A 461,373-nucleotide genomic window follows, 5' to 3' on the forward strand; every position below is an offset into this window, starting at 1 on the left:
GGATTCGGGCCGATGCGCCCACAGGTACTGCCGAAGCGGGACACTCTCAACAAAGCTATGGTCAAAGGCTGCGAGCAATGCTTCGTCGGCTCGTAACTCGATGGCTTCACTTTGGAAGCTCGTGACGCGTCTTCGTTCTTTCTGCGAGTCCGCGCTGTCCGCGTTGTAGCTCCCCCGTGGTGCGAGGGCTCTCGCCCCTTACGTCACAGTAGTTGTCCACCTGATTTCGCCGGCCGGTGCGGGTCGACCGGGCTTTCGATCAAAAGGGGCCTTGGCAGGTGGACAGTGCCGACGTACGACGAGGCGCTCAAGTCATCGTTGCGATCTCTGGTCAGAGATCCTCGAGCGCACCATGCATTGTTGCGAAATCGTCAAAAGCGAAACATCGACGTAAGCCGCGCCGATTCCGCTTTTGCAGAAGGCTCGCGTACCTTGTGATACGTGCTGACGGCACGCCGACGAATCGATGGCGCACGATTGTTTTTTGGAGAAAGCACCGCTTCGGTTCGTAGCACGGGCGCATTCCCGGCGGCATGTTGTTCGATAATCTCTGCAAGCATCGCGGGCGAGCGCCTCTTCGTATCGATCATTTCTGCGGCCGTCACCGGCTGCGTCTCGGCAACCTGTACATGATAGGGCGTCGATGCGGGAAGATGTCTAGCCCAATCAAAGACTACAAAACACAAGACCGACGCTATTAAAAGCTTATCAAGCAGAGCAATATTGAAACGTCGCTTCTTGCGCGGTAACGAAGCACGCAAAGGGCGGGCACCCAAATCACTATCAACGGACAAGAGGGACCATTTACCCGTCAGGCAAGGCAGTGGAGCGCGCCTCGGCGGGCGCGCGGCGCTGATGGCCCTTATCCATTTCGCAGACCGCAAGCGCGGCTCGTGGTACACCAGATTGCCCACTAAATCGTCGATACTTTCATTGAGCCCCTCCTCCTCGAATAGATCCTTGGGCAGATCGTTGTGCGGCCGGAGATCGACGTGCGGTGACGGATCAACCTCAATGGTGGTGTCGGATGTCCACGATAAAGGCCCCATTTCTCCGCCCCAGACATCGTGGCGCGTATTGAGACTCTTCTCAGAATCGTGCCACCAGAGATCCAGGGGCTGTTCCAACGTCCGATTGTCCGCACTGAATGGACATATCGACGATGCCGCCCATTCGCCATCCGAGTGGGCGGAAGATGTGCACGGGGTCGCCAGGGTGTCGTGAACATATTTCATGGCGCGAGAACCTAACTCCAATTTATCAATTACGGGCTTGAGAATACGCCTCGACAAGATCAGGAAACAGCTCAACCGCTCATCAACTATTCGTGCCTTGCGGCACTTGAAGCGCGGATCGCCGCTCGTGGGTGAGTTGTCGCCTTCTATGGGCCCCTCGCGAAGCACCGAGCCGGGACGATCGAGCCGTTGCTAGGAATACACATCGAAGCATCCAACATTGGAAATCGATTGACCGGATATCGCACATTCGTTGGTCCGTACGAGCACGCGCGCGATAGCGCGGCCCGCTGGTGCCGAGACGTCGCCGGCGCGCGCGTGCACGGCACTACGCGCAAGGTCCCGCGCGAGCTCTTCGAGTCGATCAAGAAGAGCACCATGCGGCCGGCCCCCGACACGCTCTACGACGTACCGCTCTACGTCGACAAGGCCAAGGTGCAACCCCGATCATCACATCGAGGTCGCGCGCGCACTCTATTCGGTGCCGCATCCCTATCTTCGCAAGCACGTGCGCGTGCGCGCCGACCGCAAGCTGGTCAAGATCTACTTCGGTACCGAATTGATCAAGGTGCACGGTCGGCAGCCGCCCGGAGGGCGCTCCACCGATCCATCGGACTACCCTCCGGGTAAGAGCATTTATGCGACCCGCGACGTGGATGCGCTGCTGGCAAAAGCAAAGGAGCGGGGGGCGCATATCGGCATCTACGCCGAGCGGCAGCTCGATGGCCCGCTGCCCTGGACTGCGATGTGGCAGGTATGTGCGCTCGTCTCTCTCTGCGACAGGTACAGCGACGACCGCGTGGAAGCGATTTTGTCAGAGCGCCCTCGCCTTCGACCTCGTCAATGTGAAACGCGTCTCGAAGATGGCGTGGTCCGAGAAGGTCGAGCAACGCCATAATCGGTCGTCCGGTTCGGGAACCTCGAACAGGACTCCCGGTCGCGGCGGGCGGGTACGATGGCTGGTCAACGCTACATAAATAGTAGCAAGCCATTGACGTGTCGCCACTTCTCGCTACATATTCAGTAGCATGGAACGCGAGGTCACCCCGCCGGAGCCTAAGTTGCCGCTCGCCCCTCTTCCCTCAGTCCTCATCGAGCCGATCGTCCGCGCAGCGCTGCTTGAGGATCTCGGCCGCGCCGGCGACATCACCACAGATGCCATCGTGCCAAGCGACGTGCGCGCCAAGGTTACGCTCGCTGCCCGCGAGGCAGGCGTCGTCGCCGGCCTCGACCTCGCGCTCATGGCCTTCCGACTCGTAGACCCCGCGATTACCGCCTCGATCCGTCGAGTGGACGGCTCCCACGTCTCGCCGGGCGAAGCCATCGCGACGCTCGAGGGGCCCGCGCGCGGCCTGCTCACGGCCGAGCGCGTCGCGCTCAACTTCCTTTGCCACATGAGCGGAATCGCCACGGCCACGGCCGAGGTCGTCGAAGCCGTGCGAGGCACGAAGGCGCGCATCGTCGACATCCGCAAGACGCTTCCCGGCTTGCGCGCGGTCCAAAAATACGCCATCCGCGCCGGCGGCGGGGCGAACCATCGCTTCGGCCTCGACGACGGCGTTCTCATCAAAGATAACCATATTGCGGTCGCGGGCGGCATCCCGGCAGCAATCGAGCGCGCACGGGCGGCGGTTGGCCATATGGTCAAAGTCGAGATCGAGGTCGATACGCTCGAGCAACTCGCGGAGGTGCTGCGCTTCGACATCGACGCCGTCCTTCTCGACAACATGGGCCCCGAGGAGCTCCGCCGGGCGGTCGCACTCGTTGACGGCCGAGCCATCACCGAGGCCTCCGGCGGCATCACGCCTGCGACCGCCGGCGCCCTGGCGGCGACCGGTGTCGATCTTCTGTCGATGGGTTGGCTGACGCAGAGCGTTCGGGCGATCGACATCGGGCTCGACCATATAGCCTGACGGTCTCGCTGGGCTGTTCGGGGAGCCGGCGGACGGGGTGGAAGGACTCCACCATCCGTGCCGTCCTGCACGATGAGACCTACGCGGGCAAGTGGCGATACGAGTCCCGCGAATAGCGCAAGCTCCCCGGAACGAACAAGCGCCAGCCGCGCTACCGAACCGAGAACGAGGTCATCACCCAGGAGCGCCCGCACCTGCGCATCGTCGACGACGAGATCTGGGAGGCCGTTCAAGCCCGCCTTCGTGCTGTCTCGGCGCCCGGCCTTTCGCACAACCGAATTCTCTGAACTAACTTCCGCTTTGGCGCAGGCGCGCCGCATCGCGTGCCGGCGGAAGACCAAACTGGCGCGCGTATTCGCGGCTGAATTGCGATGCGCTCTCGTAACCGACCGAGAACGCGACGGATGCAACCGCTCCGGGCTCGGTGACGAGGCGACGACGGGCCTCATGCAATCGGATTTCCTTTTGATACGCGAGCGGGCTCATTCCCGTCACAGCCTTGAAGTGCCGATGAAAGGACGAGGCGCTCATACTCGAGATTCCAGCGAGCGTCTCGACGCGAAGCGGCTCATCGAAGTGCGAGCGAATCCATTTCAAAGCACGCGAGATCTGCGAAAGCCGACTATCCGAATGCGCGATCTGACGCAGGATCGCGCCGCGGGCACCCTGAAGGACGCGGTAGAGGATCTCGCGCTCGATCATCGGCGCCAGTATCGCGACATCGCCGGGAGCGTCGGCCAAGCGAACGAGGCGCAAAAGCGGACCCATCAGAATGTCGGTCAGCGGACTGGCGCCAAACCCACTGGCGTCCTCATCGGCGGCCGCCGCCGGTACCTCGAGTAGCAGCGCCGCGATAGCGGCGAGGTCGAGCGCAAGCCGCACCGCGAGATAAGGCTCTTCAGGGCTTGCTTCGGTCACGTGCCCCGTCACGGGAAGGTCGATTGAGACGAGGAGGAAGCTCGCGCTGCGATAGTCCAACGTTTGATCGCCGGCAATGAGGCGCTTGGCGCCCTGGAGGACGAAGTACAAGGCCGGTTCGTACATCACGGCCGACGGCTCGGTTCTGGATCGACTGAAGTAGAACGCGACGCGCGGAATGGGAACCGCTGCGCGCGCGCTCGAGGAAACGTGGCGAAGCACGAGCGCCCGCGCTTCGTTCAGCTCGTCCTGCATCACGTCATGATCAACACGAAACCGAGCGTGTGCAAGCTGCGTGCGAGTGGCTTCTGAGAGGATTGAGAGGATCGGGCAAGACTCTGCAAGCATCACGCGCGCCGCCCTCGCGCCGATCGTCCATCCTCGTGGACGAGGAGAAGCAACATGGCAGACATGAGGGAAAAGACGGCGCTCGTCACCGGAGCAAACAAGGGGATCGGTCTCGAGATCGCGCGCCAGCTCGGAGGTAAAGGCTTCCGTCTCTGGCTCGGGTGCCGAGATCCAGGTCGCGGCGAGCGTGCTGCGATCGAGCTACGCAAAGCAGGCGTGGATGCACGCGCGCTCTTGCTCGATGTGACGAGCGACGCGAGCGTGGCCAAGGCCGCGTCGACGTTCGGCGAAGCATCCAATCATCTCGACGTGCTCGTCAACAACGCGGGCATCGACATCGGCGGTTTCGCTTTGCCAAGGGAGCAACGGGTCGACGACATCCGAGCGATCTACGAGGTGAACACCTTCGGCCCGATCCGCGTCACGCAAGCGTTCCTGCCGTTCCTCGAGAAAGCGGGTTCGGCTCGGATCGTGATGATGAGCAGCAGCCTTGGCTCGATCACGTCCGCCCTCGACCCGACGAGCGAAACGTATGGCGTGAACCGCCTCGGCTACAACTCGTCGAAAAGCGCCTTGAACATGATCACGGTCCTGTTCGCGAAGACACTCGCCGCCCACGGCATCAAGGTGAACGCCGCGAATCCAGGCTACACGGGCACGGACCTCAATGAGCATCACGGCCCCCGCACCGTCGAAGAGGGCGCAGCAATCGCCGTTCGGCTCGCGACGATCGGCCCAGCCTGCCCAACAGCGGGCTTCTTCCGACGGCCACTTCAACAACCCAGCCCGCCACGAGTGGTAACCGCGCCCGGAGATCGGCGTCTCTTGGTACGATTTCCGGGCATGCGCTATCGAGGCGGGACCTTTGTCCGCGACGGGCGGTTTCACGGTTCACGCTCCTTATGGCATCGATGACCTGAGACGTGCCGACGTTCCTAGAGTTGCGTCATTCTGCACGATCGCTCGGGGGGCCGACGTTCGATCGTCATCCCTTCCGACAACGTTGATGTACTGAGCCGCCTGCGCCCTCCTGACGGGAGGATACCTGTCACGCACTTGCCCCCTTCCGCGAAGATGCGCATCGTGCGGACATCGACCGTGCCACGATTCCCATTTCGCCACCAGACCTACTCAAGCTTCTTCTCGGGAAACCGAACACGATACTTGATGGCGACCACGCACGAGGACGAAATTTTCCTGTCGGCCCACGCCCTCGAAATGCTGAGTGTCGTGTCGGGCTCCTTGCTCACCAGCGTTCAGCGTCGCTCGCTCCTACGTACTCTTGACGAAATTCTGACGGATCAGACGCACGCGCCAATCGGCTCCGGATTCTTGTCGCAGGCGGACGTTCTCGGTGCGACCCTTGGGTTGGCCGCATTCATCGTGAAGTTCGCTCCGGATCGATGGACACTCGTCCATATCCCATCTGGACGCAAAGAGTCGCCAGACATCTACGCAGTATCGGACGCGGGGGCGGTTCGGTTCCTTGAACTCAAGGTAGTCGCCCCATCGGATGCTGATGTCGAGATCGGCGGCAGTCTGGATACTTGTCGCCGCATCCGCGCCCAACGCGCACGGGCAGTTTCCCAACTCATCGACGCACGGCGACCAAGCCGTCGTGGGCCTGCGATTCGTGTAGCTGCTCCGAACTCCGTCGCGAATGCCTTCACCACGGATGTGCGCGCGTTTGTGATCGTCGTCCTTCCTCGCGCCGGCCTCGTGAGTCGTACGGACATTCGAGGGCCGGGGAGAAAAGGTTGCCCGCAAGACGGCTTTGGACGGGACCTTGCGTGCGCGCAACGCTGTTTGAACGCCCGACTCGGCGAAAACGTCGCCAGTCCCGTAGCCCTTTATGGGGAGTCCCCGCGGTCCAACCCTCGCGTGCGCGACACGCATCAACTGTTGGGCCTTCTCCGTATTGTCAACGGGGGACTCTGGGCGGGTGCTCATGGGCTCGTGGATGCCTCCCTATCCCGCGCTACACAAATTATCGGTGACGCGTCGAAGGAAACTCGTGTAGCGCTCACGCCTGTTGTCGTTCGATATCTCCGAGCAGCGCGCTTCTGCACGACGGTGATGACGAGAGAAAAACTCGTTCTCGCTTTGGGAAATGCATTAGATCGCGAGGGAGGGCGCGCGCTCATGCGCGAGGTGGGTCGTGTGGCACCAGTGCAAGCGGAGGTTCATCGTGTCCCTTCCGGTGAGCTCCTCCGACTGCCACCGCGCGATGCACGCCTTGAAGCGGTAGTAACAGAAATTGAAGGGATTGTCTTTCACGGAGTGCGAAGTGCCCGCGGCGTCCGCCTTGCTGCAGCCGTCGAGGGCTTCAGCATCTACGCGTCTGCGGCAATGGAAGCATTCCTTCGTAGAACGGATAGCCTGGAACTTGTGCCAGAGCACATGGCTCTCGTTCAGCACCTCGATCGGCGTCATCCCGACACCGTGCACTCCGACGGCTTGCAAAGACTTGGATTCTCATTTCGCTCGCCGTCGGGCACCGCCGGCGGCTGGGTAACCCATGATGGTCTCCTGGAGCTGCGCCGGAACTGTAGGCATTGGACATTACGGTTACGCTGTTTGGGTCGAGTATTCGGGCCGCCCACACTCGATGGCTCAAATCGTAGCCTCCCCCCCAATGTTCAGCGGCGTCACCGTGCGACATCTGCCAGCAACCGATGCACCAGGCGAAGATCTTCCCTTCGCGCAAGATGACTGATCGGGCACTCGGGGAGCCGGAAAGACGCAGGGGGAACAGGGCGCTTGCAACGCGTCCGCTTTACGACGGTGTGGCGGTCATCGTGGGCGCGTCTCCAGCCCGCTCGGCTGCGATGTGCGGGCGAAAAGCTCGAGCCATCCGATGTCGATGCGGATGGCGTGCATGGCGAGACGGTCGAGTATCGCGCCCGTGAGAGTGGGTATCCCCTGAGCCGACGCCGTTCTCGACGGGACGCAGATTCAGGGGCGTGGATATTCGGTCGGTGCGACGGGGCATGCTATTCCGCGGCAAGATTGGCCGGCATCGTAAGGAAGCCGACGGCCAGTTTGAGCTGGTCGGGGTCGAGGCGCGCCCTGGTGACGGCCCAGTACTGCGGAGCGAGCTCGATGTAGCGGTCTCGCGGCCAGTGCGGCAGGACACGGATGATCTCGGCGAGGTAGCTCTCGGAGTCGAGTCCGTGCAGCTGACACGAGGCGATGAGCGAGAAGAGGTTCGCGGCGGCTTGGGCGTGGTCGTCGGAGCCGAGAAAAATCCACGCTTTTCTGCCCACGGCCATTGGCCGAAAGAACTGGATGCACCTCGGCATCCGACGATGCCGCCGATGTGACCTGCACCTGGCGCTCGCTCATCGCCTCCGCGCGTCACGCCGGGCTCGATTCCGAGCAGTACCTGCGCGACCTTTGCAGCGTACGGTTCGTCGTGAACGCGGCCGGTACGGGCACGACGCCCGCACAGGCACTCGACTACGATGCTTGGGGGCGTGTCTCGAGCGATACCGTTCCCGGATTTCAGCCCTTTGGCTTCGCGGGTGGAATTTACGATCCGGACACGGGCCTCGTGCACCTCGGTGCGCGCGAGTACGATCCCGAGACAGGCACCTGGATTCAGCGTGATCCTCTTCGCTTCGGCGGCGGCGTGAATCTGTATGCGTATGCGTCGAACAATCCGGTGGGCTTCGTCGATCCGACGGGACTGCTCCCATGCGAGGGACAAGGTGGCGCATCCGGCGGCGGCGGGTCTTCCGCCTCCTACGGTGACGATCCATTTGGCCCGCCGAGGCCCCCGGGGATCCAAACTCCGAATTGGCCGGGCTGGCACCAGGGGTCGGGCGGAGGGAGCTCGCGAGAGCCGTCGCACGTTCCAAGCGGACCCACCGAGATCCCGAGTGGACCCACGGAGATTCCAAGCGAGCCTTCCGACGACGGATCACTCGGCAGCGAGCCCCGTCCTCCCACGAGCCCGTCCACCGGGGCGGAGGGCGATGGCGATTCGTCTCCCGGGGTATCGGTCCAGGTTCGCATGTGCAAGCCATGCCTTTGCTGGAGATCGAGCGGTGATAAGATTCCTTACAAGAACCAGACTCCTCAAACGTGCAAACAGATTTGTTTCCCGGACTACGCCGAATGCAAATAGCTGCGAAATTCTCGCTTATCGATGAGATGCTTGCGGCATTCCAGCATGTCGAAGGCTTTGAGCCTTCGTCCTTCGTTGCATCGACGCTCTCTCATGGTACGAGCAGCAGCGGCGGGCGCCGGGAGCAGCTTCGGCGCTCGTTTCGCTGCGAGACAAAAGGCTCCGTGTCGCTGGTTCAGGTCTTCGGTGGGCCGCGTCTCTCATGGCGTCGTCATACCGTGGCCAAACTCCTCGAAGCGGGGTACGAGCCGTGGCTTTCGTCACGCGATCAGGCCCTGTGCCGGCGATGGCTATCAGGATTGAAGCAGCAAATTTCCGAGCTCAGGTTTCTGCGTGAGCTCGCCGGGGCCCCCGAGCGGTGGCCAAAGCGTGCCGTGTCTCGGCACCCCATGAGGCCTACTCGGCGAACGTGGTGCGATTGGCACGCGACCGTCGAGGCAGCCCGCGCCGCGGAGATTGCGTGGGACGACTGTGCGATAAATGTTGGCCGTCGGGCGGAGCTTGCGTTGCCGGCATCGGTCGACCCGCGACCATTCCGACTTTTCGTGGGCGCACTTGGAATGGATGATGCCGAGACGGGGCGCTCCTTGGAGCTTTACGTGCGCCTCTTCGACCCGTCTGGCAGCGCGCGCCGTGTGCCTGGGACCGTCGTTACAGCGGTGGTGGACGAGCTACGGCGCGGTGGTTATCGACGCGACCGGGGGATCCCAGGCCAACTCTCCGCGACGAAACGCGTGCCGAATGCCACGTTCGCGGCGCGCGAGGGCGCACGCATATATGAGCGGATTACGACGCGGATTCGAGCCTAGTCAGACTTGGGGGAACGGATACGGAGATCAACGTCTGCGGTGCCGCCGCTCCTTCGGCCTCGTCACCGCACGTTTCGAATCGCCTAGGACGTACGTCCCATTCCGCCGCGCATAGCGAGTTCTCGAAGCAACTCGCCCACCACTCGACTACCCATGATGGGCACGAGCAACTCGAAGGGTGGCTCGTTGTCATCGAGGTAGGTCTCGTTGTAAAGAAGCGCGACTTTCGCGGCAAGAACGAGCTGGATGCGTAGCAGTGCCCCCGTATCTGCGAAGGCAGCGGGGACGGCCGCCCAGGGGTTCACCGAAAGTCCCGTGCCGAATCGAACGGCGGTCCCTTCCATCGCGCGCGCCTCACAACTCGATCAACGAGCGATCTTCTGGAGGCACCTGGGTATTTTGCTCGTAATGCGCGAATCTCGTCGGTGAGCTCGTCTCGATTGACGGAAAGCGCGATGGCGAGCGTCGTCCCTATCATCTGCAATTTCTGGCCTGATCCGCCGTGCGGCAGAGATCATCTCTGTACACGCCCATGCATGATTCTGCATGGTTCGCGGGCCGCGCATCGACCATTCAGCCGTAGCGAGTCGCAACGGAAACAAGATTCGCTTGCCTGGCGCCCTGTTCAAACACGTCGCCGTGAAAATCGTTGTCGATGACATCCATCCGCCTCATCAGGGTGCGTCCAGTCCGCGGAGCGTGCGCCTCCTCAGGTTCCGTCCTCCGGAAGGGTGGACTCTGTGGCGCATCGCTTGCGTGGCCGCGCACGCGGCGCGCACTCCCTCCGGGCGAGTAGCGCGCGAATGCACCTCCTTGGCGAGGCATAGGCCATGCAGCTTTGGGATCATGGGGAAGGAATCCGTGATGGCTCTATCTCGATGGAACGTGCATACCGAAATTGGGAAATCGCCTCCTGGTCGGAGCGTTCACACGCGCGTTGCCGGGGCCAGGTGTGATGAAACGGGACAGCTTCAAGCATGAGTGCGCGCGTGGTCGACGTGGGAGGTGGCGCGGAGCTCGAGCTGGTTACCGTCCATCCCGCGAATAGGGATGTCGTCATTCTCAAGGTGCATGACGGGGTTGAGCGCTTGAAAGCGACCCCTTACGCGGAGGTTTCGTCATGAGGCCCGTTCGACATATCCTCGTTGCCGTGGACTTCGACCAAGGAGAGCGACGGGCCGTGGATGTCGCTGCCGTAATTGCAGAGCGTTTCAACGCCACGATCACGCTCGTACACGTCATGTACCCTAGCCCCCGTGTTACGCCGATATGGATCCAGCGGCGCGAAGATGCCGAGCTTCGACTGCAGAATCTGCTTGCCCCCTTGCGCGTAACCGCAAAATGCATGGTGCGGTTTGGAGCGCCTGCGCAAGAGATAGTGGAAGCCGCCCAGACGCTGCGCGCAGACATCGTCGTCGTTGGAACACATGGACGGCACCGCGCGGCGCGCGCGTTTCTCGGCAGCGTCTCAGAGGAGGTGATGCGCACCTCCCCCGTCCCGGTACTCACCGTGCTGGGTGCGCCACCCGATGAAGCGGGATCGTGAGGCGATTGACGACCGCCGTGACCTTCCAAGGTCACCATGCCGGCGGTGACGGTGGAGGGAATCTGCACGCGCGGGACAACGACCCCACGTCCGTTTCTCGAACGCGCGTATCCCGTTCCAACTCGTCCAATACGGCGCCTTGAATCTCCGAATCTGCTTTCTTGAGCATTCCTCCCCTATCGCCGCACCATGCAGCATGGATGTACGAGGCCGAAGGTCAAGGCAGACGTCCAGCGTGCCTGCTCGGCCGCCGAACCAAGGTGGACGAGACCAAACATCGCGATCGCGATCCCTGCCCCGCACCGGAGCCACGGACGCCGCGCCCAACGCGCGAGAACCGTCGCGAAGGCCCCCATGGTGAGCAGCACCGGGAGCGTCCCCGCACCGAAGGTCGCCATCACGAGCGCGCCTCCCAAGGGAGAGCCCGAGGCGACGGCAAGGCCGAGGGCCGCGTAAACGAGCCCGCACGGAATCCATCCCCAGAGCAGACCGAGGAGGACCGCCGCGCGAGCCGATTGCACTGGCAACAGGCGATGCGCAAACGGCTCGAGTTTCCGCCAAAGGAAGGCACCGATACCTTCGACACGTGAAAACGCGGGCCACGCGCCCAGTAAGAAAAGGCCAACCCCCAGCATGAAGAGCCCCGCAAGGAAACGCAATCCGACTTGGGCGCCGTAAATCACATCGATGCGCGCAACGGCCGCGCCCAGGGCTCCGGCGGCCAATCCGGCCATCGCGTACGAAGCGATGCGCCCGATGTTGTAGGCGAGCGTGAGCTTCATCGGGCCGGTGCCGCGAGGCAACCCGGCACCGAGAACACCTACAATGCCGCCGCACATCACGATGCAGTGCACCCCACCGAGGAGGCCCATGCTCAACGCCGAAACGAGAAGCATCGTCGTCATCGACCGCCTCCGAGAAAGGTCGCCTGGACCTCGCGCATTTCGCGACCACTCTCGCGCTCGACGCGAATCCGAAAGCGGAAGTCCCCCCGGCACCGCTCCACCGGCATGCGCAGCGCGACGGCGACGTGCGTGCCCGAGAGCGGCTCCAACTCGACTTCGGCAGGCTCGACCTGGGCAGTCACGTCCGTCCCCGCGTCCACCCCAATGCGAAACCGCTCGCGCGTCCCTCGCTTGTTCACCAAGTGCAAATCGAATGCATTGTACACGCTGTCGGGGGTCACGACGTAGGGAGCACCGGGCGCGCGCAGCAGCACGGCCTCGAAATCGGACCGCGACTTCGCCGCCGTGGTTGCCGCAGCGAGCCCGACGAGCCCGAGTGCGGTGTACAGCACGATACGTGGACGCCAAAAGCGACGGCGCGCTCCCGCGAGCCCACGCGTCGAGTCGTAGCGGACGAGCCCGGGCGCGCGGCCGAGCCGCTCCATGACGTCGTCGCACGCGTCGATGCATGCCGTGCAGGCGATGCACTCGAGCTGGGGGCCCTGCCGGATGTCGATGCCCGTGGGGCAGACCACGACGCATCGTTTGCAATCGACACAGTCACCGCGATCCTTCGCGGTCGCTTTGCCCCGAGGCTCGCCGCGGCGTGTGTCGTAGCCCACCATCAGCGAATCCTCATCGACGAGAACGCCCTGAAGGCGCCCGTACGGGCAAAAGGACGTGCACAAGCGCTCGCGAAAATGGGCCAAATCGAAATACAGAATGGCTGTCAGGCCGAAGGCCCACGCAAAGGCCTCGGGGTGCTCCGCCGGGCGCGTTCGAACCATCTCGAACATTTTCGGCAACGAGACGAAATACGAGAGCACGATATGCGCAATGACGTACGAGGCCAGCAAATACGCTGAATGCACGGCCACCTTTCGCGCAATCTTCGCTGCCCCCCATGGCGCCGATGCGGCACGAAGCCGCCGCTCGCGCGGTCCCTCGATCCAACGTTCGATGCGGCGATAGACCGCCTCCAAGAACACGGTGTGCGGGCACATCCATCCGCAGAAAACGCGCCCGGCGATGGCGGTCATGAAGACCAGCCCGAAGCCGATGCCCGTGGCCAAAAAGAAGAGCAACCACGCATCTTGCGAATTGAACGTCGTGCCGAAAAAGAAGAAGCGACGCCGCTCCACGTCCAAAAAGATGGCGGGATGACCCGCGAGGCGGACCCACGGCAAAACCGCCCATAGTGCGATAAGCAGCGCGAACACCGCGTGCCGCGCACGGTGATACCGGCCGTGCACGTCGGCGGGTGCCACGATGGGGAGTTTCCGTCCTGCCATGACTCCCTCAGTCCATTTGCGCGCCCTGCGGCGCCTTGCCGCCAGGCACGTTGGTGTGTTCGATCGTCAGGACGTACGCGGCCACGGCGGCGATCTTCTTGTCGCCAAGCTGCGGTCCCCAGGCCGGCATTCCCTTGGCCACCACGCCCTCGCGCACCGTCTTGAAGACGTCCCCCGGCTTATTTCCGTGAAGCCAGTACGCGTCGGTGAGGTTCGGCCCGATACTTCCGCCGCCGTCGGCGCGATGGCATGCTACGCACGTGCTGGTGAACGTCGCCTTTCCCTGTGCGAGCGTCGCGGGATCACGCGAAAAGGCCAGAAGCAACTCGTCATTCACCGCGCCCTGCGCAAACGCTTGATCCGCCATGGCCATCCGCTCGGCGGCGACTTGAGCATCGTGGATCTCGCGCTGGGAGGGATGGATATGCAGAGCCTGCATGTCGAACCAGTAGATGACGGCGAAGACAATGGCTCCGTACAGGGTCCATTGCCACCAGCCCGGCAGTGGGTGGTTGTTCTCCACGATGCCGTCGTACGTGTGCGAGTCGTCTCCCGGATCGGAGTGACGGTCCTCATCGAGCATGGTCATGGTCTCTCTCCTCCGGGGCAAGAGGAAGTCGCGCAGCCGTGTCGACTTCAACGTGGCGATAGGTCAACGCGCGGACGAGCACGGCGGCGAAGACGACCATGAAGGTCACCAGCGCCACGAGTGGAAGCGCGAGCAGCGACGATGTCTGGAGAAAATCTCGGTACATGGCGGTTTCCTCAGTGGGCAAGTGAGACGTTTTGGGTCGGTGGCGGGGCAGGCTCGGCATGCACGCCCAGTCGTTGCAGGAAGGCGATGAGCGCGACCATCTCCGAATCAGGGGCCACGTCGATCCGTTCAGCGGCAAGGTCGCTCACGATGAGTGCCGCCTGATGCGATTCGTCTTCGGCCGCGCCGTGAATGTCTTTCTCGGTGTACGGCACGCCGATCGACCTCATCGCGCGGACCTTGGCTTCCGTTCTCGAGGCATCGACGCGCGAGGTGACGAGTCCGGGGTACGCCGGCATGTTCGACGCTTCCGTGACCGAGCGTGGGTCGAGCATGTGCTTGTAGTGCCAGAGATTCGGGTACTTGCCCCCGAGCCGCGCCAGATCGGGCCCCGTGCGCTTCGACCCCCATTGGAACGGATGGTCGTACATCGAGTCGCTGAGGGTCGACGCAGGTCCATAGCGCTTCGCCTCGAAGTCGAAGGGGCGGATCATTTGCGAGTGGCAGTTGAAGCACCCCTCGCGAATGTAGATGTCGCGCCCCTCGAGCTCGAGGGCCCGATAAGGGTGCGCCTCGGAGGCTGCGGCCGCGTCGGTTTGCCGAATCACCAGCGACGGCACGAGCTCGGCCACGCCGCCCGCGAGGACGGCGATCACCGTGAACACCGTAAAGAGGAGCGCTCGTCCTTCGAGAACGCGGTGCCATGGGTATTCACCCGGGGCGGCACGCGCGTGCAGAACGAGGGTGCCCATAATCGCGGCAAAGATCGCGGTGACCGCGAAGAAAACCGCGGCGTACCAATTGGTGGCGAGCATCACGGCGACGCACCCACCGACGATGGCGATCACGACGACCGGCGTATCGAAGACGATCGCCTTCCAGGGAACGTCGGCCCGGCGAGCGCGCACGACGATCTCCGCCGTACCGTCGACCGGCTTGCCCGCACGCGCCGTGCGCGCCAGGTTGTATCCCATAAGGATCATCCCGACGAGGTAGAGCGTGCCTCCCACGAGCCGCATCCAGTACATCGGCCGAATCGCGAGCAACGTCTCGACGAAGTTCGGATACACGAGCGCGCCCTGCGCGTCGGTCGCCCGCCACATCAGCCCCTGGGTGATACCGCTCACCCACATCGCGACGACGTAAAGCAGAATGCCCACCGTCCCGACGTAGAAGTGAAGGTCTGCAAGCTTCTTCGAGTGGAGCGGCCGCCCCCAGAGCCGAGGCGCCATCCAGTAGAACATGCCGGCGGCCATGAAGCCGTTCCACCCCAGTGCGCCGGCGTGCACGTGACCGATGATCCAGTCGGTGTAATGCGCGAGGGCACTCACCTTCTTGATCGACAACAGCGGCCCTTCGAAAGTGGCCATTCCGTAAAACGTGAGGGCCGTGGCGAAGAACTTGAGCTCCGGTTCGCTCTTCACTTTGGCCCACGCCCCCTTGAGGGTGAAAAGGCCATTGAGCATACCACCCCAGCTCGGCGCCCAGAGCATGACGCTGAAAACCATGCCCAGGGTCTGCGCCCAATCCGGCAGCGCCGTATTCAGGAGATGGTGCGGCCCTGCCCAGATGTAAACGAAGATGAGTGCCCAGAAGTGGACAATGGATAGTCGATACGAATAGACGGGCCGATCCGCTGCCTTTGGCAAGTAGTAATACATGATACCGAGCACCGGCGTCGTCAGGAAGAACGCCACCGCATTGTGCCCGTACCACCACTGCACCAGCGCATCCTGCGCACCTCCGTAAATTGAATAACTCTTTAGGCCAAAAACCGGAATGGCGAGCGAGTTGACGATATGAAGGACGGCGACCGTGACGATGGTCGCGATGTAGAACCAAATCGCGACGTACAGGTGCTTCTCGGTACGGCGAGCCAAGAGCCAGAAGAAGTTCACCGCGAACACGACCCAGATCAGCGTGATGGCGATATCGATGGGCCATTCGAGCTCGGCGTATTCCTTGGCTTGCGTGAACCCCAAGGGAAGCGTCACGGCGGCCGCCACGATGATCGCTTGCCAGCCCCAGAAGTGGACTTTGGCAAGGAAATCGGACGGGAGGCATGCCTTCACCAGGCGCTGCGTGGAGTGGTAGATGCCTGCGAAGATCATGTTGCCGACGAACGCGAAGATGACCGCATTCGTATGCAGTGGGCGCAGGCGGCCGAAGGTCAGATACGGCGCGACATTCGCGGGCCACCACGCGAGCTGCAACGCGACGATGGCTCCAACGAGCATGCCGACGATGCCCCACACGACGGACGCCCCCAAAAACGCCCGCGCGATACCGTCGTTGTAGACGATGGTCATCTTCTGCAGTTCTTGTTTCGGATCGACGGCGTAAAGCGCAGGGCGCTCGACCGCGCTTTCTTCGGCAATCATGGATCGTCCTCCTCGAGGGGAAGTAGGGCAAGGCGGTCCGCGTGGTCGAAGTCGCGCTGCCGGCAGGTAAAGCCGAAGAGCAGGAGCGACCCTCCCACGAGGACGAGACTCACGAACAGTTGCAAAACTAGGACCTCCACAGTCGGCTCCTCGCGTTGAGCGACCACGTGGTGGCGACGATGGTCGACACGGAGCTCGCGGGCATCAGCACGGCGCAGAGGAGCGGGGACATGAGGCCCGCATACGCGAGGGCAACGGCGATGACATTGTAGGTGACGGCCATCGCGAGGTTTCGGCGCCGCACGCGGGCAAGCGCCCTCGCCGCGTCGAGTGCGAGGCGCACGGGGCGAAGGCCGGGTGTCACGAAGTAAAAATCGCTACGCGCGGCCATGAAGGGGCGATCGATGGCCGGCGTTCCGCTGCAGAAGGCGCGCTCGACGACGAGGCTGTCGTTGATGCCGTCGCCGATCATCATGAGGTCGTCATGGTCGTGGGCGTCGACCCACGCGGCCTTGGCCTCGGGCGAGGCATCCCCCACCACGCGATCGGGCTCGATTCCCGCCGCGTGCGCGGTTTGCGCGGCGCGCGCAGAATCATCGCCGCTGAGGAGCCATACATCGTAGCCACGCTGGCGCAGCACCGCGACTTCGGCCCGGGCGTCCGGGCGAAGCGTCTCCTCGGTGGTGAACGCCGCCAGCCATTCCCCATCTCGACCGAAGGCCAGATCGCCAGGTGCGTTCGCGCCGGGCGCGACCCAATCCGGGGCTCCAAGTCGAAACTCGGCACCGCTGTCCCATCGCAGGGACACGCCCCGCCCCGGCTCCTCGCGAACGGGCACGTCAATGGATACGTGGACCATTTCGCTGAGGGCGCGATGGACGGCCATCGATTTCGGATGGCTACTGCTGGAAGCCAAGCGGTACAGGACGGCCCGATCGACCGAGTCGAGCCACGCGAGCGCTTCGGGATGCCTCAAGGCCAAGGTGCCATTCGTCAACGTGCCCGTCTTGTCGAAGACGACCGTGTGCACCTGGGCGGCGCGGTCGAGAAACCCGGCAACGCGTACGAAGAGTCCCGCGCGACGCAGGCCCGACTGAACGAGATCGTAGGCAAGCGGCATAGCGATTCCGAACGCGCACGGGCAGGTCACGATGAGTACGGCGGTCGCCACCTCGGCGCTGCGCGCAAAGTCGCGCGTGGCGACGAGCCACGCCAAAAAGCCAACCGTGCCGGCCGTAAGAACCGCGCCCACATATGCTTTCGCGAGGCGACGCCACCATGGCGTGCTCATGGCACTGTCGGCATCGCGCGTCGCGGGCGTGCGCAGCCACTCGATCAGCGGAGACGCGGCGAAATCGTCGCAGGCCTCGATCTCCACCGCTTGCGCGCCTGCCAGAAATGCACCCGCCGGGACGCGCTCTCCCGGCGCTAAGGTGCGTACGCGGCTTTCGCCGTTGATCCAATCCAACGAAAAGCCCGCCGCGGTGTCCCGAAGGGTTCCATCGACGGGCACGAGATCGCCGGGCGCCACCCGCAGCCTGTCGCCGACCGCAATTTGCGCGCATGCGACGGTTTCGACGTGGCCGTCCCGCACCCGCCGCGTCAAGAGGCCATCCGAACCGTCGTTGGCGAGAAGCTCGAGGCGATTCTTCTCGAGCACGCGTTCCTGCAGAAAGCGTCCCACCAGCATCAATGCGATGAACACATTGAGCGTATCGACGAAGATGCCGCCGCCCCGGTGCCCCGCGTACGAAACGACCGATCCGGCGAACGCGAGAACGATACCGAGCGCAATCGGCAGGTCGAGATGGAGCACCCGATGACGGAGCCCTTGGACGGCGGAGCGAATGAAGACGGAGCCGCCGATGGTCACCGACGCCAACGAGAGCAAAAGGTCGAGACGCTGAAACAGATCGTAAATCGGCCCACTGGCGAGCCCCGCATAGATGGCAATACCGAGGATCATCGAGTTCATCGCGATGGCAATGCAGATCCCCATGCGCACGACGAGTCCTCGCGATCGAACCGGCTCGGACTTGAGCGGCGGTCCGAGCAAGTATCCGAACGACTCCACCTCGCGAACGAATGCCTCGAGGTCGAAGTCGGGCGCGACGACGAGCTCCGCGCGGCCAAGCGAAGGGTTCACGGTCACGCGCACCGCGCCGACGCGACGGCCAAATAAGGTATCGATCAGCCAGACGCACGCGCTGCAGTGCAATCCTTGAACGTCGAGATCGACGCGCGAGAGGCCGGCGGCTGTCGCCTCCCGCACACGTCGCGCGATGGAGTCGAGCCACTTGTAGTCGCGTCGCTCGATGCGCAGGTCGCTGACCGGCACCCCGCGTTCCCCGCGAAGGTCGTAGTACCGCTGGAGGTACTGCGCGGTAAGGAGCGCGTGCACCATGCGGCATCCCAGGCAGCAAAAGGCGCCCTCCGATGCCGACGCGCCTTTCGCAACGGGCGTACCACAATGGATGCACATGGATTGCGCCACGGAGGTCATCGGCTATCGCAGATATCTGCGCTCCCGTTGATGCCTTCATACAGGTCGGCGAGTGCGCTCTCGGCGACCGTGACCATCGGTTCGAGAAACCGCGAAAGGCTCACGACGACCTCAGTGGGCAAGGTTGGAGGATGCTTCGTCGAGGGCCGCTCGAATCGACGCATACTGCGCTTGGAGCATCGTCCGCAACTTCGGTGGTAGGGTCGTGAGTGGCGCCCCTTTCAGTGCCTCGCGATATCCCTTCAATGCCGCTCGCTCACCACGAGCCCACTCTTCGACGATCGCGCGATCGCGATGGCCGGAGGCAGTGCGGCGCAGTCCCATCCATCCTCGATGCACGGTGCCCGCCGCCGTTCCGTCGAATTCGGGCTCCCCCCCGAGTTGCCGAACGGCAGCTTGAAGGTCGAATACGAATTCGAAGCGCTCGTGTTTGCGTATCTGAAAGATCGACTTGAGCGTGGAATCTTCGACGTTGGCCTCGGCCTCGCCGTACCCCTTTTGCCCATCGATGCACGTCTCGATGCACTTGTTGAGCATGGCGATGATGGCCTTTGGTTCGGCAGCGTGCGTCTCGGTGCTGGACATGGGTCGCCTCCGCAGGGCCACAAGTGCAGATCGAGTGCCAACCGCTACGCGCAAGCACCTTGACGCCGGCAACGCAGCCGATCGGAGTCGCGCGCGGTCGTACCTTTATCCGCGAGGCGCATGGCTTGCGCGGGAACGCATGGCTTGCGCAGGGGTCGTCAGCGCGCAGCCCCGATCGCCCCTGAAGAGCTGTCGATATGAGCGAGGGCCGGCGAAACCCGCTCGAGGAAAAAGGATGGCACCGTCGGCCGCAACGAGTGGGCCGCTCTTGGCCGCCCTGTTGATCTCGGCTACGGCCTCGCGAACACGTGTGATCGCCGGCCGCGACTTCCAGCCGAGGCCTCGCGACGAAAGCGCGCGCGGAATGCCCAAGGGTGCCCTGTCTTCTTACTCGCCATACGTAAAACTCTCCATGCCGAGATTCCCACGTCTTCCGCGAAGCGCCGCACGGAGCGCCTCCTGGTACGCGGGGAAGCGCGACGTTCGCGTGCGCAACGTCTCGAGCCAAGCGACGGATCCCGGATCGGCTTCGACGCAAGAGGCAACGAGCGTCGCGGCGTGTTGGTAGTGACGCCGTCGCTTCTCGCCGGTGACGCCGTCGGTACGGTTCGACGCCGCGATTCTCATCGCATCGACCGCGGTGGCGCGGTCATTCGGCGTCACGCGCGAGCGGACGTCGGCGCGCTCGAGCACGTCGAGCACCGTCGGTGTCGACAGCATCGCCGATGGATCCATCGATTCGAGATGTGACTCGAGGAGCGAGCGCGGCGTCTGTTTCAAAAGTTCGACCATGGCTGCGCTCACGCCATTCGGAGTGCCTCGGGCAAGCGTCCACACGAACACCGGGAATAGGAGATGGCCCGGATGCTCGTCGTTGGACCACCCGAGACCAGGTGCGCTCTTCAGCGCGCTCGCCGCACTCGGGAGGTCGCCGACGATCATGTGCAAAAAGGCAAGTAGTCGCCTCGACTTGGTCGGAGTTGCGGCCATCGCGGCTGTGGCGCGCTTTCGGATCACAGCGGCATTCGCATCTTCCGCAACGAGCCATCGGAGGAGCCGTACGAGCGAAGGCGCGCCAAGCCACGCCGCCTCGAGCCTCTTCGTCGCGTCCTTTCGTCCGAGCTTCGACGCCGCAAGCGCTACGCCGTCGAGGAACTCGCCGTTCCAGAGGCCGGCCCCGGCCAGCGTGACAGCTTCTTCGTAGGCCAGGAACGCCTTCTTCCAATCGCCGGCCTCCGCAACCGCGTGGCACCACGCCCTGACGGTTTGCGGTGACTTCGTCGCGTGTGCGAGCCGCGCGAGTCCCTCCGCCCCTTCTCGAGCCTCGATGGCAGCGCGCAGCCAGCCATCGTGTCCCGATTCCCACGCGCCCTCGCCACGCGATGACGATTCCAAGCGCTTGATCCACGCATCGAGGAACGCATCACGCTCCGGGAGCGCCTCGCCGAGCGCTTCCTCCATCGCGCGCACCGGCTCGACAAGCACACCGATACCATTCACCTTATCGATTGCCGTCAAGATCGCGTCGACGCGACCCTTGGTCGGCGTCTCGAGATAGACCGCCAGGAGATATCGCCCGACGCAGTCGTAAAGATCGACCGAGAGCATCTCCTCGACCATCTCGTGCTGCCCGAGGTCGATCTCCGCCTCCGCGATCGGAAGGAGCAACGCCTCGAGGATGCGTCGCGCGGTCACGTGTTCACCCGCAAGCGAAGCGGTCACGCCGCGACGGAGATACTCGTCGACTTCCATGGGTTCGGCGTAGCCGACACGGCGTGCGGCCTTCGCGAACTCGATGACCTCATCGACGACATCCGGCGACGGAGCCGCGGGACGATGGCCACCACGCGCGACCGCGCGACGAAGCAGCGCGTCTTCGATGGGACCTCGCGCTTCGGAATCGAGCCGCTCGAGCATCTCGCTGATGAACGCGCGGAGCTCGTCGGTATCGAGTGCGCGGAGCGCTTTCCCGACGTCTGCGTCTCGAGCTGGTATCGGCTGCGGACGGCGTCTCACGATCCGCCCTCGTCGTGCGAGAGGCTCGCCGGCGTCGGTGAGGTCAAGGCATCGCGCGCGGCTCTGCGAGCGCTCTTCTCCACTTTCCGAGCGGCTTCCTTCGAGGCGACTGCACGCGCGCGCGCCTCGATCGTCGTCACGACATCGGGCCGTCTCTTGCCGAATCGCTTCTCGTAGAGATCCTCGATGAACTGGGGCAGCGGTGCCTTCCAAGGCTCCTGACGGTGGTTGTCGAGCTTTCCGAGCTTTGCGGGGTTCATCCCGAGCTCGCGCGCCATCTGCACGTGCGCATGGGAGAGATGATGCCGCTGACGCGCGGTGACCCATTCTTGCAGCTTCGGATTGAGCTTCTTCTTCGCCACTACCTCGCTCCGCAGCACTTCTTATACTTCTTCTCGGACCCGCACGGGCATGGATCGTTGCGTCCGACCCTCGCGCATCGCCATTCGATCGCGGCGCTCGACGCGCCGGCGATTCGTGGCGCGAGCTCCCGCACGATCGCGGACCGCCGCGCGAACTGCGCCAGGATTGGGAGCACCCAAGCTTTACACGGGCGGCCTAACTGGTCGCGGCTACCGTGCGGCCGCACGGCAGGGGTGTCCAAAACCGTGGGGACAGGCGCTGGTACTCCAGAGGAAGCACCTCGTCGAAATCTTCGTCGCGAACGGGTGACCGACTCCAAATGCCCGGCACAGGCGGTCGATTTTATCCAGATCCGTCTACGTTGCAGCTCGCATCGTTCGATGAACGCGCGGTGTTCTCGTTCGAGGGCTTCGACGCTCTTCGAGTGCGTCGAGCACCGCGGGGGCTGCGGGAGGACTCGCCTGCGCCCAGGAGCAACGAACTATCCCGTGGGCTCCTCCGTAGTCCTCATGCCGACCGGAGAGCACGACGGGATGCGTCTCAGAGGTCTGGCACATGGCTTTCTCGGCTCTTTGGTATGACAAATTGTCGTAACCGCAAGCAGATCAAACGAACGACAACACAAATCATTCGTACTTGCTTATCCCGTGTGTCCAGCGAAAAACAGATCTTACTTTGACGCCAATTTAGCGCGGTACGGGCGTTGCTAATAGTCCCACGCGGAGTGCCAACTCCGATGAAGGGCAACGCCGCCGAAAGGGCCTTGGATGAGAAATAACGAGCTCAGTGCATGGGTCAAGGAGGTCGCCGACCATACCAAGCCTGACGCAATCCGATGGTGTGATGGGAGCATGAACGAAGCGCGCTCTCTCGAGGACCGCATGCTCGAAGACGGCACTCTGGTGCGGCTGAGTGAGAAACTTCCCGCTAGCTTTCTCCATCGTTCCCATCCCACGGACGTCGCGCGCGCGGAGCATCTCACGTTCATTTGCTCGGAGCGCGAAGAGCAATGCGGACCTACGAACAACTGGATGAGCCCGGAGGAAGCCGAGGGCAAGGTGTGGCCGCTCTTCGCGGGCGCGATGCGCGGAAGAACGTTGTACATCGTTCCCTATGTCATGGGCCCTGTGGGTTCGCCGTACAGCCGTGTCGGTGTTCAGATTACGGATAGTCCATACGTGGTCGCGAATCTTCGGCTCATGACACGCATGGGCGATGTGGCCATACGCCAACTCGGACGAAATGGCCAGTTCGTCAAAGGATTGCACAGCCTCGGGGATCTCTCGCCGGAGCGACGATTCATTTGCCACTTTCCCCAGACCAAGACCATCTGGAGCATCGGCTCCGGCTACGGCGACAACGCGCTGTTGAGCAAGAAGTGTCACGCCCTGCGCATCGCCAGCGTCGAAGGTCGCGACGAAGGATGGCTGGCCGAGCACATGATGGTCGTGGGCGTGACCAGCCCCGAAGGTGTCAAGCACTACATCGCCGCGGCCTTTCCAAGCGCCTGCGGAAAGACCAATTTGGCGATGCTCGTGCCGAGCTTTCCTGGATGGAAGATCGAAACCGTTGGAGATGACATCGCGTGGATGCACGTCGGTGACGACGGGCGCCTATGGGCCATCAATCCGGAGGCGGGATTCTTCGGGGTCGCGCCCCGCACGAGCTTTCGGACCAATCGAAATGCGATGGCCGCGCTCTCCCGCGACGTCATTTTCACGAACGTGGCGGTCCGGCAGGATGGAATGCCGTGGTGGGAAGGCCTCGAGGATTTGCCCGAAGGAGAAGTCGTTACCGACTGGCGCGGCCATCCGTGGAGCAAAGCATCGGGCGACCGTGCGGCGCATCCCAATTCGCGCTTCACGGTTTCGGCGCGACAATGTCCTGCAGTTGGTCCGAGCTTCGACGATCCACGCGGCGTCCCCATCTCGGCCATTGTCTTCGGCGGACGGCGGGCACGCATCGCGCCCCTCGTCTACGAGGCGCGCGATTGGACACACGGTGTCTATGTTGGCGCCACGCTCGTCTCGGAAACGACCGCTGCTGCGACGGGCGCACTTGGAATTCCGCGCAACGATCCGATGGCCATGTTGCCCTTCTGCGGCTTCAACATGGGTGACTATTTCGCTCATTGGCTGCGTGTGGGCGAACGCCTCACCCACCCGCCTCGCATCTTCCATGTGAACTGGTTTCGAAGGGGCGACGACGGCCAATTGTTGTGGCCGGGCTTCGGTGAGAATATCCGCGTCCTGAAATGGATCGTGGAGCGGGTCGACGGCACGGGTGACGCTCACCCAACGCCCATTGGCCTGGTACCCACCTACGACGCCATGGACCTTCGCGATCTGGGCATTGGCCCTCGTCGGTTCGACGAACTCGTCCATGTCGACACGCGAACGTGGCAGGGTGAAACGTCGTGGAACGAGATCTTCCTCGACCGGTTCGGCAAACGCCTCCCGGAACCACTCGCGCGCGAACACCGCGCGCTCGTCGCGCGTCTGCGAAAGGCCGCCAAGGTGTGAAGCGGGTGACATGATGCCTAACGACACGAACGAACTTCATGCGATCCTGGCCAGGAGCATCCACCCCAACATCGACCTGCTCGCACACATCTTTTTGCGGAACGAAATCGCGATCATTCTCCATGAGACCGACCGAAGCCGGTACGAGCTGCTCCGGCAAATGGGTTGGAACGGAAAGGCGCACGTCTTCGGGCTCCGGCGCTCGAAAGCCGCCCAGACGATTGGGAAGACCGATTACGTGACCGCGGCGTGGATTCAGAGGCAAAGCAAAGTCGACGTCGGGCGCATCTTCGTACTCGCGCGCCAGGGCTCGTTGCTGGTGAACTACAAGCCAGGAGAGGGCTACAGCATCGAATCGAGCAGCACGCGTACCGCGCGCGCCGCGATGGCGGACGCCGCCGAGCGCATCAACGCACCCTTCGTGGGGATGACCTAAGGAAGCGCGACCTCTCGCCGATGCGCAAGCACGGTAGCGAGTCGGAGCGCATCGTCGATCTCCATGAGTGGGGCTCCGCTGGTCGCGTTGGACCATCTCATGAGCACCCGCAAGCTCTCGCTCTCATGGTCGAACGCTTCGAGGGCGACGCGATCTCGGAGGATCGCGCGGGTGACATCGTCGAGGACAGCCAGCACGGCTTTGGGAAGGTCGGCGCGCGTCTTGAATAGGCGGTCGAAGTCTTGGTCCCCCGTTTTCACCCGCAGCAGACCCGTCGCTGTATCCCCCGCCGCCAAACGCCACTGGCGCCGTACGACCACGCGCTGACGCGAGGCACGAGCTCGTGCGACGACCTCCACGAGGGCGGCTCCTTCCTCGGACGTCACATACGGGTGCACGACGACCGATACGCCGTCCACGACGCCACGAAGTTCTCCGGGCTTGGGGGCCATCGATACATATGTAAGCCCGCGTCGCCACGCGAAATCCTCGAGTGGCCGCTCGAGCTCTTCGCGCCATCTTTGGCGATGATCCGCGAGCGGGCGACCGAGTCGCGTGTACGTCCACAGGCCAATAAGGGCCGTGAGCGGGATGACGACCGCGGCACCGAGCACCAGGATTCGTGCATCGGGTGCGCCTTGCTCACGCCACATGGTCGTTGCGGCCCAGAGCAAGGGCACGAGGCTCAATGCCGTCATGAGCGCCCGATGCGCCCGACTCATGAGCGAGGCTTTTCGACGGGCAGCGGGTCCTTGGGTGCGGGAGGTGCGTGTCGCAGATCTGCCCCGAGATATTTGACGGCTTCTTCGGCACGTGGAAGGTCCCAGGTTTTCATGGCCTCGAGGTTCTCGGCGGCAATCCGCTCGCCCGTCTCCCGAAAACGAGCCATCCAGGCAGGCTCGCTCTCGAGCCGGCCCAGCATCCCGAGCAAGCCGTCGAGGATCGTAAAGGGGTGTGGCGGGCACCCGGGTACGTACAAGTCGACGGGAACCACGCTGTCGGCACCGTTGTGAACTTCGGGATGGTCGATATACGGGCCGCCCGAGATGGCGCAGGCACCGACGGCAATGACGATTTTGGGCTCGGGGACGGCATCGTAGGTCTTCTTCAACGCGAGCTTCATGTTCTCGGTGACCGGACCCGTGATGAGCAACCCATCGGCGTGACGGGGCGAGGCCACCATCTGGATGCCGAAGCGGCCGAGATCGAACACGATCGTGCCCAGCACGTTGACATCGGACTCGCAGCCGTTGCATCCGCCCGCGCTCACCTGCCGCAGCTTGAGGGAGCGACCGAAGAGCCGTCGCAGCTTTTCATCGAGGAGCTTCTCACGCGGCTCGACCTTGCCCTCGACGACGAGAGCCTCTCGCTTGCGGGCGGCGAGTCGGTACTCTTGCGTGAAGGTAATGGCACCGTGGGGGCACGATTGCATGCACTCGGTGCAAAACAGGCATCTTCCCATGTCGAGTCCAAGGTGGCCGGATTGGATACGCAGAGCATCGGTCGGGCACGTGTCACCGCATTCGAAGCACCCCACGGGGCACTTGCCCCGATCGATGCTGGGCCCTCCACGCCACCGGTCGGGGAGCGTGGGCGGCATCTCCGGGTACTGTGCCGTCCGGTGTCCTTGTTGGAAGCGCGCGAGGAGGAGCTTGAGCATGGTGCCTCAGAGGTCGTGACCGCAGTACGAGAGGTTGAAGCTCTTGTTGCAAAGCGGAAAGTCGGAGATTTGGCCATCGCGCAAGGCCATCGAGAGCCCGAACCAGTTGTGGAACGATGGGTCGATGACTTTGTAGGTGGAGAACTTGCCCTCATCGTCGGTGAGAGCAACATGGCAAATCTCACCGCGCCAGCCCTCGACGAGCGACACGCAGAGGCGGTTCGAGGCCAAGGTCTTGCTCTCGCACGGCACGCGCGTCTTGCCCGTGGGGAGCGCGCGAAGCTGCTCACCGATGAACGCGCAGGAGCGCTCGATCTCCAGCCATCGTATGTAGGCTCGCGCGAAGACATCGCCCGTGTGCCAGACCGAAATGGGGATGTGCGCGAGTCGAAAGACGCCGCTCGGGTGATCGTGCCGCACGTCGCGCTCGAGCCCACACGCGCGCGCGGCGACGCCCACGAGGCCGAGGGCCTGCGCCACTTCCTGCGAGACCACACCGGTTCCTTCGAAGCGGGCCCCAACCGAAGCGCTCTCCAGGAGAAGCTCGACGGCGCTTTTCGTGTCGCGCAAAGCCGTCTGCAAGCGCTCGAGCATGAGCCGGCACCGGTCGGCGTCGACATCGAACCCCACACCTCCGGGTCGCACGAGCGATCGTCCAAAGCGGCTCCCGCAGATCATCGCGGTCAGGTTCAAGAAGTCGCCACGCAATCGTCCGCAGTAGGATGCGGTCGGCAGAAAGCCGACGTCGTTCGCCAACGCGCCCAAGTCGCCGGTATGGTTGGCGAGTCGTTCGAGTTCGAGCGCGATCCCACGTAGCGCGTGCGCACGAACGGGTACGCGGCACCCCGAGAGCGCTTCGAGCACTTGGCAATACGCGGTCATGTGGCCGACCGTCGTGTCGCCGGAGAGGGTCTCCATGTACGGGATCGTTCGCTTCGTGGGGCCGCCGACGAGCGCGCGCTCGACGCCTCGGTGTTGGTAGCCGAGCGAAATCTCGAGATGGAATACGTGCTCGCCGTGGCATTGAAATCGAAAGTGCCCTGGTTCGATGACCCCGGCGTGGACAGGGCCGACGGCGACCTCGTGAACCTCCTCGCCTTCGACGCGGTAAAAGGGCATGACGCCCACCACTGGCGCTTCCGACTCCGGACGATTCCACGCATCGTGTCCCGGGCGCTGCGAGCGCACGAAGCGCACGGGTTTCAACCAAGGATGGCCTTCCGGAACCACGCCCCACTGTTCGGCGATTTCGCGCTCGAAGAGGTGCACCTGCGGGCACTCGGCCGTCATCGACGGAAAGGCGTCGCCGGAGAGCACCGTGGACCCAACTTTGATGAGCCCTTCTTCGTCGAACGCAAGGACGACGACGAGCTCGACCCCTTCCTCCCGCGCCTGCAAGGGCGTGCCGAAGAGCGCCGCCACCCGCTCACGTCGGGAGGGTGCCTCCACGATGGCTCTGCGAAAGTCCTCGAACTCGAGGCGTGGGATGGCATCGCGTTCGACGGCCTTGCCGCTGCGCACGGAAAGGAGCGCCGTCATGGGGCCTCCGCCACCGCAGCGTGGAACTCGAATACGGACGCGGCGTTGCGAACGAGCGTCTCGACCGGCTGTGGGACGTAGACGCCCAGCAAAAGCACCAAGGCCATCAGAATGAGCGGCGGGGCCGCCGTAGAGAAGCCGTCGCGAAAGGTACTGACGGACGCCCTCTCCGAAGGCGTGCCCTGCACCACGGTCAATACGGTAGCGCCCATTCCAATGAAGACGACGGCCAACAGGCCGAGAAAGAGCGCCGCAATGAGGTAACGGCCTTCCGATATCGCACTATTGAGAATGGTAAATTCACTCAGGAACGGGCCGAACGGCGGCGAACCCGTGATGGCGAAAAAGCCCGCGAGCATCAGCGCACCGGAAATGGGTACGCGTTGGAGCGCGCCGCGCACCTCGTCCGTCGACTTGCTGGCGTAGGCGCGTTGCACGTTCGCCGCGCTCAAGAAGAGCACACCCTTCGTCAATCCGTTGTTCAACATGTGCAGCATCGAACCGAAGACCGCGCCGCCCCCGATCCCCATGCCCAAAACGAGAATGCCCATATGCTCCACACTCGAATACGCGAGCATGCGCTTGATGTCCTTTTGGCGGGCCATGAACACGCCGGCAACGGCCATCGAGAGCAGCCCCGCGACGATCATCAGATCGCGCGCGAAGCCGGAATCGCCGGCGGAGATGCAGATGGCATAAAAGCGCAGGATGGCTAGAAAGGCGCAATTCGTGAGCCCGCCCGCGAGCAGCGTGCCGACGACCCCCGGCGCCTCGCCGTAGGCATCGGGCTTCCACGTGTGCATCGGCGCGAGGCCCATTTTCGTGCCGTATCCAATGAACAGCATGACGAAGGCCGACCGCAGCCATGGGCGCGAGAGCAGCGGCGCGTCGTGGACCATGTCGGAAGCGAGCAGCGACGGCGTCAATCCGGACCGAAGGGCCGAATAGGCGAGAAACAGCGACCCGAGCAGGGCCAGGGCGATCCCCACCGATCCAATGAGCAAGTATTTCCAGGCCGCCTCCAACGACCGCCGATCGCGGTTGAAGGTCAACATGGGGGCAGACACGAGCGTGGTCGTCTCGATGGCGACCCACATCAGGCCCAGGTGCTGCGCTTCGACGACCAAGGTGAGCACACCGATGAAACCGAGCATGCACGCGCAGAATACGCGATTGGACAACTCCGAATGAAATGCGAGGTATCCGCGCGCGTACAAAGAACAGAGGAAAAAAAGGGTCGACGTAAGCAACAAGACGAGGCGGGCCATCGGGTCCAAGAGAAGCCATCCACCGAGCCCCGTCACCTCGGGGAGATTCAGCGCCACGAGCGTCAGCGCCAGATGCGCCGCGCCACCGACGGAGACGCAGAGCGGACGCCAGCGATTCGACGGAAGCGCGATCACCAGGAGCGCGAACGCGAGAGGGACGAGAACGAGCGCGAGTGCCATCGTTCATTCCTTGAGGCGAGAGAGCTCCGTCGTATCGAGAGACGCGAACTCGAGGTTGATTTGATAAATCATGATTCCCATGATGAAGATGCCGACCAGCAGATCGAGCAGCACGCCGACCTCCACGAGGAACGGGATGGCTTCGACCAGCGTCAGCCCCATGATGAAGATTCCGTTTTCCAAAATCAGATAACCAGCGACTTGCGTTATCGTCTTACGCCGCGTGGTCAGGATGATGAACCCCGTGAGCACGGTCGCGAGCGATGCGGGGATGAGGAGCGAGCCGACGTGTTCTTCGGCCAGAGGAAGAGTACGCGCAAAAAGGATGGCCAGCGCGGTGGCCACCGCACCGGCGAAAAGCGAAGGGATATAGCCAATGAAGGGCTCGACCTCGCGCCGTATGGCCACGTCACGCATGGCCCGCGCGAGAAGCCACGGAATGATGAAGCCTTTGATCAACGCAGCGCCCGCAGCAATGAGGATGGGTTGCGCGCTGAAGGTTCGATGGACCAACACGGCCAGGGCGCCCAAGAGCACGCCCTGAAGAGCCGTGGCATTGATGATGGCGTGGAGGCGACTCGTCCCAAGTGCGAAGAAGTTCAGGAGCAAGACGATCACAAGCAGCGCATCGACGGCATTGGACATGGCGTTTACCTCGCGAGCAGGATGATTCCGAATCCGGACAGAAGGCACGCCGCGACGAGAAGGCTCGGCACTTGCCGCAGGCGCAAGCGTGCCATCACCGATTCGACGACGCCGATGACGACCGACAGCACCAGCATTCCGGCGAGGAACACGCCCCAATCGCCCCATGCGTTGCCCGTGCTGCCGGGGATCGCGAGCTCCACGACGACGGCACCGAGAACGAACAGCTTGAGCGCCGCGCCGTAGAGGATGAGGCCGAAGGCGGGGCCACTGTGGTCGAGGACCATCACCTCGTGGATCATGGTGAGCTCGAGGTGCGTGTTGGGATCGTCGAACGGGATGCGGCAGTTCTCGGCCAGGAGAACGATGAAGAGGCTTGCCAGAACGAGAACGATCGAGGCCCCCGTGCCGCTCGATCCGGTGGAAGCGCTCAGCATCGTTCCCAGCGACAGAGAGCCCGACTGCTTGACCAAGACGAGGAAGCCGAGAAACAGCGCCGGCTCCGCAAGGCACGAGAACGTGGCCTCGCGGGCGCCGCCCATGCCCTCGAACGCCGAACCCGTGTCGAGCGCAGCGGAGACGGTAAAAAAACGCGCGAGACCGAAAAGGTACGCGAAAAAGACAAGGTCGCCGGTAAACGACACGGGTGCGGCATGGTTGCCCAGCGGGATGAGGAGCGACGCCAGCGCCGCGGTGACCACGCCCACGATGGGGCTCACGCGGAAGAGCCATGTGGTGGTCGTGCTAAAGACGGACCCCTTGCGAAACAATCGGGCGAGGTCGTAATACGGCTGAAGAAACGGCGCGCCGACACGTCCCGCGAAAGCGGCCTTCGTCTTCGTGATGACGCCCAGAAGCAGCGGCGGAAGCAGCGCCGTCATCAGGATATGAATCAGGGTATGAACAGTTGGCGCGGACATGGCTTTCACCGCCAGAGAAGTACGGCGAGGATGAGGGTGACGAGGACGTACAGGATGTAGAGCTGGGCGTTGCCGTGTTGGACCCAACGGAACCACACGAGAAGGCGGCCGACGTGCCGCGAGGCAGGAAGTACGGCGCGGTCGAGAACCACGTCGGCCACCTCGCTGTGAAAACGGGTGGCAGCGGGAAAGATCGCTGCGTGCCCCGCGGGGTGCACACGCGGGCGAAGCGCCCACGAAAAGAGCTCCACGAGGAACTCCGCGAACGACGAAGCCGTGTACTGCATGCGCCCCGAGGGGGCCGCGTAGCCGCAATCCCACGTCACTTTGCCATCGACCCTGGAGGGGCGCGTCACCCACGCAAAGAGCGCAGCCCCGGCCGCGATCAAGGCAACGAGTGCCGCCCCCGCGACGCTGAGCCATCCCAAGGGTGCAAGGCCGCGGAGCGGGCGGAGATCGCTCGCGATGTCCGGTGCCCATGCGGCCATCGCATGATCGAGCACCGGGGCGACGGCGGCGGGAAGCAAACCGATGAACGCGCAACATGCGGCAAGGACGAGCATCGGTGCGAGCATGGAGAGCGGCGCCTCTTTCGCGTCGCGCACGTGGTCGGAGCGCGCCATGCCCAAGAAGACGCTACCAAAGACCTTGACGAAACACGCGACGGCGAGAGCCCCGATGAGGGCGAGCAGCGGAGCGCCAAGGGCCCCCGCAGCCCAGGCCCCCGCTCGGCCAAGCAGCGCTCCACGGAGGAAACCCAAATAGAGAAAGAGCTCGCTCACGAATCCGTTGAGCGGGGGCAGGCCGCAGATGGCAATCGCCCCAACGAGAAACGCCATCGCCGTGTATGGCATCTTCCGACCAAGGCCACCCAGGCGATCGATTTCGCGTGTATGGGTGGCGTGAAGCACCGAGCCGGCACTGAAAAAGAGCAGCGCCTTGAAGAGGCCGTGATTCCACACGTGGAGCAGTGCCCCCGAAAGCCCGAGGAACGCGAGGGTCGGTTCGCCGAGCGATCGGCCGATGAGGGCGAGCCCGAGCCCCACGGCGATGATGCCGATGTTCTCGACGCTGTGATAGGCGAGCAGTCGCTTGAGATCGTGCTGCGCGAGCGCGAACGCCACACCGAGCACGCCGGAGACGGCGCCGATGCCAAACAGCACGACCCCCCACCAGAGCGGTGGATGTTCGAAGAACGAGCTCACGCGAACGAGCCCGTAAATCCCGGTCTTGATGAGCACTCCGGACATGATCGCCGAGACGTGACTCGGTGCGTTCGCGTGCGCACCCGGTAGCCAGACGTGCACCGGCATGAGACCCGCTTTCAGCCCAAATCCGGAGAGCGCGAGCAGGAAGATGGCGGTGCCGAGCGACGGCGCGATGTTCGGTCCAGGGGCGGCGAATTCCCACGAGCGGCGCGCATGATGGAGGGCTGCGAACATGCCGAACAGGCAAAGTGTGCCGATGCGCGTCGCGGCAATGTAAATGAAACCGGATTTGCGAACCGCCTCGTCCTCGTGCTCGGTCGTAATGAGAAGGAACGCGGCCAATGCCATGACTTCCCAACCCATGAGAAAAAGAAGAGCGTTGCGCGCGACGACGAGGAGCGCCATCGCGCCCGTGAGCACCCCGAAGAAGAGGCGGAGCTTGCGACCGTTGGTGGGATGCTCGGCTTGGGGCCAATATCCAAGTCCGTAAATGGCCCCAAGCGGTGCAATGAGGAAGATCTGCGCGAGGAACATGGCGGCAATGCCATCGACGTAAATCGCGAGCTCTCCGCCGGGTACGTTCCAAGCCAGGGATGCCGTCTCTGCGCGCCCGAGTACGGCCACGCGAAAGGCCACCGCGAGGCCACAGAGCGAGCCCGCTACCATGAGCCCCGCGGCGATTCGCTCGCCGAGATGGGAGCGCCGCGAAAGCGCGATTCCGGGCAAACCACTGACTCCCGTCAGAGCGATGGCCCAGAGCGAGAGTGTGCCGGTCATCGCCCGCTCCACGTGAGCAGCGAGATCCACGCGAGGGCCAGCAAGGTGGCGATGAGGATGTAGACCAAATAGACGTGCAGGTGCCCTTGCTGCAACCAGCGAAGTCGAGCGAATCGGTCGCCCCAGCGTGCGAGAAACGGCTCGTAGACGCCGCGCGTGAGCGGATCGTCGCATTGCGAAGCGAGCTTGCCCGACTCCGGGAACAAGGCCGCGTGCGTCTCGACGGAGACGCGCGCGCGGAGCATCTTTGGCAGAAGGTGCTCGCCCATCAGCTCCGCGAAGGAGCGCGACGTGTATTGCATCCGCGACGAAGGCGCCGCATACCCGCATCCCCAGGTGGCGTCCGCCCCGATGGATCGCCGACGCGTGACCCACCACCCGAGCGCCGCCCCCACCAGCAACGCGAGCCAGAGTGCGCCGTTCGCCAGACCGAGGCCGGCGAGCGGGGTCTCGCCCAGCATGGATGGCCCGCCCAACAGCTGCCCCACGACGGACGCACCTGCCTGCACGACGATGCGAGGTCCGAGCCCGACCCCGATGCACGTCAGCGCCAGAAGGAGGAGGGGCACCGTCATGCTTGCAGCGGACTCGTGCGCGTCCTGCGCGTGCGCACTCCGCGGTTGTCCGAGCAAGGCGATACCGATCAGCCGGACGAAACAAATCATGGCGAGCCCCCCTACGAGCGCGACGAGTCCCACGGAGAGCAGCCCCGCCACCCCGCTCGCGCCGCGGCTCGTGACGGCGCCCTCGATGAGACCGAGATACAAAAGCCATTCGCTTACGAATCCGTTCAACGGCGGTAGCCCCGCCATGGCCATCGCCCCCACGACCATGGCGATGCTCGTTTTGGGCATGCGCTTCATCAAGCCACCGAGCTGCTCGAGATCCTTCGTGTGGCAGCCGTGCAAGATGCTGCCAGCGCCGAGGAACATGAGCCCCTTCATCAACGTGTGATTCCACACGTGCAAGAGCGCGCTGCTCACGCCGAGCACCGCGACGTGCGGCCTGCCCGACGTCAATCCCCAGAGCCCCGTGCCCATCCCCAAGGTGATGAGCCCCATGTTCTCGACGCTGGAATAGGCGAGCACACGTTTCAAATCGCGCTGGTAAAAGGCGAGCGAGATGCCAAGCAGTGCGCCCAGAAATCCGATGATCATGAGCACGGGTCCCCACCATGCGGAGGGAGGGCCCAGCACCAGGACCATCCGCAAGAGCCCGTAGAATCCCATTTTGATCATCACCCCGGACATCAATGCGGACACATGCGATGGGGCGGCCGCGTGCGCCTCCGGGAGCCAGACGTGAAAGGGCACGAAGCCGGCCTTCACGCCGAAGCCAACGACCGCAAGGCCAAAGAGCAACGCGGACGCGGTTGGGTGTGTGCCGGGCACCAAGTCGAAGCCCTGGACGCTTTTCCCGAGAAGGAGGAACAGCGCGACCAAGCACGCCGTGCCGATGTGCGTGGCGATCAAATAGACCCAGCCCGCACGGCGCACCTCCGACTCGTGGTGCTCGAGCGTGACGAGCACGTACGCGGAGAGCGACATCGCCTCCCACGCAAAAAGGAACAGCAAGGCGTGCCTCGCGACGACCACGAGGACCATGCTCGCCACCAGCAGGTTGAACGCGGGCCACGCAAAGCGCGCACCTCCGATGCTTCGCCCCCTCCCATTCCGAAGATATTCGCGACCATAGATGGCCGTAACGACGGAGAGGCCGAAGATGGGAACGAGGAAGAACGCAGAGAGGGGGTCGACCCCGATGTGGAATCGGCCGTATGGGACGCTCCAGGCCATCGTCAGGGTGCTCGTCTCGCCGTGAAGGAGGACTTTCCACGCATGAACCTCCCCCACGATCCCGCCGGCGAGAATGCCGAGAACGGCGCACGCCGACGAGGCGCCCGCTCGGTGTGACGCGAGCAGCGCCGCCGCACCACCACCGAGGATGAACGCCAGCGCGATGACGAGCAGGTTCACGTTTCCGAGCTTCCTTCGGGAGGTGAAGGGTGGAGGGAAAGCGCGCCTTCGATGCGGCGCGCTTCCTCGAAGATCTGCTCCCGCGGCGCGCGGTTCAGCACGGATTCCTTGAACTTCGAATCGTGGAGCGCCGCCGAAAGACGCGAGAGCAGATAGAGGTGCGAGCGAATCGTTCCGCTCACGAGAGAAAACACCGTGTGCACGGGGCGGCTGTCGACGGACTTGAAGTCGACCGGATGCTCGAGGAAGGCGAGCGTGATCGATGGGCGTGAGACATGAAGCACGACCGGATTGCGCACGTGGGGAATGGCGATGCCATCGCCGACGCCCGTCGAACCGAGCGCTTCGCGCGCAAGAAGAAAGTCGTAGACGAGATCGCGATCTTCTTCGTCGATGGGCATCACGTCGACGACGGCGCGCAGCAGCGACTCGCGGTCGGACGCGACGAGGCCGTAGTGAACTCCCCCCGCCTCGAGCGCTTCCGACAGGCGTGGCATCGACGTGCCGTTTGCGGGCGTGCGGTAAAGCTCCTCTGACGACACCCTGATCCCGCGCGACGTCGCCCATTCGAGCAGCTCGGCGCGGTGAAACCGATAGTGGTCGTTCACCCGATGAACCGGGATGCTCTTCTCGCGGATCCATCGGTAAATGGCGCGCTCCGACACGTTGAGCATCCGTGCCGCATCGTGCACGGTGAGGTTCATTTCAGCTCCTTTTTCGGGCAGTTCGCGACAGGTTGTCGCATCATTTGGGCTAAATGGCGGCACGCAGTCGCTCGATGAGCGCTTGATGCTCGCGCTCGAGTCGTTCCGGCCAGCGTGGTCCGAATTGATGGAAGAAGGGCTCGTTTCGGTAAGCCTCGTCGAGCCACGCGCGCGCATCGACGCTCATCAGCTCGTCGAATCGATCGGGATGGATGTCGAGCCCCTCGAGGTTTAGCTCGGAGCGCGTCGGCATCCATCCGAGGGGCGTTTGGATGGCGCCGCCGCGACCTTCGGTGCGTTCGAGGATCCATTCGAGGACTCGGATGTTGTCTCCGAAACCGGGCCAGAGGAGTTTGCCGTCGGCATCGGTACGGAACCAGTTGACGTGAAAGATACGCGGCGGACGCGAAAGCCGCCCGCCGATACGCAACCAATGGCGAAGGTACTCGCCCAGGTTGATGCCGCAAAACGGCAGCATGGCCATCGGATCGTTGGAGAGGATTCCACCCGAGCCATCGGCCGCGACCTTCGTTTCCGAGACGAGGCTCGCGCCCGTATAGACGCCGTGTGCCCAGTCGTGTGTCTCGAAGACCAGCGGAGCGACCTTCGTACGCCGTCCGCCGAAGAGGATCGCGGAGATGGGCACGCCATTGGGGGCGTCGAAGCTCTCTCCGACCGTCGGGCATTGGCGAGCGGACACCGTGAACCTCGCGTTCGGATGTGCGGCGGGTTGCCCCGAGTCTTGCGTCCAGGCTCGGCCGCGCCAGTCCGTGAGCATCTCTCCGTCCGCGAGCGGCTCGAGGCCTTCCCACCAGGGCGAGCCATCGGCGCGCACGGCCGTGTTGGTGAAGAGAACATCGCGTGCGATGGCCGCCAGCACGTTGCGATTCGTCTTTTGGTTCGTGCCCGGGGCCACTCCGAAGAAGCCCGCAAGCGGGTTGAGCGCCCAGAGGCGTCCATCCTCGCCGACGTGCATCCAGCCGATGTCGTCGCCGACGGTCTCGACCTTCCAACCTGGCAAGGTCGGTGTCAGCATGCCGAGGTTCGTTTTGCCGCACCCGTTTGGAAGCGCCGCGGCCATGTAGCGCGTGATGCCGCTGGGGCTCGTGAGGCCGAAGATCGTCATGTGCTCGGCCATCCACCCCTCCTCGCACGCTTCGGCGCTCGCGAGTCGCAGCGCGTGGCACTCCTTGCTCAGGATGGCGTGTGCCGCGTACTCCGAGCCCAGACTCCAGATGGTCTTCGTCTCGGGAAAGTGGCAGATGAATCGCCGGTGTGGAGAACGATCACCGACGCTATGAAGCCCCTTGACGAAACGCGGACTCGCGCCGAGCTGCCGGAGCGCCACCTGCCCGACGCGCGTCATGATGCGGAGGCTCGCGGCCACGTAAGCGCTGTCCGTGATTTGCACACCGAAGCGGTTGTGAGATGAATGAGCAGGCCCCAGCAGATAAGGCACCACGTACATCGTTCGACCGCGCATGATGCCTTCGAAGCGAGGCCACACCGTTCGCTCGGCGTCCTCTGGGCTCATCCAGTCATTGGTCGGCCCCGCGTCATCCTCGTATTTCGTACAGACGACGGAGAGCCGATCGCCATCCTCTCCATCGGCGGGCGTCGTGCGGTGGAGAAAGCTATGGGGAACGCGTGCATTGAGCCGGAGCAGCTCCCCATCCGCGATCATGCGGTCTTCGATCGAGCGCGCCTCCATAGCGCTTCCGTCGCACCATCGAACGGCGTCAGGCTTGGTGTGTTCGGCGACCTTCTTGACCCATGCATGAAGTGTCTCGTTCCTCATTCGGCTCGAACCTTTCCAGTGCCCCGCACCCCCGCAGCGTGGTGGCCGTGGTCGATCGAGGGTCAACAGCAAGACCTGATCCATGCTGAAAAGTTGGCCGATACTCTCCCGACCGCGGCGCTCTCGCCCCTGCCCCTCTCCTTCGGATTCGGCTTTCGTGCTGGGATGGGGCGATTGCGACAAACTGTCGCGGGCATTCATCGGTGGCGTTGTCCGATTCTGCCGATCTGGCCCCTCGATTGGAACGGCATCCCTTGTCGCGAAGAAGCTGAGGGAGCGCCGCAAAACGGATGCACAACGAGACGCACTACGCCGCCAAGCAGAGGCAGTTGGGGCGCCGGAGCGGCACACGCCGAACCGCCTTCCGTCTTTCGGTATGACAGCATGTCGCTATTGAGGAATCCGCGGCAGAGCCGGCGTCGTGTCCGATGCGATATCGCGAAGAAAATTGGACGGCACCTACTTTGCTCACGGGAAGGTTGTATGCCGAAGAACACCCGACGCAAGTCGCAAGGGCCGCTCTATGTGTCGATCGTCTCGACCAACCGTGAGACCGTCGACATGCTCAAGTCCTATTTGGACAAGGCGGGTGTGCCGTGTCACGGCACCCGAGCCATCGATGGCATCGAGCTCGTCGCGCCGGCATGCGCGAACGCGACGGTGATCTTCCCGGACGATTTTCCCGATGCCGATGTCCTCGCCCTCGTGAAGCACATTCGGCGTGCCCGTCCTCGGCTCCTTACCCTTCTCGTGACCAATGGCCCACAGCGCTTTCGCGATCTCGTTGCCACCGACGGTCGATCCATCGCGCCGCTCGTTCTGCCGAGACCGTCATTTGGCTGGGATATCCTCGACGCCATTCGCGCCCACGTCGACATGACGGGGGAATGAGACATTTTCCCATGAGCCCACGATGTCTCTCCTTGGGGTGATCAGCCGTCAACCCGTCCATCTCCGATCCATCGCTTCGAAAGGCGGCGGCGGGGGCTTCGTCGTTCGCGAGGCGTCGAAGAATTGGTCCAAGTCGATCGCACTGGGGGACGGTGGAATGATCGCTGTGCACTCGCGATCGAGCGACTGGACGACGCTTGGCGCGGAAGCCGCGAGCCACCTTCAAGCGCGCGAGCTCACCGGGGACGTCTTCGTCGCGACGCTACCGGCCGTGGGCGATGACTGTCCCTTGGGAGGGTGCATGCTCCAGACGTCGTCCTGGCACTTCGCGTATGAAGGTGCGATTGGTGACGGCGACGCACTCCGCCGTGCGCTCGATCCCATGTGGTGTCCCCCGGATGTTCCTCCAAACGGGCCGGGCGAGTTGATCTTTGCACTCATCCTGTCGCACATCGTTCGCGAGGGAGCGGCCATCACGGCGGACGTCGCGATGGCAAAGGCTGCTGCGGATCTCCATCGCGCTCGAAGCCTCGGCCCTGTAGCATTCATTTGCGCAAACGGAACGAATCTGTACGCATATTCGTTCGGGCGAAAACTCGCATTCAAGAACGTCCCCGAGGCCATCGTCGTCGGTTCGCCCGAAGTGCTCGCCGAGGGGCCCACCACGCGCAGGCTGCAAGATGGCGCGCTCGTCGTGCTCGCGAAACGCCCTCACTTGGGATGGGCGATCCTCGCGCACCCCTGAGCCAATTTAGCTGGCCGCGACTTTGCACCACAGTCGAAGGGGCCCCCCGAGTGTTCCTCGTCACCGTGGCACGAGCGCAAAAGCGACGATGCGCGACACAGAGCGACCCTCGGCGCTTTTCGCTCGAGGAGCGACTACGTCAATTTGTCATACAATCGAGCCGCATAGATGTGGGTTTGTGTGACCTGTGGACCACCTTCGCAAGCAAAGAGACGCTACGAAGGCCGTGACAATCTGTCGTATTCGCTCATTTCGGGGCCCCGAAGTATCGCCGTGATGAGGCGTGCATGGATCGTGCACGGAAAAACGGTGTTGGTATCTTCGTTGCTCTGCCTCGAAGCATGCCGGTTCCTCGCAAGGGCCAACCGCTCCAAGTCCTCATCGTGTCCGACAACCCGGAGACGCTCGACGCCCTCGTCAAGTATCTCGGCGCCGCAGGAGCAACCGTCGCGGGCACGCGCGAGCTCGAACGATGTGCTGAAATGACCCCCGGTGGCGCTTCGGCCGTCGTGCTGTTTCCTGATGACTTCGAGAAGCAAACGGTCCTCGATACGCTCCACGACCTTGGGGTGCACCGCCCGAATACCCTGCCGGTGCTCGTCACCAGCGAGTCGAAGCAGTTTCGGGCGCTCCCCGCGGCAACTGGACGCGTCGCACCGCTCATCGTACCCAAGCCGGTCTGGGGGTGGACCCTTTTGGATGCCATTCGCGCAGAGCTCGAGTCGCGCGACTCCCAACGATGAGGAACATGAATTCCTCCGCGTTCTCCAACAAAAAAGCACTTCTCGCATCGGTGATCCCATGCCTCGAACCAAGCAGCAACTCAACGTCCTTCTGCAACCGGTCATGCAGTCGCACGCGATGCGACAGCTCGATCGAATCATCCAGAAGATCGCGACCAAGGATGTAGTCGTCACGTTCATCGGGGAAAGCGGCACGGGCAAGGAGGTGCTCGCGCGGCGTGTTCACGATCTCTCCGGTCGCCGGGCAGGCCCTTTCGTGCCGATCAATTGCGCGGCTATTCCCGAAGCGCTCTTCGAGAGTGAGCTGTTCGGGCACGAGAAGGGTGCGTTCACGGGTGCCAGCGACCGCGCCCGCGGCAAAGTCGAAGCAGCGGCCGGTGGCACGCTATTTCTGGACGAGATCGGGGAGATGCCCGTCGGCGTACAGGCCAAGCTTCTGCGATTCTTGGAGAATCGAAAGTTCATGCGCGTCGGAGGCACGACGAAGATCGCGGTGGACATTCGTTTGATCACCGCGACGCTCCGTCCCCTCGAGGCGGAGGTCAAGGCCGGCCGATTCCGAGCGGACCTTTTCTATCGCATCCAGGGAATCAGTCTGGAGGTCCCGCCGCTCCGCGAACGGCAAGCCGACCTTCCCATCCTCGTTCGGCAATTCGTCGCGACGGCATCCGCGACCCACGGAACCAAGCCTCCACGTCTCACGCGCTCCACCATGACGGCACTGCGCACATACCAGTGGCCTGGTAACGTCCGGGAGCTTCGCAATGTCGTGGAGCTCGTCTGCTTGCTACGCGACGGGAAGCAGGTGCGCGTACGCGACCTGCCGATGCCGCTGCGCGAAGTTGCTACCGTGAAGACAGCGGACGCAGACGATGCGCGACTTCGTGTTGGCACCGTCCTCGAAGTGCGGCTCGATCGCAGACTCGAGGAAACCATCGAGCTCATTCTGCGCGCCGCGCTCGAGCTGGAAGGTGGCAATCGTTCCCGCGCAGCACGACGACTGGGCATCAGCGTTCGAACGATGCAGCGCTACGCCTCCCGCGTGACGCCGAAGTCCAACATCGTGCCGCCGCGCACCCACTGAAACCATTGTCCAGACGACGACCATCTGCAAATGACATGCGAGCCAATTCGAAATACCCATGCATCGGAGACGTCTCGCGCGAGGACAGCAACGTGCCAACTCGACGAAAGCGCGTGATCCTGGCGTTGGTCGAAGGCGAGAGTTCCCGCGTTCGCGGCGTGGAGGAAAGCGTGACAGTGTTGCCTCGGGAGGTCGAGCAATTCGTCCTCGATCACATCGGGTCGGTTCAGGAGCTCGAAATTCTTCTGCTGCTCTTTTCTCGCCCTCATCGCGAGTGGACAGGCGAAAGCGTGGCCCTCGAATTGAAGCTGGACCCGCGATGCTGCGCCGATTGGCTCGCCGACCTCGGTCGACGTGGCTTTGCGACGCCGAATATCGCTTCCGCGGCAGCGGTAAAGTACGCACCACGACCTTGGGCCGACAGCGCCCTGATGTCCCTCGGTCAGCTTTACTCCCGCCAATGGCCAGCCATCATTCGCCTCATTTGCTCCAAACCCAACGAGAAGGTTCAAAGTTTCGCGAGCGCGATTCAGATGGCGAAGGGGGGAGGAAAAGACGACACGCGCGGTTGATCCGCATTCCCGCGCGGTTGGAGCGTGTTCCATCGTGACAGCGATTCGCTCCCTTCGTGCGGTCCTGCTCGACGACCACGGCCGCATCGAGACTTTTCTCGACTCCATCCTGAACCTTTTGGCCCGCAACGAGCTCGCCGTCATCGAACAGGAGTGGGCGCCCTTCGAAGACGTCGTTCTTGCCCACCTGGATGGCGAGGAGATGCACGTCATCCCGACATTCGCGAAAGCCGACCCCGAGGGTGCCCGACGCATCTTGGCGGAGCACGCACGCATTCGCGAGGGGCTCTCGAGGCTCGGCGTTGCCTTCGAGCTCCGGCGGGTACGCCCGAACGACGTCCAAGATCTGGCGCGCTTGCTCGTCGACCACGCCATGACCGAAGAAAGCTATCTCTACAATTGGTCGGAGACTCACATCCAGCGCGAAGCCTCCTCGCGGCTCGTCCGGCGCATCGCCTCCACATGGCACCCGTTTGGAGATCGTCGCCGAACGCGTCGCCGCTAACGACCTCGCCGGATGCGTCAAATGACGGCTAAGGGGAGAAACTGCTACGACGAATTGACCGATTGACACGTCTCGCCGCCGCATCGCGCGATCGCACGGGCGGGTAGCGTCGCCGAGCGCCGATTCATCGCGCTTTTTCCAACGGCGTGCGACTTGCACACGGCGGTGGCGTCGCGAGGGGAGACGGGAGGACGAGTCGGATCGTGGGTGAAGACATGTACACGAGGCTGGACGCGCATCCAGCTCCTCCTCCGGCCGCCGATACGGCGCGCCCTCAGCGGCACGCCTCGACGACGAGCGCTCAACGAGTGCCGCGGACAACGCGGCCGAGCATGATGCGACGGGCGCTTCGCGGTGGTCGCCTGCTGCTCGATGGTCAATTCGACGAGCTCTATCCGCCGGCCGTTCGAGAGGTCTCTTCGTCCTTCTGGACTCCGGTATCGGTAGCGATGCGAGTGGCCGAGCTCCTCGTCCGCGGGCCTCGCACACGCGTGCTTGATGTCGGCTCGGGGGTCGGAAAGTTCTGCATCGTAGGGGCCGCCGTCACCGGTGCCACGTTCGTCGGCCTCGAGCATCGAGAGCACTTCGTCCGAGTCGCCGAGGGCGTCGCCCGACGGCTCGGCGTGCGAAACGCAACGTTCGTTCACGGGCGTCTAGGTGAGCATTTCGACACTCGATTCGACGCGTACTACTTCTACAATCCATTCGAAGAGAACTTGTGGGGTGGCGCCATGCCGCTCGATCAGACCGTCGAACTCTCCGAACGCCGCTTCTTCGACGACGTGGAGACGGCCTCGGCGATGCTGTCCATGGCACGCGTCGGCACGCGGGTCGCGACATACCACGGCTTCGGAGGTGTCATGCCGAACCAGTACCGTCGGATTCACCGCGAGCCGGCCATGACGGATCACATCGAACTCTGGATCAAGAGTGAGGGTCCGGCTTCGGCTCGCACGAGCAACAGAACGCGATGAGACTCGATCGCCTTCGACGAGCACTCCGAGAGGGAGATTCGGTTCGCGACGAAGACTTCGACGACGTCCTCCCACTCGAATACAGGCGACTCTCGACACGGTTCTGGACCCCGGTGCGCGCCGCGCGCCGTGCGTCCCAATGGCTCGAGCGCGAGGGCGCGCTTCGCGTCTTGGACGTCGGCGCGGGGGTGGGCAAATTCTGCGTCGTCGGGGCGCTTGGTACGCGCCGCACACGTTTCATCGGCGTCGAACACCGGAAGGCGCTCGCCCAAGTAGCCTCGGACGTGGCGAGCATGCTCGGTGCGCGCCGCGCGACGATCTTTCACGGCCATCTAGAGGACGTGGATATCCGTTCCTACGACGCCTTTTACTTTTTCAACCCATTCGCCGAGAACGTCATCCCGTCCGCCCCGCAGCCGGACGACTCGGTCGAGCTGTCGAGTGAGCGGTTTCAACGGGACATTGGACTCGCAGAGCGTCTCTTGATCCAGGCGCCGGCAGGGACGCCCGTCGTCACGTACTGCGGCTACGGAAAGAACATGCCGCACGACTACCGTCTCGTGTGTGACGAGTACCACGCCGGCCCCCTCCGCCTCTGGGTCAAAGACCCGTTTCTCGAGGCCGACGTGGTTCGGCGCTAGGAGGTTCAGTGACGATTTGCCATCAAAACTACGGATTCCGCGAATTCGCCGATGTGACCATCGGCGCATTCGGTGCCTGAGAACTGGATATGGCGACCATTCGACACATCCTCTTGGCCACCGACTTTGGGCCTGCCTCGCAGCGGGCGCTCGTCACTGCTGCCGAGATAGCCGAAGCGATGCACGCGAAGGTGACTGTCATCCATGTCATCGACCCACCGGAATCCCACGTGTCCATCGAAGGGCTCTGCGACGCTGCACGACGCCCACTCGACGCTGTCGTTGACACCCTACATGCCCGTCACGTGGAGTGCTCGAGTATCCTTCGTCGGGGCCGACCGTGGCAGGAAATCGTTCGAGCGACAAACGAAGCCCACGCCAATCTCGTGTTGGTGGGCTCGCACGGCCGCCGCGGCATCGTTCACACGTTGATTGGCAGCGTTGCCGAGAAAGTGACGCGGCACTCATCCGTCCCCGTGCTCACTGTCCACGGATTTTGGTTCGAGGACCGCCGACAAGCTGGACACGAGCTGGGCGAGCGACTCACCGCGCTCGGCCTGCCGAAGCCTGCCGTTATCGCCATTTCGCGCGGAGGAATCGTGGTCGCGGCGGAGGTTAGTCGTGCGCTGGGCACGTCGCTCGATATCCTGTTGACGCGTCCCTTGCGCCAACATGGCATGGTGTTCGGTGCGCTTTGTGAAAACGGCACGCGCCGGATCGACCCAGAGATTACCGGGCTTGCCAAGCTGTCCAAGGACCGCGAAACGATCGTCCTGCGCGAACGCGCCGCTCTCGATGAAGAAGTTCATGAACTGCAAACCGTTCCATACCGTGGTGAGCTCACACGACGGACGGTCGTCCTCGTAACGGACGCATTGATGGACACCTGGAGCGCGAAGGCAGCCGACGCCGCAGTCCGATCCCTCGGAGCTCATCGCATCATCTTCGCGACACCACTGGCGTCCGCCCCAGTCAAGGCGGCGCTGACGAACGAACCTACGGAGGTCGTCGCCATTCATTCCATCCCAGCCGGGTTCGACCCCGCAGCCGCGTATCGCTACTTCCGCGAACCGTCAACCCGCAATCTCGTGGACGCTCTGCGCAGCGTAACGATTCCCGACGAATGAGCGCAGACGTGCTCTAGCGAGCCGACTCCGCGAGCGATCTGCGCTTTCGGGTCGCGCCGAATCGACCCGATTCGACTCGAGTTCAGCGCAGCCCTGTCTCTCTCTAGCTGAGGTCCGGCGGGCGCAAGTACGCTTCCGGAGAGCGGGCACCCGCGCTAAGCAGCCCAGACGCTGGATGCGGACATCATCGCCGTCGGAACACGGATGCAGCGCCGCGCGTGCGTTTCCCGGCAGAGTCGCATAGGAGGTGATGCGCACCTTCCCCGTCACGGTACTCACCGTGCGGGGAACGCCACCCGATCTGGCAGGACCGCAATGCGATTGACCACCTCCAGGACCCCTCGCACATGCCGCACGGCACGCGCGGCTTCTTCCGATTGACTGGGATTCCCGACGTTACCTTCCAATGTCACAATGCCGGCGGTAACGGTGGTATGAATTTGCTCGCGCGGGACGACTGCGTTCCATTCGAGCGCGGTGCCTACGGCGAGCGCAATGTCCGTGTCCGTCGGGTCGCTAGGATCGATCTGCTTGACGTCGATGTCGTTCGCAACGTCGAGCACGTCGGGAGCCCTGTGTGCGGCCTCCTGCGCGGCGAGCCGCTCCGCAGGTCTGCGGACGACCCCCGTCAAGGTAACGACGCCTTGGTGCACCTCGACACCAACATCCGTTTCTCGCACGCGGGTATCCCGTCTCAATTCGTCCAATACGTCGCGTTGAATCTCCGAATCGGTTTTCATGAGCGTTCTCTCCCGTACTGGTCCCGAAGCTGCGATCGAACCAACCCAAGAGGCGACTGCAGATCGGGTGCCATCGGAATAACCCGAAAAACATCGCATCGCAGCGTGCACGTCTTGCGCTCGCACGCACCGCATGCGCGCCCGGGCTGGCATGCACGGTGAATAAGCGAAGGACATGAAACGCATTCTCGTTTGTGTCGACGCTTCGCAACGCGCTCCCCTCGTCCTGACCACTGCGATTGACCTTGCACGGCGGCTCGACGCCAAGTTGAGGCTCTTTCGCGTCGTCGGCCTTCCGCCGGAGATCCCGTCGGAGTTTTACTCGGTGTCGCCGAATAAGATTCCCGAGTTCTTGCTCGAGAAGGCCAAGAATGACTTGGAAGAGTTGAGTCGCGATGTGCCGCCCGAGCTCCTCGACGGGCTGTTCACGCAAATCGGCTCGCCGTGGGATGCCATTTGCTCGACGGCGCACGTGCAGGATGTCGATTTGGTAGTCCTTGGCTCGCACGGCTACGGCGCGCTCGATCGCGTCCTCGGTACGACGGCGGCCAAAGTGGTCAATCACATCGATCGCTCCGTGCTCATCGTTCGACCGAAGGGCGCCGGACCAAAGTAATCTTTTTGGCGATGCCAAAGCGTGCACCGAAAACGGTGCACGCCGACGCAAGTGGTCGACCACGCGGGCGTTGGATCACGACCGCGCAAGGACGGCGTCGGGACGCACCGTTTGCGCGCCGAGCGTCAGCACGGGGCACGGGCTTGAGCGAACCACGCGCTCGGCGACGCTGCCCAACAAAGCGTGGGCAAGGCCGCGGCGACCGTGCGTTCCCATGACGATGAGATCCGCGCTGACGTCGCGCGCGGCCGCGACGATGCTCTCGCTTGGTTCACCGTTCTTGAGGAGTCCTTTCAGCGATGCAGCTCCGCGTTCGTGCTTTGCGATGAGCGCGTCGAGGTTTTCCTGAGTCGCCGTGAGAATCCGAGCCGCCTCGTCCGCGCCGGTGATGTAGGCACCATCCGGAAAGCCGACCACGGGAATCTCGTAGGCATGCATCACGATCACTTTTGCCCCCAGCTTTTCGGCGAGGGCGACTGCGTAGTCGAGTGCCTCGTCGGCACACGGGCTGAAATCGGTCGGAACGAGAATTTGTTTCGGTAGGTTCATGCCGAGGGCGACGCAAGTCCCTTGCCACGAATACATAGAAGCTCCGCGCACGCCTTGCGCTAAGACGCCATCGGCGCGCTTTGAGTAAGGCGCTTCTCGCGAACGAAGACGGCGGAATATGCATTGCACATTGCGGCCTCCCAATGAACCCCATTCATCACGTTGCTTATCTCTCCATGGAAATGGCCATCGATGCCCGCATTCCGACCTACGCGGGTGGACTCGGTGTTCTCGCCGGGGATATGTTGCGCTCGTGCGCCGATCTCGCGGTGCCCGTGGTCGCTGTCACCCTGCTTTGGCGGGCCGGCTACTTCGAACAACGGCTCGACGAATCGGGCGCGCAGACGGAAGAGCCGACTTCGTGGGAACCCGAAAGCCTGCTCACTTCGCTCCCGGCACGCGTCCAAGTGCAAATCGAAGGACGAACGGTCAACGTCCGCGTCTTTCAACACGAGATCGCGGGCGCCAGCGGATACACCGTTCCGGTCCTTTTTCTGGACACCGATCTGGCCGAGAACTCGCCCGAAGACCGCCGGCTCACGGATGCTCTTTACGGCGGAGATGCCAAACATCGGCTCGCGCAGGAAATCGTTCTTGGCTTGGGAGGCGTTCGTGCGCTGCGCGCATGCGGCTTCGACCGCGTCACACGCTTTCATCTCAACGAGGGACACGCGGCATTGGCGGCGCTGGAGCTCTATCGCGAAAGCTCGAGCGGGAATCCGGACGAAGCTCTGCATCGCGTGCGCGAGCGCTGCGTCTTCACCACGCATACGCCCGTACCGGCCGGTCACGATCGGTTCGAATGGGAGCTCGTTGCAAAAGTCCTCGGAGAGCCGATTCCGCCCGACCTGTTCACAGCACTCGCGGGACGGGAGCGCATGAACATGACCCTACTCGCGTCGAACCTAAGCCACTTCGTCAATGGCGTCGCCCGTCGCCATCGCGAGGTCTCCGAGCACATGTTCCCAGGCCGCGACATTCGGCACATCACCAACGGAGTGCACTCGCCCACGTGGACGAGTCCATCCTTTCGCGCTCTATTCGATCGGCACATCCCGGAGTGGCGCGACGATCCGTCGATGCTGCGCAAAGTCCTGGTGCTGCCGCCGCAAGAAGTCCTGGAAGCGCATGCCGTGGCGAAGCAGGCACTGCTCGAGATGGTTCGCGACCGGACAGCGCGAAACTTCGAACCACGCCGGCTGACCATCGGGTTCGCTCGGCGTGCCACCTCGTACAAGCGGCTCGATCTCGTGTTCCACGATCTCGAGCGACTTCGCGCGGTCGGGCGCGGTCAGCTTCAATTGGTCTTCGCGGGCAAGGCCCACCCGAACGACGTCGAGGGAAAAGCTCTCATTGGCCGGGTGTTCGCGGCCGCGCGCGAGCTCGGCGACGATGTGCCGACCGTTTACCTGGCCGATTACGACATGGACCTGGCCAAGACCTTGGTCGCCGGTGTCGATGTGTGGCTGAACACGCCGCTCCCGCCGCTCGAGGCGTCGGGGACGTCCGGAATGAAGGCCGCACACAATGGCGTGCCGAGCCTCAGCATCCTCGACGGGTGGTGGCTGGAGGGCTGCGTCGAAGGACTCACCGGCTGGTCCATCGGTCACGGCGATGGCTCTGATACCGACGCCGGAAGCCTCTACGAGCAACTCGAACACGCCGTATTGCCGGCTTTTCGCAGCGAGCGCTGGACCTCCATCATGCAGCACACGATCGCCCTCAACGCATCGTTCTTCAACACGCACCGCATGGTCCAGCAGTACGTGGCCAATGCGTACCTCGATTGACGACAGCGTTAGCAGATTCGCGGGAGCTGCTCGCCCGAGAGAAGGTCGAGCACTCGCCTTCCGCGCATCCGCGTACGCACCATCACCCTTCCGCGCCCTTCGTCGCCGACAAGAGATCGCACCGCGTTCCGGGCACGCGCAGCATATCGCCATAGGAGCAAAAGGTGACGTCGGGCCGCGACGCAATGGCCAGAGCGCGGTCGATCATTTCGATCGGGGTCACGCACACGGGGCAACCCGGACCGTGAAGCAACGTCACCTCGGCCGGAAGGAGCTCGTCGATGCCGAATCGAACGAGCGCGCCCCGGCGTACATGCGCGCCGCCTCGCCATCGCGGTATTCGTCGACGTACCTCATGGCATCTCCTGAAAACCGGTATCCGCGAAGTAGGCCAGCGTGCGGCGGGCTTCGGTTTCGTCGACGCGGCTAATGGCAAATCCTGCGTGCACGATGACGTAGTCGCCCACCACCGCTTCGGGAACGTACGCGAGGCACACGTCCTTGACGATGCCGCCAAACGAAACGCGACCCGTGCGCAGCTCGGCCTCCAGGATGCTCACGACTTCACCGGGAATGCCGAGACACATGGGCCCTCCGCTTCGATGCGAGCCACGCTTGGCCGACGGAGATCCCGCCGTCATTGGTTGGGATTCGAGCCGGCGCGTACACGAGAAATCCGTCCTGCTCCAGGAGGGCTCGCACCCGTGCGGCGAGCCTCTGGTTCTGAAAGCATCCTCCGGCGAGGACGACCCGAGGCAAAGCCACGGCATGGGCTACGTCACGCGCCCATTGGGCCACCGTCTCGTGGAAGCGTGCACTCTGCATATGGCGCGGCTCGCCGTCCTCCACGATACCTCGAACGACCGGCTCCCAGTCGAAGAGGAGCGGGCGCATCTTCTCTTTCCGAGGTGGGCGTGGGTAGGCCTCCACATCGCCGGCACCATCCGCTGCGAACTCGAGATCCATTGCCGTTTGCCCTTCGAACGAGCAGGGACCGATCCATCCCGTCAGCGACGCCATCGCGTCGAAGAGCCTTCCCATGCTCGTCGTGCGCGGGGGCCGATCGGAGACGATGCGCGATAGGACGGCCCACTCGACGCCGGAGAACAGATGGCCCACGACATCGTACGCTTGCGCGCCGAAGATTTCCCATGCGATGCCAAGCGCGGCGCGCCGTGGATCGCGTACGGCGCGATCGCCCCCGACGAGCGGAAAGGGTCGGACGGAGCCTACGCGCTTCATCCGCCGGCCGTCCCAGACCAACACTTCGCCGCCCCAAGTGCTCCCGTCGAATCCGTATCCTGTGCCGTCCCAAGCGAAGCCGAGCACCGGACCCTCGAGCTCGTGGTCGGCGATGCACGCCGCAACGTGGGCGTGGTGATGCTGCACGCGTACGAGGGGAGCCTGGTACTCGCGGGCAAGTCTCTCCGCGAGCTCGGTGGAAGCATAATCCGGATGAAGATCGCAGGCGATGACGTCCGGACGTTCGCGGAAGAACGCCAGCAGATCGCGCACGGTTCTTTCCAGCAACGCGCGCGCGTCCGGTGTATCGAGATCGCCGATGTGCTGACTTGCCACCAGCTCCGAGCCGCGCGTCAGCGCCACGCTTGACTTCAAATGGCCCCCGAGTGCGAGCACCGTGGTGGGCGACGGCGCGCGGTGCAGCGGCCGCGGAGCATAGCCTCGTGCACGCCGCAGCACTTCGAGCCCCTTGGGCCCTACGCGGACCACCGAGTCGTCGAGGGGCCGGGCGATGGGACGATCGTGCACGAGAAACACGTCCGCCACGTCGCGCAAGCGCTCGATCGCTTCAACGTCGTCGTAGCAGATGGGCTCCTCGGAGAGATTGCCACTCGTGCACACGACCGGCGCCCCGACGTCCGCAAGAAGCAGGTGATGGATCGGCGACGACGGGAGCATCGCCCCAAGCCACGGATTGCCAGGCGCGACGTCGCGGGCGATGGGTGTGATCGCGGTGGAGGGCTCACGACGGCGAACGAGAACGATCGGCGCCTCGGGCGAGAGCAATGCGTCCTGCTCGCCCGCGGATATCCACGCATGGCTCGTCCATACGTCGACCGACGGTGCCATGACAGCAAAGGGCTTGTGCGGCCTCTTCTTACGCTCTCGGAGCCGCGCAACGGCGGCGCCGTTGGTGGCGAGGACGAGAAGCTGATAGCCGCCCACGGCCTTGAGCGCCACGATGTTTCCGTCGAGGAGCTTTCGCAAGCCGAGGCGCAGCGCGGCATCGCCCTTGGCCAGCGGAATGCCCTCGGGCCCAAGCGCCTGGAGCTCCGGACCACAGCGCGGGCACGCAATGGGCTCGGCGTGGAAGCGCCGATCGTCAGGGTCGCGGTATTCGCGCTCACAAGAGACGCAAAGCTCGAACCCGCGCATCGTGGTGCGCGCGCGGTCGTACGGCAACTCCCGAACGATGGTGTACCGTGGGCCGCATGCGGTGCAGTTGGTGAACGGATAGCGGTAGCGCCGCGCGTCCGGGTCGTGCATCTCGCGCAAGCACTCGGCGCATGGGGCGAGGTCGGCGGGCAACGTAGCCGCCACCTGCACGCCAAGATCGCTTGGAACGATGAGAAACGACGTCTCGCTTCGAGGCGGCAGGGACTCGACACGCAGCTTCTCCAGAGCCGCCCGTGGTGGGGCTGCGCTACGAAGGGCGGCGACGAAGGCGTCGAGGGACGGTGCCGCGCCTTCCACCTCGATACGTACCCCTTCACCGTCGTTGCGAACCCACCCCGCGAGCCCGAGTGTACGCGCGACGCGATGCACGAACGGTCGAAACCCGACGCCTTGCACGGTTCCCGATACGCGGATACCGAACCGCATGGTCATGGCTCCACCTCGAGCGAGCGAATGCCGAAACCGGTACGCCCGAGAAGCGTCGCGTCGGCTCGAGCGCGCGCGCGGCAAAGCGCATCATCACCTCGGGACCACAGACGAAGGCGACGGTCGACTCCGGGGCCATGTCCAATTTCGGGCGTGGCCGGGTTGCCGCTGATCGAGATCGCCACCTCCCCCGCGCCAAACGCGTAAAGCATGTTGAACTGGCCAGGTAAGAATCGAAGTGGCGTTCGGCTCATGTCGAAGTGAAAGGTGAACGTGTCCTCGAGGTCATGAACGACCCGAGCGATGGGAAACAGCGAAGGGGCAAGGGCGGACGCCGTCATGCACGTGTGCTCGCGGGCCACGGGAGCACGATGCATTCCAACGCAGCGACGGGTTGCTTTTCCGGGAACGACGGAATCCCCGATGCAGATCTTGCGGCGGCGCGCAGGTCCCGCGCCACCGAGAGGGTGAAGTCGCTGGGCTCCGTACGTGTTCGATGCCTTGGCCCTGGCATTGCTTGACGCAGGACATGGCCGCGATTCGGTCCGCTTCCAAACTCCCCGCCCTCCCCTCGCCGTCCGCGCGGACGCTCTCCTGGCGGCACGCCGAAGATCTGGCCCGTGAGCACCGTGTTCTCGACGTTCGCATCCAAGCCGCCGTGGTGCGATCGCTCCTCGATGAGCTCGAGCTTCTGGTGCCCGCGGGCTCCGACGCAAAGGGCTTGCAGGAGCAAATGGTCGAAGAGCTGGCACGACTTGGTCGTCAGATCCTCGACGCCGCCGCCCAATTCTCCTCTACGGACAATCACGAGCCCATACCCGCCGATTCCGAGACCAGAATCCGTCGGCGAGCCTCATGACGGCCGTGGTCGAGCAACGCCATATTCGTGCAACCGGTATTGAATGGTACGGATGCCTATATCGAGGATATCCGCGGCGCGTGCCGTCGAACCGTTGACGGCTTCGAGTGTCGACAAGATGGCGTATTTCTCGATTTCGGCCATCGTGGCCCCCGGGATGCGCACGGAGCCCTGGGTAACGGGCACGCCCTCGAAGGGTAAATCGGATTCCTCGATGCAGCCTCGTTCCGCGAGAACGACGGCGCGCTCGATGGCGTTTTCCAGCTCGCGCACGTTTCCGGGCCATCGGTGGCCGGAGATCTTGGACCGCGCTTGCGCGGAGAAGGCGTCCACGCGCTTCTGATTCTCGCGCGCGAACTTCGCCAAAAAATGCTCCGCGAGCACCAACACGTCGCTGCCGCGTAAACGCAGGGGCGGCATCTCGATGTGAACGACGTTCAGCCGATAGTAGAGGTCCTCGCGGAAGCGGCCTTCACGAACTTCGGCCGCGAGATCCTTGTTGGTGGCTGCAATGAGACGTGTGTCCACCTTGATCGGTTCGTTCCCGCCGACACGTTCGAACGTCCTCTCTTGCAGCACGCGCAAAAGCTTGACCTGCGTGAGCGGTGGAATCTCTCCTATCTCGTCCAGGAAAAGGGTACCGCCGTGCGCCTGCTCGAAGCGCCCAACGCGCCGTTTGTCAGCCCCCGTGAAGGCTCCGCGCTCATGCCCGAAAAGCTCGCTCTCGAGCAACGATTCCGCGAGCGACGCACAATGAAGCGTGACGAATGGATCCGCCGCGCGCGGGCTGAGTACGTGGACAGCGCGGGCCAATTCTCCCTTGCCGGTGCCGCTCTCTCCCGTGACGAGCACGGTTGCCCGCGAAGGCGCCACTTGGCGGGCCATGCGATAGACCTTGTTCATGGCGGGGCTCGTGCCGATCAGTCCCTCGAGCCCAACTTGGTCGCGCCGGCGCAACTGGCGGCGCAGGTTCTCCGTCTCTGCCGCGAGCTCGCGGCGCTCGAGCACGCGTTCGATGGCAATGAGCATGGCGTCGGCATCAATCGGCTTCGTCAGGTAATCTGCAGCGCCGGCACGCATGGCGGCCACCGCGGATCCAAGGTCATCCGACGATGTGGCCACGATCACCGGGATGGTGGCTACTTGCTTTTTCACTTGCGCCAGGAGCTCCATCCCTCCCATGACCGGCATGGCGAGGTCGCTCACGATGAGATCGGGCGACTTCTCCAGGGCGATGTCCAAGCCCTCTTTGCCGTCGGCCGCTCGTTCGACGGCGTAGCCGTCCTGCTCCAAAAGCCTGGCAAGCCCATTGCGCGCGCTCTCCACATCGTCGACCACCAGAATTCGAGCCTTGCTCATGACACTCCTTTCGCAGGCCTCACGTCGCAACGCCTGCACGCGAATGCAAAGTCCGCGCGGCGCCTCACCAGAACAGCAAAAACCCGGCCAGCCGCGGAGAACCATATGCATTTGCATTCGTCGGCCTCGCGCACGCGCAAACCGTGCACCTTGGCGCAAGCGGCGCGCGCAGGCGACCTGGTTCGCGAATTGCTGCCCTACGGACCAACCCCATGCTCGACATCAAGCAGGATCTCCAGCGAGGCGAGGCCTACGCGTCACGCGCACTCACCGGGATGGTCACGCTCATCGAAACCCACATTTCCTGGGTATTCGTTTTGGAGCGGGATGTGTTCAAGGTCAAAAAGCCCGTTGACTTCGGCTTCCTCGATTTCAGGATACTCGCGCAACGCAAGGCGATGTGCGAAGCCGAGGTGCGGCTCAACGCGCGGCTCGCGCCGGACGTGTACATCGGTGTCGTGCCGATCCGTGTGGACGCAAACGGAATGGCATACCTGGGTGATGCCGGAGACATCGTGGACTGGGCGGTTCACATGCGACGCCTTCCCGACGCGTTTCGCGCAGACGCTTTGCTCGCGGCCGGAAACCTCGACGTCACGGCCATCGATGCCATCGCGAAACGGATTGCCGGTTTTCACGCCGGCCTCGGTGTCGATCCCTCGGCGGCCCATTTTGGGGCCCCGTCCACCATCGAGCGAAATCTCGAGGAGAATTTCGCCCAGACCCGAGCAACGCTCGAACGCTACCTCGACGCCGCGCAAGCCGACGAGCTGGTTCGCTGGCAGCGGGCATTCCTACGCGGGCATACCGCCCTCTTCGAGGAGCGTGTGCGGCAGGGACGCGTTCGAGACGGTCATGGCGACCTCCGCCTCGAGCATGTTTATTTGGAATCGGCCGCCATTACCATTCTCGACTGCATCGAGTTCAACGAGCGATTCCGATTCGCCGACGTGTGCGCCGACATCGCATTTCTATCCATGGATCTTGCAGGGCGCGAACGCGTCGATTTGGCCGAGCGCCTGCTCGCCACGTATGCGCGCGAGTCGAACGATTTCGACTTGTATGCCCTCGTCGACTTTTACGAGAGCTACCGGGCATTCGTACGCGGAAAGATTGCGGCCCTCGTCGCCGACGATTCGTCGGTCGGCCTGGAATCACGCGCGCGGGCCAAAGAGGATGCTCGACGTTACTTCCTTCTCGCCTTGTCCGCGGACCGCCGGCCGCTCCTTCTCCCCACCGTCGTCGCGGTGGGCGGGCTCATCGCATCGGGAAAAAGCACCATCGCGGAACGTATCGCCGCGGAGCTCAACGCGCCGATCGTCGATGCCGATCGCACCCGCAAGTCGATGCTTGGCGTCGCCCCCACGCAGTACTTACCGGACGCTGCGTGGAGCGGCGCGTACGATCCCGCGTTTACGGATCGGGTCTACGCGGAAGTACTCCGGCGCGCGCAGGTCGTCCTCGAATCCGGACGACCGGTGGTGGTCGATGCTTCGTTTCGCTCGGAGCAAATGCGAGGCGCGTTCAGGCACCTCGCCATGATGCACGGTGCGCCCTTCCGCTTCATCGAGTGCGATGCGCCGAAGGACGTATGCCGCGCGCGGCTCGAGCGGCGGCGCGGCGGCGTTTCCGACGGGCGGCTGGCTATTTTCGACGATTTCTGCGCGCGATTCGAACCCGTCATCGAGCTCCCCTCGACGGAGCACGTGCGCATCGACAGTACGAAATCTATGGCGGAAACCATGAAGACCCTGCGCGCCGAACTGGGGCCCGGCTTCTGATTTCGGTGGGTGCAATCGCTGCATGTGTACGCAATTCCTGCCGGGTCACGATGGCGCCGCCCCTTGCGGGATCGCGTTGGCGCGGTCGGTGCTTGGAGGGAACGGCATGAACCCCGTTCGACACATCCTGTTGGCCACCGATTTTAGCCCGGCGTCCGAACGCGCGCTCGCAAGCGCCATCGAGCTCGCTGAAAGGTTCGACGCGAAGCTCACGCTCGTGCACGTGCTGGAGCCAGCCCCCTACCCGCACGCCATCGGCCTTCCGATGCCACTCCCCGTCGAAGCGTTCAACGGTCGCCGGCAGGGCGCGATCCATCACCTCGAGTCGACCGTGCAGGAGGTTCGCAAGCGCGTTCCCAACGCCCATGCGTTGTTCTGCGATGGAACCGCATGGCGCACCATCGTGGCCGCCGCCAAGGAGGTGCATGCCGACATCATCGTCGTGGGCTCGCATGGTCGCCGCGGCATTCCCCATCGTCTTTTGGGAAGTGTGGCGGAGCGGGTGGTTCGGCTGTCGCCGGTCCCCGTGCTCACCGTCCACGGATTTTGGTTCGAGGACCGCGTGCAGGCAGGCCGCGAGCTTGCGGCCGCCCTCGAGTCGCTGCGGGCGCAATCGCCTGCAGTCGTTGCCATCTCCCCGGGTGGCATCGTCGTGGGGACCGAGGTCGCGCGCATCCTCGGGGCCTCCTTCGATGTGCTCCTCACGGATCGCCTCACGTCGGAAGGTTTCACGTTGGGAGCGGCCTGCGAGGGCGGCTTGACCCACTTCGCCCCTGGCGCCGTGCAAAAAGCGGTGGCCGCGGAGAATCGAGACCACCTCCTCACAGATACGCGGGAAAAGCTCGAACACGACGCGACGAAGATCCGGGGCACGGCGTCGCTGGGCGATCTCTGGCGGCGTACGGTCGTCGTCGTGAGCGACGCCTTCCTCGACCCGTGGCGTCCCCTGGTCGCGGCCGACGCGCTGGCGAAGCTCGGGCCGGACCGCCTCGTCTTCGCGGCCCCCGTAGCCTCTGACGAAGCGCTTGCCGAGTTGAAAACGCGCTTCCCGGACGCGGTGGTCCTTCACAGGTTGCACGCGCACGCGGACGCGTCGGCCGCATACCGCGACTTCAGTGCCCCGAGTGCGCACCGCCTCACGCAATGCATCCGCGCGACCGAGGTGGTCGCGGCGTGACACCGCATGACCATAGCGTCACCTTTCCCCCAAGTACCAGCGACGGCGAACGGGCGAGCGGTATTCGAGTCCAAACTTGCCAATCGCCGCCTCACGGACGATGGCGGCCGCTTCCGCCGGCGAATCGGTCACAGTGATGCGGCGGATATCCTCCGGGTCGATGGTTCCGGCAGGTAGGAGCCGCTCGCGCAGCATCGTGACGAAAGGTTTCCAGAATTCGACCCCCATGAGAATCAAGGGGAACTCCCTCACTTTGCCCGTCTGAATCAGCACAGCTATTTCGAAGATTTCATCCAGCGTCCCGAAGCCCCCGGGCAACGCCACGAAGGCATACGAATATTTGACGAGCATCAATTTCCGAACGAAGAAGTACCGAAACTCCAACATCCGATCGAGGTACGGATTGGGTTTTTGCTCGTGGGGCAAACGTATATTGCATCCAATGGAACGGCCGCCAACCCGCTTGGCGCCGCGATTGGCCGCCTCCATGAGCCCCGGACCGCCGCCGGTCATCACGGTAAAGCCGGTCTGCGCGAGCCGAGCTCCCAATTCTTCGCCGAGCGCATAATAGGGATGCGCAGCATCGAAGCGCGCAGAGCCGAAGACGGTAACGCACGGTCCCACGAAATGAAGGACGCGGAAGCCGCGAATGCATTCGATGAAGATACGGAGCGCCTGCCGCAGCTCCTGGTGGCGCGCATGTGGCCCCTCGAGAAGCCGTCGCTCGGCCGGATCGGGTGTGGACGACGGCCAAACGGACGGCCAGTCCGCATGGGCCCTCCCGATCTCGGCGAGCGCACGTTCGCGGGGTACGGTGGTCACTTGTTTTCCGGTATGGCGATCATCTCGTCGACGTTGGGCTGTAGCGTGATTTCGATGCGCCGGTTGCGGGCTCGCCCGCCTGCGTCGTCGTTCGACGTGATCGGCTCGAATTCGCCGTAACCCGCCGCGGAGAGTGCCCCCGGAGCGACCCCCTGAGCGACGAGAAAGCGGACCACCTCCACGCCGCGTGCCGTGGATAGTTCCCAATTGGAGGGGAAGCGTGCGGTATCGATGGGTACATTGTCGGTGTGACCGGCAACTTGGAATTGGCGCCCCGCGATGCCCTTCAGCGCCATGGCAATTTGTTTCAAGGCGGTCTGGCCGCGCGGCTTGATATCCACTTGCCCCGACTCGAAGAGGACGTCGTTGGGCAGCCGCAGTACCATGCGTCCATCGCGCAAGACGATGCTCAGATCGCCAGCGTCGATCATCCTTTTGAAACGCAGCGCGAGGGCCCGGTAGAGGAGCGCGCGCGCTTCGGCGGCGCTGTGTGCTCGCCGCATGTCACTCAGTTGGGACGAAAGCGATCCCTTTTCAGCCGCGAGGGAGTCTGCAGACGATCCGAGTCGCTCCACCTCGCCGCGCAACTGCGTGCGTTCGGAGTCGGCCTCGTTGTACCTCCGTTTGAGATCATCGATTTGCACGCGGTCCGTCTGCATGACATGCCGCAACTCGTTGCGTGCATTCTCGGCATTCTTCACCGCGGTATCGTACTTCCCCGAGGAGACGCAACCCGAGACGAGCAGAGCGAAAACGGAATACCCGAGGGTCGGGAGAATGGTCAATCGCTTCATGATGGGCTCCCAACGCAACGAGCACGCCAAAGAGCGAGGTGCTCTTCTTCACTGTCCTTCGTCGTTGGAAACGCGCACCGCCTGCGCCACGGCGCACGACGTGCGGTGCGCTTCGGCGTCGCGTGCTCGAAGAAGCTTCGAAAGCGCCAGCAGGGCGTCGGTCGTGGTGAAGATCCCACGGACGTCAGTGCCCTTCATCACCACCGCGCAGCCGTACTTCTTGTCGGCCATCTCCCGCGCCACGTCGTCGAGCCACGCGTCGGGCTGGACGCAGTACGCGTCCTCGGACATCGCTTCCTGTACGCGCGTGTCACGAACGATGACGCCGGGCAGCGATTCAATGAGGTACAGGTCTCGTTGCGAAACGATGCCCACGAGGTTTCCATACTCGAGCACGGGCAGATGGCGAACCTGATAGCGGCGCATCATTCCATGCGCCGTCTCCAGAGATTCATCTGGCCCGATCGAGTAGGGCGAGGCCGTCATGAACTCGGCCACGGCATGCCGCAATTCGTCGGACCTTGGCACTTTACGTTTTCGTCGACTTTGATTTGCAACCATGAAATCTGCAAAAGCAAGAATGCGTCCAAGCTTTGCGTGCGTCGTAAGCCGTTATCGGCTGTCGCAGGTGTCGGCGCTCCCGTTGATGCCTTCGCACAAGTCGGACATCTCGCGGCCCACCAAAAGGACGAGATCGTCGGAGGTGACGATGCCAACGACAGCACCGGACGCGTCGACGATGGGCAATCGTCGGACCCCGTGCTCGCGCATGCGTGCGACGGCCGTCTCGATGCCATCGGAGGCCTCGAGGACGATGGGATCGTACGTGACGATATCCGAAACGAGCGTACGCCACGGGTCACGCCCCTCGGCCACCACCCGGACCGCGAGGTCGCGGTCGGTGACGATGCCGACGGGCCGACCGCCACGGGTCACGACGACGCATCCTACGTGCGCGTCGCGAAGTTTGCCCGCGGCCACGGCCACTGGATCGGTCTCGGAAACGGTCGTCACCGCGCGCAGAAAGCGCGAGAGGCTCACGAGCGGCTCCTCGATGAACGACCGTGGCGAGGAAGCGAGCGGCCTCGTCGGCTGGCCGCTCGAATCGAAAAGAGCGCTTCGGACATGGACATGGCTACCTCCAAGCGCCCAAAAAAGTGCGAAAGCAATGCCAACGACGTCCTCGCTCGATACCCGCGCGGCGACGCGTGCACGTGCACCGTTTGCGCGCAGACGCAGCGCGCGCGTCTCCCGAATCATTCGGCGGAAAAGGTAAGCTCGAACGTCGTCCCGAGCTCGTTGCGGACGCAGACCGTCCCCTCGAGCTGTTCGGCAAGGGTGGAGACGAGCTGGAGCCCGAGCGAGCCCGCCTTCTGCCAATCCACGCTGCCGGGCAACCCGATGCCGTCAACTGCGTCAGCCCGACGATCTCCGGGCTCCACAGGTAACAGTGTCCGTGGGGCATGAAGCCGTCGGACGATAGAATACGTCTCAGGAATTCCAGCATGACCGACCCTCGATAAGACTACCGCGTACGGCGGACGAAGGTCGTACCCGCGCTCAACCTAGTCTAAGCCTTGAGAGCTGTCCGCTTGCTCATCTCTGCTCAGCTCCACCCGATTTCGCCCCGCGTGCTTCGATCGATAGAGCGCGGCGTCGACGGCGTCGAGGAACGCCGAAGCATCGCCATGAAAAGACTTGGAATAGCCGCAAAGACCGAAGCTGGCGGTCACGGAGATGGGCTCGCGAATCAACGCGACCGATCGGCGCAATCTTTCGGTGAGGGCGACGGCAACCTCCTCGGTGACGTCCGTGAACAGGATACAAAATTCATCCCCGCCGTAGCGGGCCACGAAGTCGGTTTCGCGAACATTGTTCTTCAGTGCCCGCGCCACTCCCACCAGCGCCTGGTCGCCCGCTCGGTGGCCGAGGTCATCGTTGATTCCCTTGAAGTCGTCCAGGTCGCAAAGTGCCAATGCAAAGGCACGACCTCGCTCTCCTTCCGCGACGATCTGCTTGAGGCGTTCTTTGAAGGCGCGATGGTTCGCGACCCCGGTCAGCTCGTCCGTCTTTGCCAACTCCGCGAGGTGCGCGTGGAGCACGCGAATCTCGGAGTCGGACTGGCGCCGTTCGGTAATATCGTGCAGGTGGAGCACGGCGCCAACGACGCGGCCGACAGGATCCGCAAGGGCCGTGACCGAATAACCAAAGCTTCGACCCGTTGGACCTTCGCCGCTTTCGCCATGCCGGGTGAGGCCGTCCGCCAAAACGGCTTCCACGAGATCGGGAAGTTCGGTTCCCAGCGCGGCCGGATGCCGACCGCCATCGGACTTCGGACACAGCAGGAGCTCGAGCGACTTTCCTCGCGCCTCGGTGTGACTCCACCCCGTGAGGTTCTCCGCGGCGGCGTTCATTTGTACGATGTGCGCCCGGGCATCCAATGTCACGATGCCGTCAGCAATGGACGCGAGAGTATCTCGAAACAACGCCTCGCGGGTGCGCAGCTCCTTTTCCATCTCGTTCCGGTAAATCGAAACTTCAATGGCACTTTTCATTTCCGTAGATTTCACGGGCTTGAGCAAATATCCGTGCGGCGCCGTCTTCTTCGCCCGTGCAATGGTGGCATCGTCGGCGTGAGCCGTAAGATAGACAATCGGCACGTCGAACTTTTCGCGGAGAACCGCCGCCGTGCGAATGCCGTCCATCTGGCCTTTGATGCGAATATCCATCAACACGACATCCGGGCGCTTTTCGCTTGCGCGCGCAAACGCCTCCGTGGCCGACGAAGCAATCGCATAAGCGTCGTATCCGAGCGCGGTCAACATTTGCTGAAGGTCCATCGCGACGATTCGCTCGTCTTCGACGATGAGCACCGAATATTTGGGCATCTCTCAGTGTGCCATGCGTCCTTCGATGACGAGAACCGAACCAAAGCATTTTGGTACGCCCACGTACGACAGAGCCGTGCAATCGCCCTCCGTCGTGCAGCCGCGCACGTCCGTTTGAACTACTCTAACGAGAACCGATGATGGCTTTCGAAGCGCGCACGCGCACCGCCGTGGGTTGGGCACTGCGCTCGTTCGTTGCTACAGCGATCTACTGGGTCGCGGGAAAGCTCGCGCTGCTCATGGCGATTCCCCCGGGCTACGCAACGGCGGTGTGGCCAGCCGCCGGTTTGGCTTTGATCTGCGTCCTCTTCTGGGGCCCGCGTGTCGCACCGGGGATCGCGTTGGGCTCCTTTCTCGTCAATGCGGCAACGTCCTTCGACACGAGCAGCGGTGCTGCTCTCGCCCGGTCGCTGGCCATCGCCACCGGGATCGGATTCGGCGCAGCCTTGCAGGCTACGCTTGGAGCTTTGCTCATCCGTCGATTCGTGGGCTTCCCCACGGCGCTCGAGGTCGACCGTGACATTACGAAGTTCACTCTTCTAGGCGGTCCCATATCATGCCTCGCGAGCCCGACCGTGGGCCTGGTCACGTTATGTGGAACGGGGATCGTCCCCTGGTCGCACTTCGCGTTTAGCTGGTGGACCTGGTGGGTAGGCGACTCCATTGGCGTCATGATTTTCACGCCGCTTGCCTTGTTGGTCGTTCCCGGGCTCGATCCCGTTTGGCGGCACCGCCGTGCCATCGTGGGGATTCCTTTGCTCGTGGGTTTCGCCGTGGTGACGGTCCTCTTCTTGAAAGCCCGCGCCTGGGAAGAGACTCGCCAGCGAACCGAATTCGAACGGCGAGCCACACCGGTCGCCCACGCGCTCGAGGCAAGGCTCTCCGAATATCAAGGCGTGGTGGGCTTCCTCTCGAGCCTCTTCGAAGCGTCTCCTGACGTGAGCCGAACGCAGTTTCGCGAATTCTGTCAGCATGCCTTGAAGAGGTATCCCGGTATCCAGGCCCTAGGCTGGAATCCGCGCATCGAGAACGCGCGACGCGCGGAGTTCGAAGCGGTTGCCAGACGGGAAGGGCTATCGGGATTCGAAATCACGGAACAAGAGCGCCCTGGCGTGCTGCGGCGGGCGACAATGCGCACCGAATACGTGCCGGCTCATTATGTCGAACCCGAGCAGGGCAACCAGTCCGCCCTGGGATTCGACATCGCCTCCGATCCGGTTCGCCTCGAGGCCCTGACGAGGGCGCGCAATACGGGCGCTCCGAGCGTTACCTCGCGGGTGACGCTGGTCCAGGAAATCAATTCGCCTTACGGAATACTGTTGATTGCACCAGTGGTCGCACCGATGAACGATGCACCATCACCGCGCCCCCTCCGTGGATACGCCGTCGGCGCCTTTCGAATGGATCACGTGGTGGAAACAACGCTACGAGGCATCGACGACGGGGGCCTCGTATTTCGCCTGCTCGACCAGGACGCATCGCAGGACTACCGGCTCGTGTACGCGAGTTCGCAAACCGACGAGAGCTCGGGCTCCCGCCACTGGAGCGAGACGTTCATCTTCGGGGGCCGGCACTGGACGATCGAGGTGAGCGCAACGGACGCGTACATGACGGCGCATCGTAGCTGGCAGGCCTGGATGGTGTTGGCCGGCGGGCTTCTCTTCGTCGGCATCCTCGGCGTCGTGATACTGATGGCAACGGGCCGAGCCTCCCAGGTACAACGAGCCCTCGATGAACTCAGTGCCGAGACTGCTCGGGCGACCCAGGCTGAAGAGAAGTTTCGCTCGACGATCGAAGCGGCGTCGACCGGGATGCTGATGGTCGACGGCAGCGGAAAGATCGTGCTGGTCAACGCGCTCGTGGAGCGACTGTTCGGGTACACACGCGAGGAGCTGATTGGGCAGCGCGTCGAAATATTGGTCCCGATGAAATCGCGCAGCCGCCATCCCGACTACAGGGCTGCTTTCTTTCAGGAACCAAAGGCGAGACTCATGGGCGAAGGCCGCGAACTCTATGGCATACGCAAAGATGGCTCCGAAGTGCCGGTCGAAATTGGGCTGAACCCTATGCATACGGCAGATGGAGACTTCGTCCTCGGCTCGATCGTCGACATCACCGCGCGCAAGCGCGCAGAGAACGAGCGGAACCGACTCCTGAACGAGCTTCAGAGCCTAAATGCGGAGCTCGAGGAGCGGGTAAGCGGCCGCACCGCAGAATTGTCCAAGGCGCTGCGTGAGCGCGAAGTGTTGATTCAAGAAATCCATCATCGCGTGAAGAACAATTTGCAAGTCATCTCCAGCATCATCAACATGCAAGTCCGAAAGCTCGACGCGGGAGCCAACCGCGATGCTCTGGAAGAGTGCCAAACGCGGGTGCAGGCGATCGCGCTCATTCACGAAAAGCTCTATCAATCGAAAGACTATTCGAACGTCCCGTTCTCGGAATACGCACGAAGCCTGGCCACGAATGTCTTTCACGCCACGACGGATGGGTCTCTCACGAGCGTCAGGTTGGAACTCGACATCGAGGACCTCGCGCTTGCAGTCGATCGGGCCATCCCCTGCGGCCTCGTTTTGAACGAACTCATCACGAATGCACTGAAACACGGTTTTCGAGATGGTCGCGAGGGAACCATCCGGGTCGAGCTGACGAAGCTGGATGCGGGACGTCTCCGGCTGGCTGTAAAGGACAACGGCGTTGGCTTGCCGTACGATCTCGATATCCGGAGTTCTGACTCTCTCGGACTCCAGCTCATTTGCACCTTGTCGGAGCAACTCGACGCGGAGCTCGAGGTGAACGGTATGGGCGGGGCCTCGTTTCAGCTTACGTTCCCTGCGTGACCGTCCAAATTAGCGTGCGACGAGCACGAGCAAATCGTCATTGTCGCGCCCAAAACGATCGGCGAGTGCCTGTGCGACGACGATGGGATGCTCGCGAAGCAGATCGAACTCACCGTCGATGTCCGTTCGCGTGGTAAGTCCGTCCGAGAAGAGGACGAGCACATCGCGCCCGTCCAAGGCATGATCCTCGCGCCACGCCTTCGGCTTCGTGTTGGGCATGCCCAGCACGATGGAAGGCCCCATGCCGCGGCGCGCACCTCGAGGACCGTAGATGTGAAGGTTCACGTTCCCCGCGTACGCCGCTTCCACTGTGTCTCCAGGTTCATTCACGCGCGCGACCGTCATGACGGCTCCGCGTGTTCCCGCAAGGGTGGCATGGCACTTCTCGAGGGTGCGCTCGATGCCCAAGGGCGCGTGCTCGCGGACCGTCTCCACGGCGCGCGACGACGCATCGCGTGCAAGGTACCCGTGCCCCAGTCCGTCCGCGACACCGACCAACAGCGCATCGTCCTGCCGCACGAACATGCCGTCGTCGCCGCTGATACGTTCCTCGGGGTGCGGGCGTCCATAAATCCCGACCTGCCGCCGTCGTGGAACGGCCGCTGCGAACTTGCGCGCCCAAATGCACGTTCCCTCTTGCATGCGAACGTCGAAATCGACCTCGTCCGCGAGTTCGACGACGGCGGCCAGGCCTACACCGAGACTGTCGCCACCACTCGACTCGCCGCGCGCCTTGCCTTGGATGGCCTGCGCCGGATGCACGATGCCGTCGCCCGTATCGGCCGCCACGATCTCGAGCCCCGGAACGCCGCCCCGCTCGATGCGGCGAATGGCGATGGATCCTCGCCGGGCATGCCGCAATTGATTGTGCCCGAGTTCGCTCGCGACATTGACCAAACTGCCGATGACCGTCTTCGAGAGCGAAAGCTCGGCCCCGATCGCGCGGACCTGCTCTCGAACGAGGGCGACCGACGCCTCGTCGATCATCGGCGTCCGGTCGAGCCCCTCGAGCCATCCCTCGATCAGTAAGGTGTCCATTTGACGAACGTCACCGTGGTTCCCTGGCCGACGGTCGACTCGATGGAAAACTCGTCCACGAGACGCCGGCTGCCGGAAAGGCCTAGGCCCATCGATTTTGCCGTGCTGTAACCACCTGAGAGAACGCGTTCCACATCGGGGATCCCTGGCCCTTCGTCCTTGAATACGACGCGCACCCCCGAGCGGGCACCGTCGGCCAGGCGTTCAACGAATGCAATTCCCTGGCCAGCGTGCACCCAGACGTTGCGAGCCAACTCGGACGCAGCCGTGGTCACCGCCGACACGGCGAAAATATCGAAGCCACAAGCCTGCGCGATATCGCGCGCCTTGCGCCGAACGAGCACGATATCGTCCTCGTTTTGAATCTGCATCTCGTGATGCTCGAGCACGCTCTCAGCCACCGGGGCACCTCACCGCTTCCGCGTGCGCGGCGTCGCTGGTTTGCGAGCCCTCGACCTGCGAAGCAGGGCGAGCCCCTCTTCGAGATTGAGCGCGGTTTGCACCCCGTCCATCGAGTAGCCCATTCGAACGAGGGTGGCCGCCACCTCGGGCCGCATGCCCACGAGCACGGTGATGGCGCCCATGAGCTTGGCCATGCGGCCCGTCTCAACCAGAACACGCGCCACGAAGGTGTCGACCATTTCGAGACCGCTGATGTCAATGACGAGGCCATTCGTTCCGCGACTCTCCAAGGCCGACAGCACGTCTTCCTGGAATGCCTGGGCAACGTTGTCGCGCAGATCCGTCTGGATTGTCGCGAGAAGCGTTTTCCCAAGGCGCAGGATGGGAATGATGCCTTTCATCCGCGCTTGACCGTTCGCTTCGAGGGTTTGCGGGTGCGCTTGGTGGATTGGATCGACTTCCCGACGAGCGAGAGCGCCAACTCGATGCCCTCGGCCAGTCGACTCAACGTGTGCATCGTCGAAATATCGACACCGAGTTGCACGATCGTGCGGGCCACCTGGGCGGTGATGCCCGTCAGGATCGTTTCGGCTCCAAGCAGGTGCACTGCGGCGGTCGTCTTCACCAGGCTATCGGCCACCTTGGTGTCGACCACCGGAACGCCCGCAATGTCGATGATGATGCATTTGGCCTGCGCTTCGACGACCTTGAGCAGCACGCTATCCATCACTTGATTCGCGCGGCGGCTGTCGATCGCTCCGACGAGCGGCATGAGCAAAATCCGGTGATGGACCCGTATGACCGGAGTCGAAAGCTCGCGGATCGCCGCCTGGTGCCGCTCGATGGCATCGAGCTTGGCCGCCAGGTACGTGTCCGTCGCAAGCGCGGTGTCGAAGGAGACCAACTTTTGAATGCTGTCGACCGCCTCGCGCGCCTTGCCGACGTCGTTCAGCTCCTGAAAGAGGTAATGGGAGATGAGCTGCAGGTACTTCCGGTACGCACCGTGATACCACTTCGTCGAGAGACCGATGTGCTCGTGCGCCTTGCCCACGCGAAGTCGATCTTCGACGTACGCGAGATCGCACTTTCCGGCGAAGAGCCCGAGGAAGTAGTCGCGCTGCGATCTCTTGACCCGTTTGACCGTGGCGGCGTCGGGAAAAAACTTCTTGGTCTCGGGGTGGCCCAAGAGAAGCTCGTAAAACTGCTCGACGATGGCATCCGTGTACTTTTCGGCGAACGGCCGAAGCGCAGCGAGCCGTCCCAGGTCCTCGTCGGTAATCTCGAAGAAGGCGCGCCGGCTTGCGAGCTCGGCCTCGTCGAGCTTCAAGACCCTCATGTACTTGCGGTGATCGTCCATGCTCGCTCCTGGGGCGCAGCTACAATGGTAGAAGTACCGACGCTCGGTCCGCGGTCCAAGCGGCAGCGAGCTTGAAGACGGGGTGGCCGATCCATACCATGAGTCCCGTGCCCACCGAGAGCAGCATCGACGTGCTCGTACGCTTCGCGCGGCTCGCGTCGGAGGCGCGCGCCGGCGCCAAAGTTTTGCCGCTGCTGGCCGATGCCCTGGTGAAACACGTGAAGGCCGACGCGGTCGCGGTCCTCGCCATTGGCCCGGGCGGGGCTACCTTCGTGCCGTCGCGCCACCTCCCCAAGGAGCTCGAGGGTGTCCAGGTCGACCCTGACGTCATCGGCGAGGAGCTCGGCGCCCAACTCGTCGCGGCCTGCCATGGGCGCTTCGCCCACGTCCGCTCGCACCCGCTCGTCAGTGGCGGAGGCCTTTTCGGCTCCGTGGTCATGTTCTTCGCCACGGAGGCGCCACACGGCCAAGTCGACCTCGGCGAAGCGCTGGTCGATCTCGCGGCCATCGCCCTCGCGAGCGATGCGCAGCTTCAGCAGCTCGTGCGCTCGCATGCGGAGCTGCGGGCCTCCCAGGAGACACTGGCCCGCAGCGAGAAGCTGCGCGCGCTCGGGCAAATGGCCGCCGGCGTTTCGCACGACCTGAAGAACATATTGAATCCGCTTTCGCTGCATCTTCAGCTCCTCGCACGCGGCCTCGAGCGCGGCAAGACCGATGACGCCAAAGAGACCATCGCCGAGATGAAGCAGGTGCTCACCCGCGGCCTGCAGACGCTCGAACGCCTGCGCGAGTACAGCCGGCAATCGCCGGAGCCGCGGACCGAGAACGTCGATTTGAACCGCCTCGTTCACGAAGCCGCCGAAATCGCCCGACCTCGGATGACCACGGCCAGCGGCCGCCGCCACCGCGTGGACGAGGAACTCGGCGCGCCACCCATATTTCGCGGACGCGCCGGCGACATCGTGAGCGCGCTGGTCAACTTGGTGGTCAACGCCGTCGACGCCATGCCGGATGGCGGCACGATTACCCTGCGCACCGGCGCGTCCAACGGTGGCAGCTGGGTGCAAATTGCCGACGACGGACCTGGAATTCCCGAGGACGTGCAACGCCGCGTCTTCGAGCCATTTTTCACCACCAAGGGCGAAGAAGGCACGGGCCTCGGGCTCGCGATGGTGGAAGCCTGCGCCCGACGTCACGGCGGTTCGATCAAGCTGGATACGGCCGTCGGCAAGGGTACGACCTTCACGCTCTGGTTTCCGCTCACGGCGCCCTAAATTTGGACGCTTGGGCCTCCCGCGCGGCCATGTGCATATTCTGCGTCGACGCGCAATCGGCGCACCGGATTGCGGTTCAAGGAACCGCAAAACATCCGGGCACGGCATCTGCAGTCCTTTGCCTCGATCATGCCGTTTGCCTCCCATCGCCTTCCCGCTTCCGATAGCACCGAGATTCTACGGACCGTCACCACGACTGCAGCAGAAGCAATCGGCGTTCCTGTGACGGTTCTCGTGGTCGACGATCAAAGTGCGGTTCGCGACGCCCTCTGCGAGATGGTGGAGGCGCTGGGATACCACTGCCTCGCCGCATGCAACGGTGAGGAAGCGTGGAGAATTCTGCAAACGGAACACGTGGATGTCGTTCTGAGCGATTGGCAAATGCCACGCATGAACGGCGTGGAGCTGTGCCAGCGCATTCGCAACGCAGAAAACGGCAACCATTATACGTATTTCATTTTGCTCACCGGATTGAGCGACAAAGAGCATTTCCTACGGGCCATGGAAGCCGGTGCCGATGGTTGTTACGAAAAATGTAGCAATCTAAATGAGATTCGGGCCTACCTGGGCTCCGCCGAGCGGCTCGTGAATCTACATCGGCGACTCGAGCGGGAGAGCCAAACGTCGCTTCGGGCAGCGCGCACGGATCCGCTTACGCAGCTGGGGAATCGTCTGCGACTCGATGAGGATTTGGCGACGGTCTGGTCGAGGACGAAGCGATATCGAAGTACCTGCGCCATGGCCATTGTCGATGTCGACGAGTTCAAGAGCTACAATGACCAGTTCGGACACCTCGCAGGCGACGCCGTTTTGCAGCGAATTGCGCAAACGATCCGCCGGAACGTGCGCGACGTCGATGGCGTGTATCGTTATGGTGGCGAAGAATTTCTAGTGCTCCTGCCCGAGCAGGCCCTTCGCCAGGCGGTGCGCGCAATGAACCGCGTGCGCAAGACCATCGAGCAGCTCTCCATCCTGAACACGTCCGCGCGCCGCATCGTGAGCGTCAGCATCGGCGTTGCGGAGTTGGATCCATCCGTCGATGCGAGCATCGATGCCTGGCTCGCCCGCGCGGATGCGGCACTTTACCGCGCCAAGGCCCTAGGCCGCAACCGCGTGGAAATCGCCCCGTCTCGACCCCGCTAGGAGCGCGACCGGGACGGTGCCACTCCGTACTCGTGCAACCGATATTGAACAGTGCGCACGCTGATGTCGAGAATGTCCGCTGCGCGCGCCGTTGAACCGTCAGCCGCCTCGAGTGTCGCCAAAATGGCGTACTTCTCGATCTCCGCCATGGTCGCACCCGGAATGCGTACGGCGCCTTGCACGACAGGAGCGCCCTCGAACGGCAGATCGGATTCCTCGATGCGGCTTCCTTCGGCAAGGACGACGGCCCGCTCGATCGAGTTCTCCAGCTCACGCACGTTGCCGGACCAACGGTGGCCTACGATTTTCGCCCGCGCCGCATCGGAAAATCCGTCGAGCCTTCGGTGATTCTCGCGCGCGAACTTTCGCAGAAAGTGCTCCGCAAGGATCGCCACGTCGTGCCCGCGCAACCGCAACGGGGGCATTTCGACGTGAACGACATTCAGCCGATAATAGAGGTCCTCGCGAAAACGCCCTTCGCGCACCTCGGCGGCGAGATCCTTGTTGGTGGCGGCCAAGAGCCGCACGTCGACTTTGACGGGCTCGTTGCCGCCGACCCGCTCGAAGGTCCGCTCCTGAAGCACACGCAGGAGCTTCACTTGCGTAAGCGGCGGTATCTCCCCGATTTCGTCCAAGAAGAGCGTGCCGTTGTTCGCCTGCTCGAAGCGTCCGATGCGGCGTTTGTCCGCACCCGTGAAGGAACCTTTTTCATGCCCAAAGAGCTCGCTCTCGAGCAACGACTCCGCGAGCGACGCACAATGCAGGGCGACGAACGGTGCCTTCGCGCGCGGGCTCAGCGTGTGAATCGCCCTCGCAAGCTCGCCCTTTCCCGTACCGCTTTCACCCGTGATCAACACCGTCGCGCGGGACGGAGCGACTTGCCGCGCCGTCCGATAAACCTTGTTCATGGCCGGACTGGTTCCGAGCAAGCCTTCGAGCCCTTCTTGATCGCGCGCCCGCAACTGGCGACGCAGATTCTCGGACTCGGCCGCGAGCTCGCGCCGCTCCAAGGCGCGTTCCACCGCGACCACCATCGCATCGGCGTCGACCGGCTTGGTGAGATAGTCTTCGGCCCCCGCGCGCATCGCCGCGACGGCTGGCGCGACCTCGCCGAGCCCCGTCACGACGATGACAGGGATCGCTTGCGCCAGCGCTTTGACTTGGTTCAGCAGATCCATGCCCCCCATGTTGGGCATCTGGAGATCGGTCACGATGAGGTCGGGCGCCTTCTCCTGGACCATGTCGAGCGCCTCCTTGCCATCGGCCGCCATGTCCACCGCGTAGTCGTCCTGCGCAAGGAGCTTTGCGAGGCCATTGCGCGCGCTCGCTTCATCGTCCACCACGAGGATTCTAGCCTTGCTCATACGTTTCGTTCGCCTCCACGCGAAGGGGACACCGACATTCGACAAGGATAGCGCGTCCCTTGCGCGTGAACGCAGAATCTGCAGCTACCTCGTGGACCGAAGTGCCTCGCCACGCGCGCGAAAAAGATGCCCCATCGATGGCCGGGGACTTGCTCATCGCCGCACGAGGAACCCTCATGCCGATCTCGAACGCCGAACTCGCTGTCATCGATGCCTATTGGCGCGCCGCGAATTACCTCACCGTCGGGCAAATCTATTTGCAAGACAATCCATTGCTTCGCGAACCACTTCGACCCGAACACGTCAAACCACGGCTTTTGGGCCATTGGGGGACATCTCCCGGATTGAATCTCGTCTACGCCCACCTCAATCGCATCATCCGACAACGCGATCGAAATCTCATTTTCCTCGCCGGGCCCGGCCACGGCGGTCCCGCCGTCGTCGCCAACGTGTACCTCGAGGGAACGTACTCGGAGGTCTACCCTGGCATCACGCAAGACGCTGCGGGGATGCGCGCCCTCTTTCGCCAATTCTCGACACCGGGTGGCGTGCCGAGCCACGTAGGGCCGCAGACGCCGGGCTCCATTCACGAGGGGGGCGAACTCGGGTACGTGCTCACGCATGCATTCGGCGCCGTGTTCGATCAGCCCGGCCTGGTCGCCGTGGCCGTCGTCGGAGACGGAGAGGCTGAAACGGGGCCACTGGAAGGCTCCTGGAAGGGGATCAGCTTTCTCAATCCCCAACGCGACGGTGCGGTTCTTCCCGTGCTCCATCTCAATGGCTACAAGATCGCCGGACCGACCGTGCTCGGACGCATGTCCGACGAGAGCATCGCTCGCCTTCTCGAAGGCCACGGCTACGAGCCGCGCTTCGTGGTCGGAAGCGATCCCGCGAAGGTTCACGCGGCCTTGGCGCGGGCGCTCGACGAGAGCTTCGACGCCATCGAGCGCATCCAGCGCCGTGCGCACGTGGACGAAAAGCCACGCTGGCCAGTGATCGTGTTGCGCACGCCCAAAGGCTGGACGGGTCCGCACGAGGTCGACGGCGTGCCCATCGAAGGGACATTTCGCGCGCACCAGGTTCCGCTCTCCGGTGTGCGCACGAATCCCGAGCATCTCGCCATGCTCGAGCACTGGATGAAGAGCTATCGCCCCGAGGAGCTGTTCGACGACAAGGGCCGCCTCGTGGCCCAGCTTTCCGCACTGGCGCCCAAAGGCCATCTTCGCATGGGGGCCAATCCGCACGCCAACGGCGGATACCCCGCGGTGCCGCTGGAGATGCCCGATTTCACATCGTATGCGCTCACGGCAACGCCGCCGGGCACCGAGGTTCTCGAATCCACGCGGCAACTCGGTCAAATGCTGCGCGATATCTACGCCAAGAACCCCACGAGCTTCCGTCTCTTCTGCCCTGACGAGACCAACTCGAACCGCCTCGGCGCGGTCTTCGAGGGCGGGGGCGCGCGCTGCCTCGTCGAACGCACCACCGCAGAGGACGACCACGTTTCTCCCAACGGCCGAGTGATGGAGGTTTTGAGCGAACATAACTGCGAAGGATGGCTCGAAGGGTACGTGCTCACGGGACGACACGGCCTGTTCGCGACGTACGAGGCTTTCGCCCTCATTGTCGCTTCGATGACGACCCAGCACGCAAAATGGCTCGAGGCGAGCGCAGACCTTGCGTGGCGCAAGCCCGTTCCGTCGTTGAACATCCTGCTCACGTCGACCTGCTGGCGAAACGACCACAATGGTTTTAGCCACCAGGGGCCCGGGTTCATGGACACGATTGTTTCGAAAAAGGGAACCGTCGCCCGCGTGTATCTACCACCCGACGCCAACTGCCTTCTCTCGGTTGCGGACCACTGCTTTCGAAGCCAGAACTACGTCAACCTCGTCATCATCGACAAGCAACCGCAACTTCAATGGCTCGACATGACGTCGGCCCGCGAGCATTGCGCTCGGGGTGCTTCGGTTTGGGCATGGGCCGGCAACACCGGCGACTCCGGCCCCGACATCGTGCTCGCTTGCGCGGGAGATATCCCGACATTGGAGACGATGGCCGCAGCGTGGTGGCTTCGCAAGAACGTGCCCGAGCTACGCGTTCGCGTGGTCAACGTGGTTGACCTGATGAGCCTCGCCTCGCCGGACGAGCACCCGCATGGCGCGTCGAACGAGCGCTTCGTCGAGCTCTTCACCGAGGATACGGACGTCGTCTTTGCGTTCCACGGCTATCCAGGCGCCGTGCACCAGCTTCTTCACGGGCGGCCGAACGCGCAGCGCTTCCACGTACGCGGGTACCGTGAGGAAGGCACGACCACGACACCGTTCGACATGGTCGTTCTCAATCGAATGAGTCGCTTCCATTTGGTCCTCGAAGCCCTCCGACGGACGCGCCGGCGGCCACCGCACGCGGACCGCCTCGAGAATGCGTGCCACGCGCAGCTGGAGACACACCGCGCGTACGTGCGCGAGCACTTCGAGGACATGCCCGAGATCCGCGACTGGACGTGGACAGCCTCATGATCGTTTTGGCCCTCAACGCCGGCTCTTCGTCCCTCAAGTTCGCGCTCTTCGATGTCGCAGGTGGGGCGGAGCTCGAGCTCGCACGCGGGGGTATCCCATGCACCGACGTGCTCGAGGCGGGAGCGGCCGTCTTCAAGGCCCTGGAAGGCGCTCCGCCTCCACGAGCGGTCGGACACAGGCTCGTTCACGGCGGACCGCAGCACGACGTTCCGGAAATCATCGATGCGAGACTTCGCCGCGATCTCGAACACGCGGTCCCCTTCTCGCCGCTGCACCTGCCTCGCTCACTCGCGCTCATCGATTCCGTGAGCGCCCGCTATGGCGATCTTCCGCAGGTCGCATGCTTCGACACAGCGTTCCATCGGACGCTTCCCGAGATCGCCCGTTGTTTTCCGCTTCCCCAAGGACTCCGAGATTTGGGGATCCGTCGCTATGGGTTTCACGGCCTATCTTACGAGTACATCGTGCAAACACTCGGGCCCGAACGACTCGGGCGTGCCGTGCTCGCGCATCTGGGTAGTGGCTCGAGCCTGGTCGCCATTCGCAACGGCCAAGCCGTCGATACGACGATGGGGCTTACCCCATCGGGTGGCACCATGATGGGGACGCGGTGTGGTGACATCGACCCAGGGCTGCTGGTGTACCTCATGGACCATCTCGGATACGACGCTGGGAAAATCGACGCGCTCGTGAACCGGGAATCGGGCCTTCTCGGCGTCTCCGGGACCACGAGCGACATGAAGACGCTCCTCGACGCGAGCACGCACGATGCACGCGCCGAATTGGCGGTGGAGATGTTCTGCTACTCGGCGCGCAAATTCATCGGCGCGTACGCGGCCGCGCTCGGGGGAATCGACACGCTGGTCTTCACCGGAGGCATCGGAGAACACGCCGCCGCCGTGCGCACACGCATTTGCGCGGGGCTCGCACATTTGGGCATCGAGCTCGACGAGGTGCTCAACGTGCGTAACGACGAATCGATTGGCCTGCGCAACGACCGCTGCCAAGTGCTCGTCGTACGAACGGACGAGGAGCGCACGATTGCACGCCACACCATGTCGACGACCAGCCGCCATCACGATGGGAGGGACCATGACACGAGAATCATCCGAGTACAGGCATCCAATCCGCACACGATTCACCCTGGGGCAAGATGCACACGTGGTCACGCATAGCGTGCACTGCACGCGGCGTGGGGGGTCCGTGCCTCTGGCAGACTGCATCTCCTGTCCAGGGCTGATTGCCTTTCCCGCTCGCCCCGCCGCGATCGGAGCCGTCCTCACTTGCGAGTCCCCTGCGAGCGATGCTGCGCCGGGCTGCGACATTGCGAAGGCGGCCATGTTGACGAGCATTCGCGACATCATGAGCCCGACGATCGTATGCGTCCTCGCAAATGCCGGTTGGGAATCGCTGGAGCGGCTACTCCTGGACGAAGAGTTCGAGGCCGTCCCAGTCGTCGACGCTCAGGGAAGGCCCGTTGGAATCGTCTCGAAGACGGATCTGTTGCGGCATACCCGCTGCGGTGAGGGCGAGGTGACCGCGCCTCGCGGTGGGCGAGCGCCCGAACCGGGCATGCACATCGATCGTCGTGCGGCCATCACGGCGGAAGATGTCATGACGCCCATCGTTCACGCCCTTCCCGAGGAGGCGCCCGTGTCGTTTGCCATCGCGGCGCTCGCCCTCGAAGGGGTGGCACAGATTCCGATCGTCTCGAGCGAGGGCGTCGTCGTTGGAATGCTCTGCGCCAGCGATGCCGTCACCTGGCTCGCGCGCGAGCTTGGATGCATTGCACTCACGCCCTGCGGCGCTCGCCCACCCAGCGCAGCACGTCGAGATCCGTGACCAGCCCCGTCGCCCGAGCATCGACGTCGGTGGCCACGATCACGCGCTGGTGTTCCTGGGTCATGCGCGCGATGACATCGTCGAGGGGCGAGTCCTCGGGCATGACGAGGAACGGTTCCGTCGGGCATTCGGCCACGGGGAGCCATGGCGGATGCGACGATGCGAGCCGTGTGCGCGATACGAAGGTAACAGGGTGATGACGCTCGTCGATCACAATGCACCCCGGTGCTTCCGCAGCCACGACACGCGCTGCAGCCTGCGAGACTGGAGTGCTCGCGGCCGTACAGACGGTGTGCGCCGCGCCAAGCTCTCCGAGCATGACCCGCGACATCAAATTGTCGCGGCCCGTACAGATCCGGCGCTTGGCCAGGAGCGCGGCCGCTTCCGCGTGAGACAACGTTGGCTCGCGCAGGCATTCCATGGCCCCGTCGCCCTCCAAATGGCCAAAGTGCGGGCACCCACGGCACGAATCCATGGAGGTGGAAGCGCGGCGAAAGGGACAGAAGGTGCCATGCGTGTGCACGCTGCCACCATGTTCCATCCATTCGACCTGACGCAGCGGCAGACGGGTCGTGGGACGATGTTGGACCATACCCGGGACGTGCACGGCGGATGCCACGCACGAGCCGCGCGCATGCGCACGGTTTGCGTGCGCGCTCAGGACCAACCTCCCGCCGTACGCGAATTCCGTCGAAGCCTCTCGATCTCGCGACCACCACGGATGGGGGCGTCGTCGTAGACGATGCAAAGAACGTCGTTGCCGCCGGCCGATTTATCGAGCCACGGAACGATATCCTCCGCGCGCAAATACCGCTTAGCGGACGTGACACCCGACGCATCACTGACGACCACGTACCGCCGGTCGTCTGGCGCCGGCCGAATGCTGGACGGTGCTGTGATTTCGGGTTGTACGACGGTCGGAGTCGCATCCGGATTCATGAAGGGGCCGCGGCGCATCAGGGCCGATGGTGCAATGACCACACCATCCGCTTGCGCACGGAGCGCCCGCTCGAATCGACGACATTGGACGCGGCTCTTGCACCGAAGCGCACGGCGTGCACGCATTTCGTCAGCCGCTGGTCATCACTCGGTCAGCAATCGACAGGCTCATGTGCGTTGCGATGGGATGACTATTCATCGTGCAAGGCCCCCGCGGATTTCAGGCCGACGGCATCAAAAGACCATTCTGGCCGGTGGCGCCGCGGTCGGAAAGAGCCCATCCATGCCTGCAAGTCCAGACCTCGACTCGAAACCGCAGGTGGTCGACGCGCTCGTCCGTATCGTTCGAGACTTCGGCAAGTCCTAATTTATAATATAGTTAGGGCGCTCCTGCGAGCGCCCTTTGGGGCTCCCTTGTTCGTGGTAAGCGATATTTCCTTCGCTGCTTCATGATTCTCCGCGAATCGATAGACCGTATCGCGATAGGTCGGCTCGGATCCGGTCGACGAAGGCCTGCATGGCTTCGGTGCTGCCGCGGCCCCTCAAGCCGAGCGTTACGGCGCGTGCCTCGCGCCTCCGATCGATCGGCATGAAAAGCCCGAGCGAGATGCGAAGCCAGCGGGCAACATGGCCATCGAGGGATGCGCGGTCCAAGGGGCTCTCCCGACAGACCTTCTCCAGTGTCGCCTCGCCTGCGTGCGCATGCTCTTGTTCTTGCGCCTCGAGTTTGTCGATGATCTCCGCATACCTGCGGCAACTCGACCCACGGTATTCAGCAAGCTGAAATGTCTCCGCGCGGCAGAGTAGGAATTGCGCGACCGCAAGCTCCGACCACGAAGTCGGCGGCGGCAACTGAGCGACATCGGCCACGGCCGCGTGCAGATCCGAGCCATGGGTCAACTCTGCATACAGCGCGGACACGGCCTCGAAGTGTTCGAGCTCCTCCAAAGCTTGCTCGGCAAGGAGCATTTTCTCGTCGAGGGTCGGGGCAAGGCGCAGAGCCGACCCGAAGACATGGGCGGCCAGGAGCTCCCGCTGGCCGTGGCTCATGAGAAGCCCCACCATGATCTCCCGTGCCTCGGCACCCAAGTCGGATGCTCGTGAAGGCCCAAAGGGACTGTCCATGCGAAACGCTCCCCTCTCTTAGGTGGCTCCCGGAGCCGTCACGGGCCGGGTCTTCTCGTCCTTTTTTGTCGTGCGCGTCGACACGGTGAGCACCGGAACGGGGGAGAGTCGCACGACCCGCTCCGCAATGCTTCCGAGGAATGCCCGCGATAGCCCGCGGCGCCCGTGCGTTCCCATGACGATGAGGTCCACATTCAGGCCTTTGGCTGCATTGAGAATCTCCGACCAGGGTTCTCCGTGCGCGAGCACCGCGTCCACCTTTGGATAACGCTGGCGCACATCGTCCGCCAGCTTGTCGAGAACCGCGCGCGCCTCGCGCAGCACGTCCTCGATGGGAACGTAGAAGCCATTGGCGTACGCGAGTGGCTGGATGAAGAAGGCGTGGACGAGGGTCACCTTCGCATCGAATTTTCCTGCCATCGTGATCGCTGCGTCGATGACGTCGCCGGACGTCTCTTCGAAATCGATCGGAACCAATACGTGCTTGAAACCGGCCATGGTCAACCTCCACTACATACGCTGGCAAGCGTCGCGCCGCGCAGAACGAGGCCATTCTTATGCGATCGAGAACCATGAGGGCGCAGGCGCTGCACGCCCGCGCAAACGATGCACGTCGGAGACTCGCCCCCCCTCGATCTCGCAACCATAGGCGATGGCACGCCGTCTGCTCGGGCATGCCTGGGAGGGCCTCGTCCAGCCGTACGTTCTCGATGGAAAGAAAACCGCGGCCGATGCCGTGAGGCGCGTCACCAGCGGCCTCTTGGAGCGCACGGAGACGGACGGAGGGCCCAACCTCGAGGAACTCGTCCACGCAGGAGCATGCTCAAGGAGGAGACAGCCGCGCGACGGATGCGCGCAATGAGCGATGGCTCGCCGGATGCCAGGCGCTCACCGATGCGCACTGGCCGTGCGCGCTCTGCGTGACTCAGCGAGCGACCGCGCGCGACTGGACAATGACCTCCACGGAACGTGACACCACCGCAGCGCGTTTGAGCCATTCCGTGAGCACGGTGTGGTCGGCGCAAGCGAGGACCGCCGCGCGCGTAATATCGTCTACTGGAACGTTGCGTGCGCGTAGGACCAGAAGGACGGCCTCTGCGTGCGCTCTAGCCACGGCCCTTGAGACTTCCTCTGCAAGCTGGCGCTTGAACAATTCGCTTTTGAATCGGTAGCCCGAGAGATCCATCGCTGTTCCATGGATGTCTGCCGAGACGAACATCCGCAGCGCAGGCGGTGCACTTTCATTGGAAAACGCCCTGCGCTGCGATCCGCTGCCGTCGTCAAAAAGCTAACGCGGCATCGGCTCCGCCGCACATCACGGGTAGGTGGCCACGGGGAGGGCAGCGCCAATGACATAGCCAACGAGCGCGCTCACGGTACCAATCAGCGCGAGCTCGAAACCACTGCGCAGCGGGTGGCCAATGGTGGCTCGCGCCTTGTACGCGCCAACGGCAAAGAGACTCAGCGCGCCGAGCAACACGGCAACCCACGCTCCGGCACGTGCGGAAAAGAATAGAAATGGTGCGAGCGGAAGCAGTGACCCCACGAGCGCGGCCAATCCGATGACTCCCGCCGCACGGGCGCTCGATCGCCGATCGACGTCCACCAAGCGGTGCTCTTCGGCCATCATCACCGCGACCCATACGTCCTTGTCCTTGGTGATGGTCTCGACGATCTGTTCGAGCAAGGCGCCCGAGAAGCCTTTGCGCTCGTAGATCTCGCGAATCTCGGCGCGCTCGAGCTGCGGTACCGCCACGATGTGGCGGTACTCGCGCGCGCGTTCGCTCTTGAAGTGATCTCCCTCCGCCGTGGTCGACGTATACCCCACGGCTGCCATCGACACGGATTCGGCGCAGGCCGTAGCCAGGCCTGCCACGAGCACCATGCGGGTGCTTCCCGTCGCAGCGGCGACACCGAGAATGACCCCCAAAACGTTCACGAGGCCGTCCTGCCCACCGAGAATGACGTCGGCAAGCCACGATATCCGGCGGTGCGGATCGAGCACGTCGTGGTAGTGCCGTGCGCGGAACGAGGCGTTGTTCATCGGCAGGCTGCCGTGTTCATGCGCTCCGCCGCCGAGTAGCTCTTGATGGCTAGCGTTTCCTTGTCGGCCGCGTCGACGGGAACGAGCAAGAAACCTGCACCACCTTCGAGGTCGACGACGCTCACGACACGCGCCGGGGGAAGTTGCATCGCCTGCAGACCGTGCTGCCCACCATGGCCATGGCCGCCGTCGTGTCCGAGGCCCTGGCGAGATTCGGGTCCATACATCGCTGCGGCATGTCGTACCCGGGTTCGCAGCTCCTCGACGCGCGCGCGCGACGTGAAGACGAACGTGAGACCTCCCTGGGTCTCCTCCACGTCGAGGTGAGCCCCGGGCACGCCCAGTGCGCACCCGGTGTCCAGATCGGCAGCCGAAACTTTCGTCGGGCTGCCGGTTCGCCATTCCGTCCCGGCCGAACAGGCACCGAGCACGATGACCAATCCGAGTTTCAACGAGTTCGTGAACATCATGCGGTCCTCCCGTCGTCCTCATGTGCGCGCGCCCCTGCGAGTGCGGTGTCCACCAGGAGCTCCGGTGGCGTGCCGAGCGCCTTCTTGACTTTGCATGCGCCCACGGCCGTGCAGATGGCTCCTGTGAGCCTAGCGGGGAAATCACGTGGCAGCGTGATCGTCATGTGCACGCGCTGGAGCTGGCCATGAGCATCGAACGTGTTGTGCTGAGTCAATCGGAGGCCGTCTGTCGACAGCGATCGCGCGCGACAGAACGCGAGTGCATACAGGCCCGCGCACGTGGCGAGCGATGCGAGAAACAGGGCGAAGGGCTCGGGCGCCGAACCGTCACCGTCATGCTCACGCGATTGATCCGTGTGCACCACGAACCCGTCGAATGCAGCGTCGACCTTCTTTCCGCCGGGAAACGTCACCAGGATGGACTTCATCGCCGCGCCTCCGTTCGAGGGCACGTCGCCGCCACGCACTCGAGAAAAGTAACGGGACGCCCCGCCGTCACCGCACGCCACAAGCTATGGATGAGGCAATACATACCGAACTCGCGAACGATGAGTGCCCAGTGAGCAAGAACGTCGTAGGTGCAGACCAAGCCTTTCATGGCGCTACCCTCACGCTGGGTGATTGCATCGCGGGTGCCACGTCCTGGAGATAGGGAATCTGGCGTCGCACGAATCGTGTTCTTCCGTTACGGGTGACGCATGCGATGCACGAATGCGCACGGATTGCGTAGACGCGACCCGTGCGCGGCATGCGTGCAGGCCGTAAGGCGACTAGCGATACAAATCCAGATGCTGGACCCGGGTGCGTTCCAGACGCTCGTACGCCATACGAAGCAGGCGATGAGAGAGCGCATAGCCGAGGTCGTGGTTCGCGTCCATGGCCCGGCGCAGCGGCGCAGCGTCGAACGAAATCATCGTCGCCATGTCGAGGACCCGAGAGTCCAGGTGTACCTTTGCCGGTGGAAATAGCCAGGAGAGCCCCACGGCGTCGCCCGCTCGTGCGACCGCCAGGCGTGTCACCTCTTGCCGGGGACATGCACCTCCAGGGACACCCTCCCCTGTTCAATCAGGTCGAAGCTGCGCGCATCGTCGCCCTCGCGAAGCAGGGAGGTCCCCGGGACGAACGTGCTCTCCTGGGCGAGTGGAACCAGCTCCGCCAGCAGCGCAGCGTCGATCCCACTCAGAAACGGGTGCTCGGCCAACCTTCGCTCGATCATTATGGGGTCCTCGCCTCTCTCGTGGATGCCGCGGTCCGCCCTGCGGGTCTGCAGAATGGCAGCGACTTCCTCGGTGATGTCGATGCCCACGGGACACCACGTTACGCAACGTCCGCACCCAACGCATCCCAGGCTTCCGAATTGGTCGGCCCACGTCGCCAGCTTGTGCGTGATCCATTGGCGGTAACGAGAACGCAGCGACACGCGCACGCTTCCACCATGCATGTGCGAAAACGGGATGGTGAAGCACGAATCCCAACGACGCACGCGCTCGGCGCTTTTGCCGTCCAGGCTCACACCGTCCGAGACGGTCGTGCAGAAGCAGGTGGGGCATACCATCGTGCAATTCGCGCATCCAAGGCAGCGTTCGGCGAGGGCGTCCCAATGCAGGTGCTCGAGGTTTTCCTCCAGCAGGTCGCGGATGCCGTCAGCATCGAGTTTGTGCCCATGCGCGCGGCCGTCCGCGCCACGATCGCGTCGGCGAGCTCGCAGTCCTCGCGGCTCGCGCGCTCGTGCGGAACCTTCGAGAGCCACGTTCTGCCCGTGTCGGAGCCCACGTCCACTACGAAACGATGCGGCTCGAGCAGCTCCGTCAAAGCGAGATCGAACCCGGCGTGCATTGCAGGGCCGGTGCCCATGGAGGCGCAGAAGCATGTTCCGCCGGCCTCACCGCACTGGACCGCGATGATCACCACGTCGCGGCGGCGTGCCGCGTAATCGGCGTCGGCAAATGGTCCGCCGAGGAGCACGCGGTCTTGAACGGCCATCGCCGCGAGCTCGCACGCCCGCACGCCGAGGAGGGCGCGTTTGCGCACGACCGGGGCCTGCTCGTCGATCGCGAGACCTTCCTTGCTCCGCCGGATGCGTAAGAGACGAACCTCGGGCAGCAGAAACTCGCGCTTGTACGAGTGCGGTCCGACCGCGTACCCAAAGAGCGCACCATCCTGCCGTCGGCGAAGCCGGTAGCTCCCCGGCTCTTGCTCATCGGTCATGCCGGCGGGAAGGTCGGACAGTGCCTCGATGGGACCGATGACGATGGCGCCGTCCCGCACCAACGGGCCCAGGATGTCGTAGCCGTCACTGCGCAGCGCTTCGACGAGATCGGCCAACGCGTCGCGGGTGAGGAGCTCACGCGCGGCCATGCCGCCCAATCCGCCAAGCATGGACACGAGTCGATTCGAAGCGCGCCGCAAGTTTGCGAAGTCGCAAGGCAAGCGCCAACATCGAGGCTCCGAAGAGCAGCGCGTACGAGGCCAAGACGACGCCAAGTATCGAGGTACGCACCGACGGCCAGAAGAGCAAGAGGACCCCGAGCACCAGAGAGCCCACCCAGGCAAAGGTGAGCGAAAGTTCTCCAGGCACTTCGTTACGCAGGCGCATGGCCGCGAGCATCTCGAGAAGCGCCGACGCAACCGACCAGAATGCGATGAGACCGACGAGCGTTGGAAGCGTCATTCCAATCCAGAGCAGCACAATCGCTCCGATGGCCATGCCCAGTAGCCCGTCCATCAGCCATCCCACTTCCAGCGATCCGGTGCGAGAGCCAGCCAAGACGGCGAATGCTCCGTCCAAGAGCGTGTACAGGCCGAAGAGCAGCGCCAAGCCAGGCAGCGTGAACCCCGACCCGACGAGGGTAACGAGGCCGAAAAGGAGCCCCGCGCCACCGCGAAATGCGACGGCTTTCCAACTGCGTATGAACGCGATTCCCATGAGGCACACTCCTCGGCAAAGTGGGGCAAGAGGCGGGCCACGAGAGACTGGCCGCCGACTGCCCTCGAAAGGGGCGCACTGCATGCGCATCGACGCAATCCGTGCGGCAAACGCCGAAAGACATCGCAGATGAAAGCGTCGCAGGAATGGATCCGAGGGGCATGCGGTATGCGTCTCGGAGCATTGCCATGAACGCGTCGAAACTACTCCCCCTTGTTCTTGCGTCGTGTGCGGCGCCGCACGTGCAGACTCCGGTCACGCCGCCGATCCTCACCGCCGCGAAGGCCCCATTCACACGTCCGATCGGCGCACCACTGAGGTCGTTTCCCGATTTGTACGTAGCGATTCGGGGCCCCATGCACGCTCGGTACGATCCGGATGCACTCGGCTCGTTCAACCGCCCGATTGTCCTTCGCTTGACGAATGCGGGCGGCCGTCCACTCTACGTCGAGCCACTGCGTGTCGCCTTCACGGCGTCGCGCGAGGGGGTGCCATTCCCATGTCGGGAGCACGTCCTCGGGACGATTCGTCGAGGCGAGCCAAAATGGCTCGACCCAGGGCAGTCCTTCGCGTTCGAACGCGATATGGACTGCACCCTCCCCTTGCCCGGCACCTATCAGATACGCGCCTTCGTCCAGGTGGGGGAAGGGCCCATCGATCTGCGCCCCGAGGACGCGGCGGATGCGTTCATGTTCGAAGTGGAAAGCGGCCCCCTCGTGCCGCAAAGCTATCCATCCGGCGACGGGTTGTTCGTCATCATGAATGGCCGCAAGGTGACGAGGCCCATGCCGCCGGAAGCCTGGGCACGCGGCGACTACCGCGTCATCAGCCGTCATCAACGGCGGCCATCATCCGGTGCACGTGGGCGCCGCAACGCTATCGTTCGTCACCTATCGCAGCGGCTCGACACTCCCGTGTTCGGGGAAGGCGGAACATCTCGATCTGCCGGAGCAGCTCGACCCGGGAAACATGAGGGTCACCTCGTCACCGATTGCATGCGCGCCCTCGCAACAAGGGCAATACGAAATCGTGGGACGTTTCAGTCTGGGTGATGGTCACGAGGTGCAGGTCGGCCGAATCTCGCTCCATGTGACGCAGGACCCGACACGCTTCTCCCCCGAGCTGTGGCCTCCATCTCAATACTTCTCTCGCTAAACCTCCGCACCCGCATCCTCTGCCGCCCGAACCACCTGTGAAGGGCCGTCAACCGAATGTGGATGGCCCTCGCGAGGAGAGGCCACCGTCAAGACCGGAACATTGGAAAGGCGCACCACACGCTCCGCAACACTTCCAAGAAAGAGACGCGGTAGCCCTCGACGTCCGTGCGTTCCCATGACGATCAGATCGGCGCCGTACTTCTTGGCAAGACGAGGAATCTCCTCCCACGGTTCGCCCTGCACCAGCACGCCTTCGACCTTCGGATACCGTTCGCGAATTTTGGTGACCGTACGATCCAGGGTGGCCCGCGCATCGTGAAGCACCTTTTCGAGCTTCAGGTAAAATCCTTCCATATAAGGCGGTGGGTACACGCAGAACGCGTGGAGGACGATCAATTGCGCGTCGAACCTTCGTGCAACCTCGACGCCCATCTCGATGACATCCGGCGACGTCTCCTCGAAGTCGATGGCGAGCAATACTTGTTTGAAAGCAACCATTGCATGACCCCCTATGGAGACGAAACTCGGCGAAAGCTCCGTACACGCGGGCTCGGCAAATGACCAAAAATGCCCGCGTGCACGGTGCCCCGCGGAATTCGTCAGGATTTCTTGACGCCGGATTGAATGGTAATTCGCTTCGGCTGGGCCTCGGGCGTCTTGCGAACAGACAGCGTGAGAACCCCTTCGCGAAGGTCGGCATGAACCGCATTCGTGTCCACGCCATCCGGAAGCGTGAACGAACGCGTGAAGCTCCCGTAGGAGCGCTCGTAGGTGTAATACGTCTCGCCCTGTTCGCGCTTCTCGGCCTCGCGTTTTCCTGCCACCGTGAGGCGGTTGCCGGTGAGCGAAATATCGAGGTCCGATTCCTTCATGCCCGGCACGTCGGCCTTGAAGACATACGAATCCTTCGTCTCCTTGACCTCGAACGTGGGGAGATAACCCGCCTGCACCGGCGGATATAGTGGTGCGATTTCCCGGAATGGATCCCAGCCGATGAGATCGCGCATCATGCGAAACGGATCCCAGACCCCGCCGGGCACGGGCTTGTTCTCGTTTTCCTTACGAATGGCGATATCAGCCATGGCGTGTCTCCTTAGAATGGACTCGAGTGAGAGGCTTTCGAGCGCCTCGAATGCCGCCGACACGAGCATCTTGCATTCCATCTCCAGGCACCCCCACTTCCCACGATTGCGTGGTTCACGCGTCGCGCGGGTGCGCGGACCTTGCGCGGGAGCGCAATCGACGCGCCGCCCACGCGCGGAACGGCCAATGCACATTGCACTCGTCAAGTTATGACGAAAAGGAGAATCGATTCATGATGGGAGCGCTATCCGCCAAGGAGGCCGATGAGGTGCTGGAGAGCCAGTCCCTTGGTCGGATTGGATACATCGCCGACGGCAAACCCTGGATCGTACCGGTCACCTACATCTACGACGGCACTTGCGCATACGTTCACTCGGCCGAGGGCTCGAAGGTCGTTGCGATGCGGAGCAATCCCCATATTTGCTTCGAGGTCGAGGACGTCGTCGACATGGGCCATTGGCGCTCGGTGGTCGCGCAAGGCGTCTTCGAAGAACTGTGGCGCGACGACGAGGAGCGCGTGATGGATCTTCTGGCTACGCGTTTCGCTCCTCCCTTTTCGTGGGGCGATCCGGCGGCGCCCCCGCGTCACGAAGAAGCGCACCGTGGCGAAGGGGTCGTTCGTCCCCATCCTTTATCGCATTCGTTTCTTCGAAAAGACCGGACGCTTCCTGCGCGCGGGGCGTTGATTCCACGGGCACGCAAGGTGTACACATACGCGCACGGTTTGCATAAATTTCGTTCGACTGCGAGGCATCGGACGCGAAATCGCGAGGCATGGGCCGTGCTCCTTGGCTGCTCGATCGGAGGATTCACATGAGTGCCACCGTCCGCGATTTCATGAACCCGAAACTCGTTTATCTGCGCGAGGGAGATCCTGCCGAGCTCGCGCTACATCCTATTTTGAATTTCGGTATCACGGCCGTGCCCGTGGTGGATGAAGACTATCGTCCCGTCGGTATCGTATCCCTTCGCGATTTGGCTGATCCACAGCGTCGGGGCCATCGGGTGAGCCAACCCGTCGAAACAATTTCGGCCGACGCGCCCATTTCGCTTGCAGCGGTCGCCCTCTCCGACGCCGACGTTCACCACCTCGTGGTCGTCGACGACAAGAAGCGCGCAGTGGGAATGATTTCGACTCTCGACGTCATCCGAGCGATGCTCGGCATTCGCGCGAAGCACCCCCGATCGATCACGATGTTCGACGGCTCCGAGCCACAGCGAACTTACGCGCGCGATGCCGGTGCCGACCAGACGAGCCCCCGATGACCCCCGGCTTCGAGCCCCCTCGCGCGCTCGGCCGTCGCGTGTGTCTTCTGGGCGGCGGGGGGGATGCTCCGGGCGTCAACGCCATCGTGCGCGGCTTCGTCCACGCAGCGCACCGGTATGGGTTCGAGGTGTACCGCAGCCGCTACGGCTTCGAAGGACTGCTCGACCCCGAGCTGGACCTCACGCCACCCATGCGGAGCGATGTTCGAGGGATCCTCCCGATGGGCGGATGCATCCTGGGCTGCTCGACACGCGTGAACCCGTTCTTCATGCCCGCGCCCGGTCGGTTCGGTACGCTGGACTTGGCCTCGCCATCGTCGATCGCTTGAAATCCCTCGGCATCGAGGCGCTCATTCTCATTGGCGGAGATGGAACGACGCTTTCGCCGCGGCGCTTCATGGCGACGGGCACGAAGCTTAGCGCCTTTGCTTCGCGAGCCTCGTTGCCGCAAACGGTAACGACGGGGATCGGCGAGAGGCGCACGACCTTCTCGGCGACGCTCCCGAGGAGGACCCGCGAGAAGCCGCGCCGCCCGTGCGTTCCCATCACGATGAGCTCCGCACGGCAGGCCCTGCTCCCCTCGAGGATTTCCTGCCAGGGCTCGCCCCACGCGAGCACGGCCTCGATTCTCGCATACCGCTCACGGGCCCCGGCGAGCACCGCATCGAGCTCGCCGTGCACGGCCCCGGCCACGTCGTCCATGGGACGCGAGACTGGAACGGCGCACGTGTGAAGGAGCGTGATGGCCGCATCGAAGCGCGATGCGAGCGTAATGGCGAGGGTGAGCGCCTGGTTCGCCGCATCGCCGAAGTCCGTCGGAACGAGGATTTGCGCAATCGAGTGGATACCAGCGTTCATGGCATCTCCATCAGCATGAAACATTCCATGAATCGGACGCATTCCGTGCGCCGGTGCGCACCGTCTGCAGCGAATGCCACTTGGCTCTCCAATTGCTTTGTTACCCGTCACGATTCCCAAAGGAGGACACGTTCATGAGCCACGCCAGCCACGAAGTGAAGAAGCAGCTCGAAGCGACCATTGCCGCGCTCGAAGAGTTCCGCGACGAGACGCGCGTGAAGCTCCATCTCGCCGGGATGGAAGCGCGCGACCGTTGGAACGAGCTGGAACCGCACCTTCTCGACGTGCAGGATCGGGCGCGCAAGGTCGCGAGCAAACTCGACGACATTGCCGCTCTCCTGACCGGGCACTGAGCTGGGCTTCGCCCATGTTCCACGTTCGCTTTCACGGCCGTGGAGGACAAGGGGCCGTCACCGGGGCGGAGCTGCTTCCTCGCCTATGTCCGCGCAGCGTGCGTTTTGCTCTACCTCGCGAGGCGACAAAAATGCGTGCCGGCACGTCGAAATTTTTATCTGACGTATTTGGACTTGCGCGGCGGTCGGCCCAGCCAAGGAGGAGTCCCCCCGCGAGAAAGACGTCCGCGGGCAACGAGGAGAAGGACTCGCATCCCGACCAGATCCCTAGCTTGTCTTTGGCGCCACCGCGAGAGGAGCGCAGCGATCCCCTCTAGCGCGCCTCGCGCGGGCGGCCACTTCGTCGATCGCTGGGTCGCCTCTTGATGCCATACGCGAATGAAAGTGCATCGTGAGTTTGCGAAGCTGAAACGCAAGCACGAGCATCGATCCTCCAAAGAGCAGCGCGTAGCAACCTAGCAAGGCCACGATGGCCAAAGGAGCCATCTCGCTAGGCCAAACGAGCAACGTCACGCCGAGCGGGATGGCTCCCAACGCGGCGAAGCCAAGCGACAGCTCGCCCGGGCTCCGACCGCGCAGGCGAACAATGGCAGCCAACTCGAGAACTCCGGTGAGGATGGCCCAGACTGCAACGACGTGGACGAACATCGATAAGCTCAATTCGGCCCAGATGGTGAACAATCCAAAGGCCATCCCGAGAAACCCTTCGATGCGCCCCTCACCCTCCGTTGCACGGCGTTGCGGAGCCGCCGCGAAGGCGAGGCTCCCGTCGACGAGCGCGTACACGCCAAAGAGCATGACGAGCGCGCCGAGGGTGAGGCGATCGCACCGGAGCAACGCGACCACCCCGAACAGAATGGCAGAAACGGCGGGCAGCGCGGCCGGCTTCCAGCTCCGTGCGAAGCGAGATCTCCTCAGGAGTCGATCCGCACGCGGCGGGTCATGACATCTCCGACGTTCATCGTTCCTCCTCACGCGCCACCAGCCGGGACGCCGCAAACTTGACGGCCTGGGTAAGCAAGGCATACGCCATGGCCCGCCCCCCGGACGATGCGGAAAGGAGCCTTGGTCCTTCATGCATGGCGCAGTTCGCGCGCACACGCGCAAAGGGTGCAGGCGCCACCTTCGTCCGGAGGGCCAATGCGCCGCTCGGTCCATGACACGGCACTCGCAGGTCGAGCCAAGAGGTTCAAATGCGATATCGATGGTTCGCTGCATTGGCCATGGCTCTTTTTTGCCTGCGATTCGACGGACGAGATCGACGATGCGGCACTCGAAGGCCAGGCATGCCGCGTGCTCTTTCACCTTCACGTCATGCGCAAAACGCTCGAACGACTTAGCTCGTACCGCAGCCTGGCCATCATCGTAGTCATGATTTTCATCAGCCTTTGGTTCTCGTACCTCGACACCAGCGGCGCGATGATGAAACGTGTACCGTACAGCGAATTCGTCGCGGCGGTGAGCGACGGGCGCGTGGAGCGGGCGGAGGTGGCCTCCGATCGCATCGTGGCCACGGTTCGAGACAAAGAAAACGGCCCGGCGGAAGCGATCGTGACGGACCGGGTTCCGAACGTCGAGGAGCGAACGTTGCTCGACGCCATGCAAAGCAAGGGTGTCGTGGTCACGGGCATTCCCCAGCGCAGCTCGCCGTGGGCGACGTTGCTTTGGACACTGGCGCCGTTCCTATTCATGATTGCCCTCTTCTGGGGATTCTCCAGGATGGCCGCCCCCGGCAGGGGGAGGCCTATGTCGTTCGGGCGCAGCAAGGCAAAGCTCTACGACCGAAGCAAGGAACATCCGGTGACATTCGCCGACGTGGCCGGGGTCGATGAGGCCAAAGCCGAACTTCGCGAGGTCGTCGGCTTCCTCAAAGAGCCCGAAAAATACCGAGCCGTCGGCGCGCGCATGCCGAAGGGTGTCCTCTTGGTGGGCGCCCCCGGAACGGGAAAGACGCTCCTCGCCAAGGCCGTCGCCGGCGAATCGGGGGTCCCGTTCTTCTCCATGTCCGGCTCCGAGTTCGTCGAGATGTTCGTCGGGGTCGGCGCCTCGCGCGTGCGCGATCTCTTCGAGCAGGCCAAGGAGCGCGCGTCCTGCATCATCTTCATCGACGAGCTCGATGCCGTCGGAAAAGCACGCGCCGGCGCCGCCGGTTTTGCCTCCAACGAAGAGCGCGAGCAGACGCTGAATCAGCTGCTCGTCGAGATGGACGGTTTCGACTCGGGTTCCGGGCTGGTGATCATGGCGGCGACGAATCGCCCGGAAATCCTCGACCGAGCGCTGCTGCGCGCGGGCCGGTTCGATCGGCAAGTCGTCGTCGACCGGCCCGATGTTCGTGGCAGGGAGGCGATCCTCCAGGTCCACGCGCGCAAAGTGTTGCTCGACGCGGACGTGGACCTCGAGGTCGTCGCCCAGCGCACGCCCGGAATGGTCGGCGCCGACCTCGCGAACGTGGTCAACGAAGCCGCGCTCGCGTCCGTGCGACGAAGCGGGAAACAAGTGACCTTTCAAGACTTCGAGGAGGCCATCGATCGGATTCAGCTCGGGCTGAAGAAAGAGGGTCGGGTCATGACCGACCACGAAAAACGTCGCGTCGCCATCCACGAGGCGGGACACGCCCTCGTCGCCTTGTCGATAGAGCACGCCGACCCCGTCCATCGCGTCACGATCATTCCCAGGTCGATCGGCGCCCTGGGCGCCACCTTGCAGCTTCCGACCGAGGAGCGCTACCTCCTGACCCGCGACGAGCTTCGCGACAGGATCTGCGTCCTGCTCGGGGGTCGCGCCGCCGAGGAGCTCGCGTGCGACGGCATCTCCACGGGCGCCCAAGTCGATCTCGAACGCGCAACCGAGACGGTACGCCGGATGGTGTGCCACTTCGGGATGAGCGATGCGTTGGGTCCCCTCACCTTCGGGCACGATGCGGGTGGACGGTTCCTGCCCTGGCGGCCCGAACCCGTCGAGGGCCGCAACTTCAGCGAGGAGACCGCGCGCATCATCGATGCCGAGGTCAAGAGCATCATGACCAAGGAGCACGCGCGGGCACGCTCGGTGCTGACGACGCGCCGGAGCGCGTTGGATTCCGTCGCGCACGAGTTACTCACCCACGAGACGCTGCAGCGGGCGGAACTCGAAGCCATCCTCGGCCGCCCAAAGAGAGAATCGCGTCCTGCGCAACATCCGCGCACCGCCGCAAGCGGTGCATGAAAGGTCGGCCATGCGTCCGCAAACGCCACTCCAGGACTATTTCCAGCCCGCGATCCTCAAAGATGGCAGCTCGCTCGTCATCCGCGCCCTCCGCCCGTCGGACAAACCCTGCTCTTGGCCGACAACCAGAAGATGCGCGAGGTGTTCGATACGAGCGGCTTCGTCGTGGAGCATTCGTCGAACGACAACATCTACCGCGTCGTCTTCCCCACGCGTAAAACCGAGGACTTCATCGCCGCAAGCCTCGCGCGCGAGCGACAGGCTGCGGCGCACAGTGTGAACGTCTTCTTCGAGCCGGAGTCCATCGCCGTCGTCGGGGCCTCGCGACACGAGGGAAGCATTGGCCGCGTGATTTTATCCAACCTGAAGCGCTGCGAGTTTCGCGGGCCCGTCTATCCGGTGAATCCTCATGTGCCAGAGCTCGAAGGCTTCCAGTGCTACCCGAGCGTGGGCGCCATCGGCCGCCGCGTCGATCTCGCGGTGGTCGCCGTCCCCCAAACCAGCGTTCGCGATGTGGTCGCGGAGTGCGCGCGCGCGGGCGTGCGGGGCATCGTGGTCATCACCTCCGGCTTCGCCGAAGCCTGGAGCGACGGACGCAACGCACAGGACGAACTATGCCGTTTCGCACGAGCCTCCGGCATGCGCATGGTCGGACCGAATTGCATGGGCATTCTGTGCACGGCCCCGGGCGTGTCGATGAACGCCACCTTCGCTCCCGTGTGGCCGCCCTCGGGCGGCGTGTCCATGCTCTCCCAGAGCGGCGCGCTCGGGTTGGCCATGCTCGACCATGCGGCCCAGCGCAACATCGGTATCGCAAGCTTCGTCTCCGTCGGAAACAAGGCGGACGTCTCCGGGAACGACCTCATCGCCTATTGGGCAGACGACCCGCACACCACCGTCATTGCCCTGTACCTCGAGAGCTTCGGTAATCCGAGAAAATTCGCGCGCCTCGCCCCCGAGGTGGCCAAGAGAGAACCGATTGTCGCCCTCAAGTCGGGGCGCTCGGGCGCCGGCACGCGCGCGGCCGCGAGCCATTCCGCCGCGCTCGCAAGCGTGGACGCGGGGGTCGACGCTGTTTTGGCGCAGGCGGGCGTGATTCGCACCAACACGATGGAGGAGCTTTCGACGTCATCGCGCTCCTCTCGCGAGAACCGTTGCCGCGGGGGCCGCGTGTCGGTGTGGTGACCAACGCCGGAGGACCGGGCATCCTCTTCGCCGATGCGTGCGAGGCGCACGGCATTACGCTACCCCGACTGGGAACGCCGACGGTGGAGCGGCTGCGAGGTTATCTTCCACCGCACGCGGGGCTGAGCAATCCGGTCGACATGATCGCGTCGGCGACGCCCGAGCAGTTCGAGCGCACGATCGAGATCGTCGGCAACGATCCCGACATCGACGCCCTCGTGGTCATCTACGTGCGGCCGTACGTCACCAAACCCGAGGCCATCGCGCAAGCGATCGCGCACGCCGCGGGGACGGTCCCGGACTACAAACCCATCGTGCCGGTCTTCATGTCATCGCAGGGCGCCCCCACAAGTCTAGCCTTCGGCCCCCGCGGTTCGTTGCCCAGGTACCGCTTTCCGGAGAATGCCGCGATCGCATTGTCCTCGGCCGCATAGTACGCACGCTGGCGCAACCGGCCCCGCGGTACGGTTTTGACGCTCTCCTCGGAACGCGTGCGCGCCATCCGCGACGTCGTGCATCGCGCCGGAAGCGGCGCAACGGACTCGTTCTGCCTCGGTGAAACGGATCTGGCCGCCGTTCTCGAGCTAGCCGACATTCCTCATGCTGTCGCGATGTCGCATTTCGCATTGCGCCCGCCTCCGATCGCGACGTGGCCGACATGCTTTCGAGCCTTCGCGCCGCCAAGCTGCTCGACGGGTTCCGCGGGGCACCGCCCGCCGATCGCGACGCGCTGCTTCTGCTCGTGCAACGGGTTTCGGCCCTGGTGGAAGCGCTCCCGGAGTTGCTCGAGCTCGATTTGAATCCCGTCAAAGTGCTCGCACGCGGTCAGGGCGCCGTCGCCGTCGATGCCCGCATGCGCTTCGCGCCGCTCCGCTGATCACGCGAAGGCTTTGCGAAGCATCCGTCGTTTGACCCGCTCCACGAGGAGCAGGTACGTCGCCGTCGCCAGCGCGAGAAAGACGAAGAACGGCCACGGCAGCGGAACGAAGCCCAGCACCGCGGCCCCCGGCACGAACGGAAGGGCAATGCCCGCGCCCACGATGGACAGCGTCGTCGTCGTGAGCGCCCGGCTCGGACGGCTGCGGAAGGGCGAGCCGCCGGTGCGAACGATCAACGTGACACTCCAGGGCAGTCTCGCCGGTGCTCAAGGTCTCCGTCTTGTCGCCGCAGAGTACATCGATGCTACCGAAGTTCTGAATGGCCGCCAGGTTCTTGACGATGACATTGGCTTCGGCCATGCGAGCGGCGCCGCGCGCGAGGGTGACCGCCGAAATCGTGGGCAAGAACTCCGGCGTGAGCCCCACGGCCAGCGCGACCGCGAACAGCAGCGACTCGAGCGGCGCGCGATGCAAGACAGCCGTGACCACGAACACGAAGAGAACGAGGAAGAGAACCGTCTTCAGGATGAACATGCCGAAGCGCGCGAGACCTCGTTCGAACTCGGACGGAGGCGGCTGCGCGACCAGAGCCTCCGCGGTGACCCCGAACGACGTTCGGGCCCCGTTCGCGTCACCGTCGCCACGGCGCGCCCGCTCACCACCGAGGATCCCATGAAGACCTCCGCGCCTTCGCCCTTTTCGACGGGTAGCGACTCACCGGTCAGGGCCGCCTCGTTGAGATGCAGGTCCTTCGTTTCGAGCAACTGCGCATCGGCGGCGACCATGTCGCCAGCGTCGAGCCGGAGCAGGTCGCCGGGAACGACCTCGCGTCGGGGGATGGCCCTCCACGCGCCGTCGCGGTGCACTTCGGCAGTGTGGGCAACACGGGACTCGAGGGCCTGCGTCACGCGGTGGGACTGGTACGTCTGCACGAACTCCAGCACCGCGCTGACGATAACGATGACGAAGACGATGGACGCGTTGACGAATTCGCCGAGGGCGGCCGAGGCGAGACTTGCAAGTAGTAGGATCACCACGAGCGGCTTTCCGAACTGCCGCAGCATGTCGGTCAGCAAGCAACCCCGCACACGCGCCACGGGCTGGTTCGCGCCGAACGAGATGAGTCGTCGACTGCCTTCTTCGTCGCTCAGCCCCTCAGTCATTGTTTGCGATGGGACGCAGGTCAAGGCGAACCCGTGTGCCGTCACCTTGCTTCTCGACGAACGCGCGCGTGTGTGGTGGCCTCGCGCGCCTTCGGGACTTCCAAGGAGTGCGAGCGAAGGACTCCGGACAGCGCCTGGAGTGCGTCCGTCGTCGTAAAAATCCCGCATACGCGGCCTCCGGACATCACGACTGCACAGCCGTATTTGTTCTCGGCCATCTCCTGCACGACATCCTCCACCCGCGCGTCCTGACGCACGCAATACGCGTCCTCCGACATCGCCTCGTCGACGAGGGTGTCTCGGGTCGTGACCCCGGGGAGGGACTCGATCAGGTAGAGATCGCGTTGCGAAAGGATGCCCGCGAGCTTCCCATGCTCGAGCACGGGAAGGTGCCGGACGCGATAGCGCCGCATCATCTCGTGCGCGGTCTCCAGCGTCTGGTCCCGCCCGATCGAGTGCGGCGACGCCGTCATATAGGCGGCCACCGCATGACGCGACACGACAGCAGCGGGTACCTTTCTCCTTCGTTGAACGTTCGAGAGAACCTTGGCGGTGCTACGGCGCCGGCTGGCTTGATTTCCAATCATGGCATCGAAAAGAGCAAGAATGCGTCCAGACCCCCATTCGGCCATTCACCGGAATTCCCGCCAAACCGACCGTGCAGGCCGTGCGTAGATACGAAAACGGCGCGCAGCACTCGAGGCCGACCTTGCTCGCCAAATGCGTTAGACGCCATGGATACCTGCGCGTTCGGCGAGTTCCGCCTCGATGATCTCGTGCAGCGCGCCTTCGACTTCGCGGCGCACGCATCGAGCGGCGATGTGATCATTGGCGTTCTGCGCAGCCACACGCGGTGAAACGGGCGCGCCAAACACGAATCGCCAGGGAACCAAGTGGGGAATGGCAACGACGTGAGCAGGAAGCGGAATGGGAATACCGCTGCGACGCAACCATCGTTCGCCACGACCGTAGGCATTGCCCATGATCGACGTGCAGACGCCGCGCGAGGCGACCCACGTTCGCATAAAATCGCTCGCTGAACGCCGGCTCGAACGCAACGAACGCGTTGCGATGCTCTTTGCGAAAGCCATCGATGGTCACGCGGAGGATTTTGCAGATCCGGTGCCCAGATTTGGACGTGCTGCGCCTATGGCCGCTGAACGACACCGCGCCAGCGACCAGGAAAGCATGATCCGCAGAGCGTGCGGGCGGGCGCACGCCGTGCATGGCTCCTGGCCATCGTTTGCACCGTTACCGCAGCGCACGGGCGGGCACACTCGATGCGTAAGCGTGGACATGACCTCCATTCAACACATTCTGCTGGCTACGGACTTCGGCCCCGCCTCACAACGTGCGCTGGTCACTGCCGCCGAGATCGCCGAAGCGATGCGCGCGAAGGTGAGCATTGCCCATGTTCTCGACCCTCCGGATTCCCACGTCTCCATCGAAGCTCTACGCGAAGCAATACGAGGCTCTCTTGACGGTGCCGTGGATGCCGTACGGACCCATCACGTGGATTGCTCGGGCACCATTCGCCTGGGACGACCGTGGGTAGAAATCGTGCGGGCGGCGCAGGAGGCTCGCGCCGATCTCGTGGTCGTGGGCTCGCACGGACGCCGCGGCCTCGCGCACGCATTGCTCGGCAGCGTCGCCGAGAAAGTGACACGTCGCTCTTCCGTCCCCGTCTTGACCGTCCACGGCTTCTGGTTCGAGGACCGCGTCGCCGCGGGGCGCGAGCTGAGCAAGCAAGTCGCTGTGCTGCGCGCGCTGAAGCCGGCGGTCATCGCCATCTCGCGCGGAGGAATCGTCGTAGCCGCAGAGATCTGCCGTGTCCTGGGGACACCCCTCGACATTTTGTCGACGCGCACATTGGAGCAACACGGGAGGGTTTTCGGTGCCCTCTGCGAGGACGGGACCCTGCGCCTCGATCCGGAGGTCACCGGACTCGCGAAGCTCTCCGAAGAGCGCGAGGCCATCGTGGCGAACACCCGTGCTGTGATCAACGAGGAAGTTCGCCAGCTGCGTGCGGCCCCTTGCCTGGGTGAGCTCTCGGGACGAACCGTCGTTCTCGTCACGGACGCGTTGATGGATACGTGGAGCGCGCTGGCCGCCGACGCGGCGGTGCGCACGCTGGGAGCCGAGCGCACCATCTTTGCCACACCGCTCGTACGCGATGGCCTCACGGACACACTGACCAAAGATCGGACGGACGTCGTAGCGCTCCACACCCTTCCTCCGGGGTTCGAGCCCTCCGCTGCATACCGCCACTTCCGCGAACCGTCCGCCCGTTGCCTCATCGACGCCGTGAGCAGCGGCATGATGACCGTGAGAGATGCGCCTCGATCGAACGAGCCGTCTCCATGGCGAGCGTCTTGCCCTTGACCGAAGCCTCCATGGCCAATCGAGTGCCCACTCGAGCCGAGGGCGGACGTGCACTCGTCGAAGTGCGCAACCTGGTGAAGCGTTACGGAGACAAGCTCGTTCTCGACGGGCTCAACGTCGCGATCGAGCGCGGCGAGACGGTGGCCATCATTGGCGGGTCGGGGTGCGGCACGACGACGCTCTCCCGGCTCATCGTCGGCCTGGAGCGTCCGACCTCGGGCCACATTTTCCTCGAGCGGGTCGATTTGACCGCGCTCGACGAGCGCACGCTCACGGCGACGCGTCGGCGCCCGACTCCCGGCACCGGGCGCACGTCACCCGCCGAGATCCGCGCCCGATGGCGGGCCGCCCATCGCTCGTCCTGACGCGCACGCCTTGCGCGGCCGCGCAACGCGTTCATGTCTCGATGCCTCCCCTCGCGCATGCGTGCAGGAGAAAGGCCGGTGGTCTCGTTCTTGTACGTCGTCCGGCGGGGAGATCACCATGGCCAACATCCTCGTTCTGTACGCAACCCGTGAGGGGCAAACGAAAAAGATCGCAACGCGCATCGCCATTGGCATGCGCGCACGCGGACACGAGGTCGCTTTGATCAACGCTGAAGACGAACGCGAGGACCTCCCGGTAACGAGGCTCGACGCGGTGTGCATCGGCGCCCCCGTACACTTCGGTCGCTATCCTCGCGCCATCGCTCGCTTCGTGCGCACGCATCGAACGCTGCTCCAATCGACCCCATCATCGTTCTTCTCGGTGTGCATGGCCATCGCGCACGGGACGGCCGAGGGCCGCGCCGAAGCCCAGAAATACGTCGATCGCTTGTCCCGCCAAACGGGGTGGACGCCTGGGCACGTCGAGCTCTTCGCCGGCGCGGTTCCATATACGAAATATGGATTCTTCACCCGGTGGATGATGCAGAAGATCGCACGAAAGACCGGCGGCGACGCCGACGCGTCACGCGATTACGAATACACGAATTGGGATCAGGTCGATCGATTCACCGCCAGCGTTGCCAATGCGGCCTTTGCGCGTACTACCGCTGCAGCCCACCAGCATGCGGCGGAGTGATCCACATAATCACGAGAACAAGTATCAGCATCGATTGCACGACCATCGCCGATCTGGCGCAGGCGCGCGTTCGTTCGTGGCACGCACGCTGCAATGAGGTTCTCGCACCCACATGGAAATCGAATGCCTTGGTGCCGCGCAGACGGTCACCGGATCGAAGCACATCCTCCGCACGCAACATGCAACCATCTTGCTCGATTGCGGCCTTTTTCAAGGCAGACGCCGCGAGTCCATCGATCTCAATCATCGCCTCGGTGTGGACCCGAGGGAGCTCGATGCCGTGATCCTTTCGCACGCCCACATGGACCACTCGGGAGCCCTACCGCTCCTCGTGAAGCATGGATACGAGGGCCCCATTTATACCACCCCAGCGACTCGGGACCTCTGCGCGGCGATGCTGCTCGATTCCGCGATGATTCAGGAAGCAGACGCCCGCTACATCAACAAGGTCATCGAACGCGACGGCGCGAAGATGGATCCCGTCGTCCCACTCTACACGGAGAACGACGCCGTGCAGGCACTCGGCTACTTTATTGGCGTTCCATATCATCGCCGCCAACGCATCGCCCCCGGCATTGATCTCGAGTTCTTCGACGCCGGTCACGTTCTGGGCAGCGCACTGGTCGTCCTCGACGTGGACGACGACGGCACACGCAAGCGATTTCTCTTCACGGGGGACCTGGGACGGCGGCATATGCCCATTTTGCGCGACCCGGAAATCCCTATGGGAGCCAGCGTACTCATGATGGAAAGCACGTACGGCGACCGCGTACATCCCCCCATCGAGGAAATGGATGATGCTCTGGGCACGATCATCGAGCGCACGATTGCGCGGCGCGGCAAGGTGGTCATCCCGTCCTTCGCCCTGGAACGTGCCCAGGAGCTCCTGTTCACGATGAAGCGCCTGCGCCAGAAGGGCCGCATCGCGCGGGTGCCGGTCTACGTCGATTCCCCACTAACCGTAAAGGTTACCGACGTATTCAAACTACATCCCGAATGCTTCGATTCGGAAGCATTGGCCCTGATCGGGGGGGCCGATTCTCCATTCGACTTCGAAGGACTCCGATACGTCTCCGACAAGGAAGATTCCAAAGCGCTCGATGCTTCGTCCGAGCCATGCGTCGTCATCTCCGCGAGCGGCATGTGCGAGGGCGGCCGAGTCCTGCATCATCTGAAGGCGACGGTAGAGAGCGAGCGAAACGTCATCGTCATCGTGGGATTCCAAGCGCAGCACACCCTGGGACGAAGAATCGTCGAGCGGCGCCCCCGTGTCCGCATCTTCGGCGTCGAGCGCGACCTTCGGGCGGAGGTCGCCGTTCTCAACGGCTTTAGCGCACACGCCGACAAGCGCGACCTCCTCGGTTTCGCCGAGAGTGTGCGTGACCGGGGATCGCTCGGCAACGTCGTTCTGGTCCATGGCGAGCCCGTTGCACAACGCGCACTTGCGGACGCTCTTGGCCGCCGCGGATTCTCGAAAGTTCATATCCCAGCTGCGGGCGATCGCCGAACGTTCTAAGCGCGCACACCGTGCATCGCTACGCACTTTCTTGCGCGGCCATTTTCTCCATTTCGCGATGAGCGTCTCCGCAGAGATTCGTGACCCACGGATGACGGAGCCATGACGAAGGCCTGGCTACATTCCGCGCATGCAAACCGTCGTTGCCAATGAGAAGGCTATCGACTGGCCTCGAAGCATTCCGTTCGTCGCCGTGCATGTCGCGGCGCTGGTGGGGGTCGTCGTGCTGGGCTGGTCCTGGCGTGGATTCGGCCTCGCGGTCGCATTGTATTACGCGCGGATGTTCTTCGTGACAGCCGGCTACCATCGCTACTTCTCGCACCGGAGCTTTCGAACGAGCCGTGCGATGCAACTGGTGCTCGCGCTCGGCGCCATGAGCAGCTCCCAAAAGGGCGTCCTGTGGTGGGCTGGTCATCACCGTACACACCACAGGTTCTCGGACCAGGCCGGAGACATGCACTCGGCGCTGCGCGATGGGTTCCTCTGGAGCCACGTCGGATGGATCCTCTCGCACAAACACCAACCAACCGACACTGCGCACGTGAAGGATCTCGCGAAGTATCCGGAGCTCGTGTGGCTCGATCGATGGTGGTGGTTGCCGCCAACGGCGCTCGCGGTCGGCCTTTTCCTCGCCGGCAGTCCATTCGCGTTCGTGTGGGGCTTCTTCGTATCGACGGCCCTTCTATGGCACGGCACCTTCACGATCAACTCGCTGACGCACATGTTCGGGCGCCGGCGGTACGCGACGACCGACAACAGCCGCAACAGCGCGACCCTCGCCATCGTGACGCTGGGCGAGGGATGGCACGACAACCACCACTACTACCCGCGCTGCGTGCGCCAGGGCTTCCTATGGTGGGAGATCGATCCCACGTACCTGGTGCTCCGCGTGATGGCCGCATTCGGTCTCGTGTGGGACGTTCACGAGCCACCGGAGGAAGTCGTCGCTGGTTTACGCCCGATTCCCGGCGGAATGCTTGCGCCCATGCAGGCCCAGGACGTCCGACGTTGGATCGTAGGCACTGGGCAGAGGAGTCGCCTAACGGGCCTCACGCGGTGGCCCATCGAAGTAGGGCGCGAGTGGGACCGACGGCTGCGCCCGGAGCTTCGCAACGACAGCCGCAGACTCGTCGCCGGCGAGCACGTCACACGCGGCATACAGACCGTCCGGTCCTTCTTCGAGCGCGTTGTGACGAGCGAGGATCTCGCGGAGGGTCGCCAGCCTCGTCAAGGTTGGCGACCCCGCCAGCAGTCTCGCGATCTCACCATGATCTCTTCGCAACTGTGCGGCGATCTCCAGTGGCGCACCTCCGCGTCGTGTGCGCGCGAACGGCAGGAGAACCTTCTCCTCCATGCCGATGTGGCGGAGGAGATCGTGTCTGAAATGTGCGTACGCGGATTCGTCGATGATACCGTCCGCGGCCTCGCTCGCAGCAAGGAAGTGGTCGATGCGGGTGTGGTCCTCGACCATGAACCTTTCGATGTCGCCGATCGTCATGTGCATGACCTCGTGCCCGGCCGCATGCAACGCACGAGCCTGCAGCGAGTGTCGTGCTATTGCGGCATACCACCGCGCCAGTGCGCACGCCTTGCGCCGACACGCAGCATTGGCGGAGCGCCTTCCAGCCATGGTCACGGAGAACGACCTGCCTGGGGCAGCGGACTTGCGGACAAATCCTCGGCGCGCGTTGGCAATGCGGATTGCCCCGATATCGTCCAAATCGACAACGCGGCAAGGACCGCGAGGTCGGTGAAGAGAAGCGGCGCGAACACCGGCGCCCCGAAGACGACCTGCGCGGTCATCGATGGAGCAGGCCGCCGCAAGTCCGTGAGCAGATGCAACACGAATCCAACGATACCGACGATGGCCTCGAGCCCGCACACCCCCAGGCACACCCGCAATATGAGCGGCTCATTTCGCACCAGCGCGACACCGAAAAAGCTACACGCGAATGCCGACGCGAAGACGGGGATCCATTCGGTATTCTCGAAGAAGCTGTTTTGGGCGTGATCCAGCAACGACAATGCGAAATTTCCAAAGAAGCCACCAAGCGCCAGAAAAAGAGACCACTGGCCGACGGCAAGCGAGTCCGGACGCTCGAGCCGAATCAACAATAAGAGGAGCCCGACTCCGACGTAGGCCAGTGGGGCAATGAACGGCGCCGAATAGACGAGACTATGGATCGTACGCTCCACGAAGAACGCACTCGAAAGATGAAAGACCATCCCGACCACTCCCATGCCGATGGCCACAATCCCTACTCCGAGATCGATTGCACGGGTCCATCGCGGAGACCCGAATCGTAGTGCGCCCGGCAAAAGGAGGAACGGCGCGATCGCCGAGAAGACGATGGGCGCCCATTCCGCGCGATCGCGATAAGCGTTCTCGGCGTGGGCGACGAGAATATCGACCCCGAGAAAAGCGAGATTCGCGATCACGAACCACTCCAGGCAACGCGTGGGGCTGACGTTTCGGAAGCGCATCGGTCATCTCCTCGCCGCAGGCGGTGGATCGATGATTGACGGGAGCCCCGCGCCGCCGTCCGCCCTCCCGCGTGAGGCGCGCAGTGCTGCCGCTTCATCGTCGATTCGAACGCGATGCCGAAGAAGCTCGTAATTGCCATGCCATTGCACGAAATCGGCACCTCCCATGAAAGCACCGTGCTTCGCGGTTCTGCCGTAGTAGTGCCACAGGTCGAACTCGTCGAACTCGATGGGTTCGTCGAAGGGGCGCGCGGTCAAAAACCCCTCCTTGCGTAGTGTCGTCACGACCGAAGTGGCTTCCTGGACCTTTTCGTTCGTCGCGGCGAGTACTTGCTCCGCGACCGCATAGAATGCATCGATGCGGGGGCGCGCGTGGCATTTGAGGCAGACCTCTTTCATGTCAATCTGCCCGCGCTCGTAGTTCGGGCGCTTCGTCGAGATGGGAGCGAATAGAAACCATGAAAGACGCTCGGTCGTGTCATGCGTCATCTTCATGCCTTCGAGGCCGCTCATGTGGCAGGTCGAACAGGTGGGGACGGGCATGTCCCGTGTCGTAAGGTGCTTCGGGTCCGCCCGTAGGTTCATTCGAGGGCGTTGTGTCGCGAAGAGCGCACCGTGCTTGGACTCGTCGTAAATCTCGCGCTGCGAATGATCGGGGCCCATATGGCACTGGCCACACGTCGACGGCTCTCGCGCAAGCTCGACCGATGCCGTATGGCGGGCATGGCAATTCGTACACGTCCCGAACGACCCATCCGCGTTTGGCTTGCCGATCGCATGGCACGCGTTGCATCCGCCCACCACGGCGGACGGCCCTTCGATCGCTCCGATGCTCATGGGCGAGCGGTTCACCCAGGATGGATGATAGCGCTCACCCATCGCCAGTTGTTCTGGGCTGAAATCCTTCGCGCCGTTTACCGATGCCCAAGCTGGCGCTGCGTGGCGACTTCGCGCGTACTGCTCGTACTCGGTCGTGTGGCATTGGGTGCAGTTTGCCGCCGTCAGCGCCTTGGCAATCGTGAAACCATTGTGCTCGATGGTGGGCTGGCCACCCGTCGGGCGGTGGCAATCGAGGCAGTTGATCCCTTTCTGGGCATGCTGGCTCTCCTCGAACTCGACAACCACGGCCGAAGTCTCACGACGATGGCACTCGGCGCACTTGCCGGTTGCCTTGGCGAGTGCGGGCGTCGGCTGTTGCCGTTCGACCTCGGGTCGTCGGGCGTTCACCAAAAGCGCGGCGACGATGAGTGCCGTGCCGAGAAAGACCGCGATGAATACGGATTTGAAAGGCATGCACTTCCTCCGCGATGACCCAAGGCGCTCTAAGCGCGAGACCGCGTCGCTACTTGCGATCATATCGAGAAGCTCGGTGGTGATCTCCTCTTGGCGCAATTCCCGTTCCGTGCGCCTAAGCTCCGGTGGTCTGCCACGCCGTCTGTCCGCAGGTCCGCGCATCGATGAGGATGATGCGCGCGGCATCCTCGCTTCGAGCAAGCTTCAACAACATCCAAGAGCTCGCACGCATTCTCGTCGAGAATCCCATGGGCGAAGAAAGCGATCTGTCAGTTCGGTTGCCGTCGCGAAGGGCGAAGCATCTCGTCCAGGATTCCCCCGAGCAGGGTTCCCACGCTGGGCCCGATGCTCTGAACCGGATCACTGCGATGAATCACCGTGGGGATCTCGCCTGGTGCGCTACCCACGACCACGACGAAGATCCCAGCGTCCACCAGGCGAAGGGCCTCGATCAAACGCCCCGCCGACGGACCGGGCGAATCGTCGTCGACGATGACGACGCGACGCCGTCGGGAGCCGTTTACCGCCGCAATGCATTCCCTCCACGTGCGCATCACGAGCAGGCGCTCCTCGGGTGCGTACTCCCGAACGACGCGCTGAAGCGAGGACGCCAAGATTGGGTTGGCGGACAGCAACACGACGTCGCGTCGGTTCATGTTCTTCCCGTGAGCCTTATCGGAAATGCCGGGAAGATCCAGCCCGATTCTCAAGCCGAACGGCGACATCTCTTCGCGCAGAACCATCAAGTACTCGCGTATGGCCGCTGGGCTCTCGCGGGGTCGCAAGCCAAGCTCCACGGCGCGCTGCTCCCGCTCGGAATCGGTACGGGAAAACAACGCGAGTGAGATTCGCAGCCAGCGGTCCATGTGACCTTGCAAGGACACATGGCTCTCGCCTCCGTCGGTGCACAGTTTCCGAAGGGTCGCATCGGTACTCGTCCAGTTGAAATCTCTCCGCGCGACAGAGCAGAAATCGAGCCACGACGACCTCGGCCCACGACGACGGGGGTGGTAGATCTGCAATACCGGTGATCGTCGAGTGCAGATCTGCTCCCTCCGTCCGTCGCTGAATAACGCCGCAACGACTTCGAAGTGTTCGAGCTCCTCCAAGACTTGCTCCGCCAGCAGCATCTTGTCATCCAAGCTCGGGGCGAGGCGCAGTCCGCCGCCGAACACGTGCGCGGCGACGAGCTCGCGTTTCCCTTGGCTCATGAGCAGAGCGACCATGAGTGCGCGAGCCTCTTCGGACCGCTCCGGCGAACCTTGTTGCGGTTTACCAAAAGGCGCGGCCATTCACTATCTCCTTTCCATCACTCGGAGCCTTGGGCAGCGCGCGTAAATCGAAGCTCGGATCGCGTCACCCCCAGATACTTCAGCACCGGAAAGCAAATCTTCTGCAGAAAGAGCGCCCGGTCGATTCCGGCTTTCCGCATGATCTCGATGCGAGCGTCGTATTCCGGCACGATGCCGACACCAGGCATCTGGAAATGCGAGAAGACGTGAGCGATGTCGTCCAGCGTTTCCGCTCGATCCTCTTCGAGCAGCACTTTGACGACGTCCCCATAAAAATGGGTGTGAGCCATCTCGTCGCGACCAATGAGCCGAAAGATGCCGTGCAGGACCTCGTCCCCCTCACGCTTGGCACGCTCGGCCTGCCGCATGTAAATCACGAATGTCGCCATCTCTTGGAGGCAGCCGTAAATGGTCATGCGGCGCGCCGTATCGAAAGGCAGCATCCACTCGACCCGTCGAAGTCGCTCCTGCAGATCGAAGACTTGCTCCGGAGTGCGGCGCCCCGAGCGCATCAAGTATTCGATGAGGACGACGGTGTGCTTCGACTCTTCGTACGCCCAGTTGGCCGAAAACCACGCTTGCCCGAAGCTTTGGCGCACCAGGTTCAGCCCCTTGGAGACGTAGTCCGGGAGATAGCTTTCGACGGCGCAAAACGTCTCCGCAACCGTCGCGAGCTCCTCGCTCCCACCACGCTCCACGCGGTCCCAGGGAACATCGCGGTACGGATTCCAACGTCGCTCCTGCTCCGCTTTGTCGAAAAAACCCAAGTATTGCCGGTAGATCCGCTCGCTGCGGATCGTGTCGCGTTCACGCATGGTTACCTTTGCATCAGGGCGAGAACTGCCGAGATGTGTCTAGTCACAGTGAAAGTCTTAGCTAACTGCTCCTCGAAGCCGAGGCGATGCAAGAAGACGGCCGGCACACGAGAGCCCGCACATGGACGAGATGGATCCTGCGAACCAGGCACTCAGTCCTCCAATCTGGTGCAGCGCGTGCGCCACCGCGCGCCGATTGCGCGCATCACTGTCGCGATCGCTCGGCTCCTTCACCACCAGGAGCCCATGGAGAACTTCCGCCCCCTGCCAGACGCCTGCGCTCAGACTCATTATCACTTTCCTATTAGGCCTTACCAAGGCATGAACAATCCGAAAAACCTCAATAATCGCGGATCGTCTACCGCCACGGGTTGACCGCATTGATCCCTTACCGAACACCGCCGGACGACGTAACGGCTAGCCATTACGTCGACAGTTCGTGACTCGCCTGACGATTGAAATTAGGGAATACCGCATCAAGCAAACGCCATCATCGCTTTAGGAGGCAATCGCGATGGAACGAAAACGACTTGATGCATCGAAACTTCGGCGCCTCACCGTCAAGTACGGCGTGGATCCCAGGTCCATTGAACGAGAGGCACGAGAACCCGGCTCCGTACGCGGAATGGCAGGCGAGCGAGCTCGCGCGGCACTGCGGGATCCGATTCTCGCTACGGCAATCTGAACGGGGGTTGTCCACCGACTTTGACAAAAGAGAGGCGGCCGCCCGGGCTGGCACCCGACGCGGCCGACACGAACGAATCATGAACAAATCTCGAATACCACATACGGCCAGGGGTGGCAAAGGTCCTCGAGACCGATACGACTCCGGAGCACGAATCCAACTATCGATATTGGGCCGAGCGGCGCTCGCCTACGTTACCCTTCTTGGATTTTTCGTTTTCCCGCTGCTTCGCGGCAGGAAGGAACCGAATGGCCTACTCGCGAGCCACGGTTACCTCGATGCGACGCAAGACCGGAATCGCATCATTCGATGGTGGCAGGCGGAGCCAGAGGCCAACATCGGCATCGCGTGCGCGGCGTCGTACCTTTGCGTCCTCGACATCGATCCTCGCAATGGGGGTGACGACACTCTTGCGAAGCTGGAATCACGGCGCCCTCTGCCCTCTACGTGGAGGGTGCTTACTCCGAGCAGAGGTATGCACTTCTACTTTCGATACTCAGGTAAGGAGGCCGTCGTAGGCACGCTCGGCGAGGACGAAGCACAAGACGAAAACGCAGAGGCTCGTGGAGCTTCTCAAGGCCTTCTGCATTCGCCGCACCCACGATCAAGTACTGGTCTCCGTAGACGCGTCCGGTGTAGCAGTTCCCATCACGTCCAGAGCATTCATCGAGCAGGTGCGCAAAGCGTATTTCGCAACCTACCAAGACGGCGCCCCTCGAAGCGCCGTCGAGGAGGCCATCGGCTACCTCGACTCGGACGTCCCCGAGACCGACGTGACGCCCGATCCGTCGCCCGACGCGCCGGGCGAGCAAGCGGCTTCGGCTTCTCAGCTCCTCGTCGAGATCGCGCGCACGAAGACGGAGCTTTTCCGCGACGAGCAGGATGTTGCAACGCAACCATCATCCAGAACGAAAGGGGCGAAACAGTCAAGCTCCGCTCCAACAAGTTTCGCTCCTGGCTCAATTGGGAGTTCTACCGGGACTTTGGAAAGGTCCCCGGCGGACAGGCAAAGGCCGATGCGTTGGGCACGCTCGAGGGCCTAGCGGTGCACGAGGGCCCCCGGTGCGGGGTCCATCGGCGCACCGCGGAGGCGGGCAACACGATCTGCATCGACCTGGGCAATGACGCGCGCGAGGTCGTCGAAGTGACGAGCGAGGGGTGGCGTATCGTCACGGAGACGCCCATCAAGTTCGTCCGACCGAAGACGCTGCACGCCCTCCCTCGTCCCGTCTCGGGCGGCACCGTCGATGAATTGAGAACCTTCTTCAACTTGAAGGAGGACTTCCACTTCAAGCTACTCGTCGCTTGGCTGATCGCCGCGCTCCGCCCGCATGGCCCCTATCCGATTTTATGTCTGCAGGCCGAGCATGGTGCGGGCAAGAGCACGGCCACGCGGTTCGCACGCGAGCTCGTTGATCCCAACCCTTCGCCGATTCGCTCGGCCCCGCGGGAGATGCGTGACCTGGCGATCGAGTGCAATAGCTCGCACGTGCTGGCGTACGACAACCTAGGTGGGCTTCCGGTTTGGCTCTCGGACGCCCTATGCCGCGTCTCGACGGGTGGCGGGTTCGCAACTCGGGGACTCTTCACCGACGACGAGGAGGTCATCTTCGACTTCGCGATGTACCTGGACGGGAACTCCTTGTCCGCGATCGCGAAAAAGCTGAATGAAGATGCGGTCACGCCATCGCGCGTGCACGTGGAGAGCCGGCGGACGGGGTGGAAGGACTCCACCATCCGTGCCGTCCTGCACAATGAAACCTACGCGGGCAAGTGGCGATACAAGTCCCGCGAATGGCGCAAGCTTCCAGGAACGAACAAGCGCCAGCCTCGCTACCGAACCGAGAACGAGGTCATCACCCAGGAGCCCCCGCACCTGCGCATCGTCGACGACGAGATTTGGGAGGCCGTTCAAGCCCGCCTTCGTGCCGTCTCGGCGCACTACACCAAGTCGAAGGATGGCAAGCCCAAGGTTCGTTCCGCGCCGGGGCGGCGTACGTCCTACCTGTTCTCGAGCCTTCTTCACTGCGGCGCGTGCGGCGGAAAAAAGATCATCGGCGGGGGCAGCGGCGGCGCGGCCTACTACCGATGCGAGGCTTCCGCCAAGCGCGGCACCTGCACGAACCGGCTCTCCGTGCGTGAAGATGTGGTTCGCGCGAGCCTCCTCGACGAGCTACGCCATCGCCTGGCCTCGTCCGACGGCATCGCCTACGCGCGCAAGCGCATCGCCGAGCGCCTGGGCGAGTTCGAACGCGAACGCGACACCGAGCGTCGGGAGAAGCGAGCGCGGCTCGAGAAGGTCGAGCAGCGAATCCACAAGCTGGTCGACTTCATCGCGGAGGGCCACGCCATTGGCGCCACCGCCAAGTCGGTCGCCGAGCAGCTCGGAACCCTGGAGCGCCAAGCCGACGCGGAGCGCAAGGCCCTCGCGGTCCTCAACAGCAGCTCCAACGCGCCCGTGAAGCTTCCGCCGCCAGACGAGATGCTCTCGCTCCCGACCTGGAACGCCGCATCACCGCCGACGTCACCCGAGGTCGCGAGGAGCTCCGTCGGCTCTTTCGAGACGGGCGCATCGCTCTGCTCCCGCAGCCGGCTCCCCCTACGTGGCCCGCTCCGCGCTGCTCCCGATGGCGCCAAAATGCAAACCGCCCTCCGAGGCGGACCAGGGAGGGCGATAAACAGTGTTCTCAGTTGCGCGGGTAGGATTTGAACCTAACTTTTTCCGATCGATCTGGCCTTTTCTCGACAGATCTAGGGGGTTTCGTTTCGCGAAGGTCCGAGAAGGGGTCGAAATACCCCCGAGATCGGGAGGCATTTGGACCAGGATTTGGTCCAAATGGACGTCGAGCGGTGCGCTGTCGCGCTCGGCACAAACCTACCTGCGTCGGAGAGTGCCTTGCTTGAGCTTTGGGGTGCAGCTCGCTCGTCGCGAGGAGAACAGCCTCGTCCCTCGGACTGGGGAGACGAATCGCTTCGAGCACGCGATGATGGAAGGCGGGCCGCTCATCAGCAGGCGCATCCGCCGCGCATGAGGAGAGCGAGGTGCCTCGCGCGTCTGCCCATGGTCACGCCTGCGCCCTAAGGCGTGCACAACTCAGGGTCCCGCGCCGCAAGGGCGGAGGGTGCCTCACCGGGTTGACCTCACCGCTTGGATGTGATCCGCACCGGACCGCCCGCAGTCGCATAGGTCGATGACTTAGTGAGCGGAGCAACGCTGGCCGGTCTAGGACGCGCCCACGATCCGGCGTCCGACTAACGAAGCGCCCAGGCTACGGCCCGCCGTTGATCGTGAGGGTCAAGAGCGCGTAGTCTCTCTCACCGCTCAGATGACGGCTACTCGCGCCACACCAGAAGCCCAGGCCACGAAAGATGCTTAAGACCGTACGCGACGCGTGCAAACCCCACCGGATGGCCCTTGAGTTCTCACTCGCAGAACAGATTGAGGATCTCGCCGACTTGATCGAGAAGGCTGGTGATGGAGGAGCCTTTTTCGAGAAGAACCATATCACAGCAGGTATGCGGCAGCTCTTCGAAATGGGTCTGCGGCGCCTTGCCGGCCGCTCCGACCAGGCAGTCTTCGAGCTCACGCAGGCGATGGGCGGCGGTAAGACCCATTGCATGATCGCCTTCGGCATCGTGGCGCGCGACGAGCACGTCAGGCAGAAGGTCGTTCCGGAGATTGCAAGCGGCGACCCCTTCGGGCGGGCGCGTGTTGTCGCATTCACCGGCAGGAACTATCCCGATCACTTCATTTGGGGCGAGATTGCCCAGCAGTTGGGAAAGGCTGATGCGTTCAGAAAGTTCTGGCAGGATGGCCCGAAAGCTCCCGACGAGCGCGCGTGGGTCGATTTGATTGGAGAAGACCCCACGCTCATCCTCCTGGACGAGCTACCACCGTACTTCGACAACGCCATCACGCGGACAGTTGGCGGTGGGACTCTCGCCCAGGTCGCGACGGCCGCTTTGTCAAATCTCTTCTCGGCCGCTCTTAAGCTGCCGCGCCTCTGCATCGTGATCTCGAACCTCAGCGGCACGTATGAAGGCGCATCCAAGGATCTTCGTAAGGCGGTCAAGAACGTCGAGCAGGAAGCTCGCCGCCAGGCCAAGCCCATAACGCCCGTCGAACTCGGCGGCGATGAAGTTTACCAGATTCTAAAGAAGCGCCTCTTCGAGACGCTGCCGGGCGAACGAGATGTCGAGGATGTCGTGCAGGCATACGCGGGGGCGATCAAGGAGGCGGAAAAGGCCAAGTCCATCGCGAAGAGCGCGGAGCAGATCGCCGATGAGATTCGCGGATCCTATCCGTTCCATCCGTCGATCAAAGATATTATCGCGCTCTTCCGGAACAACGAAGGGTACCGGCAGACACGCGGCTTGATGCAGTTCGTGTCGAAGGCGATCCGGTCAGTCTTCAATCGAGAAGCGAACGACGTCTACTTGATCGGCTTGCAGCACCTCGACCTGAACGACGGCGAAGTGCGCGACGAGATAATTCGTATCGCCGACCTCCGCGGCGCCATCGCAACGGATATTGCGGCTGGGGGGAGCGCGCACGCCGAGACCATTGACGCTCAGATGCAGAACGACGCCGCTTCCCAGGTGGCGGCGCTGCTGCTCTCCGCGTCGCTTTCGACCGCAATCGACGCCGTCAGGGGGATGACGAAGCAGCGGCTCCTGGAGCGCCTGATTTCGCCGCATCGGTCCGTCCTAGAGTTCGCGGAGGCATTCGACCATCTTCGGCGTGACGCCTGGTACCTCCACCGGGACGAGAGCGACGCCTACTATTTCTCGAACGTCGAGAACCTCACGAAGCGACTCTCGACAGAAGCAGATCGCGCACCTCAGAACAAGGTCGACGCCGAGATGCGCCGCCGACTGGAGCGAATCTTCGAAGCGAAACGCAAGACCGCTTACCAGGAGCTGATGGCCCTACCGATGCTCGACGAGGTTAGGCTCGACGGACCTCGCGTCCTTCTCGTGCTCAGCCCCGACACGAAGGACCCTCCGGAGGTTGCCGCGCGCTTCTACGAGACTGTCGTTCAGAAGAACAACGTCTGCATCCTCGCGGGAGATGGATCCGACCTGAGCAACCTCGAAGAGAAGACTCGCATGCTATACGCCGTCGCGAAGCTCCAGGATCAACTGCCGAAGACATCACCTCACCAGGAGGAGCTACGCGAACGGTTCGAGACGGCAGAACAGGAGTACAATGCGACCGTCACCGCCACGTTCAACCGCATCTGGTACCCGTCGGCGCGGGGACTCGTGGCAACGAAGCTCGCTATGCAGTTCACCGAGAACCGCTTCGACGGGGAAGAGCAAGTCGAGAAGGCCCTTGCCGCGACTGGCGTAAGCAAACTGGTTCTAGAAATCGAAAAGGACGCGCCCGGCCTCATCTCGCGTGCGGAGGACGTCATCTGGCCGGACAACCAGAAGCGCGTCCCGTGGCGCGACATCCGCGCGCGTGCGCTCGCCGTTCCGCGTTGGATCTGGCTGCCGAACAACGGGCTCGAAGCTCTCCGGAAGATCGCGGAACAGCGAGGCATTTGGAAGTACACCGAGGACGGATACATTGAGAAAGGCCCCTTCGAAAAGCCGAGGACGTCGGTACACATCATTGAGCGCGGCTACAGCGAGGAGACTGGAACAGCCACGCTCGAAGTCATCGCCAAGAACGCGGGCAAGGCGGCGCAGATCTTCTGGGACACGAATCCCGGAGTTACGAAGAAGAGCCACCGCCTCACCGAGCAGAAACACACGACGAATGCGACTCGCCTCTGGTTCCTCGCCATCGATCCCTCGGGCGAGCACGAGCCAGGGCCGCCCGAGACCTGGTCAAATCGACTGACCATCACTCACCAGCCGCGTGAAGGCGTCGGCAGCCGTACAATCGAACTGCGAGTCGTGCCGCGAGGCACGATTAAGTACACGCTCACCGGCGCAAACCCCGCCGAGGGCATTTCGTATAACTCTCCCATCGAAGTCGGGACCTCAGAGGTAACGCTCTACTGCTACGCGGAAGACCAGGGCGTTTCGGCCCGGCGCAACTTCACGATTCCTCGCGCCGGGAACGCCGAGGTTCACATCGATCCGTCACGGAAGGCTAAGCTCAAGAAGCGCGTCGACGCCCCCGGCACACCGGACACATTCAGGCTCGTGGCCCGTGCAAAGCAGGTCGGTGCTCGTCTGACCGGAGCGACGGTCGAGGTCGGGAGAGGTGCAAGGAACGCTTCGCTGCGGTTCGGTAGCGAGACGATTGTTACCGCCGATCATATTGAAGCTGTCATCGCGTCGCTTCGTGCGGCGCTGGCCGACGACATGGCCGAAGTCAGAGTGACCGCACGGGAGATCGACTTCACGAGCGGCCACGACCTCAGCGAGTTCGTCAAGGAGTGGGGCCTACAAGTCGGCGCCAACGAGGTGGAGCAGTGAAACTGAAGCAGGCCACTCTCGGCTTCGGGTGTCCGGACAGCGTCGATCCGCACCACATCGTCGTCACAATTCCTCGCGGCCGCGACAAGCCCGTGCGAATCGTAGAACACTTCGGGCTTCGTGCAGGTCACGCGGGGCTCCCTGATTTTCTCGAACGGGTCGAATTGGATCGCGCGAAGTGGACCGCAATCGCGGATATCGTCCGCCGAGTCTTTAACGAGCGCCTCAAAGAGAAGGGGCATGCCACGAGCCGCTGGGCCATCGGCGAAAACAAGGTCGAACGCCTTCTCGGCAAGGAGCTATGCGTCCTTGCATGGGCCGTCGAATACGCGCCGCTTGAGCTCGTGCCTGTCGCGATCACGAACTGGGCTGGACTCAAGCCTGAAGAGCGATGGTGGCTGTTTACCATGACCGCTGCAGCGACGGGCGGTATCGACGACGGGAACATCGGTTGGCGGAAGGCGCTCCGTTTTGCGCTCACAGAGAATCCGGTACGCGGGGAGATCGCTCCCGGGCGAGCGAAGAAGACCCGCATGCGACTGCAGGAGGATCTTCCACTCTTCCCTCTGGCAAAGGCATCGTCATGAATCACGAAATGTCTTCTGGACCGCGATCCTGGAAAGATCGTCCCTCCCTCATCGAGGTGGCGTTTCCAGCACAGAAGGTGTCCATCGAGACGCAATGTGAGCGTAAGGCAGGTGCTGGCCAAACTCTGACCGCCCTAGGAGGGTACTGGAAGGGCCGCAAGATGCTTGTCTTGGTGAGGGCATGCCTGCTGGGATCCCTCCTACCAGCGACCAACGACATAGACGCCGACCTCGAGATTTTCGAGCTTCTCATGGGAATGGACGACGACGCGTTCGCGCACCGTGTGAAACGTCTCTCCCAAGAGGATGTGAAACGGTGGGGCGGTGACCTTCGAGTCGAGCTTCTCGACGATGACGGGCGCTGGCGGGTCAAAGGGCGCGATCGTCTTCGCCTCCTCGGACGAGTACTCGCTCGAATGCCTTACAACGAGCGACTGGATCGCCGGAGCTTTCGCCCGGAGGAACTTCCGGAAAAAGCCTTCGCGGATATATGGAGTCATGTGAACGCCCACCTCGGGACAACGGCGAATTCGCACGCTGAACTCGTGGAGCAACTCGGTGTGCGCCGATTCGGCCACCGGCCACGGGTCGCCGACACGTTCTCCGGAAGCGGACAGATCCCCTTCGAAGCGGCGCGCTTAGGATGCGACGTCTTCGCAACCGACCTCAATCCCATCGCCTGCATGCTCACGTGGGGTGCGTTCAACATTGTCGGCGCGGACGATCGTTTCCGTACCGCGATCGCAAAGGCACAGAAGGAGGTCACCGAGGGCGTCGAGGCTGAAATCGTGAGCCTTGGCATCGAACACGATTCCGAAAGCAATCGAGCCAAGGCATTCCTATACTGTCTTGAAGCGAAGTGCCCCTCGGGCTGGATGGTTCCTTTGTCCGGTTCGTGGTTGATAAGCAAGAACAAGCGGACTTGCGCGCGGCTCGTTCCCAATACACGGCGCAAACGATTCGACATCGAGATAATCAACGACGCAACCGATGCTCAACTGGAAGCGTCAGTGCAAGGCACGGTCCGCCAGGGAGAAATCGTCTACTCCATTGACGGTGTTGAGCATCGTGTGCCGATACGGACGCTGCGGGGAGATCGCCAGGTCGGCGGTGTTTCGAGCAACGACCTACGGCGTTGGGAGAAAGGAGACGTCGTTCCCCGAGCCGATGACTTCTACCAGGAGCGCCTGTACTGCATTCAATGGGTGAGACCTGGCTCGGACGCCACGTTCTTCCGCGCCCCAACCGCGGCGGACTTGAAGCGGGAGCGCGTTGTCGAGAGCATCGTCGTGGAGAACCTCCATTCCTGGCAGGAGGCTGGTCTTGTCCCGGACATGCCAATCGAACCTGGCGAGAAGACCGATGAGCCGATTCGCACGCGCGGCTGGACTTATTGGCATCACCTCTTCATGCCGCGCCACCTCCTCCTTTGGGCGTGTACGCTGAAAGCGATTCGGGCGCAGCCGGACGAGAGTGTCGTTGGGGCTCTCTTGTGTCTGTTTACAGGCGCCCTCGACAAATCGTCCAAGCTTAGTCGCTGGCGCGTTGGCCATGCTGGTCGCCCGGGCGTTGCCCCGGCGGGCGACTACCCGGAGCAGGTCTTCTACAACCAGGCTCTCAACGTATTCCCGAACTATGCGGCTCGGTCTTGGTATGCGCTCAGGCCGATCGTTTCCGAGCTACCCGGCCAGGCAGCCGTAGTTGGCACGGCGAACGTTCGAACAGCATCCGCTGCGGAGCTAGACGTGCCTATCGACATTGGTATCACGGACCCTCCTTACGCCGACGCGGTAGCCTACGACGAGATCACGGAATACTTCATCGCGTGGCTACGAAGAAGGCCTCCTGCTCCATTCAGAGACTGGATCTGGGATAGTCGACGCGATCTGGCGATTCGCGGTCGCGGCGAAGCGTTTCGGCGAGAGATGGTCCGCGCCTACAGCGCTCTCGCTGCTCACATGCCGACTGACGGGATTCAGATCGTCATGTTTACGCACCAGGACGCAAAGGTTTGGAGCGATATGGCGGGCATCTTCTGGGGCGCTGGCCTGCGCGTCACCGCCGCGTGGTACATCGCGACGGAGACAACCTCGGAACTCAAGAAAGGGGGATACGTTCAGGGGACGGTCATCCTCGTTCTTCGGAAGCGGGGCGATGCGAAAAAGGCGTACAAAGACGAACTCGTGTTGGAGATCCGCGACGAGGTCGCCCGACAGATCGACACCATGATCGGTCTGAACCAGCGTACGCGAACGCACGGCCGATCCGAAAATCTGTTCGAGGACGCTGATCTCCAGATGGCAGGCTACGCCGCAGCTCTTCGCGTGCTCACAGCGTACACGCAGATCGACGGATTGGACATGACGCGGGAAGCGCTACGGCCTCAGGACGAAGGCGAGGCGTCGGTCATCAACGAGTTGATCGAGTTCGCGGTGGCGATCGCGAACGAACATCTCGTACCCGACGGATTGGAACCGAAGGTCTGGGAGCGCCTCGTAGGCGCAGAACGCTTCTATCTGCGCATGCTCGACCTGGAAGCGACTGGGCTCAAGAAACTCGACAACTACCAGAACTTCGCGAAGGCGTTTCGCGTCAGCGAGTGGCAGTCGCTGCTGGCGAGCACGCGACCGAACGACGCCCGACTCAAGTCGGCGAGGGAGTTCAAGCGCGCGGAGTTCGGGCCATCGGACTTCGGCTCGTCCCTGTTGCGGGCGGTGCTGTTCGCCGTTTTCGAGATCGAGACGGAGGTCGAGACCGACGAGGTCATGAGCCACCTGCGCGACAACGTGAAGGGCTACTTCCAACGCCGGCCGGAGGTGATCGCACTCGCGGACTATCTTGCGGGCAAGCTCGCCACTAACCAACCTGACGAAGCGGCGGCGGCTCGCGTCCTCCGCGATCTCGTGAAGGGGGAGCGGCTTGGGGCATGATTCGACGCTTCTCATCCCGGCACGGTCGCCTCGACCATCTCTTCCTTCGGGAGAAGCTGCGTGGCGCGAAACGATATTTCCGGATTGCTGGCTACTTCCGTAGCTCGCTTCTGGAGCTGATCCACGAAGAACTGAAGAGCATCGACGAGGTTCGCGTCGTCTGCAACAGCGACCTCGACCCGCGCGATATCTCCGCCGCGCGGACGGCGGAACAGCAAGCGATGGCGCTGAAGGAGAAGTGGTCGGAGCGCCCACCTGAAGCCGATAGTCTTCTTGGACGCGACCGTTACAAGAAGCTTCATGAGTTGCTCGTTCGCGGAAATCTGCAAGTCCGCGTTGTCGGGAAGGCCGCAACGCCGTTCGTTCATGGGAAAGCGGGTGTCATCGACGGGCGCGATGGTTCGTCGACGGCGTTCATGGGAAGCAACAATGAAACGCGCGAGGGTTGGCGCGAGCACTACGAGCTTCTCTGGGAGGACGACTCGCCCGAGGCGATCGCGTGGGTGCGGGAAGAGTTCGAGTACCTCTGGTCACAGGGCGTGCCCTTGCCACGCGCGATTATCGAGGAGGTCGACCGCTGCGCCCGGCGCGTAGAGTACCGCAGCGTCGAGGAATGTCCGCCGGAATCGATTGCAGCGGCGACGATGGCGGAGGCGCCGATCTATTCACGCGGCGAGGCTCTCATGCCGTGGCAGCGGGCATTCACCGGGATGTTTCTGGAGCACCGAGACTACTTCGGTGCGACGCGAATGCTACTCGCCGATGAGGTCGGCCTGGGCAAAACCCTATCGCTTGCCACGTCGACCGTTCTCGCATGTCTCCTCGGGGATGGACCGGCGCTCATCCTGTGCCCAGCGACGTTGACGCAACAGTGGCAAGTTGAGCTCTGGGACAAGCTGGGCGTTCCGTCAGCGGTATGGACCTCCAAAAAGACATGGCTTGACCACACCGGGCACCACATTCGGACCCGTGGCCCGGAGGACGTCGCCCGTTGTCCGTACCAGATCGGCATCGTTTCCACAGGGCTCATCTTCCACCGCACCGACGAGCGGCACCACCTCCTTAGGAAGCGGTTTGGCACGCTCGTCTTGGACGAGGCACATCGTGCCCGTCGGGCGGGTGGCACGGGACGGACCGCCGGCCAGCCGAACAATCTTCTCGATTTCGTGCGCGAATCCGCAAAGAATGCGAGGCACGTCCTTCTTGGAACGGCGACACCGATACAAACGGAGGTTGGCGAGCTTTGGGGCCTGCTCGATGTGCTCGGTCAAGGCGCCGAATACGTGCTTGGGCGTGCGGGCAGCCTATGGCACACACCTAGCCGCGTGCTCGGCTTCATTACGGGTGCGAAGGCCGTCGAGGACGAAGGTGAGTGTTGGGATTTAATCAGGAACCCACTGCCACCGCGTGACGAGGACGCTCTCTTCGACCATATTCGCACCGACCTTGGGCTGAACGATGAGGACCACTTCACGAGCCGGCCGCGGTACGAGTTAGCAGAGTTCACGCGCGAGGAGCTGCTCGAGCGGACGACCCAGCATCGAGACGGGCTCGCGTTTTTCCAGCAACACAACCCAATGGTGCGGCATACAGTCCTACGCAAGCGGAAGGTTCTGGAAGCGAAGGGGCTACTGCCGAGAATCGCCGTCGACATCCATCCGATCCCGGAGCACCCAAAGCCTTTCTTCGTTGGCCTCGGCCTTTTGACCAGTCCGCCGATAGACGCCGCGTACAATGCGGCTAAGAAGTTTACCGATTTGCTCAAGCACCGCACGCGCTCAGCCGGATTCATCGAGGGCCTGCTTCTGTTGCGGATCTGTTCGAGCCTCGCGGCGGGACTCGCGACCGCCCGGAAGCTGCTAGGAGGCAAAAACCCCAACGAGGAGGACGAGGACGAGGACGCCAATCACGAGGAGCTATCGAGCCTGACCGACGCTGAGCGCGAAGCTCTTGAGGAGGTGGTCGAGCATCTACGCGTACACCCAGTGGATCCGAAATTCGAAGCAGTCCTGCACTATCTTATTGATGAGCATTGGCTCGACCACGGATGCATTATCTTCAGCCACTACTATGACACGGCGCGATGGGTTGCTGAGAGGCTCGCGGAAAAGCTACCTTCCGAGCCGATCGCTCTCTACGCAGGTGCGGATCGAAGCCGCATGCTTCGAGGAGATCAGCATGTTCACGTGGAACGCGAGAGTATCAAGAGCGCCGTCAAGGAGCGGGAGGTTCGCTTGGTCGTCGCGACGGACGCAGCGTGCGAAGGCTTGAATCTGCAAACGCTCGGCACCTTGATCAACGTGGATCTCCCATGGAATCCGTCACGCCTCGAGCAGCGGATTGGCCGCATCAAGCGCTTCGGGCAGGCCCGGGACAGTGTTGACATGCTGAACCTGGTCTATCAGGGCACGAGGGATGAAGAGGTCTACGACCGGCTTTCCTCCCGCATGCGGGACCGGTACGACGTCTTTGGCGCTCTACCCGACGTAATCGAGGACGACTGGATCGATCACATCGAGACGCTCGACGATAAGCTCACGGAGTTCATCGAGAAGAAGCGCCGCGCAAACGCGTTCGACATCCGATACGCGGACACGGTCGAACCGAAGGGAGAGCCTTGGGAGAAGTGCGCCCAGGTGCTCTCCCGACGCGACGTCATCGAGCGACTCTCGCGAGGTTGGTGACACACGTCAAAGGGTCAATCCGATGGCCGAGTGGCACTGGGCTCGGCGTCGTTGCGATAGTGCTTCGTAAGCTTGCCGTCCTTGGTGTAGATCCCAGCTCGGACCGCAACCTGGAACAGCTCCGCGGCTGTCATCGCTTCAAGCTCCGCGAGCGCGCGACGACGTCTACGTGTCATCTCGTCCAGTCCCGGAGCCTCGGGGTCGAGAGTGGGCTTGAACTTGCGGCGCTTCATGGCTTCTCCGCTATTGTGGGCCGGAAGACGCCTACGATGCAAGCCGAGTTCCTCACTGCAAGCTGAATGTGGCTCTGCTCGCGGATACCGCTCCCATCAAAGGCGGGATCGCCCTCGACAAAGCCGCACCGAACCGTGTCGTAGCGTATCCTCTTCGTGCCCTCAAGAAAACCCAAGTAAAAGTTCAGAACGGCGCAGTCGAGACGCCGCAGCTTCTTGTCGGGTGTTCCGCCGCCGTTCTCGGGCAGCGCGGTCTCTTGGTCGTCATGGATCTTCTTCAGCATCGCGTGGGCAAGCCGCAGCTCCTTGGTAAACTTCGTATCCATGAGATCAAAGCAATTCCCGAGCTGAATAAGCGCACCCACGACCGCAGGCGTCCGCACCTTCTTGCGCTTCTTCTGGTCCTCGGCGAACTTCATGGCTCGATCGGCGCCGTACTCCCAAAAGTAGATCCCCTCCCCGAGCCAGTCGTAGTCGTTCTGGCTTTTCTGGAAGGACTCGCCTCGCAAGATTCGCTCAGCAACCTTCGCGTCGCAACCGTGATAGGCGATGATCGTTCGATCGTACTTCATCTCCAAAGCGCAGCGTACAACGGACGCCCCTCGCGTTGCGAAGCGACGATGCGCGCTCACGGCCTGCATGCCGTCGCCCCGTCACGCCCTTTCGCCATCAACTCGTAGGTGTCCCTTTCCCGCGCTTACTCGGGTAGGAATCGGCCCTACGCCTTCGTCAGGCGGTCTGGTGGACCAGCCAACGGTAGTTTCCGTAATTTCTCGGATTCAGCGGGCGGGATCCGCCTGTCCTTTCGTACGGCTCCAGAAAAACTTTGGACCAGCGATTGGACCGCACGAAGAGAAAAACTTGGTTTTCGCCGGGGTTTCTGAGTCGCGCCGGTAGGATTTGCACCTAACTCGGACGCTTTCATCCAGCAATTTTCTCGATGAATCTTACGATTTGAACTTACTGGAATGAGGAAGGACTACGCGGAAGAGAAGACTCGTGTCAGCACTGCCGACACAATTGGCGTAGCCGTCCCCAGATGTACCGAAGGGCTCGCAAAGAGACGCTGACGCGAGTCGATCGCCACCGCGATCACCGTCCGAATTGAGCCGTCTTAGGGCGTTTGGTGGTCGTCGTAACTCGCGAGCTCAGCGAAGGTGACGCGTGCGCGTCCGGATCGACCCCCCTCGCATGCCCTCATCGACGACTCGATTTCACGTCGAAGGTTTGGACCAAAAAACTACCCGGAAGGGGCAGTTTGGACCAAGCATTGGACCAGTTAAAGTACAAAACCCCGGTTTTCACCGGGGTTTCTGGGGTTGCGCGGGTAGGATTTGAACCTACGACCTTCGGGTTATGAGCCCGACGAGCTACCAGGCTGCTCCACCGCGCGACAATGTTTCGTTCGTGACAGGGGCGCACCTTACTCACCCCAACGGCAGTGTCAACACTCATGCGTGCACGCCTGCCGTTTTTCAGCGATGATCAGTCTGCCTTCCATGAAGTAAGCTTGGTTCTCGAGCCGTTTCTCGCGGCTCTCTCCTGCGACGCATCCCATCCCGCGACGCGCCCCACCCGCAACGCGCCCCTGCAACGTCCCTACGCGCCATGAGTAAGCCCGTTCCCCCGCCACTGCCGCCCCGTGCGCGTAAAGCCACGGCGGCCGCGCCCCCGGCGCCTCCCGTGAGGGCGCCGGTGCCGGCTGCCGACGGGACGATGTCGACGATGCAGAAGCTGCTGCTCGCCGATGCCGCGCTTGCACTTCGCGATGAGCAGATTGCTGCCCGGGTGGTGCACTACAAAGCCGAGCTCGCGACGAGCCCGGAGCTGGATCGCATCACGGAACAAGTCGTGGCCGAGCTGCAGGAACTCCAGAGAATCAGCCGGGCTTCGCTGCCCGGGCCGGTCTCCTCCGGCGCCCCTCTTTCCGACCGGGACAAGGCGCAGCTCGAAATCGAGCTGATTCAGAGCCTCAAGACCATGCTCTCGCGGGTTTTTCGCAAGGATAAGCTCGCTAGCGTTATCGAGCGGAAGGTGGGCGAAGCCTCGAAGCGCTTTGCGCGGCTCTTTTTCGAAAGCGAGCTCCACGAGAAGCTGCGCGGGTCGACCACCGAGATCAAGACCATGCGCCAGGCGGAGCAGGCTCTCTACTACGCACTGATGCGAAATCAGGACAGTGTGGTGAAACAACTGGAGTCGTTCGACTACGACAGTCCGGAACTTCTCACCCGCTCCAAGGAGATGCTCGCGGAGTGGATGAAGAACCTTCGCCACGAGTTCCTCGGCCGGACGACCCCCGAGCTCAATGCCCTGGTGTCGCTTTTCAACGAAGGGCTCACGAAGTTCTTCACCCACGAACTTCCGCCCTCCACCGGCGAGCTCGCGTGGGAGGTCGTCAAGGAAGCGCGCTTGCGCGATGCGCAGACCCGCGCCGGGTATAAAATTGCGGCCAACGCGTTCCCGGCGTTTCGGCAGGCGTTCGAGCGGCGGTTCCTGCAGCGGCTCGTGCCCTTTGCCGAGGACGAGATGCTCAAGAAAGTGCGCGAGAGCCAGGGGAAGTTCCGCACGGAGACCATCCGCTTCGTCGCCGATCCGCGCATCTTCAGCGATGTCTGCGAGCTCGTTTGCGACGCGGTGTACGACTACCTCTACAACGACGGCTTCCTCGACCTGCCGCCGGACTGGCGCGCGCGCCTCCGCGGCGCGTAACCGCGCGCACGCCTCCGCGGCGTAACGCGGCTCGTCACAAAATGAAAAACCCGCCGCACTCACGAAGAGCGCAGCGGGCTGTTCGCCCCTAGTCCGTCACTGCCCCGCGCGCGCCGCGGGCGGGTTCGACGCGGGGGGCGTCACGAAAGGGACGTCGCCCTTGAAGCCTTGGGCCTTGTCGCGCACGGCTTCGACCGCGTCTTTACAGGCATCGCGCAGTTCCTCGTCGACGGCGGACTGAGGGGCCGGAAGATTGGGCTCCAAGTACAAGTCGCACGACATGACCGTGAAGCGCTCGTCGATCTGCCGCATTTTCAGCTGGATGTGCATGTCCTTGATGTTGCCGCGCACGAAGCGGCCTTCGACCATCTCGACGCCGGGCGCGGGGACCTGCGGGGGACCGAAACGCGACACGTACCAAATCGAGAGCAATCCCTTCATCACGGGCACTTGGAAGTACACGTCGGTGTTGCCACCCTCTTTACCGACCATCCGCGACTGTTTGAATTTGCCGCCGGCGAGATCCTTGTAATGCGAGAAGTCGAGAACTTGGGTGCGCACGTTTGCGAGCGGGGCCTGCACGAGTGTTTCAGCGTGGCCGTATCGTTCCTGGCGACCCGGAGGATTCCAATTCCACTTCAGCGTGTGGCCTGCGGAGTTCAGGCGATCGAGCTGCGTATCCTCACTCGCAGCATCCGCATGTGAGGGAGCGCACAGTGAAACCGCTGCCACAGCCGCGAACGGTAGGAGCCAACGAGCGTGAAGGAGTTGCGACACGAAAGACCTCTTCGATGGGTGTAATTCGGGGGAAAACGATGCGTGTTCGCATCGCTCCAATTTATCTAAGCAGCGCGTATGCCACCGCGGCCGTCGGCGCCCTCACCCCCGTCCCTTTCCCCTGCAAAGGGACCTCGAAGAATGACACCAAATCGCCGGACCGCAAGCGTGCGCCGGTGCTTAGGTCGGTCGCATAAAGCGGGCACGGCCCTCGGTGATCCACCACTCGTGGTACCGAGCTTGGGCGCGATCCCGATCGCGCTTCGGCAAGTCGTCGTAATAGCCGAAGTACTCTTTCGTGATCGCCTTCAGCTCTTCGCCCGCCGCACGGCGAATCACCTGCGAATCGTGCACGAGCGCATCGATGAGCCACTCGATGCGATCGCGCGACGAGTTCGCATTCCACCACTGCGTCCAACGCCGTGTGTCGCGCGCGAAGTCCTGGCGCGCCACGACAAGAAGCGCACGACGCGCTGCGACAGCGATGTCCTCGGAGTCGTCGTTGAGCACCGCGATGAACGTCGGCACGGCGAGAGGCTCGCGGATCTCCTCGAGCACCTCGAGCATCGTGAGCCGCTTCTTCGAGTCCACCGTGGGATCGCGCACCACGCGGCCGAGCTCGCGCGCCGTTTCCTCACCGTGCTGGCGCGCCATACCCGCCGTGGCCCAACGCGCCGCACGGCGGACGCGATCGCTCACGTCGAGAAGGCGCGTGACCAGCCGCGGAATGGCATCCACGTAGGCGAGCTCACGCAAGAGGAACGTCGCCCAATAGCGCTTCTCCTCGTTGCGTGAGTCGACGTGCTCGAGCACCCACGGGAGGGCCACACGCCGCTGCATGGCAATGAGGCGCAACACGGGCCCGCAGGTGCTCGCCATGGGGAGCTCGCGCTCGTTCGCGGAGGGCTCTCGCACAATCGGTCCGGGAAAGCGCGCCATCAACACGGGCATCGCTTGGTGCCCTTCGCGAAGCAGCTCTCCCTCGGCGTAATCGTCGTCGCCGGTCTGGATGTAGCGCTCGACCAAGAGCTCGAGCTCGCGCGACACGTCGACGATGACCGATGGCAACGCCTCGGCATCCGCGTGCGGCACCGGCGGTGTCCGCGGCGGCACCACGATGTCCATCAGCGCCGCCTCGCGCGCACGCTGCTCGTCCTCGGCGTCGGATACGTGGACGCTCTCGACGTCGGCCGCGTCGGAGAAGATTTCCTCCTCGTCCGGGCTCACGACCCGCGCCGCGGATGCCGCGGACGCGACCGCCGTGACTGACGCGACGGCCGCAACCGGCTCGGGCGGCTCTTCGACGGGCGCCGGCGCTTCTTCCGCCACCGCAGCCACCGGCGTGAGGACCACGTCGTCCCACCCCGATTCGCTGTACGAAATGCGCTCCGGCTCCGGCTCGGGTGCCGCCGCCTGCACGGCCTCGGTCTCCTGGGCCGCCTCGGTCTCTTGGGTCTCCTCGACCTGCTCCGGCTCTTCGAGCGGCGCGCTCTGCGCAACCTCGTCCTCGTACTCGTCTTGCCGTGCACCCGCCGGTCGCGGCGCCGACGGCGGAGGCGTGGACGTGCTCGCGCGGATGGTCGCCGCACCCGAAAAGAGCGCCCGCCCGAGGGCCTCGGCACGCAGCGCGCGCTCCTGAGCCGACGGCGTTTTCAGCCCACGCTTCGACAGCACCAGGTTCGGATCCGTGATCCGCCCTGCGCCTCCGCCCGCGCCCCCCGCACCGGAGAAGCCGCCGAGCTTCTTCTTCAGGATCATCCGCTCGAGCGTCTGCCCCGCGAGCAGCGCAAACGTCGACACGTCCGCCACCGCATCGCGGTCGATGTCCAAATCTCCAGCATCGCCATACAGCGCCGCCACCACGCGCGAACGCACCACCAGCGGCACGCACATGATCGTGTGCTGCGTCGGCCGCTCCAGATCCTTCAACAGAACCCCATCGAGCCCATTCAGATCGGGCTTGGCCACGATGGGCGCCCGAATGTCGCGCGCGGAGGCGAGGATGCTCGGCAAATCGAGAGGCACCCCGATGCCCGCCACCCGATCGCGCGAGGCACCCGGGCCAAACGACTCACGGCCCTCGGCCAAATCCGTGTGCACGATGAACATCGCCGAGTAATCGAAGTACTGCCGTGCGAAATCGAAAAAGAGGTCCATCAGGTGGTCGCGGTCGGCCACATTTTCGAGCTCGGCGCTCGCCGCTTCCAAGGTGAGGGGCCCGCGACGGCGGCGGACGGGCCTCGGCATGACTGACGACTCTCGGATGAGCGTCGCCAATCGGCTCGGACTCGGCTCCGGGGGAGCCGGCGAAACCGGTCCAGCACCTACAGGCGTGGTCCGCATCGGCGGTGGGGCGACTTCCATCCTCGATTGGATGTCGCTCGGCGGAACCGATTGCCTCAGGTACGGCTCGTCAGGCTCCTCGCCCCATTCGTCGGGCAAGCGCGGTTCGATCGGAATCGTGAACACCGGAACGGGCGGCGCTGGGGGCAGGGCCACGTCGGGAATCACCGCGTGTTCGCCTGTGCGGAGCGGTGGGGCGGGCGGCTCCTCGGGCGAAGGGGCATCGCGCAACAACGGCGGAAGATCGCTCGAAATGGCCCGGCTGTCCCCGTGAAGGCGCATGAGCAGACGCTCGAGCCGGCGCTCCAGCGGCGCACCGAATTCCCGATGCAACGCCTGGCGGATGCGCACGAGCGGAGCAATCCGCTGAACGATGGGCACCCCCAGTGCGAAGTTGAGCTGCTCCTCCTCTTCCGATGCGAGGGGTTCCGATACGGCGAGCACCAGCTCGTCGCCATCGAACGAAAGCGCCAGCGGATACAGCGACCGATGCGACGCCAGCTCCGCGGGAATCATGGTGCGCGCCCGCCGTTCCGGGGCGGGGAGCTCGCCCGCCGGCGCGGGCAACAGGCCGTAGGCCTCGGCGGCGGCCCGCGTCAGCTTGCGCTCGTCGATGGCGGCCACCTCGAGCAAATTCGTGATGAAGTCTCCGCCGTAAAGAACCTGGCGCGCCAGTGCCTCCTCGACTTGGCGCATCGTCGCAATTTCGTTCTGCACGACGAACGAGCTGAGTGACATCAGGGCTAGTCTCAGGAATACGCGCCCGCGAAGCTTGCCTCAAGGGCACAGACGAGGGCCTCGATGGTGTAGGGAGATGCCATCACGTCGACGCGCACCCCTCGCGCTTCGGCTGCCTCCCGCGTGATAGGCCCAATCGCCGCGACTTTGAGCTTCGCCAAAAGCCGCGAAGCGTCCTCATTGCCCAGCGCCGTGCACAGGTTGTCGACCGTACTCTTCGAGGTGAAGGTCACGGCATCAATTGCACCATCTTCGAGCTTTCGGGCCAAGTTGGCGACATTCTCCGGTGCCGGCGATCGCGTTTCGTAGAGGGGGACGACCTCCACCTGCCAGCCTGCCGCTCGCAACGCTTCGGGAAGTGCGTCCCGGGCCACCAGGGCGCGGGCAATCAAAATGCGCGGCAAGGGCATGGCCGCCGCGCGGGATATAAGTCCTTCTGCAAGGCTTTCCCCGCGAAATTCCTTGGCCACGAGGTCCGCCCGCAGCCCGCGCCGCTCCAGGGCCGCGGCCGTGCCCGGACCGATGGCTGCAATTTGCACCTTTCCGAAAGCGCGCGCGTCCTTTCCTTGGCGCACCAATTCGTCCCAGGCGCGCTCGACACCATTTTCGCTGGTGAACGCCACGAAGTCGTAGTCCTCGGAAAGCCTCCCGAGCGCCCGCTGCATCGGCGCGGGATCCGGCGGCGGGTGAATCTCGATCACCGGCTGCGCGATGGCATCGGCCCCGCGCAAACGCAGCATCGTCAACATGGTGCGCGACTGCTCCGCCGTGCGCGTCACGAGGACACGCTTGCCGAACAGCGGCCGTCGATCGAACCACGCGAACACCTGCCGCCGAGCCACCGCCTCCCCCACGACGAGCGTGCGCGCATCGCCCGGCAGACGCCGCGCCCGCGTTGCGATGTCCGCGAGCCGCCCCACCTCGATGCGCTGCGAAGGCCGCCCGAGATCGGTCAGGGCCAACGCGGGCGTGTCCGGCGAGCGACCGTGCTCGAGCAGCGCCGCCACCACCTCGTCCAACGTCGCACGCGACACCTGCGCCACCAGGGTGTCCGTGGCATGCGCCAGCGAGGCCCAATCCCGCGGGCCGAGACCTTCGCGCGCGTGCAGCACCGCGTAACTCGTTCCCTCGCCGCCCAGCGGCACGCCGCCAAATGATGTCACGGCGGTCTCCGGCCGCACCGCCGGCGCGATTTCGAACGCGATCCCCGCCTTCGCCGCGAGCTCCACCTCGTCCAGCGCCTCGTCCCGCGTCAGCCGCACCACGGAATGGCCTTCCCGCGCCAACTCGATGGCACGCGCCGCATCACCTTCGTACCGCGTGGCTTTCACCGCCAGGTCGAGCACGTCCGTATCCACATCGGACGCGTGAACCAGGGAATCACAGCTAGCGAGCGCATCGTGGGCCCGCGTGGAGAGCCAATCTTTCCAACCCGGCGGCGCAGCCACGAAGACGACCGTCATTTCTACGGCTTACCTTACGTGATAAACGAGGGCCATGGGTTTCCCTGTCATTCGTCCCAGGCGCCTTCGCGTATCCCCGAACATGCGCAAACTGGTGCGCGAAACGACGCTCGAACCGAGCGATTTCGTCTATCCGCTGTTCTTCAGCGCCACGGTTACCGAGCCCAATCCGATTGCGACGTTGCCGGGTGTCTCGCAGCTTCCCGTCAAGCACGCCGCCGCGCAGGCCCGCGAGATCGCCCGCCGCGGAATTCGCTCGGTGATCTTGTTCGGCCTGCCCAAAACGAAAGATCCCCGCGGTGAAAGCGGCTGCGATCCCGACGGGCCGGTGCCGCGTGCGGTGGCGGAGATCAAGTCCGCCGTGCCCGACATGCTCGTCGTCACCGACGTGTGCGTCGATGAGTACACCGACCACGGTCACTGTGGTGTCCTTCGCAAGCGCCACGGCACCGAGGAGCTCGAGGTCGACAACGACGCGACCATCGAGGTGCTCGCCAAGATGGCGGTCATGCATGCGCGCTCCGGCGCCGACATCATCGCGCCGAGCGACATGATGGACGGCCGCGTGGGCCACATTCGCCGCGCCCTCGACGAGAGCGGCTTCGACTCCACGGCCATCCTCAGCTACGCGGTGAAGTACGCGAGCGCCTTCTACGGCCCCTTCCGCGACGTGGCCGACTGCGCGCCCAAGTTCGGCGACCGCGCCGGTTACCAGATGGACCCGGGCAACCTGCGCGAGAGCCTGCGCGAAGCCGCGCTCGACGAGGCCGAGGGCGCCGACATGCTCATGGTCAAGCCCGCCCTTCCCTATCTCGACGTCATCCGCGAGGTGCGCAAAGCCACCACGCTTCCCCTCGCCGCCTACAACGTCTCGGGCGAATACGCGATGCTCCACGCCGCCGCCGCCGCCGGCATGATCGACTTGGACCGCGCCATGATGGAGGTGCTCACGTCCATCCGCCGCGCCGGCGCCGACTTCATCTTGACCTACCACGCCCTTCGCGCGGCCGAGCTCCTCGGAGGCTGAATGCGCCGCCGTTTCTTGGCTTATGGAACCGTGGGAATCTTCACGGTGCTTTTCGGTAGCTTGATATTCCTCGGCGGCTCGACCGGATGCTACGGCGACCAATGCACGGGTACCGTCGGGGAATTCGGATTGAATGCCGGCGAGGGCCGACTCCTCGATCCGAATACGTGGGAGAGCAATCTTCAGTCGTCCGAGTGGCTCAGTTATTCGCACCAGCGCTCGTGGTTCATCCGAGTCAAAGGCTTCGAGGGCCGCGACATCTCCCAGGTATTCGTTTACATCAGCCCGGACAAGGATCCGAACGTCTTCCAACAGGGGACGTACAAGCAATACACACTTGCGAGCGGCAACCTCGCAGAAATCACGATTGCCGAAAATGGACGACCGGGCGTGACGCCCCTGGTCCAAGTCCACAACGACACGTGCGCCGACTACTACACGCGAATCGTCGTCGAAGCGTACCCGGCGCTTCCTGACGCCGGAACGCCCGATACGGCGGATACGGGTACCAACCAAGACGCGGCAAGCGACACCGGAGCTACCGAATGAGTCACCCCTGGCACGACATTCCCATTCCCGAGCCCATCGAAGAAGGCTTTCCGGGATTCATCGAAATCCCCAAAGGCTCGCGCATCAAATACGAACTCGACAAAGACACCGGTCTTCTCAAAGTCGACCGTATTCTATTTAGCGCCGTGCACTATCCGGCCAACTACGGATTCATCCCGCGCACCTATTGCGATGACGGCGACCCGCTCGATGTCCTCGTCCTCTGTCAGGAGGCCGTCTCGCCCATGTGCATCATGCGCGCGCGAGCCATCGGCGTGATGCAGATGCGCGATGAAAAAGGCCTCGACGACAAGGTCATCGCCGTGCACCTCGACGACCCCGCCTTCAGCGAGTACACGCACATTCGCGAGCTGCCCCGCCACACCTTGCTCGAGCTGCGTCGCTTCTTCGAGGACTACAAGCTCCTCGAACACAAAGCCGTCACCGTCGAGGAATTCCAGGGCCCCTTCGAGGCCAACAAGATCATCCGCGACGCCATCATCGGCTATGCGAAGTTGCGCGCCAAAGAGGCGCACTGATCGACCGCCACGAGGGGGGGCGGCTTCTTCCAAGAAGTACGCAACGCAATCCGAAGAATGGTCGACCGTGCGATCATCATGTTCCGGCCATATCGATTCCTACTTTGCGGTGCTTCATCGTTTTCCATTGCGCTGATTCTTGCTTCGTGCAGCGGCGGCTCGTCGTCTCTGACACCTGATTCCTTATCAACCCCAGACGCCAGCGACGCGTCGACTCTCCCCGTCGAGGATGCCTCGCGCGATGTCGGGAGCGATTCTTCGGTGACGATTGCAGACGCCGGTACGCCGGACAGCGGCCAGTCCGATGCGAGGAGCGACAGCGGATCGCCGGATGCCACACCGATCGCGCTGGATGCGGACGAGGAAGGACTCGCCCGGTTCGATCTGCTCTCGACATCGCGCTGCCGGCATGAAGGTCCCGATTTGTTGGATTGCGTCATTCCGAAAGTGACCATTCGCGATCCGCACACCTCGCGCCGTAACACCCCTGCGATGACCACGCTCTCCACGAAAATGACGGGGAATTGCGCGACGCAGTACCCTATCGAGCTCCTGGTGGAGGGTGACGGGATGCGGCCGACACGCTTCCGAGTGGCGCAGCAAACGATGGACCTCAATCGTCTCGATCGCACACCTGTCTCCGAGCTCTCGTTGACCGATCACTTGCGATGGACGAAATCCATCATCGTCGACCAAACGTGCCATCTCTGGCTCGAAGTCGCCATGAACCGCGCCGATCCTCTTTGACGCGAAGCGAGGCGCGTTCCCGTTACTTCGCGCAGTTGCGAATGCACCCTTTGTAGCTGCGCGTGCAGGCTTCGCAGGCGGCGCCCTTGCAACCGCCGCGGCAGGCGGCCCATTTGTCCTCGCAGTCGCCCGTGCAGGCGGCGAGCGGGGGGCGTTCGGCGCTGGCCGGTGCCGCGGATGCCGATGCTGCCGGGGATGCCGGGTGCGCGGCCGATGCGCCCGCGTCGCCATCGTTCGTCCAGGAGGGGGGACCCGCGTCGGGCGTGTCGCCCCACGTCTTCGGCGGCGGTGTGAAGGCGCTGGTGGGCGCGGGGCCGGCGGCCCAGTCGCGCTGACCACGTTCGCCGGGGGCGGCGTGCATCAAGGCTTCGTCGGTGGGCAGCTCGGGGGCGCGGCGGATGGCCTGCGCCCGCGTGGCGGCATACATCACTTTATCGTGCGTTTGACCGTAGGTGTAATGGGCGAGCCAGTCGCGCCAGCACTCCCCTTTTTGCTGCAAGGCAACGTTGGGATTCTCCTCGAGCGCGTAGCAGTGCTCGAAGCGCGCATCCCCCTCGTAAATCGTCTGAAAACTCGGCCCGCACGCCACGGCCCCCACGCACACACAAGCGAACAGAAGCAACCGTCGAGGCACCATGTACGTTTACCTTTACTCTACGGCCTTTTCCCCTAAAGGCTGAACGGCTAGGTTAGGGGAATAATCTGCTCATGTTTACCGGACTGGTCGAAGCAACGGGACAACTTATCCGACGGGAACGCGTCGGTGTGGATGCCCGCCTGGAAATACGTTACGCGCCCGAATCACCCTTCGTCATCGGAGAATCCATCGCCATCGATGGGGTGTGCCTCACGGTGCAAACCATCACCGAGCAAGGCTTCCTCTGCGATGCCTCCTCCGAAACGCTGGCGCGAACCACACTTGGCGAGCTCACCTTGCCTGCCACCGTGAACCTCGAACGAGCCACGCCCCTCGGCGGCCGCATGGGAGGCCACATCGTCTCCGGGCACGTCGACGCCACCGGCGTCCTCCTCGAGAGGCAACCCGTGGGCGAAATGTCCAAATTGGTCTTCGGCTTCCCCGCGAATCTCGCGCGTTTCATCGCCGAAAAAGGCTCCATCTGTGTCAACGGTGTGAGCCTCACCGTCAACGGCGTGGCGGCGGACCGCTTCGACGTCATGATCATCCCGCACACCGCGCAAGTCACCTCGCTGGGCGCATTGCAGCCCGGCGGACGCGTGAACCTCGAGGTCGACGTTCTCGCACGCTACGTGTTGCGCGCGCGCGAAGTAGACGCCGTCGACGCCGCGGAGAAGAGCTAACACCATGGCACCCATGTTGGATATCGATCCGAGGCTTCTGGAGCGGGTCAACGCCGCCATCCACGCCATCCGCAGCGGCAAAATGGTCATCCTCACGGACGACGAAGACCGCGAAAACGAAGGTGATCTCTGCATGGCCGCGGAGTTCGCGACGGCGGAGGCCATCAACTTCATGGCCACCCACGGCCGAGGCCTCATCTGCCTCACCCTCGTGGAAGAGCAGATCGATCGCCTGGGCCTGCCCATGATGCAGTCGCCCGGCCGCGGCGGCCCTCCGCTCGGCACCGCCTTCACCGTCAGCGTCGAAGCACGCCACGGCGTCACCACCGGCATCAGCGCCGCCGATCGCGCGTTCACCACGCGCCTGGCCGCCAGCCCCGATTGCCGCCCCGACGATCTGGTCACCCCCGGTCACGTCTTCCCGCTCAAAGCCCGCACCGGCGGCGTCTTGGTGCGCACGGGCCAGACGGAAGGCTCCGTGGATCTCGCCCGCCTCGCCGGCCTCACCCCGGCGGGGGTCATCTGCGAGATCATGAACGAAGACGGCACGATGGCGCGCATGCCAGACTTGGAGATCTTCGCCAAGAAGCACGGCCTGCTCATCGTCACCATCGCCGATTTGATTCAGTACCGCCTGCAGACCGAGCGCCTCGTGCGCCGCCTCACCGAGCAATCTATCCTGCTCGACGCGACCGGCACGGTGTGGCGCACCATCGTCTACGAGTCCGCGACGGACGGGCGTCAGCTCCTCGCCTTGGTCAAAGGCGATGTCGAGGGTGGCGGCCCCGTCGTGTGCCGCATGCACGCTGGCTCGCTCATCGCCGACACGTTCGCCTCCACACCGCGCGAGGGTGCGCGCAACCTGAAGGAAGCCTTCCGCCACATCGAGGCCGAGGGGCGCGGGGTCGTCGTCTACCTGCCGCCCAAAGGCAACGTCGAGCTGGAACTGGAGCTTCACGCTGCGCTTTCCGCACCGCCCCACGAGAAAAAAGAATATCCACTGCGCGACTTCGGCCTGGGCGCGCAGGTTCTCTTCGATTTGGGGCTGCACAAGATCCGTCTCCTGACGAACAATCCGCGTAAGATTGCGGGCATCACCGGCTACGGGCTCGAGGTCGTCGAGAGCATCCCGCTTCGATCCATGACATCCAAAGTACCGCCCGCACCTTCCTCCGGGAGACTTCCGTAAATGCCCACCCTCGAAGACGCACGCACGATCGTTGGCAACCTCGTCGTGCCGAGCGGCGCCAAGTTCGCGATCGTCGCGAGCCGCTTCAACGACTTCATCGTCGAGCCGCTCTTGCGCGGCGCATTCGACGCCATCGTCCGCCACGGCGGTGATGCCAGGAACATCACCATCGTGCGCGTCCCCGGCGCTTGGGAAATCCCCGTCGTCGTGGAGCGCCTGGCCCACGTTGCGATGCGGCAACAACGGCCCGCGAGCGGGCCTGGGGGCGAACGGAAGTTCGACGCCATCATCGCCCTCTCCACGGTCATCCGCGGCTCCACACCGCACTTCGACTACGTGGCCGGAGAGGCCGCCAAGGTCGGAAGCGTCGCCGCCGCCACGGGTGTTCCCGTCTCCTTCGGCGTTCTGACGACGGACACCATCGAACAAGCCATCGAGCGCGCCGGCACCAAGGCCGGCAACAAAGGATGGGACGCCGCCGTTTCGGCCATCGAAATGGTGTCGCTCTCCCGAGCGCTGGACGAAGCGGGGCTGTAAAATCATGGGCGCACGTCACTCCGGCCGAGAATCGGCACTGCAAATGCTCTTTCAAATCGAGGTCTCCGGCGCCTCGGCCGAGGAGGCCATTTCCCTCTTCTGGCGCAACTTCGAGGGCGAGCCGGAGGGCCGCGCTTACGCCGAGGAAATCGTGCGCGGGGTGACCGCGGCGACGGAAGAACTCGATGCGCGCATCGCCGCCGCATCGAAGCACTGGCGCCTCGAACGCATGGGCCGGGTCGACCGCAACCTGCTGCGCGCGGGAACGTGGGAACTCGAGCATCGGCAGGACGTGCCCCGCGCCGTCATCCTCGACGAGGCCGTCGAGTTGGCGAAAGCCTACGGCAGCGAGTCCTCGAGCTCCTTCGTCAACGGCGTGCTCGATCGCATCGCCGAGGAACTCGGCCGCAAGGACACGGATCGCTAGTCGCCCGCAGCATGGACTTACGTTACCTGCCGCAAGATCTCCGCCGCCTCGACGAAGCCAACGCCGAAGTCGTCGCCTGCGCCATCTGGCAGGACGAAAAGCCCATGCGAGGCCTCGCGGGATTGCTCGACTGGCGCCTTGCCGGGAAACTGAGCTCTCTCCAGCGCCAGGATTACCTGCGCGGTGAAATCGGTGAGGTCCTCTGTGTACCTGGCCGGCCGCGATTGCCCTTCGACAAGGTGCTCGTTTTTGGCCTCGGCCCGCGCGAAGACTTCGAGGAGCCGCGCTTTCGCGAGACCGTGCTTCACCTTTTGCGCACGCTCGAAGGGCTGCACGTCCCACGCGCAGTGGTCGAGCTGCCCGGCCGCTCCGATGCAGCCATCCAGCCCGATCGCGCGGCCACGGTGGTGCTCGAATGCGTCGGCACCTCGGCGGCGCACGACACGTGGTGGATCGTGGACCACGCCGACGCCGAGCGGCATCTGCTCGAGCGCGCACAAGAAGAACAACGGCGCGCGCGTCGGGCGTAAGCTCTCGGCATGCCGGAAGTTCCCGCCGAAGTCGTCCCCGTCGATGCGTCCACGTTGATCCTGCTCCGCGACGCGGACAACGCCGTCTCGTGCTTCTTCGTTCAGCGCAACAAGAACACGAAGTTCATGGGCGGCATGGTCGTGTTCCCCGGGGGCAAGGTCGACGAAGCCGATCGCGATCCCGCCTGGACTTCGCTTTGCACGGCGCCGGGAAGGCCCGAGTGGCAGTCGCTCGGCGTGGCGGCCTGCCGTGAGGCGCTGGAGGAAGGGGCCATCCTTCCCGTCGCGGGCGGCAGCCTGGATCATGCGACCTTGCTCGATTGGCGACGGCGCTTGAACGCCGAGTCCCTGCGCGAGCTGGTCCGAGCGCACGGGCTTCGCTTGGATCTCGCGGCGCTCCGGCCCATCAGCCGATGGCTCACGCCGAAGACCCAGAGCAAACGGTTCGACACGCTGTTCTTCGTGGCGCGCATGCCGCCGGGCCAAGAGGGCACACACGACGAACACGAGACGGTGGCAAGCTTCTGGGCGACCCCTGCGGAAGTGCTCGCGCGCTTCGATGCGGGCACCATCGAGCTGGCCCCCCCGACGCACCGCACGTTGGAAATCCTCGCCACCAAAAAGAGCATCGACGACGTGTTCGCCCTCGCGAACGAGGCCACCCTGGAGACGATTTGCCCGGAGCTCGTTCGCCACATCGATCCCGAAGGCGACACCATGGCGCTCGTGCTGCCGGGCGACCCCGAGCACTCGGTGCGCGAAGCTCGCATTGCCGGCCTCTCCCGCTTCGTGATGCGCCGGGGCGCATGGCGTCCGGAGCCCGCGCCGAGGCTTCCGTAAGCTCGCGCGGCACGCTAATCTCGCGCCATGTCGGACGTCTTGTCGCCCAACGCCCCCGTCTACGCGGACCGCTCTACGGGCCAGGTTTTCCCGGATGCGCGCACCATGGTGAACGCGTACCTCGCGCAGTTCGCCGATCGCGCGGGGGCGACCCTCGATGAGCTCGACGATTCGGGCTACACGCAAGTCCGAAAGGGCTCGGCCAGCGTGGGCATCAACGTTCTGGGCGATCACGGCGTGCTGCTTCTGCTCGCACCGGTGATGTCCGTTCCGAAAGCGCACAAGGAGCGCTTCTACCGCCGGCTGCTCGAGCTCTCGTTCCTCACCACCGCGGATGCGGCCTTCGCGATCGATGCGCAGAAGGACGAAGTGTACGTGCGCGCGCTGCGCCGGCTTTCGGGCCTCGATTACGAGGAGTTCGAGGACCTGCTCGAGACAGTGGGCAAGGTCGCGGACGAGTGGGATGATGTATTGAGAAAAGAATTTTGAAGCTCAGGCTGAGTTCTACCTTCCGCTCGATTCGTAGCGGCGCGTAGAGTTCGGCTCTTATGAAATATTCTATCTTCACTGCTGCAACCGTCCTTGCGGCAGCAGCTGTTTTCGCGTGCTCGGACAAGGGCACGTCGACCGACGAAGGCTTCACGACCGAAGCTCTGGAGGGCGCGGATGCGTGGTGCGCGCGTGTGGCCGCGGGCCCGCCGGGCGCAGGCGATCTGCGCATCGAGCTTTCGACGGCGCATGCCAATGTTCGCTTTTTCGGCCCTCATCCGACGTTCAACGAAGTCGATCAAGCCTTTGCGGCAGGCCTCGGCGAGGCCGGCCCCATCGTGCCGAAGCGCGCGCTGGCGACGTATGCCGCCCGGCTTGGCGGCGCGGCGTGCGCGCTGAATGCGAACCCGAAGCCGCTCGGCCCGGCGCAGGTGATCGCGCTGGGACCCGTGGCCATCGTTCGACCGGGCACGGGCCGCATCTCGTTGCCGCAGGGCACGCGCGCGGTGCTCGTGGATTTGCACGGATTGCCCGCGGTCGATGGATTGCGCAGCGCGCTCGAGGCCGCGGTAGCGCCCGCGCTCGCATCTCCTGTCCCACGCGCGACGTCGCACGTTCGTCAGCACTTCGGAATGACGGACGAGACGCAGGAGAACGAATACTTGAACTCCATCGAGTCCGTCGCGCAGGACGCGATTCCCTCGACGGGCTCCTCGGATCTCCCCCTCGTGCTGCTCACGGCCAAGGCCCTCGCGCCCGAGGCCGCGGAGCTCGCGATCACCTTGCGCCTTGCAAACCGCGCGTGGATCGCAGGCGAGAGCGTGCGTGCCGAAGCGGCCGAGTCTCGATGGACGCCGGTGAAAAACACCGGCCTCGCGTGGCGCGCCCAGGAGCTCTATTCGGGCGACGCACGATGGCCCGACGAGGTACCGGCCGACTTTTCGGCGCAAACTCCCGAGCAGGCTGCCGTTCGCACCTCAGGCCTCGGCGCACCGCCACCGATCACGGCCGGCGCGTCGAATCGCGCGAAACTCGAGCCCATCGTTCCCGGCTTCGAGCCACAACCCGAAACGCTGGGCCTCGGCGAAGCCCGCGCGTCGTTGCTGGCGATGCACGGCGCAACCCGCCGCTTCTTTCCTTACTTTCACGTGGTGGGCGATCACATCGACGAACGCCTGCAGGAGACGATGGACGCCATCGAGGCGTTGCCCAGCCTCGATCGCACCTCGCTTTTGAAGCAATTGCGGCGCTTTGGAGAGGTTCTTCACGATGGGCACGTTGGAGCTGCGGACTGGTCCTCGGGATCGACCCCCACCGGCTTCGGCTACTTCCCGGCCAAGCTCGAGGATGTGAACGGCGAACCCGTCGTGCGCCGCACCATCGTGGAGGGCGTGCACCCCGGCGATACCATCACGCGGATCGGCAACACCTCCGTCGCCGAATGGTATGCGCGCGAGAGGCCGCTCGTGTCCGGCGCCACCGAAGGATGGATCCGCGAGCGCATCATGCGGAGCATGCTCCGGCTACAAGGTCCGACCGAGTTCGGTCTTCGCGCCCCCGACGGTACGAGCCACACCGTCACCGTCCAACCCGTTTCTGCCGCGGCCTTCCTGGCGTTCGGCACGGCGGCCGTCCACCGCGCACCCGGGTGGCTGAGCGATCTGGGCGCGCCGAAGCTCTATTACACCACGATGACGGAGGCGATGACGGGCGGCAGGCCCGAGTTCCGCCGGACGCTTGCCGAGGCTCGCGATGCCGAAGGACTGATCCTCGACATGCGAGGCTATCCGGCGTTCGGCCTCTACGACGAAGCAATGCGGCTCATCCCGCATGCCTTTTCCTCGCCGATTTTCAACTTCCCCGTGGTCCGGCCCGCGTCGCAGACCTTCCAGGCCGACCACTACGATTTCGATCCGCTGACGGACCCTTCGTACGCGGGCCCCATTGTCTTGCTGATTGGTCCCCAGGCCATCTCCGCGGCGGAGAACTTCTCGATCATGCTCGTCGATGCCAAACGCCTCACGGCCATCGTCGGACGTCGGAGCGCTGGGACGAACGGCAACATCACGACACTGTTTCTCCCAGGTGCATTCTCCTTCACCTTTACCGGAATGGAGATTCTCCACACCGACAGGTCTCGCTTTCACGGGATCGGAATCGTTCCTGACATCGAGGTCACCTTGAACGCCCAAGATTTCCAGCAGGGCATCGATCCGGAGCTCGCACGTGCGATCGACGTACTTCGTGCTCGGTGAGCTACATCCGTGGAAAGTCGGCCGACCAGGAAATTCGCGGCGCGAGTGGATGGGCTTGCCCGCTTATCTGCAAGGGCCCCGTTTGTCGGACACCGTATCGGATGTTAGGCTACTCCCTCATGGCTGATTCGCCCGTCCAGAAGCCGGCAGGGCCCCATGAGAAGGCGCCCTCCGCGGAGGATTTCGACCGTCTCGCGGCGCTCATCAAGCCGTCGTGGGAGCTCGAAGATGCGGCCCCCTTTTCCATGGGCAACCGTAGTCTGACGCCCCAGGAATGGGAGCAGCTCCGCGGCGAATCGAATGGCGAAGCGTCGCCCGTCAAAGGTGGCAATGGGACGCACGGGCGCAACGGCGTGTCCGTGCCCGCCGCCGCGGAAGTCGTGCGTGCAGCATCGGCGCCACCACCAGCTCCGCGCGCGGCGTCGTCCCCCGTGTTTCCGCAGACTGCACCGCGCAGCAGCGTGGCACCGGAGCCGTCGAACTCGGAGGCCCGTGCGCAGGCTGGTGCGTTGGGCGAGCCGCAGCCCAAGTCGGACGTGGCGGTGGCGGTCGATGCCTCCATCAAAGAGTGGCAAAAGACGAGCCTCGCGGAGGAGCTCGAGCCGTTCCCCGCCGAGCGATCGCGCAAAGGTCTGTACGTGGGCCTTGCTGCGGCTGCGGTGGTCATCGTCGCCGTTTTCTTCTTCGCCACGCGCTCCTCGGAGCCGGAGCCCGCGCCTTCGCCCGGAGCCGCGACGCCCACGGAGGAGAAGGCGCCCGGCGCCGCCAATGCGCGCGTCGACATTCCGCCGCCTGCGCAGACGCAAGCCGCAGCCCCGAAAGAGCCGGCTGCGGCGCCGAAGGAGCCCGTCGCGGCCCCGAAAGAAACGGCCGTCGCGAAGGAACCCGTAGCGAAAGAGCCGGTCGCGAAGGAACCGCCCGCGGCCAAAGAGCCCGCGCACGAGCAGCACACATCGCCGTCCCGGCCTGCCCCGCAGCCTCGTGCGGCCGCGCCCGCGCACAATCCCGCTCCCCCCCCCGCGCCATCGCCCAAAGCGTCCCCGAAAGGAAACGCCTCGGGTGGCATCGTGCGGGACGTTCCATTTTGACCGAGCGAGCCCCCCGCGAGGATTCGTGATCGAAGATCGCGAATCCGTGGGTTAGTTTAGCTCCGACATGAAAAGGCACACGCGATCCATCGCCGCCGGTTTGATCGTTGCGCTTGCGCCGCTCCTGGTCGGCGGCCCGGCATGGGCTCAATCGGACGAGGCCTCGACGAAGGCCGCGCGCGCCCGTTTCCAGGAGGGCGTCCAGTATTACGACAAGGGCCAGTACGAGAACGCGCGCGCCGCGTTTCTGCAGGCCTACGCCCTTCGTAAGCACCCTGCCGTGCTGCTCAACCTCGCGCAAAGCAGCTTGAAGAGCGGCCACCCGATGGAGGCGGTGAAGTACTTCCAGCAGTTCCTGCGGGAGTCCACCTCGATGACCCCCGCCCAGCGGAGCGACGCAGAAAAAGGCCTCGTCGAAGCGCGCTCGAAGCTGGGTCGCTTGGAAATCTCCGCCCCCACCGGCGCCGAAATCTCGGTCGACAGCACGCCCGTGGGCACCGCCCCGCTCAGCGACTCGGTGGATGTCGAGCCGGGAACGCACATGATCCGCGCCAAGCTGCCCGATGGCACCGCCGACGTGAAAAGCGTCACGCCCGGCCCGGGCGACAAATTGAAGGTTATCTTCAGCGCCCCCGAGGCCCCTACCGCCCCGGCACCGGTCCCCGTCCCCGCCCCCACGAGCACCACGCCTCCCGGCCCATCCTCGAGCACGCCCTCGGCGCTCGACACGCCACCGTCGGAGCCGATCGCCGGGACCACGACACCCCCGCCCGCCGAGTCGAGCGGCAAATGGTCGCTGGTCCCGGGAATCGTGGGCGCCGGCGTCGGTGTCGCGGGCCTCGGCACCGCGCTCGCTTTCTACTTCTTCAAGCAGAGCGCACAGGATTCGGCCGACTCCGCGGATGCCGAGATCCGAGAGGACGCGAGGCGAAACAACGTCAGCACGCGCGGCATCTGCAACGATCCGTCGGCCACGCGGTACCGCGAGGCGTGCAATGCGCTCCGCGACAACAACGACAAAGTCGATAAGAACGCAACCGTAGGCAACATCGCATTGGGCGTGGGTATCGCCGGTGCAGTATTCGGCGCCACATGGCTCATCGTGGCGAGCGTGCACAACTCCAAAGCCGGCAAAGAAGCCGCCCCGGCGCCATCGACGGGATTCATCCGCCCCGTCCCAATGGTCCTTTCGAACGCCAAAGGATTGGCGCTCGAAGGTGCATTCTAATCGCGACTTAGCGCGAGGGTCGCGAGCCAATACGAAGTTCGCGACGACTCGCGACAATATGAGATTGAACAGGGAGGCGGGGAGGTGGGGAGGGATACGGTGCGAATCCCACCGCGGAACGCTTTTTTTGGGGTTCCAGTTGGCCACTGCGCTGGATTGAGACCCAAAAAAACTCCCCGCCTCCCCGCCTCCCCGTGAATTCTCTTCAGCTAGCAATCGCCGCAAATCGCGTTTCCCTGATTGGCAATTTGCGCATTTGGGATGGACGCGTTCGATTTGATCATGGTACGCCCCTTCCTTCACCCATCGACGGGTCTGCCCGGGGGAACGGGGGGATCACGTCGTCCATTTTTTCCGTGAGGCGAACGGCTAAGCCGGTGCGCCGTGGTGATGGAGGGATGCGATGAAACAAGCATGGCTTTGGGCGGTGGCGCTGTTGGCAGCGGGTTGCAGTGCCGAGGCGCGCAATGAGGCTCCCACGGACGAGTCGACCGACCAAAAGATCATAGGTGGTGTCGACGATCCGAACGATCCGGCCGTCGTTGCCGTCTACGCCAGAGTCCCCGGTGCCACGAAGGGTGCACTCTGCACGGGTGAAATCATCTCCCCCACGGTCGTGCTCACCGCCGCGCATTGCATCACCGAGGTCGATCCTGGCTCGGTGCATCATGTCATTCCGGGCTTCAAATTCAAGGAAGTCCCCGAATCGCAATGGCTGGCCGTCAAAGAGACGCACGCCGACCCGCAATTCGACGCGCAGAATCTCCCCAATGGCCACGACATCGGTGTGCTCATTCTCCAAGAGCCCACGACCATCGCGCCACTCCCCTTCGTTCGCACACCGCTGCCCGACAGCGTCGTCGGTCAAAGTGTGCGCCTGGTAGGCTACGGTTTGAACGACGGCTTCGGGCAAACCGGCGCCGGCATCAAGCGCGAGGTCACCGTCCCGATCAACAGCATGGACGACAAGACCCTCGAGACGGGCACCTTCAGCAAGAAATCCTGCAACGGCGACTCGGGCGGCCCCGCCTTCCTGAAGATCGATGGCAAAGAAACCATCGTGGGCGTCACGTCCTACGGCATCATCTACTGCCTTGGATATGGCTATTACACGCGGGTGGACAAGTATACCGCCTTCATTGATCAGTATTTGCAGTAGTCGATCTGCGGGAGTCGGGGTCTGATTCGGAATCGGACTCCGACTCCGACTCCGACTCCGACTCCGACTCCGACTCCGACTCCGACTCCGACTCCGACTCCGACTCCGACTCCGACTCCGACTCCGACTCCGACTCCGACTCCGACTCCGACTCCGACTCCGACTCCGACTCCGATTCCGATTCCGATTCCGATTCCGATTCTGATTCTGATTCTGATTCGGACTCCGATTCATTCAGATTCGGGGACCGGTTTCTATGTGCTAGCGCACTGCGCGCGTGGCCAGCTTGGCGAGGGACGCCGCGAGCTTTGGGCCTATGGGTCGGTCCAGCAGGAGCCGGTACCACATGGCGCCAAAGAGCATATCGACCAGCGTCTCGATGCTCGTGCCTTTGGCCACCTCGCCGCGCTCGACCGCGCGCTGAACGAGGCTCGAGAGCACGGCGCGACGCCAGGCGATGTACTCGCCAAAGCGAACGGCGAACTCGGCGTCGAGCTGCGCCTCGGCCATGAGGCCGCGCATCACCGGCCCGAGGGCGCGCGGCCCGTTCAGAGCGCGAAACGTCGCCGTGAGGAACGCGCGCAGATCCGATTCCAGATCGCCGAGATCGCGCTCGAGAATCGACGTGCGCGCCGTCTCCGTCAGCGCCTCGAGCACCACGTCGGCTTTCGATGGCCACCAGCGGTACATCGTCTGTTTACCCACACCGGCGCGCTCGGCGATGGCATCGGCCGTGACCTTGCCGTACCCGCGCTCGCGCAAAAGCTCCAGAGAGGCCTCGAGAATGGCCGTTTTCGACTCCTCACTTCGCTTCCGACCCACCTTGGGACGATCCATGTGCGGCTCCACCCGTTGACGAGACTACGAGTCTCGTTATATTTCGAGACCATCAGTCTCACAATAGCCTCGTGAGCTGCACGAGAGGAGCGCCATCATGAGCGGGCCGAGTGGAAAAGGTGAAACCATCATCGTATTTGGCGCCAGCTCCGGCGTGGGCGAAGCCGTGGCCACCCTGGCGCATCGCCAGGGCGCACGCGCAGTGGCCGTCGGGCGCGATGGGCGAAAGCTCGAAGCCCTTCGCGGGCGAGTGGGCGGCGTGGAAGTCGCATCGGTCGACGCCTCCCGGAGGGAAGACGTCGATGCATTTTTTCACGCGCAAGGCGCCTTCGATCACCTCGTCATTGCCCTCAGCGGCGGCAAGGGCGCGGGCGCCTTCCGCGAGCTCCCTCTCGACGACGTGCGCTCGGGCTTCGAGGCCAAGTTCTTCCCGCAGCTCAGCGTCGCACAGGCTGCGCTTTCCACGCTGAAGAAGGAAGGTGGCTCGATCACCTTCATCAGCGCCGCATCCGCGCGATCCGTGGCCCCCGGCACCGCAGGCCTCGCGGCCATCAACGCCGCCATCGAGGCGGTCATCCCCGTCTTGGCGTTGGAGCTCGCGCCGATTCGCGTCAACGGCATTTCACCGGGCGTGATCGACACACCGTGGTGGGACACAGTGCCGGCCGACGTCAAAGCCGGCTTTTTCGAGCGCGCACGCGCCAACTTGCCGGTCCGCCGCGTGGGCACGCCGGAGGAGGTCGCGGAACTCGTCTGGTTCCTCGCGCATGCCGGTTTCGTTACCGGCTCGGTCTATGAAATCGACGGCGGACATCGTCTTACTGCTTCAAGAGCGTGACGCGTCCCTCCAACCACCCCAGAATAGCGCCATGCCCGAAACGTCCCTCGAAGGCCTCCACATTCTCATCACCGGATCGACCGACGGCATCGGCGCCGTCACGGCGGAAGAGCTGGGCCGCGCCGGCGCCATCGTCTACGTGCACGGCCGCAACGCCGAGAAGATCGAGCGCACGCTTGCATCCCTGCGCGGACACGGCATCAACGCCCCACGCGGATTTCAGGCCGATCTTGCTTCGCTCGAGGAGACCGCGAAGCTCGCAGAACGCATCGTCGCGGAAGTGCCCCAACTCGATGTGCTCATCAACAACGCGGGAGTTGGCACCGGCGACCAGACAGGTAAGCGCGGCCAGCGCGAAATCAGCCAGGACGGATTCGAGCTTCGCTTCGCCGTCAATTATCTAGCGCCGTTCGTGCTGACGCGAAACCTCATCGCCGCCGGCCGCATCCCGCGCGCGGTCATCCATGTTTCATCCATTGGTCAGGAAGATATCGATTTCGACGACCTGATGCTGGAGCAGCATTATTCGGGAACGTCGGCGTACTGCCGAAGCAAGCTCGCGCAAATCTTGTTCACCTTCGATCTCGCGGAGAGTCATCCGGCCATCAAGACGCACGCCCTTCACCCCGGCACGTACCTCGACACGAACATGGTGCGCAAGGCCGGCATCCGGCCCTTGGGAAACGCGGGAGAAGGCGCCGACGCGATCCTTTTCGTCACACGTCACGCGTTGAGCGACGGTCCCAACGGACTCTATTTCGATCAACAACGCACGGCACGCCCGCTCCCTCAGGCCTACGACCGCACGGCACGCACACGCCTGCGAAAAGTCTCCGAAGAACTCGCTGCGCCTTTCCTGCGCTAGCGGGTGTCCCAAGTCCGTTGCGAATGCAAGGGACACCGACATCCACGCACGACGAAGTCCCGCCTCACCACATCCAATCGAATGTTACTTGAGGGGGGATATCGATATATGAAGAAGGGCGCATTCATTTGCGCGGCAGCAATGCTGTGCGTGGCGTGCACCATGGAGGCGGCCGAGTCCGAGATGACCGGCCAGTCTCAGGACGCCATCGTGGGCGGCACCGAAGATGCCGCGGATCCTGCGGTCGTTGCGGTTTATGCGCGCGTTCCAGGAGAAACCAAAGGGTCGCTTTGCACGGGCGAAGTGATTTCACCGACGGTCGTTCTCACGGCCGCTCACTGCATTACCGAGGTCACACCCGGGTCCGTGCATTACGTGGTACCGGGCAACAAGTTCCAAAGCGTTCCCGCGTCGCAGTGGCTCGCGGTGAAGGAGGTGCACGCCGATCCGGCTTTCGATGCGCAACACCTCGAGGCTGGGCACGACATCGGCGTGGTGATTCTCGCGCAGCCAACGACCATCCGGCCGCTCCCATTTTTGCGAGCACCGTTGCCCGTCGATGCGGTCGGACAACGGGTCCGCCTGGTGGGCTACGGCCTCGACAACGGATTCCGGCAAACGGGCGCTGGCACGAAGCGCACGGTCAACGTCCCCATCGTTTCCATCGATGACGTGACGTTGGAGACGGGCAACCTGTTTCAAAAAGCGTGCAGCGGTGACTCGGGCGGCCCCGCGTTTCTCGACATCAATGGCCAGGAGACGATCGTCGGCGTCACGTCGTACGGATTCATCTTCTGCCTGTTCGAAGCCTTCTACACGCGGGTCGATCTCTATACCGATTTCATCGAGCAGTATTTGTAGCTACAAAGATCCGCTGGACACGGAAGAGTCCGCCATGATACGCCCCATCTCCAACACCGTTTCGCGAGTTGGAGGGAGCGATGAAACACGCGGTTCTTTTCGCATGGGCGGCGGCGGTATTGGCTGCGGGGTGCAGCACGGAGACCGAGCCCGCTGACGTCACGTCGCAGACATCGGACGAAATCGTGGGCGGCACCGTCGATCCGGGCGATCCCGCCGTCGTGGCCGTCTACGCGCGCGCACCCGGCGCCACCAAAGGCGCACTCTGCACGGGGGAAGTGATCGCGCCCACCGTCGTTCTCACGGCGGCCCACTGCATCACCGAAGTCGATCCGGGTGCCATCCACTACGTGGTTCCGGGGCCCGTATTCCAACAGGTCCCGCAATCGCAATGGCTCGCCACGAAGGAGGTCCACGCGGATCCGGCGTTCGATGCATCGAACCTCACGAATGGACACGACATCGGGGTCGTGATCCTCGCACAGCCCACGACCATCACGCCCATTCCGTTCATCCGCACACCGCTTCCTTCGAGCGTCGTCGGCAAGAATGTGCGGCTCGTAGGCTATGGGCTCGACAACGGCGTGACGCAGACCGGCGCCGGCACGAAGCGTCAAGTCACGGTGCCCATCGTGTCGATGAACGACAAGACGCTGGAGACGGGAAATCTCCTTCAAAAAGCCTGCAACGGCGACTCCGGCGGCCCCGCGCTGCTGAACATCGACGGCAAGGAGACCATCGTCGGCGTGACGTCCTACGGACTCGTTCTTTGTCTGCTGACGGCGAACTACACGCGGGTCGATCTCTATACGAGCTTCATCGACCAGTACCTCCCATAGCGCTAGCATCGGGTTCACGATGACGACCATCGCCGAAGACGCGGTCACGCTCCGTCCCGCCATCCCCAGCGACGCCAATACGGTCGCGAGGATTTGGTACGAAGGCTGGCGTGACGGCCACTTGGGCAACGTTCCCGACGCGCTCGTGGTGGCGAGGACCGAAGCGTCCTTCTACGAGCGCGCCGCGGAACGCGTGGGCGATACGGTGGTCGCCGTCGTCGAGGGCGAGGTCGTCGGCTTCGTCATGGTGGTCGACGACGAGGTGGAACAGGTGTACCTGTCCAACCACCGCCGCGGCAGCGGCATCGCTGGCTTCCTTCTCGGCGAGGCCGAGCGACTCGTCGCCGCCAACGGGCACGAACGCGCCTGGCTCGCCGTCGCCCCCGGCAACGGACGCGCGCGCAAGTTCTACGAGCGCCAAGGCTGGGTCGACGACGGCCTCTTCGAATACATGGCCGGCGGCGCGGCCGAGCCGATCCCCGTGCCGTGCCAGCGCTATGTGAAACGCGTGGGCGGGGGTGTTCGATAGAGAGAATTCACATGAAGGCGGGAAGGCGGGAAGGTTTTGTGATGGTGAGCGGTGCGCTCGTTAGTCCGGGGGATCGAACAGGGACGAGAGCGTATGCAAGGGGGCGCGGGTGAATTCGTCGGGGGTGCCCGTTGCGTTCACGGCGCGGGCCCAGGTGAGGGTGCGGATCACTTTGTTGATTCGGCACGAGAGTTCGAATGCAGTAGCGAGATCGGCGCGCGGGGCGAGATCGCTGAATGCCTCGAGGTAGGCGTCGCGGACGCGCGTGATTCTTGGGTCGCTCGCGTTGGTGCGCAAGTGATCGCCAAGAGAGGTCAATGTGATCCGCATGCCGCCGAATGGGTGCGCAACGACGCTGTCTCCCCAGTCGTAAAATCGAGCGCGATCGCTTTCGAGGTGCGGGGCCAGAATGTTCCAAGGGTGAAGATCGTTGTGATCCAGCGTCGGCGAGGCGGGTGCACTGGCAAGCTGCTCGCACCACGAGACGAAGGTGTCGCGGCACTCCGAGATGCGCGACACCGTGTGTCGCTCAGCCGCGCTACCGCTGCGGTCGACCAGAGCCCGCACGACCGAACAGGCTTCGTCGAAGCGCGTCGGCATGATGGCGGGGCGCATATCCGTGACCCCGACGGCCAACAGCGCATCCACGTGCGGCGCAAGGTCGCGCTGGAGCTGCCCGTACTCCGGCACCACCGCCACCAACGCTTCGGGCAGATTCTCGCGGGCGACATCCCCCAACAAAGGCCCCCCATCTGGAAGCGCGATCCAACCACGCGATGCATCGACGGCGATGGGCGTCAGCACCCGCTCCGGCACCACACGATGAAGAAGCTCGTACAACGCGACTTCGAAAGCGGTCCCCGGCCCCGCCGCTTTGAGCCACACGATCCCGCGACTCGTCGGCACCTTCAGCGCCGTCGCCCACGGTCGCAGGTGAGGCTGTTCGACCTCACCGGTTCGCTCGATTCCCACCGCAGCGAGCCGCTCGTCCAACCAAGCCACCGCCTGCGCGCGCCAATCCGCAGATCCCCAAACCTCAGGACCACCCGGCTCGAGCATTCACGAGATCCGAAAAATCAAAACAGGAAGACACAAAGGTAGGAAAGGCTTTCGGATTGGGTCAACGGCACCCAACCAAAAAACCTCCCCGCCTCCCCGCCTCCCTGTTCAATCCTCTTAGCCGACCGCGATGCCCAGCGTCTTGCGCAGCGTGAAGTACTGCTCGCTCACGCTGAAGACGATGAGCTCCTTCAGCTTGTCCGCCGGTGCCAGATCGCCCGGCAACTGCGGCTCGGCGCTGATGATCTTCTTCGCGATCTCCAGGTCTGCGCAAAGTAGCAACCCCGCGCGCGTCGAAGTCACTTCGACCATCTGCATCCACCGCTTCAAGTCGGCCTTGGCGCCGTCCTCGATGAAGCGCTGCACCACCAAGCGCAGCGCATCGCGCTGGACCGGCTGCATGAACTTCACCAACTCTTGCGCCGTCTGCCCGACAGCTTGCGCCATCTCCGCCGGAACGGAGAAGTCGTTCATCACGATCTTGATCGCCGCGAAGAGCATCACCTTCAGCTCGTTCAACGTCGGGAACAAGTTCTTGATGTAGTGCTCACCGCGGTAATACGAGAGGTGCTTGCCCACGATGAACGTGAGCTCCTGCGGCGTGAAGCCCGTGAGCACCGTCTGACCGGCGACGCTTGCCGGCGGTGAAGCCGGAACCGCCACCAGCGCACCCGCCACGTCGTTGCGCACGTAGAGCTCGGGCAGATTCACACCGAGAACCTGCGCCGCCCAGCCGAACGTCTTGGCAAACGTCACGGTGCTCGTCGCCGGATCCTGCTTGAACCGCTTGTCGAGCACCGGCAGCTGCCGCGAAGCCCGCAGTTGGTTCGTCTTCGCGACGATCGCGGCCGGCGTGATCATCTCGAAGATCTTCCCGATGTAGATGTTCTCGTCCTTGTGGAAGAGATTCTTCACCCACTGCTCGTTGTCGAGCCGGCTCTTCACCTGGATCATCCCGCGCGGGCGATAATCCTCGAAGAAGCGCTGCTCTTCCTCGTCCGCCTTGTGCAGGAACGCCAGGGCCGCGCACATGCACCACGCGCGATCGTACTCGTGCTGCTTCAAGTACAGCTTGTACAAGGAGCGGTACGGGTCGACCCGCATCGGATCCTTCTGCAGCACGATGGCATGCTCGCCGATGGCCGCCTCCATCTGGTCCGTCGCCTCGAAAAGCTCGGCCAGAATCTGCCGCTCCACCGCCTCGTCGGGCTTGTAGCGCGTCGCCATCTTGAACGCCTCGATGGCGCTCGCCACATCGTTCAAGCGATCCCGGTAGATCAACCCAAGGTTGTGCCACAGGTTGTATTCGAGGTCCGGATTGTTGGCGTTCGCGCTCGAGAGACGCCGCAGCATCTTTCGGAATGCTCGCTCCAGCGCCTTCCAATCCTTCTTCGCCGTGAGGATCTTGTTGATGCGCTCGAACGCTTCCAAGAACGTCGGATTCAGATCGAGCGCCTCGTTGAACAGCTCCACCGCGCGATCGTGATCGCCTTCCTTGTCGCGGTAGATCTGCGCCATCGTGTAGATGAACTTGCTCTTGCGGACCGGATCCTTCTCCAGCTCGGAAATCTGCTGGATGGTATCGATCATCTTCGACCAGTTCTCGGTCGACTGGTACAGCGCGAGCAACTTGTGCAGTAGCGGATGGCTGTCGGGCTTGATGTCCCGCGCCTCCTCCAATGCCTCGATCGCCTTGTGCGGATTGCGATCCTGGTCGTTCCAGATGTCCGCAATTTCGCCCAGCATCTTGAAGCGCTCGTCGCCCTCGTACACGTTGTCGAGGATCTGCCGCTTGTACGCGACGACCTGCTTCCAGTCCTTGAGCTCCGCGTACAGGCCCACCAACGCTTCGAGCGTCGGCCGATGCCCCGTGTCGACACCGAGCGCCTTCTCGAAGTTGTTGATCGCCTGCTTCGGCTGCCCCTGCTCGCGCTTGATGCAACCGAGCTTGTAGTAGACGTTCGCGCGCTCCTCGGTCTCGCTCTCGGAGAGCGACGTCAGCACCTTCTGGAAGTTGGTGAGCGCCGCACCCCAATCGCGCAGACGGAAGGACACCTCCGCCAAACCGCGAATGGTCACTTGGTCGGTCAGATCGAGCTGGTGGGCCGCCAAGTACGCCTTGAGCGCCTTGTCATCCTTGCCCAATGCCGAGCAGACCTGGCCGAGCTTGTTGTTCAGATCGTGCTGCTCCATCCGATCGCGCTTGCTGGCCTTGCGCACCACCAGATCGAGCAACGGCTCCGCCTTGTCCCACTCTTCGCGCGCGATGTACTCGTCGATGAGCGGCATCGCGGCATCTTCGTTCTCGTCGTCCGCCTCGCGCGCAGCCTCGAAGGCCAGAATCGCGCTCTCGTGATCGCCGAGCTGGTTCTCGCGCAGGTTGCCGAGTTCCACCAGCAAACGCGCCCGCTGACGCGCCGCCTGGGTGTAGCTCTGCTCCTGATCGATGTAGCGCGCCGCCTTGTCGTAGTCGGCATTGTCCATCGCAATCGCACGCACCGACGCGAGCGACGGCAAGTGCGACGGGTCGATGTCGATGGCCATCTCGTAGCGCTCTTGCGCCGACACGCGGTCGCCGAGCTTCTCGTCGAGGGCCTTGCCGATGCGGTAGTACGCTTCCACGCGCTGCCGCGTGTCCTGCGTGAGCTCCGCCACGCGCGTCATGTATTCGATCGACTGCTCGGCGTCGTTCTCCTTGTCGTAGAGCTTCGCCAGCGCGTCGAGCGCCTCGATGTTCGTCTCGTCGAGGTCGACGATGTTGCGGTACGCGTCGATGGCGCGCTCCGCATCCTGCACCTCGTCGGCGTACACCTGCGCGATGAACCCGTAGAGATCGACCTTGGTCTTGCGGTCGTTCGTCGCCGAGACATGGCGCTCATAGGTGTTGATCAGCTCCAGCCACTGCCGCATCTTGCGGTAGTTGCGCTCGAGCGCGAAGTACGCCTCCTCGTGGTTCGGGTCGATCTCGAGCACCTGCTCGAGCCGCTGCGCCGCGATGTCCGCCTTGACGAAGTGCTCCTCTTGCAACTTCGCCAAGTGCATCAACACATCGATGCGCTCGCGTTCCGTCGACACCACGTCGAGCTCCGCCTCGAGCACGCGGACCAACTCGGGCCACTGCTTGAGCGTCTCGTAGACGCGCACCAAGCCGCGCATCGCCTGCAGATTGCCCGCGTCGATGTCGAGCACCTCGCGGTAAACCTGCGCCGAGCGCGAAGGATCGTTCAGGCTCGTCTCGTAGAGACCGGCCATGCGCAGCTTGGTGTTCGCGATCTCCGTCGGATCGGAGAGCGCGGGCACCTTGCGCGACAGCACGTCCACGAGATCGCGGTTCTGCCCGCGCGAGCCGTAGATGCGCTCCAAATTCTCGAGGGCCGGGATGTACAGCCCATCGACCTCGAGGGCGCGCTGGAACTGCGTGATGGCTTGATCCGTCTGCGCCATCTGCTGATCCAGCAGCTCGCCGAGCTCCGTCATGATCTCCTTGCGGTCGACGTCGTTGATCGCGACATCGAGCGCACGGGTGAGCGATTGCCCGAGGCGCTGCCAATCGGAATTCTTCCGATACAGCTGCCCCATCTGACGAAGTGCGCCCACGTTGTTCGGGTCGAGCGCGACGATCTGCGCGTAGTAAGGCTGCGCGTACTCGGGGTGCCCGAGGTCGTCGCCGTACCACTTGGCCAGGTGCAGGCAGAGACGGATCTTCTCCTTGTTCTCGGTCTGCTCTTTGAGCCAGCCATTCGCCGTTTGAATCAGCTCGCCCCAGCGCCCGGTGGCTTGCGCCATGCGCTCGAGGTACTTCGCCGTCTCGCGATCGTGGAAGTCTTCCGCGAGCGCGTTCACCAAGGCCACGAAGGCCTGGTTCTTGTCGTCGAGGTGCTCTTCGAAGACCCGCGCAATCTTGCGCAGAAGCTCCGTGCGATCCGGCGTCTCGCTGCGCGTCTCGAACCACGAGAGATACAGCTCGATGAGCGGCTCCCACCGCCCGCCGGCCGAATGGCGCTTCTCCAACTCGGTGAAGGCCTCCTGGCTCGTCGGCTCGACGTCGAGGATCTTCTGGTACGCCAAGGTCGCCGAATCCGGCTCCAGCAGCGTATCCGTCCAGATCGAAGCGACCGTGCGGTACTCCTCGATCTTCTCGTGCTTGTCGTCGAGGGCGTCGGCGCGGAGCATCTTCACTTCGATGACGTCCGGCCACTTCTCCTCGGAGCGGTAGATCGCTTCGAGCGCATCCATCGCCTCGAAGTCGGCCCCCACCTCGAGCAGCTTGCGCCATGCATCGGCGGCGTCGTACGGCTGCTGCAGCTCCGAGCCGTAGGTCTTACCGAGCTCGCGGAAGATCTCCTTCAGCTCGTCGGAATCGAGGAGCTGCGAGGCGCGGTCCACGATCTGGTGGAGCGCGGCCACGAGCTCGTTCGCATCGTCCTGGCGGCGGCGGATGGCCGCAATCGCACGAAGCGCCGCGAGGTTCGCGTAGTCGATGTCGAGAACGCGATTCCAATCCTCGAGCGCCATCTCGTCGCGCCCGAGCTTGTCGGTGAAGACACGCGCGCGCCGCGTGAGGATGTTCACGCGATCGTCGTCGTTCGGCGCAATCTCGTACTCGCGCTCGAGGATCTCCACGAGGTCCCGCCACTGCTGCTGGTTCTCGTAGAGGTTCGCCAAGGCGCCGAGCGCCTCCGGATCCTCGCCGCGCAGGTCGAGCACGACCTTCCACGTGTTGATCGCACGCTCCGGCTGCCCCAGCTTCGAGCTCGCCAAGTGCGCGATCTTCGCGCGGATGTCCGCCTCCTGCACATCGCCCGACGCGTTCTCGAGCTCGCGCTCGTACACCGCATTGAGCTCCGCCCAGTTGCCGAGGCCCTCGTAGATGCGGCCGAGCGCGAAGATCGCGCCCTCGTGCGCCTTCTCGAGGTCGTCGAAGATGCGCCGGTACGCGCGGATCGCGTCCGGGATCTGCTCGAGCCGCGTCTCGTAAATCTCACCGAGGCGCGCGTAGAGCTCGACCAGCTCCAGGTTGTCCGTCGTCGCCTGCACGCGCATCTCGAGGACCTGCGCCAACTCGCTCCACGCTTCGAGCGAGAGGTAGATCCGATCGAGGTTCGCCAGCGCATCGACGTCGAGCGGCTCGACGCCGAGCACGTACTTGTACGTCTCCTCCGCCTTGCCGACGTCCGCCAGCTCGTCCTCGAAGGTCTTCGCCAGCCGCTTGCCGACCATGCGCTGGACGTTCGGGTCCTCGTGCACGCTGAGCACGTCGGCGTACGCGTTGGCCACGACTTCCCAGCCGCCATCGACGGTGGCTGCCAGGCGCGGGATCTCCTCGCCCGTCTTCTCGTCGAGCGGGTACTCCTTCAGCGAACGGATGTAGACTGCAAGGGTCGTCGCCGTGTCGAGCAGCTTCTCCTCGTGCAGCTCCGCGATGCGGTAGTACTGCGCCAGGCGCTCCTCTTCTCCACCGTGGAAGAGCCCCGCGGCATCCGCCACCGGCTGCGGCGGAATGTGCGAGAGCTGCGCCTCCATCACGTCGGAGAGCTTGTTCCACTCGCCCATCTGCCGGTAGAGCGGCTCGAGGATCTCGGCCACCTCCACCTGCTTCTCACCGCGCGCGAAGATCTGCTCCAGGGCCTCGAGCGTATGCTCGTGCTCCGGCGCCGCATTGATGACGTCTCGGTACGCCGAAATCGCCGCATCCAAGTTGCCGAGCCGCGTCTCCTCGACCTGGCCCAAACGGTACTTGAACTCGAGGATCTCGTCCGGCGTCTGGCCAATCTCGGCCTCGCGCTCGAGAACACTCGCGAGATCGTGCCAGCGCTCCGTCTGCAGGAAGAGCCGATCGAGCGAGCGGATCGCCGTCTGGTTCTCCATGTCGGCGTCGGTCACGCGCCGGAAGCGCGCAATCGCGCTGTCGACGTCGTCGAGCTGCATCTCGTAGATCTGCGCCGTGCGCAGCCCGAGCTCCACCAACCGATCCGGCGTCTCGATCAGCTTGTCGAGCTCCGCATCGTAGAGGCGCCCCACCTCCGGCCAGCGATTCACGACCATCGCGAGCCGCTCGAGGTTCTGCAGCGTGAGCTCGTTGCCATTGTCCAGCGACAAGGCCCGCGCGTACGTGTCGAACGCCGAATGGTGATTGTCCAGCGCGTCTTCGTAGAGGCGCGCAATCCGGTGGAGCAGGTCCACCTTCTGGAACGGGTCGCTCGCGTGCTGCACCTGCACTTCGTGCACGCTGATGAGGCGCGGCCAATCGCTGACCGCCTCGTACACCGGCTCGAGCACCGCGGCCGCACCGAGCGGATCGCGGTCGCCCGACTTGAGGCCCTCGAGGGCCTGCAAGGTCGGCGTGTGATCGGGCATCTGCTGCAAGATCTCGCGATAGAGCTCGATGGCCCGCTGCACGTCGTCGAGGCGCTTCTCGTACAGATCCGCGATGCGGTACTGGAAGCTGATGGCCTCCGCCGAGTCGGCGGTCATCTCGCTTTCGCGGGTCAGGATGCCGAGCAGCTCTTGCCAGTTCTGCGCCTGCTCGTAGAGGACGTCCAAACGCGAGAGCGCTTGCAGATCGTCCGGATCGAGCTCGAGGATCTTGTTGTACGTGTCGATCGCGTTCTCGACGTCGCCGAGCTCGTGCTCGTAGACCGCGCCGACTTGGTAGAAGATGCGCTTCTTCTCGTCCGCGTCGACGACCAGGTCGGCCTTCTTCGCGTAGATGCGCATCAAGTCGGCCCAGCGCGACAGGCCCAGGTAGCGCTTGATCAACGCATCGAGCGCGCGAACGTCGTCGCTGTCGAGGTCGATGACCTTGTTGTAGACGGCAATCGCCGCCTCGGGCTGCTCGAGGACGTCTTCCTCGATGGCCGCGGCCTGGAAGAGCGCTTCCTTCTTCTCGGCCAGGTCCTCGAGGATGTCCGCCTTCTTCTGCAGGATGAGCGACAGATCCGCGTAACGCTCCGTCGCGCGGAACAGGCGCTCCAGCGACTCCGCCGCGGACAGGTGACCCGGCGCAATCTCCAGCACGCGTCGGTAGAGCGACACCGCCGTGTCGACCTCTCCGAGATCGTACTCGTAGACGCGCGCGCTCATCATGTAGAGCGAGCTGGGAAGCTCGGTGAGACCGCCCTCCTCGGACGGCGTGGTCTCCGCCGCCAAGTTCTGGAACACCTGCGCGAGATCCTCGAACCGCCCCGTGGCGCGCGCCACGCGGTCGAGTCCCTGCTGCGTTTCCGCGCTGCCCGGATCCTCTTTGAGGGCCCGCGCCAAGGTCGCGAAGGACGAATCGAGATCGCCCGCCGCACCTTCGTACAGCTCGGCGATCTGGTGCAGCAGCTCCACCCGGCGCATCGCATCGTCGCTGCGACGCACCTGCACTTCGTGGACGCCAATGAGCTTCTGGTAATCGCCCAAGTGCCGGTAAAGCGGCTCGAGCAGATCGGCGATGGTGAGCTCGTACTTCGGGTCCTGGCCGAGCCGCTCCAACGCTGCGAGCGCCTGCTCGTTCGTCGGCTCGCGCTCGAGCACCTGGCGGTAGCCCTCGATGGCCACGTCGATCTGGCCCATCTCGGTCTCGCGCAAAGACGCGAGCCGGAGCATGAGCGCGAGCTGCGCCTGCTCGTCCGTGGCCAGTGCGAGCTGTGCCTCGAGGTTCTCGGCCAGCTCCGTCCACATGCGCTGGCGGCTGAAGAGCGCATCCAACGCGGCGAGTGCGCGCAGGCTCGACGGATCGAGCTCGAGCACCTTGCGGAACGAGGACACGGCCTCGTGCGGATCGTGCAGCTGCTCGTCGTAAATGCGTGCAGTCTGCACGAGCAGCGCTTCGCGCTCGTCGGGAACGACGGCCAGGTCGATGCGCCGCTGGATGACGTTGATCAAGTCCAGCCAGCGCTCGGTGCGCGTGAAGAGCTGCTCCAACGCGGAGAGCGCCTCGGCGTCGGCCGCATCGAGCGTGAGCACCTGGTTGTAACCGCGCGCCGCCGCGTCGACTTCACCGAGTCGCTCGTCGATGGCGCCGACCTTCATCCAGTATTCACGCGCGAGCGCCGCATCACTGAGCTCTGCGGCAATGTGCTCGTAGAGCATGACCAACTGGCGCCACGACTCGGAGACGTCGGCCACCTGCTCGATTTCGAAACGCGTGTCGCGCAGCGCGGGATCGTCCCGCAGAGCGGCCGACAGCGCCTCGAAAGCGCGCGGGTGGTTGAAGAGCGACTGCGTGCTGATGCGCGCAATCTTCCTCTTGAGTTGGACGCGGCGCTGAATGTCGTTCTCGCTCACCGCGAGAATCTCGAGCGCCTCGATGAGCTTCTCCCAATCGCGCCGCTCCTCGTAGATGTTCTCGAGGATGGCGGCGGCATCAGCCTTCAAGGTGAAGTGGCCGAGCATCGCCTCCAGCGCGAGGCGTGCACCCTCGTGCTGCGGATTGATGAAGAGGATCTCGCGGTAATTCTCCAGCGCGCCCGCCGCATCGTCGAGGTGCTTCTCGAGCGCGGTGCCGAGCCGGAACTTGAGATCGATGAGCTGGGCCTCGGGGTTGTCCAACTCGATGCGGCGGCGCAACGTATCGACGTACGGCTGCCAGCGTTCGAGGTGCCCGTAGAGGACGTCGAGGGCCGCCAGGGCACGCGCGTCCGTCGCCTCGTCCTCGAGAACGGCGTTGTAGGTATCGATCGCGCGATCGACGTCCTTGATCTCCGTCTCGTAGAGTTTGGCGATCTCGTAGTTGATCGTCTTCTTCTCTTGGTGATCGTGCGCGAGATCCCGCTTCTTCTCGTAGATTCCGAGAAGCTCGTTGTAGCGCGACGTCTCACGATAGAGCCGCTCGAGGGCCGACAGCGCCTCTTGGTTCTCCCCGTCCGCCTCGTACACGGAACGGTACGCCGCCAGCGCGTCGTCGATGCGCCCCACCTCGTCGATGAGGATGCGACCGAGCTTCAGGCGCAGGACGATGACCAATTCCGCATTGTGCTCGAGGCTCGCCGCGTCGATGGCGCGCGTGTAGCTCTCGATCAACTTGTCCCAGCCGCCGGTGATCTTGGCGGCGCGCTCGACGTCCTGCGCCGCTTGCTCATCGTGCGGTGCGAGCTCGAACGCCGACAGGTAACGCTGGAACGCGCGCTCGGGATCGCGAACCCGGCCCTCGTAAAGCGCAGCCACCTCGCGGAAAAGCTGCAGCTTGATGTCCGGATCTTCGACGTGACCGAGCTTGACCTCGATGACGTTGGCGAGCGCCTTGCTGTTGTTCGACGCGGTGTAGATCGGAATGAGCGCTTCGGCGGCTTGGAGGTTGCTCGGCTCGAGGTCGAGCACCTTCTCGTAGGCCTTGGCGGCGCGATCGTTCTTCTGCTTCTTGTCCGCCCACAGCTGGGCAATCTTGAAGAGCAGACCAATCTTGGCCGCCGGCTCCGGCTCCTTGCCTTCTTGCTGCTCGAGGACGCGAATGAACTCGTCCCACTTGCCCGTCTCGGCGTAGAAGACCTCGAGATCGTCCCAGCGACCGAGCGCGAGGTACTTCTTCTTGAGGGCCTCTTGCGCCTTGCGATCCGACGGGTCGATGGCCAAAAGCTGACGCCAGGCCTGGACCGCGCCTTCGTCGTTGTTCAGGCGATCGCCGAAGATGGTGCCCAGCTTGGTGAGCGTGGCGACCTTCTGCTTCGGGTCGTACGTGATCTCCGCTTGGCGCTGGAGCACGTCGGCGAGCTTCTCGTAATCCTTGGAGCGCTCGTACAGCATGGAGAGCGCGCCGAGGGCCTCGGCGTTGGAGTCATCGCTCGCGAGCACCTCGTTCCAGAGAACGATGCACACGTCGGGCTTCTTCACGCGCTCGGTGGCGAGCTTCGCAATCTCCAGGTACTTCGCCGCGCGGGCGCTGCCCGGCGGAAGGGCCTCTGCCTCACGCCGCTCGAGCCCGAGGAGCTTTTCCCAATCGCGGCGCTTCTCGTACATCTGCCGCAGGTAGTCGACGGCCGTCGAGTTCTCCGGCTGCAGCAGCAGCACTTGCTCGTAGGCCTTCACCGCCTCCGCCTGATTGGCGAACTTGGTGACGTAAAGCTCGCCGGCCTTCATGTAGAGCGAGACCTTCTCGTCCGCATCGGGAACGGCCGCGGCGAGCTGCAAGAGCGTCTTCACGTACTCGTTGAAGCGCTTCGAGCTCTCTTGCTTCTGCGCGAGGGCGCGCAGCTCGGCAATCTTTCCTTCATCCGCAGGCGGAGGCTGCGATGCGGCGGCGGCCGGCGGCGGCACGCTCGTGAGCTTCGCCGGCGGCGGCTCGGTGGCCGGCGCAGCGGCCTCGGGACGCGTCGAAATGCGCGGCGTGCTGATGTCCGTGACCACGGGTGTGGACGGCGGAGGCACCGGCAAGCGCGCACTCGCGGGCCCCACCGCGGAAAGCTGCTGCGACGACGTGCGCACGGCCGGCGGGGCCGGCGACGCCTGCTGCAGCGACGGCGACGACGGAACGGGCGGCGGCGGCGCAGGCGGCGCAACCAAGGGAGGCGGCGACACCGATTCGACGAGGCCGATCTCCTCCTCGTCGACCATCGAGACCTGCTCGGTCGTCTCGCCGACGGTCACCTCGGGATCCGCCGACGGCGCATCGCTGGTCGCGGGGCGCGCCGGCTCGGTGACGACATCGGTCGGCGGGGGCGGCGGAGGCGCGATCTCGGGGAGGCCGCGATCCAAAAGGCTTACTCCCTCCGATGCAGGAGGACGCTCCGACACGTGCGGAGGAGGCACGATGGAAGCCACGTCGTCCTGCGGAATCGCCTTCGGCTTGTGAAGCGATTCACCAATCTGCGCTTCGAACGCGCGCAGCTGCGGGTGTTCCGGCGCAATCGTCACCAGGCGCTCGAACGACGTGCGCGCGCGGATCAAATTGCCCATCTCGCGCCAAGCAATCGTTCCCGCCTGCACCAGCAGGAACGTCGCATTGCCGTTCTCGCCCGCGTGCGTGGCCGCTTCCTCGGCCAAGGTGAGCACGCGATTCCAATCGCCGCCCTTTTTGCCGTACGCATCGCGCAGGAAGTGGAAGGCGCCCTCGTTGTCCGGATCCAACTTGACCGCGGCCTCGAGGAATCGCGCACCGATGTCGATGTTCTGGTGGCGCTGCACCCAGCGCTTGCCGAACATCATCGCGTACTCCGCGCGCTCGCGGCGATCGCTCACCTGCGAGAGGACCTCTTGCTGGATCGACTCGAGCTCGTCGAGCTTCCCCTGCTCGGAGAGCAGGCCCTCGAAGACGGCTGCCGTCGGCTTCGACAGCGGATCGGCCGCGTACGCGCGCCCGAGCTGAAGCTCCGCCTCGTCCGGGGCAAAGCGCTTGGTGATTCGCGCAGCGCGCAAAAAGAGGCGGGCCTTGGCCTTGGAGTGCGTCTCCGCTTGGCCTGCGCGAAGCAAAGCGGCAACTTGCGCTTGCCACGAGCCGCTCTCGGCCTGCACGTCCTCGAGGCATGCGCTCGCCTCTTTGTTGGCGCCGCCGCTGGCCGCGAGGCTACGGGCGTAGGTGGCCGTCGCCTTGTCGTAATCGCCCACGTCGCAAAGCACGTCGCCCAGGTCGCAGAGGAGGAGGCTCGCCGGCATGCCCTGCTGCACGGCCTTGAGCTCCAACTCGATGAGCTTCTGGACCATGTTCAGCTTGCCGAGGTCCCAATAAATGCCGCGCGCGGCCTCGAGGCTTTCGGTCAACTGCGGGTTGAGCTTGTAGGCATCCTGAAAATGTTTGAGCGCCTTGACGCCCAGGAGGAACTTGCCGTCCAGGATGCGCCCCAAGCGGAGATGGAATGCAGCCTTTGCGACGTTCTGCCCCGCAGAGGCGATGCCCTTCTCCAGCTCCTCGATCAGCCCCTGCCAATCCCGGTTGGCCTCGAGTAGCGAAATACGCGTTTGCAGATCCATGAAAATCCCTCGGCTATTACAACCGGCATGCGGCCGCCTCTCCCCCATACACTAGGGAGGCTCGAATTTCCGCCGACGCGGAAGGAAGCGAGGGCCCTTTGTGGGAGGACGACACGGACAGTAAAGCTATCAGACGCAGAAGGTGCTGTGAGCCTTGATCCAACGGCGCGACAAACGGCGAGCCTACCTCGAACGGAGGAGACTCCACCGTAGAGATCGTCGGTCTAACTCCATACATGTCGCGCAATGTCGCGCGTTCTGGCTTGCTTCCGAACCTCAGGCTTCAGCTCCCGCCAAGCTGCTTGAGGATTTCTTGAGCCTGGGCGCATTCATCGGCGTAGCGATTGGCCGCTGCGCCTTTGCAGGTCGTGTTTTGGAACTTCTGAAGTTGCTGCACGGCTTCGTTCTTTCGCGGCGGCTGCGCCTTCGAATAGGCAAAGCCGAGGTTGAAGAACGCAATCTGCTGGCCCTTTTCGTTGCAGGCGCCACACGCAGCTTTTGCGGCGTCGAAGTCGGCAATGGCGCCGTTGAAGTCCCCTCGAACTTCCTTCACCTCGCCCGCGAGCGAGCGAATGATGAAGAGCGTCTTGTCGCCCGGCTTGGCGAACGAGACGGCCTCTTTGAGGACGGCGTCAGCTTGCTCGAAGAAGTTGAGTCGAATGTAGAGGTCCGCGAGCGGCCCGTAGAACACCGTCTCGTCGGGCTTCTTTTGAATCGCCTCGGTATAATTTTGAAGTGCCCCCGCCTCGTCGTCGGTGTGCAAAAGCACCTGCGCCAACTCGAAATGCGCTTCCGCGTAATTGGGATCGAGTTGGATGGCCGTCTGGAGCGGGCCCTTCGCATCGGCCCAACCCGTGGGGCCTTTCACGGCCTGCTGCTCCAGCGCATAGCCATGCAAAAAGAAGTAATTGGCGTGTTTCGGCGCGAGCTTCTCGGCGCGCGCGCACGTCGATGCGACCTTGTCCCACGCTTCTTTCTTCTGATAGGCCGTCGCCAGCTTCCAGAGGATGCGATGGTTCGTCGGATCGAGATTGGTGGCTTGCTCGTACTTCGATATCGCTTCATCGATGTTCGTCGCGCGCGCCTTGTCCCCTTCGTTGGACAGATTCACCGCCTCGATGTTGTTCCGGCTGCAGCCTGCGGAGAGAACCGTGGCTACCGCGCCGACCACGAGCCCCACGAGTACCTTCATGCGCATCGTCATCGTAAAACCTCGAATGTGCCACGTTCCCGAAGGAAAACGGCCGCGAAAAGAGCCCGCCACATCCGCCTAAAAACCTTGATCAAAGTGTAGCGGGGCATGAAGCAAAAAGTCCACTCTGCTGGGGTTCGGATGTCGGCGGCGGAGAGAGCGTTGAGGCGGGGGAGCGCCGAGGAGTCTTCGAGCACGAGCGCGTGCGCGTGCACGACCACGATCACGATCACGTGCACGAAAGACGAGCACGACCACGACAACGGAAACGTGCACGTGATCGTGCTTCGTGGTCGTGTACGTGATCGTGCTCCTGCACGCGCACGCGCTCGTGCTCGAAGCGCCACAAAGCACCGCGGCCGAGATCCGTCCTTCGGACCTCGGCCGCATGCTTGCGCGCTTACATAACCGTGTCAGTCGCCCGGGCTGAAGATGATCGGGTACACGACGGTGACGATGCCGCCCTCGGGCTGAGGGAAGGACAGATTTCCGAACCCGCGGACGACGCATTGAACGACGCCCTGATCCGGAAGCTCCGAACCTCCATCGGAGGCCGTGGCGACCGCGCCTTGGCGGTCGATGACGAACTTGACCGAAACGCGACCCGACAAGTTCGGGTTGGTGCGCATCCCGTTCTCGTAGCAGAGACGGAAGCGGCCGAAGTTCTGGCGAACGATACGCTGAATGACCTCGGGCGGCAGACGCCCGTTCACTTGCGTGGTGCCCTGACGGATGCTCGGTGCCCTCGTCTGGTGCGAACCACCCAAACGACCGTGACCATTGCCGAAGCCCTGGCCTGTGCCGGTTCCCGCACCATGGCCCAGGGTCCCGATGTTGCCGAGACCGATGCCTTCGCCGCGGCCGCCGCCGCCTTCACCAACGCCCGAGAGACCCAGGCCGCCGGCGCCGAACGAATCGCCGATGGTGTCGCCCCACATGTTGCCGCGGGCGCTCATCGGATCCGTCCCGAGCGAGTCTTCCCTTCCCCACGGCGCCGTCGGCGCGTTGGGATCCGCGCCTCCGCCCACGTTGAGGAGACCGATCATGCCGAATTCCGCCGCCTCGTGCAGCGCCGCTTGGCGCGCGATGTGCGGATCCGGATTGTCCTGCGGACCTTGCACGCCGTAGCGGTGGCCCGTCTCCTTGGTGGTCGGGTTCCCCATGGAACCTTCTTCACCCTTGGCGCGCGTGCCGGTGCCGCCTTCTTTGTTGTCGGCGTTGTCCTGCACGGCTTCGGTGTCGCGCTGCTCTTGCTCGCGCTCGGCCGCAGCGTTCAGCAAGTGCTGCATCTTCAGGATTTGATCCCGATCGATCGCCTCGCTGTCGTCCGCGCCCATGCTCGGCATGAAGAACGCGAGCGCCGCCACGATGCCCATGTGGATCAAGAACGAGAGACCCACGAAGGCGTACGCCGCCGGCTCGAACTGCGCGAAGGCGCCCATCGGCGGAGCCTTGCCGGCATTCACCGCGCTCACTTGGAAGACGAGGCCCGAGCCCTCGAGCTCCATCTTGGCCTTGGCGCCGGCGGGAAGCTCGAACTCGTACCCACCGCTGATCTCGCTCGACGGACGCGCGCGTCCCGATTGGATCAAGTCGGCGATGGTGAGCTTCGGCTGACCCGGAATCTCCACCGTGCCCGTGGTGCGCGGCAGAATCACCAACGCGGCGCTACCCCCGCGCGCGAGCACGATCGGCGCACGCGTGGTTCCCAAGGTCTCGCTCGGGATGAAGTAGTCACACCCGATGTTGCCCATCTGTTCTTCGCCCACGAAGAACGAACGCGGCGGCGTGAGGTGCGAGACGTGGAGCACGTTGGTGTCCCACAGGATCATCACCTCGATGGCCGCGAGGTGCGCAACCTCGACCTCGTCCGGATTCACCTCCGGACCGCTCTTCACGAGCTTGTACGTGTACGTGCCGGGCGGCGCATTCGGATCGACATCCGCGTGCCCGTACGGCGATTGCGCGGACACCGCGAATGGGCTCGCACCCGGCGGCGGCCCCGCGGCAAACGGCGTTGCCCCGGGCGGTGCCGCAAACGGATTCGCCGCGAACGGATTCCCCGCAGCCGATGCCTGGGCAGCCGCAGCCTGGGCAGCCATCGCGGCCCCCGTCTGCACGTCGCGTCCTGCGATGCCGCCACCAGAAGACGGAGGACCGCCGAACGGATTGTGGCCGCGCGGATCCGAAGACGCGGGCGCCGTGTAGCCCGGATCCACCGAGGGCGGCGCCGGCGCAAAGCCCGTCCCCACCGCGGTCTGCACGCGCGGCACGGGTGCGGGGGGCGGAGGCGGCGGAGCGACTTGCCCGATCTGGCTCGTCGCGCCTGCACCCGCGAGCTCGGCGCTCTCGAGCAGAATCAAAGTGGAGCCGATCTGGATCTGGTCGCCCGGGCGGATCTTGCACTTGTTGACCCGCTGCCCGTTCACCATCGTCCCCGGCTCGTTGCCGAGATCGATCAGCGTGATGTCGCCAGGCGAGGCCACCTCGATGACCGCGTGCATGCGGGACGCAAGCTCGTCGTCCACGCGCAGGTGGCTTCGCGGGTCCTTGCCGATCTTGACGACGATGTCTTGGACGATCGTGTCGCGACGAACGAGCTGATCGCCTTGGTAGAGCGCAAACGTGAGCGCAACCTTGGGCTTACCTTGGCTTTCCATGGTTTACAGATTCTCCACCGACTTCAACATCTCAGGCACAAACGATGTACGGGGTCGAATCAGCGTTGTTCGCACCGGTCCAGGTCGCACGCGAATGGTGGCATCCTGGGGACCGAATCCCCCCGCGCTCAACGGATCGTCGGAAAACTCGTAGCCGTAGCCTTCGTTGCTCGTGGTCGCCTTGGTGCCAGCCTTGGCATCGCCGCCCGCCGGCGGAGCGCCACCGGCAGGCGCTTGCGCAAACGCAGGCACGCTCAGAGCGAGCGTAACGAGCACCGCGACGCAACCGACCATCACCGACTTCCGCTTGCTCCCGTTCATGGGTGTGTCTCTCCGATAAAAACCGCGAGCCCTGCGCTCAATGCGGTGACGTTGGCGATTACAGTGACAGTGTACCCCCCGCCAGTCGTGACGGTCAATCTCTCCGCTCAATGTTTTCTGATCTTCTTTGCAGAGCAAAAACGACTCTTCCTATTGGAACGGACAACGAGCGAAGGGCCAAGTTCCATAAAAAACCCCGCCGCGTCTTGGAGCTTGGGCTCTCGAGTTGGGGAGGCGGGGTGAAAGCTCACTTCTTCGGTGCCTCAGCCGCGGCAGGTGCGCCCGCTGCGGGAGGTGCGGCCGCCTTGTCATCGGCGGCGCCCGCCGCCAAGAAGGCGATGGTGTCGTCGATATCCTGCATACGCTCTTTGGCGCGCTTCACGGCGCCGTCGTATTCGGAACGCCCCGTCGCCTTCGCGACGAAGTCGCCGTAAATGCTCTTCGCCTGATTGAGCGCGCCAATGGTCTTGTCCTTACCGCCGCCGCCCTTGGCCTTGTATTCCTGGGTCAAAATGCCCTCGTTGTAGAAGGCATCCGGCCGATTCGGGTCGATCTTCTTCGCCGCGTCGAGCTCCGCCTGCACCGCGTTCACCTGCGCGTCGTAATTGGCGTCGGTGATTTGACCACGAAGTGCGAGCGCCATTCCCAAGTGGGCGTCGTAATCGTTCGGGCGCATGTCCAGCGCACGACGGAGCGCCGCCTGCGCTTGCTCGAAGCCGCGGAAGGAGAGGTTGACGAACGCGTAGTTCATCTGCGCCTCGAAGAACTTCGGATCGAGCTTCGCCGCTTGATTGAACTCGCTCACGGCGCCGTTGATCTGACCGAGCTCGTTCTGAATGAGCCCCGCCGTGTTGTGGATCGGCGCGTAATTCGGATTCTTCCGAACCGCCTGCGAGCACACCAGCGCCGCAAGCTCGAGCTGCTGCACGTCGGCGCGCTTTCCGAGCGCCGCGTTGGTCGCAATCCCGCGCCCCTTGCCCCGGCCCGAGCTCACCTTCGCGCCGCCGGCGCGCTTCTTCGCCTGCTGGAAGTAGTAGAGCGCGAGCTGGTTGAACGCCGGCATGTACGCGTCGTCGATGGCCAGAGCGCGCTGCAGATTCTTCTTCGCGCACTCCATGTCGTCTTTGCAGCCATCGCCCGCCGCCGCGCCGTCGCGCTGCATTTGGAGCATGGCCAGGTTCACCAGCGCCGGCACGTTCTGGAACTGCGCGTCGAGAACCGACTGCTGCAGCGACGAAATCGCCGCGTCCTCGTTGCCGTCCGCCTTGAACTGATAGAGCGCCAACTGCACGCGCGCGTGGTGGAACTTCGGATCGTCGGCCAAGGCCTTCTCGAACAGGGCCTTGGCCTCCTTGTCGTTGCCGCAACGCTGCCACGAGAGGCCCGCGTTGAAGGTCGCCTCCGGGAACTTCCCGCCCTTTTGCTCGGCGGCGGCGGCCTTGAACAGGTTCGCCGTCTCCTGGCAGGCCGCGTCGTTCCAGTTGCCCGCTTTGTCGTGGCCGTTGAAGACCTCGATGGCTGCGAAGAACTTGTCCTGCGCCTCCTTGTTGACCTCCGCCGGCTTGCCGGGGCTCACGGGGCCTTTCGCGCTGTCGGGAGACTTTGCTCCTTCGCCTTTGGCCCCGCCGCCGCAACCTACCGTGACGGAGCCCACGACCAAGGCGGCCAATGCCACCAGCGTTTTCACTTTTCGATTCATCGTGGTCCCCATCACTTCTTCTTCCCACCGGGTAGAGGCCGAACCGTCGCGCCCTTCGGCGGCTTCGCCCCGCCACCACCGCCGGCGCCTGCATTGGCCGAGGCCTTCACCCCGCCTTTGCCGCCGCCAGCCTTGTCGCCCTTCTTCGCGTCCGCCTTCTGATCATCCGACGGAGCCGCCACGCTGCTCGCGGCCACCTTCTCCGCGGGGCCCGTGTTCTGCGGGTGCCAGATCAACCCGCCGATGGTGAGCGGCGGCGGCTTGTCATCGAGACCACTGTTCGACAGGGTCGGCGCACCGCGCAGCTCGTCGACGACGTGGTATTCGGCCTTGTAGTTCTTCGCGAGCCACTCCTCGCAGCTACGCGAGTATTGGTCGAAGTACTGGAACTTCACCGAGTAGGTGAGGCACGTGACCAGCGCGGGCTTCGCGCGCTGCACCTTGATGGGCTCACTCTTCGCGTCGAGTGCGTCGAAGTACACGCCGCGCATCTCCGCGTCCTTCTTCCACGACTCCGGAATGGGAGCGGCGCGGAACGAGTCGACGAAGTCACCCCACATCAGACCGACGCGCGAGCCGGCCGCGATGACCCACTTCGGCGGAGCATCGGGCTGCAGGTCGACGATCTTCTTGTACTCGGCGGCCGCCTTCTCGATGGCCGGGCCCTTCTTCTCGAGCCACTCCTTGACGCGCGTGTTGATGTGGCGAACCACGTCTTCTTTGGTGCCCGAGCCGCGGTAGACGGGGAACTTGATCTTGTCGACCGTCTCCTTCTTCAGCTCCTCGGCCGCCGCGAAGTACGCCTCGCCCACGGCATTGAGGGCCTTGCCGACGCGCTTTTGCTTCTGCGCCTCGTCCTCGTTCGGGTACGAATCGTTGATCTTGCGCACCGCGTCCGCGGGGTTCTCCCAGATCTTGCGCACCTTCGCGTAGTCCGCGTGCGAACGATCCTTGTTCTGGTGGCGCACCTTCAAGTACGCCCGGGCCAGGGTCGCGTGCGCCTGCACCTGGATGTCCGGCGCCGCGTTGCGATCGATGTAGCCGATCGAGTCTTCGAGCGCCTTCTGCGCTTTGTCCCAATCTTCCTTCTCGGCGTAGTGCGCGCCGATGGCGAAGGCGATGGTCGCGGCCTGCGTCGGCTTGCTCGCACCGTAGTTCTTGCGGAACATCTCCGCGTCCTTGATGCCCGCCTCCTCGTCGCCCAATCCGAGACGGAGCACGGTGGCGTCCGAAAGAGCCTGGTCGGCCTTCTCGTACTTGGGATTCTCCTTGGCGAACTTCTCGAACCACTCCGCGGCTTGGTCGTAGACCGCGATGGCCTGGTAGTTCCCACCGATCTCGTACGTGGCCTTCTTCGCCAGGTCCGACTTGTCCATCTTGTAGCGCGGGTCGAGCAAGGTCATGCGCGCCTTGATGGCCTTCGCCACGAGACGGGCCGCCTGGAATGCCTTGGCCGAGTTGTAGAGGATCTCGTCCAGGCGCTCGCACTGGCCGGGTTGTCCTTGGCTCAACTGGGCCTCGCCGAAGCGCCGCCACAACTCGAAGTACGTGTTGCCCGCTTGCTCGTAGGTCTGAACTGCGTTGGGTCCGCCTTTGTCCGCAAGCTCCACGAGCTTCTGCGCCTTCAAGCGCTGGATGTCGCAGCTCACCTTGGTGAGCGACACGCACTGGTCGGCGTTCTTCTTCTCTTTCTCACCCGTGCAATACAGCTCGACGAACTTCGGCACGTCGTTCTGCATGTCGTCGTAGCAGGCCGGACGCGGCGGATTGGAGTGCGAGCCGATGACGTTGATGGCCTCGAGGTAAAGCTGCGCGGCGTAAATCCCGACGTCCTTGTCGGCATTCTGCAGCGCAATCTCGCGGAACGCGGCCGCGGCTTCCTCCCAGTGCTGCGCCTCGAAGTAGGTACGCGCGCGGGCGTACTTCACCTCGACGAGCTGGTCCTGGCCCTGCGCGTCGACCGGCTTGATGTAGCAGATGTACCGATTGAAGGCGGTGATCATCCCCTTCTGGTTGTCGGTCAGCGGCTTGGGTCGAAGGCGCGCATCGTCCTCGGCCTTCTTCTGGGCCTCGCTCTGCTTCGCCTGGCCGGGCGCATTGCCCATGCCCTTCTTGTCGGTGTCGCCCTTGTGCGTCGCCTCGTAGATGTTCTGGTAGCAGAGCACCGAGGCGTAGGCGGCCTCCGGAGCATCGGGTCCCGTGGGGTTCTCCGCCACGACCGCATCGAACGCCGGACCGCACTCCGCCCACTTCTGTTGGAAGTAGAGGAGGTCCGCCATCGCGTAGCGGATCTTGTAGAGCGTGGGCCAGTCTTCCTTGACGATGCGGGGGAACTCGAAGGTCGAGAAGTCCTGCGCGTTCCAGGTCTCGCCAATCTTCTTGTACAGGTAGGCGGCCAAGGTCATCGCCTTCTGGTCGCCCGTACCGCGCTGGCCTTGCGAACCGACGGCCTCCAAGTGCCAGGCCATGCCCGTCTCGGTGAGCAGCGCTGCGGTCTTGTTCGCGCACTCCTTCTTCGACTCGGCGGTGTGGTTCGCGTTCTTGAACTCGTTGTAGTTCTTGAGTTGGTTGTCGAGCTCCGTCTTGACCAAGTCCTTGTTGCCGGACTTCATCGCGAGCGTCGCCTCGGTGATGTGCGCCTGGTAGACGCAGTGCTTGTCACCGTTGCGATCGCGGCTCATCAAGTCGCGGTAGAGCGTGATGGCCTCGGGGTAGTGGCCCGTGTCCAGGTAGTTGACGCCGAGGTCGTCCATCATCTGGAACGTCTTCGTGTCCGAGCCTGGCGTGTCGCCCGAGATGTTGTGGAAGTAATTGTACGCCGCCGCGGGATTGCCCTTGAGCGCGTAGACCGGAATCGTGTCCTTGCGCGCGGCATCGGCCAGCTTGCTGGCGCCCGGCTGCTCTTTGTACGTGTTGCCCCAGTCGATCGTCTTCTTGAAGGCGTTCAGCGCCTTCTCGAACTGCGACTGGTTCCAGAAGACGTACCCGAGCTTGTACCAGGCATACCCGTACACCTTGTTCTTCTCGGGCGGGTACTTGATGACTTCCGTGTACGCCTGCGCGGCCAGATCCCACTTGCTGGGATCGCCCATCGCCTCGTTGAAGAAGAGCTCACCGAAGGCGAGGTACGCATTGGGAACGTACTTCGAATCGGGGCGCTTATTAATCAGCTCGAGATAGACTTTTCGCGCATTGGCGTTGTCGTTCGCCTGCTCGTACTCGTAGGCGAGGTAGTAGAGGACCTCGTCCAGCTTCGAGTAGTTCGGGTACTCGTTCTTGATGAGCGAGTAGTAATTCTGCGCCTTGCCGCGGGCGCCGTTCATGATCTGCGCAGCGGAGTTGGCTTGCGTCTGCTTTTGCCCCGCGCCCGCCGGATTCGTCTTCTTCAGCGTGTCGCGGTCGATCTCGGCCTGCGTCTTCTCTTTGAAGGCGGCGCTTTCGAGCTCGACGTAGTCCTCCGACAAACGGCGCGCGAGCTCGACCCGGTCGGGCGAGCTCTTTGGCGTCGACGCGAAGAGGCTTTCCAGCCCCTGGATTTCCGTCACCAACAGGGCGCGCGCACGCGCCTGCAGGCGGCTCTTTCGTTCATCGCGGGGAATCGATTCCGTCGGGGCCCCCGGCTTGATTTCGCCCTTCTTTTTCCCATCGACGGGGGCGACGCCGCGGAAATTGACATGCGGCTGATTGCCGTGCTTCCCGACGTCGAACTCCTTCGGGCCGGCCCCCGGACATGCGGTGAGCTCTTTGCGTGCAGCATCGTTGATGCACGCGCCGCCCGCAGTCTCTGCTGCCGCCACGGGCATGGCGCTGGAGTGCACCACGGCGATGGACAGCAGCCCGAGCCCGAACGCGATGACCTTATTCATGAGAAACTACCTCCCGCACTTCGAGGTGATGGTCTGGCGATAGAAGCCAAGTTCGTCGCGCCAGTACTCTCCGTCGAACGGCCAGATGACGTGCTCCTCGTCCGGCTTGACGATGTTGGCTTTCGACTCGGCCGCCGTGACCTGACCACCGGAGATGGCTACGTCGAGCTGGTTGCGCTGCGCCGCCGTGATGTCGATGAGGATCTTCGAGGCGTTGCGCAGGTGTTCGTTCAACTCATCCAGGTTTCGCTGGTAGCGGTCGCGGGCCAGCTGCCCCGTGTTCCGCACCGCGAGATCGCGCGCAAGCTGGAGCGAGTCCTTCACGTCCGCGCCCAGGGACGACGACTGGAAGCCCGCCGGCCGTTGCTTGAACCGCGCGGACTCGTCGTCGAGCACCTTCACGTATTCGAGGTTGCGCAGGAGCTGACGGTCGGACAGCGCGTTCTGGACGATCGGCTTGATCCGAGGATCGAGGTTGGCTTTGTCTTCCCGCACGTCCTTGAGAAACTTGTAGAAGGCCTCTTCTTGGTTCTCCCCTTTGAATCGGCCGAGAACCTTGTTCAGCTCGTCGTAGATGGGCTGATACTTCCCCTGGAACTTTGCGACGATGACGCGAGCGTCCTCGTACTGGCAGTTCGCAAAGTAGATGACCGCACGTAGGACTTCCGCTTCCGGATAGTGCGAATTGGGGAAATACGGCGCCCCGATGGTGTGGATGTTACCAAGTGCGTGCGGGTAGTCGCCTGCCATGAAGTAGGCCCACGACTCCTCGAACAGGCCGTCGAGCCAGTACTCGCTCGCGACGTCGACCTTGTTCCAGTACTTGACCGCAGCCGAGAGCTTCTGGCTGTCAATCGTGGGCGCATTGTTCTCGTCGAGGCGAACGGACGCCGAGTAGTACGTGCGCGCCATCGAGAGGAACGCGAGGTCGCGCATGCGGGCCTCGTCCTCGACGCCCTGCACGCCCTCGTCGATCGCGCCGACGATGCGCTGGAAGGACTGGACCGCCGGCACCGACTTGCGCAGCTGCACGTAGCTGATGCCTTGGAAAAATTGAGACTGGACGTAATACTTCGATTGCCGGTCGACCTTGGTAAAAAGTCGAATCGCATCCTCGTATTGGCGATTGCGATATCGGTACCGGCCCAGAAGATAATTTAGCTGCCAATACAAATCGCGCTGATTGGCATTGTTGAATCGTTCGATTTGTGCATCGGAGTATTTACCGACGCGCTCGACGATGTCGGCCGGCTCGGGAAGGTCGGTGGCCAGCTTCGAGAGCCACAGGAGCGTCTCGTTGAATTTCAGGTGGTTCGCCTTGTCGGCGATCTCGCTGAAGATGCCGTAGGCGGCCTGGTAGAACTTCATGCGATAGAGGGCAATGGCGAGGTGGTATTGCGCCAATTGCTTGTTGCCCTCGTCGTCGCCTGTCTCACCTTTGCGAACACGGTCGAGCGCAAGTGCGGCTTCCTGCCACTTCTCACCATCGAAGAGGCGCTTGGCTTCTTGCGCCTGCTGCGTCATCTGACCGGCCTGCGGTGGCGGCGAGTTGTCGACCGGCTTGGCCGCGGCCGCGGGTGCCGCACCGGGCTTCGCGTCGAGCTCCACGTCCGAACCTCCGGTCGGAGGAGTTGCCGGGGGAGTCGCTGGAGTTGCCGGGGTCCCAGTACCAGCAGCAGGCTTCGCAGGCGCACCTGCGGGCGGCTTCTTGGGCTTACCTTTTTGCGCATCGGCCTCTCCCGGCGTGCCCAGGGTGAGCGCAGACGCCAGCAGAAGAAGGCCTACCTTATTCAGAGCGCGGGCTTGGGACCCGCCACCCCACTTGGAGATGCGTCGCATCGATTTGCTCCTCATGCTCGCGTCGTTTCACGAAACAGCGCGCCGGAAAAGGGATCCACGCAGCCAAAAACGTCAACGATGTTCAAAGGATATTCACCCCGAGCCGTGCGATGGTACGGAGGCGATTTGCTGCTTGTCAAGGTGAAACAAGGCCAACAACAGGGTGATCTGCTTAGGTCATTATATTGAAAACAAGATGGCCGAAGCGAAGAAAGATGGAGACGAGATCGGCCATTGAGACAAGTGAACTTATGGAAGCTTTGGCCTACTTCTCCCACCGCGACCACACGAGTCGCGCAAGATGGCATCACGCGAGAGCGCTGGCGAAGCATGTATTGAAACGCCTTCGTTACGCCTTCTGGGGCGCGTGAAAGATTTGCGAGGCACGGTGGGCCGCTTGACCTTATTTGAAGAAGTCGATTACCGTAAAAACAGGTCGCTGCATCTTGTATTGGGTCGGCGGATCCCTTGAAGTCCGTCTCAAAGAGAGAGAGCCCTCACGATGATTAGCTCGCGCCTCCTCATTACGCGGGGCCTGCTTGGCCTCGTGGCCTCGGCCATCCTTTTCACGATCGCGGCACCGGGGTGTAACAGCACGCAAGGCGTTGGCGACCCGTGCCGACCGGAGCGTGAATACGACGCAACCTTCAACGGCTTCGACGTCAACGAAGTGAACGTCGAGTCGAAGAGCTACCAGTGCCAGACGCGCCTTTGCTTGGTGAATCACTTCCAAGGCCGCGTCACCTGCCCCTTCGGTCAGACGCCCGATGGAACGGCCAACCCGGGCATCGACAAGCCGTGCGTCCTACCGGGCACCGTCGACGGCAAGATCGTCGGCAACGCCGCAAACGGTAAGGCGGTAGCGGCGAACCTGGTCGATCGTCTCCCGGAGAAGGCCGTTTACTGCTCCTGCCGCTGCGCCAATGCCGATGGCAGCACCGATGACGGAGCGAACTACTGCGAGTGCCCCGACGGCTTTACGTGCGAGCAGCTCGTGGCCTCCATCGGAAGCCAGTTCAGCCAAGAGCTCTCCGGCGGCTACTGCGTCAAGTCGGGCACGAAGTACAACACCGGGAATCCCCCGACGGCGGTGTGCAATGCCGCGAGCAAGGCCGCCTGCGGCGGTTGAAAAGCAGGCGCGCCGTCTCGGCGCGTCGAAGAAAGCAGAAGACGCGGTCGTCGAGTACTTGCAGGCGCAAGGATTCGACGTCGCCGCGCGAAACCTGAGACTGGGCCATCTGGAGGTCGACATCGTCGGCCTTCGAGATGGCCTTGCTGTTTTGGTGGAAGTGCGAACCCGCGGCGCCACCGCCTACGAGAAGCCGCTCGCGAGCGTCGCAGGAAAGAAGAAAATGCGCCTGCTCCACGCCGCCGACCGCTTATGGCGCGGCTACTTATCCAAGCGCCCCGACGTTGCACGCATGCGCATCGACGTTGCAGGCGTCACGTTCGGCGTCGATGGGAGCGTCCACATCGAGTACATCCCCGGCGCCATCACGGCTTAGAGAGCCTCCCTCTCATCCCGTGCCCGTGCCCGTGCCCGTGCCCGTGCCCGATCTTTCCTCTTCGGGAGAGGGAAAGGAGATCGGGCACGGGCACGGGCACGGGCACGGGCACGGGAAAGAAGAGATCAGAGCGCGGGGCTGGAGAAGTCGCCCTTGATGTCCAACGACGCCTTGATCTCCTCTTTGACCACGACGACGTCGTGGAGCGCGTCTTCGCCTACCCCGGCGGCCTTTGCCTTCTCGATGGCGGCCTCCAGCAATTGGTACTCGCGGAATTGGCGCGCCTTCAGGCTTTGAACCATGTCGAGGAAGGTCTGGAAAAAGTCCTGCAGCTCGTCGCCGCGGCGCAGGCGCCCATGAAACGACAGCTTCCCCTCGCCCACTTGGCGCAGAAGCATGGTCATCTTGTAAATCGGGCCGGCCACTTTGTGCGTGAAGTAAATCCCCAGGAGCCCGATCAGGATGACCATCAAGGTCAGCCCGCCCACCAGCGCCACGAGCATCACCTTCTGCTTCTGCACCAATGACTGGCGCTGCTCGGCGAGCTTCTGCTCGTTGAGAACGGCCTCGCCGTTGAAGGCGTTTGCGAGCTCCGGATTGTCCGCGTAGTTGTCCCGGATCGTCATCTTGACGACATCGGAAACCTTCTTGCTCTCGACCAGGACATGGTCGCTCTGCTCCACCACCTTGTGGCTCGTGCTCAGCAGAAACACGCCCAGAATCGCACTGATGACGAGCGCCACGGCGATGATGAAGCCCGTGTATTTGAGCTGAAAGCTCGAGTCGATCAGGTAGTTGCGCAAGTTACGTTGGTGACGCGCGCGGCCTTGGGGGGAGCCAGGGGCGGACGACGCAACGGGGGCGGAAGTGGTCATCGGATTCTTTCCTTCATGGTGCCGGACACGACCCCTCCGCGCCAGTTTGTCGTCATCACATCTAATGGATGCTCACTGGAAATTTTGTGCAAAGAGCTCGGCGGCCCGTTCTGCGGCCATGCCCATCAAGTTCTGCTCCGCCGAATGATCGCCGGGACGAACCCCTGCTTGTGTGAGCCCCGCGGGCACTTCCCCCCGGAGATTTTTGCCTGGATAGTCGAAGACTGCACACTTGACCCGGACACGCAGGTTGCCGCCCGCATAGTCGAACTTCTCCACCGAGATGGCCAAGTAGTAGCCTTTCAACTTGCGCTTGGAGATGGTCGCGCGGGCCGCGTCCATCCCTTCTTTCGCCGGGGCGAGCTGATAGCCGCCCAGTGACTCGATCTTGCCGCGAAGCGCCGGAAGAATGGCGCGCTCCACTTCTTCGATCGGCCGGCCCGTGTTGTTCGTGATGGCCGAGATGGCCACGTAATAACGTGCATTTTGCACGAATTTGGGCGTCCACGGCCCCGAGCTCGACGCAGGCGATCCGCCGCCGCCACCACCGCTACCCGAGGATCCCTCCAGCGCATCCAGCGTGCGTTGAAGCTGCATCTTCACCTGCGCGTTCCCCTCGTTGGCGAGGCGGTTGCGCACGCAGCTCGCCGCGGATGGCCGATTCAGGCGCTTGAGCGCGGCCGCGACCGATTGGCGCACGATGTCGCTCGGATCGGAGGAGAGCGATTGGCAGAGAGGCGTGATGGCTTTGTCCCGTTCGGCAACGTCCGCGAGGGAGCCCAGGCCGAGTGCGGCACTCGTGCGGATACGGAAGTCGTCCGCAACGCCGGCCGCAGGCGGGTACTGCAGCCGCGTGATGAGGAACTGCGTCCGATCTTCCGCATGGACGCGGCTCGGAGCGGCGACGAGCAAAAGGACGGAAAGTCCCATCATCCACGCCAACGCGAGCCCGCGCTTTCCGTTCATCAACGTGCTGAGCAAGGTATCATGGGAGCTCCTTCAAGAAGAGCCCTCTCGTGGATCCATTTCGTCGTCTTGGCCTCATCCTCTACAGAGCACGTCACGTGCGCTTCGCGTGCGTGTGTGCCCTTGTCTTTCTTTCGTCTACGGGTCTCGCGCGACACGCGTATGCGCAACTGCGCGTGCACGTGCGTGGGGCGGCGAAGATCGACGCGAGGGCCGCGCGTCAAAATGGAGCGCTCGTTCTCTCGGGCACATTGAAGGACGATCTGGGGCAGGCCCTCGCCGGAGAGACCGTGTCGGTTTCACTCGCGCGCGTCCGCGGCGCTGGCGATCGCCGCACGGAGGAAGCGCTGGGCCTGGAAGGTGAGCAACGTCCCACCGGGTGTGAGGATCCACCGACGCGCCCCCCGGAAAATACAGCGGGTGCGCTGAAGGTCGATGATGCAGGGCGCTTCTGCGCGCGTTTTCCGCTGTCGGCCGATCACTACGTGGCCCACCTTGCGACGCAAGGTTCGTCACTTCTCGAAGGGGCGAAAACGGATCTCGAGATCGATCTCGCCAAGCGCTCCATCTCGCTTCGCTTCGATCCCGCACCGCGCTCGCTGATGATCGATGCGAACAGCCTCGCAATGGATGCCGTGGCAACGGTCGACGAGACCGAGGGCGGATCGCTCGCCGGACGCATGCTCGCCTTGCGCAACGAGAAGGACACCGCGCTCGGATATGCGAGCACCAACGCCGCAGGGCGCGTGCACTTCGTTCTCGATCCGAAGAAGCTCGGTGCGCCGGGTCCTGGGGAACTCCGCCTCGTGTACGCGGGCGATGTGGATACCAGCGCGGGCTTGCACATCATCCCCATCGAGCGGCACACGCATGTCACGCTGTCGGTCGATGTCGCGGGCAACGCGACCATCACGGGCATCCCCGAGGATGGCATCCCCATCGACGTGCACGCGAAGATCCGCGGCGCGGGCGATGCCACGGGAGGCAGCGTGGAAGTTCGCCTCGGCGAACACGTCGTCGGCGCAGCACCCGTGGAGAAGGGAGTCGCGCACGTCGTCTCGAGCTTCGTGTCGCCCGAAACATCGAGCGCGATGCTCTCGGTGCGCTACCTGCCCGATGCACCTTGGTACGAGCCGGACGAGCCGCTCTCGATCATGGTGGCGCTCCAAGGTCCGAGTCCGTTGCGGCAACTGCCACTCGCAATTGCGGGGATCGCGGTCGCGGCGTTTTTGGTCCTGGGAAGGCTGGGACGGCGAGCGACACGCACGCTCCCGCCGCGCGAAGCAAAGGCCCCCGCGGAGCGACCGGCCGAGGCACGCCTGGAAGTGGTGCGTCCGGCCAGCGCAGCTCACCCGCGAAGGTGGACCGGTCGCGTGATCGACGCACACCATGGGACGCCCATCACCGATGTGCGGGTGGTCATTGAACATGCCACCTTCGGGCAGCGCGAGCTGGCGGCCAGTTGCGTTACGGACGACGAGGGACGCTTTACCCTCGATGCGAATCGGCTCGAACAAGACGCGCGCTTGGTCGCCGAAGGGCCTTTCCATTCCGCTTTCCGTCAAAAGCTACCGCCTGCCGGTGAAATCGAGATTTCCCTGGTGTCGCGCAAACGGGCCCTGCTCGATCGGCTCATTGCGTGGGCGCGCGTGCGCGGCCGCCCGTTCGATCAGCGTCCCGAGCCGACGCCGGGACACGTGCGCGACGTGGCCGGTGGCGATTTCGCGACCGCGCGCTGGGCGGAAGCGGTCGAACACGCGGCGTTCAGTGCTGACGACGTCGACGCGCGCGCCGAAGAAGACATCGAGAAAATGGCTCCCACGGCCGCTCCCGCCTCCAAAGGCCGGGCGGTGAAACTGGACATCCCTCCAGCGCAGCAAACCCAAGTAAACCCCGCCCCATCCCTACCGAGGCATCCCCCCCGGAGGGGGGGGAACTGAGAGCCCCCCGCACCTCGGCGGGGGGGCGTGTTCCGCAGGAGCCAGGTTCGTCGAGCCCGTGTTGTGAGGCGCGACTTAAAAAATACGCGGGACTTAACAAATTGACGGGGTCCGTGGCGGGTTCCTATAGTCGCAACCCCGGGGCCAGCATCGAGCAAGACCTGGCACGACGGAACGGAGCTTCAACGTAGCCATGGAATGGATCATCGCCGTCGTCGTTGTCGTCGCGATTGCGGCGCTTCTCTTTTTCTTCCGCAGCAAGAAGGCCCCGGAGGTACCGGGTAAAGCCGCTGGTGAATCTCGCGAAGAGCCCACCAAGCGCGTCGAGCGCCCAGCGCTCCGCGAAAGCGGTGCACCTCCACCGAGGAAGGCCGAGAAGGCCGCCGAGGCGAAGGCCGAGCCTTCGAAAAAGGCACCGCCCTCACCTCCCGTCACCGAAGAGCTCTCCCAAGCCGATCTGGCGCCCGTCGAATCGGCGCGACCGGAAGCGGCCAAGCCTGCCAAGCGCGACGTCGCGGGGATTCGCAAAGGACTCGCCGCCACGCGCACGGGTTTCATTGCACGGCTTACGGCGCTCTTCGTCGGCAAGAAAGAGATCGACCCGGCCATCTTGGAGCAGATCGAAGAAGTCATGCTTACGAGCGACGTAGGCGTCAAAACGACGCAAACGGTGCTCGAACGTCTGCGAGAGAAATTGAACCGCAACGAGCTCGCTGATCCGGAAGCCGTATGGGCAGAACTTCGCGCAGAGGCCATGCGCATTCTGTCGCTCGACGGCGGGCCGCTTCGTTTTCCGACCAAGCCGTCGGTTGCGATGATGGTGGGTGTCAACGGTGTGGGAAAAACCACGACCATTGGCAAACTCGCAACGAAGTATGCCGGCGAGGGGAAATCAGTTTTGCTTGCCGCAGGTGATACGTTTCGTGCGGCTGCGGTGGCCCAGCTCGAAGTGTGGGGCAAGCGCGTAGGGGCGGAAGTGGTGAAGGGCAAAGAAGGCTCGGATCCTGGCGCGGTGGCGTTCGAAGCGACCACCAAAGCCAAGGAGGCGCAAATCGACCTTCTCTTGGTCGATACGGCAGGTCGCCTTCACACGAAGACGCCACTTATGGATGAAATTAAGAAAGTGCGCAAAACGATCGCGAAGGCGATGGATGGCGCGCCGCACGAGATCTTGCTCGTCCTGGACGCGACCAACGGCCAGAACGCACTTAGCCAAGCGGCATTGTTCAAAGAAGCACTGGACCCCACGGGTATAATCTTGACCAAGCTCGATGGCACCGCGAAAGGAGGCATCGTGCTGGGGATCTGCGACGAGTTGAAACTACCTGTAAGATACATCGGTCTGGGTGAGCGCGCGGAGGACCTTCGCGAGTTCTACCCCGACGAATTCGTAGAGGCTCTCTTTGGCAAACCGGATGAAGAGGCAAGAGCAGCGTGATCGCGAATAGTCGTTGATTGGCTGAATTTGCACATGCTATAGTCGTGTACACTTTAGCCGTAAGCCTGATTCCCCAATAGTTCTAAGCAGTTAAGTTGCTCGGTTGGCACTTTTGAAAAAGGCCAAACGGTTATTCGCAAGTGCGGATGCGGTCCCCGCGACAGCGGGGGCGAATGTGAGCGGGGTCCCGCCGATGGCGGGGTAAACCTGACAGGGGTCACGATGAAGCAGGCTAGGCCCGCGGACGTCCGGGCAAATCAATGTCGAAGGCCGCAGAACATGCGGGAGAGACCTAACCTGGTGAGGGCAACACGGTGGCTCCTCACAGGTGCGCTCACCGCCGGGCTCGTGCTGTCCGCATCCAACGCGATGGCGCAGAAGAAGAAGCCTGGCGGCAAAAAGCCTGCGGCTCCTCCAGCAGGTGCACCAGCCGGCACACCTGGCACTGGAGCAGGGGCGGTCGAACTCGATCAACCTGCACCCGCAACGCCGCCACCTGCGGATGGCTCCGTCGAACTCGACTCGCCGCAGCCAGGTGCACAAACGCCTGCGCAGCCAGCGGCACCGACGGCCGGCGCCACGGGCGGTATCTGCGACATCGACCCGTCCGCGTGTCCGAAGCCGGAAGACGTCAGGGCGGCCGCGAAGAAAGACGTCAAAGCGGAAATCTATGCGGTGCAACAGATTTACGCACTGCGAGCACGCCGCTTCGAATTCAATCCGTATTTCGGATTTACGCTGAATGATCAGTTCGTGAGCCACCCGGGTCCGGGTCTGGCGATCAACTACTATCTCACGAACGTCCTCGCGATCGGGTTGAACGGTAATTTGTACACCGGGTTGAACACCGACTCGCGATTCAACTTCGAAAACCGGCGCGCCACGCACGTCGCTGCACCGCTGAATGAATATCAGTTCTCCGCGGCGCTGAATTTCACGTACGTGCCGATGTACGGAAAGTTCGCGGCATTCGGAGACTTCATCTTCCACTACGACGCATACGTGGTGGGCGGTGTCGGAGCTATCTCCACGCGACCGATTCCGGTTATCGACCCGGACAATCGAAAGTTCGATTACGAGATGAAGCTCGCGGTCAACTTGGGCCTCGGGTTGCGCATCTTCCTCAATCGTTGGTTTGCGGTCACGGCGGAAGTTCGGGACTACATCTTCAACGAGAAACTCGAAAACCTCACCATCGCCCCCGGATCGGCAAAGACCGACAAAGGTACTTGGTTCGGCGACAACCAGATCACCAACAACGTTCAGGCCCAAATTGGTGTGAGCGTCTTCATTCCCTTTAGCTGGGACTACCGGTTGCCCAAATGAGAGCTCTTTTTGCGCGATTGGCGGGCGTAGCGGCTCTCGCGGGCACGCTCATGGCGAGCGTGGGAACCGCAGAAGCCCAAGAGATTCAAATTACCGGACCGCTCGCGGGCAAGCCGCCCGTCATGGACCTGCGGCGCTATCGCGAGGGTCGGTTCGAGATTGCTCCGACGGTGTCGTTCACGTTGCTCGACGAGTACCGACGAACGATCTTCGTGGGCGGACGTCTCCAGTACAACATCAAGGACTGGCTCGGCATCGGCGTCTGGGCTGCGTACGGCGTGGGCAGCATCGCGACGGACTTGACCGATCAGATCGATCAGAAGGCCAAGCCGCGTGGCTCTCCGCTCACCTCGAGCAACGTGACGCCTGGCGCCTTCCAGGACCAAGTCGGTAAGTTGGAGTGGATCGCGGCACCGCAGCTCACGCTGGTTCCCTTCCGCGGCAAGCTGGCGATCTTCCAGAAGATCTTCGTCGACACGGATGCGTACATCCACGGCGGCGTGGCGTTCGTAGGCTTGAAGGAGCGCGGCGACTGTGGCGGTGGCGGTGGGCAGCCGGGCTGCACCGAAGCGCGCTCGTTCGATCTCGCCTCACGCACGGCCATCGCGCCGACGTTCGGCCTAGGTCTCTCCTTCTACATGAACAAGTTGATGTCGCTCGGCTTCGAATACCGCGCCTTCCCCTTCTCGTGGAACCGCGGCGGTTTCGACTCCCGCGGCACCGGCGCCAACGGCGAGTTCCCGGACGACAAGGTGAACAGCGAAGACCGCACCTTCAAGTTCAATCAAATGATCTCCATCGCCCTGGGCTTCCACTTCCCCACGAGCCCGAAGATTCGGTAACTCGCAGAAGAGGGAAACCGCCAGGACGCCAGGGTCGCCAGGGTGATACCCCCCAGGCCACCCTGGCGTTGTTGTTTTGAGCTCATTTCATCAGGTGAAATGAGCTCAAAACAAAAGAAACCAGCCGTTCCCCCCTGGCGACCCTGGCGTCCTGGCGGTTCCTTCTTCTTCTGTTCTACCGCTTGCGGACTTTGCCGGCGGCGTCGATCGAGTAGCCGGGCGGGAGCGCCTTGCGCATGGAGTCGCGTTGGTCGTCGGGGATGGGCCAGCCGGTGGCGGCGAAACCGTCGGCGAGCTTGTTCTTGATGCGGAAGCTCTCTTCGTCGACGAAGAGCGACACGAGGGACGGGGTCGCAGCTTCGTCGCCCTGTGCGAACGTCGTCGCGACGGCGTGGAAGCGCGCGGTCTCGTTCACGTCCTCGAGGAACGGTTGGACGGCCTCGCGGATCTTTGGGTGCTTGTAGTCTTCGAGCGCGGCGAGGAGCTGAATCTTCGGGTCGATGAACTTCGAGTACTCGGTGTCCCAGCGCGATAGCCAGGAGAGAAGCTCCTCGACGAAAGCCTCCTCGGGAAGCAGCTCCTTGAGGATCTTCATCGGCCAGGCGAGGCTCGCGGCCTTGGTGGAAAACGCGCGGATCGGCTCGATGGCCAGCTCGCCGGCGCCGACGATGCCCTCGAAGGCCGTGTCTTTTTCGTCCTGATCCGTGATGGACGGGTCGATCGTGAACGTGAACCGCTTGAGGAGCGCGGCGGCAGCCTCCCCCGTTTTCATGTCGGCGAGGGCGGCAATGGCCTCCTGGCGGTCGTAATTCTGTGCCCGCTTGTCACCGGCCCGCTCGGCCCACTTGGCGGCCGCGGCCGCTTTTGGGTCCTTCTTTTCGCCTTTTTCCTTCGAGCCGGCCTTGAATAGATCGAACAAACCCACGACGTTCTCCTCGAAACAGATCCCCGCCACCCCGGTTGGATAGAGCGGGAACCTGTTTAGCACCCTACAGATTCCAGCGGGCGCAAAGTTGGTCGCCGAGGAGGCGGCGTCAACGATCTATCCGGCTTTTAACCCAGCGGAATCGCGAGCAAAGTGACCTCGCGGCCGCGGAGTTGGACGCGGTAGCGGACCGGTTTGCCGTATTTCTGCGAGGCCTCCTGCTCCATGCCCTGAATGCGCTGGCGGAAGGTCTGATCGGTGATGTGATCCACGGCCTCACCGAGCTGACGCTTGGCGGCGATGTACTCGCGATAAATGCGCGCGTAGTACTGCTCCGCGGGCTCGGAGGCGAGCTGCTGCAGGGCCCCGGCGTCGAGCTGGCGCTCGTCGACGGACATGGCGTCGTTGAAGTTCGACGCCGTGGGGGCCTTGGAAACGCGGCCCTCTTCGTCGGTCGTGTCTTCCTCGATGCCCATGAGTTGGTTCAAGAGCTGGTCGATGCGGAACGCGAGGCCGCCCAGATCGGGATGATCGAGCTGGAAGCGCTTGTCCGCCTGCCCATTGAGGATGGCGAGCAACCCCTCCTCGAGCACCGCGATGGGCTGCGTGATGTAGTTGCCGAGCAACCAACCGCCCACGACGACGAGGACCAGGCCGAGCAAGGTCACGCCGAAAATTCCCGGCAAAATGAGGCCGTTCACGTTCTCGATGAGCGAGGCCGGGCGGGCGGAAACGACGACGGCGCGCTTGCCGTCGCCAAACCCCTCGAGCACGGCGGCCGCGATGATGGTGTCGCTGACCATCTGCGCGCCGACGCGTCCGGCAGTGAGCGCGTTCTTGACGGTGTCCTTGGCGTCGCCGTTGATGGCCGTGTTGATATTTTCACCACCGGCAGCGGCCGCCGCGATTTGCAGGGCATTTCCCTGCGGTGTGACCAAGCGCAGGGCGCGCCCGGTGGTGGCGTCGCTCACCCGCGAAAGCTCATCGTTCAGGGTGAAACCGGCCGCGATAGCGCCGACGACCCTGCCCTGCGCATCGCGCACGGGCGCGTACGACGCGAGGTACTGGTCGTTGCGCTCGGCCTTGGCCCAGGCATCGGAGCCGCTCTGGCCGTTGGCGAGCGCCGTTTTCAGCCCCTCGTAGGCGGCGGCGTAGTCCTCACCCCGGCCTATGTTGGTGCCGTTTCGGCCGATGCTCTTTCCCTGGGCGTCGATGAGGACGACCAGCGAGGGCACGGCCCCGGCGAAGACCGGCGACTGCTTGGCCGCGCTCAAAATGGCATCGCACAGATTCGTGGCCGCATCGCCCCGGGCTACGGGACTCGCTTTCGCTAGGACCTCGAGTGTGGCAGGCTCAGAGGCCTTGCCGGCCAGCCACCTTTCCATGCGCAGCCCATCGAGCTGCAGTCGAGCCGATGCCGCCTGCGCGTCGCGCTTGGCCTCGACCATGAGCTGGGTGGGATTTCCTGCCGCCGAATCCAGTGCTTTTCGCACCAGCACGAACGTCAAGAGTCCGACCAAAAGAACGATAACCGCGTTGACAGCGATAATCTTGGTTCGCATTCGCCCTCGGACCGCGAGTGCGCCGGGCTGCTCCCGAACGCATTTGGACGCTATCATTCGCGTCGGGACGGCCGCAACTGATGTGAGCAAGACCAGGGACGATGGCTGAGCAAAAAGAAATCCACCCCAAGGCGAACGACGTTTCTGGCCCGGCTTCTCGTCGACTCCACGGCTCGAGTCTTCTCCTGGACGATCCCGTCTACGAGGAGCACGTACCGCTGGCCTACCACCCCGAGCGGCCCGAAAGGCTGCGTGCGGCGCGTGCGGCGCTGGAGCGGCCCGGTGTTCGCTGGACCCACGTGCAGCCACGCGATGCGACCGACGACGAGCTGCTTCGGGTGCACGAGCCCGAGTACCTGAAGTCGCTCACCGAGCTGCGCGGGCAGCGGGCCTACCTCGACCCCGATACGTACGTCTCGGAGCGGAGCGTGGGGGCGGCGCGCAAGGCGGCCGGCGGTCTCGTGGCCATGGTGGATGCGCTCATCGACGGAGAAATCCCGCGCGGCGTCGCGCTTTTGCGGCCACCGGGGCACCACGCGCGCGCGTCGCAGGCCATGGGGTTCTGCTTGCTCAACAACGTGGCCGTGGCGGCCGCGCATGCGCGCGCGCGCGGCCTTTCACGTGTGGCCATCGTCGACTGGGACGTGCACCACGGAAACGGGACGCAGGAGATTTTTTACCGCGATCCGAGCGTGCTCTATCTGTCGACGCATCAGTACCCGTTTTATCCGGGCACGGGTGCCGCCGACGAGCGCGGTGAGGGCGAGGGCCAAGGCTTCACGGTGAACGTGCCGCTGCTCGCGGGCGGTGGCGATGGCGTGTACCGCGCGGCCTTCGAGCGGGTGATTTTGCCGGTGCTCGAGTCGTTCAAGCCGGAGCTGGTGCTGGTGAGCGCGGGCTTCGACGCCGCCAAGCGCGATCCGCTCGCGGAAATGGAGCTCACGTCACGCGCGTTCGGTTGGATGGCGCATGCGCTGGCAGCTCAGGCGAACGCAAGCGCCAAAGGTCGCATCGCGCTGGTGCTGGAGGGCGGCTACGACTTGGTCGCGGTGGAGGCGGGGCTCGCCGCCGCCATCGACGGGGTCGTGCGCGGCGACAAGGTGGACATCCCGCGCGCGCCCGACGCCATCGACATCGCGCGCGCGGCGGAGACGCTGCGCGAAGACTGGCCCGCGGTGGACTAGAAGCTTCCGCTGAGCAGCGGAAACGTCATCGCACCGGGCGTGGCGGAAACGCGGCTCGGCTCCGGCCGGCGCCACGAGACCGAGACGGGTGCGCTGGTGCGGCGATCCGAAACGGCAACCGGAGGCTGACTCACTCCGCCGATGAGAAGCACCGTGCCTGCGATGAACGTGACGACACCTGCCACGGCGATCGCGGTGCCGGTGTGGTTCGTCTCGGGTTCCTCGCACGGCTGATTCGGCGGGGGATCGATGCAAAAATGGGGCGGTGAGGCTATGAACCAGCCAATGAGGGCGGCAAGCCCGCCCGTTCCCATGCCGGCAGCCCCAAGCCCGATCAGAATGGGTCGAAGGCGATTGGGGCCCACGCGAACGTCCGGCGTGTGCTCGGCGTCCAATCGAAACGGGCCCCCAATCGGTTCTCCGTCCTCGGCCTTGCGCAAGCGATACGTCCCCGCGGGGATCTCGTCGCGGCATGCGCCATCGCACGCGAGCTCCCAACCGCGCGGCGTCTGCCGCTCGAGACGGGTGGTGGGCTCCTCGAGATGAACCTGCACGGACTCCTGAGCGTGCGCAGCGTGTGGCACGAACGGAGCGAGAAACAACCCAATGGCGAGAAAACCGGCTCGAAATGACATGAGAAGCTCCGACTAAAAGCGCCCGGTCAAGAGGGGAAACGTCGGGGCGCTCGCCGCGCCCACCCGCGACGGCTCCGGCGCGCGCCAGGCAAACGACGAGACGTGCTGCGCGATGTTTCGCTGCCGCTCGGTGAGGGAAACCTTGGGTTGGTGCACGCCCACGCCCAACAGGACGGCTCCGGTGATGATCACGGCGACGCCAGCGCCGGCGATGAGGCCATCCCGCGTGAGCAGACGCGATTGCTCGGACTCGCACGACGTGCTGCTCGATTCGTCGTACATGCAGTGGAAGCTGTCGACGAAGAACAGGAACCCGCCGATGGTCGATGCGATGCTGCCCGTCACCAGGCCCAGGACCCCGAAACCGATGAAGGCCGACCGCCCACCATTGGGCCCAATGCCGACGTCTTGATGGCGCTGCGGGTCGAGGAAAAACGGCTCGCCGACGGGCGCAATGCGAACGCCCGCCCGCTCCGCGGTGACCGAGGGCAGGCGCACCGATCCGGGCTCGAGCTTGGCGGAATCCACCGGAGCCTCCTCACGCGTCAGTCGATAGGTCCCCGCTGGCACCTCGCGATCGCATCCCGAGCTACATACGAGCTCCCACCCCCGAAGCGTCTTTCGTTCGAGGTGCGTCGACGTATCTTCGAGGTGAACGTGAACTCCTCGGGGCTCCTGCGCGTACGCGACACACGGAGCGAACACCATCCCAGCGGCCAGAAGCCATGCACGACGATCCATGCGTATGCATGTGCCCCACGCCGGGCGCGCTTCAAAATGACGTCAAATGACTTCAGCTCGTGCGCAGGCGCTGGGAGAGCACGTTGCCGAGCCACTGGATGACTTGCACCATCACGATGAGAAGGGCGACGGTGACCGCCATGACCTTCGTATCGAAGCGTTGGTAGCCGTATCGGATCGCGAGATCGCCCAGGCCGCCCGCGCCCACGGCGCCGGCGACGGCGGAGTAGCTCAGAAGGCTGATGATCGTGATGGTGACGCCCAACACGAGAGACGGGAGGGCCTCGGGGATGAGGACTTTGTAGACGATTTGCCCTTCGGTGCAGCCCATGGCCTGGGCGGCTTCGATGAGGCCGCGATCGACCTCACGAAGCGACGTTTCGCAGACACGCGCGAAGAAGGGTACCGCGGCGAGCGTCAACGGAACGATGGCGGCGGTGGTGCCGATGGTCGTACCCACGATGAGGCGCGTGAACGGGATGACCGCGACGAGCAGAATGATGAACGGCAGCGAGCGGCCGACGTTCACGACGGCGCCGAGAGCCCGGTTCAACCAAGGTGCCGCGAGAAGCCCGCCGCGCTCCGTGAGGATCAACAGCACGCCCAGCGGAAGGCCGAACAGGACGGTGAGCAAGGTCGACGCGCCGACCATGTAAAACGTGTCGACCGTGGCCTCCCACAGCATCGAGAGCATCGTGTCGACGTTCATGTCTCCACCTTGAGGCCCGTTCGCTCCTCGAGAAAATTCCGCGCCGCAGAGGCATCGGGGCCGGAGAGCTCCAACAGCAGACGCCCCACGCGCTTCTCGCGCACCGTTTCGATGCCGCCGCCCAAGATGTTCACGCCGACGTCGAACTTGCGCAAAAGCGACGAGAGAATCGGCTCCTCCGCAGCGGCGCCCACGAAGGTGATCGTGGCCAAGAGCCCGCCGTTCTTTTCCTTGGGTGGCACGATGCGCGGGAAGAACTCGTGCGCGATCTCCGAGCCGGGCTGTGCGACCAAGTCATCGACGAGGCCCTGCTCGATGACGCGGCCGTCGCGCAGAACGGCCACGCGATCGCAGATGTGTTTCACCACGGTCATCTCGTGCGTGATGAGCATGACGGTGAGACCAAGGCGCCGATTGAGATCGCGCAGCAGGTCCAAAATGGAACGCGTGGTCTGTGGGTCGAGCGCGGACGTGGCCTCGTCCGAGAGGAGGACCTTGGGCTCGCACGCGAGCGCGCGCGCAATGCCCACGCGCTGCTTTTGCCCGCCGGAGAGCTGCGCGGGGTAGGCATTGGCCTTGTCCGCGAGGCCCACCAAGGAGAGCAGCTCCTTCACCCGCTTTTCGCGCTGCGGCTTCGCCTGGCCGATGACCTCGAGCGGAAACGCGATGTTGTCCGCCACGGTGCGCGAGCGCAGCAAGTTGAAGTGCTGGAAGATGATGCCGATCTGCTGACGCGCTTTGCGGAGCCCCGCCGCATCCAGGGTGGTGAGCTCCTGGCCATTGACGATGACCGAGCCCGACGTGGGACGCTCGAGCAGGTTCACGCAGCGGATGAGTGTGCTTTTGCCGGCACCGCTCTGTCCGAGGACGCCAAAGATCTCTCCGGCCGGGACGTGAAGGCTCACGTCATCGAGCGCTTTCACGGCGTGATCGCCCGTGCCGTAGACTTTGCGGATGTTCTGAAATCGGATCACGAGGTCAACCGTACTACAGAAATTCGCTAAATGAGCGAAGTGTCTATTTTAGCGAACGAGCGGCGTTCTCCTGGGGAAGGAGCGCAGCGAGGAGAAAGTCATTGGTCGGTGTGGGGACGCCGGCCTCCTTGCCGAGTCGTACCACCGCTCCCGTGAGGTTGCCGAGTTCGGAAGGGCGCCCGGCGACGATATCGCGGTACGTGGAAGCGTTCGCTTCGGCGGGGAGTGCATCGACGAAGCTCAACGTGCGCGCGACCGCATCGTCCGCGATACGGATGCCGCGCGCCCGCGCCACGCTCGCGATCTCCTCCATGGCGCGTGCGAGCATCGCGCGCGATTCCGGGACCGAGCGAAAGGCGCCAGCAAACGAGCGCGTGACGGCGCCGACGGATCCCATGGGCGCGAGAAAGAGGAGCTTCTCCCAGAGGGCCGCATCGATGTCCTGGGAGATCTTCGTGGTGATGTTCGCCTTCGTGAGCTCGCCGGCGAGGCGCTCGACGATGGCGCGTTGTGCAGGGGTGCGCGCGCCGAGGGTGACCACGGGCGGAGGCTTGATCCACTGGATGACGCCGGGGGCGGCAATCCAGCTCAGCATGTGGCAAAGGCTGCCGAGAACCGGTTCGTCGCCGAGCGCACGCGCGAGCGTCGGGACGGCATCGACGCCATTTTGCAGGGGAACGACGACCGACGCGGCGCGAAGGCGCGGGGCCATTTCTTCGACCTGCCATGCTTTGACGGTGACGAGCGCGTAGTCGACCTTGCCAAAGGCAGCGGGATCTTCACCGGCTCGAATACGTGCTCCGGGTCCTTCGACGCGGAGCGTGTGCTCTCCGTCGGGACCACGCAGGACGAGGCCCTGCTCCTTCATGGCCGCGAGATGTGCACCGCGGGCAACGAAGGCGACGTCGTGACCGGCTAGCCCGAGAAGGCCACCGAGCAGACCGCCGACTCCGCCCGTTCCAACGATTAAGAATGAGCTCATTTTGAGGGGTTCCTGGGGCTAAGATCGAATCGATCTTGGACAACGGGAAGAGGTTTAGCGTACCTGAGAGGCGGGTGCCGCCACTATGATCCATCTGAAGACCGACGCCGAGATCGCGAAGATGCGTGAGGCCGGACGTATCGTTCACGCCATCCTCGATGCACTCGAAGCTGCAGCTCGTCCTGGCGTTTCGACGTGGGAGCTCGATCAGATCGCCGACCGCGAATTGACGCGGGCCAAGGCGCGATCGGCATTTCGTGGATACCGCCCGCGCGGAATGACCCCCTACCCCGCCGTCATTTGCGCATCGGTGAACGACGTCGTGGTGCACGGGATCCCCAACAAGCACACCGTGCTGCGCGATGGCGACATCCTCAGCATCGACTTCGCGTGCTTCAGGAACGACTACTGCGCCGATGCCGCGCGCACCATCGCCATCGGCAACGTGACCGCCGCAGCGCGTGATCTGCTCGAAACGACGCGCACGTGCCTCGAACGCGCCATCGATGCCACACAACCGAACGCGCGCCTCGGCGACGTGGGCTGGGCCGTCGAGGAACACGCGAAGTCCAAAGGCTATTCGCTGGTGCGCGACTTCGGGGGGCACGGCATCGGCCGCGCGATGCACGAGGAACCCAGCGTCGCCAACCACGGCCCCGCCGGGCGCGGTGTGCGACTCACCCCCGGCATGGTCATCGCGATCGAGCCGATGTTGAACGCGGGAACGGGAAGCATCCGCACCCTCGACGACGGCTGGACGATCGTGACCAAGGACCGCAAATGGTCGGCGCATTTCGAGCACACGGTGGCCGTCACCAAAGATGGTCCCGTGATTCTCACGCTGCCGTAGACGTAACATTCGACAGATAGCTTCGGTTCAAGACTCCTTTGCACAGCGCGGGTGGGGAAACCGACGCATTCGATCGAAAGTTGCCTTATTTCGCGCTAGCTTTCGCGATCGATGAGCCTGCAGCAGCTTCGCTATTTCGTGGCGGTGGCCGAGGAGGAGCACGTGGGGCGCGCGGCGGAGCGATTGCGCATCGCGCAGCCGGCCCTCAGCCGTCAGATCCGCAACTTGGAGGCGGAGCTCGGGACGACGTTCTTCGAGCGAACGCCGCGCGGGATGCGGCTGTCGACCTCGGGTGCGGTGTTCCTTCCGCACGCGCGGGCCATCCTTTCGTCCATCGAATCGGCCACGGCTGCGATTCGCTGCGGCACGGGGAGTGCTTGAATGCTCGAGCATGCGCCACGAGAATCTTCTCGCGAGGTCATCGTTGTGCGTGATGAGCGCGCTGCTCATGGCCTGTCCATTTCCCACACGTCCCACGCCGCCGGAGGTACCGCCCGAGCCCGGTTTGACGCCGCAGCGTCCGCCGACCGAAGCCCCCTCCGCGCAGAAACCCCCGCCAAAGGTGGAATCCGCTCCCACGGTTCCGAAGGCGCGATGATTGTTCTAGGTTGGGCTGGGTGACTGCTCAGCGAAGGATCGTCGTCGTCGGGCAAGCGAGGTTCGCCAGCTATGCGCTTCCGGAAGCCGGGCGCGTGTCCGTGGGGCGCTCGGAAAAGAGCGACGTTCGCATCGAGGATGAGTCCATCTCGCGCAAGCACGCGCGGCTGCACGTGGGCGCCGGCGTCGTCGAGATCGAGGACCTCGGGAGCGTGAACGGTACGCGTGTTCGCGGCGACCGGCTCACGACGGGGCAGCGCGTGCGGCTACTGCCAGGCGAGGCCTTTCACGTTGGAAACGTGATGATGGTGCTCGTCGCGGATGGGGATGGCCCGCGCAAGCCGCTGCAATCGAGCCCGGACCAGGTGGAGACGCGCCGCGCGCACGCGGGCACGCAGGGCGGAGCGCGGGAGCCCGGCGCGCGCGCGATGCACGTCATCGAAGACCCGGCGATGCAGGCCCTCTACGAGATGGCCTCGCGCATCGCGGCGGGGAACATCCACGTGCTCGTGCTGGGCGAAACGGGTGTGGGCAAGGAGCTCGTGGCCGAGACGATCCACGAGCGATCGCCCCGGCGCACCGGGCCCTTCGTGTGCCTCAATTGCGCGGCGCTTTCGGAACAACTGCTCGAGGCGGAGCTTTTCGGCTACGAGCGCGGGGCCTTCACCGGGGCGGTGCAGAGCAAACAGGGTCTGCTCGAATCGGCGCACGGCGGTACGGTGTTTCTCGACGAAGTGGGCGAGATGCCCCTCGCCTTGCAGGCGAAGTTGCTGCGCGTGCTGGAGTCGCGGCAGCTGCTGCGCGTCGGCGCGGTGAGGCCGCGCGAAGTGGACGTGCGATTCGTGGCCGCGACCAACCGGGATCTGCAGGCGGCCATCCAGGAAGGGCGCTTTCGGAGCGATCTGTTTTTCCGCCTCAGTGGAGCCAAGCTGGTGATTCCGCCGCTGCGTGAGCGCGCGGTGGAGATCGAGCCGCTGGCCAGAGCCTTCGTGCAGCGCGCGGCGCGCGATCTGGGGCGGGCGCAGGCTCCTCGGTTGACCCCGGAGGCACTGAACCTGCTGCGCGCCTATTCCTGGCCGGGCAATGTGCGCGAGCTGCGCAACTTCGTGGAGCGTGCGGTGTTGCTCGCCGATGGGGTCGAGCTTTCCGCGGGGCATTTTCCCATTGCGGAGATGGCGGCGGTCATTCCGACGAGAGGGTCGAACGAGCCGGCCCCCTCTTCGAGTGAAATGTCGCCTGCGAGCGAACGCGAACACATCCTCGAGGTGCTGCGTGCGTGTGCGGGGAATCAGTCGCGCGCGGCGAAGGTGCTGGGCATCGCACGGAGCACCCTGGTGGCGCGCCTCGACAGCTACGGCGTTCCTCGCCCCCGAAAGACGTAGCGAATGCGCATCGTGGGCCGCTACGCCGTCTACGACGAAATCGGCCGGGGCGGCATGGCGGCCGTGCACTTGGGGCGGCTTTTGGGGCACGTGGGCTTTTCGCGCACGGTGGCCATCAAGATGCTGCGGCCGCAGTACGCCAAGGACCCGTCGTTCGTCTCGATGTTCCTCGACGAGGCCCGCGTGGCCGCACGCATCGCGCACCCCAACGTGGTGCACACGCTCGACGTCGAGGCAACCCAGGGCGAATTGTTCGTGGTGATGGAGTACGTGCACGGCGAATCGCTGTCGCGGTTGATGCGCAACGCGCGCAACGAGAAGACGCCCATTCCGCCACCCATCGCCGCGTCGCTTCTCTCCGGCGTGCTTCTGGGGCTGCACGCGGCGCACGAGGCGAAGAGCGTCGGCGGCGAGCCGCTCGATTTGGTTCATCGCGATGTGTCGCCGGACAACATTTTGGTCGGCGTCGACGGCCTCGCCAAGGTCGCGGACTTCGGTGTCGCGAAGGCGCGCGGCCGGTTGCAGACGACACGAACCGGCGAGCTCAAAGGCAAAGTGGCGTACATGGCGCCCGAGCAAATCGAGGGGCGAGCGGTCCGCGCCACCGACATGTTCGCGGTGGCCATCGTGCTCTGGGAGATGCTGGCAGGGCGGCGTTTCTTCCAAGGCACGGACGAGCTGACGCGCATGCGGAACCTGCTCAGCGGCTCCATCGAGTCGCCGCGCGTGCATGCGCCGGGGATGCCCGAGGCCCTCGAGGCGGTGGTCATGCGCGGGCTGGAACGCGATCCGAATCGGCGCTTCGCCACGGCGCTGGAGATGGCCACGGCGCTGGAGCGCGCGGTGACGCCGGCAAGCGCAATCGACGTGGCACAATGGCTCGAGACCGCCGCCGCGGCCGCGCTCGAACGGCGCTCGGTGCTGCTGGCACGGATGGAGGAGTCTTCGCACGACGCGTTCTCGCAGCCGGTGCTGTCGGACCCCGAGCCCAACGAGTCGGTGGAGGAAGAGTCGGGGGATCCGACGCGGCCGGTACCGGGGCTTGCGGCCGATTCGCAATTCGCGAATCGCGAATCGCGAATCCCGAACGTCTCGGCGCGTCCCTCGCCGCGGCGAGGTCGCCTGGGGATATTGCTCCTGGTCGCAGCCATCGTGGCGGTGCTTTGGGCGGCGCGGAAGAAGGAAGACGCGCCGACGGCGCCCATTGCATCCATTGCTTCCGTTGCGCCGGCACCGATCGAGGCGCCGTCGGCCGCACCCGCGGATGCCGACGTACCGGTCGAGTCAGCAGTTCCGTCGGCCGCGCCGCCGCACACCAAAGGGCGAGGACGAACCACGCGACCTGCTGCCAAACCGGAAAAACATGATTGCTCGCCGCCGTACACGATTGGGAGCGATGGGCTGCGGCACTACAAGCCGGAGTGCTGGTAAGGTCTCCTGCGATGACGTTGCCAGCCTCGAGGTCCATCGTTCGTGCGACCGCGCTCCTTGCATCCGCCGCCATGGCCTTCGCCGCCTTTCCGGCGTCGGTGCATGCGCAAGGTGATGCGCGAGCCTGCGTGGCCGCGGTCGAGCAAGGGCAAATTCTTCATCGCGACGGCAAGCTCCGCAAAGCCCGTGAAAAGTTCATCGCCTGCGCGCGCGACGAGTGCCCCGGGCCCGTGAGAAGGGACTGTGCTCACTGGCTGTCCGAGGTCGATGCGAGCCTCCCATCGGTGGTCTTCGGGGCGAAGCTCCGCGATGGCCGCGAACTGCGCAAGGGGCGCGTTCTCTTCGACGGCGAACCGCTTCACGACAGCTTGAACGGCCGCGCCGTGGCGGTCGATCCGGGCGCGCACACGCTGCGCTTCGAGCTGGAGGGCGCCAAGCCGCTTCAGATCGAGACGGTGATCCACGAGGGCGAGAAGAACCGGCTCATCGCGCCCACCTTGGAGCCTCTCGATGGACCGGCCACGCCGCCCGCAGCGGTCACCGCGCCCGAGCCGAGTGCTCCACCTCCCGAGGAACCGAAGAAGACCGAACCGGCCGAAAGCCGCCCCATCCCCGTGGCCGCGTTCCTGACCGGTGGCGTCGCGCTGGTGGGCCTTGCGGGCTTCACGTACTTCGGGTTGAAAGGTCGCGGTGAGCTGGACGATCTGCGTTCGAGCTGCGGCCCGAACTGCCCCCAGGACGACGTCGACAGCGCACGGAGCAAGCTCCTGGTGGGCGACGTCTTTCTCGCGGGTGGCCTCATCGCGGCGGGCATTACCACGTATTTGGTGCTCACCCGCCCGACGGTGCGCAATCCCAACGTGACATTCGACGTCCAAGCCAGCCCGCGCGGCGCCACGGCCGAATTGCGGGCGCGCTTTTAGTTACTATTTCGTAAAGACGCGCACGTAATCGATTTCGTACGTCGCTTGAAGCGAGCTGGCGGCCGGCTGATCGTTCACGGCCAATGTAAAAAGGAGATAAAGCTCGGCATTCACCGTAAACGACGTATTGTGAACGGGCTTGCCATCGAAATACCAGGTGACGCCGTTTGGCTCGGAATCGATGGCAAAGGTGTGCCAGGCCCCACTCCAATCCCCCGTGTCCGAGAGCACGTCTTTCGTGGCTTGCTGGCTGTTCGACAGGCGCAAAATGGCCGTAACGTTGTTTGGCCGTCCGCCGCCGAACGATGCGATGTCCAGCTCGGGGGTGGAGCTTTCGCTCATGGGCCACGACCAAAAGGAGGGGTGGAGACCATTGCCTTTTGGCAATTTGATTTTGGCCTCGATGTAGCCGTATTGAAAAGACAATATCGACTTCGATTGGACCATACCCGACGTATAATTGAAGAGCCGAGAAGCCTGGTGGTCTTCACGTTTGGCAATCAGTTTGAGTGAGCCGCCGCTCACCTGGACGTTTTCGCGCTGGTACCATTGCAATTCACCGTTACCCGGGTCGGAGTGCGCACGCTCGCCCTCGCGATCGTATTCGGTCGTCCAACCCTGCCCCAGCGCGTTGCCGTTGAACTCGTCGTGGAAGGTCAGCTTCCAGCCGCTTCCCGGCGGGTAGACCACGGTGTCGTCGTTCGCATCGGAGCCGGGGCCCCCATCCCGCGACGGATTGCCACCGTCGCCACCCGTGAGGCCATCGGTGGAGGTGATCCAGTAGCAGGCGTTCATGCTGCCCAAGAGAAGGGAGAGCCCGACGAGTTTCCGAGTGCGGCTAGAAGGTGCCATGAAGCCCAATGCGCGAAGGTCCGATCTCGAGGGCTGCGGCTGGAGGCTGGCCCCGTTGCCCTTTCTTGCCGAAATACCATACCGCGACCGCACCGCCTGCGAAAGCGGCGCCAAGCGCCAGCGAGACATTGGCGATCACAGTGTCGGTGCTGACACCATCGACCTCCGAGGCGCTGCAGCGCGGCGCGCACGTCGAGCGCAAGTGCGAAGACTGCACGGAGGCTTTGATTTCGAAGGCGGCGAAGCTCGCGAAGGAGACTCCGGCCAGCGTGCCGAGGATGTAGACGAACGGCGAGGTTGGCCTTTCGGGTGGCGGCTGCGGCGCCCCTCCCCTCGCCCCCGCGGGCTTTGCGGGGGATGCGAGCGTGACCGTGACCGGCCGGGCGCGTTCGCCTTCATGCACGACAACGCGTTGCTCGACAGGGAGCTTGCCCGCCGCCTCCACGCGAAGGCGGTGCACACCGGGATCGACAGGAACGGCGCGCCCGTTGAGAGGATCCACGGCCGCCCCGTCCAAGGTGACCTTGAGGTCCAGCAGATCGCGGCCCTCCTCATCGCGTGCGGCCACGACCAGCGATGGGATGGTCGCATCGAGCGTGGAGAGCCATCCATCACAGTCCTGTTTCACCACCGCCGGGCAGACCATGCGCGTGCAAATGAGGAGCTGGCCTCGCGCTTCGATCATCTTTCCTTGCGCGAGCAACCGCTGGGCGTACTCCGAGCTCGATGCGCACACGTCCTTCTCGTCGGCGCGCGCCGAAGACGTTGCGGCGAGCACGGCAGCCATCATCAGCGTAGGAACGAGTCGCATCTCAGAGGCACTCGCGCTTGTAGATCTTTCGGCCGGTCTCGTCGCGCATGTACGGCGGTTTGCATGCATCGTCGGTCGGTTTGCTCGTCGCGACGACGGCCTTGTGGACACGCGGGGGCTTCGGCGGCGACGGCGCACTCGACGACAACGCCGCGACGGGTTCCACCGCCGGCTCGCTCGCCGGCGCCTCGACGGCCATGCTGACGGCACCTGGCGACAGCGCCGCAGGTGCCTTCGTGCGCTCCTCTCGCGCTGCAGCAAAGAGAGCGCCCCCCACCGCGGCCGCCGTGCCAAGGAACGCGACCAATGCCACCACCGCCGCCTTCGCCCCGCGTCGTGGTGGCGGGGGAACCACGGTACGCGCCGAGACGGGTGCGCCGCGTTCGAGGCTCTCGATGAGGGCCATCCTCTTCGCGAGATCTTGCTCCGCGCGCGACTGCACCCACGCGCCCAACTCGGCCGCCGATGGAAGCGCGATGCTCTTCTCCAGCTCGAGGGCCATCTCCTGCGCCGAGGCGAAACGCTTGTGCGGCTTCATGGCCAACCCGCGCATCACGATCTCGTCGAGCGCGAGGGGCACGTCCGCGGCCAAGGCGCTGGGCGGGCGCGCCGCCCCCGTGAGAATCTTCTCGTACACGTGCGCTTCGTTCTCGGCGGCGAAGAGCAAACGCCCCGTGAGCGCTTCCCAAAGCGACACCGCCGCCGAGTACACATCGGTGGTGCGGTTCACCTCACGGCCGTGAAGCTGCTCCGGCGCGACGTAACAGAGCTTGCCTTTGAGCGTCGAGCCATCCGTCGCCCGCGAACGCTGCGTGGCCTTGGCGATGCCGAAATCCGCGATGCGCGCCGAGCCGTCGACCCCGACGAGCACATTGTGCGGGGTCACGTCGCGGTGCACGATCGAAAGCGGCTCGCCCTCGGGTGTCTTCGCATCGTGGGCGGCGTGCAGACCATGCAAGACGTCGACGAAGATGGCCGCAGCGATGGCCGGCGGCACCGGCTGGCTCGCGCCATGATGCACCAGCCGCGCAAGCGACTCGCCGTGCACGTACTCCATGACCAAAAAGAGCTCGTCGCTCTCCGCAACCACGTCGACGATGGGCACCACGTTGGGGTGGCGGATGCGCGCGACCAGCCGCGCCTCGTCGAGGAACATGGAGGCGAAGTCGGGATCGCGCGCGTAGTGCGGGTGCAAGCGCTTCACCGCGACGGTGCGCGTAAACCCCGACGGCCCGCAGAGACGCCCCAGATGGATGCTCGCCATGCCGCCGGTCGCAATGACCGAGTGCAGCTCGTAGCGACCGAGCACGAGCGGCAATGTCCGAGAATCAGCCACGCTACCGGGGCAGCTTAGCGCGCCGCCACCTACCGCGCGAGCTTGTAGAGAGCAGGAGCCGTGCCTGGACGTCCCGGCACGCCAGCCAGATCGGTCCAGTAGACCGCCTTGGCATCGACCGCGATGTCGAACGGATTGGTTCCGCGTCGTTGAAAAAGAATTGTCTCGTTGTTGTTGGGATATCCCGCTTTCGTCACCGTTTTGATGGCCCCATCGCCGGTGGTCCAAAAGACCGACGTACGCGTGGAGTCGAAAACCAGAAAGCGCGGGTCGAATTGCTGCGGGGCCACGCTCCTCTTGGAGCAGCTCGTGAGCGAGCACGCCCACGCATAGAGCCCATCCGTTGCCGTGAAATAAAGGTTGCCGTCCGAGATCAGGCCCAAAGCTCCAGGCGCAGCCATGGGGGCTTCTTGCGAACAGGGAACACCGGCGTCGGCGTCGATGGATTCGCATCCCTTGAGGGCACCGTCATCGTAGAGGGGAGGTGTTCCGCGGTTGCTCCAATACAGCGTCTTGTCCGTGGCGATGATCGATTGGATGCCGCCCGGCTCCGGCGCCACCATCAGCGCAGGGCCGCTGCCCGCATCCTTCGAGGTGATGTTCACGCGCCGGATGGCGCCGACGGGTGCCGATGCATCGGGATTTCCTTCCGACCAATACACGTAGCCACCGGCCACCGAGATCGCATAGGGAGCATTGGCGCGGGCAATGCGCTCCTTGCCACCGTCGGTGGTGGTTGCCCAAACGCTGCCTGCGGTGCCGCCGTCGGCCGGCGGGCCAAAGTCGGTGTAGTAAAGCGCATTGCCGGCGAGGGCGATGCGCGGCGGCGGGGATTGGGAGTGGCCGTCACCCGGCACGAGAGTGACCAGCGGCCCACCGTTCTTCGAGATGCGCGTCACCGTGCCGGTGGCGTTCACGCCGTAGACCGAGGCATCGTCGAGCACGATGTGCATCGGCGCCATGCCGCCCTCCGCAAGGAGAATCGGCTGGCAGGCGCCACCCAGGCACGCACCGCCGAGGCAATCATGGCCGCACGCACCGCAGTGGTTCGATGCGATGCGCGTGTCGACCTCACATCCGTTCGAACCGGCTTCGTCGCAATCCGCGAAGTACCAAGGACAGAGAGGCTCACACGGTCCGCCGTCGCACGCGTTCGGGCCGCCGTCGTCGCCATCTTGTGGGGCGCCGCTGGACAAGCCATCGGTGAAGCGGCACGCCGCCAAGATGGCAGCCAACGCGATGGATGCGACGGAGGCGACGACCAAAACGGCCGCGAAGGCGGGGAGCCGTGTCATTCTTTTTCTTGGCGAGACTTGATGACATAAAAGTAGCGCCGCGCAATCCCGGAGGCCGCCGCCGCCCGCACCACGTTGCCGCCGTGCTTCGCCAGCACGCGCTCGACGTAGGCGCGCTCGAACGCGTTCATCACGCGATGGCGCGCCTCGGGAAACGGCAAGTCCATGGCCAACGTCTCGCGAACCACGTCCCCTTCGTGCGAAACGGACGCGCGCGCAGGGACCGATGGGGGCATCTCCGCGAGATCACCCAGCGCGAGGCGTCGTGCCACGGCATTGTGCAGCTCGCGCACGTTGCCTGGCCAGGCATACTCCTCGAAGCGGCGCAAAAGGTCGTCGGGGATCGGCTTGTCGGTCCCCCCGAGTTGCTCCCAGAAATAGCGGCCGAGCACCTGCACGTCGCCGCGCCGCTCACGCAAAGGCGGCAGCTCGATGCGGGCGACGGCAAGGCGGTAGAAAAGGTCGTCACGGAAGCGGCCCGCCTGGACTTCTTTGTCGAGATCGCGCCTCGTCGCGGCCATCACGCGCACGTCGACGCGGACGAACTTCTCGGCGCCCACGCGCTGCACCTCGTTTCGTTCGATGGCGCGTAGAAGCTTCGCCTGGAGTGCGATGTCCAGATCGCCGATCTCGTCGATGAGCAACGTGCCCGTGTGCGCGAGCTCGAACACGCCGCGCCGCGCGGCCACGGCGCCGGTAAAGGCTCCGCGCTCATGCCCGAACAAGGTGGACTCGAGCAGGTTGCTCGCCACCGTCGTGCAGTCGAGGACCACGAAGGGCCCCTTCTCGCGGGCGCTCTCCTCGTGGATCGATTCGGCGAGCAGCTCTTTGCCGGTACCGGTTTCGCCTTCGATGACCAAGGGGACATCGGTCGCCGCAAGGCGCTCGCAGAGCGGGTACAGGCGGCGCATTTCCGGGCTCGCGCCAACGAGGCGCCCGAAGCGCATCGCGGGGTTGATGGGATGCTCCGCCGGCATCGCCACCACCTCCACGTGGAGTACGTTGTCGCCGAGTCGAATGACTTCGCCACCGTGGAGGCGCACGTCGAAGACGCACATGCCGTTGGCCCACGTGCCGTTGGTGGACCCTAGGTCGGTGAGGCGGAGGCCCTCGGGCGTGACGTCGATGGCCGCGTGACGGCGCGAAATCTGCCGGTCGCCGAGCCGGAACGCGCACGCGGGGCTCGTTCCCACGAGCACCCGCGAAGGCTGCGTCCCGTCGAGCACGCACTCTCGACCAGCGTCCGGGCCCTCGACGACCCGCAGGCGGAACGTCGCCGTCGCGGTGAATGGCCCGCGCGGCCGAGACTGAAGAACGGTCGACGCGCCCTCGTCGTTGGGCATTCACCCTAGGTTATCACAGGGGGCCTTTCACGGCTTACTCCACGCCTCGATGGCGGCCCGCTGGGCGTCGGTCAGGCTGAAACCCGAGCCCGAGGGCGGCATGGCCGCGGGGGTTCCGGCCTGGGCGACCACGCGCTGGTAAACCGCGGCACGCCGCGCGCTCCAGAGCGCGTAGGTCGAAAGATCCACGTTGGAGGCGTCTTTCCCCGTGCCCGGCGCGCTATGGCAATGGCTGCACACCGTCGCGTAGACCGGTTGCACGTTGGCCGTCCATGCCGCCTCGTCGTCCGTCCCGCCAGCGCCCGCGGCGTACCGCAGCAGCTGGCCACCGGCGACCACCCAGACGTCGCCCGACGGAGATCCGGCCAATTGCACATCGTGCCCATCGCCAGCGAGCCCCAAGCCCGAGGAGATCGCCACATGACCGTCTTTGACGAGCGCCAGGTCTCCGTCCACGGCAAACCACACATTCGCGCCCGACGATGCAAGCCCGCGGATCGTGCGCGCTCCCGCATCGTACACCGAGCGCATGTCGCCACCGTCCAAGCGATACACCCCGTGATGCGTCGCCGAAAAGAGCGTCCCCGCCGCGTCGTATGCGACGAACGCCGCATCGGGAAGCGCGACGGTCTCTTGTGCCGCCTCCTGCCCGGGCGTGACGATGCGCACGCCGTCGTCGGCCGCAATGGCCACACGCCCCGCCGCCGAAGCCACCGCGCGAAGGGCCGGCGCCGTGTAGTGCTTCACCGTGGTGCCATCGCTGGTTGCCAGGCCCTGCTCGAGGAGAAAACCCGTCGCCCGCTGGCTTCCCGCGAGCCCGGCCACCTTGTCCGAGGCCAAGCCGAATCGATCCGACACGTTCTCCACGCCGTCGTGACCGAGCACGCGTTGCAACCGACCTTGCCCATCGACGCCGACGATCCACGTGCCGAGCCCCGAGGCCGATGGAATCACGCCCGCGGAGCGCCACGCGGTGACAGTAGGATCCGTGCCCACCACCGATCCACTGACGAACGTGGTGACGCCGGCGGCGCCGAACACGGCCACCGTCGTGTCGTATTCGGCCACCGCCTGGACCTGCCCCGTTTCGATGCTCGAGGGGTTCCACGTCACCGGCATGAGCGTGAGCGTCGTCACGCCGCCATCGTCATCCCCCGAACACGCGGCAAGAAAGAATACCGCCAAAATGTTTATCGAATGCCTCACGCGAGCAGCTCCTTGATGATTTCCCCTTCACGGAAGTACTTCTGCGGGTCGACGCCAAAAGCCGAAACGAACGTCGCCAGAACGTCCGGCGGCGCCACCGGCCTGGGACCATCGAGAAAGGTCCCCGCATTGGCGGGAAGGAGCTGCAACGGATCGGTCTTTCCGTAAAGCGTCTTTCCTTTGAACTTGGGCGAAAGAATCAGCGCCGAACCATTGGGATAGTGATCGCGCCCGCGCTGAAGGTTGATTTGCGGTGTCCGGCAGAAATCGCTGGTCACCAAGATATGCGTGTGATCGCTCAGCTTGCGCCCTGCGCGGGTAGGATGCGGAATCTTGTCGAGCTGCCCGACCAGCGTCGCCAACGTATCGAACATCTCCTGCTGGATGCCCGCCTGGTTCGTATAATTCGTGGAATGCGTGTCGAAGCTATTGAAAACGAAGCTCACGCAACGCGCCAGGTTGTTGCGAAAGGCCTCCATGGCAAAAGCGGCATTCACCGCTGCCGAGCGCTGAAAGCGCAGGGCGGTCACGTTCAACTCGGGATGGGCCGCAATGAGCGCCGACTCGCTGAAGGTACTTTGCAAACTGCTATTCGTGAGCAAATTCTGCAGCGCGCCATATTGCGAAGCAAATCCCTGCAAGGCGCTGGGGTCGTTCGAAATGGCGGCGAGATCGCTCGCCTCCTCGGTGAGAACGGCATTCACCGTATTGCGTTCCGCCTGCGTGTCGTACAAAGTCGCGCGCGACAATGATTGCGCCATGGTGCCGATGGTGGCAATCCGCAGCGGCCGCGCCCGCGAATCCATTTGGGTACCGAGCAGGTACGAGGGATATTGCACGCTCACCACGGGCAGGAGTTGCTCGGTGCCGAATTCGTTGGCGCAGCAAACGTCGATGCTCGATTGATTCGGGCGCCCGCCATTCAAATGCCGTCCGGTCACGGCGAACGTTTGTCCATCGGGGTGGCTCACCGTGTTCGTGGCAAGCCCATTCACGACGCAAAGCCGCGATGCATGATCCGTCAGGTTGCCAATGGCCGGACCGAACGTGAACGGCGTGCCACCGGGGCGGATGGCTTGAAAGGAAACGCCCCCATCGGAGAGCTTCACCGTCCCACTTTGCCATTTGCGAATTGCCGCAAAGGTGGTGTTCACCGTGCTGGCTGGATCGATGAGCCCTGTCTCTTCCCACCGCGGGTCGAGGCTCAAGGTCACGTCCCACCCGCCCAATGCGTGAATCAGAAGAAAGAACTCGTCGCTTTTGGCAGGTTCCGCGGCGACGGCACGGAACAGCGGCGCACCGGCCAGGGGTAGAAATCCCGCGCCGGCGAGAAAGGCTTTGAGAAAACTGCGGCGGCTCGATGTCGTCATCGTGCAATCCTCAATAGAGATGAAACTCGGGGTGACGAATCAGGCCGTAGCAAACGGCCGCCCATCCGGCTTCCGCCGGTGAAAAGCGCGAACCCGTCACCTTCGCGTGCCCGGTGGCGGTATCTTGGTACAGCTTCCAAAAGCGATTCGTGCGGTCCGTCGGCGCGAGCTTGGCCGGATAATTCAAGAAGGTGCGATGCACCACGTCGAACCTGGGTTCGAACCCCGCCGCATCGAGCTTGGCAGGCATGTCGAAGTCGTAAATGAGCCGCGGCTTCACCGTACGATCGTGCTCCAGCGCGCGATCGCAAAGGGCTACACCGGCCCGCTCGAAGGTCGCGATCATCAGCGTATTGGTCTGGCTCACGCGCGGCGTATCGAACCGATAATCCGGCATGCCCATCGTGCCCAGGTAATCGCGCCAGCTGTCGAAAAGCTTCGACCCGTCGGCCCCGCGCGCCTCGAGCTGCGCTTGCATGGGCGAAAGCCCCCCGAACAAGGTGAGGTACGTGCGAATGTACGACTCCGCCGTGATGAGCCGCGGTCCCTCTTTCGGTGTCGTGTCCTGCGCCACACCGTGCCCCGGCGGCAGCGGCTGCGGCCGAGCCTCGGGCTCGCTCGCCGACTTGGAGCACCCGGCCAAAAGCGCAACGATGGATAATGCGAAAAGCTTTTTCGAAGAGATCACGGCGCACCCCCTGCGCGCCACGCGCTCGAGGTCAAATTGTTCGATTTGCGGTACGCGTCGCTGAGGAGCATTTTCTTCACCACGGCGCGCATCCTGAATCCACCTTGCGCGAGTGCGTCGGCCAAGGTGCGCGCCAGCTCGGCGTCCTCGGTGTTCAACGTTCGCCCGAGGAACGACGTGGCTACATTTTGCGCGACGCACGAGCCGAACTCGGGATGCGCCGTGAGCTCGGCGGCCATGCCTTTCGGCCCGCTGTTCGCATGATTCGTCCCGCCCGTGACATCCGGATACGCCCCGCGCAGCACTGCGTGCTTCGTATCGCTGAAGGCGGGATCGTAATAGCGTGAGCACGTCTGGTTCAGAGTCCCCTTCGCGTCCTTTTTGCAAACCGTGGTGTCGATCGGCATCTTGTCCGCGGGGAAATACATGACGCTGCTCTCGGCCACGCGCGTGAAGTACGCGGCCATCGGCTCCAGGGTCGCGTGGCACGATTTGCAACCATCGCGCGTCATCAGATTGGGATCCTCGGAAGGCTTCAATTGCAAATTGGGCGGGGCAATGAAGTCCTTGCAAAGAAAAGCGTTGTACAGGGCATGCGCCCGCGCCCGCCGGGTGCCGTACTTCGTCAAGAAGATGGGCATGGTCAGAATGCCCGATGCATTCTCGCCACGATTGCCCACCATGGCCCACGTGTTCGCATCGTGCGGAAGCAGCGCCCCCGGGAGATTCTTCGGGTCGAGCAGCGGCACGGGCTCGCTGTATCCGAATGCCACGGCGGCACCGCAGCACGCCGACGGCGCATCGCTCTTGTAATACTGCATCAATGGCCCATTCACGAACGTGTACGGTGCCGTGAGCATTTCGCGCATATCGCGATCTTGACCAAAGAGGTACAGCATGAAGCGCCGCGCCTCCTCTCCCCACCACAGGCGATCCCAATCGCCGCTGTCCTGCGCAATGCTGTCGATGGGGGCGTCGGTGCCCAGAATGTCCAGTTCGGGCGCGACCACCGCGGGCACCTGGCCATTGGAGCTCGGCGTGGGAAAGCAATGTTCGAGGCCGGTGCCGCAGCCGCAATCGATGGCATGCGAAATACCGGTTTGCGAACGACACGAAATGGGAGCGCCCTCGTTCTGCGTGGCAAACGCATCATCGAGCGGCGGATAGGTGTAACGCCCAAAGGGCGGCCCGCCACCGTCGCCGGTCACTTGGCTGGTGCGGCCGCTCCGGTACACATGTCCGGTATCGGCCTTTTGCGCCTCCTCTTTGCAAATGCGGATTTGGGTCGGCGCCGTGGCGCCGTCGGCATCGGTGAGCAGGCCGGCGACGGGGGTGAATCCATATTTGGACCAGGTGGCGGCGTCGTAATACTTCGACGGTGAGGCATTCTTGTAATCGCGGTAAAGCCACCACGGTTTGACCATCACCGTTGCCGCATCGAGCACGGCCTGCGACACCGCCTTTCCGTCCGCGGGGCCGCCCGGCGGATACGGCACCGCCGGCTGGTTCACCGGAAACGCGAGACCCGTTTCGTCGGGCGTAAGGCAAAAATCACCATCGGTCTCGACCCGCGCACGGCGCTGCCCGAATCGGTAATACACGTAAATCGATTTACCGTCCGGGCCGAGTACCTTTTGCCGCCGCAGGTCCACCTGCGTATTGAGCGCATTGAACACGGGGCTCACCTGCAGCCGCAGGAGGTCCATGTAAATCCGCGCCACGCGATCCGCATAGGCGTCCCCGGTCAGGTGCGCATCCACCCACGCATCCAGGTTGAAGTCGGGCTTCTCGAACGCGGCCACCTCGTCCCGGGTTGGAATGCGCCCCACGAGATCCACCGTGAGCGCCCGAAAATGCCGATAGTCATCCAATGTCGGTGCCGCGTGTGCGTGCGCCGTCCAGGCGACACCAAGCGAAGCTAATAGCGCAATCTTTCTCAAGGCGACTCCCTCCGCTCGCCCCTATCGCACGCCCCGCGCCAGCCTTCGGCCTGGACCATGCGCCGTCCTCACTCCCGCGAAACGCCGAAGCCCGAGGGGGAACGCGCCCAAGGCCAGGGCAACCAAGTGTCACCGATTCGATCACCGGCCTGTGATCGGATCGATCACAAACTGAAGAAGGAAACCGCCAGGACGCCAGGATCGCCAGGATCGCCAGCGGAACCTGCAATAAACCCAAAAGAAGGGTTTATTGTTGGTTCACCTGGCGATCCTGGCGATTCTCTTCTGGCGATCCTGGCGATTCCCTCTTCAGTGGCACGTGACCGTCACGCGTTTGTCACACCACCGACGCGGCGCGACGCATATTGAGGAGCGTGCACAGCGTTATTCGATGGGCTCTGATGGTGGCCGCCGTGGCGGGGGTTGCGGCTTGCAAGGAGCAGAAATCTGCACCGCAGCGGGATCCCAGCGTTGAAAAGGGCGAGAGCGCGGAATCGGCCAAGGCGCCCGCCTCGGTGGATGTCGTCATCATCTATGGCAGCGAAAAGAAGACGTGGCTCGAAGAGTCCGTAAAGAACTTCGAGGCCGCCAAAAAGACCACGGCCGCGGGAAGGCCCATCAAGATACGTGCAAAGGCCATGGGCTCCGGGGAGTCGCTCACGGCCATCGTGAACGGCACGGACAAGCCGCACGTGTTCAGCCCCGCATCGAGCGCCTACCTCTCGTTGCTCAATAGTGCGTATTCGCAGAAAACGCAGCGCACCAAGCCGATTGCGCCCGCCGGCGAAACCGTGGTGCTCTCGCCCGTGGTCATCGCCATGTGGAAACCCATGGCCGAGGCCCTCGGGTGGCCCAAAGCCTCGGTGGGCTGGGGCGATCTCCTCAAGGTCAATTTGGATCCACGCGGCTGGGGCTCCAAGGGATTCCCCGAGTGGGGGCGCTTCAAATTGGGGCACACGCACCCCGAGTTCTCCAATTCGGGCTTTCTCTCGGTGCTGGCCGAGGCTTACGCCGGGGCCAAAAAGACGCGCGGGCTGAGCGCGGGCGACTTGGAGAATCCCGCGACGAAGAAGTTCCTCGAGTCCATCGAGGGGACCATCGTCCACTATGGAACCTCGACGGGATTCTTCACCGACAAGATGATCGCCCGCGGCCCGAGCTACATGTCGGCCACGGTCAGCTACGAAAACCTGGTCATCGAATCGTACCAACGGAACCCGCCGCAACCGATCATCGCCATCTATCCCAAAGAGGGAACGTTTTGGTCGGACCACCCGTATTCGATTTTGGATGCCGATTGGGTCGGTAAAGACGAGCGGGAGGGCGCGGAGGTCTTCCTGAAGTACCTCAAGGACCGCCCGCAGCAGGAACGCGCACTTGCCTTGGGGTTTCGCCCGGGTGATGCCGCGGTGGCCATGGCCAGCCCCATCGATGCGGCGCACGGCGTCGATCCCAAGCAGCCGCAAAACCTCCTCGAGGTGCCCGACGCCAGCACCTTGGAAAAGCTTCTCGGCGTGTGGCGCGAGACCAAAAAGGCCACCGACGTCGTGTTGGTCTTCGACAAATCCGGCTCCATGAAGGGCAAACCGCTGGACGAGGCCAAACGCGGCGCCAAAGGCTTCCTCGACGTGCTCTCCGAGCGCGACGAGGTCACCTTGGTCTTTTTCGATAGCCACATCTACCCGGCCATCGGACCGACGAAGATCGCCGGCGGCGGCCGCGAGAAGCTCGCACAACGCGTCGATGGCGTCATGGCCGACGGCGGCACGTCGCTCTACGACGCGGTGGACATGGCCTATGCGGAGATCACCAAACGCGCTGCCGGCGAGCGGGGAAAAATCCACGCCATCGTGGTGATGACCGACGGCAAGGATGAAGGGAGCAAGATGTCGCTCGCCGCGCTGAAAGAGCGATTTCCCAATGAGGCAGATGCGCCCATCAAAGTCTTTACCATCGCCTACGGCGAGGGCGCGAGCTCCGAGGCGCTGGAGCAGATCGCCGAGTCGGCCAAAGGCTCGGCCGTCCGCGGCAGCGTCGAAACCATCAATCGCGTTTATGCCGATATGGCAGCCTTCTTCTAAATGGCCGAACCCGAGAAAACGAGCAGCATGAAGGCGGCGGCCAAGGCTGCGACATCGGCCTTGAGTTTGGCCGTCGCGGGCACGGCCACCGTGGGCGCCGTGGCGCTGCACTCGTGGTCGGTGATGGCCCTGGGCGGCGTGGCCTACGCCACACTCGTCGCCTGGGATCTCGTGAGCGGCAACGACAAGAAGAAGAAGCAAGCACCTCTGCGCGATCCGGCGACGCGCTCGGCGATGCAAACGCTGTCCACCTCGCGCCTGCAGCTCGATCGGGTGCTCCAGGAAACGCCGGAGGACGTCAAAGCCAATCTCGCCTTGGTGCTCCTCTCGGTCGACGAACTCGAGACGCGCGCCACGCAGTTGGCGACGCGAGCCGAGGCCATTGCGGGCTACCTGCTCACCACCGATGTGCGCGTCGTCGAACAAGGTGTGCGCGAGCTCGAGCAGCGCGTGCGCGAGACCCGCGATCCCGAAGCGCGCGCCCACTACGAATCGGCGAAAAAGGCGCGGGAGGAGCACCTCGCCACCTTGGTCGAGCTCACCCACGCGAAGGAACGCATCTTCGCCAGCCTGGTGACGATTTGCGCGACCATGGATGCCATGCCCGCAAAGGTCGTACGCATGCGCGCGCTCGACTCGGAGGCAATGGACGCCATGACGGGCAACCTGAAGGACGAACTGTCGCGCATGAACGACGATATGCAATCGCTGGAAGAAACATTGAAGTCTCTGTCGGAGGTCATCGCTTGAAAGCCAAATTGGCCATCGTTGCCGTCTTCATCGTGGCCCTCGCCGTCGTGGTGTTCTTCTCCTTCAAAGAGAAAGAAAACCCGACCAAGGATCCGTCCACGCCTCCGGTCAGCGGCGTTGCCTCGCTCTCCGCATCGGGAAAGCCCCGTGAGGGGGCGGTGGAGATCTCCATGCTGTACGGCACGGAGAAGAAAGACTGGATCGAAGATGCCGCGGCCAGCTTCGCCCAGCAGCACCCCGAAATCCGCGTCAAGCTGATTGGCAAAGGCTCCATCGACGCCGAGCAGGCCATTCTGGACGGGAAGGAAAAGCCCACCATCTTCAGCCCGGCCGATTCGATGATTCTGAATCTGCTCGATTCGGATTGGCAGACGAAAACCAAGACGAACATCCTCGCGGGGGGCCAAGGTGAAGATGCACCGCAGACGCTGGTCATTACGCCGCTGGTCTTCGTCGCCTGGGAAGATCGGGCGGCGGCGCTGCTCAAGTCGTCGGGTACCACCATTGCGTGGCACACCATCCGCAAGGCGGTGAGCTCGCCGCAGGGATGGCCCGCCGTCGGCGGAAAGGCCGATTGGGGCTTCGTCAAATTAGGGCATACGGATCCGACGCTCTCCAATTCGGGGATGCAGGCGCTCTACCTGATGGCGCTCGAATTTTACGGAAAGACCGGCGGCCTCGAGGTGGGCGACCTACTCAAACCGAATTACCAGGCCTTTCTCAAGGACATCGAAAAAGGGGTGCAGAAGTTCGAGTCGTCCACGGGCACGTTCATGACCGACATGGTTCGATTCGGCCCTTCGAAATACGATATCAGCGTGGTGTACGAGAACCTGGCCATCGCACAAATCGAGAATGCGCAGGGCCGCTGGGGCAATCTCAAAGTGTATTATCCGGCGGTGACCCTTTGGAGCGATCACCCCGTCGCGCTGCTGCAGGGCGATTGGATCACCCCCGAGCAAAAGCAGGCCGCGCGGACGTGGATTGCCCACTTGCGCAGCCGCCCCGTGCAGGAGAAGGCACTGGCCTACGGGTTCCGCCCGGCGGATCCGGCCATCCCCATCAAGACGGGGGATGCGCAGAATCCGTTCACGAAGCTGGCCGCCTTCGGCATCCGCGTGGATATCCCGCCGGTGGCGCGCGCGCCCGAAGGGGCCGTGGTGCGCAACATGCTCACGCTGTGGAGCCGGACGATCGCGCCTGCAAGATGAACGAGAGGACGAACGAGCAACAGGCGATCGCGCCCACGCCGACGCTGCCAAACTGAGGAAACGTCCACGCGGTGAAGAACGTGGTGGCGACGACGCCGAGCTGCATGGCGCTCGCACTGGTCGAGAGAACCGTGGCCCGGCGCTCGCCGCCGAGATCGGCCAGGAGGGCTTGAAGCGCGGGGCCTCCAAAGCCCGCGAAGACGGCCCAGAGCCAGAAACCGCCGAGGGCCACCACGAACGGCGACGACGCGAGCAGCGTGAGCCCGCCGATGCCGAACAGGGTGCCCACGATGCCCAGAAGCACGGCGCGTTTGGTGCTGCCGGTCCACGAAACCGCGGGCGCGACGAGAAGGTTGCCGGCGATGGTCAACACGCCAAAGCTGGCGAGCCACATCCCCGTTTCGGACAGACTGAGCGCGTAGCGCGTGCGAAAAATCTCGCCCGAGATGGCCATCACGCCGATGGTCACACCGATCCACAGCCCTTGCGACGCAATGCCCGCCGGCACGCCAGGAAGCGCAAAGGCACGGGCCACGCCCGCGACGACGGACTCCGCCTCGCCCTGCACCGTGGTGCGCTTGGCCGGGATCGCAAATGCCGCCGACACCCACGCGCCAATGCCGCAAGTGGCGAGCACGATGAAGGCCCAACGCCAGCCGAATTGCTCGGTGATCCATCCGCCGAGCGCGGGGCTGGCGATGAAGCCGATGGTGAGCCCCATCATGGTGTGCCCCATCGCCGCGGGCCGCCGCTCCTGCGGAATCAAATCGCCCACCAAGGCGAATGCATTCGGACCGAGGGCCGCCGCCGCACCGCCACAAATGAACCGCGCAACGAGCGCCACGGGGAAATTGGGCGCGGCGGCCACGCCGTACGTCGCGATGGTGAAGACGGCGAGCGACGGAAGAACGACGCGCCGCCGTCCCCATCGATCGGACAGCGCACCGAACAGCGGACCCAGCACGGCACAGGGCAACGCGTACGCCGTCACCAGCAGCGCAACACGCGCCGGCTCGACGTGAAAGCTCTCGCCCATGGGCGACAGAATGGATGAGAGAACGTATTCGTCGGCGCCGATCAGAAACATGATCAACGCCAGGGGGAAGACAATCTTGAAGTAGGTCATCGAAACGTGAAACGGGACGGAGGCAGGGTCTGCCACGTCATGGGGCCGATGTCACGCGCCGACTTCGTTGCACGACTCCGTTACAGGGCCGGACGCGACGCCAGAGCACGCTGAATGGTGGCCTCCGCTTGCCGCAGCTCGTCACCCACGAGCACCAGGCGCGGCGGACGCACATGCACGCGACCTTGGCCCACACGCTCCTGCACCAGTTTGATGAGTTGCACGAATTTCGGCACCGTATCCATGCGCAGAAGCGGCAGGAACCAGCGATACAATTCCGCGGCCTCGCGCTTTCGGCCTTCGAGCGCAAGGCGGTAAAGCGCTACGGACTCTGCCGGGAAGGCGTTCACCAGGCCCGCGATCCATCCCGTCGCGCCCGCGTCGATGCCTTCCACGATGGCGTCATCGACCCCCACGAGGATGTCGAGCCGCTCGCCGATGAGGGCACGGATGCCGGTCACGCGGCGGACGTCGGTGCTCGATTCTTTGACGGCCTCCAGGTTGGGAAACTCGGCGGCGAGTTCCTCGATCTGCTCGGGGACGAAGTCCGTGCGGTATGCGACGGGGTTGTTGTAGAGCATGCACGGCAGCTCGGTGGCGGCGATCACCGCGGCCACGTGCGCGCGCATCTCGCGCCAATCGGTGCTGTAGACGTACGGCGGCAAAACCATGAGGCCGCGACAGCCCACCGACGCCGAATGCTTCGCGAGCTCCACGGCCTCCGCGGTGCCCAATGCCGAGATGCCCGGCACGATCGGCACGCGCCCGGAGGCGGCGCCGAGGCACGTCTCGAGGATCTGTCGTTTCTCGTTCGACGAGAGCGTCGCCCCTTCGCCGAGCGAGCCCAAAGGCACGATGCCCGCGACGCCATTGTCGATCAACCAGCGGACATGCTCGGCGAGAAAGCCATGGTCCACGGTCAGGTCGGCGTTGAACGGCGTGGTGATGGCCGGAAATACGCCCTTCCAATTCAGCTTCATGATGGGTTCTCCATTTTTAGCGATATCGGTCCGGGCTCAGTGCCCGAATATCCATTGAGGGCGTTTCGCCCGAGACGATTTCCGCCACCAGCTTGCCCGTGATGGGACCGAGGCTGACGCCCATCATGGCGTGCCCGGTGGCGGTGCACAGATTGTCATGGCGCGATGAGCGCCCCACGTAGGGAAGACCATCGGGCGAACACGGGCGCAGCCCGCACGACGGGGGCACGCCGTCGAAGTCGCTCTCGGTGAACTCCGGGTAATAACGCGTGGCCGCGCGGACGATGCCGCGCACGCGCACGGCATCGATGCTCGTGTCGATGCCCGACAGCTCCATCGTGCCGCCGAAACGCAGCGCATGGCCCATGGGTGTCACGGCAACGCGTGCCTCGGTGAGGATGGCGCACGTCTTGGGCAAGCGGCGCGGGTTGGGCAAGGTCACGCTGTATCCCTTTCCCGCCTCCATCGGAATGGCCAACCCGAGTTCGCGCGCCACCTTGTCGGACCACACGCCCGCGCAGAGCACGTACTCGTCGCCGGTGTGCTCGCCCGCGTCGGTGAGCACGGCCTCGATGCGACGGTCCGCCGTGCGAAAGCCCGTGACGTCCGTTCCCCAAAGCACGCGCACGCCGGCTTTCTGGTTGTACGCGAGAAGCGCATGCATGAGTTTTGCCGGTGTGAGATGGCAATCCATCGGATAATGCACCCCACCCGCCGCCTCCATGCGGATGTCCGGCTCCAACGCCGCGAGCTGCGCGGCATCGAGCACGGTCGCGGGAATGTCCAGAGCGCGAGCCTGCTCCGCGATTGCCGCCTCCTCGGCCAGCCCGTGCTCCGTTTGGCAGAGCATGAGAAGCCCTTTTTTCACGAGGCCGATCTCACCGGGCGATTGCGCATCGAGCTCCTCGAAGCAACGCCGGCTCGCGCGGTGAAGATGGCTCAAAAGCGGCGCGGCCGCCTGCACGCGGGCCGCGTTGGCCGCGCGCCAGAACTTGATGCCCCACCCGAATAGATCCGCGCGAAGGCGAGGCCGCACGTAGAACGGGCTCTCCGGATTCCACATCCAGCGAAGGCCCAAGGCCACCATGCCGGGCGCCGCCAGCGGCACGAAGTGGCTCGGCACCACCATGCCCGCATTGACGTACGAGCATCCTTCGCCTGGCCCCGCCGCGCGATCCAGCACCGTCACGCGATGGCCCTTTTTCGCCGCGTAGTACGCGACGGAGAGCCCCACCACGCCGGCCCCCACGACTACGAGGTGTTTGCTCATCGCGACCCGATGCCCCAAACGAGAGGATCGCGCTCGTCGAGGATCAAGGTGCCCTCGCCGGTGATGTGCGCGGCGCCGGTGATCTCCGGGAGCACATGGCCCGGCCGCGTGGGGTCGACGGTGAAGCGGCCCTCGAACACGCTGCCCGTGATGCTCTCCTGGTGCCAAACCTCCCCGGGGAGAAGCTTTCCATCGGCGTGCAGGCACGCCAGCTTCGCGCTGGTGCCCGTACCGCAGGGCGAGCGATCGTAGGCCTTGCCCGGGCACAGCACGAAATTTCTGCTGGCACGCGGTGCGCGGTTCGAGGGGCCGAACACCTCGATGTGGTCGATCTCCGCGCCGTCCTTGCCCGTGATGCCCGACGCCGACAGCGCCTGGCGCACGCGCCACGTGAAGTCCGTCAGCGCCTCCACGTTGGCCAGCTCGATGCTCGAGGCGTGGTTCTCGATCAAGAAGAACCAGTTTCCACCCCACGCCACATCGCCGCTCACCGCGCCGAATCCCTTCACCTCGACGCGCACGCCCGCGGTCAAGCGGTAGCTCGGTACGTTGGCGATGGTCACGCGCCCGTCCGAGTGAAGCTCCGCGGTGACCACCCCCACCGGCGTTTCGATCCGGTGCAAGCCCGTTCCGATCCGGCCCAGATGGGCCAAGGTCACCACCAGGCCAATCGACCCGTGACCACACATTCCCAAGTAGCCGGCGTTGTCGAAAAAGATGACCCCTGCGACGCAATCGGGCAACGTCGGCTCGCACAGCAGCGCACCCACCGTCGCCTCCGAGCCGCGGGGTTCGCGCACCACAGCGGTACGAATGCGGTCGTGCTCCGCGCGGAACCGCTCCCGCCTTTCCGCGAGGCTGCCGGCCCCCAATGCGGGCCCGCCCTCGAGGATTACGCGTGTCGGCTCACCTCCCGTGTGGGAGTCCACCACCCGGATTCGTATCATGCATTGACCGTACCCCTCGTGTCTTGTTCCGTCTTGAACGATTGGGCGATCGCTTACACGGAAATCAGCATATTATATTCGCATGCCGAATGCCGAGAGCCTATCGCGCTGGGCCAACCTCTTGGCCGACCCCGTTCTCCTGCAACACTTGTTCGACAAGCTTCCCGACGCCGTCTTCTTCGTGAAGGACCAGACGGAGCGTTACGTCATGGTCAATGAGACGCTCTTGGCGCGGTGCGGAATCGCGCACAAGTCGGACTTGATTGGACGCACCGCCGAGGAGGTTTTCCCCGCGCCGCTGGGCGCCGGATACACGGCGCAAGATCGGCAGGTGCTTCGCACGGGGCGCGAGATCCAGGACCGCCTGGAACTTCATATGTACCCCAATGGCCGACAGGGCTGGTGCCTCACGTTCAAAACGCCGCTCCGCGAGCGCAACGGTGACGTGGTGGGCCTCGTGGGCATCTCCCGCGATTTGCATCGGCCCAACGAGCAGCATCCGGAATACGGGCACCTGGCCGAGGCGCTCGATTTTCTGCAAACGCGCTTCGACGAAGCGGTGCGACTCGAGGAGCTCGCGCGCAAGGTGGGGCTTTCGATGGATCGCTTCGAGCGGCTCGTCTCGCAGGTGTTCCACCTCACGCCGCGCCAGTTGCTGACGAAGATCCGCATCGAGGCCGCGTCACGCCTTCTGCGCGAAGGTGACGAAGGCATTGCGGCCATCGCACACGCGTGTGGCTACAGCGATCATAGCGCCTTCACGCGTCAATTCCGCAGCACGGTGGGCGTCACCCCGCTGGCTTTTCGGCGTTCGCAGCCGTGACCAATCGTTGCAGCGCCGGCTCCAAATCCGGCGAATCGGGAAGCTGAATCCCAAAGTTGCCCTCCAGCGTCGCCCGCAACTCCGCCGCGCTGGTGAGCGTGCGGCGCTCGGACGGGCGATCCAAATGATGAATCGCGAGCTCGTTGTTGCGGAGCGCATACCGCTTTCCGGGCTGCGGGCGCGCCACCATGAAGGTGCTCAAGAAGTGCGACTTGGGATGGGTGCACAGGTACCAACTCGATATTTCGTAATCCTGCACGAACTGCGGCGTCCGATCGAAGCGATAGACGCGCCGCCACTCATTGCCCGTGCGAACGTCCAGGATGAAGCCGACGCCCATCACGTCGTCGGTGGGCCGCAATCGAAAATGCTCGTGCGGGGTGGGAACTTCGATGTTCGGCTGAAACGGAAGAGGCCCCGTGAGGGTCGTACCGCCGAACCCCACATCGGCCAGGTATTCCCCTTCCTTCAGCGCGACGCAAAGCAGCATGTGCGAACGCGGCGTAATGACGCCGTCCTCGTTCCGCCCCCATAAAACGCGCGCGGCGTAGCTCGTGACGTGAAAGCCCAAGGTCTCGAGCACGTGACGAAACAGCGTATTTTGCTCGTAACAGTACCCTCCACGCCGCTCCACCACGAGCTTTTGCTGGAGGGACTCCGGATCGAGCCGCACCGGGCGATGCAAAAATGGATCGATGTTCTCGAAGGCGATGGCCTGCGGGTGCGCGAGGTGCAACGCGCGAAGCGTCTCCAGAGTTGGCGCGCGAGGTCCCGTGTAACCAATTCGTTGGAAATATGCATCCAGATCGATGGAATTCGACGCCATGGAACGATCGTAATAGGGCGCACTGGCCGCGGAGTTAAGTATGCTCCGCCCCAACCGTGAGAGGAGATTGAACTATGGATCGCGCCAATTTGCGACACCTTGGCGTCGTTGCATCGCTAGGAATGGCCTTCGCCGTGTTGCCCGCCGATGCGGCCGAGGCATCGCCTGCGAACGAAGAGGTCCGCGTCATCACGGGCCGTTTCGAACCAGGCGCGCCCGATTGGGGCTACGTGCCCGTCGACATTCCCGCGGGCGTGAGGGAAATCGCTGTTCGCTATTCGTACGATCGGCCTTCGACGCCGCCGGGGGTGCCGGGCAACGCCCTCGATATCGGAATGTTCGACAACGATGGATACGAGCTGGGCAATGCCGCGGGATTCCGTGGTTGGTCCGGTGGTGCACGCGACAACTTCACCATCAGCGCGAGCGATGCGACGCCGGGCTACATCCCCGGCCCTATCACGCCGGGACGATGGAACGTCATTTTGGGACCGTACACCGTGGCGCCGCAGGGCCTGGAGTGGCGAGTGGAAGTCACACTGCGTTATGGGGAGCCGGGGCCGGCGTTCGTTCCGCACTACAGCCCGACGCGCATTCCGGGTCGCGGCCCTGGATGGTACCGCGGCGATTTGCACGTGCACTCCGTGTACTCCGACGGCAAGCGAACGGCCGCGGAGGTGGCCGCGGCGGCGCGGGCGAGCCAGCTCGATTTCTTCGTCTCGACGGAGCACAACACGCAGAGCGCTCACGCCGTGTGGGGCGATTACGCCGGCTCGGATCTGTTGATCGTGACCGGTGAGGAGGTCACCACGCGAAATGGCCACTTGGTCGCGGCCGGTCTCACGCCCGGCCAATGGATCGATTGGCGTTACCGCGCGCAAGACGGGCAGCTTCCGCGATTCCTGAGGGAGATTCATCGCTCGGACGGATTGGCCATTGCCGCGCATCCTTATGCCACGTGCGGTGCGTGCGATTGGAAATTCGGATACGACGGTGTCGACGCCGTCGAGATCTGGAATGGGCCGTGGACACCCGACGACGAGCAGGCCGTGACCTTGTGGGACGGCATGCTGCGCGACCACGTGCAAGGCAAAGGTCCCCGCAGGTGGCGCCCCGCGGTGGGAAGCAGCGACGCGCACCGCGAGCCGCAGATCGTCGGGCTACCGCAAACGGTGGTCGAGGCGAACGAATTGAGCCGGCGTGCGATCCTGGACGGCGTGGCGGAGGGCCGTAGTTACATCGCGGAATCGCCGAGTGTGAAGCTCGAGATGAACGCGCAACACGGGCTCTTTCACGCGGGCATCGGCGAGCGCCTCTTGGCGTTCCCGCACAGCATGGTGGGCGTCACGGTGACCGTGGCCGGCGCGCCGGGAACCACCGTGCGGCTCGTGACCGACCGAGGCGAGGCGCAGACGTTCCCGGTGGCTTCCGCCGATTCGACGACGTTCACGTGGACGACGTTCGCGCGCGATGCGGCCTACGTGCGCGCGGAGGTGCGCCGGAACGGAACCGAGGCGGTGGCGCTGAGCAATCCCATCTTCGTGGGATTGCCGATTCACCCTATTCAATAATGGCTTTTGCCATCGAGCAGCGCATTTCGTGAGGCGGTACGTACGGCGTAGTTGAAGCCTTTTTGAAGGCAATATGCGCCGTACTCGCCGCTCTTGGAGAGCGCGAGAAAGCCTACTTGGATGTCGCGCGATTTCTTGGGCTGCCGCTCCACGATGCGCTCGACGGCCAAGCGACAGGCGTCCTCGGGCGAGTGCTTCTGCCGCATCAACTCGACCACGAGGTGGCAGCCGACGATCTTGACCACTTCCTCGCCCACCCCCGTCGCCGTGGCCGCACCAATCGCGTTGTCGACGTAAAGGCCCGCACCAATGATGGGCGAATCGCCCACCCGGCCGTGCATCTTGAAGGCGAGCCCGCTGGTGGTGCACGCTCCAGAGAGATTGCCGTTTTGGTCCAAGGCGATCATCCCGATGGTGTCGTGATTTTCGACGTTGATGACCGGTTTGTATTGCGACGTCTTCTGCCACTCCCGCCACGCTTTTTCGGATTCGGGGGTGAGCAGGTTTTCCTTTTTGAAGCCGCTCTCCAGCGCAAATTGCAAGGCGCCGTCGCCGACCAACATGACGTGCGGCGTGTTCTCCATGACCTTCCGCGCCACGGAAATGGGATGCATGATGTGCTCGAGGCCTGCGACGGAGCCGCAGTTCCCCTGTTCATCCATGATGCATGCATCCAAGGTGACGTGGCCATCGCGGTCGGGCCGGCCGCCGTAGCCGACGGTGGTCACGTTGGGATCGGCCTCGGGAACGCGAACGCCGGCCTCCACGGCGTCGAGCGCGCGCCCGCCCGTCGAGAGCACCTTCCACGCCGCTTCGTTGGCGGGCTGGCCGAAATTCCAAGTCGATAACACGATGGGCTTGGTCACGTTGCCTCCTGTGGTACTTGCGGGGCGCCCCACGGCGGCGGGGGAGCCGCACCCGAAAAGCGCGGAAACCGAGGAAAGTACCGATAGCTTCAACCATTCACGACGCGTCGTCATCGATCCTCGCGAGGGCTAACCAGTCGCTCGAGGCGCTCGGCGATGGTGCGCGCATTCATCGCGCCCTTGTACACGTAGAGTGCGCTGGGCAAATCGTCGCCCAGCACGTCCTCGCTCACGCGAAGGCGCGAGCTCACGGCAAAAAGAATGTGCTGCGCGAGCCCGGCCTGCACCAGCTCGATGCGCTTCCACACGGCGGCGCGACTCCAATAGCCCATGGCCTCGAGGTGCACCGTCTCGCGCCGACCATCGCGGGTGCGCTCGAAGACCAGATCCGGCACGCACAGACCGACCCCGGGCAGCTCGAGGATCTCCGCGCTCGGTGACACCGTCCACGGCGTGCCCAAGGCGGAAAAGGTGCGCACCAAGGTCTCGAGCTCGTCGGGCAGCACGGGCTCGCCGTCGGTCACGCCGGCACCACCCTCGAGGCGAAATGTCAGCGGCGTGCGCTCTTTGCCCCAGCGGACGCTCGCCTCGAGCTTCCACGCGTCGCAGGCATCCAGCGCCGGCAACACCAGCGCGAGCTGCAATCCATACTTGGTCACTGATTCGAAAAGGCTGAAGGGCCCGTCGATGACCACGCGATGCCCCTCGTCGGTCTTCTCGATGGTGTGGAGCAGCCGCAAAAACTTCAGCCGCCGAAAGAAGGCCCTCAACGCACCGGCCGACGCACAGCGCACGTCCACGCGCACGCTGACCGCGCGAAGAAGCACGGCCTGCGCCTGCGCCCGCTCGTACGACGCCACCAAGGTCTTCGCGCCCGGAGCATCCACCGCGAGGAGCTTGTGCGCACTGCGCAGATCGGAAAAGAGAGCGCGCTCGATGACCTCGCGCGATGTCTCCCGCTCGCGTGCAATCTCGTCCAAGACGGTATCCCGGTCGAAGTGCGCGCCATCGTCCAACGCGGCACGCGCCGCGCTCGCGCGACGGAAGACATCGTGGCGCAGCGCCTCCGGATCGATGTCGTCCGAGGCGTCGAACTCGCACCGATCCTCGACCAGCTTGGCCAGCCCCGCCTTGAGCCGATGCTCGCGCGGCTCGACGTCGATGCCATCGATGGCCGCGTCGAACTCTTCGCGCGTGCGTCCCACGTGTGCACGTGCCGCGTCGAGGATGTGCCCGGCGAGAACCTCCGCGCGCGCTCGGGCCGGCCGATCGAGTGCGACCAACCGCAGCTCCCCGGCACGACGCCGCGCATGCACCAGATCAACGGTAAGCACTGTGCTCCCGGCGTCGGTCGCTGGTGAACGTCTCGGTCGTCGAGGCGGTGACGAGCTCGTAGAGTACGGCGCGCTTGTCGCCCTTTTTTCGCAGAATGCGCCCGAGCCGCTGGACGTGCTCGCGCACCGAGCCGCTGCCCGAGAGGATCACGGCCACGTTGGCATCGGGCACGTCGACGCCCTCGTTGAGCACCTTGGAGGTGGCCAACGCGCGGTACGTCCCCTCGGAAAACGCCTTCAAAATGGCGCTCCGCTCGCGCACCTTCGTCTGGTGCGTGAGCACCGGCACGAGAAAACGCCGCGCGATGCCGTACGCGGTGGCGTTGTCCTGCGTGAACAAAATGGCCCGATCGCGCCGGTGCAGGTGAAGGAGGTACGAGAGGTATTCGAGCTTCGCCTTCGGCGCAAAGGCCAGCTCGCGCTGCCGGCGGTAAGCCGACATGGCCCGTCGCCCCGCGGCGCTTTGCGAGGACATCATGATGAACTCGCCCCACCCCGAGGGGCGGCTCATTCGAATGCCGTGGCTCTGCACGAAGTCACGGTAAATCGCGCGCTCCGCGTCGTGCTCCTCGCGCTCCTCGGGCGTGAGCTCGATGGAGACGCACTCCGTCTCGTACTCCGCGAGGTACTCGCCCGACAGCTCGACGATGTCCTTGCGGTACGCCATATCGCCAATGAGCTCGGAGAGCAGTGCCTCCCGCCCGTCGGCGCGCTCCGGCGTGGCGGTGAGCCCGAGCCGGTAGGGCGCGAGGCAGGCGCGCGCCGCCAGCGAATAGGCAGCACTCGGCAGATGGTGGCACTCGTCGAAGACGATCATGCCGAAGCGCGCCCCGAGGTGCTCGGCATGCAGGTACAAGGAATCGTACGTGGTCACGGTCAGCGGCTGCACGTCGTGATCGCCGCCGCCGACGAGCCCCACGTGCACACCGAACGACGTGGCGAGAAGGTCCATCCACTGACGCACGAGGTCCAGGGTGGGCGCAACGACGAGGGTGCTGCGCCGCTTGTCGTCGATGGCCATCAGCGCCACATGGCTCTTGCCCGCGCCGGTCGGCAACACGACGAGCCCGCGTCCACGCTGCGCGCGCCAGGCCTCGACGGCCTCGCGCTGATACGGGCGCGCCTCACGGTGCACGCGCAGACCGCCTTCGAGCTCGAGGTAGCGCCGCGCTCCATCCTCGTAGGGCAGCTTCGCGGCCACCAGCCACCGCACGATGGGCGCATAGGCAACCGCCGGCGCGCGATGGCATTCCGTCCGCTCGTCCCACGCGATCTCCGCCGGAACGGCGGCGCTGCGTGGAAAGTCGGTCGCCGCAAGCGGCGAACCTCCGGGTGCCAATCCGCGGATTTCGAGGGTGCCGGATGCGAACGAAAGCGCGATGGTCATGCCGTTTCCAACGGCCAATGTATCCGCAAAAGCCTCCGCGCCGGGCAAAACGGAACCACCAGGGCCACGCCATCGTCCGCGGGCTCCAGCCGAACGGGCCTCTCCTGCCCCGTGTTGAGATCGGTGAGCGTGCCAAAGGTGATCTCCGCCGCCCGCGGCAAGCCGCGCAGCACCAGGCGCGCGAGCCTCGCACCGCGACGCACCTTCAGGCTCACCGATTGGAACGGTGAGAACGCCTCGCCGAGATGCCGCCGACGCGCCTCGCCCACGTTGCGAACCAGCGCCGAGGTCGCCCGGTACGACGTTTCCCCGGGCTGCACGAGCAACGTCACGCGTCCGCTGGGCTCCACGCCGACGCGCTCTCCCGTGATTCCTGCGCGCGGCAATGCCTCGAGCGGCTCTTGGTACGGCCGCACCGAATTGTGCGGCGCGCCGAGCCGGCGAACGCACGACACGTCCCAGAGCCCCACCCCTCCCGGAGTCAGAAGGAACTCCGCTTCGTCGGACTCCACGCGCACCTCGGAGATGACCGGCCCCTGCACGGGCGCTCCGTCCCACGAAGGCCCCTTGCGCGTGGCCCGAGCGAGCGTCTGACGCACATTGGGGCGGGTGCCCTTGGGCGAGAAGAAAATCGTCTCGATGGAGACGTCGTCCCCGCGAAACGTCACCGCATTGAACGAAGGCCACAGAAACGTGCGCTCCTGCGGGCCCAGCGCGCGGTAATGCTCGAGGGTCCCCGAGCTTCCCGCGGACGCGATGAGCACGTCCCCATCGCCCGCCTGCGTCGCACGAAGCAACCGCGCCGTTGGGTAGTGCTTGTGCCCGTGCAGAACCACCGTGGCCGAGCCCAGCGAATTCAAGAGGGTGAGCGTCGTTCCCGCGCCCAGCGCGGTCATGAACAGCTCTTCGCGATCGGCAAAGGACACGAGCCATGGCAGGAAGCGCTGCACGAAGGTCCGCTCGAACCATGTCGTGTGGGACGTATCCATCACGCCCACGTCGGTGACGGGGGTCGGAACCAAGTGGTGATGCAGCAGAAGGACGACCGGCTTGTCGCAGCCGACGATGCCCGGCACCGCCAGCAGATCCGTCGTGCGAAAGAGGCCGCCCGCGGAGACCTTCCCCTCGATGGCGTGGGTGGAATCGTAGGCCACCACCTGCACGCCAAGCACACTGGAGAGCTCATGCACCGGATGCGCGAGCGGCTCGTCGGCGTTGGGGGCATGCACGTAGGTGCACCCATCGCCCGACACCGCGGCCGCGAGATCCTGCATCGCGCGCGTGCTCCAGGGCGCGAAGACGCCGCCGATGCGGCGATCGTGGTTGCCCGGAAGAAGGACGATCGGTGCCGAGCCGAGGACCTGCCGCAGGTCGCCCACGAAGCTTTGAAAGACTTCGGCAATGCGCTCGGGGGGCGTCTCCGAGCTGTCGATCAGGTCACCGGTGACCACAAGGCCCACGCGCACATCCGGCCCTGCCTCTTCGACGACCGTTCCCACGGCCTTGCAGAGGAGTTGGCGGAGAAGCGGGCCGGGATCCCGTTCTTTGTTCTGGCAAAAGTGTAAGTCGGAAAGATGCAGTAGAAGCGCGTCGCTCACGGTCACGGCGACCATACTTCAACAGCCCGACCTCGAGGCACTCTTCGTTTGCAGGATTGACACACGCCGGTCACCCGTCGTCGCATACATCGCTCAGCCATGAACCTGCGCCACATTTCGATTGCGTTTAGCGCATGGGCCACGCTGCTCGGCGCATGCCACACCGACGAACCGATCACGGCGGCGGCGGAGACGCCAAACGAGTCGGAGCCCGCCGACATGGACGATCCCGCCGTGTGGGTGCATCCGACAACACCGGGGCAATCGCTCATCGTGGCTGCCGCCAAAAAGGGAGGTATGCGCGTCTACGATCTCGACGGCCACTTGGTGAAGACTTATCCGAGCGATGGCAATCGATTCAACAACGTGGATGTGCAATACAATTTCGATTTGGGCGGAACCTCGGTCGACATTGCCGTCGCAAGCGATCGACTGAAGGACAAACTTCGTATTTGGAAGATCGACCCGGCAGCGGAAAACGGTCCGCTGGTGGACATCACCGATCCCGACATCGCGCGACTTTTCCCGACCCGCCCGGATCCGGCGGATCGTGAGCACAAGACGGTGCAGAATCCGAATGACGGAAAGAATACCGCTTACGGACTGACGCTTTATCGCGACAAGGCGAACGATAAATTCTACGTACTGGTCAATCAGAACAACGAAGCGGTGATTGCCCAATTCGAATTGGTCGCACGGCCCGGCGGGCGAGTGGGCATGGCGCCGATTCGGAATTGGATATTCCCTTATGTGTACGAGAATCAAGATCTCACGCAGAAGGACGAGACCGATCCCACGAAGGATTTTAGTCCGCAGTTCGAGGGGATGACCGTCGATCAGCCGCGCGGCATTCTCTACGCGGGGCAGGAAGACGTAGGCATCTGGCGCGTCGACCTACGCAGCGGCATCGCCGATGCGCGTCCCTTCTACGAGACCACCGCCTTCGACCGAGGCAGCAAGGTGGCCCGCGACGTGGAGGGGCTCACCATCTTTTACGGGGCGGGCGGCAAGGGTTACCTGATCGCCTCGAGCCAAGGCAAAGCCCACGGCGAGCCTCCGGTGGCTCCGCAGCCGGGTCTCGACGACACCTTCGCCGTCTTCGCCCGCGAAGGCGACAACGCCTACCTCGGCAGCTTCTCCATCGCCGCAAACCCCGATCTAGGCATCGACGCCGTCCAAGAGTGCGACGGCGCCGACGTCACCAACGTCGCCCTCCCCGGCTACCCCCACGGCCTCCTCATCACCCAAGACGGCTACAACGACGACAACTTGAGCGGCGACCCCAAAGCCACCAACCTCAAGCTCACCCCCTGGGACCGCATCGCCCTCCCCCAAGGCTGGCTCCTCGACTCCAAGTACAACCCCCGCACCCAAGAATAACCCCGCCCCGGCACCGTGGAGCGCGACACCATGGAGCGCCGGCATCCTGCCGGCGGTCCGCCACCTTCCAGGTGGCTCTCGTCAATGTCGTCGCCGGCTGGAAGCCGGCTAACCGCCGGCAAGATGCCGGCGCTCCATCACGCGAAGCTCCATCACGCTCGCGATACCAACGGGGTTCGCTCGTTCCTGTACGGAGGCTTTGCGAAGTACAGGAACGACGAACCCCGGAGCGAGTCCGAAGGGAACGAACGTTCCCTGAGGAAATGGGGTGACCGACGGGGTTCGAACCCGCGACAGCCGGAGCCACAATCCGGCGCTCTACCAAGCTGAGCTACGGCCACCATGCGACGTTGACGTGCTGTCTCCGTCTCACGGCGGCCCTTGTAGCGCACTTGTGCGGGAAGGACCAGGGGTACGGCAGAGAAACGTCACAAGGCCGTTCCGGCTCGGAAAAAATGCCCCGAAAGCGCCGAGCTCACCTTCACGATCTCCCGACGTGGCCACGCCAACCCCGGCCCGGCCATGTTAGAGACCGAGCACGATGAGCGATCTGGACCCTTCCACGTTGAAGCTCGACACCCTTTGCATCCACGCCGGCCAAGAGGCCGACCCGCTCACGGGCGCGGTCATGACCCCCATCGTGCTCTCGAGCACCTTCGCGCAGGACGGCCCCGGCGAGCACAAAGGTTACGACTACTCGCGCGCTGGGAACCCCACGCGCAACGCACTCGAAGCGTGCTTCGCCGCCCTGGAAGGCGGGCGCCACGGCATCGCCTTCGGCAGCGGGTGCGCCGCCACCATGGCGCTCATCCTCACGCTCAAGGCGGGCGACCACGTCCTCGTCGGCGACGACGTCTACGGTGGCACCTTCCGCATCTTCGACAAGGTGATGAAGCAGTTCGGCATCGACGCCACCTTCCTCGACATGAGCGACCCGGCCCACGTCCGCGCCGCCCTTCGCCCGCAAACGCGCATGATCTGGATGGAGACCCCATCCAACCCGATGTTGAAGATCTTCGACATCGCCGCCATCGCGGACATCGCCCGCAAAGCGCAGTTGCCCCTCGTCGTCGACAACACCTTCGCCACCCCGGTGCTTCAGCAGCCGCTCTCCCTTGGCGCCACCGCGGTCGTGCACTCCACCACGAAGTACCTCAATGGCCACTCGGACGTCGTCGGCGGGGCCATCATGACCAGCGACGATGCCCTCGCCGAACGCCTCCACTTCGTTCAAAAAGCCGCTGGCGCGGTACCGAGCCCGTTCGACTGCTACCTCGTCCTTCGCGGCGTCAAGACGCTCGCGGTGCGAATGGAACGACACGTCGCGAGCGCCCGCAAAGTCGCCGAACGACTTACCTTGCATCCGCAGGTCGCCCGCGTTCACTACCCGGGGCTACCGAGTCATCCGGGGCATGCCCTCGCATCGAAGCAGATGTCCGGCCCCGGCGGCATGCTCAGCTTCGAACTTCGCGGCGGCCTCCCCGCGGCCACCGCCTTCCTCAAGGCGCTCCGCATTTTTGCCTGCGCCGAAAGCCTCGGTGGCGTCGAATCCCTCGCGGAACATCCCGCGATCATGACCCATGCGAGCATCCCCGCCGAAGCCCGCGCACAACTCGGCATCGGCGACGGCCTCCTCCGACTCTCCCTCGGCATCGAGAGCTCGGACGACCTATGGGCCGACCTGGAGCGCGGCTTCGCGGAAGCCAAGCGCATCTAACTTCGCGTGCCGACGCCCCATCGGTTATCCTTACTCGGCTTGGCCGAGCTTCGGTCGTCCCCGGGGACCCACGAGGAGACATGAGAATGCGCTTGTCGAAGAATTCGACGAAGGTTTTCGCGACGACGTCCACCCTTCTTCTTGCAGCCCTTTTGGGAATCGGCTGCTCCGATTCGAAGCCCGCAACGCCGAAGGTGGCCATCGAGTCCTTCCTTGGGCCGGGCACCGAGACGAACGTCAACACGTCCAACAAGTGCCTGCTGCGGTCCGAAGCTTGGGCGACCATCGGCAATCCTGACAACACCACCGTCGAAGATGGCACGCCCGTCGACGGTTCCCACGTCACCGTGGAGTGCGAGGTCAGGCCCGATGGCGACGGCTTCTACGTCAAGGCCAGCGGCCTGATTCAAGGCCGCAAAGGCTTCAACGTCAGCGGACACTTCACGGCCACGGGCGATCAGAACGTCCTCGCCACGTGGACGGATCCGAGCACGGGCATCTTCCAGCAGGACAACTGCATCGCCAAGTACGACCATTCGCCGCAGGGTGTTGCGGCCGGCCGCGTATGGGCGCAGGTCACCTGCCCGCATGCGGCGCTCCAGGGCACCTCGGACCGCATCTGCCAAGGCACGTCCGAGTTCCGCTTCGAGAACTGCGCGCAAGACTGAGCGCGCAGTTCCCGCTTCTACATCTCCGACAAGATGCCGCGGACTTCCTCCGCGACTTCGAACTCGGGTTGCGTCTCGAGAAACGCGTTCAAGTACTTCTTGGCCGCCACCGTCTCGCCGCGCGCCAAGTAGGCGAGCCCCACGGCGTGCAGCGCATCGCCGTCGCCGGGGCTCTGCGAGAGCGCCTCCATGCCCTCGCGCACGGCCTCCTTCGTATCGCCCAAGATGCGAAGAACATGTGACAGCGCCACGCGCGCCCCGAGGTGCGTCGGCGATACCCGCAGGCACGCGCGGTACGCATCGCGCGAGGGCTCGATCTCGCCGCTTTCGTACAGGGCAATCCCCGCCAGGTAAAAGGCGTACGGGTTGGTCGGGTCACGTTGCAAAACGTTGCGCAGCGCAACGAGGGCCTCACGGAAGCGCTCCTCGTGCAACAGCTCGGAGGCCTCCTCGACCGCCTCCCAATGCGCCGCATCCCTTCCCTCGTCGTTGGCCGGCTTCGGACGCAAGCTCATGGCGCTTCTCCCATCTCTGACTCGACGTTCTCGGTTTCCATGCGGGGCGACGCCAAATCGCGGCCCCGCGGCGGTTGCAGGAATGCGACGCGAACCGCATCCGGAATGCGGGTCGGCCGCCCCTTGGCCGCATCGATGAAGCCCCATGTCGTCGATGCCTTGGCCAGCAGAGCTCCGTCCGCGCAATTGCGGACTTCAGTCATGCGAATACATTTCGCGGCCTGTGCGCTGGCGACCCACGTTCGCACCTCAAGCCTGTCACCGCGTAATGCCGGACGCAGATAATCGACTTCGTGACGCCTCACCACGAACACCGCACCCAGTTCTTGGTACGCACCATAGCCAAGCCCGACCGCCTCGGAATGGGCCACCGCCACGTCCTGGACCCAGCGAACATAAGCGATATTGCTCGCGTGACCGAGTGCGTCGATGTCGTCCGAGGTGACCTCGATGGTGTGTGCGAAAATGGGTTCTGAGTGCACGTCACCCTTCGTATACGTCGAAAAGTGGCTCGCAGGGCACGGAATGTGCGTTGTTACGCTTCATGGGTCTGCGCGACTGGCCGGGTTTGCCAGGGGGGATTGAAGCTTGGGCGACGTTCCGTGAGATGTATCTGATGCCGCGCGACATCGCGCCCATCCTGCCCGAGGCCCAAGCCGGCGACGACGTCGTCGTCCTGGTGCACGGCTTCTTCGCCAGCGCGGGTGTCTTTCGCCCGATGCGCAAGCGCATCGAGGCGGAGACCGGCGCGCGCGTTGCGAGCTTCACGCATCTTCCCGGCGTCGGCGTTCGCCGCATCGCCCTCAGCCTGACGAAGCTCGTCGATCGCATCCCGCGCGGCGTGCGCGTGCACCTGGTCGGCCATAGTTTGGGCGGCCTCGTGGCCCGCTGGTACGTCGAGGAGCTCGGCGGCCACATGCGCGTGGCGCAGACCATCTCGCTCGCGAGCCCGTTCGGTGGTGCGCGCGCCGCGGAGCTTTTCCCTTATTTCGTCGGCGCCGACTTGCACCCCGGAAGCGAAGTGCTCGCGCACATGCGCACGCGACGGCCGGCGGACGTACCGCACACCTCCATCGTCGGTACGGCCGACCGCATCGTGCACCATAGTGCCGGTGTCTTCGCCCACGGAGAGCACATCGTGCTGCCGGGGCGCGGTCACAACACGCTCCTTTACGACACCGAGGTCATGAATCTCATCGTGGCGCGCATCCGCCGCCTGCAACGCTCGAATCCAGCGCCGGAAGCCTCCAGTCCCGTGCTCGAAGCCTCGAATACGGCGACAGAAGCCGCGTGACGTGCTAGCCACACGGGCGACGTGCGCACCTCCGCCCTTCGCTTTGCCGGCCTAAAGGCCTCTTTCCTATGTGCTTTCGCGTTGGCTTCGGCCCTCCCCAGGATAGCCAAGGCTGACCCCACCTCGTGGCTCGCCGTCGGCGGTGGCTTCGGCCTTCAGCGCGATGGCGCCACGGATACGATGGACCGCGCGGGCACGCTGAACGCGACCTTCGGCGTGGGAACGTCGCCGAACGCGCGCGTCGTCGTCGGTGGCGTCGTTCGCTCGGTGACGTACTTCTCCCTCGGCACGGATCTGGGCCTCGCCGCCCGTATCACCAGCGGCGGCTTCTCCCGCGGTGATTGGGGCCTCGCCTTCGACGCCGGCGTCGCGGCCCGCCTCTGGAAAGATGGCGATCACGGCCGCACGCCGCTCCAGGCGGTCCTCACCCTGGGCATGCCTTGGGGCCCGCAGCTGGCCGTGGGCGCGCAATTCCTGAGCCTTGCCGGGAATACGGGCACGGCAGGCGGGTTCGTTGCACTGGAGATCGATTTCTTACGCCTTACCGTCATGCGCAAAGGCTCGACGGACGCTTATTGGTTCAACCCTTCTCCCGCCGGGGGACGCGAACAGTAGTCTTTTCATGCAACACCGAACTTACTTGGCCGCGCTGCTGTTGGCGTTGATGGCCTGCAGTGATGATCCGCCTCCTTCACCACCCGATGATTCGAAGATAAGACTCTGGGGGGTCGTCTCCAGGAACGACGAGCCCATGGCGGGCGCACGCGTTCTTCTCAATTCGGAGCCCACCTACCGTCGCTTCGACGACGCGCAATTTCCCGCAGTGGCCATCACCGGCCCCCGCGGCTACTTCGAATTCGAGCGTGTCCACAAGCAGGTCAGGGCTCTCCACGATCTCTCGGTCCGGGACGACTCCCTCGGCCGCCCGCTGATCACGCGGTTTCTGAACCTCGCGGACCTGGAAGGCGCGGGTCTTTTCCTTTCGGGCGAGCGCCCGCGTCCAGCCTGGTCCACCTCGGTGTTCACGAGCATCCTGAATCTGCCGGCGAATGCGCGCGTCTTCTACATCGCATTCGGCCACGTGATCGGCGTTCAGCAAGACGACGGCTTGGTGATCCGATGGAACGGTGTCTACCAGGATGACGTGTTCATTCGGGCCATCGTGTACGAAGAAGACGGCACCACCCACTTGCCGCTTCGCTACCTCGGGACGGCGAGCAACTGGGTGCGCGTGACCCACGAGCAGCCGACGCATTGGCTCGCCTCGTTCGCCCCCATCGCCACCTCGGAAACGGAATTCCAATTGTCGCCGCCCGACAACGCTCCACCGCCGGACAGCGTGGAGGGCTCCATTTTCGTGGATGCAGGCGATGGCAGCAACGCCCGCGAGATCGGCCATCTCTCGAGCGCCACGGGCAAGGTGACCTTGCCGAACTTCCCCGGCGTTCGCTACACGCTGCGCGCCGAGCAGCGGGCGGCGGCGGGACGGAGTCGTCTTTTTCGGTACTTTGGCCCCGGCGACACGTCGGTGCAGATGAAGTTCACCAACCCGCCCAAGCTGCTCGACGCCCCGGCGCACGGAGCCACGATCGAGCGTGATGCCACGCTTCGCTGGCAAGGCGACGGCCTCACGCGCATCGTGCTCGATGCCGGAAGCGCCTTCCGCCTCGAGACCTATACGGCGGCCAAAGAGTGCACGTTGCCCAGTGCCGCGCTCGACTTGCTCGGGGTCACCGTGGCCCCGAACACGCCGATCCAGGTCACCGTCACGAGCTACCCTTGGCACGGGAACATCAATGACACGGCCATCAATTTCCGCGCCGAGGACCAAGACGCGGCCGACGCGCCCGCGTTGCCGCTAGTGATCCATTGAGCGAGGACAGCCGAGGGCGCGGCTGCGTCGCTCGGCCTCGCGCGCGCTCACCGAAGCGGGCTTCGCGTTGCCCCATCGCTCTGTGACGAAGCGGTACGCGTCGCAGGCAGCGGGCACGTCGCCGAGCTGCTCGCGCGCGATGCCCAGCCACAATTGCGCGTGCACGTGCATCGCACCGTGGTGGAGCGCCTGACAGCTCCGCGTCGCCGTCTCGAGCAGCGGCGCAGCACGCACGACGTCGCCCGCGGCCAAGCGCAGATGGCCCTCGTAGGCCTCCATCGCGCCGATGTTGTGGTTGCGCGCGCGCGGAACCTCGGAGTAATCCGCGGCCAGGCGCGGATCGAGAAGCAACGCCTCCGCCGCATGGTTGCGGATGCCCGCCATGGGCCCCCAGCGAAAGATCCAGCGCTCGTACGCGTCCATGCGCACGCGATTCAGACGCTCCCACGTCTCGGTGGCCTCTTGCCAGCGTGTCATCGTGCGGCGATTCTGCCCGAAGGCCAGCGCCAGCAAGAACGGCTTCGGGTACTCCGTCGTGAGGTTCGATTCGCCGCGAACCCAAGCTTCGTTGCGGTGCAGAAAGCGCTCGGCCATGTTGCCCGCTTCCGTGTCGCGCCCCGTCTCCACCAGGGCATCCACCGACGTGAGCGTCGCGCACAGATGCGGATCGAGCGTGGCCGACCCCGTCGAATGGCGCTCCAACTCGTCGGCGAACTTGAGCGCGCCGTCGAAGTCACCCGTCCACACGGACAGCTTCGCCATGTCGCAGAGCCGCGTGGGCTCCCGGTCTGCCGGGGGCAAATGCTTCCATCGCAAGAGCAGCGCTTCCTCGATGGCCTCGCGCGATGCACCGCGCGCAGCGAGCGATGGCGCGAGCTCCTGATACGCCGCCGGTTCATCGGGCTCCCAGGAGATCCAACTGCGTGCGGAGGCAACCGCTTCCTCGCATCGACCGAGACGGCGAAGGGTGCCGCTGCGGATCTCCATGCAGTCGACCGCCCCCGGCGCAACGTCCAGGCATCGATCCAACGCTGCGAGCGACTCCTCGCCTCGACCGAGCCATACGAGAATTTGCGACTCCATCGAATAGGCGTCGGCGTACCCAGGATCGAGCTGGGTTGCCTTGCGAACCATGCCGAGGGCCGCTTCGAGCTGGTCGGCACGCATCGCGGTGCTGCGTCGCCGATCCACGTCGAGCACGTAGAGCTCCGCATCGTTGGGAAAGCGGCGAATGGCTTCGTCGAACGCGTGAATCGTTTCAGTTTCGCGAGGAGACTCGGGTGCAATGAGCAGCGCCCACGCATCGAGCACCACGCGATCGCGTTCGCTCATCGCATCGCGAAAGCCCATCGCACGTCGCAACTGCTCGCGCGCCCGCGACCTCGGCCAGAAGGAGTAGGCGAGCATGGTGATGCGAAGCTGCGGCTCCGGGCACATCGGATCGACCGCCGCCGACTGCTCGAAATAGCCGAGCGCGCGGCGGTATGCCGACTCGCGAAGCGCGCGCAGACCTTCCTTGTACAGCGACGCCGCGGCGGGCACGCACGATGGCGAGACCGGAAGGGCCGTCACCGGCACCGGGGGAGACGCCGTGGTCGACGCCGCTGTTCCGGCCGGAGAATCGTTCCGGCGCACGGAGCGAAAAACGACGACGGCGGTGGTGAGAGCCACCAAGGCGGTCAGGATGGCCGAGGCAAGCCATACGGCGTGCTTTCGTCCTTTCGCGGGCGGCGGCGCCAGGTCTTTGACGACGCTCGAGCGCTGCGTGCTCGCCGTGCTCGGCGCCAGCACCGGAATCAACGAGTCCATCGTGGGGTAGCGCTCATCGCGCTGCTTGCGCAGCGTCTTCAAGATGGCGCTGCTGACCTCCGATGGAAGCGAGGCGCGCACCGCATCGCTGGGATCGTCCGCGAGCACCGATGCGAGCATCTCCAGGGTGTCGTGCCCCGGCCAGGGAAGCCGCCCGGTGACCAGCTCGTATGCGGTCACGCCCCACGCGAACTGGTCGACCCGCCCATCGAGCGGCTCGCCGCGAATCTGCTCCGGCGCCATGTACGCCGCCGTCCCCATGATGCAATCGGGCACCGCGGTGGCGAGACCGAAGTCCAGGATCTTCACCGCGCCGTCGTCGGCCACCATGACGTTCTCCGGCTTGACGTCACCGTGAACGATTCCCGCATGGTGCGCTGCTGCAAGGCCGCGTGCGACCTCCCCCATCCAGCCGATGCGCCGGTCCAAGTCCGGCGACGATTCACCGACGTAGTCGCGCAGGCTTCGCCCGGTGATGTACTCCATCGCGAGAAAGGGCACACCCTCGTGCTCGCCCACGTCGTAGATGGTGACGACGTTGGGATGGCTCAACGTGGCCGCCGCACGCGCCTCGCGAAGCAGGTGCTCGGTGGCTTGCCCGTCGGCCGAACGGCGCAGCACCTTCAGCGCGACCTTGCGATCCAAGGTCGTATCGTGGGCCAAGTACAACTCGCCCATGCCGCCCATGCCGATGCGCCGGCCGAGCACGTAGCGACCGAAGCTCGTTCCCGATGCGAAGCGCGTGCTCTCGGGCGGCACGCGCTCGCGCACCGAGAGGCGCCGCAGCGAGGCATCGTTCGAGGTGTCCGCGGCGATGCGATCCAAGGTGTCGCGCACCACGACGGCGGACAGGGGGCGGTGCTCGCGCTCCTTGGAGAGCAAGCTTCCCACCAGGTCATCGAGCGCCGGTGGGACATCGGGGCGGAGCGAGGAAACGCGCGAGGGCTCGAGCAGCACCAGCTTGGCCAATGCCGTCAGGGCGCGTGAGCCCTCGAAGGCCTCCGTGTCGGTGAGGCAGCGAAAGAGCAGGCACCCCAGCGAAAACAGGTCCGCGCGCCCATCGAGATCGCGCACGCCGTGGGCCTGCTCCGGCGCCATGTAACCGGGCGTGCCGACGATGACGCCGGTCATGGTCGCATTCGTCTGCGAAGACTCCATCGAGCGCGCCAGGCCGAAGTCGGCAATCTTGGCTTTCTCGAGGTCGCCGCCGGGGAGCAGGACGTTGCTCGGCTTGATGTCCCGGTGCAGGATGCCAATCGCGTGCGCTGCCGCCAATGCATCGGCGATTCGCCGCGCGACGGTGATGACGTCGCACACGTCGAGTCGTTCGCGCCGCAGCTTCGACGCCAAGGTCTCGCCGTCCACCCACTCCATGGCCAAGTACGGCTGCCCCTCGTCGCCGATACCGTGGGCGATGTGGCGCACGATGGCCGGGTGCCGCAGCTTCTCCAGTGCGTCGGTCTCGGCGTCGAATCGCCTCAGCGAGCCAGGGCCCGTCCTGCGTACGACCTTGAGGGCGACGATCTCGCCCGAGCTCTGATCGAGCGCGCGGTAGACGATGCCCATGCCGCCGACGCCGGCTTCTTCTTCGATGCGGAATCGATCGGCGAAAAGCTCTTCATCTTTCGCACGCAATGCATCGACGAGTGAGCGCGAAACTCGTCTCAAAAGTTGACCCCCAACACAAAGCGAGCCTCCTCTTGCATCTCTTCTTGGCTGCCCGTGCTTTCACGAAGGGCGTCGAGGACCGCGGCCCGGAACTCGCGCCGGGCATAGGTGAGGCGGTTGTTCACGTCGCGCACGGAGATGCCCAACTGCTCCGCAATCTCCGCGTACGAGGGTCGCTCCGATTCGTCCTTCAAGTGAAACAATTCGAACACGCGGAAGTGTACCTCTTTACCCTGCCGCTGACACGCCGCTCGCAGCGATTCCACCGCCACTTCCAGCAGATTTCGCACCCACTCGACCTCGAAGACCTGTTCCGGGTCGGGCAGGGTGGAAGCTTCTTCCCCGAGCTCGTCTTCCGCCAACTTGAAGTCGAGCTGGAGGAGTTTGACGCCACCGCCACGCTTCTTCGCCTGGCCGTGCCTCCCGAGGTCGACCACCAGGCGGTCGACGCACACGCGCACGAAGGTGCGGAAGCGCGCCCGGCGCGGTTCGTAACCGCGGAACGTTTCTTTGTCGATCGTTCGCAGGAAGAACTCTTGGGTGATCTCCTCGGCCTCGGCCGGATCTTTGCGCCAGCGAAGTCGGACGTACTTGTAGATGGGCTTCCAGTACATGCGGGCGAGCACTTGAATGGATCGCGAGCGCAGCGCGGGATCCACGCTATGTACGCCGTAAACAGCCGACGGTGGCGTCGTCGGGAAATCTCCCCCGGCTCGATTCATGTTAACCAACCGATGATAGGGGCGCGCTGGCTCATTGAGGACTCGCGGGTTTCTCCCCCATGACGCAAGTGTGCAACGCTTTCGCTTGCCGGTCCATGGCGCAACGCGCCGATGCCGCCACATGTTTGTGACGGAATCCCAGGTGTTGCGCAAACATCTTGAGTCGACGGCGGGGCGTTACATTCGAATCGAATGTCGAACCGCGGCAGCCTGACAATCGCAGCGGGAGAGCCGCTATGCTCGCCGCAAAGTTTGACCGGTAGGGAGCGCCGTTTTCTAAAGGCGACCCGAGGTTGCCCGATCTACTTCTTCCCCTCTTCGACCTTCGGTGGCTGGCGAGTTTCATCGGCTTTGATCGAGTAGCGAACCAAGGCGCGCAGCACCTGATTGCGGTCGACGTTGCCGACGACGCTCTTGATGTCCTCGTAGACGCTGGGATCGACGAGAAGCGCCCCGAGGGTGCCTTTGCCTTGCTTGAGTCCGTGCACGATGTCGCGCATGTCATCGCTCATGGCGTTGACGTTGCCCATCAGGTGCTGCGAGTTGGTGTCGCCGTAGATGAGCGCATGTGCCAAACCGTTGCCGGTGCGGATCGCTTCCAGATCTTTGTGGACCTCGGCCATCGATCCGGACGCGCTCTTGGAGAGCTCGCCGTCGTACACGAGCGCGTGCGCAACGCCGGGGCCTTCGCGCAGGTGCGTGGTCACGTCGTGGAAGTCGGCGCTCGCGGCCTCCAAGTTGGAGAGCATGCGATCGAACTTCTGACCCTCGTGCGGATCCATCAGCGCGCGGTGCACGGCGCTGTCGTTCTTCGCGATGCCCTCGAGGACCTCGCGGAGGCTGTGCACGCTCACCTTGAGGTCGTCGCTGAACTGCGGATCGCTCAAGACGCGGGTGCCGGTTTCGACGTTCTCGATCGCCTTTCCGGCTTTGTTGGCGATGTCTTCCAGCTTGACGATGTACTTGTTGATGTCGAGCGGCTCCTCGGTCTTGAGGTCGTGGCCCGGCGCAAGGGCCGCGCCTTTTCCGTCGGAGGAGAGCTCGATCATCTTGTCGCCGAGCAAGCCTTTGTTGGCCACGCGTGCCACCGTGTCTTCGCGCACGCGCTCGGACTCGTGCTTCACGACGTTGAGGCGCACGTAGATGCGCACGTCGCGCGGGTCGTGGTTGTGTCCCACCGACTCCACGGTACCGATGTCCACGCCGCCCATGCGCACGGGTGCGCCCGGCTTGAGGCCTGCAACGTCGTGGAAGGCGGCGTTGTAGGTGACCTTCGGGTCCCAAAGCCGTCGATTCTCCCCGATGAGAAAGACGGCGATGCCGCCGAGCACCAGCGCCGCAAGAACGAAAATCCCGACTTTAATCGACTTTTCCATGCATTCCCGGGCACGCCAAGGTGGGTAAGAGTCTGCTTAAGATGCGAGAAGGGACGAGACGTCTTCCGTCTCGGGCGCCTTGCCGTCGATGAAGTCCCGAACGTAGGGCTCCTTCGTGTTTCGGAAATCGTCCATCGAGCCCGCCATGAGCACCCCGCCCTTGCCCAGCATGACGAGGCGATCCGATACCGAGAAGGCGGTGCCCATGTCATGCGTGACGACGATGCTCGTGATGGAGAAGGCTTTCTTGATGCCGTTGATGAGGTGATTGATCCGCGCCGTGTTGATCGGATCGAGGCCGGTGGTGGGCTCGTCGTACAAGAGCACTTCGGGCTGCAGCGCCAAGGTGCGCGCCAGCCCCACCCTCTTCTTCATGCCGCCGGACAGGTCGCTGGGGCGCATCTCCTCGATGCCCGGCAAGCCCACGGCGGCGAGCGACTGCGCGACCCTCTCGCGGATCTCGTCGTCGGTCATGGAATCCCAGAATTGCTCGCGCAATCCGTAAGCAACGTTCTCGCCCACGCTGAGCGAGTCGAAGAGCGCCGCGCCCTGGAACAGGTAAGCGATCTTGCGACGCACGTCGTGCATGTTGCGCTCGGCGAGGTCCTGGATCTCCTTGCCGTCGAAGGTGATCTTCCCCGAATCCGCGCGAAGCAGGCCGATCAGCATCTTGAGCATGACGCTCTTGCCACTTCCCGATGCTCCGAGCACGGTCGTGGTCTCGCCACGCCGGATCTCCAGGTCGAGATCGGTGTAGATGATCTTGGGGCCGAACCGCTTTTTGACGTGGGAGAACTTGATGAAAACGCCTCCCACCGGCGTCGCCGGCTCTTCCCGATGCAGCCTGCCGCGCCCCGCGTTCTCGCGCTTCACGCGGGGCATCCTAGCATGCGAAAACTACTTCGCCTCTGCCGGTTTGCCGGTGACGGCTTTCGCGCGGCGCTTGCCGGAGGCGCGCTTTTTGGCACCGGTTCGCTGACCCATGCGCCGGTCGATCCACTCGGTGAGCGGGGCGGCGACGTAGATGCTGGAATAGGTACCGGCCACGATGCCGACGACCATGGCCAAGGCGAAGTCGCGGATGACGCCCGTTCCCCACACGAAGAAGGCGAGAACGCTGAGCATCGTCGCGCCGGCGGTCAGGATGGTGCGTGAGAGCGTCTCGGAGACGCTCAGGTTGATGATGTCACCAAACGACTTACCGCGGTGCTTGGACAGGTTCTCGCGGATACGGTCGTAGACCACGACCGTGTCGTTCATCGAGTAACCGACGATGGTGAGCACGGCGCCGATGGTGGAAAGCGTGACCTCCTTTTTCAGGAGCACGAACACGCCCAAGATCACCATCGCGTCGTGCACGCACGCGATGACCACGCCCGGAGCGAACCGCAGGTCGAACCGGAAGGCGAGGTAGAGCATGATGAACACGATGGCGATGGCCACCGAGTTGCGGGCGCTGTCGCGGAGCTGCTTACCGGCCTTGGGACCGACCCACTCGACGCGCAGCGGTTGCTCCGGCACCGTATCCGCACCGAGCTTGCTGCGCAGACCGTCCATGAGCTGGTCGCCCTTGGACTGGAGCTGGATCTCCACGCGGTTGTCGCGCGGGTTGATGATCTGCGGGTTCGTCGCCGACGCCTTCAAGTTGATGCCGGCCACGCTTCGGATCTGCTCTTTGAGCTTCTCGAGATCCGGCGCCTCGTCGTAGCGCGTCGTGATCTTGTCACCGCCGGGGCTGAACTTCACCTCGGTGGCGCGCGCGTTCGCGGGGCACGCCTTTTCATCGGCCACGGGTGCCGCCGGATCCGCCGTCAGGCAGAGGGCTGCCTTGAGCTTTTCCTTGGTGGCATCGTCGACCACGCTGATCTCTTGAACGCGGACGAGGAAGTGGTTCGGATTCTTGAAGTCCTGAACCTGGATGACGTCCGGCGTGTGGTAGCCCAGCGACTCGACCGCCTGGCGCAGCTGGTGCGCGTCGACGTTCTTGCTGAAGGCCACCTCGACCTCCGTACCGCCGCGGAAGTCGGTTCCGTAGTTCGCGCCCGGAAACCACAACGAGACGGTGGAAGCGACCACGAGGAAGAGGCTCAGGGAGATCCAGAATCTCCGCTGCCCCATGAAATCGAAAGTACGACCTGGCTTGAAGAGCTCCATCTTAGAACTCCGCACCCACGCTAAGGCGCTTGACCTTGGCGCCGCGCGCCCACCAGTCGAAGACCAAACGCGTGCAGAATACACCGGTGAACAAGCTGCACACGATGCCGACGATGAGAGTGACGGCAAAACCCTTGACGGGACCTGTCCCGTACTGGGCCAAAATCAGACCCGAGATGAAGACGGTGACGTGACCGTCGAGAATCGATGAAAACGCCTTGTCGTAGCCGGCTTCCACGGCCGCGCGCACGGTTCTTCCCGCGCGCAACTCTTCGCGGATGCGCTCGTTGATGAGCACGTTCGCGTCGACGCCGATGCCGACGGTGAGCGCCAGACCGGCGATGCCGGGCAACGTCATCGTGGCGCCGAAGGTCGACAGGATCGCGAGCTGGAGGAGCAGGTTGAAGAGCACCGCCAGGTCGGCCACGATGCCCGATTTCCGGTAGTAGAACGCGAGAGCCAGGAGCACGAGCCCGACACCTGCAGCCGCGCCCTTCAAGCCTTCGCCGATGGCATCGCGGCCGAGCGACGGACCGATGCGCGACTCGTTCGACGGCGTGACCGGTGCGGGGAGCGCACCGGAGCGAAGCACGAGCTCCAACTTGCGCGCCTGCGCGAGCTGCTGCTCGGGATCGCCGGCGCCCATGGTGATGCTGGCGCGGCCGCCGCCGATCTTCGACTGGATGACCGGCGCGGAGTCGACCACGTCGTCGAGAATGATGGCAAAGCGGCGCTTGATGTTCGCGCCCGTGATCTCTTCGAAGCGATCCGCACCGGCGGGGCTGAACGTCAGGCCGACGTAGTACTTGCCCATGCCTTGGTTCTGCTCCTGCGCGACGTTCGCCTCGGTGATGCTGTCACCGGTGAGCTCCGCGCGCGAGAACATGTAGAACGTGCGCCAGCCGACCTCGGTGGTCTTGCCCGTATCGGGATCGTAATCCTCGATGGCCAAGAAGCCGACCTGGTGATCGTCGGGCACGGACAAGGTGGCCGCCCACTTCTTGAACCGCTCGCGGCACTGGGTCATCGTCTCGTTTTCGCGCTTGGTGATGCGCGCGAAGTGCGACTGCACCGTCTTGCCGGGACCGGCGGGGGCGTTCTCGTTGTAGATGGCGATGCCCTCGCCCTCGGGGAGTTCTTCGTCTTTGATCTTGCCGAAGAAATCCGTCTCGTCGTCCACCATCTTGAACTCGAGGCGGGCGGTGCGGCGGATGGTGTCGCGGATGTCGTCGAACTGCTTCTCGTTGTCGCCCGGCACCTCGAGGATGATGTCCTCGTCGCGCGTGGTGACGCTCGCCTCGCGCAGACCGAGACCGTCGACGCGGCGGACGATCGTCTCTTTCGCCTGGGCGACGGCGCGCTCGCGGATTTGCGACTCGACCTCCGCGCGGATCTTGAAGGTGACCTCGTCCGCGCCCGGGCCGCGCTGCAGCGCCAGCTCGGTGGTGAACTTCTTCGTGAAGCGGTCGTCGACCTTGCCGACATCGCCCGCGTCCTTGAACTTGAGACGCAGGATGGCGCTTTCCGGCGTGGCGACGTGCACCTTGCTCTCGAGCTTCTGCAGCTCCTCACGCGTCACGCGACCGTCGCCCGAGTGGAAACCGAAGCTGGTGGCCAGGTCCTGCCGCATGTCGTCGGCCAGGTGATCGCGCTTGTCGCGGATGGCCTCCTCGACCTCGACGGTGTACGCAAGGCGAAGACCGCCGCGCAGGTCGAGACCCGGGGCGATGCCGAAATCGATGCGGTCCTGGATGTACTGCGGGCAGACGAGTTTGCCGCCGCTCATGCGCGAGGCCGTCGGCCAGAGCACCAGTGAGCCTGCGAGGAAGGAGCAAACCACGAGGCCGATTTTGAAGCGCCACGCGCCGTCCATCAGCGGGAGCAGGCCGACCAAGCACCAGATGATGACCAGGCCGCAGACGACGATGCCCCAGAACGAATCGGCGCGGAAGAAGAGGTAGCCACCGACGCCGGCGTTCAAAATGATGAGCAGGAGGCGCATCTTCGAAGGGACGACGAGAAGCGCCAGGAGTCCCACGAGGATGCCGACCGACGCCGGCCACGCCGGGTCAATCTGCAAAAAGCGCTCGGAGATGACGGCAAAAACCGCGCAAAGGCCGATGATGGCCAACGCAATGCGAGAGGCGGTGGTCATTTCTTGTCCGCGGCCGGTTTCGCGTCCTTCACCTCTGCCTTCGGGGCCGCAGGCGCCGTTTCAGGCGTGGAGCCGAAGGCATTGATGGACGACGTCAGCATGGTGACAGTGGTGCCGGGGGCGATCTTCACCTTGGCCAGCCGGTCGTCCATCTCCAGGAGCTCTCCGACGAGGCCCGAGTTGGACACGACACGGTCCCCCTTTTTGAGCTTGGACCGCTCGGCCTGTTCCTTCTTCTGCCGGCGCGACATCAAAAAGAAGAACGGCAGCAGGATGAGGATCGGCAGAAACATGATGAGACTGCCGCCGGGGGGTGACTGTTGCTGTTGCGTGCCAGCCGGTGCATCCTGCGCGACGCCGGGGGTGCCCGCTTTGGGCTGCACTTGCTGGAAAAATAGGGATTCGGTCGTCACGTAGGAGCTGCGCTTTCCTTAACGGGCGTACACGCCCGGCGCCGCTGAAGTAGTCATATCGGGGGCGTTCGTCAATTGCGCTTTGGAGCGTCCTCATCAATCCTTGGCACAGCGGAAGCCAACATTCGGGCCCGCCTCCATGGAAGACCCCCAATTTCGACTGGTGGTTCGGCTGGCGGACGGGGACGAAAGCCACCCCCCACCCCGAAGGACATGGCTGGCCCCGGCCCGGGGGGCCGCCCCCTCTGCGACGTGCTCGGCGTACCAGTCCGAGGTCCACTCTTCGACGTTGCCGGTGAGGTCGAGGACGCCGAAGGGGCTGGAGCCGCTCGGATGCGCGCCCACCTTGGAGGGGCGCTTGCCGGTGCAGGTGCGCGACGAGGAATCCCGCACCAGGGTGGCCGCGACGGTGCAATACGTCCAGCCGCCCCCCCAGGGGTAGCGCACGGGGAAGGTTGCCCGGGCGGCGAATTCCCACTCCGCCTCGCGCGGGAGGCGCTTGCCGACGGCGCGGCAATAGGTGTCGGCGTCTTTCCACGAGACGCACGAGATGGGCAGGCTCGGGTCGTCGAGGTCATAGGTGCAGTCTGCACTTTTTCGCACGGGGCGCGCGCACATGTGGCGGTCGACGCATGCGCGGTATGCCTCGACGGTGACCTCGGTCTTGTCGATCCAGAACGCGGCCACCGTTTCTTTGTGGGGCGGGCGCTCGTTGGGCGGAGCATCCGGATCGCCACTGCCCATGGTGAAGCGGCCGCCGGGCAGACGAAGCATGCCATCGGCGAAGGGCACCGTGTACTTCGGCGTGGAGGCACGGGGCGGGGGCTTGGGCGGCGCGGGCGCGGGTTCGTCGGTCTCGCCGTCTTCGGGCGGCGGGGGCGCGGCCGCTGGGGCATCCTGTTGCTCGGGCTCGTCCTGCGCGTGCGCCACGGCGATCGCGGAGGCGAGCAGCAGTGCCGCGAGGAGATACTGCTTCATCCGGAGATCGGCGCTTTAACCTGCGGCGCGGCCCAGCGCACGCAGACGCCGTAGCCGTGGGCCATCGTGTAGCCCAGTTCGACGCGGACGCGCACGATGGCGTCGCAGCCGAGTTGGCGACCGCGCTCACGCAGGGCCTCCGTCACGTCCTCCAGATCGGAGTCGCCGTCGAAGCCGATGGCCTGGAGAAGCGCCATCTCGTAAAAGGGCTGCGACGGGGACTGGTTGCCCACGTAAAGCTGCACATCGCGCCCCGTGGGAGGCTGCGGCTGGCGCAGAATGATTTCGTGCACCTCCGTGTAGCCGCCGCATCCCAGCAACATCGCCGCAGTGCCCGCGAGAAGTCGTTTCACGGCGTTTCTCCTTGGCTCGGGGCCGGATTGCCCGCCGTGAGCGCGCGTCCCGTCATGGTGACGATCATCACCTCGTGCGACGCGGGATAGGCGCCGGTGCCGTAACACCGATACCGCGACGGCCAGCAGTTGTACGTGTACATGCCCGTCTGCCAGTAATTCACGACTTGGAAGCGCGCGTTCACGCGCTCGATGAGCGCCGCATTGCCCCCCAACTCGGCCACGCGCCGCGCGAACGTCGGCAGCAGGTTCTCGATGACGCCATCCTCACCCACCGCGTGCACTTCGACGAAGCCGAGATCGCGCCCGCCGGGCGGCGGCGACGTCGTGTAGATGGCCACCGGCCCCGAACGCGCAGGCAAATTCAAAGGCCCCGTGCGCACGGCGCTCGATCCCACCGACGAGCATCCAACGCTGCCCAGCGCAAAGAACACGGCAACGAGGCCGACGAGAGGGAGGGAACGGACCACGCTAGGAGCTTAGAAAATGCCCAGAACTCCGCAAGCTCGTTCCTACTTACAATCCGGTTGGAACGCTTACGGAAGACGGGTTTCCCACCGCCATCTTGGTCAGGTTGGACCGGATCAGAGCAGGTTCGCGGCCAGCTCGGCGAGATCGCTGCGCTCGCCCTTGGCAAGAACGATGTGGCCGGCGAGGCGCTCGCCGCGGAATTTCGCGGCGGCGATGGTGAGGCCATTGGATGCGCTGTCCACGTACGGATTGTCGATCTGGCCGGGATCGCCCGTGAGGACGATCTTCGTCCCGTCACCTGAACGCGTCACGATGGTTTTGACCTCGTGCGGCGTCAGGTTCTGCGCCTCGTCGACGATCATGAATTGCTGCGGCAGGGAGCGCCCGCGGATGTACGTCAACGGCTCGACTTGAATTTGCCCGCTCTCGAGGAGCTCGGCGTAAACCCGGGGTCCTTTTCGTGCGCCGCTCGAAAAGAGGAACTCCAGGTTGTCGAAGATGGGCTGCATCCAGGGGTTGAGCTTCTCGTCGACGTCGCCGGGGAGGAATCCGATGTCGCGGCCCAAGGGCATGACCGGACGCGAGACCAGCATCCGCGTGTAGATGCCGTCTTCGACCGTGCGCTTCAAGCCGGCGGCCAGCGCCAGCAGCGTCTTGCCCGTGCCCGCCTTGCCGACGAGCGTGACCAGGCGGATCGACTCGTCGAGCAGCAGGTCGATGGCAAAGCTTTGCTCTTTGTTGCGCGGGCGAACGCCCATGACCCCCTCGCGCGGGGTCCGCAGGGCGCAGACTTCGCGCTTCGTGGCATCGTAGCGCCCCAGCGCCGTGTGCGAGGGGTTGGAGCGGTCGCGCAGCAAGATGCAGGTGTTGGGCTGCAGGTCGTCGAAATTCGTCGGGGTGTAGCGCCCGTCGTGGAAGAAATTGTCGATCTCGCCGCTGTCGACCTCGAGCTCCTTGATGCCGGTGTCGAGTTGGTCGTCTTCGACGCGGACGTTCTCGTAGGTCTCGGACACCATGCCGAGCGCATCGGCCCGGATGCGCAAGTTGGTATCCATCGTGACGAAGATGGTGGGCCGCCCTCCGTCCTGCTCCCGCACGTCGAAGGCCGTCTGCAAGATGGCCTGGTCCATGGCCGCCTTGTCGATGGCGCTGGGCAGCTCCGGCCGCTGGGCGGGGACGGCCACGCGCAGGCTCCCGCCCGAATCGAGCGTCACACCCTTGGCAAGCGACCCGCCCTTTTCGCGCAACTCGTCGAGCACGCGGGCAATCTGGCGCGCATTTCGGCCGCGTTCCGAGCCCTCCCTCTTGAACTGGTCGACCTCCTCGATGACGTAGATCGGGATGATGACGTTGTTGTCTTCGAAGCGGAAGACGGCGCGCGGATCGTGCAGGAGGATGTTCGTATCGAGGACGTAGTTTTTCTTCATGTTCGTGGAGCGCGGGCGTTCTCGCCGGCTAGGACCCCTTGCCTTTTTTGGAGCGTACCTCAAGTTCCAGCGCCGTTTCTGCTAAGATTTTACCGACCGAGAATGCTGGCCGCGTGGCTGAGACAGGTCGATCCGCTGCTGCGCGAGCTTTCGCAACGCGTTACCCTTTTGGGAGCAGCGACCCCAGCCAACGCACGCGAAGAACGCGTACGCCTGCAAGCATTGGCCGCCTCGGGAAAAGATGCCGTTCCCGCATGGGAATACGTGCCGCGCGACATGTCCGTGCTGCGCCGCCAATTGGATGCAGTTGCATCTGCGTTGCGGGAAGTGCAGACCGAACCGCTGGCCGATCTCTACATGGCGCGCGTGCAAGAGTGGCGGCTCGAGGCTCGACTTTGCGAATGCGTCGGCACCCAGGAAGCAGGCTCACTCGCCGCACGAAGGTTCGCCTCGTTCGATGACGACACGGAGGCCGCCGCCGATAGCCTTGCCGAGAGCTGGATGGAGGGTTCGGGCCCGGAATCGGAGGGCGATCTGCTCGAAACCGACTCCCCTGCCCCCGAGTCCCTTTTGTCCCTGTTGCAGGCCGAAATAGGCCGCCGCCGCATTCCTTTTGCGGTCGTCGTGCACCCGCACCTGTCGGCGCTGGCGGCGACGGGCCATCGAACCGTGTTGGTCGCGGCCGGAAGGCGCATCAGCCCCGAGACGGCGCACCGCACGGTGCTGCACGAAATCGAGGGCCACGTTCTCCCGCGGGCGCGGGCGGCGCATGCACCCCTCGCGCTCTTCTCGGTGGGCACGGCCCGAAGCTCCGATGAGCAGGAGGGCTATGCCCTCTTCCTCGAAGATCGACACCACTTCCTCTCGCCGTCACGACGGCGCGAGCTCGCCGGTCGCTACCTCGCCGTGCGCGGCATGCGCCAGGGCGCCACCTTCGTCGAGGTGGTGCGCTATCTCGCCGGCGCAGGCATCGACCCGCGCGACGCCGTCGTCATGGCCGAACGCGCCTTTCGCGGCAGCGATGGCACGTTCCCCGGCCTGGGTCGCGAACGCGTTTACCTCGAGTCGTACCTCCGCGTGCGCGCGCACTTGGACGAAGCTCCCGACGATGAAGCCGTGCTCGCCTCCGGCCAGCTCGCCCTCGACGCGGTGGAGACGCTCAGGCCTTGGTGCGCTTTGCCTTAGGCCTCGGTGCGCTGCTCGCGAGCGTCATCGCGCGGAGCGTCTCCATCACGTCCGACACGATGGTCTTCGAGCCTGGGGCCAACTTGGTCGCTTCGACCTGCGGCATCTCTTCGGGGAGCTTCATCCCGACGCACCCGTCGAGCAGCAGGCACGCGAGCCCGTGCACCACGGACCACCCGAACACGATGAGCGCCTTCTCCGAAGGCTCCGCCGGTAGGCCTTCCGCCATGCACCCGTGCACGATCTCGAGCAGCCGATCGAAGGCCTGTTGACCGCACTCCTTCAGGTGCGGGAATCGATCGATGTCCACGAAGTCACGCCGGAACATCACCCGAAATTGCGCGGGATGCTGGTAGGCAAAGCGCACGTAGGCCTCCCCTGCCGCCGCCAGCCGGTCCACCGCGCGCTCCCCAACGTCGCGCACCGAGTCGATCTCGCGATCGAGCAGGATGAAGCCCTGCTCCGCCACCGCGGCAAGGATCGACTCCCGATCCGGAAAATAGTGGTACGGCGCCTGGTGGCTCACACCGGCCCGACGTGCCACCTCGCGCATGCTCAGACTTGCGAGGCCGCCTTCGTCGATCAATTGCACGGCCGCCTCGAGAACGCGGGCCCGCACGTCATCCTCGAACTCGAGCTGCTCTGCGGTTTGGGTCTTGGATCGTCGGGCCATTACGTCAGGGGTCATTGCCATATCAAAAAAATCTTCGGACGCCGAGCACCCGCACGAAACGTGACTCGGTGCCTTGACATTGTCAAGGTCACTATCTAGACACTGTCAGTAGACACTGTCTGGGAGGCGCTTTCATGCGTGCGCGCATTTACTTTGGTCTCTTTTTCATGGGAACTCTTGCCGCCGCGGCATCGATCGCGGGCTGCCAAGGCGCGCCGCGCGAGGCGGTGGCGGCGGAACGCAACCAACCGCCGCTCGTGGCGGTGCGTCTCACACCCGTCCAGCGCGGCCCCGTTTCACGGCCGGTGCGCGGGGCGGGCGTGGTGAAGCTCAAAAACGAGGCGGATCTGTCCTTCAAGGTGGGCGGCGTCGTGACCGCGGTCCTCGTGGAAGAAGGCGCGCGCGTGCGCCGCGGGCAGGTGCTCGCTCGCATCGATCCGACGGAGACCGAGGCCGCGCTGCGCCAAGCTCAAGAGGCCTCCGCCCGCGCCGAACGCGATGTCGAACGCGCGCGCAAGCTCGTCGCGAGCAACGCCGTCCCGGTGATCGAGCTTCAGAACGCAGAAACCGCGGCGGCGTCGAGCAAGGCCGCCGTCGATGCCGCGGCCTTCAATGCCCAGCGCACCGTCATCGTCGCGCCGGACGACGGCCGCGTGGAAAAGCGCACCGTCGATCCAGGGGAAATTGCCGCCCCCGGCGTGCCGGTCTTTCACGTGAGCGGCCGTTCGCGCGGCGCCGTCGTGCGTGTCGGCCTCACGGATCGCGACGTTCTCCGTGTGACGCTCGGCGACGAAGCGCGCGTGATGCTCGACCTTTTCCCCGACGCTCCGGTGACGGGCAAGGTGACCCAGATTGCCGCATCGGCCTCACCGGCCACGGGCACGTTCGACGTGGAGGTCGCGGTCGATCCCACGGCCAAGATCCTCTCGGGCATGACCGCCAAAGTCGAGATTGCACACGTCGAGCGAGATCTCGCAACGGTGCCCATCGCCGCGCTCACCGATGGACGTGGGGATGCGGCCTCGGTGTTCGTCGTCGACGACAAGGTCGCGCGCCGAGTACCGGTCAAGGTGGCATTTTTGAGCCAAGACCGCGCGGCGTTGCTCACGCGCCTCGAAGGGCATGAGCGCGTCGTGGAAGCCGGCGCCGCCGACCTCGACGATGGCACGGCCGTGCACGTGTTGCCATGAGTGAATTCGCCGTCCGCCGCTGGCAATTCACCTTGGTGGTGTTCCTCGCGCTCGCCGCGCTGGGGATCAACTCGCTCATCACCATCCCCAAGTCCGAAGATCCGACGTTCCCCATCCCGACCTTCGCCGTCATCGGTGTCTTGCCCGGCGCGACGCCCGTCGATGTCGAGCGCCTGGTGATCGATCCCATCGAGACGAAGCTCAAGGCCCTCGACGACGTGAAGTCGATCAAGACGGACATCGAGGAGAGCCTCGCGTACCTGCGCATCGAGTTCATCGCCGAAGCAGATGCCGATCGCAAACGCGACGAGGTGCTGCGCGAGGTCAACGCACTGCGACCGACCTTGCCCGCCGAGCTGGTGCGGCTCGACGTGAAGCAGTTCAATACGAAAAACGTGAACATCGCGGAGTTCGCGCTCCTGTCGGACAGCGCGAGCTACCACGAGCTCGACGGCGTTGCCCGCGCGCTCAAGCGGCGGCTGGAGAACGTCGCCGGCGTGGGCGAGGTCGAGACAGCAGGCTTGCCCAAGCAGGAGGTCACCGTCGCGCTCGATCTGGAGCGCATGGTCGCCCTGGGCATCTCCCCCGCCGAGGTGCTCGACACCGTAGGGGCCGAAAGCAAGAACATCCCCGCCGGCAGCGTGGAAACCGGACCGCGCCGCTTCAACGTGAAGACCAGCGGCGACTACGCCTCCGTGGAGGAGGTGCGCAACACCATCGTGCGCAGCGCCGGCGGAAGCAGCGTACGCGTGGGCGACGTCGCCGAGGTCTCGCTGCGCGAGGTGGAGGGCTCGTCGGTCGCGCGCTTCGACGGCAAGCGCGCGGTGCTCGTGGCGGCCAATCAGAAAGAGGGGCAAAACGTCTTCGACGTCAAAAAGGGCATCGACCACGAAGTGGCGTCCTTCGAAAAGACGCTGCCCAAAGGCATCACCCTGACGCGCGGCTTCGATCAATCGCAGAACGTCGGGCATCGTTTGCACGGCTTTTCGCGGGACTTCGTGCTGGCGATTGCGCTCGTGCTCCTCACGCTGTTGCCGCTCGGCCTGCGCGCATCGGCCGTGGTGATGATGTCCATCCCGCTGAGTTTGACCATCGGCGTCTTCTTCTTGAAGGCGACCGGCTTTTCGATCAACCAGCTCAGCATCGTCGGGTTCGTGCTCGCCCTCGGCTTGCTCGTGGACGATTCGGTCGTCGTGGTGGAGAACATCACACGGCATCTGCGCGAGGGCAAGGCGCCGCGGGAGGCCGCCATCGCCGCGACGAAGCAGATCACCTTGAGCGTGCTCGGTTGCACGGCGACCCTGATTTTCGCCTTTCTTCCGCTGCTGGCCCTTCCCGGCGGGCCGGGGCAGTTCATTCGCAGCATGCCGGTGGCCATCATCTTCACCATCGGCGCATCCCTCCTGGTGTCGCTCACCATCGTGCCGTTTCTTTCGAGCCGCATCCTCGTGGCCGAGGGCGAACACGGGAACATCTTCCTGCGCGCGATGACCTGGGCCATCGAGGGCACGTACCGGCGTGCGCTGGTGAAGGCCGTGGCCTTCCCCAAGACGACCCTCGTGATTGCCGCCGCGCTGTTCGTGGGCAGCTTGGGCCTGGTGCCGCGCATCGGCTTCAGCCTCTTTCCCAAGGCCGGCGTCCCGCAATTCATGGTCGAAGTGGAGGCCGCGGAGGGCGCGAGCATGCCCGAGACCGATCGCGCGGCGCGCTTCGTGGAGGAGGTGCTCGCGCGGCATCCCGAGGTGACGAAGGTCGCCACCACCATCGGGAAGGGCCACCCGCAGATTTACTACAACGTGGCCCCGCGCAACGAGAAGGCCAACGTGGCCGACGTCTTCGCCGAGCTTCGCACCCGCGGCGACGGCAACACGCGCCTCTTGGAGCAAATCCGCCTCGAGCTGCGCGAATACGCAGGCGCGCGCCTCGACTTGAAGGAGTTCGAGAACGGTCCGCCGCTGGATGCCCCCATCGCGATTCGCTTGCTCGGCAGCGATCCCGAGGCGCTGGAGAAGGGTGCGGCGCAGGTGGAGCAGATCCTCCGCAGCACGGACGGAACGCGCGACGTGCGCAATCCCTCGCGGGAGCGCCGCACGGATTTGCGGGTGCACGTGGACCGCGACAAGGCGGCCGTTCTCGGCATCGCCGTCGCCGACGTGGATCGCGCCGTGCGCCTCGCCGTCGGCGGCATTGCCGCGGGCAAGTACCGCGAGGACGGCAGCGAGGAGGCATACGACATCCGCGTCACGTTGACGCGCGATCGCGATGTGGTGCCGGCCGCAGCCCCGGGTCTGGGCGTGCTCGATCGCCTCTACGTCGCGACGACGAAGGGCATGCCGCTGCCGCTTTCGCAGGTGGCCACGTTGGCGCTCGAGCCCTCGCCGACGAAGATTCGGCACTACCAGAAAGAGCGCAGCGTGACGGTCACCGCCTACGTGCGGGAGGGATTCAACACGGACCGGCTCACCAAGCAAGTGCTCGCGCACTTGGAAGGTCCCGGTGCGATTCAGCTACCCGCGGGCATTCGATTCATGCCCGCCGGCGAAATCGAGAGCCGCCAGGAGAGTTTCGGTGGCTTGGGAACGGCCATCCTCATCGCGGTGTTCGGCGTGCTGGCCGTGCTCGTGCTGGAGTTCCGCACCTTCAAGAGCACCCTCATCGTGGCCTCCGTCATTCCGCTGGGCATCATCGGCGGCCTGGTGGCGCTGTACGTGAGCGGCAACACGCTGTCCTTCACCGCGAACATCGGCTTCGTGGCCCTGATGGGCATCGAGGTGAAGAACTCGATTTTGCTCGTGGACTTCACCAACCAATTGCGCGAAGAGGGCGTCCCCATCGACGAAGCCATTCGCCGCGCCGGAGAAGCCCGCTTCGTGCCCATCCTTCTCACCACGCTCACGGCCATCGGTGGCTTGGTCCCGCTCATCCTGGAACACTCGAGCCTGTATTCGCCCCTCGCCATCGTGCTGCTCGGCGGGCTTCTGAGCTCGACGTTCCTCGCCCGCGTGGTGACGCCTGTACTCTACAAGCTTCTCGCCCCCGAGATCGAGGTGCGCTCCGACGTGAGCACGACGAGTGGCGCTTCGGTGGAGCAGCCGATGCGGAATGGGAACCAGTCGCCGAATCCGGAGGTGGTGTAAAGGCGGGAGGTGCCCCGGCGGTAAGCGCCCCAGAGGTAACCGTCGGGCCACAAAGGCTCGAAGGCGCTCTTGCCGTTGAAGCCGATTTGGCCTCCGTGGGTATGGCCCGAGAGCGTGAGGTCGACGCCGTGGCGGGCGGCGGGATCGAAGCCCTCGGGCCGATGGGAGAGCAGGAGACGAAAAGCGTCGCTCGGCGCATCGCCCAGGGCGCGGTCGATGGAGCCTTCTAGGAAGGGCTGTATGTTCGTGCGGATGACCACCGGGTCGTTCGCACCGGCGACGTAGAGGCTCGCGCCGCCGACGCGGAGTGTGGTGCCGGTGTCGACCAAAAGCGGCACCGGGCTCGCATCGAAGATGGCGCGCGCTCGACGGACGTCGTGCAGGTACTCGTGGTTGCCGAGCGATGCAAGGACGCCGCAGCGCGCACGGAATTGGTGCGCGAGATGCAGCGCGGGACCGAGCTGGTTCAGGTCGTCGGCGATGTCGCCGGTGAAGACGATCAGATCGGGGCGGCGCGTGAGGCCTTCGAAAAAGCGCTCCAGATCGCGCACGTTGCGCGCGGCACCGAGGTGCAGATCGCTCAGTTGGAGGATGGAGAATCCTTCCAACGCGGGATGCAACTGTCGCAGCTTCGGAAACGTCACCGGGATGGTTCGAAGGGCGGTCGGCGTGACCGCCGCCGAAAAGCCACCCGCCGCCGTGCCCATCGCACCGAGGGGAACCATGGCCGTCGCCGCACCGACGAACGCGCGACGCGACATGAGGGGTGCATGCGACGGGGCCGGCGGCGCCTTGCGAAGGAGCGCAAACGCGAACACGACGCGCACGAGCGCCGCAAGCGGCAAGCTGGCCACGCCGAAGCCCGTCACGATCAGCCCCACCGAGGCAACGATGGCGCCCCAATACGAGACGACGAACCAGTCGAGACCGACCGACCACGCCGCATGCGCTGCGAGCAATATGGCAAAGACGGCGACGTAGGCGAGGCGCAGACCGCGCCGCCGCCACGCGGCGCGGTGCAGAACGCGAAGGAAGACCGCGCCGAGCAGCGCGAGGATCGAACAGAGTGACAGCGATTGCGTCAGCGACAAGAAAGGCCACATCTCGGGTTTCCTCTCAGAGTGAATCGATCTCGGCGCGCAAAGTTGCCTCGGCGTGTTCGTCGTCGCTTCGCCGTTTGAAGCGGGTGGCGAGGTACACGAGCCCCACCACCGCGGCGCCCACCGCGATGACCACGCCGAAGAACACGCCCTCGGTCTTCTCGGCGCGGTCCACGAGCTCTCCGTCGATGCCCTGACGCTCGCGGATGGCCGGTGTGGCCCGCAGAACCACCGCGGGACCATCCCACCGGAGACCGAGCAACTTTCCCTCGTTCAAGGCCGCGCGGTACGTCGTGTGCGGGATATCGCCCAGGGTGATGGCCATCGCCGTCGCACGCGAATGCGGATCGAGCGACGTTCGCGGCTCGAAGGAGACGTCCTCGCTGGCGAAGGCCACCACGTGCGTATCGACGTGCTCGAGCAAGGGCGGCGTGACGCGCGCGTCCGAGCCGCGGCGCACGTTCTTCGTGCGCACCGAGAAGGAGATGGGGCCCGTGGCGACGCGTTCGGGCTGGTAGATGGTGACGCCGACGATGCGGCCGTCCCGTTCGATGGGTGCTTGCCGGCGTTTGACGGCGTCCACCAACGTCGAGCCTTCGGGCAGCGGGTACGCGAAGTCCAACGCCACCCACGATGCGTCGTCGTGCATCACGGTGCACGTGACCTTCGAGTCCCAGACGAGCTCCTCGCCGTTCGAGACCACCGTTGCGACATACACGGCAGGATGGCAGTCGATCATTGCTCGCTCTCCATCGGCTTGACGCCGTCGATGCCGCGCTCGATCAGGGTTCGCTCCTGCAGAATCGGCGTGGAGATCGAGGCGAGCTGAAAGAGCGCGGCGCCTTGCAGAACGAGCAACAACGCCACCGGCACGACGAATGGCACCCATGTTCCACCCGCGGCCAGCTTGGAGAGCACCCGCAGGAAAATCGCGAACGATACGCCGATGGCCACGGCCAACGAGGCGACGGCGACGACCGGCCCAGCCCACGCGCTCGAATATTGATAAAGCGCCACGATGGGCGACAGAAGCGCCAGCACCAAGGAGCCGGTGAACGTCGCCGCCGCGTGACCGAGCACCAGATCGGAGGCGCGCCCCGTGGTCGAGGTCAGACGAAAGACGAGAAGCCCCAGCGGGAGCGCCGCCAGCACCGACGCCAAAAGAAGGAGCGGCACCTTGAACGCACTGTCCAGGCCGAAGTGCGCCTGATGGCTGCCCGCGGCGATTCCCCAGACTCCCGCGAGAACCAATGCCCCCAAGAACGCCATCGACGAAAGAAAGATGCGCTGCGCACGGCCAATCTCGGGCCGCGTGCCCGCACGGGAAGGACCAACGACATCGACGAGCTGCGAAAAAGCCTGCATGGTGAAACCTCCTTGCAGTCCCCACCGTGCAGCCCGCCCATGAACGCCCGGCGCACGCGCCCCGAACGCGGGATGAAACGCATGTGAAAACGGTGTGAAAGCCCCGTCGCCTACGCGAGGCGCGGCAGGCGCACCTCGAAGGTCGCGCCGCTTTCCGGCGTGAGCACGGCCACGCGGCCGCCGTGGGCCTCGGCCACCGCCTTCACCAGCGAGAGCCCGAGCCCCGTTCCGCGCTGCCGCCCGCGCGTCGTGAAGAAGCGCGTGAACACCTTCGCGCGATCCTCGGGCGCGATGCCTGGGCCGCTGTCGCGAATGGCCACGATGATCTCCGTGCTCGTCACCGCCATGGCCAGCACCACTTGGCCGCCTGGACCTGCGAACGACGCCGCGTTCTCCAGAAGCTCGCCAAAAAGCGCGTCCAGCCTGTGGGCCACCCCACGCACCATCGCCGGCGTTGCGTTCGCGGCCTCGCCCTTCAAGGCAAAGCTCACCTGCGCGTGGCGTGGATCGTCGCGCAGGCTCTCCACCAGCCCGCGCACCAGCGCCGTCAGGTCCACGTCCGAGCGCTCCTCGTTGGGCATGCCCGCCTCGGCACGCGCCAGCTCCAGGAACTGCGTCACCAGCCGATCCAGCTTGCTCGTGCTCTCACGCAGCACCCGCGAAAGACGCTCCGCACGCTGCGCATCGGCGCCCTCCGCCAGCGTGTCGGCCGCAGCACGAACGGCGGCCAGCGGATTCTTCATCTCGTGCACCAAATCGGCCACGAACGCCTCGTTGTCCGCGCGCTTCTTCTCCAGCGCCATGAGCAACACGTTGAACGCATCCGCGAGCACACCCACTTCGTCGCGCCGCTCGGGCAGAAGCTTCGCATCGGGGCTCTCCGCCGTGGCCTTGGCCAATGCCTGCCGCCGCAGGGTTTCGATCGGCCTCACCACCCGGCTGCCCATGTAGAAGGCCAGCGCCAAGGCCATCGGAAAAACGACGACCAACGACAGCCGAAACAGGTGCTCGCGCAGCGCATACACCTCCAGCACCGCGCGGTTCGAGCTTCGCTGCACGTGCACGATGCGGTGCGCACCGTCGTGCGGCGTCACGTAGATCGCTTGGCAAAGCACCAGCGGCAGATAATCGCAGCCCACGTACTTCCCTTCCGTGGAGCGCTTCGCCTCGATGACCTCCGCACGCGCCATCATCGGCCCGAGTTGCTCGTCGAACTCGCGCAACGTCGGCGCGTCTTTCGCACCGAGAAAGAAGGCCTCCATGTGGCTCCCAGGATCGCCCGGCGCATCCTCGTCCACGTCGACCAGCGTGCTTCCCTGGGCGTCGAGCACGCGAAGCCGCACCTTGTACTCACGCGCGAGCCGCTCGAGCTCGGGCGCATTCTCCAGCAGGGGCACCGCAGCCTCCGCCGCGTCGCGAACACTGCCCCACATGTGGCCTTGCACGTTGCGATCGACCTGACTCCACGCGAAAACGAGGAGCGACGGCGCCACGGCCGCCGCCATAATCGCCATCATCACGCGCAGCCGCAGCGAAAAACGCCGCCTCTGACGCGGCAGAAGCCCCGTGTCGCTCATCGCGGGGCGCGAAGGCGGTAGCCGGCGCCGACCACCGTCTCGATGGCGTCGAACCCGGGATCGATCGCCTCCAGCTTGCGCCGCAGCCGGCGCACGTACGTATCGATGATGCGCTCCACCACGACCGAATCGTCACCGCGCACGATCTCCAGCAGCCGGTCACGGGAGAGCACGATGCCCGGCTTGCGCGCGAAGGCCTCCAGCATGCGAAACTCGGTCAAGGTCAGCGACAAGAGCGTCCCCTTGAAGTGCGCCTCGATGCGCTCGGCGTCGATGATCAACTCGCCCACGCGCACCTGGACTGCATCCCGCAGCGCACGCGATTCGACCAACCCGCCCCGCCGGAGCGCATCGCGCCGGAGCAACGCCGTCACCCGCGCCAGGAGAATGCGCGTGCTGAACGGCTTGGCGATGTAGTCGTCCGCGCCCAGCTCGAGGCCCAGCGCCTCGTCGATCTCGTTGTCGCGCGAGGTCAGCAGCAGAATGGGCACGGGATCGCCCTGCGCGCGCAGGCGCCGGCAGAGGGCGAAGCCATCGAGCCGCGGCATATTGACGTCGCTCACGATCGCGTCGGGCGCATCGCGCGCCACGGCATCGAGGCCCGACAGGCCATCGACGGCCGTCGTCACGGAATGCCCCGCGTCCGCGAAGGCCATGGTGAGAACCTCGAGAAGCGCTTCGTCGTCGTCCACCAGGAGGATGCGGGGCATGAGGGATTAGGGATCACCCTAACCCCTAACCCCCAATCCCTCACCCCTTACCGCGCACGCAGACGTTTTCGGACACGGTTTTGCTGCCATATTGATAGATGGCACGGCATTCGTAGTCCTTGCGGCACGATCCGGGGACGCTCGGGTTGCACTTGGGCAGGCAGTAGCCACCCTGCTCGCCGAAGTCGGCGCAGAACGATTCGGGTCGCCCCACCTCGCTCGGGCAGCCATCGGTGCAGGAGGCGATGCACATCCCGCCGTTCGGAAAGCTGGTTGCACACGTCGCGCCCGGTGCGATGCAGTTCGAATCACCCTTGCAGGCCTCGCCGATCCACGCGCCCTGGCCACCGCCGCCGGTGGGGCCGATGTATTGGAGAAACGCCGCGTAATTCTGCCAGATGTTCCAGAAGAGCCAGATATCGCCCTTGCCGGCGCTCACCGCGGGGTTCTCCTGGTAGAGCGCGGCCGTCGATGCATCTTTCGGCGTCACTTTCTGGTTATCGAGCGTGGTCGAGGCCCGGCCCGGAGCCCATCCGCCCGCCGTCTCACCGCCACTGGCAATGGCATCCAGGTTTTGCCGAAGCTTGCGCGCCAGGCAGTTCGCCTGCCGATCGAAGCCCGCCTGCGCGGGATCGCACGTCGTATCGCTCGAACAGCCGCAGCGAAACGCGTACTCCACCCGCGACGCCGGAAAAGGATAAAACTGCGTCCCGACGAGCCCTTGGAGCGCCTGCGCGCGGACGATCATCACGAACGGGTTGATGCGATTGGCCACAGCCGCACGGTAAATCGCGTCCGAAGCGCGCACGCCGTTCGACTGGTACGTGGCGAGAAAGCTCGGCCGTCGATACGGCGTTCGCTCGAAAAAGCGCTGAATCGCGGCCGCGTCGAAGGCCTGCGTATCCTCGAGAACCGCCGGCTCCATGATGGAGTTGGCGTCGAACTTCGCGTCCTCCAACGTGACCAGATCGCTCGCCTCGAGCGGAGAGTCTTCGGACGATTTCGCGCAGCCCACCTCGATCGACGAGAGCAACGTCAACAGCGCAAGCAACGTCAGCGAACGGACAAGCTTCGGGTACGTCAAGAGTTCACCCCGACACGAAATGATGCCGCGACCCACGCGGCCGTGCCAGATACGGCCGCGATCCACCTGCTACCGTGTGTGCACGGGTATCTGCCACCAATCGGTACCGCCGCGGTTGTCGTGCACCACGATGAACATGGTGCCCTCGATGGGATCGTTGGCCGCCTTGTACTTGTTCTCGGCGCCGGACACCTGGCCCTTGGTCGCATCCCAGAGAAGCCGCGACTCGCCATCGAGTTGCCCGATGTCGGCGTAGTAGGCCGCCCAGATCTGCTCGTGCCGATCGCCCTCCTGCACCTCCCAGGAAGACTCGGGCACGCCCACGTCGATCTTGATGTCCGGGCAGTCGCGACGAAGCTTCGTCGTGCAGCGGTCCACCGTGATGCCCTGCACCCTGTCGATGGCCTTGCCCTCGAGAAACACATTGTCGATCTTCGGGTTGGCGTTGCGGAGCGTGTCGTAGCCGTACACACGCGAGAAGCCGATGACGTACTGGTCCGGTCCCAATCGGTTGCGATTCTCGTCGAAGCAGCCGAAGGGCATCGCCTGCGGATTCTTGCTGTCGCGCGCCACGAGCTCGACATGCCCCGCGCACGCGATGTTGAAGACCACGGCCATCCCATAGGGCACGGCACCTTGAACCCGCGGATGCGACGTGACGATGTCGGTCGGCAAGGTGAAGGAGTACGAAGGGCCCGCGGGCAAATACGGGGTGAGATCCACGCCCGGCTCCAAGGTCACGCCACCGCTGCCTCCGCCGCTTCCCGGAACCGTCGCCCCGGCGAACTGCTCGAAGCATGCATAATACAAATCTTCGCGCGGGTTGATGCAGACGATGGGGATCCAATACGTTGTGAGAGGCCGCGGCTTTTCGATGCGGCCATCCCACGTGAGCAAGTCGACCTTCACCGTCTCGCCGGGCGCGGCGTACGGCTTGTCCGTGTGTGAGGCGAGAATGCGCACGGAGCCGAGAACGCTTCCCTCCGTGAAGTCCACGTTGCCGCACGACGACGAGAGGCCCGCGAGCAGACAAAGCAGAGAGCTCAGACATGCCGTTCGACTTCTCATGGCTCAAAATTCTCCGCGCATGCCCAGGCTCGGGAGGAACGGGAGCCCCGTGGCGAACGTGTTCTGCGTGTAATTGTAATTGTAGCTGACGCCCTCGACGTTGCCGTGATTGTAGACGTTCTGGATATCGGCATAGACGCTGAATTGCCAATCTTTGAACTTCCACGATTTGTCGACTCGGATATCGAGCTGATGAAACAGCGGCATGCGCGCGCTGTACGGCGGATAGCTCTGCAAGGCCAGCGGAACGCCCGCGTTCTCGTCGTAGAAGCCATACGTGCTCGGCGTATAAAGGCTGCCCGACACGAGGCGGAAGCGCGCACCGAACTCCCATCCGCGCCCGAGCCGGTAGCTTCCCAGCACGGTCAGAATGTGCGTCTGCGAAAACGGCGAGAGGCGCTCGTCGTCCTGCGGCGTATCCTTGCGCGTGCTGCGCGACAAGGTATAGGCGAGCCACCCGAAGAAGCGCGCATCGGGCTTGTAGCGCAGGAGCACCTCCATACCGTACGCCTGGCCCGTACCGCTGTTGCCGTGATCGGAAATGACCAATCGATCGAGCTGTTTGTAATACCCCTCGAGCGATGCTTCGATATTCTGGGTGAACTCCTGCTCGACGCCCAATGAATAATGGTAGGCGCGGTTCGAGCGCAAACCACCTTGTCCGTAAACGGGATTGGTCTCCTGCGGTTGCGGCGGCTGATAGAAAATACCGACGCCGCCCTTCACCGTCGTTCGCGGGAAGCCTCGCGTGAGGTCCTGCCGCATGACCACGCGAGGACCGAAGTCCCACTCCTTCGTATCCTTGGCGTAATCGAGGCGCACGCCCGGCACGATGCGGCCGCCCCGCCACGGGGTGAGTTCGAACTCCGTGTAGAAGCCGGGGCGCAAAATCGCGTCGGTATCGTCGGTCTCCAGCGGCGGGCGGCTCAAACCGGGACCGCCCGGCGGCTCGCCCGGACGCGGAAACGGCGGCGCGCGCACGTGCACTTTGTACGGCGAATAGAGCATGTCGACGCCGATGTTCGCGAGCACACCCTTGGTGATGCGCTGCGAGAGCTCGATGCGCGACGTCAGCGGGACGCTGTTCAATTTGAAATAGACGTCGCCGAGCGAAAAATCGACGAAGTCCTGCCCCACCGCGCCCATGATCTTCAATTCGGTATCGGCGCTCATCTTGTTGCGATACCGCGCCTGCGCACGCCAAAAGCCGGTATGCGCACTGATTCCACCGCCGATGGCCGGGTCGGAGGCCGCCGGATTTTTGACCAAGAGCTCGAGCCGGTCGTCCGAGCCCAAAAGCATCACGCGGAAGTTGGAATTCTTGTCGAAGTCCTTTTGGATTATCGCCTGGTAATCGTAATAAACGGGCGCCGTGGTCACGCCGGCATTGGCCGATTCGAGCACCGGTTTGAGCCAGAGATCGACATAGGAGCGCCGCCCGGCCACGGTGAAGTTCCAACCCGTCTTGCCGATGGGGCCCTCGGCGAGCACGCGCGCGTCGATCAAGTCGACCTGGGCCATGCCGTGCAGGCGATCCTTTTTCGGATCGCGTATGCCCACGTCCACGATGCCGCCCATGACCCGGCCGTACTGCGTGCTGAAGTTGCCCGGGTAGAAATCGATCTTCTGCAGGATCTCGGTGGGCACGACCGAGCTGAGTCCACCGAAGTGGTAGACGATGGGCACGAGCGTCCCATCCATGAAGATGTTCGTGTCGTTGGGCGCCGACCCGCGCACGATGAGCAAGCCCGCGAGCCCCGGTGGACGCGCCACGCCAGGCAGGTTCTGCAGCGACCGAAGTGCATCGCCCGAGGTGCCGGGAATACGCGTCATTTCGCGCATTTCCAGGGTGCGGCGGGTAACCTCGCGCGGCGGGCGGGTGCCCTTGACGGTGACCTCTTCGACGTCCTCGTCCGGCGGCGGGGCCTCGGCCCCCTCGCGCTCGAGGCGGGTGACGGAGCTGACTTCTTCGCCGGGCCTCACGTCCTGGGTGGCATTTTGCGCCGCGAAGCGAGGCGCGGAGATGCGCACCTCGTACGAGCCGGGGCGAAGCTTCTCGAGGCTCCACGAGCCATCGGCGGCCGTCTGCGTCGATTGCTCGGTGCCATCGGGCCCGCGCACGACGACATTGGCGCCGGCGATGGGCGCATCCGACTTGGACGCCGCCACACGCCCCACGAGCCGCGACGCCGGCGGGGCAAAGACGTATTGGTGCTTGATGCGCGCCGCAACAGGCTTGCCATTGCGCTGCGCCGGTTCGAACCGCAGCTTCTTCGCCGCGGCGAGGGCCGCCTCGTCGAAACCGTGACCGGCGGGTGTCTCCACCGTGGCGTTGCGCACACCGCCCGTGGGATCGATCTCGAGAACCAGGACGACGGTGACGGTGTCCCGCAATCCTTCCTTGAGCGCAGAATCCGGATATTGCGCCCCTTCGTCGGTCACCAACTTGGGGGGCACGATGACCGGTGCGGGCGGTGGAGCCGGGGCGGGCGCCGACGAATCGGCGGGCGCCGTGAGCGATGCTCCGGAAGCACCGCGCGGAACGGCGCTCCCGCGAGGATCATCCTGGGGAGGAGGTGGTGGTGGAGCGGGGGGCGGCTGCGTTCCCTGGGCGAAAGAAAAGCGCGCTGCCGAGAACGCGCCAAGGAAAAGCACCCCCGCGATGGGCAGACGTCGCGCGGGCATGACTTAGCAATCCCATTAGTTGGATTGCGCCCGAGGGGCAACCCCCAACCTAAACCTAACCGCCAACCCCGAACCCCTGCTATCTAGGGCCGCGTTTCCACCGTGGCGCGCATTCTAGATCGAGCACAACGAGCCTTTCGCCGAGTTTCGAGAGTCCTCTCGCCGCTCCTTGGCTACGACCGTGCACTGTACGTGCTCTGGGCGGCCGTGTGCACCTTGCTCTCGGCGCGAACCTTCTACGGCTACATGCTGAAACAAACGAGCGGCGAGTGGTCCGCGCCGCTCGACGACGTGTTCATTCACTTCGACTATGCGCGGTCCACCGCCGAGGGACACCCCTTCGAATGGGCGACCGGCAACGGTTATTCCTCGGGCAACACCAGTTTGTCGTACCCGTTCGTTCTGGCCCTTGGATACCTGTTCGGCTTCCACGGCGAGCGGCTCATGATCTGGGCGGCCATCGTCGCCGCCGTCTCCGTATTCGGCGTGCTCTTGGCCGCGCGCGGCTTTTTCCTGCGCAACGCCGCACGCGCCAGCACCGCGCTCGGCGGCGCCACGGGCGCATGGATGCGCATTGCGTCGTTTTTGCTCCCGCCGCTGTTCCTCGCCATCGGCTCGCTCGATTGGTCCTTGTGGAGCGGCATGGAGGTCGCGTTCTTCCTGGGCACCTGGGCGTGCGGGCTCGTTGCATTTTTCGATTTGGACGCGGCTGAGAACGCTCAACGCGCCCGGCGCGCGTGGCTCTTGGGACTCGCCGGCGCCGGCATCGTCTTTACACGCCCCGAGGGCGCGGGCACCGTGGCGGCCTTCGGTTTGGTGGCCGCCTGGCCCCTCTTGCTCCGCCATGGATGGCGCGGATGGAAGCCCATCGCCGGCCTTTTGCTCCGCGCCGGCCTGCCCGCGGTTTTCATCTTGGTGGTGCAGACCGTCGCCAATCGCTATTTCACCGGCGAATACAGCGCCAATGGCGCCATCGTGAAGCTCGCGGCGAACAACCCGTTTCTCACGCGCACCGAGAAGATCAACGATTACGTCTTCAATCTCAATTACGCGATCTTCCGTAATCTCGAATACCACTTTACCGATCTTCCCGCGATCGGCTTCCTCCTCCCGACGTTGGGCCTCGCCACCCTCGCCTTCCGCGAAACGCGCCGCTACGGCGTTTTGATCTGGCTGCAGATCGCGCTTTGGCTCGGCCTCACCGCCTTCAATGGGCAGGTGCGCTGGCAGAACGAGCGCTACACCATGCCCGCCGTCGCGTGGCTCTTGATCGCGGCGGCCCTGGGCGCGAGTGCCCTCGTGCGGCGGCGCACGAAGCCGAGTGCGCTCTTCATGATCGTCGCCGGCGCCCTTGCCGTGCAGACCATCGGCATCGCCACGCGCGCCGCCAACACCAACCCCGAGTTCCGCTTCGCCTGGGTGCTCGCGCTCTTGGGCGGAATCGCCCTCGCCGCGTTGTTCTCCCTCTGGCCCTTGCGCGTGGCCTGCGTCGCCGCGGCCCTCTTCTTCTTCCAGGTGCACCAGGAGCCGAATTACCGCGGGCAGAAGTGGTTCTTCGGCCGCGCCTCGCGCAACATCCGCGATCAGCACCTCGTCGCGGGTCGCTGGCTCGCGCATCTGAAACCGCGCCGCGTCCTCGTCGGCGATGCGGGTGCGCTCATCTACGCGTCGCAGCGCCCCGGCCTGGACATCATTGGCCTCGGCGGCTACCACGCCCTGCCCTTCGCACGCGCCGGTGTGCACGGCTTGCCGGCGACCCTCGAGCTCATCGAGCGCATGCCCGCCACCGAACGCCCCGACGTGTTGGCCATTTACCCCACGTGGTGGGGCGTGCTGCCCACGTGGTTCTCCAGCGAGGTACTCGCCCGCTTCCCCGTCGAGGGCAACGTCATCTGCGGCGGCTACGAAGACGTCATCTACCGCGCCGATTGGCATCTGCTCGGCACCGGCAACCGCCCGCGCCACGCCGCCACGAACCTTCGCGACGAGATCGACGTGGCCGACTTGGTCAGCGAAACGGAACACCGCTATGTCTTCCCCTCGCCCGCAGGCGGATGGACCGACATGAAAATACTGAGCGATCCCGCCGACACGCGGCTCGACCTTTTCGACGGTGGAAGGCGCATCTCCGGCGGCAACTCCGAGCGCTTCGTCCTGCGTCACCTCACCCCGGGCAAGGCCGCCACCCTCATCGTGCGCAGCGCCCCCGACGCCACCTCGCACGTCCTCGTGCGCGCCGCAGGTGCCGACGTGGCCGCACTCGACTTCACGCCGTCCGAAGGCTGGGTCGAGACCGCCGTGGAAATTCCCGCCGACAAAGTCACCGAGGAGCTCTCCTTCGAGTTCGCCAACACCGGCTCGGGCGACTTCGTCGATTACCACGTGTGGATCGCGCAATGATCGGCCAGGTCGGCAGCGCCTTCGGTGCATGGGGCAAGCCGCCCGACGCGGTGGCCTGGGCTGCCCTCGCCCTCGCGATCCTTTTCGCAGCCGTCGCCGTCACCGCCACCCGCAGCCGTTCCCCCGAGACCTCGACGCTCGCCATGTGGCTTCACGATGGTCCGCACGGCCTTTCGCGGCGCCGCTTCCTGGCCATCGGCTCGTTCGTCGCGGCCTTCGCCTCGCTCGGCTACATCGCGTATTACCTGCGCGGCGGCCCGCGCATCATCGACGCAACCAGCTACTTCCTCCAAGGGCGCGCCCTGTCGCACGGCAGCATCGACTGGCCCCTCTTGGAGCCATCCGCGCTCTTCCGCGGCCGCTTTCTCCTCTTTCGCGAGCCCAATCTGCTGAGCGGCATCTTCCCGCCGGGTTACCCGCTGCTCTTGGCCATCGGCTTCCGCATCGGCGCCCCGATGGTGACCGGCCCCGTGCTCGCCGCGGGCATCGTCCTCGCGACCTACTTCCTCACCTACGAGGTGGCGCGCGCCACGGGGCTCTCGCGGAACGTCGACATGACCTCCCGCTTCGCCGCGGCGATCTCCATCGTCTGCGTGGCGCTCCGCTACCACACCGCCGACACCATGTCGCACGGCGCATGCGCCTTCGCCATCACCGTGGCCATCGCCCTTGCGCTGCGTGCGCATCGCCTGCAAACCGCGTGGCTTTTCGCCGTCTCGGGCCTGGCCATCGGTTACGTGGCCGCCACGCGCATGGTCTCCGCGATCCCCGTCGCCATTGGCGTGTACGCCTTGGTTCTGCGCTCTTCCTCGCAGACACGCCCCCGCGCCTTCCTCCTCGTCGCCCTCGGTGCCATCCCCGGGCTGGCGCTGCTCCTCGTCTCCCAACATGCCGCCACGGGCCATTGGTTCGGCAGCACGCAACTCGCCTATTATGCGGTGAGCGACGGCCCGCAGGACTGCTTCCGTTATGGCTTCGGGCGCGGCATCGGCTGCGTCGTCGAACACGCCGACTTCGTCCGCGCGCGCCTTCCCCATGGCTACGGCGTGCTCGAAGCCGCGGGCACCACCTTGCGCCGCCTCTGGCCGCACACCGCGGACGTCCTCAACTTCGAGCCGCTCTTCCTCGTTCTACTGCTGCCCATTGCCCGCATCGTCCGCGAGCAGCCCATCTGCCGCGTTCTCGCCGCCGTCGTCGGGCTGCAAATCGTTGCCTACGCGCCGTTCTACTTCGACGGGAATTACCCCGGCGGCGGTGCGCGTTTCTTCGCCGACGTGATCCCGCTCGAGCACGCCCTCATCGCCCTCGCGGTCTCGGGCGCCCTTCCAAGCTTGCCCCGCATCTTCGCCGTCCTCTCGGCCTCGGCCCTCGGCTTCGCGCTCCACACCGCGTACGGCCACCGCGCCCTTGCGGATCGCGATGGCGGGCGCCCGATGTACGAGCCCGATCTGGCGCGCGAAAAAGGGGCCGATCACGGCTTGATCTATTTCGACACCGACCACGGCTTCAACCTGGCCTACGACCCGTCGCACACCGCGAGTCACGGCATCGTCGCCGTGCGTCGCCGCCACGACGATCGCGATCGGCTCCTCTACGATTTGCTCGGCCACCCCAACTCGCATCTCTACAGATTCGCCGAGGGCGAAGGCGGCAAGTCCATGGTCGATGCGTGGACGCCACCGCCCATCGTCAACGACACGTACCGCTTCGAGGCGGAGGCCGAGTGGCCCCCTCTCGCGCAACAGGGCGGCTATGCGCACTCCATTTTCGCCGCGGGAACGGGCGCGTCGGAAGATCGCGTGCTCGAACTCGTTCCCGAAGGTGACGGGCCCGCGTGGGCCGACATCGAGTTGCCGCTTCCCTCGCCCGCGCCCAACGGATTCCCCGCGCCGCCTCGCGACAAGCCGGGTACCTTCATCATCGAACCGCGCGTGCTCCGACGCGGCACAGGAGGAAAAGGAACACTCGTCCTGTACGGCATCGGGCCCTCGACCGAACGGGTGGAGAAGGCTCGCTGGGAATGGACCGACCCACAAAAACCTACGCCAGCCGCCTCCGGGGAGGGTGCCAAAAAGGCTACGGATATCCTAGATTTATCTAGTCAGACCGTCTCGTTCGACGACCAGCTCGAACCCTTGAGCCATGGCGGCGGTCCCAGCTTAAGATGCCGAATGGTGCTACGCGCACAACATGGTGCTGTAGGGCTCGACAAAACTACTGTAAAAGCTCACCGTTGAAGGACTTTGAGGCCGGTGGTAGGGCTCGTGGCTGAGCTTGTGAAGCAATGAACCCTTCTCGTCAAGGCGGTGCGACATGACGAAAAGTGAATTGATCGACGCGATGGCTACTCGTAGCGACCTCACCAAGGCCCGCGCGGAAGACGTCGTGAAGTGCGTCTTCGACACCATGACTGCAGCGCTCGGTCGCGGGGATGGAATCGAGATTCGCGGTTTCGGAAGCTTCAGTGTTCGTGCGTACAAAGCCTACGAGGGAAGGAATCCGCGCACGGGCGAGGCGGTACCCGTCCCAGCGAAGCGGCTTCCATTCTTCAAGGTTGGCAAAGAGCTGAAGGAATTGGTCAACAGCAGCCGGCACTTGCCCATCACGGGCGGATCCGATAGCGACGGGGACGACGATCTCGACGACGATTTGGACGACGAGGACGTCGATCGCGACGAAGATTGATCTCGCCCCACCTCAGACCGAGGAACATGCCCTTCGCCCCCGTTGCCGAACAGATGGCCGTGCTCACGCGCGGCGTCGTTGATCTCCACGTCCCGAGCGAGCTCGAACAACGCCTCGAACGTTCCCGCGCCACCGGCACCCCGCTGCGTGTGAAGCTCGGGCTCGATCCCACGCGGCCCGATCTGCACGTCGGCCACGCGGTGGTGCTCTCGAAGATGCGTCAGTTCCAGGACCTCGGGCACCAGGTCATCCTCCTCATCGGCAGCTTCACCGCGATGGTGGGCGATCCCACCGGCCAGAACGACCAGCGCCCGCGCCTCTCACGCGAGGACGTCATGTCCGCCGCCAAGACGTACACCGACCAGGCCTTCAAGATCCTGGACGAGAAGACCGTCGAGTTGCGGTGGAACTCGGAATGGCTCGAGAAGCTGTCCGCAAACGACATGGTCGAGCTCATGGCCAAGATGACCGTCGCGCGCATGCTCGAGCGCAACGACTTCGGCCAGCGCTTCTCCGAGGGCCGGCCCATCTTCCAGCACGAGTTCCTCTACCCGCTCCTTCAAGGCTACGACTCCGTCGCGTTGAAGTGCGACATCGAGCTAGGGGGCACCGACCAGCTTTTCAACCTGCTGGTGGGACGCGACATCATGCCGCGCTACGGGCAAACGCCGCAGATGGTGCTCACCATGCCCATCTTGGAGGGCACCGATGCGCGCATGGAGAACGGGCGCGTCGTCGGCAAGAAGATGTCCAAGAGCCTGGGCAACTACATCGGCTTGGACGAGGATCCGCTCACCCAGTACCGCAAGGTGATGCAGATCGACGACGACGTCATCTTCCGTTACTTCGAGCTGCTCTCCTCGCGCTCGAACGAAGAGATCGCGACCCTGAAGGAAGCGCGCCGCACGGGCGAGCGCTCCCCGCAGGAGATCAAGGGCCTCTTCGGGCGCGAGATCGTCACGCGCTTCCACAGCGCGGGCGCCGCAGAGGAGGCTGCGGCCGAGTTCCAGCGCATCTACTCCGGTGACGCGCTGCCGACGGACATTGCCGAGCAAACCGTGGCGACGGATGGCGCGACGCTCTGGATCGCCAAGGCGCTCTCCAGCACCGGGTTGGTCAAGTCGACCGGCGAGGGCAAACGCCTCGTCGAACAAGGCGGCGTCGAGGTCGATCAACAGCGCGTGACCGATCCGCAGCTGCAACTCGAACGCGGCAAGCGCTACCTGCTTCGCGTCGGTTCCAAGAATCGGCGCTTCGTCTACATCACGGTGGGATGACACGGCGGCTCGTCGTTCTGGCGCTCGCCTGGTTGGTGCTGGCCATGCTCGGGTGCGGAGGTGCACCGCCCGCGCCGCCTGTTCCGCCGCTGCCACCGCTGCATCTGCAGCCCACGTCGGATCTCGCGCCGGCCGCAGGGCTCGCGTGGCTCGTCGATGCGCGCCCGCGCGAGCTGCTCGCCGATCCGCAAATGGCGGCCGCGATGCGCGAGCTCTTTCCCGACGCGAAGTTCGAAACGTTCGCGCGGCGACACGGTGGCATCGACGTGCGCGAGCTCGACGAGCTCACGGTCGCGGGCTACGCGAACACGACGCTCTTCTTGGGGCACGGCATGGTCGACCCCACGCGGATCGAGGGTGCATTCGGGGCCCGCGCGAAGGTGGAAGGCCGCGGCATCGATCGCAAATCGTCGGACCCGCTGGGGAACATCGTACGAACCTGGGGCACGGTGAATGGCGAGCGGCAGCAGCTCGCCATTTTCGGCCGCGAGGCCATCGGGGTCGAGGTGGGGCGCTTCGGTCCTTTGCGCGCGGCCGAGTACTTCGCGCAGGAGCGGCTCAAAAAAGCTTCCCCCGCGCTGCGCGCCACGCCGCTCGATCGCGCGGCGGAGATTCTTTCCATGTCGTCCTCGGCGAAGCCTCCGTTCAGCGCATACGCGCCGGGGCCATTCACGGGGCAGTACGAAGAGGCCCTTGGCGGCTTGTTTCGCGCAGCGACGGCGGCGGCGGTTTCGGTGCGCGTGGTCGCCGGAAGCCCGGAAGGGGCGCGGTTGGCGGTGCGCTTTGCGCTCCTTGGCTCGTTCCAAGACGATGGCCCCAAGGTCACGCAACGTTTCGCGGCGGCGATCCACGTCCTCTCCGAGAGCTCGCTCGGACGTCTCTGTGGATTGAACGCCCCCATCGCCGGACCGACGGTGCGCGCGGAGCCGGATGGACTCGTGGCGGATATGACCATCTCCGCCAACACCCTCTTTCGCGGGCTCCACGCGGCCACGGGTGCGAGCGTGGATGAGTTGATGCGTCACTAACATCACGCGAAATCCGAAAAATTTGCGCGCCCACCATCCGGGGGGCTTGGTTGACGGGCCCCCCCTTTCAATGGTAGGGGCACGCGACGATCAGGCGCGCAGCATCTCGTGGAATATCCCGCGTCGCCGCGCTGTTTGGCGTGAAATTCCAATGGCCCGACCTGCACCCGCACGAACCGCTGCACGAGTTGCACGCACCACCGCCACCCCCGTCCGCGCCAAGCGCACGGCCAAAGCATCTGGTGATGCGGCCCCCGCATCCAAGAGCGTCCCGACAAGCGGGGACCTGGGCACCCCGAGGGTGACTTCCAAGGTGAAGGCTGCTGCTTCATCATCTCGCGCGGGTTCCGTGCCGGAGCCGGCGCAGCCCCCGACCGCCGCGCCTTCCCCGGTTGCTGCCGTGGCGGCCGAAGAAACCGCGCGCCCGGCGCGCCCCGTGGTGCCCACGCCGAGCAATCCGCCCGGCCCGGCATCCACCCCGACGCCGTCGTCGCACCGGCCCAATTTTGGCCGTCTTACATCGTCTCCTTTTGCGCGTCCCACCGTCCAAGTGACCGACGGCACGCCCCTGAAGCAGCCGGAATTCAAGGTGGGCGACAAGTGCGTTCACCCCGCCCACGGTGTGGGCGAAGTGACCACCATCGAGGAGCGCGCCATCGGCGGCACGACCGGGATGTTCTACATCCTGAAGCTCCACAACGGGATGAAGGTCATGGTCCCCGTGGGTGCGGCGGCCCAAGTCGGCCTGCGCCCCATCATGAGCGACAAGGAAGCCGACGCCGTGCTCGACACGATGCGCGCCCGTGAGGTGGCCGTCGACCTGCACCCCTGGAGCCGCCGCTTCCGCGCCTACACCGAGATGATCAAGAGCGGTTCAGCTTACGAAATCGCCAAGGTTTTGCGCGACATGTACCGCCTCAAGTTCGACAAGGAGCTCAGCTTTGGCGAGCGCCGTCTTCTGGATCAGGCGAAGGGTCTGCTCATGAAAGAGCTCGCCTACGCCAAGAAGGTTCCCGAAGCGAAAATGAGCGAAGAAGTCGCCAAGATGTTCACGGCCTGAATTTTTTCCCAAGAACGGGCCGCAAGCGGCCCTGGGGCCGGATAACGTCTAGCCCGTGAAAATCTATACGAAAACGGGCGACGACGGCACCACCGGGCTTTTCGGTGGCGGCCGAGTTAGCAAAGCCAGCACCCGCGTGGAGGCCTACGGCACGGTGGACGAGTTGAACGCCGCCGTGGGCCTCGCCCGCGCCCATGGCCTCGAAAAGGCCACGGACGCGGTTCTGGAGCAGGTGCAGGTCGATCTTTTCTGCCTAGGTGCCGAATTGGCCTGTGTGCCCGGCAAAGAAGGCAAGTTGTCGATGAAGCCCATCGACGCCGACGACAGCGCGCGCCTGGAGCAGGCCATCGACGCGTCGGAAGCGCAATTGGCGCCGTTGATGAACTTTGTCCTGCCCGGCGGTAGCCTCTCAGCCGCGGCGCTGCATTTGGCGCGCACGGTATGCCGGCGCGGCGAGCGCGCGGTGCTGGCGATTTCCGACCCGCCGGTGCGGCACGAGCTGGTGGTCTATCTAAACCGGCTCAGCGACCTGCTCTTCAGCCTCGCCCGAGCAGAAAATCAGGCGAAAAATATTCCGGATATCCCGTGGACGCCGCGGCAAAAAGGCTAAAACCGGGCGCGTTACGCAGTTGACGTCGCGGTTTTCAAGCCGCCAGTTGCGCCGCCAAAAGCTTCCGCCCACGGTGGAGCCGGCTCATCACGGTCCCGAGGGGAAGGCCCAATTCGACGGCCGCCTCGCGGTACGAGCGCTCCTCCAAGTCGACGAGCACGATGACGGAACGAAAGCCGTCGGGCAGCGCGTCGAGCTTTTCTTTGGTCGATAGCGTGAGTCGCACCTCGCGCTCGGGCGAGCCATTGGCCGGCGGGATCGTCCATGCGCAGGGATCCGTCGAGAGCACGCGCAACGCGTTGCGTTCACGGCGCTGGCGGCGGTAACGCGTAATGAAGACGCTGAAGAGGATCTGAAAGACCCACGCGCGCAAGTTGGTTCCGGGCTCGTACTGGTTGGCGAAGCGCAAGGCACGCTCGATGGTGTCTTGGACCATGTCGTCGGCCAGTGCGGCGTTCGCAGCCAGGCGAAGCGCGCGCCCGCGAAGCTCGGGAACGAGGGTGACGAGCCCCGCGCGAAGCGAAGGGACATCCTTCGCCGCCAACACGGGCCGGGGGGAAGGACGAATCGAGCGGTCGACTTGGTGCGAAGTAAGCGACATGCCGACACGTTCAGCAATGGCAATGCCGCCGTTCTTCTTCTGTAATTCCGCCTAGTTACACGGACTTACCTTCGCAGCGTGTGTCAAAGCAGACAACGCGTGTGGGCCCGTGAGCTCGGCTCAAAATAATTCACGCAGAACCGCAGGAACGCCGTCCGCGATCTGCGATGCGAGCAGGCCGCGATCGGCACCGGCTGCGGAGGCCACGCCGCCCTCGGCGTGAAGGAATGCGCCCGCGCACGCAGCCTCGAATGGCTCGAGCACGCTGGATAGGGCGCCGATGATGCCCGCGAGCACGTCGCCCGAGCCAGCCGTGGCCAGCGCCGGGGTGCCGCGCACGTTGATGACCAGGCGGCCGTCTGGCGCCGCGATGATCGAATGCGCGCCCTTGAGGAGCACCACCGCGCCGGTGCGCCGGGCCGCCTCCGTTGCGGAGCCGAAGCGATCGGACTCGATTTTGTCGGACGTGGTCTCGAGGAGCCGCGCCAGCTCGCCCGCGTGTGGCGTGAGGATGTGGGGGCCTGCTAGCGGGAACGACCCTCGTTGAAAGTCGACCCCGGCAAGCCGGGGATCTCCGTGCGAAAGCAGGGTGATCGCGTCTGCATCGAGCACGAGCGGCCCGCGCCACGAGGCCAGCACGTGTGCCAGAGCAGCTCGCGCAGGCTCGTCCAGGCCAAAACCGGGACCGATGACGACGGCTCGCTTCGAGCGCAGGGCGGCATCGATGCTCGCGGCCACGGCGTCTCGGTCGATGGACGCGGTCATCACCTCGAGAACGCGCGACTGCAGCGCGGCCACGGCCTCGGGCCACGTGACGATGGTCGCCGCGCCCGCACCCGCGCGAAGTGTGCCGTGCGCCACCAGGAGCGCCGCGCCCAGCTTCCCAGGCGAGCCCGCGAGCACGGCCACGTGACCCGCCGAATACTTGTGCGCATCGGACGTGCGCGGGGCGAGCCATCGCGCGACGTCGGCGCGCTCGAGGAGCTGCGCGGAGTACCCCACGTCGGCGGGCACCTCGGAGGGAACGCCAATGTGGATCACCTCGAGCTCCCCGGTGTGCCGAACGCCGCGCGGCGTGAGCAACCCGAGCTTCGGCTGTGCGAAGGTCAAGGTGAGATCCGCCTGGAACGTCGGCCCGAGGGGCACGCCGGTGTCGCAATCGAGGCCCGACGGAATGTCGAGCGCGACGCGCTTCACGTGGACCGTGTTCAGCAGCTCGATGACCTCCGCCGCGAGGCCGGAAATGGCGCGATCGAGGCCGGTGCCGAACATCGCGTCGACCACGACGGCCGCGCCATCGAGCTCGATGCGGAGCAGCTCCAGATCGGGGCCCTTTTGGAGGAGATCCACCGTGCCGCCCACGCCGACCCACGCATCGCGGTTGATGCGGGCGTCCTGCGTGAGCTTCTCGGGCTTGCCGCACATGAACACGGAAGGATCGCCCCCGCGAAGGAGTAGGTGGCGCGCCACCACGAAGCCATCGCCGCCGTTGTTCCCCGAGCCGCACACGATCACCACGCGGCGTTTGCCGGCGATCGCGAGAATGCGCTCGGCGGCGCCGCGGCCGGCGTTCTCCATCAAGACGATGCTCGGCACGTGGGCGACCTCGATGGCCCGCGCGTCGAACGCGCGCATCTGCGCGCGGGATAGAACCGGGATCACGGCGCCTCGAGCACCACCACCGCCGCGGCAATCCCCGCATCGTGCGTGATGGTCACGTGCCAACGTTCCACGTTGACCTTGCGCACCATGGCCAGCGCATTCCCGTGAAGCTCGAGCCGCGGGCGCCCGCTCGGGGCGCGCCGGACCTGCACCTCGTGCCACCCGACTCCGGGCGCACCATCGATGGCCTTCGCGAAGGCTTCCTTCGCGGCGAAGCGCCCGGCCAGCGCCGTCGGCGGATCTCGGCCCACCAGATCTTCACGCTCCTCGGGACTGCAGATGCGCGAAAAAAAGCGGTCCCCATGGCGCTCGAGTGCGCGCCGCATGCGATCGATGGAGCAGACGTCGATTCCGATGCCGACAATCATTGAATAGAGCGTACTAGTGCGAACGCCCTCGGTCGATGGCCTCGGCCATGGCGCGCACCGCTCCACCGAGCGAGAGGAACACGGCGTCCGCAATGACGGCGTGACCGATGTTGAGCTCGACCAGCTCGGGGATCTTCACCAGCTCGACCACATTCTCGCGGGTGAGTCCGTGGCCGGCCGCCACCTCGAGGCCCAGCCGATGTCCAAAGGCCGCGCCCTTGGCCAGCCGGTCGAGCTCCCGCTTGCGGGCCGCCGGATCGTGGAAAGCATGCGCGTATTCGCCCGTGTGGAGCTCGATCTGCTGCACCCCGAGGCCGTGCGAGGCTTCGATCTGCGCCTCATCGGCAGCGATGAACAGACTCACCTTGATCCCCACGTCGAGCAGCGCCCGAACGTACTCACCGAGAACGTCGCCACCGGCCCGCACGTCGAGCCCGCCCTCCGTGGTGCGCTCCTCACGCCGCTCCGGAACGAGGGTGACGACGTCCGGCGACGTCTTCTGGGCAATCGCGACCATCTCCGCGGTGGCCGCCATCTCCAGATTGAACACCTCGTCGGCGTCGCGCAGAAGCTGCCCTATGCGGCGAACGTCGTCATCGACGATGTGACGCCGATCCTCGCGCAGGTGCGCCGTAATGCCGTGCGCACCCGCCATGATACAGGCGCGCGCCGCCTCGATGGGATCAGGGTACGGGGTCTGCCGCGCATTGCGGAGGGTCGCGACGTGGTCGATATTGATGTGAAGGCGCATGCCCTGCATCTGCATACCCGCAGATGTAGCAGAGCCCGCGCCTTCTGCTCGCTAATCGTTGTCCGCCCCTGCTGCGTTTTCGGCGAGATCGTCGTCGGTCTTCGGGGTGGACAGGAGTTCACCGTTCGGGCCGTCGCGGCGCACGATGAAGGTCTTGCGGGTCGTGGTGTCCGGGCTCTCCCGGGCCACGATGCTGACGATGTTCACACCGGGCCGGAGCGGAAGATCCGCCTCGAAGGGCATCTTCTTCGGATCGGCCCCGCCGCGGTTCGAGCGATAAAACACCTTGCGCGAGCCCACGAAGATGAAGGCATCGAGCAGCCGCTCGCTGTCCAGCGCCGTCGCCTTGATGGCCGTGTGTGCATCGCGCGTGAAGAGCGACGTAGCCGCCAGCTCGATGGCCGGGGGCGCATGCGCCATCGTCTCCTCGAAAGCCACAGCCCCGCCGGCCGCGCCGCCCGGCTCGAGGTCCCGCGTACGGGCGAAGGCAAAGCGCCCGCCGCCCAACGCGAGCTTCGTGTAGTCGTTGGCCGTGGCCATCACCCCGGCCGATGCGCCACCCGGCAGCTTGCCCACCAAGCGCGCACCGCCCTCGGGCGACTCGAACAGCTCGGCGCCCGAGCCCTTCGCGCGCATGGCCCCCGACCCTGCCTGCAGCGCAATCGGCGCCGCAATGGGCATGCGGATCTTCTCGGCCACCGATTCGCGCAAATCGCGGTCGGCAATGGAGAGCTCCACCTTGGCCTCGGCGTCGGGAAGCTGCGACTGCACGTCGAAGGTGAAGGCCACCTTGCGCGTCTCGCCCGGGTTCATGCTCGACAAGTCGAAGCGGCCATCGTGCAAGAGCAGTCCGTCGCCCGAAAGGTTGCGCAGGTTGGCCTGCGTCTCGTACGAGCGCCCCTTCCCCACGTTGCGAACCGTGAGGTACACGGTCACGCCCTCGTCCTTCTGAATGCGCCCGTCGCCGTTGCCCTTGCGGTTGTCCGCGACCTGGTAGGCATACGCGAACACCGGCCGCTCGAGCGCGCGAATCGTTGCGCGGAGCTCCGCATCGGCCGGCGCACGCCCGCGGGCCTCCTCGAAGTGCAGCTTGATGCCATCGGCCCGCGTCAGTGCATCGCGCGGAATGCGGCACACGCGCGGGGCATCCTTGGGCAACACCGCCGTCGAACCGGGGCGGTGGCCCTCGACGTCGCACCATCCGAGCGGCGCCGTCGCCGTCTTGCTCTTGCCCGGATCGAGCCGGCCAATGACCAGCTCCTTGTTGTCGAAGTACGGGTTGTCGCTCTTCGTCACCGCGTAAAGCCGGAAGAGCGGCGTCGTGCCCTTGTTGGTCAAGGTGACCTTCACGGTCATCGGATCGCCCGCCTGCACCTCGTTGTTCGGGCGCTCGGTCTCCACCTTGACATCCACGGCTGCCGGCGGCGCGGGCTGCTGCACTTGCGCAACGTCGGCCGGGGCATCCGCCCAATCGACGCCAATCGTCTTCAACTCCGCCGCGACCTTGTTCAACTCCGTGCCACGCACTTCGTTGATCACGTTCTTCGCAGCGCGCAGCTGGTCGAGTCGCTTGCCCGGTGCCACCTTGGCCACGAACTCACGCGCGAAGCGGATCTGGAAATCCATCGCGAAGTTGTCGTCCGGATCGCCCCCGCGCTCGCGCAGCTCCTGCCGATCCTTCTGCGGCAGGTCGTAGCGCACCACCTCCGACGGCCGCTGCCCCTCGCGGGCGCGCGCATTGGAGAGGCTACGCGACAGATCGCGCTCCTTGATGCCGCCGGTGTCGACGGTGAGGTCCATCTCCTGCGAGTCCACCGTCATCGGATCGAGCTGGATGTCCGGGGTCACACCCGTGCCCTGGATCGACACGTCTCCCGGCTCGGTGAGGTACTGCGCGATGGTCAGCTTGAGCGCCGCCTTGTCCGGAAGCTCCGCAAAAACGAGCTGCACGCTGCCCTTGCCGAAGGTCGTATCGCCGATCAGCACCGCGCGATCGTGGTTCTTCATCGCACCGGCCACGATCTCGCTGGCGCTGGCCGACGAGCCGTTCACCAGCAACGCAATCGGGTAATTCGGCTCCGTGCCATCGACGTGCGCGCTCTTCTCCTCGCGCCCCTCGCTCGGGTTGCCCACGGTGGCCACGATGGGGCCCTCGGTGAGGAACTTGTCGGCCACCCGCGCCGCCTGGTCGAGCAAGCCACCCGGGTTCCCACGCAAATCGAGCACGAGCCCTTTCAGCTCGCCGCTCTTCTTCAAGTTGCGCAGCGCTTCGTCGAGCTCCGCCGAGCTGTTCGCCTGGAACTGCTTCAAGCGGATGTAGCCGATGTTGCCCTCGAGCAACTTCGACTCGATGCTCGCCACGCGGATCGTCTCACGCGTCAGCTCGAAGGGACGCGAGCCCTGCCATCCATCGGCACCATCGCGGTGCACGTGCACCGTGACCTTGCTGCCCGGCGCACCGCGCAGATGGTTCACCGCCTCGTTGAGCCCCATGTTGAGGGTCGACTCGGTGTTGATCTTCGTGATGCGGTCGTACTTGCGAATGCCCGCGCGCACCGCCGGCGTGCCCGGGATCGGGTTGATGACCGTGAGCTGCTGATCGCGGATCGAAATGACGATGCCCAAGCCGCCGAACTGGCCGCTCGTGGAGAGGCTCATCTCCTTGTAGGCCTCGGGCGAGAGCAGCACGCTGTGCGGGTCGAGCGTGTGCAGCATGCCGTTGCACGCGGCATATTCGACCTCGCGCAAGTCCACCTCGGTGCCGCGCAAGCCATCCTGCACGAAGGCGAAAACCTCGCGCAGGCGCGCGCTCACGTCCCACGGGCCCTGCACGTTGTCGATGCGGAACTCGCGCTCCTGCGTGTCGACGCGTACTTTGGCCGTAGGGGCGCCCTCGTCGTGGAGCACGATGACCTGCGCCACGTCGCGCTGCACGTAGTTGAGCGCCGACAGGAGCATCTCACGCGGCTTCACCCGCTTCGGATCGACGTAGCGATCGCGCACGTTGCGCAGCACCTCGTTGACGACCTTGAGCGACGTCAGATCGTACGAAGCCTTGTTCTGCAGGCCGAAGGCGGCATTGTTCGCCGCAATGGCCGGGGTGAGCCCTTCCCAGAGCCCACCGCCCTGCAAGCGTAGTGCGAGGAACGTCGCGAAACCGAAGCCGAGGAGCAAGGCACCCACGCGCACGAGTGCGCGGACGTAACGGGATTTGGCGGGCATGCGGGATTCAGTATATACGCGAAAGTAGGGGCCGGGGTTTCAGGGGGGTCTTACGCGATCGAGTTTCGTCGCAAGACTGCAACGTAGAACCCACCGAAATATGCCAGGGATGTGTCGGCCAGCTTTTCCTCGGCGCGACGCAGAAGCGAACCAACGCCCGGAATTTTCAGGGCAACGGCCGCCGGCGTGACGATACGGATGCCGTAGGCGCGTTCGAATCGCGCATTGGCGGGAATAATCTTCGAGATGACCCACGGCGGATCGAAGCGCGTGTAGACCGCATCTTCCTTGGTCTGGCGCGAGATCTTCCCGGCCGGGCCGAACCGTTTGACCAAGCCGCGAAAGCTGATCGGGTTGTAAAACTCGGCGAGAACGACACCGCCGGGGCGCGTGACGCGAACCATCTCCGAGAGCGCGCGGCCGATATCGGGCACGTGGGCGAGCACCTTGAAGGCACACGTGACGTCGAAGCTCGCGTCCTCGAAGGGAAGCTTGGTGACGGAGCCTTCTTCCACGGTGAGACCGCGGTCGCGGGCGCGCGAGAGCATGCCCGGCGACAGGTCGATGCCGCTCACGGTGCTGGCAAAGCCGGCGAAGCGCGACAGGAGCAAGCCGGTGCCACAACCGCACTCGAGGATGCTCTGACCTTTGCCGTAGCGCTCGACGAGGCGCACCTCGAGGTCGTCGATCAAGGCGTGGTAACCGACGGGGTCGTTGGGCAGACGGTGGCGTTCGTACGCTTGCGAAAATTCGTCGTAGTAACTTTTGGTCTCGAGGTCCTGCGCCAGCTCGTGCGCATGGTGCCGTCCGGCGCCGTTCATCGGGATGCTTTCGTTGGAAATCACGCTGGTCACTGGGGCCTCGCTTGGGCTTTACGGTACGTCATGGGCAGACTCGTCGCTCGAGCCAACTGCCACCCCCGTCTGTGTATTCGACCCAGATGGCGCCGAACCGATCGCGCACGATGGCGACATTCTGGACGGATGACCCGGAGGGTACAAAGCCGAAGGGCAAAAAGGATCCATCTTTAAGGTCGATTTTACCGAGCTCGAGCATGCGCATCGCGGAAGGTTCCGCGGCGATGGGCCGGACGCGCGCCACGACGATGGAAGAGCCCTCGGCGCGGCTGGTGTTGGCGGTGGCGGCGACAGCGGCGAAGTCGAAGCCGTTCGGGTAGAGCGAGACGTGCGCGGGCTCGTCCAGTCTGGGCGGAGCGTCGATGCGGATCAGGGCCAGGCCGAAGCCTGACTCGGCCGAGGTGGGCATGAGGCCGAAGGCGTTGGCGCCCGTGTCGACACCGAGCGCGCCGTGCACTTGGTGCTCGGAGCCTCCGCCGACGTAGATGACGGCATCGGTGCCAAGGACGAGCGACTTGGTCGGCGAGGCCGAGAGGTTTCGCGCATGAACAGGGCTCATGGCGCGGCGCGCGTCGATGGTCATCGCGAGGATGGTGTCGCGTCCCCGCGGGGCGAACACGACGTCGGTGGCACCGCTGCCGCTTTCGGAGATGCGCACGGGCGGTTGTTCGCCGAGACGTGCAAAGGCTTCGCTGGTGCGGCCTTCGCTGGTGGTGCGCGCGGCGAGGTAGCCGAGCACCGGTTGGTCGCCGAGCATGCCCGCGGTGACGACCGCGCCCATGTCGGCCTGCGCGACGATGGTATCGGGAGCTTCGAGCTGCGCGCGCAGGGCGCGGTGCACTTGGCCTTGCGCATCCGAGCAAAAGGCGAAGGGGCCGGCGGCCGCGCAGGCCGGGCGGGATGCGCGATCGGGTTGGCCGTCGAAAGCCTTGCGTGCGGGTTTCGCCGCAGCGGTGATGGGCACCGCGGGAACGGAGATGACGCGCGGTGAGCCGTTCTTGTGCCACACGATGTCGACGCCGGTGTCGGTCGCGATGAGGGCGGCGGGGCCGGTGAAGGGCTGCTGGGTAGGGCCAGAGAGAAGGCGGCAGGCGTTCGCGCCGGCGTCGGCCGGTGGAGGTGGGGGGGCGGTGGTCGTCGCAGGGGCGGGGGCGGCGTCGGGGGGGGAGACGGGGACGGGCACGGGCACGGGCACGGGGGCCTCGGCGTCCATGGTCGCGATCGCCTGGCGGCGATCTTTGCAAGATGCACCTATTGAAAGGAAGGCGCAGACGACGAACGCGAACCGACGCGAGAGCACGCAGAAGCTCTACACTCGTTCCCATCATGAACGACCATAAAAACGAAGGCAGAGAAGCACCCGTCGGGGTCGGCGTCATCGGTTTCGGAATGGCGAGCCGCATCTTTCATCTGCCCGCCATTGCAGCGGTGCCGGAGCTCCGCCTCGCCGCGATTGTGCAGCGCCAAGGTGACGAGGCTCGTGCAGCGTATCCGCAGGCCAAGCTCGTACGCTCGGTGGACGAGTTGCTCGCCGATCCGGACATCCAACTAGTCGTCATCGCCACACCCAACGATTCGCATTTTTCGTTGGCAGAGAAATCCCTTCTTTCGAACAAACACACGGTGGTCGACAAGCCGTTTACGATTCACCTGCACGAAGCCGAGCGCCTCGCGGCACTGTCACGCGAACGCAACACACTTCTCACCGTTTTTCAGAACCGCCGTTACGATGGAGACTTCCTCACGGTGCGCGATCTCGTGTCCAAAGGAACGCTCGGCCGCCTCGTGCGCTACGAGGCATACTACGACCGATTCCGACCCGAAGTGCGCAAACGCTGGCGCGAGCAGGCGGGCGAGGGCACGGGCATTCTTTACGACCTGGGACCTCACATCATCGATCAGGCACTCGAGCTCTTCGGGCTTCCCGAATCGGTCGACGCGCGCATTTTCCGGGAACGCGAGGGCGCCCAAACCGATGATGCATTCGAAATCGCTCTGCGCTATCCCGACCTGCGCGTCCAGCTCGGAGCCAACATGCTCGCCGCAGCGCAGCGTCCGCGATTTTATCTTCGTGGCTCGCAAGGCACCTTCGTCAAATATGGCGTCGACCCGCAAGAGGCCGAGCTCCTCGCTGGCAATCATTATGCGTCCGCCAATTGGGGCGAAGAAAAAGAAGATGCGTGGGGAACTGTATTCTCGGTACCGACTGGGGACAAAGCGATCCACCAGAAGATTGCGACGCAACGCGGCGATTACCGCGCTTACTACCGCGATGTTGCCAATGCAGTTCGCGCCAAAAAAGACGCTCCCGTGACGCCCGAACATGGAGTCCGCACAATGCGCGTTATCGAACTTGCACTCGCGAGCAATCGCGAGAATCGCGAAATACAATGGCGATAATTGCGAGTAGGCATACGTAGGAATGAAATTCGAAGATCTCTACCGGTAAATAAGGTTTCACTTATTTCCATTTTTGGTATGAAGCCACGTTCAACACGCCGTGCACCCTCCAAGGTTGAAGGGAGTTCCACGATGAACGTGAATTTCCGATTGAGCAGAATGGTTTGTCGCAATGCATGGATGGCGGGCGCCATCCTGCTTCTGGGAGTCGGCTGCGCTGCTCCCGCCGAAGGCCAGGACCCCGAGACGGATACCCAAAACGACGATCTCAGGGCAGGTTCGGAGGACCACACCGCCGGCTCCCAAATCCGATTGCACGAGGGAGCCGATGCCCCCGAAATGCTAACGGAGTCGGCGGACGCAGTGGCCGCCACGGTGCTGGGCTGTGACGTGAGCGGTCACCAAGGCAACGTGAATTGGGCGGCCGCTTGGAACGCGGGTGCGAGGTTCTGCTATGTCAAAGCGACCGAAGGCACTTCGTACCGCAATCCATATTTCGCGCAGCAGTACAATGGCTCGTACAACCAGGGGATGATCCGCGGCGCGTACCACTTCGCGCTGCCGAACAACTCCAGCGGTACGGCGCAGGCCGACTTCTTCGTCGATCACGGCGGAGGCTGGTCGTCCGACGGCAAGACACTGCCCCCCGCGCTCGACATGGAATACAACCCGTATGGAGCCACGTGCTACGGCTTGAGCGCGGCCTCCATGGTTCAGTGGGTGCGCGATTTCTCCAATCGGGTCCACGCGCGCACGCGCAAATATCCGATGATTTACACCAGCACGAGCTGGTGGTCGCAATGCACTGGAAACAACGGCAGCTTCGGCAGCACGAACCCGCTGTGGATTCCGCGCTACGGCTCCAGCGTGGGTACCTTGCCCGCGGGCTGGGGTTTCCACACCATCTGGCAATACGCCGATTCGGGATCGATGCCCGGCGACCAAAACCGTTTCAACGGAGCCTACGATCGGCTGCAGGCGCTCGCGACGAATCCCGATTGAGCGCAAACCTCGACAGGGCGGGCCTCCACTCCCGGGGGGCCCGCCTTTTTTCTTTTTTCAAATAAGGAGTTCTGCCGTGAAACGCCCTATTTGGATAATGAGCGCCAGTTTCGTCGCGATTGGCTGCGTAGCTCCAACCGAGCAATCCGAGAGTGAAACGCTGGCCCTGGGCTCCATCGATCATACGGCTGGCTCGCAAGTTCGTCTGCACGAGGGCACGGCCATCGATGTGCGGGGTGCGGACGCCCTGGTCGTGCAGACGCCGGGGTGCGATGTCAGCAGCCATCAGGGAAGTGTCAATTGGGCTTCCGCCGCCAACGCCGGCGCGAAATTCTCATACATCAAAGCCACCGAGGGCACGTCGTACAAGAATCCTTATTTCGCGGAGCAATACCAAGGTTGCCGCGATGCGGGATTGATTTGCGGCGCCTACCATTTCGCATTGCCCAACACCTCCAATGCCACTGCCCAAGCCGACTTCTTCGTCGACAACGGTGGAGGTTGGTCGGCCGATGGCAAAACGCTGCCGCCTTCTTTGGACATCGAATACAACCCTTACGGGAGCACCTGTTATGGCCTCAGCGCGAGTGCCATGGTCGCCTGGGTGCGCGAATTCTCCAATCGTGTAAAGGCCCGCACGAATCGTTACCCCACGATTTACACGAGCACGAGCTGGTGGTCGCAATGCACCGGCAACAACGCGACCTTCGGCACCACGAACCCCCTCTGGGTTCCCCGCTACGGCTCCAGCGTCGGCACCTTGCCCGCCGGCTGGAGCTACCAGACCATCTGGCAACACGCCGACTCCGGCCCCCTCCCCGGCGACCAAGACCGCTTCAACGGCGCCCCCGACCGCCTCCAAGTCTTCGCCTCTACCCCCGATTAGCTCCTCAGAAGATCCACAGGGAGGCGGGGAGGCGGGGAGTTTTTGTTGTTTTGGCAACGGTCGTCCAAGTTGGAGCACCGTGACCCAACCACAAAAACTCCCCGTCTCCCCGTCTCCCTGTTCAATTTCTCTTTAGGGTTCGCGCAGCCACTCGCCGAAGCGTTCGCCGATCATGAGGGACGGGAGGTTCGTGTTCGAGCTTGGAATCGTGGGCATCAGGCTCGCGTCGGCCACCACCAGGCCCTCGAGGCCGCGCACGCGACCGCGGCCATCCGTCGCCGCGTCGGGATCCGAATCCGGGCCCATGGGGACCGTTCCGCACGGGTGGTAGCCCGATCCGGTGATCTGACGAAGAGGCGTGCGCAGCTCGCCCTTCTTGTCGAAGGGGTTGCGCGGGTACACGATGCGCGCGACGGCGGTAATCGCTTTCGTCTGCGCGAGGCGGCCGATGATGCGAAGCGCCTCCCGCATGCGCTCCTGGTCCTGCTCGTCGTCCAGGAGCCGCGTATCGAGCACCGGCGCGGCGTCTGCACGGGCCGACGGAAAATGGATGCGCCCTGCGCCGCGGGGCTTGCCCAGGCACACCGCCAAGGTCACCCCGGGAAGCGAAGGACCGAGCGGCACGAAGGACCCGGGCTGAATCTGCATGTCGTTCGGGCACGAACTCCCCGCCGCGCCGTACCGGTTCGTCGTCTGCACGATGGGATGCTCGATGCTCGAAAAGCCCGCCTTGTGCGGCCAAAAGAAAATCGCACACCCCGGATGGTCCAACAGGCGCGAGCCTACCCCCGGCACGTGCGCCACCAACTCCACACCGAGACGCGCCAGCTCGTCGCGCGGCCCAATGCCCGAGCGCAGCAAGATGCCCGGTGTCGCCACCGCGCCGCCCGCAAGCACCACGCGATCGGCATCCAACGTGAACACACGCCCAAACCGCTCCACCTCCACGCCCTGCGCCCGCCGGTTCGTCACACGCACGCGTCGCACCAAGGTGTCGGGCACGATGCGCAAATTCGGGCGGGCACGCACCCGCGCCGTCAAATACGTACGCGCCGCGCTCATGCGCTCGCCATTCACCTTGTTCATCGCGTGCGGGCCCGCGCCGGTCGTCGTCGGATCGTTCGTATCCGCGCATGCCTCGAACCCGAGCTCGGCACACGCTTCGAGAAATGTCGCCTGCCACGGCACGAGTTCACTCGGCGTGTGGCGCCGAATCGGGATGGGGCCCTCCCGCCCATGCCATTCATTGTCGAAGTCCAAATCGCGCTCGAGACGCTTGAACGCCGGCAAACAGTGCTCCCAGGACCACTCTGGCAGGCCCAGCGATGCCCACTCGTCGTAGTCGTACGGCTGCCCGCGCAACGCGATGCACGTGTTCACCGCGGACGAACCGCCCACCACGCGCCCGCGCGGGTACGCCATCGGCAGCGCGCTCCAAAATCGGCTCGAGGTCGCGCGGTAGATGTAGCCCCAATCGTGGCGGCGCATGGAATTTTTCCGCCCGTTGCGAAGATCCGGCGGTAGCTCCGCACCTTCTGCGAGAGGGTAATCCGGCCCCGCCTCGACGAGCACCACTTCGTGCCGAGCATCCTCGGTGAGGCGTGCCGCCATCACCGCCCCCGCGGAACCCGCACCCACGACGATCGTTCGCATGCGCGAAGGAGTACTATCACCCCAATGCGTTGGCTCTTTCACATTGCTACGAGCGCAACCTGGTCAGCTTTCCAGGCCGACGGAAGCGATGCCTACACCGCACCGTCACTCGCGACCGAGGGCTTCATCCACTGCTCCTACCGCGATGCCGTGGCCGAAAGCGCGAAGCTCTACTTTCCCAAGGACGCGTCGCTCGTGGTCCTACGCATCGACCCGCGCGCGTTGACGGCCCCCGTCGTCGTCGCCAACACACCGCGCGGACCGATGCCGCACGTCCACGGCGCGATCCCTCGCGCCGCGGTGCGTGCGGTCTCTTCGCTCGCGGACTTCGCCCGCGAGCCCGACTCGATTACTTGACTGCCTGACTACTTGACCCGGCCTTCCTTCCACGCCTGCAACAGCTGCTCGTACGGAACGGTCTCGCCCTTCGGCTTCTCGTTCGCAAGCTTGCCCTTGGGCGCGCCCGGCTGATCGAACCAGTACTTCGGATCCTTCTTCTCGTTCAACTTGGGCGGGCAGTTCTTCATCCCGGCCTTCTCGAGCCGCGCCATCGTGTCGTCCATCTGCTCGGCGAGCGTGTCCATCGCGGCTTGCGGCGTCTTCTCGCCGGTGACCGCGCTGCTCACGTTCGGCCACCAAAGCTGCGCGAGCTTCGGATAGTCCGGCACGTTGGTGCCCGTCGGCGTCCACGCCACGCGCGCCGGACTGCGATAAAACTCGACGAGACCGCCGAGCTTGGGCGCAATCTTGGTGACCGCCTCGGACTTCAAGTCGGAGTCACGGATGGGCGTAAGGCCGGTGAGGAACTTCTTCAGCGACGTGGTCTTCGCCACCGTGAACTGCGCGTAGAGCCACGCGGCCTTGCGGCGCTCGAGCGGTGCGTTCTTGAGCATCGTCCACGAGCCCGCGTCCTGGTAGCCGAGCTTCGTGCCCTCTTCCCAGTACGGGCCGTGCGGCGAAGGAGCCATGCGCCACTTGGGCGTGCCATCTTCGTTCACGACCGGGAGCCCCTGCTTGGTGAGCGGCGCGGTAAAGGCCGTGTACCAGAAGATCTGCTGCGCGACGTTGCCCTGCCCGGGGACCGGACCGGCCTCCGAGAAGGTCATGCCCGCAGCTTCCGGCGGCGCGTACTTCTTGAGCCAATCGATGTACTTCGTGAGCGCGTACACCGCCGCGGGGCCGTTCGCCTCACCACCGCGCGCGACGCTCGATCCCGCCGGGTTGCATCCTTCGACGCGGATACCCCACTCGTCGACGGGCTTGCCGTTGGGGATGCCCTTGTCGCCGACACCGGCCATGGAGAGCCATGCGTCGGTGAAGCGCCAGCCGAGCGACGGGTCTTTCTTCCCGTAGTCCATGTGGCCGTAGACCTTCACGCCGTCGATGGTCTTCACGTCGTTGGTGAAGAAGTCGGCGATATCCTCGTAGGCGGACCAGTTCACCGGCACGCCCAGTTCGTAGCCGTACTTGGCCTTGAACTTCGCCTTCAACTCCGGCTTGCTGAACCAGTCGTAACGGAACCAATACAGGTTCGCGAATTGCTGATCGGGCAGCTGGTAAAGCTTGCCGTCGGGGCCCGTGCCGAAGCTCTTTCCGATGAAGTCGTCGATGTCGAGCGTGGGCAGGGTCACGTCTTTGCCCTCGCCGCTCATGAAGTCGGACAGCGGAACGGCGACGCCGTAGCGCATGTGCGTTCCAATGAGATCGCTGTCGTTGACGTACATGTCGTAAATCGCACGGCCCGACTGCATCTCGGTCTGCAGCTTCTCGATGACGTCACCCTCTTGGATGATGTCGTGCTTGACCTTGATGCCGGTGATCTCCTCGAAGGCTTTGGCCAGCGTCTTCGATTCGTAGACGTGCGTGTCGATGGTCTCGGACACCACGTTGATGGTCATGCCCTTCTCGCGGAAGGGTTTGGCCGCATCGCGGAACCACTTCATTTCCTCGAGCTGCTTTTCGCGCGAAAGGGTGCTCGGCTGGAACTCCGAGTCGACCCATTTCTCCGCGGCCTTGTCCAGCGCCGAGAGATCGGTCTGCGTGGCCGCAACGGGGGCCTCTTTCTTACTACACCCGGCTGCGGTGACGGCCACCGTCCCGAGCCCGAAATAGACCGCATATCGCGTTAGGAAGTTCATGGTTATCCTCGATTAGCCCCATCTTCCGATGGCGAGCATGTACAGAAGTGAGATACCGGTCGCAATCCACGGTGACGCGACTGTAAGAGCAATCCAAATCAAGTGGATGAATGCACTGCCAAGTAAGCCGATGAAGAGACGATCCCCGCGCGTCGTCGGCATCGGCAGAAAGCCTCGCCTTTCCACCGGCGGGGAGACGATTCCCCATACCGTAAAGCCCGCAATGAGCAAGGCGATCACGATGAAAAAGATGGCGGTGGGCGCCGTCCACACCATCCATCCCAGAGCCGAATCGGAAGCTTGCGGCATGGTCACACCCGCCCGAGGGCGAAGCCCTTCGCAATGTAGTTGCGGACGAATCCAATGACGATGGCGCCCGGAATCAAGGTGAGCACACCGGCGGCGGCGAGAACGCCCCAATCCATACCGGCGGCGCTCACGGTGCGGGTCATCGTGGCGGCGATGGGTTTCGCATCCACCGACGTGAGCGTTCGCGCGAGGAGCAATTCGACCCAGCTGAACATGAAGCAGAAAAACGCGGTGACGCCGACGCCCGCCCGCACCAGCGGCAGGAAGATGCGCACGAAGAAGCGCGCGAAACTGTAGCCATCGAGGTACGCCGTTTCGTCGATTTCACGCGGGATGCCCGACATGAATCCCTCGAGGATCCACACGGCCAACGGAACGGTGAAAAGCGTGTGCGAAAGGGCCACGGCCCAGGGCGTGTCGAAGAGCCCAATGCTCGAATAGAGCTGGAAGAACGGCAGGAGGAAGACCGCGGGCGGCGACATGCGGTTCGTGAGCAGCCAGAAGAACAGGTGCTTGTCGCCGAGGAAGCGGTAACGCGAAAACGCGTACGCCGCCGGCAATGCCACCAACACGGAGAGGACGGTGTTGATGGTCACGTAGCTGATCGAATTGAGGTAACTCTGACTCCAGCTCGGATCGGTGAAGATGATCGAGTAGTTGTCCAGCGTCGGCGACTGCGGGAAAAAGGTGAACTTGCCCAGGATCTCTTCGTTCGTTTTGAACGACATGCACACGAGCCAGTAAATCGGCACGAAGCTCGCGAAGAGGTAGAGCGGCGCGAGAAAACGGGAGCCCTTCATTTGCCGGCCTCGCCCTTGGAATTCATCGCCGTGTAGAAGATGTAACTGAAAAGCAGAATCACGAGAAAGTACACCAAAGAGAACGCGGCCGCCGGCCCGAGGTCGAAGCGCCCCACGGCGATGGTGGCCAGGTATTGGCTCAAGAACGTCGTCGAGTTGCCCGGGCCCCCGCCAGTGAGCACGAACGGCTCCGTGTAGATGGTGAAGCTATCCATGAACCGCAGGAGCACGGCGATGGTCAAGACGCCGCTCAACTTGGGCAGCTCGATGTAGCGGAAGATGGCCCAGCGTGACGCGCCATCGATCTTGGCAGCCTGATAAAATGCATCCGGAACGGCGCGCAATCCGGCATACGCCAGGAGCGCGACCAGTGGCGTCCAGTGCCACACGTCCATCACGACCACGGTGAGCCACGCGTGCACGGCGTTCGCCGTGTAGTTGTAATCGATGCCCATCGCATGGAGGGCCACGCCCCCGAGCCCGATGTCGCCGCGGCCGAAGACCTGCCAGATGGTGCCGACGACGTTCCACGGAATCAGCAGCGGCAGCGACACCAAGACGAGGCTCAGCGACGAACGCCACCCTTCGCGCGGGAGAACCAGCGCGAGACCCACGCCCAGCGGCAACTCGACGGCCAAAATCGAAAGCGAGAAGACGATTTGGCGCAAAAGCGCCCCGTGCAACTCCGGATCGTGCAGCACCTTTTGGAACCAATCGGTGCCCACGAAGATGCGCTGCTCGGGACCGAGGATGTCCTGCACGGAGTAATTCACCACCGTCATCAACGGGATGACCGCGCTGAAGGCCACGATCGCCACGACGGGCGTGACGAGGAACCATGCGCGATGGTTGATCGGCTTATCCATGGCTAGCCACCCCGCGTTCCTCGCTTGAAACGGCCTGGCCGTCGGCATAGAGCATCGCGCGCGACGCCGGCAACTCGAGCCACAGCGTCTCGCCCGCCGTGACCTTCGATCCCTCGGGCAACTTCACCTTGAGCTCCTGTTCGCCCTCCCCTGCTGAATACGAGGCGGACGCAATGACGTGCGTGCCCAGTTCCTCCACGTGGCCCACCGTGGTTCGAATGGCCCCGCGGGCCTCCGGCTCCGCACGCCGCAGAAACTCGGGCCGCACGCCCAACACGATGGGGCCTTTCGCGGCTCGCGCCTTGGCGCACACGTTCGCATCGAGCGGCACGCGGTGGGTGCCCACCACCGCCGCATCGTCCTCGACGGTGCACGGCAGGAAATTCATCCCGGGGCTTCCGATGAAGTGCCCCACGAAGGTGTGCGCCGGCCGCTCGAACAGATCTTCCGGCGTGCCTTGCTGCACCACACTGCCCACGTTCATCACCACCACGCGATCGGCCAGGGTCAAGGCCTCGACTTGGTCGTGCGTGACGTACACCAGGGTCACCGGTGTCGCCTGATGAATCTGTTTCAGCTTGCGCCGCAAATGCCACTTCGCATGCGGGTCGATGACCGTGAGCGGCTCGTCGAACAGAATCGCCGCCACGTCCTTGCGCACCAAACCGCGCCCCAGGGAAATCTTCTGCAGCTCGTCGGCCGACAATCCGCGCGCACGCCGCCCGAGCTGGTGGGACATTTCCAGCAAGTCGCCAATCTGCTCGACCCGCTGGCGAATCTCCTTCTCCGGTACCCGCCGATTCCGCAATGGGAACGCCAGGTTATCGAACACCGTCATCGTGTCGTACACCACGGGGAACTGAAACACCTGCGCGATGTTCCGCTCCTCCGGCGGCGCGTGCGTCACGTCCTTGCCGTCGATCAACACAGAGCCGACCGTCGGACGCAGAAGGCCTGAAATGATGTTCAACAACGTTGTCTTGCCGCACCCGGAAGGGCCGAGCAGCGCGTAGGCGCCGCCATCTTCCCACACCATTTCGAGCGGTTTGAGCGCGGGGGCTCCCCCGGCATAAGTATGCGAAATACCGCGAAGCTCGATGCGTGCCATGCTCAGTCCTTCGGGGCCGTCATGGCTGTCCTGGGGGCAGCGGCGGCCAAGCGTCCATTTTTCTCGAACGCGAAGAGTCGCCCAGCGTCGAGGTACAAATCGATCTTCGTGCCGGGCGCGACGCGAATCACGCCTTCCACTTGCGCGGTGAGCGTCGTCTTGCCGTGGGTGGCGTGCACGAGCGTCTCCGAGCCACTCGTCTCCGCAATTTCCACGTGCGCCGGTACGCGAATGTCGCTCTCCGCCCCTTGGGTAAGCCGCACGTGGTTCGCGCGAATGCCCAATCGGTACGTGCTCGCGGGCAGCTCCTTCAAATGCGCGGGCAGCGGAAATTGCACGTCGTCGGCAAAACGAATTTGCTTCTGCGCGCCATCGGTCACGTCCGCCGGCAGCACGTTCATCTGCGGATCGCTGAAGACTTCCCCCACCCGCTCCGTCGCCGGCGCGTGGTACACGTCGAGCGTCGCCCCACGCTGGATGACTTGGCCCTCGTCGATCACGACGATGTTGCCGCCGAGCAAAAGAGCCTCCACGGGATCGGCCGTCGCATACACGACCACCGCATCGTGCCGGCCTTGAAAGAGCCGCCGAATCTCCACCCGCATTTCCTCGCGCAGCTTGTAATCGAGGTTGGCGAGCGGCTCGTCGAGCAGGAGGAGATCCGCATCCTTCGCGAGCGCACGCGCCATGGCGGTGCGCTGTTGCTGACCGCCACTGAGCTCGGCAGGCAGGCGTTGAAGCAGGGCATCGAGCCGCAGCTTCTTGGCCGTCTCGCGCACCTTACGGTCGATCTCCTCCTGAGAAACGGTCTTTCTCAGCCGGAGTGGCGACGCGATGTTCTCGTAAACGGTTAGCGACGGGTAATTGACGAATTGCTGGTAGACCATCGCGACATTGCGCTGACCGGCCGCGCGCCGCGTTACGTCCATTCCATCTTGTTTCACTGTGCCCGTCGTCGGCCGATCCAAACCCGCAAGTAAGCGCAAAAGCGAGGTTTTACCCGCACGAGTGCGCCCGAGCAGGACGTAAAAGCCGCCCGGCTCCAGGGTCATACTGATGTTGGATAGGTAGGTTTCTCCGTCGACGATTCGGGTGACGTGATCGAGCTCGATCCCTTGCTTCACGGCGTCCTCAAACGCCGCAAGCTATCGGAGAACGCTTTTTGAATCCAGCTTTACTCCTGAGTTACATCTCAAGCTCGCGCTCAAGCTCGCATGGCTCGCATGGCGTTCAGAGTTGAGGCCCCCGTCGCAGGACAGGGAGCGATCGCAGCTCGTGCTCTCCAAAGACGCGGGAACGCACGATGAACCGGACGCCACTTGGCGCCTCGAGCGAGAACCCGCTGCCTCGCCCGGGCACCACGTCGAGCGTGAGCTGGGTGTGCTGCCAATAGTCGAACTGCGCGCCCCCCATGTAAAACGCGCAGCCGCCCACCTCGCCGAGGTAGACGTCGTTGACGCCAATGCGAAATTCTCCAATCGGATAGCACATGGGTGCGCTGCCATCGCAGCACCCTCCCGACTGGTGGAAGAGGAGCGGCCCATTCTCCTCCTTCAACGAGGCAATCAGCTCGAGGGCCGCCTCGGTTGCAAGCACTCGGGGAATCAACATCTTTCTTTTGCCGTCTAGAAGAGCCCCATCGCTTTTGGTGAATAGCTGACGAGTAGGTTCTTCGTCTGCTGGTAGTGCTGAAGCATCATCAGGTGCGTCTCGCGTCCGATGCCGGACTGTTTGTACCCGCCGAACGCCGCGTGCGCCGGGTAGAGGTGATAGCAATTCGTCCACACGCGCCCCGCGTGGATGGCGCGGGCTGCGCGGTACGCCTTCGTTCCATCGCGCGTCCACACGCCGGCGCCCAGACCGTAGAGTGTGTCGTTCGCAATCGAGATGGCATCGTCGAAGTCTTTGAACGACGTGGTGGAGACCACGGGCCCGAAGATTTCCTCCTGGAAGATGCGCATCTTGTTCTGCCCCGCCAGAATCGTGGGCAGGACGTAGTAGCCACCGGAGAGCTCCCCGGAGAGTTTGACGCGTTCACCGCCGAGGAGAACTTTGGCGCCTTCTTTTTTCCCGATATCGATGTAGCTGAGAATCTTTTCGAGCTGATCATTCGAGGCCTGCGCGCCCACGGTGGTGGTCGTATTCAGCGGATGGCCGGGCACGTGGCGCTTCGTGCGGGCAATCGCGCGCTCCAGGAAGCCTGCGTGGATGTTCGCCTGAATGAGGGCGCGCGAGGGGCAGGTGCACACCTCGCCCTGGTTGAGCGCGAACATGGCGAAGCCTTCGAGGCACTTGTCGAAAAAGTCGTCACTGTAGGAGACGACGTCGTCGAAGAAGATGTTCGGCGACTTGCCGCCGAGCTCCAAGGTCGCAGGAATGAGGTTCTCGGAGGCGTACTGCAGAATGAGACGTCCCGTGGTGGTCTCGCCGGTGAATGCGATTTTCGCGATGCGCGGGCTCGATGCGAGCGGCTTTCCTGCCTCTACACCGAAGCCGTTCACCACGTTCACCACGCCCGGCGGAATGAGATCGCCAATGAGCTCCATCAAGAGGAGGATCGACGCGGGCGTTTGCTCGGCGGGCTTGAGGACCACGCAGTTTCCTGCGGCCAGCGCGGGCGCGAGCTTCCACACCGCCATGAGAATGGGAAAATTCCACGGAATGATCTGCCCCACGACACCGAGTGGCTCGTGGAAGTGGTACGCCACCGTGTCGTGATCGAGCTCGGCCACCGCGCCCTCCTGAGCGCGAATGGCGGCGGCGAAATAGCGAAAGTGATCCACGGCCAGAGGGATGTCCGCGGCCAAGGTTTCGCGCACCGGCTTGCCGTTGTCCCACGTTTCGGCGACGGCCAACATTTCCAGGTTCTGTTCGATGCGATCGGCGATGCGATTCATCATCAACGCGCGATCCGCAGGCGACGTCATGCCCCAGCGCGACTTGACCTTGTGCGCCGCATCGAGCGCACGCTCCACGTCTTCCGCCGTCGAGCGCGGTACGTCGCAAAAGCCGTGACCCGTGACCGGCGTGATGTTCTCGAAGTACCTGCCCTTGACCGGCGGACACCACTCGCCGCCGATGAAGTTCTCGTAGCGCGACTTGAACTGCACCTTGGAATCGGACTGGTTCGGCGAGGAGTAGAGCATCGGGGTCCCCTGTAAAATGTCGGTCGCGGCACGGCCGCGGGTCTCCGGCAAAAATGACGCGCCCGGTACTTCGCAATGCACGTGCCGCCCTGTTGCGGTGCATTTTTCCCGCGAATCACGCCTGCACCTCCTATTGAGCTCGCAATATTTACGCATCGCGTCATGTCGAATTATCGGACATTTTACGCTTGACGCGCAGAGCTAGCTGTACTGCGAGGTCGCTCTAGCTCGGTCTTCCGCAGGCGGATACATTTGGAAGGGTGCTGGTTTTGACCGATCCCGGTGACGTAGAGGGCCGCACCGATCAACGGCGGGCACTCGCGTCACGGTTCGCGCGCGTGGAGGCATATGGACTTCGACGCGACGGCGATGACTATCCGATCGGTCCGAGCGATGCGGCCCTCGCTGATCGACGCGCCCGCATGGAGAGCATCTTCCGCGAGGAGCATCGGCGCCTCGCACAATTGCCTGGAAGCTTGGCAAATCGCTCGGTGTGCGCGCTCGTCTCGGATCAAGACGGGGTCATCCTTTCGCTGCACGACGGTGTCTCGTTTCGCGACACAGCCACACGGGTGCGGCTCGTCGAGGGCGCCGATTGGAGCGAACGCGCGCGCGGCGTCAACGCCATCGGGACGGCCATCGCCGAGCGGACGCCGGTCGCGGTGATCGGGCCTGCGCACTTCGAGCTGCGCAACGCGGGCCTCTTCTGCTACGCGTCGCCCATCTTCGATCCGCACGGCCGGCTCGTGGCCGTGCTCGACGTCACGGGGCCGATGGAGCGGCACGATGCCGGCTTCGAGCTGGTCGTGCGAACGAGCGCGATGTCCATCGAGCGCTCGCTGCGGGCGATCACGTATGCGCGCGCGGGATTCCGCAACTTGGGCGCCATCGAGCACCTGGTGAGCCGCGCCAGCGGGCCGACCATTCTCGTGGAGCCCCGCGGCCCGGTGTCGATCCACAACGAGGCCGCCCGCAGTTCGCTCTTGTCGGGGCGCGCGTTCGTCGATTGCCAGACGCTGTTCGGGATGGATTTCGACGAACTCGCGCGGATGGCGCGCGACGGTGGCGAGCCGCGATTCGAGACGCGCGATGGCGTTTTCCGCGTGAAGCTCGATCCGTTACTGGACGAGGGGGAGCACCCCTTCGGCATCATCGTGCACTTCGACCCCGTGGCGCGGGCGCCGCGACCGCCGGCGAAGGCTCTCGAACCCGCGACCAAAGAGGAGCTACCCGCACCGTTCGCGGAGATCTTCGCCACGGACGAAGCCGTGGTGAGCTCGAAATACCTGGCGGCCAAGTTCGCGAAGACCCAGTTGCCCGTGCTTCTTTTGGCGGAGACCGGGACGGGCAAGGAGCTGTTCGCGCGCGCTATTCACGCGGCGAGCGAGTGCGGGAGCGGCCCCTTCATCGCGGTGAACTGCGGCGCGGTCGCATCGACGCTGCTGGAGAGCGAGTTGTTCGGCTACGCACCCGGCGCCTTCACGGGCGCAGGACGGCGGGGCTCGGACGGCCTTCTGGGTGCGGCCCATGGCGGGACGCTGTTCCTCGACGAGATAGCCGAGATGCCCGCACCGCTGCAGGCATCGCTGCTGCGCGCGCTCGACGATGGCTCGTACCGGAGGCTCGGCGATTCGCGGCCGCGTAGGTCGGCGTTTCGTTTGATCGGAGCGACGTACCGCGATCTCGGTGCGATGGTCGAGCAGGGCGACTTCCGCACGGACCTTTTCTTCCGTCTCCACGGCGCGTGCATCCGCATCGCCCCGCTGCGCAATCGGACGGATCGCCTGGGCCTCGCGCAGGCGCTGCTCGAGAAGCATCATTCCGGCGGTGCCGGGGTGCCGAAGCTCGCGCGCTCCGCCGTTGCGTACTTGGAAGAGCACTCGTGGCCAGGCAACGTGCGCGAGCTGCGCAATGCGCTGGCCTACGCCGTGGCGCTCGCGGGCGATGGCCCCATCGAGCGCCACCACCTTCCCGAGCGGCTCGTGGGCTCCGGTTCTCCGACGCGCACGCGCGCCGAGGTGCTGCGCGAGGCAGCGGAGGAGGCGGTGCGCGCCTCCGGTGGAAACATCAGCGATGCCGCGCGCAAACTCGGTGTTGCGCGCGACACGCTGTACCGCATGCTGAAGAAGAAGTAGCTAGCGCGTAGCTACCTGTTCCCCTTCATGCGCTGAACCTGGCGCGACATCTTTCCCATCATGCGATTGCGCTGCTTTTGCTGGCGCGCCTCGTCGGTGCCCCGTCGTGCGCTGAGCCAACGCTGCTCCGCCTCGAGCTTTCGCCACGAGAGGAAGCGGTCTTCGGAGAGCTCTCCGGAGGCGAGTGCACCGAGTATCGCACAGCCGGGCTCCGTCTCGTGTTTGCAATCGCGGAAGGCGCATGCCTCCGCGAGCGCGTCGATCTCGTCGAAGCCGCGAGGGCTCGCGGCCACGTCGTCCGACCAGAGCGCGAGCTCGCGCAGGCCGGGCGTGTCGATGAGGAGTGCACCACTCGGCAGGACGAAGAGCTCGCGATGCGTGGTGGTGTGCCGCCCGCGCTCGTCGGCCACGCGCACGGCGCCTTCGCGCTGATGGCCCTCCTCTTCCAGGAGGCAGTTGGTCAGCGCCGACTTGCCAACCCCGGAGGCTCCGACCATGGCCAGTGTTTCCCCGCGGCGTGCGAGGGCACGAATCGAATCGATGCCCGCGCCGGTCGCGGCACTGGTGATGATCATCTGCGTGGAGCCGGCGACCTCGCTCACGGCGTGGAACAGCGGCTCGGGGTTCTCGCAAAGGTCCGCCTTGTTGAGAACGATGACCGGGGTGGCGCCGCCTTCGAGCACGGTGGCCACGAAGCGCTCGATGCGGCGGACATTGAGCTCCGCCGTGAGCGCGCTCACGATGAGCACCGTGTCGACGTTGGCCACGAGGACTTGCGGTCGCGTGCGGCGTCCTGCCTCTTTTCGCGTCAGCGATGACGTTCGCTCGAAGCGATGAACCACCGGCAGTGGCTCTGCCAGGCTATCGCCCCGAAGGCCTACCCAGTCGCCCACGACGGGCAGCTCGGAAGCGTCGACGGCGTCGTGGCGCAACTTGCCGGCGAGCACCGCGCGGCGGGTGCCGTGCGGACCGAGGACGTGAAGAAGACCGCGGCTCGCGAGAACGACGCGGGCCGGAACGACGTTTTCAAGGTGCTCGCCGAGCTGGCGATGCTGCGATTCGAAAAATGATGTCCATCCCAAGTGGGACATACGAGACACATCGTGTTGCAGATGCATGGGATTGAAATCCTCGTGACAGAGAGCCGTGTTCCTCTGCGTTGAAGTCAGGCGCGGCAATCCGCGTGCTTCCGGGGAGCGCTCGGACGCGATGCTTACGCAGTTGCCAACGGCGTGGTCTCAGCGGCTCGTTTCAGCCGCGCGGCCCGACGACATGCCGGCCTAGACGCTGTTGGCGCTCGAAAGTGGCGTCGGCGACGTGCGCCAACGTTTACCTGGTTCGCTCGAGTGGTTTGGCTTTACCCGCCAATGCAAGATTGGCAGGCGACAAGCGTCACGCGCGGTCGAGCGATAAGGCCCACATAATCTGCTGTGATTTCCATGGCCTTATCCCTTTCCGCCTGCGGCAACGCACGTACACGTCTCGCTCGAGGCGGTTCTACGATGACGCATGTGCACCATTCTGTCAACACAGGATGTGTGTTCGTTTTGATAGCTCGAAAAATTTCACTCGCCTCGGGACAACCGCCGGTGCCCATCAAATGTTGCGTGGCGAGTGTGAAAAAGACTGCATCCAGCGGGTGCTGCTAGCACAACAAGATTCATGGAAGCCGTCACACCCGGCCGGGGAGAGCTGGTCGTCGAGGTTCATGTGGCGGGGGGTGTGGCCATCGCGGGAACGGTGGCACTCGTTGGTGAAGGCACGGAGGGATTCGCCGTGGGCGATCCGATCGCGATCGATGCGCGCACCGTCGAGGTGCATGCGGGCCGGCGGGCCGTCGATGCGCGACTCGTCGTGTCGCTTCGCGCAGCGGTGGGTGCGTACCACGTGCTCGTGGACGTGGTGCGGCTGACCGCGGGTGAGACGCTGTTGATTCAGGACGCGGGCAGTGCGTTCGGGTTGCTCGCGGCGCAGTTCGCGCGGGTTCTCGGCGCACACGTGTTCGGGGTGGTCGCGTCGGAGGCGCAGCGCGAATCCGCGTTGCGTGCGGGATGCAGCGCGGCGTTGCTGCCCCATGGCTTCGTGGAGCAAATCCGCGCGCTCACGCAAGACCGCGGCGTGGACGTGGTGCTCGAATCCGCAATGGGCGATCGCATCATCGAATCGCGCAAGGCGCTCGGGGCGCGGGGCCGCATCGCGTTCGCCATGTCACCCATTGCGCCGCTGCTGTTCCAGCCGGCGACGGTGCGCGCGCATGCGCTCGACGAGCTGGCAACGGAGGTGCGCGAGACCCTGGATCGGGCCGCGCGCAGCGTCATGGCCTATGTGGCAAACGGCGCGGTTCGCGTGATGTGATCGATCAGCGTGGCGGCGAAAAAGCCCACGCTGATCCACGCATTCATGTCGAAGAAGGCTTTGTCGATCTTGGAGAGATCCGCGCGCGCCCATCGTGAAGTGCCGGGCGCATCGCGCGCGGGGTCGACGGGCGGGTGAATGAGCAGGTGCTCCCAGACGAGCAGCCCCGTCACCACGAGGACACCGACGAAATAGACGACACCGCGGTGGAGGAACACACCGGTGAACGCGAGCGAGGACACGGTGATCACGTGCGCGAAAGCACTCATGGCGAGCGATCGCGCAGCGCCGAAGCGCGATGGGATGGAGTGCAGGCGCTGCTCGCGATCGAAGCCCTCGTCCTGCAACGAGTAGAGCACGTCGAAGCCGAGCAGCCAGGTGACGACGGCCACCATGAGGGTGACGATGCCTGCTTTGACCGGAGCGCCCACCGCAATCCATGCGCCTCCAGGCGCGAGCGACAAGGCGACGCCGAGCCACGCATGCGCCGCCCACGTGAAGCGCTTGGCGTAGGAGTAACCGAGGAGCACCGCCAAAACGGGCAGCGCGAGAACCATTGGCGCAGTGCCCAACGTGGACGCCGACAAAAAGAAGACCGCTGCAGACGCCATGGCAAGCGCGAGCGCCTCGAACGGCCTCACATCGCCGCGCTGAATGGGCCGCGTGGCCGTGCGCGGGTTCTTCGCGTCGATATGGCGATCCGCCCATCGGTTGAAGGCCATGGCACTGGTGCGCGCCGCGACCATGCAGATGAGCATCGCGACCACGCGCGCCGCGGTCAGCGGCGGATGCGGCATGGAGAGCGCCAGCACCACGGCGGATGCCGCGAACGGCAGCGCGAAAATCGTGTGCGCAAAGGCAACCAACGTCGAGTACGAGCGCAAGCGAGCAACGATCACGAGACCTCCCGAATCCACCGGCGCGGCGCTTTGACGTGTCGGAGCAAGAGCGCCGCTCCATCTTGAGCCTGTGCCGCACCGGCGATGTCCACGGCGACGAGCCCGGGCCGTGCACCGCGCGCCAAACGCCCGAGCAACGGGCGGCCGAGCGCCTGCGCGCCGTTGTACGTGGCCATGCGCACCAGTTCGGCCGCCGGCACGGTGGAGAAGCGATCGGCAAGTGCGCGCGCCTCGGCGAGCACGTCGAGCGACGCGTTCGACGCGAGCGAGTCGGTCCCCAATGCGGCCTCGATGCCCGCCGTGCGTGCCGCCAAGAGCGGCGGAAGGCGGCCCTCGATGTACAAATTCGACCGCGGGCAGAGCACGGTGTGCGAGCCACTCTGGACCACGCGATCGAGCTCCGCGGGGAGCGCATCGGTCAAGTGCACCAGGAGCATGTGCGGCCCGAGCGCGCCAAGCGCATCGGCATACGCGATGGGTGACTGCATCGGCCACACCACGTCGGCGGCGCCGCGCAAGCGCCCGCGCAGCCAATCGGTCACCGGCCCATCGCCGTGTTCCAGGGCGCGCCGTTCGGCCGCGTGCTCGGCAAGGTGAAGGCTGGTGCGCAAGCCGGTGTCCTTGGCATGCTGGACGATCTTGCGAACCACGTCGGCGTGCGTCGTGTGAAGCGTGTGCGCCGTCGGAACATAGGAAAGCGCGGGCGACCACGCCCTCGTACCCGCGCGCGAGGCCGCGAGCATCTCCTCGGCGCGCTCCTGTACGTCGCCCCCCAGGCCGAAGATCTCGTGAAAAATGGACCCTTGGATGCGGCGCCGCGCGAGGTGCTCGGCTGCCACGAGGCTGTTCGTGACCTCGCCGACGGCCGCCGTGCCATACCCGCGCAGCTCGGACACCGCCGCCTCGATGGACTCCGGCGAATCCTCCGGCGTGGCATCGAAGCGCGCCGAGAGCAACGAATCGACCCACGGCAAGAAACCGTGGCCACCCGGCACGAGGCCGCGCAGCGCGCTCAGCTCGAGATGCGTATGTGCGTTGACCAGCCCCGGAAAAACGACGCCGTGCACGCGTTCGACGGGTGCCCCGGCGTGGCGCGGCAGGACGTCGGCGGCGGGCCCGACGTCCTCGATCGTGCCGTCCTCGGCGACGACCACCGCACCATCGCGGATGGGCGGCGCGTCGCCCGGCAGGACATGGTCCGCGTGGACGATCATGCCGGTTCCGTGAGCCACTCGTACTTCACGTTGCGGCGGGTCGCGCGGAAGCCGGCGGCGCGAATGCGTGCCTCGATGGCGTCGGCGTTGATGCAGAACGTGGTGCCTGCGCTGGAGACGACGTTCTCCTCGAACATGACGCTGCCGAAGTCGTCCGCCCCGAAGCGAAGGGCCACCTGCCCCACGTCCGGCCCCTGCGTGACCCACGATGCACCCACGTGATCGATGTTGTCGAGCATGAGGCGCGCGACCGCCTGCTGCCGCAAATAGAGATGTGTCCCGGTATCCCCCGCCGTGATGCGCACGCCCTGCTCGTGCTGGAAGTCCCAGCAAAAGAACGCCGTAAAGCCGCGCGTCTCGTCCTGGAGCTCGCGCAATTTGAGCAGGTGCAAAATGCGGTCGCGCGCGGTGTCGACGGTGCCGTACATCATGGTCGCGCTCGAGCGCAGGCCCATGTGGTGCGCCACACGCATCACGTCGAGCCATTCCGAACTGGTGCACTTGGCCTTGGCGATCTTGCGCCGCACGCGGTCGACGAGGATCTCCGCGCCGCCGCCGGGCACCGAATCGAGCCCCGCCGCATGCAGCCGCTCCAGGACTTCGCGCACGCTGATCGATTCCAGCTGCGCGATGTGCAGGATCTCCTCGGGCGAGAGCGCGTGGAGGCCGAGCTTGAACTCGGATTTGATCCAGCGGAACAGGTCCTCGTAATACGTGATGCGAAGCTCCGGATTGAGGCCGCCCTGGAGCAAGATCTGCACGCCGCCCGCCTGAACGACTTCGTCGAGCTTCTGGCGCAGGACCTCGCGCGAGAGAACGTAGCCTTCCGGGTGCCCCACGGGCCGGTAGAAGGCGCAGAAGCGGCAGCTGGTCGTGCACACGTTGGTGTAGTTGACGTTGCGGTCGACGATGTACGTGACCACGTCGTGCGGGTGCTTGCGCCGTCGCACGGCATCGGCGGCGAGACCGAGCTCGAAGAGCGGGGCCTCGTGGATCAAGCGCTCGCCTTCGGCGGCGGTGAGGCGGTCGCCTTCCGCGGCGCGGGAGAGAATCGAATCGAGCGACGGCAACGACACCGCCGAGCGCGCGCTGTCCTCGTAGAAGCGCACGTCCATGTTCGGAAGAAGCCCCGCACGGTGCCCTTCGGCGTAAAAGCGCTCGAGGCCGCGACGCTCGTCGTCGCCAAAGTCGAAGCGGATGTTCTCGCGCAAGTAGCTGCGCAGGCTTGCCGCATCGAGGCCCGCGCGCTCGGCGTGCGCATCCGCGATGGCGTCGCGGCGTGCAAGGCCCTCTTCTTTCGCGGCGAGCAGGAGCTTCTCACCACCGGTGGCCAGCGAGCCCGCGCGACCACCCCACGCGGCAAAGACGAAGGGAAGCCCCGTCCACTCGTACCAAGCTTCGCCCAAGTCGAGCGAGTGCGGAAACTCGTTTTCGATGTGAAGCGCCACGTCGCCGATGATCAAAGCGCCGCACGTCCCCTTCACTTCCGCGAGCGCCTGCGTCGGCGGCAGCACGCGCACGCGCGGCTCCGCACCGCGGCGGCGTGCCCGCAGCACCAGGCGCGCGAGCACGGCGCTGGTGCGCGACGAAGCGTCCAGCACGATGTCCGTCATCTCGTCGATGGGTACCTGCGACACGATGCGCACACTGCGAACGGCACCGCGTGATGCGATGGCCGCACCCCGCACGAAGCGCGTATCACCGAGCTGCGCCAGCGCCGCCACCGGCACGAGGCCGACATCGGTCTCCTCCTCCGCGATGCGCCGCGCCACCTCCGCGGGAAGCGCCAAATCGAGCGCAACCCCGTCCTTGTCGGCGAGCGGCTCGTACAGCGGGCGGGCATTGAGATACTGAACGGCGGATACTTTCATGGCAGCACCGGCAAGAGATGGCGTTCCGCTTTGCGGTCACGCACTTTCACGGCATTTTCGGGCAGCGCGCTCTTTGGATGCTCGCGCACCACGTTGTAAAGCGTGTCGCGTTCGACGGGGATGCGGCCCGCCTCGCGGATCAAGCGAACGAGCTCGTTGTAGCTCAGGCCCTGCGGCGAGCGCGAACCGGCGGCGTGGTAAATCGTCTCGTGCACGATGGTGCCGTCGATGTCATCGGCGCCGAAGCGCAGGCCGAGCTGCGCGATCTTCGGCGTCATGCTGACCCAGTAGGCCTTGATGTGCGGCACGTTGTCGAGCACCAGGCGCGACACCGCCACGGTGCGGAGGTCGTCCACCGCCGTCGGTGCGGGCAGGTTCTTCATGCCATTGCCATCGGGGTGGAAGGCCAGCGGAATGAACGCCTGCATGCCGCCCGTCTCGTCCTGGAGCTTGCGCAGCCGCATCAAGTGGTCGACCCGATGCTCGAAGGTCTCGATGTGCCCGTAGAGCATGGTCGCATTGGTGCGCAGCCCCAGGCGATGCGCCACGCGGTGCACCTCGAGGTATTCGTCGGCGTTCGCCTTGTCGTGCGAGATGCGCTTGCGCACGTCCTCGTGGAAGATCTCCGCGCCGCCGCCGGGCAGGCTGTCGAGCCCCGCCTCGCGCAGGCGCGTGAGCACCTCGGCGTAGGTCATCTTGTAGTGCTGCGCGAAGAAGTGAATCTCCACCGCGGTGAAGCACTTCATGTGAACGTCGGGCTTGATGCGCTTGAAGCCGCGCAGCAGCTCTTCGTAATAGGAAAACGGCAACCCCGGGTGCAAGCCGTTGACGATGTGGACCTCGCTCGGAGGATCGTCCATGCGCATCTCGAGCTCGCGCCAGGCCTCTTCCACCTTCATGGTGTGCGCGCCCGGGGCGCCTTCTTCGAGCTTGGCGAAGCTGCAGAACAGGCAAGAAGCGACGCAGACGTTGGTCACCTCGATGCGCATGTTGCGATTGAAGTACGTGCGGTCTCCGTGCATCCGTTCGCGCACGGTGTTGGCGAGCGCGCCCACCGCCAGGAGATCCGGCTCGAGAAAAAGAGCCAGCGCATCGCTTTCGTCGAGACGCTCGCCCTGCTGCACTTTCTGAGCAATGGATTCGATGGTCATGCTGTCCTCACGAATTCGGTACGGCGCCCCGCGCGCTGGAGAAGTCCTTCGAGCTCCTGCTTTTTCAGGAGCTGTACGGCCACGGCCCCCACGCCTTTGACCTTTTTGGTGCTGTCCTCGGCGATGGGCAGACCGCGGCGGTTGGCGATGATGCCCACGAGCTCACTGGCGCCGAAGCCCAAGGCCACCTGCGCGAGCTCCATGCCGCACTCGGTCCAATCGATGCGCACGCGCGCCCCCTTCGGCGCGGTGAGGCGCGCGATGGCCACGTCGCGCAGAAAGCGCAGCCCGCGCTTGCCGACGTCGAGATCGCGCAGGTGCACGTCGACGAGATCGACCTCGGCCGCCGCCTCACCCACGTGCACCCGCACCAAGTCGCCCACTTCGGCGGTGCGCACTTGGTCTGCAAGCGCCCCGATGGCCAAGAGATCGCACGTCTCGAAAATCGGGTCGTCCGCGGAAATGGGCTTGCCCGCCGCACGCGCGTCGCGCACACGCTCGAGGCCTGCGGCGCGCACCGCCATGTCGACCAGCGCGCTCATGTCGTCCCCCAACGGCGCATGAGATCGTTGCCGATGCCAACGTGGTCCAGGATGCGCGAAACGACGCTGTCGACGACGTCGTCCATGCTGCGGGGGTTGCTGTAGAACGAGGGCATGGCCGGGAGGATGGTGGCGCCCGCGCGCGCGAGCGTGGTGAGGTTTTCCAAGTGGATGACGCTGAGCGGTGTCTCGCGCGGGACGAGGACCAGCTTGCGCCGCTCTTTCAACATGACGTCCGCCGCGCGCGTGAGGAGCGAATCGGAAATGCCGTGGGCGATGCGCGCCGCGGTGCCCATCGAGCAGGGCACGATGACCATCGCGTCCCAGCCCGCACTGCCGCTGGCGAACGGCGCTCGGTAATCGCGCTGCCCCCAGAGCGGGATGTCACCCATCTGCTCGCGCAGCTGCTGCCGCAAGTCACCGCCGCACTCGAGGGCCCACACCTCCGGCGCCGTCGGCGAGAGGCACAGGCCGAGCTCCAGGGCGGGGTCGACCCTGCGGCGTTCTGCGAGAACGGAGAGCAGCCGCTTCGCATACGGTGCGCCGCTTGCGCCGGTGATGCCGACGACGATCTTCACAGGGCCACCTCGGCCACCACGATGGAGGCGATGCCCATGGTGAGCTCACTCGAGCTGACCCGCGAAAAGCCGCCACGCACCAGCTCCGTCTCGTACTCGGCGCGCGTGGCGAAGTTCTTCATGGTTCGCACCAGGTAGCTGTACGCCTGCTTGTCGCCGGACAGAAGGCCGCCCACCTTGGGCATCACGTGTTCGGCATAGGCCGCGTGAAAGGCGCGAGTGACGGGACGCTGGGGTCGAAAGAACTCCAAGGTGACGAAGATGCCACCCGGCGCGAGCACCCGACGCACTTGGGCGATGCCGCGTGCGAGATCGCCCAGGTTGCGCATGCCGAAGCCGCAGATGACGCCGGTGAATTCGCCGTCGCGGAAGGGCAGATCCAGGGCATCGCCCACCACGGTCTCCGCGCGCGGGGCCTTGTGCCGGCCGCGCTCGAGCATGTCCTTGGCGAAATCGCAGGCCACCAGGCGCGAGCTTGGACGGGCGCGATCGAGAAGAGCCGTGAGATCGAGTGTGCCCGCGCACAAGTCGAGCAAGGCTCCCTCGGGGGCGCGCTCCGTCAGCGCGGACACGGCCTTGCGCCGCCACAATTGGTCGCGGCCGGCCGACATGAGCCGGTTGAGCACATCGTACGTGGGCGCAATGCGATCGAACATTGCGCGCACGGTGTTGCCATGAGAGGCGCCATGAGACGACGACGTCATCGAGATCTCCCTATCAGGCCGCGCGCAGCCTCGAGCACGCGCTGGACCGGTCCATCGTGTTTTCCCCCCTCGAGAACGTTGGCCCGTGGCGTCGCACCCGCGATGCCGAGCGACGGCCAGAGCGCGTCGACACGCTGCACGACGGCGTCGCTCATGCGCAACACCTCGGGCCACTCGCGCGCGTAGCCTTCCTCGGCCCATTTGCGCGTCCCGTCGATGACCACTTTGCCGCCGTAGAGCGCTTGGTTCGCGCCATGGTCCAATTGATCGATGGGCCCCTCGACGAACGACATGTCGCGCTTCGGATCGAGGTTCGCGAGCAGACGCCACGCGACCTCTTCCAGGTTTTGCACATTGACGTCGTCGTCGACCACGCAGATGACCTTGGAGAACATCATCTGCCCAGCCCCCCACAGCCCGTGCGCCACGCGCGCCGCGTGGAAGGGGTACTGCTTTTTGATCGAGATGAGCACCAGGTTGTGGAACGCACCGAACACCGGCAGGTTCATGTCGCGAACCTCCGGGAACATCGTGCGAAGCAGCGGCAAGAAGAGCCGCTCGGTCGCCTTTCCCAGCCACGCATCCTCCATCGGCGGCGGCCCGACCACCGTCGCGGGGTAGATGGCGTCGCGGCGATGCGTGATCGCGGTGATGTGAAAGCGCGGAAAACGCTCCACCAAGGTGTAATACCCCGTGTGATCGCCGAAGGGCCCTTCGTCGAAGAGCGCCTCCGACGGATCGACGTAGCCTTCGAGCACGAAGTCCGACTCGGCCGGCACCTCGAGATCCACGGTCTTGCACTTCACCGTGCGCACCGCGCTTCCGCGCAGGAAGCCCGCGAACATCCACTCGTCGATGCCATCGGGAAGCGGCGCCGTCGCGGCGTACGTCAGCGCGGGATCGCCGCCCAAGGCCACGGCGACCTCCAGTCGGCGCAGCCCGAGCTCTTTGGCCGCACGGAAATGCCGCGCCCCCGTCTTGTGCACCTGCCAATGCATCGCCGTCGTGCGGCGATCGATGCGCTGCATGCGGTACATGCCGATGTTGCGGCCGCCCGACTGCGGATCGCGCGTGATGACGTTGGGCAAGGTGATGAACGGGCCACCGTCGTTGGGCCACGTGGTCATCATCGGCAATTGGTCGAGATCGACCTCGTCGCCGGTGAGCACCACCTCCTGACACGGCGCCTCGCGGGCAGTGCGCGGGAAAACGTGGGCGAGCTCGGGGACTTTGCGCGCAAGCTCGACCAGCTCGCGGGCGCCCGACGGCGGACGCGCCGTGATCAGCTCCTCGATGGCCCGCGCGTGCTGCTCCAGATCGTCGACCCCCAGCGCCAGGGACATGCGGCGGCGTGAACCGTAGGCGTTGACCATGAGCGGAAAGCGCGCCTGGGCATCCGGTCGGGTGGTGTCGTGCACGTTTTCGAACAGAAGCGCGGGGCCTTCCGTTTTCATCACGCGCTGGGCGATTTCCGACGCCTCCAAGTGAAGATCGATGCGCTCTTTAATGCGCACGAGCTCGCCGCGCTCCTCGAGCGCCTTCGCGAATGCACCGAACCCGTCGTACGCCATGGCTGCGTGTCCGTCCTTTTGCCTCCCGGCGGTGAGGAAACACCGGGGGAGGCGGCATGTTTCAAATAATTTTGAAACATTTGTCTTCTAGGTTGGCGCGCGGCGGCGGTCAAGCCGACGCGCGACCTCATCGCTTGCCCCGGAACGAGAAACGCTTAACTCCCAGGAACGATGAAACCTGGCGACCATCCCGAGTTCTTCCGTTTTCCCGCGCCGGAGGGCCGCTCGCGCGAGAGTACCATCGTGCTGGATGCCGAAGGGCGCTTTTGGCACCACGGAGGCCTGGTCGAGCATGGAAAGTTGGCGGCCGCCATGCACACCTGGATTTCACGCCACCCGGACGACGGGCGCTACATCCTGGAAAATGGCTACGACTGGACGTACTTCACCGTGGAAGACGCCCCGTACTTCGTCTCCACGCTAAAAATCGCGGGGAACGACATCGTCCTCACCTTGAGCGACGGCACCGAGGAAGATTGGGACCCGGCGACGACCCGCGTCGGGGAAAGCGGGGCGCTTTACGCCAAGGTCAAAACCGGCGCCCGCGGAGGGCCGTTCGAGGCGCGCTTCTCTCGCCACGCACAGACCGCCCTGGCCGACGTGCTGGTGGACCAAGGCGGCGCGCCGGCCGTCAAGCTACGCGATCGAACCGTGGCAATCGGCTCCGCCGCCTGACGAATTCACCAAGCCAGCATATGCCCAAGGGTCTACTCGGTAGCGGATTGGGCACTATTTGACCGATCGACGCGGATTGGCACGCGCATGCGACAACGTCGCCCAATTTCCGGTATTCTCGCGCACAACGAACGATGCGCCTTCTGATTGCCGACAAGTTGCACCCGCGTGCGGTTGAAGAGCTTTCTGCCCTTCCCGTCGAAGTCATTTACGAACCGGAGCTTACCAAGGAATCGCTGGAGCAAAGAATCGCGAGCGCCGGGGTGCTCGTGGTGCGGTCCACCCCCGTCACGGCGACGGCGCTGGACAATGCGAAGACGCTGCATTTGATCGTGCGCGCAGGCGCCGAGTATCAAACCATCGACGTGCGCGCGGCGAGCCGGCGCGGCATCTACGTGGCCAATTGCCCGGGCAAGAATGCCGCCGCGGTCGCCGAGCTCGTCATGGGGCTCTTGGTGGCCATCGACCGTCGCATCGTCGATTCGGTGACCTCGCTGCGCGAAGGCCAATGGCGCCGCGCCGAATACAGCAAGGCCGAGGGCCTGTACGGAAAGACGATCGGCATCGTCGGCATGGGCGCGGTGGGGCGCGAGGTCGCGCATCGCGCGAAGGCCTTCGGGCTCACCGTCATCGGGTACAGCCGCTCGCTCAGCGCGGTGCGTGCTGCGGAATTGGGAATCCTGCATGCGAACTCACTGGACGAGCTGGCGTCGAAGTCGCACGTGGTGTCGCTGCACCTGCCCATCAACGAGCGCACGCGCCACATCGTGGGGAAGCGCTTTTTGGCGGCACTTCCGCCGCGCGCGATCCTCATCAATGCAGCGCGCGCCGATCTGATCGATCAAGCGGCGCTGCGCGAGGCCGTGACCACGCGCGGGCTGCGCGTGGGGCTCGACGTGTACCCCGACGAGCCGCGCGGGAAGGACGAGTACAAGAACGACTTGTTCGATCTCGCAACAGGTGAGAACACGGGGGCAGGTGAAAACGCCGGGTTCGTCTACGGGACGCCGCACATCGCGGCGGCAACGGACCAAGCGCAGCTCGCGGTGGCCACGGAAACGGTGCGCATCATTCGGAGCTTTTTGCTCGAAGGGCACGTGCCCAACGTCGTGAACGTGACGACGTCGATTGCGAACTTCCAAGTGGTCATTCGCATGCAGGATAAAATTGGGACTTTCGCCAACGTGTTGTCCGTTCTCAAGCGGCATGGCATCAACGTCGAGGAGGTCACCAACAGCGTCTTCGAGGGAGGTGGCGCATCCTGTGCCAAGCTGCGGATGGTGTCGCGCCCGTCAGAAACGTGCCTCCAAGAGATCCGCGCCTTCGACGAAGTGCTCCACGTCGATGTCGTGACGCTCCCCAATCTTGCGTAAGACCCTCCCATGAGCCGCAGCACCCTCACCGTACTTCGCATCTTGGCCGCGGCGGTGGTGGCAGCGGTGCTCGTTCCGAGCATCGCGGTATCGGGGTGCGGCGGCTCGAAGGGCGCGCCCGCGGTCGACGCCGGCGCTGCGTCCGCATCGGCCCACGTGAGTGCGGCCGACCCGAAGGCCGATGCAGGCGCAGCCGCGAACGCGGCGGCGGACGCGGGCATCATCGAGGAACCCGCCCCCACCGTCGACAACGCCGATCTGACCTTGCGCGGCCGCCATTTGCTCGAGGCCATCGCGCACGGAGAACCGAAGCTCGCCGCCGACATCGTCTATCCGCGCGACGCCTACATCGCGACGAAGGACCAACCGGATCCCGGCAAGCAATGGGACAAGAAGGTCTACCCCATCTTCGAGCGCGACGTGGCCACCGTCCGAAAGCGTCTTCGCGTGCCCGAGAATGCCCAATTCGTCTCGTTCGAACTGGGCCCCACCATCGCGCAATCGCCCGTCAAAAAGCGCGATTTGAAGCAACCCGTGTGGCGCGTGCGCCACTCCAAGCTGACCTTCGCCGTCGGCGGCAAACCGCAGCGCATCGAGATCGCCGAGATGACCGGCTGGCACGGCGCCTGGTACGTGAGCAAACTGCGCTAAGCCATCGCAGCTACTTCGATCGGGTGTCGCGTTCGATCTCGGCGAGGAGCTCGTCCACCTTTTGCTGCTTCTCCACTGCCTCGTCGTAATAGAAGCGCAGCTCCGGTGCGAAACGGAGACTCAGCTCCTTCGTGATCGACGAACGCAGCATGCCGGCGGCGCTCTTCAACCCCGTCAGAAGCTCCTTCTGCCGGACCTCGTCGCGCTCGGCCAAGTCGAGCAGCCGCACGTAGACCTTCGCGTTGCGCAGATCGTCGGTCACGGTCACGCGCGACACGATGGCGCCGGCCACCCGCGGATCGCGCACCTTGCGCGCGATCAAATTGGCCAATTCCTCGCGGATCCCTTCGGCGACGCGGGTCGCCCGTTTCACTTCAGCGGACATCGTCGTCGCCTCCTGGGTACAAATCCTCCCCCACCGTGATGATCTCCGTCGCGTGCCCGGTGAGCACGGCGTCCTCTTGCGTCTCGGCGGCGCGTGCCACCTGCGCCATCACCGAGTCGCATACCGCCGCATCGCCCGACACGACGCTCACGCCGAAGACGGCGCGCTGGAGCAAGTCCTGCGCGTCGACCTCGGCGATGGATACGTCGAACCGGGCGCGCACACGGTCCCGGAACTTCCGCACGACGCTGCGCTTTTCCTTGAGCGAGCGTGCGTGCGGAATGTGGAACGTGAGCCGTAAAACACCGACGAACACCGAGAGATCTTACAGCTTTTGCTTGATCTCTTCGATCTCGTACGACTCGACGATGTCCTTCTCTTTGACATCGGTGAAGCCTTCGAAGCTGAGACCGCACTCGAAGCCGCGCTCGACGTCCTTCACGTCGTCCTTGAAGCGCTTCAGCGCGTCGAGCTTGCCGTCCCACACCACCACGCCGTCGCGGACGATGCGGGCCTTGTTCGTGCGCTTGACGGTTCCTTCGATGACGTAGGAACCCGCGACCACCGTGCCCTTGACCTTGAAGATCTGACGAACCTCGGCTTTGCCGGACGTCTTCTCGACGAGGGTCGGGGGCAGGAGGCCTTCCATCGCGTTTCGGACGTCTTCGATCGCGTTGTAGATGATCGAATAGAGCCGAATCTCGATCTTGTTCTCCTCGGCGTGCGCGCTCGCCTTGCCTGCGGGGCGAACGTTGAAGCCGATGACGATGGCCTTGGCGGCGATGGCGAGGTTGATGTCACCCTCGGTGATCGCGCCGACGCCGGCGTGGATGATCGCGAGCTTGACGCGATCCGTGGACAGCTTGGAGAAGGCGTCGGCCACCGCTTCGACCGAGCCCTGCACGTCGCCTTTGACGATGACGCGCAGCTCTTGCTGCGACGAATCGGCCATGCGCTTCGAGATCTCTTCGAGCGACACCTTGGCCGTGGCCGGAATGAGGCTGCGCGCCATCTTTCCTTTGCGGCTTTCGGCGATCTCTTGCGCCTTCTTGGGATCCTTGACGGCGTGCATCGGGTCGCCGGCGCCCGGAACCTCGGACAGACCGAGAATCTCGACCGGCGTCGAAGGGCCGGCCTCGTGCACCTGCTTGCCGTGCTCGTTGGTCATCGCGCGGACCTTGCCGAAGCCCGCACCCGCCAAGAGGAAGTCGCCCACGCGGAGCGTACCGTCTTGCACGAGGACGCGCGCGACGGGACCGCGACCGCGATCGAGGAGGGCCTCGAGCACCGTGCCGCTGGCCGCCTTCTTCGGGTTCGCCTTGAGGTCCATGACCTCGGACTGGAGCGCGACCATCTCGAGCAGCTGCTCGATGCCCGTGCCGGTGTGCGCCGACACGTTCACGAAGATCGTCTCGCCGCCCCACTCTTCGGGCTGCAGACCGAGTTCGACGAGCTCGCGCTTCACCCGCTCGGGATCCGCCGCCGGCTTGTCGATCTTGTTCACGGCGACGATGATCGGCACCTTGGCCGCGCGCGCGTGGTTCACGGCTTCTTTCGTCTGCGGCATGACGCCGTCGTCTGCCGCCACGACCAAGATGATCAAGTCGGTGACGCTGGCGCCGCGTGCGCGCATCGCGGTGAAGGCTTCGTGGCCCGGCGTGTCCAAGAAGACGATGGGACCGTGCTTGGTTTGCGCGCGGTACGCACCGATGTGCTGCGTGATGCCTCCGGCTTCGCCGCTGGCCACGCTCGCCGAACGGATCTTGTCGAGGAGGCTCGTCTTGCCGTGGTCGACGTGACCCATGACGGTGACGACCGGCGGACGCGAGATGAGGTTCGTGTCGGCGACCTTGTCGGTTGCATCGGCCGCCACGGCCTCTTCGCCTCGAGCTGCCGCGATGCTCTCCTCTTCGCTCTTCGCGAGGTCTTCGACCTCCCAACCGAACTCGGAGGCGAGGATCTTCGCGGTGTCGGCGTCGAGCGTCGTGTTGATGTGCACGCCCGTCATGCCCATCGAGAGAAGCTTCATCAGAAGCTCCGTCGACTTGAGCGACATCTTTCCGGCCATCGATTGGAGCGTGATGTTCTCCTCGATGCGGATGACCTTCTTGTGCTCGCTCATCTCCTTGGTGGAGACGGTCGCCGGGGGACGCTTCTGCATGTGCTGGCCGGGCCGGCCGCCGAAGCGCTGACCAGGACCACCACCACCGGGACGCATGCCCGGACGCCCGCCTTGCGGACCACCAGGACGCATGCCCGGACGGCCTTGCGCCTGGCCCGCGCTCGCACGCGGGTTGTACTCCGTGCGGCGCGCCATCGAGCCGGCTTGACCGCCGCCGATGGCACTTCGCGGAGCACTGGCCGGCGTGGGCATCGGCACGCCCGGACGACCCGTCCAGTACTCCACGCCCGTCTTCGGCGTCGCAGGACGCGCCGGCGGGGGCGGGGGTGCTGGAGGCGGCGGGGGCGGCGCAGCTTCCACCACCGGGGCAGGCGGTGGGGGCGGCGGCTCCTCCACGACCACCGGAGCAGGCGGCGGGGGGGGCGGCGGCGCAGCTTCCACCACGGGGGCAGGAACTGGCTCGCTCTTGACGATGATTTGGGGCGACGAAACTCGCTCGGGCGCGACCGGAACCGGCGTCGGCACGGGGGGGGCTGTCACCGCATGGGACGATTCGCGCGGGGCCGGTATGACCGGCGGCGGGGCTTGCACGACCGGTTCCTCCGTCGTCGTGGGAATTTCATGAACCGAGACGGGCGCGGGAACGGCAGCCGCGACCGTGTTATCGACATCGTCGGTCGGCTCGACATGGGGCGAGCTGACACGGGCCGGCGGGACGGGCGTCGAAATCGCCGGCGTGGAAACGGGGGGAGGCGGTGCAGCGACAGGCTGCTCCAGGCTCTCGAGCGAATGCACGCTCGCCCGCTCCGGGGGAATCTGCGTGGATACGTCGCGCGTGCTCCGCCGATCCTCGGCGGCCACGTTGCGACTGGAAAGCCTATCGGCACTCGGGCGATCCGCGCGCAGCGCTGCCGCCGCCGCGATACCAGTGCCATCGGCGTGCCCGTTGTGATCCGTATCGAGAAGCGACACGTCGGTGCGGCTGCTCGCGGGCGCGGGCGGCACGTGCGAGGTGGACGGCAAACGCGAGAGCGATGGGCGCGATTCCGCGGGCACGGGCGCACCACCTGGCTTTGCCACCGCGCGGCGCTTCACCACCGTCGGACGAATGCGCTCCTCCACGACGTCGTGCGTCTTCTGCTTCTCGAGGTGCCGCTTTACGCGCTCCACCGCCTCCGGCTCCACGGAGCTCATGTGGTTGCGTACCTCGTTGATACCAACGGCCTGAAACAGTGCCACGACCGCCTTGGGATCGAGGTTGAGCTGCTTGGCTACTTCGTACACGCGCACTTTGCTCATCGACCCTCGCTTACCGCAGCGGACACACGTCCGAGGCCTGCGACCGCCCGGCCTTCGGACTCGTCACCCGAAAACCTGCATGCATCACCCTGTGCAAACACCGCCCGCAGCTCCGAGGCGATGCTGGCGCTCGTTACCGCAACGAGTGCCACTTCATCTCGACCGAGGAGGCGTCCCACTCCTTCTTTCGTGCCCCAGGCAATCGCGCGACCTTCCGCAATCGCTTCGGCAATCGGACGCCGCGACACCACGGTCTTCGTATCGCGCGCGACGACGATCACTACGTCCTTTCTCTGTTCCAGCAGTTCACACACCGCGTCTGCCCCGAGCACGAGATAGCCCGAACGGCGCGCGGCCAAAAGAAGTCCTTCGAGCCGGCGGTCCGTGCCCGCCGCAATCTCCGACCCCAGGTCGGCAGCGTTCGCCACCACCCGGGTCTTGAAGCTGCGCGAGAGCCCCCCTTTGCAGGCCTTCTCGAGACAGCCCCGGCGCGCATGCACATGCGCTCCACGCCCAAACGACGAGTTCCCCACGTCCACGAGGACGCGACTCGCCTCTGACCCGTCGTCCACCAACACGAGGCGCACGAACGCCGCCGGAGAGTCCTTCTCTCCGCAGCCGACGCACGTACGACCGTGCGCCTTTCCGTGTCCTCGTGGTTGGGGGTTCGCTTTACTCATGAAGATCGTTGGTCTCTCCATCCATCCTAAAGGGTTGCCTTGGAAGCCGGTGCCACAACCGTCTTCGAATCTTGTGCGGCCTTGACGGCCTCTTTACGGGCGGAATCGATCACCTTCCACTCGTTCTGGAGGAACTGCTCGGCGCCCTGCTTGATGGCGCGGGCCTTCTTGATGCCGAGGCCGGTCTTGATGGCCAGCTTGTCCTCTTCCTCTTTGTTCACGTCTTCGACGTGGCGGTAACCCGCCTCCTCGAGGAGTTGCGCCGTGCGCTCGCCCACGCCGCGGACGAACAAGAAGCGCTCACGCTCGCTGAGGGGCTCCGTGCGGCTCAGCGCCGCCGAGATGCGACCCTGGCGCAGTCGCTCCATGGTCTGCTCCGCCGCCTCGCGCACCTTGGTCGCGCCTTCTTCGCCGCCGATGCCCGGAATGGCCGCGAGCTCCTGCTCCGTGGCCTCGGCCAGCTCCTCGAGGGCGCGGAAGCCGAGTCGGTACATGCTGCGCGCCACCGGCTCCGTCACCATGTCCAGCTGCTGGAGCGCGCTGATGGCTTCTTCTTCCATCTGCTTGAACTTGGACTCGCTGATGATGTCCAAGCGCCAGCCCGTGAGATGGTGCGCGAGACGCACGTTCTGTCCCTTGCGGCCGATGGCCAAGGACAGCTTCTCGTCGGGAACCACGAGCTCCATGCGCCCGTCGGCTTCGTCGACGATGACCTTGTTGACCTCCGCCGGCTGAATCGCCGCGCACACGAAGCGCGCCGGATCGCGGTCGTAGGGAACGATGTCGATCTTCTCGCCGCGCAGCTCCTGCACGACGGCCTGCACGCGCGAGCCCTTCATGCCGACGCACGCGCCCACCGGATCGACGTCCGCATCGCGGCTGGTGACCGCAATCTTCGAACGCGCGCCCGGCTCGCGTGCACACGCCACGATGCGCACGATGCCTTCGTAGATCTCGGGGACCTCCGCCTCGAACAGCTTCTCGACCAACTTCGGATCGCTGCGCGAAAGAATGACCTGCGGGCCACGCGCCTCGCGGTCGATGTCCTTCACGTACGCAACGATACGGTCGCCGGGGCGGTACGTCTCGCGCGGGGTCTGCTCGCGGAACGGCAGAATGCCTTCCGTGCGACCCAGGTCGACGATGATGTTGTTCCCCTTCTCGAAGCGCCGGACGACACCCTTGATGAGCTCACCCTTGCGATCCTTGTACTCGTTGAAGATGAGATCGCGCTCTTCGTCGCGAACGCGCTGGATGAGCACCTGCTTGGCCGTCTGCGCCGCGATTCGGCCGAAGGCGGTGCGGGCCTGCTTCACGTTGAGCAGGTCGCCGAATTCCTTGTCCTGCTCGGCCGCCTTCTTCGCGTCCGAGGGGTGCCAGAAGATCTGGAAGCCGAGTTCCTCGCCGAGCTCCGCCTCGAGGCCCAGGCGCTGCGCATCTTCGACCGCGATCTCGCGATCTTCGTCGGCCACGTCCTCGACCACGGTCATGTACTGAAAGAGGTCGACCTGGCCGCTGTCTTCGTTGAAACGAGCTTCGAGCTCGCGCGTGGGGCCGAACGCGCTCTGCGCGGCCTTGAGGATGGCCTCCTCCACCGTCTTGATGAGGCGGGTCTTATCGATGCCCTTGTCCTTCGCGACCATGTCGATGGCCTGAAGGAGGTTCAAATCGGGCTGCGCTGGGTTTTGCTGGTTGAGTGCCATCTTGTTCTCACCGAGAAGGGTGCTTGCCAGGTTTGCCGGGCTTGGACGATTTGGCCCCGCCTTTTGCGGAGCCGGGCTTCGGCGCCGGACCAAATTCGAAAACCAGTCGCGCGGCAGCGATGTTTTCGAGTGAAACTTCGTGGGTGCGTCCGCCGTCTTGAACGGTGACCACGCCTTCTTTGGGCTCCCCCAGAATGCCCGTGATGACCTTTTGTCCTTCCGGGGTCGCAGTTTTTAGCTTCAAACGCGCTTTCTCTCCCGCAAACCGGGCGAAGTCGCGTTCGTCACGGAGCGGCCGCTCCACGCCAGGGGAGCTGACCTCGAGATTGTAACGATGGGGAATCGGATCGGCCACATCGAGCGCCGGGCTCAAATCCCGTGCGATTTGGGCGCAAAGCTCGAGATTGACCGCGGCATCACGCGTGCTGGCATGACTTTCGGCGCTCCCGAGTTTTTCGACGTAGACCCGAAGGACCCAGCCGGCTTGCTCCGTTTTCAGCTCGATATCCACCAGCTCCGCACCGTGTGCGGACACGATCGGCAAAATAACGGCTTTTAACCGTGCTCGGTCGTAGGAAGGTGTGGTGTTCGTGTTCGAGTCCATGCGAAAAAAAACGCGGTGCCCCGGGTTTGGGGTCCGCGCGTGGAAAACCACCAACTGAGGCGCGCGGAAGATAGCGCCCTGAGGCCTCTCATGCAAGAGCGACACGCGTGCCCGCGGTCGCTGCGTTAAAAGTGGGCTCGCCCCCCTGGACGGAAGCACACTGTGTTCCTGATATACTAGGGGTTAACCGCCCGATCCGCCTACGCCCATGGAAAATTCTGACGACCGCTCCTCCTCCCCCATTGTGGGCACGCCGCCCGGCGGCACCCCGGCCGCCAACCGGACGACACGGCACCGGGCGCAAAACGCGCGTGGCCGCATTTTAATCGTCGATGACGAGGCCAACGCCCGCGCGGCGCTGAGCGAAATCCTCCACGAAGAGGGTTACGCCACGGAAACGGCCGCCGACGGCTTCAAGGCCCTGGGCAAGCTGGAAGAATTCGCGCCCGACGTCATCCTGACCGACCTGAAAATGCCCGGGCTCGACGGCATCACCTTCATGGACAAGGCCCGCGCCGCGGCGCCGGGTGCCGTGTTCGTGGTGATGACCGCGTTCGGCACCATTTCCAGCGCCGTCGCGGCCGTCAAAAAGGGCGCGGACAACTACCTGACGAAGCCGCTCGAGTTCGAGTCGCTCAGCGCGATCGTCGAGCGCGCGATGGAAAAAGCGCGGCTTCTGCAGGAAGCGCGTCAGCTCCGCGATCGGCTGCGCGAGCGCAACGCCTTCGGCCTCATCGTCAGCGACGACGCCAAGATGCACGAGATCCTCGAGCTGGTCGCCCAAGTGGGGCCGAGCCGGGCGAGCGTGCTCATCATGGGTGAGAGCGGCACGGGTAAGGAGCTCATCGCCGAATCGATCCACGCCGCCTCGCCGCGCGTGCAGAAACCGTTCGTCCGGCTCAACTGCGCGGCGCTGGCCGAGTCGCTCCTCGAGAGCGAGCTTTTCGGCCACGAGCGTGGCGCATTCACCGGTGCGGTGGGCCGGCGCGATGGCCGGTTCAAGCAGGCCGACGGCGGCACCTTGTTCCTTGACGAGATCGGTGAGATTCCGCTGGGAACGCAGGTGAAGCTCTTGCGCTTCCTTCAGGAGCGCACCTTCGAGCGCGTGGGCGGCAACGAGACCCTCAAGGTCGACGTCCGCGTCATCTGCGCGACGAACCGCGATCTGCAGGAGGAGATCAAAAAGGGCCGCTTCCGCGAAGACCTTTTCTACCGCCTCAACGTGGTGACCATCAATTTGCCGCCGCTGCGCGATCGCCGGAGCGACATCCCGGCGCTGGCCAGCTTTTTTCTGCGCCGCTATGCGGCCGAGAACGGGCGCAACATCGAGGGCATCAGCGACGAGGCACTCGAGCGCCTGGCGAGCTACGCGTGGCCTGGCAACGTGCGCGAGCTGGAAAACGCCGTCGAACGCGCGGTGGTGCTCTGCGAGGGCACGCAGATCGAGGCTCGTCATCTGCCGCCCACGTTGGTGCCGCAAACGCAACGCGAGGGCGCGCCGCCCATCCCGGGTTCCACGATTGCGGATCTGGAGCGCTACGCGATCCTGAAGACGCTCGAGGCTTGCGGTGGCTCCACGTCGAAAGCTGCGATGCTGCTCGGCGTCTCCACGCGCAAGATCCAGTACAAGCTGCACGAGTACGGGACGACGGGCGCACTGGGCTTGCCGAACGCCACGCCCGCCAGCACGCGACGCGAGCGGGACTAGCGCATCTTGGAGGACGTCCCCGTTCTCGCCGTCTCGAAGCTCGCCAAGACGTTTCGCAAGCCGTTCTCGTCGAAGTCCATCGAGGCCGTACGCGGCGTCTCGTTCGAGGTGGAGCGCGGTCAGGTCTATGGCTTTCTCGGGCCGAATGGCGCGGGCAAGAGCACGACCTTGAAGATGATCACGGGCCTCGTCGCCCCCACGTCGGGCAGCGCGTCGCTGTTCGGGGCGCCGTTTTCGCACGACAGCTTGCGAAAGGTCGGCTTCCTCCCGGAGAACCCGTACGTGCACCCGCACCTGTCGCCGCGCGAGTTCGTCACGCTGTGCGCGCGTCTGAGCGACATGCGCGAGCCGGCCGCACGGGTGTCGGAAGCACTGGCGCGCACGGGCGTGGGTGACACGATCGATCGCCCCGCGCGCACGCTGTCCAAGGGCACGCTGCAGCGGGTAGCCCTGGCCGCGGCGCTGGTGCACGAGCCCGAGTTGCTCATTCTGGACGAACCCATGGGCGGACTCGATCCGGCCGGGCGAAAGCACGTGCGCGATCTCGTATTGGAGCAAAAGGCAAAGGGCAACTCCGTGCTGCTCTCGAGCCATGTGCTCAGCGATGTCGAGTTGCTCTGCGATCGCGTGTGCATTCTGCGCTCGGGAAGCGTGGCCTTCGAGGGGCCACTCGCCGGTGTGTTGGATGAAACGTTTCGAACCGAAATAACGTTAATTGAAAATCAGAAGACGGATATCATCATTGCCAATGGTGAAGCCGAGATCGCTGACGTGCTCGAGCGCGCTCTCGCACGCGGCGCGCGGGTGGTGAGCGTGACGCCGAAGCGCGAAACGTTGGAAGAGCTCTTCGTCCGCCGCGCGTTGTGAACACATAACGAGACGGAACGAGTCGGCACAGGCCATCCGTCATTCAACGATGTTCGTTGGACCGAACGAAATTTTGAATTTTTGACGTATTGACGTCGCACATCTCGTTATTCTAAATACCGCAACAAGCAATCCCCTCCATCGAAATACGATTTCGATGGCATGGAGTCTCGAACCCGCAGCGTTGCCCATTGCCGCTGCGAGGGATTTGCACGGATTTGGATTTCATCCACCACAAGCGTCTTCAGGTCGGTAGGTAGCCCTTCCGCCCACGGACGAAGGAAATTTTCCATGTTGAGAGCGCAATTCGTGGTCGCATTGCCATTTTTGCTCATGGCCGCAGCCTGCAGTTCGCAAGGCAGCGATGGACTGCAGGAGCGAAGCGGCAGCGTCAAACAACCGGAGGCCTGGTCTCCGCGCGACAATCCCTCATTGTTCACGTCGAATTTGGAAAAACGCTTATCGAATCTTCCCACGAATGGTGAAGCTGCGAAGATTCCTTGGGCCGGCAGCTATTGGCCCACGTTCAAGGATGGGATCAATTACCGCTGGGATGGACCGAATTCCGATTCGCCGGCAAAGAAGTACGAGTTGGCCTTCGGCCGCTCCGGCGTGGAAAATGCGGTTTCGCGCACATCGGGTGTCGATGCGCATTCGGGGCGCCGCAGCTGCACGAAGAGTTCACAATGCGATTCCAACCAAGGCGAAGCATGCGCAAAGCGAGCCGGCGAGACCCGCGGGCGCTGCATTCCGACATGGTTCGGTATCTGCCACGCCTGGGCGCCGGCCGCGATTCTGGCCCCCGAGCCCCAGCACGACGTGGTCAAAAACGGCGTCACGTTCCACGTGCAGGACATCAAAGCGCTCGCTTCGTTGCTTCACGAAGCGGTAACGACGAAATTCGTGTCGCTGCGTTGCAATTCCGAAGAAGAGGATATGGATCCGGACGAATATGGCCGGCCCCGCTCCGATTGCCGCGATACCAATCCGGGTACTTTGCACATCTTGCTGGCCAATTATTTGGGCATTCGCAAACAGTCGTTCGTCGAAGATCGGACGTATGATTACCAAGTTTGGAATCAGCCTCTGCGTGGCTTCAAAGTACTCTCGACCGAAACGATCTCGAGCCAACAAGCCAATGCGCTCGTGGTGGGCGATTCGGAAAGTGCGCCCTCGGCTTACTTGTTCAATCCGAAAGCCGTCACGTTCGTGCACGTCACCACGGAGGTGACGTACATCACGGAGTCTGGCCCCCACGAGGGCAATCTCTCTTCTCGCATCGACGAATACACCCGAGGGTCACGCTACAGTTACATCCTCGAGCTAGACACCACGGGTGAAATCATCGGAGGGGAATGGGTCGGCCGCAGCAAGAACGACCATCCCGATTTTCTGTGGCTCCCGATTCGGCAGAACGGCGCCACCGTCGCAGATGGAGCGATTTCGGCGGAGGAAGTGAACGAATTGGTCCAGCTCTCGGTCGCGCAGTGATGCGCTAAAGGATCGTGCACGAGCGCGTGCACGTGCACGTGCACGATCACGGGAGACGATCACGATCACGAGGACGAGCACGCGCTTGCGGGTAGTGCCGAGCTTGAGCTTACGCCGGCGCACACCCGTGCCCGTGTTCGTCCCCGTGATCGTGATCGTGATCGTGATCGTGATCGTGATCGTGATCGTGCACGCGCTCGCGCTCGTGCACGTCTTCTAAGCCTTCAACGCGCGCGCCCCACCTCAAAACGAGATCCTTACCCCTACCCCCCCTCCCCCCGGCCCCAGTGCGGGGACCAATGACACTGGGGGCGGGATGGGGCGTCTGCGCACGATGACGGTTTGGGGCTCGAAGCGCGCGTTGGCTTCGACGATGCCCGCGACCGCGGTCACGAGGAAGGCGCTGTATGCGAGGCTGTTGATGAAGCCCCACGTTCGCGCCCGATCGTAGTGCTCGCGGGCGTCGGCGGTTTGCGTCGTTCCGGAGGGATCGTTGTACGCGTCGACGAAGGCGGCTTTCTCGGAATAGTAGAACGGGATGGCCAGCGTTCCGGCTGCCAAGAACAACGTCTCGGCCCCGAAGAAGAACCAACCGAGGGCCTTCGACCCATTTTGGAATTGCCCCGCTCCGAAGGGCACGAACGCCACGATGCGCGAGTGCTTCACCGTGATCTTCTCCTCGCTCGCCATGCGCTCCAAAATGCGCGTGCGCTCGAGTTGCTTCTGCTTGTCCTCTTCCTCGCGGACGCGTCGCTCGGCGTCGCGGCGGGCCATCTCTCGGGCCTGCGCGTTCAAGCGCTCGCGAATGCGGCTGCGGGTGTCGCTGAAGGCGTCCAGAACCGCGGTGGGAAAGCTCAGAGGATCCGGTTCGTACTGCGGATTCTTGAAGAGCACCTGCTCGAACAGCCCCGCCGCCTCCTGCGGACGCCGCTGCGCGATCTTCACCGCTCCCCAGTACATCAGCGCCTGCGTGACCAGATTCGGATCCCGCACGGTGCCGGTTTTCGGCGCCAACATCGCCCGAAAACGGGCATCGGCCTCGTCGTACTGCCGCGCGAGGTACGCGTTGCGGCCTTTTTCGAGGTCCGACTGCTCGTCCGCATGCACCACGGCGCCGGTCGTCAGACAGGCGGCAACCACCATGGCGGAAAAAAGCGGGCGCACGGAACGCATGAAGAGAGGCTCGCGATGTTAGCCCCTTACTCGTCCGTTGCGAGCCCGAACACCACTTCCGACTGCTGTCCGGCCGACAAAGTCACTGGCTCGGTGCGTCCCGAGGGGAGCTCCACGACATGGACGGTGGTCCGCGACACGTTCATCGGCACCCGGCTCTGGATGCCGGCCCGCAGCATGACCGTCGGCTGCTCTTGAATCGTGTAGGATGCATGCGCATCGCCTTGGACGACCAGGGACGCGGGCTTGATGCTGAGGCTCACCTCCAGCTCCTCGTTCCCTTCCCCGGCTGACACCACGCGCTGTTTGGGCTCACACGCGTCGTTCTTGCACGTGAACGTGAGCACGTGCCTCTGCGCGTCCACCGTCACGTGGCCGCCAACCTCGACCTCCGCCGGCGCCTCCCCGTCCACGGCCACACGGATGCCGAACTGCGGCATGAAGCTACGAAATACGATGTCGCGCGTCGCCACCTTGGTCGCGCTCGAACGTGACGGCGCCGGGGGATTCGCCACCGGCAGCCTTCCGGAAATCCGCACCGCTGAGGACGAAGGCGCCGAAGCAGGATCCGGCGCGATCGCCGATGGCGACGGCGTCTCCGGAAGCGCGATCGCGGAAGCCGAGGGCGCCGGCACTTCGTCCACCACCACCACGGGCGCGCGGTAAGCCCGCACCGCGAAGAACGCGATGGCACCGCACGCAACGGCACAGAGCACCACCGGCGCGAGGCGCTTCATCAAGCGCCGTCGCTCCTCCGAGCGATGCATCGTGGCCACGATGCGGAGAAGCGCCTGATCCTCCGGCGCATAGGCCAGCGCGCGGTTGTAGTCCGCCGCTGCCGCGATGGCGTCGCCCCGCTGGCGCGCTTCCTTCGCCAGGGTGCACAAGCGCGGGATGATCGCCGCCTGGTGCTTCGCACGGTAGCCCTCGGGATCGGCCATCCATGCATCGAGGTCGCCGGACGCGCTCGTCACGTTCAAGCGGCGCAATTCGTCGCCCAGCGCCTCGCGCATCTGGTTGGCATCCGCGAAGCGCCCTTCCACGGTTCGATGCAGCGCGCGATCGAGGAGCACGCTCCAATTTTTCCCCACCGTGGCACGTTCGTGCTCGGCGCTCGGGTAGATGCCCTCGAGCACACGACGGAGCACCTGCGCGGGGTTGCTGCCTTCGAAGGGCAGATGCCCCACGAGGCATTCGTAGAGCAAGACGCCCGTGCCGAACACGTCGGCCCGTGCATCGACCTCGCCGCCCTCGATCTGCTCCGGGGCCATGTGCGCGGGGCTGCCGAGCACCTGCCCCGTCGACGTCACGCCCTGGCTGTCGAGCAGCTTGGCGATGCCGAAGTCGGTCAACTTGACCTTCACGCCCTCGTCGGAAAACTCGATGATGACGTTCTCCGGTTTGATGTCGCGATGGATGACGCCGGCGCCGTGCGCGTGCGAAAGCGCGGCGAGCAGTTCCTGCGCGATCTGCGCGCCCACCTCGGGCGGTAGCGCGCCGTGCGCCTCGAGGAGCTTGCGCAGGGAGCGCCCGCGCACGAGCTCGTTGACGAGGTACTGCTCCTCCTCGTCGGGCGAGGAGACGTCGTACACCTCGACGATGTTCGGGTGGCGCAGCTTGGCGACGGCCTTCGCCTCGACGAAGAACCGGTGCGCAATTTCGACCGAGTCCCGGAGGTGCCGGTGAATGACTTTAATCGCGACGTCACGACAGAGACGGGGATCGTGTGCACGGTAGACGGTGGCCATGCCGCCATGGCCGATCTCCTCGATCACCTCGTACTTGGTGATGTTGGGCATCCGCGCACGCTGCGTGGCCTTCGTTGCCGGGCCCGTTACCGCCATCGCACTCGAGTCTAGCTCATTATCCCTTCAAACCGAGTCGTTTCAGGCGACTTCGCAGGGTGCTTTCGCTCAGCCCGAGCGAACGCGCCGCCCGCGACTGGTTGCCCTCGGCGCGTGCCAAGATCTGCACCAAAATTTCACGCTCGATATCGTCGAAGGTCGTTCCCGTCTCGGGCACTCTGAGCACGATGGTGTCGGCATCTCGGCCCATTCCCGCCCCGATGGCGGGCGCCGACGGGAGAGCCGCCGGCAGGTTTCGCAACGAACCAAGGTTCCGCACGCTGACGGGTCCCGTGCCAAGGCGGGATCCGCTTTCCGTCGAGCCCCACGGCGACGTAGCTGGCACCTGAGTTGGCAGCCCGAGCTCGTCCGCCTCCACCTCTTCTCCCGCGTGGTAGATGGCGATGCGCTCCATCAAGTTGGACAGCTCGCGCACATTCCCTGGCCACGTATGGCGCTCCAGGACGGCCCACGCGGCGTCGGTCAGCCGTGGCAGCATGCGTCCCATGCGCCGCGCGGCTGCCTCGAGCATCGGCGCCCCCAAGCCGCGCACGTCCTCCGGCCGCTCGCGCAGCGGCGGAATGTAAATCGGCGCCACCGCGAGCCGATAATAAAGGTCGAGCCGGAAGAGGCCCTCCTTTGCATCCGCCAACAAGTCGCGATTCGTCGCCGCCACGATGCGCACGTCGATGGGGCGCGGTTCGGTTGCGCCCACCGGCCAGATTTCGCGCGACTCCAGGGCACGCACGAGCATCGCTTGCAGCGCCAACGGCGCCTCGGCAATTTCATCCAAGAAGAGCGTGCCGCCGTCGGCGAGCTCGAACAAACCGCGCCGGGGCGTCGCCGTCGGTGGCAGCGATCCCGGCGAACCCGGAACGCGCGCATGGCCGAATAGCTCGCTGGCCATGAGCTCCTGGGGAAGCGCGGCCAGGTTCTGCGCGACGAAGCGAGCCCGCTTGCGTGCACTGCGCTCGTGAATGGCGGAGGCGACCAGCTCCTTGCCGACGCCGGTCTCGCCGTACAGCAGAACGCTCGCTTCGGTTCCGGCAACGGCGACGACCTGCTCGAACACCTTCGCCATCGGCGGCGACGTCACGTGAAGACGCGGGCGCGGCGGCACCGCACGTGCGACCGACTCGAGGTCGTCCTTGAGGCGCGCGTTCGCCGAGGTGAGCTCCTCCACCAGGCGCCGGTTCTCCAATTCGAGCTGACGCTGCTCGACCGCGCGCAGGATCGTCAGCCTCAACTGCTCCGCGTCCCACGGCTTCTGCACGTACGCGAACACGTGGCCGAGGTTGACCGCCGCCGCGAGATCGTCGTGATCGCTGTAGCCGGTGAGAAGGATCCGCTGCGTGTCGCGGAACTGCTCGTACGCACGCGCGAGAAGCTCCGAGCCTCGCATTGGCTCCATGCGCATGTCGGTGACGAGCACGTCGAAGGCCTCATGCGACATCGCCGTGAGCGCCTGCTCGCCATCGGCAACGCATGTGACGTCGAACTCGCCCGCGAAGACGATGTTGAAGACGTCACGAACGTCATCTTCGTCGTCCGCGTAGAGGACCTTGGCTTTGTTGACCTGCCCCCCACCTTGCCCGGACTTGGAAGCCGTCATCGAGTCGAGGACGATATCACTTCTTACGCCATCGCTTTACCGACTTCTACGGAACGCGATTTCCCGAGGCGGCGAGGATCTCGTTGTGGAAATGGCGGAAAGCACTCGATTCCGGCCAGATGGGGGCGCCCGCCAGGATCGACGGTACATCAGCCTTCTTGCCATGATCGATTGCGATGACCGCGGCTGCGTAACGCATGGCCCAGTGAATCAGCGGTGAAGTCGACGCAGCCGCACGCAGGGCGCGGGCATCCGAGTCGCGGCTCGTATGCGCAAACGCGCGAGCCATCGCGAGAAGCCCGCGACGCAGCCGCGCGATGCGCAGCCGGGCGAAGAACGAGGCCGCTGGCATCGGCATTTTCTCGAGAACCTCGGCCTTTTCGACCGCCGCACCGCGCGCGCCCTCGAAGGTGTCGAGCAAGGTCTCGATGAACAGCCGCTGCTCGAGCGCTGCCTCCCACGCGGGACCGCGAACGGCGCGTTCCAACGCCGTGCGGGCTGCATCGATCCAGCCGTACGCCGCGTAGGCCGTGGCCACCATCAACGGTGCCATCGTCTCCGGGTACATCACGCGCTGCAGCGACCCTTGCCAGGTGCCGAGAACCCGCTCCGGATCACCGCTCATCAACAGGCGGCGCATGCGCCGGCGGGCAAAATAGGCGGGCATCATCATCAGAATGACGATGAGGGCAAACGGGAGAAGCAGTCGGGGTTGATCCCACGCCATCCGTCCGGCGATGGCCGCGCAAAGCGCGCTCACCGTCAGAGAAATGTAGGAAATGGATCGAGGCCGGGGCGTCATGCTCTAGGAAGGACTCCTGCATACAAGTGTTGGGCCGCAGGCGCTGTGCCGCAACCCAGCATATCGCCCCCTATCGAGGATGGAGTGACTCAGGGAGGCTCCAAGCATGGAACGCGCTCTATTTCGGGGGCTTGGGGCGGCGGAGCCCCCCAAACCTGCCTACGGCTTGTCGATGCGATCCGGCGTACCGATACCGTGTCGCCGCAAATATCCACGCACATGAGCACGCTCCATGGCGGCACGGCGTCCGATTTCGCTGACGTTGCCGTTGCACTCCGCATACAGCGCCGTGAAGTAATCGCGCTCGAAGCGGGCGAGGACATCGCGCTTGGCATCCTGGAAGGTGCGCCCGCGTGTCGGCGTCGAGTCCGTCGCGGTCGTCGTCAGTGGCGCAAGATGCTGCGCCACGTCGAGCGTCCCCTCTTTGCCGAAGGCGAGGGCCACGGCAACGACGTTGCGCAGCTCGCGCACGTTGCCCGGCCAGTCGTGCCGCATCAAGCGCTCGAGCGAGTCGTGCGGGATGCGGTTGTAGGCCTGCTTGTCGCCCATATCGGTGAGCATCCGCCGCACCAATGCGGGGATGTCCTCGAGGCGATGACGCAGCGCCGGGAGCTCGATCTTGATCTGCGCGACACGAAAATAAAGGTCGGAGCGGAAGTTGCCGTCATTCACCTCGCGAACGAGATCGCGACGGGTGGCGGCGACGACGCGGACGTTCACCGGGCGATAGCTGTTGGAGCCAACGCTCTTGATGCGCTGCTCGGCGAGTGCGCGCAGTAGCTTGGGCTGCACGTCGACGGGAAGCTCCCCGAGCTCGTCGAGGAAGATGGTTCCACCGTCGGCCTCGACGAAGGGCGAAATGCGCTTGTCGATGGCGCCCGTGAACGAGCCGCGCTCGTGGCCGAACAATGCGCTTTCGGCGAGCGACGCGGGGATGGAGCCGCAGTCCACGACCACGAACGGCTTGTTCTTCCGTTCGCTGGCGCCGTGGATGGCTTGCGCCACGAGCTCCTTTCCGGTTCCGGTTTCGCCGGTGATGAGCACCGTGAGCTCGGTGGGTGCCGCCTTGCGGAGGCGCTCGAACACCGCCCGCATGCCGGCGCTGCTTCCGACGAGCGGCCCGAATTCGGCGGCCTCGGGGACGTTCACCTGCTCGGGATTGTTCGGGCTGAACTCGAGCAAGGTGTCGCCGCAGAGGATCGACGTGGGCTTGGTGAGGAAAACCTCGCCAATGCGCGTGTCTCCGACGAACGTGCCGTTACGAGAACCGAGATCGCGAACGCGAACGCCGCGTTCGGTCGCCACGAGCTCCATGTGCACGGCGCTGACCTTCCGGTCGTCCAGCACGAGATCGCAGGCCTCATTGCGGCCAACGACCAGGGTATCGGCGCCTATCTCTAGGGAAGGCTTGTTGCCGGTGCCCTTCGTGATGTTCAGTGCGCCGCCGCGAACTTCGTATTTGCCCTTCGCGACGATGGTTGCGTCCACGGGGTAGGTTTTAGCACGACTGCACCGGGCTTTCGCAACAGGTTGTATGCCGCAAGAAAAAGCTTGCGCGTCTCAGGAGCCCACTGAGAGCTTGAACCGATGAAGTGGCGATACGGGATTGGACTCGCAGCCCTTAGCTTTGCAGCCTGGATCTTTTCAGCGTGCAGCGGCGATGACAGCAACGGAAGCGGTCCGCCGTCCGGTCAAGATGGTGGGAACGATGCCTTCCTTTCGGATGCTGGTGCGGATTCGGATCCTGGAAACGCCGCCGCTGCCTGTGAGAATTACTGCAGAATCGTTGGAGAACATTGCCAGGGCGAGGTGCGAAATCAGCCCAAGGGCGAGCCTACGGCGCAATACCTTTCGAACGAGGGCTGTCGCCACGCATGCTCGAAGATGGATCTCGGACAGCCCAGCGACGAGAACGGAGTCGATTCGATTTACTGCCGCATCTGGCACGCGGATGCGCCTGCGCAGGGCGATCCGGGCAAGCATTGTCCGCACGCCGGCCTCTCGGGTGGCGGCACGTGCTCGGGCGCGGTGGACTCTGGGGCGAGCGGTCGATGCGCCACCTTCTGCCATCTTGCGCTCGCGATCTGCGATCCGGCCGCGCTCAAAGCCGCGGGCGTGCCCCCCACCGACGTGCCCTTCCAAGACGAGGGGGCGTGCCTCAATGCGTGTGGAAAAGACCTCGGTACCGGGGGAAATACGCCCGCGTTCAACTTCGATTCCTCGCAAAACGAGCTGACGCAAAGGGGCGACACGCTCAATTGCCGGCAGTACCAGCTGGGCGTCGCCTACGATGACCCGCCGCTCGCCGATGGCGGTGTCACGGAGAGTGCCAAGCGCGTGTGCCCTTGGCTTCGCGCGAACGGAGGCCTCACTCCTCCACCCGACGGCGGTCCCTGCGTCGGAACGAAGTAGCCTGTCCGCTCAGCGCCTTGGGTCGCCAGAGGCGCTGTCTGCGAACGTGACCTGCGTCGAATCGTCGTCGCGCTCGAGGCGGGTCGGCAACGTCGGCGGCGGCAGCTGCAGGGTCGCCATGACCTGCCACACGCGGCGCCACGCTTCCAGCGCCTCGGACGCGCTACGGAAGCGGCGCTCGCGGTCGCGGGCCATCATTTTTTCCAGGAAGCGCTCGATGCCGCTGGGCCACTCGTCGCCGGTGGTGGCGGCAAGCGACGGCGGCTCGCGATCCAATTTGAGCGCAATGAGCGTGAGCGCATTGGAGCCCTCGAACGGAAGCCGGCCGGTGAGCGCCCGATAGGCGACTGCGCCGAGCGCATACAGATCCGCGCGCTCGTCGACCCGTGCGGAGCCCCGCACTTGCTCCGGCGCCATGTAGGCGAAGCTACCCAAAGTGGCATCGAACGCGGTCAGCGAAGGCTCGCTCTTGCGGTTTTTGCGCACCTTGCTGATGCCGAAGTCCAGAATGCGCGTGCGCTCCTCGGACTCGCCATCCGCAATTTCGCGCGCGGTGAGGCGCCGCTTTTCGACGAACAGGTTGGCGGGCTTGATGTCCCGATGAATCACCCCCGCGGTATGGGCGGCATCGAGCCCCTGCAGCGCATCGTCGACCACCGGCGCCACGTCACCGAAGGACATGTATTGCTCGCGGCGCAATCGTTCGTCGAGGCCCTCGCCGGTGAGCCGTTCGAACGCGATCCACAATCGCCCATTGCGGTCTTTGCCGGCCCCGAGAATGCGCGCCACGTAAGGCGATTGCACCTGGGCGGCGATCGACGCTTCGCGTTGAAATCGCGCCACCAAGTCGGGATCCTGGGCTGCGCGCTCGTGCAGGACCTTGAGGGCCACCTGTTCGCCGGCCTTGCCATCGGCGGCATAGACCTCCCCCATTCCGCCCTGTCCGATAAGCTGGCGAACCTTGTAATGCCCGCCAACGACGGTACCAACGAGCGATCCGGGTTCCGTTGCGCCCATACTCCTCCCACGAATCTAGCAGCTTTTTGTGGCTCTTCTGGATGGATTCTTCGGCCGAGTCGACAGTGATGGGACCAAACGACTAACCTGGCGCTGCGATGCGTACGATCAAGGACGTCGAGGCCTACCTGGAAAAGCTGAATCGGCGCTACTCCGTGGTCGAGGGGGAGCGGGACACCTACCTCATACACACGAGCGATGCCTTCCCGCCCATCGCCATGCGGATCGACCCGCCCCTGGTCGTTTTGCGCGTCCACATTGGGGATGCCGCGGGGGATCCGCCGGCCCTCTTTCGCAAGCTCCTGGAGCTCAACGCCGGGTCGCTGCTCCACTCCAGTTATGGCCTGGAAGCGGATCGCATCGTCCTGGCGTCCGCGCTCGAGCTCGAAAACCTCGACTTCAACGAGTTGGAGGCGACCCTCGACGAGATTGACGTTGCATTGGCGCAACAGGTGCCGGAGCTCGCGCATATTTCGAAGCGCCAGCCGGTTACCTGAACGTCACGCTTTCGCGACAAAGTTCACTAGCGCTTCATTGGTTCAAGAGAGATCGCCCATGGGTATTTTCAGCCGTCTCGCGCAGCTCATCAAATCCAACCTGAACGATCTGATCAGCAAATCGGAAGACCCCGAGAAGATGCTGAACCAGGTCGTTTTGGACATGAACACGCAACTCGTCGAGGCCAAGAAGCAAGTGGCCGCGTCGATCGCGGACGAGAAGCGTCTCGCGAAACAGCACGAACAAGAAGCGGCCAACGCCACCGAGTGGGAGCGCCGGGCGATGATGGCACTGCGCGCGGGCAACGAGGAGCTGGCGAAGGAAGCCCTCGCGCGCAAGAAGGAGCACGACCAACTCGCGGCCACGTTCAAGGACCAGTGGACGAAGCAAAAGACGGCCGTCGAGTCGCTCAAGCGCGCGCTGCGCATGCTCAACGACAAGATCGAGGAGGCGAAGCGCAAGAAGAACGTGCTCATCGCGCGAAAGAAGCGCGCGGAGGCGCAGCGAGCCATCCAGGAGACGATGAGCGGCCTGCGCGATCAGAGCGCGTTCGAGACGTTCGAGCGCATGTCGAACAAGATCGATCAATTGGAGGCCGAGGCCGAGGCGGGCGCGGAGATCCAGGAAGAGTACACGGGCGACGTGCTGGCCTCGCAGTTTGCGCATCTGGAAAAGACGGCGGGTGCCGACGAGGAGCTGCTCGCGCTCAAGCGCAAGATGGGCCTCGCCCCGGCGGAACCAGCGCCGGTGGCGGCGCCCGAACCCGTGCAAGCGCGGGTCGAGGCACCGCTCGATGCAGCGCCCGCGACCAGCGGGACGACGCGCGAGGAAGAGGAGCTCGCCGCGGCGCTCGAAGAGCTGGAGGCCGAGCAGCAAGGGGCACAACAACGGAAGGCAGGACACTGAGCGCCATGATGCGAACCACCCAAAGGAGCACGTGTGAGCGCAACCTCCACGCCGGGTAGCGACGAACCGGTCGACAAGATTCTCGAACGCCTTTCGTGCGATCCCGCGCGGGGTCTCACCCAGGCCGAGGCGCGCGCGCGCCTCGAGCGCGACGGGCGAAACGAGCTGCCTCCTCCGCCCAAGCCGAGCGCGCTCAAACGATTTTTCAATCAGTTTGCCAACCCCATCGTCCTCACGCTGTTGGCCGCCGCGGTCATTGCGCTGATCAACGGTGCAACGCAAGACAAGACCGGGCCCTTTTTGGTCCGGTTCGGCGACGCCATCGCCATTTTTCTCATCGTCGCATTGAACGCGGTGCTCGGTTATTACCAAGAGCAACGCGCCGAGGCCGCGCTGGATGCGCTGCAGAAGATGCAAACGCCGTCGGCGCGCGTGCGGCGCGACGACAAAGTCGTCATGCTCAGCGCCGCGGAGTTGGTCGCTGGCGACGTGCTCGAGGTGGAGGCGGGCGATGCGGTGCCCGCCGATGCGCGGCTCCTGCAGACGATCAACCTCGCCACCGAGGAATCGGCGCTCACCGGCGAATCCGTGCCCGTGGGCAAGGACGCGCGCGAGCAGGTGCCCGCCGATGCGCCGCTGGGCGATCGCGCGAACATGCTCTTCGTCGGCTCCAACGTGGTGCGCGGAAAAGGCCGCGCGGTGGTCGTCGCCACCGGCACGCGCACGGAGCTGGGCAAGCTCTCCGAGCTGATTCGCGGCGCGGGTGGCGATCGCACGACGCCGCTCGAGGCCAAGCTGGATCAATTCGGAAAGCGGATCCTGCTCGTCTGCCTCGCGCTCAGCGTGCTGCTTTTCGCGCGCGGCATGTGGAAGGGCGATCGCCACTGGCACGAGCTGCTCCTGGAGGCGGTGAGCCTCGCGGTGGCCGCAATTCCCGAGGGATTGCCGGCCATCACGACGATCACGCTCGCCCTGGGCATGCAGCGCATGGCCAAGCGCGGCGCCATCGTGCGCAAACTCGCCGCGGTGGAGACGCTCGGCGCGGCCACGGTCATCTGCTCGGACAAGACGGGCACGCTCACGCAGAACGAGATGACCGTCACCAAGATTTACAGCGGCCGCCGTTCCTACAAGGTGACGGGCGTCGGCTACGATCCGCGCGGGAGCATCGTCGGCGACGACGGCGACATCATGGACACGCCGAGCAAGCCGCTGCGGCATCTGCTGCAGATCGTTGCATTGTGCAACAATGCGGAGCTCGACATCGACGACGAGGGAAGTTGGCGCGCGGTGGGCGATCCCACGGAGGCGGCGCTCCTGACGTTGTCGGCGAAGGGCGGGCTGCCCAAGGAGTCGATCCTTCCCTCGCACCAGTTGCTGAAGGAGCTGCCCTTCGACAGCGATCGCAAGCGGATGACCATTCTCACCCTGGATGCCAAAGGGCGCGAGGTGGTTCACACCAAGGGCAGCGCGGACGTGCTCTTGCCGCTGTGCACGCACTTCGACGACGAGGACGGCCTGCGCGAGATGACCGCGGAGGATCGCGAGTGCATCGTCAAAGAGCTGGAGCGCATGAGCAGCCAGCAGCTGCGCGTGCTCGCGGTGGCGCGGCGCATTCTTGGAACGCGGCACGACGGGCAAGACGGGACGGCTGCAACGGATCCGTCGTTCAAGGACTCCGAGCCGGAACTCGTGCCCAAGGTGCTCGATCTCGAGCAGGGGCTCACCTTCGTGGGGCTCGTGGGGATGATCGATCCCCCGCGCGCAGGCGTGAAGGAAGCAGTGGCTGCATGCGCCACCGCGCAAGTGCGCGCGGTGATGATCACGGGCGACCACAAGCTGACGGCAATCGCGATTGCGCGCGAGCTGGGGCTCTGGGAAGAGGGCGCGCTGGCGCTGACCGGCGCCGAGCTGGAAAAGATGTCGCCCGAGGAGCTCGAAAAGCGCGTGGAGCACGTGCGCGTATTCGCGCGCGTGACGGCGGAGCAAAAGCTGCGCATCGTGCGCGCGTTCAAGAATCGCGGGCACGTGGTGGCGATGACCGGCGACGGCGTGAACGATGCGCCGGCGCTGCGTGAAGCGCACATCGGCGTGGCCATGGGGAAGAACGGGACCGATGTCGCGCGGCAGGCGGCGGACATGGTCATTGCGGATGACAACTTCGCCACCATCGTCGAAGCCGTGCGCGAAGGGCGCGCGATTTACCGCAACATTCAGAAATTCATCTTCTTCTTGTTGTCGGCGAACGCGGGGCTCCTGGTGACGGTGTTCGTGGCGTCGTTCCTCGACGTGCCTCCGCTCACGCCGCTGATGATCCTGTGGATCAACTTGGTGACCAACGGCCTGCCGGCGTTGGCGCTGGGTGTGGACCCGCCGGATCCCACGCAGATGAGCGAACCTCCGCGCAAGACGACGACGGGGCTACTGACCGCGCGCGAGTACCTGGGCATCATCTACGTCGGTCTGTTCATGGGCGGGATGGGCCTTCTGACGTACTTCTGGCCCTTCGAGCACGGCATCGGCGGCGCATCGCGGATGGAGGAACGCGCGGCAGCGTTCTCGCTGTTGGCGTTGAGTCCCCTCTTTCATGCCCTGAGCTGCCGCTCGGCGACGGCGTCCATCGCGGCGCTCAAGCCGAAAATCGCCGGCCCGCTCGCACTGGCCATCTTGTTGAGCGGCGCGATCCACTTGGTGTCGGTGTTCATTCCGGCGTTGCGTCCGGTGTTCCGCACGTACCTGATGACCGGTGAGGAGTGGCTCATTCTGCTTTTGCTCTCGGCATCCATCGTGCCGGGTGTGGAGCTGATGAAGCTTCTCCAACGGGTCGGCATCGGCGGCCGCTCCCTCGGCCCCGTCTCGCGGCGCAGCACGGAGAGTTAGAACATGCGCGGAGCATATGGCGGCCTGATTCTGCCGATTGTGGCGGTGTTGATGGGATGCGGGGCGAGCTCGCAAGAAGCGAAGTCGCCCACGACGGCCGGCGGTGGATCGAATGCAGGCGATGTGTCCATCGGCGATGCGGCCGTGCGTCAGGGCGGCATGTGGTCGACCGAGGAGACCGCACCGCCACTGGCCAGCGCCCTCGAGGCGTTTCGCGTGGAGAAGAAGATCAAGCTCGACGGCATCCTGGGCGAGTGGCCCGCACGCACGGCCGCAAGCACGGTGGTGCAGGGAACGGCGGGCGAGCTGACCTTCCAGGGCGCCGTGCAATACGACGATCAATACGTGTACATTGCAGGTGAGACGAACGATGCGAAGTTCGTCTCGGGCAAGGACCACGCGTCGTTGGCCATCGCCATTCCGGGGCCGGGTGGGATTCCGAGCGGGCACGAGATCGCATTTTTCCCGGGCAAGCCCGGTGAGACGGCGGGGCGTGTGCTCTTTGCCTTTGGCCCGAAGCGCGGCGAGGTCGTGCCCGGAGCCAAGGTCGTCGAAGCACCGCATGCGGGTGGCGGCTACAGCTTCGAGGCCGTGGTGCCGTGGAGCACCTTCCCCGAGGCGCGGGCGGTTCGCGTGGGCTTGCGCGGGGTGCTCTCGTATTACGACTCGGGAGAGGGCAACGGGAAGGGAGCAACGATCCTGGCGACGGGGCCGGGCGACGTGGAGCATGTCGCCGCCCTGCCCTCCCTGCCGACGGAGCCGGAGCAAGCGCTGATGGCGGGGTTGCTCAAGCCGCGCGGTCTCGCGGCACGAGGCCCGACCATCGACGTGTACGCCGACGTTTTCGGCGACGGACAACGCGAACGCGTCTCCGTGTTCGGGCACTTCCTCACCATCGTGGGGCAAGGCTACCGCGACGGGAAAGAGTTCTTCTATCGGGACCTCGGCAGCCGCACCGTCGTGCGGGTCGATGCGCGCGACATCACCGGCGAGGGCAAGGACGACTTGCTCGTGCGCTCGCACTTCGAACAAGGCGGCATGACGCACGATTGGTTCGAGGTCTGGCAGATCGCCCCGAGCGGCGAGCCGGTCACGCTTTTCGGCCAGGAAATCGAGCTCGCCCGGGGCAACGCGAAGATCGCCAACAGCGTGCATGTCCACGAGCGCGAAATCGAAATTGCGGTCGACCCGGCCGCGGGCCCAGGTACCTCGCTGATTCCGACGAAACCCGCCGAGGTGGAGCCGATTCTCACGCCGTGGGGCCCGGTGCGTTCGCGCACGTACCGCTTCGACGGGAGCAAGTTCGTGCAAAAGAACGAGGTCGCGCAGAAGGCGCAGACGCCGCCGCCCGCTATCGCACCGCCGGCGCCATCCACGCAAGCCGTGCAGGCCCCGCAAAACGCGCGCGCCGCCACCCCGGAAAAGCGCGATCTCCTCGACGTGTACCGCCGCGAGCACAACGTGCCCGCCGATCTCGCGCCCACGGGCCAAGCGACGGTGAATCTCCGCGAGGGCACGGTCAACGTCGTGCTCCTGGGCAACGACCTCGTGTTCTATGGCCCCGGCTTCAAGTCCGGCGCGCAGTACGCGTACCTCTCGCTGCCGCAATTCGCCAGCCCCGGCTCGGTGAAAGAGCTGGCCGCGCGCGATCTCAATGGAGACGACATTCGCGACGTCATCGTGCGCGGCATCCACAGCATTGCCCCACGCCAGGGCACCACACCCGAGATCACGAGCGAGGCCATTTTCGTCTACGAGCTGCGCGACGGAAAATTCGCGCGCCTCTTCGCCGTGGAGACCGCACGTGAACAAGGCCAAAACCGCGTGCAGGCCCAGTTTCAATTCATCCCGGCCAAGGCAGGCAAGGGCATCGACATCGAGCTGCGCCCCGGCAAGGCCACCGGCTGGACCGAGAAAAGCTACCCCTGGCCCAACGAACAACCCGGCCCCGTCGAGCCCCTCGTCCTCCCCTGGAGCCGCACGTCCGCGCGCTACGGCTATAACCCCACCTCGCAGCGCTTCGAACTCATCAAATAGAGGCCAACACCAATTCTTCTAGTAAGATCTAGACCAATTGCAGGCCCTCCACTTAGGCGCTAGCCTATAGAGCATGTCCGGCTTTACACTGCGTCAGCTCCGCGAACGCGCTCGCAAGAGTCAGGCGGAGGTGGCCCGAGGCGCCCGCATGCACCAGTCCGACGTCTCGGCACTCGAGAATCGGGATTTGCGCACGACGCGACTCGAGACACTGGAAAGGTATGCGCGCGCGGTCGGCGGAGAGCTTGAAGTCGTCCTCGTCGAGAATGGTCAGCGCACCCCGATTCGGTTGGATGGATCCCCTCGACAAGGAATGGCTTTCGGAGGGCTCGAGGGCCAGTGTTTCGTAGCGGAAGACTTCGATGCCGCCCTCGACGACTTCGAGGGTTACACGTGAGACTGCTGCTCGATACTCACGTTCTCATCTTCGGCATCCACGAGCCGATGCGCCTACCGTCTGGTGTTCGTGCTCAACTGGCCGAGCCAGAGAATGATCGCTTCTTCAGCATTGCGAGCATCTGGGAGATGGCCATCAAGATAAGCCTCGGCAAACTTGAGTTTCCCATCGATCTCGACGAAGTCGTGGATCGATTCATCCTGAAGAACAGCGTGCAACTTCTTCCCATCGAACCAGAGCACGCGATGGCCGTCGCTTCGCTACCCTGGCACCATCGCGATCCGTTCGATCGGCTACTCGTCGCACAGGCTTCAGCGGAAAGCCTCACGCTCGTGAGCGCAGACGCCTCTTTCGAGGCGTATGATTGCACCCGACTCTGGGACTGATTCGCCGTCGCTACTTCTTTCGCCAGGGATCGCCGAGCACGTCGGAGGGGCGTGACGATGCGGGCGAGCCCGAGGGGGCGGCCTGCGTGGGGCGGCGGATTGGCTGCGCAATCGGCGCGGGCTTCGCCGGCGGCGCGGGCGGTTCCTCGGGAGGCAAGGGAGCCAGGCGCACGATGCGCTTTTCCTCGGAGCCGTCCAAGGTCACCTGCTCCGTCTTGTAGCCGACATGGCTCACTTCCACGGTGACGCTGTCACCTTCGCGCAGCTTCACGATGGGCTGCGGCCCGAGATCGACGCCATCTTGGGACACGTGCGCATCGAGCGGCTCGGTGATGAGCACCACGAATTTCTCCGTGGGACCGGTAACCACCGATGGCACGGCTCGCGCCGCATTGGCGCGCGAGTCGAAACGGCGCACGATGAAGACGATGATCACCGTGAGCAGCACCGTCGTGATCATCGCCACCGCGATGTACAGCGGCACGCGCGAGGGTGCGGGCGGTGCCAGCGGCGGCGGCACCGACGAACCGAAGTATTCGGCAGGCGTCTCGAAGCCCTCCACGCCGGAGACGGCCAACTCGGCGGCGGCCTTCGGGTAGCCCTTTTTCTCCAGCACATCGAGGTCGAGGATGACCTCGTCCATCGTTTGGTAACGCGCCTCGCTGCGCTTCGCGAGCAGCTTCAAAATGATGGCGTCGAGGCTCGGCCAAAACTCCGGCACGATGGTGCGCAGCGGGGCGGGCGCCCGGTACATGTGCTGCGTGAGAATGCCCATCATGTTGTCGGCGTCGAAGGGCACCTTGCCCGACGCCAGCTCGTAAAGAATGATGCCCAGCGCATAAACGTCCGTGCGCGCATCCACCGTTTCGCCCGAGGCCTGCTCCGGCGACATGTAATGGGGCGTCCCGAACACCGTACCGGCTCGCGTCAATCGCGACGCCTCGGTACCGACTTTGGCGATTCCAAAGTCCAAAATTTTCACGAAATCGGCATTGGGACCGCGGGTCACCAAAAAGACGTTATCGGGCTTCAAATCGCGATGAACGATGCCCGCTTTGTGCGCCGCCGAGAGACCTTGGGCAATCTGCCGTGCGATGTGAACCAGACGCGGCGGCGACATCGGGCCCTGTTGTTTCAGGGCTTCTGAAAGGCTAATGCCGTCCAGATACTCCATCACGATGTAGGCCGGACCCTCGGGCAGCGTCCCGAAATCCGCAATATCGATGATATGCGGATTACCAATCGTGGAGGCGGCGCGCGCCTCGAGCAAAAAGCGCTCGGTGATTTCACCATCTCGCGCCACGTCGCCGCGCAAGATTTTCAATGCGACTTTCTTGTCGATGACCTTGTGGCGCCCACGGTAGACGACGCCCATTCCCCCTTCGCCGATCACGCGCTCCAGGAAGTACTTACCGTCCACCGTCTTCCCAACGAACGGGTCCGGTTTTTTCGAAGGCGCGCCCGACGCCGCCGTCACGTCTCCCCCTTCTGCCACGGCCAAGGTCGGCTCACCACTTAGTCTACCCGGATGATCCATAGCGCGGCCCTTCAGGCCCACCAAATGATAGTGAACTCCCCCTATAAGAGCGCCCGAATTTTTTCTGTCGTACCATCTCTCACTCGGGTCTTCCACGATTTCCTTTTCGTAGGTGCTTTCAGGCCGAAGAGATCAGGCAAGGATACGGGCACGTACGTTCGACTTTTTTGCTAGGAGGGACCGCCAGGAGCACGATGGGGTACCCTCTCTCACTGGCCATCCGTTACATGGGCGCGAAGAAGCGCGCATTCATTTCGGTGGGCACGGCTTTCGCGATGCTCGGTGTCATGCTCGGGGTCGCCGCACTCTCCATCGTGATGAGCGTGACGGGCGGCTTCAAGGACCAGTTTCGCGAGAAGGTCCTTGGCGTGAATGCCCACGTGCTCGTCTTGAAATATTCCGTCGATTTTCGCGAGTACCGCGAGGTCATGCAGAAGGTCGAGCACGTCAAAGGCGTGATTGGCGTCGATCCGTTCATCATCAACCCGATGATGGTCACCCACGGCGAGCGCACGGCAACCGGCGTTCTCCTCAAAGGGGTCGACCCCGAGTTGATGCCCAAAGTCCTCGACTTGCCGAAGCACATCACCGCCGGAAGCCTCGAGGGTATGCGGCGCCCGGGTGCCGCGCCCCCAGAGCGGCGCGTGGATCCCTTTTTCCGCGACGGCGCATCGCAAGCGCCTTCGCCCGGCCCGGCCGATACCAGCACGGTGCTGGATCTCGACGCGGGCGGCGCCCCCGTGAACAAGCCGTTCTTGGACATGATCCGCGATGAAATCGCCAAGGACGACGCCAAGCTCGCACAGCCCCCACCGCAGGGGGCGGAAGTGACGCCATCACGCCCATTGGAGGGGGGGGAGCCATCGGCAGCCCCCGCAGGTTCGGCAGGCCCCACCGGCGCCGTGGAACCCGAGGGCGGCTACAAGAGCCAACTCCCCGACTCCGACGTACTCCCCGACGAGTTCGACCCCGATCCCTGCAAGAGCCCCGAGCAAATCGCCCGCATGCCCGGCGTGGTCATCGGAAAAACACTGGCCAAACAGCTCGGCGTCGGCCTCGGCGACTGCGTCGAGGTGACCTCGCCGACCATCGGCATGGCCATCGGCGCCTCCAGCGCCCGCCCACCGGTGGCCAAACAGTTCCGCGTCATCGCGCTCTTCGAGGCGGGGTTCGATCAGTACGACTCGAAGCTCGTCTACACCGATCTGTACGAGGCGCAGTCGTTCTACGACCAAGGCGACAGCGTCACCGGCATCGAGATGAAGGTCGACGACATCGATCATGCGAGCGCCATCTGCAAGGAGATCGACAAGCTCCTCGCCAACAGCGTCTACCGCACCATGGACTGGATGGATCTGAACCACGGCCTCTTCACCGCCCTGCTCATTCAGCAGATCGGCATGAGCGTGGTCCTCGGCCTCATCATCGTGGTCGCAGCCTTCACGGTCATCGCCACCCTCATCATGGTGGTGCTCGACAAAAAGAAGGAAATCGCGCTCCTCAAGGCCATCGGCGCGCGCGACGATGCGATCCTGCGCGTCTTTCTCTACCAGGGCGGCATCATCGGCCTGGTGGGGACGACCCTCGGGTTGATCCTCGGTTACGGCGGCTGCAAGGCGCTCGCGGCGTACGGGTTTCCCCTCGATCCGAAGGTGTACTTCATCTCGCGCCTGCCGGTTCTCATTCGGCCGAACGAATTCATTCTCACCGGCGTCGTGGCACTCATCATCTGCCTCTTTGCCACCCTCTTTCCTGCCCTCTATGCGGCGCGGTTGCGGCCCGCCGACGGGCTCCGAGCCGAGTAGCGCGTGGGTTATCCCCTTTCACTGGCCGTTCGCTACATGGGCGCGAAAAAGCGCGCCTTCGTCTCCGTGGGCACCGCCTTCGCCATGCTGGGGGTCACGCTCGGCGTGGCCGCCCTGGCCATCGTGATGAGCGTCACCGGTGGCTTCAAAGCGCAGTTTCGCGAGAAGGTTCTCGGCGTCAATGCCCACGTCCTCGTCATGAAGGGCGGCGACTTTCGCGAGTACCGCGATGTCATGGCCAAGGTGGAGCGCATTCCCGGCGTCGTCGGCGTCGACCCCTTCGTCATCAACCAGATGATGATGACCCGCGGCGATCGCAACGCCACGGGCGTGCTGCTCAAGGGCGTCGATCCCGCGCTGATGCCCAAGGTGCTCGACCTGCCCAAGCACATCGTCCAGGGCAGTCTTCAAGGAATGCGCCGGCAGGGTGCCACCCCACCCGAACGGAGGTACATCCTGCCGGGAGGGAAACCGGCTCGAACGACGCCCGAGCAAGACAGAGAGCCGTCGGAATCCGCACCCGCCGAACTTCTTCCACCGCGGGATCTCACCCCCGAGGGCGGCTACAAGAGCCAACTCCCCGACTCCGACGTGCTGCCCGAGGAGTTCGACCCCGATCCCTGCAAGAGCCCCGAGCAAATCGCCCGCATGCCCGGCGTGGTCATCGGAAAGACGCTGTCCAAGCAGCTCGCCGCGGGCATCGGCGAGTGCGTCACCGTCACCTCGCCGGCGGTGGGCATCGCCCTGGGCATGTCCGCGCCGCGGCCTGCCATGGCCAAACAATTCCGCGTCATCGCCATTTTCGACGCGGGCTTCGAACAGTACGACGCCAAATTCGTCTACACGGATCTTTACGAGGCCCAGGCCTTCTACGACAACGGCGACAGCGTGAACGGCCTCGAGATGAAGGTCGACGACATCGAGCGCGCCAACGCGATCTGCAAGGAGATCGACGCGCTGCTCGCCAACAGCGTCTACCGCACCATGGACTGGATGGATCTCAACCACGGTCTCTTCACCGCGCTGCTCATTCAGCAGATCGGCATGAGCATCGTGCTGGGCCTCATCATCGTGGTCGCGGCCTTCACGGTCATCGCGACCATCATCATGGTGGTGCTGGACAAGAAAAAAGAGATCGCACTGCTCAAAGCCATTGGCGCGCGCGACGATGCCATCCTGCGCGTCTTTCTTTACCAGGGAGCGATCATCGGCCTCGTGGGGACCACCCTGGGGTTGATTCTGGGCTATGCGGGGTGCCGCGCCCTCGATGCGTACCAGTTTCCGCTCGACCCGAAGGTTTACTTCATCTCGCGCATCCCCGTCCTCATTCGACCGAACGAATTCATCATCACGGGTGTCTTCGCCATGGTCATCTGCGTCGTATCCACCCTGTTTCCTGCCCTGTATGCCGCACATTTGCGCCCGGCCGACGGCCTGCGCGCAGAATGAAACACGCAGCTCGAGCACCAGAGCCGAGAGCTTGCGTTTGACCGCCCGAGCCGCCCAAAGCTACTCTCTCACGTCCGGCGTCATCCCCCTTGCCGGTCTACCTTGAGCCGATCATGCGCTTTTTCGTTCACGTGACGCCGATCGGGAAAGTCGACACGCAGTCGTACTGCGTCGAGGCGGATTCCTGGCAAAAGGCCCTTCAAAGCGCCCGAGGCCTGCGAAAAGAAGATGCCCCCATCACCGGCTTCTCCATCGAGCTGACCGACGATGGCGGATGCCGCGCCGTCGACCCGGCGGCACGCCTTCGCTATGTCGTGAAAAAGGCGCCCGACACCGCGGTGCTCTCGAGCGAAGGAAACATCGTCGCGCAAGCGGAGCGCGTGTCTGCTCCTGAGGCACCTCGCAACAACGGCCGCACGCAAACCATCGGATACGGGACGACAGGTGTTGTTCCCGTGCCTTCCACAGCCTCACAACCTCAAATGCGCCAAACGGACCCGCAAGCGGGCACGAAGCCCGCGGTCTCGGGAGAGACGGCGAATGGCTCGGAACCGCACGTTCTCTACCGTCGCGAGCAAGAGCCCACCGACGAATCGCCGCTGCTCTACCGCGAAGACGTCTACGTCATGCCCGAGGGCACGACCGAAGCGCAGGCCGAGAAGTATCTTCGTGCGCAGTTTCTGACCATCAAGGCCGTTCTCGCCAGCTCGCGCCCAGGCAAGTACGTGAACCTCGCCGTCTTCGATCACGCGTTCGAAGGCCGGCCCACCCGTTTGCCGCTCGCGACCCTGAGCTGGAAAGATTGGAAGGGACAAGAACCGACCGTCGTCTATCCGCGCAGCGCCAGCGCGGTGTCGTTCGCTCCGTTTTCGCAAGGCAGTGCGGCGCCGCAAGCGGTCGCTCGCGCCTCCGTGCCCTCTGCGCCGCCCGCTCGTGAAGCCTCGGTCCCGCCTGCAGCGACATCGGCGCCGGCGAAGTCGATCCCGCCGCAGCTTGCTCCGCTGCTCAGTCCCGGCAGCGAGGGCGCCGTGCTCGTCGCGCCGGTGCTCAACGTTGCGTCGACCCAAGAGGCCTCGCACGTCGGACCGCCGCCGTCTTCACAAGGTGGACCGGCCGTGTCGCCTGCGATCCTCGCCATTGGCGAAGCGCTTCGCCGCGCCTCGCAGCCACCTCCTCCAGGAACGGCCCCGCAAGCGGGTCCTGGGGCTCCAGGACCGGCCGCGCAAGCGGACGCTGGGACAGCAAGCACACCTGCGCCCGCGCCCACGTTTCCCGCCAAGGCCGACGGGCCGCCATCGTCCGATCCGGGTCGCGCTTCGGCGGGCCTGCGCATTCCGACGCCGGGCCGTCCATCGCGTCCCTCGGTTTCGCTGCAGCGCGGACGGGTGCGTGGGGACGAGCTCATCGCCGTGCTCTTCGAGGCGATGCACGATCTGCACTTCTCGCGCGACACCTTGGAGGCTTCCGAATTTTGCCTCCAGCTCGCACTGGAGAACATTCCATCTCGCGCCGCGTTCGCGCACTTCTACGACATCGACAAGCGTGAATACGTGATCGTCGCGGCCGTGGGCAGCGGCACGCAGCAGATGATCCTGCGCCACCATCCGCCCACGGATCCGTTGCTCTCCGCAGCCATGCGCAAGCGCGCCGCCATCGTCATCCCCGACGCCACCGGCAGCCAGGAAGCCTTCGTCGAGCGCTTCGAGCAGCTCGGCGGCGCCAAGAGCATCATCGTTGCGCCGGTCATGCTGGGCGGCCGCGCCCTCGCTGCGATCGAGTTGCTCAACCCCACCGATGGCGCGCCGTACTCCGAGGCCGAGGGCAATGCCATGACGTACATGGGCGAGCAATTTGCCGAGTACGTCTCCTCCCACGGCCTGGTGCTGGACACGGAGCGGATCCGCCAACGACGCCGCAGCTAGTCCGCGCTACGATGGCTGAGTCGTGGCTGGGTCCGATGCGAAACGAAGACGACGCGATCGCTTGGTGAGCTTCGTGCTCCTACCGGCGGTGATCATCGCCGTCGGCATCCTCGCGTACTTCACCTTTCGCAGCACCTTCCAGATCGAGAACCTGCGCCAGCAATCCGTGCTCGAGGCCACCTTCGGCCTCGCCAACGAAAAGGCTGATCGCCTCGACAAGCGCATCATCGAGCAGGACAACGTCGTCCTTGCCATCGCCGATCCGTCGCAGCTGCTCGAGCTGACCGAGCGCTGGCTTCCGACGGCCCAGCGCGAAACCCCCACCGTGCGCGCCATCCTCGTGCTCGACGAAGATCGCAACGTGCTTGCCTTCGCCTCGCGAGCCACCAGCGCATGGTCCGCCGAGGAAACCTTCCGCCGCCTGCTCGTGCAGAAGATGATGAACGACATGGATCTCGGGGCGCTCGGCGCGCAGCCTCCGGATCAACTTCGTCACCTGCACCGCGTCTACGCAGGCCAGAGTTACCTCCTCAGCTATTGGCAACGCGTCTACCACGGCCGCCGGTACACGGTCGTCGCATGGCACGACATCGGGCGCATCGTGAAATACATGCTGCCCAACCTTTACACGGAGGCGCCGCAAACGGCGGCGAGCCGCGTGAACGTCGTCGACGAAGAGGGACGCATCATCTTTGGCCCGCCGCTGCGCAGCAGCCCCTTCACCGTCGGCGTCAACTTCCCGACGACGCTCTACAACTGGCGCCTACAGGTCTCCCCCTCGGCGAGCGAGAAGTACGCCGCGAGCATCGCCAATCGCCGCTTGCTCGAGCTGGTCATGGTTCTCCTCTCGTGCGTGGTCATCGTCGCAGGCGTCGCGACCATCCTCGTCGCCGCGGAAAAAGAGCGCCGCATGTCGGCGATGAAGAGCGACTTCGTGGCCAACGTGAGCCACGAATTGAAGACGCCGCTCGCGCTGATCCGCATGTTCGGCGAGATGCTCCACTCGGGCCGCGTCGCCAGCGATGCAAAGCGCGCCGAGTACCTGCAGATCATCGTCGACGAGAGCGAGCGCCTCTCGAACCTCATCGAGAACGTGCTCGACTTCGCACGCGCCGAACGTGGCGGTGGCGCGGCGTACGACTTCTCGGAAGGCGACGTGGCCGAGGCCGTAACACGCGCCGTCGGCGTCTACCGTCATCGCGCAGAACGTGAAGGCGTCGAGCTCGTCGTCGATGTCGAGAGACCGCTTCCCGCATCACGCATCGACGAGCGCGCCATTCAGCTGGCGGTCATCAACCTGATCGACAACGCGCTCAAGTACGCCTACCAAGGCAAAACCGTGCACGTCCGCGCCGAGCGCGAAGGCCGGCAAAATGTGATTCGCGTGATCGACCACGGCCCCGGCGTGCCCGCCGAAGATCGCGAGCGCATCTTCGAGCGCTTCGTGCGCGGCGGCAGCGCGAACGGCACCAACGGAGCGTCCTCGAGCGATCCATCGCGATCACCGCCCCGCGGCAGCGGCATCGGATTGGCGTTGGTCAAACACATCGCGGAAAGCCACGGTGGAAAAGCGTGGGTGGAGCCCAGCGCTGCCTCCGCCCGCGCTCCGGAAGCGCCCGAAACACCGGGATCCACGTTTCTCTTGAGCATTCCGGCTTAATAACGGTATGGATCCGACCGCCTGGACCTGCCGCGCCCGTGGAAAAATCGAGCCTCTCGCTCTTTTTTGGCCTCCCATGACCGGGAAGCCCAAGCAACTGAGGGCGTTGCCCGACCGAGCACACCCTTTTTTAACCCATGAACGTGTTGACCTAATGTGTGCGCGAGATATCGTCTTTTATGTAGCCACTTTTTTGGGAGTGGGAGGTCCGTCTTTTTTGAGTCATGCCGAATGAAGAAGCGAAGCTGTTCGTGGCGGGGTTGCCCGACAGCATTTCAGAAGATGTATTGAAGCAAATCTTCGAAGCGACAGGCGGCACCGTCGTCAACGTCAGTCTGCCAAAAGATCGGCAGACGGGTAGGCCACGCGGTTTCGGCTTCGTCACGCTTTCCACGTCTGGAGAGGCACAGAGTGCGCGCGATGCACTCGACGGCTCCATCCAGGCCGGGAAATCGATTTCCGTGCGGCCCTTCCAAGCCGAACCACCTCGCCGAGGCGAGGGTGGTCCTCCCGGCATGGGACCCAGCAGCAGTGGGCCTCGAAGCGGACCTCGCGGCGGCGGCGGACCGGGCGGCGGTGGCGCAGCTCCGGACCGTACCCTGTACGTCGGCAATCTCCCCTACGACTGCACGCAGCAAGAGATTGAAACGCTGATCAACGGCGTTCTCAACGGTCAGGGAGAAGTGTTGCGCGTGCATCTTCCCACCGACCAAGACGGTCGCAAGCGCGGCTTCGGCTTCGTCACCATGGCGAGTGCGGAGACGGCCAAGACAGCGGCCGACTCCCTCAAAACGGCGGATCTTCGCGGTCGTCGTTTGGTCGTCAACCTCGCCCATCCCAAGGGTGAGCGCCCGGCCCGCCCCGAAGGCGGCTTCGGCGGTGGTGGCGGCGGCTTTGGCGGCGGCGGCGGTGGTGGTGGTTACGGCGGTGGCGGCGGCGGTGGTGGCGGCGGGTACTTCAACCCGGGCGCCAGCTTCGGCGGTCCCCCTCCTCCCCAACAGCGCAAGACCTTCGACGAGCGCCGCAAGAAGCACACGGGTCACAACGAAGACGGTCCGCGCAAGCGCCGCTTCGAGCGTGACGATCGTGGTCGCGGCGGCGACGACGATTGGAGCGGCGACGACGATTGAGTTCTTCTCCAAATCGTCATTGAACACGGAACGCCGGCGACTCTGCCGGCGTTTCCATTGGCGCCCGATGCGCCCAACGACTTTAGCTTCTCATGTATCCAAGCGTAGGCCGCGCCTATCGCTTGACATGAGGCCCAACGGGCGTATTGTGCGCCGCCTCTCACTGGAAAAGCCATGCGCGACATCATCAAGATGACCTGCGGCAACTGCAGCCGCGCCAATTACACGACGACCAAGAACAAGCGGACCATGTCCGAGAAGTTCGAAATCAAGAAGTTCTGCCCGGTCTGCCGGAAGCACTTCCCGCACAAAGAGGGAAAGATCTCTAAGGGCTGATAGCCCGTTGGAGTGACCACGCGAGATGATCTTCGACTGGCTCCACGGCCTGTTCTCGAACGACCTCGCGATCGATCTCGGGACCGCGAACACCCTCATCTATGTGAAGGGTAAAGGCATCGTCTCGTGTGAACCGTCCGTCGTGGCGGTCCAGCGTGATGCCCGCGGAGGCAACAAAGTGCTCGCCGTTGGCCGCGAGGCCAAGGAAATGCTCGGGCGCACGCCAGGAAATATCCGGGCGGTGCGCCCGTTGCGTGATGGCGTCATCGCCGACTTCGAGATCACCGAAGCGATGCTTCGGTACTTCATCGCGCGCGCCCACAACCGCCGCACCCTGGTCAAACCGCGCATCATCATCTGCGTCCCCTTCGGCATCACCGAAGTCGAGAAGCGCGCAGTGAAAGAAAGCGCGGAAAGCGCCGGTGCGCGCGAAGTCTATTTGATCGAAGAGCCCATGGCCGCTGCTATCGGCGCGGGCTTGCCCATCACCGAGCCAAGCGGAAACATGGTCGTGGACATCGGTGGTGGCACCACCGAGGTCGCGGTCATCTCGCTGGCCGGCATCGTCTACTCGCAGAGCGTGCGCGTCGGCGGCGACAAGATGGACGAAGCGATCAGCGCGTATTTGAAGCGCAAATACAACTTGGCCATCGGCGAGCAAACGGCCGAGCGCATCAAGATGCAGGTCGGCAACGCCTACCCGCTCGACACGCAGCTCACCACCGAGGTCAAAGGTCGCGACTTGGTTGCGGGCGTGCCCAAGACGGTCATCGTCAACTCCGACGAGATCCGCGAGGCGCTCACCGAGCCGACCAACTCCATCGTCGAGGCCGTGCTCCTCGCCTTGGAAAAAACGCCGCCGGAGCTCGCGGCGGACATCGTCGACAAGGGCATCGTGCTCACCGGCGGTGGTGCGCTTTTGTCGAACCTCGACGTGCTCTTGCGCGAAGAGACGGGCCTTCCCGTCATGGTTTGCGACGATCCGATCAGCGCCGTCGTGCTCGGCAGCGGCAAGACATTGGATCACATGGAACTTCTGAAGGAAGTCACCATCGGGTAGGAATGGGGCCGTAGTCGATGTCCCCTGCCCTCAAACGCTATCGAGATATCGCGATCGTCGTCGTCCTGCTGACGGTGCCGTTCTTCTTTCTCCGCTCGAACATGAAGAAGCCGGAGAACATGAACGCGATGGATCGCGTCATCCTGCGCATCAGCGCGCCCATCGAATACGGCGCCGCCACGCTTTCGCGCGGCATCTCGCACGTGGTGAGCGATTACGTCTACCTCGTCGACGTCAAAGCCGACCAGGACAAGCTCTCCTACGACAACGCGCGCTTGCGCGAGCAAGTGCAGAAGCTCTCCGCGCAGCAGGTGGAGAACCAAGAGCTGCGACGCCTCTTGCAGCTTCGCGAGACCACGCCGGCCGACACCGTGAGCGCCCTGGTCGTCGCCAAAGATTTTACCGAGTTTTTCCGCGTGACGCGCGTGGTCCTCGACCGCGGCTCGCGCGACATCCGGCCGCACCAGCCGGTCATCTCGCCCGACGGCGTCGTCGGCGCCGTGCTGCACGTCATCGGCGACGCCATCGACGTGCAGCTGTCCGTGGATGCCGCCTTCGGCATCGACGTGGAGGACGAGCGCACCCACGCGCGCGGCTTCGTGCGCGGCACCGGCGATCCCGCGCGCTACGCGTGCAAAGTCGAGATGGTCGACGCGCGCGACGAGGTGCAGGTGGGCGACCTCATGGTCACCAGCGGCAAGGGCAAATGGTTCCCGCGCGGCATCCCGGTGGCAAGGGTCACCAAGGTCGTCAAGCGTGAGCTCGGCCGCGATCAAGAGGTGGAGGCCTCGCCCACCGTGAATTTCTCGCGCCTGGACACGGTGCTCATCCTCGTCACGCCGCCCGCGGAGGAATCGACGCTCGATCTTTCGCCGCGCAGCGCCTCACAGAACACAAGGCAGAAATAGCCATGCGCAACACGGCGTTCTTCCTTGCTGGCATGCTCCTTCTGCTTCTGCAGAGCAATATGTTCCGCGTGTTCTCGTGGGTGCACGTGCCGGGGCTCGTCCCGTCGCTGGTCCTGCCGCTCATCCTTTTCATGGGCGTGCACGAGTATTCGCTCGCGCGCGGTGCGGCGGTGGCCTTCGTGCTCGGCTATGGCACCGACCTCGTCGGCATCGCCCCGGTGGGGCTCTACACCTTCACGTACGTGGCCATTTTCGTCCTGGTGCGCGCCGCCGGCGTGCGCCTCGCCGCGCAGACGGTGCTCATGCAAGTGGCACTCGCGCTCGTGGCCGCGTTGGTGCATAGCGTGATGGTGCTCGGTCTCATCGCCATCTTCGGCCGCGATGCCTACGTCCCGCGCGCCATCTACGCCATGGCGTTTCCGCATGCGCTCTCCACCGCTGCGATTGCGCCCATCGTCTTCCGCGTCTCGCGCAAGCTGCACGCCGCCACCTCGACGGCACCCCACGTCGAAGCTGCGAGGGGCACATGAGCGATCTTCTCGTCACCCGCTCCGACGTCGGCGAGTTCCGCAAGCGCTACAAATACTTCGTCCTGGTCGTGTTCATCGCCTTCATGGCGGTCATCGTGCGGCTCTTCCAGCTGCAGGTGCTCGACAACACGAAGTACTCGGGCATTGCGCACGAGAACATCATCCGCCGCGTCACCCTTGCGACCACCCGCGGCGTCATCCGCGATTCGCAAGGAAAGATCCTCGCGTCGAGCCGCCCCGCCTACAACGTGTACATCGTGCCGGGCCGCGTAATGCCCAGCGCGCGCCCGATCCGGCGCGGCAGCTCCGAGGCCGACGAGCCGGATAGCTGGCCAAAGGTCGCCGAGACCCTCCGCTTGAACCCGGACGAACGCACCCGCTTCGACGAGCGCATTCGCAACGCCTGCCGCACCGACGAGAACAAGTCGCCATGCTGGCGCTCCATCTTGGTGCGCGAAGACCTTTCGCGCGACATCGTCGCCGAGGTGAAGCAGCACCAAGTCGAGCTTCCCGGCGTCGAGGTCGTGAGCGCCCCCGTGCGCTACTACCCGTACAAAAACCTAGGCTCGCACGCGCTCGGCTACGTCACCGAAATCGACGCGGAAACGCTCACGCGCTTCCGGCCCGAAGGGTACGACCAGATGTCGGGCGCGGAGCAGCAGAAGGTCAACCCGCTCGGTTACACGGCGGGCGACGCGTTCGGCGCCACCGGCATCGAGCGCGCCTTCGAGAGCACCTTGCGCGGGCAGCGCGGCTGGGAAAAGCGCGTCGTCGATGCGCACGGCCGCTACCGCACCGGGCCCGAGGCCGCGCGCCTCATCGACGCCCCGGCCAGGCAGGAGCCCATCCCGGGGCGAGATCTGCGCATCACCATCGACATCGAGCTCGAGCAAGCCATCGAGAAGGCCATGCGTGCGCAGCTCGCCGGTGCGGCCGTGGTCATCGACGTGCGCACGGGCAGGCTGCTCGGGCTGTACTCGAAACCCGACTTCGACCCGAACGATCTCTCCGGCGGCGGCGGCAAGGAACGCTTCCGCGAGACCATCCACAAACTGGGCAGCGATCCGCTGCGCCCCATGCTCGACAAGGCGATGAGCGGCGCGTTCCAGCCTGGATCGACGTTCAAGCCGTTCTCCGCCCTCGCGGGCCTCGAGGACAAGACCGTCAACCCGGACGAGCGGGAGCGCTGCGACGGGTATCTGTACTTCGGACGCCGCGTCTTCCACTGCAAGCACGTGCACGGCCGCGTGAACATGCGCGAGGCCATCGGCGAGTCGTGCAACATTTACTTCTTCAAGCTCGCCCAGGCCGTCGGTATGGACCGCATGGCCAACATCGCGCACGAGTTCGGCCTCGGTGTGCGCACGGGCATCGGCGTCAATCCGGAGGCCGCGGGGCGCATTCCGACGCGCTCGTGGTACGCGCTGCGCTACCGCGGGCAGTACCGCATCGGCTTCGCGTTGAACACCGCCATCGGGCAGGGCGACACCGCCGTCACGCCGCTGCAGCTCGGGCTCGCGTACGCGGCGCTGGCCAACGGCGGCACGCTGTACTTGCCCCAGATCGTGCGTACCGTCGAGGCGAGCGACGGCTCCGTGGAGCAGGACTTCCCGCCGCGCGTGCGCCAAAAGGTAAAAATCGCACCAGAGAACCTCCAGCGCGTGACCGACTCGCTCTGGTCCGTGGTGAACGACCCCAAGGGCACGGCCTACGCCGTGCGCGACGACTTCCTCGAGGTCTCGGGAAAGACGGGCACCGCACAGAACGAAGTGCGCAAGCCACCCGAAGACGACCCGAAGCGCGCTTGGTACTACCAGAAGGACCACGCGTGGTTCGTCTCGTATTACCCTTCCCGCGCACCGGAAATCGCCGTGGTCGTGCTCGTCGAGCACGGCGGCGCAGGTCCGACCATCGCGGCGCCCATCGCGATCAACATCATTCGCGATTACGCGCGCATCAACGCCGCACGCGCAGGGCGTCCACCGCCGCGCACCTCGAAGAGCACCAACACGCCGGCGGCGGGCGCGCACGGTAACGCCGCCGCGGCGCCCAAGCCCGCCGAGCCTCCGCCGCCGGCCCCCGCGCCGCCGCCCGCACCGGTCACCACGGATCCGGCGATGCCGGAAGATCCCGCCACGCCCACGGAGCCGCCGGCACCATGATCGGCCGGATGCTCACGCGGCCGCGTGACCACTTCGACTGGACGCTGTTTCTCATCATCAGCGGCCTGGGCGTCATCGGCGTGGTCAACTTGTACTCCGCGACGAGCGTCACCAAAGCGGCGCTGTCGGATCTGTATATCCAGCAGGTCTACTGGTTCGTCGGCGGCGGCATCCTCGCCACCGCCGTCGCCGTCATCGACTACCGGCACTACGAGCGCTTCGGTTACGCGCTGTACGCCTTTGGCATCGTGCTGCTCTTGCTGGTCTTCGTGCTGGGGCGCGACATCCGAGGCTCGTCGCGCTGGATCTATTTCGGCTCGTTCGGCTTTCAGCCGAGCGAGTTCATGAAGCTTTTCCTCATCATCGCGCTGGCGAAGTTCCTCCACGACGATCCGAAGAGCGACGGCCGCCGCCTGCCCGACCTGATCATTCCCGCGCTCATCGCCGGGGTGCCGACATTGCTCGTCCTGAAGCAGCCCGATCTCGGCACCGCGCTGATCCTGAGCCTCATCTTCGTCTCGATTTGTTCGCTGACGCGGATCCAGTGGAAGAGCATCGTGACCTTGGCCATCGGCGGGGCGGTGCTGCTTCCGGTGCTCTGGACCTATGTGCTCAAGCCGTATCAAAAGGAGCGCATCACGGCCTTTTTAGACCCGGAGAAGAACGTTCTCGGCTCGGTGTGGCAGGCCTTCCAGGCGCGCGTGGCCATCGGCAACGGTGGCTGGGGCGGCCAAGGCTTCATGCGCGGCACGCAGAACCAGTTCCAGTTCTTGCCCGACCAGCACTCGGACTTTCCATTCGCCGTGTACGCCGAAGACTGGGGCTTCTTCGGGGGCATCGTCCTCGTCTTCCTCTATGCCTTCCTGGTGCTCTGGGCCATTCGGATCGCCGCCACCGCAAAGGATCGCTTCGGCGCCGTTCTGGCCATCGGCGTGGGCGCGCTCATCTTCTGGCACGCGTTCTTCAACCTCGGCATGGTCGTCGGCATTCTTCCGGTCGTCGGCGTCACCCTGCCGCTGTTCTCTTACGGCGGGTCCAGCGTGCTCACCATTCTGCTGGGCATCGGCCTTCTCATGAACGTCGCGATGCGCCGCTACGCCGTCACGCCATCCCGCGGCCGCTTCGACGACTGATCACTCCACCTTCGCGAGCCTCGACTCCAGCGCGACCTCGTCCTCCGCCTCGGCAATGGCGGTGAAGGTCGAGCGCACCTCCGGTGCGACACTGGCCATCGATGCGATGCGAAGGCGTTCCCGGCCTTCGGCATCGAGCACGGGCCGCAGCGCCAACGCCGCCCCGATGCGCACGGTCGGTGCGACGGTGCCGTTTTCCACCTTGTCCCATAGCTCGTCGTGCGTCACCGCCGCGATGCGGTAGTGATCCGCCTCCGCGCCGGTCAGCGCAGCGGTCGCGTGCATCCACGACTTGACGTCGCGCCCACCCCGTGCGAGCAGCCCGTGCGTCTCCCCTCGCCCGGCGCCGCGCACACGCGCCTGCTGCAGCGCATCGGCCACGCGTGCACGGATCTCCGACGCCTGCCCGCCGTTCTCGGAGGAGGGAAAGCGAATCGAAATGGGCTCACCGGCGCGCAGCACGATCGACAGCTTGCCCTTCCCTTCGACGACCTCGTCCACATTGCCGTACGGCACGAACCGCGGGCCATGTCGATCGATCAACAAGAGCCCGTCGGAGCCAATCTCCAGCCGCACACGCATGAGGTATGGCACGAGGATCGAGCCGGCGATCACGAATGCGAGACCGCCAAGCTGAGGAACGTCGGCCAGCGCCGGAAATGGCGATAGGGCCGCAATGATCCATCCCGCGGCGGCCATGGCAATGGTCGCCGGTGCTTCCGGGTACGCGAGGTTCGTCCCGACGAACGCAGCCGTCTTCCAGCGCGCGGGATCGCCGGTACCCAGAGCCAACAAAATGCGGGTCGCCGACGACGCATCCGGCGCCTCGATGTCGATCGGCGCGCGTGTGGTGCCGCATGCGATGCGCACGCGGTTTGGATCGATGGGCACCGGCCGAAAGGCCAGCACGACCGCATGCCGCGAGGCCACCATCGCACCGTCGAGAAACACGCCACGCGCATCGATGGAGAGAACGCCCTTCTTTCGAACGGGCTCCGCACTCCGAAGCACGCCGAACGTCCACGCCACGATGATGAGCGGGGCGGGCAGCAGATCCATCCACCAGACGAGCCCTGCCATCAGGGTCGACATCGAGAGCCATCGTGCCAGCGCCGGGTGCCCACCGGTCCACACCTGCATCCCGTCGATGGAAGAAGAAGGACTCTCGGCCACCCCTTCGAGCGTGAGTCGCGTCCCTTGGCCGCGCAAGCCGGTCCGGGGCATCGCGGCCTTTTGGGGCGATTTTGACACGATGATACATTAATTATATCTTTGTATCATGAGCCAACACCGGGATGTGGACGGATCAGGGGGTGCGGCGTTGGGGCCGGATTCGCTCGCGTGGAAGTTCGCAGGCGATCGGCGCGTTCACTTCGTCGCGGGACGGGCGCTTTGCCTTCAGGTTGCGCACCCGACGGTGAGCGCCGGGGTCGCGCAGTTTTCGGACTACCGGAAGAACCCTTACGCCCGCTTGGAGCGCACACTCGCCACGACGTACGCCGTCGTCTACGGCGAAGAGCACGCCCTCGAGGCCGCGCGCGCGCTCCGCAAGATGCACGAACGCATCCGTGGGGTAGATGCGCACGGTCGTGCATGGCATGCGCTCGAACCGGGCGCGTTCGCGTGGGTGCACGCGACCACGTTCGAGTCGCTCGTGTGCATGTGCCAACACTTCGCGCGCCCGCTCGACGGGCCCGAGATGGCCAAGCTCTACGACGAGTTCCGTTCAATCGGCCGCATGTATGGCGTGACGGACGACGATCTTCCTCGCCACCTCGAGGGCTTCTTTTCCTACTATCGGGACATGCTCGACCGGAAACTCGAACATACCGAGACGGCGAAGGGCCTTCTCGCGTACATCAAGAGCTCCACGCCGCCGCCCCCCGGCTGGCACGAGCTCTGGAAGCCCGCATTCCGAACAGCGGGCGCGTTCAACCATCTCGTCACGGTCGGGCTCTTGCCGGAGGCCCTTCGCGAGCGCTGGGGCCTGCGCTGGAGCGCGGCCGATCGCAGCGCACTGCGCACCTTCGAAACGGCGGTGCGCGCGGGGTGGGCCTTCGTTCCCTCACGGCATCGCTACCATCCCGCGGCGCAGGCGGCGTTCGCGCGCGCAGCCCACGCATGAAGGCCTCGGCCAAGTCGAAAGCTGCCCCGAGCATCGACACCGAAAAAGACGAGGACGACGTCGGCACGCGCATCCTCGATGCGGCCCGCGATCACTTCGCCCTCGTCGGACTGCGGCGCACGAGCATGGAGGACGTGGCCAAGCGCGCGGGCATCTCGCGCATCACGGTGTACCGGCGCTTTCCGAACAAGGGCGAGCTCACACAGGCGGTCATGCTGCGCGAGGCGCGCCTCGCCTTTGGAAAAATCGAGGACGGGCTGCATGAGGCTTCGCTGGAGGACGCGCTGGTGGAAGGCTTCGTCCGCACCTTGCAAATCGGCCGCACGCACCCGCTGGTCACCGGCCTGCTCGCCACGGAGCCCGAGGTCATCCTTCCGTACTTCACGATTGATGCATCGCCCATCTTGGCGACGGCCACCGCCTTCCTCGCCGATCGGTTGCGGCGAAAGACCCGCGAGCTCGACCACGCGACGGCCGTGCCCATCGCAGAGGTGCTCGTGCGTATGACCGTGTCGTTCCTGCTCACGCCGAAGGGCGCCGTGGACCTCTCCAGCGAGAAGCAGATCCGCGCATTCGCGCGGCGCTACATCGTCAAGTGGGTACGCGCCTGGGTTCCCGTTTCGTGACGCTCCGGCTTCAATTGGATTTCACGCCGTTTCGCACGATCTCGTAAAATTGCTCCAGGCCTCGCTGGGGGTCGAGCAGAAACTCGCTCACGTTGCGGGTGATGCTCGCGTAATCGTCTTGGCGAAGGTTGGAGGTGTCGTCAGGATCCGAGCGATTCACCTCGCTAATCGTGTCGAGGATCACGTCCAAAGGCGTCTCGAGAGGGCGACCGGCGATGGGCGTCACCAGGTTTTGCAAGGCCATGGTGAGCACTTGGTTCGGGTCCAACTCGCGTCCGCAGTTCTCCACACCGTTGCGGTCGAAGGCACGACCGCTCAGACGCGCGAGAAGCGCGGTGACCGCATCGACCGCGTTCGTGGTCGTCGACATGGTGCGAATGAGCGGCGCAAGTCCGTCGTCCGCGAGGATCTGCGGAAAGTCGACCAGGCTGGTGAGCATGGTGCTGCGCGCAGCGTTGGGCGATGCAGGATCGGTCAAGTAAAGGAGCAACTTCTCGAGCTCCGCACGGCCGGCCGGATCGTTGCGGATGGCCGAAAGCACGTCGATGAGGGACGCGAAGAGCGGCCCGCTGGTGGTCGCTCCCAGATTGCGCACGATCTCCTGGCGAGCCCACGCGCACGTGCCCTCGGGACAGTGCGCCAGGCGCTGCTCGCGGAAAAGCTGCAGCACCTGCCGCAAGAGCACCGGCGTCACCTCGTTGCGAAACGCGGACGGGGTCGCCGTGAGAAACTGGTCCACGAGCTGCGATCGCGCACGGCGCCATGCGACGAGCCGATCATCGCCCGGATGCGTCGCGCCCCAGGCCGTGAACGCGTCATCGAAGCCGTTGAGCGCCTGCAAGAGCAGATAAAGCTCGGTGACTTGCGGCGTGCGCGTTCCATCGTTGCGCAAGCCGGTGGTGCTCCCATCGCGGTTCTTGATGCCGAGCGCGTTGGCGTGCGCCGGATCGAGAAGCGCCCGCAGACCATCGGCCAACAGCGCCACGCCGGATACCGTCGTACTCGCCGTGCACGCGTGCGACGTGCAGCGTGCGACGTTGACCTTTTTCAACGTGCGGATCATGTCGCGCGCAGCGGGGAGCAGATCGCTCGGAAGCATCTCGATGAGCAGCGGCTCGTAGGAGGAGGTTCCATCACCCGCGCTCGACCAATGGCGATGGAACGTTTTGATGAGGCGGACGAAAAGGTCCTCACGGTGCGCCTCGACGAAGGGCGCGACGAAGCCACGGACGCGGGGGTAGAAGCCGAAATGCTCGGCCAGAAAGAGCGTGTTGTCGTCTTGATCGAGCAACGTCTCACCCGGCACGCACTGGCGCAGGCCATGAACCTTGCCGTCCGGCGCCACTTCGAGCTCGCTCGCCGGCGCACTGCCGCAGCCGTTGCTGCCCTTGTTCTTGTCGTTGCACGGATCCTCGATGAGCCGCTCGGGACACCGCGACGTACCGGCCACGTCGAACAGATCGTTCACGAAGCGCGTCGTCTTCGCGTTCTTCGTGTCATGGCGATCCCAGAACACGAGACGCGTCGCAAACTCGGGCCGAGGACGCAACGTCTTGCTCGAGGGCCCATCCCAAAAGCCCGTCAGCCCGCTCGAAGTCTCGATGAGCTGCACATTCGCCAACGCGCGTGCCGCATCGTTTCGCACATGAAGGTACGCCTTGCCCACGATGGCCTGCGCAAACGCGATGGCCAAATTGTCGATCTTCGCAAAGGAGCACTCGGCCCCCGTCGGGATGGGCACGTCGAGCCCGAGCACGGTCGCGTGCAGAACACCGTTGGCTTTGTTGCAAACGGCCACGCCATCGGCATCCGCCACCAGCTGCCCGATGCGCTGAAAAAGGCTCCGGTTGTCGCCCGCGTCGGGCTGCGAACGATCGACCGGCGTTCGCGGCGCCTCCGCAGCATGGGTCGTCAGGTTGTACGGCATCCCGCCGTTGTAGGTGGAGGCATTGATGTGGTCTCTGTCGTAAGAGACCATGTCCGTGTACTTCATGTAGTTTGCAAACGTGTCCCCGAGCGCCGCGGTGTCGTCTTGGGAAAGCGCCTCGAGAAGCCCTTCCAGGAGCCCGGGCACCTTCTGAATCTCGACCAAGACGTCCACCACGTCGTCCCACAGGGTCGATGTTCGCGGAAGCCGTGCCTCGGGGTGCCGATCGGCCATGGCATCCGCCGCGAGCGCCGTGTTGGTGGTGCGCGCCAGCTCCGCGAGATGCTCATCGACGAGCTTCTGCACCAGCGCAAGCAGGTCGTCCCCCAATGGGTCTCCGAGGATCGCGCCGAGCGCCCACACCAGATCGAGCAGCGGCGATTTCTCGCTGCGGTAAGAATCGTAGCTCACGAGCACGGGCCCGTAGCCCCGCTTGGAGGTGTACGCGCCATCGCGCGCGCCGAAGAGCACCTCGAGCCCGCCGAGCGTGTCCATCAACGCGCCGTGCTGCGCGTTCAAGAGCGGCGGCAGGTTCTTCATCAGCGCATTGGAAAATGTGCGCGACGTATCGATGGTCGCATAGAGCGGCGTGCCTCCCTTTGCCGTGAGCGCCCGCCCGAACGCATCGCGCGCTGCCGCCTCGCCCCCGTCCACCGAAGGGAACGGGGATGGCGCCGCCGTGCGTTCGGCGGAGAGAACCTGCGCGTTGCCGCCCGTATCGCGCAGCACCAGATAGAGCGGCGCATCACCTTGCGCGTACACGGGGTCTTGCATTTGCACGAGCCGCTGCACCACCTCCAGGGTCGTGCGCGGGCGCGAGAGAAGTGGCCTCCCCGCGGCATCGATGCGCGATGAAAGCACCGGCGGGGTCGGATCCGGCGCGAAAGTGCGAAGCTCCTCGTGCGCGACCTCGAGCAGCTTCGCGAACGACGCATGCGCGGGTCCCGGCACGGCGACGCGCTTTCCGTCGCCATCGCGCGGAGGATCCGCCGCGTAAGGATCCGAGTCGTGCGACAAGAGCCGCAGCGAGGCATTCGCCAGATCGCGCAACCTTGGATACCCGATGAAGGCGCGCGCAGCGCCCATCGCGACCGGCTCGGGCTTGTACCCGCGCCGCTCCTGAAAGCGCGCGAGCGCGGCGCGCGTTTCGTCGGCGGCGCCCACGTCGTTCATGATGCCGGCCATCGCCTGCGTCGTCCGCGGAATGGTCCCATCGGTGTACAGCTCGATGAGTTTGCCCAGCATGTCGGAGAGCTGCTGCGTGAGCTTGCCGCGATCGCCGATGGCCGCGTCGTCGAGACGCTCACACGTGCGCTTTGGATCCGCGTTCTTCTCGTCGACCACGGGCACGCGGACATCGTGAAACGTCGCATCGAACGCCCCAATGAGCGACGCGCGCCGTCGAACCATCGCATGCACACGCGCAAGCTGCCGCGCGCGCACGGCCGCATCGTCGATCGGCGGCAGTTTGCTCGTATCCACCGCGTCGGCGTAGGTGCCGTCCGCGCGTTTGTGGCAGACCCCCGCGAACGAGGCGCCGGTCATGTCCTCGCGTATCGCTTGCGCGGCCACGCGATCGCAAAGGAGCCCATAGAGCTCCTCCCCCACCGTGCCCCTCGGCGGCGTCGCCCGCGTCGTGTTGAAGTCCACGCAGCCCACAGCCGTGAGCGTGCCCAACGTGGCCAGTGCGAAGCACGTGCGCATGAAACACCTCCGCGTGTGCAGAGCAAATGTTTACACGCAGTGTATTCAGATGGCTCGAGCCAAGCTCTACTTGAGCTTCACTATTTCGATAACGCGACGAGTTAGCGCGAGAACGCGTTAGCGCGAGAGGAACTTCTCGAGGCGTCCGTTCGCGGTGCGTCGAACCTTGCCGCGCACGAACGGTGTCCAGCCGAGAAGCTTCCCCGTTGGCCCGAGCGCTTGTCCCGCCCACTTCCAGAAATCGAACGTATCGACGTGGCGCAGGATCTTTCCGTCGCGGAACTCGAAGCGCGCGTCGATGACATTGAGAACGCGACGTCCCGTCAGCGAAAACGTGTACGTCGCCTCCCAATGCGCAGCGCCTTCGTGCTCGGTCGCACGAACGCCGCTGTGCACCACGCTGATGTCCTTCGCGCTTTCGCAGAGCATGCGCCACATGCCCGCCGCGCGAGCACCGCGCAAGTCGAACACGGGATCGGTGAAGTGCACGTCGGGATGGTAGGCCGCCACCATCGTTTCCCAATCGCGCTTGGCCAGTGCACGGTAAAAGCCATCCACCAATTGTTCGTTCGCGGACGATGTCATGGTGGACGAAGGCTACTCAGATCTTCCGCGCAATGGCGAGAATATCCGCGAGTACGCCGGCTGCCGTGAGCGCTCCACCCGCGCCGGCACCTTGCACCACCAGCGGCTCGGGGTAACGCTCCGTGGTGAACGCCACGAACGACCCCGCACCGCGAAGGCGCGCCGCCGGATGGTGCACGTCCACCGCCACCGGCCCCACGTCGATGCGGCGCTGCACGGGATCGATGCGCGCAAGGTAACGCAGCACTTTGCCCTCGAGTTGCGCGCGCTTCACCGTCTTCGCAATCTCGGCGTCGTAGGCCGGAGCGGCCTCGAAGAAGCTTGCCGCGGAGTCGACCGCGAGGAGCTCGCGCGGAACGAACGGCGTGAGCGCGACATCTTCGAGCCCCAGGTTGAGGCCGATTTCGCGCGCCAAGATGACCGCCTTGCGGGCGACATCGATGCCGGAAAGATCGTCCTGCGGGCGCGGCTCGAGGTACCCGCGCTCGCGTGCGACGTTCAGCGCACGCGAAAACGGGACACCGGCGAGGAGCTCATTGGAGAGGTAACCGAGTGTCCCGGAAAACGAGCCCTCGATGAGGTCGACGCGGTCACCGGTGCGCACGAGATCTTTCAGCGTCTCGACGACCGGCAGGCTTGCCCCGACGGTGGTCTCGTAACGAAGGGCGCGACGGCACCGACGCGCCGTGGTGGCCAGACGGCGAAAGGCGGGAAGCGAACCGGAAAACGGCTTCTTGTTCGCGGTCACGACGTGGATGCCGCGGAGCAGCGCCTGCTCGTAGACCTTCTCCATGCCGTCGGCCGCCGTGCAGTCGACGAGAACGGAAGCCCGTGCACCGAGGCGCGTGAGGCCATCGAGGAAGGGGCGACGCTCGCGCGGATCGGCAGCCGGCGCCGCACCGAGCTCGTTGCGCCACGTTTGGAGATCGAGACCGCCGGGGGACGCGACGAAGAGGCCCGCTTGCCGGTCACAGAGACCTGCGACCTCGAGGGAAAGGCCTTCACGCTCGACGAAGCGGCCTTTGTTGTCGCCAAGCTGCGTGAGGAGCGAGCTGGCCACGGTGCCCTTGCCGAGCACGAAAAGGGAGACGCGATCGATGCGCGGCGGAGCGGAGATGGGGCGGGACCAGGACAATTGAACCACCGACTCAACGGACATGGGACACGGCCTCGTCTTTCGCAGCAGCGGACACGTTCTTGGCTTTGGGGAGGCGAATGGTGTCGCGCTCGTCCTCCGACTCGGGCGACTCGGGCGACTCGGATGACTGCGAATGCGCGATGCTTTCGAGCGCGCGTGAAAAGTCGACGATGAGGTCGTCCGCGTCCTCGAGGCCCACGGAGAGGCGCACCAGGTTTTCGCGGATGCCGATCTTCAGACGCTCCTCGGTGGTGAGCTCGTAGTGCGACATGAGCGCGGGCTGCTCGATGAGCGTCTCCACGCCGCCGAGCGACGGGGCGATGGTGGCGAGCTTGCACGCATCGATGAAGCGCGAGGTCGTATCCAGATCGCCGCGCACGAGGAAGCTGATGACGCCGCCGTGTCCGCGCAGCTGGTTTGCGATCGCCGCATCGGGATGACTGGGAAGCCCCGGGTAGAAGACGCGCTCGATGCCAGGATGCGCCTCGAGCCACTGCGCCACGCGCAGGGCCGTTTGATTCTGCCGCTCCACGCGCAGGGCGAGCGTCTTGACGCCGCGCAGAAGCAGGTACGCCGCATGCGGGTCGAGCACGCCACCGAGCACCCCGCGCGTGTCCCGCAGCGCGCTGACGAGCGCCTCGGACCCGGCGACGGAGCCGGCGAGCAGATCGTTGTGCCCGCCGAGGTACTTGGTGCACGAGTGCACGACGAGGTCGGCACCGAGCTCGATGGGCCGCTGGTTGATCGGGGTGGCGAAGGTCGAGTCGACGAGGAGCTTGAGACCCCGCGCACCCGTGGTCTTCTTCAACTCGGCAAGGCGCGGGATGTCCGCAAGGCGCAGGTACGGGTTGGTCGGCGACTCCGTGATGAGGAGCTTCGTTTTGCCCGGGATGATGGCAGCCTTACAGGCTTCGAGATCGCCCGGCGGGACCAGCGTGGACTCGATGCCGAACTTCGCGAGAAAGGTGCCCACGAACTGCCGCGTGCGACGGTAGACGTCCGCGGTGAGCACCACGTGTTCCCCGCTCTTGAGCATCGCAAGCAGGGTCGTCGTCAGCGCGGCCATCCCGCTGGCGAAGAGTGCACAGTCCTCGGCCCCATCGAGGGCGGCGAGCTTGCGCTCGGCAGCGCGCACGGTTGGGTTCCCGTAGCGGCCGTATTCCTCGCGCTCGATGCGCCCCTCGAAGTGGTCACGCAGAGCGTCCGTCGAGGAAAAGGTGTACGTCGCCGTGCATACGATGGGCGTCGTCACCGCATCGTGCGCTTTCCCACGCTCTTCACCTCCGTGGATGGCGACGGTGGCGATGTCGTGGTGCTTTTCGAGCTGCGAGGTCATGTCGGTCGGCCTTTCGCCCACCGACCTGCCTGACTTGTCCTCCAGAAACGCGAAGGCCTCCAGGTAAGGTTTACCAGGAGGCCATCGGGTGCGTGTGAACCGAGCTTTTCAGCTCGAGGACCCACAGAGGACCCAACGGCTTAGGGTGATATTTATCAAGCGCGTCACCCAAGGTGGGCAAAAGTTTCGCGCCGCCGAGATTCCTCAGGGAGGAAGCCCGACAGATAATTCCTAACGCGCGTTTATGTGCATCATCCCGCGCACTCAGGCAAGATCTTTTTTCCGGAACACGCCCCCTCACCAGCGAGCGTGCGAAAAGTCACACCTCAGGCATATGCGCATTCCATGCAGAGAAGTGCGCGGACCTGCGATTATTCCTTGAGAAAACAGAAGCTTTGATCGACTCTTGCGCCGATTATCCGCTCGTGCAACGACGCGGCATCAATCGGGCAACTTCACGCCGACAGAGAGGATCAGAAAGATGCGCTTACGACGGTTCACGTTTGCTTTCCCACTAGCGGCGCTAGCTGGCTTCGTCATCGCTGGTTGCCCGGATGACAAGACGCTGCTGCACCCCGAAGACGTCCCGGACGCGACCACCGCCGACACCGGCACGGACACGGGCACGGACGCTGGTGAGCAAAAGGCGCTGGTCCGCTTCGCGCACCTCGCCCCGGTCGGTACGACCAAGATTGACGTTTGCCTCCGCCCCGTGGCTGCGGCAGACGCGGGCCCCGGCGACGCCGGCGAAGACGCGGGCGATGCAGGAACGACGGATGCGGGCCCCGCTCCGTTCGTTGGGCCGGTCCTCCAGATTTTGCCGAACGGCATCCCCGAGGGCATCGGCTACAAGGACGTGACGAAGTACTTCGACGTCACCGGGCTCGCGGGTGCGATCCCGTCCGGCAATGTCGAAATCCGCATCGTTCCGGGCGCCGGAACCGACTGCAACACCGCGCTACCCGGGACGGCACCGATCTTCACGACGCTCCCTGCGATCCAACCGGGCACGACCCGCACCATCGCCGCGTTGTTCACCGGCTCCGCGCTCCAGGTCGCCGTGCTGAATGATCACCTGGCGGCCTTGGACGCCACCAAGGCGGATGTTCGCTTCTTCAATGGGGCGGTCTCAGGCGCACCGAACACGTTCGACTTCACCGTCGGTGCCAACCCGGGAGCAACGGGTGTTGCCTTCGGCAGCACGGTTTCGACGAACGATGGTTACGTCGCATTCGACCCGCTCAATGCGCAAGCGATCAGCGGTCGCCCGTCGGGTGCATCCGCGGCCGCGTTCACCGTCGAAGGCGTAACGGCGGCGGCGAATTCCGTCACCTCCGTGTTTGCCATCGGCGCACCTGGTGCCGCGCCCTACGCGGGCTTGGTGTGCAAGGACTCGGCGCCCGCCATTGGTAACTTCACCGATTGCGGACAAGTCGTTCCCGGCGACGGTGGAACCGACGCGGGCGACTCCGGCACGGACGCCGGCGATGCGGGTGATGCTGGCGACAGCGGTCCCTGATCGGGTTCGAAGTTCGACCAAGTAGACCATCACGAAGACGGAGCCCCAAGAAGGCTCCGTCTTCGTGCTTTTAAGGACTAGGGATCCAGCGGGGGGGTCGCGGGTTGCCTGACGCGAACCCCCAAATGACGAAAGGAGACCCGAAGGCCTCCTTTCTCGTTCCAGCCGTGGTGCCCTCGAAGGGCGCGGCGGCTAGTTGTCCAGCTTGTCGGTCGCGATGCCGATGGTCTCGGCGCCCGCGATTTTCGCGCTGTCGATGGCCCACACCAGGCGGCCGTAGTTGGCGCCGTCTTCGGCAACGAAGAAGACGACCTTGTCGGCGGTGGCGCGGGGTTCGAGACGCGTCTTCAACTGTGTGATGTAGTCGGCGTCTTCGACGTCGCGCACGTTGATGTCGACTTTGCCGTCGGCCTTCACGTGCACGATGATCTGGTCGGGCGGAACCTCGGTGGGTTGCTCCACCTTCTCCGCGTTGGGGACGCGCACCGCGATGTCTTTCTCGAGCAGCGGGGTGACGACCATGAAGATGATCAGAAGCACGAGCACGACGTCGACCAACGGGGTGACGTTGATCTCACTGTTCGCGGCTACGGGCTCGCGAATGTGAATCGGCTTGGTGCCGTGAATTCCTCCGTGGCGAGCCATTACTTCTTCTCCTGCTCGACGCCGAGAGCCACGCCACCGCTACCAGCGAGCTTCAGATTGTTCATGACGGGGCGTACGTCCGCCACGGTAAGGCCCGTGTCTGCCTTGAAGAGCACCTTGCGGGTGGGTTCCTTCTCGAGGGCAGTCTTGACCTTCTCGATGAGATCCGCGTCGTTCGAGCGGTCGCTCTCCACGTACAACTCCTTCTGGAGCGTCATCGATACGACGATGGGGTCCGTGGACTTCTCTTCATCGATCTTGTGCGCGGACGGCAGTTTGACCGGCTTACCGCGCTGCAACATCGGGGTGATGACCATGAAGATGATGAGAAGCACGAGGCAGACGTCGACCAACGGAGTAACGTTGATCTCGTTCTTGACCCCCTTATTACCGCCTCCACCGAATGCCATGGTGGATTACTCCGCGGCTTGGGCAGCCGTGCGCAGGTGGCGGCGGTGGTAACGGGCAACCAGGTCCATCAGCTCGTTCGAGGACTCGGCGAGGTCGACCGCGCGGGCATCGACCCAGCCCGACAGGTAGTTGAAGAGCATAACGGCCGGGATGGCGACGAGAAGACCGAAGGCCGTGGTGACGAGAGCTTCAGCGATACCGGCCGACACGGTGCCGAGACCACCGGAGCCCGACGCAGCCATCTGCTGGAAGGAGTTGACGATACCCATGACGGTTCCGAGCAGACCGACGAACGGTGCCGTCGACGACACGGTTGCGAGGACGGTAATGCCTCGTTTCAGGTTCTGCACCTCACGGGCCGTCTGGCGCTCGAGCGCGCGGGCCACCGACTCCTCGGTGAGGTTGATGTTCTCTTCGTCCGTCGAGCTGCCACCCGAGTTGAAGGCCTTGAGGCCCGAGGCGATCGTGCGGCCGAGGTAGCCGATATCACCCTTGAACGACTTCGCCGCCGCCTCTCTCAGACTGTCCGAGGTCAGCACGCCACCCAGCTGCTCGGCGAACCGGAGCGACTCTTTGCGCGAGCGCGAGAAGATGATGAGACGCTCTCCCGCCACCAGGAGCGAAGCCAAACTCATGATTGCCAGCGTGATGACGATGCCTTTCGCAAACGCCCCCATGCTGTGCCACAACCCGTACAGTGAAAAATCCATATTCCTTACTCCGAGAGGCGCGCCCCTGGGTGTGGCGCTGCTATGTGAAACTTATTGGGGAGAGACAAAACCCCGGTGATCCGGGTGAAACCTGGTGGAGAGTCCACCCGGGCTATTGAGCTTGAATGCGGAATGTGAACGTGTAGGTGACGGCCTGGGGCTGCCCCTGGAACATGACCGGCGTGTACTTGCGCGCCTTGAGGTTCGCCAGGATGGCTTCCTCGGTGTACGGCAGCGATTTGATGAACTTGCAGTCCTCGACGGTCCCCTCTTTGGTGAGGGTGCACTTCACGAGGATGAGGCCTTCCACCTTCGCGACCAACGCCTCGCGGGGAAGCGTCGGCTGCTCCGTACCTGCGAGCATGGTGGGCTTCGCCATGCCGGGACCGAACGGAATGACCGTGGTCTGCGGGGGGCACGGGGGCATACCGGGATCGCCGCAAACCGCCGCTTTGACCGGCGCGCAAGCCGGCTCACCGGGGCCACCGCAGCACGCGGGCTCACCCGCGCCACCGCAATGACGGCACGGAGGCTCACCAGGACCACCGCAGCAAGCCGGCTTGCCCGGGACACCGCACGTGGCCTCGACCGACTCACTGCCGCCCTTGGCGGTGTTGTCTTCCTTCGGCGCCTCCTTGGAGTCGACGATGGTGTTCTCTTTCTTGACGAACTCTTTTTTCGCCTTCGGCCTTTCGGCCGTACGCGGCACCGCCGTCGCCACGGGGGGCGGCGGGGGCGGCGGAGGCGGGGCAACGAACTTTACTTCCGTCGCCTGCTTCTTAATCTGTTGGTGCGCGCGCACCGAGATAAAAATTGCCAGCCCGAGTACCGCGACGTGCACAAGGATCGAAACGAGTGCACCCCGAACGAGAACTCGGGGGGGTTGGGCTCCGCGGCCAAGGACTGAATCAAACATCGCGCTCGTACACCTCACTCACCCCCAAATCAGACTACTTGTCTTAAAACTTCACCAAGAGACAAGCTCTGCCATTGGGTGGCACATCGAAGAGAAGCGCCACCCTAGCAGCCTCGCGGAACATGTCTAGCACGAGTCCGCAACATCTATTGGTTTCTACGAAGTTATACGTCGACTCGATCGCGCTTTTTTAATGCTGCATTGCGATAACCGACCGAGTCGACGGGGAAGCATACCAGTTGGGCGAAACCTCAGTGCTTCCTTCGTTGGAAACTTACGAAACAGAGTTCAGAAGCCGCCGAAATTCACATTCGCGAGGCAGAGCAGCGTCTCCGGATCGCATGCGAAGTTCGCCTCGGGATCGACACCAGAACCGGTGCCGAGGCCCAAGTCCGGGTGCGCCACCGAGTCGCAACGCGCCGCTTCGGCCACGTAGTTGCCGGGCTTCGCGTGATCGGCGTTGGTGTTCTTGCTGCAGCTCGGACGCTGTCCGAAGAGCAAGCCGACGCCCTGGTACTTGCACGTCGAGGCCGCGCCGCCTTCATTCGTGACGGTGTAGTCGAGGTCGATCACGAACGCGTTGCCCGCGTGCGCCGCCGTGAAATACACCTGCCAATTGGACCACTTGTAGCTAACCGTCCGCGCAACTTCCGCCGAGCGGCCGGCGTTGTTGTCGTCGTCGGCGAACGGCGAATCGCCATCGTCGGCAATGGCGTCCAGTGCCGGGAACGCCTTCGTCGTTTCCGTCAGCGTCGGGATATTGCAGACGTTGCCCGACGGCTCCGAGTTCGTGAAGTGTCCCCACGCCGCGAGTTGGTCAGGGAACTCCGCGCGGTCCAGGTACTCGGCAAATCGCTTCGGCATGAGGGCCGCGGAGACCTTCTCCAGATCCGGCTTACCCTCTTCGCCCACGTCGTTGTACGAGTTCACGTAAACGATGTCAGCCTTGAGGTTCGCGCAATCGCCCGAGCCCGCGACGAGGTTGTATTTGATGGTGTACGTGCCCGTACCCGTGCGGCAGAGGGGAGTCGACTGATCACAACCCGCCGCACCGAGAACGACGGCGAGGCTGGCGGCGATGCCCGCACCAGCGAGACGAGAAACACGCAAGGACCGAGCGTATTGCAAGATGGACGCGTACATCAGAAGCTCCCTCGAATGCCGAAGCGGAACTGCCGCGGCTCTTGATAAATGTTGGCGTTCCCGAAATTCGGATTTTTTTGGCTGGGATCGAATGCAGTACCATCCTGCCGTCGGATCTTGCCGGGGGTATCCAAGTCAGAGCGACTTCCACCCGGGATCGGAAGGACGTCTTGGTTGGTGTAGCGATTCTCCCTACTCAGTTCGGTCTGGAAGTTCAAGAGGTTGAAGATGTCCATGGTGAGACCCAGGGTCATCCCATTTTCGAACTTTACATTATAACCGAGGTGCGTGCCTACATTCCCGTTCCACGGGAGGCGATCACCGGTGCCTCGCGGCAGGATGTGGATCGTATCGACACCATAAAGGAGGTTACCGCCGAGGAAGTTCGTGGGACCGCCTGATCGGACGTTCACCGAGCCGCCGATTTGGACGACGGAGCTCTTGGTGATGCTGATGTCCTTCGCACCGAAGATCTTGAAGCTATGGCGACGGTCACCGGGCAGGTCGCCGGTCTGGTTCACCAAGAGGGACTTCAAGTCGAAGGTGGCGTTGATGTTCGGGTCGAGCTGGCCCGTGGTCGGATCGTAGAGACCCGCGCTGTTACCGCGCAACCAGGACAAGGTGTAGCTCACTTGGGCGAGCCACTGGTCTGCAAAGTTCTTCGTAAAGAACGCGGTACCGGCATCGTAGTTACGCGTCGCCTCGGGGAAGCCGCTGGCGATGCCTTTGCCGGGGTTGCCGATGAAGTACGTCGCGCCTTCATCGTTGCTCATGTCCTCGATGATGTTGTTCGTCCAGCGGCGCGTGTACGACAGACCGAAGCGGCCGTTCTTCACGACCTCGTACTCGGCGCCGGCGACGATCTCGCTCTGGGACTGCGGGCTGATGTCCGGATCGATGACGACTTTGCCGCCACCCACGCCGGAGTACTTGCGATCGGGCGAGGAGATCGGACCGCCGGCTCCCGTGGCAGGCCAATTGATGCGGGCGGTATCCGTCAAGCAGACGCCGTTCGCCTGGGCGGGATTGCGCGGATCGCATTTCGACGAGCTGACCGACTGCGCAATCGCGCCCTCACCGGTCTGGCGATCGAGCATGTCGAGCGGCACGCTCTCGTAGAAGCGGGCGTAGTTGAAAAAGAGCTTGGAACGACCCTTTTGCGTCGGATCGAAGATGACGCCGACGCGCGGCGAGATCTGATTCGGCAAGGACATGAGCAGCTTGTTGTCGCTGCCGATCATGAACTGGTTGTCGTACCGAATGCCCGCGTTCAGCGTGATCTTGTCGAAGATCTGCCAGCTGTCTTGGATGAAGCCACCCGCGTTGATCGCGTAGGTGCGCGTGGTCAGGCGGTCGAGCATGATGGGCTGGTCGGGGCCCGACTCGTAACCGTAACCGCGCTGCGCGTCGAAGCGGCTGCCGCTCGTGGACTCACGCCAGCGAACGCCGCCGGAGTAACCGCGCGACCACCACGACGTGAGGAGCTCGAAGTCGACACCCGCCTTGATGACGTGGTGACCTGCCGCCTCGGCGAGAACCGTGAGGACGCTCTTGGCCGAGTAGATGTCGAACACCTGCTCGTCGAGAAGGTCCGAACCACCCGTGGTGTACGTTTGCACGGGGCAGGTCGGTAGGCCGTTGACGCGGGAGCATCCGGGCGCGCGCTCGAAGTCCTCGATGCCGTGCAGGTTGGGGCTGCGCCGGTAGACGACCTGCGGAACCGCGGAATAACCGAGGCCGCTGCCGACCTGGAAGCCGTCCGCGCTGCGGCGTCCGCCGAGCTCGTGGTGCCATCCGATGGTCGTGTCGAGGATCTTCGACTTGTTGTCGAACTCCGACGTCCACTTGAGCGAGGTGTCGAATGCGCCGGAACGGTACGAGCGCGCTTGCGCGCCGTAGGTGCCGTTCAAGTTGAATTCGCGCACCGTGGCGCCTTCGACGAGACCCGTGGTCGGGTTGACCGAGTAATCGCCGCCGCCGCCGGCGGTGGTCGGCGTGGCCGCGAAGGTCAGGGCCAGCTTGTTGTTCTGATTGACGCGGAAATCGAGCTTTCCGAAGATTTGGTACGAGGTCTGCGTGGCCTGATACTTGGAGCCGGTCCCGGGAATTTCCGTGCCCTCGACCTTGTAGTTCGGCTTGCCGTCGTCCCCGATGGGGCTCATGTAAATCGAGCGCTCCAAGTTGTAGATCGCGCGCGAAACACCGAAACCCACGTAGTACCAGAGCTTGTCCTTGATGATCGGACCGCTCTGGTCGAAGCCGACGTCCCAGATGTTGGCGAGGCTGCGGCGGGTCTGCACGGCTTCGCCGAGGAAGTACGGGTACTTGCGCTTGCCCTCGAGGGCTCCGGGGGTCCAGTTCGCCCAGACGTCGCCGTGGTACTCGTTGCTACCGGACTTGGTGACGACGTTGAGGATACCGCCCGTAGAGCGACCGTACTCCGGCATGTAGCCGCCGGAGAGCACGTTGACTTCCTTGATGAATTCGATGGAGAGCGGCGAGCCGTTGATGCCGAACTTCGCGCTGTTCGTGCGAACGCCGTCGATGAAGTACGAGTTTTCCGGCGACGTGCTGCCGTTGACCGACGTACCGTACGTGTCCGCCTGCGCGCCCGGGGTGGCCTCCGCGATGGACTCGAAGGAGCGCTGCGCACCGCCGCGCGACCCCGGGTTGGTAACCGGGATACGGGAAGTGAAGTCGCTGTTGATATTTGCACCCGTGGTGCTCGACCCGACGTCGACGGTCGGCGCGTGGGCGACGATGACGACTTCTTCGGCCTTCAGGCCTTCCGGTAGGAGGTCGGCGTCGAGACGGATGGTGGCATCCGCGCGCAGCTGGATCTGGTCGCGTTGGTACGCTCGGAACCCCTCTTTATCGAGGTGCAGCGTGTACACGCCCGGGGCCAAGGACGGGATGCGGTAGCTACCCGTCTTGTCCGTCGTCACGATCTGCTCACCCTGCAGGGCGGGCGAGGTTACGGTCACGACGACATCCGCGACCCCTTTTTTGGTCGAAGCGTCGACGACCTTTCCGGTGAGAACCGCCGTGCCCTGAGCCTGCGCGGGTGCCACCATCGCTATCGTCGAGGACAAGGCCCCGACGGAAAGAGCCCATTTCGGTAAAGATCGAAGTCTCATTGCTCCCCGTTGCCCGTAACCGTGTGCGCGCGTCGGTTCGGGTCTATTGAGTAATCAGGCCACTGCGGTTGAGCCGACTTGCCCTCGTGCGAGCGTTCGGCAGATGGGCCCCGGATGGAGGCCCTACTAGGAGAGAGGGTGACGGGAATACCTGGACTATGACGCCGGTTCTCGAGTTGGAACTTCGTGAGTTCAAGCTGCGGATAAAACACGACAAGATTAACGGCGCACTATTCGCCAATTTCGTCTCTCTCCGCAAGAGGCAAGATGCGGCTCTCTCACTCTTTCCGCTTATCTCGTCTGGTATGGCCCTAAGTCCCTCTGACGCACCCCGTGAAGGGCATTTCATTTCAACGCGGTTTCATGCGCACTGCGGCAACCGACACGCGCACGCAGGCGACATCGAAATAGGTTGACTTTGCGTCAATTTTAGCGGGTGAAGTCGATATTGGAATTCGGCTTCAACGCGGAAATAACGTGGTGCGTTATGACATCACTCAAGTGATGGGCAGGTGACGGGCCTGCGACGGCGTGAGCGCAGTCCGCTTCACAGTGAGAAGGTTGCGTGCACATCGTCAGGTATTGGGGGGCTCCGCCGCCCCAAACCCCCGAGAAGGATCAATAGCGATCATCTCGTTCAACGAGAGTGAGTCAAATTACGAATAGCGGTATCTGCGAATCATTCTGGTTCCGTGAATGATTTGCATTGGCACCTACACGCTTCCGCCTTCAATGTTCAGGTCTTGGGGCGCTCCGCCGCCCAAATCTCGATAAAGCATAATCGTTAACCCTCACCATTCGAGAGGTCGTTCCATGCGTCGTTGGTCCGCCGCAGCATTGTTCTTTTCCATGCAAAGCGTCTTCTTGGTTGCCGGGTGTGCAACCACTGAATCGGCAGAATCCTCGAGCGAAACGGAGGACGAGCTCCTCCCCCTCCAGGTTGCGCCGATGGCCGCAGCGGATGTTTGCACGCGATGGCGCAGTGATCGACAAGATCGCTCCGAAGGAACGTGGAGCGGTAACGTGGCGGCCTGCAATGCAGGAGATATGACGACAGCGGGCCGGAACAATGCACTCAAATTGGTAAATCTTTATCGCGCCATGGCGGGATTGCCGGCTGTAGCCCTCGACGCCACGAAGAATGCGCGAAGCCAGAAATGCGCAATCATGATGGACGCGAATGATTCGCTCAATCACTCGCCGCCCACGAATTGGAAATGTTATTCGCAAGATGGAAAAACCGGTGCGGGGCAAAGCAACATCGCCACCACTCCGGCCGTGACCGCCGTAGATCTTTACATGTCCGATCCGGGCAACGAGACCACCATTGGCCACCGCCGATGGATCCTATCGAACTCCCTCGGTCCCATCGGCATTGGCTCGACGAGCGACTATTCGTGCATGAACGTCATCGGGGGCACGGGCAAGGCCGGAAAGTCGTACGTGGCCTGGCCGCCCGCGGGCCCCTTCCCTTCCGGCGCGCTCAAGGCCTCGTTCAACTACGAGCTCGATAAGACGGGGTGGTCCATCCAGAGCGACAGCATCGACCTCTCGAAGGGCAAGGTGACCATCACCGATGGAACGACGAACAAGCCCGTCACCGTCAATGTGCTCGGCGCGAACTACGGAAGCAAATATGCCATTCGCATCGTGCCCAATGGATGGAAATCCGAAAAGGGCCACACGTATTCGGTAAAGGTGAGCAATGTCTCACCGGCCATTGCGTACGACGTCCAAATCCTCGACTGCGATTAGGGCTCGCGGTAGAAGCGGGGCACGCGCCGGGAGATCGATGTGAGGATCTCCCAGGCGATGGTGCCCGCGTGTCCGGCGATTTCCTGCGCCGAGATGGCGTCTTTGCCGAGCGGGCCCTCTTGCGCGCCAAGAACGACGACCTCGTCGCGGATGGATACGCCTTCGTGCGCGGTAACGTCGATCATGACCATGTCCATGGAGACGGCACCGACGATGGGGGCGCGCTTGCCGCGGACGAGTACGTGGCCCTTGTTGGAGAGCTGGCGCGAGAGTCCGTCGGCGTAGCCCATGGCGATGGTGGCGATGCGCGCTTTGGCGGGTGCCCGCCAGAGTGCCCCGTAGCCAATGCCGGCACCGGCGGGGATTTCGCGCACGTCCACGATTTCCGAGCGGACGCGCATGACCGGTCGCAATTCGTCCGAAACGGGGTTCCCGCCGCCATCTTTCGAAAGGAGCAAAGGCGGAACGCCGAACAGCGCAATGCCGGGGCGCACGGCGTCGAAGCGCGCATCGACGATGTCGACGTCGCCGCGCAGGACGGCCGCACTGTTGGCAGCGTGGCGCACATCGGGAACGATGCCCCGTGCGCGAAGCGCCGCGGTGGCCTCGTCGAAGAGGCGCACTTGCTCCCGCGTCTCCTCGGCCGACAGCGCGTCGGCCTGCGCCAGGTGAGTCATGAGCCCCCGCACGCGCAGCTCCTTCGCATAGTGGCGAAGGCTATCGGCGAAGGTTCCCAGTTCGTCCATCGTCACGCCGAGGCGGGCCATGCCGGTGTCGATCTTCACGTGCACGTCGACGGGTCCTTCGACCTCACCCGACCGAACGAGGCGCGCAAACGCCTCGAGCTGCGCGCCATCGTAGACGACCGGCGTGAGTCCACGCGCCAGCACTTCACCGTGCGCCGACCCGTAATAGCCGCCCATCACCAGAATGGGCGCATTGATGCCGGCCTCGCGAAGCTCGATGCCCTCCTCGAGAAGGGCTACGCAGAAGCCATCCGCACCGGCCCGCTCCAACGTGCGCGCCACGGCAGGCGCACCATGGCCATAGCCATCGGCCTTGAGCACCGCCCAGATCTTCGCACCGCGTGCGTGCCGCGCGACCACATGCAAATTGTGGCGAAGCGCCGCCAAGTTGATCTCGGCGCGCGTGGGGCGGACGGCATCGGCCGGGGCCGCACGACGGGGACGCAGGATACGCACATTCATTTTTATACCGAACGCCGCGAAAAAGGAGGAGATTCCCCCGCAGCAATCTCCTTGAGCCCTCCGGGAAGGGAGTCGCCGGCCTCGACGCGTTCGTGCGCGTATTGCATACGATAGAGGCGCGCGTAAACCCCTTGGCGGGCGAGCAGTTCGTCGTGGGTTCCGGCCTCGGCAATGCGGCCCTTGTGGAAGACGATGATGCGATCCACGGCTTTGATCGTGGAAAGCCGGTGCGCAATGACCAGCGCCGTCCGGTCGGCCATGACGGCGTCGAGCGCGACTTGGAGGCGCGCCTCGGTGTCGGAATCGACGCTGGCGGTCGCTTCGTCGAGGACGAGGATGGGTGCGTCCCGGTACACGGCCCGCGCAAAGGCAATGAGCTGGCGCTCGCCCGCGCTGAAGTTCGCCCCTCGCTCATCGACCTCCGCATCCAGCCCATTGCGCCGCTCGAACAACTCGAGTGCACCGATGCGGCGAAGCGCCTCCTCGGCCTTTGCGCGATCCGGCGTGGGATCGCTCATCGCGATGTTCGAGAGCACGGTGCCCGTAAAGAGGTACACGTCCTGCGGCACGACGGAGAATTGCTCGCGCAGCGCGTGCCGATCGTACGTGCGCACGTCCTTGCCGAACACGCGCGCGAATCCGCTATTCACCTCGTACAACCGCAGAAAGAGGCTCGCCACCGTGCTCTTGCCCGCGCCGGTTGCGCCCACCAGCGCAATCTTCTCACCGCGCTTCGCTGACAGCGAGACATCCTTCAACACGGGAACGCCGGGCTTGTACTCGAAGTTCACGTCCAACAAGGCGAGCGCCTCGTCGGGCGGGCCCTCCGGGGCTTTCTCGGCCTCCGTCGAGAGCACGCCGTCGATGTCCTTCTCGTCGAGCAGCTGAAAAATGCGCTCCGCACCGGCCATCGCCGACTGCAGAACGGTGTAGCGCTGCGAAAGCTGCGAAATCGGCTCGAAGAATTGCTTGATGTACTGGGTGAACGTCACCACCAGCGGAAAGGAGATGTCGCCCATGCGTTTGAGCCCCGCCCACCAGAGAACGCTGGCAATGCACAACGTGCTGACCATCTCGATGGCCGCGTCGAGCATGGCCTCGTAATAGATGGAGCGCTTGTTCGCATCGAGGTACGCGTGGTTGATCGCGTCGAACTCGCCCGCGGTCGCGTCCTCGCGGCTGTAGGCCTGCACGACGGAGATGCCATTGACCTGCTCGTTCAGAAAGGCATTGAGCCGTGCCGTCTTTGCACGAATGTCGCGGAAGGCCTCGCGCGAGCGCTTTCGCACGTATTGAACGATGGCCCCGACGATGGGGATCGCCGCAAATGCGATGAGCGAGAGGCGCCAGTCGAGCAAGAGCATCATGGCCACGATGCCCACCAGCGAAATCAAATCGCCCGCGGCATTGAGGACGCCCGAGGCGAACAACTCGCCCACGGCATCGACGTCGTTGCTCGCACGCGTGACCAGTCGCCCCACCGGGGTGCGGTCGAAAAACCGAAGCTGCAGGCTCTGGAAGAAGAGAAAGATGTGCGCCCGCAGGTCTGCCATGGCGCGCGCGCCGGTGACCTGCATCGTGTAAAGCTGCGCCAGCGTGAGGAGCTGCCCGCCAACGACGAGCAGTGAAAGGTAAACGCCGTCGCGGACCAGGCCCTGTGCGTCGCTCGCATTGGCGCGGCGGACGACATCGCCCATGACGATGGGCTTCAGCAGATTCAAGCCCGTCAAACAGGCCAGCGACGCGAACGAAAGCACCAGAAAGCGCACGTGCGGCCGTACGAAGGGCACGAGCCGGCGCACCAGGCGCGTGTCGTACGCCTTGCCCATGGCGTCTTCTTCGTGGAAGGCACGGAGCTTTTCTTCCGCGCGATTCGGCTTCTTCACCGCGGTGGTCGCCTGGGCGCTCATGCAACCTCCACGCGATCGGCATCCGAGGAAGGCTCGACATCGAGCTCGTCCAGCTCGTGCGCCATGCGCTGCTCTTCGGCAAAGGCCGCGTAAATCCCTTGCATGCGCAACAATTGTTCGTGCGTGCCCCGCTCGACCACCCGGCCCTGGTCCAGGACCACGATGGAATCACACCGCGACGCAGCCGCGATGCGGTGGGTGATGAGCACGACGGTTCGCTTTTTGGCCTGGCGTTCGATGGCCTGCAGAATGGCGGCTTCCGTTTTGGCATCGACGGCGCTCAACGGATCGTCGAGCACCAGAATGCGCGGTCCCCACGACAGCGCGCGCGCCAGGGCGACGCGCTGCTTTTGACCGCCCGAGAGCTGCACTCCGCGCTCGCCCACCACCGTGTCGAACTGCTCCGGCAAGGACAGCGCCTCCTCGAGCACCTGCGCCTCGCTCGCGGCCTCGCGAATGGCCTCCATGGCCTCGGGCGTATCGGGATCGTCCAAGGCAAATGCGATATTGCGCGCCACCGTGGTGGAGAACAAAAACGCGTCCTGCTGCGCATATCCCACGGTGCGGCGCACGAAGGTCAGCGGCAAATCGCAAACATCGTGACCGTCGATGGTGACCGCGCCCCGCGGCGTCGGCAGAAGGCGGGCCAGGAGCATGGCCAAGGTCGATTTGCCCGAGCCGGTTCGCCCCACGATGGCGATGCTCTTGCCGGCGGGCACCTCGAAGCTGACCTCGTCGAGCACCTTGCGCGCGCCATATTCGAAGGAGAGGCCCTTGATGGCCACGTCGCCGCGCGAATCCTTCGGGGCGGGGAGCGGGCCATCTTCCACCTCGGGAAGGGCGTCGAAAATCTCCTTCAGGCGCACGAACGAAGCGCGCCCGCGCTGCACGATCGAGAGCACGAAGCCGAGGGCGAACATCGGCCAGTACATGCGGGTGAGCGCCAGGTGGAAGGCGAAGAAGTCGCCCTTGGAGATGCCGCCCGCGGCGGGACCGCGCAGCAAAAGCGAGCCGCCGTACCAGAAGAAGACGAGAAAGCCACCGGCGCTCACGGCACCGAGCAACGGCATGAACAAGCCGCGCACGCGCGCCAAGGCGAGGCTCGCATCGAGGTACCGGCGGTTCACTTCTTGGAAGCGGTGCAGCTCCCGGGTCTCCAGCGCGAAACTTCGCACCACGCGCACGCCCGCGAGGTTCGCCTGCAGGGACTCGGAGAGCTTGCCCAATGCGGCCTGGTTGGCGCGCGTGCGCTCGAAGATGCGCCTCGAGAACGAGCGCGTCAAAGCGACGGTCAGCGGAAAGGTCACGAAGGTGGCCAAGGTGAGCTTGGGCGAGATGCTCATCAGCACTTGCAGCGCGCTGCCGAAGCCGAACACGACGTTGACCATGTTCAGCACACCGAAGCCAAAGAGCAGCCGCACTTGGGCCAAGTCGTTCGTCGAGCGGCTCATGATTTCGCCCGACGACATGCGGCGATAGAAGGCCGTCCCCAAGCGGTGCAGGCGCGCGAGCAGCAGCCCGCGCAACTCGTACTCGACGTCGCGGCCCGCGTTGAAGACGAACAAGCGGCTCGCCACGCGCGTGCCGAAGGCGAACACCGCGAGGCCGAGCATGAAGACGGCGGGCTTCCATGCCTCCTCGGGGTGGTCGCTGAAGATGCGATCGACGGCCGTCTTGGAGAGCCAATCGATGCGGTTCATCGCAAACTGGAACGCCGCCAGCACGACGGCACCGGCCAGGTATGCGGGGAGGTGCCGGCGGAACTGCCCCGCCGCGGTCACGCTCATGTTGCGAAATTTGCTCGTATCGATTGGGTCACGATCCATGAACGGTCCGGGTCAACGCTCGCGTGCCCCGAGCGGCCGCCGGTGCGATGACGAAAGAATGGGACGATTGGGTCCCTCCTTGAAGAGGGCAAGCTCGGACGTGTCGAGGCGCGTGGCCAAAAGGCCAAGCATGACCTTCGCACCGCGCGCGTCGAGCTCCTGGATGACGCCCGTCTTGCCGACGAACGGTCCCGAGAGCACACGGACGCGCGAGCCTTTTTCGAGGGTGTTCGCCCGTGCCGTCTTCGTGACGGCGAGCGAGCCGATATTTCGTGACGGCGCCGGGATATCGGTGACCAGCGCGAACACGGCGGAGAGTGCAATCACGGCATCTCCGAGCTGCTCACCCACCAGGGCGGCGTGTTTGAGGACGACTTCACGCGGGACGGACCAGCCAAGCCAGAGGCCTGCGTCCCCCTCCAACAGTGTTCGGACGTCGTCTGCGTTCGCCTCGCGCGTGGGGATCCGGTTGAGATCCTCGATCTTTCCGAGCGAGAACTGATCCGGCAGTGCGTCGAAAAGGCCGACGATTTCGCCTTGTACGGCGCGCGCATGCACGGATGGATAGAGCTCGACGCTGACTTCGACAACTTTGGGCCGGAGTCTTAGGGCCAAAATCGCATTCTTGCGCACCGGCGCGTGGAACACGATCGACGCGGTTCCCATTTTTCCGCCAGCCGTTTGCTCGCGGACATCGATGTGCTCCTCGTCGGTCCACGTGGCCTCCACGTCGATTCCGAGCTCGGAAAGCCTGGCCGCAATGCGCCGGGCCCACGCCACCATGCGCGAGCGCAGGGGCGTGAACGCCGCGCGCTTGTCGCTGGCGAGAAGCTCGAAATCGGCGTTTTTCAGATCGAGCGTTGCCTCGGCAAATGACTTTTTCGCGTCGGCTCCATGATCTTTGACGCGAACGCGGCCGGCCTTACCTGAAAGACGCTTTTCGTTCTTGCGACGGTCCTTCGGTATCATATTGATATTCCTAGAGAATCAATTTGCATCTGAGAACTTGAAGTCGAATTTTCGGCCAAATCTGACGCACTTGACGCATCGCGTTGCGTCCTTACTGTAGCGGCCATGTATGCGTTGATTAGAGGTATGTATCCTCGCTCCGACCGACCCAGCGAGCTTTTCATCGCGCCGTCGCTCCTGCCCGCCTGGAAGCTGGCAGTGTCGGCCGCCGTGCTCGCGGGTGCCGTCGCCCAATGGTGGCTACGGCTCTTGCACTGACTCGGGCTGAAGCCAGCAAGAATCGCCCCCGGGCCCCGATCTTCGCGGAATCGTGCCCCGTGGGGGATTGTTGTCGCGGTAGCTGTGACCATAAACTACGATCCTCCCATCGTGCCGCGAATGAGAAAAACCAACACTGCTACGGCCGACGAGCCGGAAACGACCGCGACCGCCCAGGCTCAAGGAAAGGGCGGACGCGCGAAGCGCACCTCGAAAGCGAACACGGCGGCGCGTACCTCGAAAACGCCTGCCGCTGGAGCCTCGGCCTCGGGCGAGAGCCGTGAGGAAGACCGCGATCCCGAAAGCGAGACCGGCTCGGCGGAGCTGAGCGAAGAAGGAAGCCCGGAGAGCGAGATGGGGGCCGAATCGAGCCCCGCCTCCGAACTTTCCGCAGATGAAGAAATGGATCTCGAGGACGGCATCATCGAGAGCGGTGCCGATTCCACGGCCGCCCCCTACCCCTCCGAGCGCGAGCCGGTATCCGAGGCGGCGACCTCGATCGCGCGCTTCGATCCGATGGCCGCGTACCTGCGCGAAGTGCAGCGCCACCCGCTGCTCACGCCGGAAGAGACGCACGAGCTCGCGGTGCGCTTCGTCGAGTCGCAGGATCCGGCGTCTGCAGCGCAGCTGGTCACGGCGAACCTCCGCCTGGTGGTGAAAATCGCCTACGAGTACCGGCGCGCGTACAAGAACATCATGGACCTCGTGCAGGAGGGCAACATCGGCCTCATGCAGGCGGTCAAGCGCTACGACCCGTACCGTGGGGTGAAGCTCTCCTCGTACGCCGCGTGGTGGATCCGGGCGTACATCCTGCGGTTCATCCTCAACAATTGGCGTCTGGTGAAGCTCGGGACGACGCAGGCACAGCGCAAGCTGTTCTTCAACCTGCGAAAGAAGCGCGCCGAGCTGCAAGCCATGGGCATCGACCCGACGCACGAGGAGATTGCCAAGCGGCTCAACGTGCCCGAGAGCGAGGTCGCCGACATGGACGTGCGCCTCACCTCGAGCGAAAAGTCGCTCGACGCCCCGGTGGGCGACGCCGAAGGGCGCGCCATCGCGAAGGTGGACATGATGCCGAGCGGGCTGGAAGGGCCCGAGACGCTCATGGCCGACGAAGAGTTGCACGCGCTGCTCAAGGAGAAGCTGGGCGCCTTCCGCGAGACCCTCGCCGGCAAGGAGAAGGACCTGGCCATCTTCGACGAGCGGCTCGTGGCGGACGAGCCCCTCACCTTGCAAGAGCTGGGGGATCGCTTCGGCATCTCGCGCGAACGCGTGCGGCAACTCGAGCAGCGGCTGACCATGCGACTGCGCGAGTTCTTGCGCGACGAAATGGGCGACGCGGCCGAGGCGAACTAGCATGGCGGAGGCGGGACGCCTTTACGTCGTAGCCACGCCGATCGGAAATCTCGAGGACATCACGCCGCGCGCCCTGAAGGCGCTCGGCGCGGTTGCCCGCATCGCCGCGGAGGATACGCGGCGGACGCGGCAGCTTTTGACGCACTTCGGAATTTCGCCGCGCGCGCTCGAATCGCTGCATGCGCACTCGAGCCCGCGCGAGATTGCGCGGCTGGTGGATGCACTGCAATCGGGCGAGGACATCGCGTTCGTGACCGATGCGGGCACACCGCTGGTGAGCGATCCCGGCGACGCGCTCGTGCGTGCGGCCATCGAGGCGGGCATCACCGTGGTGCCGGTGCCGGGTGCAAGCGCGGTCCTGGCGGCGCTCATGGCGAGCGGCCTCGTGGGCGGTGCCTTTCGCTTTTTGGGCTTCTTGCCGCGCGACGGTTCCACGCGGCGCGAGGCCATCGCGCGCGTCTGCGACACGCCGGAGACGGTGGTGCTTTTCGAGGCGGCGAACCGCACGAATGCGACCTTGACCGATCTGGCCGATGCCACGCCGGATCGCACGGCGTGCGTCGCGCGCGAGCTGACCAAGGTGCACGAGGAGTTCCTGCGCGGCACCTTGCGCGAGCTGGTCGCGCTGAACCATGCGTGGATCGGCGAGGTCGTCCTCGTCCTGGGCCCGCACGAGGTCTCCGCGCGCGAAGGCGCCATCGACGATGCGGCGCTCGACGAGAAGATCGACATTGCGCTCGCCCAAGGCGAACACTCGCGGGCCATTGCGGAGCGGCTTGCCGCGTGGAGCGGGCGGCCGAAGCGACAGGTTTATGGCCGGGTGATCGCGCGCAAGCAGCGGCTCGAAGGCTGAGCACGGCTCGGATTGGCCGGGGGCGTTCCGGGACATTGGCACAATTGATACTTGCGGAAAATGCTGGCCGGCCGTGGAACGACGGTTCGGTTAGGCATACAACTAGGCCAATTGGAGGTCCAATTGAGCCAAGATGTCGGGCTGAGCGTGGACCCTCGACGAGAGGATCCCATCTACCGCCAGATCTTCGACCAGGTCGTGGAGCGCATTCAGACGCATGCCTTCCCGCCCGGTTACAAGCTGCCGCCGACCCGCGTGCTGGCGCGCACCTTGTCCACGCACCGCAACACGGTGGCGCGGGCTTATGCCGATCTGGAGGCCGCGGGTTTCGTCTCCTCCACCGTGGGGCGCGGCACCTTCGTCGAGCGGCAGGCGGAAGCCCCCGCCGAATCGCAAGTGGCGCGCGCGCGAACGTCGCTCGAGGCCTCGATGCTGCCGTGGGCATCCCTCCTCTCGCGCGCTTCGCGCATCGAGAGCTTGAACCGCGCGGAGCGGCTGGCCCGCTACGTCGAGGGGCGCGACGTGATCAATCTGTCGCGCATGCAGCCATCGCTCGATTTGATGCCGGACGACCTCATGCAGCGGTGCATCGAGCGCGTGATGAACGATATGGGCGCACGGGCGATGAGCTATGCGCCGCCCGACGGCGTGCGGCGCCTTCGCGAGCAAATTGCCCATGATTTGAACCTGCGCGGCGTGCCGGCGACGTTGGACGATATTCTGGTGACCACCGGGAGCCAGCAGGCGCTCGACTTGATTGCGCGCGCGCTGGTCAACCCGGGCGAGGCGGTGCTGGTCGATAGCAACACGTACTCGGGCGCCGTGGACCTTTTCTCCGTCGCGGGCGCGCGCCTCATCGGCGTGCCCAACGATGGTCAGGGGCCCGATCTTCTCGCACTGGAGCGCTTCGCACGCTCCGACGTGAAGGCGCTTTACCTCATGCCGAATGGGCACAACCCGACGGGGATGACCATTTCCGCGGAGCGTCGCCACAAGTTGGTGCGCTGGTCGCACGCGACGGGCATCGCGCTCATCGAGGACGACTTCGGCGCGGGTTTGAGCCTCGATGGGCAACCGCTCCCGCCGTCACTGCGCGCGCTCGATGGCGACGTGATTCACCTGTCCACGTTCAGCAAGCGGCTCATTCCGGCGCTGCGCATTGGCTTCGTGGTCTGTCCTCGGCCGATTCGCAACGTGCTTCGCTCGCTCAAGCGGGTGACGGATCTGGGCACGTCGGCGCTGCTCCAGCACGCGCTCGCGGAGTTCATGGAGCGCGGCTACCTGCGCGCGCACATGAACCGCGTTCTGCCCGAGTACCAAACGCGGCGCAACGTGCTCGAGGCCGCGCTCCGAAAAGCGCTGCCCCCCGAGGTGCGGTGGAACACGCCGTACCACGGCGTCGTTCTCTGGCTGCGGCTTCCGCGCTCCGTCGATCCGGATCGGGTCACCGAGGAAGCCTTCCGGCACGGCGTGCAGGTGACGCCGAGCAGCCTCTACTCGGTGGAGGCCGAGGCCGAACCCGCCTTGCGCGTAACGTTCTGCGCCGAGCCGCCGGACAGATTGGCCGAGGGCGCGCGGCGCCTTGGAAAAGCATTCAAAGCCGTCATGGCCCAGATGCCGCGTTCGGCGGATGGGCGCCCCGCGGATGCGGTGGTGGAAGTCGTCTAAGCAATCATCGGGCAAAACCGGAGAAGAGTTGGAGATCGAGATATGAAAAAGGCAACCAGCACGACGAAATTGGGACTCGCCGAAATGCTCAAGGGCGGCGTCATCATGGACGTGGTCAACGCCGAACAGGCGAAGATCGCCGAAGACGCCGGGGCCTGCGCGGTGATGGCCCTCGAGCGCGTGCCGGCGCAGATCCGCGCGGAAGGCGGCGTGGCCCGCGCGTCCGACCCGGCGATGATCGTGTCGATTCAAAAGGCCGTGAGCATTCCCGTGATGGCCAAATGCCGCATCGGGCACTTCGCCGAGGCGCGCATCCTGGAGGCGCTGGGCGTGGACTTCATCGACGAGAGCGAAGTCCTCACGGTGGCGGACGACGAGTTCCACATCGAGAAGGCGTCGTTCAAGGTGCCCTTCGTCTGTGGCTGCCGCGATCTGGGCGAGGCCCTGCGCCGCATCGCCGAGGGCGCGTCGCTCTTGCGCACCAAGGGCGAGGCCGGCACGGGCGACGTCGTGGAGGCCGTGAAGCACCTGCGCAAGCTCCGCACGCAGATCCGCCGCGTCAGCGTGATGGAGGTCGACGAGCTCGTGGCCGAGGGCAAGAACCTGGGCGCGCCGTTCGAACTGCTGCTCAAGGTGAAGGAAACCGGCAAGCTGCCCGTGCCGAACTTCGCAGCCGGCGGCATCGCCACGCCGGCCGACGCGGCCCTGTGCATGGCGCTGGGCGCCGAGGCGCTCTTCGTCGGAAGCGGCATCTTCTTGAGCGACGATGCGCCGAAGCGTGCACGCGCCATCGTCACCGCCGCAACCTATTGGCAAGACGCCGATAAACTCGCCGAGGTGAGCACCGCCCTCGGCCAACCCATGAAATCCGTGCAGGCAGCGTCGCTGCTCACGCACGAGCGATTCGCCGAACGAGGAAGGTAACGAGAAGATGCGCATCGGCATATTGGCTTTGCAGGGGGCGTTCGAGAAACACGCGGAGATGGCCCGGAGCCTCGGGCACGAGACCATCTTGGTTCGCCGCAAGGACGACTTCGAAAGCATCGATGGCTTGGTGCTTCCCGGCGGCGAGAGCACCGTGCAGTTGAAGCTCATCGTCCGATTCGAGCTGGAGTGGTCGCTGATGCGGTTCGCGGTGGCGGGGCATCCCATTCTCGCCACCTGTGCGGGGCTCATTCTGGCGGCGCGCACGGTCACGCAGCCCGAGCAACGCAGCCTCGGATTCGTCGATGTGCGGGTGGCGCGCAATGCGTGGGGGCGGCAGATCGACAGCTTCGAGGCGATGTCGGACGAAGGCCACCCGCTGGTGTTCATCCGCGCGCCGCGCATCCTCGAGGTGGGCGAGAAGGTCGATGTCCTGGGTCGCTTCCGCGGTGAGCCGGTGCTCATTCGCCAGGGCAACGTCACCTGCGCCACGTTCCACCCCGAGCTGACGAACGACCCGTACGTCTACCGTCTTGCCTTCCGAAAGAGCCAAGCCAATGCCGTCGCCCAGCCCAAGAACGACACTCACGCCCCTCACGCTTGAGGGGCGCTTCGTCCGGCTCGAACCACTCGCCGCCTCGCACGGCGGCGAGTTCGAGCGGCTTCAGGATCGAATCGACGAGCCGGTGTCGAAGTTCAATATGAGTTTCACCCACGGCGACGTCCGCCGCTGGTTCCGCGACATCGTGGACGTTCCAATTGAACAGGCCCTCACGTTCGCCGTTCGCCGCCTGAGCGATGGCCAAATCGTGGGGAGTACCCGCTACCACGCCATCGATCTGCCGAATAAGACGCTCGAGGTGGGCGGAACCTGGTACGTGGCCTCGGCGCGCGGCACCTTCGTGAATCCCGAGTGCAAACTATTGCTCTTGGATCACGCCTTCGAAGATTTGAATTTGAATCGGGTGCAGCTCAAATGCGATGCGCGCAATCAACATTCGCGAAAGGCGATGTTGAAAATGGGCGCAAAGGAAGAGGGCACGTTGCGCCGCCACTCCATTTACCCGGGCGGATTCGTGCGCGATGTGATTTTCTTCAGCGTCATCCCCGAGGAGTGGCCCGACGTCAAACGCGGATTGACCGAGCGCCTCGCGCGTTTCGGTTGAACGCGATTACATCGCGGCGCCGAGGGCCTCGTCGACGGCGCGGGGGTTGAAGCCGACCATCATTTTGCCGCGCACGTCGAGGACCGGAATGGAGCCGTCGTGCAGGCCAGCCTTGGCGAGTTTGGCCTGCATTTCGCGCGCGGCGTCGCGGTCTGCCTCGATGTTCTTTTCGACGAAGGGGATGCCCTTCTTGCGGAGGTACGCCGCGGCTTGATGGCAGGGCCCGCACCATTCTGCGCCGTAGATGATGACGGCGGGGCGGGCGTTGGGATCGGCGGGCTCGCCGCCACCGTTCGGGCCATTCGCGGCGGCGGGGCCCTGCCCTCCCGATGCCACCGGCCCCGGCGCCTTCGGCTCGAGAAGGGCACTCTTTCCTTTGCGGCGGCTGACGGCCATCTCCTCGAAGTCTGCCTTGGTCATCGGCTTGACCAAGTACGTGCCGTCGGGTTGGGCGGTGCGCAAATCGGCGACGAAGACGCGCTCGGGGTGCGTGCCCTCGTCGCGCGAAGGATCGACCACGCGCACGGCGTCGCGGCCTACGAGGGGCACGTCGGCCGCGCGCTGCTCGACGTGGAAGTCGCCCCGCTCGTCGATCCAGGTGAAAAGCAGGCCCTCGCTGGAGTCGGACACGGTGAAGGGGATCGCATCGGAGACGGCGGCCTTGTCGGCCGACGCATCGCCACCGCGTTTTTTGCACGCGGTCATGGTGGAGGTGCCGGTGAGCCCCGTGACCAAAGCCAAAATGAGAACCACACCGCGGGACGACGGCTTCACGACGCTTCCTCCGACAGACTGGCCCACTCGGTCATCATCTGATCCACCCTCTTGCTCAGAGCTTGCTCCGCCTTCGCCCGCTCGGCCAGCTTTGCCCAGTCGCCACCGGGATCTTCACGGAGCTGCGCGCGCATCTCGGTCAGGCTCTTTTCCGCCGTGGCGATGCTCTTTTCCAGCTCCTCGAGGCGGCGCTTTCGGCGCTCGCGGTCGCGCGCCTCCTTGCGCTGGGCTTCGAACGACTGCCGCCCGCCTGCATCGGCTTTCGCGTCCTTCGTAGGCTGCGGTTCGGGCTTCTTCTCGGGCTTTTTGGCCGCTTCCTCGGCGGCCGCCCGCTCCGCGGCCATCTGCGCGACGTGGCTCGAATAGTCGTAGAACCCGCCCTGGTAGATCTCGACCTGCCCATCGCGCACGGACACGATGCGGGTCGCCACCGTCTCGAGAAAGCGCCGGTCGTGCGACACCAGGATGACCGTGCCCTCGAACGAAACGAGCGCCTCCTCCAGGATTTCCGCCGCCGGAATGTCCAAGTGGTTCGTGGGCTCGTCCAAAAAGAGCAGGTTGCGCGGCTCGAGCAGCAGCTTCGCCAGCGCCAGACGCGAACGCTCGCCGCCGGAAAAGCCGGAAACGGTGCGCAGCGGATGGTCGCCCCAGAAGCGAAAGCGCGCGAGGTACTGGCGCGCCGCTTCCACCGTGAAGTCGCCCCGCACGCGGCGCACTTCCTCCACCGCGGTGCGCGAAGGATCGACCTCGCCCAGGTGCTGGTCGAAGTAACCCTCTTGCAAATTGGTGCCCCGCTTCACCGTGCCGCGATCGTCCGATGCACCACGCGCCGCGAGAAGCTTCAGCAATGTGCTCTTTCCCGAGCCGTTCGGGCCCACGATGCCGATGCGCTCCCCGCGGCGTATGAGCATGTCGACGCCCGAGAACAGCGGACGGCCCCCGCGTTCGGCCGCGAGTCCCTTCGCGTCGAGCACGATGTCACCGCTGCGGTTGGCCGGCGCGAAGCGGAAGGCGACGCGTTCGGCGACTTGCCACACGTCCTCGGGACGCTCGAGCCGTTCGAGCTTATCCAGCATTTTGCGGCGGCTCTGCGCCTGCTTCGTCTTCTGCCCCGCGATGTTCTTGCGGATGAAGTCTTCCGTCTTGTCGATCATCGCCTGCTGCCGCTCGAGCAGCGCGCGCTCGCGGGCGAGATCCTCTTCGCGGGCCGCCGCGTAGTCCGTGTACTTGAGCGGGTAGTCGCGAAGACCGCGCGACCCCAGCTCCAAGGTGCGCGGACAGGTGCGGTCGAGAAAGGCACGGTCGTGGGAGACCACGAGAACGGCGCCGCGGTATCCAATGAGGTAATTCTCGAGCCAGGTGATCGTGTCCAGGTCGAGGTGGTTCGTGGGCTCGTCGATGAGCAGCAGATCCGGCTTTTGCGCGAGCACGATGCCCAGCTGGAGCCGGCCTCGCTCGCCGCCGGAAAGCGACGCCACCGGCCGCGCCAAATCCGCGTCGGAGAAGCCGAGCTTGTGCGCCAGGATGGCGACCTCGCGCTCGAGCTCGTCGCCACGGGCCACGTGGTAGCGGTCGCTCACCTCGGCCAGGTGCTCGAGGGCACGCGCATCGCCAGAGGCCGCGCCATGCTGGGCCTCCGTGAGCTCGTGCCGGAGTTGGACGATGTCCTGGAAAGCCGAGAGAAAGGCCTCCATGACGTCGCCGGCGGGCGGGAGCTCGTGCGATTGGCGGTAATAGCCAAAGCTGGTTTCCTTGCGGATGACCACGGAGCCACGGTCGGGCTCGATTTCGCGCGCAATGAGGCGCAGAAGCGTGGATTTTCCCGCGCCATTTGGCGCTACCAGCGATGCCCGCTCGCCGAGGGCCAGGCTGAAGGTGACATTTTCGAAGAGAACATCGCCGGCGTATCCAAAGCGGACGTCAGCGACTTGAAGCACGGTCATAGCGGTGTTCGATGTAGCACGACCGCTGGGCCAGAACTCGCTAGGAAAGCCCGTACGGCACCGCTAATCTCGGCCCATGCGGCGTTCCTTTTGGTCTCCTCTGGCATGGACTACGGTCGCGATCGCTGCGGGTCTCACGGGTACGGCGTGCAAAAAGTCGGTGGGTGAGCTGCAGACCTACGACGTGGTGGCAGATGCCCCCGGCGATCCCGGGCACCCGGCCGATGTCCGCCTCGAGATGCAGGAGGGCGATCTGCACGTGACCCCGGGCGGCGTGCACGTGGTGGGTGGCGCGGCCAAGACCAACGTGAGCGACCTGGCGCCCGCCGTGTCGAACGCCGGCTACAAGCTGACGGTGTCGCAGGGCAAACCCGGGGTGGATGCCTCGAAGTGGGGCACGGGCCTCATTGCCGATTATCGCCTCACCCTGGGCACGACGCCGATGGCCCTCACGGTTTCGGGCGGTGCATCGTCGGTCGATCTGGAGTTGGGCGGGCTGGCCGTTCATTCGCTGATCGTGCGCAATGGCGCGGGCTCCGTTCGCGTGGGCGAGGCCGCCCCGAACCCGATGGCCGCCGATGCGATCGACATCGAGACGGGTGCGGGCAATGTCACGTTGACCGACGTGGGGCGCTTCGGCGCGGCCAAAGTGCGCGTGCGCGCGGGGGCGGGCACCGTCAACGTGTCGCTCGGCAGCAAAGTGGAACGCGAGCTGTCGCTCGACTTGGAAACGGGTGCGGGCCCGGTGAGGTTGGGGATCCCCGGCGGCGTCAGCGCACGCGCCGAGGTGAAGAGCGAGGCGGGCCCGCTCAAGGTCAACGGTTGGACGAAGGACGGCGAGGACTACATCCTCGGTCCCTCGACACCGAACCCGCGCATCCGCATCCGCGTGAAAACGGGCGCGGGGCCCATCACCTTCGAGCCGGCCCCTTAGGCTCGGCACGAGTGGTGAAGGCCCCGTCGAATATGGAGCGCCGGCATCCTGCCGGCGGTCCGCCACCTTCTAGGTGGCTCGTCGATCGCGGCGCCGGCTGGAAGCCGGCTAACCGCCGGCAGGATGCCGGCGCTCCATAGCGCTCCCTAGGCATCGTACAGGATCTCGAATTCGCAGGCCTTGGCACCGCGCAGGCGGCATGCGGACTCGCGGGCGTCGTTCAATCGGGCACCGGTGATGATCACGGTTTGCTCCATCCAGCCGAGGACGGCGTTGCAGTGGCAGCGATGCGGCGTACCGAAGTTCTCCACGGAGACGACGCAGCCGCCCGGAATGATGCGCATGGAGGCGCTGCCCGAGTCGTAGTGCGACGTCCACACTGCCGCGACCTTGGTCAGGATGTAGGTCGGCGTGCCGATCTTGTAAAAGATGCGGTAAATCGTGGGGAGGTTGACCTCGGCGGTGTACCGGCCGAGCACGCGGCAGAGTGCGAGATCGCCCGTGCCGAAGCGGCGATCGAGTTCGATGTTGAGCGCGATGTAGGCGTCGAAGGGAACCCAGAGGTTCGGCGTGACCGCTGCACGGATGGCAAGCTCGTGGCGATCGAGGGCGGCGAAAATGGGCTCCACGTGTTCCGGCCCGCGTTGGGTTCGGACCCAATCGAGCCGCGCCCGAATGGCACTCGCGCGTACGTGAACCACGCCGCTACTATAGCGCCACGTCGGCGGGGCGCCTTTATGCCGTTTTTATGAGCCGAAAACCACGCGCGACAGGCGTGCGACGGTGTCGTCGAAGGGGACGCGCTCTTTGGCGTCTTGCCGGAGGAATTGCTCGATGCGGGGCATGTGCAGGAGCGCCTCGTCGAGCTCGCGATCGCTTCCCTTGGCGTAAGCGCCCAATGTCACGAGATCGCGCTTCGCCTCGTAGGTGGCGACCATGGCACGCAGCCGCCGCGCGGCGTTGCGGTGCTCGGCGCTGACGATGCCGTCCATGACGCGCGACAACGATGCGGTGACGTCGACGGCGGGGTAGTGACCGCGCGCAGCGATGGCGCGGTCCAGTACGACGTGGCCGTCGAGGATGCCCCGCACTTCGTCGGCGATGGGCTCGTCCATGTCGCTGCCCTCGACGAGGATCGTGTAGATCGCCGTGATGGATCCGTGGGCCGCTTGGCCGGCGCGCTCGAGCAGGCGCGGGAGCGCCGCGAAGACGCTGGGCGGGTAACCGCGGCGGGCCGGCGGCTCGCCCGCGGCAAGGCCGATTTCGCGCTGGGCGCGCGCAAAGCGCGTGACGGAGTCGATGAGCAGCATGACCCGTGCGCCTTGGTCGCGGAAGTACTCCGCGTAGGCGGTGGCCACTTGCGCCGAGCGCAGTCGCTCGAGCGCGGAAACGTCGCTGGTGGCCACGACGACGACGCTGCGCGCGCGGCCTTCTTCACCGAGCGCGTGATCGAGGAACTCGCCCACCTCGCGACCGCGCTCGCCGACGAGGCCCATCACCACGACATCCGCCCAGGCGCCGCGTGCGACGGCGCCGAGCAGCGAGCTTTTGCCAACGCCCGAACCGGCGAAGAGGCCCACGCGCTGTCCTTCGCCCAACGTGAGGAGCCCGTCGAGCACGCGCACGCCCGTCGCGATGGGCTTGTCCACGCGGCGCCGTTCGAGCGCGGGCGGAGGATCGCGATCGACGGGGACCCATTCGTCGCCGGGGATGTCGCTGCCGCCATCGAGCGGGCGCCCGAGGCCATCGACGACGCGGCCGAGCAGCGATGGATGGGCGCGCACACCCGAGACGACGCCGGTGGCTTCCACCTCGTCGTCGGGGCCGACACCCGTGAGGGCGCCGAGCGGCATGGCGATGACCTCGCCCTCGTCGAAGCCGACGATTTCGCAGGGAAGCGGCGTACCGCGTCGCCGCACCTCGACGACGTCGCCCACGCGTGCACCCGGCAATGTGAAACGCAGCGCCAGGCCCGTTACGCCGAGCACGCGACCCTTCGGTCGCAATGTGGGCGTCGCCGCCAGCTTCGCTTTGATAGCGCCGAGGTCGAGATCGGCGGCCACGTCTTACTTGGACGACGCCGCAACGCGGCGGCGCGAGACGCCTTCGGCATCTTCGGCACCGAGACGAAGCTCTTCATCGAGCATCGTCAACAGCTCGCGCGCGCGGGATGTGAGAGCCGTGGGCACCTGCACTTGAACCACGACGATGAGGCACCCGCGACCGCGGCCATCGAGCCGGGGGATGCCCTGCCCTTTCAAGGTGAAGACCGCACCCGATTGCGTGCCCGCCGGGATGCTCACCGTGAGGGTGGGCTCTTCCCCATTTTCCGTCTCGGGGCCGATGGATGGAACGCGCACCTCCGCACCGAGCGCCGCGTCCACGAAGCCGACGTTGACGCGCGTGACCAAGTCGGTCCCATCGCGCTCGAAACGCGAGTCTTCCTCCACGTCGACCTCGACGTAGAGATCTCCGGGCGGGACGTTGCCCGGGCCGGGCATACCCTGCCCTTGCACGCGAAGGCGCTGCCCCGAGTCGATACCGGCGGGGAAGTTGACCGTCACCTTGCGCGGCTTGGCGATGACGCCCTCGCCCTTGCACGACTTGCAGACGTTGCGAATGACCTGACCGCGGCCTTGGCAACGGGCGCACGGCGCCGTGAACATGACGAAACCGCGCGCGGTGGACACTTGGCCCGTGCCGCGGCATGCGCTGCAGGCTTCCGGTTTGGAGCCCGCGGCAGCCCCGCTGCCGCTGCAATCGTCGCAGCGCGAGGGGGCGTGGACCACGACCTCGCGCTTGCAGCCAAAGGCCGCATCGCGAAGAGAAAGACGCTGCTGAACGCGCAGGTCTCCACCGCGACGTGGAGCGCGGTTGCCTCCGAAGCCGAATGGGCCGCCGGAGAACATTTCGGCGAAGAGGTCCTGCATGTGCGAGAAGACGTCGCCCATGTCGCCGGGACCACCGCTCGCCGCCCCTTCGAGGCCTGCGAAACCGAACTGGTCGTAGATGCGGCGCTTCTGCTCGTCGGAAAGCACCTGGTACGCCTCGTTCACCTCCTTGAAGGTTTGCTCGGCGCGAGGGTTACCCTGGTTGCGATCCGGATGATGCTTCAACGCCTCCTTCTTGTAGGCGCGACGCAGTTCTTCGGCAGATGCATCCTTCGAACAACCCAGAACTTCGTAATAGCACCGCTTCGACATGTCACCCGATGGGGTTTTAAAGCAATGGATTGCCCACGAATGGCTCGCCGCGCCAAGTTAAGTCGCACGAGTTTCTTGTCAACGAAACTCCTTAACTCGATCCGGCGTGGACCATCGCCTGGCTTCTATAGTCACTCGTTAGGCTTCTTGCGAGTCCTGAACTGCACGTGCGCGGTCGCGCGCATCAAGCTCGCGTGAAAGCTGCTCGAGAAGCACCGCTTGCCGTTGGAGCTCGGCTCGTGCTCGGGTGAGCTCCTCTCCCGATTCGGCCCGCAACCGGGCGTCATGTTCCTGGGAGATGGCCCTTCGAAGGATATCGAGCTCGTCTTCCAGCCGGGTGAGACGCTCGAGATCGATGGCGCGGTATGAATTTCGGGTCAGCTCGCCTTCGAGCTCGGCAATGCGCCATGTGCGCGCGTGGAGCTCGCCTTCCCTTCGGGCGGCATCGACGGCCATCTCGTCGAGCTTCGCGCTCCAGTCCGCATTTTCACGCGCCACCTTCTCGAGCTTCTCGAGCAGGGCCGGGTCGACCTCATTCGGCGCCTGCTTTGGCGCATCCTGCGCCGCCTGAGCACCTTCCTGAGGGGCCGTGTCGAGGGGTGTGCGCTCTTCGAGCTCGGCAACCAGGCCCAGTGTGATGCGGTCCCGGCGGGCAATTTCGCGCTCGAGCTCGGCGATGCGGTGTCCGCGTTCGACGAGACGCGCCTCGACCGCCCCCAGTTCCGCGCCGTGGGCTTCCGCCATCTGGGAAAATTCGCGCTCGAGCAGACCGTATTTTTCTTCGTGCTCGCCGATCTGCAGGAGCAGTCGGTCGACCTCCTCGGAATCGGAGAGCGCTTTTTCTTCGTTGGCCACGCGCTCGGCATCGAGCGAGGTCTTGAGCGACTCGATTTCGCCGAGCAACGTCGCGCATTGCTCGGCGCGCAAAAGCGCCGTTTGCTCGGCGTCGCGGGTGCGCTCTTCGAGGACGCGCGCGGCGTCTTCGGCGGTGCGCATGGCCTCTTCGAAGGCGGCGGCATGCTCGCGCCGGCGGTCGATGTCCACCTCGAGTTGCTGGATGCGCAGGCCCGCGTCGTAGACGGTCTGCTCCAATTCTCCCACGCGGTGCGCGTGCGCGGCTTCCGCTTCGAGCCGCTCGATCTCGGCCCGCTGCTCGGCAATCTCGGCACGTTGCTCCGCGAGCTGGGCGCGCTGCTCTTCGAGCTGCGCCTCGAGCTGGGCCACGCGCGACATCGCCTCTTCCACGAGCACCGCGCGGTCGGCGGCGAAGGCGCCTTCTTGCGTGGAGCTCAGCGAAAGGGACGCCGTCGCATCGCGCGGCAGCTGGACGATGGCATACGGCTCGAGCCGGATGTGATCCGAGTGGCTCGCCAGCGCGATGAAGTATTCGGGCGGCTCCGCCTCGGTCACCAGCTCGGTGTGGACGCTGACCTCGGGGTCCTCGTCGGTCTCCCCCAGTTCGGCGATGGCTGCGCCGAAGAAGGGCACCTGGCCGATCATGCGCACGCACGCGAACTGCAGAGAGACGATGTCGTACAGCTCGTAGTAGTCGACGACGCGGGTCTCCGGCGCCTGCGACGCGTCCCACGCTTGGGGGTTTCGCGCGGCCACGAGCACCGCGCCCTCGGCGTCCACCACCCGGCGAAGGCGCGCGACCAGGGACGTGGGGTCCTCCAGCAAGGCCACGTCGGGGACGAGCACCAGGTCGAAGGCCCCATCGCGCACGTCCAAGTCGTCGTCGCGAAGGTGACGCAGGACGATGCCGCGCGGGAAATTCGCCTGGGCGCGGCGCACGCGCTCGGGGTCGGGGTCGTAAACGTGAACCAGCCGCGCCCCCATTTCGAGGAGGCGCGCGCCCAGGTCCTGCGTTGCGTCACCCACCACGAGTACGCGACGACCCGCCGCGAGAGGCTCGGCGTAGAGGCAGAGAAGATGCGAAGGCAGAACGGGATCCATTGGCGTGTTTTGCAGCGCTCCCGTCGTGGAGGGCTCGCTCGCAATTTCCGAGGCTAATACGGCAAGCGGGAACTTTGTACCCACTTCACTCGGGGGTACCCTGGCCGCATGACGAAAAAGATCGCTCTATTTTGGCCGGGGGACGCGCGCCAGAAGCCCAACGAGCTGGCCCTGCCGAACATCACGGAGGCGACCGTCCAGCTCGAAACGGCCCTCAAGAAGCTCGGCCGGCAGACATATCGGGTCGAAGGCTTCCTTTCCAAGCCGCACGAGTCCATCGAGAAGCTCGGCCCCATCGACGATCCGATGATTGGCGTCTGCGTCCATTGGTTCTACGGCCCGCACACCTGCGACGGGGTCGCGGGCAAGGACAATCCGCTGCTCCTGGCCAGCAATTTCTCGGGCCGGTGGCCCGGCCTCGTGGGGTTGCTCAACACGGGCGCCTGTCTGGAGATGCTCAATCGGCCCTTCTCGCGCGTGTGGACCTCGTCGCCCGATTTCTCCAAGGATTCCGCCTTCATGGACCGGCTCGCCGAGTGGTGCGAGACGGGAAAGATCAAGTACGGCGAGAGCCAGATCGCCTACGGCGGCCCCGTGAGCGCCGACGCCTTCGCGCGCGCCAAACGGGTGGCCGCGGGCATCCGGCAGCGCAAGCCGCTCTTCCTCATGCTGGGCGACACGTCGATGGGCATGATCAACGGCTACTTCGGGCCGCGGCTGCTGCACTCGGTAGGCTTTGCCGAGCACAAAATCGACCAGGCGTGGATCATCGACCGCGGCAAGCGCATCGACGAAGCGCGCATCGACCGGGCCCTCGCCTTCGTTAAAGAGAAGGGCATCACCTTCCACTGGGGCGAGAAGGACGCGGAGGACTTCGACGAGCGCGCCACGCGCGAGCAGCTGCGCGATTACCTGGTGGTGCTGGACTTGCTCCAGGAGTTCAAGGCCGATGGTCTGGGCTGGCAGTACCAACTCGGGTTGATTCCCCTGCGGCCGCCATCGGATCTGGCCGAGGGCCTTTTCAACTCGACCTGCCGTCCGGAGTCGAACGGCGACACCATCGCCACGGCGACGGAGGCCGATCAGGGCAACCTGGTGCCGATGGAGATGATGAAGCGGCTCCTGAAGGACAAGGGACTGCACCAGGCCGTGATGTTCCACGACGTGCGCTGGGGCGCCGAGCACGATGGGCGCTTCTTGTGGGTGCTGCTCAACTCGGGCTCGTGCGGCGCGTACGCGTTCAACCACGATCCGAACACGCTGAAGGGCACGCATTCGTACCGGCAGCCGTCGTTGTATTTCCCGACGCCGGGCGGGAGCTTCGCCGGCGAGAGCTTGCCCGGGAAGATGACGTGGGCACGCGCCTACATCAAGAACGACGTCCTCTGGATGGATATCGGGCGCGGCGAAGTGGTGAAGCTTCCGCCGAAGGTGCGCGACGAGTGGTGGGAAGGCACCACGCGGCAGTGGCCCTTCATGGCCGCGGACATGGGCATCTCGCAAGAGACGCTGATGGCGCACTACTTGTCGAACCACGTGGCGGTGGCCTACGGCGATATCTTCGACGAGATGGTGGCGCTCTCGCAGGAGCTGGGCTTCCGCGTGCGGGTGCTCTCGGGGCAATGAGATGAGCGAGTTTTACCTAGGTGTGGACGTGGGCACGGGGAGCGCGCGCGCTGCGCTCTTCGATGGTATCGGTACCATGGCGGGAATGGGCACCCATCCCATCGAGATGTTTCGTCCGGCCGACGACTTCGTGGAGCAGTCCTCGGACGACATTTGGCGGGCATGCTGCATCGCGGTGAAGGCCGCACTCGCGCAGGCGAAAATCGACCCCGCGCGCGTGGCGGGCATCGGCTTCGATGCAACGTGCTCGCTGGTGGCCTTGGGGGACAATGACGCGCCGGTGAGCGTGAGCCCCAGCGGCAAGGACGCGCAAAACGTCATCGTGTGGATGGACCACCGCGCGGTGGAGCAGGCGAACCGCATCAACGCGGGCAAGCACGAGGTGCTGCGCTACGTGGGCGGGATCATCTCGCCCGAGATGGAGACGCCCAAGTTGCTCTGGTTGAAGGAGCATCTGCCGGCGGCGTGGGGGCGAGCTCGCAAATTCTTCGACCTACCGGACTACCTGACGTACCGCGCCACGGGCAACGATACGCGCTCGCTCTGCAGCACCACCTGCAAGTGGACCTACGTGGCGAAGAACGGCGGGTGGGACGCGTCGTACTTCCGCAGCATCGGGCTCGGTGATTTGGCCGACGAGGGCTACGCGCGCATCGGAACGCGGGTGCGGCCCATGGGCGAGGGCATCGGCGGGCTGACCGAAACCGCAGCGCGCGAGTTGGGACTCGTGCCCGGGATACCCGTGGGGGTATCCATCATCGACGCGCACGCGGGCGGCATCGGCACGTTGGGCATGGCCATCGACGGTGCCGTTCCGAGCGAGGACGAGTTGCAGACGCGGCTCGCGCTGATCGGCGGCACATCGAGCTGCCACATGGCGGTCTCGCGCGAGGCGCGCTTCGTTCAAGGCGTGTGGGGACCGTACGAATCGGCCATGGTGCCCGAGCTTTGGCTCGCCGAGGGGGGGCAGTCGGCCACGGGGGCGCTGCTCGACTTCACCATCGCCTCGCATGCGCGCGCCGCGGAGCTCGCGCAGGAGGCGGCGCAGCGTGGAACGCGGGTGGAGGCGCTCCTCAACGAGCGGCTCGACGCGCTCACGAAGGAGACCGGGGCCGCGTTCACCGGAGAGCTCACCCGGGAGCTGCACGTGCTGCCGGATCATCACGGCAATCGCTCGCCGCGGGCGGACCCGACGGCACGTGGGATGGTCTCGGGGCTCAAACTGGACGACGGTGTCGATGCGCTGGCGCGCCTCTACCTCGCCACCATCCAGGGCATCGCTTACGGGACGCGTCATATCATCGACGCACTGAGTCAATCTGGATATGCGATTAGGACATTGGTCGCATGCGGCGGTGGGACGAAAAACCCGATGTTCCTTCAGCAGCACGCTGACGCAACGCGTTGCAAGGTGGTCGTGCCGAAAGAACCAGAGGCCGTGTTGCTCGGTGCAGCAATCCTTGGGGCGGTCGCGTCCGGCAATCATCGGAGCATTGTCTCAGCCATGGGCGCGATGAGCGGAGCCGGCCGTGTGGTCGTGCCGACGCAAAAAGATGCGTCACGCGACTTTCACGATCGCAAATACAAGGTTTTTCTGGCTATGTACGAGCACCAGATGCGCTACCGTGCACTGATGGCCGGTCTACCGGCGTGATGTGCAAACGACCGTGATGCCATCGGTCGGCTTCTGAGTCATCGGATATGTACGGCCCCCAACGCGGGGCCTCGGGTAACTTTCAGCAACTCGGTATCAAGGAGGTCGTGAACGTGCGCCACAGTTTAGGAACCCCCATCCTTCGTTTCACGGCAGCGATGGCGCTGCTTTCCTTCGGCGCGCTCTCGGGTGCGTCACTCGTCGGCTGTGACAAAGACAAAGGTGGCGCCAGCGGAGGCGGAGCGGCACCTGCAGCGAGTGGCGAGGGCACCACCTCGGCCGCGTCGGCGAAGAAGACGACCATCGCGGTGATCCCGAAAGGGACCACACACGAGTTCTGGAAGTCGGTGCATGCCGGTGCGGTGAAGGCCTCCAAAGAAGAGAAGGTCGACATCATCTGGAAAGGCCCGCTGAAGGAAGATGACCTCAAAGGCCAGATCGACGTCGTCGAGAGCTTCACCTCGCAAAAGGTGAGCGGCATCACCTTGGCGCCGTTGAGCGACAAGGCGCTGGTCAATTCGGTGACGCAAGCCACGGCGGCCAAGGTGCCGGTGCTGGTGTTCGACTCGGATCTGGCGAGCGATCAGCAGGTGAGCTTCGTGGCGACGGACAACCTCGCCGCAGGGAAGATCGCCGGACAGAACATGGTGAAGCTCCTCAATGGCAAGGGGAAGGTCATCGTGCTGCGCTACCAAGAGGGTTCGGCGAGCACGGCGAAGCGCGAGCAAGGCTTCATCGAGGCCATCAAGGAAGCGAAGGACATCGAGATCGTCAGCGACAACCGCTACGCGGGTGCGACGACGGAAAGCGCGTTCGCTGCCAGCGAGAACTTGCTCGGCGCGCAAAAGGCGGCGGCGGGGGCCATTCAGGGCATCTTCACGCCGAACGAGTCCAGCACGTTCGGCATGCTGCTGGCGCTGCGCAAGGCGAACTTGGCCGGCAAGATCAAGTTCGTCGGCTTCGACGGCTCGGAGAAGCTCTTGGCCGGGCTCAAAGATGGACACATCGACGGGCTGCTTCTGCAGAACCCGTTCCGAATGGGCTACCTGTCGATCAAGACGATGGCGAAGCACCTGCGGGGTGAGCCGATCGAAAAGCGCGTCGACACGGGCGCCGTGTTCATCACGAAGGCGAACATGGATTCGCCGGACACGCAGGAAGTCGTTCATCCGGATCTCAAGACCTGGCTCGGCGAGTAAATCGACGTGAGTGTGTCGTCCCTTGTTGCACGGGGGCTGCAGAAGACCTTCGGGGCCACGCGCGCACTGCGCGGCGTGGACCTGGAGGTTCGTAGCGGTGAAATTCATGCCCTGATGGGTGAGAACGGGGCCGGGAAATCGACCCTGATGAGCATCCTCTCGGGCGCGGCGACGCCGGACACGGGCTCCATGGAGCTCGGCGGCGTGCCGTATCGGCCTAGCGGTCCGCGCGAGGCGCGGCAAGCGGGCGTGTTGCTCGTGCACCAGGAGCTTTCGCTCTGCGGGCACATGACGGTGGGCGAAAATGTGATGCTCGGCATCGAGCCCGCGCGCTACGGCTTTTTGCGGCGCAGCGAGATGCGCGAGAAGGCGGAAGCCGCGCTGAAGGCGGTCACCGGCAAAGAGGGGACCATTTCGCTCGACGTGCGCGCGGCGGATCTTTCACCGGCCGATCGGCAATTGGTGGAGATTGCGCGCGCGCTGGCGGTGCCAGGGTGCCGCATTCTGCTGCTCGACGAACCCACGAGCTCCCTGGCGGCGGGCGACGTGGATCGGCTTTTCGTGCTTTTGCGCGAGCTGAAACAGCGTTCGCTCGCCGTGGTGTACATCTCGCACTTCTTGGAGGAGATCCTCCGCGTGTGCGACGTGTACACGGTTCTGCGCGACGGGCAGGTCGCCGAAAAGGGCACCATCGCGGAGACCACGGCGAAGAAGCTGGTGCTCGCCATGAGCGGTGGCGCGACGAATGCGGGAACGTCGCCCATCGAGGAAGCCGTGCGCACCGAAGAAGGCGTGACGGAGAAGGCGCCCGTGCTCGTGGTGGAAAACGCTTCGGGCGTGAAGAAGCCTTCGTCGGCGTCGCTCACGGTGCATCGCGGTGAAGTGGTGGGCATCGCGGGGCTCTTGGGCGCGGGCCGCACGGAGCTTTTGCGCATGATCTTCGGGCTCGATCCGGTGGCGCGCGGAAGCATCCGGGTGGCGAGCCAGGGCGGGTCGGCCTCGCCGGCCAAGCGCATCGCGCAGGGCGTGGGCTTCTTGAGCGAGGACCGCAAAGGCGAAGGGCTCTTGCTGAGCATGAGCATCGCGGACAACCTGACGATGTCGCGGCTGTCGGGCATGGGCCCGCCGGGCTTCGTCAAAGACGGACAGCAGCGCAATAGCGCGAAGAAGTGGACGGACATGCTCGCGGTGAAGATGCGCGACGTGGGCCAGCAAGTGCGCGATCTTTCGGGGGGCAATCAGCAGAAGGTGGCGCTGGGGCGCTTGCTTCACCAGGAGGCCGATCTGTTCTTGCTCGACGAGCCGACCCGCGGGGTCGACATCAACAGCAAGACGCAGATCGAACGTCACATTCGGGCGCTCGCAGCCTCGGGAAAAGCGGTGCTCGTGGTGTCGAGCCACCTTCCCGATTTGCTTTCCATTTGCGATCGCATCGGCGTGATGTACCGCGGTCGCCTCGGTGAGATCCGTCCGGCATCGGCGTGGACGGAGCATGCGCTTTTGGCTGCGGCCACGGGTGCCGAAGGAAATACATGACGACGATGTCCAAAGGTTTGTCCCTTCCGAAACTTCGCGCAGCGTGGATTGGGCCGCTGCTCGCGGTGGCTCTGCTCTTCGGATTGTTCGCCATCCTCGCGCACGAGACGTTCCCGACGACGAACACGATCGTCACGATGCTGCGGCAGACGACGGTGGTGGGCATCGCCGCCGTCGGCATGACGATGATCATCGTGCTCGGCGGCATCGATCTCTCCGTGGGCTCGGCGGTCGCGCTCACCACGGTGGCCATTGCGCTGATGTTGCGCGGCGGACATGGAGCCTTCGTATCCGCGTTGGCCGGCATCGCGGCGGCGACGTTGTGTGGTGCGATCAACGGGGCCCTGGTGGGCTACATGAAATTCGTCCCGTTCATCGCGACGTTGGGCACGATGAGCCTCTTGCGCGGTCTGTGCAAAGGCATGGCGAGCGAGCAGAAGATCGACGCGGAGCCGCACGGCCTGGAGACATTGCTCGCGCCGTTGCCCGATGGCCGCGAGTGGATGCTCTTGCCGACCGGCGTGTGGATCACGGTCATTCTGGCCATCGCGGTGGCGCTGCTTTTGCGGACGACGCAGGCAGGCCGCTACGTGTTCGCCGTCGGCTCGAGCGAGCCGGCCGCGCGTCTTTGCGGCATCAATGTGCCGCGGGTGAAGTTCGGCGTGTTCGCCCTGGCCGGGATCCTGGTCGGATGGGCCGGCGTCCTCGAGTTCTCCCGCCTCACCGTGGGCGATCCCACCGACTCGGTGGGCCTCGAGCTCGACGTGATTGCCGCCGTGGTCATCGGCGGCGGTTCACTCAGCGGCGGCGAGGGCTCGGTGCTCGGTTCCGTTCTCGGTGCCTTGTTGATGACGATCATCAAGACAGGCTGCACCCACGTGGGGCTCCCCAACTGGGTTCAGGAGATCCTGACGGGCATCATCATCGTGGTGGCTGTCGGGCTGGATCGGATCCGGCATCGCCAGGGGGACTGACGGGAGTAGGCCAAAGCCCTGCGAGGGCGAGAGGAACGGCGTCGAAGGGTTCGGCGTGTACTTCTTCGTCGCCCTCGTAGGTCTCGATGAGGACCCATCGCTCTCGTTCCAGGCGGTACACCTCGAGGGTCTGCAACGTTGGACTCAAGAGCCACAGGTGACCGACGCCTTCGCGCCGATAGATGCGCATCTTCTTGCCGCGATCGATGCGCGCCGTGGACGATGAGATGACTTCGCAAACCCAATCGGGTCGGATAATCATGCCGGCTGGGGCTCCCTCTGCGAGCGCGGAACTTGGCAATCGGTCGCGACGCCAGCCGGCGCCGGCCGCGGACGGCTCATCGTAAACAGCTTGCCGTCGAGTATCTCGGCAACCATGGTCTCAGGGACCGCAGCAAAAGCCGCTTCGACCTCGGGGTCGTTGGGTGCGCTAGGATCGTACGGCCGAGACGGTCGCGCGCGGCTCATCTTGCAAGCTTACCACCGGAGGTGGGGCGCGGCGATCGGTGCCCTCCCATTTGGCCTTCGAGGTGCGGCGGTCGACGAAGTTGCGGACGAGCGAAAGGACCAGATCGCGCGTGGCGGCCAAGGTCGGGATCTCGGGGGTGAGGCGGACCACGCGCTCGTGGAGTTTGCGGCCTGGCAGGGGACGCACTTCGGGGGCGAGGGTCACGAGGCGAGCGGCGGCGGCGCTCGCGTCGTGGACGCGCACGAGGACCTCGGGGGCGAGGTAGGGCCCGTCGCCGGCGCAAGGCCAGGTGGCGCCGATCTCGATGCCGATGACGCCGGGCATCGAGGTGCGCGGGAGAACGAGAAGGCGCAGCTCGTCGTGGATTTCGCTGCCCAGCGGGTGACGCGCCCAAGGGACGATGCGGAAACCGTCGCTCGCGGCTTTCAAGGCGTGCTTCTTCATCGCGCCGAAGAGCGACTTGAGCCACGCCGCAGAAGCCTGCGGCACCGGCGGAGGAAGCTGCGCGCGCGTGCCGGTGAAGAACAACGGCACGAGAACCAACGCATCGAGCATCACCGTGTAGCTCGCCGCGCGCCCGGCGAATCGGTCGACGAGCACCACGCCGCCACCCACGAGCGCGAGGGCCATCGCGAAGGTGATGCGCCCCTTGCGGGTCGAGCCATCGAAGACGTCTCCGGCGCGGGATGCCGCTGCGAAGGCCTCACGCTCGCGCACCATCGACCAGCTGCCCGGCCCACGCGGTCGCAAGGTCACACGCGGCGCGCGGTAGGCGATGGCAAAGATGGAGCACGCGAGGAAGATACCGCCCCACGTGGCGTAGCCGCCGAGCTGCGTCGCCACGCATGCCGCCATGAAGACACCGGCTGCCACGGTGCGGAGGGCACGCGAGAGCGGCAAGAGCGGGCGCTCGATGGTCTGCTCGCGCGCGAAAAGCTCCGACGTGCGCTCCGCCTTTTTCGCGAAGACGAAGGCAAAGGCGAGCGCCACCAAGGCTACGAACGCCACGCGCGCGCTCTCGTGCAAATGATCCGACACGGGTGCGGCGGGCGTGGACGGCGGGCGGAGCTCCGTCGACCGCGCCGCCGGGAACGCCTTTGGATCCACACGCGCCCCCCACGTCACCCGCTCCCCGCGCGCCACGTGCAGACGCACGATTTCCAGCTCGTCGCGGTCTGCAGAACGGCGCAACGTCGAGACGATGCCATCCCCCGCCGGCGCCCCCGCCGCAGCCCCCGGTGCATCGGGACGCCAGGCACGCGGCTCGGTGGGCGCGGCCGGCAAATCGAAGACCACGCGCTCCCCATCGATGCCCTCGGGCAGCGACGGCGACGTCCACGAGATGCGCCACAGCGCGAGGTCTTTCGTGATGGCATTCGTGGCCACCAAGTCGACGTGGTAGCGCAGCTTGATCACGTAGACACCGCGGCGCAGGCCCCGCTTTTCCATCACATCGACGCGAATCGACGCATCCTTCGCGTCGCCCGACGGCGGCTGCAAGGTCACCAGTCCGGGCATCGTATGCCCATCCTCTGCGGTGATCGTGGCTTGCTGCGACTCGAGAACGGCCGTCGGATCGATGCCATCGAGCTCGATGCTCGAAAGCGATCCCGCGATGACGCGGTAGGTGATGGCATGCTCGAACTGCGCAACGCCCGCGTCGTCGATGCGCGCGTGCATGTCGTAGCCCGTGGCGTGTGCCTCGCGGTAAGCCGCCGAAGCGCCCGACGCCGGTAGCCAAAGAGCCAGCATCGCGATCGCAGTCGTTATATAACGAGACACACCCGACATATCCTACACGTACTCACACATGCCGGATGGGGCAAGTTTAGGGGGTAGGGTCTAGGGTTTAGGGTCAGAGAAGAGCGGCTTTCTCCCCCTAAACCCTAAACCCTACCCCCTAAACCCTCTTCCGCGGCGGGCATGGGCCAGGTGGACCCAGCCCGGGCCGCGCAGGCGCGCGCGCTGCAGGAAGGTCGATATCTTGGTGCCGAAGCGGATGCCCAGCTCGGGAACGATCCAACCCGGGTGCTTCGGTGCCTCGCGCGCGAGGAGATCGAGCAGCGCTTGCCGGTGCTCCGCGCGACCGATGCCATGGCTCTCGCGGTCTTCCATGAAGGCGATGAACACGGCGACGTCGGGATCGAGCTCTTCGACGAAGGCCAGCGTGCCCTCGGCCTCGGCCACCGTTTCACCTTCGGCGCCGAGCACGAAGGTGTGGCAGTCCGCGATGCCGTGGGCGCGGAAGGCCGCACGCACGCGGCGCACCTGATCGAGCGTGAATGGCTTGCGAAGGCGCTCGAGCACGCGGGGGGTGCCCGAATCGGTCCCGATTTCCGCGCCGATGCAGCCGGCGCGCGCCATGGCCTCGACGAGCTCCTCGTCGAGCGATGCCGGCGATACGTAGCAGACCCACGGAAGGGTCACCCGCCGCTCGACCATGGTGCGGCACACCGCGAGCGCGTGCGAGCGCGGCACGTTGAAGACACTGTCGACGACGAAGGCGTGCGACACCCCACGCGAGCCGCTGGCGAGGTACTCCATTTCGTCGACCACCGCCTCGGGGCGGCGCATGCGAACCTTGCGCCCCTCGAGATCCGGGTAGTCGCAATAGGTGCATTGAAAGGCGCACCCGCGCTTGGTCTGCACCGAGTCGGTCCCGTCCAGGCTGAAATAGCGCGCATCGACGAGATCGCGCGCCGGCGTGGGCAGCCCATCGAGGCTGTTCGGCACCATCGGCTTGCGTGCAAGTTGCACGTATTTCGCCTGGGAGGCGCGGATCACCTCCGACGTGATGATCGGCTCGGGTCGTTCGCCGCGCGCCAGTGCGTCCACCAGGGCGCGAAAACTGTTTTCTCCTTCACCGACGACGGCGTGGGAGGCGCCGAGGCGCTCGAGAAGCTGCGTGGGTCGCAGGGTGATCGCCGCGCCGCCGAGCACGAGCGGCGCATCCGTGGTCTGACGGATGCGTGTGGCCACGTCCTCGTAATACGCGAGCAGGTGCTCGCTCCCCGCGTACGTGTTGTCGTGCAGATTGCGCAGTCCAAGGCCGACCACGTCGGGTCGAAAGCTGGTGATGGCTTTCTCCACGGCCTCCAGGGGATCGGCCTCGAAACAGAGGTCGACCACGGAGACATCGTGCGCATCGCGCACCGCAGCGGCGACCGACAAGATGCCGATGGGCACGACGGCGGAGGGGAGCTTCTCTCGGTTGGCGGAAACGAGGAGCACCCGCATGCGGCTATCTTATATGCGCATGCGGGCGCAGGGGCGCGCCATCTATCGTCCAGCTTGCGTAACGGTGGCGACGATGTCCTGAACCGCGGCCTTGGGCAGCTTCACGGTCGCGACGAACGAGCCGCCGTTCGCATCCTTACCCGGCTGCGCGAGCCACGTGAACGGGATGACCGCGCCGCCGTGGGCAGGCGCATTTTGCAGGGGGCGAAGCGGATCGCGATCGGGCAGCTTCTTGTCCGAAACGTACGCAAGCGGGCTGTCCGTCACGAAGCCGCGGGTCGTGATGAAGCCACCCGCGTTGGTCTTGGCGCGTTTGAGCTCGTCCAGTCCCTCACGCGTCTCGAGCGTAGGCCCCGATGCGAAGACGCCCGCGAGCATCTTGGCCGCAAGCACATCGTCGACACCGAAGCCCATCACCGTGCGGTTGGCATCGGGCGCCAGGAAGATGTGCATCTTCACCACCCTGCCCTGCACCTTCGCCTTTGCCTCTTTGGCACCCGGCTTTTTTGCATCCGCGGGCTTCTTCCCGAGATCCAGCGACTCGGGCGGCTCGTGAACGACGGTGAGCTCGTAATGCACGGTGCCCTTCGGCAAGGTGGCGTTGCGAGGAGACGCCGTTGCCTTCAAGGTCGGCGCGGCCAGACCGTGGTTCTCTTCCTTGAGCCATTTCACGATGCCGGGGCGCGCCAGGGCCGCGCCCAACTCTTTCACGACGCCCGACACCTTGGCGATGGGCTCCTCCACGGAGAACAGCGACCAGCCCGCGAGCTGCTCGCCCACCGCACGCCGCATCTCGTTCTGATCCTTGGCGCCCTTCTTCCCGGCCTTGGCGTCCTCGCGGTTGGCCTTTGCCGCCGCGACGGCCTTCTGCTCGCCCTCCACGTCGATGCCCTTGGCGTAGACGCCGGGCGCGAGAAAGAGCGCCGTCGTGTGCGACACCGCATCCTTGAGCAGCTTCTTGTCGGCCTCCGCAACCGAGGACTTCGCCAGCTGCTTCGCGATGGCATCGAGCGTGAGATCGCGTGCGTGCGCCACGTCCTTCTCGTCGATGGCGCCATGGAACAGCGCCACGTCGGATGATGCCGGCATGCGCCAGAACGCCGGCGGCGCCGCGCCCGCGCGCTCCGGATGGCTCACCGCGAGGCGCGTGGTGAGCGACTCGTGCCCTTTGAAGCTCGCGGTCAACGTCGCATCGGCGCCGGGCTCGGCCAGCTTTCCATCGAGCTCGAGGCGATCCAAATCGATGGCGAAGTCGACGAAGTCACCCAGCGCGGCGTGTTCCAATTCCGATGCGGGGTTGTCCGTCTTCCGAATGCCGAGCACCTGCCCCATGATGCTCGGAATCAAGCTTCGGCCTTGCGTCAGCATCGGTCGGAACGGCTCGGGGGTCACCTCCACGTGCACGTCGGAGGCGTACTTCGCGCGAGGCGACGTGCGCGAGAGGTACGGCCCCAGAAGATCGAGCGCGGTCCCCGACGTTCCGCACACCAGCCGAAACGGCGCATCGGCCGAAGGGAAAATCGCGCATTCGCGGCGGTCCTCTTCCTCGTTCGCCTCTTTGGGCTCGAGGCGAATGATGCCAGCTTGCGCGGGCTTCAGCGTGAAGCTCTTTTCGAGGACCGGCTTGGACTCCTCGAGCGGGCGCAGGGCCACCGAGAGCGCAAAGCCTGGGCCCGATGACGCCTTTTTCGGATCCGTGGCCACGGCGAAATCGACCGGCCGCCCGAGATCCGCCGCTTTGGAAACGGCGGCATTGGCCACGAGCTCGGTGACCACGTCGGGAGGGAGGGGCGTCCCCGTCCAACCGCCCACGATTTGCAAGACGTCGGCCGGCTTTTGCACGCGCCCGAAGGCGAGCAGCGTGGTTGGGGCCGGAACCGCGCTCACGTCGGGGGGCGGAGCCACCTCGACGGGTTTCTCCACAGGCTTCGGCGGCGCTGGCTCCGGGGTCGCGCCACCACATGCAAGCGATGCAACCGGGAGAAACGGCAGGATAGACCTGGCAAGGCGTGCGGGGCGCGTCGAAGGTTTCATCGTCCGTCCATACCGGCATATTGCGGGCGCTCTTTCAATCTAGTTCCGCGCCCGGCTCCATGCTTAAGGAAGCCCATGAGCGGTCTCAATCCGGCCCAGAAAACGGCCGTGGAGCATCAAAATGGCCCGCTTCTCGTCCTCGCGGGCGCCGGGTCGGGGAAAACGCGTGTGATCACGCAGCGTATCGTCCGCCTTTTGGAGCGCGGCATCCCCGCGGGCACGATTGTCGCGCTGACCTTTACGAACAAAGCCGCCGGCGAAATGGGCGAGCGCATTCACAAGCTCCTCGAAGGACGGACGAGCGCCGCGAAAGGGCTGACCATCTCGACGTTCCACTCCTTCGGCCTGAATGTGCTCACGCGCGAGAAGCGCGCGCAGAATGCGGCCTTCACGATCTTCGATCAGGGCGACGCCGTCGGCACGGTCAAAGAGATTTTGCGGCAAGTCGACGCGGGCAAGCGCTTCGACGTATCGGCCATCATGTCGCGCATCTCCAATGCGAAGAACGCGTTCTTGCTGCCCGAGGAGCTGCCCGACGACGGGATGGATCCGTACGCGGAGATCACGAAAATCGTGTACCCGCGCTATCAAGCGGCGCTTCGCAATTTCTCCGCGTACGACTTCGACGACCTCGTTTGCGAGGTCGTGCGCCTGTGGCAAGCCCGGCCCGACGTGCTCGCGCGCTGGCAAGAGAAGGCGCGCTACCTGCTCGTCGACGAGTACCAGGACACGAACCGCGCCCAGTTCATGATGCTGCGCCTTCTCGCGGAGCCGTACCGCAACATCTGCGTCGTCGGCGACGACGATCAGGCCATCTACGGCTGGCGCGGCGCGGACGTGCGCAACATCCTCGAGTTCGAGGATCAGTTCACCGGTGCGCAAGTCGTCAAGCTCGAGGAAAATTACCGCTCGAAGCAGACGATCCTCGACGTGGCCAACGCGGTCATCGCCAAGCGCGTCGACGTGCGCCACAAGAAGCACCTGTTCAGCAGCCGGCTGAGCGATGACAAGATCACGATCGCCGTGGCTCCGTCGCCCGATGCGGAGGCCGCGTACACGGTACGCGAGCTGCAGCGCTGGATCCGCGACGAGAAGAAGCAGCCGAAAGACTGCGCAGTGCTCTATCGATCCAATGGCCAAGCCAAGGTGATCGAGGAGTGCCTGCGCACGGAGGGCATTCCGTACCGCATCGTGGGCGGGCAGCAGTTCTTCGAGCGCAAGGAAGTCAAAGACCTCCTGTCGTACTTGAAGCTGACCTTGAATCGCTCGGACGAGATCAGCCTGCGGCGCATCATGAATTATCCGGCGCGCGGCATTGGCGACACCAGCGTGGAGCGGCTGGCGTTGCACGCGAAGGCCAAGGGCTGGACGCTGTGGGAGGCCATCGAGCGGGTGGATGCGCTCGACGACGTCTCCGAGCAGGCGCGCCAGGGGTGCAAGTCGCTCGAGAAGATCATCGCCGAGACGCGCAAGATGATCCTGGTGCAGCAGACACCGGCCAGCGCCGTCGCGCGTTCGCTGTGCGAGCGCATCGGTCTGAAGCGCGACATCGAGGCGAGCTCGCCCACGCCCAATGCCGCGGCCAAGCGATGGGGCAACGTCGAAGGGCTGTTCAATACGCTGGCGCGCCGCGAGGCGAAGGGCGGCATGGAGCAGGCGCGCGACATCCAGAACTTCCTGCACGCGCTCACGTTGGACTTCGGTTCCGACGAGGAGACGCAGGGCAACGCCGTCACCTTGTCGACGTTGCATGGCTCGAAGGGGCTCGAGTTCGACATCGTGCATTTGATCGGCTGCGAGGAAGGCTTTTTGCCGCACCAGCGCACCTTGGACGAGCGTGCGACGGATGCTCCGACGTTCTCGGAGGACGGCAACACCTCGAAGGCGGCCGACATCGAGGAAGAGCGTCGGCTCTTCTACGTGGGCGTGACGCGTGCGCGCGACGTGCTCGTGCTCTCGCGCTGCAAGGCACGCGCGATGCGCGGTAAGCCGGTCCCGCGCACGCCAAGCCGCTTCCTCATGGACATCCCGCCCGAGCGCTTCGTCGAAATCGAGGTACGCGACGAGCCGGCCATGTCGACCAACGCGGGCCTGGAAAAGGCCAACGCGCTGCTGGCCATGCTGGAAGGCCTCGGGGGCTAGTCGCCGAAGATTTCGCGCTCGAGCAGGCCGGGGGCGACGGTGCCGCGGGTGAGGACCTCCGAATGGAAGGCCTTCAACGAGAAGCGGGCGCCGTCGCGTGCCCGCATGCGCTCGCGCATGGCGAAGATGCGCTCGCGGCCAATCAAATACGAGAGCGGCTGCGTCGGCGACTCGGTGTAGCGCTTGACCTCGTTCTGAGCGAGCGGACGCTCGAGGTGCACCTCGTCGGTGAGGATCTTCACCGCCTCCTCGTAGGTCATGCCGCGCGTGTGCAGGCCCACGTCGATGATGACGCGCGCCGCGCGAACGAGGGTCCACACGAGTTGCATGAGGCGCTCCTCGTCGGTGTAGTACCCGAGCTCCGCCATGAGCTCCTCGGAGTAGAGGCCCCAGCCCTCGGAGAAGATGCTCGGACCGGTCACCTTGCGGATGATCGACGGATGCAGCCTCGCGAACGACAGCTGCAAATGGTGTCCGGGATACGCCTCGTGCACTGCGGTGTCGACTTGATCGCCGTGATCGTTTTCGCGGAGCCACTCCTCCTGGCGCTTCTTCGGCCAGCTCGCCTCGGCCGGCGTCACGTAGAAGAAGCCTTTGGCGCCCGGCGGATCGAACGGCGGCGGAATGTCGTACGCCGCTTGCGTGGTGTTGCGCTTGAAGGTCGGCGTCTCGACCACCTCGAGCTCGTCGCCGGCCGGAAACGGAACGACGTCCTTGTCGACGAGGAACTTTCGCGCGCGGGCGACCTCACGCCGGTACGACGGGAGCAAGTCGGCCATCGTCGGGTGGTGGCCCTTCACGCGGGCGACCACGTCGCTCCACTTCTTGGCCTGCGGATCGATGCGCCGCGCGGTCTCGGTCAGCTTTTGCTGCGTCTCGTCGAAGAGACGCTTTCCCATCGCATGAATCTCGTCCGAGTTCTCATTGAGGAAATAATCCTCGTGCGTGAGAAACTCGAACAGCGCTTTGCCCGACGCGAACTGCCCATTCGAGCGCGGCAAAAGGTCTTTCTTGAGCCAGGTGACGTACCCGGCATACGCATCCTTCGCGGCGCGCACCGCGGTATTGATACGCGCCTTTTCGCCGGGCAGCTCCTTGAGGATCAGCGCCGCCTGCTCGTCGAGAAAGGTCTTTGCGCCCTCCGCCGACTCGATGCCAATCTGCGTGGCGATGCGCGACGGGTTCTTCAAGTTGGCCTTGGCCGACTGCACTTGTTGCGGCAGCTTCTCGATGCGCTCCAGCGCCGAGCGCGCGCGCTCGGGACCGGGGGCGAAGTCGCGCGCCATGACGTAGAAGATCGCGTTGAGCGGCTCGGTGTAGAAATCGGGGCGCGTCTCGTGCGGGCGAAGCGCCTCGGTGCGCTTGATGTCGACGGTGAGCGCGTGCTCCAGAATGACCAAATCCGTGAAGGCCGAACGCGATGCATGCGGCTTGGACGAGAAGCGCTGCATCAGTTCATCGAGCATCGCGCGCTGCTTCGCGACGGCGCGATCGATCCCCTCACGCGAGCGATCGTTGAGCTCCGCATCGCGCGCATGCAACCCGAGCGACGTGGCGGCCTCGGGCCACAATTCGACCACGAGGTCCACGTACTTCTTTCCATAGGCGGCTATATCCGCATCGTCCGCCGTGTCCGAGGCCCCCGCGTCCGCCGTCGCGGCGGGCTGCGCGGCCACCGGCGGCGGAGCAGGGGGCGGAGCCTCCGCCGACCCGGATCCACAAGCCGCCACCAAGGCCAGAACGGAGACACACGCGAGCGAGGAAAGCCGATTCATAGCGCAGCCATACCGCGCCAGCGCGGGGATCACAAGGTGGCGCGCAGCGCCTTTAGGCGGGTCTCGTCGGCGTTGGTGAAGTCGGGGTCCACGTAGATGTACGTGCGGCGAATGAGATTGCCTTCGAACTGGAAGACGTTGCAGAAGCGGCCCTGGTTGATGGTGCCATCCGGCCAGCTCACGCCATCGGGGGTGACGCCCCACTCCTGCCCTTCCACGGCGATGGAGTCGTCGTCCGATACGATGTAGCGCAGTCCCTCGATATCGTGTTCGAGCTTCGCACTCAGCGCCTGGAAGGCTGCGCCAAAACGGCGGACGGCATCCTTTCCTCGGGCGCGTCCGAACTTGGGAAAGAAGAACTCGACGTCGTCGGTGAAGAGATCGAAAAGCCGGGGATCGCCGTCGTCGACCCAGCGGAAATAGTTTTGGATCGCCTTCTTTCGAGCCTCGATGTCGGGAAGCACCGCCTCGCGCACGGCGAAGCTGTCCTCGAGCATGAGGTACTTCGTGATCAAGCCATCGCGAACGGTGAACTCGAAGGAAAACGGGCTCTCGATGACCTTGCCCGTGCTCGTCACGCGTGACGCGAGCTCCCCGAGGGCAACGGCGTGCTCGCCATCCACGAGAATGGAGCGCACCTCGAAGTGCAAGGACTCGATGCGCTCGCGAAGACCTCGGACGAAGTCCGCCACCCCCGCGCGCCCTTTCTTGCGGCCGATCCAGGGCACGCGCGCGGTATCGCCGGGGATGTTCCAATCGACGTCCTCGCTGAAAAGCGCCGCGATGGCTTCGGGCGGCTGGCGTTCGCGGTAAGCCTGGAAATACCGATTCACGATGCTTCGGGTCACGTCCGACATATCCCGTCCTCCATTTTTGTAATATCGACTACATAATGTCTGGGGACCTTGAACGACGGCGTCAAGGGACTTATGTATTTCTTGCTACAGAATGGCAGCAGCCCGAGGAAGACCCCGCAGTTTCGACCGCGACCGCGCGCTGGCGCAGGCCATGGAGGTCTTTTGGGCCAAGGGCTACGAGGGCGCGCAGGTGAGCGATCTCACGGCCGCCATGGGCATCAACCCGCCGAGCTTCTACGCGGCGTTCGAGTCGAAGGAGGCGCTCTTTCGAGAGGCCATCGAGTTGTACAAGAAGACGGCGGGCGCGGGCACGATGAAGGCGCTCGCGGAGGGGCGCACCGCGCGCGAGGCCATTCGGGTGATGCTGATGACCAGCGTCGACATCGCGCTCTCGGCACCGGGCAAGGCGGGTTGCCTTCTGGTGGTGAGCATCCTCCAGAGCGCAACGGAAAATAGCGGTCTGCAAGAGCACATGGAGGAGATCCGCCGCAGCACGGTGCAGGCCATTCGGAAGCGACTCGAGCGCGGCATGCGCGAGAGGGACCTTCCCGCAACGACGGACGTACGCGGCCTCAGCGCCTTTTTCGGCACGATGATCCATGGCCTCTCGCTGCAAGCGCGCGATGGCACACCGCGAAAGGACCTGCACCGCGCCATCGAGGCGGCGCTGAGCGTCTTATAGCTTGGGACGCGGGCGAACCGACTCGTACTGATCCGGCCAGCCGAGCTCCATGTAGCCCTGTTCCTCGGCGGCGGCGAATGTCCAGTTGGGGTTGCGCAGGTGCGGGCGGGCAAGCACGCACAGATCGGCGCGGCCGGCGATGAGGATCGTGTTCACCTGGTCGGCCGTGGTGATGGCGCCCACGGTCATCGTGGGGACCTTCGCCTCGTTGCGGACCCGATCGGAATAGGGCGTCTGGTACATGCGGCCGTACACCGGCTGCGCGTAGATGGACGTCTGCCCGGTGGATACGTCGACGATGTCCGTTCCCCGCTCCTTGAGCGCACCACCCAGAACGACGGCGTCATCGCCGGTGAAGCCCTGGTCGTGCCAATCGGTGGCGGAGATGCGCACGCTGAGCGGCTTGTCCTTGGGCCACACCGCGCGAACGGCCTCCACGACCTCGAGCGGGTAGCGCATGCGGTTCTCCAGCGAGCCGCCGTAGCCGTCCTTGCGCACGTTGGACAGCGGAGAGAGGAAGCTCGAGAGCAGGTAGCCGTGCGCGAGGTGCACCTCGAGCAAATCGAATCCCGCGTCTTGCGCCATGAGCGTGGCGCGCACGAAGTCGGCCTTCACGCGATCCATGTCCGCGCGGTCCATCTCCTTCGGCACTTGGCTGCGCGGCGTGTACGGGATGGGGGACGGACCGATGATCGGCCAGTTGCCCTCGTCGAGCGGCTCGTCCATGCCCTCCCAGAGAAGCTTGGTGGAGCCTTTGCGGCCGGCGTGCGCGATCTGCATACCGATGGCCGCGCGCGAGCGCTGGTGCACGAAGTCGACGATGCGCCGCCACGCGGTGACGTGCTCGGGAAGGTACATGCCCGCGCAGCCCGGGGTGATGCGCCCGTCGCGCGAGACGTCGGTCATCTCGGTCATCACCAGGCCTGCACCGCCCATGGCGCGGCTGCCCAGGTGCACCAGGTGGAAGTCGTCCACCAAGCCGTCCTTTGCAGAATACATGCACATGGACGAGACCACGACGCGGTTCTGCAAGGTGAGACCGCGCAAGGTGAACGGTGTGAACATGGGCGGCGGCGGAGGGTCGGCCGGATCGCGATCGACGATGCGACAGCGCGCGACGAAGTCCTCCGTGGCGCGCGTCACCAAGGCCGGATCGCGAACCTTCAAATTGTCGTAGCCGATTCGCTTGCTCCGCGAGAGCAGGCTCATGGCAAAGGAGAGCGGCTCGTGCCCGAGGTAACGTTTGCTCCCCTCGAACCAATGGTAGCTGTCCTGCGCGGCCTTCTGGATGCGCAGCACCATGGTGTAGCGGTCGTTCTCGTATGCCTCGAGAGCCTCCTCGATGCGCTTGCGCGTGGGTCGATCTTCGTGCACCACGCCGGTTTTCTCCAGGGCGGCGGCGAGCGCGATCGCGTCCTCCATGGCCATTTTCGTTCCGGAGCCGATGGAGAAGTGCGCCGTGTGCGCGGCATCGCCCATGAGCACGACCTTGCCGTGCCGCCAGGTCGAGTTCTTCACCGTGACGAAGTTGACCCACATCGAGCGGTTCGTCAGAAGCCGGTGCCCGTCGAGGTGCCGCGCAAAGAGGCGCTCCAGGTAGGCGATGCTCTCGTCGGTGGTGGCGCGGTCGAGCCCTGCTTTGCGCCACGAGGCCTGGTCGCACTCGACGATGAAGGTGCTCGTGGCATCGTCGAAGCGGTAGCCGTGCACCTGGAAGAGCCCATCTTCGTTTTCCTCGAAGATGAATTGGAACGCGTCGAACGTCTTCGTGGTGCCGAGCCAGATGTATTTCGACTGCCGCACGTCGAGATGCGGGCGAAACACGTCGGCATAACGCGCGCGCACCTTGCTGTTCACTCCATCGGCCGCCACCACCAGGTCGGCGTCGCGGAACACGTCGAGCGATTCGAAGTCGTCCACCTCGGTGCGGAATCGAATCTCGACGCCAAGCTCGGTGGCCCGCCGGGCCAAGATGTCGAGCAGCTTGCGGCGCGCCAAACCGGAAAAGCCGTGGCCGCCGCTTCGGATGCAGCTACCCCGGTAGTGGATGTCAATCGCATCCCAGTGCGCAAAGACCCGCGTGATCTCTTCGTGCGTCTCGCGGTCGCCCTGCTCGAGGTACTCGAGGGTCTCGTCCGAAAAGACGACCCCCCATCCAAAGGTCTCCCCGGGCGCGTTTCGCTCGAGGACCACCACTTCGGACGAGGGGTTGGCCTTCTTCATCAAGATGCCGAAGTAGAGCCCGGCAGGCCCACCCCCGATGCATGCGATCTTCATGTCCCGACTTATAACTTAACCCCGTACACGTTCCCGTTCCCGTCCACGTTCCCGATCTTTCCCGTCCGAGATTCGGGAACGGGAACGTGTACGTGTACGTGGAAACGTCAGGTCGCGGTCGTAGACGTGCTCGTGGTCGTCGGGGTGATCGCGGGCTCCGGCGACGGTGACGCCGTATCCCCTTCCTTCTCCAGCGCCGCCGCGAGCACCTCGCTCATGTCGCTCGCGAAGTGGATCTCGAGGTGCTTTCGCACTTCCTCCGGCACCTCGTCCAGATCGCGCGCGTTCTTCTCGGGAAGGACCACCCGGGTCAACCCCGCCCGGTGCGCCGCGAGGACCTTGGCCTTGATGCCGCCCACGGGCAACACGCGCCCGCGCAGGGTCACCTCGCCGGTCATCGCCGTGTCCGAGCGCACTTTTCGACCGCTCAGAAGCGACGTCAGCGCGGTGAAAATCGTCACGCCCGCCGAGGGACCATCCTTCGGCACACCGCCGGCCGGCACGTGCACGTGGATGTCCTGCCCCTCGAGGAAGCCGGGGTCCACGCCCAGCGCTGACGCATTGCTTCTCACGTACGTCAACGCAGCGCGTGCGGACTCTTTCATGACGTCGCCGAGTTGCCCGGTGATTTCCAAGCGCCCCCGGCCCGGCATGCGCGACGTCTCGATGAAGAGAATATCGCCACCCACCGGCGTCCACGCGAGGCCGGTGGCCACGCCCGGAACCTGCGTGCGCTCCGCCACCTCGCTGAAGAAGCGGCGCTTGCCCAGGTGCGTCTGCAGATCGTCCGCGTCGATGGTCAGCTTGTGCGGCTTTCCGTCGGTGGCCCGCGCCACCTCGAGGGCCAGCGCGCGCACCAACTTGGTGAGCTGCCGCGTCAACTGACGTACGCCGGCCTCACGCGTGTAGTCCGTGATGATGGCCGACAACGCCGGATCGGTCAGGTTGAGCGCATCCAGATCGAGCCCGTGCTCGCGCAGCGCCTTGGGAATCAAGTGGCTTCGCGCGATGTGCACCTTCTCGTCCGGCGTGTAGCCCGCGAGCTCGAGGATCTCGAGGCGATCGCGCAAAGGCGCCGACAAGGTCTCCAGGGTGTTCGCGGTCGCGATGAAGATCACCTCCGACAGATCGAAGGGAACCTCCAGGTAATGATCGGTGAACGTCTTGTTCTGCTCCGGATCCAGCACCTCGAGCAGCGCCGCCTCGGGCGAGCCTTGCCAGCCCTGACCGAGTTTGTCGATCTCGTCGAGCAAGAACACCGGGTTCTTCACCTTGGCCTTGCGCAATGCGTGCACGATGCGGCCGGGAAGCGCGCCCACGTAGGTGCGGCGGTGGCCGCGGATCTCCGCCTCGTCGCGCACGCCGCCGAGCGAAATGCGCACGAAGGGCCGCCCCGTCGCGTCGGCGATCGATTGCCCCAGCGACGTCTTGCCCACGCCGGGCGGGCCGGCAAGGCACAAGATGGTGCCGCGCGGATTGCGCGAGACCTTGAGCACGGCCATGTGCTCGAGGATGCGCTTCTTCACGTCCTGCAGACCGTGGTGGTCGGCGTCGAGCTTCTCTTTGATCGCGTCGATGTCGTCCTTGGCCTCGGCGCGGGCGCTCCACGGAAGATCCGCCAGGGCCTCCAGGTAGGTGCGCGCAACGTTGGATTCGGGGCTCTGCGGTGACATGCCCTCGAGCCGCTTCAATTCGCGGTCGGCCACGGCGCGCGCCTCCTCCGAGAGGCCCGCCTTGTCGAGGCGCTCGCGCAGGCGCCCGAGATCGTCTTCTTTGTCGTCGCCCAGCTCTTTCTGAATGGCGCGCATCTGCTCGCGCAGAAGCACGTCGCGCTGGGTTTTGCCGATTTCCTTGCGGACATCGCCCTCGATCTTGCGGCGCATGTCCGAAAGGGCGGACACCTCGGTGATGAGCGCGGCCACTTGGCGGAGGCGCTCGAGCACGTCGGTGGTCTGCAGGACCTGCATCTCTTTGTCGGTGGCGAGGCCGAGGCCTGCGGCAATCTGATCGGCCACGAGGCCGGGCTGCTCTTCGGTGGCCCGCACCGAGCTGCTGACGGCACCGCCCTGGCGGCCTGCCAGCTCCTCGACCCGCTCGCGGAGGACACGGGCGAGCATGCGCGCCTCGTCCGGGTTGCTCACCGGCTCGTCGACGACGCTGCCCTCGGCGATCCAATACGGATCGCTCGAGACGAGGTGCGCCAATTCGAAACGCCCCATGCCTTCCACGGTCATGCGGTATTCGCGATCGCCGGCGCGGGCGATTTGCTGCACCTTGGCGAAGGTGCCGTAGTGATAGAGGCCGTCTTCCGTCGGCTCGGTGACCGAGCCGTCTTTCTGCGTCACCACGACGAGGATGTCGCCGGGGCGAACCGCACGGGCGAGCGCGACCGACCGCTCGCGACCGAGGGGAAGCGTCACCGTGGTGCCCGGGAAGATGACCCCGTTGCGCAACGGCAGAAGCGGAAATGTGGTTCTCGAGCTCATCGAGTCTCTCCAGATCGCCCGCGTGTTCTCGGCATCGCCGTCGCGCCCCTTTTGGCGCGCTGGCTGAGAACTGGAAGGCTGAGCGATGAACGGAAAGTAAATCCGTTCAACGTTCCGTCAACCAGGTACACTCCCCTGAGACCGATGGGTACTTCGGAAGCCGAGAGACGCAAGGTCATCCTCGATGCCGCGCGGCGGCTGCTTTGTCATTACGGGCCGCACAAGACGACCATTGCGGAGATTGCGCGCGAGGCCGAGATTGGCGTCGGCACCGTGTACCTCGAATTCGCTTCGAAGGAGGCGATCATCGGGGCGCTGTCGGACCTCGAGCATGCGCTCGTTCTGGATGCGATGCACGAAGCCATCGCGCGCAAGAGAGCCGAGGGCGCAAGCTTTGCCGACCAGATCGCCGCTCTTCTCGACGCGCGCGTGGAGATGTTTCTCGCGCGCGGAAGCCAGGGCGCGCATACGAAAGATCTGCTGCACTGCGGGAACCCCGGCGTCAAAGATGCGCACCTGCGCTTCGAGGTGAGCGAGCGCACGTTGCTTGCGCACTTGCTCTTCGAGGGCGCGCAAGAGGGCGAGCTTCAAGCCTTCGCCAGCACCGAGGAAACGGCCCGCGCGCTGCTTCTGGTTTACGCCGCCTTCGCCCCGCCCAAGTTGTTCTGCAGCCCGGCCGACGAAGTGCGGCAGATGCTGCGCGCGGTGCACGAGCTGGTGAAGCACGGGTTGGTGCGGCGCTAGCGCGCCTTGGCGATCCGCATGCGACCGGCCTCGTCGGAGTCGGTCTCCGGGTCCGTCTTCGGGAGGATGCCCGAGTCGTAACGCATGCGGTCCGGGTGCATGTCGCAGAATCCGCGCTCGCGCGCCGCATCGTCGAACGACACGGATGCGCAGCGGCCGCAGATCGACAAGCGGCGCTCGTAGTCGCGCGGCCGGAGCAGCGCATCGACGGCGAACAGCGACATCACGCGATCTTCGAGGCGCATGCGCGGCCAGTCGACGGGGATGTAGCCCATCTCGCCGCTGCCATGACGGCTGCGCAAAATCGATCCCGCCGTCTTTGCCCAGATGGACAACGAGACCAGACCGTCCGGTGTGGTGTCGAGGCTCTTGAGGACGTGATCGCGGACGGTGAAGAGCAGGCGCTCGACGCGCTTGGGATCGACCTCGGTCATGTTGGGGCCGAACCCCACGCGCTCCGAGCCCGGCAGCGGATAGGCCGCCGCGCGGTAGGCGCCAACGAGCCACCGCACGAGATCGCGCTTGGTCCAGCCGCGGCCGACGCCGTTGACGAAGGCAAGACCCGCAGCCCGGCAATTGGTGGCCACCCGCCATGGGTTGCCCTCTTCCAAGTAGCAATACGGCTCGGGCTCCGAGACCAGATCGTCTTCGTCAACACCCTCGGTCAGGACGGTGCCGCTTTCGGGCTCCACCTCATCGAGGGGCTGGAACAAGGAATCGTCACTGCTCATGATGGACGTGGGGAGCAAATCCACGGCCAATGCAGACGCAAGCGCGCGCGGTGAACGATAGTTAAGGGGTCGCGAAAAGACTCACCTTTCAGGCCTCCGTTTCGAACGGCTGCCACGGGCAAATTGTCACAGTGAGGAGAAAGCGTGTGTGATCCATTCTGCGCTGTTTCCTTACTGCGTGGATCGCGCCCTTATCGGAGGAGATGCACTTCGCCCGCGACGAAACGCTCGAGAAATCCATCGTCGCGTCGAACCATGAGACGACCTTCGTCATCGATGCCCTCGGCGATACCGGTGACGTTTTGATCGCTGCGAACGCGGTGCCCGCGCAGCGCATCGACGGCATCGAGACGCGCATGCACGGGTGTGAGGCCTCGCGCCGCGACCAGGGGCAGATCGCGTTCGAGCGCCTCGAAAAGATCCACCACGAGGGTCGCACGGCTTGGAGGCTCCGGCGCATGAAGCGCCACCGAGGTGGCCAGTGCCTGAATCTCCTCGGGGAATGCGCGCGTGTGCACGTTCATGCCAACGCCGATGATGAGCGCTTCCACTTGGCTCGCCGCAAACTGAGCTTCGACCAGGATGCCGCACACCTTGCGGCCATCGATCACCACGTCGTTGGGCCACTTCACGCGGACGTCCGCCTGGGGCGTCGCCCGGGCCACAGCGTCGCGCGCCGCCAGCCCGACGACGAGTGACAGGAGCGGGAGTCGCCGCGGCGGACACGCGATGCGGGCCAGCATGGAGAGAAGAATGTTCTCCCCGGGCGGCGAGACCCATTGCCGCCCTTGCCGGCCCCGCCCCGCGGTTTGCACTTCGCTCATCCAAGTCGCACCGTGGGGCGCACCGTTCTTGGCTGCGCGCTTCGCCTCGTCGTTGGTGGACGTCGTCTCCTCGAAGACCGTGAGCGGCGTTCCCAAGGAGATGCTGCGCTGGCGCAGGAGGGCCGGAAGGTTCGTCAAATCGGGCGGCATGAAGGCGGCCATGGGCCCATCGTACCAGCCTCGCTCATGCCGGTGCCGGTGGAACGGGCAGCCGGCACCATCGCCGAATGCGATCCCCCAAGGGCAGATCGCGCAGCATGGGCCGCATCGCCAGCACGTACGCCGTGCCGGATATGGCCGCGCCGGCGGCGCCGACGGCGAGGGCTCCGAAACGGCCCGGCGGCATCAGTCGCGTGAGGTGCGGTTGGACGGAGATCCAGCCGAAAAGCGCGGCCATCAGCGTGCAGGGCACCAACCGGAGCAACCACACGCCGAGGTCGGCCACGAGGCTTCGCAGCGGGATCGCCTGCCGAAGAAGATGGAGGCCCACGGGGATCGAGGTCGCGAGCGCGGAAATCGCCGTCGCTGCGGCCACACCGGACGTCCCGAACCAACGGCCGAGCAGCAACGCGAGCCCGATGTGAAGCGCCCCATTCACGAGGGTGATCATGCCCACCCGCATCCGGTATCCGAGCACCGCGGCCGTCGTCAGCAATGCATGAACGACGCTGAGGATGACGATGTCGAGGCCGAAGACTCCGTTCAGACGGGCGCCGCCAAATAGCTCGGGCCCGACCCAAAGGGAGACGAACGCGGCGTTGATCGAAAGGGTCACGCAAACGACGCCGCCGGCGAGAAACAACGTCACACGCACGATCGACCGCACCACGTGGGCGGTGCGCGTGGCGTTGCCTTCCGCGTGCATCTGCGCGAGCCCCACGGATGCACTGTCGGGGATGACCCAGCCGAGCTGCATGAGCGCAAAGCAGATGCGCGACGTCACGGAGAAGCTCGAGATGTCGCCGCGCAAGCCCACGCTGGCCAGGACCACGCTGTCGGTGGCAAAAGCGAGCTGCCACCCCAACGCGCCCAACCACGTGCCCGTCCCCGATGTGAGAATCGGCTTCACCTCCCGCCAGGAAGGGCGTGGCCAACCGCGAAACAGGTGACGATTGCGGGTGAGTGCGCGATGAGCCGCGGCGATTCCCGAAATGAAGGGCGGCACGGCGGCCGCCACGCCGACCGCGTACAATCCGGCCCCGAGTCGAACGAGGGCGTACGTGAGGAGGCCCGAGGCGAGGATCTGCAGGAGCTGAAACGGCCCCATGTACTTGAAGTCCTGCTGCCCCTGGCAAAGCGTCGAGAAGAGGCGCAGCGGATAGGAAATCGCCACCCCGAGCACCATCACGAGCAGTGGACCCGCGAGCGTCGCACGATCGGCCGCGCTCAGATGCAGAAGCGCCGGAAACGCGAGCCATAGAACGAGCGCGAGCACCACGTACATGGCGCCACTCACGACCCCGGCGAGGAGACCGTGCAGGACGAGGCTGCGCATTCGCGCGCTGTCCTTTTGCGAATCGGCCTCGGCGAAGAGCCAAGGCATCACCGCGAAGGTACCAAGATCCGCCAAGGTGGCGTAGCCGAGGAGAGCACCGGTGGCGAGCCACAATCCGTACAGATCGGCCCCCAGCGTCCCCACGACGACCCGGGTGACCGCGAACCCCACGAGGACGGCGAGGGCGGTTTGGCCATAACTGAATACGGCCGCAATGAGAGCATTGGCTCGCCGGCTCATTTCGCGCGAAACTCTAGCAGAGACGGAATGTAGTCCTGAACGACGTCGAGCCGGACGAACTTGCGCTTCGGCGCCGCCCGGACCTCGGAGGGCTGTGAAATTCGCTCCAGAACGCGCTCGAGCCGCCCCACGTGCGTGTCGGAGGTGATGGTTCGGGCCATCTCCCATGCCCCATTGCGGAGGCGTAGGTGGTGCACGGGATCGCGAAGCGCGCGCACCATGGCCTCGGCGAGGCTCGAGGACGTCGGGGGATCGGCGTGGGCAAACTCGCCCGACACACCGGGCTCGAGCCACTCCGCCACACCCCCCATGGAATAGGCCACCGTGGGAAGGCCGGCGCATCCGGCCTCGACACCGACCATGCCGAATGTCTCGGGCATGAGGGTCGGCAGGACCAGGAGATCGGCAGCTTCCATGAGGGCTTGCCGGGTGCGGGCGTCGACCCAGGAGAGAAACTCGATATCGGCATTCGTACGCCGCGCCTGCGCCTTGAGTTCCTCTTCCATGGGCCCGGTTCCGGCCACGACGAGCCGCAAGGGGCGACCGAGCGCGGCGCGGACGCGCGGCATGGCCTCAATCAGGTGATGACACCCCTTCGAGCGCACCAGCCGGCCCACGTACAAGATGGTGTCCGTCGGAGGCCGCTCTTCCGGCGGCCGGGATATGGGCACCGCCCCATAAGGAGGAATTGGATTTCGATGGATATGCTTGCCAGGGACACCGTTGTGCACGAGCTCGTGTTCCATGTGCCGACTGGCGACGAACAATGCACGGTAGCGGGACATACGGCGCCGGTGCCCGCGTTCTCGCGTATAGAGGCTCAGGGTCGTAACGGGATTGAGTCCGCCACATCGGCGGGTGAAGTAATAGGCGAGGCAACCCGGCCCCAGGGTGCGCTCGCATTCACGCATTTCGGGAAATGCGTGCGTTTTCGAGCCACTGATGCACGTACCGCGGTGGGCGTGCACGAAAAGTGCGGCGGGATAGGCATCGAGCAGCGCATCCTCCACATCTGGAAACGTCAATCCCTGCGCGTAAACCACGTCGGGCCGCCATCGAATCAACCCTGCGGGTAGCGCGGATTCTCCGCGGGTTTGCCATCTGGGGATATCGAGCCCGGTATCGACGTGCATCGTCGGATCGCCCGCGTCCTGTTCGTACAACAATGCAACTTGGTGGCCGCGGGCCAAAAGTGCAGGCATGAGGGCGCGCAAATACGTTTCGGCGCCCCCGACGATCGTGCGCAATGGCGCTGCAATGGCAATCCGCATGGGAGCCACGGCGGCAGGCGCAATGGATATGCTCTGTATCGGCGCAATAGGACTCGCAAGTTCCGCGACCATACGCAACTCCTTCCATCGAGCAGCCATCGAGTGCAGATCTCGGCCACCTCACGACGTGATGACGTCATGGGTGATGGACAGTCCGATCCCGTCACGCTGTCAAATATTCAGCGCCATCGAGTCTTGAACCATCGACGCCATCGCTCATTTAATATTTGGAAGATGGGATGCGAATCGCCACCGGGACATTCAACTTGGCAATTGATTCAAATCCCAAAGAGCGAGCACCCGCGTTTGACCCGTCGTGTCGAGCGAGGCTGTCGCTGGGCCATCACGAAGAATGCGGAGCGGCTCCGGGAATCCAAACGGGTCCAAGCATAAGTTGATGGGGCGGTACGACCCCGTCACGATGTCATGATTAATCCGTTCGAGCGGAAATTGAGTGGTCAGCAAATAGCGAGCGCCCGTTGCTTTGAAATTACGCAAGACCGCATGGATGTGGCGATAAGACAGGTGAATGAGACAATCGCGACAAAAGACGAGATCGGCCCGGGGGAGTTCGTCCCTGGTGAGATCGCGGTGAAGAAACTGACGGTTGGGCGAACCGAAGTGAACTTGATTGTCCTCGATTAATTTGGCGACGACATCGACTCCTATATAATGGACGCCCGCCAAGTCGGAGTGGCGCATCCAAAAGAAGTCTCCGCATGGCGCATCGAGCAAGGTGCGAATTCCTAGTTCATGAAGCAACGAAGGAAGCGCCTCGCGAATGGCTTCGCTTTCGACCAGGTTGGAGCCCCCACCGGAGAGGCTGGCCGAATCCCCCCAGGCATTGGTTCGGTGCACTTCGGAGAATACCTGCTCCGGTGACCGGGTATGGTCGGCGACGATCCGCCGTATCGAACGAAACAATCTCAATGACAATGGAAGATGCCTACCAAGGGCATCGCGAACGACTTGTTTGCCAAGCATACGTTCCTCCCAGGCCTTGAAGCGCCCCGCGCATCATGGGATTCCTTTTGGTATTGGAACATTCACCGCGGTTCCGTCACACCGCGCGATTCTTTTTCGATGGTCAAAAGCCGTTATCGGCGTGCCACGCTGACGCGATGGGACGTACCCGAAGAGGGTGACCGCACGCGGGGGGCCCGATCGAGGCCTTGGACGAAGACGGGATGGCCGCGAATGGCGGATTATTCGAAATCGAGGCCGATGTCGGCGGCCGCCGCGGAGTGCGTGAGGGCGCCGACGGAGATGGCATCGACACCCGCGCGCGCCAGCTCGGTGATGCGCGACACGGTAATGCCGCCGGAGGCTTCAACGATGGCCTTGCCACGGGCTCGGCGCACGCCCTCGGCCACGTCCTCGGTGGACATGTTGTCGAGCAGCACGATGTCCGCACCGGCCTCGAGGGCCTCGTCGAGCTGGGAGAGGGAATCGACTTCACACTCGATGCGGCAGGTGTGCGGCGCACGGTCGCGTGCCCGTCGAATGGCCGCCGCGACCCCGCCGCACGCGGCGACGTGGTTGTCCTTGATCAATACCGCCGAGCCAAGATTGTCCCGATGGTTGCGGCCACCGCCGGCCCGCACAGCGTAGCGCTCGAGGACGCGCAAACCCGGCGTGGTCTTTCGCGTATCCGTGACGCGCGTCGCACTGCCCGGCGGCAGGGCGTCCACGTAGCTCCGCGTGATCGTGGCGATACCGCTCATGCGCTGCACCAGATTGAGCGCCGTGCGTTCGCCCATGAGGATCGCGCGCGCGCGTCCCTGGACGGTCCACAGCTTGGTGCCCGGTTTGACGAGCTCCCCTTCCCGCACGCCGTCGAACACCTCGAGCAACGGGTGCACGCGCTGAAAGACGCGCCGAAACACCGGCCCGCCACAGACCACGAGCTCCTTGCGCGCCACAGCGTGCGCAACCGCATCGGCCTCGGCATCGATGCACGCCTCCGTCGTGAGATCTCCCGCCGCGAGATCTTCGTACAGAGCGATGTCTACGATTTTATCGAGCGCCACGCCGGGGAGTTCGAAGGACATAGGGTTTAGGGTCTAGGGTTTAGGGTTTAGGGGTTGAGAGAGAGCGGACGAGCCCGGCGAGCATTCGCTCCACTTCGTGGCAGCGCCCGATCAGTTCCTCGGACTGCTCATTCGTAAGGTAAGTCAGACGCGTGGCAAGTAGAAGCTGGGTCTCGAGCTCCGCTCCCGAGCCGGCGGCGATGCCCAAAAACCGAAGATAGTCAGCAGTCGTAGGTCGCTTGTGTCCTTCGGCGATGTTGTACACGACTTAACCAACTCTCCCCCCTAATCCCTAACCCCCAACCCCTAACCCCTACCACGTCTCGATGCGCCAGCCGCGGCGGCGGGCGATGCGGGAGAGGCGGGGGTCGGGGTTGACGATGACTTGCTCGGCGACGGCTTCGAGCAAGGGGAGATCCGTGTAGGAGTCGGTGTAGAAGATCGATTCTTCGAGGCGGAAGCCGAGGACCTCGGCGAGGCGGGTCGTACGGATTACCTTGCCGTGGCCGTAGGCCAAAGGCTCGATGGGGCGGCCGGTGAAGCAGCCGTCGGCGCCGACCTCGAGCTCGCTCGCGACGACATGCTCGATGCCCAGGCGCCGCGCGAGAGGGCGAGCCCCGTAGGGCGAACCGCCGGTGACGATGGCCACGATGTCGCCGCGGGCATGGTGCTCGGCCACGGCCGCGCGGCCGCGATCGCACACGTGCTCTTCCACATAGCGGCGAAACCAGTCGTCGCAGCGGGCGGCCATCACGATTTCGGGCATTCCGGCCAGCGTGCGCATGGCTTTGGCGGCCACTTGGGCCGCATCGATGACCCCCAAGGTGTACTGCGCAACCCAGAGAGACATGCGCGCGGCATCACGCCAGGTGGCCTCGCCGATGCTGCGTTGGTAGCGCACGTACAGGCTGGCGGTCTCTTTGCGCACCAGGGTGCGGTCCAAGTCGAACAGGGCGGCGCGGGGCATGTCAGTAGACTCCATAGCCTCGACCGAGCGCCATCGAAAACATATTGCACGTGGCGTGGAAGAGAATGCTCGCGCCGACGCCGCCGGTGCGGGCCCGGAGCCATCCGAACACCAGCGCGGGAAAGAAAACCGCCAGGCGCGGCGCCACGCGAATGGTAGCAAAGTGCCCGATGGCAAAAATGACGCTCGCCACCAAAAGCCCCGGCGTGACCTCCGCGCCGAAGATGCGCATGCGGTACGGCAGCGCATCGTCCAGCCGCGTCTGCAGGTAGCCGCGGTAGAAGGCCTCCTCGGGCAGCGCAATGATGAGAAGCTGCCCGAGCGCCTCGTTCAGGAAGCTGGCATCCACGTGCAGCTGGAAATGCTCACCTGCCCGCCACCACCAGCGCCATCCGAACCAAAATGGGACGAAGGTGAGCGCGGCAAAGGCGAGCGCCCAGCCGAGCGCGCGGGCGAACTCCCCGAGCAGACGCCGCACATCGAGCTTGCCCGGCAGCACCAAGCCCCCGAACGCGAGCCCGTAGTGCGCGACCTTCGCATCGTCGTGCGCGAGCACCAGCCACCACGCCCCGCCGAGGAAGGTGAAGCCCACGGCGGACGCCACGTACTTGTCCGGCAGAAACGACGACGCCAAGGTCACCGCCACCGTCACGACCAGCGAGACGGCCAGAGCTTCGAGAAGGGCTCGCCCGTCGAAACGGGGACGTTCGGGTACTAGGGCTTGCACGAGACGCGGGCGGCGTACGCTTCGGTGTGGCCGGCTTCGAAGTCCTGCCACACCAGGGACCATTCCCCTTTGGAGTGGCCGGGCGCGATGGCCGGGCGCGGTTGGTCGCCCAGCACCTTGCCGATCACGCTGGCGACCCCCACGCCGTCGCGCGTGAGCTGGGCCATCTTCACGCGGCCTGAATCGAAATAGGCAATCTGCACCACGCCATCGGTGCCGACGGCCAGCGAGGGCCGGTAGCTCTTCTCGCCGAGCTTCTTGCGCCAGAGCACGCGCCCGCCCGACGGCTCGACCATCGCCGCGTAGGCGCCGCCCTTTTCGCCGTGCCAGGCGACGAAGCAGCCTTCGGCGCCGCACACGATCACCGGCGAGTCGCCGGGCAGGCGCGGGTCCTCGTTCACGAGGGCGACGTCACCCAACTCGCGATCGAGCCCGCCTTTGGGGCTCACGGGGCCGGTGCGCTCCTCGAGTCCCTTCTGCAGCTCGGGGCTTCCGAGCTTCAAGCGCATGCGCGCAATCATGTGCTGCGGCTCGCGCTCCAGTTTGTACACGACGAAGACCGCGTTGCTGGCGATGGCAATGGCCGGAAGCTTGGCGCTGGCCGTGCTCTTTCCGATGGACGGATAATCCGTGAGACGGATCTCGTTGCCCTGGGGCTCCAAATCGTTGGACAGCTTGCGCAGGAAAAGGTCGTCCCCTTCGTGATCGCGCGCGTCTTGCCAGGCCACGTAAAAGCCGTCCGGTGCGCGGTCCATGGCCGGGTAGAAGTTGCCTGCACCGTCCGCGCCCACAAGGACGCTCGCGCCGCCGATGCGGCCATTGGGATCGATCCAGCGAACCCGAACACCGGGCTCGTTGCCGCTCTTGTCCCAGTAATAGAGGACGGCGCGATCGTTCACCGTCAGCAAACCGGGACGCACGACATCGGTCGCCTCCGGCGTGAGGTCGCGCGGCACGGAGCGGGGACGGCCCACTTCATCGAGCACCACGGAGTAGACGTGGTAATGCCCCGCCTCCTCGTGGTCGTCGGTCCATGCGACGAGGGTCCCCTTGTCGACCGGCGTGATGGCCGGACGCCCGATGTTGCTCACCCCGAAGCGCGGATGCGCCAAGGCGACGGGGGTGCAGATGTTACGCGAAGGGCCATGCACCGATACGGGGATGGCCTTGATCTGGTCGATCAGGCCTCTCGGGGCCCAGACGCCCGGGGTGCTGGGCGGCAGCAGCGCGGCGAAATCCTGCGCTTCTTTGAGCCTTCGAAGAGCCCCCGGCGTATCGCCCGCGGCAAAGAGCCGCTGGCCGTCGGCCATCGCGGTGAGCCACTTCGGTTCGTCGGGCGGCGGGGTGTTCGAGGGGGCGCCCGAGGGCGGCGCCGGTGCGACGGTGGCCGTCGATTGCACGATTGGCGTGTACACCTGCGGCCGCAGCACGTGCGTCCACACGATGAAGGCGGCGACGGAGCCTCCGACGAGCAACGCCGAGGACAAGAGCCATCGAACCGCCGACGGCGGTGGCGGCGGAAGAACCTGCGACGACGATTGCATCGACGGCGTGCGCCCGGCGATATCCGGCACACTCGCCCCGCCTTGTCCGGAGACTGCGATTCCCGGCCCGCTCGCAAAGGCCCCCGCTTGATCCGCGCGAAGCGCCGCACGCCGTGCGGTGCTGCCCGATTCCTTGAGATAGTCGGCCGATGCGGCATCCACGAGCGGCAGATCCATCCCGCCGCCTGCGTAAGCCGCCCGCACCACGCCACCGCTGGCCTGCGCCGCACGCGAAGGAAGCGCGACGGTCTCCTCGATGTCGCTCACGTCGTTCATGAACGACGCCTGCGTACGCCGCACGACGGTCTGCACGTTGAAGGCTTGCGAGAGCGCGTCCGAGAGCTCCTTCGCATCTTGGAAGCGATGATCGGGATCGCGCTCGAGCGCCTTGAAGAACCACGCGTCGAACGACTGCGGCAGGTCCGGCCGCAGCTTCGACGGCACGGGAATGGGCGCGGTGGCAATGGCGGCGAAGGTCATCGCCACGCCCTGCTCGGTGTTCCAGACCGGGCGCCCGATCAGGCATTCGAAGGCCATGCAGCCGAGGGCCCAGAGATCCGCCCGATGATCGACGGAGCCTTGGCCCTTCACCTGCTCCGGCGACATGTACGCGGGCGTTCCGAACACCGCGCCCTCGCGCGTGAGGCGCGCCGTCTTCACGTCGGGCGCGACCGGCGCGTAGAACTTGGCGAGCCCGAAGTCGAGCAGCTTACTGAGCTCCCCGCCCTCCTCCGACTTGGTGATGAAGATGTTCTCCGGCTTCAAGTCGCGATGGACGATGCCGGCAGCGTGCGCCTTGGCGAGACCCTTCGCACACTGCGTAATGATGCGCACGGTGGTCTCGGGATCGATGAGGCGAAGGCGCGCCATGCGATCGTAGAGCGACTCGCCCTCGAGCAACTCCATGCAGATGAAGGGGCGGCCATCCTCCAACCGGCCCGAGTCGTACACGTCCACGATGTACGGGCTGCGCACGCTGGCGGCGGCGCGTGCCTCACGGAAGAAGCGCTCGATGACGATGCTGGAGGCGGAAAGTTCCGCGGCGAGCACTTTGACCGCCACCTTTTTGTTCAGGGTGGTCTGCTCAGCCTCGTACACCGCAGCCATGCCGCCGCGCCCGATTTCACGGGTGACGCGATACTTCCCGACCAGCAGGGTCCCAGCGGGGATCTTCGACTCGTTGGGAACAGGGCGCATTATGAAAACGGGTGAAGAATACGCGAACGGCACCCGAAGGGCGAGGTCAAGCCGAGCTTGTCGCTTCGGGCCATGAGCCTGTCGTTCGGCGCCATGCTAATCGGACAGGCCACCCTCGTGCGCCCTTTCCTTCGCCCCCTCGTTTTTCTGGTGATGCTCGCCCTTCTCGTCCCCGGCCGTGCGGAGGCCGCTTCCGACCCCGATCCGTGGTTTGGCCGCGACAAAACTCTGCATTTCTCGGTCGCCGCGCTCATCGCCAGCGGAACCTACACCTTGTCGGCCACGCAATTCGACGCCCGTTATCCGCCATTGCTCATCGGGGCCGGCACCACTTTGGTGCTGGCCGCCGGGAAAGAGGTGTACGACGGCATGGGGCACGGCGATCCCTCCTGGAAAGACTTCACCTGGGGCGCGATCGGCATGGTGGTCGGCCTCGGTGTGGCGTGGGGGCTCGATCTGCTGATCCGTGGTGTCTCGCACGAACATCCTCTGTTGGGGCCACCTCATCATCAGCCCGCCCAGCTTCGACTTGCACCGCCGGCGCTGCTCCGATGGTGAGCACACGGCTTGCCTCGTCGGACCCGCGAGCGAGGTGCACCATGGTCAAGAAGCTCATCGACCTCTTCTCCGAGGCGGGTGTCCGCTGGAGCGACGATAAGTGCCACCGGATGGGCGCGTCCCTCGCGTATTACGCGCTCTTCTCGCTTTTTCCGCTTTTGATGCTCGCGGTGACCGGCCTGGGGTTCTTCCTCGGTGACGATGACGCCACGCGCGCCAAAATCGTGCAGTCGTTCGCCAATACGGGGGCGCCGGGTGCGCAGAGCCTCATCGACCAAACCTTGGCCAACATGCAGAATCACCAGACCGCGCGCGGCATCGGCACGGTCGTCGGTATCGTGGCCTTCGTGCTCTCGGCCAGCGCGGTGTTCGGCGAGCTCGATACGTCGCTCAACAAGATATGGCGATGCCCCGATCGCCCGAGCGGCACCATCGTGCAGTCGCTTCTCGCCACGCTACGCGACAAAGCCATGGCCATGCTCCTCGTGCTCGGCGCGGCGCTTTTTCTCCTGGTTTCGCTGGTGGCCAGCACGGTGCTGTCGGCCCTCACGGACAGCGCACGGGACGCGCTTCCTTTCGCCTGGGGATGGACGCTGCTCGAACATGGCATCTCGCTGGCGTTCCTCACCTTCTTCTTCGCGGCGCTCTTTCGGGTCATTCCCGATTGCCACGCCAAGTGGCGGGACGTGCTTGGCGGAGGGCTCCTCACGGCCATCGCCTTCACCTTGGTGAAGCGATTGCTCACGCTGTACCTGACCACCGTTGCGAGCTACAGCGCGTATGGGGCGGTGGGCGCCGTACTGGCGCTTCTCACGTGGATCTACCTGGTGAGCCTTCTCGTTTTCTACGGGGCCGAGTTCGCCCGTGTCTATGCCGAGCGGTATGGCAGCCTTGCCTCATTGACTGAGGAACGACACGACGAGCGCGACGCCGTAACCGAGCAGCGCCAGGAGCCAAAGCACCGCCCTCAGGCGCATCTGCTCCCGTAAAGCGAAGTACGGCGCGAGCGGGAACGCCACGAACGCCAAAAGAGCACGCACACGCGGAGGCCGTCGCAACAGGCCCGCTGCAATCGCCACGTGCACCGTCACGAGCAGCGCGAAGAAGAGCACCGTGGCCAGAACCGTGAGCGTATCTTTCATGGTTTGCCGCTCTTTCCTCCGTCCTGCGCCCCGGCATCCTCGATCGCCACGATGGTGGCGCCGGTCGGGAACGGTTCTCCTTCCGGTCCAACGATGGGGCTGCTCCCCGTGCGTGCGCCGAGGAGCGGCTTGGGATCAGCAATGATCTTGCCGCGCGCGTCCTTCCAGACGCCGGGCGCGAAATAAAGGGTGCCATCGTGTCCGCGCACCGCGGTCCATGGGGAAAATTTGGCATCGGACGGGGCCATGACCCAGCGGCCCTGCCGCCAGGACCAGCGCCGCCCGTCCCAGACCCACTCCCCGTCCAGCCAAACGGCTCCCTTTGCCGGCGAGTCCGGAACGCGCTCGGTGTGTGCCGGCGGAGGCGGATACGGGACTTCCATGAGCGCCGACGTGTCCTGCCCCACGTATTTGGGCGCCGGAAGGCGCGACGGCCCGCAGGCAAAAAGCCACCCCAACGCCGCGGCCCCCGACGCGGGTACCAGGAGCGAGACGAAAGCCGTTTTCTTACCCACGCGCATCACATTATGGTTTCCCAGCTTGCCCCTTCGACGTTCCGGCACCCCTTTTACTACCAGCATCCTTGCCGTGTTGGCGGTGCTCCTTTTGACGCTCACGGGCTGCACGACCATCCCCAAAGGGCGCTCGGCGATCGATGCGGTCACCATTCGCGGCAGCTCGAAGGTCGACGACTCGGATATCGAGGAGCGGCTGGCCACCGCCGAGACACCGAAGTTCATCGGATTGTTCCGCGGCGTGGTTTTCGAGTACGAGCTGTACGACCGGTTCGTTTTCCAGCGCGACCTGGCCCGCGTGGAACGATTTTACCGCGCCCGCGGTTTCTACGATGCGCACGCCCGCGCCGGGCGAATCACGCGCATTTCCGAGAATCACGTGCGGGTCGAAGTCGTGGTGGAAGAAGGGAAACCCACCCTCGTACACGGCGTGACCGTGCACGGCATCGAGACACTCTCCCCGCGCGAAGCCCGGGCGGTGCGCCGCGCCATTCGGAAGACGCTTCCCGACGATCAACCCTTCGACGAGGACAAATACAAGGACGCCGAGACCCAGGTCGTGCGCGCGCTGACCGACCGCGGATTCGCCTACGCCAAGGCCGACCGCGACGCGAGCGTCGATCTGGTCGCCCACACGGCGGACGTCTCGTTCACCATCACCCCGGGCAGGAAGGTGCAATTCGGCGAGGTCACCTACGAGGGCAACGGAGACATTCCGCTCGAGCCGGTGAAACGCGCACTGGATATCAATCCCGGCGAGCCGTATTCCACCGCCGACTTGGACGCAGCCCAGCAAGCACTGCTCGATTTGCAGGTGTTCACGTCGGTGGAGATCACGCCCGATCTGGAGCATCCCGAGACGGGCAGGGTGCCGCTCCACGTCAAAATGGAGCCCTCCAAACTGCGCACCATCAAGTTGGGCGGCGGTATCGAGTTCGACTCGATTCGCTCCGACTTCCACTTACTCTTTGGGTGGGAGCACCACAATTACCTCGGTGGATTGCGCACGCTTTCGGTGCAATTTCGACCGGGCGTGGTGTTTTACCCGCTGCGGTTCGACAACATCGTCACACCGACGAACCTTCTTCCTTGGGAGAAGCTGCGACTCGAATTGAGGCAGCCGGGCCTCTTCGAGGCGCGAACGAACGGCTTCATCCGGCCCGAGTTCAACGTAATTCCCTTCATCCCGCCCATCGACAAGGAGTACATCGAGACGGCGCCGGTCATTGGCTATACGGAGGGCAAGGTCGCGGTGGGAGTCGACCGCACCTTCTGGAAGATCTATGCCGCCCTCGCCCACAACGTAAACGTCGCCTACCCGTTTGCGTATTTGGGTGAGAAAGATCCTGCGCTGCGGACATTGGTCATATCGTATCCCGAATTGGTGACGAACCTGGATCTGCGTGACGACCGGGTTCATCCCCACAAGGGGTTTTATCTGGGGAACAACTTACAAGTCGCGGGAGGGATCTTTGGCGGCCAAGCATCGGACATCAAGATCATCCCCGATGCGCGCGGGTACATTCCGCTGCCGCACAAGATTACGTTGGCCATGCGCGTGAGCGTCGGCTTCCTCTTTCCGTTCAATTACGGCGAGGTCGTGCGCGACAAATTGGGCCAGGAGCTCAACAAGGATACGCGGGCGGAGCGAACGCGTGATTTCCAAATCATGTACTTCCGCGGCCTGTTCTCCGGGGGCTCGAGCTCGAACCGTGGCTATCCACTGCGCAGCATCGGTCCCCACGCCATCGTTCCGTTCCTCAATCCGGACTTGGCCTCGCTCCAACTCAACGAGCCCGAGTGCGCTTCCGTCGACAGGGCCAACCAGCCGCAGACCCCCGCCGAGCGTTGCGGCATCGCGGTCGGCGGGTTCACTCTTTGGGAGACCTCGGTCGAGGTGCGCGTTCCGCTCTCCGGTCCGCTGAGCAGCGCGGTCTTTTGCGACGCGAGCGACGTTTCGCCCCAGCGCATGAATTTTCGGTTGGATCGGCCGCACCTCTCGTGCGGCTTGGGCATCCGGTACGACACGCCGGTCGGACCGATACGGCTCGACCTCGGCTACCGTCTGCCCGGGCTGCAGGTGATCGCGGACCTCAGCAAGCAAGAGAAATTCGAGGAGGGCGACCCGGGTGACATTTTCGGCATCCCCATAGCGATCGCCTTCGGCATCGGGGAGAGCTTCTAATGGCGTTGGGGCGCGTGCTCGGGGTCTTCGCGGTGACGGTCGGAACGGCCGCCACGTTCGCGATGGCCACCGTGGGCGGCGCGCTCGTGCACGTGAACCTGCCGGCCACTCGAAGGGTCATTGCGGTGCAGGTGAACAACGTCCTCGCGGCGACGTTTCAGGGCAAGCTGACGATCCAGCGCATCGGGCATATCGGTCTCGGCGGCACGAGCCGATTGGGTGGCGTCCACGTCTCGCTGGACGATCCCGATGGCAAGCGGGTGGCACTGCTCGACGGTGTGAATGCGGCCATCGACACGCGCGATCTCGTGCGGTCGCTGCTTCTCGAAAAAGGGCAGATTCGCATTGCGTTGCCGGAGCTCTCCGTCGACGCCGCGGACGTGTCGCTCGACTCCGACTCTTCCGGCTCGCTCGGCCTCGCGCACGCGTTCGAGTCGGTTTCACCGACGCCACCCGACGCGCCGCCAGGCCGCGGGGTGCACGTGGGCATTCCTGACATCGCGCTTCACCATGTCTGGGTGCATGGCACGATGGGCGGCGCCCCACCGATCGACGCCGAGGTGGACGATGCGCACATTGCCGTGGTCGTCGAGCCAGGCATCACCATCGACATGAAACGAGCGAAGCTCGTCACGCGTGCCTTGCCGCGGGGGGCTAACCCGAAGGGGGATCTCACGGCGCGCATCGCCATGCCGTCGACCACCGGGCAAGAGATGGGGCTGACCGCGACGTTCGCAGGGGATGTCGCGGGGATCCCGGCCACGGTGAATGCCACGATGGATGGCTCGCAGGTCGATGCCGTGGTGGACCTGCCGCGCGCCCCGCGCGATCGGCTGCGCGCGCTCGCGCCCGAGGTCGAGTGGGGCGCCGACGGCAAGGTTCACGTCGAGGCCCATGGCACGTTGCCCCGCCTTGCGGTCACTGCGGACGTGGCGTTCGAGCGCGAGCCAGGCGCGAAGCCCGCCAAGGTGCACGCGGCAGGCGACGTGCGCATTGCACCTGCGACGTCGGTGGACCTGACAACGGAGGTGCGCGACGTCGACGTGCGCGCATTCTCGTCGACAGCGCCCGCCTCGAACCTTTCGGCCGACGTGAAGGCGTCGATCCGGCTCGACGATCGGGGCGAGCCGCAGGGCACGTACGAGCTGCGCGTGCTGCCCGGGGAGGCTGCGGGCCAGCGCGTCCCCGCGGTGAAGCTTCAAGGCAAGGTCCAGGGCCAGCGCATCAGCGTGCGCGGCCGCGTCGACGAGCCGGGCGCACCGACGGACGTCATCGCCTCGTTCGACGGCAAGCGCCCCGAGCCCACCGTCAAGTTCGAGACGCACACGCACGTCGCGAGCCTCGAGGGCATCCGTCGCGTCGGCCCCATCGCGCAGGGCGCGGTGGCGGTCCACACGCGCGGCGTGATCAAACTGGGCAGCCCCACGATCGACGCGCGCGTCGACGTCGAGGGGCGCGACATCGCGCAGTCCGGGGTCGCTCTAGGCACTGTGCACATTGGCGGGCGCGTGAGCGGCGAGCTCGCGAACCCCTTCGTGGACGCGAGCATCGAGGGCAACGGGCTCGATCTGCAGGACCGCCATTTTACCGAGGTATCCGTGCAGGTACGCGGGCCCGCCATGGCGCCGGTCATCGGTGCGGTGGCGCACGGGAAGGAAGAGACGCGCATCGAGGTGGGAGCTGCGGTGCAGGTCCGCGATGGCGACGGCATCACCTTGCGCGACGTGCGCTTCGACTTCGTGGAGCCCGAGGTATCGATGGTCTCGCGCGCGGAGCGCATTCACATCGGCAAGGCGGGCATCCTCGTCGAGGATACGGTCATCCAGGGCCTGGGCGCGCCCATGATGGTGCGCGCGGAGAGGAACAAGGAAGGTATCCGCATCCGCCTGCGCAACGAGGGGCTCGACCTGACCAAGGTCGCGCGCCTGGGCCGGCTCGATCCCGCGCTCATCCAGGCAGGCACGCTCGATTGCGACGTGGACCTCTTGGTCCATCGCAAAGGCGTCGATGGGACCGTCGCCCTCGATTTGAAGCACGCGAAAATCAGCACCGTCGAGGACGCGAGCGCGAACGTGCGCGCGACATTCGATGACAAGAGCGTCGTGCTCAAGGCCCACGCCGCCTCTGCGCGCCGCGGCTCCGTCGACATCGAGACGACGACGCTGCAGCTCCCCGGTTCGCCCCTCGATCCCAATGCCTGGGAAAAGGTCATCGGCAAGGTGCACCTCGCGAGCACCTTGGACATCGACGAGATGCGCGATTTCATTCCGAAGACCGCGCCCTTCCGCCCGACCGATGGCACCTTGGTGGTGAACCTGGACATCGAGCGCGATCAGGGGCACGAGGAACCCGACCTGTCGCTGTCCGTGCACACGGAAAAGCTGGCCCTCCATGCACGGCGCCAGCGTCACCTGGACGCCGAGGGAAACAAGGTGGTGGAGCCGCCGGCCTGGAACCTCGCCGGTGTCGACTTCGCGCTCGACGCGAGCATCGACGGCACGAACGGGGCGAGCCACATCTCGGCGAAAGTCATCGACGCGCAGGCGCCGATCGTCGAGTTCGAAGCGGAGGGAACGATCCCGTACCGCCGGCTCGTGCGCGACGAGATGGCAGGGCAAGCCGCGCACGCGATGCAGCTGCTCGAGACTTCGCCCTGGTCGGCGAAGCTCAGCATGCCGCGGCGCCGGCTCGACACCTTGCCCGAGCTGCTCGGTACGAAGGAGCTCCTGGGCGAGGCCGACTTCGCGCTGCGCATCGAGGGCACGGCGCTCGAGCCGCGCATCGGCTTTGCGGCACACGCCATCGATGTCAAACGGCGGCGCGGTGCGGATTACCCGGCGACCAGCGTCGATTTGCTTGCACAATACAACGCGGGCAAGGCGGGGGTGGGTCTCTCGGTGCGTCTGCCCGCGCCGCAAAGAGGCGCCGCGCGCCCTCAGCCTGGGCAACGAGCTGCACCGGCGAACACGCCGGACGTGTCGCGGGTCGAGGTCTTCGCCCTGCACGCCGATGCGAACGCCAAAGTCGCGGACTTCCTGAACCCGCCGAAGAAGAGCTCCCCCGCGTGGGACATGACGGCGCACGCGAAGCTCAAGAGCTTCCCGCTGGAGAGCCTGGCCTATTTCACGGATCGGAACATGCGCGGAAACGTCAGCGGCGAGTTCGACGTGACGGATTTGCACCGCAACGGCCGCGCGCACGCCGAGGTCCGCTTCGAGGGCCTGCGCGTCGGTCGCGCCGAGTACACCGGCGCGAAGGTCTCAGCCGATTTGGACGACGCCGGAATGCGCGCGCGCCTGCGTTTCGACCAGAGAGATGGCTTCGCGCAGGTGGACGTGCGGGGCAAGTCCACCTGGGGCGCGCAGGTCGCACCGGCACTCGATCGGACCAAGCCCCTCGAGGCGGAGCTCAAGGCCGACGGCTTCCGCATCGCAGCCCTTCTCCCCTTCGTGGAACCGGCGGTGAGCGAGATCGATGGGCGCGTGCACGCCGACGCGCGTGTCTTTTTGCCGCCACCGACGCATCCGACCACAAAGGGCGAGGATGACGAGGAGCGCCCCACCATGGAGGGCAGCATCACGCTTCGCGACGGGTCGGTCGAGCTACCGGCCCTCGGGCAGAGGCTCCAGGGACTGCGCGCGAACGTCGTCATCGATCGCGACGGGAAGGTGCGCATCGACGGCATCGAGGCGCGCACCGACGAAGGGCACCTGACCGGCGAGGCCGCGGTGCGCCTGGCAGGGCTGAAGCTCGTGGAGGCGACGGGCTCGTTCCAGATCCCGAAGGACGAGGCCTTCCCGATCAGCCTCAACGGGGTGGAGCTGGGGGAGGCCTACGGCAAGGTTTCCCTCCGCGCGGCCACCGACACCACGAAAAAGCGGGCCATGAACGTCGATGTGGACGTGCCGGAGATGCACATCAAGATTCCCGACACGTCCAGCCGCAACGTGGTCGAACTCGATCGCGCGGAGAAGATCCGCATCGGTGTGCACCGCAAGCCCAAGGAACTCGTGCTCATGCCTCTGACGCCACAGGAGTACGAGCCGGAGCCGGCCAAGCCGCCGGAGGCCGAGACGAAGCTCACCATTCGCACGAAGCTGGGACACGACATCGAGGTGCGCCGCGGCACGGGCGTGCGCATCCAGATGACCGGCGACACAGCCGTCACCATGAACGGCGAAACGAAGATGAGCGGCGAAATCCGCCTTATTGGCGGGATGCTCGACGTGCAGGGCAAGCGTTTCGAAATCGAGAAGGGCACGGTGACCTTCAACGGCGATCCGAGCAACCCGGTGGTGGCCGTGACGGCCGGCTGGACCGCGCCGACGGGCACCCGCGTCTATGCCGATTATCTGGGGCCGCTCAAAACGGGCAAAGTCCATCTGCGCTCCGAGCCCGCCCGCCCGCAAAACATTATTCTGGCGTTGATCCTCAGCGGCAGCGAGGAAGGCGGAGGTGCTGCGACCGGCCAAGCGGTGGGCATGGGCGGCGCCATTGCGACGCAGGGGCTCAACAAGGCCCTCGAAGGACTGACCGGGGGAGACACCGTGAGCGTAAGGCTCGACACCTCCAACTCCGCCAATCCCCGTCCGGAGGTCGAATTCCAGATTACGCGGCGCATTTCGTTGCAGCTCGCCACCGTTTTTGGCCGTTTGCCGTTCGACCAGCCGGATCGCAACCTTGCCACCGTCGATTGGCGATTCCGCCAGAATTGGTCCGTCCAAACCACCGTCGGCGACAAGGGAACTTCGTTGCTCGATTTGATTTGGCAAAGGCGATATTGAGTCCCGCGGCTCAAGCGGAGTGTCACCGCTTCGAACTTGTCCGATGTCAATTTCGTAGATGATGGACGCGCTTGGGCCGTGCGAAGCTCGACGCTATGAGCGCCCACATTCCTGGTATTCCGCGTCGTACCTTTCTCGGATCGATTGCATTGTCGATCCTCGCGAGCGCCTGCAATCAGGAATTGCAGACGGATGACGGCGAAGCTTCGTCGCAAGCTCTCGAAGACGAAAGCGTCGCCATCCCTCGACGAAAGCTCGGCAAGACCGGTGTTTCCGTTTCCATGGTGGGCCTGGGCGGATGGCACGCCTCCGTACCGCAACTGCAGGTGAGCGAATCGATTCGCATCATCCAGTCGGCCATCGATCGTGGCATTAACTTTCTCGACAATTGCTGGGATTACCACGACGGCGAGGCCGAGCGGCGCATGGGCCTCGCGCTTCGCCATGGATACCGGCACCGCGTCTTTTTGATGACAAAGCTCGACGGCCGCACGCGCGCTTCGGCCAAAGGGCAGCTCGAGCAGTCGCTGAGGCGATTGCGGACGGACATGATCGATCTGGTGCAGGTGCACGAGGTCATTCGCGACAGCGATCCCGAACGCGCTTTCAAGGAGGGCGGCATCGAGGCGCTCATCGAGGCGCGCCAGGCGGGAAAGATCCGATTCATTGGATTCACGGGCCACAAGGACCCGAGCATTCATTTGAAGATGCTGGAGACGGCGGACAAATACGGTTTCTGTTTCGATACCGTGCAAATGCCGCTCAACGTGATGGACGCGCACTTCCGCAGCTTCGAGCACCACGTGCTTCCGGTGCTTTTGCGAAAAGGCATCGGCGTGCTCGGCATGAAGTCCACCGGCAACGGGGTCATTCTCCAGAGCGGCGTGGTCAATGCCATCGAGTGCATTCACTACGCGCTGAACCTGCCCACGTCGGTGGTGGTCACCGGCTGCGACAGCATGGCCATTCTCGATCAAGCCATCCGCGCAGCCCGCACCTTCAAGCCGATGTCCAAAGCCCAAGTCCGCGAACTCCTCGCCCGCACCCGCGACGCCGCCCTCACCGGCCGCTACGAGGTCTTCAAAACCACCGAAGACCTCGACGCCACCACCACCCACCCCTGGTGGCTCGACACCGCCTGCATCAAAGAAGACTGCAGCGAATCGCTCTAGGTCGCATTGAAACGGCTAAGGATTTTACAGGGAGGGGGGGAGGCGGGGAGGGATACGGCACAAATCCCACCGCGCACCGAGGCTTTTTTGTTTTTTCACTTGGCTTAGGGAGCCAACTGAAACCCCAAAAAAAAGCTTCGGTGCGCGGTGGGATTTGTGTGCCGTATCCCTCCCCGCCTCCCCCCCTCCCTGTTCAATTCTCCGGCTGCTGATCGGGTCTAGCGGGTGTTCACCGCGGTGCCGAAGGCGGTTTCGGTGTACTTGATGCCCGAGAATTCGCGTTTGGCGCTGTTCAGTTGCCATTCGCCGGCGAAGAGGACGACGGCGCGGCCGCGGACATCGCGGGCGGGGATGCCCACGCGTTCGCGATCGAAGGCGAGAAGATCGAGCTCGGTGCCGTCTTCGCGGGAGACCCAGCGCACGAATTCGCACTGCATCGGCTCGAGCCGCGCGTCGACGTCGTATTCCGACTTGAGGCGGTACTTCACCACCTCGAGCTGCAGCCGGCCCACGGCGCCGAGAATCGGATCGCCGCCGCGCTCGGGGGTGTACTGCTGAATGGTCCCCTCTTGGGACAGCTGGTCGAGGCCGCGTTTGAGTTGCTTGCGGCGCATCGGATCCATCATGCCCACGCGCACGAAGTACTCGGGCGAGAAGCTCGGGATCTCCTCGAAGGTGAAATCCTTGCCCGAGGTGAGGGTGTCCCCAATCTCGAAGACCCCCGGATCGTAGATACCGAGCACGTCGCCGGCGAATCCCTCGTCGACGATGGTGCGCTCTTGCGCGAGGAACGTCGTCGGATTGGCCAGGCGCATGTCTTTCTTGCTGCGCACGTGCAGCACGCGCATGCCGCGCTCGAATCGCCCGGAGCAAACACGCATGAACGCCACGCGATCGCGGTGCGAGCGATCCATGTTCGCCTGAATCTTGAAGATGAACGCGCTGAACGGCTCCAGCGGATCGACGCGGCCCTTGGAGCCCTCGCGCGCCACCGGCGGCGGCATGCGCTCGCAGAAGGCCCCGAGGAACGCCTCGATGCCGAAGTTGTTCATCGCGCTGCCGAAGAACATGGGCGACACCTCGCCCGCGAGGAAGCGATGGACGTCGAAGTCGTCGCCCGCTTCGTCGAGAAGCGCCGACTCCTCGAGCAGCCGCTCGTAGCCCTCGGCATCGAGCTCGTTCTTCAGCGCGGGATCGTCCAGCCCCGTGACGGTGACCGGCGCCACCTCGGAGCCTTGCAGCGCGCTCGAAACACCGGCGCGCGCCGCATCGAAGAGGTACACGCGCTTTTGCTCGTCCTTGTGGAAGCCGCGGTAGACGATGCCGCGGAAGGTGGCGCCGCGGTAGATGGGCCACGTCACCGGGTAGACGCCAATCTCGAGCACGTGCTCGACTTCGCCCACCAGATCGAACGGCTCGCGACCGGGGCGGTCCATCTTGTTCACGAAGGTGAAGATGGGCATTTTGCGCTGGCGGCAGACGCGAAAGAGCTTCTTCGTCTGCGCCTCGACGCCCTTGGCGCAGTCGAGGAGCATCACCGCGCCATCGGCGGCGTGCAAGGTGCGGTACGTGTCCTCGCTGAAGTCGGCGTGGCCCGGCGTGTCCAGCAGGTTCATGGACAGGCCGCGGTACGGGAATTGAAGGACGCTCGAGGTGATGGAAATGCCGCGTTCGCGTTCCATCTCCATCCAGTCGCTCACCGCGGAGGCGCGCCCGCGCTTGGCCTTCACCGCGCCGGCCAGCTTGATGGCTCCCCCGTAAAGCAAAAGCTTCTCCGTGAGCGTGGTCTTCCCCGCGTCGGGGTGAGAAATGATGGCGAACGTGCGACGTTCGGCAATGCGATGGGCTAGAAGCTTGTCATCCATAGGTCGAGAGGCACTCTGAGTTGAAAGTCGGCCGGCGCGAGCGCCGGACCTCCGGCACGGGCAATGCACCTCTTCCTATCATGGATCCACGTTCGGTCGACGAGGCCCCCACGGGCGAACTGATCAAACGGGCCCTCGAGGACGCACGGGAACTCGTGCGCATCGAGGTGGGGTTGGCCAAGGAAGAAGCCCGCGAGCAGCTCGCGTCGGCCAAGCGGGCGGTCATCGCCGGCGCGGTCGCGCTCGTCGCCGCGTTGCTCTTTCTGGCCACGGCGACGATGGCGTTGGTGCTCGCGCTCGGCGGCGGAGCCCTCATCGCCCTCGCAGTTTCGGGCATTTACCTGGTGGTGGCCGGCGTGGCGGGCGCGGTCGCATACCGCCTCGTGCCGAGAAAGCCCGTCGAGGAAACGCGGCGGCGCATCGAGGGGGAGATCAAAGAACTCAAGGAGCACGTGGCATGACGCTTCAAATCGATCGGCACACCGAGCTTCAGCAACAAGCAGAAATCGCACGAACCAGGCTGTTTGAAACGCTCGACGTACTCGACCGGCGAAGGCACAGCGTGGTGCGCATGGGTCACCAAGCGAAGACCGTGGTGGCACCTGTCGGCCTCGCCGTGGCGGGACTGCTCGTCGTGGGGATCACCGCCACGGCGGTGCGCCAGCATCGTGCACTCGAGCGCGCTCGCCACGACTGGCGGCGTGCGCTCGTGCAGCGCTTGGTTCCCGAAGCTCCGCCCCAAGGCTTCTTTTCCGAGGCCGGGCGGCGGGTGGGGTTGGCCCTGCTGCTCTTGGCCGCGAATGAATTCGGCAAACGTCTGTTGCGCGCGCTCTAGGCGGAGCTCGTCTTCATACTGAAAAATTTCGACCGTGCGGCAGTTTACTCTTCTTCCAAATGAGCAAACGAAGGGAGCCGAACCGCTGTTAGGCTAGAGCTGTGGGTCGCACGGCGGACGACGAGCTGGCGCGCGAGCGCTTCATCGCCATCGGAGAGATCGCAGCGGAGGTCGCGCACGAACTACGGAACGCGCTGCAGGTCATTACCGCCAGCGCATACGTCGCGCGGCAGGATCCTTCCGCGAGCGCACCGCACATCCACAAAATCGAGCGCCATGCGCGGCTGGCGCATTCCATTGTGGACGATCTCATGTCGCTCGCGCGGGGCGAGCCGGCGCACGCAGAACCGATTCTGCTTTACGACGTGCTCGTGGCCGCGCGGGCCGAGATCGGAACGGGCGCGGCGCGCTGGAATGATGCCATCACGCCGGCCGACGTGCGGGTGCGCGCGCACGCAGGGCTGGCGACACGGCTGTTTCACGCGCTCTACGAGAACGCGATCCACGCGAGCCTGCCGCAAGCGCCAACCATCACGACGCGTGCGTGGATGGAGGCGCAAGCCATCGTGATCGAGGTGGGGGACGATGGCCCGGGGGTGCCGTCGGAGATTGCGCCGACCATTTTCGATCCGCTGGTGACCGGGCGCGAGGGCGGTACCGGTCTCGGCCTCGCGCTGGCCCGCCGTATTGCCGCGGCGCATGCAGGCGGGCTTTCGCTGGTGATGACCGAGGCGGGCAATACCAGCGAGACCCGCGAAGGCACACGAACGGGCGCGACCTTCCGCATAACGTTGCCGCGCCATAGATAACGCACCGAGGCAGCCCTACACTGCCTGGCCTTCATGCTGCCGGTCGTTCTCCGTGGTGCGCGTACGCACAACCTTCGCAACGTCGATCTCACTCTTTCTCCGGGCCAACTCGTCGCCGTCACGGGTCGAAGCGGCGCAGGCAAGTCGTCGCTCGCGCTGGACACGCTGTATGCGGAAGGGCAGCGGCGCTTCGTGGAGAGCTTCAGCCCGTATGCGCGGCAATTCCTGGAGCGGCTCGAGCGACCGCCCATCGAGCAGCTCGATCCGATTGCCGCAACGGTGGCCGTGGACCGGCGAGCGCCGATCAAGTCGAGCCGTTCGACATTGGCCACGATGGCCGATCTCGAGCCGTACTTCGCGGGCCTGTTCGCGCGCGAGGCGGTTCCCACCTGCCCCGATTGCGGCGTGGAAGCCGTGGCCACGACGCCGGAGCAAGCCGCGCGCGCCCTGGTGAACAAGGTGGGCAAGGCCCGCGCAACGGTGAGCTATCCGATTCGCGCGGAGGATCCCGAGCATTTCTTCGAGCTGCGCGAGAACCTGGTCCGCGACGGATACCGCCGGCTCATGGTCGGCGGTACGGTGCGCGACATCGACGAGGTGCGCCCCAGCGAGGCCACGGCGCCCGACATTCGCGTCGAGGTGCTGCTCGATCGGCTGATGGTGCGCCCCGAGGACCAGCGGCGTTTGCAGCAAGCCATCGAGCTGGCCTGGGAACGCGGCGAAGGACGCGCGGAGTTGCGCGTCGAGCCGACGGGCGAGCTGTTCCCCGATGCAGCAAACGGCGGCTCTTCGCACGTGCCAGTGGTGCGCGGGCTCTCGTGTCCGAAGTGCGCGCGCGCGTTCGAGCCGGCACGGCCGGCGTTGTTTTCCTACAACTCGCCGCTGGGTGCGTGCGAGGCGTGCCGCGGATTCGGGCGCACCATCGAGATCGATTGGGACAAGGTCATCCCCGATCCGCGCAAGAGCATCGAGGACGGAGCCATCAAGGCTTGGGCCGGGTCGAGCGCGGAGTGGGAACGCGGCGTGCTGATGAAGTACTGCAAGCAGCAGCGCATCCCCGTCGATGTGGCCTGGGAGAAGCTCGCGGTGAAGCAGCGCTCGCAGGTCATCGAGGGCGAGGGCACATGGAACGGGGGGAAATACCCGGGCGTGCGCGCTTGGTTCAAATGGCTCGAGTCGCGCACGTACAAGATGCACGTGCGCGTCTTTCTATCGCGTTACCGCGACTACGTGGCCTGCACCTCGTGCAGCGCTTCGCGTCTCAACAAGACGGCGCTCGCGTACCAGGTGGGCGGTCTCAATTTGGCCGGGTGGCACGCGCTTTCGGTGGGCGACGCGCTCACGCGCGTGCGGGACATCGCGGTGCGCGATCCTCAGGGCAAACGGCTGCGTGAGGAGCTGGCGGCGCGCCTCGGTTACCTCGATGCCGTCGGCCTGGGGTACCTGACCTTGGATCGCCAGGCCCGTACCTTGAGCGGCGGCGAGGCGCAGCGCGCAGGGCTCACGACGGCGCTCGGCGCATCGCTGACGGGGGCCCTCTTCGTCTTGGACGAGCCTACGGTGGGCCTGCACGCGTGCGATGTGCCTGCGCTTGCACGCGTGATGCGTCGCCTGTCCGATGCGGGCAACACCGTGCTCGTGATCGAGCACGACACCGAGGTGGTGCGCGCCTGCGATCGCGTGCTGGAACTGGGTCCTGGCGCCGGCAAAGAGGGCGGGCAGATCCTCTTCGACGGAACGCCCTCGGCCTTGAGCAAGCGCAAGGACTTGCCCACGGGCCGGGCGTTGTCGGGGCTTTCGAGCGCCGAGCCGCGAAGGAAGCTCGTGGCCACGGAGCGGCTTTCCATCCGAAACGCCCGCGCGAACAACCTCCGCGACGTCAGCGTCGACGTCCCCCTTGGGGTCCTCTGCGTCGTCACCGGCCCGAGCGGCTCCGGCAAGAGCACCCTCGTCGAGGAGATCCTCTACCGCACCATCGCGCGCAACCTCGGCGACTCGCAGGTCCCCCGCCCCGGTGAGCACGATGGCATCACCGGCGCCGAGCCCATCGCGCGCGCCTGCCTCGTCGACCAGGCGCCGCTCGGCCGCACCGCGCGCGGGAACGCGGCCACGTACACGAAGGCGTGGGATCGCTTCCGCGCCTTGTTCGCCGCCACCCCGGAGGCGAAGGAGCGCGACTTCACCGCGTCGCATTTCTCCTTCAACGTGGGCGGCGACAGCACGCGGTCGGGACGCTGCGAGGCTTGCTCCGGCGAAGGCTACGAAACGGTGGAGATGCAGTTCCTCGCCGACGTCACGCTTCTCTGCGCCGTCTGCCAGGGTAAGCGATTCCGCCCCGAGGTGCTCGCCGTCAAGTACCGTGGCTACGACATCAGCCAGGTGCTCGAGATGACCGTCTCCGAAGCGCTGCGCATCTTCGACCCGCCGTCGCAGCGCGACTACGTCTTGCAGCGCGCCCTCGAGCCGGTGGTGCGCGTGGGCCTCGGGTATCTCCCACTCGGGCAGCCGCTCTCGATGCTCTCCGGCGGCGAGGCACAACGCCTCAAGCTCGCACGCGCGCTCACCGAGCCCGCGCAGGGTACCCTCTTCGTCATCGACGAGCCCAGCGCGGGCCTCCACGCCGAGGACACCGTGTCGGTCATCGGCGCGCTTTCGTCGCTGGTCGAGGAAGGCGCGAGTGTCGTGGTCGTGGAGCACGATCTCGACGTCATCCGCGCGGCCGATTGGGTCATCGATTTGGGCCCCGGCGCCGGTCCATATGGCGGCAACATCGTCGCCGAGGGCACGCCCGAGGACATGGCCACGGGCGACACCAAGACGGGCATCGCCCTGCGCGAACGCGCCTCGCGCCGTCCCGTGCCCGTGCCCGTGCCCGTGCCCGTGCCCGTGCCCGTCGTGAATGCGGTGACCGTGGAGCGCGCGCACGAGCACAACCTCAAGTCCGTCTCGTGCAAGATTCCGCACGGCTCGCTCTGCGTCATCACGGGCCCGAGCGGCTCGGGCAAGTCCTCCTTGGCGTTCGACGTCGTGTTCGCCGAGGGTCAGCGACGCTTCATGGAGACGCTCACGCCGTACGCGCGTCAGTTTCTCCCCATGCTGCCGCGTCCCGACGTGGAGCGCGTGACGGGTGTCCCGCCGTCCATCGCACTCGAACAGCGGCTCTCGCGCGCCGGATCCAACTCCACGGTGGCCACCGTCACCGAGGTCGCGCACTACCTCCGCTTGCTCTACGCCAAGGTCGGTGAACTTCACTGCCCCAAGTGCGACGCCGTCGTTGCCGCCGTTTCCGCCGACGAGCTCTTCTCGCGCCTCGCCTCGGAGCACGGCCGTGGAAAGCACCGCGTTTGGGCCCCCGCCGTGCGCGCACGAAAGGGCACGTACAAGGATCTCTTCACCCTGGCCTCGCGCTCGGGCATCACCGAGGCGGAGGTCGACGGCGATCTCGTGACCATCGATCCGCCGCCGAAGCTCGCCAAGGCCAAGGAGCACACCATCGATCTTCTCGTGCACACGGGAAGCCTCGAGGCCCTCGAGCGAAAAGCCTTCGACCTGGCGCTCTCCTTTGGCAACGGCACGATCCGCGTGGGCGACCGCATTTGGTCCACCACGCAAAGCTGCAGCCGCTGCGGCACGGGCGTGCCCGAGCTCGACCCGCGGTGGTTCTCGTTCAATACGAAGCAGGGCCAATGCGAAGCCTGCGAAGGCACGGGCTTCACCCCCGTCGAATACGAGGACGATGTCCCCGATCCCTGCCCCACCTGCGAGGGTACTCGGCTCTCCGCCGTACCCCGACGCGTGCGGCTGCAGGGTGAAACGTACCCCGAGTTCGTCGGGCGCGATGTCGCCACGGCGCTCGCCGAGGCGCGCAAGTGGAAATTCCAGGGGCGCGATGCGGAGGTGGCGCGCGCGCCGCACGCGGAGCTTCTGCGACGGCTCGCGTTCGTGGTCGACGTGGGGCTCGGTTATCTGGCCATGGATCGCGCCGCAGCGACCCTCTCCGGCGGCGAGATGCAGCGCCTTCGCTTGAGCGCCCAACTCGGGAGCGGCCTGACCGGCGCGCTCTACGTGCTCGACGAGCCGACCATCGGCCTGCACCCGCGCGATACGAAGAACCTGCTCTCCAACTTGCGCGGCCTCGTCGACACGGGTTCCACCGTGGTCGTGGTGGAGCACGATGCCGAGACCATCCAAGCCGCCGATCACCTCATCGATCTCGGCCCCAGCGGGGGACGGCTCGGCGGGCATGTCGTCGCCGAAGGCCCTGCGCCGCGTGTGCTCGCCGATCCGCGTTCGCCCACCGGCCGCGCGCTCGTCGAAACCGCACGCGTGGCCCGCCCCAATCGACCTGCCGCGGACCGCTTCATCGAGCTCACCGGCGCCCGTGCGCACAATCTCCAAGGCGTGGACCTGCGCATCCCCGTGGGGCGCATGACGGTGGTCGCGGGGGTGAGCGGCTCCGGAAAGAGCACGCTGGTGCGCAAGGTCTTCTACCCTGCCCTGCGCCGCGAACTCGGGCTCGTCGGCGACGAACCGGGCACGTTCTCCGCGCTCAAGGGCGCGAAGCACGTGCGGCGCGCACTCGCGGTCGATCAGTCGCCCATCGGGCGCACGCCGCGTTCGGTGCCTGCGACCTTCCTCGGCATTTGGGACGACATCCGCCGCCTCTACGCCGGCCTTCCGGAGGCGAAGGTGCGCGGCTACACGCCCGGGCGCTTCTCCTTCAACGCGGGCAAGGGCGGACGTTGCCCCGCGTGCGAGGGCCAGGGCTCCATCGTCGCCGAGATGGCATTTCTCCCCGATGTGGTTTCACCCTGCGAGGCTTGCGGCGGGGCGCGCTTCGAGCCCGCCACGTTGGACATCCGCTACCTGGGGCTCACCATCGGCGACGTGCTGCACCTCTCGTGCGAGGATGCCGCGGGCGTCTTCCACGCGCACCCGAAGATTGCGCGCCCGCTCTCGACGCTCGTCGAGCTCGGGGTCGGCTACGTGCAGCTCGGCCAAGGTTCGAACACGCTCTCCGGCGGCGAAGCGCAACGCCTGAAGCTCGCCTCGGAGCTCACCGCCGGCATGGCCCACGAGCCCACGGTGTACGTGCTCGACGAGCCCACCACGGGCCTGCACCTCACGGACGTGCGCCGCCTCATCGCGACGCTCGAGCGCCTCGTCGAACGCGGCGACACCCTCGTCATCATCGAGCATCACCCCGACATGATCGCCTGCGCCGATTGGGTCGTCGAACTGGGTCCCGAGGGCGGCTCCGGCGGTGGCCAAATCGTCTTCGAGGGCACCCCGAAGCAACTCGCCAAGGCCAAAACCGCCACGGGCCGCTACTTCGCCCAGGAGAAGAAGGCAACGAAGTCGCGAGGCGAGGAGGGCTCACTCGCAAGCCCGTAGACGTCGACGGCGACAACGTCCGCATTTGGCGGGGGGGGTACGGCTAGCGCCCCTGCCCCGTGACCTGGCGGCAGCGATCCATGCAGTCGATGTTGTCCGCGCACGCCGTGACGCAGTCTTTCGACTTGTCCTGTTTGCTCGTGCAGCCCGGATCGCGCTCGCAGCGCTGCGGATCTTTCGCGGCGCTGCGCTGCATCGTCTTGCAGGCACCGCCCATCACCAACCCCGTCACCAGCATCAGCGCGATGGCCACGCGGCGGATCATTCGCCCTCGCCTCGAAGGAACGTCGGCGGCGGCGGGTTCGTCTGGGCCGGGCGCTCGCGCAGGCACTTGGCCATGGCTCCATCGAGCTGCGGCGAGTGCTGCGGCAGCCGGGGCCGTCCCATCACGGGGGCGCCGAGGCGCGACCAGGCCATGCCCGAGTCCGAGACGCTGAACCACACGAACAACGCACGCCCGCGGATGTTCTCGTAAGGGACGCCGCCACCCTGCCCGCCGAACCACAGACGCGAGTCATGGCTGTTGTTGCGGTTGTCGCCCATCACGTAAACCTCGCCCGGCTTCACGTAATACGGGCCTTGGTAATCCGAGCCTCCGCCCGAGTGATCGTAGAGCGTGAGGAACGCCTCGTCGCCGAGGTACTCGATGTACAGATCGCCCTCGCGGCGGCCCGTGGGCGTATCGAACTCGCTGTACGAATACGTGCCCACCAGGCAGTGGGGCACTTCCCAGCCGTTGATCCAAGGATGACCGCTCTTCGCCTCGAGCTTGTCGCCCGGCAAGGCAATCACGCGCTTGATGAAGTCCTGCTCCGGGTGCTCGGGAAACGCGAAGACCATCACGTCGCCGCGCTCGGGCGGAAGGCTCTTCCACACCCGCGCGTGCGTCCACGGGATCGACGGCCCGTAGGTGAACTTGTTCACGAAGATGTGATCGCCCACCATCAAGGTCGGGATCATCGAGCCGCTGGGGATCTTGAACGCTTCCACCACGAACGCGCGCAGGGCCATCGCCACGGCCACCGCCACGAGAATCGACTCGATGTACTCGCGCACCTCGCTCTTGCGCCATCGGCCGAGGCGCACGTCGACTTCGCCGTCAGCCTGCACGAGCGCCTCGAGGAAAGCCTCTTCGTTGAAGGGCGCCGCCTTCATCGTGTCGCGCAGGCGCTCCAGCTCCATGCGGAGCTTCTCGCGCTCCTTCAGCGAGAGATCGCGTGCGATGGCCTTCTCGTTGCGCGCCAGGATGATCTCGGCCTCATCCAGAAGACCGCGTGCGCGCTCGAAGGTGGTGCGCAGGCTCTCGGGAATGTCCGGCCGCAGCGGCGGGTGCGCATGGCGCGAGAGCGGCAGGCGGAAGCGCACCGCGTAGAACGCCATCTCGAAGGCGGCAAACAGAGCGATGCCCAACGGCACCGGCTGCTCGCGCACCAGGGACTCGAGCCACCCCAGCGTACCTTCGTGCTCCAGCCCGCTCGGCGGGGTCAATGCCCAGATCGTCAGGCAGGCCAGCAGCAGCGGCGCCAACAGGAACCACAGCACGAAGTACAACGTGCGCAGCAGCCGCGAGAACGTGCCCTCGGACTCCGGCGAGCCCGAGGATGGCGTGGGATGGCTGGGCGGACCACCGCCCGGGTTACTCGCGGATGCCGTAGCGACGTGCCGTTCCTCGTCGCCACGCTCTCGCTCGCCAGAAGCGTCGTTTTGTTCGTGGACGGAGGAACTCATGAAGCGTGTGTGGGATCCACCTGGCTCTATAGACCCACCTTCACTTTAGAGCAATCTTCGAGTCTTACGGGGTTGGGCCCAGAAGCCGCTTGCGGGGCGGTTCCTAATCGGAGCGTGCGCTACCGCCGCTTGGCATCCGCCACGGGCTCGCGTTTCCGCGCGCCCCCGTGCTCCGCCGTTTTCTCGTCGGAATCCGGATCGTCGTCGAAGGCGAAGTCTTCGTCCGCCGCCCCCCGACCGCCCGGTGGCAAGGGAGGTGCGCCGGGCGCCGCATCGACCGGCTTGGGCGTCTCGGCCTTTTGCGAGCCGCTTGGCCGGTTGTTGTTGCCGCCCACGTTGTTGGAGCTGGCCGGCTTGCCCGTGCTCGCGCCCGGGATGAAGCCCATGGACTTCTCCGCCACGTCGACCACGCGTGTGAGCTCGCGCAGCGCGATGTTCGACGCGATGATCGACGGCGTCGCCACGCTCAGATCGTGGATGGCGTGAAAGGCTTCGCTCGGCTTCACCTTCTCGCGCTGGAAGCGCAGGTCATCGATGGCGACGCGCACTTCGAGCGGGATGCGCGTGTGCCAGATCTTGCCCGGGATGGCCGTGCGCAGCGCGAGCGACGTGAGGATCGGCTTGCGCGAATAGCCCCCGACGGAGCTTTGGGAGGCGAGGAAGGCTTCGAAGAGCCAGGACACCAGCTCCTGATGCGACGGCGTGTCCTGATCCCACGGCAGGCGCTCGCGGAACTTCTGCCAGATCTCGCCGGTGGGGCCGTACACCGCGATCTCTTCGACGGTGAAGGCTTCATCGAATTGTTTGACGGTGACGTCACCATCTTCGATGACGGAGTCGATGAGCGCACCCTGGAACTCCGGTGTCTTGTTGCGCGCGGCGCGGGGAGCCAAGCCGGTGAGGCCCGTGGTGATGCGCTGACGGATATCCGGGCGCTGCACCAACCATCCCATGCGTACCGACGCAGGCCAGAGCGAGCGCGTTTGCTCGGGCGTCCACCACGAGAAGCCACCGACTCGTAGTTTCTGCAGCAACTCCGCCACGAGTTGAAGAGCCGGACCCTTGCCGATATGCGACTGCGCTTCCTGAGCTAGGGTCGCATCATCGCGCTTTTCCGGATCGGCATGGCGAAGCGAAGTCGGTGAATCGGCCATGAGGCGCTCCTCTCTTTCTTTTGAATTATTTTGAACTTCATCCATTGGTACCACCCACCAAGGCGAGTGGACAGCTTCGATTCATGTCGCGTCGCTCCTGATTCGGAGTTCTTCCGAATCAGGGCAACTCGGTCGAGTAGTGCCAAAGGCCAATGAAGATGGCACCGAGCACGAAGACGACGAGGAAGCTGACCAACGCCACGCCCCACAACCCACGACGCCTGCGCACCGTGCGCGGCGGATAGACGACAGAGTCCGAATCTTCTTTGGTCGGTGCCACCAAAGCGTTGTTCGCACTGGCGGCCTCCCAAGGCACCGGCGACGTTGCGTTGGGCTGCGTCGCGTTGGGCATGGCGATGCGCACCGTTTCGCGCTGCCGCGTGTCTTTGTCCTTCCGCGGCTCGGGCTCGTCCACCATCACCGAGGGCAGATCACCCACGGAGACATTGGCCTTCGGCGGCGGCACCATCTCACGCACGACGCGCGCATCGGTCCCGTTCTCCACCTTTTCGGGCGGCGGAGGCGGCGGCGTCGCCTTGATCTCCATGGCCCCAGGCCCGGCTTGGGGGGCCGCATCTCTCTCCACCGGTGAAATGCGCGGCACATCCGACACCGGTTCGATGGGCATCGTCGGCGTGTCGCGCCGCACCTCCACCGGCTCCGGCTTGCGCCCCGACGTCGCGGGCGTGCCTGTCGTAGCCGGCGTGCCCGAAACGAGAGGTGTGAGGACCGGGGGCACGGTGACCGTCGCCAGCTTGGACGGCTGCGGCGGAAGATCCGAACGCGGTTTCGCCGGCGTCGACGGGAAGCTGCGTGCGACCACCGGTCGCGGAATGGCATGCGGCTGCGACGCGCGCCCGGTGGCGGCGACATCACCCGGCTGCGGAGGAGCCGGTGTAATCCTCCCCGCCTCGCTCAGCTTCTTCGGCGAAGGCGAAAGGGTGGGCGTCGGCGGCGGAATCTTGAACAGCCCGCCCGATCCGGATGCCGCAGGCGCCGTCGATTTGCTTACCCCCACGAGCCCTGCCGCCGCCGAAGGCGACGATCGCGTCGGCGCAGGGATCGACTTCGCCGGCGCTGCAACAGGAGCGACGGGAGGAGGCACCGGCAACGCCGACACGCGCTCCGGCGGCGCCGCAACCGCCGGCGCCGCAGTCTGCGGCGGGGGCGCGGCTGCCGGAACCGAAGGCGCGAGGCCCGTCGCATCGATCAACACACCGTTCGGCGACGTGTCATCCGTCGCGGGCTTCACCGCGGGGCGCGGCTCCGTCGATGGAACCTCGATCTCCTCCGACTCCTCCTCGGCGAGCACCTCGGCCGGGAGCACGCGCCGCGTCGGTTCCTCCGAGCGCACCGCGCTTTCCAGCTCCGACCAGAACTCCGACACGCTCGACCATCGCTCCGACGGAGCCAGTGCGACGGCCTTGGCGAACGCGTTCTCCACCGCGTCGAACACCGAGATCCCGAACGACCGCGGCGTGGGCCGCTTCTTCGGATCCAGCGCGATCGCCGCGAAGTCCTTCTCCTCGCCCGTGGAAGGAATTTCCTTCCCGCGCATCACCTCGATGAGCACCAAGGCGAGCGCATACACGTCCGTCGGCGGGCCCCAGTCGCCCAACTTGGGATCGAACTGCTCCGGCGCCGCATGCGACGGCGACGCGATCAACTGCGGCGCCTCGCCCGGAGCGATCTCGCGCGCGAGATCGCGGATCACCTTGGCCACGCCCAGATCGAGAATCTTCGTCGGCGACTCCCCACCCGACTTGACCAGGAAGAAGCTCCCCAGGGTCAAATCACCGTGGACGAGCTTCTGCTCGTGCGCCTGCGCCAACGCCTTGGCTGCCGGCTCGAACCGAACGAGCAGCTCCGTGAGCGGGCGTCCCGATTGGCTGCGCTCCGCCACCTCGCGCGCGAGCGAGTGACCCTCGAGCCACTCGAGGACGGTGTACGGGATGTACACGCCTTCGTCGCTGGTGGTCATCCCGCTGCCGATGCCGCGCACGAAGGCCGCGTTCTCCTTGCCGATCTGCGAGGCAGCCTTGCTCTCCTCACGGAACCGCTTGAGAAACGTCTCCGCGCGGGCGGCGTCCAGCCACGAGCCAAGCTTGTAGCACTTGAGCGCGACGGGCTTTTTCGGCCCGATGTGCAGGCCTTTGTAGACGATGCTGGAGCGTCCTTCCCCGACCAAGCTCTGGACGAGAAAGTGACCCGCCAGAGTCTTTCCAATCATGCGGAAGGGGTCGAGTGAGCTCACGCGTGCCCAGTATACTCAGGAATTTCTGGCTTCTGAAGTGCCGATGTCATGCTCAAGGCGCTTCTCCGATTTGAGCAACGTAGCTTACGGCCGCCGCGCGATCATCGAGCGGATTTTGTGGGGGTGCGACCTGCCCTGCCGTTGCGGTGTTGTCGAGGACGATGAAGTAGAGCCCTTTGGGGACTGGCACGATTTTCTTGAAAGCCACCCCCGGTTGCATCACATCGGCAGCGATGGGGGTTCCCGAGAGAGGGCCTGTCATCGGGTAATCCAGATACAGCTTCAACGAAGCTTCGCCCTCGCTCTTGGTCATGAAGAGCACGTCGATGGCCACACCTCCATCGACGGTACCGGTGAAGAAGAGGGCGCGACCGGAGTCTTCCACTTCGATAGGTCCGATGAAGTCGCGTTGATTCTGATGCACCTCGGTGCGGAGGTTCTCGTACGTGATGCGATCTTCTCCGCGTACCTCGTACGGGTGCACCGGGCGCTTTCCCTTGTCGACCTTGCCGATGGTGAAGTCCGCCGTGCCGTTCGCCTCGCGGATGACGGTGAAGCCCTGTGAGAGCTGCGAGTTCACTAACTGCCGGCCGATACCATCCGCCATGGGTGCGATCTGGTTCATCATGTTGGCGATGGGCTGCTCGATGATCTGCGTACGAAAATCGCTCGATGCGAGCTTCTTCGTATGGAAGTACGCGTACATCGTGCTGCCCTCCATGAGGAAGTCCTGGTCGTATTCGATCGCGCCGTTGGTGGAGAAGGTGAGCTTCTTCGTCACGTTGGTCCACGCGTAGCCGGGTCCCCCGAAGGTGACCGATAGGTTCCCATCGGACATCTCGCGCGCCGAGCACGTCTGCGGGTAGAAGCGCCCCGTCACCGGGGAGTCCTCGTTCAACTTGAGCGGCGCGTTACGCGTTGTCATCTCATGGCAAAATTCCTTCAAGCCGAAGGCCATGATGGAGCGGCGCAGCGAGCGGTTTCCCGGGTCGTTGATGGGCCCTTCGATGACCCCGAGCATCCGCTGCCCGGTCCCCGAACAGGACGCACAGCCCGAAGCCGATACGGCAAGAACGAGAACCCCCAGGAGCATTCGCATCGGATTCATGCGTATCATAAGGGGTTAGGGGTTAGTTGAAGTCCTCTTCGTAGCTAACCCCTACCCCCTAACCCCTAAAACCTCCGGAGTGATACTCTCCCGGCCATGGGAAAAGTGGCGGTGCTAGGGGCGGGCGCGTGGGGCACTGCGCTCGCAAAGGTGTTGGCTGAAAAGGGAGATCGCGTGCTCGTCTGGAGCCGCCGTGCGGATCTGGCAGAGCAGATCAACCGGACGCGCGAGAACGGGCGCTACCTTCCAGGTGCGCACCTGCCGGACTCCCTCCAGGCAACGAGCAACCTCGCCGAAGCCATCGACGGATGCGACATGATCGTGTTCGTCGCCCCCAGCCATGCCACGCGCGATGTCGCGCGTCTCGCCGCGCCGCACGTGAAGGAAGGCATGCTCATCGTGAGCGCCACCAAAGGCATCGAGAACGACACCCTGGAGTTCATGGACGAGGTGCTCGTTCACGAATTGCCGGCGCACGCCGGACCGAACCTGGCGTTCTTGAGCGGGCCGAGCTTCGCCAAAGAGCTCGCGGCGCACCTCCCGACCGCTGTGGTCATCGCCGCACGCGATGAGGCCGTGCGCCATCGGGTCATGCAGCGCTTTCACCTCCCCTACTTGCGTCTCTACGCCAGCGAGGACGTGGTCGGCGTGGAGTGCGGCGGCGCGCTCAAGAACGTGATCGCGCTGGCCGCCGGTGCGGTGGACGGGCTCGGACTCGGGCACAACACACGCGCAGCGCTCATCACGCGCGGCCTGGCGGAAATCGCGCGCCTCTCGATGGCGCGCGGAGGTTCAGCGCTCACCTTGGCGGGCCTCGCCGGCATGGGTGACCTGGTGCTCACCTGTACCGGAGAACTGTCGCGAAACCGCACCGTGGGGATGGAGCTCGGGAAAGGTCGCAAGCTCACGGACATCCTCCGCGCATTGGGTCACGTGGCCGAGGGCGTGCGCACAACGAAGAGCGCCCGCGACTTGAGCGTGAAGATGGGTGTAGATATGCCAATCACGCGCGAAGTTTACAATGTACTTTATGAAGGGAAATCCGTGGAAAAGGGCGTTGTCGATCTGATGTCCCTTCCACTTGGACCCGAATTTTCCCCTTCGTCGAGCTGAACTGCGATAGAGGCATCGCCATGCCTGGAGTTCGCTTCGCTTACCCGCTTACGCTCGGGATTGGCGCCTTCGTGTTGGCTTTTGGACATGGAGATGCCCACGCGCAATACGCGCAACCCGGATATGGCCAACCCCCGCCGCCAGGGTACGGACAGCCGCCGCCCGGATACGGACAGCCGCCACCGGGATATGGATATGGCCAACCGCCATATGGCCAACAGCCTTATCCCTCTTATCCACCGCCCGCACCGTCGAAGAGCAATAAGCGCGGCAGTGAGGAAATGGGCTTTCTCTACGGAATGAGCCTCGCCTACGGCGTAGGCACGGGCATCTGGATCGATGCACTGGGAAAGATCACCGACCCCGGTCTCGCGATCCTCGCCCCCATCGGCTTCGGCGCTGCCTTTCCGATCGGTGTCTACTTCTGGGACGATTACGACCGATTCCACCGAGGCGTCCCCTCGTCCATGGCCACGGGCCTCGCCCTCGGCGCGGTGGAAGGCCTGGCCATTTCAGGCCTTCACTGGCAGCACACGGGCGGCAACGCGCTCACGTCGAAGAGCTTCCAGGGCTACACCACATTGACGTTCCTGTCGGCCACCGGCGGTGGCATCGGCGGCTACTTCTTCGGGGAGTGGTTGAGACCTGATCCACGTAGCCTGGCTTTTATTGCCAGTGGGTCGGCATGGGGAGCCATCGCCGGAACCATGCTCGGTGCAGGTGCAAGCAGTGGCGATTGGAAAGATGCGGCCAGCATCGTGGGCTTCCTCGGTTACAACGTGGGAATCGCGGCCACGGGCGCGCTATCGACGTTCTACGTCCCTTCGTACAACACACTTAAATATATGTGGCTCGGCTACGTCGCCGGAACCGCACTATCGTCCGTCGTTTACTTTTTCTACATCGGCTCCGATTCGAACCCGAGGCATGGCCTCATCGCCAACGCAGCGGGCGGCCTTGCAGGACTGGGCCTCGCCGCGGTTCTCGCTTCCGATTTGAAGGATGATGGCGATCGCCGCAGCGGGTACTTCAAGGCTCCGTTTCAACTTGGAATGACGCCAGTACCTGCTTTACCGGGCATGTCGATGTCGTCATCACCCGGCGGCACGATGATCTCCGCATTCGGTGAATTTTAGAAGCGTCACGCGAATACCGACGGCCCCGCGAGCGGGGCCCGGGCAAAAACCTCAGTTATCGAACTGTCACTTTGGATCCGGCGCAGGCAACGTGCCCGCGTCACCGGCCGAGGTCTCGGTTTCTGGCACATCCGGTGTCAACGGAGGCTTTTCTTTCCCGCCACAAGCGAACAGCGCCAACGTGGCGGCAATTATCAGCAGACCGAACCGGCGGAATAGTGAGAACTCGATGGCGGATGAGGCCTGTGAAGGCCGCCAGGCCTGAACGAACCGGCGCAATACTGAGAACTCGATGGCGGATGAGGCCTGTGAAGGCCGCCGGGCCTGAACGAACCGGTATTTCATGCAACGCGTCCCTTCTTTCTGCTCACCTGGGCATAGCGGGTGATAGCTGTGCCTACCGGGGCATGAAGGACGTGCCCATACACGATCTGATCCATACAAAACACGAAAGGGCCCCCCTTTTCAGGAGGCCCTTCGTGCAATCATTTGCGTTAGGCAAACGACCTGAAACCGTCCCTCACTTCGCGGGCGGGGTCGTCGGCGCAGCAGAGGTAGCCGGAGCCGCGGAACCCGACGACGCCGGAGCGGCCGAGCCAGCGGCAGCCGGATCGCTCGGGCTGGTCGTCGTGGTCGTGGTCGACGACGGATCCGACGCCGGCTTTTCCCCACCGCAAGCCACCATGCCCAACGCAATCGCGGCAAAAATCGCTGCCTTCTTCATGGAAATCTCCTCCTCGATGTACTTCTCAAATGAGCGAGGCCTCTATTTCGCTCACCATGTCTCGCCAGTCAATTGAGAAATCGTAAAGTGGCCCGTGTCCCGACCGCTTGCTAAACGCTTCGAGGGCCCATCTGGCGTGAGACCACGATATATAGATCGTAGCCCGCGCACTGCCGGAAGACGTACCGCGCTGGTGTCCGGGTCCGAATGCCATGCCGACATTGAAATGGTTTCCTCCTCAAGGTTCTCCCCGCGTATTTTCGCTGTTCAAGCCCGTCTCCACGATCGGGCGCGCGCTCGGCAACGATGTTGCCGTGTCGACACCGGGCATCGCCGAAACGCACGCGCAGATTCTCTTCGACGGTCGTGACTTCAATCTGGAGGAAGTCGACCGCGCGGGAGAAATTCTCATCAATGGGAAGAAGAAACGGCGCGCGCGGTTGGTTCACGGCGACCGTCTCACGCTCGGCGATGCAGAGCTGCAGTTCAGCGTCTTCGACGAGCCACGTGCGGAGCCGCAAGACCCCGTTTCGGCCCGAAAACCAGGGGCTCCGGAGACCGCGGACACCCCGCTCGCGGGCGTGCGCAAGCTATTCGAGTTCAGCGAAAAGCTGATGACACAAAAGAGCCTCGACGAATTGCTCGAGACGATGCTCGATGCGGTTCTCGAAGTCACCGGCGGTGAGAAGGGTCTCATCCTGCTGCTCGACGACGCCTTCGGCGCGGCGCCAGCAAGTGCTGCTGGTACGGAAGGTGAGAAAGAAAAAACCGACGGTAAGCGTCCGCTGGTGCGTGCCTCGCGCCACATTCGTCGCGAGGCGATGAACAACGCGCCGAACCTCGTTTCGGACAGCATCGTGCGCAAGGTGCTCGAGACCGGCCGCCCGGTCATCGTCAGCGATGCGCTGAGCGACGCACAATTCGGGTCCAGCGAAAGCGTACTTGCACTTCGCCTTTCGAGCGTCATGTGCGCGCCACTCGTTGCTCAAGGGCACGTCATCGGTGCGATGTACGTTGGAAACGATCGCGTCAAAGGGCTCTTCGAGCGCTCGCAGCTCGACGTGCTTTCGATCTTCGCCGGCCAAGCGTCGCTCATCTTGCAGAACGCGATGCTCTTGTCGGCGCTGCGCGCGGACAAAGATCGACTCTCCGCGGAGCTGAAAGACAAGCGATTCGGCGAGATCATCGGCGTGTGCCCGTCGATGATGGAGGTGTTCCGCAAGCTGCAAAAAGTGGCCACGACGGACATCTCGGTGCTCATCACGGGAGAAACCGGCACCGGCAAAGAGCTGATCGCGCGCGAGGTGCACCGTCGTTCGAATCGTGCATCCCATCCGTTCGTGGTCATCAATTGCGGAGCCATTCCAGAAAATCTCATCGAGAGTGAACTGTTCGGGCACGTGAAAGGCGCATTCACCGGTGCGGTGGCCTCGCGTCCGGGCAAGTTCCAAGTCGCCGACAAGGGCACGCTGTTCCTCGATGAAATCGGCGAGCTCCCGCTCAACCTGCAGGTGAAACTGCTGCGCGCTTTGCAAGAGCGCGTGGTGTTCCGCGTGGGCGATTCGCGTCCGGAAAAAGTGGATATCCGCATCGTGGCGGCCACGAACCGCATTCTCGAAGAAGAGATTCGCGCGGGGCGCTTCCGCGAAGATTTGTATTACCGACTCAATGTCGTGAATATCTATCTTCCGCCGCTGCGCGAACGCGGGGACGACGTTCTCATCATCGCAAAAGCGCTGTTGTCCAAGTATGCCGACGAGCTTTCGTCGAAGATCGTCGGGTTTACGCCGCAGGCTTTGGCGGCCATCAAAAAGCATGCGTGGCCGGGCAACATTCGGCAGCTCGAAAACCGAATCAAAAAGGCGTTGGTGCTCTGCGAGAAAACGCTTTTGGGACCCGAAGATCTCGATTTGATCGAGAATGCGGAAAATCCCATTTTGCCACTCGAGAAAGCCAAAGAGGAATTCCAGCGCAAGTACGTCCTCGAGGTACTCGAGCGCAACAACGGCAACCGGACCCAGACGGCCCGCGACCTCGGCGTCGATCCGCGCACCATCTTCCGCTATCTGGAACGCGAGGCGAACCCTATCCCCAGTGGTGCTGGCGGAGGCGGTGGCAATGACAAATGAAAAACGGATGCGCGCGGTTCGAGTTCACCAGCTCACGGGCCCCTCGGGCCTCGAGGTGGACGAGGTGCCCGAGCCCAAGGTCGGGCCCGGCGAGGTGCTTCTCGACGTAAAGGCCGCAGGGGTGAACTTTCCCGATCTGCTGCTGTCGTACGGGAAATATCAATTCAAACCGGAACCGCCGTTCGTGCCGGGCGGGGAGGCGTCGGGGGTGGTCCGTGAAGTCGGCGCCGGCGTGACCAAGGTGGCGCCAGGCGACCGAGTGGCCACCACGATGATCCACGGCGCCTTCGCCGAGGTGATCGTGGTGCCCGACGCGATGGTGGCAAAGATCGGGGATGCCGTGTCCTTCGAGGCCGCGGCGGCCACGTTGCTGACGTACTGCACCACGCTTCATGCGCTGGTCGATCGTGCGGCGCTCAACGCTGGCGACACGCTGCTCGTGCTGGGCGCGGCCGGCGGGGTGGGCATTGCGGCGGTGCAGCTCGGGAAGCTACTCGGCGCACGCGTCATCGCGGCAGCCTCGACCGACGAAAAGGTTGCATTCTGCAAGGAACAAGGCGCCGACGAAGGCATCGTGTACGGGCGCGAGGACCTGAAGGAGCGCCTGAAGGTGCTCACCTCGGGCCAAGGGGCGAACGTCATTTACGATCCGGTGGGCGGCGCACTGGCCGAGCCCGCACTGCGATCCATTGCGTGGGAAGGCCGCTACCTGGTGGTGGGCTTCGCGGCCGGCGACATTCCGAAGATTCCGCTCAACCTGGTGCTGCTCAAGGGCTGCCAGGTGGTGGGTGTCTTCTGGGGCAGCTTCGCCATGCGCGAACCGGAGCGAAACCGTGCGCACGCGACGCAGCTCTTCACGTGGGTGCAGGAAGGGAAGTTGCGCCCTCACGTGGATGCGGTGCTCCCCTTCGCGCAGGCAGGTGAAGCGCTCGAGCGCCTCGCCCGACGCGATGTTAAGGGGAAAATCGTGCTCGTTCCTTGATCGCGCGGACAAAAGGAAGAATCTTTACGAACACGCGCAACGCGGTGTCGTTTCGCGCATCTTCTTAGCAAACGCACGCCTGGCGTGCGAACGCTAGTATCCACCATCACTTCCACGGGTGAGCCGGAGCTCGCGTGCTGGACGGCTTTGTGTCTGCGGGGGCGGGCGGCGAAGTCTCGTGAGGAGGAATCATCGCAATGCGGTTGCAGCAAGTCCCCGACGGTTCGAAGCGATACATCCTTCAAAAGCTTCACATCCTGGTGGTCGAGGATGACCGGGATTCGCGCTCGATGATCTCGCGCTTCCTGCAACAGGCGGGTGCGCGGGTCACCGCGGTGTGCGATGCGTTCGAGGCGCTACAGGTCATTCGTGCCGTGCGTCCGGATGTCATCTTGTCCGACATCGCCATGCCCGGCATGGACGGACATGCCCTCATTCGCCACGTGCGAAGTTCGCCCGCCGCGATGGGTGCCCTGGTGCCCGCCATTGCGGTAAGCGCCTTCGCCGCGCACGACGATCGCATGACCGCGATCCACGCCGGTTTCGACGAGCACCTCGCCAAGCCCGTGGACTTCGGCGCGATGCTGCAAGCCATCTTGCGGGTCGTCCGCGAGAAGCGCGACACATCGGACAAGGCGACGATCCCGCCGGTCGCGAGTTCGTAAATTGGGCTAGGGCTTGCGTTTGGGTGCGCTTGCGCCGGCCAAAAAGGCGCCCTACTAATGCCCGACCTTGAGCGCTGAGTATCCGACATCATCGGCCTTGGAGGCAGCGGCCCCGGCGAAAACGCGCGCGGATCTCGAATGGGACCGGGTGCTTTCGGCGGTCGCCGAACGCTGCCAGGGCGACATGGGGAAGTCCGAGGCCCTTTCGCTGTCGTTCGCCGGCACCAGGGAAGAGGTGCGCGCGCGGCTGGCCGAGGCCAAAGAAGCGCACTCGTGCCTGCTCGCGGGCGAGCCTCTTCCGGTCAGCGCCACTTTCGACGTGACGGAAGCGGTGCAGCGCCTCAAGGTGGGCGGTGCCCTCGGCCCCATCGAGTTGCGCGGCATCGGCGGCATGCTCACGGCGGCGCGTGCGCTGCGTCGCTTTCTCCATGCGCGCCGCGGTACGTTGCCCGCGCTCTATGCGGCGTGTGCCACCGATCCGACGTTGGATGGGCTCGCCGAGGAGGTGGCGGGCTCCTTCGATCCGGATGGCACCCTGTCCGATCGCGCGAGCCCCGCGTTGGGCCGCCTTCGCGCCGAGCGCCAGGCCGCGCGTCAACGCATGCTGGCGCGCTTGGAAGATCTCATGGTGCGCTACGAGCGCGTCCTGCAGGACAAGTTCGTCACCGAGCGTGAAGGGCGATACGTCCTGCCCGTGCGCTCCGACGCGCACGAGCGCTTCCCCGGCTTGGTGCACGCCACGAGCGCCAGCGGATCGACCATCTTCGTCGAGCCGCGTGCGGTCATCCCGATGGGCAACCGCCTCAAGATGCTCGACGCGGAGGTGGAGCGCGAGGAGATTGCAGTCTACACGCGTCTATCGACGCTGTTGGGCGACGCGCTCGCGAGCCTCGAAGCCTGCCGTGCCGCCATCGCGCGGGCCGATGTGCTTGCAGCGATTGCGCAGCTGGCCGAGGAGCTCGGGCTAGTATTTCCCAACGTGGTCGACGAGCCGCGGCTCGACTTGAAGAAGGCGCGCCACCCGCTCTTGGCGCTCGATGGGACGAAGGTCATCGCGAGCGATCTGGCCATCGGCGCAGGGCATGCGGTGGTGGTGAGCGGCCCCAACGCGGGCGGGAAAACGGTGGCCCTCAAGACGATGGGGCTCGCGGCGCTGATGGTGCGCGCGGGGCTTCCCGTCGCGTGCGACGAGGGCAGCGTCGTCGGCATTTTCGACGTGGTGGTGAGCGACGTCGGCGACGATCAGAACCTGTCGAAAAACCTGTCCACGTTCAGCGCGCACGTCTCCAACCTGCGCGACATCTTGGATGCGGCCCATCGCGGCGCACTGGTGCTGCTCGACGAGCTCGCGGGCGGAACCGATCCGCGCGAGGGCGAGGCGCTCGCCGCAGGTGTGCTCGATTCACTGTGCGCACGCGGCGGCGCCGTCGTGGTCACCACGCACTACGAGGGCCTCAAGGCGCTCGCGCTGGCGGACGAGCGCTTTCAGAACGCGTCGGTGGGCTTCGACCTCACGACGATGGAGCCGACGTTCCGCGTCACCATCGGCATTCCGGGCAGCTCGAGTGCGCTCGCCGTGGCGCGGCGCTTCGGCATGCCGGGCACGGTCATCGAGCGCGCCGAACGCTTCCTGTCGCGCGAGGATCAGAGCTTCGAGACGCTCGTGAAACGGCTGCACGAGGAGCGCGCGGCCTTGGAGCTGGCGCGCAGTGCGGCGACGACCCGCGAGCGCGAGGCGGAGCAAGCACGCGCGCGGTTGGAGGCGGAGATCGCGCGCACGCGCGACCAAGAGGCGCGCATCGTCTCGCGCGAGGCCGAGGCACTGCTCGCGAGCCTGCGGCGCGCCAAGGACGATTTGCGCGAGGCGCAGGCCCGGCTGCGCGCGAAGAAGCTCGACGAGGCGCAGCTTCGCGATGCCGAGCGCGCGATCCAACGCGTCTCCGGTGCCGTGGCGCTGGGCGGCGAGCTGGAACCGGTCGTGCGCGCACGCGAAGCGCGCGAGCGCGGCGAGGCTGCGGAACGGCGGCCACTCGCGCCGGGTGAAGTCCGCCGCGGCACCCGCGTGTACGTGCCGCGTCTTCGCGCCGAGGCCGAGGTGGTGGAGGTCTCGGGCGAATCGGTGCGCGTCTCGGCGGGCGCGCTCAAGTTGAACGTGCCTTTGGGCGAGCTTCGCTCGGCCGCGCCCGCGGAACCTGCCGCCCCCGCCAAGCCGGCCCCCGCGGCCGCACCCGGAGGAGAAGCGCGCCGCGATCCCGCGATTGCGACCAGCGACAACACCTGCGACTTGCGCGGGCTGCGCGTCGATGATGCCCTGGCCCTGGCCACGTCCTTTCTCGATCGATGCCTCAACGAGCGCCGCTCGGTGGCCTTCCTTCTCCACGGACACGGCACCGGCGCCCTGCGCGATGCACTCCGCAAAGAGCTGAAGTCCAGCTCCTACGTGGCGCACATGCGCTCGGGCACCCAGGAAGAAGGCGGCGACGGCGTGACCGTGGTGTGGCTCAGTTAGCCTGATTTAGTTCTGTTTGCGCTGTTCCACCAAGAGCGCCACCCCGTCGAGGATGCGCTCGAGGCCGAAGGTCAGCATGTGCATCGGATCCAAGAGGCCCTCGTAGGCCTTCGACGAGGCCGAGCCCACGCGGCCGGCCACCGGAAAGCGCGATTCGTCCATCACTTGGGTCAGGATCGGCCCGGTGGTCACCCACCACTCGCTGTCGCTCATTCCGCTCTCACGCTGCACACGCTCCGAGCTCAACTTCGCGGCCGCTGCGCAGGACACGTGCGTCAGCACCAATGTCAGCACCGAGTCCATCTCGATGTCGGTGAGCCCGAGCCCGTCGAGCGGCCGCAACTCGGCCTCGTATTTGAGACAGAGGTTCGGCCCCAACGCGGGACGCGGTCCCAGGATTTCGATCATCCACGGATGCCGTAAGTACGCCTCCCAGTTGCGACGCGCGATGAAGCGCATGCCTTCGCGCCAGCCACCGGGCTGCCGGGCCGGCTCGCCCTCGTCCGCGTAGATCTCGCCGAGCACCGTATCCAGCATCAGATCGGTCAGCTCGCCCTTTCCCGGCACGTGCGTGTACAGCGACATGGTCCCGACCTTCAGGGCCTCGGCCACTTGCCGCATCGACACGGCTTCGAGGCCTTTCGCATCGGCCAGTTCGATCGCCGCCTGCACGATGGCCCGCACGGTCAGCCCGGAACGACCGGGCTTCGCGTGCGAACCCCATAGCAACAACAGGCTGCGCGCCGGATCGGCGCGCTCCTTTTTCTCCGCCACTTGACGCCGCCTTCTTCGAACCGTACAGTGTACGGTACACTATACGATGTCAGACGCTGATGGCACCCTTGCGGAAGTCGCTCTTGGCGATCTTCACGTTCACGCACGCCGGCTTGCCCGCGGCAAACGCAGCGTCGAGCGCGGGGCCGAGGTCCTCCACCTTCTCGACGTAGGCGCCGAAGCCGCCGCACGCTTCGACCACCTTCTCGTAGCGCGTGTACTCCAGGCCCGTGGCCACCGCGCGCTCCGTTCCGTAAATCTCCACCTGACCGCGGCGGATTTGCGTCCAGCCCGCGTCGTTGCCGATCACCGCGATGACCGGGATGTTCTGCCGCACCATCGCTTCGAACTCGAGCCCGTGCAGGCCGAAGCTTCCGTCGCCGTAGACGAGCACCACGTTCGCATCCGGCCGCGCAAGCTTCGCCGCCATCGCATAACCGGGACCCACACCCAAGGTGCCCAGCGGGCCCGGGTCCATCCACAGCTGCGGCCACTCCAACTTGAGCACGTAGGCCGCCGTCGCCACGAAATCGCCGCCATCGCCCACCACGATGTCGTTCGGCTTGAGCCGCTTGCCCAATTCCGCGCACACGCGCAGCGGGTTGGGCGGCGAATCGTTGGAGCCGATCTCGGCCTCCATCTTCGCGCGCCGCTTCGTCTCTTCTGCGCGCACGGCCGAGAGCCACTCGGGCGCCTTCTTCGAGGGCAGCGCGCGAAGCAGCTGGTCCAAAACGAGCCCGCTGTCGCCGTGAATGCCGAGGTCCACGCGGCGGTTGCGTCCCAGCTCGGCGCCCTCCAGATCGATCTGCACGATTTTCACGTCGTTGGCCCACGTCGGCGAGCGGCCATAATCGACGCGGAAGTCGAACGGCGTGCCGAACACGAAGGCAACGTCGGCCTGCGCCAGCGCGAACTTGCGCGAGCGCGAAAAGAGCTGCGGGTGGTTCGCCTTCAGCGCGGTGCGGGCCATCCCATTGAGAAAGAACGGCACCTCGTACGCGTCGGCCGCGCGGGCCACCGCATCGAACATCGGCGACCATCGGAGCTGCGAGCCCACGAGGAAGCACGGCCGCTGCGCCTCGCGGAGCAACGCCGCCGCGCGCTCGATGGATCGGTAATCGCCGCCGGGACGCGGCGGCTCGGCGAACGGTGCGGTCGCCGGCTGATCGGCGTCGTCGTGCACGTTCATCAACAGGTCGAGCGGCATCTCCAGGAACACCGGGCCGGGCACGCCCTGCTGCGCCACACGGAACGCCGCATCGATGTACTCGGCGATGCGCCGCGTCTCGGGAACCTGCACGCTCCACTTCGTGATGGGGCGCATCAGGCTCACGTGATCCATATCTTGGAGCGAGCCCATATCCGTCAGGAGCTTGGGGCCCGCGCCTCCAATCACGATCATGGGCACGCCCGCCCGCTGCGCATTGGCCACGGCGGTCACCACGTCGGTTACACCGGGACCTGCCGTCACGGCGCAGACACCGGGCTTACCCGTCACACGCGCGTAGCCATCGGCTGCGTGCCCGGCGGTCTGCTCGTGCCGCACGTCGACGACGCGGATCTGCTCATCGAGACAGCCGTCGTAGATGGCCTGGATGTGCCCCCCGCACAGCGTGAAGAGATGAGTCGTTCCATGACGCTTGAGGGCCTGCGCGACGATTCGACCACCGTGGACGTAACCCATTGAACCTTGCTCCCTTGTTTAGAAACTCCGCGACGGCAGAGTACACCAACCGATCCTAGCCTCGGGCGATTCGCAATCTGGGACAAGCGAAGCCGGAGGCTCGATGCCATAGGTGCCTTTCCACGGCGCCCTGCGCTCCAGGAGCTTTCCATGTCGCAACAGCTATCGAACGACCTTTTGTCGCTCAAGATCGAGCGCAATCCACGAGAGAACAAGAGCGGCGCACGTTGGCTGACCCTCGTCGGCGGCGGTGCGGCCGCGTTGGCCTTGGGCGTGGTCGCATACACGGCGGGCATTCCCTACCTGGAGGCAAAGTTCTTCCGAACCAAGGTCGACGTGACCGAGGTGGCCATGGTGTCGCCGTCGCAAGCCCAGGTGGAGTTGAGCGCGACCGGCTACGTCGTACCGCAAATCACGGCACGCATTGGCGCGAAAGTCATTGGACGGGTCGCGCACACGCGCATCAAGGAGGGCTCGCGTGTGAAGGCGGGCGACGTGATGTTCGAGCTCGATGCCGCGGATCAAAAGAGCGCCATCGCATCGGCCCAAGCGCGGTACGAAGCGTCGTCGGCGCGCGCATCGGCATCGCACGCGCAGATGCGGGAGGTGCAGCAGCAGCTCGCCCGCGAGAAAAAGCTGGTCGCCACCGGCGCCGTGGCCCCGGCCCAATCGGAAGATCTCGATGCGCGCGTAGCCACGATGCGTGAGACCGCGCGCGCCGCGGAAGCGGAGGCCCACGCGCAAAGGGCGGAGGTGAAGGCGCTTTCCGTGGGCCTCGGGAATTTGACCATCGTGGCGCCCATCGACGGCACCGTCGTGAACAAGCCGGTGGAGGTGGGGGCGGTGGTCCATCCGGAGATCCCGCTGACCGAGCTGGTGGACTTCGATTCGCTGCTCATCGAGGCCGACGTGCCCGAGGCGAAGATGGGCAGCATCAAAAAGGACGCCCCGTGCGAGGCCGTCTTCGATGCGATTCCCAACCAGCGCATTCGCGCGGTGGTGGTCGAGGTGAGCCCTCGGTTGAACCGCGCAAAGGCCACCGGCACGATCAAAGTGAAACTCGTCGACACCGTCGAGGGCGTGCTTCCCGAGATGAGCGCCCGGGTGAGCTTTTTGTCCAAGCCTCTCGAGGCGGACCAAATGAAGGAGCCGCCGCGCAAAGTCGTGCCTTCGTCGGCATTGGCCGAGCGCGCGGGCAGCAAAGTGGTATTCGCGGTCGACGGGGAGCGCGTGCGCATGCAGCGCGTGGATCTCGGCGCGCCCTTCGGCTCCGGCTTCGAACTGAAACATGGTCCCGAGCCAGGAACGGTCCTGGTGCGGGATCCTTCGCCGGCGCTCGCGGATGGACAGGCGATCAAGAGAAATTGATTTTTTGACGGCCGCGCGATTGGAGAGGAACCAATGATCAAACTGAGCGCCATCGACAAAACGTATTACCGCGGCGACGAAGCCGTCAAAGTCCTCCATGGATTGAGTCTCGACATTCCCACGGGCTCGTTCGAAGCGCTGATGGGCCCCTCGGGCTCGGGCAAATCGACGCTATTGAATCTCATGGCCGGTCTGGATCGCCCGAGTGGCGGATCCATCGAAATTGCGGGGCAGCGCATCGATCAATTGAGCGAAAGCCAACTCGCTCGATGGCGGGCCGACAACGTCGGTTTCATTTTTCAGTCGTACAACCTATTGCCGGTGCTCTCGGCAGTGGAAAACGTGGAATTGCCATTGCTCCTCACCGCGGTGCCTGCGCGCGAACGGCGGCGGCGCGCGGAGACGGCATTGCGCATCGTGGGATTGTCCGAGCGCATGCACCATTATCCGCGGCAGTTGTCCGGCGGCCAGGAGCAGCGCGTGGCGATTGCACGGGCCATCGTGAACGATCCCAAGCTTCTCGTTTGCGACGAGCCCACGGGCGATTTGGATCGAAATAGCGCCGACGAAGTTTTGAGGCTGCTGGAGACGTTGAACAAAGAGTTGCACAAGACCATCGTGATGGTCACCCACGATCCGGTCGCGGCCGAACGAGCCGGCATCGTGCGCCGCCTCGAAAAGGGCGCACTCGCATAGAGAAAGGCCTTCAACGTGAACTTCTTTTCCATCGCGTTCAAGAACTTGGCGCGAAATCGCTTTCGCGTGGTCCTCACCATTTTGGGGGTCGCCGTGCCGGTGGTGACCTTCGTTCTTCTGCGCACGGTCATTTGGGCGTGGGAATTGGGCGCCGAAGTTGCGGCCAAAGATCGCGTGGTGACCCGCCACAAAGTCACCTTCATCATGACCTTGCCTTTGCGTTACGTCAGCGAACTGCAGCAGCATGCCAAGGAGCTCGGCGTGAAACAGAGCACGTACGCCGTGTGGTTCGGCGCCAAAGACCCCGCGCACGACAAGGAGTTCTTTGCGACCTTGGGCGTGGACCCCAAAACGTACCTGGACGTGTACACGGAAATGTCGATTGCGCCGCAGGAGAAGCAGGCGTGGTTACAGAACCGCAAAGGCGCGCTGGTGGGTGACGTTTTGGCGCGCAAACTCGGGTGGAAGGTGGGCGACAAAGTCACGTTGCAAACCCCGTTTTATCCGGATACGCCCAATTGGGAATTCACCATCGAGGGCATTTACCAGGCGACGGCCAAATCCGTGGATCGATCGAGCTTCTTCTTTCACTTCGACTACATCAACGAATCCATCCCTGTCCGGCAGCGCGACCAGGTCGGCTGGATCATCAGCCGCGTGGTCGATCCATCGCGCGCGGCGGAGGTGGGGGTCCGCATCGACAAGATGTTCGACGAGCAGGAAACGCAGACCTTGAGCCAGGACGAAGGCGCCTTTCAAGCGAGCTTTCTCGCATCGTTCTCGGCGCTGCTGAAGACGCTCAACGTCATATCCATCGTCATTCTGGTCATCATGTCGCTCATTCTCGGCAATACCATTGCCATGGGCGTGCGCGAGCGCACGAACGAATACGGAGTTCTGCGCGCCGTGGGCTTTTTGCCGAAGCACCTCGTGGGCTTCGTGCTCGGGGAATCGCTGCTCTTGGCCGGCTTCGGGGGCGCGCTGGGATTGCTCCTCGCCTACCCTTTCGTGGAGCAGGGCCTCGGCCGCTTCATCGAGGAGAACATGGGCAATTACTTTCCCTATTTCCGGGTGACGCCGGAGACGGCCCTCGTGGCATTCCTCGCGTCCCTGCTGGTCGGCGTTCTGGCAGCCGCCATTCCCGCTTACCGAGTATCCAAATTGCGCGTCGTCGAGGCGCTGCGGCGAGTCGCGTGAGGCAACATGATTCCCATTCGATACAATGTACGAAGCCTCGCCGTGCGCAAAACCACGACATTGGCTACCGCATTTGGCGTGGCGCTCGTGGTCTTCGTATTCGCCTCCGCGTTGATGCTCTCCGAGGGCATCAAACGAACCCTGACGACCTCGGGAAATCCCAATGGCGCAATCGTAATGCGCAAAGGAAGCGACAACGAGCTTTCCAGTGTCATCGAGACGCCCACCATGAGCCTTTTGCTCGCCGCGCCCGGGGTGGAGCACGACCAGGCAGGCGGCAACCAGCCGCTGGGCGCCGGGGAAATCGTCGCGGTGAACACGATTGAAAAGCTGGGCGCCGATGGCATCAGCAACGTACAACTTCGCGGCGTGACCGATTTATCGGCCAAACTGCGCACCAACTTGAAAATCGTGGCCGGGCGCGCGCCCGCCCCGGGCAGCGACGAGGTCATGGTCGGCGAGCGCATCCGCGGTCGCTTCCGCGGACTCGATTTGGGGCAAAGCTTCGAGTTGAAAAAGAATCGCCAAGCGAAGGTCGTGGGCATCTTCACCGCGGGCGGCTCCTCGCACGAGTCCGAGGTATGGGTCGATCTGGAGGTGCTGCGCACGGTCTTCCGCCGCGAGGGCGTCGTCTCCTCGGTGCACGTCTTGCTGGAGTCCCCGGCCGCCTTCGATCGATTCCAAGCCGCCGTGGAGCAGGACAAGCGCCTCGGCCTTTTGGCCATGCGCGAAGTCGACTATTACGAGAAGCAATCCGAGGGCACGAGCATGTTCATGCAAGTGCTCGGCACGCTGATCGCGTTATTCTTCGCCATCGGCTCGATGATCGGCGCCATGATTACGATGTACGCCGCCGTCGCAAACCGCCAACGCGAAATAGGCACATTGCGAGCGTTGGGCTTTTCGCGCCGGAGCATCCTCTTCTCATTTCTGGTCGAATCGATGTTCCTGGCCACCCTAGGCGGGGCCATGGGCGCAGCCGCCTCGCTGCTCATGGGGTTCGTAAAGTTCTCCATGATGAACTTCGCCAGCTGGTCCGAAATCGTCTTCGAATTCCACCCCACCCCGGGCATCCTGATATCCGCCGTCGTGCTATCAGGCGCCGTCGGGCTGATTGGCGGCTTCTTCCCCGCCCTCCGCGCCGCCCGCATATCCCCAGTTACCGCCATGCGCGCCTAAAGAAGAGAAATTCACATGAAGGCGGGAAGGCGGGAAGTTTTTTTTGGGATTTCAATCAGCCAACGAGGTGAATTGAACCCCCAAAAAGCGTTCCGCGCCCTCTGTGCCGGCAGTCCTTCCCGCCTTCCCACCTTCATGTGAATTCTCTCATCGCTAAATGGGTTGAGAGGGTGCGACAACATGCCGCAGCGACAGGATGCCGCATCGGTTCTCCCGGCAATTCACGCTACGGATCGGGTTCCACCTTCGTGAGGAGATGCCACATGGAGAAGAAGGAAAC

At 64.7% G+C, this 461,373-nt stretch carries 385 protein-coding genes, 2 tRNA genes and 4 pseudogenes; 170 read left to right on the plus strand and 221 right to left on the minus strand.

All coding sequences use genetic code 11. The features are described from left to right. Positions 1-371 precede the first annotated feature (371 nt). On the minus strand, positions 372-1,235 hold the full coding sequence (locus tag LZC95_35050) for a hypothetical protein (GenBank protein WXA91659.1): 864 nt from the start codon (positions 1,233-1,235) through the stop codon (positions 372-374). Positions 1,236-1,716: 481 nt separating this feature from the next. Here LZC95_35050 and LZC95_35055 point away from each other — a divergent pair, with 481 nt between their 5' ends. Further along, a complete protein-coding gene (locus LZC95_35055; GenBank protein WXA91660.1) occupies positions 1,717-2,133 on the plus strand; it encodes a hypothetical protein in 417 nt (138 codons plus the stop codon). 130 nt (positions 2,134-2,263) lie between these two features. Further along, entirely contained in the window at positions 2,264-3,148 is an 885-nt protein-coding gene (gene nadC, locus LZC95_35060; protein WXA91661.1) for a carboxylating nicotinate-nucleotide diphosphorylase, read from the plus strand. 288 nt (positions 3,149-3,436) lie between these two features. On the opposite strand, the gene LZC95_35065 is transcribed toward nadC (LZC95_35060), so the two are convergent. Next, on the minus strand, positions 3,437-4,321 hold the full coding sequence (locus LZC95_35065; protein ID WXB00246.1) for an AraC family transcriptional regulator: 885 nt from the start codon (positions 4,319-4,321) through the stop codon (positions 3,437-3,439). 156 nt (positions 4,322-4,477) lie between these two features. Between LZC95_35065 and LZC95_35070 the strand changes: the two genes are divergently transcribed. After that, positions 4,478-5,329 carry an SDR family oxidoreductase gene (locus LZC95_35070; protein ID WXB00247.1) on the plus strand — a complete coding sequence of 284 codons (852 nt, stop codon included), beginning with the start codon at positions 4,478-4,480 and terminating at the stop codon, positions 5,327-5,329. 1,200 nt (positions 5,330-6,529) lie between these two features. Here the strand turns inward: LZC95_35070 and LZC95_35075 are convergent. Further along, positions 6,530-6,847, minus strand: coding sequence for a hypothetical protein (locus LZC95_35075; protein WXA91662.1), 318 nt, complete (start codon positions 6,845-6,847; stop codon positions 6,530-6,532). A gap of 560 nt (positions 6,848-7,407) precedes the next feature. Then, on the minus strand, positions 7,408-7,686 hold the full coding sequence (locus LZC95_35080; protein ID WXA91663.1) for a transposase domain-containing protein: 279 nt from the start codon (positions 7,684-7,686) through the stop codon (positions 7,408-7,410). Here LZC95_35080 and LZC95_35085 point away from each other — a divergent pair. Further along, positions 7,686-8,543 (plus strand): RHS repeat-associated core domain-containing protein, encoded by an 858-nt coding sequence (locus LZC95_35085; protein ID WXA91664.1) that lies wholly within the window; start codon positions 7,686-7,688, stop codon positions 8,541-8,543. The genes LZC95_35080 and LZC95_35085 overlap by 1 nt on opposite strands. Positions 8,544-8,761: 218 nt before the next feature. Further along, on the plus strand, positions 8,762-9,352 hold the full coding sequence (locus LZC95_35090) for a hypothetical protein (protein WXA91665.1): 591 nt from the start codon (positions 8,762-8,764) through the stop codon (positions 9,350-9,352). 83 nt (positions 9,353-9,435) lie between these two features. Here the strand turns inward: LZC95_35090 and LZC95_35095 are convergent, their stop codons facing one another. Next, positions 9,436-9,696: a hypothetical protein gene (locus LZC95_35095; GenBank protein ID WXA91666.1), complete on the minus strand. Its 261-nt coding sequence runs from the start codon at positions 9,694-9,696 to the stop codon at positions 9,436-9,438. A gap of 776 nt (positions 9,697-10,472) precedes the next feature. On the opposite strand from LZC95_35095, the gene LZC95_35100 reads away from it, so the two are divergent. Beyond that, positions 10,473-10,898: a universal stress protein gene (locus tag LZC95_35100; protein ID WXA91667.1), complete on the plus strand. Its 426-nt coding sequence runs from the start codon at positions 10,473-10,475 to the stop codon at positions 10,896-10,898. Positions 10,899-11,074: 176 nt separating this feature from the next. Here the strand turns inward: LZC95_35100 and LZC95_35105 are convergent, their stop codons facing one another. From LZC95_35105 to LZC95_35145, 9 genes are all read right to left on the minus strand, one after another. Beyond that, on the minus strand, positions 11,075-11,803 hold the full coding sequence (locus LZC95_35105; GenBank protein ID WXA91668.1) for a sulfite exporter TauE/SafE family protein: 729 nt from the start codon (positions 11,801-11,803) through the stop codon (positions 11,075-11,077). Continuing rightward, positions 11,800-13,134 carry a cytochrome c oxidase accessory protein CcoG gene (gene ccoG / locus LZC95_35110; protein WXA91669.1) on the minus strand — a complete coding sequence of 445 codons (1,335 nt, stop codon included), beginning with the start codon at positions 13,132-13,134 and terminating at the stop codon, positions 11,800-11,802. Before ccoG ends, LZC95_35105 begins: the two co-directional genes overlap by 4 nt. A gap of 7 nt (positions 13,135-13,141) precedes the next feature. Next, complete coding sequence (locus LZC95_35115; protein ID WXA91670.1) at positions 13,142-13,723, minus strand: c-type cytochrome; 582 nt, start codon at positions 13,721-13,723, stop codon at positions 13,142-13,144. Further along, on the minus strand, positions 13,707-13,889 hold the full coding sequence (locus tag LZC95_35120) for a CcoQ/FixQ family Cbb3-type cytochrome c oxidase assembly chaperone (protein ID WXA91671.1): 183 nt from the start codon (positions 13,887-13,889) through the stop codon (positions 13,707-13,709). The genes LZC95_35115 and LZC95_35120 overlap by 17 nt, the downstream gene beginning before the upstream one ends. Before the next feature lie 10 nt (positions 13,890-13,899). Continuing rightward, positions 13,900-16,269, minus strand: a complete 2,370-nt coding sequence (gene ccoN / locus LZC95_35125) for a cytochrome-c oxidase, cbb3-type subunit I (protein ID WXA91672.1) — start codon at positions 16,267-16,269, stop codon at positions 13,900-13,902. 127 nt (positions 16,270-16,396) lie between these two features. Continuing rightward, positions 16,397-18,772 (minus strand): heavy metal translocating P-type ATPase metal-binding domain-containing protein, encoded by a 2,376-nt coding sequence (locus LZC95_35130; protein ID WXA91673.1) that lies wholly within the window; start codon positions 18,770-18,772, stop codon positions 16,397-16,399. Between the two features lie 111 nt (positions 18,773-18,883). After that, complete coding sequence (locus LZC95_35135; GenBank protein ID WXA91674.1) at positions 18,884-19,357, minus strand: PA2169 family four-helix-bundle protein; 474 nt, start codon at positions 19,355-19,357, stop codon at positions 18,884-18,886. Positions 19,358-19,744: 387 nt separating this feature from the next. Then, positions 19,745-21,373, minus strand: coding sequence for a hypothetical protein (locus LZC95_35140; GenBank protein WXA91675.1), 1,629 nt, complete (start codon positions 21,371-21,373; stop codon positions 19,745-19,747). Beyond that, positions 21,370-21,735, minus strand: a complete 366-nt coding sequence (locus tag LZC95_35145; GenBank protein WXA91676.1) for a hypothetical protein — start codon at positions 21,733-21,735, stop codon at positions 21,370-21,372. The genes LZC95_35140 and LZC95_35145 overlap by 4 nt, the downstream gene beginning before the upstream one ends. A 768-nt stretch (positions 21,736-22,503) precedes the next feature. Here LZC95_35145 and LZC95_35150 point away from each other — a divergent pair. Then, positions 22,504-24,258, plus strand: coding sequence for a phosphoenolpyruvate carboxykinase (GTP) (locus LZC95_35150; protein WXA91677.1), 1,755 nt, complete (start codon positions 22,504-22,506; stop codon positions 24,256-24,258). A gap of 10 nt (positions 24,259-24,268) precedes the next feature. Continuing rightward, on the plus strand, positions 24,269-24,694 hold the full coding sequence (locus LZC95_35155) for a hypothetical protein (protein WXA91678.1): 426 nt from the start codon (positions 24,269-24,271) through the stop codon (positions 24,692-24,694). On the opposite strand, the gene LZC95_35160 is transcribed toward LZC95_35155, so the two are convergent. From LZC95_35160 to LZC95_35205, 10 genes are read right to left on the minus strand one after another with little or no spacing between them, the layout of a single operon-like run. Further along, on the minus strand, positions 24,691-25,416 hold the full coding sequence (locus tag LZC95_35160) for a hypothetical protein (GenBank protein WXA91679.1): 726 nt from the start codon (positions 25,414-25,416) through the stop codon (positions 24,691-24,693). The two genes, LZC95_35155 and LZC95_35160, sit on opposite strands and share 4 nt — an antisense overlap. Continuing rightward, positions 25,413-26,354 (minus strand): NADH-quinone oxidoreductase subunit NuoB, encoded by a 942-nt coding sequence (nuoB, locus tag LZC95_35165; GenBank protein ID WXA91680.1) that lies wholly within the window; start codon positions 26,352-26,354, stop codon positions 25,413-25,415. Before nuoB ends, LZC95_35160 begins: the two co-directional genes overlap by 4 nt. Positions 26,355-26,360: 6 nt before the next feature. Continuing rightward, on the minus strand, positions 26,361-27,893 hold the full coding sequence (locus LZC95_35170; GenBank protein ID WXA91681.1) for an NADH-quinone oxidoreductase subunit C: 1,533 nt from the start codon (positions 27,891-27,893) through the stop codon (positions 26,361-26,363). Continuing rightward, positions 27,890-29,341 (minus strand): hydrogenase, encoded by a 1,452-nt coding sequence (locus tag LZC95_35175; GenBank protein WXA91682.1) that lies wholly within the window; start codon positions 29,339-29,341, stop codon positions 27,890-27,892. Before LZC95_35175 ends, LZC95_35170 begins: the two co-directional genes overlap by 4 nt. Positions 29,342-29,344: 3 nt before the next feature. Then, positions 29,345-29,986 carry a hydrogenase gene (locus LZC95_35180; GenBank protein ID WXA91683.1) on the minus strand — a complete coding sequence of 214 codons (642 nt, stop codon included), beginning with the start codon at positions 29,984-29,986 and terminating at the stop codon, positions 29,345-29,347. Between the two features lie 5 nt (positions 29,987-29,991). Continuing rightward, positions 29,992-30,906, minus strand: coding sequence for an NADH-quinone oxidoreductase subunit H (locus LZC95_35185; protein ID WXA91684.1), 915 nt, complete (start codon positions 30,904-30,906; stop codon positions 29,992-29,994). Positions 30,907-30,911: 5 nt separating this feature from the next. Continuing rightward, a complete protein-coding gene (locus LZC95_35190; protein ID WXA91685.1) occupies positions 30,912-32,891 on the minus strand; it encodes an oxidoreductase in 1,980 nt (659 codons plus the stop codon). After that, on the minus strand, positions 32,888-34,867 hold the full coding sequence (locus LZC95_35195) for an oxidoreductase (GenBank protein WXA91686.1): 1,980 nt from the start codon (positions 34,865-34,867) through the stop codon (positions 32,888-32,890). The genes LZC95_35190 and LZC95_35195 overlap by 4 nt, the downstream gene beginning before the upstream one ends. Further along, the gene (locus tag LZC95_35200) at positions 34,864-35,571 is read right to left on the minus strand and encodes a PTS sugar transporter subunit IIA (protein WXA91687.1); all 708 of its coding nucleotides are present in this window, start codon (positions 35,569-35,571) and stop codon (positions 34,864-34,866) included. The genes LZC95_35195 and LZC95_35200 overlap by 4 nt, the downstream gene beginning before the upstream one ends. A gap of 49 nt (positions 35,572-35,620) precedes the next feature. Then, complete coding sequence (locus LZC95_35205; protein WXA91688.1) at positions 35,621-37,369, minus strand: phosphoenolpyruvate carboxykinase (GTP); 1,749 nt, start codon at positions 37,367-37,369, stop codon at positions 35,621-35,623. A 483-nt stretch (positions 37,370-37,852) separates the two neighbouring features. Here LZC95_35205 and LZC95_35210 point away from each other — a divergent pair, with 483 nt between their 5' ends. The 9 genes from LZC95_35210 (at position 37,853) to LZC95_35250 (ending at position 44,651) form a co-directional block, all read left to right on the plus strand. Next, positions 37,853-38,260 carry a hypothetical protein gene (locus LZC95_35210; GenBank protein WXA91689.1) on the plus strand — a complete coding sequence of 136 codons (408 nt, stop codon included), beginning with the start codon at positions 37,853-37,855 and terminating at the stop codon, positions 38,258-38,260. Positions 38,261-38,282: 22 nt separating this feature from the next. Further along, positions 38,283-39,005 (plus strand): hypothetical protein, encoded by a 723-nt coding sequence (locus LZC95_35215; GenBank protein ID WXA91690.1) that lies wholly within the window; start codon positions 38,283-38,285, stop codon positions 39,003-39,005. A 341-nt stretch (positions 39,006-39,346) separates the two neighbouring features. Beyond that, entirely contained in the window at positions 39,347-39,748 is a 402-nt protein-coding gene (locus LZC95_35220) for a response regulator (GenBank protein WXA91691.1), read from the plus strand. A gap of 58 nt (positions 39,749-39,806) precedes the next feature. Continuing rightward, positions 39,807-40,832: a sigma-54 dependent transcriptional regulator gene (locus LZC95_35225; GenBank protein WXA91692.1), complete on the plus strand. Its 1,026-nt coding sequence runs from the start codon at positions 39,807-39,809 to the stop codon at positions 40,830-40,832. 92 nt (positions 40,833-40,924) lie between these two features. After that, on the plus strand, positions 40,925-41,404 hold the full coding sequence (locus LZC95_35230; GenBank protein WXA91693.1) for a hypothetical protein: 480 nt from the start codon (positions 40,925-40,927) through the stop codon (positions 41,402-41,404). Positions 41,405-41,438: 34 nt separating this feature from the next. Then, positions 41,439-41,909 (plus strand): hemerythrin domain-containing protein, encoded by a 471-nt coding sequence (locus LZC95_35235; protein WXA91694.1) that lies wholly within the window; start codon positions 41,439-41,441, stop codon positions 41,907-41,909. Positions 41,910-42,241: 332 nt separating this feature from the next. Beyond that, a complete protein-coding gene (locus LZC95_35240) occupies positions 42,242-42,883 on the plus strand; it encodes a class I SAM-dependent methyltransferase (protein ID WXA91695.1) in 642 nt (213 codons plus the stop codon). Beyond that, positions 42,880-43,524 (plus strand): class I SAM-dependent methyltransferase, encoded by a 645-nt coding sequence (locus tag LZC95_35245; protein WXA91696.1) that lies wholly within the window; start codon positions 42,880-42,882, stop codon positions 43,522-43,524. The genes LZC95_35240 and LZC95_35245 overlap by 4 nt, the downstream gene beginning before the upstream one ends. Positions 43,525-43,613: 89 nt before the next feature. After that, positions 43,614-44,651, plus strand: a complete 1,038-nt coding sequence (locus tag LZC95_35250) for a universal stress protein (GenBank protein ID WXA91697.1) — start codon at positions 43,614-43,616, stop codon at positions 44,649-44,651. Positions 44,652-44,926: 275 nt separating this feature from the next. On the opposite strand, the gene LZC95_35255 is transcribed toward LZC95_35250, so the two are convergent. Next, positions 44,927-45,391, minus strand: a complete 465-nt coding sequence (locus LZC95_35255) for a BON domain-containing protein (protein WXA91698.1) — start codon at positions 45,389-45,391, stop codon at positions 44,927-44,929. Between the two features lie 175 nt (positions 45,392-45,566). Between LZC95_35255 and LZC95_35260 the strand changes: the two genes are divergently transcribed. Then, a complete protein-coding gene (locus LZC95_35260) occupies positions 45,567-46,007 on the plus strand; it encodes a universal stress protein (protein ID WXA91699.1) in 441 nt (146 codons plus the stop codon). A gap of 75 nt (positions 46,008-46,082) precedes the next feature. Here the strand turns inward: LZC95_35260 and LZC95_35265 are convergent, their stop codons facing one another. Further along, positions 46,083-46,556, minus strand: a complete 474-nt coding sequence (locus LZC95_35265) for a universal stress protein (protein ID WXA91700.1) — start codon at positions 46,554-46,556, stop codon at positions 46,083-46,085. Positions 46,557-46,699: 143 nt separating this feature from the next. Here LZC95_35265 and glgP point away from each other — a divergent pair, with 143 nt between their 5' ends. Then, entirely contained in the window at positions 46,700-48,346 is a 1,647-nt protein-coding gene (gene glgP, locus LZC95_35270) for an alpha-glucan family phosphorylase (protein ID WXA91701.1), read from the plus strand. Between the two features lie 8 nt (positions 48,347-48,354). Here glgP and LZC95_35275 read toward each other — a convergent pair. The 7 genes and pseudogenes from LZC95_35275 to LZC95_35305 form a co-directional block, all read right to left on the minus strand. Next, positions 48,355-48,456, minus strand: a pseudogene (locus LZC95_35275) (hydrogenase expression/formation protein HypE). Next, complete coding sequence (locus LZC95_35280; protein WXA91702.1) at positions 48,429-48,605, minus strand: hydrogenase formation protein HypD; 177 nt, start codon at positions 48,603-48,605, stop codon at positions 48,429-48,431. Before LZC95_35280 ends, LZC95_35275 begins: the two are co-directional and overlap by 28 nt. A gap of 94 nt (positions 48,606-48,699) precedes the next feature. After that, positions 48,700-48,933, minus strand: coding sequence for a HypC/HybG/HupF family hydrogenase formation chaperone (locus LZC95_35285; protein WXA91703.1), 234 nt, complete (start codon positions 48,931-48,933; stop codon positions 48,700-48,702). Beyond that, complete coding sequence (hypF, locus tag LZC95_35290; GenBank protein ID WXA91704.1) at positions 48,911-51,196, minus strand: carbamoyltransferase HypF; 2,286 nt, start codon at positions 51,194-51,196, stop codon at positions 48,911-48,913. Before hypF ends, LZC95_35285 begins: the two co-directional genes overlap by 23 nt. Further along, positions 51,193-51,531, minus strand: a complete 339-nt coding sequence (locus LZC95_35295) for a hypothetical protein (protein WXA91705.1) — start codon at positions 51,529-51,531, stop codon at positions 51,193-51,195. The genes hypF and LZC95_35295 overlap by 4 nt, the downstream gene beginning before the upstream one ends. Then, entirely contained in the window at positions 51,528-51,998 is a 471-nt protein-coding gene (locus tag LZC95_35300; GenBank protein ID WXA91706.1) for a hypothetical protein, read from the minus strand. Before LZC95_35300 ends, LZC95_35295 begins: the two co-directional genes overlap by 4 nt. A gap of 45 nt (positions 51,999-52,043) precedes the next feature. Further along, a complete protein-coding gene (locus LZC95_35305; protein ID WXA91707.1) occupies positions 52,044-53,408 on the minus strand; it encodes a sigma-54 dependent transcriptional regulator in 1,365 nt (454 codons plus the stop codon). Positions 53,409-53,620: 212 nt separating this feature from the next. On the opposite strand from LZC95_35305, the gene LZC95_35310 reads away from it, so the two are divergent. Next, complete coding sequence (locus tag LZC95_35310) at positions 53,621-55,189, plus strand: dephospho-CoA kinase (protein WXA91708.1); 1,569 nt, start codon at positions 53,621-53,623, stop codon at positions 55,187-55,189. A 106-nt stretch (positions 55,190-55,295) separates the two neighbouring features. After that, the gene (locus tag LZC95_35315) at positions 55,296-56,366 is read left to right on the plus strand and encodes a universal stress protein (GenBank protein ID WXA91709.1); all 1,071 of its coding nucleotides are present in this window, start codon (positions 55,296-55,298) and stop codon (positions 56,364-56,366) included. Between the two features lie 18 nt (positions 56,367-56,384). On the opposite strand, the gene LZC95_35320 is transcribed toward LZC95_35315, so the two are convergent. From LZC95_35320 to LZC95_35340, 5 genes are all read right to left on the minus strand, one after another. Continuing rightward, positions 56,385-57,188: a TIGR00730 family Rossman fold protein gene (locus LZC95_35320; protein ID WXA91710.1), complete on the minus strand. Its 804-nt coding sequence runs from the start codon at positions 57,186-57,188 to the stop codon at positions 56,385-56,387. Further along, a complete protein-coding gene (locus LZC95_35325; GenBank protein ID WXA91711.1) occupies positions 57,185-57,982 on the minus strand; it encodes an OmpA family protein in 798 nt (265 codons plus the stop codon). Before LZC95_35325 ends, LZC95_35320 begins: the two co-directional genes overlap by 4 nt. Before the next feature lie 48 nt (positions 57,983-58,030). Then, positions 58,031-58,468, minus strand: coding sequence for a CBS domain-containing protein (locus LZC95_35330; protein WXB00248.1), 438 nt, complete (start codon positions 58,466-58,468; stop codon positions 58,031-58,033). 126 nt (positions 58,469-58,594) lie between these two features. Continuing rightward, positions 58,595-59,023, minus strand: a complete 429-nt coding sequence (locus LZC95_35335) for a CBS domain-containing protein (protein WXA91712.1) — start codon at positions 59,021-59,023, stop codon at positions 58,595-58,597. Positions 59,024-59,547: 524 nt separating this feature from the next. Then, a complete protein-coding gene (locus LZC95_35340; protein ID WXA91713.1) occupies positions 59,548-60,870 on the minus strand; it encodes a diguanylate cyclase in 1,323 nt (440 codons plus the stop codon). A gap of 137 nt (positions 60,871-61,007) precedes the next feature. On the opposite strand from LZC95_35340, the gene LZC95_35345 reads away from it, so the two are divergent. After that, the gene (locus LZC95_35345; protein WXA91714.1) at positions 61,008-63,710 is read left to right on the plus strand and encodes a CHASE domain-containing protein; all 2,703 of its coding nucleotides are present in this window, start codon (positions 61,008-61,010) and stop codon (positions 63,708-63,710) included. 9 nt (positions 63,711-63,719) lie between these two features. Here the strand turns inward: LZC95_35345 and LZC95_35350 are convergent, their stop codons facing one another. The 4 genes from LZC95_35350 to LZC95_35365 are packed head-to-tail and all read right to left on the minus strand — an operon-like array spanning position 63,720 to position 66,507. Beyond that, a complete protein-coding gene (locus tag LZC95_35350) occupies positions 63,720-64,748 on the minus strand; it encodes a SpoIIE family protein phosphatase (GenBank protein WXA91715.1) in 1,029 nt (342 codons plus the stop codon). Beyond that, entirely contained in the window at positions 64,733-65,149 is a 417-nt protein-coding gene (locus LZC95_35355; GenBank protein WXA91716.1) for an anti-sigma regulatory factor, read from the minus strand. Before LZC95_35355 ends, LZC95_35350 begins: the two co-directional genes overlap by 16 nt. 9 nt (positions 65,150-65,158) lie before the next feature. Beyond that, entirely contained in the window at positions 65,159-65,551 is a 393-nt protein-coding gene (locus LZC95_35360; protein WXA91717.1) for an STAS domain-containing protein, read from the minus strand. Beyond that, positions 65,548-66,507, minus strand: coding sequence for a protoglobin domain-containing protein (locus tag LZC95_35365; protein WXA91718.1), 960 nt, complete (start codon positions 66,505-66,507; stop codon positions 65,548-65,550). Before LZC95_35365 ends, LZC95_35360 begins: the two co-directional genes overlap by 4 nt. A 98-nt stretch (positions 66,508-66,605) precedes the next feature. Between LZC95_35365 and LZC95_35370 the strand changes: the two genes are divergently transcribed. Both LZC95_35370 and LZC95_35375 read left to right on the plus strand, forming a co-directional pair. Continuing rightward, entirely contained in the window at positions 66,606-67,781 is a 1,176-nt protein-coding gene (locus LZC95_35370) for a HAMP domain-containing histidine kinase (protein ID WXA91719.1), read from the plus strand. A 222-nt stretch (positions 67,782-68,003) separates the two neighbouring features. Next, positions 68,004-68,924: a diguanylate cyclase gene (locus tag LZC95_35375; protein ID WXA91720.1), complete on the plus strand. Its 921-nt coding sequence runs from the start codon at positions 68,004-68,006 to the stop codon at positions 68,922-68,924. Here the strand turns inward: LZC95_35375 and LZC95_35380 are convergent. Beyond that, positions 68,921-70,288: a sigma-54 dependent transcriptional regulator gene (locus LZC95_35380; protein ID WXA91721.1), complete on the minus strand. Its 1,368-nt coding sequence runs from the start codon at positions 70,286-70,288 to the stop codon at positions 68,921-68,923. The genes LZC95_35375 and LZC95_35380 overlap by 4 nt on opposite strands. A 176-nt stretch (positions 70,289-70,464) precedes the next feature. Here LZC95_35380 and LZC95_35385 point away from each other — a divergent pair, with 176 nt between their 5' ends. The 3 genes from LZC95_35385 to LZC95_35395 all read left to right on the plus strand — a co-directional run bounded on the left by LZC95_35385 (position 70,465) and on the right by LZC95_35395 (position 74,652). Beyond that, positions 70,465-72,810, plus strand: a complete 2,346-nt coding sequence (locus LZC95_35385; GenBank protein ID WXA91722.1) for a phosphoketolase family protein — start codon at positions 70,465-70,467, stop codon at positions 72,808-72,810. Next, entirely contained in the window at positions 72,807-73,985 is a 1,179-nt protein-coding gene (locus LZC95_35390; protein WXA91723.1) for an acetate/propionate family kinase, read from the plus strand. Before LZC95_35385 ends, LZC95_35390 begins: the two co-directional genes overlap by 4 nt. 163 nt (positions 73,986-74,148) lie before the next feature. Then, a complete protein-coding gene (locus LZC95_35395; GenBank protein ID WXA91724.1) occupies positions 74,149-74,652 on the plus strand; it encodes a CBS domain-containing protein in 504 nt (167 codons plus the stop codon). On the opposite strand, the gene LZC95_35400 is transcribed toward LZC95_35395, so the two are convergent. The 3 genes from LZC95_35400 to LZC95_35410 all read right to left on the minus strand — a co-directional run bounded on the left by LZC95_35400 (position 74,603) and on the right by LZC95_35410 (position 77,214). Then, a complete protein-coding gene (locus LZC95_35400; protein ID WXA91725.1) occupies positions 74,603-75,244 on the minus strand; it encodes a CBS domain-containing protein in 642 nt (213 codons plus the stop codon). The two genes, LZC95_35395 and LZC95_35400, sit on opposite strands and share 50 nt — an antisense overlap. A 794-nt stretch (positions 75,245-76,038) precedes the next feature. Next, positions 76,039-76,716 (minus strand): ferritin-like domain-containing protein, encoded by a 678-nt coding sequence (locus LZC95_35405; protein WXA91726.1) that lies wholly within the window; start codon positions 76,714-76,716, stop codon positions 76,039-76,041. An 18-nt stretch (positions 76,717-76,734) separates the two neighbouring features. Next, on the minus strand, positions 76,735-77,214 hold the full coding sequence (locus tag LZC95_35410) for a universal stress protein (protein ID WXA91727.1): 480 nt from the start codon (positions 77,212-77,214) through the stop codon (positions 76,735-76,737). Between the two features lie 154 nt (positions 77,215-77,368). Here LZC95_35410 and LZC95_35415 point away from each other — a divergent pair, with 154 nt between their 5' ends. Then, the gene (locus tag LZC95_35415; protein ID WXA91728.1) at positions 77,369-77,578 is read left to right on the plus strand and encodes a hypothetical protein; all 210 of its coding nucleotides are present in this window, start codon (positions 77,369-77,371) and stop codon (positions 77,576-77,578) included. Between the two features lie 453 nt (positions 77,579-78,031). Here the strand turns inward: LZC95_35415 and LZC95_35420 are convergent, their stop codons facing one another. The 8 genes from LZC95_35420 to LZC95_35455 all read right to left on the minus strand — a co-directional run bounded on the left by LZC95_35420 (position 78,032) and on the right by LZC95_35455 (position 82,156). Next, the gene (locus tag LZC95_35420; protein ID WXA91729.1) at positions 78,032-78,760 is read right to left on the minus strand and encodes a VIT1/CCC1 transporter family protein; all 729 of its coding nucleotides are present in this window, start codon (positions 78,758-78,760) and stop codon (positions 78,032-78,034) included. Beyond that, the gene (locus tag LZC95_35425; GenBank protein WXA91730.1) at positions 78,757-79,230 is read right to left on the minus strand and encodes a hypothetical protein; all 474 of its coding nucleotides are present in this window, start codon (positions 79,228-79,230) and stop codon (positions 78,757-78,759) included. Before LZC95_35425 ends, LZC95_35420 begins: the two co-directional genes overlap by 4 nt. Then, positions 79,227-79,658: an OsmC family protein gene (locus tag LZC95_35430; GenBank protein WXA91731.1), complete on the minus strand. Its 432-nt coding sequence runs from the start codon at positions 79,656-79,658 to the stop codon at positions 79,227-79,229. The genes LZC95_35425 and LZC95_35430 overlap by 4 nt, the downstream gene beginning before the upstream one ends. Further along, positions 79,655-79,828 carry a hypothetical protein gene (locus LZC95_35435; GenBank protein WXA91732.1) on the minus strand — a complete coding sequence of 58 codons (174 nt, stop codon included), beginning with the start codon at positions 79,826-79,828 and terminating at the stop codon, positions 79,655-79,657. The genes LZC95_35430 and LZC95_35435 overlap by 4 nt, the downstream gene beginning before the upstream one ends. 172 nt (positions 79,829-80,000) lie before the next feature. Next, positions 80,001-80,153, minus strand: a complete 153-nt coding sequence (locus tag LZC95_35440; protein ID WXA91733.1) for a hypothetical protein — start codon at positions 80,151-80,153, stop codon at positions 80,001-80,003. A 92-nt stretch (positions 80,154-80,245) separates the two neighbouring features. Continuing rightward, entirely contained in the window at positions 80,246-80,785 is a 540-nt protein-coding gene (locus tag LZC95_35445; protein ID WXA91734.1) for a 4Fe-4S dicluster domain-containing protein, read from the minus strand. Further along, positions 80,740-81,615 (minus strand): hypothetical protein, encoded by an 876-nt coding sequence (locus tag LZC95_35450; GenBank protein WXA91735.1) that lies wholly within the window; start codon positions 81,613-81,615, stop codon positions 80,740-80,742. The genes LZC95_35445 and LZC95_35450 overlap by 46 nt, the downstream gene beginning before the upstream one ends. Continuing rightward, positions 81,575-82,156 (minus strand): DUF308 domain-containing protein, encoded by a 582-nt coding sequence (locus tag LZC95_35455; protein ID WXA91736.1) that lies wholly within the window; start codon positions 82,154-82,156, stop codon positions 81,575-81,577. Before LZC95_35455 ends, LZC95_35450 begins: the two co-directional genes overlap by 41 nt. A 356-nt stretch (positions 82,157-82,512) precedes the next feature. Here LZC95_35455 and LZC95_35460 point away from each other — a divergent pair, with 356 nt between their 5' ends. Then, positions 82,513-83,208, plus strand: coding sequence for a hypothetical protein (locus LZC95_35460; GenBank protein WXA91737.1), 696 nt, complete (start codon positions 82,513-82,515; stop codon positions 83,206-83,208). A 99-nt stretch (positions 83,209-83,307) separates the two neighbouring features. On the opposite strand, the gene LZC95_35465 is transcribed toward LZC95_35460, so the two are convergent. Together LZC95_35465 and LZC95_35470 are read right to left on the minus strand one after the other, a co-directional pair. Continuing rightward, positions 83,308-83,811, minus strand: a complete 504-nt coding sequence (locus tag LZC95_35465) for a universal stress protein (protein WXA91738.1) — start codon at positions 83,809-83,811, stop codon at positions 83,308-83,310. Positions 83,812-83,912: 101 nt separating this feature from the next. Then, entirely contained in the window at positions 83,913-84,395 is a 483-nt protein-coding gene (locus LZC95_35470) for an Hsp20 family protein (GenBank protein WXA91739.1), read from the minus strand. Positions 84,396-84,628: 233 nt separating this feature from the next. Here LZC95_35470 and LZC95_35475 point away from each other — a divergent pair, with 233 nt between their 5' ends. Genes LZC95_35475 through LZC95_35485 form a run of 3 tightly spaced genes read left to right on the plus strand, consistent with a single transcriptional unit; the run spans position 84,629 to position 85,991 of the window. After that, complete coding sequence (locus tag LZC95_35475; protein ID WXA91740.1) at positions 84,629-85,213, plus strand: pyridoxamine 5'-phosphate oxidase family protein; 585 nt, start codon at positions 84,629-84,631, stop codon at positions 85,211-85,213. Then, the gene (locus LZC95_35480; GenBank protein WXA91741.1) at positions 85,210-85,662 is read left to right on the plus strand and encodes a CBS domain-containing protein; all 453 of its coding nucleotides are present in this window, start codon (positions 85,210-85,212) and stop codon (positions 85,660-85,662) included. Before LZC95_35475 ends, LZC95_35480 begins: the two co-directional genes overlap by 4 nt. Then, positions 85,659-85,991, plus strand: coding sequence for a 6-phosphofructokinase (locus LZC95_35485; GenBank protein ID WXA91742.1), 333 nt, complete (start codon positions 85,659-85,661; stop codon positions 85,989-85,991). Before LZC95_35480 ends, LZC95_35485 begins: the two co-directional genes overlap by 4 nt. Here LZC95_35485 and LZC95_35490 read toward each other — a convergent pair. Continuing rightward, complete coding sequence (locus LZC95_35490; protein ID WXA91743.1) at positions 85,930-86,520, minus strand: universal stress protein; 591 nt, start codon at positions 86,518-86,520, stop codon at positions 85,930-85,932. The two genes, LZC95_35485 and LZC95_35490, sit on opposite strands and share 62 nt — an antisense overlap. A gap of 134 nt (positions 86,521-86,654) precedes the next feature. Between LZC95_35490 and LZC95_35495 the strand changes: the two genes are divergently transcribed. Continuing rightward, positions 86,655-86,873, plus strand: coding sequence for a hypothetical protein (locus LZC95_35495; GenBank protein ID WXA91744.1), 219 nt, complete (start codon positions 86,655-86,657; stop codon positions 86,871-86,873). A gap of 267 nt (positions 86,874-87,140) precedes the next feature. Here the strand turns inward: LZC95_35495 and LZC95_35500 are convergent, their stop codons facing one another. Continuing rightward, on the minus strand, positions 87,141-87,719 hold the full coding sequence (locus LZC95_35500; protein ID WXA91745.1) for a DUF308 domain-containing protein: 579 nt from the start codon (positions 87,717-87,719) through the stop codon (positions 87,141-87,143). A 294-nt stretch (positions 87,720-88,013) separates the two neighbouring features. Here LZC95_35500 and ftsH point away from each other — a divergent pair, with 294 nt between their 5' ends. The 4 genes from ftsH to LZC95_35520 all read left to right on the plus strand — a co-directional run bounded on the left by ftsH (position 88,014) and on the right by LZC95_35520 (position 92,139). Beyond that, positions 88,014-90,077, plus strand: a complete 2,064-nt coding sequence (gene ftsH, locus LZC95_35505) for an ATP-dependent zinc metalloprotease FtsH (protein ID WXA91746.1) — start codon at positions 88,014-88,016, stop codon at positions 90,075-90,077. Between the two features lie 114 nt (positions 90,078-90,191). Next, complete coding sequence (locus LZC95_35510) at positions 90,192-91,262, plus strand: CoA-binding protein (protein WXA91747.1); 1,071 nt, start codon at positions 90,192-90,194, stop codon at positions 91,260-91,262. Continuing rightward, positions 91,259-91,696, plus strand: coding sequence for a hypothetical protein (locus LZC95_35515; protein ID WXA91748.1), 438 nt, complete (start codon positions 91,259-91,261; stop codon positions 91,694-91,696). The genes LZC95_35510 and LZC95_35515 overlap by 4 nt, the downstream gene beginning before the upstream one ends. 224 nt (positions 91,697-91,920) lie before the next feature. Next, positions 91,921-92,139: an acetate--CoA ligase family protein gene (locus tag LZC95_35520; GenBank protein WXA91749.1), complete on the plus strand. Its 219-nt coding sequence runs from the start codon at positions 91,921-91,923 to the stop codon at positions 92,137-92,139. Here the strand turns inward: LZC95_35520 and LZC95_35525 are convergent, their stop codons facing one another. The 5 genes and pseudogenes from LZC95_35525 to LZC95_35545 form a co-directional block, all read right to left on the minus strand. After that, a complete protein-coding gene (locus tag LZC95_35525) occupies positions 92,140-92,376 on the minus strand; it encodes a hypothetical protein (protein WXA91750.1) in 237 nt (78 codons plus the stop codon). It abuts the gene before it with no gap. Between the two features lie 175 nt (positions 92,377-92,551). Beyond that, positions 92,552-92,728, minus strand: a pseudogene (locus tag LZC95_35530) (hypothetical protein). Further along, positions 92,662-93,303: a hypothetical protein gene (locus LZC95_35535; protein WXA91751.1), complete on the minus strand. Its 642-nt coding sequence runs from the start codon at positions 93,301-93,303 to the stop codon at positions 92,662-92,664. The pseudogene LZC95_35530 and the gene LZC95_35535 overlap by 67 nt, the downstream one beginning before the upstream one ends. Before the next feature lie 41 nt (positions 93,304-93,344). Next, a complete protein-coding gene (locus tag LZC95_35540) occupies positions 93,345-93,803 on the minus strand; it encodes a CBS domain-containing protein (GenBank protein ID WXA91752.1) in 459 nt (152 codons plus the stop codon). A gap of 225 nt (positions 93,804-94,028) precedes the next feature. Beyond that, the gene (locus tag LZC95_35545; protein WXA91753.1) at positions 94,029-94,328 is read right to left on the minus strand and encodes a hypothetical protein; all 300 of its coding nucleotides are present in this window, start codon (positions 94,326-94,328) and stop codon (positions 94,029-94,031) included. A 271-nt stretch (positions 94,329-94,599) separates the two neighbouring features. Between LZC95_35545 and LZC95_35550 the strand changes: the two genes are divergently transcribed. The 5 genes from LZC95_35550 to LZC95_35570 all read left to right on the plus strand — a co-directional run bounded on the left by LZC95_35550 (position 94,600) and on the right by LZC95_35570 (position 100,274). Further along, positions 94,600-95,685 carry a universal stress protein gene (locus tag LZC95_35550; protein ID WXA91754.1) on the plus strand — a complete coding sequence of 362 codons (1,086 nt, stop codon included), beginning with the start codon at positions 94,600-94,602 and terminating at the stop codon, positions 95,683-95,685. Next, positions 95,664-96,050, plus strand: coding sequence for an ATP-binding cassette domain-containing protein (locus LZC95_35555; protein ID WXA91755.1), 387 nt, complete (start codon positions 95,664-95,666; stop codon positions 96,048-96,050). Before LZC95_35550 ends, LZC95_35555 begins: the two co-directional genes overlap by 22 nt. A 118-nt stretch (positions 96,051-96,168) precedes the next feature. Beyond that, the gene (locus LZC95_35560; protein ID WXA91756.1) at positions 96,169-96,747 is read left to right on the plus strand and encodes a hypothetical protein; all 579 of its coding nucleotides are present in this window, start codon (positions 96,169-96,171) and stop codon (positions 96,745-96,747) included. A 112-nt stretch (positions 96,748-96,859) separates the two neighbouring features. Further along, positions 96,860-98,263 (plus strand): MBL fold metallo-hydrolase, encoded by a 1,404-nt coding sequence (locus LZC95_35565; protein ID WXA91757.1) that lies wholly within the window; start codon positions 96,860-96,862, stop codon positions 98,261-98,263. Positions 98,264-98,393: 130 nt separating this feature from the next. Continuing rightward, positions 98,394-100,274: an acyl-CoA desaturase gene (locus LZC95_35570; protein WXA91758.1), complete on the plus strand. Its 1,881-nt coding sequence runs from the start codon at positions 98,394-98,396 to the stop codon at positions 100,272-100,274. Between the two features lie 476 nt (positions 100,275-100,750). On the opposite strand, the gene LZC95_35575 is transcribed toward LZC95_35570, so the two are convergent. The 4 genes from LZC95_35575 to LZC95_35590 all read right to left on the minus strand — a co-directional run bounded on the left by LZC95_35575 (position 100,751) and on the right by LZC95_35590 (position 104,438). Then, entirely contained in the window at positions 100,751-102,040 is a 1,290-nt protein-coding gene (locus LZC95_35575) for a hypothetical protein (protein ID WXA91759.1), read from the minus strand. A 269-nt stretch (positions 102,041-102,309) separates the two neighbouring features. After that, the gene (locus LZC95_35580; GenBank protein WXA91760.1) at positions 102,310-103,332 is read right to left on the minus strand and encodes a hypothetical protein; all 1,023 of its coding nucleotides are present in this window, start codon (positions 103,330-103,332) and stop codon (positions 102,310-102,312) included. Between the two features lie 17 nt (positions 103,333-103,349). Continuing rightward, the gene (locus LZC95_35585) at positions 103,350-104,147 is read right to left on the minus strand and encodes an acyl-ACP desaturase (protein ID WXA91761.1); all 798 of its coding nucleotides are present in this window, start codon (positions 104,145-104,147) and stop codon (positions 103,350-103,352) included. 57 nt (positions 104,148-104,204) lie between these two features. Beyond that, positions 104,205-104,438, minus strand: coding sequence for a hypothetical protein (locus tag LZC95_35590; GenBank protein ID WXA91762.1), 234 nt, complete (start codon positions 104,436-104,438; stop codon positions 104,205-104,207). A 1,415-nt stretch (positions 104,439-105,853) separates the two neighbouring features. On the opposite strand from LZC95_35590, the gene LZC95_35595 reads away from it, so the two are divergent. The 5 genes from LZC95_35595 (at position 105,854) to LZC95_35615 (ending at position 117,465) form a co-directional block, all read left to right on the plus strand. After that, on the plus strand, positions 105,854-107,542 hold the full coding sequence (locus tag LZC95_35595; protein WXA91763.1) for a recombinase family protein: 1,689 nt from the start codon (positions 105,854-105,856) through the stop codon (positions 107,540-107,542). A gap of 659 nt (positions 107,543-108,201) precedes the next feature. Beyond that, on the plus strand, positions 108,202-111,264 hold the full coding sequence (locus LZC95_35600; GenBank protein ID WXA91764.1) for a DUF499 domain-containing protein: 3,063 nt from the start codon (positions 108,202-108,204) through the stop codon (positions 111,262-111,264). After that, on the plus strand, positions 111,261-111,851 hold the full coding sequence (locus tag LZC95_35605) for a DUF3780 domain-containing protein (protein ID WXA91765.1): 591 nt from the start codon (positions 111,261-111,263) through the stop codon (positions 111,849-111,851). Before LZC95_35600 ends, LZC95_35605 begins: the two co-directional genes overlap by 4 nt. Then, positions 111,848-114,781, plus strand: coding sequence for a DUF1156 domain-containing protein (locus LZC95_35610; GenBank protein WXA91766.1), 2,934 nt, complete (start codon positions 111,848-111,850; stop codon positions 114,779-114,781). The genes LZC95_35605 and LZC95_35610 overlap by 4 nt, the downstream gene beginning before the upstream one ends. Further along, positions 114,778-117,465: a phospholipase D-like domain-containing protein gene (locus LZC95_35615; protein WXA91767.1), complete on the plus strand. Its 2,688-nt coding sequence runs from the start codon at positions 114,778-114,780 to the stop codon at positions 117,463-117,465. The genes LZC95_35610 and LZC95_35615 overlap by 4 nt, the downstream gene beginning before the upstream one ends. A gap of 14 nt (positions 117,466-117,479) precedes the next feature. On the opposite strand, the gene LZC95_35620 is transcribed toward LZC95_35615, so the two are convergent. The 3 genes from LZC95_35620 to LZC95_35630 all read right to left on the minus strand — a co-directional run bounded on the left by LZC95_35620 (position 117,480) and on the right by LZC95_35630 (position 119,091). After that, positions 117,480-117,698: a hypothetical protein gene (locus LZC95_35620; protein WXA91768.1), complete on the minus strand. Its 219-nt coding sequence runs from the start codon at positions 117,696-117,698 to the stop codon at positions 117,480-117,482. Further along, the gene (locus tag LZC95_35625) at positions 117,695-118,270 is read right to left on the minus strand and encodes a hypothetical protein (protein WXA91769.1); all 576 of its coding nucleotides are present in this window, start codon (positions 118,268-118,270) and stop codon (positions 117,695-117,697) included. Before LZC95_35625 ends, LZC95_35620 begins: the two co-directional genes overlap by 4 nt. A gap of 747 nt (positions 118,271-119,017) precedes the next feature. Beyond that, positions 119,018-119,091 (minus strand) — tRNA-Met (locus tag LZC95_35630). A 215-nt stretch (positions 119,092-119,306) separates the two neighbouring features. Here LZC95_35630 and LZC95_35635 point away from each other — a divergent pair. After that, positions 119,307-120,407 (plus strand): hypothetical protein, encoded by a 1,101-nt coding sequence (locus LZC95_35635; protein WXA91770.1) that lies wholly within the window; start codon positions 119,307-119,309, stop codon positions 120,405-120,407. Between the two features lie 96 nt (positions 120,408-120,503). Here the strand turns inward: LZC95_35635 and LZC95_35640 are convergent, their stop codons facing one another. The 3 genes from LZC95_35640 to LZC95_35650 all read right to left on the minus strand — a co-directional run bounded on the left by LZC95_35640 (position 120,504) and on the right by LZC95_35650 (position 125,728). Then, positions 120,504-120,989, minus strand: a complete 486-nt coding sequence (locus LZC95_35640) for a hypothetical protein (GenBank protein WXA91771.1) — start codon at positions 120,987-120,989, stop codon at positions 120,504-120,506. A gap of 375 nt (positions 120,990-121,364) precedes the next feature. Next, positions 121,365-124,265 carry a hypothetical protein gene (locus LZC95_35645; protein ID WXA91772.1) on the minus strand — a complete coding sequence of 967 codons (2,901 nt, stop codon included), beginning with the start codon at positions 124,263-124,265 and terminating at the stop codon, positions 121,365-121,367. An 11-nt stretch (positions 124,266-124,276) separates the two neighbouring features. Continuing rightward, positions 124,277-125,728: a uroporphyrinogen-III synthase gene (locus LZC95_35650; protein WXA91773.1), complete on the minus strand. Its 1,452-nt coding sequence runs from the start codon at positions 125,726-125,728 to the stop codon at positions 124,277-124,279. A 34-nt stretch (positions 125,729-125,762) separates the two neighbouring features. Between LZC95_35650 and hemB the strand changes: the two genes are divergently transcribed. From hemB to LZC95_35670, 4 genes are all read left to right on the plus strand, one after another. Beyond that, on the plus strand, positions 125,763-126,755 hold the full coding sequence (hemB, locus tag LZC95_35655; GenBank protein WXA91774.1) for a porphobilinogen synthase: 993 nt from the start codon (positions 125,763-125,765) through the stop codon (positions 126,753-126,755). Then, positions 126,756-127,304, plus strand: coding sequence for a hypothetical protein (locus LZC95_35660; protein ID WXA91775.1), 549 nt, complete (start codon positions 126,756-126,758; stop codon positions 127,302-127,304). After that, positions 127,301-127,843 (plus strand): inorganic diphosphatase, encoded by a 543-nt coding sequence (locus tag LZC95_35665; GenBank protein WXA91776.1) that lies wholly within the window; start codon positions 127,301-127,303, stop codon positions 127,841-127,843. Before LZC95_35660 ends, LZC95_35665 begins: the two co-directional genes overlap by 4 nt. Before the next feature lie 261 nt (positions 127,844-128,104). Then, entirely contained in the window at positions 128,105-128,590 is a 486-nt protein-coding gene (locus tag LZC95_35670) for a hypothetical protein (GenBank protein ID WXA91777.1), read from the plus strand. Between the two features lie 22 nt (positions 128,591-128,612). On the opposite strand, the gene LZC95_35675 is transcribed toward LZC95_35670, so the two are convergent. Beyond that, positions 128,613-129,227 carry a hypothetical protein gene (locus LZC95_35675; GenBank protein WXA91778.1) on the minus strand — a complete coding sequence of 205 codons (615 nt, stop codon included), beginning with the start codon at positions 129,225-129,227 and terminating at the stop codon, positions 128,613-128,615. A gap of 71 nt (positions 129,228-129,298) precedes the next feature. On the opposite strand from LZC95_35675, the gene LZC95_35680 reads away from it, so the two are divergent. The 11 genes from LZC95_35680 (at position 129,299) to LZC95_35730 (ending at position 139,652) form a co-directional block, all read left to right on the plus strand. After that, positions 129,299-129,910 carry a riboflavin synthase gene (locus tag LZC95_35680; protein ID WXA91779.1) on the plus strand — a complete coding sequence of 204 codons (612 nt, stop codon included), beginning with the start codon at positions 129,299-129,301 and terminating at the stop codon, positions 129,908-129,910. 4 nt (positions 129,911-129,914) lie between these two features. After that, entirely contained in the window at positions 129,915-131,099 is a 1,185-nt protein-coding gene (gene ribB, locus LZC95_35685) for a 3,4-dihydroxy-2-butanone-4-phosphate synthase (GenBank protein ID WXA91780.1), read from the plus strand. Continuing rightward, positions 131,100-131,636 (plus strand): 6,7-dimethyl-8-ribityllumazine synthase, encoded by a 537-nt coding sequence (gene ribH / locus LZC95_35690; GenBank protein WXA91781.1) that lies wholly within the window; start codon positions 131,100-131,102, stop codon positions 131,634-131,636. 4 nt (positions 131,637-131,640) lie between these two features. Continuing rightward, positions 131,641-132,063, plus strand: coding sequence for a transcription antitermination factor NusB (gene nusB / locus LZC95_35695; GenBank protein ID WXA91782.1), 423 nt, complete (start codon positions 131,641-131,643; stop codon positions 132,061-132,063). A gap of 11 nt (positions 132,064-132,074) precedes the next feature. Beyond that, complete coding sequence (locus LZC95_35700; protein ID WXA91783.1) at positions 132,075-132,593, plus strand: leucyl aminopeptidase; 519 nt, start codon at positions 132,075-132,077, stop codon at positions 132,591-132,593. A 9-nt stretch (positions 132,594-132,602) separates the two neighbouring features. Then, entirely contained in the window at positions 132,603-133,433 is an 831-nt protein-coding gene (locus LZC95_35705; protein WXA91784.1) for a hypothetical protein, read from the plus strand. 27 nt (positions 133,434-133,460) lie between these two features. Then, positions 133,461-133,922, plus strand: coding sequence for a YbjN domain-containing protein (locus LZC95_35710; protein ID WXA91785.1), 462 nt, complete (start codon positions 133,461-133,463; stop codon positions 133,920-133,922). Positions 133,923-133,981: 59 nt separating this feature from the next. Next, the gene (locus LZC95_35715; GenBank protein WXA91786.1) at positions 133,982-136,177 is read left to right on the plus strand and encodes a S41 family peptidase; all 2,196 of its coding nucleotides are present in this window, start codon (positions 133,982-133,984) and stop codon (positions 136,175-136,177) included. 119 nt (positions 136,178-136,296) lie between these two features. Then, the gene (locus LZC95_35720; GenBank protein ID WXA91787.1) at positions 136,297-137,265 is read left to right on the plus strand and encodes a hypothetical protein; all 969 of its coding nucleotides are present in this window, start codon (positions 136,297-136,299) and stop codon (positions 137,263-137,265) included. Between the two features lie 67 nt (positions 137,266-137,332). Then, positions 137,333-138,493: a hypothetical protein gene (locus LZC95_35725; GenBank protein ID WXA91788.1), complete on the plus strand. Its 1,161-nt coding sequence runs from the start codon at positions 137,333-137,335 to the stop codon at positions 138,491-138,493. Positions 138,494-138,896: 403 nt separating this feature from the next. After that, a complete protein-coding gene (locus LZC95_35730; GenBank protein ID WXA91789.1) occupies positions 138,897-139,652 on the plus strand; it encodes a trypsin-like serine protease in 756 nt (251 codons plus the stop codon). A 261-nt stretch (positions 139,653-139,913) separates the two neighbouring features. Here the strand turns inward: LZC95_35730 and LZC95_35735 are convergent, their stop codons facing one another. Beyond that, the gene (locus tag LZC95_35735) at positions 139,914-140,489 is read right to left on the minus strand and encodes a TetR/AcrR family transcriptional regulator (protein ID WXA91790.1); all 576 of its coding nucleotides are present in this window, start codon (positions 140,487-140,489) and stop codon (positions 139,914-139,916) included. A 97-nt stretch (positions 140,490-140,586) separates the two neighbouring features. On the opposite strand from LZC95_35735, the gene LZC95_35740 reads away from it, so the two are divergent. From LZC95_35740 to LZC95_35760, 5 genes are all read left to right on the plus strand, one after another. Further along, positions 140,587-141,327 carry an SDR family oxidoreductase gene (locus tag LZC95_35740; protein ID WXA91791.1) on the plus strand — a complete coding sequence of 247 codons (741 nt, stop codon included), beginning with the start codon at positions 140,587-140,589 and terminating at the stop codon, positions 141,325-141,327. Positions 141,328-141,358: 31 nt separating this feature from the next. Continuing rightward, on the plus strand, positions 141,359-142,192 hold the full coding sequence (locus LZC95_35745; protein ID WXA91792.1) for an SDR family NAD(P)-dependent oxidoreductase: 834 nt from the start codon (positions 141,359-141,361) through the stop codon (positions 142,190-142,192). 108 nt (positions 142,193-142,300) lie between these two features. Continuing rightward, positions 142,301-143,053 carry a trypsin-like serine protease gene (locus LZC95_35750; protein WXA91793.1) on the plus strand — a complete coding sequence of 251 codons (753 nt, stop codon included), beginning with the start codon at positions 142,301-142,303 and terminating at the stop codon, positions 143,051-143,053. 80 nt (positions 143,054-143,133) lie between these two features. Next, positions 143,134-143,892, plus strand: a complete 759-nt coding sequence (locus LZC95_35755) for a trypsin-like serine protease (GenBank protein ID WXA91794.1) — start codon at positions 143,134-143,136, stop codon at positions 143,890-143,892. A gap of 19 nt (positions 143,893-143,911) precedes the next feature. Then, positions 143,912-144,421, plus strand: a complete 510-nt coding sequence (locus tag LZC95_35760; GenBank protein WXA91795.1) for a GNAT family N-acetyltransferase — start codon at positions 143,912-143,914, stop codon at positions 144,419-144,421. Between the two features lie 60 nt (positions 144,422-144,481). Here the strand turns inward: LZC95_35760 and LZC95_35765 are convergent, their stop codons facing one another. The 8 genes from LZC95_35765 to LZC95_35800 form a co-directional block, all read right to left on the minus strand. Continuing rightward, positions 144,482-145,480: a hypothetical protein gene (locus LZC95_35765; GenBank protein WXA91796.1), complete on the minus strand. Its 999-nt coding sequence runs from the start codon at positions 145,478-145,480 to the stop codon at positions 144,482-144,484. Positions 145,481-145,597: 117 nt separating this feature from the next. Beyond that, entirely contained in the window at positions 145,598-157,366 is an 11,769-nt protein-coding gene (locus LZC95_35770; protein ID WXA91797.1) for a tetratricopeptide repeat protein, read from the minus strand. A gap of 283 nt (positions 157,367-157,649) precedes the next feature. After that, positions 157,650-158,570 (minus strand): tetratricopeptide repeat protein, encoded by a 921-nt coding sequence (locus LZC95_35775; GenBank protein ID WXA91798.1) that lies wholly within the window; start codon positions 158,568-158,570, stop codon positions 157,650-157,652. A gap of 401 nt (positions 158,571-158,971) precedes the next feature. After that, the gene (locus tag LZC95_35780) at positions 158,972-161,218 is read right to left on the minus strand and encodes an AgmX/PglI C-terminal domain-containing protein (GenBank protein WXA91799.1); all 2,247 of its coding nucleotides are present in this window, start codon (positions 161,216-161,218) and stop codon (positions 158,972-158,974) included. Between the two features lie 3 nt (positions 161,219-161,221). Then, complete coding sequence (locus LZC95_35785) at positions 161,222-161,539, minus strand: hypothetical protein (GenBank protein ID WXA91800.1); 318 nt, start codon at positions 161,537-161,539, stop codon at positions 161,222-161,224. 247 nt (positions 161,540-161,786) lie between these two features. Next, positions 161,787-163,238: a hypothetical protein gene (locus tag LZC95_35790; GenBank protein WXA91801.1), complete on the minus strand. Its 1,452-nt coding sequence runs from the start codon at positions 163,236-163,238 to the stop codon at positions 161,787-161,789. A gap of 11 nt (positions 163,239-163,249) precedes the next feature. After that, positions 163,250-167,104: a tetratricopeptide repeat protein gene (locus LZC95_35795; protein ID WXA91802.1), complete on the minus strand. Its 3,855-nt coding sequence runs from the start codon at positions 167,102-167,104 to the stop codon at positions 163,250-163,252. Positions 167,105-167,110: 6 nt separating this feature from the next. Further along, positions 167,111-168,943: a hypothetical protein gene (locus tag LZC95_35800; GenBank protein WXA91803.1), complete on the minus strand. Its 1,833-nt coding sequence runs from the start codon at positions 168,941-168,943 to the stop codon at positions 167,111-167,113. Between the two features lie 502 nt (positions 168,944-169,445). Here LZC95_35800 and LZC95_35805 point away from each other — a divergent pair. Continuing rightward, complete coding sequence (locus LZC95_35805; protein WXA91804.1) at positions 169,446-170,072, plus strand: hypothetical protein; 627 nt, start codon at positions 169,446-169,448, stop codon at positions 170,070-170,072. Further along, positions 170,041-170,448, plus strand: a complete 408-nt coding sequence (locus tag LZC95_35810; GenBank protein ID WXA91805.1) for a YraN family protein — start codon at positions 170,041-170,043, stop codon at positions 170,446-170,448. The genes LZC95_35805 and LZC95_35810 overlap by 32 nt, the downstream gene beginning before the upstream one ends. 125 nt (positions 170,449-170,573) lie before the next feature. Here LZC95_35810 and LZC95_35815 read toward each other — a convergent pair whose 3' ends face one another. Then, positions 170,574-171,323 (minus strand): hypothetical protein, encoded by a 750-nt coding sequence (locus LZC95_35815; GenBank protein ID WXA91806.1) that lies wholly within the window; start codon positions 171,321-171,323, stop codon positions 170,574-170,576. Between the two features lie 72 nt (positions 171,324-171,395). Next, positions 171,396-172,304 carry a HEAT repeat domain-containing protein gene (locus tag LZC95_35820; protein WXA91807.1) on the minus strand — a complete coding sequence of 303 codons (909 nt, stop codon included), beginning with the start codon at positions 172,302-172,304 and terminating at the stop codon, positions 171,396-171,398. A 35-nt stretch (positions 172,305-172,339) separates the two neighbouring features. Here LZC95_35820 and LZC95_35825 point away from each other — a divergent pair, with 35 nt between their 5' ends. The 4 genes from LZC95_35825 to LZC95_35840 all read left to right on the plus strand — a co-directional run bounded on the left by LZC95_35825 (position 172,340) and on the right by LZC95_35840 (position 177,835). After that, positions 172,340-174,229 carry a carboxypeptidase-like regulatory domain-containing protein gene (locus LZC95_35825; protein WXA91808.1) on the plus strand — a complete coding sequence of 630 codons (1,890 nt, stop codon included), beginning with the start codon at positions 172,340-172,342 and terminating at the stop codon, positions 174,227-174,229. Positions 174,230-174,422: 193 nt separating this feature from the next. After that, positions 174,423-175,667 (plus strand): signal recognition particle-docking protein FtsY, encoded by a 1,245-nt coding sequence (gene ftsY / locus LZC95_35830; protein WXA91809.1) that lies wholly within the window; start codon positions 174,423-174,425, stop codon positions 175,665-175,667. Positions 175,668-175,946: 279 nt separating this feature from the next. Further along, positions 175,947-176,993, plus strand: coding sequence for an outer membrane beta-barrel domain-containing protein (locus tag LZC95_35835; protein ID WXA91810.1), 1,047 nt, complete (start codon positions 175,947-175,949; stop codon positions 176,991-176,993). Then, on the plus strand, positions 176,990-177,835 hold the full coding sequence (locus tag LZC95_35840) for a hypothetical protein (protein ID WXA91811.1): 846 nt from the start codon (positions 176,990-176,992) through the stop codon (positions 177,833-177,835). The genes LZC95_35835 and LZC95_35840 overlap by 4 nt, the downstream gene beginning before the upstream one ends. A gap of 175 nt (positions 177,836-178,010) precedes the next feature. Here LZC95_35840 and LZC95_35845 read toward each other — a convergent pair whose 3' ends face one another. After that, entirely contained in the window at positions 178,011-178,760 is a 750-nt protein-coding gene (locus tag LZC95_35845) for a HEAT repeat domain-containing protein (GenBank protein ID WXA91812.1), read from the minus strand. A 128-nt stretch (positions 178,761-178,888) separates the two neighbouring features. Beyond that, positions 178,889-180,322, minus strand: a complete 1,434-nt coding sequence (locus tag LZC95_35850) for a cache domain-containing protein (GenBank protein WXA91813.1) — start codon at positions 180,320-180,322, stop codon at positions 178,889-178,891. Positions 180,323-180,423: 101 nt separating this feature from the next. On the opposite strand from LZC95_35850, the gene LZC95_35855 reads away from it, so the two are divergent. Then, entirely contained in the window at positions 180,424-181,506 is a 1,083-nt protein-coding gene (locus LZC95_35855) for a histone deacetylase (protein ID WXA91814.1), read from the plus strand. Here LZC95_35855 and LZC95_35860 read toward each other — a convergent pair. From LZC95_35860 to LZC95_35880, 5 genes are read right to left on the minus strand one after another with little or no spacing between them, the layout of a single operon-like run. Continuing rightward, entirely contained in the window at positions 181,503-182,141 is a 639-nt protein-coding gene (locus LZC95_35860; GenBank protein ID WXA91815.1) for a hypothetical protein, read from the minus strand. The genes LZC95_35855 and LZC95_35860 overlap by 4 nt on opposite strands. A gap of 12 nt (positions 182,142-182,153) precedes the next feature. Beyond that, positions 182,154-182,882: a hypothetical protein gene (locus LZC95_35865; protein WXA91816.1), complete on the minus strand. Its 729-nt coding sequence runs from the start codon at positions 182,880-182,882 to the stop codon at positions 182,154-182,156. Between the two features lie 52 nt (positions 182,883-182,934). Further along, positions 182,935-183,591 (minus strand): ABC transporter permease, encoded by a 657-nt coding sequence (locus LZC95_35870; GenBank protein ID WXA91817.1) that lies wholly within the window; start codon positions 183,589-183,591, stop codon positions 182,935-182,937. Beyond that, positions 183,588-184,565, minus strand: coding sequence for an ATP-binding cassette domain-containing protein (locus LZC95_35875; protein ID WXA91818.1), 978 nt, complete (start codon positions 184,563-184,565; stop codon positions 183,588-183,590). The genes LZC95_35870 and LZC95_35875 overlap by 4 nt, the downstream gene beginning before the upstream one ends. Before the next feature lie 43 nt (positions 184,566-184,608). Then, entirely contained in the window at positions 184,609-185,547 is a 939-nt protein-coding gene (locus LZC95_35880) for a 2-dehydropantoate 2-reductase (GenBank protein WXA91819.1), read from the minus strand. Between the two features lie 85 nt (positions 185,548-185,632). On the opposite strand from LZC95_35880, the gene map reads away from it, so the two are divergent. The 5 genes from map (at position 185,633) to LZC95_35905 (ending at position 190,730) form a co-directional block, all read left to right on the plus strand. Next, complete coding sequence (gene map / locus LZC95_35885) at positions 185,633-186,397, plus strand: type I methionyl aminopeptidase (GenBank protein ID WXA91820.1); 765 nt, start codon at positions 185,633-185,635, stop codon at positions 186,395-186,397. A 111-nt stretch (positions 186,398-186,508) separates the two neighbouring features. Continuing rightward, complete coding sequence (locus LZC95_35890; protein ID WXA91821.1) at positions 186,509-186,778, plus strand: LysR family transcriptional regulator; 270 nt, start codon at positions 186,509-186,511, stop codon at positions 186,776-186,778. 236 nt (positions 186,779-187,014) lie between these two features. Then, positions 187,015-188,376: a sigma 54-interacting transcriptional regulator gene (locus tag LZC95_35895; GenBank protein ID WXA91822.1), complete on the plus strand. Its 1,362-nt coding sequence runs from the start codon at positions 187,015-187,017 to the stop codon at positions 188,374-188,376. A gap of 3 nt (positions 188,377-188,379) precedes the next feature. After that, entirely contained in the window at positions 188,380-189,807 is a 1,428-nt protein-coding gene (locus LZC95_35900) for a serine/threonine protein kinase (protein WXA91823.1), read from the plus strand. Positions 189,808-189,818: 11 nt separating this feature from the next. Then, positions 189,819-190,730 carry a hypothetical protein gene (locus LZC95_35905; GenBank protein ID WXA91824.1) on the plus strand — a complete coding sequence of 304 codons (912 nt, stop codon included), beginning with the start codon at positions 189,819-189,821 and terminating at the stop codon, positions 190,728-190,730. A gap of 3 nt (positions 190,731-190,733) precedes the next feature. On the opposite strand, the gene LZC95_35910 is transcribed toward LZC95_35905, so the two are convergent. Genes LZC95_35910 through LZC95_35950 form a run of 9 tightly spaced genes read right to left on the minus strand, consistent with a single transcriptional unit; the run spans position 190,734 to position 201,571 of the window. Continuing rightward, positions 190,734-191,582 (minus strand): glycoside hydrolase family 16 protein, encoded by an 849-nt coding sequence (locus LZC95_35910; GenBank protein WXA91825.1) that lies wholly within the window; start codon positions 191,580-191,582, stop codon positions 190,734-190,736. Further along, positions 191,569-192,393, minus strand: coding sequence for a hypothetical protein (locus LZC95_35915; protein WXA91826.1), 825 nt, complete (start codon positions 192,391-192,393; stop codon positions 191,569-191,571). Before LZC95_35915 ends, LZC95_35910 begins: the two co-directional genes overlap by 14 nt. Position 192,394: 1 nt before the next feature. Continuing rightward, complete coding sequence (locus LZC95_35920; protein ID WXA91827.1) at positions 192,395-193,729, minus strand: serine/threonine protein kinase; 1,335 nt, start codon at positions 193,727-193,729, stop codon at positions 192,395-192,397. Positions 193,730-193,758: 29 nt separating this feature from the next. Next, positions 193,759-195,024, minus strand: coding sequence for a DUF5050 domain-containing protein (locus LZC95_35925; GenBank protein WXA91828.1), 1,266 nt, complete (start codon positions 195,022-195,024; stop codon positions 193,759-193,761). Continuing rightward, positions 195,021-196,367, minus strand: coding sequence for a sigma 54-interacting transcriptional regulator (locus LZC95_35930; GenBank protein WXA91829.1), 1,347 nt, complete (start codon positions 196,365-196,367; stop codon positions 195,021-195,023). The genes LZC95_35925 and LZC95_35930 overlap by 4 nt, the downstream gene beginning before the upstream one ends. Before the next feature lie 27 nt (positions 196,368-196,394). Next, entirely contained in the window at positions 196,395-197,573 is a 1,179-nt protein-coding gene (locus LZC95_35935; protein WXA91830.1) for a cytochrome c, read from the minus strand. Further along, entirely contained in the window at positions 197,570-198,943 is a 1,374-nt protein-coding gene (locus tag LZC95_35940; GenBank protein ID WXA91831.1) for a DUF1501 domain-containing protein, read from the minus strand. Before LZC95_35940 ends, LZC95_35935 begins: the two co-directional genes overlap by 4 nt. Positions 198,944-198,953: 10 nt before the next feature. Further along, a complete protein-coding gene (locus tag LZC95_35945; GenBank protein ID WXA91832.1) occupies positions 198,954-199,631 on the minus strand; it encodes a hypothetical protein in 678 nt (225 codons plus the stop codon). Next, positions 199,628-201,571, minus strand: coding sequence for a DUF1549 domain-containing protein (locus tag LZC95_35950; protein ID WXA91833.1), 1,944 nt, complete (start codon positions 201,569-201,571; stop codon positions 199,628-199,630). The genes LZC95_35945 and LZC95_35950 overlap by 4 nt, the downstream gene beginning before the upstream one ends. 374 nt (positions 201,572-201,945) lie before the next feature. Here LZC95_35950 and LZC95_35955 point away from each other — a divergent pair, with 374 nt between their 5' ends. The 3 genes from LZC95_35955 to LZC95_35965 are packed head-to-tail and all read left to right on the plus strand — an operon-like array spanning position 201,946 to position 205,613. Continuing rightward, a complete protein-coding gene (locus LZC95_35955; protein WXA91834.1) occupies positions 201,946-203,652 on the plus strand; it encodes a VWA domain-containing protein in 1,707 nt (568 codons plus the stop codon). Next, positions 203,653-204,402, plus strand: coding sequence for a hypothetical protein (locus LZC95_35960; protein WXA91835.1), 750 nt, complete (start codon positions 203,653-203,655; stop codon positions 204,400-204,402). Next, a complete protein-coding gene (locus LZC95_35965) occupies positions 204,399-205,613 on the plus strand; it encodes a substrate-binding domain-containing protein (GenBank protein ID WXA91836.1) in 1,215 nt (404 codons plus the stop codon). Before LZC95_35960 ends, LZC95_35965 begins: the two co-directional genes overlap by 4 nt. On the opposite strand, the gene LZC95_35970 is transcribed toward LZC95_35965, so the two are convergent. The 4 genes from LZC95_35970 to LZC95_35985 are packed head-to-tail and all read right to left on the minus strand — an operon-like array spanning position 205,576 to position 209,936. Further along, a complete protein-coding gene (locus LZC95_35970; GenBank protein ID WXA91837.1) occupies positions 205,576-206,775 on the minus strand; it encodes an MFS transporter in 1,200 nt (399 codons plus the stop codon). The two genes, LZC95_35965 and LZC95_35970, sit on opposite strands and share 38 nt — an antisense overlap. A gap of 44 nt (positions 206,776-206,819) precedes the next feature. Beyond that, complete coding sequence (locus LZC95_35975; GenBank protein ID WXA91838.1) at positions 206,820-207,719, minus strand: dihydrodipicolinate synthase family protein; 900 nt, start codon at positions 207,717-207,719, stop codon at positions 206,820-206,822. Between the two features lie 16 nt (positions 207,720-207,735). Beyond that, positions 207,736-208,989: an FAD-dependent oxidoreductase gene (locus tag LZC95_35980; GenBank protein ID WXA91839.1), complete on the minus strand. Its 1,254-nt coding sequence runs from the start codon at positions 208,987-208,989 to the stop codon at positions 207,736-207,738. Beyond that, positions 208,986-209,936, minus strand: coding sequence for a proline racemase family protein (locus tag LZC95_35985; protein WXA91840.1), 951 nt, complete (start codon positions 209,934-209,936; stop codon positions 208,986-208,988). Before LZC95_35985 ends, LZC95_35980 begins: the two co-directional genes overlap by 4 nt. An 82-nt stretch (positions 209,937-210,018) precedes the next feature. Between LZC95_35985 and LZC95_35990 the strand changes: the two genes are divergently transcribed. Further along, a complete protein-coding gene (locus LZC95_35990) occupies positions 210,019-210,759 on the plus strand; it encodes an AraC family transcriptional regulator (protein ID WXA91841.1) in 741 nt (246 codons plus the stop codon). Here the strand turns inward: LZC95_35990 and LZC95_35995 are convergent. Beyond that, positions 210,725-211,585: an arylamine N-acetyltransferase gene (locus LZC95_35995; protein ID WXA91842.1), complete on the minus strand. Its 861-nt coding sequence runs from the start codon at positions 211,583-211,585 to the stop codon at positions 210,725-210,727. The genes LZC95_35990 and LZC95_35995 overlap by 35 nt on opposite strands. A 74-nt stretch (positions 211,586-211,659) precedes the next feature. Between LZC95_35995 and LZC95_36000 the strand changes: the two genes are divergently transcribed. Continuing rightward, a complete protein-coding gene (locus LZC95_36000) occupies positions 211,660-213,156 on the plus strand; it encodes a CehA/McbA family metallohydrolase (GenBank protein ID WXA91843.1) in 1,497 nt (498 codons plus the stop codon). Here LZC95_36000 and LZC95_36005 read toward each other — a convergent pair. The 4 genes from LZC95_36005 to LZC95_36020 form a co-directional block, all read right to left on the minus strand. Continuing rightward, positions 213,150-214,022 carry a N(4)-(beta-N-acetylglucosaminyl)-L-asparaginase gene (locus LZC95_36005; GenBank protein ID WXA91844.1) on the minus strand — a complete coding sequence of 291 codons (873 nt, stop codon included), beginning with the start codon at positions 214,020-214,022 and terminating at the stop codon, positions 213,150-213,152. The genes LZC95_36000 and LZC95_36005 overlap by 7 nt on opposite strands. A gap of 110 nt (positions 214,023-214,132) precedes the next feature. Continuing rightward, complete coding sequence (locus tag LZC95_36010) at positions 214,133-215,356, minus strand: DUF790 family protein (protein ID WXA91845.1); 1,224 nt, start codon at positions 215,354-215,356, stop codon at positions 214,133-214,135. Then, positions 215,343-216,743, minus strand: coding sequence for a DEAD/DEAH box helicase family protein (locus LZC95_36015; protein ID WXA91846.1), 1,401 nt, complete (start codon positions 216,741-216,743; stop codon positions 215,343-215,345). Before LZC95_36015 ends, LZC95_36010 begins: the two co-directional genes overlap by 14 nt. Continuing rightward, positions 216,740-218,341, minus strand: coding sequence for a metallophosphoesterase (locus tag LZC95_36020; GenBank protein ID WXA91847.1), 1,602 nt, complete (start codon positions 218,339-218,341; stop codon positions 216,740-216,742). Before LZC95_36020 ends, LZC95_36015 begins: the two co-directional genes overlap by 4 nt. Before the next feature lie 99 nt (positions 218,342-218,440). On the opposite strand from LZC95_36020, the gene LZC95_36025 reads away from it, so the two are divergent. Continuing rightward, positions 218,441-219,721 carry a phytase gene (locus LZC95_36025; GenBank protein WXA91848.1) on the plus strand — a complete coding sequence of 427 codons (1,281 nt, stop codon included), beginning with the start codon at positions 218,441-218,443 and terminating at the stop codon, positions 219,719-219,721. 264 nt (positions 219,722-219,985) lie between these two features. Here the strand turns inward: LZC95_36025 and LZC95_36030 are convergent. Continuing rightward, positions 219,986-220,062: transfer RNA gene (locus LZC95_36030), tRNA-His, on the minus strand. 200 nt (positions 220,063-220,262) lie between these two features. Between LZC95_36030 and LZC95_36035 the strand changes: the two genes are divergently transcribed. Beyond that, on the plus strand, positions 220,263-221,438 hold the full coding sequence (locus tag LZC95_36035; GenBank protein WXA91849.1) for a cystathionine gamma-synthase: 1,176 nt from the start codon (positions 220,263-220,265) through the stop codon (positions 221,436-221,438). 86 nt (positions 221,439-221,524) lie between these two features. Then, positions 221,525-222,106, plus strand: coding sequence for a hypothetical protein (locus LZC95_36040; GenBank protein ID WXA91850.1), 582 nt, complete (start codon positions 221,525-221,527; stop codon positions 222,104-222,106). Between the two features lie 17 nt (positions 222,107-222,123). Here the strand turns inward: LZC95_36040 and LZC95_36045 are convergent, their stop codons facing one another. Further along, positions 222,124-222,621, minus strand: coding sequence for a tetratricopeptide repeat protein (locus LZC95_36045; GenBank protein WXA91851.1), 498 nt, complete (start codon positions 222,619-222,621; stop codon positions 222,124-222,126). Continuing rightward, positions 222,618-223,103, minus strand: coding sequence for an acyl-CoA thioesterase (locus tag LZC95_36050; protein WXA91852.1), 486 nt, complete (start codon positions 223,101-223,103; stop codon positions 222,618-222,620). The genes LZC95_36045 and LZC95_36050 overlap by 4 nt, the downstream gene beginning before the upstream one ends. A gap of 134 nt (positions 223,104-223,237) precedes the next feature. Between LZC95_36050 and LZC95_36055 the strand changes: the two genes are divergently transcribed. The 3 genes from LZC95_36055 (at position 223,238) to LZC95_36065 (ending at position 225,788) form a co-directional block, all read left to right on the plus strand. After that, on the plus strand, positions 223,238-223,915 hold the full coding sequence (locus LZC95_36055) for a hypothetical protein (protein ID WXA91853.1): 678 nt from the start codon (positions 223,238-223,240) through the stop codon (positions 223,913-223,915). Positions 223,916-223,996: 81 nt separating this feature from the next. Next, positions 223,997-224,530, plus strand: a complete 534-nt coding sequence (locus tag LZC95_36060) for a hypothetical protein (GenBank protein WXA91854.1) — start codon at positions 223,997-223,999, stop codon at positions 224,528-224,530. A gap of 7 nt (positions 224,531-224,537) precedes the next feature. Beyond that, a complete protein-coding gene (locus tag LZC95_36065; protein WXA91855.1) occupies positions 224,538-225,788 on the plus strand; it encodes a hypothetical protein in 1,251 nt (416 codons plus the stop codon). Here the strand turns inward: LZC95_36065 and LZC95_36070 are convergent. The 11 genes from LZC95_36070 to LZC95_36120 all read right to left on the minus strand — a co-directional run bounded on the left by LZC95_36070 (position 225,774) and on the right by LZC95_36120 (position 239,314). Continuing rightward, entirely contained in the window at positions 225,774-229,265 is a 3,492-nt protein-coding gene (locus LZC95_36070; protein WXA91856.1) for a serine/threonine-protein kinase, read from the minus strand. The genes LZC95_36065 and LZC95_36070 overlap by 15 nt on opposite strands. Beyond that, complete coding sequence (locus LZC95_36075; GenBank protein ID WXA91857.1) at positions 229,262-229,987, minus strand: sigma-70 family RNA polymerase sigma factor; 726 nt, start codon at positions 229,985-229,987, stop codon at positions 229,262-229,264. Before LZC95_36075 ends, LZC95_36070 begins: the two co-directional genes overlap by 4 nt. A gap of 302 nt (positions 229,988-230,289) precedes the next feature. Further along, entirely contained in the window at positions 230,290-231,363 is a 1,074-nt protein-coding gene (locus LZC95_36080) for an MlaD family protein (protein WXA91858.1), read from the minus strand. Between the two features lie 36 nt (positions 231,364-231,399). Beyond that, positions 231,400-232,236, minus strand: a complete 837-nt coding sequence (locus LZC95_36085; GenBank protein ID WXA91859.1) for an ATP-binding cassette domain-containing protein — start codon at positions 232,234-232,236, stop codon at positions 231,400-231,402. Between the two features lie 24 nt (positions 232,237-232,260). After that, on the minus strand, positions 232,261-233,481 hold the full coding sequence (secF, locus tag LZC95_36090; GenBank protein WXA91860.1) for a protein translocase subunit SecF: 1,221 nt from the start codon (positions 233,479-233,481) through the stop codon (positions 232,261-232,263). Between the two features lie 37 nt (positions 233,482-233,518). After that, on the minus strand, positions 233,519-235,672 hold the full coding sequence (secD, locus tag LZC95_36095; GenBank protein WXA91861.1) for a protein translocase subunit SecD: 2,154 nt from the start codon (positions 235,670-235,672) through the stop codon (positions 233,519-233,521). Beyond that, positions 235,669-236,085 carry a preprotein translocase subunit YajC gene (gene yajC, locus LZC95_36100; protein ID WXA91862.1) on the minus strand — a complete coding sequence of 139 codons (417 nt, stop codon included), beginning with the start codon at positions 236,083-236,085 and terminating at the stop codon, positions 235,669-235,671. The genes secD and yajC overlap by 4 nt, the downstream gene beginning before the upstream one ends. Before the next feature lie 96 nt (positions 236,086-236,181). Then, a complete protein-coding gene (locus LZC95_36105) occupies positions 236,182-237,063 on the minus strand; it encodes a formylglycine-generating enzyme family protein (protein ID WXA91863.1) in 882 nt (293 codons plus the stop codon). Continuing rightward, on the minus strand, positions 237,060-237,416 hold the full coding sequence (locus LZC95_36110) for a hypothetical protein (GenBank protein WXA91864.1): 357 nt from the start codon (positions 237,414-237,416) through the stop codon (positions 237,060-237,062). The genes LZC95_36105 and LZC95_36110 overlap by 4 nt, the downstream gene beginning before the upstream one ends. Beyond that, a complete protein-coding gene (locus LZC95_36115) occupies positions 237,413-237,886 on the minus strand; it encodes a hypothetical protein (GenBank protein ID WXA91865.1) in 474 nt (157 codons plus the stop codon). Before LZC95_36115 ends, LZC95_36110 begins: the two co-directional genes overlap by 4 nt. A gap of 114 nt (positions 237,887-238,000) precedes the next feature. Next, positions 238,001-239,314, minus strand: coding sequence for a PhoH family protein (locus tag LZC95_36120; GenBank protein ID WXA91866.1), 1,314 nt, complete (start codon positions 239,312-239,314; stop codon positions 238,001-238,003). Positions 239,315-239,416: 102 nt separating this feature from the next. On the opposite strand from LZC95_36120, the gene LZC95_36125 reads away from it, so the two are divergent. Then, the gene (locus LZC95_36125; protein ID WXA91867.1) at positions 239,417-240,499 is read left to right on the plus strand and encodes a DUF1704 domain-containing protein; all 1,083 of its coding nucleotides are present in this window, start codon (positions 239,417-239,419) and stop codon (positions 240,497-240,499) included. Here LZC95_36125 and LZC95_36130 read toward each other — a convergent pair. After that, positions 240,474-241,172 carry a TetR/AcrR family transcriptional regulator gene (locus LZC95_36130; protein ID WXA91868.1) on the minus strand — a complete coding sequence of 233 codons (699 nt, stop codon included), beginning with the start codon at positions 241,170-241,172 and terminating at the stop codon, positions 240,474-240,476. The genes LZC95_36125 and LZC95_36130 overlap by 26 nt on opposite strands. A 134-nt stretch (positions 241,173-241,306) precedes the next feature. Between LZC95_36130 and LZC95_36135 the strand changes: the two genes are divergently transcribed. Continuing rightward, the gene (locus LZC95_36135) at positions 241,307-242,362 is read left to right on the plus strand and encodes an efflux RND transporter periplasmic adaptor subunit (GenBank protein WXA91869.1); all 1,056 of its coding nucleotides are present in this window, start codon (positions 241,307-241,309) and stop codon (positions 242,360-242,362) included. Further along, complete coding sequence (locus tag LZC95_36140) at positions 242,359-245,499, plus strand: efflux RND transporter permease subunit (protein WXA91870.1); 3,141 nt, start codon at positions 242,359-242,361, stop codon at positions 245,497-245,499. Before LZC95_36135 ends, LZC95_36140 begins: the two co-directional genes overlap by 4 nt. On the opposite strand, the gene LZC95_36145 is transcribed toward LZC95_36140, so the two are convergent. The 8 genes from LZC95_36145 to LZC95_36180 form a co-directional block, all read right to left on the minus strand. After that, positions 245,382-246,602, minus strand: a complete 1,221-nt coding sequence (locus LZC95_36145) for a metallophosphoesterase (protein WXA91871.1) — start codon at positions 246,600-246,602, stop codon at positions 245,382-245,384. The genes LZC95_36140 and LZC95_36145 overlap by 118 nt on opposite strands. 13 nt (positions 246,603-246,615) lie before the next feature. Continuing rightward, entirely contained in the window at positions 246,616-247,338 is a 723-nt protein-coding gene (locus LZC95_36150) for a hypothetical protein (GenBank protein WXA91872.1), read from the minus strand. Next, positions 247,335-247,964: a hypothetical protein gene (locus tag LZC95_36155; GenBank protein ID WXA91873.1), complete on the minus strand. Its 630-nt coding sequence runs from the start codon at positions 247,962-247,964 to the stop codon at positions 247,335-247,337. Before LZC95_36155 ends, LZC95_36150 begins: the two co-directional genes overlap by 4 nt. 110 nt (positions 247,965-248,074) lie before the next feature. Continuing rightward, positions 248,075-249,541: a HAMP domain-containing histidine kinase gene (locus tag LZC95_36160; protein WXA91874.1), complete on the minus strand. Its 1,467-nt coding sequence runs from the start codon at positions 249,539-249,541 to the stop codon at positions 248,075-248,077. Continuing rightward, on the minus strand, positions 249,538-250,251 hold the full coding sequence (locus LZC95_36165) for a response regulator transcription factor (GenBank protein ID WXA91875.1): 714 nt from the start codon (positions 250,249-250,251) through the stop codon (positions 249,538-249,540). The genes LZC95_36160 and LZC95_36165 overlap by 4 nt, the downstream gene beginning before the upstream one ends. 40 nt (positions 250,252-250,291) lie before the next feature. Then, positions 250,292-251,335 carry a hypothetical protein gene (locus LZC95_36170; protein WXA91876.1) on the minus strand — a complete coding sequence of 348 codons (1,044 nt, stop codon included), beginning with the start codon at positions 251,333-251,335 and terminating at the stop codon, positions 250,292-250,294. A gap of 69 nt (positions 251,336-251,404) precedes the next feature. After that, on the minus strand, positions 251,405-252,403 hold the full coding sequence (locus LZC95_36175) for a hypothetical protein (GenBank protein WXA91877.1): 999 nt from the start codon (positions 252,401-252,403) through the stop codon (positions 251,405-251,407). Positions 252,404-252,406: 3 nt separating this feature from the next. Then, on the minus strand, positions 252,407-255,088 hold the full coding sequence (locus LZC95_36180) for a TonB family protein (GenBank protein ID WXA91878.1): 2,682 nt from the start codon (positions 255,086-255,088) through the stop codon (positions 252,407-252,409). 102 nt (positions 255,089-255,190) lie between these two features. Here LZC95_36180 and LZC95_36185 point away from each other — a divergent pair, with 102 nt between their 5' ends. The 7 genes from LZC95_36185 to LZC95_36215 all read left to right on the plus strand — a co-directional run bounded on the left by LZC95_36185 (position 255,191) and on the right by LZC95_36215 (position 264,148). After that, complete coding sequence (locus LZC95_36185) at positions 255,191-257,488, plus strand: hypothetical protein (protein ID WXA91879.1); 2,298 nt, start codon at positions 255,191-255,193, stop codon at positions 257,486-257,488. After that, positions 257,485-259,725, plus strand: coding sequence for a hypothetical protein (locus LZC95_36190; protein WXA91880.1), 2,241 nt, complete (start codon positions 257,485-257,487; stop codon positions 259,723-259,725). The genes LZC95_36185 and LZC95_36190 overlap by 4 nt, the downstream gene beginning before the upstream one ends. A gap of 103 nt (positions 259,726-259,828) precedes the next feature. Beyond that, complete coding sequence (locus LZC95_36195; protein WXA91881.1) at positions 259,829-260,173, plus strand: integration host factor subunit beta; 345 nt, start codon at positions 259,829-259,831, stop codon at positions 260,171-260,173. Positions 260,174-260,199: 26 nt separating this feature from the next. Further along, the gene (tyrS, locus tag LZC95_36200; protein ID WXA91882.1) at positions 260,200-261,450 is read left to right on the plus strand and encodes a tyrosine--tRNA ligase; all 1,251 of its coding nucleotides are present in this window, start codon (positions 260,200-260,202) and stop codon (positions 261,448-261,450) included. Next, positions 261,447-262,478, plus strand: a complete 1,032-nt coding sequence (locus LZC95_36205; protein ID WXA91883.1) for a hypothetical protein — start codon at positions 261,447-261,449, stop codon at positions 262,476-262,478. The genes tyrS and LZC95_36205 overlap by 4 nt, the downstream gene beginning before the upstream one ends. A gap of 349 nt (positions 262,479-262,827) precedes the next feature. Then, on the plus strand, positions 262,828-263,538 hold the full coding sequence (locus LZC95_36210; protein ID WXA91884.1) for a hypothetical protein: 711 nt from the start codon (positions 262,828-262,830) through the stop codon (positions 263,536-263,538). A gap of 55 nt (positions 263,539-263,593) precedes the next feature. Beyond that, positions 263,594-264,148: a cob(I)yrinic acid a,c-diamide adenosyltransferase gene (locus LZC95_36215; GenBank protein ID WXA91885.1), complete on the plus strand. Its 555-nt coding sequence runs from the start codon at positions 263,594-263,596 to the stop codon at positions 264,146-264,148. A gap of 34 nt (positions 264,149-264,182) precedes the next feature. On the opposite strand, the gene LZC95_36220 is transcribed toward LZC95_36215, so the two are convergent. The 7 genes from LZC95_36220 to LZC95_36250 form a co-directional block, all read right to left on the minus strand. Beyond that, positions 264,183-264,749 carry an RNA polymerase sigma factor gene (locus tag LZC95_36220; protein WXA91886.1) on the minus strand — a complete coding sequence of 189 codons (567 nt, stop codon included), beginning with the start codon at positions 264,747-264,749 and terminating at the stop codon, positions 264,183-264,185. Between the two features lie 120 nt (positions 264,750-264,869). Next, positions 264,870-266,411, minus strand: coding sequence for an NAD(P)H-hydrate dehydratase (locus LZC95_36225; protein WXA91887.1), 1,542 nt, complete (start codon positions 266,409-266,411; stop codon positions 264,870-264,872). After that, entirely contained in the window at positions 266,408-266,779 is a 372-nt protein-coding gene (locus LZC95_36230; protein WXA91888.1) for a holo-ACP synthase, read from the minus strand. The genes LZC95_36225 and LZC95_36230 overlap by 4 nt, the downstream gene beginning before the upstream one ends. 13 nt (positions 266,780-266,792) lie before the next feature. Then, positions 266,793-267,545, minus strand: coding sequence for a pyridoxine 5'-phosphate synthase (locus LZC95_36235; protein WXA91889.1), 753 nt, complete (start codon positions 267,543-267,545; stop codon positions 266,793-266,795). 36 nt (positions 267,546-267,581) lie between these two features. Then, positions 267,582-270,752: a S41 family peptidase gene (locus LZC95_36240; protein ID WXA91890.1), complete on the minus strand. Its 3,171-nt coding sequence runs from the start codon at positions 270,750-270,752 to the stop codon at positions 267,582-267,584. A 50-nt stretch (positions 270,753-270,802) separates the two neighbouring features. Beyond that, a complete protein-coding gene (locus tag LZC95_36245) occupies positions 270,803-271,606 on the minus strand; it encodes a methyltransferase domain-containing protein (GenBank protein WXA91891.1) in 804 nt (267 codons plus the stop codon). Between the two features lie 28 nt (positions 271,607-271,634). Further along, on the minus strand, positions 271,635-272,822 hold the full coding sequence (locus LZC95_36250) for a hypothetical protein (protein ID WXA91892.1): 1,188 nt from the start codon (positions 272,820-272,822) through the stop codon (positions 271,635-271,637). 113 nt (positions 272,823-272,935) lie between these two features. Here LZC95_36250 and LZC95_36255 point away from each other — a divergent pair, with 113 nt between their 5' ends. From LZC95_36255 to LZC95_36265, 3 genes are all read left to right on the plus strand, one after another. After that, complete coding sequence (locus LZC95_36255) at positions 272,936-274,009, plus strand: oxidoreductase (GenBank protein ID WXA91893.1); 1,074 nt, start codon at positions 272,936-272,938, stop codon at positions 274,007-274,009. A 132-nt stretch (positions 274,010-274,141) separates the two neighbouring features. Further along, on the plus strand, positions 274,142-275,011 hold the full coding sequence (locus LZC95_36260; protein ID WXA91894.1) for a lysozyme: 870 nt from the start codon (positions 274,142-274,144) through the stop codon (positions 275,009-275,011). Between the two features lie 76 nt (positions 275,012-275,087). Then, positions 275,088-275,897, plus strand: a complete 810-nt coding sequence (locus tag LZC95_36265) for a lysozyme (protein WXA91895.1) — start codon at positions 275,088-275,090, stop codon at positions 275,895-275,897. Between the two features lie 132 nt (positions 275,898-276,029). Here LZC95_36265 and LZC95_36270 read toward each other — a convergent pair whose 3' ends face one another. Next, entirely contained in the window at positions 276,030-277,550 is a 1,521-nt protein-coding gene (locus tag LZC95_36270; protein WXA91896.1) for a GMC family oxidoreductase N-terminal domain-containing protein, read from the minus strand. A gap of 24 nt (positions 277,551-277,574) precedes the next feature. Between LZC95_36270 and LZC95_36275 the strand changes: the two genes are divergently transcribed. Continuing rightward, positions 277,575-277,907, plus strand: a complete 333-nt coding sequence (locus LZC95_36275; protein WXA91897.1) for a DUF952 domain-containing protein — start codon at positions 277,575-277,577, stop codon at positions 277,905-277,907. 8 nt (positions 277,908-277,915) lie between these two features. On the opposite strand, the gene LZC95_36280 is transcribed toward LZC95_36275, so the two are convergent. From LZC95_36280 to LZC95_36315, 8 genes are all read right to left on the minus strand, one after another. Continuing rightward, entirely contained in the window at positions 277,916-279,688 is a 1,773-nt protein-coding gene (locus tag LZC95_36280) for an ABC transporter substrate-binding protein (GenBank protein WXA91898.1), read from the minus strand. A gap of 12 nt (positions 279,689-279,700) precedes the next feature. Further along, positions 279,701-279,997, minus strand: coding sequence for a DUF2160 domain-containing protein (locus tag LZC95_36285; GenBank protein ID WXA91899.1), 297 nt, complete (start codon positions 279,995-279,997; stop codon positions 279,701-279,703). Positions 279,998-279,999: 2 nt separating this feature from the next. Continuing rightward, positions 280,000-280,797, minus strand: coding sequence for a carbohydrate ABC transporter permease (locus LZC95_36290; protein WXA91900.1), 798 nt, complete (start codon positions 280,795-280,797; stop codon positions 280,000-280,002). Then, positions 280,794-281,663, minus strand: coding sequence for a sugar ABC transporter permease (locus tag LZC95_36295; protein WXA91901.1), 870 nt, complete (start codon positions 281,661-281,663; stop codon positions 280,794-280,796). Before LZC95_36295 ends, LZC95_36290 begins: the two co-directional genes overlap by 4 nt. Continuing rightward, the gene (locus LZC95_36300) at positions 281,656-282,771 is read right to left on the minus strand and encodes an ABC transporter ATP-binding protein (GenBank protein ID WXA91902.1); all 1,116 of its coding nucleotides are present in this window, start codon (positions 282,769-282,771) and stop codon (positions 281,656-281,658) included. Before LZC95_36300 ends, LZC95_36295 begins: the two co-directional genes overlap by 8 nt. Before the next feature lie 2 nt (positions 282,772-282,773). Further along, complete coding sequence (locus LZC95_36305) at positions 282,774-283,895, minus strand: ABC transporter ATP-binding protein (protein ID WXA91903.1); 1,122 nt, start codon at positions 283,893-283,895, stop codon at positions 282,774-282,776. Positions 283,896-284,001: 106 nt separating this feature from the next. Then, a complete protein-coding gene (locus LZC95_36310) occupies positions 284,002-284,382 on the minus strand; it encodes a DUF779 domain-containing protein (protein WXA91904.1) in 381 nt (126 codons plus the stop codon). A gap of 14 nt (positions 284,383-284,396) precedes the next feature. Then, a complete protein-coding gene (locus LZC95_36315) occupies positions 284,397-285,917 on the minus strand; it encodes an aldehyde dehydrogenase family protein (protein ID WXA91905.1) in 1,521 nt (506 codons plus the stop codon). Positions 285,918-286,177: 260 nt separating this feature from the next. On the opposite strand from LZC95_36315, the gene LZC95_36320 reads away from it, so the two are divergent. Continuing rightward, positions 286,178-288,052, plus strand: coding sequence for a sigma-54-dependent Fis family transcriptional regulator (locus LZC95_36320; GenBank protein ID WXA91906.1), 1,875 nt, complete (start codon positions 286,178-286,180; stop codon positions 288,050-288,052). 11 nt (positions 288,053-288,063) lie between these two features. On the opposite strand, the gene rsgA is transcribed toward LZC95_36320, so the two are convergent. Next, positions 288,064-289,170, minus strand: coding sequence for a ribosome small subunit-dependent GTPase A (rsgA, locus tag LZC95_36325; GenBank protein WXA91907.1), 1,107 nt, complete (start codon positions 289,168-289,170; stop codon positions 288,064-288,066). A 544-nt stretch (positions 289,171-289,714) separates the two neighbouring features. Here rsgA and LZC95_36330 point away from each other — a divergent pair. Next, positions 289,715-290,407 carry a zinc-binding dehydrogenase gene (locus LZC95_36330; protein WXA91908.1) on the plus strand — a complete coding sequence of 231 codons (693 nt, stop codon included), beginning with the start codon at positions 289,715-289,717 and terminating at the stop codon, positions 290,405-290,407. Here the strand turns inward: LZC95_36330 and ubiA are convergent. Genes ubiA through LZC95_36370 form a run of 8 tightly spaced genes read right to left on the minus strand, consistent with a single transcriptional unit; the run spans position 290,374 to position 298,937 of the window. Beyond that, positions 290,374-291,306: a putative 4-hydroxybenzoate polyprenyltransferase gene (ubiA, locus tag LZC95_36335; protein ID WXA91909.1), complete on the minus strand. Its 933-nt coding sequence runs from the start codon at positions 291,304-291,306 to the stop codon at positions 290,374-290,376. The genes LZC95_36330 and ubiA overlap by 34 nt on opposite strands. After that, positions 291,303-292,520 (minus strand): amidohydrolase family protein, encoded by a 1,218-nt coding sequence (locus LZC95_36340; protein WXA91910.1) that lies wholly within the window; start codon positions 292,518-292,520, stop codon positions 291,303-291,305. The genes ubiA and LZC95_36340 overlap by 4 nt, the downstream gene beginning before the upstream one ends. After that, the gene (mqnC, locus tag LZC95_36345; GenBank protein WXA91911.1) at positions 292,517-294,391 is read right to left on the minus strand and encodes a dehypoxanthine futalosine cyclase; all 1,875 of its coding nucleotides are present in this window, start codon (positions 294,389-294,391) and stop codon (positions 292,517-292,519) included. Before mqnC ends, LZC95_36340 begins: the two co-directional genes overlap by 4 nt. Beyond that, positions 294,388-295,542, minus strand: coding sequence for an aminofutalosine synthase MqnE (gene mqnE, locus LZC95_36350; GenBank protein WXA91912.1), 1,155 nt, complete (start codon positions 295,540-295,542; stop codon positions 294,388-294,390). Before mqnE ends, mqnC begins: the two co-directional genes overlap by 4 nt. Further along, the gene (locus LZC95_36355; GenBank protein ID WXA91913.1) at positions 295,539-296,084 is read right to left on the minus strand and encodes a hypothetical protein; all 546 of its coding nucleotides are present in this window, start codon (positions 296,082-296,084) and stop codon (positions 295,539-295,541) included. The genes mqnE and LZC95_36355 overlap by 4 nt, the downstream gene beginning before the upstream one ends. Beyond that, positions 296,081-296,662 carry a UbiX family flavin prenyltransferase gene (locus tag LZC95_36360; GenBank protein ID WXA91914.1) on the minus strand — a complete coding sequence of 194 codons (582 nt, stop codon included), beginning with the start codon at positions 296,660-296,662 and terminating at the stop codon, positions 296,081-296,083. Before LZC95_36360 ends, LZC95_36355 begins: the two co-directional genes overlap by 4 nt. Next, positions 296,659-297,366 (minus strand): ubiquinone/menaquinone biosynthesis methyltransferase, encoded by a 708-nt coding sequence (locus LZC95_36365; protein WXA91915.1) that lies wholly within the window; start codon positions 297,364-297,366, stop codon positions 296,659-296,661. Before LZC95_36365 ends, LZC95_36360 begins: the two co-directional genes overlap by 4 nt. Beyond that, positions 297,363-298,937: a menaquinone biosynthesis decarboxylase gene (locus LZC95_36370; GenBank protein WXA91916.1), complete on the minus strand. Its 1,575-nt coding sequence runs from the start codon at positions 298,935-298,937 to the stop codon at positions 297,363-297,365. The genes LZC95_36365 and LZC95_36370 overlap by 4 nt, the downstream gene beginning before the upstream one ends. Positions 298,938-299,108: 171 nt before the next feature. On the opposite strand from LZC95_36370, the gene LZC95_36375 reads away from it, so the two are divergent. The 3 genes from LZC95_36375 (at position 299,109) to LZC95_36385 (ending at position 301,636) form a co-directional block, all read left to right on the plus strand. Further along, positions 299,109-299,612: a DUF1285 domain-containing protein gene (locus LZC95_36375; protein ID WXA91917.1), complete on the plus strand. Its 504-nt coding sequence runs from the start codon at positions 299,109-299,111 to the stop codon at positions 299,610-299,612. Positions 299,613-299,746: 134 nt separating this feature from the next. After that, the gene (locus LZC95_36380; GenBank protein WXA91918.1) at positions 299,747-300,985 is read left to right on the plus strand and encodes an NAD(P)-binding domain-containing protein; all 1,239 of its coding nucleotides are present in this window, start codon (positions 299,747-299,749) and stop codon (positions 300,983-300,985) included. A 9-nt stretch (positions 300,986-300,994) separates the two neighbouring features. Next, positions 300,995-301,636 carry a hypothetical protein gene (locus LZC95_36385; protein ID WXA91919.1) on the plus strand — a complete coding sequence of 214 codons (642 nt, stop codon included), beginning with the start codon at positions 300,995-300,997 and terminating at the stop codon, positions 301,634-301,636. Positions 301,637-301,646: 10 nt separating this feature from the next. Here the strand turns inward: LZC95_36385 and rbfA are convergent, their stop codons facing one another. From rbfA to LZC95_36420, 7 genes and pseudogenes are all read right to left on the minus strand, one after another. Continuing rightward, positions 301,647-302,021, minus strand: coding sequence for a 30S ribosome-binding factor RbfA (gene rbfA / locus LZC95_36390; protein WXA91920.1), 375 nt, complete (start codon positions 302,019-302,021; stop codon positions 301,647-301,649). Beyond that, positions 302,011-302,337, minus strand: a complete 327-nt coding sequence (locus tag LZC95_36395; protein ID WXA91921.1) for a DUF503 domain-containing protein — start codon at positions 302,335-302,337, stop codon at positions 302,011-302,013. Before LZC95_36395 ends, rbfA begins: the two co-directional genes overlap by 11 nt. Positions 302,338-302,346: 9 nt before the next feature. Next, a complete protein-coding gene (infB, locus tag LZC95_36400) occupies positions 302,347-304,077 on the minus strand; it encodes a translation initiation factor IF-2 (protein WXB00249.1) in 1,731 nt (576 codons plus the stop codon). A 1,272-nt stretch (positions 304,078-305,349) separates the two neighbouring features. Further along, a pseudogene (locus tag LZC95_36405) lies at positions 305,350-305,442 on the minus strand (translation initiation factor IF-2 N-terminal domain-containing protein). Then, positions 305,439-306,122, minus strand: coding sequence for a DUF448 domain-containing protein (locus LZC95_36410; GenBank protein ID WXA91922.1), 684 nt, complete (start codon positions 306,120-306,122; stop codon positions 305,439-305,441). Before LZC95_36410 ends, LZC95_36405 begins: the two are co-directional and overlap by 4 nt. Before the next feature lie 26 nt (positions 306,123-306,148). Next, positions 306,149-307,825: a transcription termination factor NusA gene (nusA, locus tag LZC95_36415; protein ID WXA91923.1), complete on the minus strand. Its 1,677-nt coding sequence runs from the start codon at positions 307,823-307,825 to the stop codon at positions 306,149-306,151. Between the two features lie 7 nt (positions 307,826-307,832). Then, complete coding sequence (locus tag LZC95_36420) at positions 307,833-308,360, minus strand: ribosome maturation factor RimP (protein ID WXA91924.1); 528 nt, start codon at positions 308,358-308,360, stop codon at positions 307,833-307,835. A 277-nt stretch (positions 308,361-308,637) separates the two neighbouring features. On the opposite strand from LZC95_36420, the gene LZC95_36425 reads away from it, so the two are divergent. The 3 genes from LZC95_36425 to LZC95_36435 all read left to right on the plus strand — a co-directional run bounded on the left by LZC95_36425 (position 308,638) and on the right by LZC95_36435 (position 312,495). Then, positions 308,638-310,137 (plus strand): sigma-54 dependent transcriptional regulator, encoded by a 1,500-nt coding sequence (locus LZC95_36425; protein ID WXA91925.1) that lies wholly within the window; start codon positions 308,638-308,640, stop codon positions 310,135-310,137. A gap of 6 nt (positions 310,138-310,143) precedes the next feature. Further along, positions 310,144-311,004, plus strand: coding sequence for an ABC transporter ATP-binding protein (locus LZC95_36430; GenBank protein WXA91926.1), 861 nt, complete (start codon positions 310,144-310,146; stop codon positions 311,002-311,004). 291 nt (positions 311,005-311,295) lie between these two features. Beyond that, positions 311,296-312,495, plus strand: coding sequence for a hypothetical protein (locus LZC95_36435; protein WXA91927.1), 1,200 nt, complete (start codon positions 311,296-311,298; stop codon positions 312,493-312,495). Positions 312,496-312,738: 243 nt separating this feature from the next. Here the strand turns inward: LZC95_36435 and LZC95_36440 are convergent, their stop codons facing one another. The 5 genes from LZC95_36440 to LZC95_36460 form a co-directional block, all read right to left on the minus strand. Next, positions 312,739-313,668 carry a hypothetical protein gene (locus LZC95_36440; protein ID WXA91928.1) on the minus strand — a complete coding sequence of 310 codons (930 nt, stop codon included), beginning with the start codon at positions 313,666-313,668 and terminating at the stop codon, positions 312,739-312,741. A gap of 26 nt (positions 313,669-313,694) precedes the next feature. Further along, positions 313,695-315,512 (minus strand): serine/threonine protein kinase, encoded by a 1,818-nt coding sequence (locus LZC95_36445; protein WXA91929.1) that lies wholly within the window; start codon positions 315,510-315,512, stop codon positions 313,695-313,697. 19 nt (positions 315,513-315,531) lie between these two features. Next, positions 315,532-317,124 carry a sigma-54 dependent transcriptional regulator gene (locus LZC95_36450; GenBank protein WXA91930.1) on the minus strand — a complete coding sequence of 531 codons (1,593 nt, stop codon included), beginning with the start codon at positions 317,122-317,124 and terminating at the stop codon, positions 315,532-315,534. A gap of 46 nt (positions 317,125-317,170) precedes the next feature. Further along, a complete protein-coding gene (locus LZC95_36455; protein WXA91931.1) occupies positions 317,171-317,884 on the minus strand; it encodes a hypothetical protein in 714 nt (237 codons plus the stop codon). A gap of 201 nt (positions 317,885-318,085) precedes the next feature. Further along, positions 318,086-319,414, minus strand: coding sequence for a sigma 54-interacting transcriptional regulator (locus LZC95_36460; protein ID WXA91932.1), 1,329 nt, complete (start codon positions 319,412-319,414; stop codon positions 318,086-318,088). A 99-nt stretch (positions 319,415-319,513) separates the two neighbouring features. Here LZC95_36460 and LZC95_36465 point away from each other — a divergent pair, with 99 nt between their 5' ends. Beyond that, entirely contained in the window at positions 319,514-320,338 is an 825-nt protein-coding gene (locus tag LZC95_36465; GenBank protein ID WXA91933.1) for a hypothetical protein, read from the plus strand. A 9-nt stretch (positions 320,339-320,347) separates the two neighbouring features. Here the strand turns inward: LZC95_36465 and LZC95_36470 are convergent, their stop codons facing one another. Beyond that, complete coding sequence (locus LZC95_36470) at positions 320,348-321,355, minus strand: serine/threonine protein kinase (GenBank protein WXA91934.1); 1,008 nt, start codon at positions 321,353-321,355, stop codon at positions 320,348-320,350. 98 nt (positions 321,356-321,453) lie between these two features. On the opposite strand from LZC95_36470, the gene LZC95_36475 reads away from it, so the two are divergent. From LZC95_36475 to LZC95_36500, 6 genes are all read left to right on the plus strand, one after another. Further along, on the plus strand, positions 321,454-321,852 hold the full coding sequence (locus LZC95_36475; GenBank protein ID WXA91935.1) for a YbjN domain-containing protein: 399 nt from the start codon (positions 321,454-321,456) through the stop codon (positions 321,850-321,852). A gap of 58 nt (positions 321,853-321,910) precedes the next feature. Further along, on the plus strand, positions 321,911-322,759 hold the full coding sequence (locus LZC95_36480; GenBank protein WXA91936.1) for a PspA/IM30 family protein: 849 nt from the start codon (positions 321,911-321,913) through the stop codon (positions 322,757-322,759). Positions 322,760-322,792: 33 nt separating this feature from the next. Next, complete coding sequence (locus LZC95_36485) at positions 322,793-325,639, plus strand: cation-translocating P-type ATPase (GenBank protein WXA91937.1); 2,847 nt, start codon at positions 322,793-322,795, stop codon at positions 325,637-325,639. Positions 325,640-325,642: 3 nt separating this feature from the next. Then, the gene (locus tag LZC95_36490) at positions 325,643-327,676 is read left to right on the plus strand and encodes a hypothetical protein (protein ID WXA91938.1); all 2,034 of its coding nucleotides are present in this window, start codon (positions 325,643-325,645) and stop codon (positions 327,674-327,676) included. A gap of 73 nt (positions 327,677-327,749) precedes the next feature. Beyond that, positions 327,750-328,073, plus strand: a complete 324-nt coding sequence (locus tag LZC95_36495) for a helix-turn-helix domain-containing protein (protein WXA91939.1) — start codon at positions 327,750-327,752, stop codon at positions 328,071-328,073. Then, positions 328,070-328,459, plus strand: coding sequence for a type II toxin-antitoxin system VapC family toxin (locus tag LZC95_36500; protein ID WXA91940.1), 390 nt, complete (start codon positions 328,070-328,072; stop codon positions 328,457-328,459). The genes LZC95_36495 and LZC95_36500 overlap by 4 nt, the downstream gene beginning before the upstream one ends. Positions 328,460-328,469: 10 nt before the next feature. On the opposite strand, the gene LZC95_36505 is transcribed toward LZC95_36500, so the two are convergent. Further along, on the minus strand, positions 328,470-329,954 hold the full coding sequence (locus tag LZC95_36505; protein ID WXB00250.1) for a serine/threonine protein kinase: 1,485 nt from the start codon (positions 329,952-329,954) through the stop codon (positions 328,470-328,472). A gap of 236 nt (positions 329,955-330,190) precedes the next feature. Here LZC95_36505 and LZC95_36510 point away from each other — a divergent pair, with 236 nt between their 5' ends. The 11 genes and pseudogenes from LZC95_36510 to rodA all read left to right on the plus strand — a co-directional run bounded on the left by LZC95_36510 (position 330,191) and on the right by rodA (position 344,091). After that, the gene (locus tag LZC95_36510; protein ID WXA91941.1) at positions 330,191-331,801 is read left to right on the plus strand and encodes an ABC transporter permease; all 1,611 of its coding nucleotides are present in this window, start codon (positions 330,191-330,193) and stop codon (positions 331,799-331,801) included. 3 nt (positions 331,802-331,804) lie between these two features. Then, positions 331,805-333,250 (plus strand): ABC transporter permease, encoded by a 1,446-nt coding sequence (locus tag LZC95_36515; protein WXA91942.1) that lies wholly within the window; start codon positions 331,805-331,807, stop codon positions 333,248-333,250. Between the two features lie 113 nt (positions 333,251-333,363). Further along, positions 333,364-335,172 carry a GAF domain-containing protein gene (locus tag LZC95_36520; GenBank protein ID WXA91943.1) on the plus strand — a complete coding sequence of 603 codons (1,809 nt, stop codon included), beginning with the start codon at positions 333,364-333,366 and terminating at the stop codon, positions 335,170-335,172. Between the two features lie 22 nt (positions 335,173-335,194). Further along, positions 335,195-336,832, plus strand: coding sequence for a HAMP domain-containing histidine kinase (locus LZC95_36525; GenBank protein ID WXA91944.1), 1,638 nt, complete (start codon positions 335,195-335,197; stop codon positions 336,830-336,832). A gap of 224 nt (positions 336,833-337,056) precedes the next feature. Next, positions 337,057-337,590: pseudogene (locus tag LZC95_36530) on the plus strand (RNA-binding protein). A 546-nt stretch (positions 337,591-338,136) separates the two neighbouring features. After that, a complete protein-coding gene (gene rpmG, locus LZC95_36535; protein WXA91945.1) occupies positions 338,137-338,298 on the plus strand; it encodes a 50S ribosomal protein L33 in 162 nt (53 codons plus the stop codon). A 25-nt stretch (positions 338,299-338,323) separates the two neighbouring features. Beyond that, a complete protein-coding gene (locus tag LZC95_36540; protein WXA91946.1) occupies positions 338,324-339,358 on the plus strand; it encodes a rod shape-determining protein in 1,035 nt (344 codons plus the stop codon). 17 nt (positions 339,359-339,375) lie between these two features. After that, complete coding sequence (mreC, locus tag LZC95_36545) at positions 339,376-340,266, plus strand: rod shape-determining protein MreC (protein ID WXA91947.1); 891 nt, start codon at positions 339,376-339,378, stop codon at positions 340,264-340,266. Between the two features lie 2 nt (positions 340,267-340,268). Next, positions 340,269-340,796, plus strand: coding sequence for a hypothetical protein (locus tag LZC95_36550; GenBank protein WXA91948.1), 528 nt, complete (start codon positions 340,269-340,271; stop codon positions 340,794-340,796). Next, the gene (mrdA, locus tag LZC95_36555) at positions 340,793-342,958 is read left to right on the plus strand and encodes a penicillin-binding protein 2 (GenBank protein ID WXA91949.1); all 2,166 of its coding nucleotides are present in this window, start codon (positions 340,793-340,795) and stop codon (positions 342,956-342,958) included. The genes LZC95_36550 and mrdA overlap by 4 nt, the downstream gene beginning before the upstream one ends. Beyond that, entirely contained in the window at positions 342,955-344,091 is a 1,137-nt protein-coding gene (rodA, locus tag LZC95_36560; protein ID WXA91950.1) for a rod shape-determining protein RodA, read from the plus strand. Before mrdA ends, rodA begins: the two co-directional genes overlap by 4 nt. On the opposite strand, the gene LZC95_36565 is transcribed toward rodA, so the two are convergent. Then, complete coding sequence (locus LZC95_36565) at positions 344,092-345,342, minus strand: hypothetical protein (GenBank protein WXA91951.1); 1,251 nt, start codon at positions 345,340-345,342, stop codon at positions 344,092-344,094. Positions 345,343-345,370: 28 nt separating this feature from the next. Between LZC95_36565 and LZC95_36570 the strand changes: the two genes are divergently transcribed. Together LZC95_36570 and LZC95_36575 are read left to right on the plus strand one after the other, a co-directional pair. Continuing rightward, positions 345,371-346,216: a DUF2236 domain-containing protein gene (locus LZC95_36570; GenBank protein ID WXA91952.1), complete on the plus strand. Its 846-nt coding sequence runs from the start codon at positions 345,371-345,373 to the stop codon at positions 346,214-346,216. Next, entirely contained in the window at positions 346,213-346,842 is a 630-nt protein-coding gene (locus LZC95_36575) for a TetR family transcriptional regulator (GenBank protein ID WXA91953.1), read from the plus strand. Before LZC95_36570 ends, LZC95_36575 begins: the two co-directional genes overlap by 4 nt. Positions 346,843-346,852: 10 nt before the next feature. Here the strand turns inward: LZC95_36575 and LZC95_36580 are convergent, their stop codons facing one another. The 4 genes from LZC95_36580 to LZC95_36595 all read right to left on the minus strand — a co-directional run bounded on the left by LZC95_36580 (position 346,853) and on the right by LZC95_36595 (position 353,532). After that, a complete protein-coding gene (locus LZC95_36580) occupies positions 346,853-350,473 on the minus strand; it encodes a hypothetical protein (protein WXA91954.1) in 3,621 nt (1,206 codons plus the stop codon). Between the two features lie 117 nt (positions 350,474-350,590). Next, entirely contained in the window at positions 350,591-351,058 is a 468-nt protein-coding gene (locus LZC95_36585) for a nuclear transport factor 2 family protein (GenBank protein WXA91955.1), read from the minus strand. A 16-nt stretch (positions 351,059-351,074) separates the two neighbouring features. Next, entirely contained in the window at positions 351,075-352,217 is a 1,143-nt protein-coding gene (locus LZC95_36590; protein ID WXA91956.1) for a hypothetical protein, read from the minus strand. Further along, on the minus strand, positions 352,207-353,532 hold the full coding sequence (locus LZC95_36595; protein WXA91957.1) for an aminotransferase class I/II-fold pyridoxal phosphate-dependent enzyme: 1,326 nt from the start codon (positions 353,530-353,532) through the stop codon (positions 352,207-352,209). The genes LZC95_36590 and LZC95_36595 overlap by 11 nt, the downstream gene beginning before the upstream one ends. Positions 353,533-354,013: 481 nt before the next feature. Here LZC95_36595 and LZC95_36600 point away from each other — a divergent pair, with 481 nt between their 5' ends. Continuing rightward, the gene (locus tag LZC95_36600; GenBank protein ID WXA91958.1) at positions 354,014-355,051 is read left to right on the plus strand and encodes a hypothetical protein; all 1,038 of its coding nucleotides are present in this window, start codon (positions 354,014-354,016) and stop codon (positions 355,049-355,051) included. Positions 355,052-355,243: 192 nt separating this feature from the next. Here LZC95_36600 and LZC95_36605 read toward each other — a convergent pair whose 3' ends face one another. From LZC95_36605 to LZC95_36630, 6 genes are all read right to left on the minus strand, one after another. After that, positions 355,244-355,696 carry a biopolymer transporter ExbD gene (locus tag LZC95_36605; protein ID WXA91959.1) on the minus strand — a complete coding sequence of 151 codons (453 nt, stop codon included), beginning with the start codon at positions 355,694-355,696 and terminating at the stop codon, positions 355,244-355,246. Further along, a complete protein-coding gene (locus LZC95_36610) occupies positions 355,696-356,106 on the minus strand; it encodes a biopolymer transporter ExbD (GenBank protein ID WXA91960.1) in 411 nt (136 codons plus the stop codon). Before LZC95_36610 ends, LZC95_36605 begins: the two co-directional genes overlap by 1 nt. Before the next feature lie 6 nt (positions 356,107-356,112). Further along, positions 356,113-356,817 (minus strand): MotA/TolQ/ExbB proton channel family protein, encoded by a 705-nt coding sequence (locus LZC95_36615; protein WXA91961.1) that lies wholly within the window; start codon positions 356,815-356,817, stop codon positions 356,113-356,115. 112 nt (positions 356,818-356,929) lie between these two features. Beyond that, positions 356,930-357,619: an energy transducer TonB gene (locus tag LZC95_36620; GenBank protein WXA91962.1), complete on the minus strand. Its 690-nt coding sequence runs from the start codon at positions 357,617-357,619 to the stop codon at positions 356,930-356,932. 402 nt (positions 357,620-358,021) lie between these two features. After that, on the minus strand, positions 358,022-358,876 hold the full coding sequence (locus tag LZC95_36625; GenBank protein WXA91963.1) for a hypothetical protein: 855 nt from the start codon (positions 358,874-358,876) through the stop codon (positions 358,022-358,024). Further along, on the minus strand, positions 358,876-361,968 hold the full coding sequence (locus LZC95_36630) for a TonB-dependent receptor (protein WXA91964.1): 3,093 nt from the start codon (positions 361,966-361,968) through the stop codon (positions 358,876-358,878). The genes LZC95_36625 and LZC95_36630 overlap by 1 nt, the downstream gene beginning before the upstream one ends. Before the next feature lie 1,146 nt (positions 361,969-363,114). Here LZC95_36630 and LZC95_36635 point away from each other — a divergent pair. Next, the gene (locus LZC95_36635; protein ID WXA91965.1) at positions 363,115-363,768 is read left to right on the plus strand and encodes a CAP domain-containing protein; all 654 of its coding nucleotides are present in this window, start codon (positions 363,115-363,117) and stop codon (positions 363,766-363,768) included. Here the strand turns inward: LZC95_36635 and alr are convergent. The 4 genes from alr to LZC95_36655 are packed head-to-tail and all read right to left on the minus strand — an operon-like array spanning position 363,765 to position 369,681. Beyond that, the gene (gene alr, locus LZC95_36640) at positions 363,765-364,976 is read right to left on the minus strand and encodes an alanine racemase (protein ID WXA91966.1); all 1,212 of its coding nucleotides are present in this window, start codon (positions 364,974-364,976) and stop codon (positions 363,765-363,767) included. The genes LZC95_36635 and alr overlap by 4 nt on opposite strands. A gap of 2 nt (positions 364,977-364,978) precedes the next feature. Continuing rightward, on the minus strand, positions 364,979-366,886 hold the full coding sequence (locus tag LZC95_36645) for an ABC transporter ATP-binding protein/permease (GenBank protein WXA91967.1): 1,908 nt from the start codon (positions 366,884-366,886) through the stop codon (positions 364,979-364,981). Further along, on the minus strand, positions 366,883-368,673 hold the full coding sequence (locus LZC95_36650) for an ABC transporter ATP-binding protein/permease (protein WXA91968.1): 1,791 nt from the start codon (positions 368,671-368,673) through the stop codon (positions 366,883-366,885). Before LZC95_36650 ends, LZC95_36645 begins: the two co-directional genes overlap by 4 nt. 51 nt (positions 368,674-368,724) lie before the next feature. After that, positions 368,725-369,681: a KOW motif-containing protein gene (locus LZC95_36655; GenBank protein WXA91969.1), complete on the minus strand. Its 957-nt coding sequence runs from the start codon at positions 369,679-369,681 to the stop codon at positions 368,725-368,727. A gap of 378 nt (positions 369,682-370,059) precedes the next feature. Here LZC95_36655 and LZC95_36660 point away from each other — a divergent pair, with 378 nt between their 5' ends. The 6 genes from LZC95_36660 to LZC95_36685 all read left to right on the plus strand — a co-directional run bounded on the left by LZC95_36660 (position 370,060) and on the right by LZC95_36685 (position 375,906). Then, a complete protein-coding gene (locus LZC95_36660; GenBank protein WXA91970.1) occupies positions 370,060-371,295 on the plus strand; it encodes an RNA polymerase factor sigma-32 in 1,236 nt (411 codons plus the stop codon). 1 nt (position 371,296) lies between these two features. Further along, the gene (rsmI, locus tag LZC95_36665) at positions 371,297-372,148 is read left to right on the plus strand and encodes a 16S rRNA (cytidine(1402)-2'-O)-methyltransferase (GenBank protein WXA91971.1); all 852 of its coding nucleotides are present in this window, start codon (positions 371,297-371,299) and stop codon (positions 372,146-372,148) included. Between the two features lie 147 nt (positions 372,149-372,295). Then, the gene (locus tag LZC95_36670; GenBank protein ID WXA91972.1) at positions 372,296-373,816 is read left to right on the plus strand and encodes a PLP-dependent aminotransferase family protein; all 1,521 of its coding nucleotides are present in this window, start codon (positions 372,296-372,298) and stop codon (positions 373,814-373,816) included. A gap of 42 nt (positions 373,817-373,858) precedes the next feature. Then, positions 373,859-374,740, plus strand: a complete 882-nt coding sequence (gene pdxS / locus LZC95_36675; GenBank protein ID WXA91973.1) for a pyridoxal 5'-phosphate synthase lyase subunit PdxS — start codon at positions 373,859-373,861, stop codon at positions 374,738-374,740. 7 nt (positions 374,741-374,747) lie between these two features. Next, the gene (pdxT, locus tag LZC95_36680) at positions 374,748-375,344 is read left to right on the plus strand and encodes a pyridoxal 5'-phosphate synthase glutaminase subunit PdxT (GenBank protein WXA91974.1); all 597 of its coding nucleotides are present in this window, start codon (positions 374,748-374,750) and stop codon (positions 375,342-375,344) included. Next, the gene (locus LZC95_36685) at positions 375,298-375,906 is read left to right on the plus strand and encodes a GNAT family N-acetyltransferase (GenBank protein WXA91975.1); all 609 of its coding nucleotides are present in this window, start codon (positions 375,298-375,300) and stop codon (positions 375,904-375,906) included. The genes pdxT and LZC95_36685 overlap by 47 nt, the downstream gene beginning before the upstream one ends. 6 nt (positions 375,907-375,912) lie before the next feature. Here the strand turns inward: LZC95_36685 and LZC95_36690 are convergent, their stop codons facing one another. Both LZC95_36690 and LZC95_36695 read right to left on the minus strand, forming a co-directional pair. After that, positions 375,913-376,680: a glutaredoxin family protein gene (locus LZC95_36690; GenBank protein WXA91976.1), complete on the minus strand. Its 768-nt coding sequence runs from the start codon at positions 376,678-376,680 to the stop codon at positions 375,913-375,915. Further along, on the minus strand, positions 376,677-378,623 hold the full coding sequence (locus LZC95_36695) for an ATP-binding cassette domain-containing protein (GenBank protein WXA91977.1): 1,947 nt from the start codon (positions 378,621-378,623) through the stop codon (positions 376,677-376,679). Before LZC95_36695 ends, LZC95_36690 begins: the two co-directional genes overlap by 4 nt. A 76-nt stretch (positions 378,624-378,699) precedes the next feature. Between LZC95_36695 and LZC95_36700 the strand changes: the two genes are divergently transcribed. Further along, entirely contained in the window at positions 378,700-379,557 is an 858-nt protein-coding gene (locus LZC95_36700) for a hypothetical protein (protein WXA91978.1), read from the plus strand. A 146-nt stretch (positions 379,558-379,703) separates the two neighbouring features. On the opposite strand, the gene LZC95_36705 is transcribed toward LZC95_36700, so the two are convergent. The 4 genes from LZC95_36705 to LZC95_36720 form a co-directional block, all read right to left on the minus strand. Further along, positions 379,704-380,258 carry a hypothetical protein gene (locus LZC95_36705; protein WXA91979.1) on the minus strand — a complete coding sequence of 185 codons (555 nt, stop codon included), beginning with the start codon at positions 380,256-380,258 and terminating at the stop codon, positions 379,704-379,706. A gap of 45 nt (positions 380,259-380,303) precedes the next feature. Then, entirely contained in the window at positions 380,304-381,620 is a 1,317-nt protein-coding gene (locus tag LZC95_36710) for a FliI/YscN family ATPase (GenBank protein ID WXA91980.1), read from the minus strand. 3 nt (positions 381,621-381,623) lie between these two features. Beyond that, positions 381,624-382,760, minus strand: a complete 1,137-nt coding sequence (dnaJ, locus tag LZC95_36715; GenBank protein WXA91981.1) for a molecular chaperone DnaJ — start codon at positions 382,758-382,760, stop codon at positions 381,624-381,626. A gap of 138 nt (positions 382,761-382,898) precedes the next feature. Beyond that, positions 382,899-384,716 carry a hypothetical protein gene (locus tag LZC95_36720; GenBank protein WXA91982.1) on the minus strand — a complete coding sequence of 606 codons (1,818 nt, stop codon included), beginning with the start codon at positions 384,714-384,716 and terminating at the stop codon, positions 382,899-382,901. 108 nt (positions 384,717-384,824) lie between these two features. Here LZC95_36720 and LZC95_36725 point away from each other — a divergent pair, with 108 nt between their 5' ends. The 5 genes from LZC95_36725 to LZC95_36745 are packed head-to-tail and all read left to right on the plus strand — an operon-like array spanning position 384,825 to position 391,705. Continuing rightward, positions 384,825-386,342, plus strand: coding sequence for a hypothetical protein (locus LZC95_36725; GenBank protein ID WXA91983.1), 1,518 nt, complete (start codon positions 384,825-384,827; stop codon positions 386,340-386,342). Position 386,343: 1 nt separating this feature from the next. Next, positions 386,344-387,996: an FGGY-family carbohydrate kinase gene (locus tag LZC95_36730; GenBank protein ID WXA91984.1), complete on the plus strand. Its 1,653-nt coding sequence runs from the start codon at positions 386,344-386,346 to the stop codon at positions 387,994-387,996. A 47-nt stretch (positions 387,997-388,043) separates the two neighbouring features. After that, positions 388,044-389,195, plus strand: a complete 1,152-nt coding sequence (locus LZC95_36735) for a substrate-binding domain-containing protein (GenBank protein WXA91985.1) — start codon at positions 388,044-388,046, stop codon at positions 389,193-389,195. A 6-nt stretch (positions 389,196-389,201) separates the two neighbouring features. Next, the gene (locus tag LZC95_36740) at positions 389,202-390,731 is read left to right on the plus strand and encodes a sugar ABC transporter ATP-binding protein (GenBank protein ID WXA91986.1); all 1,530 of its coding nucleotides are present in this window, start codon (positions 389,202-389,204) and stop codon (positions 390,729-390,731) included. 5 nt (positions 390,732-390,736) lie between these two features. Then, positions 390,737-391,705 carry an ABC transporter permease gene (locus LZC95_36745; protein WXA91987.1) on the plus strand — a complete coding sequence of 323 codons (969 nt, stop codon included), beginning with the start codon at positions 390,737-390,739 and terminating at the stop codon, positions 391,703-391,705. Here LZC95_36745 and LZC95_36750 read toward each other — a convergent pair. The 4 genes from LZC95_36750 to LZC95_36765 all read right to left on the minus strand — a co-directional run bounded on the left by LZC95_36750 (position 391,653) and on the right by LZC95_36765 (position 397,445). Further along, a complete protein-coding gene (locus tag LZC95_36750) occupies positions 391,653-391,967 on the minus strand; it encodes a Uma2 family endonuclease (GenBank protein ID WXA91988.1) in 315 nt (104 codons plus the stop codon). The genes LZC95_36745 and LZC95_36750 overlap by 53 nt on opposite strands. 168 nt (positions 391,968-392,135) lie before the next feature. Then, on the minus strand, positions 392,136-393,926 hold the full coding sequence (locus LZC95_36755; protein WXA91989.1) for a hypothetical protein: 1,791 nt from the start codon (positions 393,924-393,926) through the stop codon (positions 392,136-392,138). A gap of 141 nt (positions 393,927-394,067) precedes the next feature. Beyond that, positions 394,068-395,411, minus strand: coding sequence for a cobalamin-dependent protein (locus LZC95_36760; protein ID WXA91990.1), 1,344 nt, complete (start codon positions 395,409-395,411; stop codon positions 394,068-394,070). A 42-nt stretch (positions 395,412-395,453) separates the two neighbouring features. Further along, on the minus strand, positions 395,454-397,445 hold the full coding sequence (locus LZC95_36765; protein ID WXA91991.1) for a hypothetical protein: 1,992 nt from the start codon (positions 397,443-397,445) through the stop codon (positions 395,454-395,456). Between the two features lie 75 nt (positions 397,446-397,520). On the opposite strand from LZC95_36765, the gene LZC95_36770 reads away from it, so the two are divergent. Next, entirely contained in the window at positions 397,521-399,587 is a 2,067-nt protein-coding gene (locus LZC95_36770) for a UvrD-helicase domain-containing protein (protein WXA91992.1), read from the plus strand. On the opposite strand, the gene LZC95_36775 is transcribed toward LZC95_36770, so the two are convergent. Continuing rightward, positions 399,584-401,362, minus strand: coding sequence for a DUF885 domain-containing protein (locus LZC95_36775; GenBank protein ID WXA91993.1), 1,779 nt, complete (start codon positions 401,360-401,362; stop codon positions 399,584-399,586). The genes LZC95_36770 and LZC95_36775 overlap by 4 nt on opposite strands. Before the next feature lie 29 nt (positions 401,363-401,391). After that, complete coding sequence (locus LZC95_36780) at positions 401,392-402,219, minus strand: nuclear transport factor 2 family protein (GenBank protein ID WXA91994.1); 828 nt, start codon at positions 402,217-402,219, stop codon at positions 401,392-401,394. Between the two features lie 91 nt (positions 402,220-402,310). On the opposite strand from LZC95_36780, the gene LZC95_36785 reads away from it, so the two are divergent. Then, positions 402,311-402,901, plus strand: coding sequence for a TetR/AcrR family transcriptional regulator (locus LZC95_36785; protein ID WXA91995.1), 591 nt, complete (start codon positions 402,311-402,313; stop codon positions 402,899-402,901). Here LZC95_36785 and LZC95_36790 read toward each other — a convergent pair. Both LZC95_36790 and lon read right to left on the minus strand, forming a co-directional pair. After that, positions 402,896-405,178 (minus strand): bifunctional salicylyl-CoA 5-hydroxylase/oxidoreductase, encoded by a 2,283-nt coding sequence (locus tag LZC95_36790; GenBank protein ID WXA91996.1) that lies wholly within the window; start codon positions 405,176-405,178, stop codon positions 402,896-402,898. The genes LZC95_36785 and LZC95_36790 overlap by 6 nt on opposite strands. 107 nt (positions 405,179-405,285) lie before the next feature. Next, positions 405,286-407,664 carry an endopeptidase La gene (gene lon / locus LZC95_36795; protein ID WXA91997.1) on the minus strand — a complete coding sequence of 793 codons (2,379 nt, stop codon included), beginning with the start codon at positions 407,662-407,664 and terminating at the stop codon, positions 405,286-405,288. 144 nt (positions 407,665-407,808) lie between these two features. Between lon and LZC95_36800 the strand changes: the two genes are divergently transcribed. Beyond that, positions 407,809-408,408, plus strand: a complete 600-nt coding sequence (locus LZC95_36800; GenBank protein WXA91998.1) for a TetR/AcrR family transcriptional regulator — start codon at positions 407,809-407,811, stop codon at positions 408,406-408,408. Here LZC95_36800 and LZC95_36805 read toward each other — a convergent pair. From LZC95_36805 to LZC95_36845, 9 genes are all read right to left on the minus strand, one after another. After that, positions 408,405-409,139, minus strand: a complete 735-nt coding sequence (locus LZC95_36805) for a hypothetical protein (protein WXA91999.1) — start codon at positions 409,137-409,139, stop codon at positions 408,405-408,407. The genes LZC95_36800 and LZC95_36805 overlap by 4 nt on opposite strands. Positions 409,140-409,330: 191 nt before the next feature. Then, entirely contained in the window at positions 409,331-410,125 is a 795-nt protein-coding gene (locus LZC95_36810; GenBank protein WXA92000.1) for a biotin--[acetyl-CoA-carboxylase] ligase, read from the minus strand. Between the two features lie 22 nt (positions 410,126-410,147). Beyond that, a complete protein-coding gene (locus tag LZC95_36815; protein WXA92001.1) occupies positions 410,148-411,698 on the minus strand; it encodes an oligosaccharide flippase family protein in 1,551 nt (516 codons plus the stop codon). Next, positions 411,695-412,969 (minus strand): glycosyltransferase family 4 protein, encoded by a 1,275-nt coding sequence (locus LZC95_36820; GenBank protein ID WXA92002.1) that lies wholly within the window; start codon positions 412,967-412,969, stop codon positions 411,695-411,697. Before LZC95_36820 ends, LZC95_36815 begins: the two co-directional genes overlap by 4 nt. 261 nt (positions 412,970-413,230) lie before the next feature. Further along, on the minus strand, positions 413,231-413,953 hold the full coding sequence (locus LZC95_36825; GenBank protein WXA92003.1) for a class I SAM-dependent methyltransferase: 723 nt from the start codon (positions 413,951-413,953) through the stop codon (positions 413,231-413,233). A 221-nt stretch (positions 413,954-414,174) separates the two neighbouring features. After that, positions 414,175-415,020 (minus strand): carboxylating nicotinate-nucleotide diphosphorylase, encoded by an 846-nt coding sequence (gene nadC, locus LZC95_36830; protein ID WXA92004.1) that lies wholly within the window; start codon positions 415,018-415,020, stop codon positions 414,175-414,177. Positions 415,021-415,312: 292 nt separating this feature from the next. Further along, positions 415,313-415,966, minus strand: a complete 654-nt coding sequence (locus LZC95_36835) for an HAD-IB family hydrolase (protein ID WXA92005.1) — start codon at positions 415,964-415,966, stop codon at positions 415,313-415,315. A 1-nt stretch (position 415,967) separates the two neighbouring features. Continuing rightward, the gene (mrtC, locus tag LZC95_36840) at positions 415,968-416,693 is read right to left on the minus strand and encodes an MrtC family glutamic-type intramembrane protease (GenBank protein WXA92006.1); all 726 of its coding nucleotides are present in this window, start codon (positions 416,691-416,693) and stop codon (positions 415,968-415,970) included. Further along, positions 416,681-419,434 (minus strand): protein kinase, encoded by a 2,754-nt coding sequence (locus LZC95_36845; protein WXA92007.1) that lies wholly within the window; start codon positions 419,432-419,434, stop codon positions 416,681-416,683. The genes mrtC and LZC95_36845 overlap by 13 nt, the downstream gene beginning before the upstream one ends. A 72-nt stretch (positions 419,435-419,506) precedes the next feature. Here LZC95_36845 and LZC95_36850 point away from each other — a divergent pair, with 72 nt between their 5' ends. Both LZC95_36850 and LZC95_36855 read left to right on the plus strand, forming a co-directional pair. Next, positions 419,507-419,992: a hypothetical protein gene (locus LZC95_36850; GenBank protein ID WXA92008.1), complete on the plus strand. Its 486-nt coding sequence runs from the start codon at positions 419,507-419,509 to the stop codon at positions 419,990-419,992. Between the two features lie 41 nt (positions 419,993-420,033). Further along, positions 420,034-420,981, plus strand: a complete 948-nt coding sequence (locus tag LZC95_36855; protein ID WXA92009.1) for a YihY/virulence factor BrkB family protein — start codon at positions 420,034-420,036, stop codon at positions 420,979-420,981. Here LZC95_36855 and LZC95_36860 read toward each other — a convergent pair. Both LZC95_36860 and LZC95_36865 read right to left on the minus strand, forming a co-directional pair. Continuing rightward, entirely contained in the window at positions 420,889-421,134 is a 246-nt protein-coding gene (locus LZC95_36860) for a hypothetical protein (GenBank protein WXA92010.1), read from the minus strand. The two genes, LZC95_36855 and LZC95_36860, sit on opposite strands and share 93 nt — an antisense overlap. Next, the gene (locus LZC95_36865; GenBank protein WXA92011.1) at positions 421,131-421,649 is read right to left on the minus strand and encodes a YXWGXW repeat-containing protein; all 519 of its coding nucleotides are present in this window, start codon (positions 421,647-421,649) and stop codon (positions 421,131-421,133) included. The genes LZC95_36860 and LZC95_36865 overlap by 4 nt, the downstream gene beginning before the upstream one ends. A 73-nt stretch (positions 421,650-421,722) precedes the next feature. Between LZC95_36865 and LZC95_36870 the strand changes: the two genes are divergently transcribed. From LZC95_36870 to LZC95_36880, 3 genes are all read left to right on the plus strand, one after another. Then, positions 421,723-423,834, plus strand: coding sequence for a BamA/TamA family outer membrane protein (locus tag LZC95_36870; protein ID WXA92012.1), 2,112 nt, complete (start codon positions 421,723-421,725; stop codon positions 423,832-423,834). Then, the gene (locus LZC95_36875; protein WXA92013.1) at positions 423,834-428,618 is read left to right on the plus strand and encodes a translocation/assembly module TamB; all 4,785 of its coding nucleotides are present in this window, start codon (positions 423,834-423,836) and stop codon (positions 428,616-428,618) included. The genes LZC95_36870 and LZC95_36875 overlap by 1 nt, the downstream gene beginning before the upstream one ends. Positions 428,619-428,713: 95 nt before the next feature. After that, positions 428,714-429,790 (plus strand): aldo/keto reductase, encoded by a 1,077-nt coding sequence (locus LZC95_36880; protein ID WXA92014.1) that lies wholly within the window; start codon positions 428,714-428,716, stop codon positions 429,788-429,790. Between the two features lie 218 nt (positions 429,791-430,008). On the opposite strand, the gene LZC95_36885 is transcribed toward LZC95_36880, so the two are convergent. Next, positions 430,009-431,655, minus strand: coding sequence for a peptide chain release factor 3 (locus LZC95_36885; protein ID WXA92015.1), 1,647 nt, complete (start codon positions 431,653-431,655; stop codon positions 430,009-430,011). Positions 431,656-431,735: 80 nt separating this feature from the next. Between LZC95_36885 and LZC95_36890 the strand changes: the two genes are divergently transcribed. The 4 genes from LZC95_36890 (at position 431,736) to uvrA (ending at position 438,693) form a co-directional block, all read left to right on the plus strand. Continuing rightward, positions 431,736-432,116 (plus strand): phage holin family protein, encoded by a 381-nt coding sequence (locus tag LZC95_36890; protein ID WXA92016.1) that lies wholly within the window; start codon positions 431,736-431,738, stop codon positions 432,114-432,116. After that, complete coding sequence (locus LZC95_36895) at positions 432,113-432,490, plus strand: hypothetical protein (GenBank protein WXA92017.1); 378 nt, start codon at positions 432,113-432,115, stop codon at positions 432,488-432,490. The genes LZC95_36890 and LZC95_36895 overlap by 4 nt, the downstream gene beginning before the upstream one ends. A 101-nt stretch (positions 432,491-432,591) precedes the next feature. Then, complete coding sequence (locus tag LZC95_36900; GenBank protein WXA92018.1) at positions 432,592-433,299, plus strand: HAMP domain-containing histidine kinase; 708 nt, start codon at positions 432,592-432,594, stop codon at positions 433,297-433,299. A 33-nt stretch (positions 433,300-433,332) separates the two neighbouring features. Continuing rightward, positions 433,333-438,693 carry an excinuclease ABC subunit UvrA gene (gene uvrA, locus LZC95_36905; protein WXA92019.1) on the plus strand — a complete coding sequence of 1,787 codons (5,361 nt, stop codon included), beginning with the start codon at positions 433,333-433,335 and terminating at the stop codon, positions 438,691-438,693. Positions 438,694-438,736: 43 nt separating this feature from the next. Here uvrA and LZC95_36910 read toward each other — a convergent pair whose 3' ends face one another. From LZC95_36910 to LZC95_36930, 5 genes are all read right to left on the minus strand, one after another. After that, a complete protein-coding gene (locus tag LZC95_36910; protein WXA92020.1) occupies positions 438,737-438,958 on the minus strand; it encodes a hypothetical protein in 222 nt (73 codons plus the stop codon). Further along, positions 438,955-440,421, minus strand: coding sequence for a signal peptidase I (gene lepB, locus LZC95_36915; GenBank protein WXA92021.1), 1,467 nt, complete (start codon positions 440,419-440,421; stop codon positions 438,955-438,957). The genes LZC95_36910 and lepB overlap by 4 nt, the downstream gene beginning before the upstream one ends. Positions 440,422-440,540: 119 nt before the next feature. Then, positions 440,541-441,575: a hypothetical protein gene (locus tag LZC95_36920; protein ID WXA92022.1), complete on the minus strand. Its 1,035-nt coding sequence runs from the start codon at positions 441,573-441,575 to the stop codon at positions 440,541-440,543. Between the two features lie 118 nt (positions 441,576-441,693). Further along, positions 441,694-443,829 (minus strand): protein kinase, encoded by a 2,136-nt coding sequence (locus tag LZC95_36925; protein WXA92023.1) that lies wholly within the window; start codon positions 443,827-443,829, stop codon positions 441,694-441,696. 52 nt (positions 443,830-443,881) lie between these two features. Further along, entirely contained in the window at positions 443,882-444,937 is a 1,056-nt protein-coding gene (locus LZC95_36930; GenBank protein ID WXA92024.1) for a hypothetical protein, read from the minus strand. A gap of 96 nt (positions 444,938-445,033) precedes the next feature. Here LZC95_36930 and LZC95_36935 point away from each other — a divergent pair, with 96 nt between their 5' ends. Both LZC95_36935 and LZC95_36940 read left to right on the plus strand, forming a co-directional pair. Beyond that, positions 445,034-446,050, plus strand: a complete 1,017-nt coding sequence (locus tag LZC95_36935; protein WXA92025.1) for an NAD(P)-dependent glycerol-3-phosphate dehydrogenase — start codon at positions 445,034-445,036, stop codon at positions 446,048-446,050. A 20-nt stretch (positions 446,051-446,070) separates the two neighbouring features. Further along, positions 446,071-447,186 carry a hypothetical protein gene (locus LZC95_36940; GenBank protein WXA92026.1) on the plus strand — a complete coding sequence of 372 codons (1,116 nt, stop codon included), beginning with the start codon at positions 446,071-446,073 and terminating at the stop codon, positions 447,184-447,186. A gap of 66 nt (positions 447,187-447,252) precedes the next feature. On the opposite strand, the gene LZC95_36945 is transcribed toward LZC95_36940, so the two are convergent. Next, positions 447,253-447,531, minus strand: coding sequence for a hypothetical protein (locus LZC95_36945; GenBank protein ID WXA92027.1), 279 nt, complete (start codon positions 447,529-447,531; stop codon positions 447,253-447,255). Between the two features lie 134 nt (positions 447,532-447,665). Here LZC95_36945 and LZC95_36950 point away from each other — a divergent pair, with 134 nt between their 5' ends. The 5 genes from LZC95_36950 (at position 447,666) to LZC95_36970 (ending at position 454,195) form a co-directional block, all read left to right on the plus strand. After that, entirely contained in the window at positions 447,666-447,986 is a 321-nt protein-coding gene (locus LZC95_36950; GenBank protein WXA92028.1) for a hypothetical protein, read from the plus strand. Positions 447,987-448,122: 136 nt separating this feature from the next. Then, positions 448,123-450,039 (plus strand): sigma 54-interacting transcriptional regulator, encoded by a 1,917-nt coding sequence (locus LZC95_36955; GenBank protein WXA92029.1) that lies wholly within the window; start codon positions 448,123-448,125, stop codon positions 450,037-450,039. Between the two features lie 7 nt (positions 450,040-450,046). Beyond that, entirely contained in the window at positions 450,047-451,021 is a 975-nt protein-coding gene (locus LZC95_36960) for an NADPH:quinone oxidoreductase family protein (GenBank protein WXA92030.1), read from the plus strand. Positions 451,022-451,218: 197 nt separating this feature from the next. Continuing rightward, positions 451,219-451,686, plus strand: coding sequence for a response regulator (locus tag LZC95_36965; GenBank protein ID WXA92031.1), 468 nt, complete (start codon positions 451,219-451,221; stop codon positions 451,684-451,686). 67 nt (positions 451,687-451,753) lie between these two features. Further along, positions 451,754-454,195 (plus strand): Smr/MutS family protein, encoded by a 2,442-nt coding sequence (locus LZC95_36970; GenBank protein ID WXA92032.1) that lies wholly within the window; start codon positions 451,754-451,756, stop codon positions 454,193-454,195. A 6-nt stretch (positions 454,196-454,201) separates the two neighbouring features. Here LZC95_36970 and LZC95_36975 read toward each other — a convergent pair whose 3' ends face one another. Continuing rightward, the gene (locus LZC95_36975) at positions 454,202-454,969 is read right to left on the minus strand and encodes a TetR/AcrR family transcriptional regulator (protein ID WXA92033.1); all 768 of its coding nucleotides are present in this window, start codon (positions 454,967-454,969) and stop codon (positions 454,202-454,204) included. A 49-nt stretch (positions 454,970-455,018) separates the two neighbouring features. Then, complete coding sequence (locus tag LZC95_36980) at positions 455,019-456,653, minus strand: thiamine pyrophosphate-dependent enzyme (GenBank protein WXA92034.1); 1,635 nt, start codon at positions 456,651-456,653, stop codon at positions 455,019-455,021. A 150-nt stretch (positions 456,654-456,803) separates the two neighbouring features. On the opposite strand from LZC95_36980, the gene LZC95_36985 reads away from it, so the two are divergent. The 4 genes from LZC95_36985 to LZC95_37000 are packed head-to-tail and all read left to right on the plus strand — an operon-like array spanning position 456,804 to position 461,093. Beyond that, positions 456,804-458,021: an efflux RND transporter periplasmic adaptor subunit gene (locus LZC95_36985; protein ID WXA92035.1), complete on the plus strand. Its 1,218-nt coding sequence runs from the start codon at positions 456,804-456,806 to the stop codon at positions 458,019-458,021. Positions 458,022-458,054: 33 nt separating this feature from the next. Then, entirely contained in the window at positions 458,055-458,717 is a 663-nt protein-coding gene (locus LZC95_36990; protein ID WXA92036.1) for an ABC transporter ATP-binding protein, read from the plus strand. Positions 458,718-458,732: 15 nt separating this feature from the next. Next, on the plus strand, positions 458,733-459,914 hold the full coding sequence (locus LZC95_36995) for an FtsX-like permease family protein (protein WXA92037.1): 1,182 nt from the start codon (positions 458,733-458,735) through the stop codon (positions 459,912-459,914). Positions 459,915-459,920: 6 nt separating this feature from the next. Then, complete coding sequence (locus LZC95_37000; protein WXA92038.1) at positions 459,921-461,093, plus strand: ABC transporter permease; 1,173 nt, start codon at positions 459,921-459,923, stop codon at positions 461,091-461,093. The last annotated feature ends 280 nt before the right edge of the window (positions 461,094-461,373 follow it).

This window comes from Sorangiineae bacterium MSr12523 (assembly GCA_037157775.1).
Classification (GTDB): domain Bacteria; phylum Myxococcota_A; class Polyangia; order Polyangiales; family Polyangiaceae; genus Pendulispora; species Pendulispora brunnea.

Coding starts and splice junctions, on each gene's coding strand:
- ftsY (WXA91809.1), top strand. CDS start 174,423: ATGGAATGGATCATCGCCGTCGTCGTTGTCGTCGCGATTGCGGCGCTT.
- LZC95_36150 (WXA91872.1), bottom strand. CDS start 247,338: ATGATCGACTGCCATCCTGCCGTGTATGTCGCAACGGTGGTCTCGAAC.
- LZC95_36045 (WXA91851.1), bottom strand. CDS start 222,621: ATGAGCTTGCGTCCGAAGCCGGCCAACGACGAGGGAAGGGATGCGGCG.
- LZC95_35150 (WXA91677.1), top strand. CDS start 22,504: ATGAGAAATAACGAGCTCAGTGCATGGGTCAAGGAGGTCGCCGACCAT.
- LZC95_36700 (WXA91978.1), top strand. CDS start 378,700: ATGCGGCGTTCCTTTTGGTCTCCTCTGGCATGGACTACGGTCGCGATC.
- LZC95_36755 (WXA91989.1), bottom strand. CDS start 393,926: ATGCTGGCTCTTTGGCTACCGGCGTCGGGCGCTTCGGCGGCTTACCGC.
- LZC95_36450 (WXA91930.1), bottom strand. CDS start 317,124: ATGACGGCTTCCAAGTCCGGGCAAGGTGGGGGGCAGGTCAACAAAGCC.
- LZC95_35750 (WXA91793.1), top strand. CDS start 142,301: ATGAAGAAGGGCGCATTCATTTGCGCGGCAGCAATGCTGTGCGTGGCG.
- LZC95_36875 (WXA92013.1), top strand. CDS start 423,834: ATGGCGTTGGGGCGCGTGCTCGGGGTCTTCGCGGTGACGGTCGGAACG.
- hemB (WXA91774.1), top strand. CDS start 125,763: ATGGGTTTCCCTGTCATTCGTCCCAGGCGCCTTCGCGTATCCCCGAAC.
- LZC95_35635 (WXA91770.1), top strand. CDS start 119,307: ATGAGTAAGCCCGTTCCCCCGCCACTGCCGCCCCGTGCGCGTAAAGCC.
- LZC95_35225 (WXA91692.1), top strand. CDS start 39,807: ATGCCTCGAACCAAGCAGCAACTCAACGTCCTTCTGCAACCGGTCATG.
- LZC95_35740 (WXA91791.1), top strand. CDS start 140,587: ATGAGCGGGCCGAGTGGAAAAGGTGAAACCATCATCGTATTTGGCGCC.
- LZC95_36930 (WXA92024.1), bottom strand. CDS start 444,937: ATGAATCCGATGCGAATGCTCCTGGGGGTTCTCGTTCTTGCCGTATCG.
- LZC95_36765 (WXA91991.1), bottom strand. CDS start 397,445: ATGAAACCTTCGACGCGCCCCGCACGCCTTGCCAGGTCTATCCTGCCG.
- LZC95_35580 (WXA91760.1), bottom strand. CDS start 103,332: ATGGCCGCGCCTTTTGGTAAACCGCAACAAGGTTCGCCGGAGCGGTCC.
- ftsH (WXA91746.1), top strand. CDS start 88,014: ATGCGCCGCTCGGTCCATGACACGGCACTCGCAGGTCGAGCCAAGAGG.
- LZC95_36480 (WXA91936.1), top strand. CDS start 321,911: ATGGGTATTTTCAGCCGTCTCGCGCAGCTCATCAAATCCAACCTGAAC.
- LZC95_35330 (WXB00248.1), bottom strand. CDS start 58,468: ATGACGGCCTCGCCCTACTCGATCGGGCCAGATGAATCTCTGGAGACG.
- uvrA (WXA92019.1), top strand. CDS start 433,333: ATGCTGCCGGTCGTTCTCCGTGGTGCGCGTACGCACAACCTTCGCAAC.
- LZC95_35440 (WXA91733.1), bottom strand. CDS start 80,153: ATGGCGACGATGATTTCGTTCGACGCTGCGCCGCTGCGCCGGGCCATG.
- LZC95_36650 (WXA91968.1), bottom strand. CDS start 368,673: ATGAGCGTGACCGCGGCGGGGCAGTTCCGCCGGCACCTCCCCGCATAC.
- LZC95_36220 (WXA91886.1), bottom strand. CDS start 264,749: ATGTCGCTTACTTCGCACCAAGTCGACCGCTCGATTCGTCCTTCCCCC.
- LZC95_36880 (WXA92014.1), top strand. CDS start 428,714: ATGAGCGCCCACATTCCTGGTATTCCGCGTCGTACCTTTCTCGGATCG.
- LZC95_35570 (WXA91758.1), top strand. CDS start 98,394: ATGCAAACCGTCGTTGCCAATGAGAAGGCTATCGACTGGCCTCGAAGC.
- LZC95_36550 (WXA91948.1), top strand. CDS start 340,269: ATGCGCAACACGGCGTTCTTCCTTGCTGGCATGCTCCTTCTGCTTCTG.
- LZC95_36040 (WXA91850.1), top strand. CDS start 221,525: ATGCGCTTGTCGAAGAATTCGACGAAGGTTTTCGCGACGACGTCCACC.
- LZC95_35705 (WXA91784.1), top strand. CDS start 132,603: ATGCCGGAAGTTCCCGCCGAAGTCGTCCCCGTCGATGCGTCCACGTTG.
- LZC95_36190 (WXA91880.1), top strand. CDS start 257,485: ATGATCGGCCAGGTCGGCAGCGCCTTCGGTGCATGGGGCAAGCCGCCC.
- LZC95_36955 (WXA92029.1), top strand. CDS start 448,123: ATGCCGACATTGAAATGGTTTCCTCCTCAAGGTTCTCCCCGCGTATTT.
- lon (WXA91997.1), bottom strand. CDS start 407,664: ATGAGCTCGAGAACCACATTTCCGCTTCTGCCGTTGCGCAACGGGGTC.
- LZC95_36850 (WXA92008.1), top strand. CDS start 419,507: ATGAGCCTGTCGTTCGGCGCCATGCTAATCGGACAGGCCACCCTCGTG.
- LZC95_36935 (WXA92025.1), top strand. CDS start 445,034: ATGGGAAAAGTGGCGGTGCTAGGGGCGGGCGCGTGGGGCACTGCGCTC.
- LZC95_35255 (WXA91698.1), bottom strand. CDS start 45,391: ATGAAAACCGATTCGGAGATTCAACGCGACGTATTGGACGAATTGAGA.
- LZC95_35495 (WXA91744.1), top strand. CDS start 86,655: ATGAGCCACGCCAGCCACGAAGTGAAGAAGCAGCTCGAAGCGACCATT.
- LZC95_35620 (WXA91768.1), bottom strand. CDS start 117,698: ATGAAGCGCCGCAAGTTCAAGCCCACTCTCGACCCCGAGGCTCCGGGA.
- LZC95_35785 (WXA91800.1), bottom strand. CDS start 161,539: ATGAACGGGAGCAAGCGGAAGTCGGTGATGGTCGGTTGCGTCGCGGTG.
- LZC95_35940 (WXA91831.1), bottom strand. CDS start 198,943: ATGACGACATCGAGCCGCCGCAGTTTTCTCAAAGCCTTTCTCGCCGGC.
- LZC95_36655 (WXA91969.1), bottom strand. CDS start 369,681: ATGATACCGAAGGACCGTCGCAAGAACGAAAAGCGTCTTTCAGGTAAG.
- LZC95_35840 (WXA91811.1), top strand. CDS start 176,990: ATGAGAGCTCTTTTTGCGCGATTGGCGGGCGTAGCGGCTCTCGCGGGC.
- LZC95_35160 (WXA91679.1), bottom strand. CDS start 25,416: ATGAGTCGGGCGCATCGGGCGCTCATGACGGCATTGAGCCTCGTGCCC.
- LZC95_36635 (WXA91965.1), top strand. CDS start 363,115: ATGGCGGGATTGCCGGCTGTAGCCCTCGACGCCACGAAGAATGCGCGA.
- LZC95_35880 (WXA91819.1), bottom strand. CDS start 185,547: ATGAGCTCATTCTTAATCGTTGGAACGGGCGGAGTCGGCGGTCTGCTC.
- LZC95_36270 (WXA91896.1), bottom strand. CDS start 277,550: ATGCGAACGATCGTCGTGGGTGCGGGTTCCGCGGGGGCGGTGATGGCG.
- LZC95_35575 (WXA91759.1), bottom strand. CDS start 102,040: ATGCCTTTCAAATCCGTATTCATCGCGGTCTTTCTCGGCACGGCACTC.
- LZC95_35485 (WXA91742.1), top strand. CDS start 85,659: ATGACCCCCGGCTTCGAGCCCCCTCGCGCGCTCGGCCGTCGCGTGTGT.
- LZC95_35205 (WXA91688.1), bottom strand. CDS start 37,369: ATGAGGAACGAGACACTTCATGCATGGGTCAAGAAGGTCGCCGAACAC.
- LZC95_35405 (WXA91726.1), bottom strand. CDS start 76,716: ATGGACAGTCCCTTTGGGCCTTCACGAGCATCCGACTTGGGTGCCGAG.
- LZC95_35425 (WXA91730.1), bottom strand. CDS start 79,230: ATGATGTTCACGAACTCGTTGAAACTCGGATTGGTCATCGTGCTCGGT.
- LZC95_35430 (WXA91731.1), bottom strand. CDS start 79,658: ATGAAGTCCATCCTGGTGACGTTTCCCGGCGGAAAGAAGGTCGACGCT.
- LZC95_35350 (WXA91715.1), bottom strand. CDS start 64,748: ATGGACACCTTACTGATCGAGGGATGGCTCGAGGGGCTCGACCGGACG.
- LZC95_35520 (WXA91749.1), top strand. CDS start 91,921: ATGCTTTCGAGCCTTCGCGCCGCCAAGCTGCTCGACGGGTTCCGCGGG.
- LZC95_36645 (WXA91967.1), bottom strand. CDS start 366,886: ATGAGCGCCCAGGCGACCACCGCGGTGAAGAAGCCGAATCGCGCGGAA.
- LZC95_36125 (WXA91867.1), top strand. CDS start 239,417: ATGCTGGCCGCGTGGCTGAGACAGGTCGATCCGCTGCTGCGCGAGCTT.
- LZC95_36240 (WXA91890.1), bottom strand. CDS start 270,752: ATGCCCGCCAAATCCCGTTACGTCCGCGCACTCGTGCGCGTGGGTGCC.
- LZC95_35600 (WXA91764.1), top strand. CDS start 108,202: ATGCTTAAGACCGTACGCGACGCGTGCAAACCCCACCGGATGGCCCTT.
- LZC95_35240 (WXA91695.1), top strand. CDS start 42,242: ATGATGCGACGGGCGCTTCGCGGTGGTCGCCTGCTGCTCGATGGTCAA.
- LZC95_36600 (WXA91958.1), top strand. CDS start 354,014: ATGCGCTTACGACGGTTCACGTTTGCTTTCCCACTAGCGGCGCTAGCT.
- pdxS (WXA91973.1), top strand. CDS start 373,859: ATGAAAAAGGCAACCAGCACGACGAAATTGGGACTCGCCGAAATGCTC.
- LZC95_35080 (WXA91663.1), bottom strand. CDS start 7,686: ATGGCCGTGGGCAGAAAAGCGTGGATTTTTCTCGGCTCCGACGACCAC.
- LZC95_36155 (WXA91873.1), bottom strand. CDS start 247,964: ATGCAGGCTTTTTCGCAGCTCGTCGATGTCGTTGGTCCTTCCCGTGCG.
- LZC95_36295 (WXA91901.1), bottom strand. CDS start 281,663: ATGGATAAGCCGATCAACCATCGCGCATGGTTCCTCGTCACGCCCGTC.
- LZC95_35915 (WXA91826.1), bottom strand. CDS start 192,393: ATGCGACTCGTTCCTACGCTGATGATGGCTGCCGTGCTCGCCGCAACG.
- LZC95_35700 (WXA91783.1), top strand. CDS start 132,075: ATGGACTTACGTTACCTGCCGCAAGATCTCCGCCGCCTCGACGAAGCC.
- LZC95_35115 (WXA91670.1), bottom strand. CDS start 13,723: ATGACCATGCTCGATGAGGACCGTCACTCCGATCCGGGAGACGACTCG.
- LZC95_35910 (WXA91825.1), bottom strand. CDS start 191,582: ATGGCACCTTCTAGCCGCACTCGGAAACTCGTCGGGCTCTCCCTTCTC.
- LZC95_35535 (WXA91751.1), bottom strand. CDS start 93,303: ATGACTGAGGGGCTGAGCGACGAAGAAGGCAGTCGACGACTCATCTCG.
- LZC95_35555 (WXA91755.1), top strand. CDS start 95,664: ATGGCGAGCGTCTTGCCCTTGACCGAAGCCTCCATGGCCAATCGAGTG.
- LZC95_35815 (WXA91806.1), bottom strand. CDS start 171,323: ATGACCACTTCCGCCCCCGTTGCGTCGTCCGCCCCTGGCTCCCCCCAA.
- rsgA (WXA91907.1), bottom strand. CDS start 289,170: ATGCATCTGCAACACGATGTGTCTCGTATGTCCCACTTGGGATGGACA.
- LZC95_35070 (WXB00247.1), top strand. CDS start 4,478: ATGAGGGAAAAGACGGCGCTCGTCACCGGAGCAAACAAGGGGATCGGT.
- LZC95_35175 (WXA91682.1), bottom strand. CDS start 29,341: ATGGCACTCGCGCTCGTTCTCGTCCCTCTCGCGTTCGCGCTCCTGGTG.
- LZC95_35985 (WXA91840.1), bottom strand. CDS start 209,936: ATGATACGAATCCGGGTGGTGGACTCCCACACGGGAGGTGAGCCGACA.
- LZC95_36250 (WXA91892.1), bottom strand. CDS start 272,822: ATGGACGCCGAGGCCCCCGTGCCCGTGCCCGTGCCCGTCCCCGTCTCC.
- LZC95_36845 (WXA92007.1), bottom strand. CDS start 419,434: ATGCGCCCTGTTCCCAACGAGTCGAAGATCCCCGCTGGGACCCTGCTG.
- LZC95_36985 (WXA92035.1), top strand. CDS start 456,804: ATGTCGCAACAGCTATCGAACGACCTTTTGTCGCTCAAGATCGAGCGC.
- LZC95_35200 (WXA91687.1), bottom strand. CDS start 35,571: ATGAACCTCACCGTGCACGATGCGGCACGGATGCTCAACGTGTCGGAG.
- LZC95_35765 (WXA91796.1), bottom strand. CDS start 145,480: ATGCTCGAGCCGGGTGGTCCTGAGGTTTGGGGATCTGCGGATTGGCGC.
- LZC95_36790 (WXA91996.1), bottom strand. CDS start 405,178: ATGAAGATCGCATGCATCGGGGGTGGGCCTGCCGGGCTCTACTTCGGC.
- ccoG (WXA91669.1), bottom strand. CDS start 13,134: ATGGCAGGACGGAAACTCCCCATCGTGGCACCCGCCGACGTGCACGGC.
- LZC95_36760 (WXA91990.1), bottom strand. CDS start 395,411: ATGCGGGTGCTCCTCGTTTCCGCCAACCGAGAGAAGCTCCCCTCCGCC.
- LZC95_35545 (WXA91753.1), bottom strand. CDS start 94,328: ATGCGAACGTGGGTCGCCTCGCGCGGCGTCTGCACGTCGATCATGGGC.
- mqnE (WXA91912.1), bottom strand. CDS start 295,542: ATGACCATCGAATCCATTGCTCAGAAAGTGCAGCAGGGCGAGCGTCTC.
- LZC95_36860 (WXA92010.1), bottom strand. CDS start 421,134: ATGAAAGATACGCTCACGGTTCTGGCCACGGTGCTCTTCTTCGCGCTG.
- LZC95_35310 (WXA91708.1), top strand. CDS start 53,621: ATGCTCGACATCAAGCAGGATCTCCAGCGAGGCGAGGCCTACGCGTCA.
- nadC (WXA92004.1), bottom strand. CDS start 415,020: ATGTCCTTCGAACTCCCCGGCGTGGCGCTCGATAAAATCGTAGACATC.
- LZC95_35900 (WXA91823.1), top strand. CDS start 188,380: ATGCGCATCGTGGGCCGCTACGCCGTCTACGACGAAATCGGCCGGGGC.
- LZC95_35390 (WXA91723.1), top strand. CDS start 72,807: ATGATCGTTTTGGCCCTCAACGCCGGCTCTTCGTCCCTCAAGTTCGCG.
- LZC95_36825 (WXA92003.1), bottom strand. CDS start 413,953: ATGCTTGGCAAACAAGTCGTTCGCGATGCCCTTGGTAGGCATCTTCCA.
- LZC95_36255 (WXA91893.1), top strand. CDS start 272,936: ATGAACGACCATAAAAACGAAGGCAGAGAAGCACCCGTCGGGGTCGGC.
- LZC95_36965 (WXA92031.1), top strand. CDS start 451,219: ATGCGGTTGCAGCAAGTCCCCGACGGTTCGAAGCGATACATCCTTCAA.
- LZC95_36340 (WXA91910.1), bottom strand. CDS start 292,520: ATGATCGTCCACGCGGACCATGTCCTGCCGGGCGACGCGCCGCCCATC.
- LZC95_35760 (WXA91795.1), top strand. CDS start 143,912: ATGACGACCATCGCCGAAGACGCGGTCACGCTCCGTCCCGCCATCCCC.
- LZC95_35490 (WXA91743.1), bottom strand. CDS start 86,520: ATGAACGCTGGTATCCACTCGATTGCGCAAATCCTCGTTCCGACGGAC.
- LZC95_35465 (WXA91738.1), bottom strand. CDS start 83,811: ATGGTTGCTTTCAAACAAGTATTGCTCGCCATCGACTTCGAGGAGACG.
- LZC95_36275 (WXA91897.1), top strand. CDS start 277,575: ATGCGTTGGCTCTTTCACATTGCTACGAGCGCAACCTGGTCAGCTTTC.
- LZC95_35325 (WXA91711.1), bottom strand. CDS start 57,982: ATGAAGCGATTGACCATTCTCCCGACCCTCGGGTATTCCGTTTTCGCT.
- LZC95_35445 (WXA91734.1), bottom strand. CDS start 80,785: ATGGTATGCCCCACCTGCTTCTGCACGACCGTCTCGGACGGTGTGAGC.
- rodA (WXA91950.1), top strand. CDS start 342,955: ATGATCGGCCGGATGCTCACGCGGCCGCGTGACCACTTCGACTGGACG.
- LZC95_35860 (WXA91815.1), bottom strand. CDS start 182,141: ATGTCATTTCGAGCCGGTTTTCTCGCCATTGGGTTGTTTCTCGCTCCG.
- LZC95_36355 (WXA91913.1), bottom strand. CDS start 296,084: ATGAGCGCGCTGGTCGACATGGCGGTGCGCGCCGCAGGCCTCGAGCGT.
- LZC95_35745 (WXA91792.1), top strand. CDS start 141,359: ATGCCCGAAACGTCCCTCGAAGGCCTCCACATTCTCATCACCGGATCG.
- LZC95_35665 (WXA91776.1), top strand. CDS start 127,301: ATGAGTCACCCCTGGCACGACATTCCCATTCCCGAGCCCATCGAAGAA.
- LZC95_36065 (WXA91855.1), top strand. CDS start 224,538: ATGCAACACCGAACTTACTTGGCCGCGCTGCTGTTGGCGTTGATGGCC.
- LZC95_37000 (WXA92038.1), top strand. CDS start 459,921: ATGATTCCCATTCGATACAATGTACGAAGCCTCGCCGTGCGCAAAACC.
- LZC95_35720 (WXA91787.1), top strand. CDS start 136,297: ATGGCTGATTCGCCCGTCCAGAAGCCGGCAGGGCCCCATGAGAAGGCG.
- LZC95_36490 (WXA91938.1), top strand. CDS start 325,643: ATGCGCGGAGCATATGGCGGCCTGATTCTGCCGATTGTGGCGGTGTTG.
- LZC95_36585 (WXA91955.1), bottom strand. CDS start 351,058: ATGACATCGTCCGCGAACGAACAATTGGTGGATGGCTTTTACCGTGCA.
- LZC95_35365 (WXA91718.1), bottom strand. CDS start 66,507: ATGGACGATCACCGCAAGTACATGAGGGTCTTGAAGCTCGACGAGGCC.
- LZC95_35285 (WXA91703.1), bottom strand. CDS start 48,933: ATGTGTCTCGGCATTCCCGGTGAAGTCGTGAGCATCCTGGAGGCCGAG.
- LZC95_35625 (WXA91769.1), bottom strand. CDS start 118,270: ATGAAGTACGATCGAACGATCATCGCCTATCACGGTTGCGACGCGAAG.
- LZC95_36300 (WXA91902.1), bottom strand. CDS start 282,771: ATGGCACGCATCGAGCTTCGCGGTATTTCGCATACTTATGCCGGGGGA.
- LZC95_35065 (WXB00246.1), bottom strand. CDS start 4,321: ATGCAGGACGAGCTGAACGAAGCGCGGGCGCTCGTGCTTCGCCACGTT.
- LZC95_35725 (WXA91788.1), top strand. CDS start 137,333: ATGAAAAGGCACACGCGATCCATCGCCGCCGGTTTGATCGTTGCGCTT.
- LZC95_36895 (WXA92017.1), top strand. CDS start 432,113: ATGACGCTTCAAATCGATCGGCACACCGAGCTTCAGCAACAAGCAGAA.
- LZC95_35795 (WXA91802.1), bottom strand. CDS start 167,104: ATGAATAAGGTCATCGCGTTCGGGCTCGGGCTGCTGTCCATCGCCGTG.
- LZC95_36140 (WXA91870.1), top strand. CDS start 242,359: ATGAGTGAATTCGCCGTCCGCCGCTGGCAATTCACCTTGGTGGTGTTC.
- LZC95_36195 (WXA91881.1), top strand. CDS start 259,829: ATGGCTACTCGTAGCGACCTCACCAAGGCCCGCGCGGAAGACGTCGTG.
- LZC95_35400 (WXA91725.1), bottom strand. CDS start 75,244: ATGGTCCAACATCGTCCCACGACCCGTCTGCCGCTGCGTCAGGTCGAA.
- LZC95_35890 (WXA91821.1), top strand. CDS start 186,509: ATGAGCCTGCAGCAGCTTCGCTATTTCGTGGCGGTGGCCGAGGAGGAG.
- LZC95_36730 (WXA91984.1), top strand. CDS start 386,344: ATGAGCGAGTTTTACCTAGGTGTGGACGTGGGCACGGGGAGCGCGCGC.
- LZC95_36280 (WXA91898.1), bottom strand. CDS start 279,688: ATGAACTTCCTAACGCGATATGCGGTCTATTTCGGGCTCGGGACGGTG.
- LZC95_36180 (WXA91878.1), bottom strand. CDS start 255,088: ATGCCCGCGCGACGTCTGCCCATCGCGGGGGTGCTTTTCCTTGGCGCG.
- rpmG (WXA91945.1), top strand. CDS start 338,137: ATGCGCGACATCATCAAGATGACCTGCGGCAACTGCAGCCGCGCCAAT.
- LZC95_36015 (WXA91846.1), bottom strand. CDS start 216,743: ATGACCATCGCGCTTTCGTTCGCATCCGGCACCCTCGAAATCCGCGGA.
- hypF (WXA91704.1), bottom strand. CDS start 51,196: ATGACCATGCGGTTCGGTATCCGCGTATCGGGAACCGTGCAAGGCGTC.
- LZC95_35130 (WXA91673.1), bottom strand. CDS start 18,772: ATGACCTCCGTGGCGCAATCCATGTGCATCCATTGTGGTACGCCCGTT.
- LZC95_36945 (WXA92027.1), bottom strand. CDS start 447,531: ATGAAATACCGGTTCGTTCAGGCCCGGCGGCCTTCACAGGCCTCATCC.
- LZC95_36775 (WXA91993.1), bottom strand. CDS start 401,362: ATGAATCGGCTTTCCTCGCTCGCGTGTGTCTCCGTTCTGGCCTTGGTG.
- LZC95_35805 (WXA91804.1), top strand. CDS start 169,446: ATGATTAGCTCGCGCCTCCTCATTACGCGGGGCCTGCTTGGCCTCGTG.
- LZC95_36310 (WXA91904.1), bottom strand. CDS start 284,382: ATGTTGATTCCCCGAGTGCTTGCAACCGAGGCGGCCCTCGAGCTGATT.
- LZC95_36980 (WXA92034.1), bottom strand. CDS start 456,653: ATGGGTTACGTCCACGGTGGTCGAATCGTCGCGCAGGCCCTCAAGCGT.
- LZC95_35870 (WXA91817.1), bottom strand. CDS start 183,591: ATGAACGTCGACACGATGCTCTCGATGCTGTGGGAGGCCACGGTCGAC.
- LZC95_36815 (WXA92001.1), bottom strand. CDS start 411,698: ATGAGCCGGCGAGCCAATGCTCTCATTGCGGCCGTATTCAGTTATGGC.
- LZC95_36330 (WXA91908.1), top strand. CDS start 289,715: ATGGAAGCCGTCACACCCGGCCGGGGAGAGCTGGTCGTCGAGGTTCAT.
- LZC95_35135 (WXA91674.1), bottom strand. CDS start 19,357: ATGTCCAGCACCGAGACGCACGCTGCCGAACCAAAGGCCATCATCGCC.
- LZC95_36910 (WXA92020.1), bottom strand. CDS start 438,958: ATGATCCGCCGCGTGGCCATCGCGCTGATGCTGGTGACGGGGTTGGTG.
- LZC95_35735 (WXA91790.1), bottom strand. CDS start 140,489: ATGGATCGTCCCAAGGTGGGTCGGAAGCGAAGTGAGGAGTCGAAAACG.
- LZC95_36025 (WXA91848.1), top strand. CDS start 218,441: ATGAACCTGCGCCACATTTCGATTGCGTTTAGCGCATGGGCCACGCTG.
- LZC95_36080 (WXA91858.1), bottom strand. CDS start 231,363: ATGGAAAAGTCGATTAAAGTCGGGATTTTCGTTCTTGCGGCGCTGGTG.
- LZC95_35980 (WXA91839.1), bottom strand. CDS start 208,989: ATGAGCAAACACCTCGTAGTCGTGGGGGCCGGCGTGGTGGGGCTCTCC.
- LZC95_36055 (WXA91853.1), top strand. CDS start 223,238: ATGCCGCGCGACATCGCGCCCATCCTGCCCGAGGCCCAAGCCGGCGAC.
- LZC95_35585 (WXA91761.1), bottom strand. CDS start 104,147: ATGCGTGAACGCGACACGATCCGCAGCGAGCGGATCTACCGGCAATAC.
- LZC95_35905 (WXA91824.1), top strand. CDS start 189,819: ATGACGTTGCCAGCCTCGAGGTCCATCGTTCGTGCGACCGCGCTCCTT.
- LZC95_35190 (WXA91685.1), bottom strand. CDS start 32,891: ATGACCGGCACACTCTCGCTCTGGGCCATCGCTCTGACGGGAGTCAGT.
- LZC95_36290 (WXA91900.1), bottom strand. CDS start 280,797: ATGAAGGGCTCCCGTTTTCTCGCGCCGCTCTACCTCTTCGCGAGCTTC.
- LZC95_36835 (WXA92005.1), bottom strand. CDS start 415,966: ATGCCCCGCGCCGCCCTGTTCGACTTGGACCGCACCCTGGTGCGCAAA.
- LZC95_36435 (WXA91927.1), top strand. CDS start 311,296: ATGTTGAGAGCGCAATTCGTGGTCGCATTGCCATTTTTGCTCATGGCC.
- LZC95_35345 (WXA91714.1), top strand. CDS start 61,008: ATGATGGCTTTCGAAGCGCGCACGCGCACCGCCGTGGGTTGGGCACTG.
- LZC95_35260 (WXA91699.1), top strand. CDS start 45,567: ATGAAACGCATTCTCGTTTGTGTCGACGCTTCGCAACGCGCTCCCCTC.
- alr (WXA91966.1), bottom strand. CDS start 364,976: ATGAATGTGCGTATCCTGCGTCCCCGTCGTGCGGCCCCGGCCGATGCC.
- lepB (WXA92021.1), bottom strand. CDS start 440,421: ATGAGTTCCTCCGTCCACGAACAAAACGACGCTTCTGGCGAGCGAGAG.
- LZC95_35050 (WXA91659.1), bottom strand. CDS start 1,235: ATGAAATATGTTCACGACACCCTGGCGACCCCGTGCACATCTTCCGCC.
- LZC95_35250 (WXA91697.1), top strand. CDS start 43,614: ATGGCGACCATTCGACACATCCTCTTGGCCACCGACTTTGGGCCTGCC.
- LZC95_36495 (WXA91939.1), top strand. CDS start 327,750: ATGTCCGGCTTTACACTGCGTCAGCTCCGCGAACGCGCTCGCAAGAGT.
- LZC95_36575 (WXA91953.1), top strand. CDS start 346,213: ATGAAGGCCTCGGCCAAGTCGAAAGCTGCCCCGAGCATCGACACCGAA.
- LZC95_36230 (WXA91888.1), bottom strand. CDS start 266,779: ATGATTGTCGGCATCGGAATCGACGTCTGCTCCATCGATCGCATGCGG.
- LZC95_35380 (WXA91721.1), bottom strand. CDS start 70,288: ATGAGCAAGGCTAGAATCCTCGTGGTGGACGATGAAGCGAGCGCGCGC.
- infB (WXB00249.1), bottom strand. CDS start 304,077: ATGTCGCTCAAGTCGACGGAGCTTCTGATGAAGCTTCTCTCGATGGGC.
- LZC95_35565 (WXA91757.1), top strand. CDS start 96,860: ATGGAAATCGAATGCCTTGGTGCCGCGCAGACGGTCACCGGATCGAAG.
- LZC95_36105 (WXA91863.1), bottom strand. CDS start 237,063: ATGAAGCAGTATCTCCTCGCGGCACTGCTGCTCGCCTCCGCGATCGCC.
- glgP (WXA91701.1), top strand. CDS start 46,700: ATGAACCCCATTCATCACGTTGCTTATCTCTCCATGGAAATGGCCATC.
- LZC95_35615 (WXA91767.1), top strand. CDS start 114,778: ATGATTCGACGCTTCTCATCCCGGCACGGTCGCCTCGACCATCTCTTC.
- LZC95_36520 (WXA91943.1), top strand. CDS start 333,364: ATGCGCTTTTTCGTTCACGTGACGCCGATCGGGAAAGTCGACACGCAG.
- LZC95_36770 (WXA91992.1), top strand. CDS start 397,521: ATGAGCGGTCTCAATCCGGCCCAGAAAACGGCCGTGGAGCATCAAAAT.
- tyrS (WXA91882.1), top strand. CDS start 260,200: ATGCCCTTCGCCCCCGTTGCCGAACAGATGGCCGTGCTCACGCGCGGC.
- LZC95_36855 (WXA92009.1), top strand. CDS start 420,034: ATGGTCAAGAAGCTCATCGACCTCTTCTCCGAGGCGGGTGTCCGCTGG.
- LZC95_35100 (WXA91667.1), top strand. CDS start 10,473: ATGAGGCCCGTTCGACATATCCTCGTTGCCGTGGACTTCGACCAAGGA.
- LZC95_36510 (WXA91941.1), top strand. CDS start 330,191: ATGGGGTACCCTCTCTCACTGGCCATCCGTTACATGGGCGCGAAGAAG.
- LZC95_35645 (WXA91772.1), bottom strand. CDS start 124,265: ATGTCACTCAGCTCGTTCGTCGTGCAGAACGAAATTGCGACGATGCGC.
- rsmI (WXA91971.1), top strand. CDS start 371,297: ATGGCGGAGGCGGGACGCCTTTACGTCGTAGCCACGCCGATCGGAAAT.
- LZC95_36075 (WXA91857.1), bottom strand. CDS start 229,987: ATGAATCGAGCCGGGGGAGATTTCCCGACGACGCCACCGTCGGCTGTT.
- LZC95_36580 (WXA91954.1), bottom strand. CDS start 350,473: ATGCGCACGTGCTTCGCACTGGCCACGTTGGGCACGCTCACGGCTGTG.
- LZC95_36145 (WXA91871.1), bottom strand. CDS start 246,602: ATGTGGCCTTTCTTGTCGCTGACGCAATCGCTGTCACTCTGTTCGATC.
- LZC95_35675 (WXA91778.1), bottom strand. CDS start 129,227: ATGGTGCCTCGACGGTTGCTTCTGTTCGCTTGTGTGTGCGTGGGGGCC.
- LZC95_36820 (WXA92002.1), bottom strand. CDS start 412,969: ATGCGGATTGCCATTGCAGCGCCATTGCGCACGATCGTCGGGGGCGCC.
- LZC95_36800 (WXA91998.1), top strand. CDS start 407,809: ATGGGTACTTCGGAAGCCGAGAGACGCAAGGTCATCCTCGATGCCGCG.
- LZC95_36425 (WXA91925.1), top strand. CDS start 308,638: ATGGAAAATTCTGACGACCGCTCCTCCTCCCCCATTGTGGGCACGCCG.
- LZC95_35420 (WXA91729.1), bottom strand. CDS start 78,760: ATGAACAACGCCTCGTTCCGCGCACGGCACTACCACGACGTGCTCGAT.
- LZC95_35930 (WXA91829.1), bottom strand. CDS start 196,367: ATGCCCAACGACGAGGGCGCGTCGACCGTTCTTCAGTCTCGGCCGCGC.
- LZC95_35105 (WXA91668.1), bottom strand. CDS start 11,803: ATGACGACGATGCTTCTCGTTTCGGCGTTGAGCATGGGCCTCCTCGGT.
- LZC95_36175 (WXA91877.1), bottom strand. CDS start 252,403: ATGAGAAGTCGAACGGCATGTCTGAGCTCTCTGCTTTGTCTGCTCGCG.
- LZC95_36570 (WXA91952.1), top strand. CDS start 345,371: ATGAGCCAACACCGGGATGTGGACGGATCAGGGGGTGCGGCGTTGGGG.
- LZC95_36470 (WXA91934.1), bottom strand. CDS start 321,355: ATGGGCGCAACGGAACCCGGATCGCTCGTTGGTACCGTCGTTGGCGGG.
- ribB (WXA91780.1), top strand. CDS start 129,915: ATGGCACCCATGTTGGATATCGATCCGAGGCTTCTGGAGCGGGTCAAC.
- pdxT (WXA91974.1), top strand. CDS start 374,748: ATGCGCATCGGCATATTGGCTTTGCAGGGGGCGTTCGAGAAACACGCG.
- LZC95_36235 (WXA91889.1), bottom strand. CDS start 267,545: ATGCAGATGCAGGGCATGCGCCTTCACATCAATATCGACCACGTCGCG.
- ribH (WXA91781.1), top strand. CDS start 131,100: ATGCCCACCCTCGAAGACGCACGCACGATCGTTGGCAACCTCGTCGTG.
- LZC95_36940 (WXA92026.1), top strand. CDS start 446,071: ATGCCTGGAGTTCGCTTCGCTTACCCGCTTACGCTCGGGATTGGCGCC.
- LZC95_35710 (WXA91785.1), top strand. CDS start 133,461: ATGTCGGACGTCTTGTCGCCCAACGCCCCCGTCTACGCGGACCGCTCT.
- LZC95_35990 (WXA91841.1), top strand. CDS start 210,019: ATGCCGAATGCCGAGAGCCTATCGCGCTGGGCCAACCTCTTGGCCGAC.
- LZC95_35770 (WXA91797.1), bottom strand. CDS start 157,366: ATGGATCTGCAAACGCGTATTTCGCTACTCGAGGCCAACCGGGATTGG.
- mreC (WXA91947.1), top strand. CDS start 339,376: ATGTCCCCTGCCCTCAAACGCTATCGAGATATCGCGATCGTCGTCGTC.
- LZC95_35460 (WXA91737.1), top strand. CDS start 82,513: ATGCACGCTCGGTACGATCCGGATGCACTCGGCTCGTTCAACCGCCCG.
- dnaJ (WXA91981.1), bottom strand. CDS start 382,760: ATGTCGAAGCGGTGCTATTACGAAGTTCTGGGTTGTTCGAAGGATGCA.
- LZC95_35265 (WXA91700.1), bottom strand. CDS start 46,556: ATGAACCTACCGAAACAAATTCTCGTTCCGACCGATTTCAGCCCGTGT.
- LZC95_35470 (WXA91739.1), bottom strand. CDS start 84,395: ATGGCTGATATCGCCATTCGTAAGGAAAACGAGAACAAGCCCGTGCCC.
- LZC95_36660 (WXA91970.1), top strand. CDS start 370,060: ATGAGAAAAACCAACACTGCTACGGCCGACGAGCCGGAAACGACCGCG.
- LZC95_36720 (WXA91982.1), bottom strand. CDS start 384,716: ATGGATCCCGTTCTGCCTTCGCATCTTCTCTGCCTCTACGCCGAGCCT.
- LZC95_35960 (WXA91835.1), top strand. CDS start 203,653: ATGGCCGAACCCGAGAAAACGAGCAGCATGAAGGCGGCGGCCAAGGCT.
- LZC95_36605 (WXA91959.1), bottom strand. CDS start 355,696: ATGGCTCGCCACGGAGGAATTCACGGCACCAAGCCGATTCACATTCGC.
- LZC95_36165 (WXA91875.1), bottom strand. CDS start 250,251: ATGCCCCGCATCCTCCTGGTGGACGACGACGAAGCGCTTCTCGAGGTT.
- LZC95_36990 (WXA92036.1), top strand. CDS start 458,055: ATGATCAAACTGAGCGCCATCGACAAAACGTATTACCGCGGCGACGAA.
- LZC95_36410 (WXA91922.1), bottom strand. CDS start 306,122: ATGAGTAAAGCGAACCCCCAACCACGAGGACACGGAAAGGCGCACGGT.
- LZC95_35340 (WXA91713.1), bottom strand. CDS start 60,870: ATGCCCAAATATTCGGTGCTCATCGTCGAAGACGAGCGAATCGTCGCG.
- LZC95_36205 (WXA91883.1), top strand. CDS start 261,447: ATGACACGGCGGCTCGTCGTTCTGGCGCTCGCCTGGTTGGTGCTGGCC.
- LZC95_35755 (WXA91794.1), top strand. CDS start 143,134: ATGAAACACGCGGTTCTTTTCGCATGGGCGGCGGCGGTATTGGCTGCG.
- LZC95_35220 (WXA91691.1), top strand. CDS start 39,347: ATGCCGGTTCCTCGCAAGGGCCAACCGCTCCAAGTCCTCATCGTGTCC.
- LZC95_36130 (WXA91868.1), bottom strand. CDS start 241,172: ATGGCCCGACGATCCAAGACCCAAACCGCAGAGCAGCTCGAGTTCGAG.
- LZC95_35730 (WXA91789.1), top strand. CDS start 138,897: ATGAAACAAGCATGGCTTTGGGCGGTGGCGCTGTTGGCAGCGGGTTGC.
- LZC95_35590 (WXA91762.1), bottom strand. CDS start 104,438: ATGAGTCTGAGCGCAGGCGTCTGGCAGGGGGCGGAAGTTCTCCATGGG.
- LZC95_35550 (WXA91754.1), top strand. CDS start 94,600: ATGACCTCCATTCAACACATTCTGCTGGCTACGGACTTCGGCCCCGCC.
- LZC95_36260 (WXA91894.1), top strand. CDS start 274,142: ATGAACGTGAATTTCCGATTGAGCAGAATGGTTTGTCGCAATGCATGG.
- LZC95_35800 (WXA91803.1), bottom strand. CDS start 168,943: ATGCGACGCATCTCCAAGTGGGGTGGCGGGTCCCAAGCCCGCGCTCTG.
- LZC95_35925 (WXA91828.1), bottom strand. CDS start 195,024: ATGACACGGCTCCCCGCCTTCGCGGCCGTTTTGGTCGTCGCCTCCGTC.
- LZC95_36120 (WXA91866.1), bottom strand. CDS start 239,314: ATGAAGAAAAACTACGTCCTCGATACGAACATCCTCCTGCACGATCCG.
- LZC95_35975 (WXA91838.1), bottom strand. CDS start 207,719: ATGAAGCTGAATTGGAAGGGCGTATTTCCGGCCATCACCACGCCGTTC.
- LZC95_36135 (WXA91869.1), top strand. CDS start 241,307: ATGCGTGCGCGCATTTACTTTGGTCTCTTTTTCATGGGAACTCTTGCC.
- secF (WXA91860.1), bottom strand. CDS start 233,481: ATGGGGCAGCGGAGATTCTGGATCTCCCTGAGCCTCTTCCTCGTGGTC.
- LZC95_36285 (WXA91899.1), bottom strand. CDS start 279,997: ATGCCGCAAGCTTCCGATTCGGCTCTGGGATGGATGGTGTGGACGGCG.
- LZC95_35180 (WXA91683.1), bottom strand. CDS start 29,986: ATGTCCAATGCCGTCGATGCGCTGCTTGTGATCGTCTTGCTCCTGAAC.
- LZC95_35385 (WXA91722.1), top strand. CDS start 70,465: ATGCCGATCTCGAACGCCGAACTCGCTGTCATCGATGCCTATTGGCGC.
- LZC95_36475 (WXA91935.1), top strand. CDS start 321,454: ATGCGTACGATCAAGGACGTCGAGGCCTACCTGGAAAAGCTGAATCGG.
- LZC95_36695 (WXA91977.1), bottom strand. CDS start 378,623: ATGACCGTGCTTCAAGTCGCTGACGTCCGCTTTGGATACGCCGGCGAT.
- LZC95_35305 (WXA91707.1), bottom strand. CDS start 53,408: ATGAGCAAGGCTCGAATTCTGGTGGTCGACGATGTGGAGAGCGCGCGC.
- LZC95_36380 (WXA91918.1), top strand. CDS start 299,747: ATGCGCCTTCTGATTGCCGACAAGTTGCACCCGCGTGCGGTTGAAGAG.
- LZC95_36615 (WXA91961.1), bottom strand. CDS start 356,817: ATGGATTTTTCACTGTACGGGTTGTGGCACAGCATGGGGGCGTTTGCG.
- LZC95_36885 (WXA92015.1), bottom strand. CDS start 431,655: ATGGATGACAAGCTTCTAGCCCATCGCATTGCCGAACGTCGCACGTTC.
- LZC95_35560 (WXA91756.1), top strand. CDS start 96,169: ATGGCCAACATCCTCGTTCTGTACGCAACCCGTGAGGGGCAAACGAAA.
- LZC95_35415 (WXA91728.1), top strand. CDS start 77,369: ATGGCACGCCGTCTGCTCGGGCATGCCTGGGAGGGCCTCGTCCAGCCG.
- LZC95_35095 (WXA91666.1), bottom strand. CDS start 9,696: ATGGAAGGGACCGCCGTTCGATTCGGCACGGGACTTTCGGTGAACCCC.
- LZC95_36160 (WXA91874.1), bottom strand. CDS start 249,541: ATGAGCGACACGGGGCTTCTGCCGCGTCAGAGGCGGCGTTTTTCGCTG.
- LZC95_35475 (WXA91740.1), top strand. CDS start 84,629: ATGATGGGAGCGCTATCCGCCAAGGAGGCCGATGAGGTGCTGGAGAGC.
- LZC95_35610 (WXA91766.1), top strand. CDS start 111,848: ATGAATCACGAAATGTCTTCTGGACCGCGATCCTGGAAAGATCGTCCC.
- LZC95_36780 (WXA91994.1), bottom strand. CDS start 402,219: ATGTCGGACGTGACCCGAAGCATCGTGAATCGGTATTTCCAGGCTTAC.
- LZC95_36960 (WXA92030.1), top strand. CDS start 450,047: ATGCGCGCGGTTCGAGTTCACCAGCTCACGGGCCCCTCGGGCCTCGAG.
- LZC95_36375 (WXA91917.1), top strand. CDS start 299,109: ATGAAACCTGGCGACCATCCCGAGTTCTTCCGTTTTCCCGCGCCGGAG.
- LZC95_36610 (WXA91960.1), bottom strand. CDS start 356,106: ATGGCATTCGGTGGAGGCGGTAATAAGGGGGTCAAGAACGAGATCAAC.
- LZC95_35075 (WXA91662.1), bottom strand. CDS start 6,847: ATGACGCCGATCGAGGTGCTGAACGAGAGCCATGTGCTCTGGCACAAG.
- LZC95_36590 (WXA91956.1), bottom strand. CDS start 352,217: ATGTCCGTTGAGTCGGTGGTTCAATTGTCCTGGTCCCGCCCCATCTCC.
- ccoN (WXA91672.1), bottom strand. CDS start 16,269: ATGATTGCCGAAGAAAGCGCGGTCGAGCGCCCTGCGCTTTACGCCGTC.
- rbfA (WXA91920.1), bottom strand. CDS start 302,021: ATGTCCGCTGAAGTGAAACGGGCGACCCGCGTCGCCGAAGGGATCCGC.
- LZC95_35855 (WXA91814.1), top strand. CDS start 180,424: ATGGCTGAGCAAAAAGAAATCCACCCCAAGGCGAACGACGTTTCTGGC.
- LZC95_36810 (WXA92000.1), bottom strand. CDS start 410,125: ATGGCCGCCTTCATGCCGCCCGATTTGACGAACCTTCCGGCCCTCCTG.
- LZC95_36890 (WXA92016.1), top strand. CDS start 431,736: ATGGATCCACGTTCGGTCGACGAGGCCCCCACGGGCGAACTGATCAAA.
- LZC95_36735 (WXA91985.1), top strand. CDS start 388,044: ATGTACGGCCCCCAACGCGGGGCCTCGGGTAACTTTCAGCAACTCGGT.
- LZC95_36920 (WXA92022.1), bottom strand. CDS start 441,575: ATGGCCGATTCACCGACTTCGCTTCGCCATGCCGATCCGGAAAAGCGC.
- LZC95_35480 (WXA91741.1), top strand. CDS start 85,210: ATGAGTGCCACCGTCCGCGATTTCATGAACCCGAAACTCGTTTATCTG.
- LZC95_35410 (WXA91727.1), bottom strand. CDS start 77,214: ATGGCCGGTTTCAAGCACGTATTGGTTCCGATCGATTTCGAAGAGACG.
- LZC95_35435 (WXA91732.1), bottom strand. CDS start 79,828: ATGAAAGGCTTGGTCTGCACCTACGACGTTCTTGCTCACTGGGCACTC.
- LZC95_35360 (WXA91717.1), bottom strand. CDS start 65,551: ATGAAAGGCATCATTCCCATCCTGCGCCTTGGGAAAACGCTTCTCGCG.
- LZC95_36465 (WXA91933.1), top strand. CDS start 319,514: ATGAAGTGGCGATACGGGATTGGACTCGCAGCCCTTAGCTTTGCAGCC.
- LZC95_35780 (WXA91799.1), bottom strand. CDS start 161,218: ATGGAAAGCCAAGGTAAGCCCAAGGTTGCGCTCACGTTTGCGCTCTAC.
- LZC95_35295 (WXA91705.1), bottom strand. CDS start 51,531: ATGACGGCGTCCGCCCTTGCCCCTTCGCTGTTTCCCATCGCTCGGGTC.
- LZC95_36595 (WXA91957.1), bottom strand. CDS start 353,532: ATGACCTCGCAGCTCGAAAAGCACCACGACATCGCCACCGTCGCCATC.
- LZC95_36365 (WXA91915.1), bottom strand. CDS start 297,366: ATGACGTCGTCGTCTCATGGCGCCTCTCATGGCAACACCGTGCGCGCA.
- LZC95_36750 (WXA91988.1), bottom strand. CDS start 391,967: ATGATTATCCGACCCGATTGGGTTTGCGAAGTCATCTCATCGTCCACG.
- LZC95_35120 (WXA91671.1), bottom strand. CDS start 13,889: ATGTACCGAGATTTTCTCCAGACATCGTCGCTGCTCGCGCTTCCACTC.
- LZC95_36315 (WXA91905.1), bottom strand. CDS start 285,917: ATGCTCTACTCCTCGCCGAACCAGTCCGATTCCAAGGTGCAGTTCAAG.
- LZC95_36725 (WXA91983.1), top strand. CDS start 384,825: ATGACGAAAAAGATCGCTCTATTTTGGCCGGGGGACGCGCGCCAGAAG.
- nusB (WXA91782.1), top strand. CDS start 131,641: ATGGGCGCACGTCACTCCGGCCGAGAATCGGCACTGCAAATGCTCTTT.
- LZC95_36370 (WXA91916.1), bottom strand. CDS start 298,937: ATGGCGTACGACGGGTTCGGTGCATTCGCGAAGGCGCTCGAGGAGCGC.
- LZC95_36745 (WXA91987.1), top strand. CDS start 390,737: ATGTCCAAAGGTTTGTCCCTTCCGAAACTTCGCGCAGCGTGGATTGGG.
- LZC95_36785 (WXA91995.1), top strand. CDS start 402,311: ATGGCAGCAGCCCGAGGAAGACCCCGCAGTTTCGACCGCGACCGCGCG.
- LZC95_36445 (WXA91929.1), bottom strand. CDS start 315,512: ATGGCGGTAACGGGCCCGGCAACGAAGGCCACGCAGCGTGCGCGGATG.
- nadC (WXA91661.1), top strand. CDS start 2,264: ATGGAACGCGAGGTCACCCCGCCGGAGCCTAAGTTGCCGCTCGCCCCT.
- LZC95_36385 (WXA91919.1), top strand. CDS start 300,995: ATGAGCCGCAGCACCCTCACCGTACTTCGCATCTTGGCCGCGGCGGTG.
- LZC95_35370 (WXA91719.1), top strand. CDS start 66,606: ATGAGTCCCGTGCCCACCGAGAGCAGCATCGACGTGCTCGTACGCTTC.
- mrdA (WXA91949.1), top strand. CDS start 340,793: ATGAGCGATCTTCTCGTCACCCGCTCCGACGTCGGCGAGTTCCGCAAG.
- LZC95_35865 (WXA91816.1), bottom strand. CDS start 182,882: ATGGATCGTCGTGCATGGCTTCTGGCCGCTGGGATGGTGTTCGCTCCG.
- LZC95_36440 (WXA91928.1), bottom strand. CDS start 313,668: ATGCGTTCCGTGCGCCCGCTTTTTTCCGCCATGGTGGTTGCCGCCTGT.
- LZC95_36540 (WXA91946.1), top strand. CDS start 338,324: ATGATCTTCGACTGGCTCCACGGCCTGTTCTCGAACGACCTCGCGATC.
- nuoB (WXA91680.1), bottom strand. CDS start 26,354: ATGCTCAAGCTCCTCCTCGCGCGCTTCCAACAAGGACACCGGACGGCA.
- nusA (WXA91923.1), bottom strand. CDS start 307,825: ATGGCACTCAACCAGCAAAACCCAGCGCAGCCCGATTTGAACCTCCTT.
- LZC95_35790 (WXA91801.1), bottom strand. CDS start 163,238: ATGAATCGAAAAGTGAAAACGCTGGTGGCATTGGCCGCCTTGGTCGTG.
- LZC95_36625 (WXA91963.1), bottom strand. CDS start 358,876: ATGTACGCGTCCATCTTGCAATACGCTCGGTCCTTGCGTGTTTCTCGT.
- secD (WXA91861.1), bottom strand. CDS start 235,672: ATGACCACCGCCTCTCGCATTGCGTTGGCCATCATCGGCCTTTGCGCG.
- LZC95_35155 (WXA91678.1), top strand. CDS start 24,269: ATGATGCCTAACGACACGAACGAACTTCATGCGATCCTGGCCAGGAGC.
- LZC95_35210 (WXA91689.1), top strand. CDS start 37,853: ATGCCGAAGAACACCCGACGCAAGTCGCAAGGGCCGCTCTATGTGTCG.
- LZC95_35185 (WXA91684.1), bottom strand. CDS start 30,906: ATGTCCGCGCCAACTGTTCATACCCTGATTCATATCCTGATGACGGCG.
- LZC95_35395 (WXA91724.1), top strand. CDS start 74,149: ATGTTGACGAGCATTCGCGACATCATGAGCCCGACGATCGTATGCGTC.
- LZC95_35650 (WXA91773.1), bottom strand. CDS start 125,728: ATGACGGTCGTCTTCGTGGCTGCGCCGCCGGGTTGGAAAGATTGGCTC.
- LZC95_35850 (WXA91813.1), bottom strand. CDS start 180,322: ATGCGAACCAAGATTATCGCTGTCAACGCGGTTATCGTTCTTTTGGTC.
- map (WXA91820.1), top strand. CDS start 185,633: ATGATCCATCTGAAGACCGACGCCGAGATCGCGAAGATGCGTGAGGCC.
- LZC95_36000 (WXA91843.1), top strand. CDS start 211,660: ATGGATCGCGCCAATTTGCGACACCTTGGCGTCGTTGCATCGCTAGGA.
- LZC95_35170 (WXA91681.1), bottom strand. CDS start 27,893: ATGACGGCGCTCCTTTCCGTGCGCAGCGGCAAGGCCGTCGAACGCGAT.
- LZC95_36805 (WXA91999.1), bottom strand. CDS start 409,139: ATGAGCAGTGACGATTCCTTGTTCCAGCCCCTCGATGAGGTGGAGCCC.
- LZC95_35775 (WXA91798.1), bottom strand. CDS start 158,570: ATGACGATGCGCATGAAGGTACTCGTGGGGCTCGTGGTCGGCGCGGTA.
- LZC95_35835 (WXA91810.1), top strand. CDS start 175,947: ATGCGGGAGAGACCTAACCTGGTGAGGGCAACACGGTGGCTCCTCACA.
- LZC95_35660 (WXA91775.1), top strand. CDS start 126,756: ATGCGCCGCCGTTTCTTGGCTTATGGAACCGTGGGAATCTTCACGGTG.
- LZC95_35995 (WXA91842.1), bottom strand. CDS start 211,585: ATGGCGTCGAATTCCATCGATCTGGATGCATATTTCCAACGAATTGGT.
- LZC95_36035 (WXA91849.1), top strand. CDS start 220,263: ATGAGCGATCTGGACCCTTCCACGTTGAAGCTCGACACCCTTTGCATC.
- LZC95_35680 (WXA91779.1), top strand. CDS start 129,299: ATGTTTACCGGACTGGTCGAAGCAACGGGACAACTTATCCGACGGGAA.
- LZC95_35455 (WXA91736.1), bottom strand. CDS start 82,156: ATGGGAATCGCGTTCATACGCAGTTGGAAAGCCGTCGCATTTCGCGGT.
- LZC95_35715 (WXA91786.1), top strand. CDS start 133,982: ATGAAATATTCTATCTTCACTGCTGCAACCGTCCTTGCGGCAGCAGCT.
- LZC95_35245 (WXA91696.1), top strand. CDS start 42,880: ATGAGACTCGATCGCCTTCGACGAGCACTCCGAGAGGGAGATTCGGTT.
- LZC95_35315 (WXA91709.1), top strand. CDS start 55,296: ATGAACCCCGTTCGACACATCCTGTTGGCCACCGATTTTAGCCCGGCG.
- LZC95_35215 (WXA91690.1), top strand. CDS start 38,283: ATGTCTCTCCTTGGGGTGATCAGCCGTCAACCCGTCCATCTCCGATCC.
- mqnC (WXA91911.1), bottom strand. CDS start 294,391: ATGAAAGTATCCGCCGTTCAGTATCTCAATGCCCGCCCGCTGTACGAG.
- LZC95_36685 (WXA91975.1), top strand. CDS start 375,298: ATGCCGTCGCCCAGCCCAAGAACGACACTCACGCCCCTCACGCTTGAG.
- LZC95_35810 (WXA91805.1), top strand. CDS start 170,041: ATGCCGCGAGCAAGGCCGCCTGCGGCGGTTGAAAAGCAGGCGCGCCGT.